At 59.0% G+C, this 461373-nt stretch carries 412 protein-coding genes, 4 tRNA genes, 1 other RNA gene, 8 pseudogenes and 1 riboswitch (2 of these 426 only partly in view); of the genes and pseudogenes, 198 read left to right on the plus strand and 227 right to left on the minus strand.

The window, feature by feature from the left end; all coding sequences use genetic code 11:
* Together EL257_RS20510 and EL257_RS20515 are read left to right on the plus strand one after the other, a co-directional pair.
* Window positions 1-173, plus strand: partial view of a methyl-accepting chemotaxis protein gene (locus EL257_RS20510; protein WP_126365676.1) — the 3' portion only. 1147 nt of this gene lie to the left of the window's left edge; only the last 173 of its 1320 coding nucleotides appear in the window; the start codon falls outside the window, past its left edge; the stop codon is at window positions 171-173.
* 198 nt (window positions 174-371) lie between these two features.
* Window positions 372-1100 carry a CTP synthase gene (locus EL257_RS20515; RefSeq protein ID WP_126365678.1) on the plus strand — a complete coding sequence of 243 codons (729 nt, stop codon included), beginning with the start codon at window positions 372-374 and terminating at the stop codon, window positions 1098-1100.
* Between the two features lie 64 nt (window positions 1101-1164).
* Here EL257_RS20515 and EL257_RS20520 read toward each other — a convergent pair whose 3' ends face one another.
* The gene (locus EL257_RS20520; protein WP_126365680.1) at window positions 1165-1491 is read right to left on the minus strand and encodes a DUF2025 family protein; all 327 of its coding nucleotides are present in this window, start codon (window positions 1489-1491) and stop codon (window positions 1165-1167) included.
* Between the two features lie 219 nt (window positions 1492-1710).
* Here EL257_RS20520 and EL257_RS20525 point away from each other — a divergent pair, with 219 nt between their 5' ends.
* Both EL257_RS20525 and EL257_RS20530 read left to right on the plus strand, forming a co-directional pair.
* Entirely contained in the window at window positions 1711-2838 is a 1128-nt protein-coding gene (locus tag EL257_RS20525) for a glycerophosphodiester phosphodiesterase (protein WP_126365682.1), read from the plus strand.
* Window positions 2839-2980: 142 nt separating this feature from the next.
* On the plus strand, window positions 2981-3286 hold the full coding sequence (locus EL257_RS20530) for a PepSY domain-containing protein (protein ID WP_030142484.1): 306 nt from the start codon (window positions 2981-2983) through the stop codon (window positions 3284-3286).
* A gap of 267 nt (window positions 3287-3553) precedes the next feature.
* Here EL257_RS20530 and EL257_RS20535 read toward each other — a convergent pair whose 3' ends face one another.
* Both EL257_RS20535 and EL257_RS20540 read right to left on the minus strand, forming a co-directional pair.
* Complete coding sequence (locus EL257_RS20535) at window positions 3554-3976, minus strand: hypothetical protein (RefSeq protein WP_126365684.1); 423 nt, start codon at window positions 3974-3976, stop codon at window positions 3554-3556.
* 110 nt (window positions 3977-4086) lie between these two features.
* Window positions 4087-5709 (minus strand): methyl-accepting chemotaxis protein, encoded by a 1623-nt coding sequence (locus EL257_RS20540; RefSeq protein ID WP_126365686.1) that lies wholly within the window; start codon window positions 5707-5709, stop codon window positions 4087-4089.
* Window positions 5710-5984: 275 nt separating this feature from the next.
* Here EL257_RS20540 and EL257_RS20545 point away from each other — a divergent pair, with 275 nt between their 5' ends.
* A complete protein-coding gene (locus tag EL257_RS20545; protein WP_126365688.1) occupies window positions 5985-7007 on the plus strand; it encodes a transporter in 1023 nt (340 codons plus the stop codon).
* Between the two features lie 184 nt (window positions 7008-7191).
* The gene (locus EL257_RS20550) at window positions 7192-8805 is read left to right on the plus strand and encodes an inorganic phosphate transporter (RefSeq protein ID WP_126365690.1); all 1614 of its coding nucleotides are present in this window, start codon (window positions 7192-7194) and stop codon (window positions 8803-8805) included.
* 117 nt (window positions 8806-8922) lie between these two features.
* Here EL257_RS20550 and EL257_RS20555 read toward each other — a convergent pair whose 3' ends face one another.
* On the minus strand, window positions 8923-9819 hold the full coding sequence (locus EL257_RS20555) for a LysR family transcriptional regulator (protein WP_126365692.1): 897 nt from the start codon (window positions 9817-9819) through the stop codon (window positions 8923-8925).
* A gap of 119 nt (window positions 9820-9938) precedes the next feature.
* Here EL257_RS20555 and EL257_RS20560 point away from each other — a divergent pair, with 119 nt between their 5' ends.
* Window positions 9939-10697 carry an SDR family NAD(P)-dependent oxidoreductase gene (locus EL257_RS20560; RefSeq protein ID WP_126365694.1) on the plus strand — a complete coding sequence of 253 codons (759 nt, stop codon included), beginning with the start codon at window positions 9939-9941 and terminating at the stop codon, window positions 10695-10697.
* A 107-nt stretch (window positions 10698-10804) separates the two neighbouring features.
* On the opposite strand, the gene EL257_RS20565 is transcribed toward EL257_RS20560, so the two are convergent.
* Complete coding sequence (locus EL257_RS20565) at window positions 10805-11242, minus strand: multidrug/biocide efflux PACE transporter (RefSeq protein ID WP_126365696.1); 438 nt, start codon at window positions 11240-11242, stop codon at window positions 10805-10807.
* A gap of 88 nt (window positions 11243-11330) precedes the next feature.
* Here EL257_RS20565 and EL257_RS20570 point away from each other — a divergent pair, with 88 nt between their 5' ends.
* Window positions 11331-12185 carry a LysR family transcriptional regulator gene (locus EL257_RS20570; RefSeq protein WP_126365698.1) on the plus strand — a complete coding sequence of 285 codons (855 nt, stop codon included), beginning with the start codon at window positions 11331-11333 and terminating at the stop codon, window positions 12183-12185.
* 202 nt (window positions 12186-12387) lie between these two features.
* Here EL257_RS20570 and EL257_RS20575 read toward each other — a convergent pair whose 3' ends face one another.
* Genes EL257_RS20575 through EL257_RS20585 form a run of 3 tightly spaced genes read right to left on the minus strand, consistent with a single transcriptional unit; the run spans window position 12388 to window position 14432 of the window.
* Complete coding sequence (locus tag EL257_RS20575; RefSeq protein ID WP_126365700.1) at window positions 12388-13629, minus strand: RNA polymerase sigma factor; 1242 nt, start codon at window positions 13627-13629, stop codon at window positions 12388-12390.
* Window positions 13622-13966: a YciI family protein gene (locus tag EL257_RS20580; RefSeq protein ID WP_126365702.1), complete on the minus strand. Its 345-nt coding sequence runs from the start codon at window positions 13964-13966 to the stop codon at window positions 13622-13624. The genes EL257_RS20575 and EL257_RS20580 overlap by 8 nt, the downstream gene beginning before the upstream one ends.
* A gap of 40 nt (window positions 13967-14006) precedes the next feature.
* Window positions 14007-14432, minus strand: a complete 426-nt coding sequence (locus EL257_RS20585) for a YybH family protein (protein ID WP_126365704.1) — start codon at window positions 14430-14432, stop codon at window positions 14007-14009.
* Window positions 14433-14573: 141 nt separating this feature from the next.
* Between EL257_RS20585 and EL257_RS20590 the strand changes: the two genes are divergently transcribed.
* Complete coding sequence (locus tag EL257_RS20590) at window positions 14574-15059, plus strand: GNAT family N-acetyltransferase (RefSeq protein ID WP_126365706.1); 486 nt, start codon at window positions 14574-14576, stop codon at window positions 15057-15059.
* A gap of 195 nt (window positions 15060-15254) precedes the next feature.
* Here the strand turns inward: EL257_RS20590 and EL257_RS20595 are convergent, their stop codons facing one another.
* From EL257_RS20595 to EL257_RS20605, 3 genes are all read right to left on the minus strand, one after another.
* Window positions 15255-15743 carry a GNAT family N-acetyltransferase gene (locus EL257_RS20595; protein ID WP_126365708.1) on the minus strand — a complete coding sequence of 163 codons (489 nt, stop codon included), beginning with the start codon at window positions 15741-15743 and terminating at the stop codon, window positions 15255-15257.
* Between the two features lie 85 nt (window positions 15744-15828).
* On the minus strand, window positions 15829-16314 hold the full coding sequence (locus tag EL257_RS20600) for a GyrI-like domain-containing protein (RefSeq protein WP_126365710.1): 486 nt from the start codon (window positions 16312-16314) through the stop codon (window positions 15829-15831).
* A 68-nt stretch (window positions 16315-16382) separates the two neighbouring features.
* Window positions 16383-17045: a LysE family translocator gene (locus tag EL257_RS20605; protein ID WP_126365712.1), complete on the minus strand. Its 663-nt coding sequence runs from the start codon at window positions 17043-17045 to the stop codon at window positions 16383-16385.
* Window positions 17046-17185: 140 nt separating this feature from the next.
* On the opposite strand from EL257_RS20605, the gene alaC reads away from it, so the two are divergent.
* Window positions 17186-18394, plus strand: a complete 1209-nt coding sequence (gene alaC / locus EL257_RS20610; protein WP_126365714.1) for an alanine transaminase — start codon at window positions 17186-17188, stop codon at window positions 18392-18394.
* Window positions 18395-18565: 171 nt separating this feature from the next.
* On the opposite strand, the gene EL257_RS20615 is transcribed toward alaC, so the two are convergent.
* Together EL257_RS20615 and EL257_RS20620 are read right to left on the minus strand one after the other, a co-directional pair.
* Window positions 18566-19921 (minus strand): GntP family permease, encoded by a 1356-nt coding sequence (locus tag EL257_RS20615; RefSeq protein WP_126365716.1) that lies wholly within the window; start codon window positions 19919-19921, stop codon window positions 18566-18568.
* Between the two features lie 82 nt (window positions 19922-20003).
* On the minus strand, window positions 20004-20537 hold the full coding sequence (locus EL257_RS20620) for a gluconokinase (protein WP_126365718.1): 534 nt from the start codon (window positions 20535-20537) through the stop codon (window positions 20004-20006).
* A gap of 215 nt (window positions 20538-20752) precedes the next feature.
* Between EL257_RS20620 and EL257_RS20625 the strand changes: the two genes are divergently transcribed.
* On the plus strand, window positions 20753-21784 hold the full coding sequence (locus tag EL257_RS20625) for a LacI family DNA-binding transcriptional regulator (protein ID WP_126365720.1): 1032 nt from the start codon (window positions 20753-20755) through the stop codon (window positions 21782-21784).
* 159 nt (window positions 21785-21943) lie between these two features.
* On the opposite strand, the gene EL257_RS20630 is transcribed toward EL257_RS20625, so the two are convergent.
* Complete coding sequence (locus EL257_RS20630; RefSeq protein WP_126365722.1) at window positions 21944-22822, minus strand: LysR family transcriptional regulator; 879 nt, start codon at window positions 22820-22822, stop codon at window positions 21944-21946.
* A gap of 122 nt (window positions 22823-22944) precedes the next feature.
* Here EL257_RS20630 and EL257_RS20635 point away from each other — a divergent pair, with 122 nt between their 5' ends.
* Both EL257_RS20635 and EL257_RS20640 read left to right on the plus strand, forming a co-directional pair.
* The gene (locus tag EL257_RS20635) at window positions 22945-23385 is read left to right on the plus strand and encodes a PACE efflux transporter (RefSeq protein ID WP_126365724.1); all 441 of its coding nucleotides are present in this window, start codon (window positions 22945-22947) and stop codon (window positions 23383-23385) included.
* A 125-nt stretch (window positions 23386-23510) separates the two neighbouring features.
* Complete coding sequence (locus tag EL257_RS20640; protein WP_126365726.1) at window positions 23511-24929, plus strand: MFS transporter; 1419 nt, start codon at window positions 23511-23513, stop codon at window positions 24927-24929.
* 47 nt (window positions 24930-24976) lie between these two features.
* Here EL257_RS20640 and EL257_RS28505 read toward each other — a convergent pair whose 3' ends face one another.
* Together EL257_RS28505 and EL257_RS28510 are read right to left on the minus strand one after the other, a co-directional pair.
* On the minus strand, window positions 24977-25516 hold the full coding sequence (locus EL257_RS28505; RefSeq protein ID WP_232013121.1) for a methyl-accepting chemotaxis protein: 540 nt from the start codon (window positions 25514-25516) through the stop codon (window positions 24977-24979).
* A 51-nt stretch (window positions 25517-25567) separates the two neighbouring features.
* A pseudogene (locus tag EL257_RS28510) lies at window positions 25568-26296 on the minus strand (PAS domain-containing protein); the annotation flags it as partial.
* Window positions 26297-27008: 712 nt separating this feature from the next.
* Here EL257_RS28510 and EL257_RS20650 point away from each other — a divergent pair.
* Window positions 27009-29939, plus strand: coding sequence for a hypothetical protein (locus EL257_RS20650; RefSeq protein WP_126365730.1), 2931 nt, complete (start codon window positions 27009-27011; stop codon window positions 29937-29939).
* 279 nt (window positions 29940-30218) lie between these two features.
* Window positions 30219-30638 carry a GNAT family N-acetyltransferase gene (locus EL257_RS20655; protein WP_126365732.1) on the plus strand — a complete coding sequence of 140 codons (420 nt, stop codon included), beginning with the start codon at window positions 30219-30221 and terminating at the stop codon, window positions 30636-30638.
* Window positions 30639-30767: 129 nt separating this feature from the next.
* Here EL257_RS20655 and def read toward each other — a convergent pair whose 3' ends face one another.
* The 3 genes from def to EL257_RS20670 all read right to left on the minus strand — a co-directional run bounded on the left by def (window position 30768) and on the right by EL257_RS20670 (window position 32617).
* Window positions 30768-31307 carry a peptide deformylase gene (gene def, locus EL257_RS20660; protein WP_126365734.1) on the minus strand — a complete coding sequence of 180 codons (540 nt, stop codon included), beginning with the start codon at window positions 31305-31307 and terminating at the stop codon, window positions 30768-30770.
* Window positions 31304-32260: a YihY/virulence factor BrkB family protein gene (locus EL257_RS20665; RefSeq protein WP_126365736.1), complete on the minus strand. Its 957-nt coding sequence runs from the start codon at window positions 32258-32260 to the stop codon at window positions 31304-31306. The genes def and EL257_RS20665 overlap by 4 nt, the downstream gene beginning before the upstream one ends.
* Window positions 32261-32425: 165 nt before the next feature.
* Window positions 32426-32617 (minus strand): CsbD family protein, encoded by a 192-nt coding sequence (locus EL257_RS20670; RefSeq protein ID WP_126365739.1) that lies wholly within the window; start codon window positions 32615-32617, stop codon window positions 32426-32428.
* Between the two features lie 199 nt (window positions 32618-32816).
* Between EL257_RS20670 and EL257_RS20675 the strand changes: the two genes are divergently transcribed.
* Entirely contained in the window at window positions 32817-33194 is a 378-nt protein-coding gene (locus EL257_RS20675; protein ID WP_007917843.1) for a hypothetical protein, read from the plus strand.
* A gap of 164 nt (window positions 33195-33358) precedes the next feature.
* On the opposite strand, the gene fadD1 is transcribed toward EL257_RS20675, so the two are convergent.
* Both fadD1 and fadD2 read right to left on the minus strand, forming a co-directional pair.
* Window positions 33359-35056 carry a long-chain-fatty-acid--CoA ligase FadD1 gene (gene fadD1, locus EL257_RS20680; protein WP_126365741.1) on the minus strand — a complete coding sequence of 566 codons (1698 nt, stop codon included), beginning with the start codon at window positions 35054-35056 and terminating at the stop codon, window positions 33359-33361.
* A gap of 347 nt (window positions 35057-35403) precedes the next feature.
* Complete coding sequence (gene fadD2 / locus EL257_RS20685) at window positions 35404-37092, minus strand: long-chain-fatty-acid--CoA ligase FadD2 (RefSeq protein ID WP_126365743.1); 1689 nt, start codon at window positions 37090-37092, stop codon at window positions 35404-35406.
* 200 nt (window positions 37093-37292) lie between these two features.
* Between fadD2 and EL257_RS20690 the strand changes: the two genes are divergently transcribed.
* Together EL257_RS20690 and EL257_RS20695 are read left to right on the plus strand one after the other, a co-directional pair.
* A complete protein-coding gene (locus EL257_RS20690) occupies window positions 37293-38237 on the plus strand; it encodes an alpha/beta hydrolase (RefSeq protein WP_126365745.1) in 945 nt (314 codons plus the stop codon).
* A 42-nt stretch (window positions 38238-38279) separates the two neighbouring features.
* The gene (locus tag EL257_RS20695; protein ID WP_003227420.1) at window positions 38280-38750 is read left to right on the plus strand and encodes a MaoC family dehydratase; all 471 of its coding nucleotides are present in this window, start codon (window positions 38280-38282) and stop codon (window positions 38748-38750) included.
* A gap of 140 nt (window positions 38751-38890) precedes the next feature.
* Here EL257_RS20695 and EL257_RS20700 read toward each other — a convergent pair whose 3' ends face one another.
* On the minus strand, window positions 38891-39358 hold the full coding sequence (locus EL257_RS20700; RefSeq protein ID WP_016773542.1) for a ferritin-like domain-containing protein: 468 nt from the start codon (window positions 39356-39358) through the stop codon (window positions 38891-38893).
* A 205-nt stretch (window positions 39359-39563) separates the two neighbouring features.
* On the opposite strand from EL257_RS20700, the gene EL257_RS20705 reads away from it, so the two are divergent.
* Together EL257_RS20705 and EL257_RS20710 are read left to right on the plus strand one after the other, a co-directional pair.
* A complete protein-coding gene (locus tag EL257_RS20705; protein WP_060539690.1) occupies window positions 39564-39800 on the plus strand; it encodes a DUF3820 family protein in 237 nt (78 codons plus the stop codon).
* A 29-nt stretch (window positions 39801-39829) separates the two neighbouring features.
* On the plus strand, window positions 39830-41011 hold the full coding sequence (locus EL257_RS20710) for an aminotransferase class V-fold PLP-dependent enzyme (protein ID WP_126365747.1): 1182 nt from the start codon (window positions 39830-39832) through the stop codon (window positions 41009-41011).
* Between the two features lie 5 nt (window positions 41012-41016).
* Here the strand turns inward: EL257_RS20710 and EL257_RS20715 are convergent, their stop codons facing one another.
* From EL257_RS20715 to zwf, 4 genes are all read right to left on the minus strand, one after another.
* The gene (locus EL257_RS20715) at window positions 41017-41742 is read right to left on the minus strand and encodes an intradiol ring-cleavage dioxygenase (protein ID WP_126365749.1); all 726 of its coding nucleotides are present in this window, start codon (window positions 41740-41742) and stop codon (window positions 41017-41019) included.
* 304 nt (window positions 41743-42046) lie between these two features.
* Window positions 42047-42712: a bifunctional 4-hydroxy-2-oxoglutarate aldolase/2-dehydro-3-deoxy-phosphogluconate aldolase gene (locus EL257_RS20720; RefSeq protein ID WP_126365751.1), complete on the minus strand. Its 666-nt coding sequence runs from the start codon at window positions 42710-42712 to the stop codon at window positions 42047-42049.
* A gap of 17 nt (window positions 42713-42729) precedes the next feature.
* Complete coding sequence (pgl, locus tag EL257_RS20725) at window positions 42730-43443, minus strand: 6-phosphogluconolactonase (RefSeq protein WP_126365753.1); 714 nt, start codon at window positions 43441-43443, stop codon at window positions 42730-42732.
* Window positions 43430-44896, minus strand: a complete 1467-nt coding sequence (gene zwf / locus EL257_RS20730; protein WP_126365755.1) for a glucose-6-phosphate dehydrogenase — start codon at window positions 44894-44896, stop codon at window positions 43430-43432. The genes pgl and zwf overlap by 14 nt, the downstream gene beginning before the upstream one ends.
* A gap of 226 nt (window positions 44897-45122) precedes the next feature.
* On the opposite strand from zwf, the gene EL257_RS20735 reads away from it, so the two are divergent.
* The gene (locus EL257_RS20735) at window positions 45123-45983 is read left to right on the plus strand and encodes a MurR/RpiR family transcriptional regulator (RefSeq protein WP_172604568.1); all 861 of its coding nucleotides are present in this window, start codon (window positions 45123-45125) and stop codon (window positions 45981-45983) included.
* Between the two features lie 264 nt (window positions 45984-46247).
* A complete protein-coding gene (locus EL257_RS20740) occupies window positions 46248-47393 on the plus strand; it encodes an integrase core domain-containing protein (RefSeq protein WP_126361162.1) in 1146 nt (381 codons plus the stop codon).
* An 81-nt stretch (window positions 47394-47474) separates the two neighbouring features.
* On the opposite strand, the gene EL257_RS20745 is transcribed toward EL257_RS20740, so the two are convergent.
* The 11 genes from EL257_RS20745 to edd form a co-directional block, all read right to left on the minus strand.
* A complete protein-coding gene (locus tag EL257_RS20745) occupies window positions 47475-48329 on the minus strand; it encodes a D-hexose-6-phosphate mutarotase (protein WP_126365757.1) in 855 nt (284 codons plus the stop codon).
* Window positions 48330-48443: 114 nt separating this feature from the next.
* Window positions 48444-49793 (minus strand): carbohydrate porin, encoded by a 1350-nt coding sequence (locus tag EL257_RS20750; RefSeq protein ID WP_126365759.1) that lies wholly within the window; start codon window positions 49791-49793, stop codon window positions 48444-48446.
* Window positions 49794-50015: 222 nt separating this feature from the next.
* Complete coding sequence (locus EL257_RS20755) at window positions 50016-51176, minus strand: ABC transporter ATP-binding protein (RefSeq protein ID WP_126365761.1); 1161 nt, start codon at window positions 51174-51176, stop codon at window positions 50016-50018.
* Between the two features lie 2 nt (window positions 51177-51178).
* Window positions 51179-52024 (minus strand): carbohydrate ABC transporter permease, encoded by an 846-nt coding sequence (locus EL257_RS20760; RefSeq protein ID WP_126365763.1) that lies wholly within the window; start codon window positions 52022-52024, stop codon window positions 51179-51181.
* Entirely contained in the window at window positions 52017-52925 is a 909-nt protein-coding gene (locus EL257_RS20765; protein ID WP_126365765.1) for a carbohydrate ABC transporter permease, read from the minus strand. Before EL257_RS20765 ends, EL257_RS20760 begins: the two co-directional genes overlap by 8 nt.
* Before the next feature lie 118 nt (window positions 52926-53043).
* Complete coding sequence (locus EL257_RS20770) at window positions 53044-54345, minus strand: ABC transporter substrate-binding protein (RefSeq protein ID WP_095181486.1); 1302 nt, start codon at window positions 54343-54345, stop codon at window positions 53044-53046.
* Window positions 54346-54463: 118 nt separating this feature from the next.
* Window positions 54464-55723 (minus strand): AGE family epimerase/isomerase, encoded by a 1260-nt coding sequence (locus tag EL257_RS20775; RefSeq protein WP_126365767.1) that lies wholly within the window; start codon window positions 55721-55723, stop codon window positions 54464-54466.
* Window positions 55724-55921: 198 nt separating this feature from the next.
* Window positions 55922-57391 carry an ATP-binding protein gene (locus EL257_RS20780; RefSeq protein ID WP_126365769.1) on the minus strand — a complete coding sequence of 490 codons (1470 nt, stop codon included), beginning with the start codon at window positions 57389-57391 and terminating at the stop codon, window positions 55922-55924.
* A complete protein-coding gene (locus EL257_RS20785) occupies window positions 57381-58112 on the minus strand; it encodes a response regulator (protein WP_126365771.1) in 732 nt (243 codons plus the stop codon). The genes EL257_RS20780 and EL257_RS20785 overlap by 11 nt, the downstream gene beginning before the upstream one ends.
* 166 nt (window positions 58113-58278) lie before the next feature.
* Entirely contained in the window at window positions 58279-59229 is a 951-nt protein-coding gene (locus tag EL257_RS20790) for a glucokinase (protein WP_126365773.1), read from the minus strand.
* Window positions 59226-61052, minus strand: coding sequence for a phosphogluconate dehydratase (gene edd / locus EL257_RS20795; RefSeq protein ID WP_126365775.1), 1827 nt, complete (start codon window positions 61050-61052; stop codon window positions 59226-59228). Before edd ends, EL257_RS20790 begins: the two co-directional genes overlap by 4 nt.
* A gap of 220 nt (window positions 61053-61272) precedes the next feature.
* Here edd and gap point away from each other — a divergent pair, with 220 nt between their 5' ends.
* The 9 genes and pseudogenes from gap (at window position 61273) to EL257_RS20835 (ending at window position 72119) form a co-directional block, all read left to right on the plus strand.
* A complete protein-coding gene (gene gap / locus EL257_RS20800) occupies window positions 61273-62274 on the plus strand; it encodes a type I glyceraldehyde-3-phosphate dehydrogenase (protein ID WP_126365777.1) in 1002 nt (333 codons plus the stop codon).
* A gap of 211 nt (window positions 62275-62485) precedes the next feature.
* Window positions 62486-63013 carry an RNA polymerase sigma factor gene (locus tag EL257_RS20805; RefSeq protein WP_126365779.1) on the plus strand — a complete coding sequence of 176 codons (528 nt, stop codon included), beginning with the start codon at window positions 62486-62488 and terminating at the stop codon, window positions 63011-63013.
* Window positions 63014-63145: 132 nt separating this feature from the next.
* A complete protein-coding gene (locus tag EL257_RS20810; RefSeq protein WP_126365781.1) occupies window positions 63146-64111 on the plus strand; it encodes a FecR family protein in 966 nt (321 codons plus the stop codon).
* A 122-nt stretch (window positions 64112-64233) separates the two neighbouring features.
* On the plus strand, window positions 64234-66792 hold the full coding sequence (locus tag EL257_RS20815; RefSeq protein WP_126365783.1) for a TonB-dependent receptor: 2559 nt from the start codon (window positions 64234-64236) through the stop codon (window positions 66790-66792).
* A gap of 112 nt (window positions 66793-66904) precedes the next feature.
* The gene (locus tag EL257_RS20820; protein WP_126365785.1) at window positions 66905-67501 is read left to right on the plus strand and encodes a biliverdin-producing heme oxygenase; all 597 of its coding nucleotides are present in this window, start codon (window positions 66905-66907) and stop codon (window positions 67499-67501) included.
* Between the two features lie 153 nt (window positions 67502-67654).
* Window positions 67655-68044, plus strand: a complete 390-nt coding sequence (locus EL257_RS20825; RefSeq protein WP_126365787.1) for a YbaN family protein — start codon at window positions 67655-67657, stop codon at window positions 68042-68044.
* Between the two features lie 663 nt (window positions 68045-68707).
* Window positions 68708-69667: pseudogene (locus tag EL257_RS28515) on the plus strand (chemotaxis protein); the annotation flags it as partial.
* A 381-nt stretch (window positions 69668-70048) separates the two neighbouring features.
* Window positions 70049-70573: pseudogene (locus EL257_RS28520) on the plus strand (methyl-accepting chemotaxis protein); the annotation flags it as partial.
* Window positions 70574-70769: 196 nt separating this feature from the next.
* Window positions 70770-72119, plus strand: coding sequence for a CoA transferase (locus tag EL257_RS20835; protein ID WP_126365791.1), 1350 nt, complete (start codon window positions 70770-70772; stop codon window positions 72117-72119).
* 192 nt (window positions 72120-72311) lie between these two features.
* Here the strand turns inward: EL257_RS20835 and arcD (EL257_RS20840) are convergent, their stop codons facing one another.
* Window positions 72312-73739 carry an arginine-ornithine antiporter gene (gene arcD, locus EL257_RS20840; protein WP_126365793.1) on the minus strand — a complete coding sequence of 476 codons (1428 nt, stop codon included), beginning with the start codon at window positions 73737-73739 and terminating at the stop codon, window positions 72312-72314.
* Window positions 73740-74179: 440 nt separating this feature from the next.
* On the opposite strand from arcD (EL257_RS20840), the gene arcD (EL257_RS20845) reads away from it, so the two are divergent.
* The 13 genes and pseudogenes from arcD (EL257_RS20845) (at window position 74180) to EL257_RS20900 (ending at window position 89075) form a co-directional block, all read left to right on the plus strand.
* The gene (gene arcD, locus EL257_RS20845; RefSeq protein WP_126365795.1) at window positions 74180-75607 is read left to right on the plus strand and encodes an arginine-ornithine antiporter; all 1428 of its coding nucleotides are present in this window, start codon (window positions 74180-74182) and stop codon (window positions 75605-75607) included.
* A 34-nt stretch (window positions 75608-75641) separates the two neighbouring features.
* Window positions 75642-76898: an arginine deiminase gene (arcA, locus tag EL257_RS20850; protein ID WP_126365797.1), complete on the plus strand. Its 1257-nt coding sequence runs from the start codon at window positions 75642-75644 to the stop codon at window positions 76896-76898.
* 172 nt (window positions 76899-77070) lie between these two features.
* Window positions 77071-78081 (plus strand): ornithine carbamoyltransferase, encoded by a 1011-nt coding sequence (locus tag EL257_RS20855; protein WP_126365799.1) that lies wholly within the window; start codon window positions 77071-77073, stop codon window positions 78079-78081.
* A gap of 38 nt (window positions 78082-78119) precedes the next feature.
* Window positions 78120-78209 (plus strand): annotated as a pseudogene (locus EL257_RS28135) (metal ABC transporter ATP-binding protein); the annotation flags it as partial.
* 63 nt (window positions 78210-78272) lie between these two features.
* Window positions 78273-79202: a carbamate kinase gene (arcC, locus tag EL257_RS20860; protein WP_126365801.1), complete on the plus strand. Its 930-nt coding sequence runs from the start codon at window positions 78273-78275 to the stop codon at window positions 79200-79202.
* Between the two features lie 62 nt (window positions 79203-79264).
* On the plus strand, window positions 79265-79627 hold the full coding sequence (locus tag EL257_RS20865) for a DUF5064 family protein (protein WP_126365803.1): 363 nt from the start codon (window positions 79265-79267) through the stop codon (window positions 79625-79627).
* A 245-nt stretch (window positions 79628-79872) separates the two neighbouring features.
* Complete coding sequence (locus tag EL257_RS20870) at window positions 79873-81381, plus strand: sigma-54-dependent transcriptional regulator (RefSeq protein WP_126365806.1); 1509 nt, start codon at window positions 79873-79875, stop codon at window positions 81379-81381.
* Between the two features lie 421 nt (window positions 81382-81802).
* Entirely contained in the window at window positions 81803-82186 is a 384-nt protein-coding gene (gene gcvH, locus EL257_RS20875) for a glycine cleavage system protein GcvH (RefSeq protein ID WP_126365808.1), read from the plus strand.
* An 11-nt stretch (window positions 82187-82197) separates the two neighbouring features.
* Window positions 82198-85050, plus strand: coding sequence for an aminomethyl-transferring glycine dehydrogenase (gene gcvP / locus EL257_RS20880; protein WP_126365810.1), 2853 nt, complete (start codon window positions 82198-82200; stop codon window positions 85048-85050).
* 179 nt (window positions 85051-85229) lie between these two features.
* Entirely contained in the window at window positions 85230-86606 is a 1377-nt protein-coding gene (locus tag EL257_RS20885; protein ID WP_126365812.1) for an L-serine ammonia-lyase, read from the plus strand.
* Between the two features lie 142 nt (window positions 86607-86748).
* Window positions 86749-87873, plus strand: a complete 1125-nt coding sequence (gene gcvT / locus EL257_RS20890) for a glycine cleavage system aminomethyltransferase GcvT (protein ID WP_126365814.1) — start codon at window positions 86749-86751, stop codon at window positions 87871-87873.
* A 404-nt stretch (window positions 87874-88277) separates the two neighbouring features.
* Window positions 88278-88490, plus strand: a complete 213-nt coding sequence (locus EL257_RS20895; RefSeq protein ID WP_003175786.1) for a cold-shock protein — start codon at window positions 88278-88280, stop codon at window positions 88488-88490.
* 96 nt (window positions 88491-88586) lie between these two features.
* Complete coding sequence (locus EL257_RS20900) at window positions 88587-89075, plus strand: RDD family protein (protein WP_126365816.1); 489 nt, start codon at window positions 88587-88589, stop codon at window positions 89073-89075.
* A gap of 84 nt (window positions 89076-89159) precedes the next feature.
* On the opposite strand, the gene nadA is transcribed toward EL257_RS20900, so the two are convergent.
* From nadA to EL257_RS20995, 19 genes are all read right to left on the minus strand, one after another.
* On the minus strand, window positions 89160-90218 hold the full coding sequence (nadA, locus tag EL257_RS20905) for a quinolinate synthase NadA (protein WP_016773509.1): 1059 nt from the start codon (window positions 90216-90218) through the stop codon (window positions 89160-89162).
* A gap of 271 nt (window positions 90219-90489) precedes the next feature.
* Window positions 90490-90565: transfer RNA gene (locus EL257_RS20910), tRNA-Lys, on the minus strand.
* Between the two features lie 62 nt (window positions 90566-90627).
* Window positions 90628-91320, minus strand: a complete 693-nt coding sequence (queC, locus tag EL257_RS20915) for a 7-cyano-7-deazaguanine synthase QueC (protein ID WP_126365818.1) — start codon at window positions 91318-91320, stop codon at window positions 90628-90630.
* A 1-nt stretch (window position 91321) separates the two neighbouring features.
* The gene (queE, locus tag EL257_RS20920; protein ID WP_126365821.1) at window positions 91322-91969 is read right to left on the minus strand and encodes a 7-carboxy-7-deazaguanine synthase QueE; all 648 of its coding nucleotides are present in this window, start codon (window positions 91967-91969) and stop codon (window positions 91322-91324) included.
* A 166-nt stretch (window positions 91970-92135) separates the two neighbouring features.
* Window positions 92136-92972, minus strand: a complete 837-nt coding sequence (gene ybgF / locus EL257_RS20925; protein WP_126365823.1) for a tol-pal system protein YbgF — start codon at window positions 92970-92972, stop codon at window positions 92136-92138.
* A gap of 6 nt (window positions 92973-92978) precedes the next feature.
* Window positions 92979-93476 (minus strand): peptidoglycan-associated lipoprotein Pal, encoded by a 498-nt coding sequence (gene pal / locus EL257_RS20930; protein ID WP_003178634.1) that lies wholly within the window; start codon window positions 93474-93476, stop codon window positions 92979-92981.
* 52 nt (window positions 93477-93528) lie between these two features.
* On the minus strand, window positions 93529-94809 hold the full coding sequence (gene tolB, locus EL257_RS20935) for a Tol-Pal system beta propeller repeat protein TolB (RefSeq protein WP_126368210.1): 1281 nt from the start codon (window positions 94807-94809) through the stop codon (window positions 93529-93531).
* A gap of 17 nt (window positions 94810-94826) precedes the next feature.
* On the minus strand, window positions 94827-95903 hold the full coding sequence (gene tolA, locus EL257_RS20940) for a cell envelope integrity protein TolA (protein WP_126365825.1): 1077 nt from the start codon (window positions 95901-95903) through the stop codon (window positions 94827-94829).
* Window positions 95903-96355, minus strand: coding sequence for a protein TolR (gene tolR / locus EL257_RS20945; protein ID WP_172604569.1), 453 nt, complete (start codon window positions 96353-96355; stop codon window positions 95903-95905). The genes tolA and tolR overlap by 1 nt, the downstream gene beginning before the upstream one ends.
* Before the next feature lie 23 nt (window positions 96356-96378).
* A complete protein-coding gene (gene tolQ / locus EL257_RS20950; RefSeq protein ID WP_007995636.1) occupies window positions 96379-97074 on the minus strand; it encodes a protein TolQ in 696 nt (231 codons plus the stop codon).
* Window positions 97064-97531, minus strand: coding sequence for a tol-pal system-associated acyl-CoA thioesterase (ybgC, locus tag EL257_RS20955; RefSeq protein WP_126365828.1), 468 nt, complete (start codon window positions 97529-97531; stop codon window positions 97064-97066). Before ybgC ends, tolQ begins: the two co-directional genes overlap by 11 nt.
* Window positions 97532-97658: 127 nt before the next feature.
* Window positions 97659-98720 carry a Holliday junction branch migration DNA helicase RuvB gene (ruvB, locus tag EL257_RS20960; RefSeq protein ID WP_126365830.1) on the minus strand — a complete coding sequence of 354 codons (1062 nt, stop codon included), beginning with the start codon at window positions 98718-98720 and terminating at the stop codon, window positions 97659-97661.
* Window positions 98721-99329 (minus strand): Holliday junction branch migration protein RuvA, encoded by a 609-nt coding sequence (gene ruvA / locus EL257_RS20965; protein WP_126365832.1) that lies wholly within the window; start codon window positions 99327-99329, stop codon window positions 98721-98723.
* A gap of 114 nt (window positions 99330-99443) precedes the next feature.
* Window positions 99444-99971, minus strand: a complete 528-nt coding sequence (gene ruvC, locus EL257_RS20970; RefSeq protein WP_126365834.1) for a crossover junction endodeoxyribonuclease RuvC — start codon at window positions 99969-99971, stop codon at window positions 99444-99446.
* Between the two features lie 157 nt (window positions 99972-100128).
* Window positions 100129-100875 (minus strand): YebC/PmpR family DNA-binding transcriptional regulator, encoded by a 747-nt coding sequence (locus EL257_RS20975; RefSeq protein WP_024014089.1) that lies wholly within the window; start codon window positions 100873-100875, stop codon window positions 100129-100131.
* Window positions 100876-100994: 119 nt separating this feature from the next.
* Window positions 100995-102770, minus strand: coding sequence for an aspartate--tRNA ligase (gene aspS, locus EL257_RS20980; RefSeq protein WP_126365836.1), 1776 nt, complete (start codon window positions 102768-102770; stop codon window positions 100995-100997).
* Window positions 102771-102869: 99 nt separating this feature from the next.
* Complete coding sequence (locus tag EL257_RS20985) at window positions 102870-103091, minus strand: FmdB family zinc ribbon protein (protein WP_007912741.1); 222 nt, start codon at window positions 103089-103091, stop codon at window positions 102870-102872.
* A gap of 131 nt (window positions 103092-103222) precedes the next feature.
* Window positions 103223-103561, minus strand: coding sequence for a ribbon-helix-helix domain-containing protein (locus EL257_RS20990; RefSeq protein WP_126365838.1), 339 nt, complete (start codon window positions 103559-103561; stop codon window positions 103223-103225).
* A 181-nt stretch (window positions 103562-103742) separates the two neighbouring features.
* Complete coding sequence (locus EL257_RS20995) at window positions 103743-104213, minus strand: Dps family protein (protein WP_126365840.1); 471 nt, start codon at window positions 104211-104213, stop codon at window positions 103743-103745.
* Window positions 104214-104527: 314 nt separating this feature from the next.
* Here EL257_RS20995 and EL257_RS28225 point away from each other — a divergent pair, with 314 nt between their 5' ends.
* Entirely contained in the window at window positions 104528-105130 is a 603-nt protein-coding gene (locus EL257_RS28225) for a cold-shock protein (protein ID WP_126365842.1), read from the plus strand.
* Between the two features lie 74 nt (window positions 105131-105204).
* Here the strand turns inward: EL257_RS28225 and EL257_RS21005 are convergent, their stop codons facing one another.
* Together EL257_RS21005 and EL257_RS21010 are read right to left on the minus strand one after the other, a co-directional pair.
* Window positions 105205-105411: a SlyX family protein gene (locus EL257_RS21005; RefSeq protein WP_126365844.1), complete on the minus strand. Its 207-nt coding sequence runs from the start codon at window positions 105409-105411 to the stop codon at window positions 105205-105207.
* A gap of 3 nt (window positions 105412-105414) precedes the next feature.
* Window positions 105415-105840: an HIT family protein gene (locus tag EL257_RS21010; protein ID WP_126368212.1), complete on the minus strand. Its 426-nt coding sequence runs from the start codon at window positions 105838-105840 to the stop codon at window positions 105415-105417.
* Between the two features lie 888 nt (window positions 105841-106728).
* Between EL257_RS21010 and EL257_RS21015 the strand changes: the two genes are divergently transcribed.
* Window positions 106729-108078, plus strand: coding sequence for an OprD family porin (locus EL257_RS21015; protein ID WP_126365846.1), 1350 nt, complete (start codon window positions 106729-106731; stop codon window positions 108076-108078).
* A gap of 119 nt (window positions 108079-108197) precedes the next feature.
* Here the strand turns inward: EL257_RS21015 and EL257_RS21020 are convergent, their stop codons facing one another.
* Together EL257_RS21020 and EL257_RS21025 are read right to left on the minus strand one after the other, a co-directional pair.
* Entirely contained in the window at window positions 108198-109040 is an 843-nt protein-coding gene (locus tag EL257_RS21020) for a mechanosensitive ion channel family protein (RefSeq protein WP_126365848.1), read from the minus strand.
* Window positions 109041-109193: 153 nt separating this feature from the next.
* On the minus strand, window positions 109194-109679 hold the full coding sequence (locus EL257_RS21025) for a YajQ family cyclic di-GMP-binding protein (RefSeq protein ID WP_008080210.1): 486 nt from the start codon (window positions 109677-109679) through the stop codon (window positions 109194-109196).
* A gap of 140 nt (window positions 109680-109819) precedes the next feature.
* Here EL257_RS21025 and EL257_RS21030 point away from each other — a divergent pair, with 140 nt between their 5' ends.
* The 3 genes from EL257_RS21030 to EL257_RS21040 are packed head-to-tail and all read left to right on the plus strand — an operon-like array spanning window position 109820 to window position 113407.
* Window positions 109820-110737: a putative 2-dehydropantoate 2-reductase gene (locus tag EL257_RS21030; protein WP_126365850.1), complete on the plus strand. Its 918-nt coding sequence runs from the start codon at window positions 109820-109822 to the stop codon at window positions 110735-110737.
* Window positions 110738-110782: 45 nt separating this feature from the next.
* Complete coding sequence (locus EL257_RS21035) at window positions 110783-112819, plus strand: sensor histidine kinase (protein ID WP_126365852.1); 2037 nt, start codon at window positions 110783-110785, stop codon at window positions 112817-112819.
* A gap of 3 nt (window positions 112820-112822) precedes the next feature.
* The gene (locus EL257_RS21040; protein ID WP_126365854.1) at window positions 112823-113407 is read left to right on the plus strand and encodes a cob(I)yrinic acid a,c-diamide adenosyltransferase; all 585 of its coding nucleotides are present in this window, start codon (window positions 112823-112825) and stop codon (window positions 113405-113407) included.
* A gap of 190 nt (window positions 113408-113597) precedes the next feature.
* Here EL257_RS21040 and EL257_RS21045 read toward each other — a convergent pair whose 3' ends face one another.
* From EL257_RS21045 to secA, 4 genes are all read right to left on the minus strand, one after another.
* Window positions 113598-114545: a Nudix family hydrolase gene (locus tag EL257_RS21045; RefSeq protein ID WP_126365856.1), complete on the minus strand. Its 948-nt coding sequence runs from the start codon at window positions 114543-114545 to the stop codon at window positions 113598-113600.
* Window positions 114542-115174 (minus strand): glutathione S-transferase family protein, encoded by a 633-nt coding sequence (locus EL257_RS21050; protein WP_126365858.1) that lies wholly within the window; start codon window positions 115172-115174, stop codon window positions 114542-114544. Before EL257_RS21050 ends, EL257_RS21045 begins: the two co-directional genes overlap by 4 nt.
* A 179-nt stretch (window positions 115175-115353) precedes the next feature.
* On the minus strand, window positions 115354-116571 hold the full coding sequence (argJ, locus tag EL257_RS21055; RefSeq protein ID WP_126365860.1) for a bifunctional glutamate N-acetyltransferase/amino-acid acetyltransferase ArgJ: 1218 nt from the start codon (window positions 116569-116571) through the stop codon (window positions 115354-115356).
* 120 nt (window positions 116572-116691) lie between these two features.
* Window positions 116692-119427: a preprotein translocase subunit SecA gene (gene secA, locus EL257_RS21060; protein ID WP_126365862.1), complete on the minus strand. Its 2736-nt coding sequence runs from the start codon at window positions 119425-119427 to the stop codon at window positions 116692-116694.
* 307 nt (window positions 119428-119734) lie between these two features.
* Between secA and EL257_RS21070 the strand changes: the two genes are divergently transcribed.
* Window positions 119735-120190, plus strand: a complete 456-nt coding sequence (locus EL257_RS21070) for a DUF721 domain-containing protein (protein WP_126365866.1) — start codon at window positions 119735-119737, stop codon at window positions 120188-120190.
* A gap of 89 nt (window positions 120191-120279) precedes the next feature.
* On the opposite strand, the gene EL257_RS21075 is transcribed toward EL257_RS21070, so the two are convergent.
* The gene (locus tag EL257_RS21075) at window positions 120280-121767 is read right to left on the minus strand and encodes a helicase HerA-like domain-containing protein (protein WP_126365868.1); all 1488 of its coding nucleotides are present in this window, start codon (window positions 121765-121767) and stop codon (window positions 120280-120282) included.
* A gap of 186 nt (window positions 121768-121953) precedes the next feature.
* On the opposite strand from EL257_RS21075, the gene EL257_RS21080 reads away from it, so the two are divergent.
* The 4 genes from EL257_RS21080 to EL257_RS21095 all read left to right on the plus strand — a co-directional run bounded on the left by EL257_RS21080 (window position 121954) and on the right by EL257_RS21095 (window position 126982).
* Window positions 121954-123843, plus strand: a complete 1890-nt coding sequence (locus EL257_RS21080; protein WP_126365870.1) for a methyl-accepting chemotaxis protein — start codon at window positions 121954-121956, stop codon at window positions 123841-123843.
* Window positions 123844-124135: 292 nt separating this feature from the next.
* Entirely contained in the window at window positions 124136-125227 is a 1092-nt protein-coding gene (locus EL257_RS21085) for a glycosyltransferase family 4 protein (protein WP_172604570.1), read from the plus strand.
* Window positions 125220-125990: a DUF2334 domain-containing protein gene (locus EL257_RS21090; RefSeq protein WP_126365874.1), complete on the plus strand. Its 771-nt coding sequence runs from the start codon at window positions 125220-125222 to the stop codon at window positions 125988-125990. The genes EL257_RS21085 and EL257_RS21090 overlap by 8 nt, the downstream gene beginning before the upstream one ends.
* A complete protein-coding gene (locus EL257_RS21095; RefSeq protein WP_126365876.1) occupies window positions 125987-126982 on the plus strand; it encodes a lysylphosphatidylglycerol synthase transmembrane domain-containing protein in 996 nt (331 codons plus the stop codon). Before EL257_RS21090 ends, EL257_RS21095 begins: the two co-directional genes overlap by 4 nt.
* Here EL257_RS21095 and EL257_RS21100 read toward each other — a convergent pair.
* Both EL257_RS21100 and purU read right to left on the minus strand, forming a co-directional pair.
* On the minus strand, window positions 126973-127158 hold the full coding sequence (locus tag EL257_RS21100; RefSeq protein WP_126365878.1) for a hypothetical protein: 186 nt from the start codon (window positions 127156-127158) through the stop codon (window positions 126973-126975). The genes EL257_RS21095 and EL257_RS21100 overlap by 10 nt on opposite strands.
* 87 nt (window positions 127159-127245) lie before the next feature.
* Window positions 127246-128094: a formyltetrahydrofolate deformylase gene (gene purU / locus EL257_RS21105; protein ID WP_126365880.1), complete on the minus strand. Its 849-nt coding sequence runs from the start codon at window positions 128092-128094 to the stop codon at window positions 127246-127248.
* Between the two features lie 338 nt (window positions 128095-128432).
* On the opposite strand from purU, the gene mvaT reads away from it, so the two are divergent.
* Window positions 128433-128810, plus strand: coding sequence for a histone-like nucleoid-structuring protein MvaT (gene mvaT, locus EL257_RS21110; protein WP_126365882.1), 378 nt, complete (start codon window positions 128433-128435; stop codon window positions 128808-128810).
* 96 nt (window positions 128811-128906) lie between these two features.
* On the opposite strand, the gene sbcB is transcribed toward mvaT, so the two are convergent.
* Window positions 128907-130337 carry an exodeoxyribonuclease I gene (gene sbcB, locus EL257_RS21115; RefSeq protein ID WP_126365884.1) on the minus strand — a complete coding sequence of 477 codons (1431 nt, stop codon included), beginning with the start codon at window positions 130335-130337 and terminating at the stop codon, window positions 128907-128909.
* 311 nt (window positions 130338-130648) lie between these two features.
* Here sbcB and EL257_RS21120 point away from each other — a divergent pair, with 311 nt between their 5' ends.
* Genes EL257_RS21120 through EL257_RS21145 form a run of 6 tightly spaced genes read left to right on the plus strand, consistent with a single transcriptional unit; the run spans window position 130649 to window position 137389 of the window.
* Complete coding sequence (locus tag EL257_RS21120; RefSeq protein ID WP_126365886.1) at window positions 130649-131374, plus strand: RDD family protein; 726 nt, start codon at window positions 130649-130651, stop codon at window positions 131372-131374.
* Window positions 131371-132348 carry a stage II sporulation protein M gene (locus tag EL257_RS21125; protein ID WP_126365888.1) on the plus strand — a complete coding sequence of 326 codons (978 nt, stop codon included), beginning with the start codon at window positions 131371-131373 and terminating at the stop codon, window positions 132346-132348. The genes EL257_RS21120 and EL257_RS21125 overlap by 4 nt, the downstream gene beginning before the upstream one ends.
* Window positions 132335-133891 carry a DUF4129 domain-containing protein gene (locus tag EL257_RS21130; protein ID WP_126365890.1) on the plus strand — a complete coding sequence of 519 codons (1557 nt, stop codon included), beginning with the start codon at window positions 132335-132337 and terminating at the stop codon, window positions 133889-133891. The genes EL257_RS21125 and EL257_RS21130 overlap by 14 nt, the downstream gene beginning before the upstream one ends.
* The gene (locus tag EL257_RS21135) at window positions 133888-135063 is read left to right on the plus strand and encodes a DUF4350 domain-containing protein (RefSeq protein WP_126365892.1); all 1176 of its coding nucleotides are present in this window, start codon (window positions 133888-133890) and stop codon (window positions 135061-135063) included. The genes EL257_RS21130 and EL257_RS21135 overlap by 4 nt, the downstream gene beginning before the upstream one ends.
* A complete protein-coding gene (locus EL257_RS21140; RefSeq protein ID WP_126365894.1) occupies window positions 135060-136061 on the plus strand; it encodes an AAA family ATPase in 1002 nt (333 codons plus the stop codon). Before EL257_RS21135 ends, EL257_RS21140 begins: the two co-directional genes overlap by 4 nt.
* Complete coding sequence (locus EL257_RS21145; RefSeq protein ID WP_126365896.1) at window positions 136058-137389, plus strand: DUF58 domain-containing protein; 1332 nt, start codon at window positions 136058-136060, stop codon at window positions 137387-137389. The genes EL257_RS21140 and EL257_RS21145 overlap by 4 nt, the downstream gene beginning before the upstream one ends.
* A 9-nt stretch (window positions 137390-137398) precedes the next feature.
* Here EL257_RS21145 and EL257_RS21150 read toward each other — a convergent pair whose 3' ends face one another.
* The 6 genes from EL257_RS21150 to EL257_RS21175 all read right to left on the minus strand — a co-directional run bounded on the left by EL257_RS21150 (window position 137399) and on the right by EL257_RS21175 (window position 153587).
* Window positions 137399-141718 (minus strand): Ig-like domain-containing protein, encoded by a 4320-nt coding sequence (locus EL257_RS21150; protein WP_126365898.1) that lies wholly within the window; start codon window positions 141716-141718, stop codon window positions 137399-137401.
* Window positions 141711-145772: a neuraminidase-like domain-containing protein gene (locus EL257_RS21155; protein ID WP_126365900.1), complete on the minus strand. Its 4062-nt coding sequence runs from the start codon at window positions 145770-145772 to the stop codon at window positions 141711-141713. The genes EL257_RS21150 and EL257_RS21155 overlap by 8 nt, the downstream gene beginning before the upstream one ends.
* 53 nt (window positions 145773-145825) lie before the next feature.
* Window positions 145826-149530: a Tc toxin subunit A gene (locus tag EL257_RS21160; protein ID WP_232013041.1), complete on the minus strand. Its 3705-nt coding sequence runs from the start codon at window positions 149528-149530 to the stop codon at window positions 145826-145828.
* A gap of 56 nt (window positions 149531-149586) precedes the next feature.
* Window positions 149587-152364, minus strand: coding sequence for a hypothetical protein (locus tag EL257_RS21165; protein ID WP_126365902.1), 2778 nt, complete (start codon window positions 152362-152364; stop codon window positions 149587-149589).
* A gap of 252 nt (window positions 152365-152616) precedes the next feature.
* Window positions 152617-152976, minus strand: coding sequence for a PilZ domain-containing protein (locus EL257_RS21170; protein WP_126365904.1), 360 nt, complete (start codon window positions 152974-152976; stop codon window positions 152617-152619).
* A 224-nt stretch (window positions 152977-153200) separates the two neighbouring features.
* Complete coding sequence (locus EL257_RS21175; RefSeq protein WP_126365906.1) at window positions 153201-153587, minus strand: tetratricopeptide repeat protein; 387 nt, start codon at window positions 153585-153587, stop codon at window positions 153201-153203.
* A 172-nt stretch (window positions 153588-153759) separates the two neighbouring features.
* Here EL257_RS21175 and pyk point away from each other — a divergent pair, with 172 nt between their 5' ends.
* Together pyk and EL257_RS21185 are read left to right on the plus strand one after the other, a co-directional pair.
* Complete coding sequence (pyk, locus tag EL257_RS21180) at window positions 153760-155211, plus strand: pyruvate kinase (RefSeq protein ID WP_101155690.1); 1452 nt, start codon at window positions 153760-153762, stop codon at window positions 155209-155211.
* A 182-nt stretch (window positions 155212-155393) separates the two neighbouring features.
* A complete protein-coding gene (locus EL257_RS21185; protein ID WP_126365908.1) occupies window positions 155394-156716 on the plus strand; it encodes a hypothetical protein in 1323 nt (440 codons plus the stop codon).
* Window positions 156717-156863: 147 nt separating this feature from the next.
* Here the strand turns inward: EL257_RS21185 and EL257_RS21190 are convergent, their stop codons facing one another.
* The 3 genes from EL257_RS21190 to EL257_RS21200 all read right to left on the minus strand — a co-directional run bounded on the left by EL257_RS21190 (window position 156864) and on the right by EL257_RS21200 (window position 159822).
* The gene (locus tag EL257_RS21190; RefSeq protein WP_126365910.1) at window positions 156864-157613 is read right to left on the minus strand and encodes an enoyl-CoA hydratase-related protein; all 750 of its coding nucleotides are present in this window, start codon (window positions 157611-157613) and stop codon (window positions 156864-156866) included.
* A gap of 174 nt (window positions 157614-157787) precedes the next feature.
* On the minus strand, window positions 157788-158723 hold the full coding sequence (locus EL257_RS21195) for an iron-sulfur-binding ferredoxin reductase (protein WP_126365912.1): 936 nt from the start codon (window positions 158721-158723) through the stop codon (window positions 157788-157790).
* Window positions 158716-159822, minus strand: coding sequence for a sensor domain-containing diguanylate cyclase (locus tag EL257_RS21200; protein ID WP_126365914.1), 1107 nt, complete (start codon window positions 159820-159822; stop codon window positions 158716-158718). The genes EL257_RS21195 and EL257_RS21200 overlap by 8 nt, the downstream gene beginning before the upstream one ends.
* A gap of 446 nt (window positions 159823-160268) precedes the next feature.
* On the opposite strand from EL257_RS21200, the gene EL257_RS21205 reads away from it, so the two are divergent.
* From EL257_RS21205 to EL257_RS21240, 8 genes are all read left to right on the plus strand, one after another.
* On the plus strand, window positions 160269-161792 hold the full coding sequence (locus tag EL257_RS21205; RefSeq protein WP_126365916.1) for a fumarate hydratase: 1524 nt from the start codon (window positions 160269-160271) through the stop codon (window positions 161790-161792).
* Window positions 161793-161999: 207 nt separating this feature from the next.
* The gene (locus EL257_RS21210; protein ID WP_126365918.1) at window positions 162000-166508 is read left to right on the plus strand and encodes a SpvB/TcaC N-terminal domain-containing protein; all 4509 of its coding nucleotides are present in this window, start codon (window positions 162000-162002) and stop codon (window positions 166506-166508) included.
* A 124-nt stretch (window positions 166509-166632) separates the two neighbouring features.
* A complete protein-coding gene (locus EL257_RS21215) occupies window positions 166633-169197 on the plus strand; it encodes an RHS repeat domain-containing protein (RefSeq protein ID WP_172604510.1) in 2565 nt (854 codons plus the stop codon).
* 78 nt (window positions 169198-169275) lie between these two features.
* A complete protein-coding gene (locus tag EL257_RS21220; protein WP_126365922.1) occupies window positions 169276-171036 on the plus strand; it encodes a sensor histidine kinase in 1761 nt (586 codons plus the stop codon).
* Window positions 171036-172364 carry a sigma-54-dependent transcriptional regulator gene (locus tag EL257_RS21225; RefSeq protein ID WP_126365924.1) on the plus strand — a complete coding sequence of 443 codons (1329 nt, stop codon included), beginning with the start codon at window positions 171036-171038 and terminating at the stop codon, window positions 172362-172364. Before EL257_RS21220 ends, EL257_RS21225 begins: the two co-directional genes overlap by 1 nt.
* A 105-nt stretch (window positions 172365-172469) precedes the next feature.
* On the plus strand, window positions 172470-175385 hold the full coding sequence (locus EL257_RS21230) for an RHS repeat-associated core domain-containing protein (RefSeq protein WP_126365926.1): 2916 nt from the start codon (window positions 172470-172472) through the stop codon (window positions 175383-175385).
* 205 nt (window positions 175386-175590) lie between these two features.
* On the plus strand, window positions 175591-176910 hold the full coding sequence (locus EL257_RS21235) for an MFS transporter (protein ID WP_126365928.1): 1320 nt from the start codon (window positions 175591-175593) through the stop codon (window positions 176908-176910).
* A 226-nt stretch (window positions 176911-177136) separates the two neighbouring features.
* Window positions 177137-177766 carry a flavin reductase family protein gene (locus tag EL257_RS21240; RefSeq protein WP_126365930.1) on the plus strand — a complete coding sequence of 210 codons (630 nt, stop codon included), beginning with the start codon at window positions 177137-177139 and terminating at the stop codon, window positions 177764-177766.
* A gap of 4 nt (window positions 177767-177770) precedes the next feature.
* Here EL257_RS21240 and EL257_RS21245 read toward each other — a convergent pair whose 3' ends face one another.
* The gene (locus EL257_RS21245) at window positions 177771-178013 is read right to left on the minus strand and encodes a hypothetical protein (RefSeq protein WP_126365932.1); all 243 of its coding nucleotides are present in this window, start codon (window positions 178011-178013) and stop codon (window positions 177771-177773) included.
* A gap of 44 nt (window positions 178014-178057) precedes the next feature.
* Window positions 178058-178411, minus strand: a complete 354-nt coding sequence (locus tag EL257_RS21250; protein WP_126365934.1) for a putative quinol monooxygenase — start codon at window positions 178409-178411, stop codon at window positions 178058-178060.
* Between the two features lie 396 nt (window positions 178412-178807).
* Between EL257_RS21250 and EL257_RS21255 the strand changes: the two genes are divergently transcribed.
* Window positions 178808-179737, plus strand: a complete 930-nt coding sequence (locus EL257_RS21255; RefSeq protein WP_126365936.1) for an AraC family transcriptional regulator — start codon at window positions 178808-178810, stop codon at window positions 179735-179737.
* 148 nt (window positions 179738-179885) lie between these two features.
* Here the strand turns inward: EL257_RS21255 and EL257_RS21260 are convergent, their stop codons facing one another.
* Both EL257_RS21260 and EL257_RS21265 read right to left on the minus strand, forming a co-directional pair.
* Window positions 179886-181334: an aldehyde dehydrogenase family protein gene (locus EL257_RS21260; RefSeq protein WP_172604571.1), complete on the minus strand. Its 1449-nt coding sequence runs from the start codon at window positions 181332-181334 to the stop codon at window positions 179886-179888.
* Window positions 181334-182971 (minus strand): 5-guanidino-2-oxopentanoate decarboxylase, encoded by a 1638-nt coding sequence (locus EL257_RS21265; protein WP_126365940.1) that lies wholly within the window; start codon window positions 182969-182971, stop codon window positions 181334-181336. Before EL257_RS21265 ends, EL257_RS21260 begins: the two co-directional genes overlap by 1 nt.
* 217 nt (window positions 182972-183188) lie before the next feature.
* Here EL257_RS21265 and EL257_RS21270 point away from each other — a divergent pair, with 217 nt between their 5' ends.
* A complete protein-coding gene (locus EL257_RS21270) occupies window positions 183189-184070 on the plus strand; it encodes a LysR substrate-binding domain-containing protein (RefSeq protein ID WP_126365942.1) in 882 nt (293 codons plus the stop codon).
* 117 nt (window positions 184071-184187) lie between these two features.
* Here EL257_RS21270 and EL257_RS21280 read toward each other — a convergent pair.
* A pseudogene (locus EL257_RS21280) lies at window positions 184188-184448 on the minus strand (NAD(P)-dependent oxidoreductase); the annotation flags it as partial.
* Window positions 184449-184525: 77 nt separating this feature from the next.
* On the opposite strand from EL257_RS21280, the gene EL257_RS27810 reads away from it, so the two are divergent.
* Entirely contained in the window at window positions 184526-184702 is a 177-nt protein-coding gene (locus EL257_RS27810; RefSeq protein WP_016773438.1) for a hypothetical protein, read from the plus strand.
* A gap of 109 nt (window positions 184703-184811) precedes the next feature.
* On the opposite strand, the gene EL257_RS21285 is transcribed toward EL257_RS27810, so the two are convergent.
* Complete coding sequence (locus tag EL257_RS21285; RefSeq protein WP_126365943.1) at window positions 184812-185702, minus strand: helix-turn-helix domain-containing protein; 891 nt, start codon at window positions 185700-185702, stop codon at window positions 184812-184814.
* Window positions 185703-185889: 187 nt separating this feature from the next.
* On the opposite strand from EL257_RS21285, the gene pobA reads away from it, so the two are divergent.
* A complete protein-coding gene (gene pobA / locus EL257_RS21290) occupies window positions 185890-187074 on the plus strand; it encodes a 4-hydroxybenzoate 3-monooxygenase (protein ID WP_172604572.1) in 1185 nt (394 codons plus the stop codon).
* Window positions 187075-187152: 78 nt separating this feature from the next.
* The gene (locus EL257_RS21295; protein ID WP_126365945.1) at window positions 187153-188670 is read left to right on the plus strand and encodes an MDR family MFS transporter; all 1518 of its coding nucleotides are present in this window, start codon (window positions 187153-187155) and stop codon (window positions 188668-188670) included.
* Window positions 188671-188843: 173 nt separating this feature from the next.
* On the opposite strand, the gene EL257_RS21300 is transcribed toward EL257_RS21295, so the two are convergent.
* From EL257_RS21300 to EL257_RS21315, 4 genes are all read right to left on the minus strand, one after another.
* Window positions 188844-189692: a cache domain-containing protein gene (locus EL257_RS21300; protein ID WP_126365947.1), complete on the minus strand. Its 849-nt coding sequence runs from the start codon at window positions 189690-189692 to the stop codon at window positions 188844-188846.
* Window positions 189693-189923: 231 nt separating this feature from the next.
* Entirely contained in the window at window positions 189924-190778 is an 855-nt protein-coding gene (locus EL257_RS21305) for an ATPase (RefSeq protein WP_126365949.1), read from the minus strand.
* 116 nt (window positions 190779-190894) lie between these two features.
* Window positions 190895-191887 (minus strand): NAD-dependent epimerase/dehydratase family protein, encoded by a 993-nt coding sequence (locus tag EL257_RS21310; protein ID WP_126365951.1) that lies wholly within the window; start codon window positions 191885-191887, stop codon window positions 190895-190897.
* A 97-nt stretch (window positions 191888-191984) separates the two neighbouring features.
* Window positions 191985-192884 (minus strand): LysR family transcriptional regulator ArgP, encoded by a 900-nt coding sequence (locus tag EL257_RS21315; protein WP_126365953.1) that lies wholly within the window; start codon window positions 192882-192884, stop codon window positions 191985-191987.
* Window positions 192885-192980: 96 nt separating this feature from the next.
* On the opposite strand from EL257_RS21315, the gene EL257_RS21320 reads away from it, so the two are divergent.
* The 10 genes from EL257_RS21320 to EL257_RS21365 all read left to right on the plus strand — a co-directional run bounded on the left by EL257_RS21320 (window position 192981) and on the right by EL257_RS21365 (window position 207249).
* Window positions 192981-193382: an ACT domain-containing protein gene (locus EL257_RS21320; RefSeq protein ID WP_126365955.1), complete on the plus strand. Its 402-nt coding sequence runs from the start codon at window positions 192981-192983 to the stop codon at window positions 193380-193382.
* A gap of 5 nt (window positions 193383-193387) precedes the next feature.
* The gene (locus tag EL257_RS21325; protein WP_126365957.1) at window positions 193388-193990 is read left to right on the plus strand and encodes a LysE/ArgO family amino acid transporter; all 603 of its coding nucleotides are present in this window, start codon (window positions 193388-193390) and stop codon (window positions 193988-193990) included.
* A 176-nt stretch (window positions 193991-194166) separates the two neighbouring features.
* Window positions 194167-194763, plus strand: coding sequence for a superoxide dismutase (locus EL257_RS21330; RefSeq protein ID WP_007918933.1), 597 nt, complete (start codon window positions 194167-194169; stop codon window positions 194761-194763).
* Window positions 194764-195169: 406 nt separating this feature from the next.
* A complete protein-coding gene (locus tag EL257_RS21335) occupies window positions 195170-197221 on the plus strand; it encodes a putative bifunctional diguanylate cyclase/phosphodiesterase (protein WP_126365959.1) in 2052 nt (683 codons plus the stop codon).
* Window positions 197222-197630: 409 nt separating this feature from the next.
* Window positions 197631-198983: an imelysin family protein gene (locus tag EL257_RS21340; protein WP_126365961.1), complete on the plus strand. Its 1353-nt coding sequence runs from the start codon at window positions 197631-197633 to the stop codon at window positions 198981-198983.
* A 259-nt stretch (window positions 198984-199242) separates the two neighbouring features.
* On the plus strand, window positions 199243-200670 hold the full coding sequence (locus EL257_RS21345; protein ID WP_126365963.1) for a di-heme oxidoredictase family protein: 1428 nt from the start codon (window positions 199243-199245) through the stop codon (window positions 200668-200670).
* Window positions 200671-200697: 27 nt separating this feature from the next.
* Complete coding sequence (locus EL257_RS21350; protein WP_126365965.1) at window positions 200698-201762, plus strand: imelysin family protein; 1065 nt, start codon at window positions 200698-200700, stop codon at window positions 201760-201762.
* Between the two features lie 14 nt (window positions 201763-201776).
* Entirely contained in the window at window positions 201777-202877 is a 1101-nt protein-coding gene (locus EL257_RS21355) for a DUF1513 domain-containing protein (protein ID WP_126365967.1), read from the plus strand.
* A 168-nt stretch (window positions 202878-203045) separates the two neighbouring features.
* Window positions 203046-204194, plus strand: coding sequence for an efflux RND transporter periplasmic adaptor subunit (locus tag EL257_RS21360; protein ID WP_126365969.1), 1149 nt, complete (start codon window positions 203046-203048; stop codon window positions 204192-204194).
* 13 nt (window positions 204195-204207) lie between these two features.
* Window positions 204208-207249: a multidrug efflux RND transporter permease subunit gene (locus tag EL257_RS21365; protein ID WP_126365972.1), complete on the plus strand. Its 3042-nt coding sequence runs from the start codon at window positions 204208-204210 to the stop codon at window positions 207247-207249.
* Window positions 207250-207420: 171 nt separating this feature from the next.
* On the opposite strand, the gene EL257_RS21370 is transcribed toward EL257_RS21365, so the two are convergent.
* The 5 genes from EL257_RS21370 to colR all read right to left on the minus strand — a co-directional run bounded on the left by EL257_RS21370 (window position 207421) and on the right by colR (window position 211143).
* On the minus strand, window positions 207421-207648 hold the full coding sequence (locus EL257_RS21370) for a hypothetical protein (RefSeq protein ID WP_126365974.1): 228 nt from the start codon (window positions 207646-207648) through the stop codon (window positions 207421-207423).
* A gap of 2 nt (window positions 207649-207650) precedes the next feature.
* A complete protein-coding gene (locus tag EL257_RS21375; protein ID WP_126365976.1) occupies window positions 207651-208364 on the minus strand; it encodes a lipopolysaccharide kinase InaA family protein in 714 nt (237 codons plus the stop codon).
* 4 nt (window positions 208365-208368) lie between these two features.
* Entirely contained in the window at window positions 208369-209037 is a 669-nt protein-coding gene (locus tag EL257_RS21380) for a class I SAM-dependent methyltransferase (protein ID WP_126365978.1), read from the minus strand.
* 160 nt (window positions 209038-209197) lie between these two features.
* A complete protein-coding gene (locus tag EL257_RS21385; protein WP_126365980.1) occupies window positions 209198-210472 on the minus strand; it encodes a sensor histidine kinase in 1275 nt (424 codons plus the stop codon).
* Window positions 210472-211143, minus strand: a complete 672-nt coding sequence (gene colR / locus EL257_RS21390; RefSeq protein ID WP_126365982.1) for a two-component system response regulator ColR — start codon at window positions 211141-211143, stop codon at window positions 210472-210474. The genes EL257_RS21385 and colR overlap by 1 nt, the downstream gene beginning before the upstream one ends.
* A 217-nt stretch (window positions 211144-211360) precedes the next feature.
* Here colR and EL257_RS21395 point away from each other — a divergent pair, with 217 nt between their 5' ends.
* Entirely contained in the window at window positions 211361-212104 is a 744-nt protein-coding gene (locus tag EL257_RS21395; RefSeq protein ID WP_126365984.1) for a phosphatase PAP2 family protein, read from the plus strand.
* Window positions 212105-212492: 388 nt separating this feature from the next.
* Here the strand turns inward: EL257_RS21395 and groL are convergent, their stop codons facing one another.
* The 4 genes from groL to EL257_RS21415 all read right to left on the minus strand — a co-directional run bounded on the left by groL (window position 212493) and on the right by EL257_RS21415 (window position 216029).
* Window positions 212493-214139 carry a chaperonin GroEL gene (gene groL, locus EL257_RS21400; RefSeq protein ID WP_126365986.1) on the minus strand — a complete coding sequence of 549 codons (1647 nt, stop codon included), beginning with the start codon at window positions 214137-214139 and terminating at the stop codon, window positions 212493-212495.
* A 50-nt stretch (window positions 214140-214189) separates the two neighbouring features.
* Complete coding sequence (locus EL257_RS21405) at window positions 214190-214483, minus strand: co-chaperone GroES (protein WP_007916610.1); 294 nt, start codon at window positions 214481-214483, stop codon at window positions 214190-214192.
* 272 nt (window positions 214484-214755) lie between these two features.
* The gene (locus tag EL257_RS21410; protein WP_126365988.1) at window positions 214756-215232 is read right to left on the minus strand and encodes an FxsA family protein; all 477 of its coding nucleotides are present in this window, start codon (window positions 215230-215232) and stop codon (window positions 214756-214758) included.
* Between the two features lie 71 nt (window positions 215233-215303).
* A complete protein-coding gene (locus EL257_RS21415) occupies window positions 215304-216029 on the minus strand; it encodes a HugZ family protein (protein ID WP_126365990.1) in 726 nt (241 codons plus the stop codon).
* Between the two features lie 163 nt (window positions 216030-216192).
* On the opposite strand from EL257_RS21415, the gene EL257_RS21420 reads away from it, so the two are divergent.
* Complete coding sequence (locus tag EL257_RS21420; protein ID WP_126368216.1) at window positions 216193-216951, plus strand: SDR family oxidoreductase; 759 nt, start codon at window positions 216193-216195, stop codon at window positions 216949-216951.
* Window positions 216952-217035: 84 nt separating this feature from the next.
* Here the strand turns inward: EL257_RS21420 and apbC are convergent, their stop codons facing one another.
* Window positions 217036-218130, minus strand: a complete 1095-nt coding sequence (gene apbC / locus EL257_RS21425) for an iron-sulfur cluster carrier protein ApbC (protein WP_126365992.1) — start codon at window positions 218128-218130, stop codon at window positions 217036-217038.
* A 223-nt stretch (window positions 218131-218353) separates the two neighbouring features.
* Between apbC and metG the strand changes: the two genes are divergently transcribed.
* The 8 genes from metG (at window position 218354) to EL257_RS21465 (ending at window position 225167) form a co-directional block, all read left to right on the plus strand.
* Window positions 218354-220405 carry a methionine--tRNA ligase gene (metG, locus tag EL257_RS21430; protein WP_126365993.1) on the plus strand — a complete coding sequence of 684 codons (2052 nt, stop codon included), beginning with the start codon at window positions 218354-218356 and terminating at the stop codon, window positions 220403-220405.
* 114 nt (window positions 220406-220519) lie between these two features.
* Entirely contained in the window at window positions 220520-221089 is a 570-nt protein-coding gene (locus EL257_RS21435; protein ID WP_126365995.1) for an Rnf-Nqr domain containing protein, read from the plus strand.
* Window positions 221086-222111, plus strand: coding sequence for an electron transport complex subunit RsxB (gene rsxB, locus EL257_RS21440; RefSeq protein WP_126365997.1), 1026 nt, complete (start codon window positions 221086-221088; stop codon window positions 222109-222111). Before EL257_RS21435 ends, rsxB begins: the two co-directional genes overlap by 4 nt.
* Before the next feature lies 1 nt (window position 222112).
* Entirely contained in the window at window positions 222113-223081 is a 969-nt protein-coding gene (locus EL257_RS21445) for an RnfABCDGE type electron transport complex subunit D (RefSeq protein ID WP_126368219.1), read from the plus strand.
* On the plus strand, window positions 223078-223683 hold the full coding sequence (locus tag EL257_RS21450) for an RnfABCDGE type electron transport complex subunit G (protein WP_126365999.1): 606 nt from the start codon (window positions 223078-223080) through the stop codon (window positions 223681-223683). Before EL257_RS21445 ends, EL257_RS21450 begins: the two co-directional genes overlap by 4 nt.
* A 50-nt stretch (window positions 223684-223733) precedes the next feature.
* Window positions 223734-224249 (plus strand): Rnf-Nqr domain containing protein, encoded by a 516-nt coding sequence (locus EL257_RS21455; protein WP_172604573.1) that lies wholly within the window; start codon window positions 223734-223736, stop codon window positions 224247-224249.
* The gene (nth, locus tag EL257_RS21460; protein WP_126366003.1) at window positions 224246-224884 is read left to right on the plus strand and encodes an endonuclease III; all 639 of its coding nucleotides are present in this window, start codon (window positions 224246-224248) and stop codon (window positions 224882-224884) included. The genes EL257_RS21455 and nth overlap by 4 nt, the downstream gene beginning before the upstream one ends.
* A 106-nt stretch (window positions 224885-224990) precedes the next feature.
* Window positions 224991-225167, plus strand: a complete 177-nt coding sequence (locus EL257_RS21465; RefSeq protein WP_126366005.1) for a PA3496 family putative envelope integrity protein — start codon at window positions 224991-224993, stop codon at window positions 225165-225167.
* An 89-nt stretch (window positions 225168-225256) separates the two neighbouring features.
* Here EL257_RS21465 and EL257_RS21470 read toward each other — a convergent pair whose 3' ends face one another.
* The gene (locus EL257_RS21470) at window positions 225257-225883 is read right to left on the minus strand and encodes a response regulator transcription factor (RefSeq protein ID WP_126366007.1); all 627 of its coding nucleotides are present in this window, start codon (window positions 225881-225883) and stop codon (window positions 225257-225259) included.
* A 298-nt stretch (window positions 225884-226181) separates the two neighbouring features.
* On the opposite strand from EL257_RS21470, the gene EL257_RS21475 reads away from it, so the two are divergent.
* A complete protein-coding gene (locus EL257_RS21475) occupies window positions 226182-226874 on the plus strand; it encodes a hypothetical protein (protein WP_126366009.1) in 693 nt (230 codons plus the stop codon).
* Between the two features lie 111 nt (window positions 226875-226985).
* Here the strand turns inward: EL257_RS21475 and EL257_RS21480 are convergent, their stop codons facing one another.
* Both EL257_RS21480 and EL257_RS21485 read right to left on the minus strand, forming a co-directional pair.
* Window positions 226986-228203 carry an argininosuccinate synthase gene (locus EL257_RS21480; RefSeq protein ID WP_007916658.1) on the minus strand — a complete coding sequence of 406 codons (1218 nt, stop codon included), beginning with the start codon at window positions 228201-228203 and terminating at the stop codon, window positions 226986-226988.
* A gap of 129 nt (window positions 228204-228332) precedes the next feature.
* Window positions 228333-229247, minus strand: coding sequence for a flagellar protein MotY (locus EL257_RS21485; protein ID WP_126366011.1), 915 nt, complete (start codon window positions 229245-229247; stop codon window positions 228333-228335).
* A gap of 160 nt (window positions 229248-229407) precedes the next feature.
* Between EL257_RS21485 and pyrC the strand changes: the two genes are divergently transcribed.
* Both pyrC and rnt read left to right on the plus strand, forming a co-directional pair.
* Entirely contained in the window at window positions 229408-230454 is a 1047-nt protein-coding gene (gene pyrC / locus EL257_RS21490) for a dihydroorotase (RefSeq protein WP_126366013.1), read from the plus strand.
* The gene (rnt, locus tag EL257_RS21495; protein WP_126366015.1) at window positions 230451-231128 is read left to right on the plus strand and encodes a ribonuclease T; all 678 of its coding nucleotides are present in this window, start codon (window positions 230451-230453) and stop codon (window positions 231126-231128) included. Before pyrC ends, rnt begins: the two co-directional genes overlap by 4 nt.
* A 475-nt stretch (window positions 231129-231603) precedes the next feature.
* On the opposite strand, the gene EL257_RS21500 is transcribed toward rnt, so the two are convergent.
* Together EL257_RS21500 and EL257_RS21505 are read right to left on the minus strand one after the other, a co-directional pair.
* On the minus strand, window positions 231604-232074 hold the full coding sequence (locus EL257_RS21500) for a Panacea domain-containing protein (RefSeq protein WP_126366017.1): 471 nt from the start codon (window positions 232072-232074) through the stop codon (window positions 231604-231606).
* 219 nt (window positions 232075-232293) lie between these two features.
* The gene (locus tag EL257_RS21505) at window positions 232294-232896 is read right to left on the minus strand and encodes a peroxiredoxin (protein ID WP_003227723.1); all 603 of its coding nucleotides are present in this window, start codon (window positions 232894-232896) and stop codon (window positions 232294-232296) included.
* Window positions 232897-233207: 311 nt separating this feature from the next.
* On the opposite strand from EL257_RS21505, the gene EL257_RS21510 reads away from it, so the two are divergent.
* A complete protein-coding gene (locus EL257_RS21510) occupies window positions 233208-233426 on the plus strand; it encodes a bacterioferritin-associated ferredoxin (RefSeq protein WP_003227725.1) in 219 nt (72 codons plus the stop codon).
* Between the two features lie 200 nt (window positions 233427-233626).
* The gene (gene bfr, locus EL257_RS21515; RefSeq protein WP_126366019.1) at window positions 233627-234100 is read left to right on the plus strand and encodes a bacterioferritin; all 474 of its coding nucleotides are present in this window, start codon (window positions 233627-233629) and stop codon (window positions 234098-234100) included.
* A gap of 184 nt (window positions 234101-234284) precedes the next feature.
* On the opposite strand, the gene grxD is transcribed toward bfr, so the two are convergent.
* From grxD to EL257_RS21530, 3 genes are all read right to left on the minus strand, one after another.
* A complete protein-coding gene (gene grxD, locus EL257_RS21520; RefSeq protein WP_016773402.1) occupies window positions 234285-234626 on the minus strand; it encodes a Grx4 family monothiol glutaredoxin in 342 nt (113 codons plus the stop codon).
* A 97-nt stretch (window positions 234627-234723) separates the two neighbouring features.
* A complete protein-coding gene (locus tag EL257_RS21525) occupies window positions 234724-236829 on the minus strand; it encodes a molybdopterin oxidoreductase family protein (RefSeq protein WP_126366021.1) in 2106 nt (701 codons plus the stop codon).
* Window positions 236830-236964: 135 nt separating this feature from the next.
* Window positions 236965-237255: a hypothetical protein gene (locus EL257_RS21530; RefSeq protein ID WP_126366023.1), complete on the minus strand. Its 291-nt coding sequence runs from the start codon at window positions 237253-237255 to the stop codon at window positions 236965-236967.
* A gap of 403 nt (window positions 237256-237658) precedes the next feature.
* Between EL257_RS21530 and argF the strand changes: the two genes are divergently transcribed.
* Both argF and EL257_RS21540 read left to right on the plus strand, forming a co-directional pair.
* A complete protein-coding gene (gene argF, locus EL257_RS21535; protein WP_126366025.1) occupies window positions 237659-238579 on the plus strand; it encodes an ornithine carbamoyltransferase in 921 nt (306 codons plus the stop codon).
* On the plus strand, window positions 238576-239685 hold the full coding sequence (locus tag EL257_RS21540) for an ABC transporter ATP-binding protein (RefSeq protein ID WP_126366027.1): 1110 nt from the start codon (window positions 238576-238578) through the stop codon (window positions 239683-239685). The genes argF and EL257_RS21540 overlap by 4 nt, the downstream gene beginning before the upstream one ends.
* A 102-nt stretch (window positions 239686-239787) precedes the next feature.
* On the opposite strand, the gene EL257_RS21545 is transcribed toward EL257_RS21540, so the two are convergent.
* Complete coding sequence (locus EL257_RS21545) at window positions 239788-240570, minus strand: PhzF family phenazine biosynthesis protein (protein ID WP_126366029.1); 783 nt, start codon at window positions 240568-240570, stop codon at window positions 239788-239790.
* A gap of 99 nt (window positions 240571-240669) precedes the next feature.
* Window positions 240670-241140, minus strand: coding sequence for a Cys-tRNA(Pro) deacylase (ybaK, locus tag EL257_RS21550; protein WP_126366031.1), 471 nt, complete (start codon window positions 241138-241140; stop codon window positions 240670-240672).
* A 362-nt stretch (window positions 241141-241502) separates the two neighbouring features.
* Here ybaK and EL257_RS21555 point away from each other — a divergent pair, with 362 nt between their 5' ends.
* From EL257_RS21555 to EL257_RS21605, 11 genes are all read left to right on the plus strand, one after another.
* Window positions 241503-242354 carry an MIP/aquaporin family protein gene (locus EL257_RS21555; RefSeq protein WP_126368221.1) on the plus strand — a complete coding sequence of 284 codons (852 nt, stop codon included), beginning with the start codon at window positions 241503-241505 and terminating at the stop codon, window positions 242352-242354.
* A gap of 77 nt (window positions 242355-242431) precedes the next feature.
* The gene (gene glpK / locus EL257_RS21560) at window positions 242432-243934 is read left to right on the plus strand and encodes a glycerol kinase GlpK (protein WP_126366033.1); all 1503 of its coding nucleotides are present in this window, start codon (window positions 242432-242434) and stop codon (window positions 243932-243934) included.
* 95 nt (window positions 243935-244029) lie between these two features.
* The gene (locus tag EL257_RS21565; protein WP_007953179.1) at window positions 244030-244785 is read left to right on the plus strand and encodes a DeoR/GlpR family transcriptional regulator; all 756 of its coding nucleotides are present in this window, start codon (window positions 244030-244032) and stop codon (window positions 244783-244785) included.
* A 246-nt stretch (window positions 244786-245031) separates the two neighbouring features.
* Window positions 245032-246570: a glycerol-3-phosphate dehydrogenase gene (gene glpD, locus EL257_RS21570; protein ID WP_126366035.1), complete on the plus strand. Its 1539-nt coding sequence runs from the start codon at window positions 245032-245034 to the stop codon at window positions 246568-246570.
* 537 nt (window positions 246571-247107) lie between these two features.
* On the plus strand, window positions 247108-248022 hold the full coding sequence (locus tag EL257_RS21575; RefSeq protein WP_126366037.1) for a glutamate/aspartate ABC transporter substrate-binding protein: 915 nt from the start codon (window positions 247108-247110) through the stop codon (window positions 248020-248022).
* A 200-nt stretch (window positions 248023-248222) separates the two neighbouring features.
* Window positions 248223-248969, plus strand: a complete 747-nt coding sequence (locus EL257_RS21580) for an amino acid ABC transporter permease (protein ID WP_126366039.1) — start codon at window positions 248223-248225, stop codon at window positions 248967-248969.
* Window positions 248969-249640, plus strand: a complete 672-nt coding sequence (locus EL257_RS21585; RefSeq protein WP_126366041.1) for an amino acid ABC transporter permease — start codon at window positions 248969-248971, stop codon at window positions 249638-249640. The genes EL257_RS21580 and EL257_RS21585 overlap by 1 nt, the downstream gene beginning before the upstream one ends.
* Window positions 249637-250371, plus strand: coding sequence for an amino acid ABC transporter ATP-binding protein (locus EL257_RS21590; protein WP_010170183.1), 735 nt, complete (start codon window positions 249637-249639; stop codon window positions 250369-250371). The genes EL257_RS21585 and EL257_RS21590 overlap by 4 nt, the downstream gene beginning before the upstream one ends.
* 146 nt (window positions 250372-250517) lie before the next feature.
* Window positions 250518-252419 (plus strand): sensor histidine kinase, encoded by a 1902-nt coding sequence (locus tag EL257_RS21595; RefSeq protein WP_126366043.1) that lies wholly within the window; start codon window positions 250518-250520, stop codon window positions 252417-252419.
* Window positions 252420-252463: 44 nt separating this feature from the next.
* The gene (locus EL257_RS21600; RefSeq protein WP_232013122.1) at window positions 252464-253744 is read left to right on the plus strand and encodes a sigma-54-dependent transcriptional regulator; all 1281 of its coding nucleotides are present in this window, start codon (window positions 252464-252466) and stop codon (window positions 253742-253744) included.
* A gap of 20 nt (window positions 253745-253764) precedes the next feature.
* Window positions 253765-254094 carry a GlpM family protein gene (locus EL257_RS21605; RefSeq protein ID WP_172604574.1) on the plus strand — a complete coding sequence of 110 codons (330 nt, stop codon included), beginning with the start codon at window positions 253765-253767 and terminating at the stop codon, window positions 254092-254094.
* Window positions 254095-254209: 115 nt separating this feature from the next.
* On the opposite strand, the gene EL257_RS21610 is transcribed toward EL257_RS21605, so the two are convergent.
* Both EL257_RS21610 and EL257_RS21615 read right to left on the minus strand, forming a co-directional pair.
* Complete coding sequence (locus EL257_RS21610; RefSeq protein ID WP_126366050.1) at window positions 254210-254878, minus strand: DsbA family oxidoreductase; 669 nt, start codon at window positions 254876-254878, stop codon at window positions 254210-254212.
* Between the two features lie 174 nt (window positions 254879-255052).
* Complete coding sequence (locus tag EL257_RS21615; RefSeq protein WP_126366052.1) at window positions 255053-256087, minus strand: alpha/beta fold hydrolase; 1035 nt, start codon at window positions 256085-256087, stop codon at window positions 255053-255055.
* Between the two features lie 204 nt (window positions 256088-256291).
* On the opposite strand from EL257_RS21615, the gene metR reads away from it, so the two are divergent.
* Window positions 256292-257209, plus strand: coding sequence for a transcriptional regulator MetR (gene metR / locus EL257_RS21620; protein WP_126366054.1), 918 nt, complete (start codon window positions 256292-256294; stop codon window positions 257207-257209).
* A gap of 81 nt (window positions 257210-257290) precedes the next feature.
* Here the strand turns inward: metR and EL257_RS21625 are convergent, their stop codons facing one another.
* Genes EL257_RS21625 through EL257_RS21635 form a run of 3 tightly spaced genes read right to left on the minus strand, consistent with a single transcriptional unit; the run spans window position 257291 to window position 258895 of the window.
* On the minus strand, window positions 257291-257797 hold the full coding sequence (locus EL257_RS21625; RefSeq protein WP_126366056.1) for a GNAT family N-acetyltransferase: 507 nt from the start codon (window positions 257795-257797) through the stop codon (window positions 257291-257293).
* A gap of 1 nt (window position 257798) precedes the next feature.
* Window positions 257799-258437: a LysE family translocator gene (locus EL257_RS21630; RefSeq protein ID WP_126366058.1), complete on the minus strand. Its 639-nt coding sequence runs from the start codon at window positions 258435-258437 to the stop codon at window positions 257799-257801.
* A gap of 23 nt (window positions 258438-258460) precedes the next feature.
* Window positions 258461-258895: an NUDIX hydrolase gene (locus tag EL257_RS21635; RefSeq protein ID WP_126366060.1), complete on the minus strand. Its 435-nt coding sequence runs from the start codon at window positions 258893-258895 to the stop codon at window positions 258461-258463.
* A 214-nt stretch (window positions 258896-259109) separates the two neighbouring features.
* Between EL257_RS21635 and EL257_RS21640 the strand changes: the two genes are divergently transcribed.
* A complete protein-coding gene (locus EL257_RS21640) occupies window positions 259110-259610 on the plus strand; it encodes a DUF4234 domain-containing protein (RefSeq protein ID WP_126366062.1) in 501 nt (166 codons plus the stop codon).
* 95 nt (window positions 259611-259705) lie between these two features.
* On the opposite strand, the gene EL257_RS21645 is transcribed toward EL257_RS21640, so the two are convergent.
* Together EL257_RS21645 and EL257_RS21650 are read right to left on the minus strand one after the other, a co-directional pair.
* Window positions 259706-261127: an amino acid permease gene (locus EL257_RS21645; protein ID WP_126366064.1), complete on the minus strand. Its 1422-nt coding sequence runs from the start codon at window positions 261125-261127 to the stop codon at window positions 259706-259708.
* A 305-nt stretch (window positions 261128-261432) separates the two neighbouring features.
* A complete protein-coding gene (locus tag EL257_RS21650) occupies window positions 261433-264969 on the minus strand; it encodes a hypothetical protein (RefSeq protein WP_126366066.1) in 3537 nt (1178 codons plus the stop codon).
* A gap of 539 nt (window positions 264970-265508) precedes the next feature.
* On the opposite strand from EL257_RS21650, the gene EL257_RS21655 reads away from it, so the two are divergent.
* The gene (locus tag EL257_RS21655; RefSeq protein ID WP_126366069.1) at window positions 265509-268619 is read left to right on the plus strand and encodes a transglycosylase domain-containing protein; all 3111 of its coding nucleotides are present in this window, start codon (window positions 265509-265511) and stop codon (window positions 268617-268619) included.
* 4 nt (window positions 268620-268623) lie between these two features.
* Here EL257_RS21655 and EL257_RS21660 read toward each other — a convergent pair whose 3' ends face one another.
* The 5 genes from EL257_RS21660 to EL257_RS21680 all read right to left on the minus strand — a co-directional run bounded on the left by EL257_RS21660 (window position 268624) and on the right by EL257_RS21680 (window position 274325).
* Window positions 268624-269118 carry a CS1 type fimbrial major subunit gene (locus tag EL257_RS21660; RefSeq protein ID WP_126366070.1) on the minus strand — a complete coding sequence of 165 codons (495 nt, stop codon included), beginning with the start codon at window positions 269116-269118 and terminating at the stop codon, window positions 268624-268626.
* 53 nt (window positions 269119-269171) lie between these two features.
* Window positions 269172-269915, minus strand: a complete 744-nt coding sequence (locus EL257_RS21665) for a molecular chaperone (RefSeq protein WP_126368223.1) — start codon at window positions 269913-269915, stop codon at window positions 269172-269174.
* Between the two features lie 56 nt (window positions 269916-269971).
* Entirely contained in the window at window positions 269972-271195 is a 1224-nt protein-coding gene (locus EL257_RS21670; RefSeq protein WP_126366072.1) for a hypothetical protein, read from the minus strand.
* A 3-nt stretch (window positions 271196-271198) separates the two neighbouring features.
* Window positions 271199-273721, minus strand: a complete 2523-nt coding sequence (locus tag EL257_RS21675) for a CS1-pili formation C-terminal domain-containing protein (RefSeq protein ID WP_126366074.1) — start codon at window positions 273719-273721, stop codon at window positions 271199-271201.
* A gap of 115 nt (window positions 273722-273836) precedes the next feature.
* On the minus strand, window positions 273837-274325 hold the full coding sequence (locus tag EL257_RS21680; protein ID WP_126366076.1) for a CS1 type fimbrial major subunit: 489 nt from the start codon (window positions 274323-274325) through the stop codon (window positions 273837-273839).
* 505 nt (window positions 274326-274830) lie between these two features.
* Between EL257_RS21680 and EL257_RS21685 the strand changes: the two genes are divergently transcribed.
* Window positions 274831-275406 carry a PadR family transcriptional regulator gene (locus tag EL257_RS21685; RefSeq protein ID WP_126368225.1) on the plus strand — a complete coding sequence of 192 codons (576 nt, stop codon included), beginning with the start codon at window positions 274831-274833 and terminating at the stop codon, window positions 275404-275406.
* A complete protein-coding gene (locus EL257_RS21690) occupies window positions 275403-276188 on the plus strand; it encodes a siderophore-interacting protein (RefSeq protein WP_126366078.1) in 786 nt (261 codons plus the stop codon). Before EL257_RS21685 ends, EL257_RS21690 begins: the two co-directional genes overlap by 4 nt.
* Window positions 276189-276287: 99 nt before the next feature.
* Here the strand turns inward: EL257_RS21690 and EL257_RS21695 are convergent, their stop codons facing one another.
* Window positions 276288-276926 (minus strand): Pr6Pr family membrane protein, encoded by a 639-nt coding sequence (locus EL257_RS21695; protein WP_126366080.1) that lies wholly within the window; start codon window positions 276924-276926, stop codon window positions 276288-276290.
* Window position 276927: 1 nt separating this feature from the next.
* Window positions 276928-277158 (minus strand): VF530 family DNA-binding protein, encoded by a 231-nt coding sequence (locus tag EL257_RS21700; protein WP_016987543.1) that lies wholly within the window; start codon window positions 277156-277158, stop codon window positions 276928-276930.
* A gap of 299 nt (window positions 277159-277457) precedes the next feature.
* Here EL257_RS21700 and EL257_RS21705 point away from each other — a divergent pair, with 299 nt between their 5' ends.
* From EL257_RS21705 to cmoB, 7 genes and pseudogenes are all read left to right on the plus strand, one after another.
* Window positions 277458-278819, plus strand: a complete 1362-nt coding sequence (locus tag EL257_RS21705) for a carbohydrate porin (RefSeq protein ID WP_126366082.1) — start codon at window positions 277458-277460, stop codon at window positions 278817-278819.
* A 224-nt stretch (window positions 278820-279043) separates the two neighbouring features.
* Window positions 279044-281452: a glucose/quinate/shikimate family membrane-bound PQQ-dependent dehydrogenase gene (locus EL257_RS21710; protein WP_126366084.1), complete on the plus strand. Its 2409-nt coding sequence runs from the start codon at window positions 279044-279046 to the stop codon at window positions 281450-281452.
* 546 nt (window positions 281453-281998) lie between these two features.
* Window positions 281999-282369, plus strand: a pseudogene (locus EL257_RS21715) (DUF6124 family protein).
* Between the two features lie 964 nt (window positions 282370-283333).
* Window positions 283334-285751 carry an endopeptidase La gene (gene lon, locus EL257_RS21720; protein WP_126366086.1) on the plus strand — a complete coding sequence of 806 codons (2418 nt, stop codon included), beginning with the start codon at window positions 283334-283336 and terminating at the stop codon, window positions 285749-285751.
* A 289-nt stretch (window positions 285752-286040) separates the two neighbouring features.
* The gene (locus EL257_RS21725; protein WP_126366088.1) at window positions 286041-286433 is read left to right on the plus strand and encodes a protease inhibitor I42 family protein; all 393 of its coding nucleotides are present in this window, start codon (window positions 286041-286043) and stop codon (window positions 286431-286433) included.
* A gap of 241 nt (window positions 286434-286674) precedes the next feature.
* Window positions 286675-287454 (plus strand): carboxy-S-adenosyl-L-methionine synthase CmoA, encoded by a 780-nt coding sequence (cmoA, locus tag EL257_RS21730; protein WP_172604511.1) that lies wholly within the window; start codon window positions 286675-286677, stop codon window positions 287452-287454.
* Window positions 287451-288407: a tRNA 5-methoxyuridine(34)/uridine 5-oxyacetic acid(34) synthase CmoB gene (cmoB, locus tag EL257_RS21735; protein WP_126366092.1), complete on the plus strand. Its 957-nt coding sequence runs from the start codon at window positions 287451-287453 to the stop codon at window positions 288405-288407. Before cmoA ends, cmoB begins: the two co-directional genes overlap by 4 nt.
* A 784-nt stretch (window positions 288408-289191) precedes the next feature.
* Here cmoB and tadA read toward each other — a convergent pair.
* The 6 genes from tadA to EL257_RS21770 all read right to left on the minus strand — a co-directional run bounded on the left by tadA (window position 289192) and on the right by EL257_RS21770 (window position 296160).
* Window positions 289192-289692 (minus strand): tRNA adenosine(34) deaminase TadA, encoded by a 501-nt coding sequence (tadA, locus tag EL257_RS21740; RefSeq protein WP_053123497.1) that lies wholly within the window; start codon window positions 289690-289692, stop codon window positions 289192-289194.
* A complete protein-coding gene (locus EL257_RS21745; RefSeq protein ID WP_126366094.1) occupies window positions 289692-291068 on the minus strand; it encodes a multicopper oxidase family protein in 1377 nt (458 codons plus the stop codon). The genes tadA and EL257_RS21745 overlap by 1 nt, the downstream gene beginning before the upstream one ends.
* 201 nt (window positions 291069-291269) lie before the next feature.
* Entirely contained in the window at window positions 291270-292847 is a 1578-nt protein-coding gene (gene guaA / locus EL257_RS21750) for a glutamine-hydrolyzing GMP synthase (protein ID WP_126366096.1), read from the minus strand.
* Window positions 292848-292972: 125 nt separating this feature from the next.
* Window positions 292973-294442, minus strand: a complete 1470-nt coding sequence (gene guaB, locus EL257_RS21755) for an IMP dehydrogenase (protein WP_126366098.1) — start codon at window positions 294440-294442, stop codon at window positions 292973-292975.
* 217 nt (window positions 294443-294659) lie between these two features.
* On the minus strand, window positions 294660-295208 hold the full coding sequence (locus EL257_RS21765) for a sugar ABC transporter ATPase (RefSeq protein ID WP_126366100.1): 549 nt from the start codon (window positions 295206-295208) through the stop codon (window positions 294660-294662).
* Window positions 295209-295392: 184 nt separating this feature from the next.
* Window positions 295393-296160, minus strand: coding sequence for a sulfite exporter TauE/SafE family protein (locus EL257_RS21770; protein ID WP_126366102.1), 768 nt, complete (start codon window positions 296158-296160; stop codon window positions 295393-295395).
* A gap of 172 nt (window positions 296161-296332) precedes the next feature.
* On the opposite strand from EL257_RS21770, the gene xseA reads away from it, so the two are divergent.
* From xseA to leuA, 3 genes are all read left to right on the plus strand, one after another.
* Entirely contained in the window at window positions 296333-297712 is a 1380-nt protein-coding gene (xseA, locus tag EL257_RS21775; RefSeq protein WP_126366104.1) for an exodeoxyribonuclease VII large subunit, read from the plus strand.
* A 3-nt stretch (window positions 297713-297715) separates the two neighbouring features.
* Complete coding sequence (locus EL257_RS21780) at window positions 297716-298537, plus strand: M23 family metallopeptidase (RefSeq protein ID WP_126366106.1); 822 nt, start codon at window positions 297716-297718, stop codon at window positions 298535-298537.
* A gap of 464 nt (window positions 298538-299001) precedes the next feature.
* The gene (leuA, locus tag EL257_RS21795) at window positions 299002-300681 is read left to right on the plus strand and encodes a 2-isopropylmalate synthase (protein ID WP_126366110.1); all 1680 of its coding nucleotides are present in this window, start codon (window positions 299002-299004) and stop codon (window positions 300679-300681) included.
* Between the two features lie 195 nt (window positions 300682-300876).
* Here the strand turns inward: leuA and EL257_RS21800 are convergent, their stop codons facing one another.
* The 21 genes from EL257_RS21800 to trmJ form a co-directional block, all read right to left on the minus strand.
* Window positions 300877-301668 (minus strand): amidohydrolase, encoded by a 792-nt coding sequence (locus EL257_RS21800; protein ID WP_126366112.1) that lies wholly within the window; start codon window positions 301666-301668, stop codon window positions 300877-300879.
* Window positions 301656-302804 carry a pyridoxal phosphate-dependent aminotransferase gene (locus EL257_RS21805; protein WP_126366114.1) on the minus strand — a complete coding sequence of 383 codons (1149 nt, stop codon included), beginning with the start codon at window positions 302802-302804 and terminating at the stop codon, window positions 301656-301658. The genes EL257_RS21800 and EL257_RS21805 overlap by 13 nt, the downstream gene beginning before the upstream one ends.
* A gap of 212 nt (window positions 302805-303016) precedes the next feature.
* Window positions 303017-304489 (minus strand): ribosome biogenesis GTPase Der, encoded by a 1473-nt coding sequence (gene der, locus EL257_RS21810; RefSeq protein ID WP_126366116.1) that lies wholly within the window; start codon window positions 304487-304489, stop codon window positions 303017-303019.
* 135 nt (window positions 304490-304624) lie between these two features.
* Window positions 304625-305776 carry an outer membrane protein assembly factor BamB gene (gene bamB / locus EL257_RS21815; RefSeq protein WP_126366118.1) on the minus strand — a complete coding sequence of 384 codons (1152 nt, stop codon included), beginning with the start codon at window positions 305774-305776 and terminating at the stop codon, window positions 304625-304627.
* Window positions 305769-306410: a tetratricopeptide repeat protein gene (locus tag EL257_RS21820; protein WP_126366120.1), complete on the minus strand. Its 642-nt coding sequence runs from the start codon at window positions 306408-306410 to the stop codon at window positions 305769-305771. The genes bamB and EL257_RS21820 overlap by 8 nt, the downstream gene beginning before the upstream one ends.
* A gap of 41 nt (window positions 306411-306451) precedes the next feature.
* A complete protein-coding gene (gene hisS, locus EL257_RS21825; protein WP_126366122.1) occupies window positions 306452-307741 on the minus strand; it encodes a histidine--tRNA ligase in 1290 nt (429 codons plus the stop codon).
* Between the two features lie 37 nt (window positions 307742-307778).
* Entirely contained in the window at window positions 307779-308888 is a 1110-nt protein-coding gene (gene ispG, locus EL257_RS21830) for a flavodoxin-dependent (E)-4-hydroxy-3-methylbut-2-enyl-diphosphate synthase (RefSeq protein WP_003227888.1), read from the minus strand.
* Between the two features lie 3 nt (window positions 308889-308891).
* On the minus strand, window positions 308892-309926 hold the full coding sequence (locus EL257_RS21835; protein ID WP_126366124.1) for a RodZ domain-containing protein: 1035 nt from the start codon (window positions 309924-309926) through the stop codon (window positions 308892-308894).
* Complete coding sequence (pilW, locus tag EL257_RS21840; protein WP_126366126.1) at window positions 309926-310684, minus strand: type IV pilus biogenesis/stability protein PilW; 759 nt, start codon at window positions 310682-310684, stop codon at window positions 309926-309928. Before pilW ends, EL257_RS21835 begins: the two co-directional genes overlap by 1 nt.
* Window positions 310685-310696: 12 nt before the next feature.
* Complete coding sequence (rlmN, locus tag EL257_RS21845) at window positions 310697-311845, minus strand: 23S rRNA (adenine(2503)-C(2))-methyltransferase RlmN (RefSeq protein ID WP_126366128.1); 1149 nt, start codon at window positions 311843-311845, stop codon at window positions 310697-310699.
* 28 nt (window positions 311846-311873) lie between these two features.
* On the minus strand, window positions 311874-312299 hold the full coding sequence (gene ndk / locus EL257_RS21850) for a nucleoside-diphosphate kinase (protein WP_126366130.1): 426 nt from the start codon (window positions 312297-312299) through the stop codon (window positions 311874-311876).
* 87 nt (window positions 312300-312386) lie between these two features.
* The gene (gene iscX, locus EL257_RS21855; RefSeq protein ID WP_047296339.1) at window positions 312387-312587 is read right to left on the minus strand and encodes a Fe-S cluster assembly protein IscX; all 201 of its coding nucleotides are present in this window, start codon (window positions 312585-312587) and stop codon (window positions 312387-312389) included.
* Window positions 312588-312601: 14 nt separating this feature from the next.
* Window positions 312602-312943 carry an ISC system 2Fe-2S type ferredoxin gene (fdx, locus tag EL257_RS21860; RefSeq protein ID WP_007916885.1) on the minus strand — a complete coding sequence of 114 codons (342 nt, stop codon included), beginning with the start codon at window positions 312941-312943 and terminating at the stop codon, window positions 312602-312604.
* On the minus strand, window positions 312943-314808 hold the full coding sequence (hscA, locus tag EL257_RS21865; protein ID WP_126366132.1) for a Fe-S protein assembly chaperone HscA: 1866 nt from the start codon (window positions 314806-314808) through the stop codon (window positions 312943-312945). Before hscA ends, fdx begins: the two co-directional genes overlap by 1 nt.
* A 51-nt stretch (window positions 314809-314859) precedes the next feature.
* Window positions 314860-315381 (minus strand): co-chaperone HscB, encoded by a 522-nt coding sequence (gene hscB, locus EL257_RS21870; protein ID WP_126366134.1) that lies wholly within the window; start codon window positions 315379-315381, stop codon window positions 314860-314862.
* 8 nt (window positions 315382-315389) lie between these two features.
* Window positions 315390-315713, minus strand: a complete 324-nt coding sequence (gene iscA / locus EL257_RS21875; RefSeq protein ID WP_003227904.1) for an iron-sulfur cluster assembly protein IscA — start codon at window positions 315711-315713, stop codon at window positions 315390-315392.
* Between the two features lie 34 nt (window positions 315714-315747).
* Window positions 315748-316134, minus strand: a complete 387-nt coding sequence (gene iscU, locus EL257_RS21880; protein ID WP_007916892.1) for a Fe-S cluster assembly scaffold IscU — start codon at window positions 316132-316134, stop codon at window positions 315748-315750.
* 101 nt (window positions 316135-316235) lie between these two features.
* Complete coding sequence (locus EL257_RS21885; protein ID WP_126366136.1) at window positions 316236-317450, minus strand: IscS subfamily cysteine desulfurase; 1215 nt, start codon at window positions 317448-317450, stop codon at window positions 316236-316238.
* Between the two features lie 47 nt (window positions 317451-317497).
* Window positions 317498-317989, minus strand: a complete 492-nt coding sequence (gene iscR, locus EL257_RS21890; protein WP_003227911.1) for a Fe-S cluster assembly transcriptional regulator IscR — start codon at window positions 317987-317989, stop codon at window positions 317498-317500.
* 244 nt (window positions 317990-318233) lie between these two features.
* Entirely contained in the window at window positions 318234-319010 is a 777-nt protein-coding gene (gene cysE, locus EL257_RS21895) for a serine O-acetyltransferase (RefSeq protein ID WP_007916901.1), read from the minus strand.
* 3 nt (window positions 319011-319013) lie between these two features.
* Window positions 319014-319784 (minus strand): tRNA (cytosine(32)/uridine(32)-2'-O)-methyltransferase TrmJ, encoded by a 771-nt coding sequence (gene trmJ, locus EL257_RS21900; RefSeq protein WP_126366138.1) that lies wholly within the window; start codon window positions 319782-319784, stop codon window positions 319014-319016.
* A 145-nt stretch (window positions 319785-319929) separates the two neighbouring features.
* On the opposite strand from trmJ, the gene suhB reads away from it, so the two are divergent.
* Entirely contained in the window at window positions 319930-320748 is an 819-nt protein-coding gene (suhB, locus tag EL257_RS21905; RefSeq protein WP_126366140.1) for an inositol-phosphate phosphatase, read from the plus strand.
* Window positions 320749-320968: 220 nt separating this feature from the next.
* On the opposite strand, the gene EL257_RS21910 is transcribed toward suhB, so the two are convergent.
* From EL257_RS21910 to queA, 6 genes are all read right to left on the minus strand, one after another.
* Complete coding sequence (locus EL257_RS21910; RefSeq protein ID WP_008084667.1) at window positions 320969-321517, minus strand: glycine zipper 2TM domain-containing protein; 549 nt, start codon at window positions 321515-321517, stop codon at window positions 320969-320971.
* Window positions 321518-321638: 121 nt separating this feature from the next.
* Window positions 321639-322553 carry a protein translocase subunit SecF gene (gene secF / locus EL257_RS21915; RefSeq protein ID WP_126366142.1) on the minus strand — a complete coding sequence of 305 codons (915 nt, stop codon included), beginning with the start codon at window positions 322551-322553 and terminating at the stop codon, window positions 321639-321641.
* A gap of 9 nt (window positions 322554-322562) precedes the next feature.
* Window positions 322563-324431 (minus strand): protein translocase subunit SecD, encoded by a 1869-nt coding sequence (gene secD / locus EL257_RS21920; RefSeq protein WP_126366144.1) that lies wholly within the window; start codon window positions 324429-324431, stop codon window positions 322563-322565.
* Between the two features lie 64 nt (window positions 324432-324495).
* Window positions 324496-324834, minus strand: a complete 339-nt coding sequence (gene yajC / locus EL257_RS21925) for a preprotein translocase subunit YajC (RefSeq protein ID WP_007916913.1) — start codon at window positions 324832-324834, stop codon at window positions 324496-324498.
* Between the two features lie 43 nt (window positions 324835-324877).
* The gene (gene tgt / locus EL257_RS21930) at window positions 324878-325993 is read right to left on the minus strand and encodes a tRNA guanosine(34) transglycosylase Tgt (protein ID WP_162130783.1); all 1116 of its coding nucleotides are present in this window, start codon (window positions 325991-325993) and stop codon (window positions 324878-324880) included.
* Window positions 325994-326007: 14 nt separating this feature from the next.
* Window positions 326008-327072 (minus strand): tRNA preQ1(34) S-adenosylmethionine ribosyltransferase-isomerase QueA, encoded by a 1065-nt coding sequence (gene queA / locus EL257_RS21935; protein WP_126366146.1) that lies wholly within the window; start codon window positions 327070-327072, stop codon window positions 326008-326010.
* A gap of 108 nt (window positions 327073-327180) precedes the next feature.
* Between queA and EL257_RS21940 the strand changes: the two genes are divergently transcribed.
* Window positions 327181-327265: transfer RNA gene (locus tag EL257_RS21940), tRNA-Leu, on the plus strand.
* Window positions 327266-327427: 162 nt separating this feature from the next.
* Here EL257_RS21940 and EL257_RS28145 read toward each other — a convergent pair.
* The 4 genes and pseudogenes from EL257_RS28145 to EL257_RS21960 form a co-directional block, all read right to left on the minus strand.
* Complete coding sequence (locus tag EL257_RS28145; protein WP_126366148.1) at window positions 327428-327784, minus strand: DUF7079 family protein; 357 nt, start codon at window positions 327782-327784, stop codon at window positions 327428-327430.
* Window positions 327769-328550 (minus strand): annotated as a pseudogene (locus tag EL257_RS21950) (hypothetical protein). The gene EL257_RS28145 and the pseudogene EL257_RS21950 overlap by 16 nt, the downstream one beginning before the upstream one ends.
* A gap of 10 nt (window positions 328551-328560) precedes the next feature.
* Window positions 328561-329106: a PAAR domain-containing protein gene (locus tag EL257_RS21955; protein WP_126366150.1), complete on the minus strand. Its 546-nt coding sequence runs from the start codon at window positions 329104-329106 to the stop codon at window positions 328561-328563.
* Window positions 329107-329276: 170 nt separating this feature from the next.
* Window positions 329277-329537, minus strand: coding sequence for a DUF6429 family protein (locus EL257_RS21960; protein WP_126366152.1), 261 nt, complete (start codon window positions 329535-329537; stop codon window positions 329277-329279).
* 207 nt (window positions 329538-329744) lie between these two features.
* On the opposite strand from EL257_RS21960, the gene EL257_RS21965 reads away from it, so the two are divergent.
* Entirely contained in the window at window positions 329745-330074 is a 330-nt protein-coding gene (locus EL257_RS21965; protein ID WP_126366154.1) for a hypothetical protein, read from the plus strand.
* 18 nt (window positions 330075-330092) lie between these two features.
* Here EL257_RS21965 and EL257_RS21970 read toward each other — a convergent pair whose 3' ends face one another.
* A complete protein-coding gene (locus EL257_RS21970) occupies window positions 330093-330461 on the minus strand; it encodes a PH domain-containing protein (protein ID WP_126366156.1) in 369 nt (122 codons plus the stop codon).
* Between the two features lie 203 nt (window positions 330462-330664).
* Here EL257_RS21970 and EL257_RS21975 point away from each other — a divergent pair, with 203 nt between their 5' ends.
* From EL257_RS21975 to EL257_RS21990, 4 genes are all read left to right on the plus strand, one after another.
* Window positions 330665-331408, plus strand: a complete 744-nt coding sequence (locus EL257_RS21975; RefSeq protein ID WP_126366162.1) for a hypothetical protein — start codon at window positions 330665-330667, stop codon at window positions 331406-331408.
* Between the two features lie 57 nt (window positions 331409-331465).
* On the plus strand, window positions 331466-333394 hold the full coding sequence (locus EL257_RS21980) for an alkaline phosphatase D family protein (RefSeq protein WP_126366164.1): 1929 nt from the start codon (window positions 331466-331468) through the stop codon (window positions 333392-333394).
* A gap of 232 nt (window positions 333395-333626) precedes the next feature.
* The gene (locus EL257_RS21985) at window positions 333627-333881 is read left to right on the plus strand and encodes a type II toxin-antitoxin system prevent-host-death family antitoxin (RefSeq protein ID WP_126366166.1); all 255 of its coding nucleotides are present in this window, start codon (window positions 333627-333629) and stop codon (window positions 333879-333881) included.
* On the plus strand, window positions 333878-334132 hold the full coding sequence (locus EL257_RS21990; protein ID WP_126366168.1) for a Txe/YoeB family addiction module toxin: 255 nt from the start codon (window positions 333878-333880) through the stop codon (window positions 334130-334132). Before EL257_RS21985 ends, EL257_RS21990 begins: the two co-directional genes overlap by 4 nt.
* Here the strand turns inward: EL257_RS21990 and EL257_RS21995 are convergent.
* Entirely contained in the window at window positions 334126-335313 is a 1188-nt protein-coding gene (locus EL257_RS21995) for an aspartate aminotransferase family protein (protein WP_126366170.1), read from the minus strand. The genes EL257_RS21990 and EL257_RS21995 overlap by 7 nt on opposite strands.
* Before the next feature lie 102 nt (window positions 335314-335415).
* On the opposite strand from EL257_RS21995, the gene EL257_RS22000 reads away from it, so the two are divergent.
* Both EL257_RS22000 and EL257_RS22005 read left to right on the plus strand, forming a co-directional pair.
* Window positions 335416-336342 (plus strand): LysR family transcriptional regulator, encoded by a 927-nt coding sequence (locus tag EL257_RS22000; protein ID WP_126366172.1) that lies wholly within the window; start codon window positions 335416-335418, stop codon window positions 336340-336342.
* Window positions 336343-336475: 133 nt separating this feature from the next.
* Complete coding sequence (locus EL257_RS22005; protein WP_126366174.1) at window positions 336476-337177, plus strand: hypothetical protein; 702 nt, start codon at window positions 336476-336478, stop codon at window positions 337175-337177.
* Between the two features lie 272 nt (window positions 337178-337449).
* On the opposite strand, the gene EL257_RS22010 is transcribed toward EL257_RS22005, so the two are convergent.
* The 8 genes from EL257_RS22010 to hmpA form a co-directional block, all read right to left on the minus strand.
* Entirely contained in the window at window positions 337450-337941 is a 492-nt protein-coding gene (locus tag EL257_RS22010) for a RidA family protein (protein WP_126366176.1), read from the minus strand.
* Window positions 337942-338179: 238 nt separating this feature from the next.
* Window positions 338180-339067: a heme o synthase gene (gene cyoE, locus EL257_RS22015; RefSeq protein ID WP_126366179.1), complete on the minus strand. Its 888-nt coding sequence runs from the start codon at window positions 339065-339067 to the stop codon at window positions 338180-338182.
* 10 nt (window positions 339068-339077) lie between these two features.
* The gene (gene cyoD, locus EL257_RS22020; protein WP_011335842.1) at window positions 339078-339413 is read right to left on the minus strand and encodes a cytochrome o ubiquinol oxidase subunit IV; all 336 of its coding nucleotides are present in this window, start codon (window positions 339411-339413) and stop codon (window positions 339078-339080) included.
* Window positions 339413-340036 carry a cytochrome o ubiquinol oxidase subunit III gene (gene cyoC / locus EL257_RS22025; RefSeq protein WP_007916943.1) on the minus strand — a complete coding sequence of 208 codons (624 nt, stop codon included), beginning with the start codon at window positions 340034-340036 and terminating at the stop codon, window positions 339413-339415. Before cyoC ends, cyoD begins: the two co-directional genes overlap by 1 nt.
* Before the next feature lie 3 nt (window positions 340037-340039).
* Window positions 340040-342070, minus strand: a complete 2031-nt coding sequence (gene cyoB / locus EL257_RS22030; RefSeq protein WP_126366180.1) for a cytochrome o ubiquinol oxidase subunit I — start codon at window positions 342068-342070, stop codon at window positions 340040-340042.
* A gap of 3 nt (window positions 342071-342073) precedes the next feature.
* On the minus strand, window positions 342074-343015 hold the full coding sequence (cyoA, locus tag EL257_RS22035; RefSeq protein WP_126366182.1) for a ubiquinol oxidase subunit II: 942 nt from the start codon (window positions 343013-343015) through the stop codon (window positions 342074-342076).
* 838 nt (window positions 343016-343853) lie between these two features.
* A complete protein-coding gene (locus EL257_RS22045; RefSeq protein WP_126366184.1) occupies window positions 343854-344363 on the minus strand; it encodes a disulfide bond formation protein B in 510 nt (169 codons plus the stop codon).
* A gap of 239 nt (window positions 344364-344602) precedes the next feature.
* Window positions 344603-345784 (minus strand): NO-inducible flavohemoprotein, encoded by a 1182-nt coding sequence (hmpA, locus tag EL257_RS22050; protein ID WP_126366186.1) that lies wholly within the window; start codon window positions 345782-345784, stop codon window positions 344603-344605.
* Between the two features lie 166 nt (window positions 345785-345950).
* On the opposite strand from hmpA, the gene norR reads away from it, so the two are divergent.
* The 5 genes from norR to EL257_RS22075 all read left to right on the plus strand — a co-directional run bounded on the left by norR (window position 345951) and on the right by EL257_RS22075 (window position 350645).
* Window positions 345951-347513 carry a nitric oxide reductase transcriptional regulator NorR gene (norR, locus tag EL257_RS22055; protein WP_126366188.1) on the plus strand — a complete coding sequence of 521 codons (1563 nt, stop codon included), beginning with the start codon at window positions 345951-345953 and terminating at the stop codon, window positions 347511-347513.
* Between the two features lie 427 nt (window positions 347514-347940).
* Window positions 347941-348843 (plus strand): chemotaxis protein CheV, encoded by a 903-nt coding sequence (locus EL257_RS22060; RefSeq protein ID WP_126366190.1) that lies wholly within the window; start codon window positions 347941-347943, stop codon window positions 348841-348843.
* A 27-nt stretch (window positions 348844-348870) separates the two neighbouring features.
* A complete protein-coding gene (locus EL257_RS22065) occupies window positions 348871-349332 on the plus strand; it encodes a GNAT family N-acetyltransferase (protein WP_126366193.1) in 462 nt (153 codons plus the stop codon).
* Window positions 349333-349485: 153 nt separating this feature from the next.
* The gene (locus EL257_RS22070; protein ID WP_126366195.1) at window positions 349486-349812 is read left to right on the plus strand and encodes a hypothetical protein; all 327 of its coding nucleotides are present in this window, start codon (window positions 349486-349488) and stop codon (window positions 349810-349812) included.
* Window positions 349813-349895: 83 nt separating this feature from the next.
* Window positions 349896-350645 carry a YkgJ family cysteine cluster protein gene (locus tag EL257_RS22075; protein WP_126366197.1) on the plus strand — a complete coding sequence of 250 codons (750 nt, stop codon included), beginning with the start codon at window positions 349896-349898 and terminating at the stop codon, window positions 350643-350645.
* 93 nt (window positions 350646-350738) lie between these two features.
* Here the strand turns inward: EL257_RS22075 and EL257_RS22080 are convergent, their stop codons facing one another.
* Together EL257_RS22080 and EL257_RS22085 are read right to left on the minus strand one after the other, a co-directional pair.
* On the minus strand, window positions 350739-351890 hold the full coding sequence (locus EL257_RS22080) for a transporter substrate-binding domain-containing protein (RefSeq protein WP_126368227.1): 1152 nt from the start codon (window positions 351888-351890) through the stop codon (window positions 350739-350741).
* A gap of 128 nt (window positions 351891-352018) precedes the next feature.
* Window positions 352019-352258, minus strand: coding sequence for a hypothetical protein (locus EL257_RS22085; RefSeq protein ID WP_008083852.1), 240 nt, complete (start codon window positions 352256-352258; stop codon window positions 352019-352021).
* A gap of 817 nt (window positions 352259-353075) precedes the next feature.
* Between EL257_RS22085 and EL257_RS22090 the strand changes: the two genes are divergently transcribed.
* The 6 genes from EL257_RS22090 to EL257_RS22115 all read left to right on the plus strand — a co-directional run bounded on the left by EL257_RS22090 (window position 353076) and on the right by EL257_RS22115 (window position 361637).
* A complete protein-coding gene (locus tag EL257_RS22090; RefSeq protein ID WP_126366199.1) occupies window positions 353076-354236 on the plus strand; it encodes an efflux RND transporter periplasmic adaptor subunit in 1161 nt (386 codons plus the stop codon).
* Window positions 354233-357334: a multidrug efflux RND transporter permease subunit gene (locus EL257_RS22095; RefSeq protein WP_126366201.1), complete on the plus strand. Its 3102-nt coding sequence runs from the start codon at window positions 354233-354235 to the stop codon at window positions 357332-357334. Before EL257_RS22090 ends, EL257_RS22095 begins: the two co-directional genes overlap by 4 nt.
* A gap of 8 nt (window positions 357335-357342) precedes the next feature.
* Window positions 357343-358020: a heavy metal response regulator transcription factor gene (locus EL257_RS22100; protein WP_126366204.1), complete on the plus strand. Its 678-nt coding sequence runs from the start codon at window positions 357343-357345 to the stop codon at window positions 358018-358020.
* Window positions 358010-359374: a heavy metal sensor histidine kinase gene (locus EL257_RS22105; protein ID WP_126366206.1), complete on the plus strand. Its 1365-nt coding sequence runs from the start codon at window positions 358010-358012 to the stop codon at window positions 359372-359374. Before EL257_RS22100 ends, EL257_RS22105 begins: the two co-directional genes overlap by 11 nt.
* A 191-nt stretch (window positions 359375-359565) precedes the next feature.
* Window positions 359566-359787: a hypothetical protein gene (locus EL257_RS22110; RefSeq protein ID WP_126366208.1), complete on the plus strand. Its 222-nt coding sequence runs from the start codon at window positions 359566-359568 to the stop codon at window positions 359785-359787.
* A 341-nt stretch (window positions 359788-360128) separates the two neighbouring features.
* Entirely contained in the window at window positions 360129-361637 is a 1509-nt protein-coding gene (locus tag EL257_RS22115) for a sensor domain-containing diguanylate cyclase (protein WP_126366210.1), read from the plus strand.
* Window positions 361638-361786: 149 nt separating this feature from the next.
* Here the strand turns inward: EL257_RS22115 and lpxC are convergent, their stop codons facing one another.
* The 18 genes from lpxC to rsmI form a co-directional block, all read right to left on the minus strand.
* Complete coding sequence (lpxC, locus tag EL257_RS22120; protein ID WP_007916984.1) at window positions 361787-362698, minus strand: UDP-3-O-acyl-N-acetylglucosamine deacetylase; 912 nt, start codon at window positions 362696-362698, stop codon at window positions 361787-361789.
* A 112-nt stretch (window positions 362699-362810) separates the two neighbouring features.
* The gene (gene ftsZ / locus EL257_RS22125; protein WP_101161966.1) at window positions 362811-364007 is read right to left on the minus strand and encodes a cell division protein FtsZ; all 1197 of its coding nucleotides are present in this window, start codon (window positions 364005-364007) and stop codon (window positions 362811-362813) included.
* Between the two features lie 104 nt (window positions 364008-364111).
* Window positions 364112-365371: a cell division protein FtsA gene (gene ftsA, locus EL257_RS22130; protein WP_008082764.1), complete on the minus strand. Its 1260-nt coding sequence runs from the start codon at window positions 365369-365371 to the stop codon at window positions 364112-364114.
* Between the two features lie 15 nt (window positions 365372-365386).
* A complete protein-coding gene (locus EL257_RS22135; protein ID WP_126366212.1) occupies window positions 365387-366253 on the minus strand; it encodes a cell division protein FtsQ/DivIB in 867 nt (288 codons plus the stop codon).
* 4 nt (window positions 366254-366257) lie between these two features.
* Complete coding sequence (locus EL257_RS22140) at window positions 366258-367217, minus strand: D-alanine--D-alanine ligase (protein ID WP_126366214.1); 960 nt, start codon at window positions 367215-367217, stop codon at window positions 366258-366260.
* Entirely contained in the window at window positions 367214-368674 is a 1461-nt protein-coding gene (gene murC, locus EL257_RS22145) for a UDP-N-acetylmuramate--L-alanine ligase (protein ID WP_126366216.1), read from the minus strand. Before murC ends, EL257_RS22140 begins: the two co-directional genes overlap by 4 nt.
* Complete coding sequence (murG, locus tag EL257_RS22150; RefSeq protein WP_126366218.1) at window positions 368667-369737, minus strand: undecaprenyldiphospho-muramoylpentapeptide beta-N-acetylglucosaminyltransferase; 1071 nt, start codon at window positions 369735-369737, stop codon at window positions 368667-368669. The genes murC and murG overlap by 8 nt, the downstream gene beginning before the upstream one ends.
* Window positions 369727-370944, minus strand: a complete 1218-nt coding sequence (ftsW, locus tag EL257_RS22155) for a putative lipid II flippase FtsW (protein ID WP_126366220.1) — start codon at window positions 370942-370944, stop codon at window positions 369727-369729. Before ftsW ends, murG begins: the two co-directional genes overlap by 11 nt.
* Complete coding sequence (gene murD / locus EL257_RS22160) at window positions 370941-372287, minus strand: UDP-N-acetylmuramoyl-L-alanine--D-glutamate ligase (protein WP_126366222.1); 1347 nt, start codon at window positions 372285-372287, stop codon at window positions 370941-370943. The genes ftsW and murD overlap by 4 nt, the downstream gene beginning before the upstream one ends.
* A gap of 5 nt (window positions 372288-372292) precedes the next feature.
* Entirely contained in the window at window positions 372293-373375 is a 1083-nt protein-coding gene (gene mraY, locus EL257_RS22165) for a phospho-N-acetylmuramoyl-pentapeptide-transferase (RefSeq protein ID WP_126366224.1), read from the minus strand.
* Window positions 373375-374742 (minus strand): UDP-N-acetylmuramoyl-tripeptide--D-alanyl-D-alanine ligase, encoded by a 1368-nt coding sequence (locus EL257_RS22170; RefSeq protein ID WP_126366226.1) that lies wholly within the window; start codon window positions 374740-374742, stop codon window positions 373375-373377. Before EL257_RS22170 ends, mraY begins: the two co-directional genes overlap by 1 nt.
* Window positions 374735-376198 carry a UDP-N-acetylmuramoyl-L-alanyl-D-glutamate--2,6-diaminopimelate ligase gene (locus EL257_RS22175; protein WP_126366228.1) on the minus strand — a complete coding sequence of 488 codons (1464 nt, stop codon included), beginning with the start codon at window positions 376196-376198 and terminating at the stop codon, window positions 374735-374737. Before EL257_RS22175 ends, EL257_RS22170 begins: the two co-directional genes overlap by 8 nt.
* On the minus strand, window positions 376198-377937 hold the full coding sequence (locus tag EL257_RS22180) for a peptidoglycan D,D-transpeptidase FtsI family protein (protein ID WP_172604576.1): 1740 nt from the start codon (window positions 377935-377937) through the stop codon (window positions 376198-376200). Before EL257_RS22180 ends, EL257_RS22175 begins: the two co-directional genes overlap by 1 nt.
* A complete protein-coding gene (ftsL, locus tag EL257_RS22185; protein ID WP_016773269.1) occupies window positions 377937-378230 on the minus strand; it encodes a cell division protein FtsL in 294 nt (97 codons plus the stop codon). Before ftsL ends, EL257_RS22180 begins: the two co-directional genes overlap by 1 nt.
* The gene (rsmH, locus tag EL257_RS22190; protein ID WP_419866587.1) at window positions 378227-379174 is read right to left on the minus strand and encodes a 16S rRNA (cytosine(1402)-N(4))-methyltransferase RsmH; all 948 of its coding nucleotides are present in this window, start codon (window positions 379172-379174) and stop codon (window positions 378227-378229) included. Before rsmH ends, ftsL begins: the two co-directional genes overlap by 4 nt.
* Window positions 379171-379626, minus strand: a complete 456-nt coding sequence (mraZ, locus tag EL257_RS22195; protein WP_126366233.1) for a division/cell wall cluster transcriptional repressor MraZ — start codon at window positions 379624-379626, stop codon at window positions 379171-379173. Before mraZ ends, rsmH begins: the two co-directional genes overlap by 4 nt.
* A 402-nt stretch (window positions 379627-380028) precedes the next feature.
* An RNA gene (gene rnpB / locus EL257_RS22200) (RNase P RNA component class A) lies at window positions 380029-380382 on the minus strand.
* A 73-nt stretch (window positions 380383-380455) separates the two neighbouring features.
* Window positions 380456-381361, minus strand: a complete 906-nt coding sequence (gene rsmI, locus EL257_RS22205; RefSeq protein ID WP_172604513.1) for a 16S rRNA (cytidine(1402)-2'-O)-methyltransferase — start codon at window positions 381359-381361, stop codon at window positions 380456-380458.
* A gap of 177 nt (window positions 381362-381538) precedes the next feature.
* On the opposite strand from rsmI, the gene EL257_RS22210 reads away from it, so the two are divergent.
* The 4 genes from EL257_RS22210 (at window position 381539) to EL257_RS22225 (ending at window position 384985) form a co-directional block, all read left to right on the plus strand.
* On the plus strand, window positions 381539-383350 hold the full coding sequence (locus tag EL257_RS22210; RefSeq protein ID WP_126366237.1) for a penicillin-binding protein activator: 1812 nt from the start codon (window positions 381539-381541) through the stop codon (window positions 383348-383350).
* A complete protein-coding gene (locus tag EL257_RS22215; RefSeq protein WP_126366239.1) occupies window positions 383350-383712 on the plus strand; it encodes a YraN family protein in 363 nt (120 codons plus the stop codon). Before EL257_RS22210 ends, EL257_RS22215 begins: the two co-directional genes overlap by 1 nt.
* 104 nt (window positions 383713-383816) lie before the next feature.
* On the plus strand, window positions 383817-384410 hold the full coding sequence (locus EL257_RS22220) for a phosphoheptose isomerase (protein WP_126366241.1): 594 nt from the start codon (window positions 383817-383819) through the stop codon (window positions 384408-384410).
* Complete coding sequence (locus tag EL257_RS22225; RefSeq protein ID WP_126366243.1) at window positions 384407-384985, plus strand: BON domain-containing protein; 579 nt, start codon at window positions 384407-384409, stop codon at window positions 384983-384985. Before EL257_RS22220 ends, EL257_RS22225 begins: the two co-directional genes overlap by 4 nt.
* Window positions 384986-385142: 157 nt before the next feature.
* On the opposite strand, the gene EL257_RS22230 is transcribed toward EL257_RS22225, so the two are convergent.
* The 7 genes from EL257_RS22230 to rplM form a co-directional block, all read right to left on the minus strand.
* Entirely contained in the window at window positions 385143-385556 is a 414-nt protein-coding gene (locus tag EL257_RS22230) for a ClpXP protease specificity-enhancing factor (protein WP_126366245.1), read from the minus strand.
* Window positions 385557-385572: 16 nt separating this feature from the next.
* The gene (locus EL257_RS22235) at window positions 385573-386190 is read right to left on the minus strand and encodes a glutathione S-transferase N-terminal domain-containing protein (protein ID WP_007961620.1); all 618 of its coding nucleotides are present in this window, start codon (window positions 386188-386190) and stop codon (window positions 385573-385575) included.
* A 146-nt stretch (window positions 386191-386336) separates the two neighbouring features.
* Window positions 386337-387119, minus strand: a complete 783-nt coding sequence (locus EL257_RS22240; RefSeq protein ID WP_126366247.1) for a cytochrome c1 — start codon at window positions 387117-387119, stop codon at window positions 386337-386339.
* Complete coding sequence (locus tag EL257_RS22245; protein WP_126366249.1) at window positions 387119-388330, minus strand: cytochrome b; 1212 nt, start codon at window positions 388328-388330, stop codon at window positions 387119-387121. Before EL257_RS22245 ends, EL257_RS22240 begins: the two co-directional genes overlap by 1 nt.
* Complete coding sequence (gene petA / locus EL257_RS22250) at window positions 388330-388923, minus strand: ubiquinol-cytochrome c reductase iron-sulfur subunit (protein WP_007917031.1); 594 nt, start codon at window positions 388921-388923, stop codon at window positions 388330-388332. The genes EL257_RS22245 and petA overlap by 1 nt, the downstream gene beginning before the upstream one ends.
* Window positions 388924-389194: 271 nt before the next feature.
* The gene (rpsI, locus tag EL257_RS22255; RefSeq protein WP_122604830.1) at window positions 389195-389587 is read right to left on the minus strand and encodes a 30S ribosomal protein S9; all 393 of its coding nucleotides are present in this window, start codon (window positions 389585-389587) and stop codon (window positions 389195-389197) included.
* A 14-nt stretch (window positions 389588-389601) separates the two neighbouring features.
* Window positions 389602-390030, minus strand: coding sequence for a 50S ribosomal protein L13 (gene rplM / locus EL257_RS22260; protein ID WP_007917032.1), 429 nt, complete (start codon window positions 390028-390030; stop codon window positions 389602-389604).
* A 245-nt stretch (window positions 390031-390275) separates the two neighbouring features.
* On the opposite strand from rplM, the gene EL257_RS22265 reads away from it, so the two are divergent.
* Window positions 390276-391316 carry an NADP(H)-dependent aldo-keto reductase gene (locus EL257_RS22265; protein WP_126366251.1) on the plus strand — a complete coding sequence of 347 codons (1041 nt, stop codon included), beginning with the start codon at window positions 390276-390278 and terminating at the stop codon, window positions 391314-391316.
* A 90-nt stretch (window positions 391317-391406) separates the two neighbouring features.
* Here the strand turns inward: EL257_RS22265 and EL257_RS22270 are convergent, their stop codons facing one another.
* A complete protein-coding gene (locus tag EL257_RS22270; protein ID WP_126366253.1) occupies window positions 391407-392543 on the minus strand; it encodes an acyl-CoA dehydrogenase family protein in 1137 nt (378 codons plus the stop codon).
* A 250-nt stretch (window positions 392544-392793) separates the two neighbouring features.
* Between EL257_RS22270 and EL257_RS22275 the strand changes: the two genes are divergently transcribed.
* The gene (locus EL257_RS22275; protein WP_172604577.1) at window positions 392794-393690 is read left to right on the plus strand and encodes a GlxA family transcriptional regulator; all 897 of its coding nucleotides are present in this window, start codon (window positions 392794-392796) and stop codon (window positions 393688-393690) included.
* A 138-nt stretch (window positions 393691-393828) separates the two neighbouring features.
* Here EL257_RS22275 and zapE read toward each other — a convergent pair whose 3' ends face one another.
* The 3 genes from zapE to EL257_RS22290 all read right to left on the minus strand — a co-directional run bounded on the left by zapE (window position 393829) and on the right by EL257_RS22290 (window position 397023).
* Window positions 393829-394923: a cell division protein ZapE gene (gene zapE / locus EL257_RS22280; RefSeq protein WP_126366257.1), complete on the minus strand. Its 1095-nt coding sequence runs from the start codon at window positions 394921-394923 to the stop codon at window positions 393829-393831.
* A 90-nt stretch (window positions 394924-395013) separates the two neighbouring features.
* Entirely contained in the window at window positions 395014-396369 is a 1356-nt protein-coding gene (locus EL257_RS22285; RefSeq protein ID WP_126366259.1) for a tryptophan--tRNA ligase, read from the minus strand.
* Between the two features lie 24 nt (window positions 396370-396393).
* On the minus strand, window positions 396394-397023 hold the full coding sequence (locus tag EL257_RS22290; protein WP_126368231.1) for an alpha/beta hydrolase: 630 nt from the start codon (window positions 397021-397023) through the stop codon (window positions 396394-396396).
* 144 nt (window positions 397024-397167) lie between these two features.
* Between EL257_RS22290 and EL257_RS22295 the strand changes: the two genes are divergently transcribed.
* A complete protein-coding gene (locus EL257_RS22295) occupies window positions 397168-397602 on the plus strand; it encodes a YhcB family protein (RefSeq protein ID WP_016773251.1) in 435 nt (144 codons plus the stop codon).
* A gap of 238 nt (window positions 397603-397840) precedes the next feature.
* Here the strand turns inward: EL257_RS22295 and EL257_RS22300 are convergent, their stop codons facing one another.
* From EL257_RS22300 to EL257_RS22330, 7 genes are all read right to left on the minus strand, one after another.
* Window positions 397841-398578, minus strand: a complete 738-nt coding sequence (locus EL257_RS22300; RefSeq protein ID WP_126366261.1) for an OmpA family protein — start codon at window positions 398576-398578, stop codon at window positions 397841-397843.
* Window positions 398579-398699: 121 nt separating this feature from the next.
* Window positions 398700-399344 (minus strand): MBL fold metallo-hydrolase, encoded by a 645-nt coding sequence (locus EL257_RS22305; protein WP_126366263.1) that lies wholly within the window; start codon window positions 399342-399344, stop codon window positions 398700-398702.
* 80 nt (window positions 399345-399424) lie between these two features.
* Window positions 399425-402160, minus strand: a complete 2736-nt coding sequence (locus tag EL257_RS22310; protein WP_126366265.1) for a LuxR C-terminal-related transcriptional regulator — start codon at window positions 402158-402160, stop codon at window positions 399425-399427.
* Window positions 402161-402433: 273 nt separating this feature from the next.
* A complete protein-coding gene (locus EL257_RS22315) occupies window positions 402434-403798 on the minus strand; it encodes a DUF1329 domain-containing protein (protein WP_126366267.1) in 1365 nt (454 codons plus the stop codon).
* Window positions 403799-403825: 27 nt separating this feature from the next.
* Window positions 403826-405715: a DUF1302 domain-containing protein gene (locus EL257_RS22320; RefSeq protein WP_126366269.1), complete on the minus strand. Its 1890-nt coding sequence runs from the start codon at window positions 405713-405715 to the stop codon at window positions 403826-403828.
* 335 nt (window positions 405716-406050) lie between these two features.
* Entirely contained in the window at window positions 406051-407733 is a 1683-nt protein-coding gene (locus EL257_RS22325) for a fatty acid--CoA ligase (protein ID WP_126366271.1), read from the minus strand.
* Between the two features lie 266 nt (window positions 407734-407999).
* Window positions 408000-408629 carry a LysE family transporter gene (locus EL257_RS22330; RefSeq protein WP_126366273.1) on the minus strand — a complete coding sequence of 210 codons (630 nt, stop codon included), beginning with the start codon at window positions 408627-408629 and terminating at the stop codon, window positions 408000-408002.
* 241 nt (window positions 408630-408870) lie between these two features.
* Between EL257_RS22330 and EL257_RS22335 the strand changes: the two genes are divergently transcribed.
* The 3 genes from EL257_RS22335 to EL257_RS22345 all read left to right on the plus strand — a co-directional run bounded on the left by EL257_RS22335 (window position 408871) and on the right by EL257_RS22345 (window position 411714).
* On the plus strand, window positions 408871-409836 hold the full coding sequence (locus tag EL257_RS22335) for a 2-hydroxyacid dehydrogenase (protein ID WP_126366275.1): 966 nt from the start codon (window positions 408871-408873) through the stop codon (window positions 409834-409836).
* Between the two features lie 32 nt (window positions 409837-409868).
* Window positions 409869-410867, plus strand: coding sequence for a class I SAM-dependent methyltransferase (locus tag EL257_RS22340; RefSeq protein ID WP_126366277.1), 999 nt, complete (start codon window positions 409869-409871; stop codon window positions 410865-410867).
* 50 nt (window positions 410868-410917) lie between these two features.
* Window positions 410918-411040: riboswitch (yybP-ykoY riboswitch) on the plus strand.
* Between the two features lie 89 nt (window positions 411041-411129).
* Window positions 411130-411714, plus strand: a complete 585-nt coding sequence (locus tag EL257_RS22345; RefSeq protein WP_126366279.1) for a TMEM165/GDT1 family protein — start codon at window positions 411130-411132, stop codon at window positions 411712-411714.
* 81 nt (window positions 411715-411795) lie between these two features.
* Here EL257_RS22345 and EL257_RS22350 read toward each other — a convergent pair whose 3' ends face one another.
* On the minus strand, window positions 411796-412611 hold the full coding sequence (locus EL257_RS22350; RefSeq protein ID WP_126366282.1) for a M48 family metallopeptidase: 816 nt from the start codon (window positions 412609-412611) through the stop codon (window positions 411796-411798).
* 1389 nt (window positions 412612-414000) lie between these two features.
* Between EL257_RS22350 and EL257_RS28525 the strand changes: the two are divergent.
* Both EL257_RS28525 and EL257_RS28530 read left to right on the plus strand, forming a co-directional pair.
* Window positions 414001-414060 (plus strand): annotated as a pseudogene (locus EL257_RS28525) (hypothetical protein); the annotation flags it as partial.
* A 198-nt stretch (window positions 414061-414258) separates the two neighbouring features.
* Window positions 414259-414963, plus strand: a complete 705-nt coding sequence (locus EL257_RS28530) for a methyl-accepting chemotaxis protein (RefSeq protein WP_419866633.1) — start codon at window positions 414259-414261, stop codon at window positions 414961-414963.
* Between the two features lie 206 nt (window positions 414964-415169).
* Here EL257_RS28530 and EL257_RS22360 read toward each other — a convergent pair whose 3' ends face one another.
* Genes EL257_RS22360 through EL257_RS22370 form a run of 3 tightly spaced genes read right to left on the minus strand, consistent with a single transcriptional unit; the run spans window position 415170 to window position 416282 of the window.
* A complete protein-coding gene (locus tag EL257_RS22360) occupies window positions 415170-415793 on the minus strand; it encodes an SOS response-associated peptidase (RefSeq protein WP_126366286.1) in 624 nt (207 codons plus the stop codon).
* Between the two features lie 36 nt (window positions 415794-415829).
* Window positions 415830-416090 (minus strand): putative signal transducing protein, encoded by a 261-nt coding sequence (locus EL257_RS22365; protein ID WP_126366288.1) that lies wholly within the window; start codon window positions 416088-416090, stop codon window positions 415830-415832.
* Between the two features lie 9 nt (window positions 416091-416099).
* Window positions 416100-416282 carry a CPXCG motif-containing cysteine-rich protein gene (locus tag EL257_RS22370; protein WP_122844619.1) on the minus strand — a complete coding sequence of 61 codons (183 nt, stop codon included), beginning with the start codon at window positions 416280-416282 and terminating at the stop codon, window positions 416100-416102.
* A gap of 141 nt (window positions 416283-416423) precedes the next feature.
* Here EL257_RS22370 and EL257_RS22375 point away from each other — a divergent pair, with 141 nt between their 5' ends.
* Window positions 416424-417587 (plus strand): 1-acyl-sn-glycerol-3-phosphate acyltransferase, encoded by a 1164-nt coding sequence (locus tag EL257_RS22375; protein WP_172604514.1) that lies wholly within the window; start codon window positions 416424-416426, stop codon window positions 417585-417587.
* Window positions 417588-417702: 115 nt separating this feature from the next.
* On the opposite strand, the gene EL257_RS22380 is transcribed toward EL257_RS22375, so the two are convergent.
* Window positions 417703-417981: a hypothetical protein gene (locus EL257_RS22380; RefSeq protein ID WP_126366292.1), complete on the minus strand. Its 279-nt coding sequence runs from the start codon at window positions 417979-417981 to the stop codon at window positions 417703-417705.
* A 193-nt stretch (window positions 417982-418174) separates the two neighbouring features.
* Here EL257_RS22380 and EL257_RS22385 point away from each other — a divergent pair, with 193 nt between their 5' ends.
* Entirely contained in the window at window positions 418175-418381 is a 207-nt protein-coding gene (locus EL257_RS22385; RefSeq protein WP_126368233.1) for a hypothetical protein, read from the plus strand.
* A 162-nt stretch (window positions 418382-418543) separates the two neighbouring features.
* On the opposite strand, the gene EL257_RS22390 is transcribed toward EL257_RS22385, so the two are convergent.
* On the minus strand, window positions 418544-419128 hold the full coding sequence (locus EL257_RS22390) for a YajG family lipoprotein (RefSeq protein ID WP_042609724.1): 585 nt from the start codon (window positions 419126-419128) through the stop codon (window positions 418544-418546).
* A 205-nt stretch (window positions 419129-419333) separates the two neighbouring features.
* On the opposite strand from EL257_RS22390, the gene EL257_RS22395 reads away from it, so the two are divergent.
* A complete protein-coding gene (locus EL257_RS22395) occupies window positions 419334-419567 on the plus strand; it encodes a hypothetical protein (protein WP_126366294.1) in 234 nt (77 codons plus the stop codon).
* Between the two features lie 702 nt (window positions 419568-420269).
* Complete coding sequence (gene mqo / locus EL257_RS22400) at window positions 420270-421778, plus strand: malate dehydrogenase (quinone) (protein ID WP_126366296.1); 1509 nt, start codon at window positions 420270-420272, stop codon at window positions 421776-421778.
* A gap of 138 nt (window positions 421779-421916) precedes the next feature.
* Here mqo and EL257_RS22405 read toward each other — a convergent pair whose 3' ends face one another.
* From EL257_RS22405 to EL257_RS22415, 3 genes are all read right to left on the minus strand, one after another.
* Window positions 421917-422204, minus strand: coding sequence for a PA4642 family protein (locus EL257_RS22405; protein ID WP_126366299.1), 288 nt, complete (start codon window positions 422202-422204; stop codon window positions 421917-421919).
* Window positions 422205-422267: 63 nt separating this feature from the next.
* Window positions 422268-422747 (minus strand): hypothetical protein, encoded by a 480-nt coding sequence (locus EL257_RS22410; RefSeq protein WP_126366301.1) that lies wholly within the window; start codon window positions 422745-422747, stop codon window positions 422268-422270.
* A 133-nt stretch (window positions 422748-422880) separates the two neighbouring features.
* The gene (locus EL257_RS22415; RefSeq protein WP_016773231.1) at window positions 422881-423438 is read right to left on the minus strand and encodes a hypoxanthine-guanine phosphoribosyltransferase; all 558 of its coding nucleotides are present in this window, start codon (window positions 423436-423438) and stop codon (window positions 422881-422883) included.
* 174 nt (window positions 423439-423612) lie between these two features.
* On the opposite strand from EL257_RS22415, the gene upp reads away from it, so the two are divergent.
* Together upp and EL257_RS22425 are read left to right on the plus strand one after the other, a co-directional pair.
* Window positions 423613-424251, plus strand: coding sequence for a uracil phosphoribosyltransferase (gene upp / locus EL257_RS22420; RefSeq protein ID WP_090286199.1), 639 nt, complete (start codon window positions 423613-423615; stop codon window positions 424249-424251).
* Window positions 424252-424253: 2 nt separating this feature from the next.
* Window positions 424254-425528: a uracil-xanthine permease family protein gene (locus tag EL257_RS22425; protein ID WP_126366303.1), complete on the plus strand. Its 1275-nt coding sequence runs from the start codon at window positions 424254-424256 to the stop codon at window positions 425526-425528.
* A 178-nt stretch (window positions 425529-425706) separates the two neighbouring features.
* Here the strand turns inward: EL257_RS22425 and hemH are convergent, their stop codons facing one another.
* Together hemH and EL257_RS22435 are read right to left on the minus strand one after the other, a co-directional pair.
* Window positions 425707-426732, minus strand: coding sequence for a ferrochelatase (hemH, locus tag EL257_RS22430; RefSeq protein ID WP_126366305.1), 1026 nt, complete (start codon window positions 426730-426732; stop codon window positions 425707-425709).
* A 13-nt stretch (window positions 426733-426745) separates the two neighbouring features.
* Window positions 426746-427648 carry a TIGR01777 family oxidoreductase gene (locus EL257_RS22435; RefSeq protein ID WP_126366307.1) on the minus strand — a complete coding sequence of 301 codons (903 nt, stop codon included), beginning with the start codon at window positions 427646-427648 and terminating at the stop codon, window positions 426746-426748.
* Between the two features lie 197 nt (window positions 427649-427845).
* On the opposite strand from EL257_RS22435, the gene EL257_RS22440 reads away from it, so the two are divergent.
* From EL257_RS22440 to EL257_RS22495, 12 genes are all read left to right on the plus strand, one after another.
* Window positions 427846-428832 (plus strand): NAD(P)/FAD-dependent oxidoreductase, encoded by a 987-nt coding sequence (locus EL257_RS22440; RefSeq protein ID WP_126366309.1) that lies wholly within the window; start codon window positions 427846-427848, stop codon window positions 428830-428832.
* Entirely contained in the window at window positions 428829-429047 is a 219-nt protein-coding gene (locus EL257_RS22445) for a TIGR02450 family Trp-rich protein (RefSeq protein ID WP_126366311.1), read from the plus strand. Before EL257_RS22440 ends, EL257_RS22445 begins: the two co-directional genes overlap by 4 nt.
* Before the next feature lie 179 nt (window positions 429048-429226).
* Window positions 429227-430189 (plus strand): YbgA family protein, encoded by a 963-nt coding sequence (locus EL257_RS22450; RefSeq protein WP_126366313.1) that lies wholly within the window; start codon window positions 429227-429229, stop codon window positions 430187-430189.
* Window positions 430189-431130, plus strand: a complete 942-nt coding sequence (locus EL257_RS22455; RefSeq protein ID WP_126366315.1) for a MerR family transcriptional regulator — start codon at window positions 430189-430191, stop codon at window positions 431128-431130. The genes EL257_RS22450 and EL257_RS22455 overlap by 1 nt, the downstream gene beginning before the upstream one ends.
* Window positions 431131-431146: 16 nt before the next feature.
* Window positions 431147-432592 (plus strand): deoxyribodipyrimidine photo-lyase, encoded by a 1446-nt coding sequence (gene phrB, locus EL257_RS22460; RefSeq protein ID WP_126366317.1) that lies wholly within the window; start codon window positions 431147-431149, stop codon window positions 432590-432592.
* Entirely contained in the window at window positions 432585-433007 is a 423-nt protein-coding gene (locus EL257_RS22465; RefSeq protein WP_126366319.1) for a nuclear transport factor 2 family protein, read from the plus strand. The genes phrB and EL257_RS22465 overlap by 8 nt, the downstream gene beginning before the upstream one ends.
* Window positions 433004-433786, plus strand: a complete 783-nt coding sequence (locus EL257_RS22470) for an SDR family NAD(P)-dependent oxidoreductase (protein ID WP_126366321.1) — start codon at window positions 433004-433006, stop codon at window positions 433784-433786. Before EL257_RS22465 ends, EL257_RS22470 begins: the two co-directional genes overlap by 4 nt.
* Window positions 433783-435030 carry an NAD(P)/FAD-dependent oxidoreductase gene (locus EL257_RS22475; RefSeq protein WP_126366323.1) on the plus strand — a complete coding sequence of 416 codons (1248 nt, stop codon included), beginning with the start codon at window positions 433783-433785 and terminating at the stop codon, window positions 435028-435030. Before EL257_RS22470 ends, EL257_RS22475 begins: the two co-directional genes overlap by 4 nt.
* Window positions 435027-435842, plus strand: coding sequence for a DUF1365 domain-containing protein (locus EL257_RS22480; protein ID WP_126366325.1), 816 nt, complete (start codon window positions 435027-435029; stop codon window positions 435840-435842). Before EL257_RS22475 ends, EL257_RS22480 begins: the two co-directional genes overlap by 4 nt.
* Window positions 435829-437094, plus strand: a complete 1266-nt coding sequence (locus EL257_RS22485; RefSeq protein WP_126366327.1) for an SAM-dependent methyltransferase — start codon at window positions 435829-435831, stop codon at window positions 437092-437094. Before EL257_RS22480 ends, EL257_RS22485 begins: the two co-directional genes overlap by 14 nt.
* Complete coding sequence (locus EL257_RS22490) at window positions 437087-437590, plus strand: DUF2878 domain-containing protein (RefSeq protein WP_126366329.1); 504 nt, start codon at window positions 437087-437089, stop codon at window positions 437588-437590. Before EL257_RS22485 ends, EL257_RS22490 begins: the two co-directional genes overlap by 8 nt.
* 52 nt (window positions 437591-437642) lie before the next feature.
* Complete coding sequence (locus EL257_RS22495; RefSeq protein WP_007912865.1) at window positions 437643-437948, plus strand: YkgJ family cysteine cluster protein; 306 nt, start codon at window positions 437643-437645, stop codon at window positions 437946-437948.
* Window positions 437949-438046: 98 nt separating this feature from the next.
* Here the strand turns inward: EL257_RS22495 and EL257_RS22500 are convergent, their stop codons facing one another.
* From EL257_RS22500 to hemA, 6 genes are all read right to left on the minus strand, one after another.
* The gene (locus tag EL257_RS22500; RefSeq protein WP_126366331.1) at window positions 438047-438565 is read right to left on the minus strand and encodes an acyloxyacyl hydrolase; all 519 of its coding nucleotides are present in this window, start codon (window positions 438563-438565) and stop codon (window positions 438047-438049) included.
* A gap of 109 nt (window positions 438566-438674) precedes the next feature.
* Window positions 438675-439466 (minus strand): glutamate racemase, encoded by a 792-nt coding sequence (gene murI, locus EL257_RS22505; RefSeq protein WP_126366333.1) that lies wholly within the window; start codon window positions 439464-439466, stop codon window positions 438675-438677.
* Window positions 439459-440214, minus strand: a complete 756-nt coding sequence (locus EL257_RS22510; protein WP_126366335.1) for a molybdopterin-synthase adenylyltransferase MoeB — start codon at window positions 440212-440214, stop codon at window positions 439459-439461. The genes murI and EL257_RS22510 overlap by 8 nt, the downstream gene beginning before the upstream one ends.
* On the minus strand, window positions 440208-441038 hold the full coding sequence (gene prmC / locus EL257_RS22515) for a peptide chain release factor N(5)-glutamine methyltransferase (RefSeq protein WP_126366337.1): 831 nt from the start codon (window positions 441036-441038) through the stop codon (window positions 440208-440210). Before prmC ends, EL257_RS22510 begins: the two co-directional genes overlap by 7 nt.
* Entirely contained in the window at window positions 441039-442121 is a 1083-nt protein-coding gene (gene prfA / locus EL257_RS22520; RefSeq protein WP_126366340.1) for a peptide chain release factor 1, read from the minus strand. It lies immediately after the preceding gene.
* Window positions 442118-443404 carry a glutamyl-tRNA reductase gene (hemA, locus tag EL257_RS22525; protein ID WP_126366341.1) on the minus strand — a complete coding sequence of 429 codons (1287 nt, stop codon included), beginning with the start codon at window positions 443402-443404 and terminating at the stop codon, window positions 442118-442120. Before hemA ends, prfA begins: the two co-directional genes overlap by 4 nt.
* A 342-nt stretch (window positions 443405-443746) precedes the next feature.
* On the opposite strand from hemA, the gene EL257_RS22530 reads away from it, so the two are divergent.
* The 8 genes from EL257_RS22530 (at window position 443747) to ychF (ending at window position 450668) form a co-directional block, all read left to right on the plus strand.
* Window positions 443747-445471, plus strand: coding sequence for a tetratricopeptide repeat protein (locus tag EL257_RS22530; protein WP_126366343.1), 1725 nt, complete (start codon window positions 443747-443749; stop codon window positions 445469-445471).
* Between the two features lie 3 nt (window positions 445472-445474).
* A complete protein-coding gene (lolB, locus tag EL257_RS22535) occupies window positions 445475-446092 on the plus strand; it encodes a lipoprotein insertase outer membrane protein LolB (protein WP_126366345.1) in 618 nt (205 codons plus the stop codon).
* Window positions 446093-446095: 3 nt separating this feature from the next.
* On the plus strand, window positions 446096-446947 hold the full coding sequence (ispE, locus tag EL257_RS22540) for a 4-(cytidine 5'-diphospho)-2-C-methyl-D-erythritol kinase (RefSeq protein ID WP_126366347.1): 852 nt from the start codon (window positions 446096-446098) through the stop codon (window positions 446945-446947).
* A gap of 36 nt (window positions 446948-446983) precedes the next feature.
* Window positions 446984-447058, plus strand: a tRNA-Gln gene (locus tag EL257_RS22545).
* Between the two features lie 45 nt (window positions 447059-447103).
* Window positions 447104-448045 (plus strand): ribose-phosphate pyrophosphokinase, encoded by a 942-nt coding sequence (locus EL257_RS22550; protein ID WP_003171603.1) that lies wholly within the window; start codon window positions 447104-447106, stop codon window positions 448043-448045.
* A 141-nt stretch (window positions 448046-448186) separates the two neighbouring features.
* A complete protein-coding gene (locus EL257_RS22555; protein ID WP_126366349.1) occupies window positions 448187-448789 on the plus strand; it encodes a 50S ribosomal protein L25/general stress protein Ctc in 603 nt (200 codons plus the stop codon).
* Between the two features lie 171 nt (window positions 448790-448960).
* Window positions 448961-449545, plus strand: coding sequence for an aminoacyl-tRNA hydrolase (pth, locus tag EL257_RS22560; protein WP_126366351.1), 585 nt, complete (start codon window positions 448961-448963; stop codon window positions 449543-449545).
* A 22-nt stretch (window positions 449546-449567) separates the two neighbouring features.
* Window positions 449568-450668 carry a redox-regulated ATPase YchF gene (ychF, locus tag EL257_RS22565; protein WP_126366353.1) on the plus strand — a complete coding sequence of 367 codons (1101 nt, stop codon included), beginning with the start codon at window positions 449568-449570 and terminating at the stop codon, window positions 450666-450668.
* 61 nt (window positions 450669-450729) lie between these two features.
* Here the strand turns inward: ychF and EL257_RS22570 are convergent, their stop codons facing one another.
* Window positions 450730-451950 (minus strand): MFS transporter, encoded by a 1221-nt coding sequence (locus EL257_RS22570; protein WP_126366355.1) that lies wholly within the window; start codon window positions 451948-451950, stop codon window positions 450730-450732.
* A gap of 423 nt (window positions 451951-452373) precedes the next feature.
* Here EL257_RS22570 and EL257_RS22575 point away from each other — a divergent pair, with 423 nt between their 5' ends.
* From EL257_RS22575 to EL257_RS22590, 4 genes are all read left to right on the plus strand, one after another.
* Window positions 452374-454431: a methyl-accepting chemotaxis protein gene (locus tag EL257_RS22575; RefSeq protein ID WP_126366357.1), complete on the plus strand. Its 2058-nt coding sequence runs from the start codon at window positions 452374-452376 to the stop codon at window positions 454429-454431.
* A 115-nt stretch (window positions 454432-454546) separates the two neighbouring features.
* A tRNA-Met gene (locus EL257_RS22580) sits at window positions 454547-454623 on the plus strand.
* Between the two features lie 482 nt (window positions 454624-455105).
* Complete coding sequence (locus EL257_RS22585; protein WP_126366359.1) at window positions 455106-456227, plus strand: hypothetical protein; 1122 nt, start codon at window positions 455106-455108, stop codon at window positions 456225-456227.
* Window positions 456227-456595 carry a hypothetical protein gene (locus tag EL257_RS22590; protein ID WP_126366361.1) on the plus strand — a complete coding sequence of 123 codons (369 nt, stop codon included), beginning with the start codon at window positions 456227-456229 and terminating at the stop codon, window positions 456593-456595. The genes EL257_RS22585 and EL257_RS22590 overlap by 1 nt, the downstream gene beginning before the upstream one ends.
* A gap of 466 nt (window positions 456596-457061) precedes the next feature.
* On the opposite strand, the gene EL257_RS22595 is transcribed toward EL257_RS22590, so the two are convergent.
* Together EL257_RS22595 and EL257_RS22600 are read right to left on the minus strand one after the other, a co-directional pair.
* Window positions 457062-457286 carry a SymE family type I addiction module toxin gene (locus EL257_RS22595; RefSeq protein ID WP_126366363.1) on the minus strand — a complete coding sequence of 75 codons (225 nt, stop codon included), beginning with the start codon at window positions 457284-457286 and terminating at the stop codon, window positions 457062-457064.
* Between the two features lie 79 nt (window positions 457287-457365).
* Complete coding sequence (locus EL257_RS22600; RefSeq protein ID WP_232013042.1) at window positions 457366-457758, minus strand: helix-turn-helix domain-containing protein; 393 nt, start codon at window positions 457756-457758, stop codon at window positions 457366-457368.
* A gap of 364 nt (window positions 457759-458122) precedes the next feature.
* On the opposite strand from EL257_RS22600, the gene EL257_RS22605 reads away from it, so the two are divergent.
* The 7 genes from EL257_RS22605 to ggt all read left to right on the plus strand — a co-directional run.
* The gene (locus EL257_RS22605; RefSeq protein WP_126366367.1) at window positions 458123-459370 is read left to right on the plus strand and encodes an S-type pyocin domain-containing protein; all 1248 of its coding nucleotides are present in this window, start codon (window positions 458123-458125) and stop codon (window positions 459368-459370) included.
* 6 nt (window positions 459371-459376) lie between these two features.
* Window positions 459377-459652 (plus strand): bacteriocin immunity protein, encoded by a 276-nt coding sequence (locus EL257_RS22610; protein WP_126366370.1) that lies wholly within the window; start codon window positions 459377-459379, stop codon window positions 459650-459652.
* 97 nt (window positions 459653-459749) lie between these two features.
* Window positions 459750-460016: a bacteriocin immunity protein gene (locus EL257_RS22615; protein ID WP_232013044.1), complete on the plus strand. Its 267-nt coding sequence runs from the start codon at window positions 459750-459752 to the stop codon at window positions 460014-460016.
* A complete protein-coding gene (locus EL257_RS22620) occupies window positions 460013-460282 on the plus strand; it encodes a bacteriocin immunity protein (protein WP_126366372.1) in 270 nt (89 codons plus the stop codon). Before EL257_RS22615 ends, EL257_RS22620 begins: the two co-directional genes overlap by 4 nt.
* 50 nt (window positions 460283-460332) lie before the next feature.
* A complete protein-coding gene (locus EL257_RS22625; RefSeq protein ID WP_269471990.1) occupies window positions 460333-460497 on the plus strand; it encodes a bacteriocin immunity protein in 165 nt (54 codons plus the stop codon).
* Window positions 460494-460577 (plus strand): bacteriocin immunity protein, encoded by an 84-nt coding sequence (locus tag EL257_RS28230; protein ID WP_269471996.1) that lies wholly within the window; start codon window positions 460494-460496, stop codon window positions 460575-460577. The genes EL257_RS22625 and EL257_RS28230 overlap by 4 nt, the downstream gene beginning before the upstream one ends.
* Window positions 460578-460792: 215 nt before the next feature.
* Window positions 460793-461373 carry the beginning of a gamma-glutamyltransferase gene (gene ggt, locus EL257_RS22630; RefSeq protein WP_126366375.1) on the plus strand. Its footprint extends 1252 nt past the window's final position, so 581 of the gene's 1833 nt are visible here — the first part of the coding sequence; its start codon is at window positions 460793-460795; the stop codon falls past the right edge of the window.

Consider the following 461373-nt stretch of genomic DNA (forward strand, 5'->3'; position numbering starts at 1 on the left):
TCCAGAGTGAAACCCGGCAAGCGATCAAAAGTATGGAAGGCACCCGCGAACGCGCGGCTGAAGGCGTGGAATTGGCAAACCAGGCCGGGACGGTGATTCTGCAGATTCGCGATGGTGCGAGTCAGGCGGTGGATGCGGTGAGCATGTTTGCCAATGAGCGAGCGCCGGGGTGATCAGGACTGACAGCAGCCCGTGGTTGGATCGCAATTGCGGCTGGCGATGAATTGAGGTGTGGCCTTCGCGAGCAGGCTCGCTCCCACAGTGGATTTGTGGGCGCTGCAGATTCAGTGTGATAGCAATCCCACTCGTGAAATGGCCGGGACAACTGACGCTGTCCACCGCATACGCAATCAAAAGGAGCAAGGAACGCCATGGACAATCGCAGCATTCGCATCGCGCTGATTGGCGATTACGATCCGCAAGTTACCGCGCATCAGGCTATTCCAGTGGCCATCGGCCTGGTCGCCGAAGACCTTGACCAGACGGTGCAGTTCGAATGGCTGGCCACCGATCAGATTCACGACGAAACGACGTTGCTTGGCTTCGACGGTTTCTGGTGCGTGCCGGCCAGCCCTTACAAGAGTGAAGAAGGCGCATTGCGCGCAATTCGTTTTGCCCGCGAGGGGCAGCATCCTTTCCTCGGGACCTGTGGCGGTTTTCAACATGCGGTGCTGGAATTTTCCCGCAACGTGTTGGGCTGGGGTGATGCCGAGCACGGAGAAACTTCGCCGGAATCCAAACGCGCGGTGCTCACCCCGGTGACCTGTTCGCTGGTTGAAGCCATCGACGTCATTCACCTCCAGTCCGGCTCGTTGATCGCCAAAGCGTACGAAAAATCTGAAATCGAAGAAGGCTATCGCTGCCGTTATGGCGTGAATCCGCAGTTCGAACAGCATTTGATGAGCGACCGGCTACAAGCGGTAGGCCACGATTCAGCGCGGGATCTGCGCGCTATCGAACTGAACAGCCACCCGTTCTTCGTCGCCACGCTGTTCCAGCCGGAACGCGCCGCGCTAAAGGGCATAACTCCGCCGCTGGTTCGGGCCTTCGTGAAAGCAGCCGCCTTCGCGAGCAGGCTCACTCCCACAGCAGGTTTGTGAACGCAGAAATTCAGTGTGGGAGCCAGCCCTGCTGGCGATGACGGCGCCCAGCTACTTCAAAACCTCAACCGCGTACCAGACTCCGCACCGCAACAATCTCCGGCACTTCAACTTTGCTCATGTAAACGCGCAACGGTTCGGTGATGTTGATGCGGTCGTCAATGTGTTGATCGAGCAGCAACTGAATCAACTCGCGCGTGAGCGTCATGGTGGTTTCCGACGCCGGCGCCCAGACGAATTCACTGGCCGGGATAATGCCGTCGTCGGCGACATCCATGCCGAACGAGTCTTCGCTGAAGCGCACGATGTATTGGCCGGTCTTGCGGTTGAGGCCGACGAAGCCTTTGAGCTCGTCAGCGGCCTGGCAGATGAGTTGGGAGGTGATGCGCATGGTAAACCTCACGAAAATTGATCGACGGTTTACACGCAAGGCAACGCAGCGGCGTGCCCTCTGCCGGGGCATCTGCCGAGCGCAAGCCTACTGCAAACAGCGCCACAAAAGCGTGGGAAAAATCGCTTTTAATATATTTATGTCGGTCTGGCGATAGCACGTAATCGATTCAGTTGTTAAAAGAGAGGTCTTTGAAAAACCTGCGAAAGGATCTCGAACATGCCCGCCTCTTTCACCAAAAGCGCTATCGTCCTGAGTCTCCTGCTCGGCATCGGTCAAGCGCACGCCGCCAGTCACAGCGACCCGGAAGCCGTGGCTGCGGCGCACGGCATTCCGCACCCGGCGGTGATCGCCCACCGTGGCGCGTCGTTCGATGCCCCGGAATCCACCGCCGCGGCCTACAAGCTGGCCCGCGACCTCGGCGCCGATTACCTCGAAATGGATTTGCAGCGCAGCAAGGACGGCGTGCTGTTCGCCCTGCATGACGACAACCTGCAACGCACCACCGACGTTGCCAGCAAGTTCCCGGAGCGCAAGGACAGCCCTGCCACCGCCTTCACCATGGCCGAACTGAAAACCCTCGATGCCGGCAGCTGGTTCAACACCAAATACCCGGATCGCGCGCGACCGTCCTACGTCGGTCTGAAAATCCTCACCCTTGATGAAGTCATCGACATCGCCCGGGCCAACCCGCAGCACAAGCCCGGCCTGTACATCGAGACCAAGGAGCCGCAGCTGTTTCCCGGCATCGAACATGACCTCAAGGAAAAATTGCAGGATCGTGGCTGGCTGAGTCCCGCCGGTTCGAAACTGGCCAAGAGTGCGCTGGGTGTCGGTCAGGGCAAAGGCAAAGTGATCCTGCAAACGTTCGATAAAAACAGCCTCGAACTGCTGGAAAAGGAAATGCCACAAGTGCCGAAGATTCTGCTGTTGTGGGTCGGCGAAGGCAGCATCGAGCCGAAATCCGGCGTGACGTTTGCCGCGTCCGGGGAGAAGGACAAAAACGTTTTCTATGGCAAGCAAGAGCCAAAGTCCGACGCTGAATTCAAGCAATGGGTCGATTACGCCAAGGCCCAGGGCGCGATCGGCACCGGGCCTTCGGCAAAGCTGACCCATGGTGGTGACCAGAGCTATTCCGATCTGGTGCAACCCTGGATGAACCAGTACACCCACGACCAAGGCATGCTGGTGCATGTTTATACCGTCGATGAGCCGGTGGATTACCAGAAAGTCATGGCAGCGGGTGTCGACGGCATCTTTACCAACCGCGCCAGTGAATTGCTGAAGTTCTATAAGCGTCCGGCGACTGGGAGTGTTGATGAGGTTTTGAAGAAGAACGGTTTCTAACTTGTTATCGAGTCGCCTGCTTCGCGAGCAGGCTTGCTCCCACAAGAGCCGTCAGATTTTAAGGGTGAGTTAAGTTGCGCTGGTTAATCTGAACCCACTTACACAGATCAACCACTTCTACGCATAACCAAGGAATGAACCGATGAAAACTTTGACTGCCCTGTTTACTGCCGCTGCCCTGACCCTCACCGCTGGCCTGGCTCAGGCTGATGTTCGCATCGATCAGATCCCGCAACTGGTCAAGGACGGCAAGATCAAGTCGCTGGAGTCGATGAATGCCGAGGCACTGAAACTGCACCCTGGCGCAACCATTACCGACACCGACCTGGATAACCACTTCAACGGTTATGAGTACGAAGTTGAACTGAAAACTGCTGATGGCAAAGAGTTCGACGTGGACTTTGATGCTACTACCGGCAAAGTGTTGAGCAACAAGCAAGACACCTGATAAATAGTTGTTAAATAAGCCGCACGATTGAAAAATCGTGCGGCTTATTCATGTCTGGTGTTTGGCTTTGTTGATGTGTTGTCAGTGAGATTTTTCTCCCCCTCACCCCAGCCCTCTCCCCCCAAGGGGCGAGGGCGAAAGGGAGCCGATCAGGCGGCTATCCAAGACCTGAGTACAACTCGAAATCTCAGGTCGGCGTACCTCGAATAGTCACAGCAGTCAGTCCCCTCTCCCTCTGGGAGAGGGCTAGGGTGAGGGGAAAAGGCATCATTCCGAGGTGCTGACCAACGAGCCGGAGGTGCTGCTGTCGGAATCCTGCAACGCCTGCAACAGCGAGGCCGAGGTGGCGGTGACCTGCGCCTGTGCCGCAGCCACTTCGGCGATCTTCACATCAGAATTCTCCTGCTTCGCCTGCGCCGCTTGCAACGCTTGCTGCTCCTCCTGCAATTGCTGCTGCAACTCGGCGATCTGCTTGCGCAGCTCCTTCACCGCATCCGATTCTTCACTGCTGGAATCGCTGTCACCCGCCGACGCCGCACCGCCGCCCGCAGCGACTTTGCTGGTGTCGGCCGCCACGCTGGTGCTGGCGATTACGTTGCTTGAGCTGTCGTCACCGACATCGGTGATCGCGGTTTTGCTGGTGGGCGTGGTGACGGTCTGATTGATCGAAACAGAAGTGATGCTGACCATGGAAAGGCTCCAATGCCGGTGATAGATAACCGGTCATCGACCACGCCCGCATCGATTTGAGATCGACTATGTACCGACTCGGTATCCGAACCGGTACACGGTCCCTGGCGTCAGGCGCTCAGGCGTGCAGTGACTTCGTTCAGTTGCCCGGACAGACCATGCAGATTCTGGCTGGCGCTTTCGGTGCGCTGCACGTTGTCGAGGTTGGTACTGGCGATCGACGTGATCTCGGTAAGATTGCGCGAGATGTCTTCGGCCACCGAGGTCTGCTCTTCGGCGGCGGTGGCGATCTGACGGTTCATGTCGCGGATCGCTTCCACCGCGTGGGTGATGCGCTCCAGCATCGCGCCAGCCTGAGTCACCTGCTCAACGCTTTCATCACTGCGCGTCTGGCCGCTGTCGATGGCTTGCGCCGCGTCCACCGCGCCGGTCTGCACGCTCTGAATGATCTGGTTGATCTCGATGATCGACTCGGCGGTGCGCTGTGCGAGGTTGCGCACTTCATCGGCGACCACGGCAAAACCACGCCCGGCTTCACCGGCGCGCGCCGCTTCGATCGCAGCGTTGAGCGCCAGCAGGTTGGTCTGTTCGGCGATGCCGCGAATCACTTCCAGCACTTTGCCGATCCGGCCACTGTCGGCTTCCAGACGACGGATGACGGTCGCGGTGTTGGCGATTTCACCGCGCATCTGAGTGATCGAGTGGATGGTGCTTTGCATGACCTTTTCACCCTGCTGGGCGGACTGGTCAGCATCGTCGGCAGCACGTGCGGCGTCTGCGGCGTGACGCGCCACTTCCTGCGCAGTGGCGGACATTTCGTTCATCGCCGTGGCCACTTGATCGGTGCGGTTGAACTGCTCGTTGGTGCCGCCGGCCATGGTCGTGGCAATCGCATTCAACTCGCCGCTGGCGCTGTCCAGATCCGACGCGCTGCGTTGCAAACGGGTGAAGGTGTCGGCGAGGAAATCACGCAGGGTGTTGGCCGCAGCGGCGAGATTGCCCAGTTCATCCTGACGGTCGCTGACCACACGTTCGGCCAGTTTGCCGCGACTCAATTGGGTGACGTAATCGATCAGTTTGCGGATCGGCTCGACCAGGTTGCGGTTGACTAGCCACAGGCTTAACAACCCGATCAGCAGACCCGACGCGAGCATCACCAACAGCCCCAGCCACACGGTGCGATCGGCCTCGGCACTGATCAGCGCCGACTGCGCGGTGCCTTGCTTCCGCAACTCGGCGACCAGTTCGCTCATCTGATCACTGGCGGCACGGTCAACGCCTTTGACCGCCGCGTCACCCGCCGTCGGATCACCACCGGCAGCCACGTAGGCATCGCGGCCCTTCTGATAGGCAGAACCGAGTTGGCGATGCTCATCGCGCAGGCGTTCGATGCGGTTTTTCAGGCTCGGCTCAAGGCCTTTCTGCCCGGCCAGTTCGCCGAGAATATTCTGCACATCGCGCTGACGATCTTCGAACTGGCCCCAGTACTTGGCCAGATCCGCCGGTTGCTTGCCGCGCAGCAGGACGTTTTTCCATTCCTGTACCTGCACCTTGAATTGCAGGTTGGCTTCATCGATCAGTTGCGAAGTGTGCAACGGGCCGGCGATCAACTGGCTGTAGCTTTGCACGCCATTGGAAAGGAAATGGAAGCACGCCAAGGCGATCAACAGCATCGCCAGCAGACTGCCACTCAGCAGGGCGAGAATTTGCGCTCTCAGGGATTTTTGCAGCATTGCGAGGTACTCGAAGCAGGGATGAGGCACGCCCGAGCGGACGTGAGAAATGGTCGGACTTCCCTGTCTACGCACCGTGGTCAAAAGCCAATAACGCGCAACCTAACCCACCTGAGATCGGCGCGCCAGAGCCCTTCTTGAGAATCTTCCGACAGCCGGCAACGTATTGATTTGATGTCTTTTTATTGTCATGAAACGGTCATGTGAGCTTGCGATGATGCCGCTTCAGTGAACCTGAAAATCCTGCACCGGCTACTTCCTTTCAGCGAGCCCTGATGAACAACAGCCTCGACACCAGCCATCGCGATCCGGACCTGTTTGGCTTGCTTTATGGCTTCCGCTTCTCGCCCGGCGAGCGTGGCCGCGAAGTCGATTCGGCCACTGCCCTGCGGTGTTTGCAGGATGACAACGACACCAGCGAATTCCTCTGGTTGCACCTGAATCTGGCTCACGCGGCGTGCGAGCGCTGGATGAAAAGCCATCTGCAATTACCCGATGAATTTTTCGAGGCGCTGCACGAAGGCTCGCGCTCTACACGCATCGAACACGTCGACTCGGCGTTGCTCGCGGTGGTCAACGATGTGGTGTTCAACCTCAGCAGCATGGTCTCCTCCGACGTGTCAACGCTGTGGGTTTGCGTGCGCAGCAAACTGATTGTCAGCGCGCGCCTGCAACCGCTGCATTCGGTGGACAAATTGCGCTCGTCGGTGAAGGCCGGCGAGTGCTTTCGTTCGCCCTCGGAATTGCTCGTGCATCTGCTGCGCGATCAGGGCGAAGTGCTGACGCAGATCGTGCGCAAGACCAGCCTGAGCGTCGATCAGGTAGAGGACCAATTGCTTTCCTCGCGCCTGGCGACCAATCGCGCCGAGCTCGGCGCCAACCGTCGCGTACTGGTGCGTCTGCAACGATTGTTGGCGCTGGAACCAGGTTCTCTGCTGCGCCTGCTCAATCGTCCGCCGCCGTGGTTGCAGAAAGAAGACGTTAAGGAATTGCGCAAATCCACTGAGGAATTTGCGCTGATCATCAACGACCTCACCGCCCTCGGCGAGCGGATCAAATTGCTGCAGGAAGAGATCGCCGCCAACCTCAACGAACAGAGCAACCGCACGCTGTTTACCCTTACGGTGGTGACGGTGCTGGCGCTGCCGATCAACATCATCGCCGGTTTTTTCGGCATGAATGTGGGTGGAGTGCCGCTGTCGCAGGATCCGCATGGGTTTTGGATACTGGTCGCGCTGGTTGTGACATTCACGGTGATTGCGGGGCGATGGGCGTTTCGCAAGCGTGGCGATTATTAAGATCAAAAGATCGCAGCCTGCGGCAGCTCCTACACTGGAACACCTCCTGAAATGTAGGAGCTGCCGCAGGCTGCGATCTTCTTAATTTGCACTGAATAAACCAACACTGACCTGACGCACTCTCTCTGTAACATTCTGCAACGATCATGGGCGACATTCCTTCCCTCGCTCAGGATTGCTCGCCATGGCTACCCCTTCACTGACAGCCAGCCCTACGCCCGCCGCCAGCGGCAGGCCGGCGCTGGACAAGAAACCCGGCCCGTTCACCTACGTGATCTTTTTCGCCGTGTTGGCGATGGGGATGCTGTTCACCGCTTACAGCCTGATGCACGACATGCACGAGCTCGGCACGGTGGTGACCACCTGGACGCCGTTTTTGCTGCTCGGCGTGGCGCTGTTGATCGCGCTGGGTTTCGAGTTCGTCAACGGTTTCCATGACACGGCCAACGCGGTGGCCACGGTGATCTACACCCACTCGTTGCCACCGAATGTGGCGGTGGTCTGGTCGGGGTTCTTCAACTTTCTCGGCGTGCTGCTTTCAAGCGGCGCGGTGGCGTTCGGCATTATCGCGCTGTTGCCGGTGGAGCTGATTCTGCAAGTCGGCTCATCCGCCGGATTTGCGATGATTTTCGCCCTGTTGATCGCGGCGATCCTGTGGAACCTCGGCACCTGGTGGCTAGGCTTGCCGGCGTCGTCTTCGCACACGTTGATCGGCTCGATCATCGGCGTCGGCGTGGCGAATGCCTTGATGCATGGCCGCGATGGCACCAGCGGCGTCGACTGGGCGCAAGCGACCAAGATTGGTTACGCACTGCTGCTGTCGCCGCTGGTGGGTTTCGGTTGTGCCGCGCTATTGCTGCTGGCGTTGCGCGCCTTTGTGAAAAACCGTGCGTTGTACAAGGCGCCGAAGGGCAATACGCCGCCGCCCTGGTGGATTCGGGGCTTGTTGATCGCAACCTGCACCGGCGTGTCGTTTGCCCATGGCTCCAATGATGGCCAAAAAGGCATGGGCCTGATCATGCTGATTCTGGTCGGCACATTACCCATGGCGTATGCGCTGAACCGCACCATGCCGGAAGAACAATCGCTGCAGTTTGCCGCCGTGGCGCAAGTCACCCAGCAAGCGCTGGTGAAGAGTGCACCAATGCCCGCGCCCGCCGACCCGCGCCCGGTGCTGTCCGATTACGTGCGCAGCAAAGAGGTCACGCCGCAATTGATCCCTGCCCTCGCCGCCCTCACCGGCCACATCGGCGAGGAAGTCAAAGGCTACGGCTCGCTGGCAAAAGTCCCGGCCGAAGCCATGGGCAACGTGCGTAACGACATGTACCTGGCCAGCGAAAGCATTCGCCTGATGGACAAGAACAAGGTCGGCAATTTCGACGCCGACACGCTCGGCAAATTGCAACTGTTCAAGCAACAGATCGACAACGCCACACGGTTCATTCCCCTGTGGGTGAAGATCGCCGTGGCCATTGCGCTGGGGCTCGGCACCATGGTCGGCTGGAAGCGCATTGTGGTGACGGTCGGCGAAAAAATCGGCAAGACCCATTTGACCTACGCGCAAGGCGCATCGGCGGAAACCGTGGCGATGCTGACCATTGGTGCTGCGGACATGTTCGGCTTGCCGGTGTCGACCACCCATGTGCTGTCGTCGGGTGTGGCGGGCACGATGGTAGCCAATGGCGGCGGCTTGCAGATGAGGACGATCCGCAACCTGCTGATGGCGTGGGTGTTAACCCTGCCGGCGGCCATCCTGCTGTCGGGCAGCCTCTACTGGCTGTTCACCCAAATCTTCTGACTGTCATGCAAATCCCCCCTGTAGGAGCTGCCGAAGGCTGCGATCTTGTGATTTTGAAAAACAAGATCAAAAGATCGCAGCCTTCGGCAGCTCCTACATGGGGGTTTGCGGTGTCGGTTAGAGGGTTGAGCGGATGACGTCGCCCAGCCAGTCCATGAACACCCGCACTCGCAGCGGCAAATGTCGCTGCCGCGCGTACAACAATGAAATTGCCATCGCCGGCGCGGTGTATTGCGGCAGCACCGTGACCAGTTCGCCGCTCTCCAGATGCGGCTGCAGGCCGGTACGCGGCACCTGCGTCAAACCGAAACCACCCAGGCATGCCGCCTCATACGCATCGGTGCTGTTGACCGTCACGCTGCCGGCCATCGGCAGGTGTTTTATCTGACCGCCCTCCTCGTACACAAACCCCTCGGAACGCGACCCCAGCACCCCGACGTAATGCACCAGCCGGTGCTGCGCCAGATCTTCCAGCGTCTGCGGCACGCCGTAGTGTTCGAGATAGCCGGGGCTGGCACAGTTGACCATCGGAAAGTCGCCGAGATGCCGCGCAACCACCGATTGATCAGGCTGAGCGCCGATGCGCACGACACAATCGAAGCCCTCGCTGAGCAGATCGACCCGGCGGTCAGTGCTGCTGATTTCCAGCTGCAGATTCGGGTGACGCGCCATGAACTGCGGCAGCCGCGGCATGATCAGGCGCCGCGCAAGAATGTTCGGCAGGTCGATGCGAATCCGTCCGCTGAGCGAGGCTTCGTCCTGCCGGAACAGACCCTCGATTTCGTCCATGTGCGAGAGCAGGTCCTTGCTGCGTTCGTATAACACCAGACCATCCTGGGTCGCCTGCACCTTGCGCGTGGTGCGTTGCAGCAGGCGCGTGCCGAGCAATTTTTCCAGCGCCTGCACCTGCTCGGACACAGTGGAGCGCGGCAACCCGAGGCTTTCGCCGGCGAGGGTGAAACTCGACAGTTCGCTGACCCGTACGAACGTGCGCAACAGCTCCAGCTTGTTCATGTGCCGACTCCGTGATTGTTCGGCCTAGCCGATCAGTGATTCCGGTTTCAGCCTGTTTATCAGCATCAGGCGGATAAATAAACTCAAGCCATCACCATCACCGCACCCGAGGAAATCACATGAATCGCAAAATTGCATTGATCACCGGCGCCAGTCGCGGCCTCGGTAAAAACGCCGCACTCCATCTGGCTGCGCAGGGCATCGATATCATCGGTACCTACAACAGTCGCGCCGACGAAGCGCAGGCATTGGTGAGTGAATTGAACGCGCTGGGCGTCAACGCGGCGATGCTGCAACTGGACGTGAGCCGCAGCGACAGCTTTGCTGCGTTTGCAGCGCAGGTAGAGCAAGTGCTGCTGCAGACGTTTGAACGTCAGCGCTTCGATTATTTGATCAATAACGCTGGAATCGGCGTACACGCGCTCTTCACCGAAACCACGCCGGAACAGTTTGATCTGCTGATGAATGTTCAGTTGAAAGGGCCGTTTTTTCTGACCCAGCAATTGCTTCCCCTGATCAACGACGGTGGGCGAATCATCAACATTTCCAGCGGCCTGACCCGCTTCAGCTTGCCGGGTTACGGCGCCTACGCAGCAATGAAAGGCGCGATGGAAGTATTGACCCGTTATCAGGCCAAAGAGCTGGGCGCGCGGCAGATCGGCGTGAATATTCTCGCGCCGGGCGCGATTGAAACCGACTTCGGTGGCGGAACCGTTCGCGACAACGCGGCGGTGAATGCGATGGTCGCCAGTAATACCGCGTTGGGGCGCGCCGGTCAGCCGGATGATATCGGCGGCGCACTGGCGCTGTTGCTGTCACCCGGTGCGCAGTGGATCAACGGCCAACGGGTTGAGGCTTCGGGCGGGATGTTTCTCTAACAACTGACACCGACCCTGTAGGAGGTGCCGCAGGGTGCGATCTTTTGATTGTGATTTCAAAGATCAAAAGATCGCAGCCTGCGGCAGCTCCTACACGGTGATTGTCGTCAGCTTTCACATGTGCCGCGGCTCATGACGCGCTCGCGCAGCACGTCATAGCCCCAGTGATAAACGTAGGTGTACGGCAGAAAAAACAGCAGCACACCGACGTCGAGCAGAAACGCCTGCCACAGGCTGACCGACAGCCACCAGGCAATCAACGGCACGCCCATCACGATCAGACCGCCCTCGAACAGCAAGGCGTGCACGACACGGGTCCAAGCGTTATGGGCAATATTCATGCGCAGTAGCGCGCGGTCGAAAAACCGGTTGAACACCACGTTCCAGACCAGCGCCAGCACCGCGATCATTACGGTTACGGCGCCCATGTCGAGCAGCGGTTTTTGCATGATCCATGCGAGCAACGGCGTGCAGATGAGGATGGCGAGAAACTCGAAACCGATGGCCTGGAACACCCGCTCGGTGATGGACTTCGGGACAGTCATGTCTGACTCCTTGTTTGACGATGGTTGCCATGATCAAGCCGAGCTCCGATACTTCAAAACCAATAACAATCGATCAAGGCGATAGTTCATGGCTTCGCAAGAAGTGCTCTTGGCGTTTGTACAAGCAGCCACGCAAGGTTCGTTTTCAGCGGCGGCGCGCAAGTTGGGGCGTAGCCAATCGACCATCAGCGCGGCGGTGGCCAGCCTTGAGATCGATCTGGATTTGCAGCTTTTCGACCGCAGCAGCCGCAAGCCGACGCTCACCCCCGCCGGCCATGTGATGCTGCAAAAAGCCGAGGCAATCCTGGCCGCGACCAGCCGTCTGGAAATGAGCGCGCGGCAACTGGCGCAAGGTGTCGAACCGAAGCTGACCGTAGCGATTTCCGATACCTATCAGTCCTATCGTTTCGAGGCGGCATTAGTGGGTTTCGAGCAGCGTTATCCGGAGCTGGAGCTGGAATGCCTGATCGCCGAATGCGATGACTTGATCGAACTGGTGCAGCGCGGCCGGGCGCATCTGGCTTTCGCGGAGATGCAAGATAACTACCCGCCGGACCTGGTGACCGCGACCGTCGCCGAGCGCACGGAAATTGCCCTGTTCGTCAGCCGCGAACACCCGTTGGCAACGCTTGCTCAGGTCGATCAGCAGATTCTTGAGCAACATCGCGAGTTGCGCCTGGCAACTATCGTCAATCCGTATGACAGTCGCGGCAAGGGCCGGGTGTGGTCGGCGCCGAGTTATCTGATGCTGCTGGAAATGGCTGAAAAAGGTTTTGGCTGGGCACCGTTGCCGAGATGGCTGGTGCAGCGTTATGCCAATGGTTTGCTGGTGGAAGTGAATGTGCGCGGCTGGCCGAAACCGGTGTTCGTCGATGCGCTGTGGTCGCGCCTGTATCCGCCGGGGCCGGCGGGGAGCTGGTTGCTGAGCAAGATGCTGGAATAACGTCGCACGCAATCGCGAGCCGGCGTGAAGCCAAAAGCCCCTCACCCCAGCCCTCTCCCGGAAGGAGAGGGAGCCGACCGTGGTTTCTTGCGGATTACATCGACCTGAAATATCGAGTCGATTATGGATTCACTGCTGAGCGTTCAGGTCGGCGTACTTCCATGGCATCCCCCAATCGGTCCCCTCTCCCTCCGAGAGAGGGCTAGGGTGAGGGCAATTCCAGCGCCGAAAGCCGCCCCTCGATAAACCGCCGCTCCGGCTCCTGCCGCGTCAATTCCAATGCACGAAGGTACGCCGACCGCGCCTCCTCCATCCGACCCAACTGCCGACAAAACTCCGCCCGCGCCGAATGCGCCAAGTGGTAATCCTGCAACTCGCCGCGCTGCAGAATCCCTTCAATCAGGTTCAGCCCGGCCAACGCCCCATCGCGCTTGGCCACCGCCACCGCCCGGTTCAACTCGATCACCGGCGACGGCACTGCGCGCAACAGCACGTCATACAAGCCCACGATCTGCTCCCAATCGGTTTCCGCCGCCGACGGCGCTTCGGCATGCACCGCAGTGATCGCAGCTTGCAGGCAATACGGGCCGAAGCGACGCGTGGTCAGTGCACGCTCGACCAGCGCGCAACCTTCGGCAATCAATCCGGCATCCCACAGCGCGCGTTCCTGGTCATCCAGCAGCACCAGTTCACCATTCGGCGAAGTGCGCGCCGGGCGCCGCGATTCATGCAGCAACATCAACGCCAGCAAGCCCATGACTTCCGGTTCCGGCAACAACTCCATCAACAGCCGCCCCAGTCGAATCGCCTCGCGGGTCAAATCCTCGCGGGTCAGCTCCGCCCCGACCGAAGCCGAATAACCTTCGTTGAACACCAGATAAATCACCCGCAAAACGCTGTCGAGGCGCTCGGGCAATTCGCTCAGGCTGGGCACCTGGTAAGGGATTTTCGCGTCACGAATTTTTGCTTTGGCGCGAACGATGCGCTGGGCAATCGCCGCCGGCGCGCAGAGAAAGGCGCGGGCGATTTCTTCGGTGGTGAGGTCGCAGACTTCGCGCAAAGTCAGTGGCACCTGCGCATCGGCCGCCAGCGCCGGGTGGCAGCAGGTGAAGATCAGACGCAGGCGATCGTCTTCCACGTCTTCGCCACTCCAGTCGGCCTGTTCCAGTTCGTCGAGTTGCGCCAGCAGCAACGGCTGCGACGCCTTGAACCGTGCACGCCGACGTAACACATCGATAGCTTTGAATCGCCCGGTGGACACCAGCCAGGTGCGCGGGTTGTCTGGCACGCCATCGCGTTGCCAGCGCTCGACCGCGACGAAGAACGCCTCGTGCAGCGCTTCTTCGGCGAGGTCGAAGTCGCCAAGCAGACGAATCAGCGTCGCCAGGATCCGCCGCGAGTCTTCGCGATAGACCTGCTCGACCCGCGCGCGGACTTCAGACATTCAATTGCCGCACCGGGCGCACCTCAACGCTGCCGACCCGCGCTGCCGGAATATGCCCGGCGACCTGAATCGCTTCGTTGAGATCCTTGGCGTCGATCAGGTAAAACCCGGCCAATTGCTCTTTTGTCTCGGCGAACGGGCCGTCGGTGATCGACAACTTGCCGTTGCGCATCCGTACGGTGGTTGCGGTTTGCACAGACTCCAGCGCTTCCGCCGCCACCATCCGCCCGCTGCCCTGAATCGACTCGGCGTAAGCCCAGCATTCGGCATCTTCCGGGCTGTCGGGAGATGAGTGCAGCACGTGCTCATCGCTGTAGACCAGACATAAATACTTCATGGCGTTCTCCTGAATCGAACGACTCAACTATGGCTGAAGATCAGGGAGTCACATCGAACAGCGTCGCGCCGCTCATCGGATCGAACGGCGCCGACCAGTGTTCGTGAGCAATTTTCCACGCCCCACCGACCTGGCGATAGCACGCGGTGACGCGCATCCAGCAGCTCTGGGTTTCACCCTTGTCGTTGGTGCCGCCGCAGTTGGCGACCCAATGGGCAAAGGCGATGGTCTCGGCGCTTTCGATGGCGATTTCATGGAATTCGAAAATGTGCGGGCCGGGGCACATCTCCATGCACTCGACCCAGTGCGCGCGGTAGGCCGCTTTGCCCTTGAATTGCAGGGCCTTGATCGCATCGAACGAGACGATGTCATCGGCATACAGCGCCATGACTTTCTCGACATCCTTGTTCATCACGGCGTCGCGGTAGGTGTTGATCAGGTTCTGGATATCACTTTGTGCGCTCATGGTGTTCTCCGTGGTTTTTGTTGGGAAGACACCTTTAGTCGTTTGCCCTTTTCGCAGATCGACAGGCCAAACAAAAATATTTCACAGCGCCAATATCGCTAGAATCCGAGGCTCACTCTTTGTAGGAAAAAGGAAATTCACGTGTCAGCCAGACTCGTGCCGTACGACAGCCTGAACGCTCTGCAGCGCCAGCAAGTCGAGGCAATTGAAATCCATGCCGAGCAGATCAAATTTTCCGGCGATATCCACGGTGCGTTGCACACCTTGCTGTCGAAACCCGGTCCCGGCGTGAAAGGTTTTGCCCTGCTCGCGGACGACGTGCCAGTGGCGTTTCTGCTGCTCAAGCGCCCGCCGGTGTTACCGGCGTGGGCCGACGAACACAGCGCCACATTGCATGCGCTGCAAGTCGATCGCCGCGCGCAGGGAAAGGGTTATGGCAAGGCGTGTCTACAAGCGCTGCCCGCCGTCGCCCGCGAGGCGTGGCCGGAGATCAAGGGGCTGGAATTGTCGGTGGACGCTGACAACGAAGCGGCCATCGCGCTGTATGTCAAACATGGCTATGTCGACAGCGGTGAAGCGTACAAGGGCCGGATTGGCTATGAGCGGCGGATGGGGCTGTTTTTCTGAGCGTCGAAAAATCCTGAACCTGCACAACCTCTACTGACACACGACAGTTCACGTGTAGGAGCTGCCGAAGGCTCGGGCCGCGTTCGGACGATCTTTTGATCTTGATGTTCTTAACAGCAAGATCAAAAGATCGTCCGAACGCGGCCCGAGCCTTCGGCAGCTCCTACAGGGGTATTCATTCAGAAAGTCAGAAAGTCAGAGGGTCAGGACCATCTCGTGCCACGCCATGCCGCCGTGGTCGGACTCGGACGGTTTGATGTAGGCAAAACCAAACCCGGCGTACAGCGCGATGTGGCGTTCCTTGCACATCAGGTGAATCGTGGCTTTATCCATGCCGCGCATACGTTCGATGAATTCGCCCAGCACGCGTTTGGCCAGGCCCTGCCCCTGGTAATCCGGATGAACCACCACGGACATGATCACCACATTCGGGCCTTTCGGGTCGTGGCCGATCAGTTCCTTGAAGGCTTCGTCGGACATCTGCACATCAAATGCCGCGCCGGAATTGATGAAGCCGGCGACCACACCGTCGACCTCGGCGACGACGAAACCGTCCGGCCAGGTGGCAATGCGCGTGGCGATCTTCTCGCGGGTGGCGGCTTCGTCACCTTCGTAGGCGACGGTTTCGATGGCGTAGCAGCGATCCAGATCGGCGGCGCTGACGTTGCGAATCACGGTGTTCATGGCGGCTCGGAAATCAATGGAGTAAGGCCCAAAGGATAAAGCAGAACAGCCGGGCGGACACGCTCTGCCTCGGCTCGCACCGCCATCAACCCTTGAGCGGTAGCCAGATTTCCAGAGTGCCGGTGTTGAGCTTCGGGTTGAAATCCTCACTGTAACGTTCGAATTCCGGCGCATCCGCCGCCTCGTGACCGGACTGCGGCAGCCAGGTGTTCCAGATGTACTGGAAAGTGGCAGGCAGTTGCGTCAACGGCCCCTCGTGCTCGAAGACCGCGTATTGCTGCGGCTGGATTTCAACCCAGCGGTATTGCTCGGGCAGGTCATCGAACTTTTCGATCTGCACGCCGGCGATGTATTCGAAACCGCCCTCGCCGTCCGCGTTGCAGCAAACGCCGTAGGTCACTTCATTGACCTGCGCGGGAATTCTACCCAAGTGCGGAATCAGCTTTTCCCACAACTGCGGGATGTCCTCGGTGGTGTCCTGGGTAAAACGCCCCCCGAAACCGGCAATCAACAGAAATTGCCCATGTTCGAAGCGAGGTCCAGCCACATCGACGCGTGTTTGCTCATCCATGACGCGACTCCTTGGAACGGAAAGTGGGTTCGGCTGGGAGTATAGGAAGCCCGAACCGTTTCGCACGCTTACAGGGAATGCAACTGCTCGACGGCGCCCGAGCCGACAAACTCGTTGTAACCGGAAACGATCACGTACACCGCGAAATAGCAGAAGATCGCTGCAGATGCCATGTAGGAATAGCGCAATAGTTTGTCGCCCAAGAGCTTGCCGCCGTGGCTCGCAGCGAAACACAAGCCCGCCGACCACAGCAGCCCGGCACAAAGAAAACCGCCGAGAAACAGCGCTGAGCTCAACGGGCCACCGCCACCGGAGCGGGCGATCAGCGTACCGCCTACCGCGGCAAACCAAAGAATCGCGCTGGGCGATGACATCGCCAGAAATATCCCCCGGAAGAATTCCTTGCGATGAGACTTCTGCCCTACGTCTGCTGTCTCGGCCAACAACGCTTCGTGATGAATCGCCGAATAGATCATCTTTGCAGCGAAGTAGATCAGCAACGCCGAACCGCCGATCCAAAGCACCCAGCGCACGCTTTCGTACTGCAACAAAACGGTCATGCCGGCCAGCGCCAACACCGCGTAAACCAAGTCGCCGACGCAAGTGCCGAGACCAAGAGCGAAGCCCTGAAAATAACCGCGCTGCATCGCCAATGTGATCATCGCGATGTTGGCTACGCCGATGTCCAGGCACAGCGAAAGGCTCAGCAAGAAGCCGCTGGTGAATTCCATCTACCGATTTCCTTGGCGCAAAATTTGTTTACAAACAGGCTGGACAGTATGCCATCACTGCCCTTATCTTCCGCCACAGGTCACCGCAGTGACCAGCGTCGCTCGGACGGTTCCGGGCGCTTACGTTATCCGAGGCAACAATGGCCGAACAAGGTTCGCCGCGCCGCTTTGCGCGCATAGATCGACTCCCCCCTTACGTTTTCAACATCACCGCCGAGCTGAAAATGGCCGCTCGCCGTCGTGGTGAAGACATCATCGACTTGAGCATGGGCAACCCCGACGGCGCCACGCCGCCGCACATTGTCGAAAAGCTCGTGCAAGTCGCTCAGCGTGAAGACACCCACGGTTACTCAACGTCCAAGGGCATTCCGCGCCTGCGCCGGGCGATTTCCAACTGGTACAAGCAACGTTACGAGGTCGATATCGACCCGGAAAACGAAGCCATTGTCACCATTGGTTCCAAGGAAGGCCTGGCGCATTTGATGTTGGCGACCTTGGATCAGGGCGACACCGTGCTGGTCCCGAACCCGAGCTACCCGATCCACATCTACGGCGCGGTGATTGCCGGCGCCCAGGTGCGTTCGGTGCCGCTGGTGCCGGGCGTGGACTTCTTCGATGAACTGGAACGGGCGATTCGCGGCTCGATTCCGAAGCCGAAAATGATGATCCTCGGCTTCCCGTCGAATCCGACCGCGCAATGCGTGGAGCTGGATTTCTTCGAACGGGTGATCGCCCTCGCCAAGCAGTACGACGTTTTGGTGGTGCACGATCTGGCCTACGCCGACATCGTCTATGACGGCTGGAAAGCTCCGTCGATCATGCAAGTGCCGGGCGCCAAGGACATTGCGGTGGAGTTTTTCACGCTGTCGAAAAGCTACAACATGGCTGGCTGGCGCATTGGCTTCATGGTCGGTAATCCGGAACTGGTCAACGCCCTGGCACGGATCAAGAGCTACCACGATTACGGCACCTTTACGCCGCTGCAAGTTGCCGCAATTGCTGCGCTGGAAGGCGATCAGCAGTGCGTGCGCGATATCGCCGAGCAGTATCGCCAGCGCCGCAACGTGTTGGTCAAAGGCCTGCATGAGCTGGGCTGGATGGTCGAGAATCCGAAGGCTTCGATGTATGTCTGGGCGAAGATTCCCGAGGCGTATGCGCATCTCGGTTCGCTGGAATTCGCCAAGAAGCTGCTGGCCGAGGCCAAGGTGTGCGTCTCGCCGGGCGTTGGTTTTGGCGAGTACGGCGATGATCACGTGCGCTTTGCGCTGATCGAAAACCAGGACCGGATCCGCCAGGCTGTGCGCGGGATTCGCGGGATGTTCCGGGCGGATGGCTTGGCCCCCAAATAAACCTCCATTGCAGGAGCTGCCGAAGGCTGCGATCTTTTGATGTTGATTGTTGAAATCAAGAGATCGCAGCCTCGTTTCACTCGACAGGCTCCTACAGGCGATTCTGCACCCAGATCATCACCCACAAAAAAACCGCATCGCTGCGGTTTTTTTGTGCCTGCAAGCAGCTGCTTAAACGAACAGCGACAGCAGCAGGATAAAGCCCAGCGCGACGATGGACAGAATGGTTTCCATCGCCGTCCAGGTCTTGAACGTCTCGGCCACGGTCATGTTGAAATACTGCTTGACCAGCCAGAAACCGGCGTCGTTAACGTGCGACAGGATCAGCGAACCGGCGCCGGTCGCGAGTACCAGCAGCTCACGGTTGACGCCTGGAATCATCCCTACCACCGGCACCACAATACCCGCGCCGGTGATGGTTGCCACCGTCGCCGAACCGGTCGCGATACGAATCACCGCGGCCACCAGCCACGCCAGCAGGATCGGTGAAATTTGCGCGCTGACCGCCATGTGGCCGATCACGTCGCCCACGCCGCTGGTCACCAGCATCTGCTTGAAGCCACCGCCGGCACCGATGATCAGAATGATCGCGGCGGTTGGCGCCAGGCTCGCATCCAGCCACTTGAGCATCTGGTTGGAGCCGATGCCCTGCTTGTAACCGAAGGTATAGAGCGACAGCAGCAACGCCAGCAGCAATGCCGAGATCGGGTGACCGATCATGTCCATCCAGGTGCGGAAGAAGTTGCCGTCCGGCAGCGCCACGTCCGCGAAGGTTTTCAGCAGCATCAGGAACACCGGCAGCAGCACGGTGACCAGCGTGATGCTGAAGCTCGGCAGCGGGGTCGACTCGTCGCTTTCGCGAGCCAGTTGATCGACCAGCTCCTGGTTCGGGTGACCGGGAATGTGCTTGGCGATGAATGTACCGAAGATCGGACCGGCGATGATCGCGGTCGGCAGCGCAACGATCAGACCGTAGAGAATGGTCTTGCCGATGTCAGCGCCAAACACGCCGATGGCCAGCAGCGGGCCCGGGTGCGGCGGCACCAGGCCGTGCACCGCGGACAGACCGGCAAGCAGCGGGATACCGATCTTGATGATCGACACGCCGGTGCGGCGCGCAACGATGAAAACAAGCGGAATCAGCAGCACAAAGCCGATTTCGAAGAACAGCGGAATGCCCACCAGAAACGCGGCGAACATCATTGCCCATTGGACTTTGTCCTTGCCGAACGCCCGGATCAGGGTTTGGGCGATCTGATCAGCCCCGCCCGATTCGGCCATCATCTTGCCCAGCATGGTGCCCAGCGCGAGGATGATGCCGACGAAACCGAGCACGCCACCGAAGCCGTCCTGGAACGCTTTGATGATGGTGCCGATCGGCATCCCGGAGGTCAGACCGAGAAACGCTGCGGCGATAGTCAGGGAGATAAACGGGTGCAGCTTGAATTTGGTGATCAGGACGATCAGTCCGATCACCGTTACCACTGCATCGAGCAGCAGAAACGTGTCGTGGGACATGCCAAACATTGGGGGTGTCTCCTGGATTGTTGTTGTTATTAAAGCGGGTTAAACAGAAGTCGGGAGGACAGCGCTATCTCTTTCAACATACTCATACCGCCTGTTTCAGGCCGTTGGCCTGCCACCAGACGTGAGCCTGCAACGCCAGTTCTTCAACACTGTGGATCGATGCATTCAGTGCCAGGGTCAGCGGTTCGCCCTTGGGCGACTCGAGAGTGGCGAACTGGCTTTCGATCAGCGTTGCCGGCATGAAATGGCCTGGACGGTGGGACACACGTTCGGCGGCCACTTCAGGGGTCAATTCGAGAAACACGAAACCCAGGCCCGGCAGGGCACTGCGCAGACGCTCACGATAAATGTGTTTAAGGGCCGAGCAGGTCAGCACCGGGCGCTTGCCCGACGCATCGACGCGACGCAATTCATCGCACAGGCTGTCGAGCCAGCCGGCACGGTCGTCGTCGTTCAGGGGGATCCCCGCGCTCATCTTTTCGATGTTCGCGGCCGGATGGAAAGTATCGCCTTCAATGGCAGTGGCGCCGCTCAATTGGCACAGGGCCTCGCTGACGCACGTCTTGCCGCAACCGGCAACGCCCATGATTACCAGGGCGGTGATGGGATGACTCATATAACACCTCAGCGCGCAGACAGCGCTACCTTTGCTAGCTATGACTCTAGTGCACAGGCAGAAGTTGCCGACGCCTTCTTGTCGTTTTTTTGGGTTGCAGCAGGTTCGTTCCCAACGCCAAAAAGCGAAGATCAGGCAGGACCTCGCTTACGCATTTGCAGCTGCATCAGGACAGCGCTACCTTAGTGCCTTGATTTTTGTTTGGCAAGCCGTCGATGAACACCCCTAAAAACGATAAAAATACCCGCACCACCGGCCGTCCCACCCTGAATGAAGTCGCCCGCCTGGCCGGTGTCAGTCCGATCACCGCCTCCCGCGCCTTGCGCGGCGTCAGCACTGTGGCCACCGAACTGGTGGAAAAAGTGCAGAAAGCCGCCCTGGAACTCAACTACGTCGTCAACCCGGCCGCGCGTGCGCTGGCCTCGGCGCAGAGCCATTCGGTTGTGGTGTTGGTGCCGTCGCTGTCCAACCTGCTGTTTATCGACACGCTGGAAGCCATCCATCGGGTACTCACGCCCAAGGGCTTCGAAGTGCTGATCGGCAACTTCCACTATTCACGCGATGAAGAAGAAAACCTGCTGCGTAACTACATGGCTTATCAGCCGCGCGGGTTTCTGCTGACCGGGTTTGATCGCACCGAGAGCTCGCGACGGATGATCGACGCCAGCAACATTCCTTGCGTGTACATGATGGAACTGGACAGCGCCGCCGGGGTGAACTGCGTTGGGTTTTCGCAGTTGAGTGCCGGGGAAACGGCGGCGGAGCATTTGCTTTCGCGGGGGCGCAAGCGTCTGGCGTATATCGGTGCGCAGCTCGATCAGCGCACATTGTTGCGCGGCGAAGGTTTCCGTAAAGCGTTGCAGAAGGCCGGGCGCTACGACCCGGATCTGGAAGTGCTGACACCACGCGCCTCGTCGGTGGGCTTGGGCGGCGAGTTGTTTTTGCAGCTGTTGGCGGCGCATCCGGACGTCGACGCGATCTTTTTTGGTAACGACGATCTGGCGCAAGGCGCGCTGCTGGAGGCGCTGCGCAACAACATCAGGATTCCCGAGCAAGTGGCGATCCTGGGTTTCAACGACTTGCCGATGTCCGAGCACATGGTGCCGCGCCTGAGCAGCATCAACACCCCGCGCGAGGCGATCGGCCGGCGCGCGGCGGAGCAGATGCTGACGTTGATGGCGGGAAACCGCGTTGCGCAGCCGGTCGAGGACATGGGTTTCGAGCTGAAAGTACGCGAAAGCACCTGACCCCTGAAATCCCTGTGGGAGCTGGCAAGCCAGCTCCCACAGGTTTTTGTGGTGGGCACAAATCCAAGGGTAAAACACGATCCCTGTAGGAGCTGGCGAAGGCTGCGATCTTTTGACCTTGCATTAAAAAGATCAAAAGATCGCAGCCTTCGGCAGCTCCTACAGGGGGTTACCTAATGACTCGACAAGGGCCAGTGCGCCTTTCTGCAGCGGCTGGCTCTTGAGCCACACCGCATGCACCGGCATGACCAGGCCGTTTTCAATGTTGCGAAAATCCAGGCGCTTGAGCCGTCCGCTGTGCAGGCGCGGCTGCACCAGCGACAGCGGAAAGTTGCCCCAGCCCAACCCCGCCTCGACCATATCCATCGCCGTCTCAAGGTTATCGGTGCGCCAATACGACTGCGCCACCAACGGTCGCGTTTCACTGATTGGCAGGTCACGACTGGCAACGATGATCTGCCGCACCTGCACAAGATCTTCGAGAAACACATCCTGCCTCTGCAACAACGGACTGTCCGCCGCCAGCGTGGCGATCATCCGTTCGTTGCCGACGAACTGAAAGCGTTCCAGCGCGTTCATGCTCAGCCCGGCAAACGCCAGACACACGCTGACCCGGCCGCTGTGCAACATCGCCAGCACATCATCCTGCGGCGCGGTGAGCACTTCGATTTCGAGCAGTGGATGCTTTTCGGCAATCGCCTTGATCGCCGCCAGCAACGGACGGCGATCAATGTCGGCAACCACACCGATCGACAACTTGCTTTCCAGCCCCAGCGACAATTCCACCGCATGCACTTGCAAGTGTTTGAGTTGCTCAGCGATCAGGCGCGCGTGCGGCACCAGTGACAGCGCCATCGCCGTGGGTTGTGGTTCGCGATGGCGGCGGTCGAACAGCAGGTAACCGAGTTCAGCCTCCAGATTGCCAATGCCCATGCTTACCGCCGACGGCACCTTGCCCAATGCGCGCGCAGCAGCGGAAAACGAACCCCGCTCGATCACGGCGAGGAATAATTCGATGCTGTCGCTGTTGAAATTCACGTTTACCCACCTGTCACCAAAACTGAAAGCTGCTGACTTTTTCTGTCAGCGCTATTGAAGCTATCTTTCGCCGCCTTCGCCAGCCCCGTTAGCCAACCAGCAGCATGAAAGAGGCAATTCCGATGCAAGGTGTTAAACGCAAATTGGTCTACGTATCGCTTTACGAGGTCATCGGCATGACCTTTTCCGCCCTAGGCCTGGCCTTGCTTTCCGGTACTTCCCCCGGCAGCACCGGCCCGTTGGCAGTGATCATTACCACCATCGCGGTGACCTGGAATTTCATCTACACCTCGCTGTTCGAACGCTGGGAAAGTCGTCAGGTATCACGCACCCGCACTGTCAAACGACGGGTTGCCCACGCCGTCGGATTTCAGCTGACGTTGATCGTATTCCTGATCCCGTTGATCGCATGGTGGATGAACATCAGCCTGGTGCAGGCGTTCCTGCTCGATCTGGCGTTGATCATTTTCATCCCGTGCTACACGTTTGCGTTCAACTGGCTGTTCGACCGGGTGTTCGGCCTACCCGCCTCAGCAATGCCCGATTCGCCCGTTGCGGCATAAATAGCTAATTCGTAAACAGATATTGCAAGAAATCGGCGGTTTAGCTGCCTGAACCGCCGATATTCACAATCCAGGAAGTCCGATAGCAGGCTAAGCTTTTCCATCAATAAAAAATGGATCAGCCCATGACTGCAAACGCCTTCGCCGATGCACAAAGCCACACCATTGACCCGATCCGCGCTGCCCAGGTTTCGGCGCGCATCGATCGCCTGCCTGCGGTCGCGACGATCTGGCGTCTGGTGGCGCTGTTGTCCATTGGTGGTTTCTTCGAGCTCTACGACCTGTTCCAAACCGCTTATATAAGCCCCGGCCTGATCCGCGACGGGATCTTTGCCACGGGCAATCAGGGCGTGTTCGGCTTCTCCGATCAGGCAGCGTTCGCATCTGCGACGTTCCTCGGATTATTCCTGGGAGCCAGCCTGCTCAGCCCATTGGCCGACCGATTCGGGCGCCGGGCCATCTTCACCTTCGCGCTGGTCTGGTACACCCTGGCGACGGTATTGATGGCGACCCAGAGTTCGCCGCTGGGCATCATCTGCATGCGCTTTCTGGTTGGTATTGGCCTGGGCATCGAGTTGGTGACCATCGACGCCTATCTTTCCGAACTGGTGCCTAAACACATGCGCAGTTCGGCGTTTGCCTTTGCGTTTTTTGTGCAGTTTCTCTCGGTGCCGGCAGTGGCGTTGATGTCCTGGTGGCTGGTGCCTCAGGCGCCGTTCGGCATCAGCGGCTGGCGTTGGGTGGTAGGCGCCAGTGCGGTGTTCGCGCTGTTCATCTGGTGGCTGCGCAAGCGCCTGCCGGAATCGCCGCGCTGGCTCGCGCAGCAAGGTCGTTTTGATGAGGCCCACAGGATTCTCGACAATCTGGAAGCGCGCTGCGAGAAAGACCATGGCAAGCCACTGGACACTCCAGAAGCCGTGCCGGTGGATGTTGAAGGCAAAGGTCGATTCGCCGACATCTGGCAGCCACCCTACCGCCGCCGCGCATTGATGTTGATCGTCTTCCACATCTTTCAGGCGATCGGATTCTTCGGCTTCGGCAACTGGTTGCCAGCGTTGCTGTCCGGTCAGGGTGTCAGCGTCACCCACAGTTTGATGTATGCCTTCATCATCACCCTCGCCTATCCGCTGGGGCCGCTGTTGTTCGTGAAATTCGCCAACCGCTTCGAGAACAAATGGCAGATCGTCGGTTCGGCCCTCGGCGCGATGACCTTCGGCACCTTGTTCGCCTTGCAGACCACAGCCTTCGGGCTGATTTTCTGCGGGGTGATGATCACGTTCTGCAACGCCTGGCTGAGCTTCAGTTATCACTCTTACCAGAGCGAATTGTTCCCGACCAACATCCGCGCACGCGCGGTCGGTTTCTGCTATTCGTTCAGTCGCTTGTCTACGGTGTTCAGCAGTTTGCTGATCGGCCTGTTTCTGGAAAACTTCGGCACGCCGGGGGTGGTGGCGTTCATCGCCAGCAGCATGTTCATCGTGATGCTGACCATCGGTTACTTCGGCCCGCGCACGCGCAATCTGGCACTGGAAAACATCGCCTGATCCTGTAGGAGCTGCGGCACGCTGCTCCTACAGGGGGCGGTGTGGCGTCAGTTCAATTGCAGAGTTTCGTTGAACTGACTGATCGCATCCACCACATGCCGCGATCCTTGCTGAATCTCCTGAATCACTGCCCCCGCCTCATTTGCCAGTTCCACTCCAAGCCCGGTCCGACTCAGGCTCGACTGCATGCTCGACACCGCACTCAGCGACAGATCATGGTTTTTGCGCACCACGTCGACGATCTCCAGTGTCGCCTGACTGGTGCGTGCCGCGAGGCTGCGCACCTCATCGGCGACCACGGCAAACCCGCGCCCATGCTCCCCGGCCCGCGCAGCTTCGATAGCCGCGTTGAGTGCCAACAGGTTGGTCTGATCGGCAATGCCACGAATGGTCTGGACGATGGTGCCGATGATGTCCGACTGTTTGCTGACCGCGTCAATACTCACCGCTGCCTCATTGAGGTCGCGGGATATGTCCTGAATGATCTGCACGGTTTGCTGCACGACCTGTGAGCCTTTTTGCGCGCAGGCGTCGTTTTGTACCGAAGTGCTGTGGGCCGATTCGGCAGCGTTCTGCAAGGTGGTCATTTGATGGGTGATGTCACTGGCGAACTTCACCACTTTGTACAAGCGGCCCTTGGCATCGAACAAAGGGTTATACGAGGCCTCGAGGTAAACCATCTGCCCGGACTTGTTTTTGCGTTCGAAACGGTGAGAGTGATATTCGCCGCGATTGAGCGAGGCCCAGAACGCCTTGTATTGCGTCGATTCGGATTCGGCGCGATGGCAGAACAGGCTGTGATGTTGGCCGACTATTTCATTGAGCGAGTACTGCATGGTTTGCAGGAAGTTGTCGTTGGCGGCAATCACATTGCCTTGCGGGGTGAACTCGATCACTGCCATCGAGCGACTGATGGCGGCGAGCATGCTCTCTTCTTCGTGTTCTTTATTCACGCGAGCGGTGATGTCCGCCGCCACTTTTATTATGCTTCTGACTTGTTTGTCCGGACCGTACACCGGCATGTAACTGGCTTGCAGCCAGATCTCTTTGCCGCTCTTGTTCAGGCGCAGAAAAGTGCCGCTGGTCGGTTCTCCACGCGCGAGATCGCGCCACAACCTGGCGTAGTCTTCACTGCGGTAGAAGGATTCTTCGCAAAACATCCGATGATGTTTGCCGCGCACTTCTTCGGCGCTGTAACCCATCGTCTTGCAGAAGTTTTCATTGGCATCCAGAACGATGCCTTCGGGCGAGAATTCTATCATCGCCATCGAACGACTGATCGCATCCAGCTTGGCATTGGCCTCGGTCAAGGCATAGCTGAAGCGCTCGATCTGCTGCAGGTCAGCCTTGTGATGTAGGTTGAACATGGTTGTATCACCTTCCGCGCGGTGTTTTGGTTTGATGAACGATCAGGTCTTTCAAGATCCACCAATGAATGTCACAGAACAGGCACACGCCTTCCTCCAAGCAGAGGAAGTTGTCAGGTGATAAATGATGATCAATCGGAGCTTCCATGTAGAGACGCTCTAATCAAGACATCCTTCTCTTGATAGCCCGCACGCGGGCCAGTCCTAACGCGCTGAAGAACTTCCATGTAGTTGATGCTCCTTGTCGGTTCAGTGTCGGTGCCTTCGATTGCGCACTCTGGCAGCATGAATCACGCACTAACCGTTCACGGTCGAGATAGTTAGTACAGGAAAGCATAGACATATCGAAGCCCAGCGCAAGGCCACTAGTCAGCCAGTATCTGGCACTTTTCGCACAAGAATCGGTTCAGCATGATCCGAAACGGCCCGTGTAGGAGCTGCCGAAGGCTGCGATCTTTTGATCTCATTTTTTCAAGATCAAAAGATCGCAGCTTTCGGCGCTGACTCTGGTGGTCACCACCGCCGGCATCCGGCTGTCCAAACCTGCAGTTGCATATGCGAAAACGCTTCGGCCATCCAGCGGCTCGGAAAACGTCGCCATTCGTCGGAACTGTAATTTCTGACAGTGGCCAAGACGCTGGACTCAAGCGCCTGATGGCTCATGCGCCAGCACCTGCGGGCGTAGCAGCCATGCCTCACAAGGAGCCAGGACATGACCCTCTACATAGCGGCGAAGAAGGCCGGAACTTCACTCAGTACGTTCAACACATTCAGCAGCCTGGACGCATCTGCGGCTGCGGCGCTTGATCCGCCGCGGTTTGCGGGCGCCATCGAGACGGTGGTCGACGCAGATTTTGCGCTGGGCATTGACCAGGTCAAGGAGGGAGCTCTTTGTGTCATTGATCCTTGGCTCAATATGGAAGTCAACGACTCTGTCGAGCTGTTCCTGACGAATCCGAACCGCGCCGATGCTTATACATTCATTGATGCTGCGAGCGAGAACAAGCCGGTTCATCTAACCATCCCTTTTTCGGACTTTTCCTCGAAAACGTACCAAAACGTTCACTATCGGATACGTCGGCATAGCGGCAACATACAAACATCCCCGCCGCAAACGGCGCTGGTGCTGCTGACTCGTCCCGGAGGGCTCGACAAGAATCTGAACCCGATCAGTCATTCGGAACTGCATCAGGTATTGGAGCCGGACGTGGCTGAACTCGGGATTGATGCCGAACGCGCCAAGGCCGGCACCTGGGTCACGATCAAGCCATACACCTATCTACGGGTGCGCGACAGAATCGAACTCAGATGGGGCACCGAATCCATCCGCCACGTGGTCACCCGGGAGCAGGCAGAATCGCCCGCCAGCAATCCGATCAAAATTTTCGTCAGCCGCACGGTCATCGAAACCGCCGGCAGTTCGACCCAGCTACCGGTCATGTTCCAGCCCATTGACGAGGCCAACAACCGGCCCGATCCAAACGGCCCCTGGTCGACGCCATCCTATGTGGATGTCGATCTGGACGACTCGAAACTGGTCGAGCCGTACGTTGAACAGGCCGATTACAGCACCGGTGAAATCGACCTCAAGGGTTTGAATGGTCAGGACGTCAAGGTCGAGGTGCAGACCAATCGCCAGCACTACACACCGACCAGCATCATTCATTTGACCTGGGCTGGCGAAACCGTGGAAGGCACACTGATCACACAGACTTTCGATATTCCAGTCAAAGCCCCCGGCCGGACCTACGAGGCGTTCGTCGCCTATGAAAACGTCAAAGCGATCCCATACGGCAAGGCCGTGGTCTCTTACGAGGTGCAGACCGAAAACAGCCGTCTGTACTCAAAAAAAACCATCGTGCGTATCGCTGGCAAGCTTAACGCGCTGGTCGCACCATCCATCGACAAATCCAATGGCAGTTATTTGCCGCTGAATCTGAACAGCGCCACGGTGACCATCCCCAGTTACCCAGGACGCACAGCCAATGATCTTGTGATTTTGTTTATCAAGGCTGTTCGCCCCGGTGGCGGAACCGAACTGTATGAGGATGCGCGCCTGGTGGGCGCCCTGCCTAGTGGCACGCCAATCACCCGGCTTGTCCAAGGTGCAGATCTCGATCGTTTCGCCGGACTGCAGGTCACCGTCACGTATGAAGTGCACACCAATGTTGTACAAATCTCGGACCCACTGCAGCAAACCGTGGGCGAACCGAGAAAGAACCTGCCACCTCCCATCCTTGAAGGCACCACCGACGATAACGTGTTCGACCCGGCGCCGGATCGCGAGGTGATCTATCAAATCCCGCTGATTCTCACCAACACCAAGGATCAGGGCAATTGGTACTTCCTGGGCGTCAGCCGTGAAGGCAGCACGCAAGGCACATTCGAACTGACGCCGGGTTCAGCGGCGCGGGCCATTCGCATCCCGTTGTCCCGCCACTTCGTGGACCTGAATCTGGACCGCACCGTGAAGCTGTTTTACAACCTGACGCGTAACGGTGTGGAAATGTACTCCGACTACCTGGAAGTGCGCATCGGCAGCCCTTTGCCCAACCTGTTGGAACCGAGTGTGGTCGAGGCACCCGATGGCAAACTCGATCCGAATCGTTATCGGGACGGGTTTACCGTACGGGTCACTACCGCTGCGTTCAGACCTGAGGATGCCATCGAACTGACCATTGTCGGCCGGCCAGGCGATGGTTCGACGACTCCGGAACGCAAGGTCGTCAACGGTCAGGAGTTCGTGGATTTCAGCATTCCGGCGGGTATTACCGGGGCCAATCTGAACCAGGTGGTGAAGGTCAGTTACAAGGTCATTCGACTGGGTCAGCAAACACCATCAAAAGCGCTGAATCTGAGCATTGACGATTTGCTGCAACAAAGCATGCCGATGCCGTTTATCGAAGGGTTTACCGGTACAGAGTTGCAGATCGGCTCACTCAAGGACGACAGCAAGGTGCGCTGCGAGCAATGGCCGTTCCAGCGCTTGAGGTTGCCGATCTGGTTGAGCTATGTGGAAACCCGTGCCGATGGGACTTCGCGTACCAGGGATCAGTTTGTGGGAGCTGCGCATTATCAGGGCGTAGGGCTGACGTACACGACTGAGGTGCAATGGTTGCGCGAATGCAAGGCGGATTCGAAAGTGGCGATTGTGTTGAAGGTGGGGTTGTTTGGGGGAGCTACGGTGGGGGATGCGGTGGAGTGTCAGGATAGGGTTTATTCGGTGAAAGCCGGGCTGGATGACCTGACAACCTTCACAGATTATGATTGGAACGGGTGGACGATGCCCTCTTATTATCAAGCACAGATATCGCGGTTGGCTGGAGAGTACTTTGTTGAATCACTCGTAGCCTTCAACGGCCTCCACGCGGTCTTTATGGATAAAGCATTTGAGGTTGATATCGGTGAGCAGTATGCGTTCAGTTTCGACTATCAGTGTCCACTTAGCGCACTTCTTTACATCGGGCAAAACGAAACCGGTGTATTCCAAGCATATATTCCAGGAAGTGGCACCTGGCAGACCAAAACTGTGAGTTTCTACGCAGGGAGAACGCCGACAGCATCGCCAATGACTCTGAATTTTTCCTTGGGTGGTAATGGCCACGTTGTGAGAATGGACAACCTTCGCTTAAGAAAAATTTAAAAAAAAGCTATCCGCTTCCGGTTGCATCTAAACAGCCATTACGATCACTCGTAATGGCTGTTTTTGTTCAATGCCCAAAAACATCCACCTTCTTCGCCTTCTTCTCCGCCCGCTTTTCAATCGCAGTCTTCGCCGGTTTCTTCTTCGCGGCTTTCTTTGAATCCATACCTTTGGACATGATGCGTACTCCACTCACAGGGATGTGAGGTCAGGTATACACCTATCCAGAGCCGCGCGTTCTTTTATAATCGCGGCTTTGCCCGCCGACAGTCCGAACCTATGCCCGACACCCAATACAGCCTGCTCGACGAGTCTTTATGGCCGTTGATGAACAAGTTCTACCGCAGCCACCAATCGCCGATGAAAGCCGTGCGCGAGGCGCAGTTGTGGGTGGCGCGACGCGGCGAAATCGTGGCGGCGCTGTGTCTGCGGCCGGTGGCGGGCGGGCATTGGTTGACGGGGTTGTTTGTCGATCCGGGCTGTCGTGAACAGGGAATTGCAGCGCAGTTGATTTCTAAAGCGGTGCAGCACGTGATTGAGCCGGTGTGGCTGTTCTGTCATCCGGATTTGCGCGGATTTTATGAGCGGCGCGGGTTCAGCTTCGACCCTGCCCTGCCTCAGGCGATGGCGGAGCGGTTGAGCCGGTATGCGCGGAGCAAGCCGATGATTGCGATGGGGCTGAGCCCTTCACAATCCTGATGCGCAATGCAAAACCAATGTGGGAGCCAGCCTGCTGGCGATGGCGGAGTGTCAGTCAGCACAGTTGTCACTGACAGACCGCTATCGCCAGCAGGGCTGGCTCCCTCAAGGGATATCGCCGGTCTTGAGTTAATTGTCGGCAGCTGGATCGAGGTCTGGGAACATGACTTCGGTGAAGCCGAACTTGCTGAAATCGGTGATGCGTGACGGGTACAGCCGGCCGATCAGGTGGTCGCATTCATGCTGCACCACCCGCGCGTGAAAACCCGAGGCCACGCGCATGATCGGCTCGCCTTTGGGGTCGAACCCTTCATAGCGAATCTGCTGATAACGATCCACCGCGCCGCGCAGACCCGGCACGGACAGGCACCCTTCGAACCCTTCTTCGGTGTACGGATTCAAGGGCGTGATCAGCGGGTTGATCAGGATGGTCTGCGGCACCGCTTCAGCGTCGGGATAACGTTCGCTGTGCTCGAAACCGAATATTACCAACTGCAGGTCGACACCGATCTGCGGCGCGGCCAGGCCGACGCCGCCGACGCTTTCCATGGTCTGGAACATGTCGTCGATCAATTGCCACAGCTCCGCACTGTTGAACATCTCCGGCGGCACGGGCGGGGCGATGCGCAGCAGGCGCTCGTCGCCCATCTTCAGAATTTCACGAATCATGGTCGGGCTTCGTCAGTGTCCGGCTTGAGCGAATGATCGCGGCCCAGGCCCGAGACGTGTTGTTTGGGTTGCTCACCGAGTTCACCGGGGGCTTTCTCGCCCGGGTCTTTGCCCTCGCTGGACATGTGCTCGATCACCGCATTCATTTCCGCGCCGAGCAGCAGCACCGCCGCAGAAATATAGAAATACAGCAGCAGCACGATGATCGCCCCGATGCTGCCATACATCGCGTTGTAGTTGGCGAAGGTTTTGACGTAAAAGGCAAAACCCAACGAGGCAAGGATCCACACCACCACCGCGAGCACTGAACCTGGAGTGATGAAACGGAAGTCCTGTTTGACGTCGGGCATCACGTAATAGATCAGCGCCACGGCGACCATCATCAGAATCACGATGACCGGCCAGCGCGCGATGGTCCAGATGGTGACGATGGCTTCTTCCAGCCCGACCTGCCCGGCAATCCAGCCCATCACCTGTGGCCCGAGGACCATCAGCGCGGCGGCGATCAGGAGCATGCCGGCGATGCCGACGGTGTAGACGATCGACAAGGGGAAACGCTTCCAGATCGGTCGGCCCTCGACGACGTCGTAGGCGGCGTTCATCGCGCTCATCATCAGGCGGACGCCCGCGGACGCGGTGTACAGTGCGATGACGATACCGATGGAAAGCAGACCACCCTTGGACTGCTGCAACTGGTCGATCACCGGATTGACCTGCTCCAGCGCTTGCGGCGGCAAAACCAGTTCGGATTGCAATCGCAGCCAGGAGAAGAAGTCGGGCAGATGCAGGAAACCAATCAGCGCGATCAGGAACAGGATGAACGGGAACAGCGAGAACAGCATCTGGTAGGCCAGTGCCGAGGCGTAGGTCGACATTTCGTCATCGACGAATTCAGTGACCGTTCGCACCATCACTCGGTGCAGGGGCAGACCTTTCATGTCCGGAAATATCATTCGCGTCTCCTTTCGCCGCAATACAGGTTTGAAGTCGTGGCGACTCAGGGGCCGGTTTTTACATCACGGTAGCCTGTTTGGCGAACCTTGAAGGGTGTCAGCAGGATTTCGACACAAAAACGGCCATCCTTGGATGGCCGCTCGTGAATTTCGTTCAAGGCTCGATCAAGCCTTGTCGACACCTTTTTTCACGGCGTCCTTGGCGTCACCGACCGCTTGCTGGGCCTCGCCTTTCTTCTCTTGGACTTTGCCTTCGGCATGGAGCTTGTCATTGTCAGTAGCTTTGCCGACGCCTTGCTTGACGTTACCGACGGCTTCGTTGGCCATGCCTTTTACTTTATCGCCTGTGCTACTCATGGTGTTTCTCCGTGGTGCATGAAGGGAGGAAAAGTCAGTACGTAACGATTGACCGGTGCGCTTTGCGCCAAGTTTCATTTATTTTCACGGTTTCATTTCGTCGCGGCGCGCAGGTTGGGCTTTATGTTTGCTTGCGTTGCCCCGAGAATGCGCAGCATAGGGGCGCCATGCGCCAGTGAACCGATCCCGCAGGAATGTTATGAAACTCGATAAAACGCAGGCCATCGCCCGTCGCAACAAGGAACTGGGCGGCGCCGTGCTCGGCACCAACAACTGCCACTTCGCCGAACTGAACCGCAACCGCAACATCTGGTGGTTCGACCTGCCGGTGTCGCGTCTGGCCATCGGTCAGTACGAGTGGATTCACTTGCTGATGCACACGCCGGCCACCGACGAGTTGCTGCACCTGAAAGTGCCGACGGTATTCCTGCGGGAGAAGCTCGAAGGCCTGGTGATTCGCAACGAGGGCAAGCGTAAAGCGGCGCTGAGCCTGGAATTGAGCGCGGACAAGGATTCGTATCTGCAAGACATGCGGCCGGCGGGCACCAATGTGAATTTCGCGCCGTTTCGTCAATGAATCAAAAGATCGTCCGATCGCGGCCCGAGCCTGCGGCAGCTTTTACAGGAAACGCATTTCAATGTAGGAGCTGCCGCAGGCTGCGATCTTTGATCGTTCTCATGCTTTGCGTAGGAACGATCAATTGACCAACAAAAAGCCCCGCATCTGCGGGGCTTTTTGGTTTACGCGGCGCTCTTGGCCTTGAGCTTCTTCAGCTCTTCGTCACGCAATTCGCGGCGCAGGATCTTGCCGACGTTGGTGGTCGGCAGCGCGTCGCGGAATTCCACCGAACGCGGCACCTTGTAGCCAGTGACGTTGGCGCGCATATGGTCCATGACCTGATCTTTAGTCAGGGTCACACCCGGTTTGGCAACGATGAAGATCTTGATCGCCTCACCCGACTTCTCGTCCGGCACGCCGATCGCCGCGCACTGCAACACGCCCGGCAGGGTCGCCAGCACGTCTTCCAGTTCGTTCGGATAGACGTTGAAACCGGAGACCAGAATCATGTCCTTCTTGCGGTCGACGATGCGCATGTAGCCGTCCGGCTGGATCAGCGCGATGTCACCGGTCTTCAGCCAGCCGTCGCTGTCGAGCATTTCATCGGTGGCTTCCTGACGCTGCCAGTAGCCCTTCATCACTTGCGGGCCCTTGACGCACAGCTCGCCGATTTCGCCCAACGGCTGCTCGACACCGGCATCGTCTATGACTTTGCACAGGGTCGACGGCACCGGAATGCCGATGGTACCGATCTGGATGTGCTGGATCGGGTTGACCGTGGCGACCGGGCTGGTTTCGGTCATGCCGTAGCCTTCGCAGATGGCGCAACCGGTCACGGCTTTCCAGCGCTCAGCGGCCGCCAGTTGCAGGGCCATGCCGCCAGAAAGAGTGACTTTCAGTGCGGAGAAATCCAGTTTGCGGAAACCTTCGTTGTTGCACAGGGCCACGAACAGCGTGTTCAGCCCGACGAAACCGCTGAATTTCCACTTCGACAGTTCCTTGACCATCGCCGGCAGGTCGCGCGGGTTGCTGATCAGGATGTTGTGGTTGCCGATCAGCATCATTGCCATGCAATGAAAGGTGAACGCATAGATGTGGTACAGCGGCAGCGGAGTGATCAGAATCTCGCAGCCTTCGTTGAGGTTCGAGCCCATCAACGCCTTGCACTGCAGCATGTTGGCGACGAGGTTGCGGTGAGTCAGCATCGCGCCTTTGGCTACGCCCGTGGTGCCGCCGGTGTATTGCAGCACCGCGACATCGCCGCTGTCCGGATTGGCTTCGGCCACAGGCTGGCCGTGGCCCTTGCTCAGCACGTCGTTGAACTTGATGGCTTTGGGCAAGTGATACGCCGGCACCATCTTCTTCACGTATTTAATGACGCTGTTGATCAACAGACGCTTGATCGGCGGCAACAGATCGGCGACTTCGGTGACGATGACGTGTTTGACGCCGGTTTTCGGCACCACGGCTTCGGCCAGATGCGCCATGTTCGCCAGGCAAACAAGGGCCTTGGCGCCGGAATCGTTGAACTGGTGTTCCATTTCCCGCGCGGTGTACAGCGGGTTGGTGTTGACCACGATCAGCCCGGCACGAATGGCACCGAAGACCGCGACCGGGTATTGCAGAACATTGGGCAGTTGCACGGCGATTCGATCACCGGGCTGCAAGTCGGTATGCTGTTGCAGGTAGGCAGCAAATGCACCGGACAGCTCGTACAGTTCACCATAAGTGATCGTCTTGCCCAGGTTGCTGAAAGCCGGTTTGTTGGCGAAGCGTTGGCAGGATTGCTTCAACACTGCCTGAATGTTCGGATACTCGTCTGGATTGATCTCGGCAGCAATTCCAGCCGGGTATTTATCCTTCCAAAAGTCTTCGATCATGGAAGCCCACTCCTCAGCAACGCGAATTCTTCACCGCATTTGATGCGATTATTATTGGTGTGTGTTTTGTATTGGTGAATCCGGCGTTTTACTGGCCGAGAAGTCACAAAGCGCGCCGAGAGTAGCAGCTTTGCCGAGGGTCGACTAGAGCCAAAAGCGGCCCATACAGTCACATTTGTGACTCAAGAATAACCGGCAGTCATTTTAGAGCAAAAATCCTAGAAAGCCCCGAAAAGCCCACAATCCAAGGGTTTGAAAGCAAAAGATCGCAGCCTTCGGCAGCTCCTACATGGGAATACGTTCCCTGTAGGAGCTGCCGCAGGCTGCGATCTTTTGGCTTTGGGCCCTTAGGCGATATCGCGCAACTCGCGCCGCAGAATTTTCCCTACAGGTGTCATCGGCAAAGACTCACGCAGCACGATGTGCTTCGGCACTTTGTATGCGGTGAAATTCTCTTTGCAGTAAGCCTTCAGCTCTTCGAGGCTGACACCGGTTTCCCGCGCCACGACAAACAACTTCACCGCCTCCCCCGAACGCTCGTCCGGCACGCCGATTACCGCGCAGTTGGCGACTTTCGGGTGCGCCATTACCACGTCCTCGATCTCGTTCGGGTACACGTTGAAACCGGAGACGATGATCATGTCTTTCTTGCGATCGACGATGCGCACGAACCCGTCCGGGTCGATCACTGCGATGTCGCCGGATTTGAACCAACCTTCGGCATCCAGCACCTCAGCGGTGGCGTCGGGCTTGTTCCAGTAACCCTTCATGATCTGCGGGCCTTTGATGCACAACTCGCCACGCTCACCCATCGGTTGCTCGACGCCGTCATCGTTGATCACTTTCACCAAAGTACCCGGCACCGGCAGGCCCACGGTACCGAGCCGCGACTGGTCGCCATACGGATTGGTGCAAGCCACCGGCGAGGTCTCGGTCAGGCCGTAACCTTCGGTGATCCGGCAACCGGTCATCTGCTCCCAGCGCTCGGCGGTAGCTTTGACCAGCGCGGTGCCGCCGGAGTTGGTCAGCTTCAGGCTGGAAAAATCCAGCGTTTTGAAATCGGGATGGTCCATCAAGGCGACGAACAAGGTGTTCAAACCCAGCAGCGCCGAGAAACGCCAGTTTTTCAGTTCCTTGATGAATCCGGCGATGTCGCGCGGGTTGGAGATCAGCACGTTGTGATTGCCCGACACCATCATGCACATGCAATTCGCGGTGAACGCATAGATGTGGTACAGCGGCAGCGGCGCGATCATCACTTCCTGGCCTTCGCGCAACAATGGCTGGCCGTCCGGGCCAAGCTGCGCCAGGCAGGCGCGGACCTGTTGCATGTTCGCCACCAGATTGCCGTGGGTCAGCATCGCACCCTTGGCCAGACCGGTGGTGCCGCCGGTGTATTGCAGCACCGCGATGTCGTCGAGGCCGACGCTCAGCGGTTTGATACCCAGCCCCCGGCCCATGCGCAGCGCGCTTTTGAACGAGACCGCTTGCGGCAGCGAATACTCGGGCACCAGTTTCTTCACTTTGCTAACGATGGTATTGACCAGCCAGCCCTTGGCAAAGGGCATCAGGTCGCCCATTTTTGCTTCGATCAAATATTGAATGTCGGTGTCGGCCAGCACTTCCTGGACTTTCTGCCCGAACAGATTCAAGTAGACCAGCGCGCGTGCCCCGGAATCCTTGAACTGATGGCGCATCTCCCGCGGCGTGTACAACGGATTGGTGTTGACCACGATCAGCCCGGCGCGCAAAGCGCCGAACACGGCAATCGGATAATGCAGAACGTTGGGCATCTGCACCGCAATCCGGTCCCCCGGCACCAGATCGGTATGTGCCTGCAGATAACCGGCGAACGCCGCGCTCTGGCGTTCGAGCTCGGCGTAAGTAAGGGTGATGCCCATGCTGCTGAACGCCGGACGATCCGCAAATTTTTTGCAGGAACGCTCGAACACCTCGATCACCGACTTGAACTCACCCATGTCGATGTCCAGCGGTACGCCGGCCGGGCGTTTGTCGTTCCAGAAATCAGGTTGCATTATTCTTGTCCTCTTTACCTGAGCCGATCCGGGCCGCTTCTCTGTCACTTCTGAAAAGAGCGGGGCTTCACGGACACTAGCAGTTATGGCCATTGAGGCAAATACGGGCAAAGCCGTCATTGATCGTGTGAATCTTCCTGCCGTGGCGTGGGCTGATCAGACGCGCTATACAATGTCGGACTCTGTGCAAAGGAATCGCCATGATCCACCACACCCTCTGGCTGGACGCGAGTGACCGCAGCCGCCTGTTCGTCAACCAATGGCTGCCGGCGGCGCCGTTGAAGGCGGTAGTTCTGCTGGCCCATGGCATGGCGGAACACAGTGGCCGGTATGGGCGCCTGGCCGACACGTTTTGCGACAAAGGATACGGGGTGTATGCCCCGGATTTGCGCGGACACGGCAGAACGGCCGATCAGGGCAGCCTCGGGCATTTCGCTGACGATGACGGCTGGCGCAAGGTGCTTGGCGACCTCGCGATTCTCAATCAGCACATCGGCCAGCAACATCCCGGCGTGCCGATCATCCTGCTCGGCCACAGCATGGGCAGCTACCTCGCTCAAGCCTATTTATTGCATCACAGCGCCAGTCTGGCCGGAGCGATTCTCAGTGGATCGAATTTCCAGCCGGTCGCCCTTTATCGCGCCGCGCGGCAGATCGCCCGCCTGGAAAAACTGCGCCAGGGTGGCAAAGGGCGCAGTGCATTGATCGAATGGTTGTCGTTTGGCTCTTTCAACAACAAGTTCAAGCCGGTGCGTACACCGTTTGACTGGTTAAGCCGCGATCCGCAGGAAGTCGACAAATACGCTGCCGATCCGCTGTGCGGGTTTCGCTGCACCAATCAGCTGTGGATCGACCTGCTCGGTGGCTTGCAGCAAATCAGCAAAGCGTCCAATCTCGCCCAGATCGACTCCAGCCTGCCGCTGCTGGTTATCGGCGGAGAATGTGATCCGGTGAGCGAGGGCAAGCGTCTGACTGATCTGGCCAATGCTTTACGCAAGGCCGGCAGCCACCAGCTGCAATTGAAAATCTACCCGCAGGCGCGGCACGAATTGTTCAACGAAACCAATCGCGCTGAAGTGGTCGCCGATGTGCTGGCCTGGATCGATCAGGTTGTGAGCCATCCGCGGCTTCAGCGCAGTGAATAATCTTTTGTGGATCGATTTGATCCGCCACAGGAATCGAGACTGATGACTCAGGTTACCAACATCCCTTACGAAGCCCTCGAAGTCGGCCAGACGGCCAGCTACAGCAAGACCGTCGAAGAGCGTGACATTCAGCTGTTTGCCGCTATGTCCGGCGACCACAACCCGGTGCACCTGGACGCCGAATTCGCCGCAGCGAGCATGTTCAAGGAGCGCATCGCTCACGGCATGTTCAGTGGTGCGCTGATCAGCGCTGCCGTTGCCTGCGAACTGCCTGGGCCGGGGACTATTTATATTGGCCAGCAGATGAGCTTTCAAAAACCGGTGAAAATCGGCGACACACTGACGGTGCGTCTGGAAATTCTCGAGAAGCTGCCGAAGTTCCGTGTGCGCATTGCCACTCGCGTGTTCAACCAGCGTGATGAATTGGTGGTGGACGGCGAGGCTGAGATCCTCGCGCCACGTAAACAGCAGACTGTGACGCTGCCAACTTTGCCGGCGATCAGTATTGGCTGATTGAAAAGATCGCAGCCTTCGGCAGCTCCTACCTTGGAATACGCGCCTGTAGGAGCTGCCGCAGGCTGCGATCTTTTGCTTTTAAAACAAACATAAAAAAACGCCAGACTAGCTGGCGCTTTTTATCAGGCGACTAAATCTTACGAGTTAGCGCGAGCCTGGTTACGCAGGGCTTTCACTTGATCGTGGTTGCGTTGTACGCCGTGGTACTGACGCTCAACCAGATCCTTGATGCCTACCAGGTTGTGCTTGTTGATTTTCTCGATGGCTTCACGATAAGCCTTCAGGGCGTGGTCTTCACCGCGCTCGGCTTCATTCAGCACAGCCTCTTCGTCTTTACCGGTGAACATCGATTTGACGTCGACCCAGCGACGGTGCAGATCACCGGCAACGCTGGTAGAGGTTTCCGGATCGCCACCCAGCGAACGGACTTGAGCTTGCAGCTCAGCGGCTGCAGTTGCGCAATCAGCAGAGCGCTGTACGAACAGGGTTTTCAGCTCTGGGTGCTTGATGTCTTCGGCGCAAGTCTTGAACCCTTCCTGACCGTCCTTGCAGGTTTCAATCAGGTCGTTGAGTACAGAAATGGCTTCTTTATTCATGTCGGTCATTTTTCAATTCCTTGCGATGGGTTGAAGATGCAAGGGATATTGCAGTGTGCGTGCCAGCTTTTTTGTCAGGGATAATCCCTTATAAATCAATACGTTAAATATGATTGAACTATCTGTATTGTGGTTTTTTGCATGATCTGTCATTTGGCCTCCATGCAGAATGCCTGTATTTTCCAATGTGTTTCGAATCCAGACGAAAAACCGCATGAACCCCGAGAAACTCGAACTGCTGATCACACGCCAAATGCCCTTCGGCAAATACAAGGGCCGGATCATTGCCGACCTGCCTGGGCCTTACCTGAACTGGTTCGCCCGTGAAGGCTTTCCCCATGGCGAACTCGGTGGCCTGCTCGCCTTGATGCAGGAAATCGATCATAACGGCCTCTCGGATTTGCTCGAACCGCTACGCGCCAAACATGGCAAACCCGCCCCGCGCCACTGACGCGCCCTCCTCTTCAGAGCTTGCCGATCATGCCTGACAACACCCGCCGCGCCCGTGACGAAGCCTTCTGGCAGACGTTTGCTGACCGTTACGATGTCCAGCCCGGCCCGGTCAATCTGGAGAACGGTTACTTCGGGCGCATGTCGCGCACGGTGATCGAGGAATATCAGCGCAACATCGAGCTGATCAACACCAGTAACTCGGTGTACGTACGCCAGCGCTTTGAACAGCACGACAACCTCGAAATCCGCGCGCAACTGGCCGAACTGATCGGCGTGCACGCGCAAAGCGTCGCTCTGACGCGTAATGCCACCGAAGGTCTGCAATCCCTGATCCGCAATTACAATCGCCTGCAGCCGGGCGATCAGGTGCTGATCTGCGATCTGGAGTACGACACGGTCAAGGGCGCCATGCGCTGGCTGAGCAAGCATCGTGGCGTCGAGGTCATCGAAATCGCGCACAGCCACCCGGCGAGTTTCGACAGCCTGCTGGACAGTTATCGCGAAGCGTTCATTCGCCATCCGAAACTGAAACTGATGGCCCTGACGCACGTCACCCACCGCACCGGCCTGGTCATGCCGGTGCAGGCCATCGCCGCACTGGCCAAAGAGCATGGCATCGACATCATCCTCGACGGCGCCCACGCCCTCGGCCAGATCGAGTTCGACCTCGAAGCGCTGGGCATCGCCTTCGCCGGCTACAACCTGCACAAGTGGATCGGCGCACCGCTGACGCTCGGCTTTATCTACATCGCCCCGCAGCGTTTGGCAGACATCGATCCGGACATGGGCGAAATGCATTACCCGGAGAACGACATCCGCGCCCGCACCTCCTACAGCACGCCGAATATTCCGGCGCTGATGACGTTGCCGCTGGTGTTTGAGGAACACCGATCACTGGGCGGCGCACCCGCGAAAGGTGCGCGCCTCAATTACCTGCGTGAGCTGTGGGTCCGCGCCGTCCGGCAGTTGCCTGGCATCGAAGTGATGACGCCAGATGACCCGCGTCTGTGCTGCGGCATCAGCGCTCTGCGCTTCACTCGCCACGACGATCAACATGCCATGGCCGAACGCCTGCTCAAGGAATTCAACCTGTTCACCGTGATGCGTACCGGTGCTGCCTGCGGACCCTGCATTCGGATCACGCCGGGACTCACCACCACCGCTGACGACATGCAACTGCTGATCGGCGCACTGAATGCGCTGCGCTGAGCGGCTTACACCGTGTACTTGTCAAAATCCTCAGGCTTGATCTGCGACGACACCGCAAAGGTGTCGATGCCGATAGTCAGGTGTCCGAAGTAGCCGTCCTCGTCACAGTCACGGCTGATGGGCCAGACGGTCAGGGTCGAGTTTTTCCCGGCCATCTCTGCATAGTAAGTGTCCTCATGGTTGTCCAGCGGCCGCGAACATCGCCCTCGATAAGCCTTGGCGTTGAGCACCGCGCGTGACACTACCTCGGGAAAATACAACTGGCCGACCCAGGCGACGTTGCGCTCTTCCAGGTATTCATTGCCGGCGACGATGCGCACAGCCACATGAATGTGCAGGGCGCGGCCAGCGTAGAAGCCCGGATAGATGGTGGTGAAGCGGACTCGGCCGCGGTGGTCGCAGAACTGGCTGCCACGCAGGTAGGTGTCGTCGTCGGTACGCGGGATGGAGCCAATGGCGTCGGCGTCGACTTCAATGTCCGGATTGATCCGGCTCCAGCCCGAATAGGCTCCGCGGGCGTTGCAATGCCAGATATCCACCAGCGCGCCGTTCACCGGCTCGCCCGTCATTGCATCGACAATGGTCAAACGCAGAATCAGCGGCAAGCCTTCGGCGCCTTCGCTGATGTTGCGGCGCAACAGTTTGGGATTGCGGAAATACGGCCCGGCGATTTGCTCGGGGGCCAGTTGGTACACCGTTTGCGGTGGCTGTGTTGCGGCATCTCGATCCATGACACACGTTCTCTCTTCCATAAGATGAACGCAGATTAGCGCCATGCCCCGGCGCGCGTGCGGTAACTATGTATCGCAGCGTAACTGTGGGAAGAAGATCAAAGGATCGCAGCCTCGTTGCACTCGACAGCTCCTACAGGGTCGTCGACACCATGCGATCGATGTAGGAGCTGTCGAGTGCAACGAGGCTGCGATCTTCTGACGTTGGCTTTTCTGCGGACAAAAAAAACGGTGCGCCGACCAAGCGCACCGAAAAGCCGTAGAACACACAACGAAGTGTCTGGTAACAATCAATCCAGCAGCATCAGTCCAGCAGCGCCAAGGCCTCGGCGGTGCATTCCTGAATGCGTGCCCAGTCGCCGTTCTTGATCCACTCCGGATCCAGCATCCAGCTACCGCCCACGCACATGACGTTTTTCAGCGCCATGTAGCTCTTGATATTGGCCGGGCTGACGCCGCCAGTCGGGCAGAATTTCACTTCGCCAAACGGGCCGCCAAGGGCCTTGATCGCCGCCACGCCGCCACTGACTTCGGCGGGGAACAGCTTGAAGCGGCGATAGCCCAGACCGTAGCCTTCCATGATGCCCGAGGCATTGCTGATGCCCGGCAACAGCGGAATCGGGCTGTCGACGCTGGCTTCAAGCAAGTCGCGAGTGATGCCCGGGGTGACGATGAATTGCGAACCCGCCGCTTCCGCCGCTGCGAGCATGTTGCGGTCGAGCACGGTGCCGGCACCGGTCATCAGTTCCGGACGCTGTTCGCGCAGGATCTGAATGGCCTTGAGGCCGAACTGCGAACGCAGGGTCACTTCCAGAGCGGTCAGACCACCGGCGGCGAGGGCATCGGCCAGCGGCAGCACATCCTGCTCGCGAGCGATGGTGATCACTGGCAGGATCCGCGCCTTGGCGCAGAGACTGTCGATCAGGGCAACTTTGTCCGCCATGGAAACGGTCGGGGATGGGGTTGTCATAGCGGCTGTTCCTTGGCTCATGGGCACCAGTAAATCTCTAACGTAGGTTGCAGAAACGCGCGCACCGGCATGGCCGCGACGTCATCGGATGCCAGTGCGGCATTCAGGGTGGTCAGTTTCGACTGACCGGAAATCGACAGAATCTTGTGTCGCGCCGATGCCAGCAGCGCGCGGCTCATGGTCAGGCGCTGACGCGGCACGCTTGGCGCCAGCATCGGCCAGCAACGGCGCGTGCCATCGGCTTGCAGCGCTTCGGCGAGGTTCGGGCTGTCGGGGAACAGCGAGGCGGTGTGCCCGTCATCGCCCATGCCCAGCACCAGGACATCGATTGGCGGCAGTTCGCCGAGCAAACGATCAGCCTGTTCAGCAGCCTGCTCGACATTCGCCGCTGCGCTGTAGAGGCTGAGGAACTGCGCCTTGGCTGCCGGGCCTTTGAGCAGATATTGCTTGAGCAGGCCGGCATTGCTGTCGGCGTGTTCGACTGGCACCCAGCGCTCATCGGCGAGGGTGATCACGACGCTGGCCCAGTCCAGTTCCTGTTTCGCCAGGTGCTGGAAAAACGCCACCGGGCTGCGTCCGCCGGACACCACCAGCACCGCGTTGCCGCGTGCCGCAATGGCTTCGCTCAATAGCCTGGCGACATTCAGCGCCAGGCCTTCGGCCAGCAGCGCGGGGCTGTTGAATTGGTGGGCATTTACGCCCGCAGGCAGTTGCACATCAGATATCGCCATACCACGACCTCCCGTCCCGCGTGATCAATGCAATGGAGCTCATCGGCCCCCACGACCCGGCCGCATACGGCTTGGGCGCGTCACCGGATTTTTTCCATCCGGCGATCAGCTGGTCACACCACTTCCACGCGGCTTCGATTTCATCTTTACGGACAAACAGGTTCTGATTGCCGTTCATCACTTCCAGCAACAACCGCTCGTAGGCATCGGGGATCCGCGCGCTACGCCAGGTGTCGGAGAAATTCAATTGCAGCGGGCCGCTGCGCAGTTGCATGCCTTTGTCCAGGCCCTGCTCTTTGGTCATCACGCGCAAGGAAATGCCTTCGTCCGGTTGCAGGCGAATGATCAGTTTGTTGCTGATCTGCAGGCGCTGCTCCGGGGCGAAGATGTAGTGCGACGGTTCCTTGAAATGGATGACGATCTGCGAGAGTTTCTGCGGCATGCGCTTGCCGGTACGCAAGTAAAACGGCACGCCAGCCCAACGCCAGTTACGAATATCGGCACGCAGAGCGACGAAGGTTTCGGTGTCGCTCTGAGTGTTGGAGTTCGGTTCTTCGAGATAACCCGGTACCGATTTGCCTTCGCTGTAGCCGGCGATGTATTGGCCGCGCACCACTTGTGTGGTCAGGCCTTCCGGGCTGATCGGCGCCAGCGCCTTGAGCACTTTTACCTTCTCGTCACGGATGCTGTCGGCGGACAAATCGGCCGGCGGATCCATGGCGATCAGGCACAGCAGCTGCAGCAGGTGGTTCTGGATCATGTCGCGCAGTTGGCCGGCCTTGTCGAAATAGCCCCAACGGCCTTCGATACCAACCTTTTCGGCGACGGTGATTTCCACGTGGGAAATGTAATTCTGGTTCCACTGGGTTTCGAACAGGCTGTTGGCGAAACGCAGGGCGATCAGGTTCTGAACGGTTTCCTTGCCCAGATAATGGTCGATGCGGTAAGTGCGGTTTTCCGGGAAGAACTGCGCCACGGCATCGTTCACTTTTCGCGACGACTCCAGATCGGAACCGATCGGCTTTTCCAGCACAACGCGGGTGTTCTCGGCCAGACCAACCTTCGCCAGGTTTTCGCAGATCGCGCCGTAAACCGCTGCCGGGGTGGCGAAATAGGCAATCATGCGCTGCGTGCTGCCGGCCAGTTCGGCCAGTGCCACGTAATCTTCAGATTTGAGGAAATCGACGTGCAGATAGGTCAGGCGCGCGAGAAAGCGCTCGGCCACGGTTTCGTTGAGTTCCTTGCCGACGTAACGGCGCAATTCAGCGGCGATGAACGCCATGTGCTGCTGCTCGCTGCCCGGCTCACGGGCCAACGCGATGATGCGCGTGTCCTCGTGCAGCAGGTCGGCACCGTCAAGGTGATATAGGGCTGGAAACAGCTTGCGCAGGGCCAGATCGCCTAGCGCGCCGAACAAGGCAAAGGTGCACGGTTCAACCGTAATGGAGGGCATGATGTTTGTTCTTTTATCAAGTTAAGCTACAAATACCTTTTTTCAAGGCATCACTCAAGGGAAAATGTAGTAATAACCACAACATTTTCGCAGAATACTCAATCCGAGTGGTGGTCGCCCGGACGCATCAGTAGGATAGGCCACCGTCACGGGCCATATCAAAGGCCCAATTTGCATAGCCCGACGCACCTTTGCGTCGGTGAATCAGGAATTTCATATGGACCGCGTGCGAAATTTACTGGAACAGATCCAGAGTCGCCTTGCAGAACTGAACAAGGCCGAACGTAAGGTCGCCGAGGTGATTCTGCTCAATCCGCAGCAGGCCACCCGCTTCAGCATCGCCGCCCTCGCCCAGGCGGCGTCGGTGAGTGAACCGACGGTCAACCGTTTCTGCCGTTCGTTCGGCGTCAGCGGCTACCCCGAACTCAAACTGCAACTGGCACAGAGCCTGGCCAGTGGCGCGGCGTATGTCAGCCGCGCGGTCGAGGCGGATGACAATCCCGAAGCCTATACGCAGAAGATCTTCGGCAGTGCCATCGCCTCGCTGGACAGTGCGTGTCAGGCCCTTGATCCGAACCTGATCAGCCGCGCCGTCGACCTGTTGATTCAGGCGCGGCAGATCCACTTTTTCGGCCTCGGCGCTTCCGCCCCGGTGGCGCTGGATGCGCAGCACAAGTTCTTCCGCTTCAACCTCGCGGTTACTGCGCATGCCGATGTCTTGATGCAGCGGATGATTGCTTCGGTGGCGCATACCGGGGAATTGTTCGTGATCATTTCCTACACCGGGCGTACCCGTGAGTTGGTGGAAGTGGCGCGGATTGCTCGGGAAAACGGCGCTTCGGTATTGGGTCTGACCGCGGAAAACTCTCCGCTGGCCAAGGCCAGTACGCTGAGCCTGAACATCCCACTGCCGGAAGATACCGACATCTATATGCCGATGACGTCGCGGATCATTCAATTGACGGTGCTGGATGTGTTGGCGACGGGGATGACCTTGCGTCGCGGGGTGGATTTCCAACCGCATCTGCGCAAGATCAAAGAGAGTTTGAATGCCAGCCGGTATCCGGTTGGAGATGAGTTCAACTAAAGATCAAAAGCCCCTCACCCCAGCCCTCTCCCGGAGGGAGAGGGGGCGGACCGAAGTGTCTTGCGCTGTACATCGGCCTGAAATATCCAGTCGATTATGGATTCAGCACTGCTGTTTCATTTTGGCGTAATTCTTAAGCATCCCCCGATCGGTCCCCTCTCCCTCCGGGAGAGGGCTAGGGTGGGTAAAAACCGGATACATCCTTTACGTTTGAGACCGGGGACATGGTTTACAGGTATCAATCGTGGTCAGGAGGTGCTGACCATGCCCTGGAAACAAGAGTCCCCAATGGATCAACGAGTAAAGTTAATCAGCGATTGGCTTAGCGGCAGCTACACCAAAAGCCAGTTAAGCCGGCGGTATGGTGTCAGCCGCCCTACCATCGACAAGTGGTTGGACCGATACGCAGCGTTGGGCGTTGATGGTTTGAAAGAGCAGTCGCGCAAGCCGCTGAACTGCCCTCATCAAACTTCCGACGAAATCATTGCCAAGTTGTTTGCCAAGAAAAACGAACATCCCGATCGAGGGCCCAAACAGATCATCGATCGCCTGCGCGTTTCCGATCCGCATATCCAGTGGCCGGCGGCGAGTACTGCCGGAGAGTGGTTGAAGAAAGCTGGTTTGGTCATGGCGCGACGACCTTATCCCCCACGTCCCCGTGCGCCAACGCATTTGCGTCCGGTCGACGCGCCCAATCAGACCTGGTGTGCTGATTACAAAGGGCAGTTCAAAATGCAGGACGGTAACTGGTGCTACCCGCTTACCATTACCGATCAGATGAGCCGCTTTTTATTCGTCTGTCGAGCTTTGCCCAGTACGCATGGCGCGCCGACGCGGGAAGGCTTCGAGTGGGCTTTTCGAGAATATGGGCTGCCGGATGTGATCCGCACTGACAATGGCGCTCCTTTTGCCTCGACAGGACTGGCGCGACTTTCGAAGTTATCAGTTTGGTTCATCAGGCTTGGAATCCATGTCGAAACGATTACGCCTGGCCGTCCCGACCAAAATGGTCGACATGAACGGATGCATCGAACGCTAAAGGCAGCGGTGCCACCTGCGGAAAACCTTGTGCGCCAGCAGCTGGCTTTTCAGGATTTCATCCAAGACTTCAACCACCACCGACCCCACACCGCGCTGGGCATGAAACCGCCAGCTTCGGTCTATAGCCCGTCGGAACGTGCTTATCCCGGTCACTTGCCTGCCCTTGAATACGGCTCTGATGTTGAAGTACGCAAGGTTCGGTCAAATGGTGAAATCAAATGGAAAGGACAGCTGATTTTTCTCGGAGAGGCTTTGATTGGAGAGGACATCGCGTTGAAGGAAGTGGCAGATGATGCTTGGGAGCTGTACCTTTGCAGCCACTGTTTAGGCAGGCTTGAACACGGCGCTAAACGCGTAGCAAGCCTGTAAAGGTGTAAACGATGTCCCCGGTCTAATTTGTAAAGGATGTACCGGTCTCTACAGTGAGGGCATACGATGTGACTGACACACTCAAGCCGCCGCCCACGCCTGCAAACTCAAATGCGCCTTCTCCCCCGGTGCCAGGTGCAAACTGTCCGTGCCGCCCGTCGCGGCTTCCACGCACACGAACTCAGAGATCTCATCCCAACTCACGCCCAGCAACGGTCGCGCTCCCGGATGCCAGACCACCGTATCGCCGCTGTCACCGGTATCGATGCACAACTCGCGTTGCCAGGCGTGGTCTTTGAGCTGCAATTCGCCGTCATGCTGGAACACCCGCTGACAACCGCCGTCCACTCGTAACTCACCTTCCTGCTGACAAACCTGGCGGCTCAATTGGTCATAACCCTGCGCACCCTCGAGGCCAGACAGCGCTATCTCACCAACATCGCCAATACGCCAGTAAGCGTGCAAAGCCTGGCTCAACTGGCACGGCATGTCGTCCTGATGCTCGGTACTCAGGCGTAATTCCATGCGTTCACCCAGATGCGCGTGCAGGTCAACCTGCCAGTCACACAGCTGCAACTGCCAGTGCAAGCGCACGCCGTCTTCGGCACTACTACTGTCGAGCAGTTTCCAGTCGAGCAATCGCGCCCAACCATGCGACGGCCACGCGTTTTCGCTCGGATGGCGGCCATACCACGGCCAGCACACCGGAACACCGCCACGGATCGCGCCGACATGGGGCCACTTCGCCGCACACCACAACCACGGCTTTTGCCCACGGGGTTGAAAGTGCAGCAACTGCGCGCCCTGACGACTGAACACCGCCTGACACAGCGGATGATCGATCACCAACACATCGCGCATCTGATAGCGCTCCCAGGCGAATGTCGGCCGTTCGCGCAGGGATTTGAAGAAGCGTTGCAGCGGATGCTCATGCATTGGCCACGGTCCTGAACTCGTCTTTCACAGGGCGGCGCCTGGCCCCAAAAAAAAGCGGACAGCCTGGGCTGTCCGCAAATATGCGCACATAGAGAGGAGCTTATCGCAGACGCGTTAGAACGTGGACTGAATTTTCAGGCCAGCGACCAAAGCGTTATCGACTTCATCCACACCGCCTGGATGAGTGATGTATTGCAGGTTTGGACGCACGGTCAGCCAGTCAGTGACGTGGAAGCCGTAGTTGATCTCGTAGTTGTATTCGGTTTCACGGATTGGCGAAAACGCCGCATTGTCGTAGTCGGAAACACCGTTGGAGGCGTTCAACAGTTCAGCGTTGCGCTTGACGTCCTTGTTGACGTGGATACGTGCCGCGCCAATGCCGACGTCATCCTTCGGACGTGCGTCGAACGGGCCTTTGTAGACAAACATCACCGACTGGTAGTTGTCGATGAAGTTGGTGTCCTTGTCATGGAACGTGGCGTTGGCTGCAATGTTCAGACCGCGGGTAGCGTCGCCGTTGTGGCTGGTGAGTTGCTGTTGCGCAACGAACCAGTAGCCGCTTTTGCTGCTGTGCGACTTGTAGTCATCACCGGTGGTTGCTGCGTCGAAACCGTTGACGTCTTCGCGAACGTCGTCGGCATCGGCCGTGCTCTTGTAATAACCGACGCGGTATTCGCCCGGCAGGCTGTTGACCTTCGGCGACCAGACCAATTCAACCGGCAGAACCGTACCTTTGGTGCCGCTGCCGCTGAGCTTGAAGCCGTTGCCGTGTTCCAGCTGCGACGGGTTCTGGTTGTACGCACCGATCTGTGCGTAGAGCTCGTCGTTGATGTTGTACTTCACACGGATCGCGGCCTGGCTGACGGGCCAGTTGTACCAGATGTTGGTCGCCCAGTTACCCACTTGCGAACCGCAGAACGCCAGGTTCTGGAAGTCGCACGGGAAAGTGTTGAAGTCTTCGCCTTCACCGAAGTAACCGGCCTTGACGTCGAGTTTGTTGTCGAAGAACTGGTGCTGAATCCACAACTGGGTCAGACGCACCATGTGGCCACGGCCGTAGACTTCCTGCGAGGAGCTCAGGGTGCCGGCACGCGGATCGCCAACGCGGTCGTTGGAGATGTTGTAGCCGTTACGGTTGGTCAGCTGGATCTTCGCCTGGGTGTTATCCCAGCCCCACAGCTTTTGCAGATCGAGTGCCACGCCCAGACCGAACTGGTCAGCGTAACGGGCAGTCTTGTCGTCGTTGTAACCACCGTTCAGGTTGCCACCGACTTCCCCTACGTAGTCAGCCTTGATGTCGATACCCTGCTCGATCAGCTTGGTACGCTCGCCACCCCAGTCGCCGGTCATCCATTTCGAATCGGAGCTGAACGCATCGGCAGCCATCGCATTGCCGGCCAGCACCAACGCCGCCGCAGCTGACACTTGGCAGATCAACCGGGCGTTGACGTGTTTCATTTTCATCCCTACATCCTCGTCTTTATTGTTATTAACTGTTTTTATCTAACGCGGTTTACTTAAATTGCGACAAATGACAGGCCATTCACCGCGTGCTCCTTGTTGTGGAACCGGCCCTTGTGGGAGCTGGCTTGCCAGCGATGCGAGCGACTCGGTCTGTCGCCAAACCGGTTTGATGCCATCGCTGGCAAGCCAGCTCCCACAGGACCGCATTCCAGCAGTTTTTCTTCAGCGGCCTTTGAACTGGGCCACATTCGCCGACCGGGTTTCAGTCTGCGCCTGGCCCGCAACGCCCAGACGCTCGCCGGTATTGGCATCGAACAACAACACTTTCGATGGATCGAACTGCAGCGTCAGGCTCTCGCCCACCTGCGGTGCGACGTCCGGCGCCAGTCGGCAGCAGACTTTGGTGTCATTCAGGTTGACGAACACCAGGGTGTCCGGACCGGTCGGCTCGGTGACCTGCACTTCGGCACGAATGCTTGGCAGGCCGTTGCCCTCGCCGTTCGACAGCACGATCTGCTCCGGGCGCAGGCCGAGGATCACTTCGCGATCTTCCAGACCGGCATCCTGCATGCTCATCGGCAATTCGCAACGCGCCTGGCCGCTGTCGAGCAGCGCCAGCAGACGGCCGTCCTTGCGTTGCAAACGCAGAGGAATGAAGTTCATCGGCGGCGAACCGATGAAGCTCGCCACAAACAGGTTGGCCGGGTCGTTGTAGATGTCTTTCGGCGTGCCGAACTGCTGAATGATGCCGTCCTTCATCACTGCCACTTTGTCGCCCAGAGTCATTGCTTCGATCTGGTCGTGAGTCACGTAAACCGTGGTGGTTTTCAGGCGCTGGTGCATCAGTTTCATTTCGGTGCGCATCTCGACGCGCAGCTTGGCATCGAGGTTGGACAGTGGTTCGTCGAACAGATAGATCTTCGGCCGACGCGCCAAGGCACGGCCCATCGCCACGCGCTGTTGCTGACCACCGGAGAGCTGGCCGGGCTTGCGATTGAGCAGGTGTTCGATTTGCAGCAGTTTGGCTACGCGCGCGACTTCTTCGTCGATCGCTGCTTGCGGCATCTTGCGGATCTTCAGACCGAATTCGATGTTCTCGCGCACGCTCATGGTCGGGTACAGCGCGTAGGACTGGAACACCATGGCGATGTCACGATCCTTCGGGCTCATGCCGCTGACGTCCTGATCACCGATCATGATCGCGCCGCCGGTGATGGTTTCGAGGCCGGCGATGCAGTTCATCAAGGTCGATTTGCCGCAGCCCGACGGGCCGACGAGGATCAGGAATTCACCGTCCTTGATCGACAGTTCGATGTTCTTCAGGGTGTCCGGCAGGCCGGCACCATAAGTCTTGTTTACATTGCGAAGTTCGAGCGTTGCCATGATTACCCCTTGACTGCGCCGGCCGTCAGCCCGCGCACGAAATACTTGCCTGCGACCACATAGACCAGCAGGGTCGGCAGGCCGGCGATCATCGCCGCTGCCATATCCACGTTGTATTCCTTGGCCCCGGTGCTGGTGTTGACCAGGTTGTTCAGCGCCACGGTGATCGGCTGCGAATCACCGCTGGAGAACACCACGCCGAAGAGGAAGTCGTTCCATATCTGGGTGAACTGCCAGATCAGGCAGACCATGATGATCGGCGTCGACATCGGCAGAATGATCCGGCGGAAAATCGTGAAGAAACCCGCGCCATCCAGACGTGCAGCTTTCACCAGCGCGTCCGGAATGCTCACGTAGTAGTTACGGAAGAACAGCGTGGTGAACGCCAGACCGTAAACCACGTGCACGAACACCAGACCGGTGGTCGTGCTCGCCAGGCCCATTTTGCCGAGGGTGAACGAGGCTGGCAGCAGCACGGTCTGGAACGGCAGGAAGCAGCCGAACAGCAGCAGACCGAAGAACAACTGCGAACCACGGAACCGCCACATCGACAGCACATAACCGTTCAACGCACCAATCGCTGTGGAGATGATCACGGCCGGTACGGTGATCTTGATCGAGTTCCAGAAGTAGCCATCAACCGTGGCCCAGGCCTTGACCCAACCAATGCCGCTGACCACGGTCGGCCAGCTCAACAGGTTGCCGGTGCTGATGTCTTCCGGGGTCTTGAAGCTGGTGAGCAACATGACCACCAACGGCACCAGATACAGGAACACCGCGAAAATCAGCACCGCGTAGATCGCGATGCGACTGAAGCTGATGGCGGGTTTGGCAGCGAGACTAGTCATGACGCTTGGTCCTCAGCTCGGAGTACAGGTAAGGCACGATGATCGCGAGGATCGCACCGAGCATCAGAATCGCACTGGCCGAGCCCATGCCCATCTGGCCGCGACTGAAGGTGAAGGAATACATGAACATCGCTGGCAGGTCGGAGGAATAACCCGGACCACCGGCGGTCATCGCGGCAACCAAGTCGAAGCTCTTGATCGCGATGTGCGCCAGGATCATCACCGCACTGAAGAACACCGGACGCAGGCTTGGCAGCACGACTTTCCAGTAGATCGTCGGCATGCTCGCGCCATCGATCTGCGCGGCACGGATGATCGATTGATCAACGCCGCGCAGGCCGGCGAGGAACATCGCCATGATGAAGCCTGACGCTTGCCACACAGCGGCGATTACCAGGCAGTAGACAACGCGATCGGGGTCGATCAGCCAGTCCAGACGGAAGCCTTCCCAGCCCCAGTCACGCAACAATTTGTCCAGGCCCATGCCCGGGTTGAGCAGCCATTTCCACGCGGTACCGGTCACGATCATCGAGAGCGCCATCGGGTACAGGTAAATGGTGCGGATGAAGCCTTCGCGACGGATGCGCTGGTCGAGGAACACCGCCAGCAACACACCGATCACCAAAGTAATGCCAATGAACATGCCGCCGAACACGGCGAGGTTCTTGCTCGCGACCCACCAGCGATCGTTGTCGAACAGCCGCGCGTATTGCGCCAGACCGGCCCACTTGTAGTTAGGCAGGAAGGTCGAAGTGGTGAACGACAGAATGAACGTCCACAGGATGTAGCCATAGAAGCCCACCAGCACGATGAACATGCTCGGCGCCAGCACCAGTTTGGGTAGCCAGCGTTGCAATGCATCGAACGGCGAGGCCTTGCTGAACACAGCAACAGAACTCATGAGCAAATCCATAAAAAAAGAGAAGAACAGCTACAAGCTGCAAGCTGCAAGACCAACATCGCGCAAGCTTTTAACTTGCAACTTGAAGCTCGTAGCTTGCAGCTCGCCGCCAAGGCGCTTATTTAGCTGACTGAACCGCTGCGCCAAGTTTCTTCGCCGCATCGGCCGGGTCGGCTTTCGGGTCGTTGATGTAGTTGGTCACGACATCAAAGAACGCGCCCTGCACTGCCAGCGTGGTCGCCATGTTGTGCGCCATGCTTGGTTGCAGGCCGCCGGACTTGGCGTCTGCCAGGAAGTCTTTGGCAGCGGTCTGCGCGCAGGAATCGAAGCCGAGCTTGTCCATGTTGTTCAACATGTCGTTGCGAACCGGGATCGAGCCTTTGTTGATGCTGAAGACTTTCTGGAAGTTCTCACCCAGCACGACTTTGGCGATGTCCTGCTGACCGGCCGCAGTACCTGCGTCCTTCTGCTTGAACACGGCCAGCGAGTCGATGTTGTAGGTGAACGCCTTGTCGGTGCCCGGGAAGGCTACGCACTCGTAATCCTTGCCGGCGACTTTCTTGGCGGCGGTCCATTCGGACTTGGCCCAGTCACCCATGATCTGCATGCCGGCCTTGCCGTTGATGACCTTGGCCGCTTCGAGGTTCCAGTCCTGGCCTTTGCCGTCAGCGTCCATGTAGGTCGCGACTTTCTTCAGCTCGGTGAGAGCCTTGACCATTTCCGGGCCGGTCAGCGCTTTGTTGTCGAGATCGACGAGGGCTTTCTTGTAGCCGTCCACGCCCATCACCGACAGCACCACAGCTTCGAAAACGGTGCTGTCCTGCCATGGCTGACCACCGTGAGCCAGCGGAATGAAGCCCGCGGCTTTCAGCTTGTCGCCAGCGGCGTAGAACTCTTCGAGGGTGGTTGGATTCTTGGTGATCCCGGCTTTCTTGAACACTTCCGGGTTAATCCACAGCCAGTTCACACGGTGAATGTTCACCGGCACGGCCACGTAGTCGCCTTCGTACTTCACGGTATCGGAGACTTTCTTGTCGAGCAGGCTGTCCCACTTTTCCGACTTGGCGACGTCTTTCAACACATCGGTGTCGAGCAGACCGGTCGATGCCCATTCCTGAATGTCCGGGCCTTTGATCTGCGCGACGCCAGGCGGGTTGCCGGCGACTGCGCGGCTTTTCAGCACGGTCATGGCAGTCGCACCGCCACCACCGGCGACAGCGCCGTCTTTCCAGGTGAAACCGTCTTTTTCGACTTGCGCCTTGAGCACATCGACAGCGGCTTTTTCGCCACCGGAGGTCCACCAGTGCACGACTTCGACCGAACCTTTGGAGTCGGCAGCGGAAACACTCAGTGGCAGGATTGCGAGCGGGAACAGGGAGGCGACAGAAATGACAGTAGCGAGGCGAGAAATCGCATTCATTCGAAATGTACCTTTCTTGTTGTTATGCATTGCAAGTCTGGTGCTTGCGCTGCACGGAGTTTAAACAGAGCGTTTCGCTTCGCAGGTAACGAAGGGACGCGTAAATGTCACTGCATGGTTACACAGGAATGGGCCGAGACAACTGCGCCAAAGCGGTGGCCATGCTCGGCGCCAGCGGCAGGCGCGGGATCAGCACAGCCTGCCAGGCGTGATACAAATCGGGCTTGCCCGGCCAGATATCGGCACTCGGCACGTTTTGCGGATTGAGTTCGTGATGCCAACTGCCGTTGCAGCGGTCGATGAAATTTGTTTCGCAGAATTCCCAGAACAGCCGGTACCAGGTTTCGTATTGCTCATCGCCCGTGCGTTTGAGCAAGGCACTGGCGGCGGCACTGGCTTCGGCGTGCGTCCAGTGCAGGCGATGGCGGACAACGGCTTGATTGTTCCAGTCGAGGGTGTAGACGATGCCCGGCGCGCCATCGACATTCCAGCCATGGCGACAGTTGGCGTCAAAGAGTTTTTGCGCATCGCTGGCCAGCCAGCCCGGCGTCAGCATGCCGGCCTGGACCCGCGCAGCTTCGAGGTGCAGCAACAGCCGCGCCCATTCGAAACCGTGGCCTGGCGTGGTGCCGTACGGACGAAAACCATCGGCAGGATTGTCGTGGTTGTATTCACGCAGCGGTTGCCAGTCCCGGTCGAAGTGTTCGATGACCATGTAGCCATTCGCCGCCGCGTGACCGTGGATCACTCGCTCGACGATGCGCTGGGCCCGCACCAGCCAGCGCGGATCTCCGGTGACATCAGCCAGCGCGAGGAACGCCTCGGTCGCGTGCATGTTGCTGTTGGCGCCACGATAGGCTTCTTCTTCACTCCAGTCGCGATTGAAGAATTCGCGCATGGCGCCCTCTTCTTCGCACCAGAAATAGCTGTCGATGATGTCGATCGCATCGTCCAGCAATGCCTGCGCACCCGGTCGTTGCGCGACCACGGCGGAACTCGCGGCGAGAGCGACAAAGGCGTGCAGATAAGCGTTCTTGCCCGTGTTGTCATCGCGGTGCCGGGCAACCGCGAACCAGCCACCGTGCACCTCATCGCGCAACGGCCCGCGCAGGGCGGCAATGCCATGATCGATCAGTTCGGCGAAGCCTGGCAGCCCTTGAATGTGCGCCATGGCGAAGCTGTGGGTCATGCGCGCGGTGTTCATGGTTTCGGCTTGCGCGTTCGCTGGCAGACGGCCGCGTTCGTCGAGGTTGCCGAAACCTTCGGGCAATTTTGCCGCTTTGGCGAATTCCAGCAGGCGCAGGCCTTCGTCGGCAAGCCATCGCTGGTGGGCAGGAGCGTTCAGCAAACTGCTGAAGCCGGGGTTGAAGGTGTCCATGGCATGACCCTTTTTTGTTGTTAGGACTGCGGGCAGTCTAAACAACGGGCCGAGGTGGGCTTGTAACGAAGGGGACGGGGTTTGTCACTGGTCCGTGACATTAGAAAAGCAAAGTCAAAAGATCGCAGCCTTCGGCAGCTCCTACATTTGGAATGCGTTTCCCTGTAGGAGCTGCCGAAGGCTGCGATCTTTTGATCTTCAGTCCGCTGAACGCGGCAATTGCAGAGTCACCCGCAACCCACCCTCACGCAGATTCTGCAACGTCACTTCCCCGCCATGGCTATGGGCAATGTTGCGCGCAATCCCCAATCCCAGCCCATATCCTTGCTGCTGCCCCGCCAACCGGAAGTGCGGCTCGAACACCTGCTCCAGGCGCTGCTCCGGCACACCCGGGCCTTCATCATCAACGTGCAAGACAAACGCGCTGTCATCGTCGTCAATGTGCAGATGCGCGTTCTGCCCGTACTTCAACGCGTTGTCGATCAGATTGCCGATGCAGCGCTTGAGTGCCAGCGGCTTGCCCGGATACGCCGACAGCGCCCGGCCCTGTTGCGTTACGCGGCCATTGCCATTGGGCGCCAGGTACGGTTCGACCAGACAATCAAGCACATGGTTGAGATCAACCGGCTCGATGTTCTCGTGGATGTCGGTGTCTTTCACGCACTGCAGCGCGCCTTTGACCAGCAGCTCCAGCTCATCCAGATCGCGACCGAATTTGGCTTGCAGTTTTTCGTCTTCAAGCAATTCGACGCGCAGACGCAAACGGGTGATCGGCGTGCGCAGGTCGTGGGAAATCGCGCTGAACAACTGGCTGCGTTCGGTCAGATAGCGGCTGATGCGTTCGCGCATGGTGTTGAATGCGCGGCCCACTTCGACCACTTCACTGCCGCCACCTTCAGCCACCGGCGGGACATCGGCCCCCAGCGACAAATCCCGCGCCGCTCGCGCCAGGCGCTTGAGCGGCCGGCTCTGCCAGTGCACCAGCAAACCGATGAACAGCAGCAGAAAACCGCTGGTGAGCACAATGAACCACACCTGCTGAGACGGCAGGCCCTGTTCTTCAAGACTGGTGTACGGCTCCGGCAGCAACGACGCGATGTACAGCCATTCGCCGGGGGCCATCTGGATTTGCGTGACCAACACGGGCGGATTCACTGGCTCCAGCGTCAGCGCGTAATGCGCCCAGGAACGTGGCAGCTCATCGAGCTTCAGCCCGGCGTTAAAGATCCGCAGATCTTCAGGGCTGACGAAACTCACCGAGATATCGGTGTCATGTCCCAACGATTGGCGCAGCACTTCATCGACCGCTTTCATCACAGCCGCTTTACGCGGGGTGACCGGCAGCACATCCATGCCCAGCGGTTTGTCGTTGAGCGTGACCACGAACCGAGTGCCGCCCATGCTGCGCAACTGGTCGAGCACCAGCGGCCGGTAAGCGACCGGCAGCGAGCGGAAATAACTGACGCTGGCCGTCATCGAATGGGCCAGGCTGCGGGCGCTGGTGACCAGCCCTTCGAGCTGCGTGGCACGTAATTGCGAAACCCAGATCACGCTCGACAGTGTTTGCGCAAACAGCACTGCCAACAGGGTCAGCAGCAACATCCGCCCGAGCAGCGAGCGTGGCACCGGTATGCTTGCAGCGAGTTTGCGCAGCGACTCAATGAGCATTGCCGGCAACCACATTGGCTGCCAATTGGTAGCCGCTACCGCGCACGGTGCGAATCAGCCGTGGCGGCTTTTCGGTGTCGCGCAGGCGTTGGCGCAAACGGCTGACGGCCATATCGACGATGCGATCGAGCGGCATCAGATCGCGGCCCCGGGTGGCATTGCCGATGGTGTCGCGGTCGAGGATTTCCTGCGGGTGATCGAGGAACAGTTTCAGCAGGGCGAAATCGGCGCCGGATAGAATCACTTCTTCGCCATCCGTGTGAAACAGCCGATGGCTGACCGTGTCCAGGCGCCATTCATCGAAGGCCAGCACTTCACTGCCGCTACGCTCTTGGCCGAACTGCGCACGACGCAGCAAGGCTTTGATCCGCGCCTGCAATTCGCGTGGGCTGAACGGTTTGCCGAGATAATCGTCGGCACCGAGTTCCAGGCCGATCACCCGGTCGGCTTCGTCGGAACTGGCGGTCAGCATGATGATCGGCACCTGCGCCTGACGCGGATGCTGACGCACCCAGCGGCACAGGCTGAAACCATCCTCGTCGGGCAGCATGACATCGAGGATCACCAGATCGCTCGGCGCTTCGTTGAGCGCCTGACGAAAACTGGCACCATCGGCGGTGGCCCGCACCTGAAACCCGGCGCGGGTCAGATAGGTTTCCAGCAACTCGCGTATTTCCTGGTCGTCATCGACCAACAATATCGACTTGTTGACTGAGCTCACTTCGAAGGCATCCTTGTTGTTGGAATTGGGGCGGATTATGCCTGATGAACCTTGGAATTTTGTTGTCTGTTCTGGCGTCATCGCTGGCAAGCCAGCTCCCACAAGAATTTGCGTCGTTCACAAAACCTGTGGGAGCTGGCTTGCCAGCGATGAGAGCGACTCGGTATCAAGCCTGTTCGAGGGCTACACCGGCGCCGACAAGCCCGGAATACGGGGCTGTCACCAGCCACACCGGGATGCCTTTGAAGTAGTCGCTCATGCAGCCCTTGTCAGCGAAGCAGCGGGCGAAACCGCTTTCGAGGAAGAAATCGGCGAAGCGTGGAATCACCCCGCCGACGATGAATACCCCGCCCCGCGCGCCGGTGGTCAGCACATTGTTACCGGCCACGCGGCCGAGCCAGCAGCAGAACTGTTCAAGCACTTCCAGAGCAATCGGGTCACCGGCCAGGCCGGCTGCGGTGATCGCTTCTGGCGTTTCGAGCGTCGGCTCATGGCCATCCACCGCGCAGATCGCCCGATACAGTCGCGGCAGACCGCCGCCGCTCAACGCGGTTTCGGCGCTGACGTGGCCGATCTCGTTGTAGATGTGCTGCCACAATTGCGTTTCACGCGGACTGCTCAGCGGCAAATCGACGTGACCACCCTCGCCCGGCAACGCGGCAAACCGCCCCTCGCCCAGATCAAGCAACGTGCCGACACCCAGGCCAGTGCCCGGGCCGATCACCACCGCCGGGCGCAACGGCTCGGGCGTGCCTTCGCAGACCACGCGGAATTCGCCCGGCTGCAAACGGGTCATGCCCAACGCCATTGCCGAGAAATCGTTGGTCAGCAACAGTCGCTCGACCTGCAAGGTTTTGCAGAATGCGCTGCGGCTCAGTCGCCAGTGGTTATTGGTGAACTTGAATTCATCGCCGCTGACGGGACCTGCCACCGACAGGCACACCGAGCCGATCGAACCCGGCGCCAGACCTAGCCCGCTCAGGTACAGGCTGATCGCCTCTTCCGGGCTGGCGAAGTCCGCTGTGGCCAGCACCTGAACCGATTGCAGTTGCTGGTTTTGCCACAACGCGAACCGCGCGTTGGTGCCTCCGATGTCACCGACCAAAGCCAGTTTCAATTAAGCGTCTCCAGGGCAGAAGTGAAGGCGCTGGCGCCCTGCTCCGCCGAGCTGAAGGCCATGCGCATAAAGCCAAACAGTTCGCGACCGCTGCCAATGTTGTTGCCCAACAGGCCCTTGGCAGGTTCGCGCGCTGCAAATTCGGCGGCGTCGACCTTGAGTTGCAAAGTGCCTTTGACGCCATCGACGCGGATGATATCGCCCTCTTGCACGCGAGCCAAAGCGCCGCCGACATAAGCTTCGGGACTGACGTGAATCGCCGCGGGGATTTTCCCCGAAGCGCCGGACATCCGGCCGTCAGTCACCAGCGCTACTTTGAAGCCGCGATCCTGCAGCACGCCGAGGAACGGCGTCATCTTGTGCAGCTCCGGCATGCCATTGGAACGCGGGCCCTGGAAGCGCATCACCGCGACGAAATCCTTCTCCAACAGGCCGGCCTTGAACGCATCGGCGAGATCCTGCTGATCCTGGAACACCATCGCCGGTGCTTCGACAATCTGGTTTTCCAGCGCGACCGCCGAAACTTTCATCACTCCGCGACCGAGGTTGCCCTCCATCACGCGCAGGCCGCCTTCTTGCGAGAACGCGCGCGAAACCGGGCGCAGGATGTTTTCGTCGAGGCTATCGGTCGGGCCTTCGCGCCAGACGAGTTCACCGTTATCAAGGAACGGCTCTTTGGTGTACTGGCTCAGGCCATGGCCGAGCACCGTGTTGACATCTTCGTGCAGCAGACCGGCGCCGAGCAGCTCGCGGATCAGGAACGACATGCCGCCAGCGGCCTGGAAATGGTTGATGTCGGCTTTGCCGTTCGGATAAACGTGGCTCAGGGTCGGCACGACTTCGGAGAGGTCGGCCATGTCTTGCCAGGTCAGTTGAATGCCCGCGGCCATGGCGATGGCCGGCATGTGCAGAGTGTGGTTGGTCGAGCCGCCGGTGGCGTGCAGCGCAACGATCGAGTTGACCAAGGCCTTCTCGTCGACGATTTCGCCGATCGGCATGAAGTTGCCATTCTGTTTGGTCAAGCGCGTTACCTGATGCGCGGCTTCGCGAGTCAGCGCCTCACGCAATGGCGTGTTCGGATTGACGAAGGACGCGCCCGGCAAATGCAGGCCCATGACTTCCATCAGCAATTGATTGGTGTTGGCAGTGCCGTAAAAAGTGCAAGTGCCCGGGCTGTGGTAGGACTTCATCTCCGATTCCAACAGCTCTTCGCGGGTCGCCTTGCCTTCGGCGTATTTCTGGCGGACGTCGGCTTTTTCCTTGTTGGAAATCCCCGAAACCATCGGCCCGCCCGGTACAAAGATCGTTGGCAGATGACCGAAGCGCAGCGAGCCCATCATCAGGCCCGGAACGATTTTGTCGCAGATGCCAAGCATCAGTGCGCCGTCGAACATGTTGTGCGAAAGCGCCACGGCGGTGGACATCGCAATCACTTCGCGGCTCGGCAGGCTCAGTTCCATGCCCGGCTCGCCCTGGGTTACGCCATCGCACATTGCCGGAGTGCCACCGGCGAATTGGCCGACCGAGCCGATTTCGCGCAGGGCATGCTTGATCTGCTCCGGAAACACTTCGTACGGCTGGTGCGCCGAAAGCATGTCGTTATACGAAGACACAATGGCGATGTTCGCCGAGTTCATCATCCGCAGACTGTGTTTGTCTTCAGTGCCGCAACCGGCCACGCCATGGGCGAAGTTGGCGCATTGCAGCTTGCCGCGCATCGGGCCATCGGTGGCGGCGCCGCGAATCAATGCAAGGTAAGCCTGACGCGTGGCGCGGCTGCGGGCGATAAGCCGTTCGGTGACCTCAAGAACGCGGGGATGCATGTGTAGAACTCCAGGCTAACGGATGTGGCGACCTGATTGTCTATGCTGATCAAACGCCGCTGTCGGTGGAATGACAGACGGTTTATTTGACCATTCGGACCAGTTGATTCAGGTCACTCGTTGTAGATAAAACAAAATATTGCCACTAAAAAGGCTTGTTTTCTATTTTTATGCGAATAATCTTGTAATTCCAACAACAAAACGACGGCGGCGCTGTTCCATGACTCTTCGAATCGCAATCAATGGTTTTGGCCGCATCGGCCGTAATGTCCTGCGCGCACTGTATACCCAAGGCTATCGACAGGATTTGCAGATCGTCGCCATCAATGATCTGGGCGACAGCTCGATCAACGCGCACTTGCTCAAATATGACACCGTTCACGGCACCTTCGACGCCGAAGTGGCGCACGATAACGAGAGCCTGACGGTCAATGGCGACCGCATCGCGGTCAGCGCCATCCGCAACCCGGCCGACCTGCCATGGGCCGCGGAAAAAATCGACGTAGTGTTCGAATGCACCGGTCTGTTCACCGACCGCGCAAAAGCGGCTGCGCATATTACTGCCGGCGCACGCAAAGTGATCATCTCGGCACCGGCCAAAGGCGCCGACGCCACTGTCGTTTATGGCGTGAACCACGACATTCTGCGCCAATCGCACCAGATCATCTCCAACGCCTCGTGCACCACCAACTGCCTCGCGCCGGTTGCGCAGGTGCTGCACCGTGAGCTGGGCATCGAAAGCGGTTTGATGACCACGATTCACGCCTACACCAACGATCAGAACCTCACCGACGTTTATCACACCGACCCGTACCGCGCCCGTTCGGCCACGCAAAACATGATCCCGAGCAAGACCGGCGCTGCCGAAGCAGTTGGCTTGGTGCTGCCCGAACTGGCGGGCAAACTGACCGGTATGGCGGTGCGCGTTCCGGTGATCAACGTGTCGCTGGTTGACCTGACCGTGCAACTGAAACGCGAAGCGTCGGCCGATGAGGTTAACGCGCTGATGAAGTCCGCCAGCCAGCATTCGAAGATTTTGGGTTACAACACGTTGCCGCTGGTTTCCAGCGACTTCAACCACAACCCGCTGTCGTCGATCTTCGACGCCAACCACACCAAATCCAGCGGCAAACTGCTGAAGGTGCTGGCCTGGTATGACAACGAATGGGGCTTCTCCAACCGCATGCTGGATAACTGCCTGGCGCTGTGTAACGCCGAATAACCCGGCGCCATACAATTTGACGCAAATCCCTGTAGGAGCTGCCGCAGGCTGCGATCTTTTGATCTTGTTTGTGGAAAGGTCAAAATCAAAAGATCGCAGCCTTCGGCAGCTCCTACAGGGGCCGGTTTTACCGACTCCTGACAAATCAACGCTTGACCATTCAGCTAGATGATAAGCATTATCATTCGCTCAAAATGGATCAGGTTCTCCCGTGAGTCAATCGCGCTTCAACCACGTCTTCCTCACTCAGCGCACCTCGCTGCTGCGTACGCTGGAACGGATGGTCAACAATCACAGCACCGCTGAAGACCTGTTGCAGGAGACCTACCTGCGCGTGACGCGGGCGTTGAGCGAGCGGGCCATCGATCACCTCGAACCTTTTGTCTTCCAGACCGCACGCAACCTGGCGCTGGACCATTTGCGCGCACGCAAGATTCGCGCGCGGACCATGGTCGACGACGTGCCGCAGGATGTCGTGCACAGCATCGCCGCCCCGGCCAGCAGCGCCGAAGATGCTGCCCATGCCGAACAGATGCTGGAGCGATTGAACGTGAGCCTCAGCCAACTCAGCCCGCGTCAGCAGCAGATTTTCATTCTCAGCCGCCTGCATGGACACAGTTATCAGGAGATCGCTGACGAACTGAACGTGTCGCTGAGCACTGTGCAGAAAGAATTGAAACTGATCATGTCGATTTGCATCGGCGTTGCAGAAAGGCATGACGGCAGCGGCAAGCTTTGAGCTGCAAGCTGCAAGTAAAAACAAAAAGCAGTAACGCATCCGGCTTGCAGCTTGCAGCTTGCAGCTTGCAGCTTGAAGCTAGAAACTGCTTCGCCAGAAGCCCTGCTTCGCCAGAAGCCTCGAGGAACCACCGTGACGGACACCCACCGCTCGCCTTCGCCCGATTCGGCGCGGGACGCTGCAGCTGCAATGGACCAGGCGCTGGACTGGCTCATCGTGCTTGGCAGCCCGGATGAGGAACAGACCCGGCAGTTCCATGCCTGGCTGGCGGCTGATCCGTTGAATGCCGAGGCGTTTACCAAAGCCCAAGCAATCTGGGACGGCCCGCAGGTGGCACTGTGCGCTGAAGCACTGGCGGCTAAACCCGCGAAAGTCACCTTCCTCAAGCGTCTGCGCCCGCACTGGAAACCGTTGGCCAGCGCGGCGGTGCTGATCCTCGGACTGTTCAGTTTCAGTAATCTGCCGATGCGCATTCAAGCCGATCACCTCACCGTGGTCGGCGAGCGCCAGCGTCTGCAACTGGAGGACGGCTCGAAGGTGTTGCTCAATACCAATTCGGCCTTTTCCAGCACCATCAACGATCAACAACGGGTCGCGCGGCTGTTTCAAGGCGAGGCGTTTTTCGAGATTGCCAGCGGCCGCGCTCAGCCGCTGGAAATCGATGCCGGCCCGGTCACCGCCAGCGTGCGCGACACCGCGTTCGCCGTGCGCTATCTCGACGGCGTCGCCCAGGTCAACGTGCAACGCGGCGATGTCGATCTGCGCGCCACGCACAACGATGCCCGTGTGCGCCTGACCGCTGGGGAAAGTATCCGCATCGGCCCCAACGGTTTTGACCGCCCAGCCAAACTCGACAGCAATACCGATCTGGCCTGGGTGGATGGCCGACTGGTGTTCGAGAATTGCCCGTTGAATCAGGTTCTGGCTGAATTGCGCCGCTATTATCCGGGCTGGATCATCAACAACAACGAGCGCCTGGCAGACGTCGCCGTGACCGGAAATTACCGTCTCGACCAGCCGCTCGACGTGGTCCGCTCCCTCGCTCACATCACCTCGGCGCGCCTGCAGGAATTCCCCGCGCTGGTGATCTTGAACTAAATGAGAATTATTTTTACTCGATAGCCCACGTCAGTACGTCTCGTTATAGCCAATGCAATTGATTCGCAACAAGCGAAGCCAATCAGCACCTATAAAGATTCGTGCGACACGGAGCGCTATCGATGTCCTCTCGCCTTACCCGCCAGACTGCCAACCCTTCCCGCGTGCTGTCACTGCTGACCGCGGCCATCCTCATGGCCGGCACCGCGCCACTGATGGCGGCCACCGAACAGCCAACGCGCAGCATCGGTGATTACTCGTTTGCCATCGGCCAGCAATCCCTGGTCTCGGCCCTCAATGCATTCACCGCCGTCACCGGCTGGCAGGTCGGCTTGCCCGCAGAGCTGGGGCAAAACGTTTCGTCGCCGGGCGTGCGCGGTTCACTGGCGCCGGAAAAAGCCCTGGATCGCCTGTTGGTGGGGACCAATCTGAGCTTCCGCAAGATCGGCAACAACAACGTCGTGCTGGAAAAGCGCAGCAGCAGCGGCGCGCTCAATCTGGATCAGGTGACCATCAGCGCCACCCGCCAAGAACAGTCGGTCAACAGCGTGCCGGCCACCGTGTCCGTGCAGACCCGCGAGGATCTCGACCGCAACAACGTCAACTCGATCAAGGATCTGGTGCGTTACGAGCCGGGGGTTTCGGTGAGCGGTGCCGGCCAGCGTGCCGGCCTGAAGGGTTACAACATCCGTGGCATCGACGGCGACCGCGTACTCACGCAAGTCGACGGCGTGCAGGTTCCCGACAGCTTCTTCAACGGCCCGTACGCGCAGACCAACCGTAATTACGTCGATCCGGAAATCGTCAAACGCGTGGAGATTCTGCGGGGCCCGGCCTCGGTGCTCTACGGCAGCAACGCGATCGGCGGCGCCGTCAGCTATTACACCCTCGATCCGGACGACATCATCAAGCCCGGCCAGGATGTCGGCGCTCGTTTGAAGACCGGCTACAGCTCGGCCGACGACAGCTGGCTGACCTCCGGCACCGTCGCGGGCCGTACCGGCGAGTTCGACGGCTTGCTGCATCTGAGCCAGCGCAATGGCCATGAAACCGAATCCTACGGCGAAACCGGTGGCACCGGCCTGGGCCGCACCGAAGCCAATCCGCAAGACGTGCGCACCACCAACGTGCTGGCCAAACTCGGCTGGAACTATGCCGACGACGCACGCTTCGGCCTGACGTACGAAAAATACAAAGACGATCGCGACACCAACCAACTGAGCGCCGTCGGTGGGCCGTTCAACGCGGGTCGCGGCTTCGGCTACTACAAATCCCGCACCGGCAATGACACTGTTACCCGCGAACGCTTCGGCCTAGAACACCGCTTCGCGCTCGACACCGCGTTGGCGGACAACATCAAGTGGTCGCTCAATTACCAGATTGCCAAGACCGACCAAAGCACCGAGGAAGTCTACGCGCCGTCGCGCACTGTACTGCGCAACCGACAAACCGATTACAAGGATCGCCAGTGGGTATTCGATGCGCAGGCTGACAAGTCGTTCGCCATCGCCGACACCGATCACACCGTGACTTACGGCACGACCATCAAGCAGGACAAGGTCACCGGTCTGCGCACTGGCAGCGGCACCTGCCTGACGGTCGCTGGCGCCTGCCGCGTGATCGGTGCAGCCAGCGCCACCGACACTCTGACCCCGGCCAGCGACTTCCCGGACCCGACCATCAACAGCTACAGCCTGTTCGCCCAGGACCAGATCAGTTGGGGCAACTGGACGTTCCTGCCGGGCGCCCGCTACGACTACACCGAACTCAAGCCGCACATCACCGACGAGTTCCTCGCGACGGCCGACCAGAGCGGCAATGGCGTGGTCAGCGAGGAGAAAAAAACCTGGCATCGTCTGTCGCCGAAATTCGGCACCACCTATAGCTTCAACGACAATTACACCTGGTACGGCCAATACGCCGAGGGCTTCCGCACCCCGAGCGCCAAAGCGTTGTACGGTCGTTTCGAAAACCTCGCCGGTGGCTATCAAGTCGCGCCGAATCCTGACCTCGAACCGGAGAAAAGCAAAAGCTATGAAACCGGTGTGCGCGGCCAATTCGATGCAGGCACGTTCGATGTCGCGGTGTTCTACAACAAATATCGCGATTTCATCGACGAGAACGCCATCACCCCCGGTTACTCGGAGACCACTTTCCAAAGCAACAATATTAAACACGCGACCATCAAAGGCGTGGAGCTCAAGGGTCGCCTGAACCTCGACACCTTCGGCGCCCCGAGCGGCCTCTACACCCAAGGTTCGATGGCGTATCTGTACGGTCGCAATGATGACAGCGGCGAGCCGTTGAACAGCGTCAACCCGCTGACTGGCGTGTTCGGTCTCGGTTACGACCAGGACAACTACGGTGCGCTGCTGAGCTGGACGCTGGTCAAGCGCAAGGATCGGGTCGACAGCGCTCAGTTCAAGACGCCGGACGGCACCAGCACTCAATTCAAGACTCCCGGTTATGGCGTGCTCGACCTGGCAGGCTTCTACAAAGTCACCGACGACGTCACCGTCAATGCCGGCCTGTACAACCTGACCGACAAGAAATACTGGCAGTGGGATGACGTGCGCGGTTACGACAGCGTCGGCGAAGCCTCGGTCACGCAGCCGGCCAACCTCGATCGCCTGACCCAACCGGGGCGCAACTTCGCGATCAATCTGGTCTGGGACATCTGATTCGGCCAACCTCACGGCGTGTGTTCGATCACCGCGCCGTGAGGTTTTTTTACGCTCCGGCGCTTACCCGTACGTCTTGTTATCAAGCGCCTCATTCATTCAGGACACACTCATGACAGCTTCGGAAAAAGCCCTGCGTTCGCAACGCTTGAACCAGATTACCCATGCGCCGCACAGCACACTGGATGCGCTGGTGAAAGCGCACGCGCCATTCGAAACCCGCGCCAGTTTCGCCCGCTTTGTGGTCGCGCAGTATCTGTTCCAGTCGGAATTGGTCGAGCTGTACAACGATGCCGAACTGAGCGCCATCGTCCCGGATCTGCCGGCACGTTGCCGCGCCGAAGCGGCCAAGGCTGATCTTGCCGATCTGCACACCGCAGTGCCGGCGCCCGTCGCAGGCGCGGTGAAAAACCCGAGCAAGGCACGCGCGCTGGGCTGGATCTTCGTCTCCGAAGGCTCGAAGCTCGGCGCGGCGTTCCTGATCAAACGGGCGGTGGCGCTGGACTTGAGCGAAACGTTCGGCGCCCGTCACTTGGGCGAACCCGAAGGTGGCCGCGCCGAAGGCTGGAAGAGCTTTGTGCGCACCCTCGACGCCTTGCCGTTCACCGCGGAAGAAGAAGCCGAAGTGGAACAAGGCGCGCTGGATGCCTTCAACCGCTTCACGGTGTTGCTGGAACAGGCGTACGCAACAGAAGCCGAACCAGCCTGATATCCGCGATCCCCCCGGTAGGAGCTGCCGCAGGCTGCGATCTTTTGATCCTGTTTTCAAAAAGTCAAAAGATCGCAGCCTGCGGCAGCTCCTACCGGGGGCCGGGTAAATCTGTAAGATCTCCGTTCCGCTTCAGAAGCCACCGCTGAGCCCATGCCCGCATTCGCCTCCTCAAAACTCGCCCGTCTGCTGTTTGGCCTGCTGGCCTATGTCAGCCTTGGCGTTGGCCTGATCGCCATCGTCGTGCCCGGCCTGCCGACCACCGAGTTCATCCTCCTCGCCGCCTGGGCTGCCACGCGCAGTTCGCCGCGCCTGAGTGCCTGGCTGGAAAATCATCGCCTGTTCGGGCCGATCCTGAGCAACTGGCGCAACGGCAAGATCATCGCGCGCAAGGCCAAGGTCAGCGCCACGCTGAGCATGCTGCTGTGTGCAACGTTGATGCTGGCGATGCTCGATCACGGCTGGCCGGTCTATCTGGCGACAGCGGGCATGAGCCTGGGCAACCTGTGGATCTGGTCGCGGCCGGAATCGATTCCTTTCTGACCGCGTTTACCCCTTGTGTAAAAGCTCCTGTGGTGAGGGGATTTATCCCCGACGTGGCTGCGAAGCAGCCACAAAGCGGCTTTGCGTGATCGGTCGGGCAGCAGCGTCATCAGAGCATGGGGCCTGCTTCGCAGGCCATCGGGGATAAATCCCCTCACCACAAAAGCTGACCTCTTTCCTGCAAACACCCATTTCAACCCGTTGAACATCCCTGAATTTATTAGCTTTTCCAGCACTTTCCCCTGCGCAAACGTTTAGCGCTGACCGTCCGTCGGCAGCCGCCTCATGCGCACTCGTTCCTCGCCGATGAGCATTGAATGGCGCTGAATGGATTTGGCAGACCGGGGCCTACGCCCAAGCCACCCGTTTATTCATTCGCGAGATCGCCCCATGTTCGACTCTCTTTCCATTCGCCTGAAAATCGTCCTGCTCTCCGGCCTGTGCTTGCTGGGTGTAGTCGCGCTGATTGTTGGCATGAACATCTACCAGACCAATCGGAACGACGAACTGGTCAGCACTTCCAGTAACCAATTGCTCACCGCCAGTGTGCAGAACCTGCTGCAAGCCAAAGCCGCCGAACAAGCGGTGCGGGTGCAGAAAACCTTTGGCGAAAGCCTGTTGGTAATCACCGCGCTCGCGGATCAGATCGAGGATCTGCGGGCGATGGCCGCCAAGCGTTCGCTGGAAGCCGGGGCCATACGTGAAGAGTTGAACCAGAACCTCAAAACCGCGTTCGAGCGTAACGATAAAGTGCTCGGCATCTGGCTCGCCTTCGAACCCAATGGCCTTGACGGCAAGGACAACGAGTTCGCCAACGATGCCGCGCGTCAGTCCAACGAAGCCGGGCGTTTCGCTTCGTACTGGAGTCGTGCCGCCGGCGCGTCGCTGAACACGATCATGGTCGAAGACGATCTGACCAAAACCACCCTCAGTGTCAGCGGCACGCCGTACAACAGTTGGTACACCTGCCCTCGCGACAACAAGCGCACCTGCCTGCTCGACCCGTACGCCGACACCGTCGGTGGCAAGGAAATGCTCATGACGACCATTTCCGTACCGCTGCTGGTCGACGGCAAAGCCATCGGCGTGGTCGGCGTGGACATCGCCCTCGATGCCTTGCAAGCCGCCGCCGTTGACTCGCAACGCAGCCTGTTCAACAACGCCGGGCACATGCTGATCGTCTCCGGCAGCGGCGTGCTTGCTGCCGACAGCGCGGACGCGACCCGCGTCGGCAAAAAAATCAGCGACACCCTCGGCGCCGATGGCAAAGATGTTTTGCAACTGGTCGCCAGCGGCACAGCAAAAATCCTCGAACAGGGCGAACTGATCCGCGCCGTGTACCCGGTTGATCCGATCGGCAACTCACGCGCCTGGGGCGTGGTCATTGATCTGCCCAAGCAAGTGCTGCTGGCCGACTCGGTCAAGCTGCAAGCAGTGCTCGATGATGCACAGGAAACCGGCGTCCTCACGGCATTGCTGGTAGCCGTTGCCGCCGGCCTCGTCGGCCTGCTGCTGATCTGGCTCACCGCCTCCGGCGTCACCCGCCCGATCAATAGCGTTGCCGACATGCTGAAGAACATCGCCAGCGGCGAAGGCGATCTGACCCAGCGCCTGAACTACAGCAAGAAAGACGAATTGGGCGAACTGGTGAACTGGTTCAACCGCTTCCTCGACAAGCTGCAACCGACTATCGCGCAGATCAAACAGAGCATCACCGAAGCCCGTGGCACGGCTGATAAGTCGTCGGAAATTGCCCGGCAGACCAGCGAAGGCATGCAGGTGCAGTTCCGTGAAATCGATCAGGTTGCGACCGCGTCCAACGAAATGAGCGCTACCGCCCACGACGTCGCCAACAGCGCCTCGAACGCGGCCAACGCCGCCAAGGGTGCCGATCAATCGGCGCGGGACGGCATGTTGATCATCGAGCGCAGCACCCGCGACATCAATCAGCTGGCCGATGAAGTCAGCAAAGCGGTGACCGAAGTCGAAGCGCTGGCAGTCAACAGCGAGCAGATCGGCTCGGTGCTGGAAGTGATCCGCAGCATCGCCGAACAGACCAACCTGCTGGCCCTCAACGCCGCTATCGAAGCCGCTCGCGCTGGCGAAAGCGGTCGCGGTTTTGCCGTGGTTGCCGACGAGGTGCGCAACCTCGCCAAGCGCACGCAGGACTCGGTGGAAGAAATTCGCGTGGTGATCGAGCGCATTCAGACCGGCACCCGTGGCGTCGTCGCGACCATGCATTCGAGCCAGACCCAGGCGCACAACAACGCCGGGCAGATTCGTCAGGCCGTCGATGCGCTGGGCAAGATCAGCGACGCGGTGACAGTGATCAGCGACATGAACCTGCAAATCGCCAGCGCCGCCGAACAGCAGAGCGCCGTGGCCGAAGAGGTCAACCGCAACGTCTCGGCGATTCGTACCGTCACCGAAACCTTGATTGAGCAAGCTACCGAGTCGGCTGCAGTCAGCAGCCAGCTCAATAGCCTGGCGAGTCAGCAGATGAAATTGATGGATCAGTTCCGCGTGTAGGCGCCAGAGCGGGAATAACAATAATCCCTGTGGGAGCTGGCTTGCCAGCGATGGCGGCAGGTCAGTGACCATTCTGTGGCTGACACACCGCTATCGCTGGCAAGCCAGCTCCCACAGGGGTGAGTGTTGATCCTGCGGTTTCATCTAAGCCGCGATTCTTTTGCACTATCATCCCCCTCTCCCCGGAGGGCCTTCGATGACTGATCTGCTCACGTCCATTCAAGCCGCGCTCGGCCTGCCGCGCACGCCGATTCCGGTCAGCGGTCACGGTGCTCTGCCCTCGGCGTTCGCCGTCACCGATCTGGCCTGCGCGAGCATTGCCGCTGCCGGGCAGGCCGTTTGCGAATTGCTCAAACAGCAAACCGGCTACTTGCCTGCCGTTGCAGTCGACCGGCGCCTGGCGTCGTTCTGGTTCTCGACTTCGCTTCGTCCGATCGGCTGGCAGGTGCCGCCACTGTGGGATCCGATCACCGGTGACTACGCGACACGGGACGGCTGGATCCGCCTGCACACCAACGCCCCGCATCACCGCGCTGCTGCTGAACATGTGCTCGGTGCCTGCGCCGATCGTGCCGCAATGGCAGCGCAAGTCGCGCAATGGACCAGCGCGGATCTGGAGCAAGCGGTGGTCGCGGCCAATGGCTGCGCCGCACAAATGCGCAGTTGGGCGCAATGGCAGCAGCATCCGCAGGGGCTGGCGGTGAATGCTGAACCGTTGGTGCAATTCATCGAACAGCAAAGCCCGCAGGTCTTGGCTTGGCAAGGGTCGCCCGCGCGACCGCTGGCCGCAATCAAAGTCCTCGATCTGACCCGCGTGCTCGCCGGCCCAACCGCCAGCCGTTTCCTCGCAGGCCTTGGCGCCAACGTGCTGCGCATCGATCCGCCGAGCTGGAACGAGCCCGGCGTGGTCCCGGAAATGACCTTGGGCAAACGCTGTGCGCGGCTGGATTTGCAGGTGCCAGCGGACCGCGCGATGTTCGAAAATCTATTGAAAGATGCCGACGTTCTCCTGCACGGTTACCGCGCCGATGCGCTCGAACATCTCGGCTTCGGCGCAGAGCGCCGGCGGCAACTGGCACCGGGGCTGATCGATGTCTGCCTCAATGCCTACGGCTGGAGCGGGCCGTGGCAGAACCGCCGCGGCTTCGACAGCCTGGTGCAGATGAGCAGCGGCATCGCCGAAGCCGGCCAGCACTGGAAGCACAGCGACAAACCGACGCCGCTGCCAGTGCAGGCGCTGGATCATGCGACCGGGTATCTGATGGCGGCGAGTGCGATCAGGCTGCTGACGGGGCGTCTGGCCACGGGGCGCGGGGGTTCGGCGCGGTTGTCGTTGGCGCGCACGGCGAAGCTGCTGATCGAGCATGGGTCGGGAACGCTTGACCCGCTGCAGGCCGAAGATGGGCAGGATCAGGATTCGGCGATCGAACACACAGCGTGGGGACCAGCGCGGAGGTTGCGCGTGCCGGTGCAGATCAGCGGGACGGCGGTTTCGTGGGATTTGCCGGCGACGGAGTTGGGCTCGCATCCTCCGTGCTGGCCATGAGAAGCCCCTCACCCTAGCCCTCTCCCAGAGGGAGAGGGGACTGATTGGGGATATTGGAGAGTTACGCCGACGTGAAAGATTTTTGTCGAATCCGAATCGACTCGATCGCTCAGGTCGATGTATAGCGCCAGATACCTCGGTCGGCCCCCTCGCCCTCTGGGAGATGGCTGGGGTGAGGGGCCGCTTTTCAGATCACAACGACAACACCCCGCTATACAACCCATACGCGGCCAGCCCCGCGCCGATCACCACGCAGGCAAAAATCCCCTTCTCCACCGTGGTGAAAACCGGCTGCCCCTGTTCATGCTTGGCCTTGGCAAACAGAATCACTCCGGGCGCATACAACAGCGCCGACAGCAGTAGATATTTCACGCCACCGGCATACAACAGCCACACCGCGTAAACCAATGCGATGCCGCCAATCAGCAAATCCTTGGTGCGTTCCGCCGAGGCGTGTTCGTAGGTTTCGCCGCGCCCGCTGAGCAGCACCGCGTAGGCCGCCGACCACAGGTACGGCACCAGAATCATCGACGAGGCCAGATAAATCAGACTGGTGTAAGTGCCCGCCGAGAACAGCGTGATCAGCAGGAAAATCTGAATCATCGCGTTGGTCAGCCATAGCGCGTTGACCGGCACGTGGTTCTTGTTTTCCTTCTTCAGGAACGCCGGCATGGTCTTGTCCTTGGCCGTGGCGAAGAGAATTTCTGCGCACAGCAATGCCCACGACAACAACGCCCCGAGCAGGGAAATCGCCAGCCCGACGCTGATCAGCAGCGCACCCCAGGGTCCGACGATGTGTTCGAGCACTGCCGCCAGTGAAGGGTTTTGCAGATTGGCCAGTTCCGGCTGACTCATGATCCCCAGCGACAACACATTGACCAGCACCAGCAGCGCCAGCACGCCGACAAACCCGATTACCGTGGCGCGGCCGACATCGCTGCGTTTTTCCGCGCGCGCCGAATACACGCTGGCGCCTTCGATGCCGATGAACACGAACACGGTGACCAGCATCATGTTGCGCACCTGATCCATCACCCCGCCGAAGTTCGGGTTGCTGCGGCCCCAGATATCGCGGGTAAAAATGTCAGCCTTGAACGCCACGGCCGCGATAACAATGAACATGATCAGCGGCACCACTTTGGCCACGGTGGTCAACTGGTTGATCAGCGCTGCTTCCTTGATTCCGCGCATCACCAGAAAATGCACGGCCCACAACAGCACCGAGGCGCAAGCAATGGCAATCGGCGTATTGCCCTGACCGAACACGGGGAAAAAGTAACCGAGAGTGCTGAACAGCAAGACGAAATAGCCGACGTTGCCCAGCCACGCGCTGATCCAGTAACCCCACGCCGAGGAAAAACCCATGTAGTCGCCGAACCCCGCCTTGGCGTAGGCATAGACCCCGGAGTCCAGCTCCGGCTTGCGATTGGCCAGGGTCTGAAAGACGAATGCCAGCGTCAGCATGCCGACTGCGGTGATGGCCCAACCGATCAGAATCGCTCCCGCATCGGCGCGTGCGGCCATGTTCTGCGGCAAGGAAAAAATTCCTCCGCCAATCATCGACCCCACCACCAGAGCGATCAACGCGCCAAGGCGCAGTTTTTGCGTCGGTTGCGGCATGCAAATCTCCTCGAAAAAAACGCTGATGTTTTATTTGTAACAACTGCTGACTAAAACCGTAAGGGTAAATGACGTTTATCAGGTAATGGCGAAGCTCCCGACTCTTATATATAGCTGATGACGATAAACCCGAGCTCATTAAGTCAGTTCTGTGCGCCGATCCTGATAATTCATTTCTGCGCTGAAAACAGATGACGGACATTTGCCAAACGCTGAAAAGCAACTAGCGTCATAGTTCGAAAGCATTAATAGCTATTCCCAATTGCGCCAGCCGAATCGCTCTGGCGCGGGCCTTTCCAGACGACAGCGTTATGCCCGCAACGGGTTGATAAGTCATTCATTAACAATGGAATGTGACCATGCACTGATCCAAGTCAGCTGTTCGAACAGACAACAGTACTAGGCTGTGAGCTCTCCTTTCCTGCAATGGAGTCATGCAAATGTCTGAAGCGCCCGGAAAACTAAGACTCGGTGCACTGGTTGCACTGGTAGTCGGTTCAATGATCGGTGGCGGAATATTTTCATTGCCACAAAACATGGCCGCCAGCGCCGACGTCGGTGCAGTGCTGATCGGCTGGGCCATTACCGCAGTCGGCATGCTCACCCTCGCTTTCGTCTTTCAGACCCTCGCCAACCGCAAGCCGGACCTGGACGGCGGTGTCTACGCTTACGCCAAGGCCGGATTCGGCGACTACATGGGTTTCTCCTCGGCCTGGGGCTACTGGATCAGCGCCTGGCTGGGCAACGTCGGTTACTTCGTTCTGCTGTTCAGCACCCTCGGTTACTTTTTCCCGATCTTCGGCGAAGGCAATACCCCGGCGGCGGTGATCGGCGCGTCCTTGCTGCTGTGGGGCGTGCATTTTTTGGTGTTGCGCGGGATCAAGGAAGCGGCGTTCATCAACCTGGTGACCACCGTCGCCAAGGTCGTGCCGCTGCTGCTGTTCGTGTTGATCGCCATCTTCGCGTTCAGACTGGACATCTTCACCGCCGATATCTGGGGCGTGAAAAACCCGGATCTGGGCAGCGTGATGAACCAGGTGCGCAACATGATGCTGGTCACCGTGTGGGTGTTCATCGGCATCGAAGGCGCGAGCATCTTCTCCGCGCGCGCCGAAAAACGCTCGGACGTCGGCAAGGCCACGGTGATTGGTTTCATCACCGTGCTGTTGTTTCTGGTGCTGGTGAACGTGCTGTCGCTGGGCATCATGACCCAACCGGAACTGGCAAAACTGCAGAACCCGTCGATGGCCGCCGTGCTTGAACACGTGGTCGGTCACTGGGGCGCGGTGCTGATCAGCGTCGGCCTGATCATCTCGTTGCTGGGCGCCCTGCTGTCGTGGGTGCTGCTGTGCGCGGAGATCATGTTTGCCGCCGCCAAAGACCACACCATGCCGGAGTTTCTGCGCAAGGAAAACGCCAACAACGTGCCGGTCAACGCGCTATGGCTGACCAATGCGATGGTGCAGGTTTTCCTGATCATCACGCTGTTCTCGGCCAGCACTTACCTGTCGCTGATCTACCTCGCCACTTCGATGATTCTGGTGCCGTACCTGTGGTCGGCGGCCTATGCCCTGCTGCTGGCGGTGCGCGGCGAGAGCTACGAAGGTTTTGCCGCCGAGCGGCGCAAGGATCTGATCATCGGCGGTATCGCCCTGATCTATGCGGTGTGGTTGTTGTACGCCGGCGGGGTCAAGTACCTGCTGCTGTCGGCGCTGCTTTATGCGCCCGGCGCGATCCTGTTCGCCAAGGCCAAGCTTGAGCTCAAACAACCGGTTTTCACCAACGTCGAGAAGCTGATTTTCGCCGCAGTGGTCGTGGGCGCCGTGGTGGCGGCCTACGGTCTCTACGATGGTTTCCTGACGCTGTAACCCCTGATTGATTGTCATCTGGAGGAACACTGAAATGACCACGGAAAAAGTGAAGTACGGCGTCCACTCCGAAGCCGGGAAACTGCGAAAAGTCATGGTTTGCTCCCCAGGTCTGGCCCATCAGCGGCTGACCCCGAACAACTGCGATGAACTGCTGTTCGACGACGTGCTGTGGGTGGCGCAGGCCAAGCGCGACCACTTCGACTTCGTCACCAAAATGCGCGAGCGCGGCATCGATGTGCTGGAAATGCACAACCTGCTCACCGACATCGTCGCCATCCCGGAAGCGCTGGACTGGATTCTGGAGCGCAAGGTCACCGCCGACTCGGTAGGCCTGGGCCTGATCAGCGAAGTGAAATCCTGGCTGAAAAGCCTCGAGCCACGGCACATTGCCGAATTCCTGATTGGCGGCGTCTCGGCTGATGATCTGCCGGACAGCTTCGGTGGCAAGACCATCCAGATGTTCCGCGACTTCCTCGGCCACTCCAGCTTCATCCTGCCGCCGCTGCCCAACACCCAGTTCACCCGTGACACCACGTGCTGGATCTACGGTGGCGTAACGCTGAACCCGATGTACTGGCCGGCGCGCCGTCAGGAAACCCTGCTGACCACCGCCATCTACAAATTCCACCCGCAATTCACCAACGCCGAATTCGAAATCTGGTACGGCGACCCGGACAAGGACCACGGCAACGCCACGCTCGAAGGCGGCGACGTAATGCCGATCGGTAACGGTGTGGTGCTGATCGGCATGGGCGAGCGCTCATCGCGTCAGGCCATCGGCCAACTGGCGTTGAACCTGTTCAAGAACAAGGCCGTAGAAAAAGTTATCGTCGCCGGGCTGCCGAAGTCCCGAGCGGCGATGCACCTGGACACCGTGTTCAGCTTCTGCGACCGCGACCTGGTGACGATCTTCCCGGAAGTGGTCAACCAGATCGTCGCGTTCACCCTGCGCCCTGATGAAAGCAAACAGGGCGGCGTCGACATCCGCCGCGAAGAAGGCAATTTCCTCGACACCGTTGCCGCGGCGCTCAACCTGCCCAAGCTGCGCGTGGTGGAAACCGGCGGCAACAGCTTCGCCGCCGAACGCGAGCAATGGGACGACGGCAACAACGTGGTGGCGGTGGAGCCGGGCGTGGTCATCGGCTACGACCGCAACACCTACACCAACACCCTGCTGCGCAAGGCTGGCGTTGAAGTCATCACCATCAGCGCCGGTGAACTCGGCCGTGGTCGTGGCGGCGGCCATTGCATGACCTGCCCGATTATCCGCGACCCGATCGATTACTAACTTTTTCTTAACACGACCCGGCGCTGTGAAAGCGTAGCGAGCGAAGGAAAGACAAGGCAAAAACAGGCGAGGAAGCGGAGTCTACTGACTGTAAATGAGCATTCCGAGCCTGTTTTTAACGCAGTATTTCCGAGCGCAGTAGCTTTCACAGTGTCGGGCAAGGAGAATCATCATGGCGTTTAATATTCACAACCGTAACCTGCTCAGCCTGGAACACCACACCCCACGTGAGCTGCGTTACCTGCTCGACCTGTCACGCGACCTCAAACGCGCGAAATACACCGGCACCGAGCAACAGCATCTGAAGGGCAACAACATCGCCCTGATCTTCGAAAAAACCTCGACCCGCACCCGTTGCGCATTCGAAGTAGCGGCCTACGATCAAGGCGCTAACGTCACTTACATCGACCCGAATTCCTCGCAGATCGGCCACAAGGAAAGCATGAAGGACACCGCCCGCGTGCTCGGGCGCATGTACGACGCGATCGAATACCGTGGCTTTAAACAGGAAATCGTTGAAGAGTTGGCCAAGTTCGCCGGTGTGCCGGTGTTCAACGGCCTGACCGATGAATATCACCCGACCCAGATGATTGCCGACGTGCTGACCATGCGTGAACACGCTGACAAGCCAATCCACGAAATCAGCTACGCCTACCTCGGCGATGCGCGCAATAACATGGGTAACTCGCTGCTGCTGATCGGCGCCAAACTGGGCATGGACGTGCGTATCTGCGCGCCGAAAGCGCTGTGGCCGCTGGACGATCTGGTGGCGCGCTGCAAAAAATACGGCGAAGAAAGTGGCGCGCGCATCACCCTCACCGAAGACCCGAAGGAAGCGGTCAAAGGCGTGGACTTCATTCACACCGACGTTTGGGTGTCGATGGGCGAACCGGTGGAAGCCTGGGCCGAGCGCATCCAGCAGCTGCTGCCGTATCAGGTGAATGCCGAGCTGATGAAGGCCTCCGGCAACCCGCGCACCAAGTTCATGCATTGCTTGCCGGCGTTTCATAACAGCGATACCAAGGTCGGCAAACAAATCGCCGAACAGTATCCGCACCTGAAAAACGGCATCGAAGTGACTGACGACGTGTTCGAGTCCCCGGCCTGCATCGCCTTCGAGCAGGCGGAAAACCGCATGCACACAATCAAGGCGATCCTGGTCTCGACCCTGGCTGATCTCTGACGCCACAGCGCTCCCGCTGAAGGAACCGGAAACCCAATGTGGGAGCGAGCCTGCTCGCGAAAGCGTCAGATCAGACAACATCACTGTTGAATGACACACCGCATTCGCGAGCAGGCTCGCTCCCACAGGGATTCCGGTTCCGACAGGGAGATCGAGTCGTTTGTCATACCTCTGCTTAGAAGGATTGCACCATGCGTATCGTCGTAGCCCTGGGCGGTAACGCCCTGCTCCGCCGTGGTGAGCCGATGACCGCTGACAATCAGCGCGCCAACATCCGCATCGCCACCGAGCAAATCGCCAAGATTCATCCCGGCAATCAACTGGTCATCGCCCACGGTAACGGCCCGCAAGTCGGCCTGCTATCTTTGCAAGCGGCGGCCTACACCTCCGTCACACCCTACCCGCTGGACGTGCTCGGCGCGGAAACCGAAGGCATGATCGGTTACATCATTGAACAGGAACTCGGCAATCTGCTCGACTTTGAAGTGCCGTTCGCCACGCTGCTGACTCAGGTCGAAGTCGACGCCAACGATCCAGCTTTCAAGAACCCGACCAAGCCGATCGGCCCGGTCTACGAAAAAGCCGAAGCGGAAAAACTCGCCGCTGACAAAGGCTGGGCAATCGCCCCTGACGGCGACAAGTTTCGTCGAGTGGTCGCCAGTCCGCGACCGAAACGCATTTTCGAAATTCGCCCGATCAAATGGTTGCTGGACAAGGGCAGCATCGTCATCTGCGCCGGTGGCGGCGGCATCCCGACCATGTATGACGAAAACCGTAATCTCAAAGGCATCGAGGCGGTGATCGACAAGGATCTGTGTTCGTCGTTGCTTGCCGAGCAACTGGAAGCGGACTTGCTGGTGATCGCCACCGACGTCAATGCCGCGTTTATCGACTACGGCAAGCCTTCGCAGAAAGCCATCGCCGAAGCCCACCCGGACGAACTTGAACGCCTCGGTTTCGCCGCTGGCTCCATGGGGCCTAAGGTCCAGGCAGCCTGCGAATTCGCGCGCCATACTGGCAAGGTTGCGGTGATCGGTTCGCTGGCGGATATCGAAGCCATCGTGCAAGGCACCGCCGGTACGCGGGTCAGCACGGCGAAACCGGGCATCAGCTACCGATAACAATAAACGCCGGGGCAGGCTGACCGCCTGCCCTGCTCCCATGCCTTGAAAGGAGTAGCTCAATGGCCCAGTTCGAACCCGGTCATCTGCACATCGAGCGGCACGCGTTGACCGACGATGACGTCAATTACAACGTTTGCCTCGACTATGAAGTGTTCACCGACCCGCAGAAAGGCAAAGGGATTCAGTTCACGCTGCATGGCAGCATGCAGGGCAAGGACGTGAAGGAAACGTTTTTTCTGCCCAAGGAAGAGGCCTACAACTTTGCCCGCGATGTCACAAGGATCGCCGAGAAATACGGCATTCCCAAGACCCACAGCCAGATTGGCTCGGTGCACAAGCATTACGATCTGATGTTTGAAGATATTCGGCAGAAGTTGAATATGCACTCTGGGGATCCGGTCAATCCCGAGCATTTCGAATAGAAATCAAGAGCCCCTCACCCTAGCCCTCTCCCGGAGGGAGAGGGGACTGATTGGGGGATGCTTCAGGATTACGTCGACCTGAACCTGCGTCACCGAATCCATAATCGACTCGATCGTTCAGGTCGAAGTATCACCCAAGACACCGCGGTCAGCTCCCTCTCCCTCCGGGAGAGGGCTGGGGTGAGGGTGCTTTTGATTTAAGGCATACTTGCCCCCCTCCGCTCTGCAGATCACTGAACCGCCCCATGCGTATCCACGTCAGCTTCATCGACCGCGTCGGCATCACCCAGGAAGTTCTGGCCATCCTCGGTGGGCGCAATCTCAATCTGGATGCGGTGGAAATGATCCCGCCGAACGTTTACATCGATGCGCCGACCCTCAGCCCGCAAGTGCTCGAAGAGCTCAAAGATGCGCTGTTTCGCGTGCTCGGCGTGCAAGCGGTAACTGTGGTGGACATCCTTCCCGGCCAGCGCCGGCACTTGCAGCTCGATGCCCTGCTCGCGGCGATGACCGACCCGGTGCTGGCCCTCGACAGTGCCGGCAAAGTGCTGCTGGCCAACCCGGCCTTGATTGCGTTGTACGGTCGCGAACCGGCCGGCGAAAGCGTCTCGGCGCTGTTCAACGATCCTGGCCTGCTCGACACCCTGCTCGAAAACGGTTTCCGCCTGCCGCTGCGCGAAATCACCGTCAATGGCCAGACTCTGCTGCTCGACGCCACGCCGATCACCGATGCCGGCGCCCTGCTGACGCTCTATCAGCCGAACCGCATCGGCGAACAACTCTCGGCACTGCACCACGATCATGCCGAAGGCTTCGATGCACTGCTCGGCGAATCGCCGCCGATCCGTACGCTCAAGGCCCGTGCGCAACGGGTCGCGGCGCTTGATGCGCCGCTATTGATTCAAGGCGAAACCGGCACCGGTAAAGAACTGGTGGCCCGCGCCTGCCATGCAATCAGTGCGCGACACAGCGCGCCGTTTCTCGCTCTGAACTGCGCAGCCCTGCCGGAAAACCTCGCCGAGAGCGAACTCTTCGGCTACGCCCCCGGCGCTTTCACTGGCGCGGCGCGTGGCGGTAAACCGGGGCTGATGGAGCTGGCCAACCAGGGCACGGTGTTTCTCGATGAAATCGGCGAGATGTCGTTGTACTTGCAGGCCAAACTCCTGCGGTTCCTGAATGACGGCAGCTTCCGACGCGTCGGCGGCGATCGTGAAGTGAAGGTCAACGTGCGCATCCTCAGCGCGACTCACCGCGACCTGGAAAAAATGGTCAGCGAAGGCCTGTTCCGCGAAGACCTGTTCTATCGCCTCAACGTACTCAACGTCGAAGTCCCGCCATTGCGCGAACGCGGCCAGGACATTCTATTGCTGGCGCGCTACTTCATGCAGCAGGCCTGCGCGCAGATTCAGCGCCCGGTCTGTCGCCTCGCGCCGGGCACCTATCCGGCCCTGCTCGGCAACCGCTGGCCGGGCAACGTGCGGCAACTGCAGAACGTGATTTTCCGCGCGGCGGCGATTTGCGAGAGCAGCCTGGTCGATATTGGCGATCTCGACATCGCCGGCACCTCCGTCGCGCGCCAGACTGACACCGATGTCGACAGCCTCGAACAAGCCGTCGAGTCGTTCGAACGGACGCTGCTGGAAAAGCTCTACGTCAGCTACCCCTCGACCCGGCAACTGGCGAGCCGCTTGCAGACCTCGCACACAGCCATCGCCCATCGATTGCGCAAGTACGGCATCCCCAACAAACCCTGAATCCCCACAAATCCCCTGTAGGAGCTGCCGAAGGCTGCGATCTTTTGATTTTGTTTTTCAAAGATCAAGATCAAAAGATCGCAGCCTTGCGGCAGCTCCTACAAGTCAGAATTTGATCGCATCTGAAAACGACCTCCATCTGTACTGAAAGCGCTACAGCGGAACGATATCGCTACAGTATCCTTCGATCAGCGCTGTGCAAGGCTTTGATCCCGTTCAGCTTTTATCCATGCGCCGCGCTGTAGCGAATTCGCTACAGCAGCCAGCTTTTCAATAACCTCGAAAACCTTCAAGCCATTGATTTAAATAGATAAATTCATCTTGGCCGCGTTCTTGCTAACAACCTCCTCATTAATAAGGGCTTACTGCCCAACGCTTTCCACCGCGTCCACCAGACGAGTCTGGCCCCTGAGGAGTTTCCATGAGCGAGTTGCGTTTTACTGAAGATCACGAATGGCTGCGCGCCGAAGCCGATGGCAGTGTCACCGTCGGCATCACCGCTTTCGCGCAGAACGCCTTGGGCGACGTGGTGTTCGTGCAACTGCCTGAGCTGCATGCTTACGAAAAAGGCGCGGAAGCTGCCACCGTGGAATCGGTGAAAGCCGCCAGCGGCGTATATATGCCGCTTGACGGTGAAGTGCTGGAAGTTAACCCGGCGCTGCAAGACGCCCCGGAACTGGTCAACGATGATCCGCTGGGCGAAGGCTGGTTCTTCCGCTTCCAGCCAAGCGATGCCGCCGCTGTCGGCAAACTGCTCGATCAGGACGCCTACGACCGTCTGATCAAAGCCCAAGCCGAAGCCTGAGGAATTACGCCATGACCGCCATCAATCTCGGCACTGCCAACGAATTCATCGCCCGTCACATCGGCCCGCGCGCCGGTGACGAGCAAGCCATGCTCAACAGCCTCGGCTTCGATTCGCTCGAAGCCCTCAGCGCCAGCGTTATCCCGGAAAGTATCAAGGGCACCAGCGTGCTCGGCATGGACGACGGGTTGAGCGAAGCCGATGCCCTGGCGACGATCAAATCCATCGCCGGCAAAAATCAGCTGTTCAAAACCTACATCGGCCAGGGCTACTACAACTGCCATACGCCGTCGCCGATCCTGCGCAACTTGCTGGAAAACCCGGCCTGGTACACCGCGTACACGCCGTACCAACCGGAAATTTCCCAGGGCCGTCTCGAAGCGCTGCTGAACTTCCAGACCATGATCAGCGACCTCACCGGCCTGCCGATTGCCAACGCTTCCTTGCTCGATGAAGCAACCGCCGCTGCCGAAGCCATGACCTTCTGCAAACGCCTGAGCAAGAACAAGGGCAGCCACCAGTTCTTCGCCTCGAGCCACAGCCACCCGCAAACCCTCGACGTACTGCGCACCCGTGCCGAGCCGCTGGGCATTGAAGTGATCGTGGGCGATGAGCGCGAACTGACCGACGTGACGCCGTTCTTCGGCGCACTGCTGCAATACCCGGCGAGCAACGGTGATGTGTTCGACTACCGCGAGCTGACCGAGCGCTTCCACGCTGCCAACGCGTTGGTGGCCGTGGCCGCTGATCTGCTGGCCCTGACCGTGCTGACCGCCCCGGGCGAGTTCGGCGCTGACGTCGCCATCGGTTCTGCACAACGCTTCGGCGTGCCGCTGGGTTTCGGTGGCCCGCACGCTGCTTACTTCTCCACTAAAGATGCATTCAAGCGCGACATGCCCGGCCGTCTGGTCGGCGTCTCGGTTGACCGTTTCGGCAAGCCGGCACTGCGTCTGGCGATGCAGACCCGCGAGCAACACATCCGCCGCGAGAAGGCCACATCCAACATCTGCACCGCGCAGGTGCTGCTGGCGAACATCGCCAGCATGTACGCCGTCTACCACGGCCCGAAAGGCCTGACGCAGATCGCCAACCGCATCCATCACCTGACTGCAATCCTGGCCAAGGGCCTGACCGCGTTGGGTGCCAAGGTCGAACAAGCCAGCTTCTTCGACACCCTGACCGTGGCCACCGGCGCGCACACTGCCGCGCTGCACGACAAGGCGCACGCCGCGCAGATCAACCTGCGCGTGATCGACGCTGAACGCCTGGGCCTGTCGGTCGATGAAACCACCACCCAGGCCGACATCGAAACCTTGTGGAGCCTGTTCGCCGACGGCAAGAACCTGCCGGATTTCGCCGGTTTAGCCGCCGCAGTACAAAGCACTATCCCAGCAGCACTGGTACGTCAGTCGCCGATCCTCAGCCACCCGGTGTTCAACCGCTATCACTCGGAAACCGAGCTGATGCGCTACCTGCGCAAACTGGCGGACAAGGATCTGGCGCTGGACCGCACGATGATCCCGCTGGGCTCGTGCACCATGAAACTCAACGCTGCCAGCGAAATGATCCCGGTGACCTGGGCTGAATTCGGCGCCCTGCACCCGTTCGCCCCGGCCGCGCAAAGCGCCGGTTACCAGCAACTGACCGATGAGCTGGAAGCGATGCTGTGCGCCGCTACCGGTTATGACTCGATCTCGCTGCAACCGAACGCCGGTTCACAAGGTGAATACGCAGGCCTGTTGGCGATCCGCGCCTACCACCAGAGCCGTGGCGATGAGCGCCGCGACATCTGCCTGATCCCGTCGTCCGCCCACGGCACCAACCCGGCGACCGCACAAATGGCCGGCATGCGCGTGGTTGTCACCGCCTGCGATGCCCGTGGCAACGTCGACATCGAAGACCTGCGCGCCAAAGCCCTCGAGCACCGCGAACACCTCGCCGCGCTGATGATCACCTACCCGTCGACCCACGGCGTGTTCGAAGAAGGCATCCGCGAAATCTGCGCGATCATTCACGACAACGGCGGCCAGGTGTACATCGACGGCGCCAACATGAACGCGATGGTCGGCCTCTGTGCACCGGGCAAGTTCGGTGGCGACGTTTCGCACCTGAACCTGCACAAAACCTTCTGCATCCCGCACGGCGGCGGCGGCCCGGGCGTCGGCCCGATTGGGGTCAAATCGCACCTGACGCCGTTCTTGCCGGGCCACGGCCAGATGGAACGCAAGGAAGGCGCGGTCTGCGCGGCGCCGTTCGGCAGCGCGAGCATTCTGCCGATCACCTGGATGTACATCCGCATGATGGGCGGCGCCGGTTTGAAGCGCGCTTCGCAACTGGCGATTCTCAACGCCAACTACATTTCCCGTCGCCTTGAAGAGCACTATCCAGTGCTGTACACCGGCAGCAACGGCCTGGTGGCGCACGAATGCATCCTTGACCTGCGCCCGTTGAAAGACAGCAGCGGCATCAGCGTCGATGACGTCGCCAAGCGCCTGATCGACTTCGGCTTCCACGCCCCGACCATGTCGTTCCCGGTCGCCGGCACCTTGATGATCGAGCCGACCGAAAGCGAATCCAAGGAAGAGCTGGACCGCTTCTGCGACGCGATGATCCGCATCCGCGAAGAAATCCGCGCGGTGGAAAACGGCACGTTGGACAAGGAAGACAACCCGCTGAAAAACGCTCCGCACACCGCAGCGGAACTGGTTGGCGAGTGGACCCACCCATACAGCCGCGAGCAAGCCGTGTACCCGGTGGCTTCATTGATCGAAGGCAAATACTGGCCGCCGGTCGGGCGCGTCGACAACGTGTTCGGTGATCGCAACCTGGTCTGCGCCTGCCCATCGATCGAAAGCTACGCTTAAAAAAAGCAGCTGCAAGCTTTGAGCTACAAGCTGCAAGTCAGGGCAGATCGGGTTCTGACTTGCGGCTGTTGTTTTGCAGCAGCAATTGCAGTGTGAACACAAGCTGCAAGGAATACCCGATCCGCCTTTCACTTGCAGCTTGCAGCTAAAAGCTCCCAACTGCTCCGCAGGAGCCCCCCATGTCGTTAAGCGTGTTCGACCTGTTCAAGATTGGCATCGGTCCTTCCAGTTCCCACACCGTCGGCCCGATGCGCGCGGCTGCGCGTTTCGTCGAAGGGTTGCGACGTGAAAATCTGCTCCCGGCCACCGCCAGTGTGCGTGTCGAACTTTACGGTTCCCTCGGCGCCACGGGTAAAGGTCACGGCAGCGACAAAGCCGTGCTGCTCGGCCTCGAAGGCGAACACCCGGACAGCGTTGACACCGAAACTGTCGCCGCGCGCCTGCAGGAGATTCGCGGCAATGGCCGGTTGAACCTGCTCGGCGAACACAGCATCGCGTTCAACGAAAAAGAACACTTGGCGATGATCCGCAAACCGTTGGCCTATCACCCCAACGGCATGATTTTTCGCGCTTTCGACGCGGCGGGCATTCAGATCCGCAGCCGCGAGTATTACTCCGTCGGCGGCGGTTTCGTCGTCGATGAAGACGCCGCCGGCGCCGACCGCATCGTCGAGGACGCGACACCACTGACCTTCCCTTTCAAGAGCGCCAAGGACTTGCTCGGTCATTGCGCCACTTACGGCCTGTCGATCAGCCAGGTGATGCTGACCAACGAAAGCGCCTGGCGCCCCGAAGCGGAAACCCGTGCGGGCCTGATGAAAATCTGGCAAGTAATGCAGGACTGCGTCGCCGCTGGCTGCCGTAACGAGGGCATTCTGCCCGGTGGCTTGAAGGTCAAACGCCGCGCGGCGGCGCTGCATCGGCAATTGTGCAAGAACCCGGAATCGGCGTTGCGCGATCCGCTATCGGTACTCGACTGGGTCAACCTTTATGCACTGGCGGTCAACGAGGAAAACGCCAACGGCGGGCGCGTGGTGACGGCACCGACCAACGGAGCGGCGGGGATCATTCCGGCCGTGCTGCATTACTACATGCGATTTATCCCCGGCGCGAATGACGACGGCGTCGTGCGGTTTCTGCTGACCGCTGCTGCCATCGGCATTCTATACAAGGAAAACGCCTCGATCTCCGGCGCTGAAGTCGGTTGTCAGGGTGAAGTCGGCGTGGCCTGTTCGATGGCAGCCGGCGCCTTGTGCGAAGTGCTTGGCGGCAGCGTTCAGCAAGTCGAGAACGCAGCGGAAATCGGCATGGAACACAACCTCGGCCTGACCTGCGACCCTATCGGCGGTCTGGTGCAAGTGCCGTGCATCGAGCGCAACGCGATGGGCTCGGTGAAAGCCATCAACGCCGTGCGCATGGCGATGCGTGGCGACGGTCAGCACTTCGTCTCGCTCGACAAAGTCATCCGCACCATGCGCCAGACCGGCGCCGACATGAAAAGCAAATACAAAGAAACCGCCCGCGGCGGCCTGGCGGTCAACATTATCGAATGCTGATTACGAACGCAGCCAAACGTACCTAGCCCCCTCTCCCTCCGGGAAAGCAACGTAACTAACTCCCTCTTCCTCCGGGAGAGGGCTGGGGTGAGGGGCTCTTGATCTTGCCCTTACCCCAAACCCAATTTTCAAGGAGCCACGCATGTCCACCGAAACTCTGTCGAAAACCCCGTTGCACGCGCTGCACCTCGAACTCGGCGCGCGCATGGTGCCGTTCGCCGGCTACGACATGCCGGTGCAGTATCCGCTCGGCGTGATGAAAGAACACCAACACACCCGCGAGCAGGCCGGGCTGTTCGACGTCTCGCACATGGGCCAGATCCGTCTGACCGGCGCCAATGCAGCAAAAGCCCTCGAAACCCTGGTGCCGGTGGACATTATCGACCTGCCGGTGGGCATGCAGCGTTACGCGATGTTCACCAACGAAAGCGGTTGCATTCTCGATGACCTGATGGTCGCCAACCTTGGCAATGACGAACTGTTCCTGGTGGTCAACGCCGCGTGCAAGGATCAGGATCTGGCGCATTTGCAACAACATATCGGCGACCAGTGCACCATAACGGCGCTGTTCGAGGAGCGCGCATTGCTCGCATTGCAAGGTCCGGCGGCGGTCACTGTACTCGCGCGCCTGGCACCCGACGTGGCGAAAATGACGTTCATGCAATTCAATCGCGTGTCGTTGTCGGGCGTGGACTGCTTTGTCAGCCGCTCGGGCTACACCGGGGAAGACGGTTTCGAAATCTCGGTGCCGGCCGCCGACGCGGAAAAAATCGCTCGTGCCCTCCTTGCCGAACCAGAAGTCCAGGCCATCGGCCTCGGTGCCCGCGACTCGCTGCGTCTGGAAGCCGGCCTGTGCCTGTACGGCCACGACATGAACACCGAGACCACGCCGATCGAAGCCAGCCTGCTCTGGGCGATCTCCAAGCCACGCCGCGCCGATGGCACGCGGGCCGGCGGTTTCCCGGGCGCGGAGCAGATCTTCGCGCAGCAGCAGAACGGCGTCGCGCGCAAACGCGTCGGCCTGCTGCCGCAAGAACGCACGCCGGTGCGCGAAGGCGCGGAGATCGTCAACGAGGCTGGCGAAATCATCGGCAGCGTATGCAGTGGCGGCTTTGGTCCAACCTTGGGCGGTCCGTTGGCGATGGCTTATCTGGACAGCGCCTACGTAGCCATCGACACCGCGGTTTGGGCAATCGTCCGTGGGAAAAAGGTGCAAATGCTTGTAAGCAAAATGCCATTTGTTCCACAACGCTACTATCGCGGTTGATTGACTGTTTCTATAAGTAACGCGATTGCGTTATGCGTGCACTAATGTGTAACGCAATCGCCACAAAAAAGTGCATTTCTTAACACTCGTTTCGAATATGAACATCGCTTATAACCTTTGAAAAAATTAGCACCGGACAATCGTCTAAGGCTGCACTAGCGAACTGACTAATTGCCATCAAGGGCAATAAATCCGGGGCCTTCACGGGGCTTGTTTTTTCTCCCGTAGTTGGCGTAGAGTTTGTCTACTGTGTTTGCATGGGTCAGCTTTGAATCGTGACCTGGGCAGTAGCCTACAAGTTAGCTACATCCCGTTCGACGTCTTCTTACTCTCCTGCAACCAGCCCCAGTACTCTTTCACGAGAAAGAGGCTGTCATCAATTATTGCGTCAAAGGAAATAAGAAATGTCCCAACGTCAGAGCGGTACCGTCAAGTGGTTTAACGACGAGAAAGGTTTTGGTTTTATCACTCCAGAAAGCGGTCCGGATCTGTTCGTGCATTTCCGCGCTATTCAGGGCAACGGCTTCAAAAGCCTGAAAGAAGGCCAGAAAGTGACTTTCGTCGCTGTGCAAGGCCAGAAAGGCATGCAGGCTGACGAAGTACAAGCAGAAGCCTGATCCGTTTTACGAAAAAGCCCCTGATATTGATATCAGGGGCTTTTTTGTGCGCGCGAATCCGTAAAATGGCGCTTCATTTAGCGCCCAGAGGCGGCCATGTCGAAAAACCTGCTTACGCCCCAAGGTGATTTTCCCGCCGTCGGCCTCGGTCGTCGCCTGGCAGCGATGTTCTACGACTTCCTGCTGTGCACTGCCCTGCTGATCGTTACCGGGTTCGTCTACAAGCTGATCCAGGCAGCGATCATTGGCGAAGAACGTCTGCGGGTCATGACCGATGCCGGGCAGCTCGATGGCGACCCGCTGTACTCGACAGTCCTGCTGCTGGTGCTGTTTGGCTTCTTCGCCAAATTCTGGACCCACGGCGGGCAGACGCTGGGCATGCAGGTGTGGGGCATACGTGTGCAGAACGCCGATGGCACGGCGATCAGCCTGTGGCAATCGCTGCTACGTTTTATGGTCTCGATTGCGTCGTGGCTGTGCGTAGGGCTGGGCTTTCTCTGGTCACTGTATGACAAGCAGAAGCGCACGTGGCATGACATCTATTCGGATACGCGTGTCGTACGGATTCCGAAGAAGCAAAAGTAAACGCCCATAAAAAAAGACCGCAGCCTTCGGCAGCTCCTACAGGGATCAGTGTAGGAGCTGCCGAAGGCTGCGATCTTTTGCTTTTTAAGCGTTACCGGCCAGCTTCATCCGCGCTGCCTGAGTGAAGTCGAGCATGCGTTTCAAAGGCCGGATCGCCTGCGGAATCAACGCCGGATCGACAAAGATCTCGTTCGTGCCTTCCTTCAAGCTCTTGAGCGTGCGCTCAAGGGTGTTCATCGCCATCCAAGGGCAATGCGCGCAACTGCGGCACGCGGCGCCGTTACCGGCGGTTGGGGCCTCGATGAAAACCTTGTCCGGGCACAACTGCTGCATTTTATAGAAAATGCCACGGTCGGTCGCAACGATCAGCGTCTTGTTCGGCAGTGATTGCGCTGCGGCGATCAGTTGACTGGTGGAACCGACGGCATCCGCCAGTTCGATCACCGAAGTCGGCGACTCCGGATGCACCAGAATCGCTGCATCCGGATACAGCGCTTTCATGTCTTCGAGCTGCTTGGACTTGAATTCCTCGTGGACAATACAGGCACCGTCCCACAGCAGCATGTCAGCGCCGGTCTTGCGCTGAATGTACGTCCCCAGATGCTTGTCAGGGCCCCAGATGATGGTCTCGCCGTTATCCATCAGGCTTTCAACGATCTCCAGCGCACAGCTGGATGTCACCACCCAGTCGGCGCGTGCCTTAACGGCGGCCGAGGTGTTGGCGTAAACCACCACAGTGCGTTCCGGGTGCTGATCGCAGAACGCCGAGAACTCGTCGACCGGGCAACCCAGGTCCAGCGAACACGTCGCCTCGAGGGTCGGCATCAACACGCGTTTTTCCGGATTGAGAATCTTCGCCGTCTCGCCCATGAACTTCACGCCGGCGACCACCACGGTCTTGGCCGGATGGGCGTTGCCGAAGCGCGCCATTTCGAGGGAGTCGGAGACACAACCGCCGGTTTCTTCAGCGAGGGCCTGAATTACCGGGTCGCAATAAAAGTGGGCCACCAGCACCGCGTCCTGAGCCTTGAGCTCGGCGGCGATGGCAGAACGGTAATAAGCCTCTTCCTCAGCCGTCAGCGGTTTTGGCTGTTTGGCGTCGAGGTGGGCTTGAACCAGAAGGCGTTCGGAAATCTGCGTCATGTTCGCAAGACCTGCAGGCGCGTTCGCGCGAAAGTCGAGTATACACCCGGCTCCGGACCGCTTGAGGGTACCGCCGGGAGAGTGAGTATTATCAGGCACGGACAGCGTTGAAGCTGCGCAAGGCTACAGAATATCCCGTTGATACAAAAGATGATTCTGACCTGCGTCAGCGCTGCTGCGACTGAAACGACGCAGTCCCGAATCGCGGGCAAAAAAAAACCCGGAAATCCTCACTTTCGTGGGCCTTCCGGATTTTCTAAACCGCCAAATATGGTGGGTCGTGTGGGATTCGAACCTACGACCAATTGGTTAAAAGCCAACTGCTCTACCAACTGAGCTAACGACCCGCTGTGTGGTGGCGCGTATAATACTGATTTCTAAGGACTATTCAACACCTTTTTGAAAAAAATCAAAAATAAGGTGTTGGATCGTCCACACCAGCGGCCGCAAAGCCTTCTGCGCGCAGACGGCAGCTGTCGCATTTACCGCACGCACGGCCATCATCGTCGGCCTGATAGCAGGAAACAGTCAGACCATAATCGACACCGAGCTTCACGCCCGCCTGCACGATCTGCGCCTTGCTCAGATTCTGCAGCGGCGCCTGAATACGGAAGCCATTGCCTTCGACACCGGCCTTGGTTGCCAGATTGGCCATGCGTTCGAATGACTCGATGAACTCGGGACGGCAGTCTGGGTAGCCGGAATAATCCACCGCGTTCACGCCAATAAAGATATCGCGCGCCCCAAGGACTTCTGCCCAACCCAGCGCCAGGGACAGGAACACGGTATTGCGCGCCGGCACGTAAGTGACGGGAATGCCTTCGCCCAAAGTTTCCGGAATGTCGATGCTGGTGTCGGTCAGCGCCGAACCGCCCATGCCGTTCAGGTTCAGCCCAATGACCTTGTGCTCAACCACACCCAGATCGCGAGCAACGCGGGCGGCGGCATGCAGTTCGGCATGGGAACGCTGGCCGTAATCGAAACTCATGGTGTAGCAGGCGTAGCCTTCGGCGCGGGCCATGGCTACAACCGTGGCCGAGTCGAGGCCGCCGGACAGCAGGATGACTGCACGTTTTTCGGTAGTGTTCAGTTGTTCGGTCATATCAGCGCCCCGGCTCGTCATTCCATAGATATTTATGCAGCTGCAATTGCAGTCGCACTGGCAGGTTATCCGCCACCACCCAGTCCGCCAGATCCCGAGCATCGAGGTCATGGTGACTTGGGGAGAAAAGCACCTCGCCAGCGCGCCGGTCGAGACCGTACTGGATCAGCTTCGACACCGCCCAGTCATAGTCTTCACGCGAGCAGATGACAAACTTCACCTGATCGTTGCGGGTCAGCAGCTCAATGTTCTCGTAACGGTTGCGGTGCGCTTCTTTCGAGCCCGGCGTTTTCAGGTCGACAACCCGACTCACACGCGGATCGACAGCGGAAACGTCGAGGGCGCCGCTGGTTTCCAGCGAAACCTCATAACCGGCGTCACATAACCGTTCAAGCAAAGGAATGGCGTTTGGCTGTGCCAGCGGCTCGCCGCCCGTCACACAAACATAGCGCGGACGAAATCCGGCTACTTGCTCAAGGATGTCGTCAAGGGTGCGGACGGTGCCGCCACTGAACGCATAAGCGCTGTCGCAGTATTGGCAACGCAATGGGCAACCGGTCAGGCGCACGAAAACCGTGGGCAGCCCGGCGGTCCGCGTTTCCCCCTGCAACGAGTAGAAAACTTCGGTGATTCTCAATGTGTCTTGCATAGTCGCCACGGGCGTAACAGCTAAACAGGCTGTCCGCCTCCGTCAGGCACTTCAGGCAATCCCGCCAACGCGTGAACCGCAAGAAGCGTGTTTCAGAAAAAGGGCGTGAATTCTAACGAAAAAACCCGCGACAAGCGCGGGTTTCTTCCAAACGGGTCAAGCCAGGTTACATGCGTTGCAGATCGCGTTGAGCCAACTGCGCGGCGGATGTACCCGGATATTGGGCCACCACCTGCTGCAGAATGCCTTTTACCTTGTCGGTATGACCGAGACGGCGCTCTACATCAGCCAGCTTGTACAGTGAATCCGGCACCTTGTTGTGCTTGGGATACAGCTGCGAAACCTTGGCAAAAGCCTGACCTGCACCTTGCAGATCGCCCTTGGCCAGGTTCACCTCACCCAACCAGTACTGGGCATTGCCCGCGTATTGGCTGTTCGGATATTTACGCAGGAAAGCGGCAAAAGCCTGACTGGCCTTGTCGAAATCCTTGGCTTTGATCAGGTCGAAAGCAGCATCGTAATACAGCTTCTCTTTCGCCGGATCAGCCGGTTCGCTACCCGCGGCAGGCGCTTGGGCGGCAGCCGCCCCGGCTCCTGCGGAAGCACCGGCAGCAGCACTTGCATCGCCACCGGCAGAAGAGTTCTCGGGAGGCGCGGCTGGTGCAACGCCGGATCCTATGCGCCGATCAAGATCCTGGTATCGCTCCAGGGCTTCCTGCTTCATGCGCGCAACCTGATTCTGCAGTTCTTCGATCACGCCTTGCTGGCGCGAAATCTGATCCTGCATCTGTTGCAATTGGTTGAACAGCATGCCTTGTGCCGAGGCAGGGGCCGAAGCCGCTCCCCCGGCATAGGCGCCGTTCGTACCGTAACCTGCAGGCGGATAACTGCTCCCGCTATTGTTATAACCGGAGTTGTCATCGACCACAGGAACCGCAGCCCACGCCGCAAGCGGCGCAAGGCTGAGAGCCAGAACAGTTACAGCACGACGGCACGTTCGCATATCGAATTACTTACGCAGTTCGACGCGACGGTTTTGAGCCCAGGACTGCTCGTCGTTGCCGGTAGCAACTGGACGCTCTTCGCCGTAGGAAACCAGTTCCAGCTGAGCTGGGGAAACACCTTGCAGTACCAGGTAGCGCTGAACGGCTTTCGCACGACGCTCGCCCAGTGCCATGTTGTACTCACGAGTACCACGTTCGTCGGTGTTGCCTTCCAGAACAACGCGAGCGCCGTTTGCTTTCAGGTCTTTGGCGTGAACGTCCAGAGCGCGCATGGCTTCTGGCTTCAGGTCCGAGCTGTCGTATTCGAAGTAGAAGGTGGTGATTGCGCGCAGAGCAGCTTCTTCGCTCAGGGAACCGTCAACGGCACCAGTGTTTGCGCCGTAACCAGCGTTTGGATCAACAGCGCCTTCACCGGCGTTGTCGCCGCCTTTGGACGAGCAACCTACAGCTACAGCCATGGCCAGAGCCAGCGCAGCAAATTTACCAAACTTCAGCATTTCCATCGTGAAACTCCTAATGAACCCCAGTGTGTTAAGTAAAACGTGTAGCGCCCGCTCACTTCAGGTAAGGGGACCAGGACGGTTCTCTGACTTCGCCTTGAGCGGTAGGAAGCGGGAGCCTAACGCGTCCATTAATGGACACGAGCATCAAGACTCCCCGGCCCTGTTGGCGGGTGGCGTAGATTACCATGGTGCCGTTGGGCGCAACAGTAGGTGACTCGTCCAGAGTGCTATCAGTGAGGATCTTTACACTACCTCGCTGCAGATCCTGAGCTGCCACCTTGAAATTGGTGAAGCCATCCTGACGATGGATCATCACCAAAGTCTTTTCATCTGCCGACAGTTTCGGGTTGGCGTTGTAGTTGCCCACAAACGTCACACGCTCGGCACCACCGCCGCTGGCGCTGGTTTTATAGATCTGCGGCTTGCCGCCACGGTCCGAGGTGAAATAGATGGTCGAACCATCCTTGCCCCAGAACGGCTCGGTGTTGATGCCCGGGCCAGCGGTCACACGGGTGATCTGGCGCGAACCGAGGTTCATCACGTAGATGTCCGGGTTACCGTCCTTCGACAGCACGAATGCCAAGCGATTGCCGTCCGGCGACCAGGCTGGCGCGCCGTTGAGGCCTTCGAAGTTGGTGATCTGCTCACGGCGACCGGTGTCGATGTTCTGCATGAAGATGCGTGGACGCTTCTGCTCGAACGACACGTAGGCAATACGCTTGCCGTCCGGTGCAAAACGCGGCGACAGAATTGGCTCGCGCGATTGCAACAGAGTCACAGCACGGGCGCCGTCATAGTCGGAACGTTGCAGGGTGTAACGCGTGTTCTTCTCGGAGAAGCGCTCGGCCGTGACATATAGCAGACGCGTCGAAAAGGCACCGTCGATGCCGGTCAGCTTCTGGAACGACTGATCGGAAATGAAGTGCGCCATGTCGCGCAGTTGGTCGGTCGAACCGGAAACACTGCCATCGGCCACTTTTTGTTCGGTGGCAACGTTGAACAATGCCCATTGCACCTGCAGGCGACCACCGGCTGGGGCAATGCTGCCGACCATCACGTATTGAGCACCCAACGCCTTCCAGTCACGGAAGATGATTTCGCTCGGCTGGCTTGGCTGGCTGATCATGTTCTGCTTCGGGATCGGCGCGTAATAACCGGAGTTGCGCAAGTCGTTACCGATGATCTCTGCCATGTCGTCCGGCAGCACCGCACCACCTTGCATACCGAACGGTACGACGGCGATCGGCGTTGCCCGGTCGGTGCCGCTGCTGATCAGGATGTTCTTTTCGTCTGCTACCGCTATCCCTGCCAGGCAGCAGATAACGACCAGCATTGATCGAAGAATATTTCTCACAAGCCTAAATCCTCAGGATTGAATGTCATCTTGAATGAACGATAAGGAGCGAAATCACTTGGGCTCAAGCCCTGCATCTCCGTCAATCGGCCTATATTCTTTACGGCGGCAACCGCTGAAGCGTCAAATGGAGCATCGCCGCTGGACTTGGTGACTGTGGCACCGGTTACGGTACCGTCCGGCAACATGCTGATCCGAAGCTCTACCTTCATGCCTTTACGCGCTGAAGGCGGAAGATTCCAGCCTTCCGAAACTCGCAGCCTGATCAGGTCATCGAAATCACCCGCCACACTGTCGCCGAGCTCATCTGCCTTGGTCGCTGCACGATCCGTCTTGTCCGAGAGCAACTCAGCCAGCGCCTGGGCTTTTTTGTCCTCGGCTGATTTACGAGCTGCGTCCTGGGCCTTTTTCTTGGCGGCGTCGGCGGCGGCTTTCTTCTTGGCTTCTTCGGCGACTTTCTTTTTCGCCTCTTCAGCCTCAGATTTCTTCTTGGCGTCTTCGGCCGCTTTTTTCTTCGCGTCCTCTACGATCTTCTTCTTGGCTTCTTCCGCAGCGGCTTTCTTGGCCTCTTCTTCAGCAGCCTTTTTAGCTTCGTCTTCGGCTTTCTTCTTGGCTATATCAGCCAATTGTTTCTCTTCAGCCTTTTTGGCCTCGGCTTTCTTCGCATCGTCGGCTTTTTTGGCTTCATCAGCCTTTTTCGCCTCGTCCGCTTTCTTCGCCTCGTCGGCCTTCTTGGCTTCCTCGGCCTTTTGAGCCGCTTCTTCTTTCTTTTGTTCCGCAGCTTTTACCGCTTCCTGCTCGACCTTTTTCTGTTCCAACTGCTCGACTTCAGTCTGGCGCGCGGCGGTTTTCTTCGCCTCACCCGCAATCTTCTGATTGGTCTGGGTGGTTGCCGGACTTTTCGATTTCAGTTGGTACAGGGTCGCCTGGACGATCGGCTTGGCCGGCGGCAACTCCGGTGTGAAGGCGAAACTGACGAACAGCATGCCGAACACCAGCACGTGCAGGACGATCGCCCAGACACTAGGCCAGAAGAAGCTTTCCGAGGCGGACGGCTCTCTCTGTTGCTGCATCAGGGGGCCTCGGTGATCAGACCAACGTTACCGACCCCGGCTTTCTGCAGCCCGCCCATGGCACCCATGACCGAACCGTAATCGACGGTCTTGTCGCCACGGATGAACACCTGGGTACGCTTGCCGTTTTCGGTGCCGGTGCGAATGATCTTGGTCACCGCATCCGTCATTTGCGGCAGGGTCATCGCCCTGTCCTGTTGCTTCTCGGTGTCGACTTCGCTGCCAAGATTCCAGTAGTAGGTCTTGTCAGCCTTGATCGAAATGGTCAGGACCTGGGTGTTGTTGTCTTGCGGCAAGGCTTCGCTGGAAACCTTGGGCAGATCAACCTTCACGCCCTGATTGAGCATCGGCGCGGTCACCATGAAGATGACCAGCAGTACCAACATCACGTCGATGTAGGGCACTACGTTCATCTCGGCGACCGGCTTGCGCTTTTTGCGAGCTCGAGCGATTAAAGCCATTGGGAATTACCTGCTTATTCTTCGCTGGTGTGCACTTTGCGGTGCAGGATCGCCTGGAATTCATCGGCGAAGGTGTAGTAACGGCCCAGCAGGGTTTCGCTGCGAGCGGCGAAACGGTTGTAAGCGATGACCGCAGGGATCGCCGCGAACAGGCCGATCGCGGTGGCGATCAGGGCTTCGGCGATGCCCGGTGCAACAGTCGCCAGGGTCGCCTGTTGGGCGGTGGCCAGACCACGGAAGGAGTTCATGATCCCCCATACAGTACCGAACAGACCGATGTACGGGCTGACCGAACCGACGGTGGCGAGGAACGGCAGGCTCTGCTCCAGTTTCTCTTCTTCACGGGAGATGGCAACGCGCATCGCGCGGGCCACGCCTTCCATGACTGCTTCAGGATCAACACCCGGCTGCTGGCGCAGACGCGAAAACTCTTTGAAACCGGCGCGGAAGATCTGCTCCACACCAGAATCCGGATCCGGATTGCTGCCCGCCTGGCGGTACAGTTTCGACAGGTCGATACCCGACCAGAAGCGCTCTTCAAAGCTCTCCAGGGCGCGTCGACCGGCACGCAGCAGATTGCTGCGCTGAAAGATCATGATCCATGAGGTCACCGATGCGGCCACCAGAGTCAACATTACCAACTGCACCACGATGCTGGCATTGCTGACCAGGCTCCACATGGAGGAATGGTCGACGACGTTAGCTTCCACGCTTTATCTCCTGCTTTGAGTGTGTACCCGGGCCGCCCGCGTCGGCGAAGGCCGCACGCAGGTCTTCGGGAAGGGCCCGGGGTTTCAAACTGTCAGTGCGCACACAGGCCACCAAAAACTGCCCTTCACAGAGCAGCACATTATCCGTTGCCCGCCTGACCTGCTGTTTAAAGCGCAGGCTGGCACGGTTCAATTCGATTACTTCAGCGCTTACCAGCAGTTCGTCGTCCAGTCGCGCCGGCGCGTGGTAGCGCGCTTCGCTGGAATGCACGACGAACAACAGGTCCTCTCCGGCCAGCTGCGATTGGGCAAAGCCCAGCTCGCGAAGCCGCTCGGTTCGAGCCCGTTCCATAAACTTGAGGTAATTAACGTAATACACGATGCCGCCCGCATCGGTGTCCTCGTAATAAACGCGACAACGATGTGCGAACGGCTCAAGCCCGTTTTGCGCGCGCATACTCTAGTGCTTACTCCTCAGGTTGCCAATCCGGCCAGGCAACTGTTTTTCGTGGTTTCAAAGCTTTAACGCAAAAGTACCGTCGTCTGACAGTACAAACCCTCAATAAATCACCAACAAATGTGTATCAATCGTCGACTGCATCGAGAAACGGGTCTGCCACGGGCATCTCGCCCATGCGTGACGGCACATTCAAACCGAAATGCAGATACGCATGCCGCGTGACCACCCTGCCCCGTGGCGTGCGCATGATGTAGCCCTGCTGGATCAGATACGGCTCCAACACGTCTTCAATGGTGTGGCGCTCTTCGCTGATCGCCGCCGCCAGACTGTCGATACCGACCGGGCCGCCATCAAACTTCTCGATCATGGTCAGCAGCAGACGCCGGTCCTGATGATCGAAACCATGTTCATCGACATCCAGCAGGTTCAGCGCCAGATCCGCCACGGCTTTGGTGATGTGGCCCTTGGCGCGCACTTCGGCGAAGTCGCGAACCCGGCGCAGCAGACGGTTGGCGATCCGCGGCGTACCCCGGGCACGACGGGCAATTTCGAACGAACCTTCCGGGTCCAGTGGCAAACCGAGAATGGCCGCCGAACGACTGACAATCGTCGCCAGATCTGCCGTGCTGTAGAACTCGAGGCGCTGGACGATCCCGAAGCGGTCCCGCAGCGGGTTGGTCAGCATGCCCGCGCGGGTGGTTGCGCCGACCAGCGTGAACGGTGGGAGATCGAGCTTGATCGAGCGCGCTGCCGGCCCTTCGCCGATCATGATGTCGAGCTGAAAATCTTCCATCGCCGGGTACAGCACTTCTTCCACGATCGGCGACAGACGATGGATTTCGTCGATGAACAAAACGTCGTGGGGCTCAAGGTTGGTCAGCAGCGCTGCAAGGTCGCCCGGACGCTCCAGCACGGGGCCGGAGGTGCTCTTGATCGACACACCCATTTCCTGGGCAATGATGTTGGCCAGGGTGGTCTTGCCCAGGCCCGGCGGGCCGAAGATCAATGTGTGATCGAGGGATTCACTGCGGCCACGGGCAGCCTGGATGAACAACTCCATCTGCTCGCGCACAGTCGGCTGGCCAATGTAGTCGGCCAGGCTGACCGGGCGAATCGCGCGGTCCTGGACTTCTTCGCGTTCGCGCGGACTGTGCGCGGCGGCGATCAGACGATCAGCTTCAATCACTTAAATCATTCCCTTCAGGGCGCGGCGGATCATGTCTTCACTGCTGAGGTTTTTCTCTTTGATCGCGGAAATCGCCTTGCTGGCTTCCTGCGGCTTGTAGCCCAGCGAGATCAACGCACTGACCGCATCGGTTTCGGCGGTGTTGACCGGCGCCGGCCCGTCCGGCTGATTCGGCACCAGCGCAAACATCGCCGGGGAGGTTTCCCAAGCCTTGAAACGATCTTTCAATTCCACCAGCAAACGCTCGGCGGTCTTCTTGCCAACCCCCGGCACCTTGGTCAATGCCGAGGTGTCCTGGGACTGCACGCAGCGCACCAGCTCGTCTACTTCCAGGCTCGACATCAGTGCCAGCGCCAGTTTCGGTCCGACGCCATTGAGACGAATCAATTCACGAAAAAAGTCTCGCTCACGCTTGCCGGCAAAGCCATAGAGCAACTGCGCATCTTCACGTACGACCAAATGGGTATGCAGGGTCAGCGGTTCACCGACCGACGGCAGACGATAAAGGGTGGTCATGGGCACTTCCACCTCATACCCAAGGCCGTTTACATCCAGAATCAGGTGCGGCGGCTGTTTCTCAGCCAGAGTGCCGCGCAAGCGTCCAATCACGTTTCAGATCCTTGAGCGTTGGCCAGCCGTGGGCTGGCGACGATTGAAGATGAGTTCCGCGCCGACAATTCAGGCGGCGAAACAGCACTTTCAGGAAAATTGCTGCTGATGCTATCAGAGACGCAGGCGCCCGCCACGACTGCGTGCGGTTGCCAAACCGTGCGGCAGCAGGCTGGACCGCGTATGGGCGTGACAGATCGCAATTGCCAGGGCGTCAGATGCATCGATTTGCGGTTTGGCGGTCAGCTTGAGCATGTGCATGACCATCATCTGCACCTGTTCTTTATTGGCCGCGCCCGTACCCACCACGGCCTGTTTGACCTGAGTAGCGGTGTATTCGGCGATCTCCAGGCATTCTTCGGCGCCAGCGACGATGGCGGCACCCCGCGCCTGACCCAGCTTCAGCGCCGAATCGGCGTTCTTGGCCATGAACACCTTTTCGATGCCCATGGTGATCGGGCCGTAGGTCTGGATGATCTCGCGAACGCCGCGATAGACGATCTGCAGACGCTCATGCAACTCGCCGGCGCCTGTGCGGATGCAGCCCGAGGCCACATAAATGCAGCCGCCCCGCCCGGTATCGCGAACGATCCCGTAACCGGTGATGCGCGAACCGGGGTCGATGCCAAGAATTAGAGTCATAACGCCTGCGGAAATTGATGCAAAAGCTGAGGGTACATGGAGGAGCTGCCGAAGGCTGCGATCTTTGTGTTTTTAAAGGATCAAAAGATCGCAGCCTTCGGCAGCTCCTACAGGGGAAGTGTAGAGCCAGCAAAAAACTGCGACCTTTCTATTTACATCAGCCGAGCTGAGCGGCCACGTCTTCCGGAATGTCCGCGTTGGAATAGACGTTCTGCACGTCATCCAGATCCTCAAGCATGTCGATCAGCTTGAGCACTTTCTCCGCGCCTTCCAGATCCAGTTCGGCACTCGTCGTCGGCTGCATGACGATTTCTGCATCGTCACCTTTGAAGCCGGCTGCTTCCAACGCGTTGCGCACCGCATAAAAACCGGTGAACGAGGTGAACACATCGATCGAGCCATCCTCGTGCGTAACCACGTCATCGGCATCGGCTTCCAGCGCCGCTTCGGTCAGTGCGTCTTCATCGACGCCCGGCGCGAAGCTGATCTGGCCCTTGCGCTCGAACAGATACGCCACCGAACCGTCGGTGCCGAGGTTGCCACCGCACTTGCTGAACGCATGGCGCACGGCGGCGGCGGTACGGTTACGGTTGTCGGTCATGCACTCGACCATCACCGCTACGCCGCCCGGGCCGTAACCTTCGTAAGTCAGCTCCTCAACGTTGTCGGCTTCAGTCGCACCGGCGCCGCGCGCGACGGCACGGTCGATGATGTCGCGGCTCATGTTGGCGCTCAGCGCCTTGTCCAGCGCCAGACGCAAACGCGGATTTGAACCCGGATCACCGCCACCCTGACGGGCCGCTACGGTCAGTTCGCGGATCCACTTGGTGAAGATCTTGCCTCTCTTGGCATCCTGACGTTCTTTGCGGTGCTTGATGTTCGCCCACTTGGAATGACCTGCCATAACTTGCTCCGAATGCTCTTTAAAACCTTGCCCGCCTTGCCAATGCAGCGGCCGGCAATTGAAAAATTCGACCTGAGAAAGAAAAAAGGCGCATCCGAAGATGCGCCTTCAGGCCCGTCTTACTCAGCCTTTGGCGTTTCGCGCAAACGAATGTGCAATTCGCGCAGTGCCTTGGCATCCACCACACCCGGCGCTTGCGTCATCACGTCGGCAGCGCTCTGGGTTTTCGGGAAGGCGATCACTTCACGGATCGACTGGGCGCCGGTCATCAGCATGACCAGGCGGTCCAGACCGAACGCCAGACCACCGTGCGGCGGTGCACCGTACTTCAGCGCGTCGAGCAGGAAGCCGAACTTCTCTTCCTGTTCCGCTTCGTCAATGCCCAGCAGACGGAACACCGACTGTTGCATCTCTTTACGGTGGATACGGATCGAACCGCCACCCAGTTCGGTGCCGTTCAGAACCATGTCGTAGGCGCGGGACAGAGCGCCAGCCGGATTGGCTTCCAGCTCTTGCGGCGTGCACTTCGGCGCGGTGAACGGGTGATGCAGCGCGGAGAAGCTGCCGTCGTCGTTTTCTTCGAACATCGGGAAGTCGACGACCCACATTGGCGCCCACTCGCAAGTCAGCAGCTTCAGGTCGTGACCGAGCTTGATACGCAGCGCGCCCAAGGCTTCGCTGACGATCTTGGCCTTGTCGGCGCCGAAGAACACGATGTCGCCGTCAACTGCGCCCACGCGATCAAGGATGGCGTTGAGGTTTTCCAGCGGGATGTTTTTCACGATCGGCGATTGCAGACCGTCAACACCGGCAGCCCGCTCGTTGACCTTGATGTACGCCAGACCCTTGGCACCGTAGATGCCGACGAACTTGGTGTAATCGTCGATCTGCTTGCGCGGCATGCTCGCCCCGCCAGGAACGCGCAGTGCAGTGATACGGCATTTCGGATCGTTGGCCGGGCCGCTGAATACTTTGAAATCGACTTCTTTCAGTTGATCGGCAACGTCGACCAGTTCCAGCGGGTTGCGCAGGTCTGGCTTGTCGGAACCGTAACGGCGCATGGCCTCTTCGAAGGTCATGTGCGGGAAGTCGCCGAACTCCAGACCCAGCACTTCCTTGAACAGGTTGCGGATCATTTGTTCGGTCAGGCCCATGATCTCTTTTTCATCGAGGAAGCTGGTCTCGATGTCGATCTGGGTGAATTCCGGCTGACGGTCGGCGCGCAGGTCTTCGTCGCGGAAGCATTTGGCGATCTGGTAGTAACGGTCGAAACCGGCAACCATCAGCAGTTGCTTGAACAGCTGCGGCGATTGCGGCAGGGCGAAGAACGACCCGGCGTGCGTACGGCTCGGTACCAGATAGTCACGCGCACCTTCAGGGGTGGCACGGGTGAGGATCGGCGTTTCAACGTCGAGGAAGCCGTTTTCGTCGAGGAAGCGACGGATGCTGGTGGTCATGCGCGAACGCAGACGCAGCTTCTCGGCCATTTCCGGACGACGCAGGTCGAGGAAGCGATAACGCAGGCGGGTTTCTTCGCCCACGTCAGAGAACTCGTTGAGCGGGAACGGCGGGGTTTCCGACTCGTTCAGCACTTCCAGTTCGTAGCCGAGCACTTCGATCATGCCCGAGGCCATGTTGGCGTTGGTCGCGCCGGCCGGACGCAGACGCACCTTGCCGGTGATCTTCACGACGTATTCGCTGCGCACGCGATCGGCGGCGGCGAAGCTTTCGGCGCGATCCGGATCGAAGACCACTTGGGCCAGACCGTCACGATCACGGATATCGAGGAAAATCACCCCGCCGTGGTCGCGGCGACGGTGAACCCATCCGCAAAGGGTAATTTCCTGGCCTTCCAGGCTTTCGTTCAGTTGGCCGCAATAGTGGCTGCGCATCATGATAATGGTTCGCTTCTCGTCATTCGATATTCGGTGGAGGTCCCGGCGCATCGAGGCGGTCCGGAAACTCACGCGTGTCGTTCAACCTGGGTTTGAACCCTAGTCAGATTTGTCGCCACCGGCCAGATTCTTCTTGGCGCCGGTCTTGAAATCAGTCTCGTACCAGCCACCGCCGCTGAGGCGAAAGCCGGGCATGGACAGTTGTTTCTTGAGCTCTGGCGCCTGGCAGGCAGGGCAGTCGACCAGCGGTGCCTCGCTGATCTTTTGAATGGCTTCCAACTGATGACCACAGGAAGCACATTGATAATCGTACATCGGCATGGGGGTGTCTCGGCGATCAGATTGCCACCGCGCGCAAGGCTTTGCGGCGAAAGAGCGGGATTATATCTATTAAATGCAGCCTGTGCAGCCGTAAGACTGCACAGGCTGGAACCTCGTCGGCAACCGCCGTTTCAGAGCGAAATCATCGATGGCGCTTGCTCGACCCCGCGCATGACACACACCACCCGCACCAACGCGCTGAAGTTCTTCACCCCGCCGTGCCGCAGATGCACCTCACGGTCGACGTGGGACAGCAGCGAACTGATCGAACATTGGTTGTCTGCAGCCATGCTGCCGAGGATGTTCCAGTAAACCTGCTCCAGGCGCAGGCAGGTCGCATAGCCGTTCAAACGCACCGACCGCGACAGCGGCCGGATTAATGTCATGTCGAACTCGCTGACGAACGGGTCGACTTTTATCACTTGTCGCGATCCGACGATCCTGTCGTCGCGCCTGTCTCCATCTACCATATCGTTGACACTCCTTTGCCATCTCTGCTGGTTTTCAAAGCCACTTCCTGTGTCTTCATAAAAACGCAGACGCAAAGTTATATCCAGATGACTTGGTGACCACCGTCGTAGGAGAAGCCGACGCTAAAAGTAGGATAGAAGTCAGCGCGCGGGCCACCAGCAAGGCAGCCCGCGCGCCCGGTTACGCTTCGAGGAGTGCGCGCAGCATCCACGCGGTTTTCTCGTGAACCTGCATGCGCTGGGTCAGCAGATCCGCCGTTGGCTCGTCACTGACCTTGTCCAGCAACGGGAAAATACCGCGCGCTGTTCGGGTAACGGCTTCCTGGCCTTCGACCAGTTGCTTGATCATGTCCTCGGCGCTCGGCACGCCGACTTCTTCCTTAATAGAGGAAAGCTTCGCGTAAGTGGCGTAGGCGCCAGGCGCCGGAAAGCCGAGTGCGCGAATCCGCTCGGCGATGGAGTCCACGGCCAGGGCGAGCTCGTTGTATTGCTCTTCGAACATCAAGTGCAGCGTGCGGAACATCGGGCCGGTGACGTTCCAGTGGAAGTTATGGGTTTTCAGATACAGCACGTAGGTGTCCGACAGCAGCCGCGACAGCCCTTCAACGATGGACTTGCGATCTTCTTCACTTATACCGATATCGATTGCCATGTTTACCCCCTAACGGCGATTGAATTTCATCCAGCAGGTGTCAGCCCCCACTTTAGCAAGGCTGTCGACACCTCGCAGCCTGGAACGCGCAAACAACCTGCGACAAATCGACCGAAGCCGTGCCGCTGGCCGGGCTGATTTGAGTAGCTGCAGGCTTTGCTGTTAAATAGGCAGTGTGTCGCCATCCCCCGTTTTCCGGGGCGTTGCGCATAGGCTGATCCGTGTGCGTGCCTACCGCCTCTTTATTTTGTTACGAAGCGAACCGTACCCCTTCAGCTCTTCCTTGTGAGCCGTCATAACGTGAGCCAATCAAAATGTTGAAAATCGTCCACCTGCTAATGGGCGCAGCGGCCTTGCTGCTGTCGTTCATACCTAGCTTGAAATCTGAAGCTGTTCCCTACCTGCAACAACCCGATGCACTTTATCTGGCCTTTTTCGGCCTGTTGAACCTGGTGATTGCTCCAGTGATTCCTTACTGGAACAAAGGCCCGCGCCAGCATCTGCAAAATCTGGTCAGTGCGCTGCTGGTACTGACCGTCGTCCTGCAAACCTTGACCCTGATCGCGCCGATGCCGGTGATCGCCGGCCAGCCAGCCGTGTTGTTCAGCCTGGTGATTGCGCTGGTTGCCGTGGTCCTGCACCTGGCCGTGAGCTTCTACAAGTCTTCCCCGGCTGCCGCGCCCGCTCACTACGACATGAGCAACCGCGATACTGGCACGGTGAAGTGGTTCAACACCTCCAAAGGCTTCGGCTTTATTTCCCGGGATTCCGGTGATGATATTTTCGTGCACTTTCGTGCAATCCGTGGCGAAGGCCACCGCGTTCTGGTCGAAGGCCAGCGCGTCGAGTTCTCGGTGATGAACCGGGACAAAGGCCTGCAAGCCGAGGACGTCATCGCCGCCCTGCCGCGTCGCTGAGCCAAAGCAAAAAACCGCGAACAGCTCGGCTGTTCGCGGTTTTTTTATGCCTGCGGGTTTATGCGACGGGCAGATCAATAATGCGGTGGTGGCGCATCTTCTTCAAAGGAACCGAATTGCCCGCTCATTTCTTCCTGACGCTTGAGCAGCGCCGCCATCTGCAACTGCAGACGATCTACCACTCGCTGCTGCTCCACCAGCACGTCGTTCAACGCCTGAATGGTGTCATCCTGAAACGCCAGACGGCTCTCCAGATCGTTAACGCGTTGTTCCACGCTCATGACTCAGCCCTCCAGAAACGTAAAGTCTTCGGTCAGCACCAACCGCAAGCGCTCACGGATGGCCGCCACCTGCTCGGCGCTGTAGGGTTTGGCGGGATGCTTGCCCCAGACCGGTGCCGGCCAGGCGGCATCGCCGCGCTTGCGCACAATCACATGCATGTGCAATTGACTGACAACGTTGCCCAGGGTAGCCACGTTCAGCTTGTCGGCGTCGAAAGAATCCTTGAGCAACTCGGCGAGCAGGGTGGTTTCCTGCCAGAGCTGCTGCTGGTCCGCGACATCCAACTGAAACAACTCGCTGATATCCTCGCGACGAGGCACCAGGATGAACCACGGGTAATTGCTGTCGTTGGACAGCAGCAGCCGGCACAGCGCAAAGTCGCCGATGACCAGCGCATCCTGTTGAAGTCGTGAATCCAAAGCAAACACTGTGAGCACTCCCCGCTGATCGTATATCTCGGCTTGGCGGCCGCTTTCGAGAGGCGGCGCGTCAAGCGACAGAACGGCAGCATACCTGCGAATGCGGCGAGCTTCACGCCAACCGCGCCGGGAAATTGATGGGCGCTCCGACATGAGACATTTATCCGAGCGACGCACCAACACGCGCCTTGACTTCAGATCTCACGCGAAGAATCCCATGGAAATCCTTGATCAACCCATTTGCAACCGTCAGGCGCCGGAGTCACTCAAGGCGAGACGTGAATTTTTTGCACCAAAACTGCACAACGCGTCTACGCTCACTGGGTCGGGCATCCGCTAAATACTCACTGCGGGGTGAACCGGTAACGTTTTGGGTTGTCATGCGCGCATTCGGTGCGTTGCAACACCAACGCTGAGGCCTCGTCAAGGCGGTAACAAAACAGGCCCGAAGCCCCGTTTTCACAAGGTTTTCACATATGCGGGCGCTGTGCAGAAAAATAACCGCACCGATTTTGCGGTTTGTGCACGCTTGTTGCATTCGTAACCGTATGGACTATAAGCGCACCGCTGGAAGTGGTCGCCCAGGTCTCATAAAAACAGTGGCAGGGTTGCCCGATGGAGATTCAAGTGTTTTGCCAGGGACTCTTTTTTACCGATGCAAAAAGGCCCGAAAACAGCGATAAAGTTGTCAGTCCGGTTGCATCGGTACTGTGAATTTGCGACATCCAGCGCTCCTTTTGCGACAACGCCGTAAAGAAGCTGAAAGGTTAGATTCGCAAGTATCGCCAACATTGTCGGCGTGATATAAGTTTGCGCCGACACAAAAAGAAAGAGCCGCCCAGATAATAAAACAGGTGGGACGGCAGTACTCTTCTAAAACCAAAGGAGCAAATCACGATGCGCGTGATGAAGTGGAGCATGATCGCACTGGCAGTTGCAGCAGCAGCCAGTTCTCAGTTGGCTACGGCCGCCCCGTTTGTAAGTGACCAGGCAGAAGCCAAAGGCTTTGTTGAAGACGCCAAGCTCGACCTGCTGGTACGTAACTATTACTTCAACCGCGACAACAAGAATGGCGGCGCCGACGTAAAAGACTGGACTCAAGGTCTTCTCGGCAACTTCAGTTCCGGTTACACCCAAGGCACCGTGGGCGTTGGTGTTGATGCGTACGGTTACCTGGCCATCAAACTGGATGGCGGCGACGGTACTTCCGGTTCGGGCAACATGAGCCGTAGCGACACCGTCAACCCGAACAACGGCGCTCGCGACGTTAACGACAGCCAGGGCAAAGCCGGCGCGTCGGTCAAATTCCGCGTATCCAAAACCGAGCTGAAATTCGGCGACATGCAGCCAAGCACTTCTCCAGTGTTCGCTGTCGGCGGTTCCCGTATCATTCCGCAAACTGCCACTGGCTTCCAGTTGCAGAGCAGCGAAGTCAAAGACCTTGACCTCGAAGCCGGTCACTTCTACTCGGGCAGCAGCCAGGACAAGAACGCTCGCGATGGTGGCCTGTATGCCAACTACGCTGGTCAGGAAACCAACACCATCGACTACTTCGGTGGTAAATACGGCATCACTGAAAACCTGAGCGCATCGCTCTACGGCGCAAAACTGGAAGACATCTGGAATCAGTACTACGCCAACGTGAACCTCACCACGCCTTTCAGCGGTGACACCTCGCTGAACACTGACTTCAACATCTACCGCACCACCGATACCGGTGACAGCCTGGTCGGTGACATCAGCAACACCACGTTCTCCCTGGCGACCGCGCTGTCGTTCCTGAAAGCGCACACCATCACCGTGGGCTTCCAGAAGGTCAACGGCGACACCCCGTTCGACTATATCGGTGTGGGTAAAAACAACCGTGGCGGCGACTCGATTTTCCTCGCCAACTCCATTCAGTACTCTGACTTCAACGGTCCAGGCGAGAAATCCGCTCAGATCCGTTACGACTTGAAGATGGCTGAATACGGCGTTCCGGGCCTTAGCTTCATGACTCGCTACGTCAAAGGTTGGGACATCGACGGCACCAACACCCCAGCAGGCAGCGCTTACGCTGGTCTGTACGGTGAAGATGGCAAACACCACGAAACCAACTTCGAAGCCAAATACGTTGTTCAGAACGGTCCAGCCAAGGATCTTTCGTTCCGTATTCGTCAAGCCTGGCACACTGCCAACGCTGACCAGGGCGAAGGTGACGTGAAAGAGTTCCGCCTGATCGTCGACTACCCACTGTCGATCTTGTAATCGCATACAGTTAGTTTGCGGTAACAAGCAAAAGGCCCATCTCGCGATGGGCCTTTTTTATTGCCTGCTGTGTGTATTAATTGTCCGACCTGCAAGTCAGCTAATTAATTAGCAGCCTATCATTGTGCCGCCGATTCCTGCACTACACGTATAACGCGCTGCGGAAACGGAATATCAATTCCGGCAGCTTTCAAGCGATCCCGCGCCTGTTCATTGAACATGAACATCACATCCCAATAATCGGCAGTTTTAACCCACACTCGCAGGGAAACCGTGATCGAACTGTCGCCCAGCGTCGAAATCACCGCTTGCGGTTCCGGGTCCTGCATGACGCGCGCATCCTTGGCCAGATCTAGCAACACCTGACGGGCTCTCTGCAGATCCGCTTCGTAATCCACGCCTACGTCGAACACCACTTTGCGGGTTGGCTGACGGTTGGTGTTGGTGATGATGCCGTTCGACAGGTTGCCGTTGGGCATGATGATGGTCTTGTTATCGCCAGTGCGCAGCACGGTATGGAAAATCTGGATGCTGTCGACGGTCCCCGCCACGCCCTGCGCTTCGATCCAGTCGCCGATACGGAACGGACGGAACAGCAGAATCAGCACGCCGCCAGCGAAATTCGCCAGGCTGCCTTGCAAGGCCAGACCGATTGCCAGACCGGCAGCACCGATAGCCGCGACGAACGAGGTGGTTTCGACGCCGATCATCGACGCGACACTGACGATCAGCAGCACTTTGAGAATGATGTTGGCCAGGCTGCTGATAAAACCTTGCAGCGCCAGGTCGGCGTTGCGCAGCGCCAGCAGGCCGCCGAGCTTGTGCGTGACCTTGTTGATCAGCCACCAGCCGATGGCCAGGGTAATCACTGCCAGCAGCACGCGACTGCCGTATTCCATGATCATCGGGATCCACGCTTGCGACGCTTTGACCAGGTGGTCCACCTCAGCATTCAAATCCATGTTTTCTCTCCTGATTTCCGGCTTCCCGGGGTGTATTCAAAACAACTGTGGGAGCGAGTCTGCTCGCGAAAGCGGTGTGTCAGTCAACTCTTCGCTGAATGAAGCACCGCTTTCGCGAACAGGCTCGCTCCCACATAGCCTTCAGACCAAGCTTTAATCGCGGAAGTTGTTGAACTGCAGCGGCATGCCGAATTCCTTCGCACGCAGCGCCGCGATGGCTTCTTGCAGATCGTCACGCTTCTTGCCGGTGACACGCACCTGCTCGCCTTGAATGGCGGCCTGGACCTTGAGTTTGGCGTCCTTGATGTGGCCAACGATCTTCTTCGCCAGCTCTTTGTCGATGCCTTCCTTGAGGATAGCGTCCTGTTTCATCAGTTTGCCGGACGCGTAAGCGTCTTTGACCTCGAGGCACTGCACGTCGATCTTGCGCTTGACCAGCGCCAGCTTGAGGATCTCGATCATCGCTTCGAGCTGGAATCCGGCTTCAGCAGTCAGACTGACGGTCAGGTCTTTTTCCTTGAATTCGAAGCTGCCTTTGCCTTTCAGGTCATAACGACGATCGAGTTCCTTCACGGCGTTCTCGACCGCGTTGGTGAGTTCGTGTTTGTCCAGTTCGGATACCACGTCGAACGACGGCATGTAATCTCTCCAATAAAAAGGCGCGCTCGATGAGGATGGAGCGCGCTTGGCTTGCGGTTAAAATCGGGCTCATTATAACGGGTCTTTTCCTACCGATACGGCGAGCCGCACATGCCTGTACGCAATAGAGTCAAAAACTGATGGCCACGACATGGCACATTCTCGGCGCCGGCAGCCTCGGCACACTCTGGGCCACCCGGCTGGCCCGAGCCGGAGTACCGGTGCGCCTGATCCTGCGCGACACCTCGCGATTGCGCAGCTATGCGGCGGCAGGTGGATTAACCCTGGTAGAAAACGGACAAGCTCACACCTATGCAGTTCCCGGCGAAACGCCGGACAACCCAGAACCGATTCGTCGTCTGCTGGTCGCGTGCAAGGCTTACGACGCCGAAACCGCTGTCGCCCGCCTCGCCTCCCGACTTGCGCCTGATGCAGAACTGATCCTTTTGCAAAACGGTCTCGGCAGCCAGGACGCCGTCGCTGCACGCGTACCGCAAGCTCGTTGTATCAGCGCTTCCAGCACCGAGGGCGCATTCCGCGACGGCGATTGGCGCGTCGTGTTTGCCGGCCATGGTTTCAACTGGCTGGGCGATGCGGCGAATCCGCTGGCGCCGATCTGGCTTGAGGATCTGCAAGCGGCAAAAATCCCCCATGAATGGACCACCGACATCCTCACGCGGCTGTGGCGCAAACTGGCACTCAATTGCGCGATCAATCCGCTGACCGTGCTTCACGATTGCCGCAATGGCGGACTCCAGGAACATCACTGCGAAGTCGCCACCCTGTGCAGCGAACTTGCTGAATTGTTGCAGCGTTGCGGGCAGCCCGCCGCCGCCGACAATCTGCAACAGGAAGTCGAACGGGTGATCCAGGCCACCGCTGCCAATTATTCATCGATGCATCAGGACGTCGCCAACCAGCGCCGCAGCGAGATTAGCTATCTATTGGGCTACGCCTGCAAAGTTGCTGCGCGCCATCAACTGAACCTGCCGCACCTCAAGCAATTGCAGCAACGGCTCGTCGCACATCTGCACAGCCGCGGATTGCCCAGCGACTGAGCAGCGGCTACGCTGGCGACTTGTTCCTCTGCTGCGATAAACCCGATGCCATTGCGCCAGCGCCTTGAAAACCTGCCGGTCGGCCAGAAACTGCTGGCCGCCCTGTTGGTGCTGTTGACCACGGTTTTGCTGGTCGCCAACCTGACCTTCATCAGCGCCGCCTACTACATTTCCCAGGAAAGCATGGCCCCACAGGCGTTGCAGACCATTGGCCGGTTGATCGCCAATCCGAGCCTGGTCAGCGATGCGCTAAGTTCGCCGCAAAGCGCCGAGCGCCTGCTCAAGGAACTCGACAGCTACTCGCCGCTACGAGCCGCTGCGCTCTACGACGGCAAAGGTGAGCGTCTGGCGCAAGTGCAGCGGGGCGACAAGCTCAAATTGCCGGAACGCTATAGACACATCGAGGCTTGGCAGCTCACCGAATTTCGCAGCAACCAATTGATCACCCTGCCCCGCCCCGGCACCGCGCCCGGCCACTTATTGCTGGTGGCCAGCAGTGAGCTGCCGATGGCGTTCTACACCGGCACCCTGACCGCGAGCCTCGGCATTCTGATCTTCAGCGTCCTGTTGTGGCTGGTGATCGCCCGGCAGATCAAACGCCTGATCACCCGGCCGATCCATGAGCTGGAAGAACTCTCGCGTCAGGTCACCCGAGAAGAGAATTACGCCCTGCGCGCTTCACGCGGCAATCATGACGAAATCGGCAGCCTCGCCGAGGCGTTCAACACCATGCTTTCGCGCATCGAGGCCCGCGAGCAGCAGCTCAAACGCGCCCGCGACGACTCGCAGGCCGCCTATGATCAGGCCCAAGGACTGGCTGAGGAAACCCGCCATACCAACCGCAAGCTCGAACTCGAAGTTCAAGTGCGAAGCAAGATCGAGAAGAAACTCACCGGTTTCCAGAATTACCTCAACAGCATCATCGACTCGATGCCCTCGGCGCTGATCGCCCTCGATGAGCAGCTCTACGTTACCCAGTGGAACCAAGAAGCCAGCGCACTTTCCGGCACACGTCTGGACGAAGCACTGAACCAGCCGATCTTCCTCGCTTTCGAACCGCTCAAACCGTTTCTGCCGCAGCTCAAGCAGACTGTCGAGCAACACACGGTGACGAAAGTCGAGCGCGTGACGTGGTTCAAGGATGAGGAGCCGAAACACTATGCGCTGACGTTTTATCCGCTGATGGGCGGCGCCGGGCGCGGTGTGGTGATCCGCATCGACGACATCACCCAGCGCTTGTCGCTGGAAGAAATGATGGTGCAATCGGAAAAAATGCTTTCGGTCGGCGGCCTCGCTGCCGGCATGGCGCACGAGATCAATAATCCGCTGGGCGCGATCCTGCACAACGTGCAGAACATTCGGCGCAGGCTGTCGGCGGATCTGCCGAAGAACCTCGAAACCGCCGAGCAACTGGGCATCGAACTGGAAACGGTGAATCGCTACCTGCATGGTCGCGAAGTCCCGCAACTGCTCGACGGCATTCAGCAGGCCGGCGCCCGGGCAGCAAAGATCGTCACTCACATGCTCAGCTTCAGCCGCCGCAGTACCCGGCAAATGGCGCCGTGCGACTTGCCAGCGCTGATCGACCAAGCCGTGGAAATCGCCGGCAACGATTTCGATCTGGCGATCGGCTTCGACTTCAAAGGACAGGCGATCATCCGCCAGTTCGATCCGGCCCTCGGCCCGGTGCCGGGCACCGCCAACGAACTGGAACAAGTGCTGCTCAATCTGCTGAAAAACGCTGCACAGGCGATTCACCAGCGCGAAGACGACAGCGAGCCGGGGCGGATCATCCTGCGCACCCGGCTGAATCCGCCGTGGGCGGAGATCCAGGTCGAAGACAACGGCATCGGCATGAGCGAGAACGTGCGCAAACGCACGTTCGAGCCGTTCTTCACCACCAAGGAAATCGGCCAGGGCACCGGGCTCGGTTTGTCGGTATCGTATTTCATCATTACCAACAACCACAAAGGCCAGATGGAAGTGCAATCGGCGCCCGGTCAGGGCACCTGCTTCACTCTGCGCCTGCCGCTGGTGGCACCGACGACCATTGCGGCTGAAACCAGTCAACTACCGAGGTAACCCATGGGCTTTCGCTTGTCGAAAATCTACACCCGCACCGGCGACAAAGGCGAAACCGGCCTCGGCGACGGTCGCCGCGTGCCGAAGGATCATCCGCGCATCGAGGCGATCGGCGAAGTCGACACGCTGAACAGCCAGGTCGGCGTGCTGCTCGCCGGGCTGCTGGCCGAGCGCGACAAGTATCCGGGACTGAATGAACTGATCGACGTCCTGGCGCCCTGTCAGCATCGTTTGTTTGATTTGGGCGGCGAGTTGGCCATGCCCGAATATCAGGCGTTGAACACGGCGGAGATCGAACGGCTGGAAGCGGCCATCGATGTGTGGAATGAAGAGCTCGGACCGCTGGAGAATTTCATTCTGCCCGGCGGTTCGATGCTGATCGCTCAGGCACACGTATGTCGCAGTCTGGCGAGAAGCGCCGAGCGGCGTTGTCAGCATTTGAACGCCGTGGAACCGTTGGCCGGGGTTGGCCTGGCGTATATCAATCGGTTGTCGGATCTGTTGTTCGTGGCGGCGCGGTTGATTGCGCGGCGGCAGGGGGTTGCGGAGATTCTTTGGCAGCCAGCCCGAAGACCCACAGAGATGTAGCGCCTGATCGGCCGCCATCGCTGGCAAACCAGCTCCCACAGGTTTCGAGTTGTGCACAACATTTGTGAACGACACAAAGCCTTGTGGGAGCTGGCTTGCCAGCTCCCACAGGTTTCGAGTAGTACATAACATTTGTGGACGACACAAAGCCTTGTGGGAGCTGGCTTGCCAGCGAAGAGGCCTGCAGCCTTTACAGAGATTCAGGCCAGAACGCGCGAATCCCCGCCACGCCTTGTGCACCAACGCCCCAGGCTTTATCCCGCTCCGCAGGCCCGACCCCACCCAACAAAAACACCGGCTTACTGAATCCCTCGATCAACGCCTGAGCCTGTTCCCAGCCCAACGGCTGCGCATCCGGGTGAGTCTGCGTCGGCTGAACCGGCGACAGCGTGACGAAATCCACGCCCATCTGCTCGGCCAACGCCAGCTCTTCGGCGTTGTGGCACGACGCCGCGAGCCAGCGCTCGGCCGGCAGTGGACGCCCCGCCGCCGCGTATTTGCGCAGTTGTGCCGAAGTGATGTGCCAACCGGCCGAAGGGAAATCGCCGAGCCATTCAAACGGCCCCTTGATCATCAATTGCGCCTTGCCGGCGCAAAGACCGGCGGCGTCCACCGCCAGGTCGCGGTATTTGGGGTCGTAACCATTCGGTGCGCGCAGCTGGATCAATTTGATCCCGCCGGCAATCGCTTTCTGAATACCGCGGAGCAGGGCCGGGGTTTCCAGATCTTCCGGGGTAATCAGGTATTGCGCAGGTAACCGCGCTGCCGCGACGATCGGCTGATTGGCGGCAGGGAACTCGTAGTCGATCAGCTCTTTGCCGGTGACCCAGGCAAGCGGCTGACCTTCAGCGCCATGGGGTTCGCCGCTGAATGCCGAGACTTCCCAGACATCCAGCAGAACCTGTTTGTCCGGGTAATCGTGGCGAACCTTGATCAGCGGACGGGCAGCGTCGACGACGATGCCCAGCTCTTCGTGCAGCTCGCGGGCCAGCGCCGATTCAACCGATTCGTCCGCCTCGACCTTGCCACCGGGGAATTCCCACAAGCCGCCCTGATGCTGGGTATCGGCGCGGCGGGCGATGAGGATTTTGCCACTGTCGTCACGGATGACGGCAGCAGCGACGTGTACGCGTTTCACGGATTCAACTCCTCCAGTCCAGCCTTTTGCCAGGCCTTGAAGGCTGGCCATTGGTAGACGGTTTCAACATAGGCTTCGTCGACTGCTGGCAGCTTCACCTGATAAGTGCGCAGGCGCACGGCGATTGGCGCAAAAAAGGCATCGGCGAGACTGACGCGACCGAACAGAAACGGCCCCTCTTCCGTCGCCGCCGCGCGGCATTCAGCCCAGAGCGCGAGCATACGTTCGATATCAGTTTTCACTTCTGGCGGCACCGGGTTCAGCGGCGCGTCATGGTTGAGGTTGAACGGCATGTGGTTGCGCATGGCGAAGAACCCGCTGTGCATTTGCGCGCAGGCGGATCGGGCCTGGGCCCGAGCGAAGATATCGCTTGGCCAGAGCTGTTCGGAGGGAAACTGTTCGGCAAGGTATTCGGCGATCGCCAGCGAATCGGCGATGGTCCCGCGGGCGGTTTTCAGCAACGGCACCTTGGCGGTTGGCGAGTGCTTGAGCAGTTGCTCGCGGGTGTCGGGCTTCCCGAGTTTGATCAGCTCTTCACTGTAGGGAGCACCGGTCAACTCCAGTGCCAGAGCGGCGCGCAGGGACCAGGAGGAAAGCAGTTTGTCGCCGATGATCAGGTGCGGGGACATGGGTGAATACCTTCTTGTCAGGGAAACAATCCAGAATGTCTGGCGTCTGTTCGTCCGCCATCGCGGGCAAGCCCGCTCCCACAGTGATTGAGGTCGCTCACAAATTTTGTGTACACCCACAGAACCCTGTGGGAGCGGGCTTGCCCGCGATGGGGCCGGCAGCCGCTCCACCTTTTAGATCAGGTGCGGTACTCAGCGTTGATCTTTACGTATTCATGCGACAGGTCGGTGGTCCAGATGGTTTCGCTGCAATCGCCGCGACCCAGTTCGATGCGAATAGTGATTTCTTCCTGCTGCATCACTGCCGAGCCCTGGGCTTCAGTGTAGGTCGCCGCACGCGCGCCACGGCTGGCGATGCATACGTCGCCGAGGAATACGTCGATCTTGCTCACGTCCAGATCAGGCACACCGGCACGGCCGACGGCGGCCAGAATACGACCCCAGTTCGGGTCGGAAGCAAACAACGCAGTCTTGATCAGCGGCGAGTGCGCCACAGTGTAGCCAACGTCCAGGCATTCCTGGTGATTGCCGCCGCCATTCACCTCAACGGTGACAAATTTGGTCGCGCCTTCGCCGTCACGCACGATGGCCTGGGCCACGTCCATACACACTTCGAACACCGCTTGTTTCAGCTTGGCGAACAGTTCGCCTTCAGCACGGGTGATCTCCGGCAGCGCAGCCTTGCCGGTAGCAATCAGCATGCAGCAGTCGTTGGTCGAGGTGTCGCCATCGATGGTGATGCGATTGAACGACTTGTTCGCACCGTCGAGCATCAGATTGTGCAGCACTTCGCGGGAGACTTTGGCATCGGTGGCGATGTAACCGAGCATGGTCGCCATGTTCGGGCGGATCATGCCGGCGCCTTTGCTGATACCGGTTACGGTGATGGTCACGCCGTCGTGCTCGAACTGGCGGCTGGCGCCCTTCGGCAGGGTGTCGGTGGTCATGATGCCGGTGGCGGCCGCTTCCCAGTTGTTTTCCGACAGATCGTCCAGCGCCGCTTGCAACGCGCTTTCGATCTTCTCGACCGGCAATGGCTCGCCGATCACGCCGGTGGAATACGGCAGAATCTGGCTGGCATCGACGCCGGTCAGTTCGGCCAGTTTTGCAGTGGTGCGCTCGGCAGCAGCCAGGCCCGGTTCACCGGTACCCGCGTTGGCGTTGCCGGTGTTGGTCAGCAGGTAACGCACCGGGTTTTGCACGCGTTTCTTTGCCAGGATCACCGGCGCGGCGCAAAAGGCGTTCAACGTGAACACGCCCGCCACGGTCGAACCTTCGGCGCAGCGCATCACAACGACATCCTTGCGCCCAGGGCGCTTGATGCCGGCTGAGGCGATACCGAGTTCAAAACCGGCAACCGGGTGCAACGTTGGCAAAGGACCAAGACCAACAGCCATGAATGCGCTCCTTACTCAATGATGTCAGCACCGCCACTCGCAGCGACGGTGTCAAATGGCAAAACGCCGCGACGGCAGAAGCCGGTCGCGGCGCGGGTATTTCAGCAATTGAAGCGGGTTTTACTGGATCTGCCCGTGGCAATGCTTGTATTTCTTGCCCGAACCGCAGAAGCACAGTTCGTTGCGGCCCAGCTTCTGCTCGTTGCGTACCGGGGCGGTGGCAAGGGCGACATCGACCTCTTCGCCCAATACTTCCGGCTGATCGAGGCCCGGCGCTTCAGCGTGTTCGAACTGCATGCGCGCGGCCAGTGCTTCGGCTTCCTGACGCAGGCGCTGCTCTTCGGCTTCCGGATCTTCGCGGCGCACTTGAACGTGGGACAGCACACGGATCGAGTCGCGCTTGATCGAATCGAGCAGCTCGGAGAACAGCGTGAACGACTCGCGCTTGTATTCCTGCTTCGGGTTCTTCTGTGCGTAACCGCGCAGATGAATGCCGTGACGCAGGTGGTCCATGGTCGACAGGTGGTCTTTCCACAGATCGTCCAGCACGCGCAGCACGATTTGCTTCTCGAAGGAGCGCAGTGCCTCGGCACCTGCCTGATCTTCTTTCTCGTTGTACGCGGCGATCAGCTCGGCCATCAGCTTCTCGCGCAGGGTTTCTTCGTACAGATGATCGTCTTCGTCAAGCCACTGCTGGATCGGCAGATTCACACCGAAGTCGCTGGCAATCGTCGCTTCCAGACCGGCCACGTCCCACTGTTCTGGCAGCGATTGCGGTGGAATGTGGGCGCTGACGGTAGCGTTGAGCACGTCCTGACGGAAATCGGCGATGGTTTCACCGATGTTGTCAGCGGCCAACAACGTGTTACGCATGTGATAAATCACTTTACGCTGTTCGTTGTTGACGTCGTCGAACTCGAGCAGTTGCTTGCGGATGTCGAAGTTGCGGCCCTCAACCTTGCGCTGCGCCTTCTCGATCGCGTTGGTCACCATGCGGTGCTCGATCGCTTCGCCCGGCTGCATGCCCAGGGCTTTCATGAAGTTCTTCACCCGGTCAGAGGCGAAGATGCGCATCAGGCTGTCTTCCAGCGACAGGTAGAAGCGGCTCGAACCGGCATCGCCCTGACGGCCGGCACGGCCACGCAACTGGTTGTCGATACGACGCGATTCGTGACGCTCGGACGCAATCACCTGCAAGCCGCCCGATTCGAGCACTTGCTGGTGACGCTTCTGCCAGTCGGCCTTGATCTGGGCAATCTGCTCAGGGGTCGGGTTTTCCAGCGAAGCGACTTCCACTTCCCAGTTGCCGCCCAACAGGATGTCGGTACCACGACCGGCCATGTTGGTGGCGATGGTCAGTGCGCCCGGACGACCGGCCTGCGCAATGATTTCAGCTTCTTTTTCGTGGAACTTGGCGTTCAGAACCTTGTGTTCGATGCCTTCCTTCACGAGCAACGCGGACATGTGCTCGGACGTCTCGATGGTGGCCGTACCGACCAGCACCGGGCGACCGGCCGCCATGCTTTCCTTGATGTCTGCCACGATCGCCGCGTATTTCTCTTCGGCGGTGAGGAACACCAGGTCGTTGTAGTCTTTACGCGCCAACGGCTTGTTCGGCGGAATGACCATGACTTCCAGACCGTAGATCTGGTGGAATTCGAACGCTTCGGTGTCGGCGGTGCCGGTCATGCCGGACAGCTTGGTGTACAGACGGAAATAGTTCTGGAAGGTGGTAGAAGCCAGGGTCTGGCTCTCGGCCTGAATATTCAGGCCTTCCTTGGCTTCGATGGCCTGGTGCAGGCCTTCGGACAGACGACGGCCCGGCATGGTGCGGCCGGTGTGTTCGTCGACCAGTACGACCTGACCGTCCTGCACGATGTATTCGATGTTGCGGTTGAACAGTTTATGCGCGCGCAGACCGGCATAGACATGAGTCAGCAGGCCAAGGTTATGCGCCGAGTACAGGCTCTCGCCTTCGGCCAGCAGGCCAACGCGGGTGAGCATGTCTTCGATGAACTGGTGACCGGCTTCGTTGAGTTCGACCTGACGGGTCTTCTCGTCAACGGTGTAGTGGCCAGCCTTGGTGACCTCGCCTTCGACTTCTTCAACGTGCAGTTCCAGCTGCGGGATCAGTTTGTTGATCTCCGTGTACAGCTTGGAGCTGTCCTCGGCCTGACCGGAAATGATCAGCGGGGTACGCGCTTCGTCGATGAGGATGGAGTCGACTTCGTCGATCACGGCAAAATTGAGTTCGCGCTGGAATTTTTCTTCCATGCTGAACGCCATGTTGTCGCGCAGGTAGTCGAAACCGAATTCGTTGTTGGTGCCGTAAGTGATGTCGGCGGCGTAGGCGGCGCGCTTTTCTTCCGGCGGCTGGAACGGCGTCACGACGCCGACGGTCAGGCCGAGGAATTCATACAGCGGGCGCATCCAGTTGGCGTCACGACGCGCCAGGTAATCGTTCACCGTCACAACGTGCACGCCCTTGCCGGACAGTGCGTTGAGGTAAACGCCCAGGGTCGCCACGAGGGTCTTGCCCTCACCGGTGCGCATTTCGGCGATTTTGCCTTCGTGCAGGGTCATGCCGCCGACGAGCTGTACGTCGAAGTGGCGCATGCCCATGACACGCTTGCCAGCTTCGCGGGCGACCGCGAAGGCTTCCGGCAACAGCTTGTCGAGGGTTTCCCCTTTGGCGATACGGGCCTTGAACTCAGCGGTCTTGGCACGCAATTGATCGTCCGAAAGGGCCACCATTTGCTCTTCGAAGGCATTGACGAGCTGCACCGTCTTGAGCATGCGTTTGACTTCACGCTCGTTCTTGCTTCCAAAAAGTTTCTTTAACAAAGGCGCAAACATATCGGCAGGATCTTCCACACTAAAGGGATGGAGGGCGGCCCCGTGAGCGTCGCCCGTGCAGCCCTCATGGCCGCATGCGAACGAGCATTCTACCCGGAAACGAAAGTGAGGAAAGTGGCGATGTTCCACGATGCTGGCACTGCGCTTTGTCGGGGCTCACTTAAAATAGGGGCGTTTTGCTCAACTTCAAGTCATACAAGGAAGAAGTTAGTCGTTGATTTAATGGGTAAAGCGGGGACAAAAGCAATGGGCGAGTGAATTCGCCTATCTGCTACCATGGCATTTCAGTTACTTCAGGTGTTTGATCATGGCATTCCGCCCTCTTACGGCCAAAGCACCCGCCGTTCTTTTGCGCGAAGCCAAGCCGCTCAAAGCCATCCTCGGCCACGCCCAGCGCCTGGAGCATTTGCAGCGGCTGCTCGAGAGCCAGTTGCAACCGGCCGCCCGCGAACATTGCCGAGTGGCCAAGTGGCGCGAAGGCGAGTTGTCGCTGGTGGTCACTGACGGGCACTGGGCCACACGTTTGCGCTATCAGCAAAAACGTCTGCAACGTCAGCTGCAGTTGTTCGACGAGTTCGCCAATATCACACGAATCAAATTCAGCGTACGCCCGCCCATCGTCCAGCATCGCGCTGTCGGGCACACGATGGATTTGTCGAGCGATGCGGCGCAGACCATTCAGTCCACGGCCGACGGGATAACTGATCCGGGGCTGCGTGCGGCGCTGGAGCGGTTGGCGGCGCATGCCAAGGGCAAGACCTGAGGCAAGATCAAAAGATCGCAGCCTGCGGCAGCTCCTGCAGTTGGAATGTGATCCTTTGCAGGAGCTGTCGCAGGCTGCGATCTTTACTGTCAGCGGCGTTTGCTGCCACCTAATAAAGAGCCCATCAAGCCGCGCACCAGTTGTTTGCCAAGGTTATTCGCCGCTTGGCGCATCGCCGATTTCAACGCCTGCCCGGCTGCCGTTCCCAAAAACTCCCCTGCCCTGTCGGCCAGGCTCGGCTCTTCAGGCGCAGGTTTCCCGGCGGGAACGTCAGCTTCTGGCGCCAGGCCTTTGCGGCCCATGAGAATCTCGTACGCCGATTCCCGGTCGATCGGTTTGTCATAACGGCCCTTGAACGGCGACCCGGCAATCAGCACCGTGCGCTCGGTTGCGCTGAGCGGGCCGATCCGCGATTGCGGCGGTGCCACCAGCACGCGCTGGACCATTTCCGGCGTGCCCTTCTCGGTCAACGTACCGACCAGCGCTTCGCCAATCCCCAGCTCGGTCAGCACCGACAGGCTGTCGAACGCCGGATTCGGGCGAAAACCCTCCGCCACCGCGCGCAGGGATTTCTGTTCTTTGGCGGTGAACGCACGCAAGCCGTGCTGGATGCGCAAACCCAGTTGCGCCAGCACGTCATCCGGCAGGTCCGCCGGGGACTGGGTGACGAAATACACGCCGACACCTTTGGAGCGAATCAGCCGCACCACCTGCTCCAGGCGCTCCTGCAAGGCCTTGGGCGTATCGCCAAAGAGCAAATGCGCCTCGTCAAAAAACAGTGCGAGGAGCGGTTTGTCGGCATCGCCGCGCTCCGGCAGTTGCTCGAACAATTCCGCCAGCAGCCACAGCAGGAACGTCGCGTAGACCTTCGGCGCTTCATGAACCAGACGGCTGGCGTCCAGCAGATGGATGCGCCCTCGCCCGTCGGCGGTCGGTTGCAGAATGTCTTCGAGTTGCAGCGCCGGTTCGCCGAACAAGGCTTCGGCGCCCTGCTGTTCCAGAGTGGCCAGACGCCGCAACAGCGCCTGGCTGGAACCGGTAGTCATCAGCGCGGCGTCTTCGCCCAACAACTGAGGATTGTCTTTGAGGTGATTGAGCAGCGCTTTCAGATCCTTGAGATCGAGCAGCAACAACCCTTCGCGATCCGCCACTTTGAACGCCGCATACAGTGCCGACTGCTGACTGTCGGTCAACTCAAGCAGGCTGCCGATCAGCAACGGGCCCATTTCGCTCAACGTCGTGCGCAGCGGATGGCCGGATTCGCCGTGGATGTCCCACAGCGTCACCGGATAAGCCTGAGGCGTGTGCTCGAGCCAGGGCATGCCGGCGATGCGCTCGGCCACTTTGCCTTGCGGGTTGCCAGCGGCACCCAGGCCGCACAGGTCGCCCTTGATATCGGCGGCGAACACCGCCACACCCGCGTCGCTGAAGGCCTCGGCCAGACGCTGCAACGTGACGGTCTTGCCGGTGCCGGTCGCGCCGGCGATCAGTCCGTGCCGGTTGGCCAGGCGCATGGCCTGAGCGATCGGTTGCGCGGCCGGATCAGCGCCGATGACGAGGTGCAAGGAGTCAGGCATTTTCTCACCCAATGGTTAATCTTTGATGACACATGGCCGATACATAAATTGGACAGACCCTTCTGAGAATCGGGTCGGACATTTCCCTAAGGAGAGCCGGAAATATCAGTTTTTCAACCTTGCCCATAGTGCGCGTCTTCATCTAAGCACGCCCAGGACATTAAGACCTTAGCGGAACCCCAAGCCATGAACAAAAACCTGCGCTTCAGCCACAAGATTTTGCTTGCCGCCGCTCTCATCGTCATTGCCGCTTTTGCCTCCTTCACGTTGTATAACGACTGGCTGCAACGCAATGCGATCCGCGATGACCTGAACAACTACCTCAACGAAATGGGCGAGGTCACCGCCGGCAATATCCAGACCTGGCTCAGCGGGCGCATCTTGCTCATCGAGAACGCCGCGCAGAACATCGCCATCAACCCGGAACCTGCCACGGTCGCCAGCCTGCTGGAACAGAAGAGCCTGACCTCGACATTCATGGCCACCTATCTGGGCGATGCCACCGGGCACTTCACCATCCGCCCGGACGTGAAAATGCCGGACGGTTTCGATCCGCGCGTGCGCCCTTGGTATAAAGGTGCCGAAAGCAGCAGCACGTCGACCTTGACCGAACCGTACATCGACGCGGCCACCGGCCAGTTGATCATTTCGATTGCCACTGCCTCGAAAAAGGCTGGGCAGAACGTCGGCGTGGTCGGTGGCGACCTGAGCCTGCAATCACTGGTCGACACCCTTGCCGCGCGGAATTTCGATGGCATGGGCTATGTGTTCCTGGTCAGCGCCGACGGCAAGATTCTCGTCCACCCGGACAAGGCCCTGGTGATGAAATCACTCAAGGAAGCCTATCCACAAGACACCCCGCGCATCAGCAGCGACTTCAGTGAAGTGACCGTCGATGGCAAAACCCGCATCGTCACCTTCGCGCCGATCAAGGGTCTGCCGTCGGTGAACTGGTACATCGGTCTGTCGATCGATAAAGACCAGGCCTACTCGATGCTCAGCGAATTCCGTACCTCAGCGGTGATCGCGACTGTCATTGCGGTGGCGATCATCATCGCGCTGCTTGGCATGCTCATCCGCATTCTGATCCAGCCACTGCATGTCATGACCCGCGCCATGGAAGACATCGCCGACGGTGAAGGTGACCTGACCAAACGCCTGACCATCGTCAACAACGATGAATTCGGCATTCTCGGCACCGCGTTCAACCGCTTTGTCGAGCGCATTCACGGTTCGATCCGCGAAGTCTCGTCGGCGACCGGGCAGGTCAACGAAGTCGCCCTGCGCGTGGTCGCAGCATCGAACTCGTCGATGTTCAACTCCGACCAGCAAGCCTCGCGCACCAGCAGTGTCGCCGCCGCCATCAACCAGCTCGGCGCCGCTGCCCAGGAAATCGCCCGCAATGCCGCGCAGGCGTCGAATCAGGCCAGCGACGCCCGAGGTCTGGCCGAAGACGGTCAGCAAGTGGTGGAGCGCAGCATCAAGGCGATGAATCAGTTGTCGAGCATGCTCAGCGCGTCGAGCACCAATATCGAATCACTGAACAGCAAAACCGTGAACATTGGCCAGATCCTCGAAGTGATCACCAGCATTTCCCAGCAAACCAACCTGCTGGCGCTCAATGCGGCGATCGAAGCGGCACGCGCCGGTGAGGCCGGACGCGGGTTTGCGGTGGTGGCGGATGAAGTGCGCAATCTGGCGCACCGCACTCAGGAATCGGCGCAACAGGTGCAGACGATGATCGAAGAGCTGCAGGTCGGCGCGCGTGAATCGGTAAGTACCATGAGCGACAGCCAGCGCCACAGTCAGGACAGCGTGGAGATTGCCAATCTGGCCGGTGAACGCCTCAACAGCGTGACTCTGCGGATTGGTGAAATCGACGGGATGAACCAGTCGGTGGCGACCGCGACTGAAGAGCAGACAGCGGTGGTTGAGTCGATCAACGTCGATATTACCGAGATCAATACGCTGAACCAGGAAGGCGTGGAAAACCTGCAGGCGACGTTGCGCGCGTGCTCGGATCTGGAACAGCAGGCTTCCCGTCTCAAGCAACTGGTGGGCAGCTTCAGGATTTAAGAAAAAGCCTACCCCCTCACCCCAGCCCTCTCCCCCACGGGGAGCGAGGGGGAAAGGGAGCCGATCTTCAAGCTTTTCAATGCTGCGTTCGACTCGTTATCGCAGGACATCGCAACAAGTCCAATCACCTCGCTCAGTCCCCTCTCCCTCCGGGAGAGGGCTAGGGTGAGGGGCTTCTCAGCTCTTCAGCTCACCGCGCAATCCCGACCGAACATCCATTTTGGATAACGGTCAACCAAAGGGAGAACGACACAGCGGAGGGTTGCTCACCGTGCACATCGCCGACATCACCATGTTCTACGCCCCGGCCAGCGGAGGCGTGCGCACTTATCTGGACGCCAAACACCGTCGCCTCGGCGACCGCAACGCCATTCGCCACAGCCTGCTGATCCCCGGCGCGCGTCTGGGTGAACATGACGGCATTTACACAGTACCAGCGCCGGCCCTGCCGTTTGGCAAAGGCTATCGGTTCCCGCTGCGACTGGCGCCCTGGCGAAACGTGCTGCAGGATCTGCAGCCAGATCTGATCGAAGTCGGCGATCCCTACCTCACTGCCTGGGCGGCGCTGGATGCCCGGCGACAACTGGATGTGCCGGTGATCGGCTTCTATCACTCCGATCTGCCACTTCTCGTCGGCAACCGTATGGGCCATTGGGTCACGCCGAATATCGAGGCTTACGTCACGCGCCTGTACGGCAACTTCGACCGCGTCCTCGCTCCGAGTCAGGTCATGGCCGACAAGCTCACCGGGCTCGGCGTACGCAATGTTCATGTGCAACCGCTGGGGGTGGATCTGCACACATTTCATCCTGATGCTCGCGATCCTGGCCTGCGTGGCGAACTGGGGATTGCCGACGACACGCGTCTGCTGATTTTCGCCGGGCGCGGTTCCAAGGAAAAGAACCTGCCGGTGCTGCTCAAGTGCATGCAGCGCCTCGGCCCGCGCTATCACTTGCTGCTGGTCGGTTCATCAATGCCGGCCGTGGTGCCGGACAACGTCAGCGTGATCAATGAATTCTGCCCGGCATCGAACGTTGCGCGACTGATGGCCAGCGCCGATGCGCTGCTGCATGCCGGTGATCAGGAAACCTTTGGTCTGGTGATCCTTGAAGCCATGGCCTGCGGCATTCCAGTGGTCGCCGTGGCAGCGGGGGCATTCGAGGAAATCGTCGACGATTCCTGCGGTCTGCTGTGTGCGCCGAACAATCCGCAGGCGATGGCGAATGCGGTGCGTGAACTGTTCAGCCGCGGTTGCGCGCGCCTCGGTCAACAGGCACGCCAGCATGTCGAACGGCATTACGCCTGGGACACTGTGGTCGACAGCCTGCTCGGCCACTACCACGCTGTGCTCGGCCATACCCTGCCGCGGGTGGCCAATGGTTGAGCCTATGAAAACAGTGTGCCTGGTGTTACATGATGTGGCGCCCTCGACCTGGGTGGATTATCAACCTTTCGTCGAGGCCGTCGATGCCTTGGGCAAGGTGCCGATGACGTGGCTGGTAGTCCCGGATTTTCATCGACACGATGCCCTTGAAGCCAACCCGGCGTTTCGGCAATTGCTTGACGCGCGCGTGGGCCGTGGCGATGAACTGGCGCTGCACGGCTATTACCATGACGATTGCGAATCTGCGCCAACGACGCCGCGCGATTGGTTCATGCGCCGCATCTACACGCACGAAGGCGAGTTTTATCGCTTGTCCCGCGACGCCGCCCTCGCCCGCCTGCACGCAGGGCTCGAACTGTTTGAGCGCTACGACTGGCCGGTTCACGGCTTCGTCGCCCCGGCGTGGTTGATGAGCGACGGTACGCGACAGGCGTTGCGCGAGTTGCCGTTGAGCTATACCAGTGACCCGCAGCATCTTTATCGCTTGCCCGATTTCAGCGCCATTGATGCCCCCGGTCTCGTGTGGAGTGCGCGCAGCGCTTGGCGTCGAGGTTTATCGAAAATCGTCAGCGACCAGCGTGAACAGCGCTGGCGCGAGGCGCCGGTGATCCGCCTGGGCCTGCATCCGGTCGATATGCGTCACCGTTTCTCTCGCGATTATTGGCTCGATACCCTTGCGCGCCTGCTGGCGGAAGGACGGACGCCGATGACCAAGATCGACTGGCTCGCCCGACAGCGCGGTCAACTGGAACGCGCAGCATGAAACGCAGCCTGTTGCTGCTGATTGGCCTGCTCGCGGCGGTGCTGATTCCAGTGGTGTTGGGCGGCGGTGAAACCTGGGCGCGGCTACGCGGTTTTCCGTTGAACTGGCTGCTGATCATGTTCGGCATGATCCTGCTCTGCTGGGGCATCAACACCCTGCGCTTGCGCTTGCTGCTGGGCGATCAGCGCGAAAAGGTCCCGCCGCTGAGAAGCCTCGGTGTGGTGATGGCCGCCGAGTTCGCCTATTGCGCCACGCCCGGCGGCAGCGGCGGGCCACTGACCATCATGGCGCTGCTGGCGCGTTGTGGCATACGTCCGGCGCGCGGCAGCGCGGTGTTTGCCATGGATCAGCTGAGCGATTTGCTGTTCTTCCTCTGCGCGCTCAGCGGGATTCTGATTTACGCGCTGTTTCAGCATCTGAGCGATCGCCTCGAGTGGTTGTTGACGGTCAGCGCCGTTTCGCTGTTCGGCGGTTTGATCAGTTGCGTGCTGCTGGCGCGCTATCACCGCGCCTTGATCCGCCTGAGCGGACGACTGTTGGCCGGGATGAACGTCACTGCCAGGACCCGTCGGCGCTGGGCGCGCAAGTTGCTGCATTTTCTCGCGGCGTTTACCGACACATTGAAGTTGCCTTGGCAAACACTGATCAAGGTGTTTGCGTTGACGTGCGTGCACTGGTTGCTGCGTTACAGCGTGCTGTATCTGGCGTTGCGCGGACTCGGCGCGGACTTGCAATGGGCCTGGAGTTTTCTCGTGCAGATGGTTTCGCTCGGCGCCGGGCAATTCAGCTTGCTGCCTGGCGGCGCGGGGGCAGCGGAATTGACTTCGGCTGCGCTGCTCGCGCCGATGGTGGGCAAATCCACGGCCGCGGCGGCGATTCTGATCTGGCGCGTCGTGACTTATTATTTCTATTTGCTGGTCGGTGGGCCGGTGTTTGTATTGATGCTGGGCAAGCCGCTGCTGAAGAAGTTGATGAACGTGCGTCAGGCTTGAAAAACATCACCCGTTTCATCGTCGGACTCTTGTTTCAGCTGTTCCCACAACTCGGCGGCACCAGGGAATTCGGTGCCGTCCTCAGGGCTCAAGTCGTCCGGATCGTAGCGACTCAGGCAACCTTCCCCGAGGGTGGCGGGTGCTTTGGAAGTGGCTTTGTCCAGTGGATCGCTCATGCGCTTTTCCTCAGGTCTTGAATAACAAAAAGGGCCTGGACGATTGAACGCCCAAGCCCTTGGTTTTTCAAGCGCGCATGCGCTGGATCAGAACACCACGGTCTTGTTGCCGTGCACCAGCACGCGATCTTCGAGGTGATAGCGCAGGCCACGAGCCAGCACCATCTTCTCGACGTCACGGCCGAAACGCACCATGTCTTCGATGCTGTCGCTGTGGCTGACACGTACCACGTCCTGCTCGATGATCGGACCGGCGTCCAGCTCTTCGGTAACGTAGTGGCAGGTCGCACCGATCAGTTTCACCCCGCGCAAGGAGGCCTGATGGTAAGGCTTGGCGCCGACGAATGACGGCAGGAAGCTGTGGTGGATGTTGATGACTTTGTGCGCGTATTCACGGCACAGTTCCGGCGGCAGAATCTGCATGTAGCGCGCCAGGACCACCACTTCGGCATCGTGGTGTTTGACCAGACGCGACACTTCGGCGAATGCCGGTTGCTTGTCCTGCGGGTTGACCGGGACGTGGTAGTAAGGAATACCGTGCCACTCGACCATGCTGCGCAGGTCATCGTGGTTGGAGATCACGCAGGAAATCTCGCAGTCCAGCTCATCGCTGTGCCAGCGGTGCAACAGGTCCGCGAGGCAGTGCGATTCGCGGCTGGCCATCAGCACCACGCGCTTTTTCTGCTCGGTGTCGGTGATGCGCCAGTCCATCGAGAACTCTTCGGCGATCGGCGCGAACTTCTCGCGCAGCACTTCAATGCCGAACGGCAACGAATCGGCCCGAATTTCGTGACGCATGAAGAACCAGCCGACCTGATTATCCGAATGGTGGCTCGCTTCGGTGATCCAGCCATTGTGGGCTGCCAGAAAGTTACTGACTTTGGCAACGATGCCAACGCGGTCCGGGCAAGAAATCACCAGCCGATAGGTGCGCATGAGGGGGAAACTCCAGAACTTCGCAAAGGCCGCCATTCTAACGACTGCGCAGGAAAACTGCAGTATTGATGACCCAGACATGGGCTCGGGCCGACCGTACGGATTTTTGACGGACGCAATCGTCAAGCTTATGGCGGTCTAGTGGCGCTTTATGATCCAGCAACTGTGAATATCGCTGATGACTGGTTCACACTATTTAACTGAATATTCAATACACCCCTGTTTCTCGTAACTAATTCAAATAAAAAGCCCGGTTTAATGTTTACTTGATGAAACAGCCTGACTATTATTGCGGCACTGTCCCCTGCCATTCAGCATTTCTACATAAGGTAGTAATCATGTCCTTGATCAACGAATATCGCGCCACCGAAGAAGCTATCAAAGAGCTGCAGGCACGTTTGAAAAATCTCTCGCAAGACGACAAACTGCAAGCCGAGCTGGAATTCGAAGGCAAACTGCGTACCCTGATGGGCGAATACTCCAAGTCCCTGCGTGACATCATTGCCCTGCTGGATCCGGACGCGAAATCCAAACCAGTACGTGGCGGCGCAGTCAAAACTACTGGCACCAAGCGTGCTCGCAAAGTTAAACAATACAAAAACCCGCACAACGGCGAAGTCATCGAAACCAAAGGTGGCAACCACAAAACGCTGAAAGAGTGGAAAGCCAAGTGGGGCGGCGACGTGGTTGAAGGCTGGGCTACCCTGCTGGGCTAAGCCCGAGCGCATCGCAGACGCTTTTGCGATAAAACAAACGCCAGCGAATGCTGGCGTTTTTTTATGCGCAAAAATCAACCGTGACAATGTTCGATTTCAAAGACTCAAACGTTTGCGTAATGCCTGGACATAATTCTGCCATGCATTGAGCACCTCTCTCTGCATCGGCGTTGCACTTGCCATCCATTGCTCCGCTGCCTCTGCAAAAGATTTCAAGGTATTTGGAGCGCCCCATTGCGGATCGGTCAATCGCTGCTGGCAGAATATCCGCCAGCGTTCTTGCTCGACAGAATTCAACGTATCGGGAAAGTTGCGCGCTCGATATCGAAAGAGTAATTCCGGCAAACGTTCGTCATCGAACGGCCACTGCTCTTGCGCTAATTGCGCGGGGTCAGCCGTTCTCACTTGCTCACATAGACGCCGATCACGGTCGCCGATAAATCCGTCGTACAACTGTTGTTCCGGATCAAGGCTCGGGGCGAAGTCTTCGCTGGCATAAATGCTCGCAAGTTTATCCTGCCAAAGTTGCTGTGCGTCAGTTAGTCGCAGCGCGCGCTGCTGATACAGCGCCATATCCAGTCCCAATCGCTGTTGATCCTGCGCGCGCAGAACCGCCAATGGCGCCACCACCGGACACCGGTTGATATGAATCAGCTTGAGCGGTACCGGCAATTCACCTTCGCGCAAATCATCGCGGCGGGTGTACAGGCGCTGGCGCAAGGTCTGGGCATCGAGGTCGAGCAAACTCTGGGGATCCAGATGCAAATCGCAGACGATCAGGGCGTTGCGGTTTTTCGGGTGCCAGGCCAGTGGCAGCACGACGCCGACATAGCTGCGCGCCGCCGAAAAACGCCCGGAGATGTGCACCAATGGCTGCAACAGACGGATCTGATCCATTACCTTTTGTTTGCTACGTAGCTGGAACAACCAATCGTAGAGTTTTGGCTGTTTCTCACGAATCAATCTGGCCAGGGCAATGGTCGCGCGCACGTCCGACAAGGCTTCGTGAGCGTGTCCGTGATCGATATGGTTGGCCGCGGTCAGGCGTTCGAGCTTGAGGGTCACGCGCCCCTCATCATCGGTGGGCCACACCAGACCCTCCGGGCGCAACGCATAGGCCGCGCGCACCACATCGATCAAGTCCCAACGACTGTTGCCACCCTGCCACTCGCGTGCGTACGGGTCGAAGAAATTGCGGTACAGGCTGTAACGGGTCATCTCATCGTCGAAACGCAAGGTGTTGTAACCGGCGCCGCAGGTGCCCGGCGCGGCCAGTTGCGCGTGCACGCGAGTCATGAAATCGGCTTCGCTCAAGCCTTTTTCGGCGAGCTGTTGCGGTGTGATACCGGTGATCGCGCACGCCGCCGGGTGCGGCAGAATGTCTTCACTGGGCTGGCAGTAGAGATTGACCGGCTCGTCGATTTCGTTAAGCGCGTGATCGGTGCGGATGCCGGCGACCTGCAGCGGGCGGTCGCTACGGGGGATGATGCCGGTGGTCTCGTAGTCGTACCAGAAGATGGAAGTCACGGGCGGTTCCTGAACTGAAGATCGGCGAAGTCTAGGCGCTCAGCCACTGTCGCGGCCAGCCTCGTCGCCCTCCAACAGTATTTTCTCCAAATTCCTACAGCTCAAAACGCATTCTCCCCCTGTCGAAGCGAGCAAGTTCGCGAAATGCGTGCTAACCGCCCCTGCGCATTCGCGAGCAAGCTCGCTTCCACAATTGGTAGGCAACTGAATGCCCTTACACGCTGTGCAATACATAGTTATGTCGTTTTCCCCCGAGAGGCTGCTAGCATCGGACTCACTTGCATCCCGAACAGGCGAACATCAGGTAGCCCATGCTCGAGCCGACAGCAACGCCAAGGAAAGCACCGCTGGCCCCGCCGCTGGACACGCGGCATCAGATCGAAACACCGGAAGGCATCGACCTGCCGCTACGGCCGGCCGGTTTGATGGTGCGGGCGCTGGCCTTCGGCGTCGATCTGGCAGTACGCGGGCTGATCCTGGGCGTGTTGTTCATCGCGCTCGCGTTCCTCGGCAAACTTGGCATGGGGCTTGGTTCGCTGCTGCTGTTCGCGGTGAGCTGGTGGTACATGGTGCTGTTCGAAGTTCTTCGTCAGGGCCGCTCGCCGGGAAAACAATGGATGGGCCTGCGTGTGGTACACGATGACGGCACAGCGGTCGGCTGGTCCGCCTCGCTGCTGCGCAATCTGTTGCGGTTCGTCGACCTGTTGCCGTTCGGCTATTTCTTTGGTGCGATCAGTTGTCTGCAACATCCGACATTCAAACGCCTCGGTGATATCGCCGCTGGCACGCTGGTGGTGTACAGCGAGCAGCCTCTCAAGCGTCCGCAATTACCCGCCGCCGAACCTCGTCGCGCCCCGGTCGCGTTGACCCTGAGCGAACAACGCGCCGTCCTCGCCTTTGCCGAGCGCCAGGGTGAGTTGTCAGCGGCGCGGGTCACTGAGCTCGCGGCGCTGCTGGCCCAGCCGCTGCATATTTCTGCGCCCAGGGCCGTCGCAGAACTCAACGGCATTGCCCGCGGCTTGCTGGGGCCGACATGAAACAGAGTGTTTTCGAAAGTCGCCACAAGAGCGAGTGGGAGCGTTTCGCGCTGGCCCTGGAACGCCTCGAGCGTGGCAAAGACACCTCACAAATCGCCGGTTTCCCCAAATCCTATCGCCGGGTTTGCCAGCATCTCGCGTTGGCACAGGAACGTGGCTACAGCAGTTTCCTCGTCGATTCGCTGCAACAGCATGTGCTGCGCGGCCATCAGCAGCTTTATCGTCACCGCAGTCGACTTGCCGCCAATCTGCTCGGCTTTATCCTGGCCGACTTCCCCCGACTGATGCGCGCCGAGTGGCGCTTTGTTCTGGCCGCTGGCGTTTTGTTCTTCGGTAGCCTGATGGGCGTCGGCATCCTGGTGTATGTCTTCCCCGAACTTATCTACAACCTGATTCCCGCTGACCAGGTGCGCGAGATGCAAGGCATGTACGACCCCGTCGCCGGCCATCTCGGGCGCCCCATCGATCGCGCGGCCAGTGAAGACTGGGTGATGTTCGGTTACTACGTGATGCATAACATTGGTATCGCATTCCAGACCTTTGCCAGCGGATTGTTTCTCGGCGTCGGCAGCGCGTTCTTTCTGTTCTACAACGGCATGGTCATCGGCGCGGTAGCGGGGCATCTGAGCGAAATCGGCTTCGGCCAGACCTTCTGGTCGTTCGTCATCGGCCACGGCGCTTTCGAGCTGAGCGCGATCGCCATCGCCGGCGCGGCAGGCTTGAAACTGGGTTGGGCATTGATCGCACCGGGCCGTCTGCGCCGCGCTGAGTCATTACGCGTGGCCGCACGCAAAAGCGTATCGCTGGTGTACGGGGCGATGTTGTTCCTGTTGATCGCTGCGTTCATCGAAGCTTATTGGTCAGCGAAAAGCAGCGTCACGCCGATCACCAAGTACGCGGTCGGCACCGCGCTTTGGCTGGCCGTCGCCGCTTATTTGTCACTGGCCGGAAGGGCCCGCCATGCGCCTGAGTGACGCCACGGTGGTGATTCGCCCGCGCTCGACCTGGGAAGCCATGGATCTCGGCGTGCTGCTGAGCCAGCGACATCGACGTCTGCTGATGACCAGTTGGGCGATTGTCACCCTGCCGTTGTTCGCCCTGCTCAGCCTGCTGCTGTGGGATTCACCGTCGCTGGCAATGTTCATTTTCTGGTGGTTGAAACCGGCTTACGAACGTCTGCCGCTGTACATTCTGTCCAAGGCGCTGTTCGGGGAAACGCCCACGCTCAAGCAGGCGCTGCGGCATTTCCCGAGACTGCTCAAGCCGCAGCTGCTCGCCAGCCTGACCTGGCGACGCCTGAGTCTGAGCCGCAGTTTTCTCCTGCCGGTGATGCAGCTCGAAGGGCTCGACGGCAGTGTCCGGCAGCAACGCGTGCAGGTGCTGCTGCAACGCAACGGCGGCGCGGCGCAATGGCTGACCATCCTTGGCGCACACCTGGAAGCGGCACTGTGGATCGGTTTGATGGTGCTGTTCTACATGCTCCTGCCCCAATCTATCGAGACAGACTGGGACTGGCAGTCGCTGGTCTTCGGGCCGCAACATCAGTGGCGGTGGCTGGAGCATTTGACCAACGCCTTTTATGCGTTGGTACTGGTGATATGGGGCCCGATCCATGTCGCCTGCGGGTTCAGCCTGTACCTGAATCGTCGCACGCAACTGGAAGCGTGGGACATCGAACTGGTGTTCCGCCGCCTGCGCCAGCGTTTGAACAATGGAGTACTCGGATTGTTGCTGGCGGTTTGTTTGTTGCTGCCTGCTCTGCAACCGGTCTGGGCCGCTGAGCCGGTTTCCGCCGCCGAAGACCCGAACACCCCGCGCCTGTTGAATCAGCCGCTGACGAGTCAGGCCGCGCGCGACAGCATCAACCATCTGCTGGAACAGGCACCGTTCAAAAACAAGGAGTCGGTGACTCGTTACCGCTTCGGCGACGATCCGGCGACGCCGACCAGGGACAAGCAGCCCGGCGCAGCCCCGCAGTGGCTGAAAACCCTGCTGGGCTGGCTCGATGGTCAGCACCACAATGCTTTGGCCAAGGTCATCGAGGTGCTGTTGTGGGGCGCGTTGATTGCCGCGCTCGGCTGGCTGCTCTGGCGCTATCGCGAGCTGTTCCAGACATTCGTCGGTCGCCGGCCACAACGATCAGCGTCCATCAAACGCCCGCTACCGCAACAGGCATTCGGCCTGGATCTGACCCGCGAATCCCTGCCGGACGATATCGCCAGCCACGCTGAACAGCTCTGGGCTACACAGCCACGTGCCGCGCTGGGTCTGCTTTATCGAGGTTTGCTCAGCCGTCTGTTGCACGATTTCGACCTGCACCTGAAAGCGGCGGACACCGAACAACAAGTACTGGCGCGCATTGAACAAATGCACCGTCCGCCACTGCTCGCCTACAGCCGAAGCCTGACTGCGCACTGGCAAACCATGGCCTACGGTCATCGACTTCCCCCAGCTCATTTGCAACAGGAACTGTGCAACGGCTGGCGCGCGTTGTTCGACCAGGCAGCAGCGCGTTGAACCGCCGCGCGGCGTGGCTGGTCGGCCTGCTGGTCATGGCTCTGCTGGGGGCATTGAGCATTTATCTGTACCTCAAGGCCAGGCCTTATCAGGAGGTCATCGACCACGGCCCGTCGCCTGCCGCGCGGGCCAATCCTTATCTGGCCGCCGAAATGTTTTTGAGTGATCGTGGCCTCGTCGTCACCCACGCCGAAACGCTGGCGGGGCTGGCGGACATCGACCCACGCGGGCATACGCTGTTGCTGTTCGGCGAGCGCGCGCGAATGACTCCGCGTCAGGTCGATCAGGTATTGAACTGGACCCGCGCCGGGGGCCGACTGGTGTTCGTCGCCGAAGCGCTGTGGGATGAGCGAACCCGGCAAAGCAATGACCTGTTGCTTGATCGCGTCCAGTTGCATCAATCCCTGAGCGAGGATCTGAAGACCTCGCCAGCGGAACAGGAACAGGAACAGGAACAGGATCAATACCCCAAGCTCACCAAGCTGTATCTGGAAGATGAAGACGCACCGGCCTATGCCGGATTCGACACCGACTTTCATCTCGAAGACCCGAAAAATCTCGCGCAAGCCTGGGCCAACAGCGGCAAAGCCACGCACATGATGCAACTGGCCTATGGTCTCGGCACGGTCACCGTGGTCACCGATGCCGAGCTGTGGAAAACCGCAGATATTGCTCACTACGACAACGCCTGGCTGTTGTGGTATCTGAGCGCAGACACTGACGTGACGCTGATTTTCAACACCGAACACGACGGGTTGTGGACGCTACTCTGGCGTTATTTTCCGCAGGCTCTCGTTGCCCTGCTCGCACTGATCGCGCTGTGGCTGTGGCACGTCGCCACGCGTCACGGGCCGGTGCAGGCTCCGGCGCCGAGCGGTCGCCGTCAACTGCTGGAACACTTGCGTGCCAGCGCTGATTTCCTGCTCCGTCACAACGGTCAGCACTCGCTGTTGCAGGCTCTGCAACAGGATGTGTTGCGCCGCGCCCGCCGCCGTCATCCCGGTTTCGACCAATTGAACGTTGCCGAACAATGGCTGGTGCTGTCGCGCCTGACCCGGCAACCCACACGCGCCATCAGCCAGGCCCTGAGCCCGCGAGTGAATCAGCGCCTTTCCAGCGCTGAGTTCACCCGGCAGGTCGCCCACCTGCAAACCTTGAGGAATGCGTTATGAGTGAACAGATCGAGCCCGGCAGCGCCAGCCATGCCACCCAGCAACGCCAGCGCGCCAGCCAGTTGGCGCAAGCGGTGCGCAGCGAACTGCACAAGGCGTTGATCGGCCAGGACGCGGTGATCGATGACGTCCTGACCGCGCTGATTGCTGGCGGTCATGTGCTGCTCGAAGGCGTGCCCGGATTGGGCAAGACCTTGCTGGTGCGTGCGCTGGCCCGCTGCTTTGGCGGCGAGTTTGCGCGGATTCAGTTCACACCCGACCTGATGCCCAGCGATGTCACTGGCCACGCCGTATACGACCTGCAAACCGAGCAGTTCAACCTGCGCAAAGGCCCTTTGTTCACCAACCTGCTGCTGGCCGACGAGATCAACCGCGCTCCGGCAAAAACCCAGGCTGCATTGCTCGAAGCGATGCAGGAACGTCAGGTTACGCTGGAAGGTCGAGCACTGCCGATTGCGCAACCGTTCATGGTGCTGGCCACGCAAAACCCGATCGAACAGGAAGGCACTTATCCACTGCCCGAAGCCGAACTCGACCGCTTCATGCTCAAGGTGCGCATGGATTATCCCGACGCCGATCAGGAGCTGAACATGGTGCGCCAGGTATGTCGCTCAACCCGTGCCGACATGCTCGATGTGCAACCGTTGCGCACGCTGTTGCAAGCCAAGGACGTCCAGGCCCTGCAGCGTATCGCCAGCGATTTGCCGATGGACGATCAGGTCCTTGATTACGCCGTACGATTGGCGCGCAGCACGCGTACCTGGCCGGGTCTGACCCTCGGCGCCGGCCCACGGGCCTCGATTGCCCTGGTGCGTTGCGCTCGGGCGCGGGCCTTGTTGCGCGGCGGTGAGTTCGTGCTGCCGGATGATGTCAAAGGCTGCGCACTGGCGGTACTGCGCCACCGCGTGCGGATCGCCCCGGAGCTGGACATCGAAGGCCTGCAAGTCGATCAAGTGCTCCAGCAGTTGCTCGATCAAGTGCCGGCGCCACGTCTGTGAAACCTTCGCGCCTGTTATTGATCTGGCTGGCAGCGCTGTTTGCGCTCAGCCTGTTGCTCGGCAGCTTGCAGGCGCTGCAAGTCGAGATCCCTGCCAGTCTGCTATCGATCAGTTGGGGATTGCTTCTGGCCTTGCTGGCTCTGGCGATCATCGATGGTTTTCGTCTCAGGCGCTTGCCCTCCCCGGCCATAAAACGGCAGCTCCCCGGGAGCCTGGCGCTTGGGCGTTGGGGCGAAGTGCGGCTGGATATCCAGCACGTTTTTTCCGAGCCTTTGCAGGTGCAGGTTTTCGACCATGCGCCGGACGGCCTGAATGTTGAAAATCTGCCAAGCACTGTCGAGCTGCAACCCGGCCAGATCAGCCAGATCGGCTATCGATTGCGCCCGCTACGACGCGGCCACTTCAGTTTTGAACACTGCGAAATCAATTTGCCGAGCCCGCTGGGTTTGTGGTCGGGCAAACGCCTGCTGGCGGTCAACGACAGCACCCGCGTCTACCCGGACTTCGCACGTTTGTATGGCGGGCAACTGCTCGCGGTGGACAACTGGCTCAGTCAGCTCGGCGTACGCCAGCGACAACGGCGTGGCCAAGGGCTGGAGTTTCACCAGCTGCGCGAATTCCGCGAAGGTGACAGCCTGCGCCAGATCGACTGGAAAGCCACGGCACGCCAACGCGCGCCGATTGCCCGGGAATATCAGGACGAGCGCGATCAGCAGATTCTGTTCATGCTCGACTGCGGTCGACGCATGCGCAGCCACGATGGTGAGTTGTCGCATTTCGATCACGCGCTCAATGCCTGTTTGCTGTTGAGCTACGTGGCCCTGCGTCAGGGCGATGCGGTGGGCATCAGCACCTTCGCCTGCGATCAGCCGCGCTACCTCGCACCGGTCAAAGGCACCGGGCAGTTGAACGTGCTGCTGAACACCGTCTACGACCTCGACAGCAGCAAACACAGCGCCGATTACCAAGGTGCAGTCACGCAATTGCTGGCGCGCCAGAAGCGCCGGGCGTTGGTGTTGCTGGTGACCAACCTGCGCGATGAAGACGATGAAGAACTGTTGAGTGCACTCAAGCGCTTGAGCCAGCAGCATCGCGTGCTGGTGGTCAGCATTCGCGAGGATCTGCTTGATGCCCAGCGACAGGCAACCGTGCAAACCTTGTCCGAGGGGCTGATGTATTGCGGCACGGTCACGTATGTGAATGACCGCGCCGAATTCCATGAGCGTTTAAGCGCCCATGGCGTACCGGTGGCGGATGCGCGCCCCGAGGAGCTGGGCGCGGAACTGGTAACGCGGTACCTGAGCTGGAAAAGAGCCGGCGCCGGGTAATGGCGGGGTTCAGTCAATGGTTAGCCGAATATCTGCAAATGAATGTCCACCGATCGGGTTATCGACAACAACCGAGATGACTACCTGATCTCGCGCGCCTACCATATAGTCGAATTCGAATGTTCCTGCTGCATCGGACTTGAGATGGAAACCCGAAGTCGAACCATAACGCACTTCAAGTTGCCTCTCGGGTAAAGGCAAGCCAGTGGGATTAGAGATAAGCCTCCCAAAAAATTTGACTTTCGAATACGGTGCGGCTGGATTCGGATAAGCGCGGAAACTTTCAATCCTGGCGTATTCGGGGTGCGCCGTAACGGGTAATACCGTTAACGTCAGATCTCTGGAGCTTTCATCAAGATTTACGACGGTCGCACTCACAACTTCTTCACCTGCAACCGATGACAAGAGCAGGAGACTTGCCTTTCCATCACCCCCTGTCGAGGTAATCTCCTGCCGCCCCGCGCCCCACATCCAGTGCACGTTTGCACCGGCGATCGGCACGCCCGTGTCGCGGCTTTTTACGGTGGCCAAAATTCGCACCTGCTGTCCCACGTACGTAGGCTCGCGTTCAGCCTGGATATCGGCAAGATCCCAGTAATCATCGCGCAGACTGATCACCAGACTTTCAGAGTGCCAACCGGCCAACCCCCCTCTGACCGTAGCGGTCAGCACATCTGCCTGTTCCGCCACGAAGGTGAATATCAAATCGGCGATGCCCAGAGCATTGGTCCAGGAAGAACCCAATTCGTGCTGATCATAGTCCCAGAACACCTCGACGCCGGCTAACGGCTCGCCTGTCAAAGCGGATACGACCCTGGCATGGGCATGGGCTCTGCTCTGTTCTGCCGTGCGTCTGGAGTCGAGCGACTCATACAAAACATCGACCTTGCGCGGCTCATTGACAGTGAACTCCAACCCCACCGACTTCGAAAATCCCTCATCTCCTACAGTAGCCGTCAACACCGAGTCACCCGGCGTACGGGGAATGAAGCGAAGCCTGGCCACGCCATAAAAATCCGTCACGCTGGTCTGCGTGCCGATATCCGCGTGGCTCCAGGTCACCTCGATACCGACCATGGGCCTGCCGGAAATCGAAGATACCAATGTCACCTGCTCGACCAGTTCCTGATTCCAGTCCAGCACTTTCCTCGCCCGCGTTTCGTTGGCGAACTTCAACACCACACTGGCCGACCCCACCGACATGGCATTGGCTGGCGACAGGCTGACCAACCGTTCGGCCGCCAGTCGCAGGCTGAAACTGCCATCGCTTTGGTCGCCCACGGCGAAAGGAAAAGCCAGTCCCTCAGGCGAAAAAACCACCGGCGTACCAAGCGCTTTCTCGGGCTGAAAAACCAGACCCAATTCAGCAGGCCCCATACCCGTCATGCCGAGGGTCAGCTGCCGGCCGATCAAGGGACTGCCATCCGGTACGCACAACTCGACACGATGCTGGCCCCCGCGCCGCGGGAATGCGGTTTTCTCTCCCCACGAATACCGCTTGTCGCCGTCAAAACTGACCTTCACGTCTTTCCAGGGATCGCTCGCCAAGGCCAGGATCGACGTCGACAGATGCTGTTCGTAACCATCGTAAGGACTGACGACGCTGGCTCTCACGGTTTGCAGGCCAGCGGTTTGCGGTTCAACGGCAAATCGGCTCCAGCCATCGCCGTCGGTATCGCTGGACTGCGCAGCGTTCCACTGAACTGGCACGTTAGCCACCGGCACATCGGTGTAGTGCGAGATGACACGGGCCCACAACCACGCTGGCGCCTGACCGACAACAGGATCCACTGGCGACTCCGGCAGCTCGATCTTGAATCTGTTGTGGTCCAGTTTCATCAAGCTGATCAAAGCCGGCTTTTTCAGGGCTTCTATTTCGATATTCAAATCGAACGTTTCGGCAGCGACACTGTTAGAAAAATCAAAACTCCAATGCGCCCCGCCATCGGTCAACGTCTGGGGGACTGCTAATGCAGGCTCCACTGTTGCCTCCGGAGGCAACTGTCCCGTCGCAAGGCTTAACAATACTTCCAGCCCAACCAACGGACTGAGTTCATTGGGTCTGACGCTGTAACGATGAAGTGCGCCCAAACATGGGTGGAGTACATCACCGGCGATTGCGACTGTCTGATCAAGCACAACGCTCATTTCGTCAGACAGGTCATTGGCGATCAGCCGCCCGAACAATTCGCGGTCAGCCAGGGGAGGGCTCGACAATTTCAACTCGAACAGGCTGCTCACGCTTTCGCTCGCATCCGAATTCAGCACCCAGGTAAGGCCTCCGACCTTGGGTAACGGCCTGGCGGTTCCAAGGCCGGTTACGTTCAGGCCAATGCCTGGTTCGTCGCCCCGCCAGTCCAGTGAAATGTCTCTGCCGATGAATTCGCTTTCGGGCACCGCCTCGACTTTGAGCGTATGAGACTCGCCGCGCCAACACAGCAAACCCAGCACAGCGCGGTCGACCACGACGTCATCCAGCAGAATCAACACTTGATCGGCCCAAGGGCTGCCGGCGAGCGGAGTTACATCAAATACGTGTTCCACCGGCGGCGCTTCCGAGTGGGCGCGAACCTCGGCAACAACCTTCTTGAGACCCGCGGATTTCGGCGTATAAAGCACACTGGCCCAACCACCGGCACCGGTCACAATGCTGTGAGTTTCCCCCTCCGGAAGCAGCCATTGGACCTGCGCATTGATCACCGGATCACCATCGCCCCCTGTGACGTCATGCAACGCCTGCACCCGCAGCAGCACGCTTTCCTGTTCATCGACGATCGGAAATTTGTTCGCCTCGCGCACTTCGCCGATCTTCACCACATTGCACGCCAGCGACATGGTTTTGCACGCTGAGCGCAACTTCAATTTCGAGCAGGACAACTGCAAATGGAAAACACCGTCAAGGCGATCTTCGCTGGTCAATGTCCATAGCGGATCGGCTGCGCCGACAAGAATCGGCTCACCCAGCGAGGGACTGACAGTTACCCCCAATTGTTCGGGTAAATCGCCGCTCCAGCCGAGCGACATCGATGTCCCCTGCAATACAGTAGGCACTTTGACCTGCAGCGAATAGCTCGTACCGCGATTGGGATAACCGGTTTTCTCCTGCCACGGTGCGCCCTCCGCGTCCGTGACTTCATCCCATGGATCCGTAGCCAGCACCTTCACGGCGAACGCTCGAGTCACGGTGCCGCTCTGGTAATACAGACTCTCCACCGAGGCCAGAATCGTCAAGTCGCCTGGGCTATCGGGTAAATAGTCAAAATAGGCCCAGCCGTCGTCACCCGTGTTCACGGCAGCTCTCACTCGTCCTTGTTCGTCCGTCCAGTTCACCGTACGGCCGCTGAGCGTCTGCGCGGTGTAGTGCGAGGTCACCTGAACACCCAGGCGCACCGATTGCCCATACACCGGATAGTAGGCAGCCTCCACTGCATCGCTGATTGCCACCCGATGATGTCCCAGCGAGCCGCGCAGCGAATAGGGCTGCGCGGTGTATTGGTTGACCAACTCCAAGGTGAACAGATAGGGCTCGACGTCGCCGATCAAAGGGCAACTCAGTTGCCACTCAGCCGTCAGCGGCTGCTCCGTCCCCCATTCGGGGCTCGCAAGAATTGCGCCTTGGGGATTGCCCTTGATTGTCAACGCTGCATTCGTGCCCAGCCAGTCGCTGTCTCCCTGCGGCGAAAACTGTAGGCGGTGGCCTTCACTGATCGAACCGGAATCTGCCCCCAGGCATACGTATAAGAGCGCGCCTGGCAGCAGCAATTGGCCATCGAGCTCAAGGCCCTGCAATTGCAAGGACGGGAGGTGCAAGTGCAGTTTGATACAGGTGATATAGATGTCAGAGCTTTCATCATCCACCTCATTCGGCGGACTGCAGACTTCCACGCACAAGTTTTGCCCGGCTGCAAGTTCAAGCTTCAGCTCTACCTCCAGATCGTCAAAGTCGACCGCGAGCGGCTGCCCCGCTGCGCGCAGAAGCCGTCGCGTCTCGATTACCGAGGCGAGCTCACCCGGTAGCTCGATTTCCTGTTGCTGCCCCGTCTCCTCGACACTGAGGAGGACTTTCGCCGGAAGGACATGGTTGGTTGCATACAAAAAACTCAACTTGTACCGCACATCGGCGGTGATAGGCTTGGGCACCACAAGCACCTGGTGGACCGATGACCCGTTACCGGCTCTCAGAAAGTTAATCGATGCGCCCAGATAGGTGTCATGCATCACAGCCGTCCACCTTGGATTAACCGGTCCTTTCTTCCAAGGCTTTATCCCCTTGCTGAAGTCGCCGTTGAGCAGAAGATTCTGGTCAGCCTGGATAGTCGGTTCACGCATGATTGCCAGCCCCTTTTACGTTGCGGCGTTTGCCTTCTTCAATCTCGTTTACCTTGTCCTGAACGGCCCGAACGAACGTCGGGTCGCCGACCTTGGCCGTGTAGCGAATGCGCACGATGATGTCGGTCAAAGACTCCAGCATGGCTTTCTGCGGTTCTTTCGTCGGCCATGGGAAATTCAGAGTCCAGCGCGAAACGGTCCCCGTGCATTCAAAAGGGTTGAGCAAGCCTTCATCGGGTTTCATGGTTGTCATGCCGTTGTCGGCAAAGCCACTCGACAGAGCGATTTGTTGACCGCTGCGCAGGTTGATCTGAACATCCGCCGGGCCGACCGCGCCTTCTGGCGCGTACAAATAGTCGACGGACTGCCGGGTAGCCTTGGTCGCGGTCATGCTGCTGATCTGCAGCAAGGTCGCCCGCACATCTTCGTAAGGTCCGGTGAGAACGGGCAGATCGACCTCCACCGAACTGATTTGCCGGCAGTAATGCCCTGGATGGTCACGGTCGAACAACATCTGGGTGAGTTTGAAATCAAGCGTCCCGCGTTCCAGCAATTGGCTCAAGGCGTGCGCCCAATCGATGCTGGCGGTCTGAGGGTCAAGTTCATCTTCGAACAAGCGGCGCAGCGACACGGTTTTGACAAGTTCCAGCCGCCGTTCAAAGCGTTGCAGGTACTCGCGCTCCATGCGCAGCAGGTACTCGCGCAGATGTTCTCCAGCGGTCAGGCCATGGCGGTTATCGAGCCAGATCTGCGGTAACGGCACCGGCGTCTCGTAATCGCCGGTTTCTGCGCTGAGCGAGGCCTGGGCGCTGATGCACAAACTGATGACGGCATCGTAGGCCTGATAATGCAAAGTCTTGACCTGGCCCAAGGACCAGCTAAACAGCTCAACGTTGCACGCACGTTTTCTGAGAAAGTCGTATATCGTCAGCGCTTGAGCGTTCGATCGCGCAGTTTGCTCCAGGCTGGTACGGGCTGATGCCAGAGCGTGGCCCTGCGCGGTGATCTGCTCCTCCAGCGCGCGGATTTCCGCCAAGGCCTGATTGCGCTGCAGATCCCATTCGTTGCGACGCCGGCGATAGGCCTCGGTGGTGGCCTGCTTGTCGGCGTCCATTTGCCGGACCTGCGCCGCAATCCCCAGTCCGAAGCTGACGGCATCGAGCACTTTATCCAAGCGATGACCACCATTGGCCAAGCCGAAAATGGTCGGCAGAGAAGCGACTACGGCGGCTGCCGGTTTGATTGTCGACGAGGCGAGCGCAAGTTTTTTCGACGCTTGAATCCCTTCCATTACTTCATATTCAACCGCCGAGACATGTTCGTCATAGAGGCGCGCATACGCTTCGGCCCGCTCCTGCGCCATCGCTCGACTCTGCTGCAGCGCCGCCACGCTGGCCTGCAACTGGGCAATGCCCTGCTCCTGGACGGTCTGGGCATAACTTCCCAGTTCGACCAGATGATTTTGCTGCAATTCTTCCTGTTCAGCGCGATCGCGTTGCTCGAGCAGACGCTGCACTTGATTGCCGTAGTCCTGCAAGCTCAGCACGGCGCGTAATGCGGCTTCGTAGCAAACGCGCCAACGAAAGGCCGGGACATTCAGTCGCCCGCCCATGGGTCGGGGTGAGCCGGCATTGCCAGCGGCCAGGTCGCGCAATAACTGCTTCGGATCTGTGGGCGGGCTGTACAAGGGAATCAACAGCGGCCGGCCAGTGATGTCCAGATTGTTGCGCAGGCTGAGCAGACGCTGTGCTGGCAACTCGAACAGGTCGAGCAACTGCTGATTGACCGGAAACTTGAATGGCTCGACCGCCAGCAGCCCCAATGCCGGCGCGCGGTCGGCGGCCGCCGGAAAGTCCGCGAGGCTGAATTGCAGCTGCTGTTCGAATTGTTCAAGACTTGGTCGTGAGCCACCCTGCGTCAGTAACTGTGCGACGGTTTTCGTTTCCCATCGATTCACCGTTCGCGCCGACGGCGCCTTGCCCATCAGGAACTCGGCCTGAATGTAATACAGTTTTGCCGCGACGAAACTGTCGCGGGTCAGTTGCCGGTAGTGCCAATCGCCCCAGGTCGTGAGATTTTTGACATATTCGGTAAACACCATGATCCGCAAATGCCGTGGCGCCGAGTAGCCGATGGCGTCCGGATCAGTGGGGTTCTGGGTTTCACAGCCCGGATTGCCGCTACCCACCAAGGGCCGGCAGCGCCAGTATTGCGGCCTGCGGTTCAGCATCAGCGCCTGATCAGCGGGCGCCTGCGGATCGAACAGATAGTGCAGCCAGTCTTGCGCTTCCTGAAAACGCTCTTCGTCACGCAGCCGGGTGGCGATGAGGTGTGGCAAATGGAAAAACATTTCCCAGAAGAAGAGTCCGTTAGCACCATCGAACGCCCCGTTAGGCTCAATGAATGCTTGATCTACGCCGGGCCCCGGCTCAGCAATGCACTGCGTTTCCCAGTCCAGCACCGCGGCCACGGAAACACTGGCGCGCTGCACCAGCTCAGGGCCGAACAGTGAGTTCAGGCGCACATGTTTGAGGGCAAGTTGCGCTTGATTGAGTTGCAGAAACTGCGCGGCGTCAGTGGTGTTTTCAAGGAGTGCCGGCGAAGACCAGTCCGCCAGGTTTACGATGGTCAATGTGTATTCGACTTTCCCATCCGCAGTCGAGCCCCAGCTAATGACAGGGTCTTCCCAAAAGCCGCTCGCGCGTTCGAATCTCAGCCACTCGGTAACCCCACCGTCAGCCAGCTCAATAACTTTGGTGATCGGGCCTGGATCGTTCGCGCTAAAATTCTTCAGCTCCAGTACGAGTGATAAATCGCCTGTTAACCTCGACGGCAGCATAACGCCTTGTACCAGCAATACATCTTTTCCACCCACGCGATTGGCCATCGCGCGTAACTTCAAGAAGGGCGTCAATTTTCCTGCCGTAGGGGCCTGGGCTATTGTCAGCTGGTTTGGCAGCGGGTGTTGAACGATCTCTCTGGTAGTAAAACGATCCTTCACCATCTCATCCAGCCAACCACCATCATCCGTGACCGGTCGAAGAAGCACGTCCCTGGACAGATTGACCTTCAGTGCGCCAGCACCTTCTGCGCCATTGGTCAACTGGACACCCAGTATCCCCTTGGGATTGAGCTGATCAGCCCAAAGTGTCGCAATCAATCGGGCGCCTTTGGAGAGATCGGTGTCATAGGCTTCCTCAAACAGCCGCTGCGGGGCCAGCCACTGACCGTTCTGGGTTACGGATGACAGATTGACTGTGAGCTTATGGGGGACGAACTGTGCCTCCCCCTTGCTGCCCATGCTGTCGCGCCATTCGGCCCAGACCAGACTCAACCGCCCATTCCAGAACAACGGACGCATGTCGATGATTCTCGATTCGACGGGAACATCCGCCGCTTGCCACTCGCTCCACGCCGCCGGATTGATTCCCGTGCAAGTTGCGGAAAGCTCCACGGAGGCTTTACGCCAGAAGTATTGAAACGGCTGCTGGCGTTGGCGCCCCACGAAATAATAATCAGCCTTGGTCGGTGAATTGCCGTCCATGAAGGCACTGATCACGTCCAGATTGCAGGTCTGCTCGAAGGTCTGCAGGTAATCCTGCAGTGCCAACTGCACGGAGTCGGTAGTGAGACGGGTCTGGTTCAGGTTGTTTTCGAGGTTCTTGAACAGGCTGCTTTTGCGCTGGCGCACGAACGGATTGATGAAATTTTCCGGGTAGACCGCAATCATTTGCAGCGCGGCCCAATCCGGGTAGTTGCTGTACAACGCCCAATCGGCCAGGTCCTGCTTGTCGAATTCGATGTCGCTGAATCCCGGCTCCATTTTGCGGTACACCGCATGAATGTATTGCTGGGCGCAACCGATCGCTTCTGCAACCCACGAACTTTGCACCTGATACGAGTCCAACGGGTCCAGGCGCAGCAGTTCTGCCAGATCGCTCGGCGTTTTGACGAAAGGGTACTTTGCGCCGGGTTTTCCGAATGTGCCAATGCAGTACTCAACCAGCGCCGAGCGACGTTTTTCCAGCAATTCACCGAGCGTGTTCAATGCCATGATGCTTCCTCCTGAAGTCGTGTCGAGCAACTGACCTGGCGCCTGAAAGACGTTCAGGCCGGCGGCCCATCGTCCTGAAAAGTGATGGCGTCGAAGTTTGTTCCGCTCTCGCTGTCCTCGGAGGAAACGGAGACGATGAACTCTCCAGCAACTGCACTGGAGATGAACGCTCGCGCCAGCCCTTCCTGATTGGTGAATGTCTGCCGGGGGCGGATGATCGGACTGAACGTATCGTTCATCGTCGCGCCTTTGCATTCCCACCTCACGAGACTGTTATTGGCAAGATTTGAAAAGCCGTCCCTCAACGTGGCGTACAGTTCGACTTCCTGACCAAGACCTACCGGCCCGATGGGTACCGGAGACATCTGCTGCGGCAAAAACCTGAGGGTTTTTCCATCAAAGGTAATGTTGATGGTCGGGGCATATTCCGGGTCAAACAGGTTGAGCCAGAATATCGGCTTCTCCGTGCCCATGATTTTGCCTGGCGTGTAGGTGGCCTCGAGCACGCCATTGGGAAGGGTTTCGCCGCTCTCGATCGTGCCCAACGAGGTTTGCCAGTACACGGGAATGCCGCTCAAGGGCTGACCTGATCCGTCCTTGATTGTCACCGTATAGACCGCTTGTTCACCGGGCTTGCCTGCCACCAGATATTGTTTGTCCGATTCCAGGGTGCAAGTAACGTTGACCAGCCTGTTCAGTTCGCCGTCGAGCTGGGGCACCTGTTGCGCAGTCGCGTTCATGCTCAACAAGGCATGCTCGGCAGCCGTCGCATAATCGGCGGGACTGATTTTCTCCGGTAGCTTGCCGATGAGAAACAACGTCAGTGCATCCATGTTGGCGCGTACCGAGAGCGACCGAACGCGCATCAGCAGATCCAGCTGGATCAGATCCTTGAGGATCAGATCCGGTGCGTCCATCCGATTGATGCACTCACGCACTTCCTGAACGCTCCAGCCGAAAAATTCGGCCAGCCTGATAGACGCGGCCTTCTCCGCCAATGCCAAAGCATTAAGCGAAAGTTCGGGCAGTTGATTGACCAGCCGCAGGTAGTCCAGCAGCGCTTGTTGCGGTTTTTCGCTCTGCCCGAAGGCCCGAGCGAGGATGCTCAGGTAATACAGGGTTCTCAGCGAAAACATGTGTTTATTGTCCTGGCCAATCCAGGCTCTGTGGCCGTAATCCAGATACTCTCCCAGCAGTACGGCACTCAATTGGAGCTTCACCACCACCGCACTGCGACGGCGCAGATCGGCCAGCAACGTGAGCAATGGATTCTGGTCCGGATTTCGCCGCGCCACGCCATCGGACGGCTGACCATTGATATCCATCACTTGGCTTAACAAGGAATGAACATCCGAGTCGGCCCATTGCAGTATGGCCAGCGCCTGCTCAGCTTCGACCCCGGCATACACTGCCAGAGACTCCTTGACTACCGATGCCTGCGACTCTCGCGCCTTCAACAGCACGCCGAGCATTTTCTCGACGATGATGACGCGCAGCGCTGCATCGATTTCCCCGAGACCTTCGTCAATCGCGCTACCAACGCGCCGGGTTGCGATAGACAGATAATCGTCTTCGGTACCATCAAACGGAAGAATCAAACCTTGAGCATCGACCAGAGGAGCGTTGTTGCTGCTGTCCACCACGCTCAATAAATCCAGCCAGCTGGCGGAGGGCAGCGCCGGGACGCCCGCCATCAACAAGCGACTGTTGCTGAATAACGCGGCCTCAATGAGATTGCCGATTTTCTCGAATAGTTGCTGGTCCTGCTCGAAGGGCACATTGGGCGCCTGCGGTGTGGCGACCTGCTGCAAGACCCAAAGCACCGGCATATCACAATCGCGACACCACTCAACACAGCTATCCAGCGCATTGATAACGCTCAACACGTCCGGGATACCGGTGCCGGACCCATTGATGTGCGGCTCACCGGCCAAGGCGTTGAGCCAGTCGTCGCCCCCGCCCAGCGCCGTCAGCATCAATACGCCCTCCACCGGGGTCATGCCCAACAGCCGCGGCAATTTCACCAAACGGTAAAAGCTCGAAATCACCGATTGACTGCGCTTCAGCTCCTGGTCCGCGCCCCGGGCCGCGGCAACTGCCCGCGCGAGATATTGATAAGTCTGCAAATCGATACCCAGACCACTGCACAATTGATTGACCGTAAGGTCGGTCATTCCCGCTTGCGGCAGGATGGGAAACGGTTCGTCGTCAAGTCTCAGAGGTTCGCGGTAATTGCCCTGATTATTGAAGATTCGGTCAAAGTGCGACCCCGTGTCTCCGCGTCCGTAAACCGAGACCGTGTCGATGAACGCCGCGAAGTCTTCGGCCGTACATTGATAGTGCTCGCGTAGCGTCTGATACAAGCCCAGCGCATGGATCACGTTGTCACTGATGTGCCAGGTTTTAGCTGTTCCGCGACGTGCCTCTGCGTTGATCGCGGCAACCAGCAACGCGTCCGTCTGTTCGCTGGGCAGCTCCAGCCAGTTGTCCAGGCGGATCTTGCGGTTGAGGCGGTCAAAGCGGTCGAGACCCTGTTCATCATTGGGACTAATACTCAACATGTGGAAATTTCTGGCGAAATTGATCGATACCGCCGGTTTCTCCTGGTTGTTCAGGTAAACCGAACCGGATCGCTCACTTTCAGGCAAGGCGGGCGCATTGACGGGCTCAAAGAGCACATTGGGGGAGCGCACGGGCGCGTGATCGCGAACCGACAGCAATGCTTCAATCTGTCCGCTGTCGAGCTTTGTCCGCTCGCCAAAAATTATTACCCGATTCAGATCCTGATAGTCCACATCACCGGTGCCATAGTTGCTGCGGAAAAAATCGACTTTGTCAGCGATGTCCACGGGGGGCTCGCTCAGCAGGCCTCGCTGATACGGCCCCAGCCGCGACGCATGGGACAGGGCGCGGGCGAGATCGGCATCCCATGCCCGCTCCTTCAGGAAATAGGGAAAATGCACATCGACCCGCTGGGCCACATGCCCCACCGACATACCGTGATGGCGACTCACCCAGTCAATTGAAACCCAATGCTGGTAATACGGCAGCCCGTTCGGGTAGCGCGCTGCCAACAACGCGTCGTCCAGGTTTGACGTCGCATCGTTGGCAGTGATGAATGTCTCCAGCACCGGAACGATGATGTCCACCGCCGACACCGACTGATGCACCGTGCTGTAGTCGACCGTCAGGGCTTTGAGGTCTTTGCGGCGATCATGCAGGAGGTATTTCTGGTCGTTCTCAACCACGTCATCGAGGCGTTCGATCCAGCGCAACAGTTCCATCATGTACGCCACCGGTGAAGCGGTGGACTCCAGCGCCTGCGGTGGGCTGAGTTTTTCGAAATCGGTGGGAAACAGGTTTTCGTAGCTCGGCCCAGGCACGATAGAAAGCAGACCACTGGCTGATGGCGCAACATCTCCACCGGCTTGGGTCAGGGTGTGTTCGATGAATCGCCGGCGGACAAAAGTGGCCATGCTATTGGCGCGCCGCAGCAGTTGCCTGGCGTGCTGCGGACTGAGTTGGTACTCTCTGACGAGTCCCGAAACACCTTTTTCAATCAACGGAAAAATCGATCCTTGCGCCTCGAAATACGCCGCGAGTTCAGCGTATTTTTTCATGCTTGCTGGATCGAATACCTGGTTAAGCATTTGCACGGCGGGGCGATCGCTTGAGTCAACCATCGTCGGGATCCTTGGGTGGTTACCGTGTCGACGGGCGCAAACATTCGGCGACTGCACGGTGGGCTTGAGTGCCATTGGGCGCGCGATCGCGGAACGCGTCTACTGTCAGATCTGACAGTAGACGCGACCGTTTATCGGGGACTTATGTCGTCGCCCAGCGATGGTGGCCGCACTTCGAAGCGCTCGCTCTCGGCCCAATCGGAACCACTTAAAGGATTTGTGTCCGCCGTAATGCTTTGGCGGAACCGGCACCAATTGCCCCCCGGCGGTGGCGACTGCGACGCTTCACCTCGCCACTGACCGTCGATCACCGGCAGATCCGCCGCCCAGACGACCTCAGGGTTGAACCAGCTGACGACCTGCCCGACACCGTCCTTGCCTTGCCCGGCAAAAACCACCGGTTGACCGACCCAACGCCCTGCGGCCGGTTCGTCAATGGTGGGCAACCATGTGTTGATCTGCAGTGGGTGCGGGTCAGAGGTGGCTGAATCGTATTCATCACGCCAAGCCACGACGATCAAGGCGCCCGGCCCTCCCGGAGGCTCAATGTGCGCCGATAAGGACCACGTCCCCTCCTCCAGCACTTCGCTGGCGCCCAGTGTGGCGCCGCTGGCCAGCGACACCGTCACGGTATCCCCCGGATAACCGAAACCGGATATCACCACTGCCGAACCGATGGCAGCGCCGCGGACTGGGGACTCGATAAATGGCATCGACGGTACGACTCGGCAGGCGCGCTGCGAAAACCTGGAAACCTCGCCGTCAAGTGTTTGCTGCGCGCGCAAGCCATGTTGGCCGACCTGATCGAGCGATACCTGTCCGCTCCATTTACCTTCATGATTGACCTGCACATTGAGCAGCAACGGCTGGTCCCGACCCTCAAGCCACACGGTGACCTGTGCAGACGGCCAACCTGTACCGGAAAGCGTCGAACGCCTCGGCAAGTCACCACCCTCGACGGGTACGGACACCACCGGCGGCAGCAGCACCACCTTACACGCGCGCGGTTCGCTGGGCAGCGAGTCGATACCATCGAGGGTCTGTATGGCGTCCAGGATGTAGTCGTTGTGTATCAGGTTCTCAAGCTCGAGTGACCAGTCGCCATCACTGAGCAAAAGCTTGTCGTTCAATTTGCCGCCCCTCTGCGCATCGCGCACCGTCATGGTCGCGCCGCTCATGCCGTTTGTGCCGCTGATGAGGGTGTTGCGGCCAACCTCCGCGCCTTCGGCTGGCACGGTGATTACCGGTTTGAGCATCGCTTTACGCACCGTGAAGTTGCCCTTGGCTGCCGCCGAGGATTGCGGGGCAACCGTCTGAAAGACGCTGAAAGTGTGCGTCACGCCCGATTCAAAAGGCTCGGGGCGACGAAAAGTCCAACGGTCGTTGGTAACGATGGGGTGGTGTTTTTTGCCGTCGTTGTTGTATTCCAGCGTCACCACCGCGCCGGGCCAGCAGGTGCCAGTGATCTGAGGCGACTGGCCGTCTTCGATGGGATTATCAAGAACCGGCGCATACGGAGGGATTGTCACGTCAAGCCGTGCCCAGCCTGACTCAACGCTGTCGAAGACCTGTTTTGCGGCAACCCTTCGCCGATAAGTCGGTCCCCATTCTGCAAACGCCTCGCTGGACCATCTTTCGCTGCTGACCAGCACGTCCGGAGCGATGCGGGTTTGTTTGTCCTCATCATAGAGGCGCACCGTCGCCCCAATCAGTCCCGAACCGATGAATACAGGGCGATATCGCGCTGAGTTCCCCAGCCCCGTTGGCGCGTTAAAGGTAAAGTTGAAGAAAAACCTGTATGGGAGCGAATCGATCCAGCCACCGGCGTTATCGGGCACACTCTGCACTGCAGTCATCCAGAATGCGCCAAAAGGGACCGCACCGGTAGTTTCAAATGTATTGTCTGTGTTCACAATTGCGTCGGGGGGCGGCGGGAATGCCTCATTGTCAACACTGAAACGGATTCTGGTTGCAAGCGCAGGATTGAAGTGATCGAGGTCCGAAAATCTGACGGAGCTGGCACTAATGCGCGTCGCCTTAACATATACAAGAGCGACCGGCCGAATCTTGAAGCCGCGGGCCACGCTGCGGCCCGAGCGCTCGCCATTGTCGAGTATCTGTTCAGCCACCAGGGAAACCGGCCCGGGCGGCAACTGCGCGACATCGACCTCCCACAAGTCTCCCGTGGTGCTGGCGCCGCCAAGAGGCGTGTCGTCTCCCAGATCCTTGAGAATCACCAGCGTGGCATTAGCGACGCTGCCTCTCCCCTTCAGAGTGAAGGAGCGGTCCAGCACACTGCCAGCGATTGGGTCAGTGATCACTGGGGGAGCAAAGACAGGCTCGACCAAATACTCGACTGGATCGGATTGTGCCTCCATGCCATCCATCGATGCTATCGCAACCACCTTGAGTTTACCCGGTAGCAGAGGAGTGCTCGGTGTGATCTGCCAGCGTTCAGCGTTCGTAACGGCTGCGCCGAGGGCAGGCTTTTGCGGCGAACCGTCGACGCCTACCGCGAAGAGCGATATTCCAGAACCACTTAAGCCCCAGCCCGTAAATGTATGGGTCGTTCCGATAGTCCCGCCTCGGCCAATAGACGGTTTGAGGAAACGCAAAGTGATGGCGTTCGATGGGCCACTTTCCTGATCAACCAGCTTAATCGTCGCATAGATTTTTATTACATTCTTACCGGTCGGGAGGGTTACCGTTACTGGCATCAAATAGCTTGCTTTGGCGACGAAATCATTCGTCCCGAATTCGTAAATATATTTGAAACTGGCGACCCCCGCCCACCCATCAACGAAGACAGTAGCGCTGTAGCCAGTCACCAGCATATTGTCCTGTTCGGTTGGAATACTCGGTGTATCAGGAACGAGCGCAGCTTCTGCTGAGGCGTCATCTTCATTCATTTGCAGACCTTCCATATGTAGAAAGACAAGGATTGACGGATGACCTTCTTATTACTCTTGAGGCAATGGCGGGCGCACCTGTAAAACCTGACAGTCCCGACGAGTGGCCGGACGCCAGATTCTGGTCATTTGCAACGTTTGCAGATCAATGCTTACACCAGCAGGCTCGCTCCCACAGGGAGTCGTGCTGTTCCATTCGGGGATCAGCCCTGACCATTGATCGAGTTGCTTGCGAACTTGCGGGAAATTGATTCAAGCCGAAGCCGGCAACGCCTGAAAGCAGAAATAGCGCCTCAGCGCCTCCACCAATTGCGCAAACTCCGGCGGTGGGCGATGCAGCATGAATCCGGCATCGTAATGTTGCGGCGTGGCGTCTTCGCGGCACCACAGGCAGCATGCCGTGACGTCAACGACTTGCTGGCAGCCGTCGCCCATGGGGATTTTCAAACGGAGATTGAAATCGACACCGACCATCATCGGCAACTGGCTGATGAGCATCAGGCCTTCTGCTGAGACGTTGCCCAGAAAACCAATCTGCTTGTCGGTGATGCTGTTGAATACTCTGAGGAAGTACGGCAGCTGATGCCGTTCGATCCGGCGGTCGGTAAACATGCGCAGTTCGCCATGCAGGGCTCCGTCACAGAGCCATACTGTGCTTCGGAACGGACTGGGCAAGTCCGCTCTCCCCGCTCCCGGTGTGCCGGTCGTTACCGCGCCGTCACGCAACCACTTGCCAGTCGCAGGTGTCGCCCCGGCTCAGAGACAGCGCTCTGAACCGGATTATTCGACTATAGCCCAGCCTGTACACACGGCCAGATTTTGTAGCGAAACTATCATCAGAAGCGCGTTGGGCGGATCACTGGGGCGGCACTGCGAGTCGGGTAATGACCCAGGCTCTGCAGGGTTTCCAGACGTGCACGGGCGCGGAAGGCGTATTCGCTGTTCGGGTACGAGGCGATGATGAACTGATAAGTCTGCGCCGCGTCGACGAACAATTTTTGCCGTTCCAGGCACTGGCCCCGCATCATCGACACTTCCGGCCACACATACGGGCGGGCGCGGCTGGCGCGTTCGACCTTGGACAGCTCAAGCATGACCTGCTCGCAATTGCCCCGATCGTAGGCGCTGTAGGCGTTATTCAGATGATGGTTCATCGACCAACGGGTGCAGCCCGTGACGGCGAGGACGCTGAGGGCAAGGGCGGCAATGGATACGAATCGCATGAGGGTTCTCCTGTCTTGAGCAATGTATCGACCCAGGGTCCGAAATCTTCAGGCGCGTTTGCCCCAAAGTTGCCGTGTTCAATAAAGAAAGTATTAAGTAGTGCAAACGAACAATGACTACACCCCAAGAGCATAGTAGCCTCTGCCTGCGCTTGAACTCAGGAGTCTTTGCATGTCCGTCCGTCGTACCAAAATCGTCGCTACCCTTGGCCCGGCCAGTAACTCGCCGGAAGTTCTCGAACAGCTGATTCTGGCTGGTCTGGACGTTGCCCGTCTGAACTTCTCCCACGGCACCCCCGACGAGCACAAGGCTCGCGCGAAGCTGGTGCGTGACCTCGCCGCCAAGCACGGCCGCTTCGTCGCCCTGCTCGGTGACCTGCAAGGCCCGAAAATCCGTATCGCCAAATTCGCCAACAAGAAGATCGAGCTGAAGATCGGTGACAAGTTCACCTTCTCCACCAGCCATCCGTTGACCGAAGGCAATCAGCAAGTGGTCGGCATCGACTACCCGGATCTCGTCAAGGACTGCGGCGTGGGCGACGAGCTGCTGCTCGACGACGGCCGTGTGGTAATGCGCGTTGATACCCAAACTGACGATGCATTGCACTGCACCGTGACCATCGGCGGCCCGCTGTCCGACCACAAAGGCATCAACCGTCGCGGTGGCGGCCTGACCGCGCCGGCCCTGACTGAAAAAGACAAGGCCGACATCAAGCTCGCCGCTGAAATGGAAGTGGATTATCTCGCGGTGTCCTTCCCGCGTGACGCCGCTGACATGGAATACGCCCGTCAACTGCGCGACGAGGCCGGCGGCACCGCCTGGCTGGTGGCGAAGATCGAACGCGCCGAAGCCGTGGCCGACGACGAAACCCTCGACGGTCTGATCAAGGCGTCCGACGCTGTGATGGTTGCCCGTGGTGACCTCGGCGTGGAAATCGGCGACGCGGAGCTGGTCGGCATTCAGAAGAAGATCATTCTGCACGCACGCCGCCACAACAAGGCTGTGATCGTTGCGACCCAGATGATGGAGTCGATGATCCAGAACCCGATGCCGACCCGCGCCGAAGTGTCCGACGTCGCCAACGCCGTGCTCGACTACACCGACGCCGTGATGTTGTCGGCCGAATCCGCTGCCGGTCTGTACCCGCTGGAAGCCGTGCAGGCAATGGCGCGCATCTGCGTCGGCGCCGAGAAGCACCCTACCGGCAAGACCTCCAGCCACCGTATCGGCAAAGAGTTCAGCCGTTGCGACGAGAGCATTGCGCTGGCGACCATGTACACCGCCAACCATTTCCCGGGCGTCAAAGCGATCATTGCGTTGACCGAAAGCGGCTTCACCCCGCTGATCATGTCGCGTATCCGCTCCTCGGTGCCGATCTACGCGTTCACCCCACACCGCGAAGCCCAGGCCCGTGCAGCGATGTTCCGTGGCGTCTACACCATTCCGTTCGACCCGGCCTCGCTGGAACCGCACGAAGTCAGCCAGAAAGCCATCGACGAGCTGACCAAACGCGGCGTTGTGGAAAAAGGCGACTGGGTCATCCTGACCAAAGGCGACAGCTACCACACCACTGGCGGCACCAACGGCATGAAGATCCTGCATGTCGGTGATCCGCAGGTCTGAGTAACGCGCTGAGAAACAAAAGCCCCGGCATTTGAGTGCCGGGGCTTTTTTTTGGCAACTGTTTTGATCCATCTGACGCAACTGTCAACTGTCAACATTGACAGTGTTCATTTCCCTGTGATGCGCCCAATGATGGAGGACATCGGCCAACGATCCGTTGGGCATTCATAGAGAACATAAAAATGACAACGTCGGATAAGACTCATATTCGCAACATGTCCGGAAAAATCGATCTTGAATTTGCTGTCAATGGCGTGGCGAAAATTGCCATTCCCAACAGCGAAGCTTCGGATATCTCATCAGTGATCAATGGCCCTGATGGCTCCGTGTTCGCGTGCGGAACCGTATCGATTCAACAGATGGCAAATTTCTTTGTTGTTGCCTTGGGCGTAAATGGCGACGTCATCCGGGAGTTCGGTGACAACGGCTATGTGATTGGCAAATTCGAAGATGACGCCAGTTACGGTGCAAGTCTTATGCTGGCAGGCGATAAATTGGTGTTAGCGGGTAGCGCTTACATCGGTACAGACCCTTTCCCTGCTCTAGCTCGGTTGGACTTGCAGGGAGCTTTTGATCCGACATTTGGATTGAATGGTACCGGCAGAATTGTTCTCCATATTCCTGGGCCTCCCGAAGCAAAGGGTTGTACGAATCGCCCAGTGGGATTGTCAACAAACTCAATGAAAGATCTCAACCACGCATGCATCTTGAACAAGCTGGACGACGAAAAAATCCTGCTGACGCATTACTTTTTCCGGTTTGGTGCTCCCAGCTACGGTGTGATCATTCGCACGCACGCAAACGGGCTCATTGACACAGGTTTTGCCACCAAAGGCGTCCTGCCCGTGATCGCTCCCGGTTTCGAAACCGGACAGACGCAAATTCAAAGCGTCGCTGTCGATTCATCCGGCAGATACCTGGCCTGCGGCGGCGTGTTCTGCCTGGATAGTAAACCTGTAAAGACTTTCTTTGCTCGTTACAGTAGCGAGGGCCAAAGCGACAGTACGTTTGGTCCGCAGGGATTCAGGATTATCCATGAGCAAGACGCATTGCCCGGAGGTTGCCGCGCCGTATCCATGGCTCCCATGCCAGATGGATACTTTTCGAGTGTCGGTTACTCGGTGCACGATCCGTATACTGCTCAATTATTGAGGCTCACTGCGGAGGGCGAGTTTGATCCAACATTCAATGATGGCAAGCCCTTGAATACACGACTGGCAGACAACGGTACTATCTTCCGAGCCCTGGTAATCGCTGCCGACGGAAAGTCTGTCGTCGCTGGTACCATCGACAAAAGGAAGAACACCTTCACGTTCGACATCGTCGTTGCCCGCTTTCATGAGTCCGGACAACTGGATACCAACTTCAATGATGGACTTGGTTGGGCCCGCACACGCTTGAGCAGCGCCGCCGATGCCGCTGTGTCTGTGTTATTGCTTAATGACAAAATTTACGTTGGTGGAATTTCCGATTCAAAGGGAATTATCGTGCGTTATCACGCTTGAAGCCGTATCACCGCCCCCCACAAAAAAGCAAAGCCCCGGCATGTAATTGCCGGGGCTTTTTGCATCAGAGAGATCGAAAGATCGCAGCCTTCGGCAGCTCCTACATGATCGCATTCCCCTGTAGAAGCTGCCGCAGGCTGCGATCTTTTAGTGTCGGTTTATGAATCCGTTCAACGCCGCCACCGCTTCCGGCGACTTCAGACGCTGGGTGAACAACACGCCCTCCTCCTCGATCACCTGGCGAATCAACTCGCGATCCGGCGCTTTCATCAATTGTTTGCTGATGCGCACCGCTTCGGCCGGCAGCTCGTCGAAGCGCAGGGCCATTTTCCGCGCCTTGCTCACCGCCGCCGCACCGCTGCTCAACGCTTCGGTGGCAATGCCCCACTGCGCAGCCTGTTCACCACTGAAACCCTCACCAAGCAACAACAACTCAGCCGCTTTGGCCTGCCCCTGCATCCGCGGCAGGATCAGACTGGAGCCGAACTCCGGGCACAAGCCAAGATTGACGAACGGCATGCGCAAGCGCGCATCGCGGGCCACGTAGACCAGATCGCAATGCAGCAACAGTGTCGTGCCAATGCCCACCGCCGCGCCCGCAACAGCGGCGACCACCGGTTTGCGGCACTCGAGCAGGTTGAGCATGAAGTGAAACACCGGGCTGTCGAGATCGCTCGGCGGTTGTTCGACGAAGTCGGCGATGTCGTTGCCGGCGGTGAAACATTCGGCGCTGCCGGTGATCAGCACGGCGTTGATTTCAGGATCGCTGTCGGCCTGTTTCAATGCCTCGGCGAGGCGGCTGTACATGGCGCGGGTCAGCGCGTTTTTCTTGTCCGGGCGGTTGAAACGCAGGGTCAGCAAACCGCGTTCGCGTTCCAGCACAATGGCTTCGGTCATGGCGTGTCTCAACAGTAGTCGGCTCAAGGAAATCGACTGGTTGACGGGGTCATGTGGCGAGGGGATTTATCCCCGATGGGCTGCGCAGCGGCCCTGATATTTTGTGAGCGCTGCGCGCGCAATCGGGGATAAATTCCCTCGCCACAACGTCATCAATCCGCAAAAATTCAGCGCTTAACCGCGCGACAGAAACACATCGGCCAGCAGCTGATTGCGCGGCAATCCGGCGAGGAACAGACGCTTGGCGAAAACATCGACACTGGCCGTCGAGCCGCAGACTAAGGCCAGGGTCTGGCGGGAAACAAGGCGCAGTTGCGCCAAAGCGGCGGCTGACTCGGCCGCCGTCCACAGCTCGACGCTGAGGTTTTCCCGTTGTGCAGCCAGTGCCGCAAGGGGTTTGGCCAGGTAGTGATCGCGAGCGTCATCGGCCAGGTGAATGACGCGAATGGCGCCTTGGTGATCGTGGCGCAAGGCCTCACGCAACACGCCGAACAACGGTCCCAAACCCGTACCGGCGGCCAGCAGCCACAGAGGTCGACCGTGCCAGTCCGGGTCGTAATGCAAGGCGCCGCCGCGCAGTTCACCGAGGCGAATCGCGTCGCCGATCTGCAGCTTTCGCGCCGCATCAACGAATTCGCCCGGCTGGCGACAGTCAAGGTGAAACTCGAGAAAGCGGTCTTCTTCCGGCAGGCTCGCCAGCGAATACGGGCGAGCGATGTGGCCGATCCACAACACCAAATGTTGCCCGGCGCTGTAGCGCAGTGGCCGCTGCGGGGCCAGGCGCAGACGCAGGACGCTGTCGCTGAGCCAGTCCAGCGCCTCAACAGTTGCCGGGCGACCGTCGGCGAGCGGGTCGAAGGTGTGCACCTGCAAATTTTCCGCCACCTGACATTGGCACGCCAGTCGCCAGCCTTGCTCGCGCTGTTCAGCGCTCAAGGCGTCCGGACGATTGTCCGTTGGCACACCTTGTACGCATTGCACCAGACACGCATGGCAACTGCCGGCACGACAGCTGTAGGGCACGGCGACGCCGTTCTGGTTCAAGGCATCGAGCAGATTGCTGCCCGCCGCTACTGTCCAGTGTCGATCACCGACACGCAGTTCAGGCATCGACGTTCTCCCACGCGGCCGCGCAGCGGTTGCGCCCATCGCGCTTGGCCCGATACAGCGCCTGATCGGCGCGCTGCAACGCTTCGTCCAGATCATCGCCGACGGCCAATAGCGTCATGCCCGCCGACAGGCTCAGGTTGCGTACTTGCAGGCCCATCAATTCCACTTCGGTGAAGGCGATGCGCAAACGCTCGCAACACGCCGTCAGCCGTTCAGCATCGCAGTCAGGCAGCAACACCACGAATTCTTCGCCACCGTAGCGCGCCAGCACGTCGCCGTCGCGCAGGCACGCTTGCGCCACAGCGGCAAACGCCTGCAGCACCTGATCGCCGGCCGCATGGCCGTGCAGGTCGTTGATGCGTTTGAAGTGATCCAGATCGATCAGCGCCAGCCCGTGCACCACGTCACTGTCCAGCGCATTCAGCTCGCGCGAGGCGATGCGCAGGAAGTGGCGGCGATTGAACAACCCGGTCAACTCGTCGGTGGCGACCAGGTCTTCGAGCTGGCGCATCATTCCGCGCAAGGTGTCTTGATGCGCCTGCAAGGCAAAGCGGCGTTGACGCTGACGTTGCCGGGAAACCTGAACAAAACGCGCGTAGAGCACCAGCCACGCCAGCACCATCGCCAGAATGCACACCTGCAATGCCGCGAGCGCAGGCTCGGCCAGTCGGAAGTGGTAGGCGTCCCAAAGGGTAATTGCAGAAAAACTGAAGAACACCAGCAGCGCGCAGCGGATGAACACCCGCCGGGTGAGATGGAACAGGCCGAACAGCAGAATCAGCACATAAAACACCAGGAACGCGCCGCGCGCCTCGTCGACATGGGCAATCAGCCAGGTCTGCCAGCCCAGCCCCATCAACACTTGCACTTCAGTCAGGCTGGGGTCGGCGAAGCGCTGATTGCGTCCGCTCCAAAACAGCCCGAACAGGGTCGCCTGGCTGATCACCACCAGGGCGCTGCCGATGGCCACGCCACTCAGGGGTTGCTGGTAATGCCCGGTGAAAAACGCCAGCCACAGCAGCAGCAAAGCCAATCCGTAGGTGGCCGCAGCGAGGGCAAAGCGTTTGAGCAAAAGGCGTTGAATGGCGTTATGGGTCAATCGTTGACTCACCGTGCGATAGGAGGCTGACCGAGTGTCCTACTCTACAGACCGGATGCCACTTTAGAGGCCCGGTCGCTAAATGACCACCGATTTTCGGGCTCGAAAATTGACGTCAAAAACTCATGTATTACCCGTAGGAGCTGCCGCAGGCTGCGATCTTTTGATCTTGACCTTGAAAACAGATCGAAAGATCGCAGCCTGCGGCAGCTCCTACTGGGACTGGGGCAACTCATGCGACCAACGAATGACTGCCGGCGCGTGTACGCCCCTTTGATGCGCGGTATACTGCCGCGCCTTTTTAGCGTCGCGCCACAGAGGGACAGCTACGAGCCGCAAGCTTCAAGCGGCAAGCTCAAGCTCAAGCTGTCCGCGTACTGCTTTAACTTGCCGCTCGAAGCTAGAAGCTTGTAGCTGCCCCACCGTTTTTTAGAGGAGCGCGACTCATGACCGTGATCAAGCAAGACGACCTGATTCAGAGCGTTGCCGACGCCCTGCAGTTCATTTCCTATTACCACCCGGTGGATTTTATCCAGGCGATGCACGAAGCCTACCTGCGCGAAGAATCGCCAGCGGCCCGTGATTCGATGGCGCAGATCCTGATCAACTCGCGCATGTGCGCCACCGGCCACCGCCCGATCTGCCAGGACACCGGTATCGTCACCGTGTTCGTGCGCGTCGGCATGGACGTGCGCTGGGATGGCGCCACCATGGGCCTGGACGACATGATCAACGAAGGCGTGCGTCGCGCCTACAACCTGCCGGAAAACGTCCTGCGTGCCTCGATCCTCGCCGACCCGGCGGGCGCTCGTAAAAACACCAAGGACAACACCCCTGCCGTGATTCACTACTCCATCGTCCCGGGCAACACCGTGGAAGTGGACGTGGCGGCCAAGGGCGGCGGTTCCGAGAACAAGTCGAAAATGGCCATGCTCAACCCGTCCGACTCGATCGTTGACTGGGTGCTCAAAACCGTTCCGACCATGGGCGCCGGCTGGTGCCCGCCGGGCATGCTCGGCATTGGTATCGGCGGCACCGCCGAAAAAGCCGCGGTGATGGCCAAGGAAGTGTTGATGGAATCCATCGACATTCACGAACTCAAGGCCCGCGGCCCACAGAACCGCATCGAAGAAATGCGTCTGGAGCTGTTCGAGAAGGTCAACCAGTTGGGCATCGGCGCCCAGGGCCTCGGTGGCCTGACCACCGTGCTCGACGTGAAGATCATGGACTATCCGACCCACGCTGCCTCGCTGCCGGTGTGCATGATCCCCAACTGCGCCGCCACCCGTCACGCGCACTTCGTGCTCGACGGTTCCGGCCCGGCCTCGCTGGAAGCGCCACCGCTGGACGCCTATCCGGAAATCGTCTGGGAAGCCGGCCCGTCGGCCCGTCGTGTCAACCTCGACACCCTGACCCCGGAAGACGTGCAGAGCTGGAAGCCGGGCGAAACCGTCCTGCTCAACGGCAAGATGCTCACCGGTCGCGACGCCGCGCACAAGCGCATGGTCGAAATGCTCAACAAGGGCGAAACCCTGCCGGTAGACCTCAAGGGTCGCTTCATCTACTACGTCGGCCCGGTTGATCCAGTTGGTGACGAAGTGGTTGGCCCGGCTGGCCCGACCACCGCGACGCGGATGGACAAGTTCACCCGGCAGATCCTTGAGCAGACCGGCCTGTTGGGCATGATCGGCAAGTCCGAGCGCGGCCCGACCGCGATCGAAGCGATCAAGGACAACAAAGCCGTGTACCTGATGGCGGTGGGCGGTGCTGCTTACCTGGTTGCCCAAGCGATCAAGAAGTCCAAAGTGCTGGCATTTGCCGAGCTGGGCATGGAAGCGATCTACGAGTTCGAGGTCAAGGACATGCCGGTCACCGTTGCGGTGGACAGCAAAGGCGAATCGGTGCACATCACCGGTCCGGCTATCTGGCAACAGAAGATCATCGAAAGCCTGGCGGTTGAAGTGCAGTAAGCGCTTTACGCCTTTGAAACGGCCGGGCCATCGCAAGGTGCCCGGCCTTTTCTTTATCCGTACAGTGATAAATGGTTATGAATAAACAAAAACAAATACTTTATTGATCTAAAAAACGCGTCTTCACCTGTCAGATCTGACAGGTTACGTTCTGCCCGCGACTTGATAGCGTTACTCCATCTTCGCCTGTGCGCAACGGATGGACCCATGGCCGATCAAGAATTGAATATCCCCACCCCTTCCATTGCCAAAAGCTCTTCGTTCACCATGACCGGCCAAGGCTTCAATAACGTCGGGCCCACGGGTGGAGCATCGTTTCAATTGCCACTTCCCGTTTCCGGTGGTCGCGGTGCCGATCCGCAGTTGGCAATGACTTATAACAGTCAGTCGGGCAATGGTCCGCTCGGTCTGGGCTGGAGCATGGGCCATGGCCAAATCAGCCGTCGAACCAACAAGGGCACGCCGCGCTATGACGACGATGACGAAATCGTAGGTCACGATCAGCAGATCTGTACCAGAGAGCGCAATGTCGATGGCTCGTTGAAGAGCCGAATCGAAACGACGTTTAACGGCAAGGAAATCGGCCGTCACACCGTGGTGCGCTACACGCCCGAGGTCGAAAGCGATTTCAGCCTCAGAGAACGCTGGGAGGGGATGGACCCGACAGACTCGACAAAAAAACTGCCGACCTTCTGGTTGATTTCTGGCCCCAATGGTTCGTTGCACCTGTACGGCAAAACCGCTGATTCACGGGTCGCTGACCCGCAAGACCCGCTTCGCGTGGCGACATGGTTGCTCTGTGAAACCATGACCGCCCATGGCGAACACATTTATTACGAATACAAACCCGATGAAGCGGATGCGGACGACTTTCGCGATTACCGGTCGCAGCGCTATTTGCGCCGGGTGCTTTACGGCAATTTCAAAGCCAGTCAGGACCTGTATTCCTGGAGCATGGAAGATCCCGGCGAGCTGGACTGGCACTTTCATCTGCTGTTCGACTACGGCGAACGCAGCACATCGCTGAGCGTGAAACCGGAATATGACGTCCCGAACACGCAGCCTTGCCCGGTTCGCCCCGATGCGAGCTCGGCGTTCGGCCACGGCTTTGAAATCGCTACGCGCAGACGCTGCGCACAAGTGCTGATGTTTCACTACTTCCCCACCGAACTGGGCCCCGACCCGGTGCTGGTTCGCCGCTTGCTGCTCAAGTACAACGAGCACATTGCCGATTGGAGCTACAGTCAGCTCACTTCAGCTTATTACCAGGCTTGGGGCCCCGGTGGCGATGACGATGTGGAACTGTCCCCGCCCGTACAGTTCGAGTACGCGCCGCTGGAACTCAATCAAACGCCGACGCGCTTGTTTGCCGAGGAAAACATGCCGGGGATCGGAGATGGTCGGCATTATCAGTGCGTTGATCTGTATGGCGAGGGCGTGTCGGGTTTTCTCTGCCGCTATGACCAGGCCTGGTTTTATCGCGAGCCGGTTCGTGGAAAATCCGGACCCGATCACATCGCCTACGGACCTTGGACGGTGCTGGACAAAATCCCGGTCATCAACAGTAAAAAACCGGTGATGCAAATACTCACGTCCCTATCGGGCAGCGGACGCTTCGACTGGCTCACGGCGCAACCCGGGTTCGCGGGGATACGCTCAATGAACCCGGATCGAAGCTGGTCCGAATTCAAGACGTTCAGCAAAACCCCCACAGAACTTTTCGGGGCATTTGCCCAGTTCGGCGACCTGGCCAACGAAGGCTTGATGTCGGTCGCCTTGATCGGGCCACGGTCCGTGCGATTTTATCGCAGCAACGTTGAAGAGGGTTTCCAGCAAGCGGAAGAAGTCCTGCGTGACCCCGACGATGATCGCCTTCCGCTATTCAGCAATGCCCGCAGCGAGGTGGTGATGTTCGGCAATCTGCTGGCCAGCGATACCACCGAGCTGTGTCGCATCCGTCACGACGAAATCAAATGCTGGCCGAATCTGGGCTTTGGCAAGTTCGGCAAGGGTCGTGTGCTTAGCGGGCCGGTCTTCGAATACAGCACCTTTGACGCCGCGCGGATACGTATTGCCGACCTCGACGGTTCAGGTGCGCCAGCGCTGATTTACCTGAATGACCGAACCTTCGATATCTACCTCAATCAGGGCGGCAACAGGCTGGCAACCGATCCGATACGCATACGTTGGCCTGAGGACGTGCAGTACGAGCGAACCTGCGAGGTGACATTCGCCGACCTGCAAGGCTTGGGCTGCGCCAGCCTGATTCTGACCGTGCCGCACATGAAGCCGCGCCATTGGCGTTACGATTTTGTTGCGGCCAAACCGTATCTGATGAGGTCGAGCAACAACAACATGGGCTGCAGCGCCAGCATCGTCTACCGCAGTTCCGCGCAGGAATGGCTGGACGAAAAACAGCAATGGCTTGCCGCCAATCCCGAGGGCGTGCCGGTATGCCACATGCCACTCAATGTTCAAGTGGTAAAGCAACAGTTCCAACTGGACGAAATCACCGGCAATCGCCTGAGCCAGAGTTTCAACTACCGCGAAGGTTACTATGACCCCTGGGCCCGCGAATACCGGGGATTCGGCTACTTGGAACAAACCGACAGCGAGCGCCAGACAGCGACTGAGGACACCGGCTTCACCGCGCCGATTCGTGCCTGCAGCTGGTATATCATCGGCCAGTTCATGAACCGCCCGCGCACCGGTTACTTCGCCGGCGATGACGAAGCCGTGCCGCTGGGCGCCACCGTGATCACCCGATACGACGCGCTGCAGGAGCGCGATATCCCTCTCACGCCGGCGCCGGACAGTGTTCTTCCGTATGAAATCGCCCGGGGCATGTCCGGCACGCTCATGCGGACCGAAATCTACAACGCCGAAGATCCTCCGTTGACGGCAAAACCCTACACGATAGAAGAATATCGCTATCTGGTGCGCGAGGTGCGGCCCAAGGGCGCTCACTATCCCGATGCGATCATCCTGCCGCTGTCGCTGGAAAAAATCAGCTACCAGTACGAGCAATTTATTGATGATCCCTTGTGTCGCCATGAACTGGGATTGCGCTGGAACACCTATGGCGCGCTGACTCATTCACTGGTCGTCAGTTATGCCCGCCGCCGAACCGTGACGGATGCGCCGCCCTTTGAGGACGTCGATGAACAACGCTGGTGGTGCGACGCTCATGATGAGGCGCAGCAGTCGTATTACATCAACGAAAGTCGCTCGCGATTCATTGATCTGGACACCGATACGCAGCGACGGCTGGGGCTGGCCTGGCAGATGCGTGGCAATGCCCTGCGCTTGCCCAAAGGCAACCTTCCGAACGGGCTCAACCCCGGGGAGGTGTCGTTCGAGCAATTGACCCTGCATCAGGATTCGACTCAATGGAATGCGCTGCGCACGCTGACACAACAGTCAGAACAGCGCTATCTGAAAACTTCGGATCAGTCCGTGCTGGACAGTGGCGAGGCCGAGTATGAGGCGTTGTCCGGTCCTCTGGAGCTGGCACAAATGGACGAGACGGCACTCGCCGCCTATGACGTTGTGCCGCCGCCCTTCGACATACGTGTAGCCTTGAAAGAACTCGGTTATAAGTCGATGAAGTTCTTTTTCGAAACATCGCCACCCAGCGAAGCTGACAACCTGTGGTCAACCACCTACAACTTCGCCAAATACGCCGACGTCGGCGGTTTCTTCAAAGTGCGGGAATACAACGAAACGCCTTGCCACGGCGTGACAAAAATCCAGTACGACGATTTTCAGCTCAAGGTCCGGAGTGTCGAATTGCCAGACGGCTGCACGACCTCGGTCACGCACGACTACCACACGTCATTGCCTTCCAGCATTCTCGATGCCAACGAAAATACCGAAGAGGTCATTTATGACGCTGCGGGCCAGCCGCTTGCGCTGAGCTTTTACGGCACCGAGAACGGGGTCGCCGCCGGTTTCCGTGCGCTGAGTGATTTCGAACGGCCCGAAAACCTGCTGCCGGGGCCGGCCATCAGCAATCCGCAAGCCGCCATCCAATGCGCCGCCACGACCCTGCGCAAGGATTATTTCAGCTGGATGGGCCTGCTGCCAGCCGACATCAGCCCCGAACTGCTCGCCATTTGGGTGGCAAGCGGCGATGTGTTGCCCAGCGGCCACATTTGTGCCAGCGCGCGCCAGCGGCTTGAGCGACGAGGAGCATTGAATGCCGCAGATCAGGCTTTGAGCGAAGTGATTGCCAACGTGGAAAGGGTACCGGTGCACAGCGTCATCCTCACCGCTGATCGCTACCCGGACGACCCCGTGCCGGCGCAGATTCAGATCAGCAAAGCCTGCTTTGACGGCTTTGGCCGCGAGTTGCAAACCCAGCAACTGGTGGATCCTGGCATGGCGTATGCGGTGGATGTCGACGGCACGCTGATCGTCGACGGCGACGAGTTGCGTGAAGTCTTCGCCGACTCGCGCTGGCGCATCAGCGCTCGGGTCGAATACAACAACAAGGGCTTGCCGGTGCGCAAGTTCCGCCCGTTCTTCGCCGACACCTATCGCTACGTCAACGACGCCTCCCTGCGAGAACATGGCTATTTCGATCAATTGTTCTATGACGTGCTCGGCCGCGAGGTGCAACTGACCAATGCCATGGGGCATTTTTCCCGTGAGACTTATCACCCCTGGTATCAGATCAGCGAGGATTTCAACGACACTGCAGAAGAACAGCCCTGAGCATGAGCAACTCCATCACCGTACGCCAACCCTTACCGTCACTGACAGTCGTGGGCTGACCGTACGGCGGGTCGACTACTGGCGCGATAATGCCGATAACATAACCGTGACCCGGGTCACGCGCATGGAGCATGATCTGGCCGGCCGCAGCGTTGCCCAACGGGACCCACGTCTGCCCAGCCCCTGTCTCGTGACAACCTACTCATTGCTGGATCAGCCATTGAGAACAGACAGCGTCGATGCCGGCATGCGTTTGAGTCTGCCAGGGCTGGCCGGCCAGACAGTGCAGCGCTGGGATGAGCGCGATGCGGTGTGGCTCATGACTTACGACCGGCTAATGCGCGTGCTGAGCGTAACCAATACAGCCATCCCCCAGGACGATGAATTATTCGAATACGCCGATGCCTCGGCGGATGCCGGAAACAATCTGCGGGGACGACATCAGCGCCTGACTGATCCTTCAGGCTGCGCAGAAGTGCACAGCTACAGCCTCGCCGGCCACCCCCAGCGAGAGACCCGAACCTTTCACGATAATAAATCGTTCACCAGCCAACGCACCTATGGTCCGCTGGGTGCGGTCGTAGCGCTTGCGGATGCCGGCCAGCATCAACAGACGATGTTTTACGATCAAGCCGGGCAACTCAAAGCCACACGTCTGACTTTAAGAGACCGGATCGAGGATTGGTGGGTGCTGCTCAACGCGCAATACAACGCCGCCGGACAGCTTGTCTTGCAAGAGATTGGCAACGGCGTCAGCGTTCATTGGCACTACGACCCGGCCAATTCCCGCCTCGTCAGGCAATGGGCGCACAAAGGCAACGAACCGCCCATTCAGGACTTTGAATACACATACGATCCTGTGGGGATGATCACCAGAATCTTCGATGCCGCCGTCAAACCGGTTTTTTTTGCTAATCAGCGCTGCGACGGCACGCGTACCTTCACCTACGATTCCATCTATCAATTGAGCAGCGCCACCGGGTGCAGTGCCGCCGCACAGTCAAAAACCGCGGCCCGTCCGCAATCCTGTGATCCCAGAGACCTGCGCAACTACCGTCAAACCTACGAATATGACGACGGCGGCAATCTGACCAGGATCATTCATGTGCGTGAGGGAGCAAGCCATACCCGCCATATATTCATCGACCCTCACAGCAATCGAGGCGTACTGCACGAATCCGACGATCCGCCTCCGGATTTCAGCCGGCTGTTTGATCCGCACGGCAACCTGCTGGAACGATTGCCGGGCCAGCCGTTGCGGTGGAACAGCCGCGATCAGTTGCAATCAGTGGAAATGATCTCCCGCTCCGACGGTCAGGAAGATGCAGAACACTGCTGGTACAGCCAGGGCGTGAGAGTCTGCAAACGCCACGATCACTACGGCAGGAATGCCCGCCACTTTCACCAGGTACGTTACCTGCCCGGGCTCGAAATCTCGTGCAAGGACAATGGCGAAGAGCTGCATGCCATCACCGTCATGACCGGAGCGGGCACTGTGCGCTGCCTGTACTGGCAGAGCGATCCGGCAAACGTTGGCAGTACGCAATTGCGGTATGGCCTGAACGATCACCTGAATTCATGTCTGATCGAACTTGATCAGCGTGCGCAGATGATCAGCTGCGAGCAATTCTTTCCGTTCGGCGCCACAGCCGCCTTCACGTTGCGCTCTGATATCGAAGTCGACTACAAAATCATCCGGTACAGCGGCAAGGAACTGGATCGCAGCGGGCTCTATTATTATGGCGAACGCTATTACGCTCCGTGGCTGGGTCGCTGGACGCAACCGGACCGACACGGAATCGCCGATGGGTTGAATCTGTATTGCATGACCGGTAACAACCCGATCAACTTTATCGACCAGCAAGGCGCGACCAAAGTACCTGCACAAACCAGCATTGCGATGCCTACTCCCGGCTCCTCACGCCGACCGTCCTCATCAACCGCCGGAGCGCCAGATCCGGTGACCGATCCCCAGGCCAACCCCCCCGGGCACCTTCCCCCCCAACCTGAGCAAACGTGGCGCGAGCGGGTCAAGTCGGCCGCGCTGACAGCCGTCAACTCCAGAGTCGGAATAGCCCTGCTGCCTGTCGGCACATCATCGCCTGCCAACGCAGCCGTCGTCAGCGCCATTTTGACTGCATCGGCACAACTGGCACTGCACGCCTCGCTGTTCAATCCCATCTGGTCTCCGCCCGGCACATGGGACCCGAACAGCGGTGGCGCATTGCCGCCCGTCGATGTCACGCAGAATGCCAACCGAGTATTCAACCTCGCCACCGTCGGCGTCACCTTGGCTGCGACCGTGGGCGGGATGATTCTGGGGCCAGTGGTGGGCGGACTCGTTGATGAGTTGAGGGGCACCAAGCTCAAGGCAGACAAAGACAAGCGGGCTGGGGCAGCGCTGGACACCACAGAACAGCTGATCGCCAAGCTGCAATTAAAGGAAAACCCGACGAGGAAGGCATTGGACGCTTTGCATGACCAGATATTGGAGGCGGAAGAGTTGGCCGGGATCACTTGGCGAAGCATGGGCATGCTCGAGAAAATATCCCGAATGCGCCCCATGGATGACTCAGGTTCGTCGCGCAGAAGTTCGACTTCCTTTATTGGAGCCCAGACCAGCGCGTTTCGGCGAGACGATCCCTCTCGTACGCGCACACTTAGAAGCTGCACAGGTAGAAAGAGCTAACGCGCTACGGTGCTTATCGTTTCGGGCCGGGGCCATGCTATGGTCTCGCCCCGACTTTCCTCACTGTTTGCGCCCAGCATGCTGCCGACTTCCCGTACCCTGCGTCTGTCGTTATATACCTTGCTTATTGTTGCCGGCACGGTGCTCGCCGCAACCCTGGCCATCCGTCACGCCGAACGTCAGGCGCTGGAAGAGGACGCGGTGCGTGCCAATCAGCAACTGGCGTTGTACGCCAACTCCCTGCACACCCTGATCGATCGTTATCGCGCGCTCCCCGCAGTGCTCGCGCTGGATCCGCAATTGCGTTCAGCGCTGGCCGGTCCGGTCGATGCCGAACAGCAAGCGGCGCTTAACCTGAAGCTGGAAAAGATCAACGGCGCCGCGCAGTCTTCAACCCTTGAACTGCTTGATCACACTGGCCTGGCGGTGGCCGCGAGTAACTGGCGCTTGCCGAGCAGTTATGTCGGCCACAACTATGGTTTCCGCCCGTATTTCAGCCAGACGCGCACGCAGGGCACCGGGCGCTTTTACGCGGTGGGCGTGACCAGCGGCATTCCCGGTTACTTCCTGTCCAGCGCGGTACTCGACGACAACCGGCAGTTCCTCGGGGCGATGGTGGTCAAGCTGGAATTCCCCGAGCTTGAGCGCGAATGGAGCCAGGGCAGCGACACCCTGCTGGTCAGTGACGCGCGCGGGATTGTGTTTATCGCCAACCAGCCCGGCTGGCGTTATCGCGCGTTGCGGCCGCTGAGCGCCAGCGACATGGCCGAGATCAAAGCCACCCGCCAGTACGACAAACAATCGCTGGTGCCGTTGACGCATCTGCCGTTGCGCCGCTTCGACGACAATAGTGATCTGCGCCGGGTCGAAGGCCCGCAAGGCACGGCGGACTATTTGTGGGAATCGCTGCCGCTGACTGCCGAAGGCTGGACCCTGCACTTGCTGCGTCGGCCGCAGGTAGCGTTCGAGGATTTGCGCAACGCGGGGCTCGCGGCCGCTGGCGTGTGGCTGGCATTGGTATTTTTGCTGCTGTTCCTCAACCAGCGCTGGCGGCTGGCAAAGATGCGCCAGCGCAGTCGCGAGGAGCTTGAACAACTGGTCGAAGAACGCACCCGCGACTTGCGCACGGCGCAGGAGGGTCTGGTGCAATCGGCCAAACTTGCCGCGCTTGGCCAGATGTCGGCGGCGCTGGCCCATGAAATCAATCAACCGCTCACCGCTCAGCGCATGCAACTGGCAACCTTGCGCCTGCTGCTCGACCATGGCCGCGTCGACGATGCGTACAAAGCGCTGAAGCCGGTGGACGACATGCTCACGCGCATGGCGGCCCTCACCGGCCATCTCAAGACCTTCGCCCGCAAGAGCCCCAGTGGTCTGCGCGAGCGCCTGGATCTGGCCGCGGTGGTCGATCAATCGTTACAGTTGCTCGACGCACGGCTGCGCGACGAACAGGTCAGTCTGGTGCTGCATCTGACCCGTCCGGCGTGGGTGCGCGGCGATGCGATCCGCCTCGAACAGGTATTGATCAATCTGCTGCGCAACGCCCTTGATGCGATGCAGGGCAAAGCCTGCAAACGCCTGGAAATTCGCCTGGAGGCCGACGAACAACTGTGGCGGCTGAGCGTGATCGACAACGGCGGCGGGATTGCCCAAGCGCATCTCGACCAGGTGTTCGACCCGTTCTTCACCACCAAACCCGTGGGTGACGGGCTGGGACTGGGCCTGGCGGTGTCGTTCGCAATCGTGCATGAATCCGGCGGTCGCCTGAGCGCCGAGAATGGCGACAGTGGCGCAGTGTTCAGCCTGACGCTGCCGATTGATCTGGAGGCGCACATTTGATGCTCAACGCGGTGATGGTGGTCGATGACGAAAGCAGCATTCGCAGCGCGGTCGAACAATGGCTGAGCCTGTCGGGCTTCGAGGTGCAGTTGTTCAGCCGCGCCGAAGATTGCCTCGCCGCCCTGCCCGCGCATTTTGCCGGGGTGATTCTCAGCGACGTGCGCATGCCCGGCATCGGAGGCCTGGCGTTGCTCGCTGAAGTGCAGAAACGCGATGCCGACCTGCCGGTGATTTTGCTCACCGGCCACGGCGATGTGCCAATGGCGGTCGAGGCGATGCGCGACGGTGCGTACGACTTCCTCGAAAAACCCTTCAGCCCGGAGACCCTGCTCGGCAGCTTGCGCCGCGCGCTCGACAAGCGGCGGCTGGTTTTGGAAAACCGCGCCTTGCACGCACAGGCCGATAACCGCGCCCGACTCGATGCGACATTGCTCGGCGTTTCGCGCAGTTTGCAAACCTTGCGCCGGCAGGTACTGGATCTGGCGACGTTGCCGGTCAACGTGTTGATCCGTGGCGAAACCGGCAGCGGCAAGGAACTCGTCGCCCGCTGCCTGCACGATTTCGGCCCGCGCGCGAACAAGCCGTTTGTGGCGTTGAACTGCGCGGCCATCCCTGAACAATTGTTTGAAGCCGAGCTGTTCGGCCATGAAAGCGGCGCGTTTACTGGCGCCTCGGGCAAACGCATCGGCAAGCTCGAATACGCCGATGGCGGCACGCTGTTCCTCGATGAAATCGAAAGCATGCCACTGGCTCAACAGGTCAAATTGCTGCGGGTATTGCAGGAACAGAAGCTCGAACGATTGGGCTCGAATCAGAGTATTCGCGTGGATCTGCGGATCGTTGCGGCGACCAAACCCGATCTGCTCGACGAGGCGCGCGCCGGCCGCTTTCGCGAAGACCTCGCGTATCGGCTGAATGTCGCTGAACTGCGCTTGCCGCCGCTGCGTGATCGCCGCGAAGATATTCCGCTGCTCTTCGAAACCTTCGCCCAGAGTGCCGCGCAACGTCTGGGGCGCACATTTCCGCCGTTGAGCGGCGCGCAGTTGAGCCATTTGCTCAGCCATGACTGGCCAGGCAACGTGCGTGAACTGGCGAACGTTGCCGAGCGGCAAGTGCTGGGGCTGGACGAACCGGCACCGGGGATTGATCCGGGTCAGTCATTGGCCGCGCAACAGGAAGCGTTCGAAGCACAATGCCTGCGCGCGGCGTTGACGCGACACAAGGGCGATGTCAAAGCGGTGCTTGAAGAACTGCAACTGCCGCGCCGCACATTCAACGAGAAGATGCAGCGGCATGGGTTGAGTCGGGAGATGTTTGTCAGCCCGTGAGTACCGGTGAAGCCCGCCTCCCCCCTGTCAACTCTGTCAGGTTACGGATGTCGTTGGAGTGGATAGAGTGACACACGCGACTCTGATCTTGCAGGGGAAGACGCGATGGCCGAGCGACCGTTCAAGCGCAACACAGTGTCTGCGGTCGCTGAGTTGTCGAACAGTGTTCACGACAGAGGTAGCTCCTTACGAATATCCTCTGGCCACAGAGCGTCGAACATACGCGCTCATCGGCGCACGCCCACCCTGGCGGCGAAGGATAGCCGCGGCGGTACTGTGCGTGTGGTTGATTATTTGCGCACGTTGCCACACGAACCGGCAATCGCGCTGATCAAGCGCCAGCATTTTGATGTGCCTGGACGCTTGGTAGCACAAAGCGATCCTCGTTTGGAAAACCCTGCGATTTCCACTGTCTACGCCTTGAGCGGCTTGCCACTTGAAGTATCCAGCGCTGACGCCGGCTGGCGACTGACACTGCCGGGATTGGCGGGCCTCCCTCTGCAATGCTGGGATGGTCGCGGCAGTCACTGGCGAATCGACTACGACGATCAACTGCGCATGGTAGCCATCGAGGAAAGTGCCATTGGGGATGTCGACAGCTTTTTTTATGCCGATGCATCTGCCGAGGCTGATGTAAATTCGCGCGGGCAGTTGATTGAACAAACCGATGCCTCGGGCAGCTTGAAATTCGCCAGTTTCAGTTTGTCGGGGGCTGCATTATGCGAAACCCGAACGTTTCATGACGGCGAGGCATTCTCCAGCTATTGGGTGCTCGGGCCTGATGGCGCAGTGTTAGAACAAACCGATGCCGGTGGCCATCGCCGCCGCTCACGCTACGATATCGCCCAGCAACTCCAATCCGTTCAATTACAGGTCAGAGGGCAACCCGGCTGGCAAGAGCTGATGCTGGATACGCAGTACGATGCCAGCGGAAAGATGATCGAGCAAAAGAATGGCAATAACGTCACAAGCACCTGGCGCTATCACGAGGCCGATGGCCGCCTGTATCAACACACGGCGCAGGTCGGTCAGCAGCCGCCCCTACAGGATGTTTCGTATGAGTATGATCCGGTAGGCAATCTCACCTGTGCGTTCGACCGAACGTTTGTCCCGACCTTTTTCCGCAACCAGCGAGTCGATGGTCGGCGCGAATTCATCTACGACTCACTGTACCGATTGCACTCCGCTACCGGGTACGACGATTGCCCTCCCTCCGACATCCCCGGCCTGCCCTCGCCCACTCACCCTGACGATCGGCGCAACTACGTCCAGACTTACACATACGATCACGGGGGCAACCTGACGGAACTGCGCCATCAGCGCGACGGCAAGCAATACACTCGCCATATGCGCATCGAACCGATCAGTAATCGGGGCATACGCTGGACCGAAGGTGATCCCGAGCCAGACTTCAGCAAACTGTTTGACCTGAATGGAAATCTGCTAGCCGTGCAACCCGGTCAGCCGATGCTGTGGACCGCACTTGGGGAATTGGCCAAAGTGACGCTGGTGCATCGCGATGAAAGCTCCGACGACGATGAAGTGTACCGGTACTCCCAAGGCTCGCGAGTCTATAAACGTCTGAACAGATACGCTGGCGCGATCAACCACTTCCGGGACGTTCGCTATCTGCCAGGGCTGGAGATCCGCCGTCAGCATAACGGCGAAGAACTGCATGTCATCACCCTGGGCAACGTTCGCTGCCTGAAATGGGTGGCGAGCCCACCCTCGGGCGTCGATGAGTTTCAACTGCGTTATAGCCTGCATGACCCGCTGGGCTCGTGCGTCATGGAAGTGGATCACCAGGCAGCGGTAATCACTCATGAAGGCTATTACCCCTTCGGTGGGACCGCGTGGATGGCGGCCCGCTCGGCAATCGAAGCGCCGTACAAATTCATCCGATACTCCGGCAAGGAGATGGATGTCAGTGGCCTGTATTACTACGGTGCACGTTACTACGCGCCTTGGTTGCAACGCTGGATCAGTCCCGACCTTGCCGGCGCGGTAGACGGGCTGAATCTTTACGGCTTCGTTGGAAACAATCCCCTTTCCTATGTCGACCATGATGGCCAAACACGCTTCGGGGTGGAGACCAAAGCGGAACGCGATGCCCGCAAAGCCAGTAGCGCAAGCGAGCTACGCAAGCAGTCGGCGAACGCCAACCTGTCCAGAGCGATAGAACGACATTTCCAGTTTCTGAAAATTCTCGATCAGCGTGTCAGCGCAGTCTCCTCGCAGGTCAAGAATCTGCATTCCGGCAGTGCGCTGGCGGGCAGCATCGCCAAACGCAGCGGAGCGTTCGTTGCTAAACAAACGGTCAGCTATGGCGTCGGCATAGGCGTTGGTGCGCTGACCGGAGTGCTGGGTACCGGCCTCGGCCCCGTCGGTACCGCGTTTGGCGTCTCTCTCGGTTTTGGCGCAAAAGCGGCAACCAGTCTGGCCATCGATTATGTTCTGGAAAAGCGGGGTATATCGACTTCCATCGCCCTCAAATCACGCAAATTGAACCCTGAGAAGGTCATGCAGAAACGGGAATACAGAAGCGCGGATCTGTTCGGGTACGCTGCCCTGAAATGGAAAAAAACGTTTGATGGTGTCAAGGATCCGACTGAACTGAACACGATCAAAGGGCTCAATGTGGCAATCCCGTTAGCCGGCTCCGCGGCAATGAAATTACACGACACCCCGCTGGCCGGGGAGATCGGCGCAATGATAGGCGTTGTGAGCGGAGCCATGGAAATCATTTACGAAGCTGAAAGGGCAAGAAATGGAATGACTCCCGCAATGGAGCAGAAACTCGCGAGCCTGCGCGGATATGTCCCTCAGTTGATCGATCTTCTGGATCGGGGCTTGGAGGAAGTCAACGCCAGTTTCGATGCTGCCAATCGGGACTCTACCCATCACAACAAAATGCTTGTGAAGCTTTTCGGCAAAGGTGACGGTGTTTCTCGCGAAAGCATGGCGCAAGCGACAAACGCTACGATTGGCAGATTGAGAAACCTCCATTCGATGCTCCACTGACGACGCAGCCTTGGAACGTGCCGCCGAAAAATCATTTTCGGCGGCAATCCGCTTACTGACACAATCGAATAGGCGGATTTCCGCTCACGCGTTTCCGTCACCCCCTCTAAACCGGCCCTCTCCCCGTTGGCACAGCTCCTGCTATAGCCCTCGCAGGCTGCGTTCCAACGCGCTCCACAAAAACAATTAAATGAAGGATCCTTCAATGGATAACTCCAACGCCCTGCCTGTCGGGTCGGCTGCCGCGCCGGTTAAAGAAAGAACCACCGCCAATCGCATCAAATCGATCTTCAGTGGTTCGGTCGGCAACATGGTCGAGTGGTACGACTGGTACGTCTATGCCGCCTTCTCGCTGTACTTCGCCAAAGCCTTCTTTCCCAAAGGCGACACCACTGCCCAACTGCTCAACACCGCTGCGATCTTTGCCGTAGGCTTCCTGATGCGCCCGATTGGCGGCTGGCTGATGGGCTTGTACGCGGACAAGGTCGGGCGCAAGAAAGCGCTGATGGCTTCGGTTTACCTGATGTGTTTCGGCTCGCTGATCATCGCGCTCAGCCCCGGTTATGAAACCATCGGCATCGGCGCTCCGATCCTGCTGATTTTTGCGCGTCTGCTGCAGGGCCTATCGGTCGGTGGCGAGTACGGCACGTCGGCGACTTACCTGTCGGAGATGGCAACCCGCGATCGCCGTGGCTTCTTCTCCAGTTTCCAGTACGTGACCCTGATCTCCGGCCAGCTCATCGCGCTCGGTGTGCTGATCGTGCTGCAAAACTTCCTCACCACCGAAGAGCTGTACGCGTGGGGCTGGCGCATTCCTTTCGCCATTGGCGCGCTGTGCGCAGTGGTGGCGCTGTATCTGCGTCGCGGCATGGAAGAAACCGAGTCGTTCACCAAGAAAGAAAAAGCCAAGGAAAGCGCGATGCGCACCTTGCTGCGCCACCCCAAAGAGCTGTTGACCGTGGTTGGCCTGACCATGGGCGGCACGCTGGCGTTCTACACCTACACCACTTACATGCAGAAATACCTGGTGAACACCGTCGGCATGAGCATTTCCGACTCGACCACCATTTCGGCCGCCACGCTGTTCCTGTTCATGTGCCTGCAACCGATCATCGGTGGCCTTTCCGACAAGATCGGCCGTCGTCCGATCCTGATCGCCTTCGGCGTGTTGGGCACGATCTTCACCGTGCCGATCCTGATGACCCTGCACACGATCCAGACCTGGTGGGGCGCGTTCTTCCTGATCATGGCGGCGCTGATCATTGTCAGCGGCTACACCTCGATCAACGCAGTGGTAAAAGCCGAGCTGTTCCCGACCGAGATCCGCGCCCTGGGCGTCGGCCTGCCGTATGCACTGACCGTATCGATCTTCGGCGGCACCGCTGAATACATCGCGCTGTGGTTCAAAAGCATTGGCATGGAGACCGGCTACTACTGGTACGTCACGGCATGCATCGCCGTGTCGTTGCTGGTGTACGTGACCATGAAAGACACGCAGAAGCACTCGCGCATCGTCACTGACTGATCGCAGCCCCTGTAGGAGCTGCCGCAGGCTGCGATCTTTTGATCTTGAACGACAAAAATCAAAGATCGCAGCCTCTTGTAGGAGCTGCCGCAGGCTGCGATCTCTTGATCTTGATCTTGATCTTGAACGACAAAATCAAAAGATCGCAGCCTGCGGCAGCTCCTGCAGGGGGCTTGTGTCTGGCACTATGGCTGCACTCGAACGCAGCCTGAGGAATACACCCGTCATGCCTGATGACATCCATTTCTACGAACCGGCCAACGGCCACGGCCTGCCCCACGATCCGTTCAACGCTATCGTGGGTCCGCGGCCCATCGGCTGGATTTCTTCGCACGATGCCCAGGGCCAACTGAACCTGGCGCCGTACAGTTTTTTCAACGCCTTCAACTACATTCCGCCGATCATTGGTTTCTCCAGCGTCGGGCGCAAAGACAGCTTGAACAATATCGAACAGACCGGTGAATTCGTCTGGAACCTGGCTACCCGGCCGCTGGCCGAGCAGATGAACCAGAGCTGCGCGATGGTCGCGCCAGAGGTCAACGAGTTCGAGTTGGCGGGCCTGACGACCGTGGCATCGAAGGTGATTTCCGTGCCGCGGGTGGCCGCGAGCCCGGTGTCCTTCGAGTGCAAGGTCACGCAGATCATTCAACTGCAACGCGCCGATGGCGCCACCGTGCCGAGCTGGCTGATTCTCGGCGAAGTGGTCGCCGTGCATATCGCGAAACGGCTGTTGAAGGACGGCATCTACGACACCGCCGCAGCAGAACCGATTCTGCGCGGCGGCGGGCCGGCGGATTATTTCCAGGTCGGGCCCGAAGCCCTGTTCAAGATGTGGCGTCCGGGCGCAGGCCAGTAACGCGTTACCAGATCAACTCGGCGTCGTCAGTGACGCCGTGGAGTTTATCCAGCTCGTTGATGGCCGCTTCGTCGGCAGCGATGGCGCCGGGGAAGATCTGCTCATCCAGCAGTTTATGAAAGCGTGGGGCGCCGCCATCGACCAGGGCCTTGACCGCGATAGCCGCGTAATAGCCCTTGTTGCCGCCCAACTCGACGGGGACGACTGCGGAAACTGCTTCGAAGCGTTCAAATTCTTTACGTGCCATGTCGCGGATCCTGGCTCAGACAAATTAAGCCGGACATTAAACCCTCAACCGGCGAGTTTGTGTACCGGCGCTGGACACTGACCGAGCGCTTGCGCCGCCGACACGTCTCTAAAGGTGTGAAAGTCGAGGCTGTTGACCACCAGGTCTTGCACCAGCTCGGCAAAGACTTCCATCGACGCACTGTTGAAATACGCGGTCATCATCTGCTGGCTGCTCCAGTATCCGCTGACCAGCCACAGCTCGGCATCGCACTGCGATTGCTGCAACGAAAAGCTCAGGCAACCGGGCGCCGCGCGCGACACTTCGATCAACGCGCTCAGGCGTACACCGAGTTCCGCCGAACGCCCGGCTTGTGCACGAACGAAGGCCATATGACTGACAGGCATGTGCTTGGACATGATTAACCCTCCGATGGAATCGTGTGACAGCCGGGAACGGGCTGCGACTGAAGCAAAGATTAAGGGCCTGGGCCCCTGCGCCGTTAGTCGATTCCTGCCTTCGCTTTGCACAATCCTGCGAGACTGCGCAGACGACCTGTAACAACCTGTAATCCGCGCAACGTGTCTGTCATACGCGTTTTGTGTAGGAGCTGCCGAAGGCTGCGATCTTTTGATTTTTGCCTTGAAGATCAACAGATCGCAGCCTTCGGCAGCTCCTACAAGGTTGTCTCGACGCAGGCACGCAAGCAGCTCCAGGCAGGATCAGGCAAGCATTTGGCAGGATGTGTCTACCGCTGGCGCTTGCACAAACATATGCTTTGCATCATTCCACCTCTCCTGCCGAGGATGCCGTGCATGACGTCATTCGATCGTTTTCAAGCCGAACCCAGCGCCGACATGGAAAAACAGCGTGCGGAGCTGGCCGCGATCATTCGCCGCAACACCACCGACGATGGCAGCTACCAGACTGCCATCGGTTCGCTGTACATGTCGCGCCACACCCGGTCCCATGACTTCGCCCCGGTGCTCGCGCAACCGGCGCTGTGCATCATGGCGCAGGGCCGCAAAGAGGTGCGGCTGGCCGACGAGTTCTTCAATTACGATCCGCTGAATTATCTGGTGGTGTCGGTTTCGATGCCGCTGAGCGGGCGCGTGGTCAATGTCTCCCCGGAGGAACCGATCCTCGCCGTGCGACTGGACATCGACCCGGCAGAAATCACCGCGCTGATCGCCGACGCCGGCCCCATGGGCGTGCCGACTCGGCCCACCGGCCGTGGTCTTTACGTCGAAAAGATCGACAGCTCCATGCTTGATGCGGTGCTGCGTCTGGCGCGTCTGCTGGATGCACCGAAAGACATCGCCATGCTCGCGCCGCTGATCCGCCGGGAAATTCTCTATCGCCTGCTGCGCAGTCCGCAGGGCCATCGTTTGTACGAGATTGCGATTACCAACAGCCAGAGTCATCGCATCAGTCAGGCAATCAAATGGCTCAATGGCAATTTCGAGCAGCCGTTGCGCATCGATGATCTGGCCAAAGAGGTGAACCTCAGCGTGTCGACCCTGCATCACCGCTTCAAGGCGATGACGGCGATGAGTCCGTTGCAATATCAGAAGCAGTTGCGCCTGCAAGAGGCGCGGCGCTTGATGCTGGCCGAAGGGCTGGAAGCTTCGGCGGCGGGGTATCGGGTGGGCTATGAAAGTCCCTCGCAATTCAGCCGCGAGTACAGCCGCTTGTTCGGCGCGCCACCATCGCGGGATCTGGCGCGGTTGCGGCTTTCAGTCTGATGCGGCTTTTGTAGCGCAGCCGATGACGCAATCGCCAGCAGGGCTGGCTCCCACAATGGTTCTTCGCAGTGCACAAATCCCCTGTTCACTGAAAATCCATTGTGGGAGCTAGCCCTGCTAGCGATTGCGTCAGACGGGCAACTCAATTTCAGACTGCCCGTACTACATGCTTTATCTCCTGAAACGCCGCCAAACCCCAAGGCCCCAGTTCGCGACCGATGCTGCTCTGTTTGTACCCACCCCACGCCGTTTGCGGAAAGATCACTTGAGGTGCATTGATCCACACCAGCCCCGCCTGCAACTCATTCGCCACACGATCCGCCGTGGCGGCATCGCGGGTGACCACACTCGCCACCAGGCCAAATTGCGTGTCATTGGCCAAGGCAATTGCCTCGGCTTGCGTGCTGAAACGGCGCACGCACAGCACCGGGCCAAAGATTTCTTCGCGCCACAGCGCACTGTCCAGCGGCACGTCAGTGAACACGGTTGGCTGCAAGAAATAACCGCGCGGCAGATCCGCCGGACGATTGCCGCCACACAGCAATCTGGCCCCTGCACTCAACCCACGATCGATGTGCCCGAGCACTCGCTGATACTGCGCCTGATTGACCAGCGCGCCCATTTCCACCTCGGGGTCGAACGGATCCGCCACACGAATCGCCTGGGCGCGCTTGCGCAAACGCTCGAGAAACTCATCCGCCAGCTCATCGGCCACCAACACGCGACTGGTGGCCGAACACATCTGCCCCGCGTTGAAAAAACCACCGCCACAGGCCAGCTCGACCGCCAGGTCGATGTCGGCATCTGCCAACACCAACAGTGAGGATTTGCCGCCCAGTTCCAGACTCACGCCCTTCACGGTTTCCGCCGCGCGCTGCATCACCTGCACGCCGACCGCGTTGCTGCCAGTGAAAGAGATTTTCGCAATACGCGGATCCGCCGACAGCGGCGCACCGACCGCCAGACCGGTGCCACAGACCAGATTGAACACACCGTTCGGCAAACCGCATTCGGCAATGATCGCCGCCAGTTCCAGCTCCGGCAGCGGCGTCACTTCCGAAGGCTTGAGCACCACGCAGCAGCCTGCCGCCAGTGCCGGCGCGAGTTTCCACGCAGTGGTCACCATCGGGAAATTCCACGGCACGATCAGCCCGACCACACCGCACGGTTCGCGGCGCAGACGTGCGCTGAAATCCTCGCTGGGCAGCGGCACATTCGTATCCCCTGCGGCGTCGAGGCCTTCGGCAAGTTCGGCGTAATACTCGAACGTGGCGATCACGTCATCGACATCGATGGCCGCTTCGAACTGCGGTTTGCCGTTGTTGCTCGATTGCAGTGTGATCAACTGCTCGCGACCGTTGCGCACGCCATTGGCGATGTTGCGCAGAATCGCGCCGCGCTCGGCGCCGCTGGTTCTCGACCAGTCTGGGAACGCCTGCGTGGCCGCGGTCACGGCTTGATCGACAGCTTGCTCGTCACCGCCATTGACCGTGGTCAGCAGCGCCTCGGTCGCCGGATTTATGACGCGCAGATGCGCCGGGCCGGCGGACCATTGGCCGTTGAGGTAGATGCCATCGAGGGTGGTCGGGAAATTCATCATTGGGCCACCGCCTGCATCCATTGGCGCTGATCGATTTCAATCACGCTGGGGCCTTGGCGATCGTTGGCTGCACGCAACGCGCCACGCAGTTGTGCCACGGAGCTGACCGCTTCGGCCGCACACCCGAGAGCCTTGGCTACGCCGATGAAGTCCGGGGTGTAGATATCCACGCCGACCGGCTCGATGGCGCGGTTGACCATGTATTTCTTGATCTCTTCGTAGCCTTGGTTATTCCACAGCAGAACGATCACCGGCGTACGCGCTTCGACGGCGCTGGCCAGTTCCGGCAAGGTGAATTGCAAGCCACCGTCGCCGATCAGGCACACCACCGGCGGCCTTTCGCCGGACTCGACGCGGCCACCGAGCCATGCACCAATGGCCGCCGGCAATGCATAGCCGAGCGTGCCGTAGCCCGTAGACGAGTTGAACCAGCGCCGCGGGCGCTCCGGGTTGAACGTCAGGTTGCCGGTATACACCGGTTGCGTGGAATCGCCGACCAACACCGCATCCGGCAACTCATCGAGGACGGTTTCGAGGAAACGCGTCTGCGCCAGAGTTGCTGCGTCCCACGTCGTCGCCAGATCCTCACGCAGACGCGCAGCACGCACCTGCCCCCAGTCTTGGCGACGCTGCGCCAGCGGTTGCTGCGACATGGCAGCGAGCAATGCGCATGCGGCGTGGCGCGAATCGGCCACCAGTGCGACGTGTGGCGGGTAATTGCGCACGGTCTGATCGGCGTCGATATCAATGCGCAGCAGCTTGCCGGGAATTTTGAAGCCGCCGGCGAAGGTCACATCGTAATCGGTTTCGGCCAGTTCGGTGCCGATCGCCAACACCACATCGGCCTCAGCGACCAGCGCGCGGGTCGCGACCAGGCTTTGCGTCGAGCCGATCAGCAGCGGGTGAGTCGACGGTAACAGGCCTTTGGCATTGATCGTCAGCGCCACCGGGGCATCGAGCCGTTCGGCCAGTTCGACAAGCTCGGCAGCGGCTTCGATGGCGCCGCCACCCGCGAGGATCAGCGGGCGTTGGGCGGTGGCCAACAATTCGGCCATGCGGCTGACGGCGGCCGGGGCAGCACCGGCGCGGTCGATGCAGACCGGCACGCTGGCGAGCAGGTCGTCGGCCTCTTCCACCAGTACGTCCAGCGGAATTTCGATATGCACCGGACGTGGTCGCCCGGCCTGGAACAGCGCGAAAGCACGCGCCAGCACCGCTGGCAACTCGGCCGCCGACATCAGCGTATGCGAGAACGCTGCGACGCCGCCGACCAGTGCGCTCTGGTTCGGCAACTCATGCAGCTTGCCGCGTCCGCCGCCCAACTGGCTGCGCGATTGCACGCTGGAAATCACCAGCATTGGAATCGAGTCAGCGTAGGCCTGGCCCATCGCCGTGGTGATGTTGGTCATGCCCGGGCCGGTGATGATGAAACACACGCCCGGCTTGCCGCTGGTGCGCGCGTAGCCGTCGGCCATGAAGCCGGCGCCCTGTTCGTGTCGCGGTGTGACGTGGTTGATGCTCGAACGGGCCAGCCCGCGATACAGCTCAACGGTGTGCACCCCGGGAATGCCGAACACTTGTTCAACCCCATAATTTTCCAACAGCTTGACCAGTACTTCGCCGCACGTCGCCATTCGATTGCCCTTTCATTCACTGAACACTCCCTGTGGGAGCGAGCCTGCTCGCGAATAGGCGGTCCAGCCAATATCCATATCGAACCTTAAACCGTCATCGCGAGCAGGCTCGCTCCCACAGGGTCCGTGGAGTGCCCATTGGAACGGCGCACAGCTAGCAGCAACAATCGATTAAAAGTCATACTAGCCATGCCCTCACGTCATACCTCGGATCATCATGAAACGCCTGCCTCCTCTACCCGCCCTGCACACATTTCTGATTACCGCGCAGTGCTGCAACTTCACCCGCGCCGCCGAGCAGTTGCACATTACTCAGGGCGCGGTGAGCCGGCAGATCGGCGGGCTGGAGGAACATCTCGGTTATCCGCTGTTCATCCGCCTGGCCCGAGGCCTGGCGCTGACTGCCGAGGGGCGTGAATGGTTGCCGCGCGTGGAGCAGGTATTCGCCGCGATCGGCGAAGCCACCGAACAGATCGGCCAGACACGTCAGACCTTGCAACTCAAGGCCCCGAGCTGCGTGATGCGCTGGCTGTTGCCGCGCCTGTTGCAATGGCAAAAGGAGCGCCCCGACGTACCGGTCAAACTGACGGCGTCGCTGCAGCACGGGGTGGATTTTCACCGCGAACAGTTCGATGCCGCGGTGATTTACGGCCAACCACCGGACCACTCACCGGGCGCGCTGCATTTGTTCGATGAACAACTGACACCCGTCTGCTCGCCGCAACTGCTCAAGGGTTCGCCAGCGCTGAATTCGCCTGCGGATTTGCAGCAGCATCTGCTACTGCACCCGACTCACGATATTGAGGACTGGTCGGTGTGGCTCGATGAGGCTGGTCTGCAGCTTGGCAACCTCGGCAGCGGTCAGCATTTCGAGACGCTGGATCAGGCAATGTCGATGGCGTCCCACGGCACGGGTGTGGCGATTGGGGACTGGTCGCTGATTGGCGACGATCTGAACGCTGGACGGCTGGTGATGCCGTTTGCGTTGAAGGTGAAGACGGGGTTGGCGTATTACGTGGTGATGCCTGCGGGTGTCGAACCATCGCCCGCGTTGGAAGAATTGATGCTGTGGCTGGTAGAACAAGCCCAAACCCGCTGATTACCGCGCGCCGCTGATATTCCTGTAGGAGCTGCCGCAGGCTGCGATCTTTTGATGTTGTTTTTAAAGATCAAGATCAAAAGATCGCAGCCTGCGGCAGCTCCTACACGGGATGGGTCAGTATTCGATCGTAAATCGCTGGCGCGAATGTTTTGGTGTTTCCAGCAAATGATCCTGACCGAGACGAAACGTGCCGCTGCGCTCACCCTCGACAAATTCCGCCGACGGCGACACAAAGGTCCAGTCCAGTTGCTGTTCCTGAAGCAACGCTTGAAGGAACGCCGCCCCCGCGCTGGCCTCGGTTTTGTATTCTTCGGGGAAACCCGCGCTGTCGATCACACGCGAATCGTCCGGCAACAACAGCGAACCGGCATTCCCCCCGCAGGCTGCGATCTTTTGATCTTGTTCTATGCTGAAAGTAATACCGCAAGGTAGACGTTCAGAGGTCGAACACCATGAACATCAAAACAAAAAGATACGCCGCGATTTTCATCACCTGCGCTGCCACCCTGGCGCTGTACGGCACCGCAGCCTGGCGGGTCGAGCAACTGCGACAGCTGCCCCGCGAATACGCGAGCTGCAACTATGAGCGGTGCATTCCGCACAACGCCACGCTCAACGCGTTGCGCTGATGCACTGGCCGGCATGAGCTCTGTGGGAGCTGGCTTGCCAGCGATTGCGGTCCGACCTTCAACATCAAAGGTGACAGCAAGCCAGCTCCCACAGGGTTTGGCGGTGTGCTCACGTCTGTTGCTCGGCCTTCAGTCGGTCGCGGAACGCCTTTGGCGAAATGCCCACCCGGCGCCGAAACAGGCGCGTGAAATTGGTCGGATCGGAAAACCCCAATAACTCCGACATCTCGTAAATGGTCATGCTGGTGTACGTCAGCAAGCGCTTGGCTTCGAGCAACTGACGCTCGTGCATGATCTGCAGCGCCGGCTGCCCCGCCAGTTCCCGGCACGTGCCGTTGAGGTGCGAAACCGAAATGCCGAGCCGATGCGCCAGATCCTCGACCTTCACATGCTGACGATAAGTCTCTTCCACCAACTGGATAAAACCGTTGAGATACTCGCGCTGGCGCTGCGGACGCTGGCTCGCCTTGTGGCGCACGATGGCCTGGCGACTGACCCAAACCATGATCACGCTGACGAGCGCATGCATGAGCATTTCACGCGCCGGTTGATGGCCGTTGTATTCAGCCTGCAACGCCGTGAAGAGGCTGTTGAGATAATCGCCGTCGTTCCCTGCCGGATAGTGCTCGGCATGGGCCAGCGCGTGGACTGAATCACCCAATTGTGCCTGCAAGTGGGTGATGAGCGGAGTAGCGAGGGTGACGATAAAACCTTCCACGTCCTCGGAAAACCGAAAGCCATGCACCGACAAAGGTGGCAGGACCTGAATGGCCGGGGTGTCAAGTTGCGTGCGTTGCCCTTCGATTTCAAGCTCTGCCTGACCTTTGAAAACGAAGAGTAATTGGCATAGATCAGCGTGACGATGGGGTTTGATTTCCCATTCATGTTCGCGGCTGCGAGAAGAAATGGTTTCACAGTGCAGCAAGTCAGGGGTCGGCCAGTCCAGGCTTTCACCGTAGAGCTTGAACACGGGAATCGAAGGCAGCTCAGGCTTGTTCATCACTTCAATCCAGGCCTCAGGGTTGTGGGGCGATAATCGCACCGATTGGCAGAATGTACAGGTATCGGCTCAGTTTTCACCTTCAATTGACAGACCCGCAAGGGAAAAATGCAAGCACTCGATCCATAAAAATCATTCGCCGGCGCCTGCCGCGTGAAGCTTGCGAGTCATAAAAACAATGAAAACGCTGAAAACCCAAGTCGCCATCATTGGCGCCGGTCCGTCCGGTTTACTCCTCGGCCAGTTGTTGCACAACGCTGGCATCGACACCCTCATCCTCGAACGCCAGACACCTGACTATGTGCTCGGCCGCATCCGTGCAGGCGTGCTGGAACAAGGCATGGTAGAGCTGCTGCGCAAGGCCGGCGTGAGTCAGCGGATGGACGCCGAAGGCCTGGTTCACGGCGGTTTCGAGCTGGCGCTGGACGGGCGACAGGTGCACATCGACCTGCACGCATTGACCGGCGGCAAGACCGTGATGGTCTACGGGCAAACCGAAGTCACCCGCGACCTGATGGCCGCTCGTCGGGAGGCCGGCGCACCGACGGTTTATCAAGCCGGCAATGTCGTTCCTCACGGCATGAAAAGCGACGAGGCGTTTGTCACCTTCGAAAAGGACGGGGAAACCTGGCGTGTCGATTGCGATTACATCGCCGGCTGCGACGGCTTCCATGGGGTCGCCCGACAGTCGATTCCTGCCGATTGCCTGAAGGTGTTCGAGCGGGTTTATCCGTTCGGCTGGCTGGGCATTCTCGCCGACACGCCACCGGTTCACGATGAATTGGTCTATGCCCGCCATGAGCGTGGCTTCGCCCTGTGCAGCATGCGTTCGGCCACGCGCACCCGCTATTACTTGCAAGTGCCGGCGGATGAAAATGTCGATGACTGGAGCGATCAGCGTTTCTGGGATGAGCTGAAAAACCGCCTGCCCTCGGCCCTTGCAGAAAAGCTGGTGACCGGCCCGTCGATCGAGAAAAGCATCGCGCCGCTGCGCAGCTTTGTCGTCGAGCCGATGCAGTACGGGCGGATGTTCCTGGTCGGCGACGCCGCGCACATCGTCCCGCCCACGGGTGCCAAAGGCCTGAATCTGGCGGCGAGTGACGTCAGTACGTTGTTCGATATTCTGCTGAAGGTTTATCGCGAAGGCCGGACCGACCTGTTGGAAAAGTATTCGCAAGTCTGTTTGCGCCGGGTGTGGAAAGCCGAGCGGTTTTCCTGGTGGATGACATCGATGCTGCATCGTTTCGACGATCATGATGAATTCAGCCAGCGCATCAGTGCTTCAGAACTGGACTACTTTGTCAGCTCGGAAGCCGGACGCAAAACCATTGCAGAAAATTACGTCGGGCTTCCGTACGAGGCTATCGAATAGCCTGCTATCGACTTACACTGCGAGCATCCCCGCTCGCCTGACGATCTGCGGGACTCTCACTGCCCGCAGGTTTTGCCCGTGACTAATCTCAATCAGCCTGAAACGCCCAAACCGGCCATTCGCAGCGTGCTGGTCGCGCTGATGATGGCGATATTTCTCGGCGCACTGGATCAAACCATTGTTGCCGTGTCGATGCCGGCCATCTCCGCGCAATTCAAGGACGTCAGTCTGCTGGCCTGGGTGATTTCCGGGTACATGGTGGCAATGACCGTGGCGGTGCCGATCTACGGCAAGCTTGGCGACCTGTACGGGCGACGCAAACTGATGCTGTTCGGCATGGGTCTGTTTACCCTCGCCTCGCTGTTCTGCGGCATGGCGCAAAGCATGGAACAACTGGTGCTGGCGCGCATTCTTCAGGGTATCGGCGCTGGCGGCATGATTTCCGTGAGTCAGGCGATCATCGGCGACATCGTGCCGCCGCGTGAACGCGGGCGTTATCAGGGTTATTTCAGCAGCATGTACGCAGTGGCCAGCGTCGCCGGCCCGGTGCTCGGCGGCTATATGACCGAATATCTGTCGTGGCGCTGGGTATTTCTGATCAACCTGCCGCTAGGCCTCGGCGCGTACTGGGTGGCGCACCGCAACTTGCGCGGGCTGCCGATTCCGCAACGCAAGCCGATCATCGATTACTTCGGCACCGTGTTGATGATCATCGGTTTGACGGCGTTGCTGCTCGGCATCACTGAAGTGGGACAGGGCCATTCATGGCGCAGCGGCGAAGTCCTCGGTTTGTTCGCAGGTGCCGTGATCGCGCTGGCGCTGTTTGTCTGGCATGAACGCCGCGCGCAAGAGCCGCTGCTGCCGATGCACCTGTTCACCAACCGCAATGCATTGCTGTGCTGGTGCACGATTTTCTTCACCAGTTTCCAGGCGATTTCCCTGATCGTGCTGATGCCGCTGCGCTTTCAAAGCGTCACTGGCGCTGGCGCGGACAGCGCGGCGCTGCACTTGCTGCCACTGGCGATGGGCTTGCCGATCGGCGCTTATTTCGCCGGCCGCCGCACCTCGATCACGGGGCGCTACAAACCGCAGATTCTCAGCGGCGCGATCCTGATGCCGATCTCGATCCTCGGCATGGCGTTCAGCCCGCCGCAAGCGACGCTGCTCAGCGGTTTGTTCATGTTGCTCAGCGGCATCGCCGGCGGCATGCAATTCCCGACCTCGCTGGTCGGCACGCAGAACTCGGTGGAGCAACGCGACATCGGTGTCGCTACCAGCACCACCAATCTGTTCCGCTCGCTCGGCGGCGCGGTGGGCGTGGCATTGATGTCGGCGCTGCTGCTGGCGTTGTTGCACGACTCCAGTTTCGCCCATCTGGCGAGCAGTTCGTTGATCAGCGAAGGGCATTCGGGCAACGTGCTGCTCGACGGCCTGAACGCGGCACCGGGCGACGCGCAGAACGCCTTGCGTGCAGAATTGCTGGTGACGTTCCGGCACTTGCTCTGGGTCAGCGCGGCGGTGTCGTTACTCGGGCTGGCGGCGGCGATAGCAATGCCGAACAACCTGCTGCGCGGGCGGGAACACAGCGCGAAGTAATCTTGAAAGCTCACGGCCACGCACCCTGTAGGAGCTGCGGCACGCTGCGATCTTTTGATCTTTGATTGATCGCTCCCACGCGGCGCGTGGGAACAATCAAAAGACCGCAGCCTCGTTGCACTCGACAGCTCCTACAGGAGGACGAGGTGTTCGGTGACGGGCGGCGTTGCACTTCAGGGGCTGTAATAACCCACCGCCACGAGGAAATGCCCGACCTTCTTCACGTAGGCATGCTTGTCTTCGAGCTTGCCGGTCACGGGGTTTTTCCAGCGATATTCGTATTCGCCTTCAGCCTGCTTATCGATCAGCGCCAGAATCGGCTCGCCCACCGGTTTGCCTTCCGGGTCCTTGACCTTGCCGAAGTCGGTGTTGATCAAGCGCAGGTTGGTGCCATGGGCAACGTAGCGCTGGTTGTTCAGATCGACGACGAACACATACAAATCGTCCTGCAAGTAACCGCCCTTGAGCGAGTTGATCGCGGTCAGCGTGCCTTTCTCGTCCTTGGTCAGATCCGTCGCGGCTTTGTCGAGCAGCGCCTTGGCCTGTTCAGCCGAGGCCCGGGGCAGGTAATAACCCACCGCGAGAATCCGCTGGCCGACCCGCTGATAAAACACATGCTTGCGCTCGACCTTGCCGTCGGCCCAGTTCTGCCAGCGGTATTCGGCTTGCTGGACGCCGTTGCCTTCCGGCACTTTCAGCGCATCCTTGAAAGCTTTCTGCAGATCCGGCCCGAGCACCTCGCTGACATCGCGGCCGATCAACGCCGATGATGGCCCGCCACTGGCGAGCATCACGCCATGGGTGTCGAGAACGAATACGTAGCGATCCTTGTCGACAAACTCACCCTGACGGCTGAACGCGGCGAACGCCTTGTCGCCATTGTCGTGGTAGTAGGCCAACGCTTTTTCCAGCAAGGCAATGGCGGCCTGGCTGTCATCCTTGGCGGCCGTGGCGGCGCTGGCCTGGCCGAAACCGGCCAATAGCAGCAGGCCGAGCCCGACCACTTTATGCAAAAACCCCATAGCGCATCCCCCGTTCTTGTTGGTGTTTCAAGAGCGTAGACGGCTTGGGGTCAGTCGGAGGCTGAAGATGAATCGAGAAGTTGCCGCATAAGTTGTGGCGAGGGGATTTATCCCCGATGGGCTGCAAAGCAGCCCTGGGATCCGACACCCGGTGTTGCTTAAGATGCAGGGGAGCGCTTCGCACTCCATCGGGGATAAATCCCCTCGCCACAAGACTTGCCAATCAGAATTTCAAGGGCGGGCATTGATCTGCTGCTGCAGATTCTGAATCTGGGCCTGCAGGGTGTTGAGGTTGCGCGTCATCTGCGCGCGGAATGCATCGAACTCGGCGGTGTTGCCGCCACCCTGCGGCGTCGCGGGGCGGTTGTCCTGCTGGCTTTTGAGCACGACGATGTCCTGTTCCAGACGATCGATTGCCGCACTCGGATTGCCCTGTTTCTTCAATGCGGCAATATCCGCGCCGAGGCTTTTGACCTGGGCATCGAACGACTTCAACTGAGCGTCGACCTTGCTGGTATCGGCGGGTGTGCTTTTCACCGTCGCCAACTCGGCGGTCAGGGCTTTGACTTGCGCCTGCAACTGCGTATTGGCGTTCTGCTGTTCAGTGGTCTGCGCGGTCATTTGCGCCAGCCGCTTGTCCAGATCGCTGGCCTGCCCGGCCACGCCTTGCTGCTGCTTGCTTTGATCGAGGAGCTTGCCTTCCAACTGCTTGAGCTGCAGTTTCAATGCTTCGCTATCACTGGAGACATTGCTTTGGCTGGCGACGACCTTGCCGGAAATGTCCTGCAGACGCCCCGCCGCTTCTTCACTGATCCGCGCGAAGCTTTCCTGCGTCGCGACCAATTGCTGTTCCATCAGCGAAATCTGCTGGAAGCTCCACCACGCCAGACCGATGAAGGCGAAGAACAGCGCTCCCACCAGTGCCCACAACGGCCCGGTGCTGGCTGATTTGACCTTGACTACCGGGGCTGTGCGCGAATGCACCGAAGTGCGCTTGGTGGTCGGAATGTCATCGTCGTCGAAGGTGTCGGCGCGCAGGCTCGGGACATCGTCGAAATCGTCGTGGGCATCGTTACGGATGGGCATTGAGGCGACCTTTGTGAAACTCGGTGATAGCTGAATGCTGCGAAGTATAACCGCCGCAGCCGCAGGCATTGACCCTCAACCCGCGGTGCGGTTCAGTGCCGCCCGGCCGAATCGTTTCAACGAATGTCCTGAGCTTTCCACCAGTGGCAGAACTCGTCGAGTGCCGTCCACAGGCTGACTTTCGGATCGTAGTCGAGATAATGCCGGGCGCGCGCGATGTCGAGGGTGAAATTTTTCTTCATCACTTGCATGCCCAGGCGTGACAGCGTCGGCTCGGGTCGGCCCGGCCAGAGTTTGCAGACACCTTCATTCAGCGCCGCGACGCTGTAGGCGAGTCCGTAGGATCGGTATTTCGTCACCTGCGGCACTTCCATTTTGCGCATCACGTAATTGACCACATCCCACAACGGCACCGGCGCGCCGTTGCTGATGTTGTAGGCCTTGCCCAACGCCGAACCGGCAGCGAGCAGACTGCTGAGCATGGCTTCGTTGAGGTTCTGCACGCTGGTGAAATCGACTTTGTTGAGGCCGTTGCCAATGATCGCCAGACGCCCCTTGCGCTGCATGTTCAGCAGCCGCGGGAAGATGCTCATGTCGCCGGCGCCGGTGACGAAACGCGGGCGCAGGGCGATGGTTTCCAGACCGAACTCCTGGGCGCCGAAGACCTTTTGCTCGGCCAGATACTTGGTTGCAGCGTAGTGATGTTTGAAACGTTTTGGCACTTGCTCTTCGGTCAGATTGAGGTGATCGCGGCCATCAAAATAGATCGAGGGCGAAGACAGGTGCACCAGACGCCGCACCCGCTGTTTCAGGCAGGCTTCGACGACGTTTTCGGTGACCTCGACGTTACCCTGGTGAAAGTCCTGATAACGCCCCCACAAACCGACGGCGCCAGCGCAATTCACCACCGCTTCGACATCGGAACACAATTCACGCACCAGGTCCGGGTCGGTCAGATCGCCCGGAATGAACTCGGCGCCGCGACGCACCAGATGCTCGACGCTCTCGGCCCGGCGGCCGTTGACCCGCACGTCCAGGCCCTGCTCAAGGGCGAAACGCGCAAAGCGTCCGCCGATGAAGCCACTTGCGCCGGTAACGAGAATCTTCATGCACAACTCCAACAAAAAAGCAGCCTCAAGCGTCAAGCTTCCAGCTGCAAGTTTAAAACGGTACGCAGCGCTTCACTTGCCGCTTGCAGCTTGACGCTTATGGCTGTTTCCAGGGCACCAGCCATTGCGCAGAGGCGCGCACCAATTGCTCGGTCAACAGGCCCAGCAACTGCCCGCCATTGCGCCAATGATGCCAGTACAACGGCACATCGATCGGTTTATCTGGCAGCAACTCGCGCAACGTGCCGCGTTGCAATTGCTCGCGTCCTTGCAGTTCCGGCACCAACCCCCAGCCAAGTCCGGCCTCGGTCAGGCGAATAAAACCTTCTGAAGACGGGCATAAATGGTGCTCGAAAGCGCCATCGACACCGAGCGAGGCGAGATAGCGATGCTGCAGAAAATCATCCGGGCCAAACACCAGCGCCGGCGTGCGCGGCAATCGTTCGGCACGCACGCCGTCGGGAAAATGCCGTTCGATGAACGCCGGACTGGCCAGCGCGCGATAGCGCATGGCGCCGAGCAAGACGCTGCGCGCGCCGGCCACCGGCCGTTCACTGGCACACAGGCACGCGGCGACTTCGCCGGCGCGCATGCGTTTGAGCCCCACTGTTTGATCTTCCACAACCAGATCCAGCAATAAATGCTGCTCAGCGCAAAAATCCCCCACCGCCCCGGCCCACCAAGTGGCAAGGCTGTCGGCATTGAGCGCAATGCGCAGACGTTCCGCCAGCCCCTCTTCATCGAGTGCCGGCACCAGCGTCTGCAGGTCGCGTTCCAGCAAGCGCACCTGCTGCACGTGGTTGAGCAAGCGCCGGCCAATTTCCGTAGGCGCTGGCGGCGTGCCGCGCACCAGCACCGGTTGGCCGACCCGCGCCTCAAGCAACTTGATGCGCTGCGAGATGGCTGACTGCGACAGACCGAGTATCTGCGCGGCCCTCTCGAATCCTGCCTGCTCGACGACTGCGGCCAGAGCAGAAAGCAACTTGTAGTCGAACATCAGTTTTCCTAATGAGCGATCAGCATTATTGGTTTTTCTTATACAGCCTTCGCCGGGAGAATAGCCAGCAAGCACTCTCTTTTCAGGAATAACTTCATGGCCGGTGAAACCTCTCTCTCGACTTTATTGCGCAGCATGAGTCCACAACTCAACGCCGGCGATTACGTGTTCTGCACCCTGGGCGACAGTCGGATACCCGATGGCCTGGAAGTGATCGGCAGCTTCCGTGAACAGGAAGGCCTGACGCTGATTCTTGAACGTTCACAGGCCGAACAGGCCGGGTTCAGTTTCGATTACGTCGCCGCGTGGATCACTTTGAATGTGCATTCGGCATTGCAGGCGGTCGGCCTCACCGCCGCGTTCGCCACCGCGCTGGGTCAGGCCGGCATCAGTTGCAACGTGATCGCCGGCTACTACCACGACCATCTGTTTGTCGGCCGGGCCGACGCCGAACGCGCCATGCACGTGCTGCGCGACCTTGCAGCCAACGCGGAGTAACACCTATGTGGCAAAGCTATGTGAACGGTCTGTTGGTGGCGCTGGGGTTGATCATGGCGATCGGCACGCAGAACGCGTTTGTTCTCGCGCAGAGCCTGCGCCGTGAGCACCATTTGCCGGTGGCGGCACTCTGCGTGGTCTGCGACGCGCTGCTGGTGGCCGCCGGGGTCTTCGGGCTGGCGACCGTGCTGGCGCAGAACCCGACGCTGCTGGCGATTGCCCGCTGGGGCGGCGTGACGTTCCTGATCTGGTACGGCAGCCAGGCGCTGCGCCGGGCCTGTTCGAAACAGAGTCTTGATCAAGGCCAGAATCAGACCGTCCGCTCGCTACGCGCAGTGATGCTCAGCGCGCTCGCGGTGACACTGCTCAATCCACACGTTTATCTGGATACCGTGCTGCTGATCGGCTCGCTCGGCGCGCAACAATTGGTGCCCGCCGCTTATGTGGTTGGCGCGGCGAGCGCTTCGCTGCTGTGGTTTTTCACTCTGGCACTGGGCGCCGCGTGGCTGGCACCGTGGCTGGCTCGGCCGAGTACCTGGCGGATTCTCGATCTGGTGGTCGCGCTGATGATGTTCACGGTGGCGGCACAGTTGATTATCGCCAGCTGATTTATTCCAAACCGCTCTGGAACCTCTTTCCCACACAGTTGTTGCGTGGTTATGCCGCAACCCCGGTGCTATGATCCGAACCCTGCGCCGCAAAGAGTAAAAACTCGCCGGCGCATTTCTGGCCGCCCGTGATCGGCCTTGCGCTCACCGCAACAGACCTGATTAGGAGAATCATCATGGCTTTCGAATTGCCGCCGCTGCCTTACGCACACGATGCCCTGCAGCCGCACATTTCCAAGGAAACCCTGGAATACCACCACGACAAGCACCACAACACCTATGTCGTGAACCTGAACAACCTGGTGCCAGGCACCGAGTTCGAAGGCAAGACCCTGGAAGAAATCGTCAAGACTTCCTCGGGCGGTATCTTCAACAACGCCGCTCAGGTCTGGAACCACACTTTCTACTGGAACTGCCTGGCGCCAAACGCCGGTGGTCAACCAACCGGCGCGCTGGCTGAAGCCATCAATGCAGCGTTCGGTTCGTTCGACAAGTTCAAGGAAGAGTTCAGCAAAACTTCGATCGGCACCTTCGGTTCCGGCTGGGGCTGGCTGGTGAAAAAGGCTGACGGTTCCCTGGCTCTGGCCAGCACCATCGGCGCCGGCAACCCGCTGACCAGCGGCGACACCCCGCTGCTGACCTGCGACGTCTGGGAACACGCTTACTACATCGACTACCGCAACGTTCGTCCAAAGTATGTCGAAGCGTTCTGGAACCTGGTCAACTGGAAGTTCGTTGCCGAGCAGTTCGAAGGCAAAACCTTCACCGCTTAAGCTGCGCGCCAGTCAAAAAACCCGGCTATTGCCGGGTTTTTTATGCCTGTGATTTATTACACCCTACTGAAACCCAGGAACATTAAACGCTTCTGGTCTTTGTGAGAGCTACCACAGGCGTCCTACACAAGGACAGCCTTGTTCCCACAGCAAATGCAGCCTCAAGTGGCTTGCCGCCGTGGCGCAGCGGGCTAACATCAAACCAGAAGAAAATTGTTCCGAATCGCTCAAGTTGAGGGCTGCATTTACCGACATAGTACAAACCGCGGCGAAGAATCCACCGCAGCCTTTGGGCCAAGGTCCTGGACGAATGAGCCGGGGTCCGATTGTCCCTTTGACTGACAACCCGGGATTGCCAATACTCATGGCAACTTGACGCTACCCGCACGGAACAAGGAATACCTCTTTGAAGCTGGAACTCAAGAACAGCTTGTCGGTGAAGTTGCTCCGGGTCGTGCTCCTGTCGGCATTGATCGTCGGCGTAGTCTTGAGCTGCGCGCAGATTGTCTTCGACGCTTACAAAACCCGTCAGGCAGTGGCGGGTGACGCCGAGCGCATTCTCGATATGTTCCGTGACCCCTCGACGCAGGCCGTGTACAGCCTCGACCGCGAGATGGGCATGCAGGTGATCGAAGGCCTGTTTCAGGATGACGCCGTGCGGCAGGCCTCCATCGGCCACCCCAACGAAGCCATGCTCGCGCAGAAATCGCGCGATCTGCAGCATTCCAACAGCCGCTGGCTGACTGACGTGATTCTCGGCAAGGAGCGCACCTTCACCACGCAACTGGTGGGACGTGGCCCTTACAGCGAGTATTACGGCGATCTGAGTATCACCCTCGACACCGCCACCTACGGCGAAGGGTTTATCATCAGTTCGGTGATCATCTTCATTTCCGGCGTGTTGCGCGCGCTGGCCATGGCGCTTGTGCTGTATCTGGTTTATCACTGGCTGCTGACCAAACCGTTGTCGCGGATCATCGAGCATCTCACCGAGATCAACCCGGATCGGCCCAGCGAACACAAGATTCCTCAGCTCAAGGGCCACGAAAAAAACGAACTGGGCATCTGGATCAACACCGCCAACCAATTGCTCGAATCCATCGAGCGCAATACCCACTTACGCCACGAAGCGGAAAACAGCCTGCTGCGCATGGCCCAGTACGATTTCCTCACCGGCCTGCCAAACCGTCAGCAATTGCAGCAGCAACTGGACAAGATCCTCGTCGACGCCGGCAAGCTGCAACGCCGGGTCGCCGTGCTGGTCGTGGGACTGGATGATTTCAAAGGCATCAACGAGCAATTCAGCTACCAGACCGGTGACCAGTTGTTACTGGCGCTGGCGGATCGCCTGCGCGCCCACAGCGGTCGCCTGGGCGCCCTCGCCCGTTTGGGTGGCGATCAGTTCGCACTGGTTCAGGCCGACATCGAACAGCCTTACGAGGCGGCGGAACTGGCGCAAAGCATTCTTGACGATCTGGAGGCGCCATTCGCGCTCGGCGATCAGGAGATCCGTCTGCGCGCGACCATCGGCATCACTTTGTTCCCGGAGGATGGCGACAGCACCGAGAAGCTGTTGCAGAAGGCCGAGCAGACCATGACGCTGGCCAAGACCCGTTCGCGCAACCGTTACCAGTTTTACATTGCCAGCGTCGACAGCGAGATGCGCCGCCGGCGCGAGCTGGAAAAAGACCTGCGCGATGCGCTGATCCGCGACCAGTTCTATCTGGTCTATCAGCCGCAGATCAGTTATCGCGATCAGCGCGTTGTCGGGGTCGAAGCGCTGATTCGCTGGCAGCATCCGGAACACGGTCTGGTGCCGCCAGACCTGTTCATCCCGCTGGCGGAACAGAACGGCACGATCATCGCCATCGGCGAATGGGTGCTGGATCAGGCCTGCAAGCAATTACGCGACTGGCACGATCAGGGCTTCGCCGATCTGCGCATGGCGGTGAACCTGTCAACCGTGCAGTTGCATCACGCCGAGCTGCCGCGGGTGGTCAACAATCTGTTGCAGATGTATCGCCTGCCACCGCGCAGCCTCGAACTGGAGGTCACCGAAACCGGCCTCATGGAAGACATCAGCACCGCTGCCCAACATTTGCTGAGCCTGCGGCGCTCCGGCGCACTGATTGCCATCGACGACTTCGGCACCGGTTATTCATCGCTGAGCTATCTGAAAAGCCTGCCGCTGGACAAGATCAAGATCGACAAGAGTTTCGTGCAGGATCTGCTGGATGACGACGACGACGCGACCATCGTTCGCGCAATCATTCAGTTGGGCAAGAGCCTGGGCATGCAGGTGATTGCCGAGGGCGTGGAGACCGCCGAACAGGAAAGCTACATCATTTCCGAAGGCTGCCACGAAGGTCAGGGCTATTACTACAGCAAGCCGCTGCCGGCGCGCGAGCTGGGCAACTACCTCAAGCAGGCGCAGCGCAGCAACGCGGCCATTCTATAAGATCAAAAGATCGCAGCCTTCGGCAGCTCCTACATTTGAAATGCATTCCCCTGTAGGAGCTGACGAGTGAAACGAGGGCGCGATCTTTTGCTCTTCATGCGCAAATAAGAAATATTTCCAGCCACGCCTTTACACTCGTTCCCCCCTGTAGGAGCTGACGAGTGAAACGAGCCTGCGATCTTTTGCTCTTCATGCGCAAATAAGAAATATTTCCAGCCACGCCTTTACACTCGTTCCCCCCCTGTAGGAGCTGACGAGTGAAACGAGGCTGCGATCTTTTGCTCTTCATGCGCAAATAAGAAATATTTCCAGCCACGCCTTTACACATAATGCGAAAGATTTGCATTATGTCGCAGTTTTGCGCACCCCCAGCGCGAGTCCACTCAACTATCGAAGCAGGATGTTCGCCATGATTCGTATGCCTCTGGCTACCGCCAGTCTGCTGGCCATCGCTATTTCCCTCGCCGGTTGCGGCGAAGGCAAAGACAAAGAAAAAGCCTCCGAAATGACGCCCGCCTCCAGCAGCGCTGCTCCAGCCCCTGCCGCTACGCCTGCGCCTGCTGCCGGTAAAGTCGACGAAGCCGCCGCCAAGGCCGTGGTCGCGCATTACGCCGACATGGTCTTCGCCGTTTACAGCGATGCCGAATCCACCGCGAAAACCCTGCAAACCGCCGTTGACGCTTTCCTCGCCAAGCCGGATGCCGACACCCTGAAAGCCGCCAAGGCTGCCTGGGTCGCCGCGCGCGTTCCGTATCTGCAGAGCGAAGTGTTCCGCTTCGGCAACACGATCATTGATGACTGGGAAGGTCAGGTTAACGCCTGGCCACTGGACGAAGGCCTGATCGACTACGTCGACAAATCCTACGAGCATGCACTGGGTAACCCGGGCGCCACCGCCAACATCATCGCCAACACCGAAGTACAGGTCGGCGAAGACAAGGTCGACGTGAAAGAGATCACCCCGGAAAAACTCGCCAGCCTCAATGAGCTGGGCGGTTCCGAGGCCAACGTTGCTACCGGCTACCACGCCATCGAATTCCTGCTCTGGGGTCAAGACCTCAATGGCACCGGTCCTGGCGCCGGCAACCGTCCTGCATCGGATTACCTGGAAGGCGCCGGCGCTACCGGTGGCCACAATGATCGTCGTCGCGCCTATCTGAAGTCCGTGACCCAACTGCTGGTCAGCGATCTGGAAGAAATGGTCGGCAACTGGAAGCCGAACGTGGCTGACAACTATCGCGCCACTCTGGAAGCCGAGCCCGGCGAAACCGGTCTGCGCAAAATGCTCTTCGGCATGGGCAGCCTGTCCCTGGGTGAACTGGCCGGCGAGCGCATGAAGGTTTCTCTGGAAGCCAACTCGCCAGAAGACGAGCAGGACTGCTTCAGCGACAACACTCACTACTCGCACTTCTACGATGCCAAAGGCGTGCGTAACGTCTACCTCGGCGAATATACCCGCGTGGACGGCACCAAGTTGAACGGCGCCAGCCTGTCGTCGCTGGTGGCGAAGGCCGATCCGGCCGCCGACACCGCGTTGAAAGCCGATCTGGCTGCCACCGAAGCGAAGATCCAGGTCATGGTCGATCACGCCAACAAGGGTGAGCACTACGACCAGTTGATCGCCGCCGGCAACACCGCGGGCAATCAAGTGGTACGCGACGCCATCGCCGCACTGGTCAAACAGACCGGTTCGATCGAAGCCGCCGCCGGCAAACTGGGCATCAGCGATCTGAACCCGGACAACGCCGATCACGAGTTCTGATCAACGCGTGCGCTTCAAAAAAAAGGCGACCTTCGGGTCGCCTTTTTCATGCCTGACGCACACCCCTCCTGTAGGAGCTGCCGCAGGCTGCGATCTTTTGATTTTTCCTTTCAAGAAGCAAGATCAAAAGATCGCAGCCTTCGGCAGCTCCTACGCGGTTCGGCTTTGCGCTGATCAAGCAAACGATAATTCCTCTTATTCAAACCCCTTCGCCCTGTTAGACTTTGCGCCTTTGTTTTCGCCCGTTTCAGGATGTCTGATGCCCTCGCTGCCTCTTCGCTTGTCCGCACTGTTGCTGGCCCTGGGCCTGAGTGCCTGCGATGACGCCCCGCGTTTCACTGAGGCTGAACCCGGTGAAGCGCGTTCGGGTGGTGCGGCGACTGTGCGCAAGAGCGATCAGAATGCGTTTTCCCTGCCCTCGGCCAACCTGCCGCCGTCGCGGCGAGTGGATTTCAGCGTTGGCAACAGCTTCTTCCGCAGCCCGTGGGTGATCGCGCCGTCGACCACCACAGCACGCGACGGCCTCGGCCCGCTGTTCAACACCAATGCCTGCCAGAACTGCCACATCAAGGACGGTCGCGGTCATCCACCCGAGCCGGATGCGACCAATGCGGTGTCGATGCTGGTGCGCCTGTCGATCCCTGATGCGCCGCCTTACGCCAAAATCATCGAGCAACTTGGCGTGGTGCCGGAGCCGGTCTACGGCGGCCAGTTCCAGGACATGGCCGTTCCCGGCGTCGCCCCGGAGGGCAAAGTGCGCGTCGACTACACGCCGGTGCCGGTGCGCTTCAGGGACGGCAGCGAAATCGAGCTGCGCAAACCGACGCTGCAGATCACTCAACTCGGTTACGGCCCGATGCATCCCGACACACGTTTTTCTGCGCGGGTCGCGCCGGCGATGATTGGTCTGGGCCTGCTCGAAGCCATTCCCGAAGAAGCCATCCTCGCCAACGCTGCTGCTCAGGCGAAAGAAAACAACGGCATCAATGGCCGGCCGAATCGGGTCTGGGATGATCAATTACAGAAAACCGTCATCGGCCGGTTCGGCTGGAAAGCCGGACAGCCGAATCTCAATCAACAGAACGTTCACGCGTTCTCGGGTGATATGGGCCTGACCACCAGCCTGCGGCCGTTCGACGACTGCAGCGAGGCGCAAACCGCCTGCAAGCAGGCGCCGAACGGCAATGGCCCGGACGGCGAACCGGAAGTCAGCGATAACATTCTGCGGCTGGTGCTGTTCTACAGCCGCAATCTGGCAGTCCCGGCGCGCCGTGGCGTTAATGACCCACAGGTGCTGACCGGCAAGAATCTGTTTTTCCAGGCCGGTTGCCAGTCGTGCCACACGCCGAAATACACCACTGCCGCCAATGCTGCCGAACCGGAATTGGCCAATCAGGTAATCCGCCCGTACAGCGATCTGCTGTTGCATGACATGGGCGAAGGTCTGGCCGACAACCGCAGCGAATTCCGGGCCTCTGGCCGCGACTGGCGCACGCCGCCGTTGTGGGGCATCGGCCTGACGCAAGCCGTCAGCGGTCACACACAGTTTTTGCATGACGGTCGCGCACGCAATCTGCTCGAAGCGGTGCTCTGGCACGGCGGCGAAGCGAGCGCTGCGCAACAACAGGTTTTGTCTTTCAATGCCGAGCAGCGTGCTGCGCTGCTGGCGTTTCTGAACTCACTTTAAATACTGAAAAAGCATCGGGAGCCCGACATGTTCCGTCCCAAGTTATTGTTCACCAGCCTTGCTGCGCTCGCCCTCGGCGCCTGCTCGCCGCAGGATCCGCAAGCGGTCACCTCGGCAGCTATCGCCAAATCGGTGATCCTGCCGACTTACACCCGTTGGGTTGAAGCCGACAAGCAACTGGCGGTCAGCGCCCTCGCCTATTGCCAGGGCAAGGAAACCCTGGAGACCGCCCGCGCCGACTTCCTGCACGCGCAAAAAGCCTGGGCCGAGCTGCAACCGTTGCTGATTGGGCCGCTGGCAGAGGGCAACCGTTCGTGGCAGGTGCAGTTCTGGCCGGACAAGAAAAACCTGGTCGGTCGCCAGGTCGAGCAACTGGTCGTCGCCCAACCACAGATCGACGCCGCCGCTTTGGCCAAATCGAGCGTAGTGGTTCAGGGTCTGTCGGCTTACGAATACATCCTGTTCGATGCCAAGCCTGATGTCGCCAACGACGAGCAGAAAGCCAAATACTGCCCGCTGCTGATCGCCATCGGCGAACGTCAGAAACAACTGGCCGAAGAAATCCTGCAGAGCTGGAACAACACCGACGGCATGCTTGCGCAGATGACCAAGTTCCCTAACCAGCGCTACGCTGACTCCCACGAAGCGATCGCCGATCTGCTGCGTGTGCAGGTCACCGCACTCGACACTCTGAAGAAAAAACTCGGCACTCCGATGGGCCGTCAGAGCAAAGGCGTACCGCAGCCATTCCAGGCTGATGCGTGGCGCAGCCAGTCGTCGCTGACCGCTTTGGAAGCCAGCCTTAGCGCCGCCAAAACCGTATGGGAAGGCGTCGACAACAAAGGCCTGCGCGGCTTGTTGCCGGCCGAGCAAAAACCATTGGCGGACAAAATCGACGCCGCCTATGCCGCTTCGCTGAAACTGTTCGACAGCACCCAGCGTTCGCTCGGCGAGATGCTCGAAGATGACGCCGGTCGCCAGCAACTCAACGACATCTATGACAGCCTCAACGTCGTCCATCGCCTGCATGAAGGCGAACTGGCCAAGGCGCTGGGCATCCAACTGGGCTTCAACGCCAACGACGGTGACTGATGAGGGCGAGTGCCATGCTGCGACGTCAGGTTCTGACTTTAGGTAGTGCACTGCTGGGAGCAGTGACGCTGGGCGGCTGGACGCTGTTCAAACGCAAGGATCAGAGCCCGCTGCTGCTGTCGGCGCGCGACGACACCGACGGCAAGCATTACGCCGTCGGTTATCGGCTGGACGGCACGCGGCTGTTCGCCACCGAAGTCGGCCAGCGCTGCCACGACATCATCAACCATCCGACGCAGCCGATCGCGCTGTTCGTCGCGCGGCGTCCGGGCACGGAGAGCTACTTGATCGATTTGCGCGACGGTACTTTGCTGCAGACCGTGACCTCACAGCCGAACCGGCATTTCTACGGCCACGCCGTGGTGCACAAGGACGGCGAGTATCTGTATGCCACCGAGAACGACACGACTGATCCCGGTCGTGGATTGCTGGGTGTGTATCGGTTCGAAGGCGAGCGGCTGGTGCACAGTGGCGAGATTTCCACCCACGGTCTCGGTCCGCATCAGGTGTCGTGGATGCCCGATGGCGAGACGCTGGTGGTGGCCAATGGCGGGATTCGCACCGAGGCGGAAAGCCGCGTCGACATGAACCTCAACGCCATGGAGCCGAGCCTGGTGCTGATGCAACGCGACGGCACTCTGTTGAGCAAGGAAACGCTCACCCAGCAAATGAACAGTGTGCGTCACCTGGGCATCGCCAGCGACGGCACTATCGTTGCCGGCCAGCAATTCATGGGGCCGTCCCACGAGCGTTCGGAGCTGCTGGCGATCAAGCGTCCGGGACAGCCGTTCGTGGCGTTTCCGGTGCCTGAGCATCAGTTGCAGTCGATGGGGCATTACACCGCCAGCGTGGCGGTGCATAGCGATCTGCGCCTGGTCGCCCTGACGGCGCCGCGTGGCAACCGTTTCTTTATCTGGGATCTGGACAGCGGCGAAGTGCGCCTCGATGCGCCACTGCCTGATTGCGCCGGGGTCGGTGCGGTGCAGGACGGGTTCGTCGTGACCTCGGGCCAGGGCCGTTGCCGCTATTACGATTGCCGTCAGGATGAACTGCTGGCCAAACCGCTCGAACTGCCGGCAGGGCTCTGGGACAACCATCTGCATCTGATGGCCTGAATACACAGCAAAAGATCGCAGCCTTCGGCAGCTCCTACACTGGACCGTAATCCCCTGTAAGAGCTGCCGCAGGCTGCGATCTTTTGCAGTGTATGCAGTTGGATTCCCTGCCTCACTCGGAGTAATGTTCGGGCCTGTCTAACCTGATTTATCCAAGGAACTGGAAATATGCTGCGTCGCCGCATGCTGATCATGTTGGGTGTGGTCTTGCTGATCGTCCTGGTGCTGGGCGGATACAAAGCCTTTTCGATCTACACGATGATCCAGGGCTTTTCCAAACCGAAACCGCCGATCAGCGTCGCCGTGGCTACCGCCGGCGAACAGCCGTGGCAGATGCGCCTGCCCACCGTCGGCACGCTCAAGGCCCTGCAAGGCGTTGACCTGAGCCTGGAAGTGGCGGGCACGGTGACCGAACTCAAATTTGAATCCGGACAGAAGGTCAAAGCCGGGCAACCGCTGCTGCAACTCGACAGCGCCGTCGAAACCGCCCTCCTCGAAACCGCCAAGGCTGATCTTGGCCTGGCGCAACTGGACTTCGGCCGTGGCGCGCAACTGGTCGACAGCCGCGCCATCTCCAAGGGCGAGTACGACCGCCTCTCCGCCGTGCTGCAAAAGAACAAGGCGACGGTCAATCAGCTCAACGCATCGCTGGCGAAAAAGCGCATCCTCGCGCCGTTCAGCGGCACCATCGGCATCCGCCAGGTCGACGTCGGCGACTACCTCGCCAGCGGTACCAAAATCGCCACGTTGCAAGACTTGAGCAGCCTCTACGCCGACTTCTACGTGCCCGAGCAATCGGTGCCGAAACTCGCCGTCGGCCAGCCGGTGCAGTTCACCGTAGCCGCTTATCCGGGGCAGAACTTTGTCGGCAAGATCAGCGCGATCAACCCGATTGTCGAAAGCACCACGCGGAACATTCTGGTGCGTGCCACGTTGGCCAACCCCGACGGCAAACTGTTGCCGGGCATGTTCGCCAGCCTTGAGGTGCTGCTGCCCGATCCGCAAAAGCACATCGTGGTACCGGAAAGTGCGATCACCTACACGCTCTATGGCAACTCGATCTACGTGGTCGGACAGAAAAAAGCCGAGGACGGCAACGTCGAAAAAGACGACAAGGGCCAACCAGTCCTGATCGCCGAACGCCGTTTCATCGAGACCGGTGAACGCCGCGATGGCCTGGTAATGATCAACAAAGGCGTGCAGAGCGGCGAGCAAGTGGTGACGGCCGGCCAGATCAAACTGGACAACGGTGCCCACATCGCCATCAGCGACGACAAGACCCTCGGCGAGCAGAACAGTCCGCCTCGCGCCGACTGATCAAGGAATCCCCATGGCTTTTACCGATCCGTTCATCCGCCGCCCGGTGCTCGCCACCGTGGTCAGCCTGCTGATTGTGCTGCTGGGCTTCCAGGCCTGGAGCAAGCTGCCGCTGCGCCAGTATCCGCAAATGGAAAACGCCCTGATCACGGTGACCACGGCGTACCCCGGAGCGAACGCCGAAACCATTCAGGGCTACATCACCCAGCCGATGCAACAGAGCCTGGCGAGCGCCGAAGGCATCGATTACATGACTTCGGTCAGCCGACAGAACTTCTCGGTGATTTCGATTTACGCGCGCATCGGCGCCAACACCGACCGCTTGTTCACCGAATTGCTGGCCAAGGCCAACGAGGTTAAAAACAAACTGCCGCAGGACGCCGAAGATCCGGTACTGAGCAAGGAATCTGCCGACGCCTCGGCGCTGATGTACATCAGCTTCTTCAGCAAGGATCTGAGCAACCCGCAGATCACCGACTACCTGTCGCGGGTGATCCAGCCGAAACTGGCGACGCTGCCGGGCATGGCCGAAGCGGAGATTCTCGGTAATCAGGTGTTCGCCATGCGCCTGTGGCTCGACCCGGTGAAACTCGCCGGTTTTGGCCTCAGCGCCGCCGATGTCACCGCTGCGGTGCGCCAATACAACTTCCTGTCTGCCGCCGGCGAAGTGAAAGGCGAGTACACCGTTACCAGCATCAATGCCAACACCGAACTGAAATCCGCCGAAGCCTTCGCGGCGATTCCGCTCAAGGTTGATGGCGACAGCCGCGTGCTGCTGCGCGATGTCGCGCGGGTGGAAATGGGCGCGGAAAACTACGACTCGATCAGCTCGTTCGGTGGCACGCCGTCGGTGTACATCGGCATCAAGGCCACCCCCGGCGCCAATCCGCTGGATGTGATCAAGGAAGTGCGCAAGCTGATGCCCGAGCTGGAAGCGCAACTGCCGCCGAACCTGAAAAGCGAAATCGCATATGACGCGACACTGTTCATTCAGGCCTCGATCGATGAGGTGGTTAAAACCCTGTTCGAAGCGGTGTTGATCGTTATCGTCGTGGTGTTCCTGTTTCTCGGCGCACTGCGTTCGGTGGTGATCCCGGTGGTGACCATTCCGCTGTCGATGATCGGCGTGATGTTCTTCATGCAGATGATGGGTTACTCGATGAACCTGTTGACGCTGCTGGCGATGGTATTGGCCATCGGTCTGGTGGTGGACGACGCGATTGTGGTGGTGGAAAACATCCATCGGCACATTGAGGAAGGCAAGTCGCCGCTCGATGCCGCGCTGGAAGGCGCTCGGGAGATCGCCATGCCAGTGGTGTCGATGACCATCACTCTGGCAGCGGTGTATGCGCCGATCGGTTTCCTCACGGGGCTGACGGGGGCGTTGTTCAAGGAATTTGCCTTGACCCTGGCCGGGGCAGTGGTGATTTCCGGCGTTGTCGCCCTGACGCTGTCACCGATGATGTGCGCATTCTTGCTGCGTCACGAAGAGAATCCCAGCGGGCTGGCGCATCGACTCGATCGCATCTTCGACCGGCTCAAGCGCCGCTATCAAAGCATGCTGCATGGCACACTGAATACGCGGCCGGTGGTGCTGGTGTTTGCGGTAATCGTGTTGTGCCTGATCCCGGTGTTTCTCAAATTCACCAAGTCGGAACTGGCACCGGATGAGGATCAGGGCATCATTTTCATGATGGCCAGCGCGCCGCAGCCGACCAACCTGGATTACCTGAGCACCTACACCGACGAATTCATCACCATCTTCAAAGAGTTTCCCGAGTACTACTCTTCGTTCCAGATCAACGGCTACAACGGTGTGCAGGCGGGCATCGGCGGTTTCCTGCTCAAGCCGTGGAATGAGCGCAGCCGCACGCAGATGGAAATTCTTCCCGAGGTGCAAGGCAGGCTGGAAAACATTCCCGGCCTGCAAATCTTCGGCTTCAACCTGCCCTCCCTGCCCGGCACTGGCGAAGGCTTGCCCTTCGAATTCGTGATCAACACCGCCAATGATTACGAGCTGCTGCTGCAAGTCGCCGATCGGATCAAGAAACGCGCCATGGAGTCGGGCAAGTTTGCTTTCGTCGATCTCGATCTGGCGTTCGACAAACCGGAAGTGGTGGTCGATATCGACCGCGACAAAGCCGCGCAAATGGGCGTGTCGATGCTCGACCTCGGCGGCACACTGGCGACGTTGCTCGGCGAGGCGGAGATCAATCGCTTCACCATCGACGGACGCAGCTACAAGGTGATCGCCCAGGTCGAACGGGCCTACCGCGACAACCCGGACTGGCTGAACAACTATTACGTAAAAAATACCCAGGGCGAATTGTTGCCGCTGTCGACGCTGATCAAGGTCAGTGACCGTGCACGACCGCGTCAGCTCAATCAGTTCCAGCAACTCAACGCGGCGAAGATTTCCGGCTTCCCGCTGGTGAGCATGGGCGAAGCGATCGACACGGTCTTGCAGATTGCCCGCGAAGAAGCTCCGGCCGGATTTGCCTTCGATTACGGCGGCGCCTCGCGGCAATTCGTGCAGGAAGGCAGTGCCTTGTGGGTGACGTTTGCATTGGCGCTGGCAATCATCTTTCTCGTGTTGGCCGCGCAGTTCGAGAGCTTCCGCGATCCGCTGGTGATTCTGGTGACGGTGCCGCTGTCGATCTGCGGCGCGCTGATTCCGTTGTTCCTTGGCTGGTCGAGCATGAATATCTATACCCAGGTCGGACTGGTGACGCTGATCGGGCTGATCAGCAAGCACGGCATCCTGATCGTCGAATTCGCCAACCAGTTGCGCAGGGACAAGGGGCTAAGCGCCCGCGAGGCGGTCGAGGAAGCGGCGGCAATTCGCTTGCGTCCGGTCTTGATGACGACGGCAGCGATGGTGTTTGGCATGGTGCCGTTGATTCTGGCGACCGGCGCGGGAGCGGTCAGCCGTTTCGACATCGGCATGGTGATTGCGACGGGAATGTCGATTGGCACGCTGTTTACCTTGTTCGTTCTACCGTGCGTTTATACCTTTCTGGCGAAACCTGACCCCAAGCCTGACCCTCATCTGTAGGAGCTGCCGCAGGCTCGGGCCGCGATCGGACGATCTTTTGCTCTTGTATGTGTGTCTCAGCCCAGGACCAAGATCAAAAGATCGCAGCCTGCGGCAGCTCCTACAGGAGGATTTGTAATCCATAAAAAAGGCCTCGCATCTGCGGGGCCTTTTACGTTGGCTGCAATCGGTTCAACTCTGCGGCCTCATTCCTTGCGAGAGCCCGAACATGAACAACAGCAAATCATGATCGGGTTGGGTCGCCACGGCGGCTTTCGCTATCCGTGGCACTGCGCAGTACTCGCCGTTTACCGACGCGCCGATTACCTGCATGCGGGGCTGCTCCCAGGCCGCCACCGCCAATGACGCAACTGCCAAGGCTCCAACCAGAAACAAACCTCGTGCAATTTCGAGTTTCATCGCTATAAACCTTTGATAGCGCTGCCAAACGCCGTCTCATAAAAATAGACGAGTTTTTTCCAGTCGGTGTCGCTGAACGACGAATGGCGGCGCATTTGCTTCAGGTCATGGGAGGCTGCCTGATAAGCGGTCAGGCGCTGACGGCATTTTTCCAGGTCAATCAACGCGACTTCGACATTGGCCGAATCGACGTCGCCAGTAACCCGCACAAATACGTGTTTGATGTAGATGCAGCTGTGCTGCCAGCGACCTTTGTGCATGCGTGCAAGGTTTTCGGCGAGCTCTTTCAACACGCGCTCATAGACGGCTTCGCCGTAATGCGCACGGCCACCTGCCGCTTGCCATTTTTCCAGTTCGTCGAAGCCATCCAGCGATTTGGTCACCAGCAACGCACGCCACTTGTACTGCGGATCAGGCTGAACGCCGCAGAAGACAATTTCCGGCACGCGCACACCAAGCTTGCTGACACCCGTCAGGGCATCCAGCTCACGCAATACAGTCGGACGACCAAACGGGTGCAGCCAACTGCGATAGATGTGGCCGGTCTGGCGTTTCGCATACAGCAGTTGGCCTTCACGTCCCACGACTCGTTGCACACCACTTTCGCCACCACGGCGGACGTTGGGCTCTTCGACCCACTCACCCTGCTGGTTCCAGTAGTAGTCGAAGCGATCCTGGGGAGCGACTTCCGTTCCTGCTGCATATTGCACTGCCATTCCATTACCTCTTGCGTAATACGTAAACCCGCCACATGGCATAGAGCGGAATAAAGTCGAGTTGTTCCTGGATGCGGAATCCTACCGCTTCGAACTCCTTTTCCACCGTGCCAGCCGGTAACACGAAGCGGTTCTGATAACCTTCCTGCCCACGTTTGGCTTCTGAGCGCTTGCGCTTCCACGCCTTGAAGTTGCCGTCCACCCACAGCGAAATGATCACGCTGTCGCGGGTCACACGCTCGAACTCGCGCAGAATCGCCTGTCGATGCTCGGCCTCGCCGACATGGTGGAGCAAACGCATACAGAAAATACTGTCGACAGCGTTATCCGGCAAAGCAATGTCAAATGCCGAGGTGTGCAACGGTTGCACCCGTTTGACCACATCGGCCGGTTGCGCTTGCATTGCTATCTTGATCATCGATTCGGAATTGTCCGCGCCAATGATCACCCGATTCGGCTTTTCCGCCAGCAACGGCCAGAAACGTCCCGCGCCGCAGGGCAAATCCAGGACCAGTCCCGGTTCGCCCGCCAGCGTCAATGCCTTGCGCGCCAGTTGCTCGTCGCGCCAGTGAGACAACCGGCGGCCAAGATTGGCCTGATGCTTATGCAAATATTTTTCGGCGTGCTTATCGTCGTACTTCTCGGAAAAATCGAGTTTGATCGGGCCGGCCATCACCAGAACTCCTGAATTGCTGATGTCCCCACCTTAGGCAAGGGCGTGTCAGCGTCAGGTCATCCAATTGTGAAAATTTTGTTATGGACACCTGCAAACTATTTCAAGGTTATACAGGATTTAGACAGGCGAGCGGGAGTAGGCTCGCGCGCAACGGGCGTCAAAGTGCGCGTAGATCCACTTCGAAGTGGCAGCCATTGGGTTCCATCGTGCTCAAACTGACTGTCCAACCTTGGTTTTCGCAGATCCGCTGAACCAGCGACAAACCCAGTCCCAAGCCTTCGCCCCGCTTCTCACTGCCGCGCACGAACGGCTCGAACATCGCCTCGCGCTTCTCTTCCGGAATACCCACCCCTGAGTCCTCAACGGCGAAGCCGTTGGCATGGAGCGTCAGGCGAATGAAGCCGTGTTCGGTGTAATGCAGGGCGTTGCGTAACAGGTTGCCCATGACCGCATTCAACAGGGTTGCGTTATATCGCGTATCCGTCGGCGTGCCGGGTTCGAAAATCAGCTGCAGGCCTTTGCTTTCTATCGGCTCGCGCCACAGGCAGACCAGGCTTTCTGCCACTTGCACAAGATTTTGTTGCAGCGCCATGCCCGCATCTTCATGTTGAGCGCGCGCCAGCATCAGGAATGTCTGCACCAGCTCGCGCATCTCTTCGCTGGCACGCGCGATGCGCTGGACCTGAGAGCGCCCGCGTTGATCGATGCCGGGATTTTCAAGCAACAATTCGCAAGAACTTGCCAGCACCATCAGTGGCGTACGCAATTCGTGGCTGACGTCACTGGTGAACAAGCGTTCCCGCGTGAGCGCCTGGCGCAAACGGCCCAGCGTGGCATCGAACGCCACCGCCAGTTCTCCGACCTCGTCCGCGGCGTAATCCGGAGCCAAGGGCGGGGCCAGCCCGAGCAATTGGTCGCGATGGCGCACCTGGCGGGCCAGACGCACAACCGGCGCCATCACTTTGCGCGCGAGCACCCAGCCGAGAAACACTGCCAGCGCCAGACTGAGCACGAAGCCCACCAGCACCACGGCAAACAGCACACGCTCGCGTTCTTCGAAATCGCTCTGGTCTTGCAGCAACACGTAGCGGCGACCGTCGACGATCTCGACCATCGCGTGATAGGACAATTGCTCGCGAAACACCTCGTGAAATCCCGAGTCGAGGTGACGCAGATCCTTGGGCAGCTCAAAATCACCAGGCCCACCGCTGAAATAGAACAATTGATCCGGCTCGGGGCGGTGGCTCCAGTCGGAAACATTGTCCATCAACAGCAAGCGCTGCAAATCGCCGCCCAGACCTGCCGAAATCAGTTTTTCCTCGACCAGATGCACCGTCGCCACGATCCCCATGGCGAAGGCACCGGCCACCAGTGCGCTCATGAGCGCAAAGGCAATGATGATCCGCTGGGAAAGGCTCTGCCGAAACTCCATTACGCGTCGGCCAACCGATAACCCACACCATGCACGGTGTGCAGCAGTGGCTTGGCGAACGGCTTGTCGATCACCTGGCGCAATTGGTGAACATGGCTGCGCAGGCTGTCGCTGTCTGGGCAATCATCGCCCCACAGCGCTTCCTCGAGAATTTCCCGACGCAAGACGTGCGGGCTTTTCTGCATCAACACCGCGAGCAATTTGAGCCCGACCGGATTGAGTTTCAGCAGTTTGCCTTCACGGGTCACCTCCAGCGTGTCGAGGTCATAGCTCAGGTCCGCGACTTGCAACGCCCGACGTCCGCCCCCTTGTGCCCGGCGCATCACGGCCTCGACGCGCGCCGCCAGCTCGGACAATGCGAAGGGTTTGATCAGGTAATCGTCGGCACCGGACTTGAAACCTTGCAGGCGGTCATCCAGTTGGTCGCGAGCGGTGAGCATGATGACCGGCGTGTCGCGGCGGGCGTCTTCGCGCAGGCGCTTGCACAGTGTGTAGCCGTCGATCCCCGGCAGCATGATGTCGAGGACGATCAGGTCATAGTGTTCGGTGGCAGCCAGGTGCAGGCCCGACAGACCGTCCTGCGCGCAGTCTACCGTGTAGCCTTTAAGGCCCAGGTAATCGGCCAGATTGGCCAGAATGTCGCGGTTGTCTTCGACCAACAGAATTCGCATGGCACCTCCTCCGTACGGGGTAACGGCCGTTTTGGCCCGCGCAGCTTACGGCCAAGTGTGGCTCACGGCTAGGCGTGTGTTGGGTTGTTTTCCGATAAAAACGTTCATTGCCGCCAGCAACGTTTTTTTCACTTTCGGTTAACGAATCGGCGACGTGCGCGCGCGCAGAGTGCCCGCGAATTACTCCTGCGAACAACCTGACCGACAAGGAATTACCATGGCGTCGACCCCTGCCCGTCCCGCCCCCCGACCGCTGAATGTCTGGTGGTGCCTGGGCGTACCTGTTGCTGCGGCGATCATTCTGGTGCTGCTGGAACTGACCGATCTGGACATGGATCTCGCCAGACTGGTTTACGACCCGGTCGCCGGAGATTTCATCGGCCGCCACAGTTACTTCCTCGAAGACATCCTGCATGACCGGGCGAAGGAAGTGGTGATCGGCTTCTCCGTGTTCGCCATCCTCGGTTTCATCGGTGCGTTTTTCATCGACAGGCTCAAACCGTTCAGGCGCGAACTGGGCTGCCTGGTGTTGTCGCTGGGACTGGCGACCTCTTTTGTGACGCCGGTGAAAGCAGTCACCGCCGTGCAATGCCCTTGGAGCCTGGAGCAGTTTGGTGGCCATGAGACGTACAGCAAACTGATGGAACATCGCCCGCCGACCGATAAACCCGGGCGCTGCTGGCCTGGGGGACATGCGGCGACCGGGTTCACCTTGTTTGCATTGTTCTTCGTGTTACGTGACCGCCGCCCGCGTCTGGCACGGCAGGCATTCATGTTTGCCTTCGCGCTGGGCTCGGTGTTTTCGATCAGTCGCATGATGCAGGGCGCGCACTTTTTTTCGCACAACGTGTGGACAGCGATTTTCTGTTGGCTGATTTGTCTGGGATCGTACTACTGGGTGTTGTATCGCCCGGCGGTGAAGGCCGGGGCCGTTGTTAGGGCGCAGGCCGTTCGCGCGTGAATGAAGATCAAAAGATCGCAGCCTGCGGCAGCTCCTACAGGGACGATGTATTCCAATCTATCGCCCGGCGGTGAAGGCCGGGGCCGTGGTTGGGGCGCAGGCCGTTGGTGCGTGAATGAAGATCAAAAGATCGGAGCCTGCGGCAGCTCCTACAGGGACAATGTATTTCAATCTATCGACCGGCGGGGAGGGCCGGGGCCGTGGTTGGGACGCAGGCCGTTCGTGCGTGAATGAAGATCAAATAATCGCAGCCTGCGGCAGCTCCTGCGCAAATCGGATGTAGGAGCTGCCGCAGGCTGCGATCTTTTGCCTTTGATTTTCGTCGGGGCAATAAAAAACCCCGCCGGCTTTCGCCAGCGGGGTTTTTCGTTACAGGGGTAAGGCTGGCTTACATCATGCCGCCCATGCCACCCATGCCGCCCATGTCTGGCATACCGCCGCCAGCCGAGCCTTCTTTCTTCGGCGCGTCAGCAACAGCGGCTTCGGTGGTCAGGATCAGACCGCCGATCGACGATGCAGCTTGCAGTGCCGAACGGGTTACCTTGGTTGGATCCAGGATGCCCATTTCGATCATGTCGCCGTATTCGCCAGACGCCGCGTTGTAACCGAAGTTACCTTTGCCGTTCTTGACTTCGTTGACTACAACGCTTGGCTCGTCACCGCTGTTGGCAGCGATCTGGCGCAGCGGTGCTTCGATGGCACGACGCAGTACAGCGATACCAACGTCCTGATCGGCGTTGTCGCCTTTCAGCTCGAGGATGGCTTCCAGAGCACGGATCAGCGCAACGCCACCGCCAGGTACCACGCCTTCTTCAACGGCTGCACGGGTTGCGTGCAGGGCGTCTTCAACGCGGGCCTTCTTCTCTTTCATTTCAACTTCGGAACCGGCACCAACCTTGATTACTGCAACGCCGCCGGACAGCTTGGCCAGACGCTCTTGCAGTTTTTCACGGTCGTAGTCCGACGAAGTCTCGGCAACCTGAGCACGGATCTGAGCGATACGCGACTCGATGTCGCCAGCCACGCCAGCACCGTCAACGATGATGGTGTTTTCCTTGGAGATGGTCACGCGCTTGGCGCTACCCAGGTTTTCCAGGGTGGCAGCTTCCAGGCTCAGGCCGATCTCTTCGGAGATAACGGTACCGCCGGTCAGAACGGCGATGTCCTGCAGCATGGCCTTGCGGCGGTCGCCGAAGCCAGGCGCCTTGACGGCTGCGACTTTAACGATGCCACGCATGTTGTTCACAACCAGAGTCGCCAGGGCTTCGCCTTCGACGTCTTCGGAAACGATCAGCAGTGGACGGCCGGCTTTGGCAACGGCTTCCAGCACTGGCAGCATTTCGCGGATGTTGGAGATCTTTTTGTCGACCAGCAGCACCAGTGGGTTGTCCAGTTCGGCAACCATGGTTTCCGGCTTGTTGACGAAGTACGGGGACAGGTAGCCACGGTCGAACTGCATGCCTTCTACAACCGACAGTTCGTTTTCCAGGCCAGTGCCTTCTTCAACGGTGATCACGCCTTCCTTGCCGACTTTTTCCATGGCTTCGGCAATGATGTCGCCGATGGAATTGTCGGAGTTGGCCGAGATGGTGCCGACCTGAGCGATGGCTTTGAAATCAGCGCATGGCTTGGACAGGTTTTTCAGCTCTTTGACAATGGCGATGGTCGCCTTGTCGATGCCGCGCTTGAGGTCCATCGGGTTCATGCCGGCAGCGACGGCTTTCAGGCCTTCGTTGACGATCGACTGAGCCAGAACGGTAGCGGTGGTAGTACCGTCACCAGCGTCATCGTTGGCACGGGAGGCAACGTCTTTGACCAGCTGCGCGCCCATGTTTTCGAAACGGTCTTCGAGTTCGATTTCCTTGGCTACGGAAACGCCGTCCTTGGTGATGGTCGGAGCGCCGAAGCTCTTCTCGAGGATCACGTTACGGCCTTTCGGGCCCAGGGTCGCTTTTACCGCGTCAGCCAGAACGTTGACACCAACGAGCATTTTCTTGCGGGCGGAATCGCCGAATTTAACTTCTTTAGCAGCCATGATCGATATTCCTTAAATACTTTGTAGTAGCGGGAAAATGAACGGGGGTATCAGCCTTCGATAACAGCGAGGATTTCGTTCTCGCTCATTACCAACAGGTCTTCGCCGTCGACTTTCACAGTGTTGCTGCCGGAGTAAGGACCGAACACAACCTTGTCGCCTTCCTTCACGGACAGTGCACGCACTTCACCGTTTTCCAGAGCTTTGCCCGGGCCTACAGCGAGAATCACACCGTGGTTGGCTTTTTCGGCAGCCGAACCTGGCAGGACGATACCGCCAGCGGTTTTCTTTTCTTCTTCGCTGCGACGGATAACGACGCGGTCATGCAGAGGACGAAGCTTCATTGTCGATCTCTCCTAATTGTGGTTTTCATCGGCCGGTGTAGTCCCGGCGGGTTTAACAAATCCGGCCTGCGCCGGTTGCGGTTCGTCGAGCAAACCGCGGAAGACTGACTGGCTCAAATGCCAGAAACCTTTCGGTGACCGATACATAGGGGCGTACAAGCTGATTACAAGGGCTGACGGAAAAAATTTTTCATTGCCACCCGGTAAAACAGCACCATGAACGGTGCCCATAAACAAACATGGCACCCGAAGGTGCCATGTCATTGCAAAGGTTACTTGCTGTCGCGGTGTTCGAACTCGCCTTCGATTACATCGCCCTCGCGCCCCAACGGTTGACGCGGTGCCGGACCGCCACGCGGTTGCAGATCGTCGGCAAATGCACGTTGGCGCATCGCCTGTTCTTCGGCGCGCTTGCGCATTTTGTTCGCCAGCAAACGACGAGTGAGCGGCAACAACATCACCAGACCGACGACATCGCTGATGAAGCCCGGGATGATCAGCAGACCGCCGGCCAGGGCCAGCATCAGCCCTTCGAGCATGGTTTGCGCGGGCAGTTCGCCGCGGTTCAGGCTTTCACGGGCACGCAGCGCCGTGGCGAGGCCGGCGATGCGCAGCACGAACACACCGAACATCGAGCCGACGATGATCAGCAGCAGGGCCGGGAAAAACCCGATCGCCCCTGCCACTTTGACGAATACGAACAGCTCCAGCACTGGAAACAGCAGAAAGAGCAAAAGAAAAGGGCGCATCAAAGTTTCCTCAACGCAAGAAATGCCTTGCAGTAAGCCTTAGATGACGTCGCCCTTGCGTGAATTCAACCTTAAGAATCTGCTTTTTTTGGCCAGACCTCGGCGTGAGCCAATGAAACCAAGGCTTCGCGCACTTGTGTCGGCGTATTGCAAGGGCTGGCGAACCCTAGCCAGTACAACGCCTGACCGATGCGCAAGTGCATGCCCTCGCTGTCGATACCGGCCAGTTGCGCCGGCAGGGTGTTCGGCAGCCCGGTCAGTTCGACGTAATGGGCGATGGCTTTGGCGTGGTCGCTGTTCATATGCTCGACCATGCTGATTTCAGCCTTGCCGGCAAACGGATTGGCCAAAGTCATATCGTCGATCCAGTGAATCGCGCCGAAACCGCCGATATAGCGATGGCGCACCGGATTGAGCACCCAGAAATCGAAATCGTGAGCCTTGTGATAGTTCTGCGACTCGGGGAAATAGCGGTAGTAGCGCTCGGCGGCTGCCTCGATGGCGGCGGGTTCTGCGAGCTTTTGCGCTTCGGCCAGATAAGTAAGACGCCCCACCGCTTGTACGTCATCGGCCTCGCGCTCACCGACCAGCATCGAGCACTTCGGGTCTTTTTGCAGATTGTGGGTGTGCTGGGCGATGCGGCTGATCAGGATCAGCGGCCGGCCCTGCTCGTCCAGGCAATACGGGACCACGGAGCCGAACGGAAAACCAGGCATCGATTTGGAGTGGGTCGAGAGCACTCCACGGTATTCCTTGAGAAGCAATTCTCGGGCATTCTTCGCCACTTCAACGCTCAATTTATGACTCCTTGAATAGAATCCGTCGAAAAAACGGACAGGCGCGCGAAGACAAGTTTCGGCCACGCCATCGGGCAATTCTCCATTGCAACCCGGCCACCGCCGGGGCGGAACGGGAGCCGCCAAGAATAAAAACCATCAGACCAGCAATCGGGGCATGCGCATGCAACTCAACGACAAAGTAATCATTATCACCGGCGGTTGCCAGGGTTTGGGCCGTTCCATGGCCGAGTATTTCGCCGCCAAGGGCGCGAAGCTGGCCTTGGTGGATCTGAACCAAGAAAAGCTCGACGACGCGGTGGCCGCGTGCAAAGCCAAGGGTGTCGAAGCGCGCAGCTACCTGTGCAACGTCGCCAATGAAGAACAGGTCGAGCACATGGTTGCTCAGGTCGCCGCCGATTTCGGCGCGATCCACGGCCTGATCAACAACGCCGGAATCCTGCGCGACGGCCTGTTGTTGAAGGTCAAGGATGGCGAGATGACCAAGATGAGTCTGGCCCAGTGGCAGGCCGTGATCGACGTCAACCTGACCGGCGTGTTCCTCTGCACCCGTGAGGTGGCGGCGAAAATGGTCGAGCTGAAGAACAGCGGCGCGATCATCAACATCTCGTCGATTTCGCGGGCGGGCAACGTCGGCCAGACCAACTATTCGGCAGCCAAGGCTGGCGTTGCTGCAGCGACGGTGACCTGGGCGAAAGAACTGGCGCGCTATGGCATTCGGGTGGCGGGCATTGCGCCGGGCTTCATCGAGACTGAAATGACCTTGGGCATGAAGCCGGAAGCGCTGGAGAAAATGACTTCGGGGATTCCGCTCAAGCGCATGGGCAAGCCGGAAGAAATCGCCCACTCAGCAGCGTATATCTTCGAGAACGACTATTACACCGGCCGGATTCTGGAGATGGATGGCGGCTTGCGCATCTGAAGGAAAATTAAAAGATCGCAGCCTGCGGCAGCCCCTACATGGGATTTGTGTAGAAGTTGCCGCAGGCTGCGATGTTTTTTTCGATCAATCGTCGCTGATGGTGATGTTCGGCATCGCCGGGGTTGCCGCTTCCTGCAAGACAATCCGCGCGCCGACGTGGCGCGCCAGTTCCTGATAAACCATGGCAATCTGACTATCCGGCTCGGCGATGACCGTCGGCTTGCCGCCATCGGCCTGCTCGCGGATCAGCATCGACAGCGGTAGCGAAGCCAGCAGTTCGACGCCGTACTGCGTCGCCAGCTTCTCACCGCCACCCTCACCGAACAGATGTTCGGCATGCCCGCAGTTCGAGCAGATGTGCACGGCCATGTTTTCCACCACGCCCAGCACCGGAATGTTGACCTTGCGGAACATTTCCACGCCTTTGCGCGCGTCGAGCAGGGCCAGATCCTGCGGCGTGGTGACGATCACCGCGCCCGCCACCGGGACTTTCTGCGCCAGGGTCAACTGAATATCGCCGGTGCCCGGGGGCATATCGATAACCAGATAATCCAGATCGCCCCACGCCGTTTGCGTGACCAGTTGCAACAACGCACCGGAAACCATCGGCCCGCGCCAGACCATCGGTGTGTTGTCGTCGGTCAGGAACGCCATCGACATGACTTCCACGCCGTGCGCCTTGAGCGGCACGAACCACTTCTGATCCTTGACCTCGGGGCGGGTGCGCTCCGGGATGCCGAACATGATGCCTTGGCTTGGGCCATAGATATCGGCGTCGAGAATGCCGACCTTGGCACCTTCACGGGCCAGCGCCAGGGCGAGGTTGGCAGCGGTGGTCGACTTGCCCACACCTCCCTTGCCCGAAGCCACGGCAACTACGTTCTTGACGTTTGCCAGCCCCGGAATCTGCGCTTGGGCCTTGTGCGCGGCGATGACGCTGTTGACTTCAACCTTCGCAATAACCACGCCGTCGAGGTTTTCAATGGCCAGTTGCAGCAGTTGTGCCCAGCCGCTCTTGAACAGGCCGGCGGCGTAGCCGATTTCCAGCTGCACATTGACGCAGTCACCGACAATCTCGATGTTTTTCACGCAACCGGCGCTGACCGGATCCTGATTCAGGTAAGGGTCGGTGTATTGGCTGAGGACGGCTTCCACCGCTGCGCGAGTGACGGCGCTCATGGGCAACTCCGATAACAAGACTGGAAAAGATGGGAGCTATCGTACCTGAAAAGATCGCAGCCTTCGGCAGCTCCTACAGGGGATTATGAGTAGGCGCTGCCGAAGGCTCCGATCTTTTGATCTTTGCTGTTTCTCATCCAATGAAACAGGTGCACAGGGTGAAAAATATGCGCCAGCGCTTTATAGTGGCCGACCTCCGTTTCATCAAGTAGCGAAGCCCCACATGTCCGAACCACGCAAGATCCTCGTCACCAGCGCCCTGCCCTACGCCAACGGTTCGATTCACCTTGGCCATATGCTGGAATATATCCAGACCGATATGTGGGTGCGCTTCCAGAAGCATCGCGGCAATCAGTGCATTTATGTCTGCGCCGACGACGCCCACGGTTCGGCGATCATGCTGCGCGCGGAAAAGGAAGGCATCACCCCGGAACAACTGATCGCCAACGTCCAGGCTGAACACAGCGCCGACTTTGCCGACTTCCTCGTCGACTTCGATAATTTCCACTCCACTCACGCCGAAGAAAACCGTGAGCTGTCGAGCCAGATCTATCTGAAGCTGCGGGACGCCGGGCACATCGCCCAGCGCTCGATCACCCAGTATTTCGACCCGGAAAAGAAAATGTTCCTGGCCGACCGCTTCATCAAGGGCACCTGCCCGAAATGCGGCACCGAAGACCAGTACGGCGACAACTGCGAAAAATGCGGTGCGACCTACGCGCCCACCGACCTGAAGGATCCGAAGTCGGCGATCTCTGGCGCCACGCCGGTGCTCAAGGATTCCCAGCACTTCTTCTTCAAACTGCCGGACTTCCAGGACATGCTGCAGACTTGGACCCGCAGCGGCACTCTGCATGAAGCGGTCGCCAACAAGCTCTCCGAATGGCTGGATGCCGGCCTGCAGCAGTGGGACATTTCCCGCGATGCGCCGTATTTCGGCTTCGAGATTCCGGGCGAGCCGGGCAAGTATTTCTACGTGTGGCTGGATGCGCCGATCGGCTACATGGCCAGCTTCAAGAACCTCTGCGACCGCACGCCGGAGCTGGATTTCGACGCATTCTGGGGCAAGGACTCCACCGCCGAGCTGTATCACTTCATCGGCAAGGACATCGTCAACTTCCACGCCCTGTTCTGGCCAGCGATGCTCGAAGGCGCGGGTTACCGCAAGCCGACCGGGATCAATGTGCACGGCTACCTGACCGTCAACGGCCAGAAGATGTCGAAATCCCGTGGCACCTTTATCAAGGCCCGCACTTATCTGGATCACCTGTCGCCGGAATACCTGCGCTACTACTACGCGGCCAAGCTGGGCCGTGGCGTCGATGACCTCGATCTGAACCTCGAAGACTTCGTGCAGAAGGTCAACTCCGACCTGGTCGGCAAAGTGGTCAACATCGCCAGCCGTTGCGCTGGATTCATCCAAAAGGGCAACGCTGGCCTGCTGGTTGATAACAACGCTGCGCCGGAACTGACCGAGGCCTTCCTCGCCGCCGCGCCAAGCATTGCCGACGCCTATGAAGCGCGCGATTTCGCCCGTGCCATGCGTGAAACCATGGCCCTGGCCGACCGCGCCAACGCGTGGATCGCCGACAAAGCGCCGTGGTCGTTGAACAAGCAGGAAGGCAAACAGGATGAAGTCCAGGCGATTTGCGCCACCGGTATCAACCTGTTCCGCCAACTGGTGATCTTCCTCAAGCCAGTGCTGCCGCTGCTGGCCGCCGATGCCGAGGCGTTTCTCAACGTCGCGCCGCTGACCTGGAACGACCACACCACGTTGCTGGCTAACCATCAGCTTAATGAATTCAAACCGTTGATGACCCGTATCGACCCGGTAAAAGTGCAAGCCATGACCGACGCCTCGAAAGAAGACCTCACCGCCAGCCAGACCGACACCGGCGCTGCTGCTCCTGCGGGCAACGGTGAATTGGCCAAGGATCCGCTGTCGCCGGAGATCGACTTCGACGCCTTTGCCGCCATCGATCTGCGCGTCGCGTTGATCGTCAAGGCCGAACACGTGGAAGGCGCCGACAAGCTGCTGCGCCTGACCCTCGATATCGGTGATGAGCAACGTAACGTGTTCTCCGGAATCAAGAGCGCTTACCCGGATCCGTCCAAGCTCGACGGTCGTCTGACCATGATGATCGCCAACCTGAAACCTCGGAAAATGAAGTTCGGCATTTCCGAAGGCATGGTGATGGCGGCCGGCCCTGGCGGCGAAGAAATCTACCTGCTGAGCCCGGACAGCGGCGCCAAGCCGGGTCAGCGCATCAAATAACAGATTGCAGTGAAACGATCCCACCGGCGTGCCCCGCATGCCGGTGGGATTTTTCATATCTGGCCGGATAATGCCTAACCTTAAGAAACACCCGCCCGTTTCGCTGGCAGAACCATGACCGAATTTGTGCTTACGCTCATCAGTGCTGCGCTGATCAACAACTTCGTGTTGCACTGGCCGCTGGGTGTGGATTCGCTGTTAGCCGGCACTCGCCGCCAAGTGCATGCGCTGGGGCTGGCGACGTTAAGCCTGATGCTGATCGTCGGCGTGATCGGCCATGCGATCTGGCAATGGTTGCTGCTGCCGCTGCACTTGGAGGCCTTGCGCCTGTTCGTGTTTCTGCCGTTGAGTGTGTTGCTGATCGCGCCGCTGTTGCAGTTATTGGCGCGCTGGTTGCCGAGGCTTTCGTTCGACGGACTCTGGCCGCTGTTGCTCGGCAATGCCGGTGTGCTCGGGCTGGCCCTGATCAACGCGCAAAACGATCAAGGCCTGCTGCATGCCGCAGCGCTGAGCCTGGGCGCCGGGCTCGGCTTCTGGCTGGTGTTGAGTCTGTTCTGTGATTTGCGTGAGCGCACGGCCGACAACGATATTCCCCTGCCCTTTCGCGGCCTGCCGATCGACTTGATCAGCGCCGGTCTGATGGCAGCGATTTTTCTCGGATTCAGTGGACTGGTTAAAACATGAGTCTGATTCAACGCATCGATGCCCTTTTGCCGCAGACCCAATGCGGCAAATGCGGGCATCCGGGGTGCAAACCGTACGCAACAGGCATCGCAGCAGGCGAGCCGATCAACAAGTGTCCGCCGGGTGGTGACGAAACCATCGCCGCGCTGGCAGAGTTGTTGCGAGTGCCGGTATTGGAACTGGACGTCAGTCGCGGTTCGGCGCCGCCGCAGGTCGCGTTCATCCGCGAAGCCGAGTGCATTGGTTGCACCAAATGCATTCAGGCCTGCCCGGTCGACGCCATCGTTGGTGCGGCAAAACTGATGCATACGGTAATCATCGATGAATGTACCGGTTGCGACCTCTGCGTCGCCCCCTGTCCGGTCGACTGCATCGAAATGCACCCGCTGCCGCAGGGCACGCTGCCGGTAGTCGGCGGTCTGGCCGTCAGCCTGGACGAGCACCGCGCCCGCGCCGCCAAACGTGATCACGCTCGCCAACGTTTCGAGCGCCGTAACGACCGTTTGCGACGCGAAGAACAACACAAGCAGGCTGAACGAGAAGCGCGGGCTCAACGTGCCGCGCAACCGGCGGTCAACGCCACCGATCCGGTGCAGGCTGCGCTGGAACGGGTTCGCGCGCAGAAAGCCGCGACGGCGGATGCGGCACTGAAAAAAGCCAAGATCGATGTGGCAATGAGCCGTGCACAATTGCACAAATCGTTGAAAGCCTTCGGCCATCCGCCGACGTTTGAGCAACAGTCACAATTGATCGTTTTGCAGAAGCAATTCGAGGCGGCGGAACAGGCTTTGGCGGAACTGGAAAGCCATGCTGCGCCTGCTCCGCAAATCATCGCGCCAGCGCAGGATGTCGATCTGAAACGGGCAAAAATCCAGTTGGCGATGCGCCGTGCCGAACTGAAAAAAGCGCAGACCGCCGAAAGCGCACCTGAGCAGATCGCAACGTTGCAACAGGCGCTGCACGAGGCGGAGCAAGCGTTGCAGGCCGCTGAGCATCAGGTGCAAGACCGTGTCGCTCCCTGAGATGCCGGGCGATCGCTTGCAACAGGCGATGCAGCGCGTCTTGCTCGCCACGTTGCCGGGGCTGCTGGTGCTGTTCTGGTTATACGGTTGGGGGTTGTTGATCAATCTGCTTCTGGCCAATGCCACCGCGTTGCTCGTCGAAGCGATAGTCGCGCAGTTGCGCCGGCAACCGCTATCGCCAACCCTGCGAGATGCCAGCGCGGTTGTCAGCGCCACCTTGCTCGCCGCCGCGCTGCCGCCCTACTGCCCGTGGTGGCTGACGGTCACCGCCATCGCTTCGGGTCTGTTGTTCGGCAAGCACCTGTATGGCGGCGCCGGGACAAATCCGTTCAACCCGGCGATGCTCGGATTTGCTCTGGTCATCCTGATGTTCCCGCAAGCGATGACTCAGTGGCCAGCGTATGGCCTCGATCTGTCGGCCACGTTTGCGCAGTTCTTCGTCCCGGACAAGGCACCGGATGCCTGGGCGCAGGCCACCGCGCTGGATAGCTTGCGCATCAACAAAAGCCTGACCGTGGACGAGTTATTCGCCAGCCATTCTGCATTCGGTCACTTCGGCGGTCGCGGCATCGAGTGGGTGAATCTGGCATTTCTCGCCGGCGGGCTGTTGTTGCTGCAGCAACGGGTGATCGCCTGGCACGCGCCAGTCGGCATGCTTGCCAGCCTGTTTGTGGTCAGTCTGCTGTGCTGGAATGGCTCGGGTTCCGATTCCCATGGATCGCCGCTGTTCCATCTACTGAGCGGCGCGACCATGCTCGGCGCGTTTTTCATCATTACCGAACCGGTGTCCGGCGCGCGAACGGCGCTGGCTCGATTGCTGTTCGGCGCGGGCGTCGGCTTGCTGACTTACCTGATTCGCACGTGGGGAGGCTATCCCGACGGCGTTGCCTTTGCGGTGCTGCTGATGAATCTTTGCGTACCAGCGCTGGAACGGTTCGCCGCTCGGCGGCAGCCAGCGGTCAACCCATGAACCGCACGATCAGCGCGCTGGTTCTGTTGTTATTGGCTGGCGTCGGCGTCAGTGCAACGTATTGGCTGCAACGCGCCAGTGCGCCGCAGATCGCCGCCGAGCAACGCATGGCCGAGAGCCGCAAAATGCTCGACGTGCTTGCGGTCGACAGTTACGACAATCAACCGCTGGAACAGCCGCTGACATTGGCGGAAGCGGTTTTGCGCAACAGCACGCTGATAGGCGGCTACCGGGCAACCAGGAAAACTCAAACCGTCGCCGTGCTGCTGCGCAGCGTAACCGAGGGTTATGCCGGCAACATCGAGTTGCTGATTGCTATTGATGCCCACGGCACATTGCTCGGCGTCAAAACCCTCCGACAGAACGAAACACCGGCACTTGGCGGACCGATCGGCGATTGGCCGAATCGCTGGCTTGCGGTGTTCAGCGGCAAATCGCGCGACGACCCACCGGACGCCGAATGGGCGCTGAAAAAAGATCAGGGACAATTCGATCAGATGGCCGGCGCGACTGTTACCTCGCGTGCAGCCGTCAACGCTATCCGCGATGCGTTGCGCTATTTTGACCAGCATCGAACGGTCCTGCTGGGGGGCGGATCGTGAACCTGTCCAACTCACTGCTGCTGGTCTTGCTGTCAGGGTCGACGGACTCGATGGCGGGCGCGCTGGGAACGCTGTTGGTGCTGGCCATCGTCATTGGCACGTACAGCCTGGGCATGCGCCCCCTGCGCTCACGCCTGGCGAGTCCAAGTGCTTTGCTGGCCAGTGTCCTGTTGGCCGCCACGCTAACCAGTTGTGCCGATATCCTCGCCCAGCGCTGGTTATTCGCCTGGCATCAGTCATATGGCCTGTATGGCGGGCTGATCGCTTTGCAGTGCGTGATACTGGAACAGCATGGTTTCTTCCGCCAGGCGCTAGCCGAGCGCGTCAGGCTCTGCGCGTTGTTTGCCGGGTTAATGCTGACGCTTGCCGTCCTGCGTGAGCTGACGGGCAAGGGCCATCTGGGTGCCGGACTGACCGAGCACGGCACCGCTCTGGTTTCGTTCGGCGAAGGCGTGCCGCTGGCTGCGCTGATTCCCGGCGCCTTCATTATTTTGGGGTTGTTGCTCGCCGCCCGTCAGGCGTGGACTCGCTCGAACTCTGTTATCAAGGAAACGCATCGCCCATGAATGCCGCAAAACGTCTGGAGATTTTCCGCCGACTGCATGAGGACAATCCCGAGCCAAAGACTGAACTGGCTTATTCCTCACCTTTTGAATTATTGATTGCGGTCATTCTGTCGGCGCAGTCGACTGATGTTGGCGTCAACAAGGCCACCGCGAAACTGTTCCCGGTCGCCAATACGCCAGCCGCGATCCATGCGCTGGGGGTCGAGGGGTTGTCTGAATACATCAAGACCATTGGCCTCTATAACAGCAAAGCCAAAAATGTCATCGAGACTTGTCGCTTGCTGGTCGAACGTCACGGCAGTGAAGTGCCGCAGACGCGCGAAGAACTGGAAGCCTTGCCCGGCGTTGGTCGCAAGACCGCGAACGTCGTGCTCAATACCGCTTTTCGCCAATTGACCATGGCGGTCGACACGCACATTTTCCGCGTCAGCAACCGGACTGGGATCGCGCCAGGCAAAAACGTCGTGGAAGTGGAAAAGAAGCTGATGAAGTTCGTGCCCAAGGAATTTCTCCTCGACTCCCACCATTGGCTGATATTGCACGGTCGCTATGTGTGCCTGGCCCGCAAGCCTCGTTGTGGCAGCTGCCGGATCGAAGATTTGTGCGAGTACAAACACAAAACATCGGACGATTGACTGGCTATTACGTTCTGCTATTCGTCGATTGAAAAAATCTTTTTTACCCGCTGCAGGAATGTCGATATAAGGAGCGCCAAAGGCATTATCAGCCGGGAGTCAGCTTATGAGCGACAAAGAGCAATTGGACGTAGATGACGAATTTATTGCTACTGAGACCGATGACGCCGAACCGCGGGTCGAAGCCGCCAAGACCAATTTGAGCAAGCGCCGCACCATTGACAACCTGCTTGAAGAGCGCCGACTGCAGAAGCAATTGGCTGATTACGATTTTGATCTTTGACTTTTGAAGCCTCCAGCAACGGAGGCTTTTTACTTTTCAGCAGTCGCTGTAGTTGATCGGCCCATGAACCCCATCAATCAGCGAAGCACTCACACCAACCCATTGCGCTGGGCCAACTCAATCAGATCAACCAGCGAGCGAGCATTAAGTTTTAGCAGCAATCGGGTCTTGTATGTGCTGACCGTCTTGTTGCTCAAAAACATGCCATCGGCGATCTCCTTGTTGGTCTTGCCCCGTGCCAACTGTTGCAACACCATCATTTCACGACCGGACAGGCGGTCGACCATATCGGCCTCGCTGGCATTTCCCAAAGTGGTCCGCACTGTGTGCAGCGCTTGATTGGGGAAATAACTATAGCCAGAGAGAACTGCTTTTATCGCACTGAGCAACTCGGTGAGATCTTGTTGTTTGCAAACATATCCCGCCGCCCCCGACTGCATGCAACGCATGGAAAAATGGCCGGGCGCTTGAGAGGTCAATACCAGCACTTTCATCGGCATGGCCACTGCACTCAACCGCGCGATAACTTCCAGACCGTCGAGTTTGGGTATTCCAATATCCAAAATGACGATATCGGGCATTTGTTCGCGAGCCAGTTGTAACGCGTCCACGCCATTGTCTGTCTCTGCAATGACTTCGTAGCCATGGCGCTCCATCAGCAAGCGTACCGCAAGCCGAATGACAGGGTGATCATCCACGATCAGGACTTTATTCATGGGCAGGTCCAATTTCGCTGTTCGATTTTTAGAGCCCGCACAATAGCGTAGTCAACTCATCCATGGCACAGACGAGTTCCCTTACAGTTGCAGCGAAAGACCCTTCCTACAATCATTGAGGACTAATCCTACAAAAATAGCCTTTAATAAAAAATCATTGCGATGTTACCCGCCCGGGGCAGCATCTCAGTTGCAATCAATCATAAAAACCTGAAACAAGATACGTCTATTCAACTCGTATCTTTTAATATAAATATCAAATACCGACCATTCTCAAACTCACGGCAAGGAAGCCCGCATGTACAACCTAAATAAAAAAGTAAGCAACCCCATGACAGTCATTGCGATGTTCGCACTTGTCTCGGAAACATCCGCCGCCGTATCGCTGCCCTTTCTCGCCAACCAGGAGCGGGAAATCTATGTCTGGTTTTTAATCAGCTTTCCCTTTTACCTGCTGTTTCTATTTTTCCTGACCCTCAACTTCAACTATCGATCGCTCTACGCGCCCTCTGACTTCACCGAGGACGAAAACTTCCTGAGGGCCATGGATGACGAAGTACCCATAGACGATAACCAAATAATCGACTCAGAGAATGCGTGTGCGCCGAACAGTGCAAGTATCGGCGATCGCGCTGAGACCAGAGTTGATTCACGTTACTTGGGGAAAGTTCCAGACCCCCCACATTACACTATTCCGCAAGCGTCGACCTGGTTCGAGCATTACATACAACTACCGAAGACGACGAACACGCTACGGGTCATTGATGTACGTCACATGGACACTTCATCGCAATTCAATAAATTGCGGTTAAACCTTCGGCGCCCCGCGAGGAAGCCCTATAAATTACTGGTATTTGTAACCAACAACAGCAGTGACGACTTATTGCGGAAAACCGCCCTTAGCCATATTAAACACTCAAAAAAAAGGTTGGGCCGGATGCTTTATATCGCTTATAACGTGAGTCAGGAGACTACAACGATTTTGAGATGAAGGTGACAGGCAGGCTTCGTGATGAAGAGCAGAGAAACAGAGGGAAACGTTCTTTAACAATGGCGACCTTGCCATTAAGACAAGGCCGCCATATTTGCGCGTCTGCAAGACTCAGAACAACTTGCGGCCCTTGTTGGCAGCAATACGCATGCGCAGCGCGTTGAGCTTGATGAAGCCCGCCGCGTCAGCCTGGTTGTAAGCACCGCCGTCTTCTTCGAAGGTCGCGATGTTGGAATCGAACAGCGAATCGTCGGACTTGCGCCCAGTGACGATCACGTTGCCCTTGTACAGCTTCAGGCGCACAACGCCGTTCACGTTGACCTGCGAAGCGTCGATCATCTGCTGCAGCATCAGACGCTCAGGGCTCCACCAGTAACCGGTGTAGATCAGGCTGGCATATTTCGGCATCAGCTCGTCTTTGAGGTGAGCGACTTCGCGATCGAGGGTGATCGACTCGATGGCGCGGTGAGCGCGCAGCATGATGGTGCCGCCCGGTGTTTCATAGCAACCACGGGACTTCATGCCGACGTAACGGTTTTCGACGATGTCGAGACGACCGATGCCGTGAGCGCCGCCGATCTTGTTCAGCGTCGCCAGCACGGTGGCCGGAGTCATTTCAACACCGTCCAGCGCAACGATGTCGCCGTTACGGTAGGTCAGTTCCAGATATTGCGCTTTGTCAGGAGCGTTCTCCGGGGAGACGGTCCATTTCCACATGTCTTCTTCGTGCTCGGTCCAGGTATCTTCCAGCACGCCGCCCTCATAAGAGATGTGCAGCAGGTTGGCGTCCATCGAGTACGGGGATTTCTTCTTGCCGTGGCGCTCGATCGGGATCGCGTGCTTCTCGGCGTAATCCATCAGCTTCTCGCGGGACAGCAGGTCCCACTCGCGCCAAGGGGCGATGACTTTCACGCCTGGCTTGAGCGCATAAGCGCCGAGTTCGAAACGTACCTGGTCGTTGCCCTTGCCGGTGGCGCCATGGGAAATGGCGTCGGCGCCGGTTTCGTTGGCGATTTCGATCAGTCGTTTGGCGATCAGCGGACGTGCGATGGAAGTACCCAGCAGGTACTCGCCTTCGTAAACGGTGTTGGCGCGGAACATCGGGAATACGAAATCACGCACGAATTCTTCGCGCAGATCGTCGATGTAGATTTCTTTGACGCCCATGGCCTGAGCCTTGGCGCGGGCCGGCTCGACCTCTTCGCCTTGACCGAGATCAGCGGTGAAGGTCACCACTTCACAGTTATATGTATCCTGCAGCCACTTGAGGATCACCGAAGTGTCCAGGCCGCCGGAATACGCCAGAACGACCTTGTTTACGTCCGCCATGCCATCACTCCACGGGGTTCTACGGAAAGCCGAGGAGTCTACCGCCCAAACGCAATAATTTACAGAGGCGCGACAGCTTAAGACGACAAAGCGACAGAATGTGTCGAGAGCGCGACGATGACCGACAAGTCAGGAAGTCGCCGCAGCAGTGGCCGGGGTACTCGCTTGTGAGGCTGGGGTTGGGGCCGTGGTCGGTGCAACGCGCGCCAGCTTGACGTTGACCCGGCGGTTTTTCGCGCGATTGGCCTTATTGGTATTTGGCACGATCGGATATTGCTCACCATGGAAACGCACGGTGATCTGCGATTCCTGAATGCCGTTGGCCTTGAAGAAATCGACCACCGCCAGTGCTCGGCGACGCGACAGTTCGCGGTTGGTCAGGCGGTTGCCGCTGTTATCCGAGTAGCCGTCGAGCTCGATGTGATTAACCGTCGGATCGGCCTTGATGTAATCGAGCATCACCTGCAATTTCGCCTTGCCGGCCGCGTCAAGATCAACGCCCTCACCGGGAAAGCCGATCTGCGACTGCTTGAGCTGGTCGAAATTCTGCGGCAGCAATTTCGCCACGCAGGTCTGGTAATCATTGAACGCTTTGCTGAACTTGACCGGCAACAGCCGCACTTCCGAAACCCGCCCATCACCTGACGCGCGGCGTACCACCGGGCTGCGGCCATCCAGCAGACCGCTGATCAAGCCACCGGCCTGCGACTGCGAGCTGCTGAACAAGACATTGCCACTGCTGAGCCTGACGCTGCCCAGATTGATGTCACCACGCCCCGGCTGCCACGGTGCTGCGGCTGCGAGCAATGTTGCAGAGCCGCCGCCGAGCATGGCGTTATAGGCATTGAGGCGGAAGATTGCCTGCTCGCCCGCCTTGCGCACGAACTCGCCCGAGCCAAAATCGGTGATCGGCTGGGTCAGTCGGCATTCGAACTTGTCGCCGGCGACCGTCCACTCAATGTTCTCCAGACGGGTCTGGTACGTGAGCGCCATCGCGGGGAGGCTGGCAAACACACTGAGCAAGGCTAAATAACGCTGGCGCACGGGAGGCTCCATTGGCTCGTGAAACACAAACACCGATTCACACAATGTTTACGGCATACCTTCGGGATATCGGACGCTTGCCGCAAAACTTGATAGCGAGTGCCTGCAAGAGTCTTTTCCGGTAGCATTCGCCTCAGTTTGACCCGCCTGGAATTCCCTCATGTCCGACCGCCTGACCCTGCTGCGTCCCGACGACTGGCACATTCATCTTCGCGATGGTGCCGTGTTGACCAATACCGTTGCCGATGTTGCGCGCACTTTTGGTCGCGCCATCATCATGCCCAACCTGGTCCCGCCGGTGCGCACCGCCGCCGAGGCCGATGGCTATCGCCAGCGCATCCTGGCTGCCCGCCCGGCCGGCAGTCGCTTCGAACCTTTGATGGTGCTGTACCTCACCGACCGCACCCAGCCTGAAGAAATTCGTGAAGCCAAGGCCAGCGGTTTCGTTTATGCCGCCAAGCTCTACCCGGCCGGTGCGACCACCAACTCCGACTCCGGAGTTACCAGCATCGACAAGATTTTCCCGGCGCTGGAAGCCATGGCCGAAGTCGGCATGCCGCTGCTGATCCACGGTGAAGTCACTCGCGGCGACGTGGATGTTTTCGATCGCGAAAAGATTTTCATCGATGAGCACATGCGTCGCGTGGTCGAGCGCTTCCCGACGCTGAAAGTGGTGTTCGAACACATCACCACGGGCGACGCCGTGCAGTTCGTCAACGAGGCCTCGGCCAACGTTGGCGCGACCATCACCGCGCATCACCTGCTGTACAACCGTAATCACATGCTGGTCGGCGGGATTCGGCCGCACTTCTACTGCCTGCCGATCCTCAAGCGCAATACCCACCAGGAAGCACTGCTCGACGCCGCCACCAGTGGCAGCGCGAAGTTTTTCCTCGGGACCGACTCGGCGCCGCATGCCCAGCACGCCAAGGAAGCCGCGTGCGGTTGCGCCGGTTGCTACACCGCATACGCTGCCATCGAGATGTACGCCGAAGCCTTTGAACAGCGTAACGCGCTGGACAAACTCGAAGCATTCGCCAGCCTCAACGGCCCGCGTTTCTACGGCCTGCCGGCGAACACCGATCGCATTACCCTGGTTCGTGAAGAATGGACTGCCCCGACCAGCCTGCCGTTTGGCGAGCTGACCGTTATCCCGCTGCGCGCCGGTGAAAAACTGCGCTGGCGCCTGCTGGAGGAACACGCGTGAGTGAAGAGCATTTCGACGACGAACTGGACGGTCAAAATGGTGGTGGCGGTTCTCGTCACCCGATGGCAGCACGCTTTCGCGGCTACCTGCCGGTTGTCGTCGACGTAGAAACCGGTGGCTTCAACTCGGCCACCGATGCATTGCTGGAGATCGCTGCGACCACCATCGCCATGGATGAAAAGGGTTTTGTTTATCCCGATCACACCTACTTCTTCCGCGTTGAGCCCTTCGAAGGCGCCAACGTCGAAGCGGCGGCGCTGGAGTTCACCGGGATCAAACTGGATCACCCGCTGCGCATGGCCGTCAGCGAAGAAACTGCACTGACCGACATTTTCCGTGGCATCCGCAAAGCGTTGAAAGCCAACGGCTGCAAGCGCGCGATCCTGGTCGGACACAACAGCAGCTTCGATCTGGGCTTCCTCAATGCAGCGGTCGCGCGGCTGGACATGAAGCGCAACCCGTTCCACCCGTTTTCCAGTTTCGATACCGCGACGCTGGCAGGGCTGGCCTATGGTCAGACCGTGCTGGCGAAAGCCTGCCAGGCCGCCGGCATTGATTTCGACGGCCGTGAGGCGCATTCGGCGCGTTACGACACCGAGAAAACCGCTGAGCTGTTCTGTGGCATCGTCAATCGCTGGAAACAGATGGGCGGCTGGGAAGATTTCGACGACTGATCGTCGGCGAACAAATCTCGCGCATAAAAAAACCGGCCATATGGGCCGGTTTTTTTTGTTTAGTGCTTATAGAGCTTGAATTCTCGATCGATCCACACGACGTGAAACACCCGATGGTTTTTGTAACCCACCATCGCTACGCGTTCGAAAGCCCGAAACACCAGCAATCGGACATCACTCGTTAAAAAATCCGGTATCCCGACTTTAAGACTCTTCCTCTCAATCGTTTCACATCCATACCGATGCCGATGCTCCCTGCGTAGTTCTTTCCACGGCATCTTTCCCAGGATCCTGAGACGCTCAAGCATTTTCGACCGTTCGACGGCCTCACAATCTTGAATGCACCAGCCATTCTGCAAATATTCAAATGAAAAAACCGGAGGTCGCGCCTCGGATGAATCTATTTCGATGGTAGACGTCCGTGCCGTTACTGTAGCCGCCGCATCGCGTTCCCTGCGTTTGAACCTGGCCATTTTCAGTTCACCAAATGCTCGCGGAAATACTCCTGCATTTCGCAGGCGGGAATTTCTCGGCTGAACTCCCCTTCCTTGAAGTTTCTACGCCAAGGGGCTTCTTCATGCGTCAACTGACGAAGTTTCCACGCCGAGAATTGACCATAAACGTCGAACACCTCGTTGAGCAGAGTTTGTTGTTCAGCGCTGAAAACATCGGGGTTGAAATCACTCGGAGGAGGAATGGCACTCGATCCAAATTGGCTGAATCTTCGATATAGATCCGGAACCACTGGACCGTGCATCCAGGCTTCAAGCTTTTCAGGGAATAGAGCCTCGCCATGGACGGCCAGACTGAACCCTTGAGCGTAATAAACCATTTTTTGAATTTTGAGATTGGATATCTCGCCATCATGCCCTTCCAGGCAGAGGAAGTAATCCGCAACGTCCAAGCTACTCGGCATTTGAATCCCCTTCTGCATCATGCAATCCATTGCATTGTCCCTACTGAAGTGAGGCGCAGGTCAGGCCCAGGCAATTGCCATCGTGGACCGTCATCGCTCGACCACCACCCTATCCAACCACTGTTCAGTCATCCAGTATTAATTCCCGAGCATTTGAAACAAATGATGCCGAGAGACTATTTACTCGTCATTCTCCGCATAAAAAAACCGGCCACATGGGCCGGTTTTTTTGTACCTCGACGTTGCGCCTTACAGGGCAGCAGCGTTCTCGGTCAGGTAAGCCGCAACGCCTTCTGGCGAAGCGTTCATGCCTTTGTCGCCTTTTTTCCAGTTGGCAGGGCAGACTTCGCCGTGCTCTTCGTGGAATTGCAGAGCGTCGACCAGACGGATCAGCTCTTCCATGTTACGGCCCAGCGGCAGATCGTTGATGATCTGCGAGCGGACAACGCCCTTGTCGTCGATCAGGAACGCGCCACGGAAAGCTACGCCGCCTTCGGATTCAACGTCGTATGCCTTGGCGATGTCGTGCTTCATGTCGGCAGCCATGGTGTATTTCACCTGACCGATACCGCCATTGTTCACTGGGGTGTTGCGCCAGGCGTTGTGGGTGAAGTGCGAGTCGATCGACACTGCGATCACTTCAACGTTGCGTGCCTTGAAGTCAGCCATGCGGTTGTCCAGAGCGATCAGCTCGGACGGGCAGACGAAGGTGAAGTCCAGTGGGTAGAAGAACACCAGGCCGTATTTGCCTTTGATGGCCGAGGACAGGGTGAAGCTGTCAACGATCTCGCCATTGCCGAGTACGGCCGGGACGGTGAAGTCTGGGGCTTGTTTGCCTACGAGTACGCTCATTGATATCTCCTGGTGTAAAAACTTGAAGTTCAGGGTCCGGGCCAGCCTGTCACCCTCAGGCGACAGCCCTGTGACACGAACCCTCTTCGCAAGGGACGACCATCATACACTGGGTGTTTGGCCTGTCCGTAACGGATTTTCCGCGTCCGACGATCGACCCCGCGTATATGGGGTGGTGAGACGCATCTGAATTACCGTTCGTCAGGCGCAAGCAAATAGGCTGGGAAGTGTTCCGAAAGCACTTTGACAATCATTCTCGTTAACATTAAGATCCATCGCAATTGAGTCACAACCAGCGACGGTTCTCACTTATGTATGTTTGTCTCTGCACTGGCGTCACCGACGGACAAATCCGCGAAGCGATCTATGAAGGTTGCTGCAGCTATAAAGAAGTTCGCCAGGCCACCGGCGTCGCCAGCCAGTGTGGAAAATGCGCCTGCCTTGCCAAGGAAGTGGTGCGTGAAACCCTGACCAAACTGCAAACGGCGCAAGCCGCGATCCCCTACCCGGTAGAATTTACTGCCGCGTAATCGCCCCATTCCAAAGAACCGGACTTGATGTCCGGTTTTTTTATGTCTGAAAATCAATTGCTTAGCGTCCAGACGCGGAACACAAACATTCTTATTCCGATTAATTTTCATTTATTATTCAATAACTTAGGTTTGACACTTATAAATACGAAGTTCAAACTCCGCCTTATATACAGTTAATACAGGGCAGGACTCCGATCATGAAAGGCGACATTACAGTCATCCAGCATCTCAACAAGATCCTTGCCAATGAGCTGGTCGCGATCAATCAGTACTTCCTGCATGCGCGCATGTATGAAGATTGGGGCCTGAACAAGCTCGGCAAGCACGAATACAAAGAATCCATCGATGAGATGAAACACGCGGACAAGCTGATCAAGCGCATCCTGTTCCTCGAAGGCCTGCCGAACGTGCAGGACTTGGGCAAGCTGCACATCGGCGAGCACACCCGGGAGATGCTGGAGTGCGACCTGCGTATCGAGCGAACTGGCCACGCTGACCTGAAAGCCGCCATCGCTCATTGCGAAACCGTTGGCGACTTCGGTAGCCGTGAACTCCTCGAAGACATTCTCGAGTCGGAAGAAGAACACATCGACTGGCTGGAAACCCAATTGGGCCTGATCGACAAGATCGGTCTGGAAAACTATCTGCAGTCGCAGATGGGCGAAGAGTAGGAGCTGCCGCAGGCTGCGATCTTTGCAGATTGCAGCCGCAACTCGCAGTAACTTTTCGAACGCACTAAAAAGCCCCGCCCTCTTTAGAGGTGCGGGGCTTTTTATTGGCTGCAGATCAAAAGATCGCAGCCTCGTTTCACTCGACAGCTCCTACAGGAGAAACCAGCGCCGAGTGAAGCCTGGATCAGGCTTCGGACTTGTTCGCCGCAGCCGCTTCAACGGCCGCTTTGATGGTGCTTTGCAGCGAACCGTCTGCAGCCATCTCGGTCATGATGTCGCTACCGCCGACCAGTTCACCGCCAACCCACAGTTGCGGGAAAGTCGGCCAGTTGGCGTACTTTGGCAGGTTGGCGCGGATTTCCGGGTTCTGCAGGATGTCCACGTACGCAAACTTCTCGCCACATGCCATCACAGCCTGCGCAGCTTTGGCGGAGAAGCCACACTGCGGGGCATTCGGCGAGCCTTTCATGTAAAGCAGAATGGTGTTGTTGGCAATCTGCTCTTTAATCGTTTCGATGATATCCATGGAGCACCTCGGCTGAACTTTCCGACTCATGGGTCGGCACGGTGGCGCATTGTAACGGAATCCCGAGCGCCATGCTCGGTCTCCCCGACAGACTTGCTCAAGCCGCCGCTACACTCACCGGTACGCCGTTGAGCGCCGCGTTGCCCGACAGTTCGTCGAGCTGACATTCATCGGTCAGGTCGTTGGCGCTCGAACCCGGCTGAGCGCTGGCAATCGCCATATGCACGCCTGGCCTTGCGTGGCCCCAACCATGCGGAAGGCTGACCACGCCCTTCATCATCTCAAGGCTGCCGAGCACTTCCACCTCGATCTGACCGACCCGTGAGCTGACCCGCACGCGTTGACCATCGCTGAGCCCACGGCTGGCGAGATCGTCCGGGTGCATCAGTAGCTGATGACGCGGCTTGCCCTTCACCAGACGATGATAATTGTGCATCCAGGAGTTGTTGCTGCGCACGTGGCGGCGTCCGATCATCAACAGTTCGTCGGCAGCCGGGGCCTGCAGGGCCGCGAAGCGGGCGAGGTCGGCAAGAATCTCCGGCGGCGCAGCTTGCACGTGACCATTCGAGGTTTTCAGACGCGTCGCCAGGTTCGGCTTCAGCGCGCCGAGATCGATGCCGTGCGGGTGATCAAACAGCGTCGCCAGCGACAGCTTTTGCTCGCTGGCGTCACCGTACAAGCCCATGCGCAGGCCCATGTCGATCATCCTCGAAGGCGGCATCGTCGGTTTCAATTCCTTGCCGGTTTTCTCGGCGAAGGCCTTCGCAAGGCCGACAAAAATCTCCCAGTCGTGCAGCGCCCCCTCGGGTTTGGCCAGGATCGCCCGGTTGAACCGAGTCACGTTGCGTACCGCAAACAGGTTGAACGTGGTGTCGTAGTGATCGTTTTCCAGCGCCGAGGTCGACGGCAGGATCAGGTCGGCATAACGTGTGGTTTCGTTGATGTACAGATCGATACTGAGCATGAACTCCAGACCGTCCAGCGCCTGCTCCAACTGCCGTCCGTTCGGCGTCGACAACACCGGGTTGCCCGCCACTGTGATCAATGCGCGGATCTGGCCCTCGCCTTCGGTGAGCATTTCCTCTGCCAGCGCCGAAACAGGCAATTCACCGCCGTACTCGGGGCGACCGGAAACCCGACTTTGCCATTTGTTGAAGTGTCCGCCCGAGGTCGACGCCACCAGATCTACCGCGGGTTCGGTGCACAACGCGCCGCCAACGCGATCGAGGTTGCCGGTGACCAGATTGATCAATTGCACGAGCCAGTGGCACAACGTTCCGAAAGCCTGGGTCGAGACGCCCATTCGCCCGTAGCAAACCGCACTCGGTGCGGCAGCGAAGTCGCGAGCCAACTGGCGAATCTGGTCGGATGGCACGGCGCACAGCGGGCTCATTGCCTCAGCGGTGAACGACGCGACGGCGTTACGCACTTCATCCAGCCCTTCGACCGGCAAGTGGCTCTCGCGCGTCAGACCTTCGCTGAACAACGTGCTGAGCATGCCGAACAACAGCGCCGCATCGCCGCCGGGTCGAACGAACACATGCTGATCAGCGATCACGGCGGTTTCACTGCGACGTGGATCGACCACCACAAGTTTGCCACCGCGCGCCTGAATGGCTTTCAGGCGCTTCTCGACATCCGGCACGGTCATGATGCTGCCGTTGGACGCCAGCGGGTTGCCGCCGAGGATGAGCATGAAATCGGTATGGTCGATGTCTGGAATCGGCAACAGCAGGCCGTGGCCGTACATCAGATAGCTGCTGAGGTGATGAGGAAGTTGATCGACCGACGTGGCCGAGTAGCGATTGCGGGTCTTCAGCAACCCGAGGAAATAATTGCTGTGGGTCATCAACCCGTAGTTGTGCACACTCGGGTTGCCTTGATAGACCGCAACGGCGTTCTGGCCGTGACGCTCTTGGATCGCTGCGAGTTTTTCCGCCACCAGCGCGAACGCTTCTTCCCACTCGATCGGCAGCCATTCGCTGCCCACCCGGCGCATCGGCTGGCGCAGGCGATCCGGGTCATTCTGGATGTCTTGCAGCGCCACAGCCTTGGGGCAGATATGGCCCCGGCTGAAGGCGTCGAGTGCATCGCCCTTGATCGATGTGATTGCGACCTGGCCTTCCGTTTCGGTGGTTTCGATGGTCAGGCCGCAGATGGCTTCACACAGGTGGCAGGCACGGTGATGGAGAGTCTTGGTCATGGCCAGTCTCTGTCTTGTTCTGGGGCGGGCAATCACACCCGCGGGAACAAAACTATGGCCCGAGCGAGGGTCGGGCGCCAGCGACGTTCGTCTTGTGAATCGACGCCCATCAGGTGCGCCGATAAACCGCCGCAGTCAATTGGCGGGCAACTGAGGCGGTGCTGCCAGCTGGATTTCCTGAATGGTTTCGATCTGCTCGTGGGCAACGTGCACGCCGGTGAGTTCGCCAATCAATCGCCAATGCTCGTCCAGCCCGGCGCTGATGGTGGCCATGCGATCAATCATGTGCCGCCCGGCCGCCTTCACCACTTCGTCATCGCTGCGCAGCAGTTCGAACGACATTGATGTCATCGACGCGGTGAGATGGGTCAGTGAGCGAGCCGTATGGCCCAGCAGTTCCATTAACAATTTTTCTTTCGATTCCATGCGGAGGCTTCCTGCGTCGCTCGAAACTTATTTATAACCCAGCACTTTGCTTTAGCAAATGTTTCAGCCGGAACATCCGACCAAGCGAATGCGCGACGCCGAGGTCGGAAACCGACCAGAGCCACCTCATCGGCGGCGCGGCGCATTGCCAAGCGCGGCGGGGCCAGTGTACAAAGAGCCTCGCTGCTGTCCTGAATCCGCCTCGAAAATGCGCGGCGGCCATGCCCGCTGAGCTCTGCGTTGTTCGCAAAACCGTAGCCTATTGGCGTAACGCGACATTTAATGTCAATATCGCGCCTTCCCCTATTTCGTCGCCCCGTGCGGCTTACGCCGCAGGTCTCGCCCGTTGTTCCGTTAAACAAGGCTTTGAGCATCTGCGGTTTGTAGCAAAAGGTAGTCAATGATGAGCGCAAGGCACTTTCTCTCCCTGATGGATTGCACGCCCGAAGAGCTGGTCAGCGTGATCCGTCGAGGCGTTGAGCTCAAGGACCTGCGTAACCGCGGCGTACTGTTCGAGCCTCTGAAAAACCGCGTGCTGGGCATGATTTTCGAGAAATCCTCGACCCGCACCCGTATCTCTTTCGAGGCGGGCATGATCCAGCTCGGCGGCCAGGCGATTTTCCTGTCGCCCCGCGACACTCAACTGGGCCGTGGCGAGCCGATCGGCGATTGCGCCATCGTCATGTCGAGCATGCTCGATGCGGTGATGATCCGCACCTTCGCCCACAGCACCCTGACCGAATTCGCCGCCAACTCGCGCGTGCCGGTGATCAATGGCCTGTCCGATGATCTGCACCCGTGCCAATTGCTGGCCGACATGCAGACCTTCCTCGAACACCGTGGCTCGATTCAGGGCAAGACCGTGGCCTGGATCGGCGACGGCAACAACATGTGCAACAGCTATATAGAAGCGGCGATCCAGTTCGACTTTCAGCTGCGCATCGCCTGCCCGCAAGGCTACGAGCCGAACCCTGAGTTTGTTGCCAGGGCCGGCGAGCGTGTGACCATTGTCCGCGACCCACAGGACGCCGTGCGCGGCGCACACCTGGTAAGCACCGACGTCTGGACTTCCATGGGCCAGGAAGAGGAAACTGCCAAGCGCCTCAAGCTGTTCGCGCCGTTCCAGGTCAACCGTGCCCTGCTCGACCTCGCTGCCGAGGACGTGTTGTTCATGCATTGCCTGCCGGCGCACCGTGGCGAAGAAATCAGCCTCGACCTGCTCGATGACCCGCGCTCCGTCGCCTGGGATCAGGCAGAAAACCGTCTCCACGCACAGAAGGCCCTGCTCGAGTTCCTCGTCGAACCGGCATATCACCACGCATGAGCCATGAATTACTGCTGAACCTGCGCAACCTCGCTTGCGGCTATCAAGATCAACGCGTGGTGCAGAACCTCAATCTGCACCTCAACGCCGGCGACATCGGCTGCCTGCTCGGCTCGTCCGGTTGCGGCAAGACCACCACTTTGCGCGCGATCGCCGGGTTCGAACCGGTACACGAAGGCGAAATCACCCTGGGTGGCGAGACACTGTCCAGCGCCGGTTTCACCTTGGCGCCGGAGAAACGCCGGATTGGCATGGTGTTTCAGGACTATGCGCTGTTTCCGCACCTGAGCGTCGCCGACAATATCGCCTTCGGCATCCGTAAACATCCGGACAAAGCGCGGGTCACGCAAGAGCTGCTGGAACTGGTCAACCTGAACAACCTCGGCAAGCGCTTCCCTCACGAGTTATCTGGAGGCCAGCAACAGCGCGTCGCCCTCGCCCGCGCCTTGGCGCCGGAGCCGCAATTGCTGCTGCTCGACGAACCGTTCTCCAATCTCGATGGCGAGTTGCGTCGCAAGCTCAGCCATGAGGTGCGCGACATTCTCAAAGCTCGCGGCACCAGCGCGATTCTGGTGACCCACGATCAGGAAGAAGCCTTCGCCGTCAGCGATCACGTTGGCGTGTTCAAGGAAGGTCGGCTGGAACAGTGGGACACGCCTTACAACCTGTATCACGAACCGGCGACGCCTTATGTCGCCAGTTTCATTGGTCAGGGCTATTTCATTCGCGGCCAGCTCGCCAGCCCGGAGTCGGTGCAGACCGAACTGGGTGAGTTGCGCGGCAATCGGGCTTATACCTGGCCGATTGGCGGTGCAGTAGACGTCCTGCTGCGCCCCGATGACATTGTTTATGCACCGGACAGCGCGTTGAAGGCGCAGATTGTCGGCAAGACATTCCTCGGCGCTTCGACGCTGTATCGCCTGCAACTGCCGACCGGGGCACAGCTGGAGTCGATCTTCCCGAGCCATGCCGATCATCAGGTCGGTGCGCAGGTGGGCATTCGTGTCGCGGCTGAACACTTGGTACTGTTCCAGGCATCCGGCAGCACGGCTGCGCAGATTCCAAGCGTAGAAAACGGCGTGCGCCGCTACAACACAGCCCTCTGATCGAACAAACTCCCCCTGTAGGAGCTGCCGAAGGCTGCGATCTTTTGATCTTGAAAGTCAAAAGATCGCGGCCTTCGGCAGCTCCTGCAGGGAAGATTGCGGTCAGCTCAGGTGCAGGCTTCCACTCGCCACCAGCGTCGCATTGCCGCCGATCTTCACGCGCTCGCCTTCCAACCGACAAAACAACTCGCCACCCCGCGCCGAACGCTGGCACGCGGTCAGGTTCGACTTGCCCAGACGCTTGGCCCAATACGGAATCAGACTGCAATGCGTCGAACCGGTCACCGGGTCTTCATTGATACCGATCGCCGGCGCGAAATAGCGCGAGACAAAATCGTGCTGATTGCCGCGGGCCGTGACGATAGCGCCCAGCCACGGCAGTTTCGCCAGTGCGGCCATGTCCGGCTTGCAGCCGAGCACGGCTTGTTCCGAGTCCAGCACCACAAACAGCTCGTTGGAGCCGAGCACATCAACCGCCTCAACGCCGAGCGCCCGCTCGACATCCAGCGTCACGCCGATTTCCGACGGCACGATGGTCGGGAAATCCAGCCACAAGCGGTCGCCCTCACGGCTGACACTCAACGGGCCGGATTTGCAGGTGAAATCGATGCGCTCAGCGCTTTCCTTATAGATTTCGAACAATACAAACGCGCTGGCCAAAGTCGCATGCCCGCACAGCGGCACTTCGGTGGTTGGCGTGAACCAGCGGATATGCCAGGCCGAGCCCTCACGCACCAGAAAAGCGGTTTCCGCCAGATTGTGCTCGGCGGCGATCTTCTGCATCAGCTCGTCTGCGAGCCACGCATCCAGGCGATAGACCATCGCCGGGTTGCCGCTGAATGGCCGATCACTGAACGCGTCGACCTGATGAAACTCAAGCTGCATGATTTTCTCCCTGAATTGGTCAACCGAGCATGCAACGGCGAGCCGGATCAGTGCCAGTGACAGAAACGGAATTTTTTCTTCATACAGCCGGTGCCGGGATCAAGCGCGCCCGATGTCGGCGAACTTCGCTTGAGTGTGCTCAGCCAGCACCGTCGGTGCCAACTCCACTTCCAGCCCTCGTCGGCCGGCACTCACATAGATAGTCGCGAAACCTTGAGCGGAATTATCGATAAAGGTGCGCAGGCGTTTCTTCTGCCCGAGCGGACTGATGCCACCCAACAGATAACCGGTAGAACGCTGCGCCGCTGCCGGATCAGCCATCTCGACCTTTTTCACCCCCGCCGCCTGCGCCAGCCCTTTCAGGTCGAGGCTTCCGACGACCGGCACCACAGCCACCAACAACTCGCCCTTCTCGCTCGCAGCCAACAGCGTCTTGAACACCTGCGCCGGCTCCAGCGCAAGTTTTTCGGCAGCTTCCAGGCCGTACGACGCGGCCTTCGGATCATGTTCATAACTGTGCACGCGATGTTCGGCACGAACTTTTTTCAACAAGTCCAACGCAGGGGTCATGACAGCTCCAGGCTCGGCGGTGACAAAAAATTCCTTCGACGGATTCTAGGTGATCGAACCGCAAAAGGCTCTAACCCAAGCCGCGAATACCGTGGCTTGCATCCTTCTGCGCGGTCTATAACGACAGATCAGGCGAACGATCATTCATGCGACGAATAGTTACATTGTGACTGACAGTTCACTTTCGACCTTTGACAGGTTTGTTTCTTGTCTATATTTTTTCGAATCTGAATAATGTAAGAATCATGGTCACCGCAGTACCCAGCAGTAATCCGGGAACCGAATGGGGATTCCAACCCGGTGAAGATCGCGCCTTGCTCCGTTGGCAACGCGCCACACAAGAAAAAAAACCGAGGTTTTCAATGACAGCTGCTTTACCGCAACCTTCGCTTTCCGGCCAATGCATGGCCGAGTTTCTGGGCACCGCCCTGCTTATTTTTTTCGGCACTGGCTGTGTCGCCGCGCTCAAGGTCGCGGGCGCGAGCTTCGGCTTGTGGGAAATCAGCATTATCTGGGGCGTCGGCGTCAGCATGGCGATCTATCTCACCGCGGGCGTTTCCGGCGCGCATCTGAACCCGGCCGTGAGCATTGCCTTGGCGATCTTCGCTGACTTCGAAAAACGCAAACTGCCCTTCTATATCTTGTCGCAAGTCGCCGGCGCCTTCTGCGGCGCGCTGCTGGTTTACACGCTGTACAGCAATCTATTCTTCGATTTCGAACAAACCCACCAAATGGTCCGCGGTTCGGCTGCGAGCCTTGAACTGGCGTCGGTGTTCTCGACCTACCCCAACCCGGTGCTGTCGACAGCGCAGGCATTCCTCGTCGAGATGATCATCACTGCGATCCTGATGGGCGTGATCATGGCCCTGACTGACGACAACAATGGCCTGCCAAGAGGTCCGATGGCGCCACTGCTGATCGGTCTGCTGATCGCCGTGATCGGCAGCGCGATGGGTCCGCTGACCGGTTTCGCGATGAACCCGGCGCGTGACTTCGGTCCAAAACTGATGACTTTCTTTACCGGTTGGGGTGAAATTTCCTTCACGGGTGGTCGTGATATTCCGTATTTCCTGATTCCGATTTTTGCACCGATTGTCGGTGCCTGCCTCGGCGCTGCCGGGTATCGCGGGCTCATCGCCCGTCACCTGACCGGCGTCACACCTGCTACAAAGGATGCAGAACCGGCCATTGACGGCAAACCAAGAACTTCTTGAAACAGTCGGCGCCGGCTCCTGCCCATTCGAGCCTGCGCCACGGCCCACTCTCCCTTATTTCGTCCAAGGCAATCGACATGACCGACATTCAGAACAAGAACTACATCATTGCCCTCGATCAGGGTACGACCAGCTCCCGCGCGATCATTTTCGACCGCGACGCGAACGTGGTCTGCACCGCGCAGCGCGAATTCGTTCAGCATTACCCGCAGGCCGGTTGGGTCGAACACGATCCGATGGAAATTTTTGCCACCCAGAGCGCGGTGATGGTTGAAGCGCTGGCGCAGGCTGGCCTGCATCACGATCAGGTTGCCGCCATCGGCATCACCAACCAGCGTGAAACCACCGTGGTCTGGGACAAGACCACCGGCCGCCCGGTGTACAACGCAATCGTCTGGCAGTGCCGCCGCAGCACCGAAATCTGCCAGCAACTCAAGCGTGATGGCCACGAAGACTACATCCGTGACACCACCGGTCTGGTCACCGACCCGTACTTCTCCGGCACCAAACTGAAGTGGATCCTCGACAACGTCGAAGGCAGCCGCGAGCGTGCGCGCAATGGCGAACTGCTGTTCGGCACTGTCGATAGCTGGCTGATCTGGAAATTCACTGGCGGCAAAGTGCACGTCACCGATTACACCAACGCCTCGCGCACCATGCTCTTCAACATCCATTCGCTGGAGTGGGATTCGAAGATGCTGGAGATTCTCGACATCCCGCGCGAGATGCTCCCGGAAGTTAAAGCCTCCTCGGAAATCTACGGTCGCACCAAAAGCGGCATCGCCATCGGCGGTATCGCCGGCGACCAGCAAGCGGCGCTGTTCGGGCAAATGTGCGTCGAACCAGGTCAGGCAAAAAACACCTATGGCACTGGCTGCTTCCTGTTGATGAACACCGGCGACAAAGCGGTGAAATCCCAGCACGGCATGCTCACCACCATCGCTTGCGGCCCACGAGGCGAAGTGGCTTACGCGCTGGAAGGCGCAGTGTTCAATGGTGGCTCGACCGTGCAATGGCTGCGTGACGAACTGAAAATCGTCAACGACGCTCACGACACCGAATATTTCGCCAATAAAGTGAAGGACAGTAACGGCGTCTATCTGGTGCCGGCTTTCACCGGTCTCGGCGCACCTTACTGGGACCCGTATGCCCGTGGCGCATTGTTCGGCCTGACGCGCGGCGTGCGCGTCGATCACATCATCCGCGCCGCGCTGGAATCGATCGCCTATCAGACCCGCGATGTCCTCGACGCCATGCAACAAGACTCCGGCGAGCGCCTCAAAGCCCTGCGCGTGGACGGCGGCGCGGTGGCGAACAATTTCCTCATGCAATTCCAGGCCGACATTCTCGGCACTCAGGTCGAGCGGCCGCAAATGCGCGAAACCACAGCGCTCGGTGCGGCTTACCTGGCCGGTCTGGCGTGCGGTTTCTGGGGCAGCCTGGAAGAACTGCGTGGCAAAGCGGTCATCGAGCGCGAGTTCGAACCGAGCCTGGACGAAGCGGCAAAAGAGAAGCTGTATAAAGGCTGGAAAAAAGCCGTCAGCCGCACCCGTGACTGGGCGCGTGAAGACGCTGAATAAGCCAGGCTTGAGCTTCAGATAGGTATCTAACTGGTCGGGAGCAGATTCCTGCGGCATCATGGGCAAATTTTGCACGGCAGCCCAAAGGAAGCCCCATGAATCTGCCTCCCCGTCAGCAGCAAATCCTCGAGCTGGTTCGCGAACGCGGCTATGTGAGCATCGAGGAAATGGCCACGCTGTTCGTTGTTACCCCGCAAACCATTCGCCGCGACATCAATCAACTCGCCGAAGCCAATTTGCTGCGCCGTTACCATGGCGGCGCCGCCTACGATTCCAGCGTCGAAAACACCGCCTATGCGATGCGCGCCGATCAGATGCGCGACGAGAAGCAACGCATCGGTGAAGCCATCGCCGCGCAGATTCCCGATCACGCCTCGCTGTTCATCAACATCGGCACCACCACCGAATCGATTGCCCGCGCCCTGCTCAATCACAGTCACCTGAAAATCATCACCAACAACCTACACGTCGCCTCGATGCTCAGCGCCAAGGATGATTTCGATGTGCTGCTGACGGGCGGGAATGTGCGCCGTGACGGCGGCGTGGTCGGCCAGGCGAGCGTGGATTTCATCAATCAGTTCAAGGTTGATTTCGCCCTGGTCGGGATCAGCGGCATCGACGAGGACGGCAGCCTGCTTGACTTCGATTATCAGGAAGTTCGGGTATCGCAGGCGATTATTGCTAATGCGCGACAGGTGATTCTGGCTGCGGATTCGAGCAAGTTCGGACGCAACGCGATGATCCGGTTGGGGCCGATCAGCCTGATTGATTGCCTTGTCACCGATCAGCAACCGGTACCGGCGCTGGCGCAATTGTTGAGTCAGCACAAGATTCGTCTGGAAGTCGTTTAAACCTTCGCAACATCAAGAGATCGCAGCCTTCGGCAGCTCCTACATGGGTTCACCTGACGTGTAGGAGCTGTCGAAGGCTGCGATCTTTTGCATTTAATGTTCGAAAATTTTCCTTTCCCCGCCCTTCGATGAGTTTTTTCAATCGAACGTGACTGGCTGCGCGTGTCTTTATGGGCTACCATTTTCGCAAATGAACATTTATGTTCGATTTCCAAGACATAAAATCAAAAAGCCCGAGGCCCGCCGATGTCCACCTCTACCTTGCGTACGCCCCCCCTCTCCGAGATCTATGACATTGCCGTGATCGGCGGCGGGATCAATGGCGTGGGGATCGCAGCGGATGCTGCCGGTCGCGGCCTCTCGGTGTTCCTTTGCGAAAAGGATGACCTCGCCAGCCACACCTCGTCAGCCAGCAGCAAGCTGATCCACGGTGGCCTGCGCTATCTCGAACATTACGAATTCCGTCTGGTGCGTGAAGCGCTGGCCGAGCGCGAAGTGCTGCTGGCCAAGGCGCCGCACATCGTCAAGCCAATGCGTTTCGTGTTGCCACACCGCCCGCACCTGCGCCCGGCGTGGATGATTCGCGCCGGCCTGTTCCTGTATGACAACCTCGGCAAGCGCGAAAAACTCCCGGGTTCGAAAAGCCTCAAGTTCGGCGCCGACAGTGCGCTGAAGAGCGAAATCAAAAACGGCTTTGAATACTCCGACTGCTGGGTCGATGACGCCCGCCTCGTGGTGCTCAACGCCATGGCCGCCCGTGAAAAAGGTGCGCATGTGCACACCCAGACCCGGTGCGTCAGCGCGCGTCGTGCCAAAGGCTTGTGGCACCTGAACCTCGAACGCGCCGACGGCAGCTTGTTTTCGATCACCGCCAAAGCGCTGGTGAACGCCGCCGGCCCGTGGGTCGCCAAGTTCATCCGTGACGACCTGAAACTGGAATCGCCGTACGGCATTCGTCTGATTCAGGGCAGCCACATCATCGTGCCGAAACTGTACGAAGGTGATCACGCGCACATTCTGCAAAACGAAGATCAGCGAATCGTCTTCACCATTCCGTATCTGAACCACTTCACCTTGATCGGCACCACCGACCGCGAATACACGGGCGATCCGGCGAAAGTGGCGATCACTGAAGGCGAAACCGATTACCTGCTGAAAGTGGTCAACGCCCACTTCAAGAAGCAGATCCGCCGCGATGACATCCAGCACAGCTACTCCGGCGTGCGCCCGCTGTGCAATGACGAATCCGATAACCCATCGGCGGTCACCCGCGATTACACCCTGGCGTTGTCGGCGGGCAATGACCAAGCGCCACTGCTTTCAGTATTTGGCGGCAAGCTGACGACCTACCGCAAACTCGCCGAGTCGGCGATGGCGCAGTTGATGCCGTTCTTCACTCAAATGCGTCCGAGCTGGACAGCCACGGCCACACTGCCCGGCGGCGAGGACATGACCACGCCGCAGGCCTTGAGCGCACAGATTCGCGACAAGTTCGATTTCGTGCCGAGCGAGATCGCTCGTCGCTGGGCCACCACTTTCGGCAGCCGCACCTGGCGCATGCTCGAAGGCGTTGAGACCCTTGCCGACATGGGCGAACACATCGGCGGCGGTCTCTATACGCGTGAGGTGGACTACTTGTGCAGCGAAGAGTGGGCGACTACCGCGTATGACATTCTGTGGCGTCGCAGCAAGCTGGGGTTGTTTACCACTTCGGCCGAGCAGGAGAAGCTTGCGGCGTATCTGGGTAAGGTTGAGCAGAACCGCAGCAAAATTGAAGCGGCGTGATCTGAGCAATGCCCGTACTAAAAAGCCCCTGAATCGCGAGATCAGGGGCTTTTTCTTTAGTGTGGTGTGCAAAATTTGATTGGGTCAGTGAGATCTTTTCCCCCTCACCCCGGCCCTCTCCCCCAAGGGGTAGAGGGGGGAAGGGAGTCGATCTACATGAGGTTCGAATCCTGAGTTCGACTCGGTATCCAATACGGCGTAGTTCGCCCATACAACCCGTCAGTCCCCTCTCCCTCCGGGCGGTCCGACGTTTCGGGAGGGTTAGGGTGAGGGGTGTTGCTCGTTCGGTTTTCCGAACAAGACTCCCCGGTCAATTCGGCAAACCGGATCAGCCGCAGACTACAAAATCATCATAAAACTTTAATATCGTTATAAATCATCAACTTATTCCAACCACACTGCTCTGGCACGACTCATGCTCTACACTCTCTCGACGAATGCCCGATGTGCCAACACTTCAGGAGCCGTCAGGCATTCGAAGCACAAAAGGGCCGACAAACTGGCTCCATAAAAAAAACAATGTCGAGGAAAATTTTGATGCGCATCGTTCCCCATATCCTGGGCGCAGCCATTGCTGCCGCTCTGATCAGCACACCAGTTTTCGCCGCCGAACTCACCGGCACATTGAAGAAGATCAAAGAGTCCAATACCATCACTTTGGGCCACCGCGACGCCTCCATTCCGTTTTCCTACATCGCCGACGCGACCGGCAAACCGGTTGGCTATTCCCACGACATTCAACTGGCCATCGTCGAAGCAATCAAAAAAGACCTCGATCTGCCAAACCTGCAAGTCAAATACAACCTGGTGACTTCGCAGACCCGTATTCCACTGGTGCAGAACGGCACCGTGGACGTCGAGTGCGGCTCCACCACCAACAACGTCGAGCGTCAGCAGCAAGTTGACTTCTCCGTTGGCATCTTCGAAATCGGTACCCGTCTTCTGTCCAAGAAAGACTCCAAGTACAAGGATTTCGACGACCTCAAAGGCAAGAACGTCGTGACCACCGCTGGCACCACGTCCGAGCGCATCCTCAAGGCGATGAATGCCGACAAGCAGATGGGCATGAACGTCATCTCCGCCAAAGACCACGGCGAGTCCTTCCAGATGCTGGAATCGGGCCGTGCCGTTGCGTTCATGATGGACGACGCCCTGCTGGCTGGCGAAGCGGCGAAAGCCAAGAAAGCCGCCGATTGGGAAGTGACCGGTACACCGCAGTCGTATGAAATCTACGGCTGCATGGTGCGCAAGGGCGACGCGCCGTTCAAGAAGGCTGTCGATGACGCCATCGTCGCAACCTACAAGTCGGGCGAGATCAACAAGATCTACGACAAGTGGTTCATGGCGCCTATCCCGCCAAAAGGCCTGAATCTGAACTTCCCGATGAGCGACGAGCTCAAGGCTTTGATCGCCACTCCGACCGACAAAGCGGCTGACGACAAGAAATCCTGATTTCTGACTAACCTTATCCCCTGAGGAGGCGCCTGCCTTTTCAGGGGATGGTCACTCCCTGCTGGCACTTTTTGGAAACACTCGAACCGGTGGCTGTCGAGCCGATCGCGTGTGCCCGGCCTTTGAAAAAAAGACCGGGGCGGGAACGGAGTTTCCCCAGGCGGGCACTTGTACATCGATCGAATCGAGGGGAGACCCTAATGAATTACAACTGGGACTGGGGCGTGTTCTTCAAGTCCACCGGCGTGGGCAGCGAGACGTATCTCGACTGGTTCATTTCCGGTCTGGGCTGGACCATCGCCATCGCCATCGTGGCCTGGATCATTGCCCTGCTGCTGGGCTCGATACTGGGCGTCATGCGCACCGTGCCGAACCGCATCGTGTCGGGCATCGCGACCTGCTATGTCGAACTGTTTCGCAACGTGCCGCTGCTGGTTCAGCTGTTCATCTGGTACTTCCTGGTGCCCGACCTGCTGCCGGCAGATCTGCAGGAGTGGTACAAGCAGGACCTCAACCCGACGACTTCGGCCTACCTGAGCGTTGTGGTTTGCCTCGGTCTGTTCACCGCCGCACGTGTCTGCGAACAAGTGCGCACCGGCATCCAGGCGTTGCCGCGCGGCCAGGAATCGGCCGCCCGCGCCATGGGCTTCAAACTGCCGCAGATCTACTGGAACGTGCTCCTGCCCCAGGCTTACCGGATCATCATTCCGCCGCTCACCTCGGAATTTCTGAACGTGTTCAAGAATTCCTCCGTGGCGTCCTTGATCGGTTTGATGGAGTTGCTCGCGCAGACCAAACAGACGGCAGAATTTTCGGCCAACCTGTTCGAAGCGTTCACCCTGGCAACCCTGATCTACTTCACCCTCAACATGAGCCTGATGCTGCTGATGCGCATGGTCGAGAAGAAAGTTGCCGTGCCCGGCCTGATCTCCGTGGGGGGTAAATAATGGAATTCGATTTCAGTGGCATCGTCCCGGCCATTCCCGGTTTGTGGAACGGCATGGTGATGACCCTCAAGCTGATGGCCATGGGCGTGATCGGCGGGATCATTCTCGGCACGATCCTCGCGCTGTGCCGGCTGTCGCACAACAAGTTGCTGTCGAGCATCGCCGGTGCCTACGTCAACTATTTCCGCTCGATCCCGCTGCTGTTGGTAATCACCTGGTTCTATCTGGCGGTGCCGTTCGTGCTGCGCTGGATTACCGGCGAAGACACACCGATCGGCGCGTTCACCTCGTGCATCGTGGCGTTCATGATGTTCGAAGCGGCGTACTTCTGCGAAATCGTCCGGGCAGGCGTGCAGTCGATCCCGAAAGGCCAGATGGGCGCCGCACAGGCACTGGGCATGAACTACGGCCAGATGATGCGCCTGATCATCCTGCCGCAGGCGTTCCGCAAAATGACCCCGCTGCTACTGCAGCAGAGCATCATTCTGTTCCAGGACACTTCGCTGGTTTACACCGTTGGCCTGGTCGACTTCCTCAACGCCTCACGCGCCAGCGGCGACATCATTGGCCGCTCCAATGAGTTCCTGATTTTCGCCGGTCTTGTGTACTTCATCATCAGCTTCGCCGCCTCGCGGCTGGTCAAGCAACTGCAAAAAAGGTTCGCCGTATGATCTCTATCAAAAATATCAACAAGTGGTATGGGGACTTCCAGGTGCTGACTGATTGCAGCACCGAGGTCAAGAAAGGCGAAGTGATCGTGGTCTGCGGCCCGTCGGGTTCCGGCAAGTCGACGCTGATCAAGTGCGTCAACGCCCTGGAGCCGTTCCAGAAAGGTGACGTCGTGGTTGACGGGACTTCAATTGCCGACCCGAAAACCAACCTGCCGAAATTGCGCTCGCGCGTCGGCATGGTGTTCCAGCATTTCGAACTGTTCCCGCACCTGACCATCACCGAAAACCTGACCATCGCGCAGATCAAGGTGTTGGGCCGCAGCAAGGAAGAGGCGACCAAAAAAGGTCTGCAACTGCTCGAACGCGTCGGTTTGTCTGCCCACGCGCACAAGCATCCGGGGCAACTGTCCGGCGGTCAGCAGCAGCGTGTGGCGATTGCCCGCGCATTGGCGATGGATCCGATCGTGATGCTGTTCGATGAACCGACCTCGGCGCTCGACCCGGAAATGGTCAACGAAGTGCTCGACGTAATGGTGCAGCTGGCCCACGAAGGCATGACCATGATGTGCGTAACTCACGAAATGGGCTTCGCCCGTAAAGTGGCGGATCGCGTGATCTTCATGGACGCTGGCAAGATCATCGAAGACTGCCCGAAAGAAGAGTTCTTCGGCGACATCAGCGCCCGCTCCGAACGCGCGCAGCACTTCCTCGAGAAAATCCTGCAGCACTAAAAACAACACCTGCATTCCCCTGTAGGAGCTGCCGCAGGCTGCGATCTTTTGATTTTATTCTTCAAGATCAAAAGATCGCAGCCTGCGGCAGCTCCTACAGGGAAATTGGCAGGGTTTGTTGTTGTGGTTGACCCAAGGCATCTGTGATGAAATGCGACTCCACTCTATATCGCGCAGCGCCGCCATCACTTGCCGTGAAGCCCCGTCTGATCCGTCATTTGTTCCTGCCGCCGCTGATCATTGCGCTGATGATCGGTTTGGGTTTTATCGGCTTCTGGACCAGTGAACATTTCGGCATTCGCAGCCTCGGCGAGAACGGCCAGCGTCAGCTGGAACTTCACGCCCGCGCCGTCGAAAGCGAGATCAGCAAATACACCTACCTGCCCAGCCTGCTGGAACTCGAAACGAGCGTGCCGCAGCTGCTGGCCGATCCGACGCCGGAACACCGGCAAACGGTCAACGATTATCTTGAAGGCCTGAACCGGCGCAGCCGCAGTCGGGCCATCTACGTCATGGACACTACCGGCCGCGTCATGGCCACCAGCAACTGGCGCGATGTCGACAGTTACCTCGGTGAAGACCTGTCCTTTCGCGCCTATTTCCAGAAAGCCGTGCGTGGCGAGCCGGGCCGCTTCTACGGCATCGGCAGCACCAATGGCGAGCCCGGCTATTACCTCGCCCACGGCCTCGAAGAACACGGCAAGATCATCGGCGTGGCGGTGGTCAAAGTGCGTCTGGAAGCCATGGAAGAACGCTGGCAGCGGGCGCGCCTGGAAGCTTTCGTCAGCGACGAGAACGGCATCATCATTCTGTCCAGCGATCCAGCCCGGCGCCTGAAAGCGGTCATCCCGTTGAGCGAAGAGACCAAGGAAAAACTCGCTCGCAGCCTGCAGTATTACTGGTTCCCGCTCAACGAACTGCAACCTCTGGCCCGCGAAACCCTGTCGGAAGGCGTGGAGAAACTCACCTTTCCGGCCAACAGCGAAGTCCAGTCCGACGAAGACGACATCAGCTATCTGGCGCAGACCCGGCCACTCAGCGATACGCCGTGGAATTTCACTCTATTGACGCCGCTGCAGGATCTGCGCCGCGAAGCCATCAACCAAGGCATTCTGGTCGCCGTTGCGTTTGCGCTGGTGGCGTTTCTGCTGATTGCCTGGAACGAGCGGCGCAAGGTCATCGCCACCCGCCTCGCCGCTCGCGAAGCGCTGCAGGAAGCTAACAGCCAGCTCGAGCGTCGGATTACCGAACGCACCGCCGACCTGCGCGCCAGCAATGAACGCTTGAAAAGTCAGATCCGCGAACGTCGGCAAGCCGAGGAAACCTTGCGCCGCGCACAGGATGAGCTGGTGCAGGCCGGCAAACTTGCCGCGATCGGGCAGATGTCGACCAGCATCGCCCACGAATTGAACCAGCCGCTGGCAGCGATGCGCACCCTGTCCGGCAACACCGTGCGCTTTCTCGAACGCGGTCAGCTTGATATCGCCAGCACCAACCTGAAGACCATCAACGACTTGATCGACCGCATGGGCCGGATCACCGCCAGCCTGCGCTCTTTCGCCCGACGCGGCGACAACAAGGGCCAGGCCAGCCTCGGCAAAGCCGTCGATGCCGCGCTGCAAGTGCTCGGTGCGCGGGTGGAAACCTCGGCGCTGGCCGTGCACCGCCAGTTCATCGATGTCCAGGTGCAGATCGATCAGACGCGGCTGGAACAGATTCTGGTCAACCTGATCGGCAATGCGCTCGACGCCATGCAGGCGCAGCCAACGCCCGAACTGTGGCTGGAGGGCGACGAATTCAACAACAAATATCGCCTGCGCGTGCGCGACAATGGCCACGGCATCGACGCCGAAGCGCGCAAGCATTTGTTCGAACCGTTCTTCACCACCAAGCCCGGCGAGCAAGGCCTGGGCCTCGGACTGACGCTGTCCGCCAGCCTCGCCGCCGCCACCGGCGGGCATCTGGGTGTCGAACACCCGGCTAGCGGCGGCACCACTTTCGTCCTCAGTTTACCGTTGCTAAGCCCTACACCTGCCGAGCCAATATGAACCACGAACTCAGTGTGCTGATCGTCGAAGACGACCCCCATGTGCTGCTCGGTTGTCAGCAGGCGCTGACGCTGGAAGACATTCCCTGCGTTGGCGTCGGCAGTGCCGAAGAGGCATTGGAGCGGGTCGGCGATAACTTTGCCGGCATCGTCATCAGCGATATTCGCCTGCCGGGCATCGATGGCCTGGAGCTGTTGACCCGGCTCAAGCAGCGTGACCGCAGTCTGCCGGTGGTGCTGATCACCGGCCACGGCGACATTTCCATGGCCGTCGGCGCAATGCAGAAAGGCGCCTATGACTTCATGGAAAAACCGTTCTCGCCGGAACGTCTGGTAGACGTGGCGCGGCGTGCGCTGGAGCAACGCAGCCTTGCTCGCGAAGTGTCATCGCTGCGCCGGCAACTGGCCGAACGCGATTCCCTTGAAGGGCGCATCATCGGTCGTTCACCGGCGATGCAGAACCTGCGCGAACTGATCGCCAATGTTGCCGACACCTCGGCCAACGTGTTGATCGAGGGTGAAACCGGCACCGGCAAGGAATTGGTCGCCCGCTGCCTGCACGATTTCAGTCGGCGTCACAGCAAACAATTCGTCGCGCTGAATTGCGGCGGCCTGCCGGAAAACCTTTTCGAAAGCGAAATATTCGGCCACGAGGCCAACGCCTTCACCGGTGCCGGCAAACGCCGCATCGGCAAGATCGAACACGCTGATGGCGGCACGCTGTTTCTCGACGAAGTGGAGAGCATGCCGTTGCCGTTGCAGATCAAACTGCTGCGGGTGCTTCAGGAACGCACCCTCGAACGGCTCGGCTCGAACCAAAGCGTTGCCGTGGATTGCCGGGTGATCGCGGCGACCAAATCCGATCTCGACGAGTCGAGCAAGGCTGGGGAATTCCGTAGCGACCTGTATTACCGCCTCAACGTCGTGACTCTGGAATTGCCGCCGCTGCGCGAGCGCCGCGAAGACATTTTGCAACTGTTCGAACACTTCACTCAGCAGTCGGCGCTGCGTTTCGATCGCGCCCTGCCGGAGCTGGACAATCAGACCTTGTCCAATCTGATGAGCCACGACTGGCCGGGCAACGTGCGTGAACTGCGCAACGTCGCCGAACGCTTCGCCCTCGGTTTGCCGGCGTTCAAGAAATCCGGCGCCAGCAGTGGCGGGCAAGGCCTGGCATTCGCCGAAGCGGTGGAAGCGTTCGAGCGCAACCTGCTCAATGACGCCCTGCAACGCAGTGGTGGCAACCTGACCCAAGCCAGTCTGGAACTGGGCATGGCCAAGACCACGCTGTTCGACAAAGTCAAAAAATATGGCCTTAGCCATTAAGCGAGAACCCTGTGGATCTACTGTTCAAAGCGCTGCTGGGCGCGGCGGTGGTGCTGCTCATCGCGGCGTTGTCGAAGACCAGAAATTACTACATCGCAGGATTAGTGCCGCTGTTTCCGACGTTTGCGCTGATCGCCCATTACATCGTGGGCAAGGGCCGTTCGATTGAGGACTTGAAAACCACAATCGTCTTCGGCATGTGGTCGGTCATTCCGTACTTCGTGTACCTGGCGACGTTGTACGTGATGGTGGATCGCCTGCGGCTGGAGGCGTCGCTGGCGGTCGCGGCGGTGGCGTGGTTGATCGCCGCCACTGTTTTGGTCACCGTGTGGGTTCGGCTACATAGCTGATCCGTGTAGGAGCTGCCGCAGGCTGCGATCTTTTGATCTTGTTTTTTCAAAATCAAGATCAAAAGATCGTCCAATCGCGGCCCGAGCCTGCGGCAGCTCCTACAAGGACGTATTCTCAGCCGTTGACGGTGCCGCCTTTGGTCTCGGCCATGATCTGCCGGATCGCGCCCACAAACGTGTCGACCGGTTGCCCGCCCGTCACTGCGTACTGGCCGTTGAACACCACCGTCGGCACCGAACTCACCCCGCGCTGCAACCACAGCTGCTCTTCCTCGCGCACCTCATCGGCAAATTCGTCCGAGGCCAGAATCGCTTCTGCGCGCTGGCGATCCAGCCCGACGCTTTCAGCAATCTGCGCCAGTTGGCGATGATCGGATGGATTAGCGCCGTCGCTGAAATAAGCCTTCAGCAACGCCTGCTTCAGCGACAACTGCAAGTCTTCCAGCCCAGCCCAATACAACAACCGGTGCGCATCGAAGGTGTTGTAAATGCGGCTGTTGCCATCGGTGCGAAAAGCAAAACCGAGTTCGGCACCACGGGCGCGAATCGCCTCGCGATTCTTTTGCGACTGCTCAGGCGTCGAGCCGTATTTCTCCTGGATGTGTTCGGCGATGTTCTGGCCGTCCGCGCCCATTTTCGGATTCAGCTCGAACGGCTGGAAACGGATTTCGGCCTGCACCTCGTCGCGCAGAATCTGCAGCGCTTCCAGCAAGCCGTACAAACCGACGACGCACCAGGGGCAGGAAACGTCGCTGACAAAGTCGATCTTCAAGGCAGAACTCATCACACACCTCGCGGGGGGAATCGTGCGGAAAATATGCACGATACACCACCCGAATCACCTGCCCTTGTAGGAGCTGCCGCAGGCTGCGATCTTTTGATCCTGATCTTGAAAAACAAAGGCAAAAGATCGCAGCCTTCGGCAGCTCCTGCAGGGGACGACGTTACGTACAACGGATCAGAGCAGATTCTTACCTACAATCGGCTCAATCTGCGCCCAGTGCGGAGAGTCTTCACGATGCGCCTGCAGATACGGCAACACGGCCCCGAGCAACGGTTCCTTGAACGCCTCCTGAAAACGATGGGCCAGCCCCGGAATCAGGCGTAATTGACTGCCACGGATATGCGCCGCCAGATGTACGCCGTGCATCACCGGCAGCAACGGATCAGCCGTGCCATGCACCACCAACGTCGGCACGCGCAGGCGGTTGAGCAGCGGCACGCGGCTGGGCTCGGCGAGGATTGCCATGATCTGCCGCTTCACGCCTTCGGGGTTGAACGCGCGGTCGTATGACGCCGCCGCTTGCTGCAACAACGCCTGCCGATCATCGGTCACCGTCGGGCTACCCAACGCCGCCAGCAAATCGGCCTGCTGCTCCAGCGCTATCGCGCGATTCGGTGCGCCGCGACGCGCCAGTAATTGCACCAGCGCTGCGCTGGGAGCGGGCAATCCTTCCGCGCCGGAGCTGGTCATGATCAACGTCAGACTCTCGACCCGCTGCGGCGCCATCGCTGCCATGTGCTGGGCGATCATGCCGCCCATGCTCACGCCCAACACATGAAATTGCTCGACGTGCAGCGAGTCCATCAGGCCCAGCGCGTCATCGGCCATATCCGTCAGGCTGTACGGCGCCGACACCGGCAGTCCGAGTTTGTAGCGCAGCACTTCGAAGGTCAGATTGGCCTCGACTGGCGTCTGCCGCCAGGTCGACAAGCCGACGTCGCGGTTGTCGTAACGGATCACCCGAAAACCCTGCTGGCACAGCGCGACCACCACTTCATCGGGCCAGTGAATCAATTGCCCGCCCAGGCCCATCACCAACAGCAATGCCGGGTCGGAAGCACGACCAATGCTCTGATAAGCGAGGCTGACTTGCGGCAGATCGACATGTTCGGTGGGCACGTTGACGTCGCAACGCGCTGCCGCCATCGACTGTGTGAAGAACAAAAGCGCGGCCAACAGCGCCGCTATGGATAAAAACATCTTGTGCATGAAAAATACCGAAACGCAGAACCCCAGTAGAGCGCGAGTCTGATGAAGTTTGTGCAAGCGCGCTGCCACAGTTGCGTGACAGTTTGATGAAGACTGCCGAGCGGTCGTCGCGCCCAGGCTCGCACACTCTGTCGACAGCTCGAGCAACATGAGACAAACTCACCGCCATCGCTGAAACAGCAAATTCTGCTCATGGAGCCATCGGTGCTTGAAATCCGCCACCTGAAAACCCTGCACGCCTTGCGCGAAGCCGACAGCCTGGTCGACGCCGCTGACCGCCTCCATCTGACGCAATCGGCGCTGTCTCACCAGTTCAAGGAACTGGAAGAGCGCATGGGCATGCAATTGTTTGTACGCAAGACCAAACCGGTGCGTTTCACCAGCGCCGGTTTACGCCTGCTGCAACTGGCCGACGCGACCCTGCCATTGCTGCGCGCCGCCGAGCGCGACATCAGCCGCTTGGCCGGTGGCACGGCCGGTCGCTTGCACATGGCGATCGAGTGCCACAGTTGTTTTCAATGGCTGATGCCGACCATCGACCAGTTCCGCGATGCGTGGCCGGAGGTCGAACTGGATCTGGCATCGGGGTTTGCCTTCGCCCCACTGCCGGCCCTGGCGCGCGGCGATCTCGATCTGGTGGTGACCTCCGATCCACTGGAAATTGCCGGTATCACTTATGTGCCGCTGTTTACCTATGAAGCGATGCTCGCGGTGGCCAATCAGCATGCATTGGCGAGCAAGCCGTACATCGTGGCGGAAGACCTGCTGACGGAAACGCTGATCACTTATCCGGTGGAGCGTGATCGGCTGGATATCTTTACGCGGTTCCTCGAACCGGCCGATATCGAACCGGCGCAGGTACGCACGTCCGAGCTGACGGTGATGATGATGCAACTGGTCGCCAGCGGCCGCGGCGTATGCGGCATGCCGCATTGGGCGCTGCACGAATACAGCTCGCGCGGGTACGTGAAAGCCAAACGCTTGGGCGAGAAAGGTCTGTTTGCGACGCTCTATGCAGCGATTCGCACCGACATGCTCGATGCGCCGTACATGCGCGATTTCCTGTTGACGGCGAAGGACACTTCGTTTTCGACCTTGGACGGTGTGAGCGCGGTCCGTTAAAAGCCAAATCAAAAGATCGCAGCCTTCGGCTCCTACCGGGTTCTGTGCAGGAGCTGCCGAAGGCTGCGATCTTTTTGATCTCTATGGCTGAGGGATTTCACGCCACATATGGATCTTGTCGAAGTAATCTTCGCCGACCCGCACCGCCAAAGGCTCAAGGCCGAACTGGATAAAACCGCAGCGCTCATAGAGCTTGAACGCCGCGTCATTGCCCGCAGTAACCGTCAGCTGTATCAGCTTCAACGCCGGATGGTTCTGCGCTTCGGCCAGTGCCGCTTGCACCAGTTCGAACGCCAAACCGTGCTGGCGAAAATCCGCCGACACATACATGCCGAACAGCGTGGCCTTGTGTCGTGCCTTTTCACGCGGTTCCAACGCCAGTCCGACAATTCCGGCCAACTGCCCCGCCTCAAACGCCCCCAGCAGCACATCCAGCTTGCTGGTCAGCCGCCCTTCCCACCAACTCAACGGCATCACTGCCCGTTCGCGCACGCTGGAGGTGAACGCCTGCGGATGACGATCATAGGCTTCGAGCATGAGTGCGCGGTAAGCCAGGGCATGACTGGCGTCCAGCCGTTCGATCCACATTTCAGGCAGTCCGCCGCTGTTCGAGCATCAAGCGTACGGCGAGACCGCCGAGCACCATGCCCATAAAATAACGCTGCACCGCCAGCCACGTTGGGTTGCGCACAAACCACGAAGCGATTCCCGCCGCGAACAGCGCGATCAACAGGTTGACGCTGAAGCTGACGCTGATCTGCGTCAGGCCAAGAATGATGCTCTGGACGAACACTGAACCGTGCTCAGGCGTGATGAATTGCGGAAACACCGAAAGATAAAAAACGGCGATTTTCGGGTTCAGGGCACTGGTGAGAAAGCCCATGGTGATCAGTTTGCGTGACGAATCGGGCGGCAGTTGTTGCGCCTCGAACGGCGAGCGCGCGCCGGGTTTCACCGCTTGCCAGGCCAGCCACAGCAGGTACAGCGCGCCGGCCCACTTCAACACTTCATAGGCCATCGGCACCGCGAGAAAAACTGCCGTCAAACCGGCAGCGGCTGCAAACATGTGCACAAAGAATCCGCCGACCACACCGAGCAGCGAGGTCACTCCGGCCTTGCGTCCCTGGCAAATCGAACGCGAGATCAGGTAGACCATGTTCGGCCCCGGCGTCAGCACCATCAGCAACGCAGCAGCAGCAAAAATCAGCAAGTCCGGGAGCGGGATCATGGCAAAGTCCTTTGCGTGGATGATCAGGCGATTGCGTTCAGCGAGGCTCGATAAAACGGCAGGATCACATCGCGTGTCAATGGCGCCAGGATGACATCGCCGTCAGTAGCCGGATCAATCCAGATCACTTCTTCGATTTCCGCCGCCGGGAATACTTCGGTATTGATCGTCAGCTGATAGATATCTGCCTGTACGACAAATCCCGGCTCGTTGGCGGCTGGGGCAGAAAACTGGCCAAGGAAGATCGCCTGCGCTGGATCGATCCGCAGATCCAGCTCCTCTTCCAGCTCACGAACCAGCGCGTGCACCGGCAGCTCATGCGCGTCGATCTTGCCGCCCGGTTGCATGAATGCGCTGGTGCCGCGTTTGCGTACCAAAAGGGTCTGGCCATGGTCGTTGAGCAGCAGCGCAGCGGCGATGCGGATGATGCGGGGCGAAGCGGCGGATGTCGGTGTCATGAGTCGGAAAATGCCTTGTGCGAAAAGGTCGCAGGATCCCATGCCCGATCCGCTCGCGTCATCAGAAGATCCCTGCAAGGAGCATCCCGGTTCAGCCAGACTTTGACGACAAGTCCGCCCAAAAGCTCGGAAATTTCCCACTCGCGAGTTTGGTAGCGTTACTCACCGCTGCCCGGCAGCCAGTCGCTACGTCGCCCAAGAGGAAAAACGCTGTATGTCTGACATTTCGACGCTCAAGGAAAAGAACAATCTCAAGACGTTTCATCTCATTCTGCTCACCTTGATCACGATGGGACTCTACCCGCTTGTATGGCTGTACAAAACTGCAACTGTGGTTGAGGAGGTCACCCGGATCAAGACATTGAGCCACGCCGGTCTGGTCGCTTATCTGGTGTTCTGTGGTCTCGGCGGAATCTTTTTCGCCATACCTCACCTGTGGTTCATAGCCACCGGGTATGCGGTGACGGTCGTTGCCCAGCTCATCGCGATTGCCTGGTGCTTTCGAGTTCGCAGAGCCTTGCGCGCCTACACGCTGACCCAGCACAACTTTGAACTGCGAATGAACCGCTTGTATTCGGTCCTGTTCGGCTTCTGTCACATCAATTACTGCATCAACGATATGGCCAGGGCCAAGCACAAACATGATCAGAAACGACAAACGCCTGAGGGACAGGTAACGGCATGGATAAAAAAAGTCTTGAGCCGAGTGAAGTAGCTGCAGCGTAACGCTTACGATCGTCTGCCGGCGAACCAGCGACAAAAAAGCCCCGATCTCGCGACCGGGGCTTTGTTGTTTTCAGCGGTTGAAACTTACGACACTGAACGCGCCGTGCCTTGCGACACTGGCGTCGGTTGCAGCTTGAACACGTAGAACAATACCGTCAGCAGCACCAGAAACGCCGGGCCGACATACAGCGCCACGCGGGTGTCCGGGAAGTACGCCATCAGGCCGACCACCAGCACCAGAAACGCCAGTGCGAAGTAGGAGCTGACCGGGTACAGCCACATTTTGTACTGGAGGCCGGCGCGTTCGCTGGCGCTCAGGCCTTTGCGGAATTTCAGCTGGGCCAGCAGGATCATCGCCCAGGTCCAGATCGCGCCGAAGGTTGCAATAGAGGTCACCCAGACGAAGACTTTTTCCGGCACCAGATAGTTGAGCAGCACGCCGATCAGCAGCGCGGCGATCGACAACAGCAACGCGCGACGCGGTACACCATTGTTCGAGGTTTTGGCGAAACCCGCCGGCGCCTGGCCGTTCTGCGCCAGGCTGTAAAGCATGCGCCCGGTGCTGAAGATGCCGCCATTGCATGACGACAGCGCTGCGGTGATCACCACGAAGTTGATGATGCCCGCCGCGGTCTTGATGCCCAGACGTTCGAATGTCATCACGAACGGACTGCCCTGAGTGCCGATTTCGTTCCACGGATAGATCGACAGGATCACGAACAATGCGCCGACATAGAACAGCAGAATCCGCCAGAATACCGAGCCGATGGCATCCGGAATGGTTTTTTGCGGGTTCTTCGCTTCACCGGCGGTCAGGCCGATCATCTCGACACCGAGGTAGGCGAACATGACCATCTGCAGTGACATCAGCACGCCGGTCACGCCGTTGGGCATGAAGCCGCCGTGAGCCCAGAGATTGGAAATACCCAGCGCTACGCCGTCGTTGCCGAAACCGAAAGCGATGATGCCGACGCCGCCGATGACCATCGCAATGATGGTGACGATCTTGATCAGGGCGAACCAGAATTCGAACTCACCGAAGGCCTTCACCGCAATCAGGTTGATCGAACCCATGCTGATCAGCGCTGCGAGGGCCCAGATCCAGCGCGGGACATCAGGGAACCAGATGCCCATGTACACCGCCACTGCGGTGATTTCCGCGACGCAGGTCACCAGCCACAGGAACCAATAGTTCCAGCCAGTGAGAAAACCTGCCAGCGGGCCGAGATAATCTTGCGCGTAGCGGCTGAATGAGCCGGCGACCGGGTTATGCACAGCCATCTCGCCAAGCGCACGCATGATCACGAGGATCGCCAGGCCACCGAGAATGTAGGAAATCATGATCGCCGGGCCGGCCATTTCGATGGCCTTGGCCGAACCGAGAAACAGACCGACGCCGATACAGGCACCGAGCGCCATCAGGCGAATGTGCCGTTCGCCGAGTTCACGTTTGAGCGGACCGCCCTGAGCGGTGTCGCCGTGAGGCAGGTGATTGCCGACTGGCATGGGATACAACCTCGTCTTGTTATTGGATATGACCACCGAGTGTCGAAGCGTCGGCCGATAAGCCTTGGCTACCATGAAACCGCGCCGCCTCGTGGGCGAACGCGTCTTGCCGGACAAGGCCTGCAAGATCAGCGGGGCGTGCAGTGTAAGAAACCTTGAGCAGGTTTTTTCACTCAATAAGTCGCAAGAATCAGCGGGAGTTGTCGCGAAGCAGCCGGTCGACCTCAATCATCAAGTGGCCGCTGCAGGAAAACAGGCCGCCGAAAACGGCGGCGAGTATTGCACAAGGATGGTGCAGCGTCACATTACCCGGCCGTTCTTCCGGTATGTGTGGGCACCGGCCTGGTCACCACTTTGACAACCCTGGAATCGGAGTAAACCATCGCCAGCGTGTCTGCCTGCGTCAGCCAACCGGATTTCACAGATGAGAATTTCATGATCGACGCGGCGCCTTGGCTGGACTGAAAGTGAAGCGTCCAGGTTCGCAACGAGCGGTCGTATTTCATGAATGCAACGCCGGTCAGAATCGAGTCCGCGTTGCCGTTCTTGTCAACTCTAAGGCCGTATTCGTGAAACTCCATGGATGTACTGAGGCCCAGGCCGTGTTCTTCCCGCGCAAGGTCATTGTACTGAGCGAGTTCCTTTGCACCTTCGACATGCCTGACCCGCAGGCGGGTGGTGTCCATCTGATCCACCACCAGTGAGCAACCAGAGAATCCCGGTGTGAACAAATGATCCGGTTGATCCCATGCGGGATGCATCGGAACATCGACATAACCACCTTGAGGCGCCCAGTATCCGGCGACGGCATTCGCCTGTTTGGGAAGCCCGTCGACTTTCGGATCATGGATCTTGAGCGCATTGAATTCGCCGCTGTTAATAGCCGCAGGCTGAACGCGCTCCATGACAAACATGAACTCCGCGCCGCCGTCCTTCTTCGCCAATTGCGTTGCAATCTCAGGGCTATAGCCGGCTCTACGCGGATCCAGCAGTTCCGTCGACACGGTCAGCCGGCTCAGTGCCGGTGTCGACAGCGCCTCATGAATGTTGGTGCGCTCAAACGAATAACGCACCTGCGACATCCGACCCCAATCAAACGGCAGGTGCGCAGTCTGTTTGGCGGAGACGGTTTCGATGACAGGCTTCCATAAGCCATTGGGCAGCCGCTCGCGAGAAAACGCCGAGTGACGATTCAAGGGATTGGTTGAAGTGTGCACGGATTGACTCGCCAGGCTGGCGCTTTCCTCAACAATGGTGCCCGCCGGTACGTCCACCGCGCCGGACGGCAGGTCACCACCGCGGGCAGATATCGGTTCCCATTGGTCCGCTGCGACCCGCCGGATTCGGCTACCCTGTACCCGATTGGTCGTCGGATCGACAATGACGACGTCCGTCATATCGCCGCTGAGCGTGAAGTCGTTCCTGATCCAGTAGATGGCCTCGTTGCCTGTCGCGTCGATGTTACGAATGTAAAAGCGCTGCCCGTCGGCACTGCGAAAAATACCTTGGGCATTAGCGCTGAGACCCGCGATATCGGAGAGTTTGACGGCCAGGCGCGCCAGGTCCTTGTTGGCAAACCCGCCTAATGCCAGACGGCCGATCGTCGGTCGAAGATCAATCGGCGCGCCATACAACCGATCGGTTTTGGCGTTGTAGTGATACCAATTGCCATCCTTTAACACACCGACACCTTCCATACTTTGTTCACCGACCTTGAAGGTCCCCACCATGACCGGCGCCCGCTGTTTGTTCATGGCCAGCAGCAGATCAGTCCCTCGCCCGGCGCCTCGCAGTTTTTTCAATTGCCGCAAACCTTTGACGCCGACGAACACGACCCCCTTGCCAAGAAGGTGTCCCGCTGCCAGAAATGCGCTCAGCGGGTTGAGTTCACTGATCACAAATGTCCCAACGATCCTGGCCGCACGCAGGGTCTTGGAAAGTACCGAAGCTGTTCGGGTCGCCAGTTGCGCCAGTTTTGCGACGATGCTCGCACCGGCGGTGACGAATCCCAGTACATCCATGAAAAGATCCATCGCACCGTCGATGTAATCACCTTTGATAAAACTGCTAATGGCTGACTTGAACGGAATCAGGTTCAGAACGAAGTCCACGGCGGCCTGAATTCTTGCCTTCTGTTGTTCGCTGGTTGTCTGACCCCGCGCTGCCTGCAAGATGCTTTCATTGTCCAGATCCAGATGATTGACAAAGGTCTGGGCGATGAGCCGGGTTCGCTCGCTCGAATAGCTTTTCGGCGTTGGCAATGGCGAGTGACTCACGGTCCCGATCAACGGAACCTCGGACTCGAAACGTTCAATGGCGTGCACAAGGCTCGGTTTGTGCGGGTCGGGTTTCTCGGTTGCTTTGCCGGGGTGATCGTAGCGCTGGGCGATGATGCCGTTCTTCGAATTGATGGAGTACAGGGTGACTTCGCCGTTTCGTTCGACGCGCAGCGTCAATACCGGATCCGTTGCGGTCAGCTCCCGTCCCCAGAGCCCGGTGCCGAGCTTGTAGATCTTGCTCTGAAAAAAATCAATCTTTCCATATTCCAGGTTTTCCCTGTCGCGCAGTGGCAATTGCGATATCAGATACTTCAAGGTGAATAAGGTACCTTGCTTGAGAGAACTAATAGCGGTATCAAATCGCGCATTGAAATCATCCGCCACACCGAGATCGAGCGGAGCATTGATAGCGGGAAGAAGATATCGAACATGTTCTTTTTCCGTTCTCCAGGTGTAATGGCGCGGACTATCCACCATCGCAATGTCCAGCAGCGAATGCAGATCATCTTTTCCACCGTTCATAACAACGTGCACGCCGTTGTAGAACAGCCTTTCTTCGAAAGGGACGTTACCAGAAAACCTTTGCTTGAGTTTGGCCAAGGCGATTTCCTTGCGCGTTGGAATTTTCGCATTCAAAAATTCCGATGCTTCAAGTCGCTCTTTCAACTGGCGTTGAAATTCATCTCTGACGGCATTTAGCTCCGTCTCGGTTCTACGTTCATCTTCTTTTTCTTTGAGCAATCCATTGACCAGCCCCCAATCGATCAATGCGAATGTTTGGGCCAGACCGAGAACGTCCGGGTCGAACAACTCGGTGTTTTCAGCACTGAGCATCACTTGGGCGAAGGTCATGTTCAGCACCTTGCCCGGCGTCACGGTTTCGATAGCGGCCGCCGCCACCGTCAGGTTGACCCACGCGGCGCCGCCGTATCTGACGTTATCGGGAAGGTCTTTGATCAGGTAGACACTCGCACGCCTAGCCAGCAGGGTGTAAGCACTCAGCCCGGCCATCGCAACGCTGCACATGCCAGTAGTGTGCAGGTGCCTTTCGAAATGTCCGAGCACGGTTGACGCAGTTGCCCCCCAGTGCCGGGATTCAGTGAAATCGTAATCGGCAATGATATTGCGATCAGGGTATTGAATCGACGAAGGGTCCAGCACCAGTTGCACAGCAGCCAGTGCATGTTCGTCCACGCTGACTTGCGTCGCAACGGATCCCATCGCAGTCTGAACAGCCTGACCAAGTGCCTGGCCCCGCGGGCTGCGAATCAGGCTTTCGAGCGCGTTGGCCGGATCGAGCAACGGGTCAGTGGCAAGTGCCAAGTCGCCCTTCAGATGATCAAGCACACCCAAGCCTGGCGCTGCATAGCGATCAAGAAAATATCTTGCGGCGTTGTAGGCAGTGATCTGCTGTTGGGTATTCCAAGGCACCGCCCAGGACAAAGCGCCGCCAAAGTCACCGAAAGTGTGCGGCAGTGCGCCATTGATTTCAGCCAATAAAGCATTTAGCTCAGTATCAGACACAGCAACAACTGCCGACGAAGAATCATTGGTACCAGACATGCAATCTTCCTAGATGAGTAAAATAAAAAAACGAGATAAAAGAAAACAACAACACTCATGGAAAAAGAAGACTGCAGGCATTACCAGTTAATTACATCAACCACTAAAAGATCCGCATCGCCACAAATTTAACTAGCGGCAAAATATGAACATACTTGCCATTAACTATGGGCAACATATAAACACAACCATTACTCATCACTAAAACAGCGCCTGCCGCCGCAATCACTCGACAACAACAAACCCTAAGTCAGGATTACCTTTATAAGTTTATAGAAAGTTACTTCTAAAGAAGCGCATACACCTGACAACAAATTGCCAATAGGCTGCTACACTTTTTTCGGCTGTTTTTGCATTCCACTCACGCGCCGGTCGCATCGCGACCCGCCGACGTCGTACGCGAAGGCTTCGACGCCCCCCCATGGACCGAACCCGCGCAAAGAAAATGCGCACACCATTCACAATTCCTCCTCCAGCACCGAACCAGCGTCTAAGCTTCAGACAAGTCCGATCAATCTGCGTGAATGGATCAGTCGACTATGGGTGCTTTGTGGCAAACCGATTCGAGTAAAGCCGTGGTTCCGACTGAACGTGTGGATGAAGCGCCTATCCCTGAAAAACCTCGCCGCAACCGGCATGGGTGGAAGGCTTTCTGGTTGTTGGTGGTGATTATTGCGATTGTCGTCGGGCTGGCGGCGAGCAAGGAAATACGCACGTCGCGTTTTCAGTCCCGCGAATTGAGCCAATACGCTGCCTCACTGACTTACAAACTGGAGCCTGGCCCCAGCGAAGCCATCCGCTATCCGGGCAACGGCCCTTTCGATTTGCGTCTGGGTTACAGCTCACTCGATGAATTCCTGCCGCGTCTGCTCAAGCGCGATTACGTGATTACCGAGCAGACGCGCTTTTCACCCGCCCTGCTCGGTTACACCGAAAAAGGCCTGTTCGTGCCGTATTCGGAAAAGCTCCAGGCCGGGCTGTCGATCACCGATTGTCGTGCGACGCCGCTATACAAATACAACTATCCGCAACAGCTGTACGCCGACTTTGCCGCCATTCCACCGGTCGTGGTCAGTAGTCTGCTGTTCATCGAAAACCGCTTTCTGCTCGATCCGAAGCAACCGCTGGCGAATCCGGCGGTGGACTGGCCGCGCTTCGGCATGGCGGCGTGGTCGCAGGTGGCGAAGTTGCTGCGTCTGCCGGGGCAATCGGCGGGCGGCAGCACCCTGGCCACGCAATTGGAAAAATATCGCCACTCGCCGGATGGCCTGACCGCGTCCGGTGCCGAGAAAATCCGTCAGATGATCTCCGCCAGCGTGCGTGCCTATCAGGCCGGACCGGAAACCCTCGGCGCGCGGCAGAATATCATTCGTGATTACCTCAACAGTGTGCCGTTATCGGCGGTGCCCGGGCATGGCGAAGTGCACGGCATGGCTGAAGGCTTGCGCGTCTGGTACGGCAGTGATTTCAACAAGGCCAACGCGCAATTGAACAACCCGTCCACCGATCCGAAGATCATGGCGGACAAAGGCCTGGCCCTGCGTGAAATGCTGTCGCTGATGATCGCCCAGCGCCGCCCTTCGCATTACCTGACCAAGGGTCGTGAAGAACTTGCCGACCTCACCGACAGCCATTTGCGTTTGCTCAAGCAGAACGGCGTCATCGACAGCGCATTGGCCGATGCCGCGCTGGCGAGCAAAGTCAGTTACCGCGACTGGCAAACTCAACCCACCATTCAGCCGATTGAAACCAACAAAGGCATCAGCGTGGCGCGCAGCCGTTTGGCGAGCACGCTCAACCGCCCGCTCTATGATCTCGACCGCCTCGATCTGTCGGCCACCAGCACCCTGCAGGGCGATCTGCAGAGCCAGGCCACCGACTACCTGAAAAAACTCGCCGATCCAGCCTTCGCCGCCGAAATCGGCCTGATCGGCGAACGCCTGCTGACGCCGACCAGTACCACCCAGGTGCGCTACAGCTTCACCCTGTTCGAGACGACACCCGATGGCTCGCGAGTACGGGTGCAAACCGACAGCACCGACCAGCCGTTCGATATCAACGAAGGCAGCAAACTGGAGCTGGGCTCGACGGCGAAAATGCGCGTGCTGACCACCTACCTGCAAATCATCGCCGAGTTGCACGACAAGTACGGCGCCATGGGCGTGCCGGAGCTGAAGAAAGTCGCAGTCCCCGAACAAGACCGTTTGAGTCAGTGGGTCATCGATTACCTGATCCAGAACAAGGATCACGACCTGTCGAAAATGCTCGCTGCGGCACTGGATCGCAAATACTCGGCCAGCCCCGGCGAGGCGTTTTTTACCGGCGGCGGTTTGCACACGTTCAACAACTTTCGCAAAGAAGACAACGGTCGCCTGCCCACCCTGCGTGATGCCCTGCGCGAATCGATCAACCTGCCGTTCATTCGCTTGATGCGCGATGTGGTGCGCTATGTCACCTACTCGGGGCCCAACAGCAGCGCCGAGTTGCTCAAGGATGATCGCGACCCGCGCCGTCAGGAATACCTGGCCAACTTCGCCGACCGTGAGGGCACCTCATTCCTGCTCAAGTTCTGGAAAAAATACCGCAACAAGGACACCCAGGCGCGCCTTGAAACGTTTCTCGACAGCATCCGTCCGACGCCGATTCGCATGGCGGCCGTGCACCGCTACCTGCTGCCTGACGCCAGCCAGGAGGACTTCAACACCTTCGTCCGTTCGCACCTCAAAGGCGCCAAGCTCACCGAAAAGCTCACCGATGACCGGTTGATCCGACTCTACGATTCGTACGGCCCCGGCAGCTACGATTTGCCGGATCAGGGCTTCATTGCCAAGGTCCACCCGCTTGACCTGTGGATGATGGGCTACCTGCTGAATCACCCGGACGCGACCTTCAAGGACATCGTCAAGGCCAGCCATTTCGAGCGTCAGGAAGTCTACAGCTGGCTGTTCAAGAGCAAACACAAGGGCGCCCGTGACAGCCGGATCCGCACCATGCTGGAAATCGAAGCATTCCTGGAGATTCACCAACGCTGGCAGAAAGTCGGCTACCCGTTCGATCATCTGGTCCCGTCGCTGGCCACTGCCATTGGCAGTTCCGGCGACCGTCCCGCCGCACTGGCCGAGCTGATCGGCACGATTCTCAATGACGGTGTGCGCATGCCGACGTTGCGCATCGACAGCTTGCACTTCGCCGCCGGCACGCCATACGAAACGAAACTGGTGAATGACCCGCACGTGGGCAAGCGGGTGATGCCCTCGGAAGTGGCCACGGCGATGCGTGAGGCGCTGTCGCAGGTGGTGGATGCGGGTACGGCGAAACGGGTGTCCGGCAGTTTCAAACTGGCCGATGGCACGCCGCTGGCGATGGGCGGCAAGACCGGCACCGGTGACAACCGCATCGAAGCCATCGGTTCCGGCGGGCGGATCCTGAGTTCCAAATCAATCAACCGCACCGCCACGTTTGTGTTCTTTATTGGCGATAATCACTTCGGCACGCTCACCGCGTTCGTGCCGGGGCGCTCGGCGGAAAACTTCAAGTTCACCTCGGCGTTGCCGGTGCAGGTGCTCAAAGGCATGGCGCCGATTCTCACGCCTTATCTGCAACCGGGAGGCGAGCTGGCATGTCGGCCCGAGCAAGTGGCGCAGCAGTGAAAACTCACGGCGCCGCTGCGGTGAACATGAGCAGCACATTGCCGTAATAGTCTCCTGGCACATAACCGGTCGGCGGTGTTCGCACTTCAATATCCAACGGCACGCGGGCGCCGGCCATGGCAATCTCGGCGGGCACGACTTCCAGGGCCGGCGAATTGGTATTCAGTTCATGCCCGTTGAACAGCACCCGCAGATAAATGGCGTGGGTCTGCGAAGGATTGATCAACACCGGCAGTTGTTCCAGGCGAGCCAGGATGGCCCCGGAATCATTCAGCACGTCGAAATTTCTGCGCAGGGTGCCCAGGCTCGCGGTGTGTGTGTCCCACGGCAACACCTGCTCGCGATGAATCCAGTCCGGCTCGGCCGGGGTCACGTAGAACTGCTCGGTCGGGATACTCGCCGACACTTCGAATTCGCGTATTTCACGCGCCGCGTAAGCCGACGAAGACGCCCACAGCACGGCGCCAGCACCGATGGCTATCATCCGTTGCCTGCTCATGCAGCCACCTGCCATCTGCAAAAACTCATGAAACCATTCACTGATCTGACTCCTCATCGGCTGACGACGCGCTGGTCTTTCTGGCTCGCCCCCTCGATTAGCCTGAAGCGGTATTCGCGTCCCGGTTGCTTGTCGAACCCAAAAGCCTTGCCCGCGAGCACATGGTGTTTGGTGGTCGGTGCGCAGTCGGTTTCGTTTTTTATATCGCAGTTGCGAAATTCGTCGATCACCACCACGGTATTGCCGTTATTGCGCAATTGATAACGGGACGGGCCGTCGTCGATCACGGTGTCGTAACGGCTGTCCTTCGGTCGGACAAAAAACACCGTGCCGAAACCGGCCATGACGTTGACGCCTGCGGTCAGGTTCTTTTTATATTCCTCGCGTTCTTCGCTGGAGACGGCGAATTCGTCTTCCTTTTCCGGCACCACCGGAACGAAACGCACCCGGAAGTAACGCTCCTTGTCGCGCTCGCCCATGTACAAAAGGCGCGTGCCCTGCATGCCGCCGGCCGGCACGATCAAGCGCGCCGGGCTGGCCATCAGACCATCGCGGGCGCGGCCACCGGCCTGCGCCACGATAGGCACTTCGCTGGACTTTCCGTCGGCGTCATAGATGATTTCCAGAACGTTGATCTTGACGAACGCGGTGCTGTCGCCGCTGTTGTAGACCCGCTTCAGATAGGTACTTTTGTCGCCTTCAAGGTAGTCGTAGACCACCCCGATGTTGATATTGGGCCCCGCCAGGACATCAGAGGAATACCAGGCCACCAGCAGAACGGTGAAAAGCAGACGCATCATCGACAACCTCACAAATGTTGGGAAAGCCCCGCCACACTTCATCATCAGCACACTCATATCTGCGAGTCCCAGATCACCGAAATCAGCCCGCGGAAGGGCCTTCCCTCATTTTTTCGTATCAGATAAGCGGTGTCCGCTTCCGACATTTCAAAATGCAGTACGCCGGGTTTTCGATCGACGTATTGCCCCGGTTGGAACATGCCTGAGTTGGACTCGCTCAACGGGTATTTCTTGACGGGATTTCCCGCGTCATCAGTCAGGCCGTCCGGCAAACTCACACTGACAACCACTGAACCACCGACGCCTGTCACGTCATCGCGAATGCCACACCCTCGAATCACTTGGAGTTCGCACTCAACGCGCATCTTGAATTTCGATGAGGCGGAAATCAGGAAGGTCTGGTCGCGAAACAGACGCGTCGGCCGTCGGCCGGATTGCATCCACTGCTGCCAGCCACCCGCCGGTTCCAATCTGATTTTTTCGCCACCAGGAGGAATGTCGACCTTGAGCGTGTGCTGGACGTCGAGCACGAAATTCAGGGTCAGGCTGTCGTCATCCGGGATCATCAACGGCCCTAGATAAAAACTGCCACTACCTGCTGAAGGGCCTATCCCATACATCATCGACCCCGTATACGAACCACTCGACATACGCAGAGGATTGGGAGTGCGCAACTCATAAGCGAAGTCGATATTGTTGGAGGAAAGACGCGGGATCGCATAAGCAGGCTGCTTTACGCATTCCTGCTCCAAGGGGGTTTTCCAGAAAAACCGATAGGTCGAAGGTGTGTAATAGCCGACACCGCTATAGACACAGGGCGGCGTGGCATAGACCCAACTGCTGGTCCGCCACAATTTTTGATGGGCTTTGAGAACGTTCGGCTCTTGCGTCAGATCAGTGACTGGCGCGCTCATTTGCAGGTCCGATCCCATGCCAACGATACGTATCTCGACCTCTTCCGACTCTTGAGTCTCATTGTTGATGACTGTGAGTCGCCGCCAGCTGGCTGGCGCTATCACTGACACAATGTCTCCGGGAATCAAGGGACGGCTTGAAGTAAAGCGGACCGGAACCTCAATACTGAAAATGTTCTGCTGAGTACAGACCGCAGGATCAAGGGTGCAATAGCCACTATTGGGCGTCTTGTTGGTGAATACATTTTTGTTGGGCTGGGCAGAGTCGGGCGTAAACGATGCCCGGATTTCCACACTGGCGGCCTCAACGGCCGACGTACAGAAAATGGCCGAAAGACCGAGGCCACACATGATTTTTTTCATCGTTTAACCCGCGTTCTGATCGGTAAAGGTTGCGTCGGCAAGGGTGTCCGGCGTGCAGCGCAGATCACCGATCATCAACACGTCGTTTTCGAGGCGATGCTGGCCGGCGTCCAGACGAAACTGGCACAACAGCTGATCGGCACGACGCACTTGCAGGGTGGGTGAACCGGCGTTCATTTCCATCGAGAAGAAGCCATCGACTTCGCTCACGCCGCGACTGGCGTGGTTGATGATGTGGTGCCCTTTGAGCGGCTGCCCCTGCGCATTCACCAGACGGCCAAGCACCGTCACCGTGCGCATCACGCTGATCTTGCGATACTCCACGCCGCCCTTGTTGATGTGGTACGAGGTGCGTTGCGGCGCGATGTTGGCCGCTGGCACGTGGCTGCCGTCGAAGTCGAAACTGACCGAGCTGTTTTTGTAAGCGGTGATCGGCACAAAGTTGCGCCCCGGCTTGAGCACAGCGCTGCCGCCGCTCATGTCATCGGCACGCAAGGCAATGCCGTCGATATCGGACTCGACATCAATGATCATCCCCGCCCCCTCGCCCTGATGCTGACTGGTCATGACGATTTGCTGCGCGCCGACGGCCACGGTGCTGTCGAGGTTCAGGCCACCGGTGTAGTTGCCGTTGTAGGACGAACGCTGGAGGAATCCGTCGCCGGCCACCGCATCGGTCTTGAAGTTCGCCAGGCTGTTGAGGCCGATGCCGTAGGTGTCGGTCAGCGCGGTCACCGAGACACTTTGCAGAACGTGATCCTGCCAGTCCTTGCGGTATCCGATGGAGGCGTTGTTGTCGCGTCCTCCATCGCGCGCGGTGCGCGAGCCAATGCTTGCCGAGAGCTGGTGGCCCGGCGTGCCCAGCGCCAGATTGACGCTCAGATCAACCCCGCGACTGCGCGCATCGCCACTGCTGTAAGTGCCCGGGCGATCGAACAGCGACAGGCGCCAACTGGCATCGTTACCGAACAGTTCAGTGCGTTGCGTCCAGCCCAGATCGAGGCTGGCGCCTTCGCTGTTGCCCTCACTGTGCGCCACCCGTGCGTTGAGCGAACTGGTGCGACTGATGCGCTGGTTGAGCGCCAGCGAAGAACTGCTGGTCTGACCGATAAACACATTGCGTTGGCGCAGACGGGTGCCATCGGGCAGGTAATCGTAGGTGTTAGTAGTGTCGAGCCAACTGCGGTTGTGGCTGATCACCAGGCTGCCGGAACCGTAGTTGTACAGGCCTTGCAGATCGACGCCGGTGCCGTAGTCCTCGGTCTGGTAGAAGTTGGCGAACACGCTGGTGTTGTTCGCCAGCGTCCAGTCGACGGAACTGCCGTACTGCAGTTTTTCCCGTACCTGACGCGCCGACAGGCCAAGGATCACCCGCGGGTGCAGCAGATAATTGAGCGAGGCGCCGGCAGTTGCATCGCCGCTGGCCTGCTGTTCCCAGTTGCTCAACAGCTTGCTTTCCTGGCCGGCGAACACGTTGTAGCGCCAGCGATCTTCAACGTTGCGCCAGTTGCTCGGCTTGTAGATCAGCTCCTGGGTGGTCGAAGTGGTCTGGCCGTCTTCGATCAGGCGCACTTCCACTTCGTAGATCCCCCCAGGCAATGGTCGCGTATCGAGGGTTTGCAGGCCGGCCGGCACCGATTGGGTATTGATCAGCAAGCCATCACGCCAGATCTCCACGGAGGCCTGGCGATTGGCGGTGACATACACCGGGTAAACGCTGGGTTTCGGATTGTTCACCGCCAGACTGTCAGAGCTGCCATACATCAGGCCTACGGCCGTGTCGGGGCTGGTGCCGAACGCTCGCGGCTGGCGGGTCAGGCCCTCCGAGTTGGGCGTGAAGTAGCCGAGCCGGAAAAAGCTGCCCTGCATTTCGCGCTGGGTGAACAGTTCGTGGACGGCGTGATAGAGCTTGTCATCCGGCGCACCGAGGCGTGCCAGCTGCATGTTGAACGTCTGGCTCCAGTTGCCGAGGCTGCTGCTCGCCTGTAGACCGAAACGTCCGCCGAGGTCTTGTTCCTGGCCACCATTGAGATTGAGCTGATTGCGCACGATCAGCCCGCTGCTGCCGCCGTCGGGCTGCTCGTAATACAGCTTGGCTTCGCCGTCGCGCTCGGCGTTTTCAGTCACGATCGACAGCAGCGAGCTTTCCAGGTTGTAGTGCACCGCCAGCATCTGCGGCGGGCATTGACCGGCGCAACCACCCAGCGGCACGCCGGGTTTGAGATAGTTGGCCCAGGTTTCGCGCTCAGCGCCAGTGAAACGGCTTTCGCTGGTGTCAGTGAATTCCAGCAGGGTGACGCGATCATCGCGCGAAAGCACGACCATCGCCTCACCGAGAAATTGTTGATCGAGTTCTACTCGAACGGCCAGCGGTACATCAAAAAAATGCTCTTCGAATTCCGCAGGCAAACCTTTTGCCTGGGCCAGCAAACTTCGCGGAGTCGTACCGGGAGCAGCCGTAGCTGCCACTGCCGTGGCGCTAAATAAAAGCGCAAACACAGCCGCGATGGGCGTCATCGGGAACATGAACTAATACTCTTGTTTGCCACAAGTAAAAATCCGACCGGACAAGTGGGGATGTCTTGACCGGCCGGCAGGCGCCGATTGATTCAATCGTCGGCGCAAAGTGCGAAGTTCAGACTCATTGAACGATTGGTGGCACCGCGTCGAACATCATCGTCACCGCACCGGTGTAATCGCCCGGCTGGAAGTTGTTACCCAGCGCGGCAATCTTCAGAGGCGCACGGAAGTTCGCATCAGACTCGGCTTCACCGACCACCAGTTGCGGCGTGGTGCTCAGCACGGTGTTGTTGAACTTGACCTGCAGATCGATGGCAGCAGCGCCGGAGATCAGTCGTGGCGAGCTGACCAGGCTGGCGTGAACCGAGCCGTTATTGTTGCGTACGTCGAAGAAGCCGTTGATTTCGCCCATTTTCCCGGTGCTTGGCTGGTAGCTCATGTCCTGGTCCTTGTTAACCAGATCCGGGTCTACTGGCACCACGTAAAAACCATTGGTCGGCACGTGTGCGATCAGGCTGATGGAGTGACGCGCTTCACCGGCGCCGAAAGCCATCGAGGAACCTAGCGCCAGCATGGCCAAAGGTGCTGCAAATGCAATTTTCTTGAACATCATTCATTACCTGTCTAATCAAAGGGGGTTCATTGAAAGTTCAAACAGCGCCTGCCTGAATAAAGCCATGCTGCTTGAACTTTCAATGCCCGCACATGATCGGCGGTTAGCCTCGGATTGTAAGCAAGTAACTTCCCACAGACGTGTAGTTCAAGCGCCATAGGTATGGAAAGAAAAAAGAACAGAAAACCAAAATTGAAAACGATAGCTGTAAGTTACGCCCTACATACAGTTTTCGGCAAAAAAGCATACAGCAACTACAACTAATGAAACTGGGCAAAAGCAATATAAGCCGATAATTAATAGAGTGATAGCTTTAACTTTCAGGACACTATCACCAACTTCAACCCCGGTGAAAAAAACGCTGCTGATGCCGCGCACGTATTCAGGCATTTCGCACGCCACCGCTGGTCGGCTGAAGGAGCCGTCTGACAAAAACGCGCTTGCCAGACGCTTAAGATATATCTTAAGTTGTATCTAAATACGACGAGAGAGAAATATGAAAATGAGAGACCCTCATTCCCCCCACCGCGAACACGGCGACGGCCGCGACGGTTTCGAGAAACGCCCCGGTCGCGAACGCGGCGGCCGTGGCCCGCGTGTCTTCGCTCCCGGCGATTTGAAACTGCTGTTGCTGGCGTTGATCGCCGAACAGCCCTGCCACGGTTATGACCTGATCCGCCAGATCGAAGGCATGTTCGACGGCGCGTACAGTCCCAGCCCCGGCGTGATTTACCCGACTCTGACCTTTCTGGAAGAGAGCGACCTGATTAGCGGCGACGCCGGCGGCGGAAAGAAACGCTACAGCGTCACCGACGCCGGACGCTCGTCTTTAGCTGAACAAGCCGTGGCGCTGGACGGCGTGCGCATGCGCATCGACGTCAGCAAACGCTCGCTACGCGGCCATGACCGTCCCGCGGAGATCCATGAAGCGGTGCACAATTTGCGTCACGCCCTGCAAATGCACCATGGGCGCTGGAGCGCCGAAGAAATCCTGCGCGTGCGTGATCTGCTCAACGACACTGCCAAAGCCATCGTTGACGGGCCTGCCGTGCCTTCTGCACAGGAGAAACCGGAATGACTGAAGTCGATACCCAAACCATTCACCGCGTGATGCACGAAATCAAACGCCGCAAGCTGCAAGTCCTGCGTGTGGTCAACCTGACACCGCGCATGCGACGCATCACTCTCGGCGGGCCGGAACTGGCCGGGTTCGTCAGTCTGGGCAGCGACGACCACGTCAAACTGCTGTTCCCGCAGAACGCCGAACAAGCTGCGGCGCTGGACACAATGGTGCTCGGTGCAGGCAAGGATGACGGGCCGAAACCGGAGATGCGCGACTACACGCCGCGCCGCTACGACCTGGAGAAAATGGAGCTGGACATCGACTTCGTGCTGCACGGCGACGGCCCTGCCTCGACTTGGGCAGAACAGGCCGCACCGGGGCAATTTCTGCACATCGGCGGGCCGCGTGGATCGATGATCGTGCCGGACATCTTCGAAAGTTATCTACTGATCGGCGACGAAACCGCCCTGCCCGCCATCGCCCGGCGGCTGGAAGGCCTGGCGGCGAATCGCAAGGCTCTGGTGGTGATCGAAGTCGAGAACGGCGGCGAACAGCAAGTGCTGGAAAGCGACGCGCAAGTCAATGTCATTTGGGTGTTGCGCGAAGGTGGCCGTGACAACCTGCTGACCACGATCAAACAATTGCAGGTGCCCAAGGGCAATCTGTATGCGTGGGTGGCCACCGAAACCAAGGTCTCGCGGCAGATTCGTCGCGTGCTGATCGATGAACACGGGCTCGATGAGCAATTCATCAAGGCCGCAGGCTACTGGCGCGCCGAGGGTTCCGAAGAGGAATGAGATCCCTTGTAGGAGCTGCCGGAGGCTGCGATCTTTTGATCTTTTTTTTGCGAAATCAACGTCAAAAGATCGCAGCCTGCGGCAGCTCCTACATAAACCTTAACTTCGTGCTGACTGCCAGCGGTCGAGGCCAATGATCAGCGACCCGATCAGCACAAACCCCGCCAATATCCCCCCGGCATTGATCAGGACCTGTGGATAACCCAGCGCTGCAACATCAATGAACGGATACGCATACGCACCGAGCAAATGTCCGCGCAGCAAGGCGTAAATGAAATACACCAACGGATAGATCAGCCACACCGGCAGATGCCACCAGCGCAACGAACCTTTGGCTACGCAACACCACCAATAGCCGAGGTACAACAGCGGCATCACGTCGTGCAGCAGTTCATCGGCGACGAATTGCCAGCCTTCGGGATGCCACAAATGCCTCAGCAGAATGCTGTAGGCGAGGCCGACCACGGCGATGCTCACGGCAATTCCACTACTGACCCACGGCTGCAAAAACCAGCGGCGTGCAGCGGATTGGCGATCAGTCACGGCACAGGTCAGCACCGTCGCCACCAGCGTATTGGTCAGAATGGTGAAGTAGCTGAAGAAGCTCACCACCCCACCCAGCAGGCTGGCGCCGACGCTCATTCGTGCAAAGAAGATCAAGTAAAGCTGAATACTCAATCCCGCCCAGCCCAATATGGCGGCGCAGGTGATCAGGCGTCGCCGCCTCGCGCTGTGCATGTCAAAGCGGTCGCTTGGTGCGCATCAGCTTCACGTACAGACGCTCGACCTTCTCCCGCGCCCACGGCGTTTTGCGCAGAAAAGTCAGGCTCGACTTGATGCTCGGATCGCTCTTGAAGCAGCGGATATCGATACGCTCGGCCAGCCCCGACCATTCGTAGTGGGTCACCAGGGCGTTGAGAATCTGTTCAAGGGTCACGCCATGCAGCGGATCCGGGGTTTGTTCGTTCATGCCAGGCCTTTGGGCGAAGTGAAATGCAGAAGCCGCGCACCTTAGCCGAGGGGCCGGGCGGGTGGAAGACCTACCTTCAAATGTAGGCCAACCTGAAAACATCGCAGGCTGCGCTGCGCTCCACAATGCGCCGGTTTGCCGCACTGTTACCAAATCCGAAACGATGCATGTTCACAAAAGGCCTTTGTCTTTTTGTAACAGATCATTATCCTGCCGCCCTTCCGCTGAATCGCTTCACTGCCTGCGACATATTGAAGCGCTCGAAATGCACTCAGAAAACACCAAAAAAAGACTTAACCATGCCTGATTTTTCCTTCTCCCGAGATAGCGCTATCTCGATTTTGCGCACACTTGGCGGCTGCACGGCCCTCGGTCTCGCCGCCTGCGCCCAAGCGGCGCCCGCGTTCGACAGTGAATCCCCGTACATGCTTGGGGACTGGAACGGCACGCGCACAGAACTCTCGGAAAAAGGCTACGACTTCAAACTCGATTACACCGGCGAAATGGGGAGTAATCTGCATGGCGGCTACGACCACGACCGCACTGCACGCTACAGTGATCAATTCGGTCTGGGTACGCATCTGGATCTGCAGAAGATCCTCGGCTGGGACGACGCCGAGTTTCAGCTGACCATCACCAAACGCAGCGGCAACAATATCAGCAACGATCGCATCAACGATCCACGCGTGGGCGGCTTTACCTCCGCTCAGGAGGCCTGGGGCCGTGGCCAGACCACGCGCCTGACGCAGATGTGGTATCAGCAGAAATTCTTCGATCAGAAACTCGACATCAAGGTCGGCCGTTTTGGCGAAGGCGAAGACTTCAATACGTTCCCGTGCGACTTCCAGAACCTCGCGTTCTGCGGTTCGCAGGTCGGCAACTGGGTCGGCGGCATCTGGTACAACTGGCCGGTCAGCCAATGGGCGATGCGCGTCAAATATCACCTGACCCCGGAGCTCTATGCTCAAGTCGGCGTCTATGAGCAGAACCCGTCGAACCTGGATCGTGGCAACGGCTTCAAGCTCAGCGGCAGCGGCACTCAAGGCGCGATCCTGCCGGTCGAACTGGTGTGGACGCCGAAGCTCAATGGTCTGCCAGGCGAATACCGCGCCGGTTATTACTACAGCAACGCCAAGGCCACCGACGTTTACAAAGACCACAACGGCCAGCCTGCCGCCCTCAGCGGCGAAGCCTACCGCAGCGCATCGAGCAAGCACGGCGTGTGGCTGGGCGCGCAACAGCAGATCACCAGCGTCGCCAGCGATAACAGCCGCGGCTTGAGTGTGTTCGCCAACACGACGATGCACGACAAGAAAACCAACGCCATCGACAACTACGTTCAGGCCGGCCTCACCTATAAAGGTCCGTTCGATGCCCGTGCCAAGGACGACATTGGTTTCGCCCTCGCCCGCGTGCACGTCAACCCCGCCTTTCGCAAAAACGCTGAAGCGAGCAACCGCGCCGCCGCAGTCTACGACTACGACAACCCAGGGTTCCTGCCGCCGCAGGACACTGAATACAGCGCCGAACTGTATTACGGCGTGCACCTGACGAACTGGCTGACCGTGCGCCCGAACCTGCAATACATCCGCCACCCCGGTGGCGTGAACGACGTCGACGACGCCCTGATTGGCGGGATCAAGATCCAGTCTTCGTTCTAAAAATTAGCGAAAACCCGTGTGGGAGCTGGCTTGCCAGCGATAGCAATTTATCTGGCGGCTTCATTGTTGAACCTGAAATCGCCATCGCTGGCGAGCCAGCTCCCACAGGGGCCCATGCATTTCATTAGCTGGACAAGTTTTTTATCTGAACCATGCCCGCGCCAAATCGTCATCTACAGTGACTACAGCGTGGGACTACATAAAACGTCACGGAGAATCACACTATGAGCACCGAAAGTGCTTCGAGTCGGGGCCGGCTGTTGCCAAGCCTGCTCGGCATCCTGCTTCTACTCATGGGCCTGGCCATGCTGGCCGGGGGTATCAAGCTGAGCATGCTCGGCGGCTCGCTGTATTACCTGCTGGCAGGTATCGGCATTGCGATCACCGGCATTCTGCTGTTGATGCGCCGTCGCGCGGCATTGGGCCTGTACGCCATCGTGCTGTTTGCCAGCACCGTGTGGGCGCTGTGGGAAGTCGGTCTGGACTGGTGGCAACTTGTGCCGCGTCTGGCGATGCTGTTCGCCCTCGGCCTGGTCATGTTGCTGCCATGGTTCCGCCGTCCGCTGCTGCTCAACGGCCCTGCCCCGATGGGCACCGGCGCCTTGAGCGTGGCCGTAGTGCTGGCAGGCCTGACTGCGTTGGCCAGCCAATTCACCAACCCGGGTGAAATCAAAGGTCAACTGGATCGCGACAGCGTCGAAGGCATGACCAACACCGCCCCGGCCATGCCCGACGGTGACTGGAACTCCTACGGCCGCAGCGCCCACGGTGACCGTTATTCGCCACTGGCGCAGATCACACCGGCCAACGTAAGCAAACTGGTACCGGCGTGGACTTACCGCACCGGCGACATCCCTGGGCCGAACGATCCGGGCGAAACGACCGCTGAAAATACCCCGCTGAAAGTCAACGGCATGCTCTACGTGTGTACTCCGCACAGCCAAGTGATTGCCCTTGATCCGGATTCGGGCAAGGAAATCTGGCGTTTCGATCCGAAGCTGAGCACGCAAAACGCGGCCAACTTCAAAGGTTGGGCGCACATGACCTGCCGTGGCGTGAGTTACCACGATGACGCGGTCTACGCGTCCGAGCAGAGCCCGACCGGTTCGGCCAGCCCGGCCCCGGCCAGCGCCTGCCCACGCCGCATCTTCCTGCCAACTGCCGACACCCGTCTGATCGCCTTGAACGCCGACACCGGTAAAATGTGCGAAGACTTCGGCGACAAAGGCCAGATCGACCTGTCTGCCAACATCGGCGGCTTCAACGCTGGTGGCTACTACTCCACTTCGCCTCCTGCGGTCACTAAAGATCTGGTGGTGATTGGCGGTCACGTCACCGACAACGTCTCCACCGACGAGCCAAGCGGCGTGATCCGTGCGTTCGACGTGCACACCGGCAAACTGGTGTGGAATTGGGACAGCGGCAACCCGGACGACACCGCGCCGATTGCCGAAGGCAAGACCTACACGCGCAACTCGCCCAACATGTGGTCGATGTTCGCCGTCGACGAAAAACTCGGCATGCTGTATCTGCCGATGGGCAACCAGACCCCGGACCAGTTTGGTGGTGCACGTACCCCTGAATCGGAACTGCACGCAGCCGGCCTGACCGCGCTGGACATCGCCACCGGCAAAGTGCGCTGGAACTTCCAGTTCACCCACCATGACCTGTGGGACATGGACGTCGGCGGCCAGCCAACCGTGATGGACATCAAGACCGCTGATGGCGTGAAGCCTGCAGTGCTGGCTTCGACCAAACAGGGCAGCATCTACGTTCTGGATCGCAACACCGGCAAGGCTATTGTGCCGATCAACGAGATTCCGGTGCCGCAAGGTGCAGTGGAAGGCGATCACACTTCGCCGACCCAACCGAAATCCGACCTCAACTTCATGCCGCCGCCGCTCAAAGAACGCGACATGTGGGGCGTAACGCCGTTCGACCAGATGCTCTGCCGGATCGATTTCAAGTCCCTGCGTTATGACGGCCCGTTCACCCCGCCGTCGCTGCAAGGCTCGATCGTCTATCCAGGCAACTTTGGCGTGTTTGACTGGGGCGGCATCTCCGTCGATCCGGTGCGCCAGATCGCCTTCGTCAACCCAAGCTACATGGCGTTCCGTTCGAAACTGGTGCCAGCCGCAGAAGTGGCCGGCGGCCCGGGTCGCAAGAGCGAAACCGAAGGCGTGCAGCCCAACAAAGGCGCGCCATACGGCGTAATCCTCGAAGCACTGCTGTCGCCAATGGGCCTGCCTTGCCAGGCGCCAGCGTGGGGTTATGTAGCGGCGGTCGACCTGACCACCAGCAAAACCATCTGGATGCACAAGAACGGCACCGTGCGCGACAGCTCGCCAGTTCCAATCCCGCTGAGCATGGGCGTACCGAGCCTGGGCGGCACCTTCACCACCGCTGGTGGCGTGGCCTTCCTGAGCGGCACCCTCGACCAGTACCTGCGCGCCTACGATGTGAAAAATGGCAAGCAACTGTGGGAAGGCCGCCTGCCAGCAGGCGCCCAGACCACCCCGATGACCTACACCGGCAAGGACGGCAAACAATACGTCCTCGTCGTTGCAGGCGGCCACGGCTCGCTGGGCACCAAGCAGGGTGACTATGTGATTGCGTACAAACTGTCGGAATAAGTTTTACCGGTAGTTGCAGAAAGGCGATGCCCCGCAAGGAGCATCGCCTTTTTTGTGCACGCCGAATTCGAATCCACCGCATATCCCCTGTGGGAGCTAGCCCTGCTAGCGATTGCGGGCCTCACGTTCAACATCGTTGTTGACTGACAGGGCCCCATCGCTAGCAGGGCTAGCTCCCACAGGTTGAGATGCGTGGGCTGTGGGAAATGTGCCTGTCCTACAAATGCTGGTGATTACGCGGAGTTTTCCGACAGGTCGCGTCGGTTGTGCATCGGAAATGGGGTGGATAGGCTCTGAGGGTCGCTGCAAATTCAGCGACCGGGCGTCGCGGCCCGAGCTGTTCATTCGATTTGATGCATAATCGCCGACCCAAACGGGAGCGCTCAGGCGCTTGCTGTTTGGTTTGATGGTGGCTGTGCGCGGGATACCTTCGGGTATGCCGAGATTGCCGAATGGCTCGGTCCGCGAACCTGCGTACAGCTGCCACCCTTTGTCGCGTCGCGGCGATTGAGAGTGACAGCCCCACTTATCATTCGGAGCTTCACCATGATCAAACCAACACCCAACCCCCCAAAGCGGACGGGACCACATCTTACGAATTCCCCGGTTCAAAGAGATTTTACGACGCCGCCGACCGTGCCCTCGACCACTATCTCAAACCCAACGCCTTGACCCTGCGCTTCCACAAACCCAGCACCATGTTCCAGGTGGGCCCCGATCAGGACAACGAAAGCCTGCTGGTCCACGCCTGCGAATCCCTGGCACAAGCCAGCCTCATGACCAGCGACATCGCCGCCCACATTGATCTCCCGCAACGACGGACGATTCTGGCGATCCAGCAAATCATCATGCTCGCCGAACTGGCCGTGAATCGCGTGCTGGATAACGTAGACATCACCCCTCCCACAAACAACTGACCCATGCAGCAGCCGAGCTTGCTCGCGAAGGCGTCAGCACGTCCAATATCCATGGTGCCTGACCCACCGCTTTCGCGAGCAGGCTCACTCCCACAGTAGGATTGAGTACGGCGGAAGGTGATTGGGCGCTGTCAGGCCGCCATCGCTGGCAAGCCAGCTTCCACAAAATCAAGATCAAAAGATCGCAGCCTTCGGCAGCTCCTACAGTGAATGTGCGCAAACGGCAGGGCTTGGTCGCTGTCAGGCCGCCATCGCTGGCAAGCCAGCTTCCACAAAATCAAGATCAAAAGATCGCAGCCTTCGGCAGCTCCTACAGTGAATGTGCGCAAACGGCAGGGCTTGGTCGGCTGGCAGGCCGCCATCGCTGGCAAGCCAGCTCCCACAAAATCAAGATCAAAAGATCGCAGCCTTCGGCAGCTCCTACAAAAGCAAAAGCGAACCCAAAAATCGCAGCCTCCCCGCGGCGCAGCCGCACCACTCCAGGATGAGCGCAAGCTCGGCTGCTGCTCTTGACCTTGATCTTGATCTTGATCCACGAGCGACATCGGAAGGCTTCGTTCCGGGATTGATCCGGGGGTGGGAGCGCAGCGACCGTTTGGCGCAGCCAAACACAGCGAGAGGAGGTGCAGCGAAGCAAACCGTAGGCGCTGCCCCCCGGATCGATCCCGGAGCGAAGGAACCCCGAGCCACAGCGAGCGGGCCGAACGCAGGAGCAAAGCCTTTTCGGTTACCTTTTCGGCGTTTGGAAAAGGTGACTCGCCGTAAGGGCGAAACCCTAAGCCGCCATCACCAAAGAAACGGATATTCACCCAAATCCCCAAGAACATGGTCGGCCCAAAGGCCGCCAAGCCCAAAGCGTGACGCCTGTCAAAACCCTGAACACCCAAGCAGAAACACCCCCACCCATTGAAACCACCCACCCCCTGCCCCATCTAAGACCCATACTCCATTGCGCAGGTGCCCCATGAGCGACCAGCAAGAATTCCCAGACAACCCCGACGACTACACCGAAGCCGAACACATCGAACACACCGCCTCCGGCAAAGGCCTGGCCCTGCCCGGCCAGAACCTGCCGGACAAGGTCTACATCATCCCGATCCACAACCGCCCGTTCTTCCCGGCGCAAGTGCTGCCGGTCATCGTCAATGAAGAACCGTGGGCCGAAACCCTCGAACTGGTCAGCAAGTCCGAACACCACTCCCTGGCCCTGTTCTTCATGGACACGCCGCAGGAAGACCCGCGCCACTTCAACACCGATGCCCTCCCCGAATACGGCACGCTGGTCAAGGTTCACCACGCCAGCCGCGAAAACGGTAAACTGCAGTTCGTCGCCCAGGGCCTGAGCCGCGTACGCATCAAGACCTGGCTCAAGCATCACCGCCCGCCGTACCTGGTCGAAGTCGAATACCCGCACCAGCCCACCGAGCCGACCGACGAGGTCAAGGCCTACGGCATGGCGCTGATCAACGCGATCAAGGAGTTGCTGCCGCTCAACCCGCTATACAGCGAAGAGTTGAAGAACTATCTCAACCGCTTCAGCCCCAACGACCCATCGCCACTGACCGATTTCGCCGCCGCGCTGACCTCCGCCACCGGCCCTGAACTGCAAGAAGTGCTCGACTGCGTGCCGATGCTCAAGCGCATGGAAAAAGTCCTGCCGATGCTGCGCAAGGAAGTCGAAGTCGCGCGTCTGCAGAAAGAGATCTCGGCGGAAGTTAACCGCAAGATCGGCGAGCATCAGCGCGAGTTCTTCTTGAAAGAACAACTCAAGGTGATTCAGCAGGAACTCGGCCTGACCAAGGACGACCGCAGCGCCGACCTCGAACAGTTCCAGCAGCGCCTGGAAGGCAAAACCCTGCCAGCGCAGGTGCAGAAACGCCTTGAAGAAGAAACCCACAAACTGTCGATTCTCGAAACCGGCTCGCCGGAATACGCGGTAACGCGCAACTATCTCGACTGGGCGACCTCGGTGCCGTGGGGCGTGTATGGCGAGGACAAACTCGACCTCAAGCACGCGCGCAAGATTCTCGACAAGCACCACGCGGGGCTGGACGACATCAAGGATCGCATTCTCGAATTCCTTGCCGTCGGTGCGTATAAAGGTGAGATCAGCGGCTCCATCGTGCTGTTGGTCGGCCCGCCGGGCGTGGGTAAGACCAGCGTCGGCAAATCCATCGCCGAATCCCTCGGCCGGCCGTTCTACCGCTTCAGCCTTGGCGGTATGCGCGATGAAGCCGAGATCAAGGGCCATCGCCGCACCTACATCGGCGCGCAGCCGGGCAAACTGGTGCAGGCGTTGAAGGACGTCGAAGTGATGAACCCGGTGATCATGCTCGACGAGATCGACAAGATGGGCCAGAGCTACCAGGGCGACCCGGCCTCGGCGCTGCTGGAAACCCTCGATCCGGAACAGAACGTCGAATTCCTCGACCATTACCTCGACCTGCGCATGGACTTGTCGAAAGTCCTGTTCGTCTGCACCGCCAACACCCTGGACTCGATCCCCGGCCCATTGCTCGACCGCATGGAAGTGATTCGCCTGTCGGGCTATATCACCGAAGAAAAAGTCGCCATCGCCAAGCGTCACTTGTGGCCGAAGCTGCTGGAAAAGGCCGGCGTGTCCAAGGGCAGCCTGAGCATCAGCGACAGCGCGCTCAAAGCCCTGATCGACGGTTACGCCCGTGAAGCCGGCGTGCGTCAGCTGGAAAAACAGATGGGCAAACTGGTGCGCAAAGCGGTGATGAAACTGATCGACGACCCAAAAGCGGTGATCAAGCTCGGCCCGAAAGACCTCGAGGCCTCGCTGGGCCATCCGGTGTTTCGTAACGAACAAGTGCTGTCCGGCACCGGTGTGATTACCGGTCTGGCCTGGACCAGCATGGGCGGCGCGACGTTGCCGATCGAAGCCACGCGTATTCATACCCTCAATCGCGGCTTCAAACTGACCGGGCAACTCGGCGATGTAATGAAAGAGTCGGCGGAAATCGCCTACAGCTACGTCAGCTCGCACCTCAAGCAGTTCGGCGGTGATGCGAAGTTTTTCGACGAGGCCTTCGTTCACCTGCACGTGCCGGAAGGCGCAACACCGAAGGACGGCCCAAGCGCCGGCGTGACCATGGCCAGCGCCCTGCTTTCGCTGGCACGTAATCAACCGCCGAAAAAAGGTGTGGCGATGACCGGCGAACTGACGCTGACCGGGCATGTGCTGCCGATTGGCGGCGTGCGCGAGAAGGTGATCGCGGCGCGGCGGCAGAAGATCTTCGAGCTGATTTTGCCCGAGCCGAACCGGGGTAACTTCGAGGAATTGCCGGATTATCTGAAGGAAGGGATTACCGTGCACTTTGCGAAGAAGTTTGCGGATGTGGCGAAGGTTCTGTTCTGACCGGCAGCCCGTTGCCCCTCACCCCAGCCCTCTCCCCCAGGAGAGGGAGCCGACCGAGCGGTCTTGCGCTATTCATCGACTGAAACACCGGATCGAATATGGATTCGCTGACGCACGCTCAGGTCGGCGTACCTCTCCAATATCCCCCGGTCAGTCCCCTCTCCCTCTGGGAGAGGGCTAGGGTGAGGGCTTGGCGCCAGTCCAGACATTGCAGCACTTCGGCAGTCACACATCGCCCCATCTTCAGTTATGCTCGCCGTTCGTCGTAACCGCCGGAGCTGCTGACCTTATGTCCCCCACTCGCCTGTTTGTCCCCCTCGCTTTTTCCTTGCTGGCCGCCTGCGCCACGCAACCGAAACACAACGTGACCGTGGAAAAACAAAGCGAATGCCCCGTGCGTTTAAGCAATGGGCAAAACCTGATCATCACGCTGCCGAGCAACCCGACCACCGGCTATCGCTGGGCTATTCAGGACTCTGCTGGCGGGGTTCTGCGGGCGCTCAGTCCCGAGGTTTACAGCAATCCTGAAGACGCCGGCGTGGTCGGCTCGGCAGGCATTTCCACCTGGCGTTTCCAAGCGTTCGCCCCCGGCACCGGGCGTCTGCGCCTGACTTCGCAACAACCGTGGGCGCCGGAAGTGCTGCCAGTGGAAACCTTCGACTGCGCCATTTCGGTGAACTGACTCCCTCAGCGCTCTTCCAGACCCAGCGCTGCCCTTTTGTGGCGAGGGAGCTTGCTCCCGCTCGGTTGCGCAGCAGCCGCAGAACCGGCGTATGGGGAACTCTCGCAATATCGCGTGCACCGAGTATTGGGTCGCTTCGCAACCCAGCGGGAGCAAGCTCCCTCGCCACACATGCGCATTTCACATTTCGCACGGGTGCTTTATCAGACAACCCAAGCATCCGCGCGCCACTTTGGCTAAAATGCCGGCCTTTTCCACCGACACCGCCGGAACCGCCGTGAGCAAAGAACCCGATCGCCTATTCGCCCAGCCTTTGGCCCAGGTGCCTGACTTCGCCTTCAACGAAGACGTGGTGCGGGTGTTTCCGGACATGATCAAGCGCTCGGTGCCGGGTTACCCGACCATCGTCGAAAACCTCGGCGTGCTCGCGGCGCAATTCGCTCAGCCGAACAGCGTGCTTTACGACCTGGGTTCATCGCTGGGCGCCGTGACTCAAGCTCTGCGTCGCCATGTGCGCACTGACGGTTGCCGGGTAATCGCGGTGGATAACTCGGCAGCGATGGTCGAACGCTGCCGCGAATACCTCAATGGTCAGGATTCGATGTTCCAGGAATTGCTGCCCGTCGAGGTCATCGAAGGCGACATCCTCGCCCTCGATTTTCAGCCAGCCTCGGTGGTCGCGCTGAACTTCACCCTGCAATTCATCGCTCCCGATGAGCGCACCGCGCTGCTGTCGCGCGTTCGCCACTCGCTGCTGCCGGGCGGCGCGCTGATTCTTTCGGAGAAGCTGCGCTTCAACGATGCCGAAGAACACGCGCTGCTCACCGATCTGCACGTGGCGTTCAAACGCGCCAACGGCTACAGCGAACTGGAAATCGCCCAAAAGCGCAGCGCCATCGAAAACGTCATGAAGCCCGACAGCCTCGAAGAACACCGCGAGCGCCTGCTGGCCGCCGGGTTCTCGAAAGTCGTGCCGTGGTTCCAGTGTCTTAACTTTGCCTCGTTGATTGCCTTGCCATGATTGATTTGTCCCCCCTCGCCCGCCGCCTGGCAGGCACACCGCTGGCCGAATGGGCCAGCACCTTGCAGCATCAACTCGACAAGAAAATGGAGAAGGGCCACGGCGATCTGGAGCGCTGGCAGAGTGCGCTGGATGCCTTGCCGAAGATCCAGCCGAGCGAAATCGACTTGCTCAACGGCCTCAAACTCGACACCGATTGCGACGACGAGACCCGCGCACAGATGCGCACCGCGCTGATGGGCCTGTCGCCCTGGCGCAAAGGACCGTTCGATCTGTTTGGCGTGCATGTCGACACTGAATGGCGTTCGGACTGGAAATGGTCCCGCGTCGCTCCGCATCTGGATCTCAAAGGCAAACGCATCCTCGATGTCGGTTGCGGCAATGGGTATTACATGTGGCGCATGCTCGGGGCTGGCGCGGACAGCGTGATTGGCGTCGATCCGAACTGGCTGTTTTTCTGCCAGTTCCAGGCAGTGCAACGCTATCTGTCAGAGCCGAATGCCTGGCACCTGCCGTTCCCGTTCGAAGACTTGCCAGCGAATCTGGAAGGTTTCGACACGGTGTTTTCCATGGGCGTGTTCTATCACCGTCGCTCGCCAATCGAGCATTTGCTGGCGCTGAAGGACTGCCTGGTCAAGGGCGGCGAACTGGTGCTGGAAACGCTGGTGGTCGAAGGCGACAAGCATCAGGTGCTGGTGCCGGAAGATCGCTATGCGCAGATGCGTAACGTGTGGTTTTTGCCGTCGGTGCCGGCACTGGAGCTGTGGCTGCGCCGCGCCGGGTTTACCGAGATTCGTTGTGTGGATGTCAGCACCACGACAGTTGAAGAGCAACGCGGGACGGAGTGGATGAAGTACCAGTCGTTGAGCGACTTCCTTGATCCTAAAGATCACAGCAAAACCATCGAAGGCCTGCCAGCGCCAATGCGCGCAGTGATTGTCGCCAGAAAGTAACCCAACCTCTCAGGCAACGCGGTGAGGCCACCCCTCACCCCAGCCCTCTCCCCAGGGAGAGGGAGCCGATCTTTGAGCTTTTCAAAACTTGAGTTCGACTCGGAATCTCAAATCGACGGAGTTAGCCCATCCAACTCGGTCAGTCCCCTCTCCCTATGGGGCAGCGAACTGATCGTTGGGCTTTTCAAAACTTGAGTTCGACTCGGAATCTCAGGTCGACCGAATTAGCCCATCCAGCTCGGTCAGTCCCCTCTCCCTATGGGGCAGGGAACTGATCGTTGAGCTTTTCAAAACTTGAGTTCGACTCGGAATCTCAGGTCGACGGAATTAGCCCATCCAACTCGGTCAGTCCCCTCTCCCTATGGGGCAGCGAACTGATCGTTGGGCTTTTCAAAACTTGAGTTCGACTCGGAATCTCAGGTCGACGGAGTTAGCCCATCCAGCTCGGTCAGTCCCCTCTCCCTATGGGGCAGGGAACTGATCGTTGAGCTTTTCAAAACTTGAGTTCGACTCGGAATCTCAAATCGACGGAATTAGCCCATCCAACTCGGTCAGTCCCCTCTCCCTATGGGGCAGGGAACTGATCGTTGGGCTTTTCAAAACTTGAGTTCGACTCGGAATCTCAGGTCGACGGAATTAGCCCATCCAACTCAGTCAGTCCCCTCTCCCTATGGGGGAGGGAACTGATCGTTGAGCTTTTCAAAACTTGAGTTCGACTCGGAATCTCAGGTCGACGGAATTAGCCCATCCAACTCGGTCAGTCCCCTCTCCCTCCGGGAGAGGGTTAGGGTGAGGGGCTTTTCGCTCTTCGGGCACGGAAAAACTCGGTCAACACCGCGCCACATTCCTCCGCCAGCACTCCGCCTTCATACAACACCCGATGATTCAAAAAGCCCTGGGTAAAAAACTGCCCCTGACTCTGCACAATCCCCGCTTTCGGCTCCAAAGCGCCATACACCACCCGCGCCACCCGCGAATGCACAATCAGCCCGGCACACATGCTGCACGGCTCCAGCGTTACATACAGTGTGCTGCCCGGCAGGCGATAGTTATCCACAGCCTGAGCCGCAGCGCGGATCGCGACCATTTCCGCATGCGCGCTCGGGTCACTGGCACTGATCGGGCAGTTGAAACCGCGGCCAATGATTTCACCGTCCTGCACCAGCACCGCGCCCACCGGCACTTCGCCCAGCGCTGCGCCTTGCGCGGCGAGGGCCAGGGCTTCGCGCATGAAGTCGCGGTCGCGGCTGCGGTCGATGATCGCCGCAGGTCGAATCTGGCGCATCACTTCACCTCGATGGCGGCCATCAGGCCGGTTTCCATGTGGTCGATCACGTGGCAGTGGAACATCCACACACCCGGGTTATCAGCCACCAGCGCCACTTGCGCACGCTCGTTCTTGCCCAGCAGATAGGTGTCGGTGAAATACGGAACGACTTTGTGCCGGTTCGACGCGATCACCTTGAAACTCATGCCGTGCAGGTGGATCGGGTGCTGATACTGGGTCATGTTCTTCAATTCGAAAATATAACTCTGGCCCAGTTTCAGGCTAGCGATCGGCCGATCTGCACACGTCTTGTCGGTGATGTCCCAAGCCTTGCCATTGATTTGCCATAGGCTCGGCGGTTTGCCGTTTTCGGTGTTCACCGAGACCGAGCCGACCCATTCGAAATTGAAGTTGAGTTTCTCGGCATTGGCCAGATCGGGCTCGGCCACCGGGTTGGCCGGCAGCGCTTTCGGCCAGTCCGTCGGCGCGTCCGCATTGGCCACCGAACGCAAAGTGCCGAGGCGCACCGGGCCGTTGCGCAACGACAGTTCTTCGCCAGCCGCCGGTGCCTTGATCGCCAGACAAATGCGCATGCCCGGGCCCAGCCAGTATTCCTTGCCCAATGGCCGCGGCTCGACCGGATTGCCATCGAGCGCGTAGATCTTCGCTTCGACGCCAGGAATATTGATGCGATACGTCAGGGTGTTATCGAGATTGAGCAAACGCACCCGCGTGACCTGCCCGGCCGGCAAATCGATCACCGGCAGCGGCACGCCATTGATCGTCGACAGACGCCCCGCCGTCCCGCCGCGCGCCGCCTCGCGGGGAATGCTGAACTCGACGAACTGGCCCTCGTCGTCAATGTGCCAATTCTTCAGGCTCAAGGTTTTTTCATATTTGAAACCGGTGGGCTCGCGCTCTTCGATGATCAGCGGTCCGACCAGACCGCGCCCAAGTTCCTCGCTACTGCTGACATGCGGGTGATACCAATAGCTGCCGGCATCGGGGACGCGAAATTTGTAGTCGAAATATTCACCCGGCAGCACCGGCAGTTGCGAGACATACGGCACGCCGTCCATCTCCAGCGGCAGACGAATGCCATGCCAGTGAATGGTCGTCGCCACCGGCAGATGATTGATGAAGCGTACCCGCAACCATTCACCCTGACGCACACGCAACTCGGTACCCGGCGCCGACGGCCCAAACGCCCACGCCTCAGTCTTGTGCCCCGGCACCAGCTCGACGTCCAGCGGCGCGGCGATCAACTCGTAATCGTGACCCGCCTCAGCATCCGCCATCTTGCCCAGCCAGTAACGCGACGCACCACCCGCCCCCACGCCAACGACAACAAGACCGGCCAGGCCACCGAGGATTTGGCGACGGGTAAAGGACATGAACTCAACTACCTCACTTGGAAAACGGCAGGCCACAGGGGCCGCAAAAGGCGAATACGATACACCCGCAACTGCGAAAGAAACAGCAAAGCGGCCGTGACTACGGGCCGCAGGGCCGATTTCGTAACAGCAAAAAGCCGCGTGAACTCGCATTCACGCGGCTTTCTATCCGGCAATCAAACCCTCAGGGTTTGTGCAGAATCATTCCCACTCAATCGTCGCCGGCGGCTTGCTCGATACGTCATACGTAACGCGCGAGATGCCTTCGATTTCATTGATGATGCGACCGGAAACGGTTTCCAGCAGTTCGTAAGGCAGGTGTGCCCAACGCGCGGTCATGAAGTCGATGGTTTCTACGGCACGCAGGGCCACGACCCAGGCGTAACGACGGCCATCGCCAACCACGCCGACCGATTTGACTGGCTGGAACACCACGAATGCCTGGCTGACCTTGTGGTACCAGTCGGCCTTGCGCAGTTCTTCGATGAAGATGTGGTCGGCACGACGCAGCAGGTCGGCGTATTCCTTCTTCACTTCGCCGAGGATGCGCACGCCCAGGCCAGGGCCCGGGAATGGGTGGCGATAGACCATGTCGTACGGCAGGCCCAGTTCCAGACCCAGACGACGGACTTCGTCCTTGAACAGTTCGCGCAGTGGCTCGACCAGTTTCAGGTTCATTTCTTCTGGCAGGCCGCCCACGTTGTGGTGCGACTTGATCACGTGCGCTTTGCCGCTTTTCGCGCCAGCCGATTCGATCACGTCCGGGTAGATGGTGCCCTGAGCGAGGTATTTGATGTTTTCCAGTTTGTTCGACTGGGCATCGAACACGTCGATGAAGGTGCGACCGATGATCTTGCGCTTCTTCTCCGGGTCGGCTTCGCCGGCCAGGTTGTTGAGGAACTGCTCTTCGGCGTTGGCGCGGATCACCTTGACGCCCATGTTCTCGGCGAACATGGCCATCACTTGCTCGCCTTCGTGCAGACGCAGCAGACCGTTGTCGACGAACACGCAGGTCAGTTGATCACCGATGGCTTTGTGCAGCAGCGCAGCAACGACCGAGGAGTCGACACCGCCGGACAGGCCCAACAGGACGTTGTCGGTGCCGACCTGAGCGCGGATGTTGGCGATCGCGTCTTCAGCGATCTTCGACGGCGTCCACAGGGCTTCACAGCCGCAGATGTCGAGAACGAAGCGCGACAGGATGCGGCCGCCCTGCTTGGTGTGGGTCACTTCCGGGTGGAACTGCACGCCATAGTAAGCGCGGTCGTCATTGAACATACCGGCGATCGGGCAGCTCGGGGTGCTGGCGAGGATGTGGAAGTCCTCCGGCATCCTGGTGACTTTGTCACCGTGACTCATCCACACGTCGAGGCCGAACAGGCCATCGGCGTCGATGTGATCTTCGATGCCGTCGAGCAGGCGGCTCTTGCCGACCACGTCAACGCGGGCGTAGCCGAACTCACGAAGTTCGGAACCTTCAACCTTGCCGCCCAACTGCTCGGCCATGGTCTGCATGCCGTAGCAGATACCGAAAACCGGAACGCCCAGATCAAACACCGCTTGCGGGCAGCGCGGGCTGTCGGCTTCGTGCACGGACTCGGGGCCGCCGGCGAGGATGACGCCTTTAGGGGCGAATTCGCGAATCGCATCTTCGTCCATGTCGAACGGATGCAGTTCGCAGTACACGCCGATCTCGCGCACGCGGCGGGCGATCAGTTGGGTGTATTGCGAACCGAAGTCGAGGATCAGGATGCGGTGAGCGTGAATGTCGAGGGACATGGGCAAAAACTCGAAAAGCAGTTGCAAGCTTCAAGCTGCAAGCTGCAAGTAATCGGAAGCCGCGCGGCACTGCTCTGACGCAGCACCGCTTGCAGCTTGTAACTTGTGGCTTAGAGCTGTCGGCGTCAGCCGACCCGATAGTTCGGCGCTTCCTTGGTGATCTGCACGTCGTGAACGTGGGACTCGGCCATGCCGGCGCCGGTGATCCGCACGAACTCAGGCTTGGTGCGCATTTCTTCGATGTCGGCGCTGCCGGTGTAACCCATCGAGGAACGCAGGCCGCCCATCAACTGGTGAATGATCGCGCTCAGGGTGCCTTTGTACGGCACGCGGCCTTCGATGCCTTCCGGAACCAGTTTCTCGGCGCCTGCCGAAGAGTCCTGGAAGTAACGGTCGGACGAGCCCTGGGCCTGGGACATGGCGCCCAGCGAACCCATGCCGCGATAAGCCTTGTACGAACGGCCCTGGAACAGTTCGATCTCGCCCGGCGCTTCTTCGGTACCGGCGAACATCGAGCCCATCATCACGCAGGAAGCACCGGCCACGATGGCCTTGGACAGGTCACCGGAGAAACGGATACCGCCGTCGGCGATCAACGGCACGCCGGTGCCTTCAAGGGCAGCGGCGACGTTGGCGATGGCACTGATCTGTGGCACGCCGACACCAGCGACGATACGGGTGGTGCAGATCGAGCCTGGGCCGATACCGACCTTGACTGCGTCGGCGCCCGCTGCGGCCAGAGCCTTGGCGGCTGCGCCGGTGGCGATGTTGCCGCCGATCACCTGCACTTCAGGGAAATTCTCTTTGACCCAGCGTACGCGGTCGATCACACCCTTGGAGTGACCGTGCGCGGTGTCGACCACCACCACGTCAACGCCGGCGTTGACCAGTGCGGTGACGCGATCGCCGGTGTCTTTACCGGTGCCGACCGCAGCGCCAACGCGCAGACGACCTTGATCGTCCTTGCTGGCCAGCGGGTAGGCTTTGGCTTTTTCGATGTCGTTGACGGTCATCATGCCTTTGAGGGCGAATTTGTCATCGACGATCAGCACGCGCTCGATGCGGTGCTTGTGCAGCAGTTCGCGCACGTCGTTCTTGTCGGCGCCTTCCTTGACCGTGACCAGACGCTCTTTCGGCGTCATCACTTCGCGGACAGTGGCTTCAAGACGGTTTTCGAAACGTACGTCGCGGGAGGTGACGATGCCGACCAGGTCGCCATCGTGCAGTACCGGAACGCCGGAAATGTTGTGCAGACGGGTCAGTTCGAACAGATCACGCACCGTGGCATCGGCCTCGATGGTGATTGGATCCTTGACCACACCGGCTTCGAACTTCTTGACCTTGCGCACTTCGGCAGCTTGCTGCTCGATGGTCATGTTCTTGTGGATAATGCCGATGCCACCTTCCTGAGCCATGGCAATTGCCAGACGGGCTTCAGTAACGGTGTCCATTGCAGCAGAAACCAGAGGAATATTCAGTTCGATGCCACGGGTAAGACGGGTCTTGAGACTGACTTCGTTAGGAAGTACCTCGGAATAACCGGGCACTAGGAGAATGTCGTCGAATGTCAGAGCTTCTTGGCTGATACGCAGCATCGCGGGGGCTCCCGAGCGGGAAAATGGAAGCGCGCCATTATAGTCAGACACCCCCTGCTGTTCAATGTAAAACTCTGTCTATTATCGAGGTTACAGATATACGGGGATTCGGGCTTTTTCGTAGGAGCTGCCGAAGGCTGCGATCTTTTGCCTTTGATTTTCGGAAACAAGATCAAAAGATCGCAGCCTGCGGCAGCTCCTACAGGGAATACGTCGTTTAGAGTTCGACTTTTACCCAACTGACGGGCAGGTCGAGCCAGTCGGCGAATTCGTCGAGGAAGCTTTGTTTGAAGCCGGCTTCGAGCCAGTTGTTGAAGATGAACCCCAGATTGGAAAACGCGCATTCCTGCAGAAACAGGAAGCCGTTGATGTCGTCTTCATGCCCACATTCCGGGCAGGTGAAATTGTCGGTGCGGCCCGGAAACCAGTCTTCAAGGCTTTCGAACAGCGCCTCACCCACTTCGCGGCGGCACTCGGCGCAACCGGCTTCTTCGAGAAAGCCCTTGGCCGGTGTATAGATGCAGCGCTTGGTGACAATCTCCAGGCCATTGATCGGCTCGCCGAACGGCAGCGCTTCGGGATGCAGGACCACAGCTCGCGCGCCCTCGGCGATGGCGTGGGCCATGCGATTGCCGGTGCGGCCGCAGGTGGTCAGCTGTTCCTCGATGATGTTCTTGCGCACCAGCCAGCGCACGATCGCCCGCGCCCGGGGCTCGTGCGCCGGCAGGGTGGAGATTTTCGGGACGATGATGCTTTGCGTGTTCATGGTGAAGCCTGCGACGTCAAATGAAAGTTCTGCGGTGCTCACTCCGCCGTCTTCGCGGGCAAGCCCGCTCCCACAGGCATCTCGGTCGATCACAAATGTTGTGTACACCTGAGAAACCTGTGGGAGCGGGCTTGCCCGCGATGGCGTCAGTGCGGCCGGCAGCTTAATCCCTGACGAAATCCGGTCAAGTGCTGAAATAACGCGCGATCAGGGCAATCCCGCTGGCCAGCACCAGCCACGTCACCAGGCGCACAAAGGCCTCACGCGACAATCTCATGGTCAAGCGCCGGCCAATCCACAAACCCAGCGCCATGGCCGGCAACAGACACAGCGCCAACATCAGCAAGGGTAGCTCGGCATACACACCGGCGATCACAAACAGGCTCAGGCGCACCACGGTGCTGCAACTGATCAACGCACTTTGCGTGGCCCGCGCCGCTTCCTTGGGCAGGCGGCTGTTCAGATAGATCGCATAAAGAAAGCCGCCACTGCCAAACAGCGCGCCAAACAACCCGCCCACGGTGCCCATCGGCACTGCCCACGCCGCCGACAACTGCGCCGGTCGCGCCTTGACCCACAGGCTGTAAACCGCATAAGCGCTGATAAACAGCCCCATCAACAGCAGCAACAGATCGGATTTGAGATTCAGCAGGAAGATCACCCCCAGCGTGCAGCCGATCGCCATGCACGGCAGCAGCCTGAGCAATTCCGGCTTGGCCACGTCCCGCCGTGACGGCAGCAGATTGCCAAACGCCGCGACAAAATCCAGCAGCACCAGCAGCGGCACGATCTTCGACAGCGGCATGAACAGAATCAAAATCGGCCCCGCGACCAGCGCCGTGCCGAAGCCGGCGATACCAAAGACGATGTACGCCAGCGCAATGCCCAAGCCAATCGCCACCCAACCGCCAGCCCCCCACGACCACGCCCCCAGCAACTCCATCATGCTCATCACTGAATTTCCTTATCAGGTTACGAATACACCCTGTAGGAGCTGCCGAAGGCTGCGATCTTTTGATCTTGATCTTGAAAAACACAAGATCAAAAGATCGCAGCCTCGTTGCACTCGACAGCTCCTACAGGGTTCGTGCAATGAGCGGAAGAATGCCTTTAAACTGCGCCCCATGATTAAAGATCCTTTTGCAAGACTCGGCCTGGACCGTGAAGTCCTGACTGTCAGCCAGCTCAACGGCCGCGCGCGGGTGTTGCTCGAAGACGTGTTCAGCAACATCTGGGTCGAAGGCGAAATCTCCAACCTCGCCCGCCCGGCGTCCGGCCATGTGTACTTCACGCTCAAGGACAGCGGCGCGCAGGTGCGTTGCGCGCTGTTCCGACAGAACGCGGCGCGGGTGCGTCAGGCGTTGAAGGATGGTTTGGCGGTCAAGGTACGCGGCAAGGTATCGCTGTTCGAAGGCCGGGGCGACTATCAACTTATCCTCGATACCGTCGAGCCGGCCGGTGACGGCGCGCTGCGTCTGGCCTTCGATGCACTGAAGGAAAAGCTCAGCGCCGAAGGCCTGTTCAGCGCCGAACGTAAAGTGCCGCTGCCTGCGCATCCGCAGCGCATCGGCATCATCAGTTCACCGACCGGCGCGGTGATCCGCGACATCATCAGCGTGTTCCGCCGCCGCGCGCCGCAGGTGCAGCTGACCTTGATTCCCACTGCCGTGCAGGGCCGCGAAGCCACCGCGCAAATCGTCCGCGCCCTGAAAATGGCCGATGCCCGCGGCTTCGATGCGCTGATTCTGGCGCGTGGCGGAGGCTCGCTGGAGGACCTCTGGTGTTTCAACGAAGAAGCCGTGGCACGCGCGGTCGATGCCTGCGTGACGCCAATCGTCAGCGCCGTCGGGCATGAAACCGATGTGTCGATCAGTGACTTTGTCGCCGACGTCCGCGCGCCAACGCCATCGGCCGCTGCCGAACTGCTCGCGCCGGATTCCAGCCATCTGATTCGCCAGGTCGAAAGCCTGCACCGCCGCCTGGTGATGCGCATGCGTGATCGCTTGATGCGTGATCGTCTGCGTCTGGAAGGTATGGGGCGACGACTGCGACACCCCGGCGAACGACTGCGCCAGCAGGCCCAGCGTCTCGACGATCTGGACATGCGCATGCGGCGCGCCTTTGAGCGCAGCCTCAATACCCGCCGCGAACGCCTGATCCGGCTGGAAACCCGTCTCGCCGGACAACATCCGGGACGGCAACTGGCGATGCTCCGCCAGCGCCTCGACAGCCTTGCCGATCGGTTGCCCCGCGCCATGCGCGATGCCCTGAAACAGCGCCGGCAACAATTGCACAGCCAGATGCAGACGTTGCATGTGGTCAGCCCGCTGGCGACGCTCGGTCGTGGTTACAGCATCCTGCTCGACGAACGTGGTCACGCCATCCGCAATGCTGCGCAGACCCATACCGGCCAGCGCCTGAAAGCCAAGCTCGGCGAAGGCGAACTGCAAGTGCGTGTCGAGGACAATCACCTGACGCCCGTCACCCTCTCTCTACTGGACTGATCCATGCCGCGTTTTCTCGCTCCACTGCTGTTGCTCTGCCTGTCCTTCAACGCTTACGCCGACAGTTACATCACCCGGCTGCTGAACAAACCAGTGCCCGGCGGCGTAGCGGTGGTTGATCTCGGCGCTGCCGCGCAGGCACCGAAGGCGACCTATCAGGGCAGACCGGTACTGGTGGTGAAAGAACAGAACAACTGGCTGGCAATCGTCGGTGTGCCTTTGACGGTCAAGCCTGGCGCGCAGCAGATCAGCAGTGGCGGGCGCAATCTGCCGTTCACTGTGGGCAGCAAGAAGTACCCGGAACAGCGCATTACTTTGAAGAACAAGCAGCAGGTCAATCCGGATCAGTCGAACCTCAAGCGCATCGAAGGTGAATTGGCCGAACAGATCAAGGCCTACCGCAGCTTCAGCCCGAACACGCCAAGCAATCTGCTGCTGGACAAACCGGTCAACGGGCCGCTGTCGAGCAAGTTCGGCGTGCGCCGCTTCTTTAATGGTGAAGAGCGCAATCCTCACGCCGGTCTCGATTTCGCGGTGCCGGCGGGTACGCCGATCAAGACTCCGGCGGCGGGCAAGGTGATTCTGATCGGCAACTACTTCTTCAATGGCAACACGGTGTTCGTTGACCATGGCCAGGGCTTCATCAGCATGTTCTGTCACATGTCGAAAATCGACGTGAAGAACGGCCAGCAACTGGCCCGTGGCGCGGTGGTGGGCAAGGTCGGCGCGACCGGCCGCGCGACCGGGCCGCATATGCACTGGAACGTCAGCCTGAATGATGCGCGGGTGGATCCGGCGATATTCATTGGTGCTTTCCAACCCTAAGTCCTTGGCTGAGCCTGATGGCCTCATCGCTAGCAGGCTAGCTCCCGCAGGGGTTTTGTGTTGTGAACACGATCCCCTGTGGGAGCCAGCCTGCTGGCGATGACTAACTCACAAACACCTTCAATCCCCACAAACGTCACCACTCTCGATTGCGCCCCATCCAGACCTTGCGCAAACATCAAGAAGCTCCTCGCTTTCCAGCACAATAAAATCTCGCAAAATCCCGCGTTCCGGGTATTCCTCTCAATTTTTTCCGACTGCTTGCCATCCTCTCCCCTCGCGGTTAGGGTTGAAGCCATGAAAACCTCTCACACCCTCATTCAGCTTCGCCAGCACCGCAGCCTGTGCCTCGTCAGCGCACGACTGCCAGGCTGAATCGCTACGCCTCGCCCCTCGCTTTTCCCAAAACATTCGTAACACCGGCAGGCCGCCTTTTTTCGGCCCACACAACAAGGAATTTCCCGATGAGCATGCTGAAAGATCCGTCTTCGAAATACCGCGCGTTTCCGGTCATCAACCTGCCGGATCGCACCTGGCCGTCGAAAACCATCGACGCTGCGCCGATCTGGTGCAGCTCCGATCTGCGTGACGGTAACCAGTCGCTGATCGAACCGATGGACGCGGCAAAGAAGCTGCGCTTCTGGAAAACTCTCGTGCAAGTGGGCGTTAAGGAAATCGAGGCATCGTTCCCCGCTGCTTCGCAAACCGACTTCGACTTCGTGCGCACACTGATCGAAGAAGGCCACATCCCGGATGACACCACCATTCAGGTGCTGACCCAGGGCCGTGAAGACCTGATCGAGCGCACTTTCGAATCCCTGCGCGGGGCGAAGAAAGCCATCGTGCACTTGTACAACGCCACCTCGCCGTCTTTCCGTCGCATCGTCTTCAATCAGGACAAGGACGGCATCAAAGCCATCGCGGTCAACGCGGCCAAGCTGTTCGTCAAATACGCAGCGATGCAGCCGGAAACCGAGTGGACCTTTGAATATTCGCCGGAAACCTTCAGCGCCACTGAACTGGAGTTTGCCAAGGAAGTCTGTGACGCGGTGATCGAGGTGTGGAACCCGACGCCTGAGCACAAAATGATCCTTAACCTGCCGGCCACCGTTGAATGCGCAACGCCGAACGTCTACGCCGACCAGATCGAGTGGTTCGGCCGCAACATCAATCGTCGTGACAGCGTGATCATCAGCCTGCACACCCACAACGACCGCGGCACCGGCGTCGCCGCCACCGAGCTGGGCCTGATGGCCGGCGCCGACCGTGTCGAAGGCTGCCTGTTCGGCAACGGCGAGCGCACCGGTAACGTCGATCTCGTCACCGTCGCGCTGAACATGTACACCCAGGGCGTCAACCCTGAGCTGGACTTCTCCGACATCGACGGCGTGCGCAAAGTCGTCGAAGAGTGCAACCAGATCCAGGTACACCCGCGTCACCCGTATGTTGGCGATCTGGTGCACACCGCGTTCTCCGGCTCGCACCAGGACGCGATCCGCAAGGGCTTCGCCCAGCAGAAACCGGATACCCTGTGGGAAGTGCCGTACCTGCCGATCGACCCGGCCGACATCGGCCGCAGCTACGAGGCGGTGATTCGCGTCAACAGCCAGTCGGGCAAGGGCGGCATCGCTTACTTGCTGGAGCAGGAATACGGCATCAGCCTGCCGCGTCGCATGCAGATCGAGTTCAGCCAGGTCGTGCAGCGTGAAACCGATCGTCTCGGCCTGGAGATGACCGCCAAGCAGATTCACTCGCTGTTGATCAGCGAATACCTGCAAGCCAACACCCCGTACGCGCTGGTCAGCCATCGTCTGCAGGAAGAAAACGGCAACAGCGCCGTCGAAGTCGAAGTGGCGAGCAAGGGTCAGGGCGAAACCAATCTTCACTGGCGCGGCAAGGGCAACGGCGCGCTGGAAGCACTGGTCGCCGGTCTGCCGATTCCGGTGGAAATCATGGACTACAACGAACACGCGATCGGCGCCGGCACCAATGCCAAGGCTGCGGCCTACATCGAGCTGCGAGTGAACGGTGAACGTGCGGTGCACGGCGTGGGCATCGATGAAAACATCACCACGGCGAGCTTCAAGGCTCTGTTCAGCGCGCTGAACCGCTCGCTGAGCCAGCCTGAGGCGAAAGCGGCGTAACTAACCGACCGCTGAAATGCAAAAGGCCCCGGAGTGCGAACTTCGGGGCCTTTTTTTGCCTGCAGGTTTTGTGTTGCCTGTGCCGGCCTTATCGCTAGCAGGGCTAGCTCCCACAAGGATTTGGTGAGGTGAACACTATCCACTGTGGGAGCCAGCCCTGCTGGCGATAGGGCCTTGGCAGTCAGCGCATAACGATCAGGTAAACTCGAAGGTGTCGGCATCCAGGTTCGCCGGAAAGCGCTCCCGATACGCCGCCAATGGCGCTGCTTCGAGCACCACCTTGAACACGCCATCCGCCTCCCCCGCCGCCAGCAACGTTTCGCCCTGGAAATCCAGTACCTGACTGTCGCCGGTATAGGCGAAGCCCTTGCCATCGCTACCCACGCGATTTACCGCTGCCACATAACAGAGATTTTCAATCGCTCGCGCCGGCAGCAGGCGATTCCAGTGCAGGCGCCGCGCGCCCGGCCAATTGGCGGTGTACAGCAGCAGATCGGTGTCCTGCGCGTCACGGCTCCACACCGGAAAGCGCAAGTCGTAGCAGATCAGCGGCCGAATCCGCCAGCCCTTGAGTTCGAACTGCACCTGGCGCTCGCCGGGCGTGTAGTGATTGTGCTCACCGGCCATACGGAACAGATGACGCTTGTCGTAATGCAACACTTCGCCGTCCGGCCGCGCCCACAACAAGCGATTGCGGTGACTACCGTCCGCAGCCTGAATGATCACGCTACCGGTGATCACTGCATTCAGTTTCGCCGCCTGCGCGCGCAGCCATTTGCTGGTCGGACCATTTTCAGCTTCGGCGAGGGTGGCCGATTCCATGGAGAAACCGGTGGTGAACATCTCCGGCAGGATAATCAGGTCGGCGCCACGCGCCTGTTCCAGCAACACCTCGAAGTGTTCGAGATTGGCCTGGCGGTCATGCCAGGCGAGGCTGGTCTGGATCAGCGCCAAGGTCAGGTCTGGCAACGCATTCAGATCACGCATAGTTTCGCCGCCGCTTCACGCAGCGTCTCCTCGCGTTTGGCAAAGCACAGGCGTATCAGGCGCTGGCCTTGCGGTGGACTCTGGTAGAAAACCGACACCGGAATACTCGCCACGCCATGTTCGCGGGTCATCCACATGGCCATGTCGACATCGTTCAGGTCAGGCCGGATCTGTGAATAATCAACCAACTGGAAATAGGTGCCGGTGACACGGGTGAAGCTGAAGCGCGAAGGCGCCAGCAGATCACAAAACAAATCGCGCTTGGCCTGATAGAAACCCGGCAACTCTTCGACGTGTTCCGGGTGTTCGGCCATGTAATCGGCCAGCGCGTATTGCAGCGGGGTCACGCCGCAGAAGCTGACGTATTGATGCACCTTGCGCAATTCGGCGGTCAAGGCTGGCGGCGCGACAACGTAGCCGGTTTTCCAACCGGTAACGTGATAAGTCTTGCCGAACGAGCTGACCACAAATGCGCGTCGGTAGAGTTCTTCATGGGCCAGCACGCTGACATGCGGTACGCCGTCGAATACCAAGTGTTCGTAGACTTCGTCGCTGATCAGATAGATGTCGCGATCGCGGATCAGTGCGGCCAGTTGATCCAGCTCCGCACGACTGATAAGCGCGCCACTCGGGTTGTGCGGGGTATTGAGCACGATCATTTTCGTGCGCGGGGTCAGGGCAGCGGCCAACTGGTCGAAATCGATGGAGAAATCGTCTGACTTCAGCTGCACGTGTACGCAACGACCACCTGCAAGTTCTGTCGCTGGCGCGTAACTGTCGTAGCACGGATCGAACACAATCACTTCGTCGCCGCTGTGGATGACTGCCTGAATCGCGCAGAAGATCGCTTGGGTGGCGCCGGGGGTCACCGTTACTTCATGATCGGCATCGACTTCAACGCCATAACTGCGGGCAATCTTCGCCGCGATCTGCTCACGCAATGCCGGCAAACCGGTCATCGGCGAGTATTGGTTATGGCCACTGGCGATGTGCCGACCGACCGCATCGCGCAACGATTGCGGGCCGTCAAAATCGGGAAAACCCTGGGACAGGTTGATCGCTCCGGTCTGCGCCGCGAGCTGAGACATCTGCGTGAAAATAGTGATGCCGACATTCGGCAGCTTGCTGGTGATCATCGGGTTTCCCTGCTCAACACCCGGCTCTGACGACGGCGCGGGAGAGCCCGAGGATAGCCCATCCGGCGCCCATAAAAAAAGGGCGCTCTGGTGAGCACCCTTCTTATCGCCGAACCCTGTAGGAGCTGCCGAAGGCTGCGATCTTTTGATCTTGTCGTAAAAGCAAAATCAAAAGATCGCAGCCTTCGGCAGCTCCTACACGAAGTCATCAATCACTTTTTATCGCGGCGCTTCTTGCTGGCTTTCTTGTTGTGCGACATCAAGCGACGCTTCTTGTTGACCTGGCGGTCGGTCAGCGTGTTCTTGTTGCCTTCGTACGGGTTCTCGCCGCCCTTGAACTCGATGCGGATCGGCGTACCAACCAGCTTGAGCACACGACGGTAAGTGTTTTCCAGATAGCGCACGTACGACTTCGGCACTTTCTCGATCTGGTTACCGTGGATCACGATGATCGGCGGGTTCGCACCACCGAGGTGAGCGTAACGCAGCTTGATCCGGCGGTTGTTGACCATCGGAGGCGCATGCTCGCCGACCGCATCTTCCAGGATCTGGGTGAGGCGGTTGGTCGGCCAGCGGGTCACTGCCGATTTGAACGAGTTCTGCACCGAGGCGTAGAGATTGCCCACGCCCGTACCGTGCAACGCCGAAATGAAGTGGATGTCGGCGTAGTCAACGAAGAACAGGCGACGCTGCAGCTCGACCTTGACGAAGTCGCGCTCACTCGGCGTCATGCCGTCCCACTTGTTGATCGCGATCACCAGTGCACGACCGGATTCGATGGCGAAGCCCAGCAGGTTCAGATCGTGGTCGACCACGCCTTCGCGGGCGTCCATCACGAAAATCACCACGTTGGCGTCTTTGATCGCTTGCAGGGTTTTGACCACGGAGAATTTTTCGACTTCTTCGTGGATCTTGCCGCGCTTGCGCACACCGGCGGTGTCGATCAGCGTGTACTTCTCTTCATTGCGCTCGAACGGAATGTAGATACTGTCGCGGGTGGTGCCCGGCTGGTCATACACGATCACCCGGTCTTCACCGAGCATGCGGTTGACCAGGGTCGACTTGCCGACGTTCGGACGGCCGATGATGGCGATCTTGATCCCGTCTTTTTCGCTCGGGCCCGGAATGCGCTTGGCTTCCTCGCCTTCGGCGACGATCTCTTCCTCTTCACCTTCCGCCAGCTCATCATCATCACGCGGGAAGTCGCCGAGGGCGGCTTCCAGCAATTGCGTGATGCCACGGCCGTGGGCGCCAGCGATCGGGATCGCATGGCCCATGCCCAGCGGGGCGAATTCGGCGCGGGCCATTTCCGGGTCGATGTTGTCGACCTTGTTGGCAACCACGTGGGAACGCTTGTTACGTTTGCGCAAATGCTCGGCGATCATCTGGTCGGCGGCGGTAAAACCGGCCTTGGCATCTACCAGGAACAGCACCACATCGGCTTCTTCAATGGCCAGCAGCGACTGCTCGGCCATTTTTTCGTCCATACCATGCTCGTCACCGGAGATACCGCCGGTGTCGATCAGAATGTAGGAACGCCCTTGCCACTTGGCCTCACCGTACTGGCGATCACGGGTCAGACCGGACAAGTCGCCAACGATGGCGTCGCGAGTCCTGGTCAGGCGGTTGAACAAGGTGGACTTGCCGACGTTCGGTCGGCCCACCAGGGCGATTACGGGAACCATGCGGCTCTCCACTTCGTTATTTCAGAAAATACAAAAGCCGCTGCGAGGCAGCGGCTGGTGCTCGGGGCAACACCCGGGGGCGCTGCAAACCCTGCTGATGCAGGGCCGCTTGGGGATGAACCCCAAGCATAGGTGTTACTTGATGGTCAGGGCTTCCAGTTTGCCGCTGTTGCCATAAACATAAATCGTGTCGCCCACCACCAGCGGACGGGCACGCAGGCCGTCGCTGTCGATGCGCTCACGGCCGACGAAACGACCGTCAACCTGACTCAGCAGATGCAGATAACCTTCCAGGTCACCTACCGCAACATAGCTGGAGAACACTTCCGGAGCCGACAATTGACGGCGAGCCAGAGAATCGTTGGTCCACAAGGCCGTGGTAGAACGCTCGTCGACGCCTTCAACCGTGCCCGAGGACAGGCTCACGTAGACGCTGCCGAAACCCTGAGCGATACCGGCGTAGCTCGATGCATCGCGCTGCCAGAGTTGACGACCGCTTTCCAGATCCAGTGCCGCAACGCGACCCTGATAGCTGGCGACATACAGCGTGCCGCCGGACAGCAGCAGACCGCCGTCGATGTCGACCACGCGCTCCAGTTCCGAGCGACCCTGTGGAATGGCGATGCGCTGTTCCCACACCGGCACGCCATTGGAAATGTCCAGCGCAACCACTTTACCGGTCGACAGGCCAGCCACCGCCAGACGGTTGGTGACCAGCGGAGCACTGGTGCCACGCAGAGTCAGTACCGCCGGGGTGCTGTCATACACCCAGCGCTGGTTACCGGTGGCAGCGTCCAGACCGATCAGACGATCGTCCTGGGTCTGCACCACGACCACGTCACCATTGTTGGCCGGCGGCGCGAGCACTTCACTGTTCACACGGGCACGCCACTTCTCTTCACCATTGCTGGTGTCCAGAGCGACAACTTCGCCACGCAGAGTACCGATCAGTACCAGACCGTAACCCACGCCAACGGCGCCGGAGACGGGCAGTTCGAGATCCTGATCCCACTTCACGTCGCCATTGCTGCGATCCAGCGCCATGACCACGCCGGTCACATCAGCGGCGTAGATGGTGTCACCGTCAATCGCCGGCACCAGCATGTTGTAGGTTTCGCCCTGACCGTCTCCGATCGAACGACTCCACTGCTTGTGCAGAACCACTTCTTCCTTGAAGTCGGTCAGTTCGGCCGGTGGCAATTCTTTTTTGCTGTTGCTGCTGCAACCCGCGGCCAGAAGGGCCAGAGCCAGCAATGCTGCATGCTTCCAACGGATCACGTCACGCATCCCCTTTGGCCAGGTCGTCGAGCTTGATTTGAAGGCCACCGACCGCCGCTTCATCCGACAGTGCCGCCTTGGCTTTTTGATACGCCTTGTTCGCGTCATCGGTACGACCCAAGCGCACCAGCAGGTCGCCCTTGAGTTCTTCGCGAGTGGCCAGGAACGCTTTGTCGGCATCGCCGTCGAGCAGTTTCAGGGCGTCTTCGGCCTTGTCCTGCGCACCCAGCACCTGAGCCAGACGCTGACGGGCGATTTCGCCCAGCGCCGGGTTGGCCGGTTTGTCGACGATGGCTTTCAGTTCGGTGGCCGCGTCGTCCAGCTTGCCGCTGTCGACCGCTACTTTCGCAACGAACAGGCTGCCGTACTGCGCGTAGGCAGAACCGCCGAATTCGCTGTTGAGCTTGCCGGCCAGATCCGCAACGCGGGCAGCATCAGGCTTGCCGTCAGGCGTGAGCGTGGTTTCCAGCAGTTGCTGATAAAGCACCGAGGCGCCTTGCGACTGGTTGCTCTGGTATTTGTGATATGCCTGCCAGCCGAACACGATGACCAGCGCCAACAGGCCGCCGGTGACCAGAGGTTTGCCGTTGCGTGTCCACCAGTCCTTCAAATCCGCCAACTGTTCGTCTTCGGTACTCGACACCCCAATACTCCTTAATCGCTAAATCGGCTGTTAAGACAGCTTCAACCCTGCACGACGCAGGTGGCCAGGTGAGCGGCGAGCGCATCCCAGGCAATGCTTTGTTGTTCGCCCTGGCCACGCAGGGGTTTGAAACCTACCGCTTGCTGGGCCATTTCGTCGTCACCGAGGATCAGTGCATACAGCGCACCGCTCTTGTCGGCCTTCTTGAACTGGCTTTTGAAGCTGCCGGCGCCGGCATTCACTTGCAGGCGCAGGTTTGGAAGTTGATCGCGAACCCGTTCGGCCAAGGCCAGACCGGCCAGTTCGGCTTCTTCACCGAAGGCGCAGAGATAGACGTCAACCTGACGGGAAATTTCTTCCGGGATCTGCTCAAGGGTTTCGAGCATCAACACCAGACGCTCGATGCCCATCGCAAAACCGACGCCAGTGGTCGGCTTGCCGCCCATCTGCTCGACCAGACCATCGTAACGGCCGCCCGCACACACGGTGCCCTGGGCGCCGAGCTTGTCGGTGACCCATTCGAAAACGGTTTTGCTGTAGTAATCGAGGCCGCGCACCAGTTTCGGGTTGAGCACGTAAGGAATGCCAACCGCGTCCAGCCGCGCCTTCAGGCCTTCGAAGTGAGCGCGGGACTCGTCATCGAGGTAGTCGGCCATCTTCGGCGCATCGACCAGCACGGCCTGAGTGTCGGCATTTTTGGTGTCGAGCACGCGCAGCGGATTGGTTTTAAGACGACGCTGGCTGTCTTCGTCGAGCTTGTCGTGGTGCGCCGAGAGATACTCGACCAGCGCTTCACGATAGCGACCACGGGACTCGCTGGTGCCGAGACTGTTGAGTTCCAGCTTGACCGCATCACGAATACCCAGCTCGCCCCACAGGCGCCAGGTCATGATGATCAGCTCGGCGTCGATGTCCGGACCGTCGAGGTTGAACACTTCCAGACCGATCTGGTGGAACTGGCGATAACGACCTTTCTGCGGACGTTCATGGCGGAACATCGGGCCGATGTACCAAAGCTTCTGCACCTGGCCACCGCCGGTGATGCCATGCTCGAGCACAGCACGCACGCACGCGGCAGTGCCTTCCGGACGCAGGGTCAGGGAGTCGCCGTTGCGGTCTTCAAAGGTGTACATCTCTTTTTCGACGATGTCGGTGACTTCACCGATCGAGCGCTTGAACAGCTCGGTGAACTCGACGATCGGCATGCGGATCTGCTTGTAACCGTAGTTATCAAGCAGACGCGCAACGGTGCCCTCGAAATAACGCCACAGCGGGGTCTGTTCGGGCAGGATGTCGTTCATGCCACGAATGGCTTGCAGAGACTTGCTCACTTTAAATCCTTAAATTCGTCCGGCGCTTCAGTCAGGCTCAGCCGCGCGCAATTACGGCAGCGTCAGCTTCGACCTTTTCGGCCGCTTTCTGGCGGATCAGCTTTTCCAGCTCATCCACCAGATTGTCATTCGTCAGTTTCTGCGACGGTTTGCCGTCGATGTAAATCAGGTTTGGCGTGCCGCCGGTCAAGCCGATATGGGCTTCCTTGGCTTCGCCGGGGCCGTTGACCACGCAACCGATCACCGCGACATCCAGCGGCACCAGCAGGTCTTCAAGGCGCCCTTCCAGCTCGTTCATGGTTTTGACCACATCGAAGTTCTGCCGCGAGCAGCTCGGGCAGGCGATGAAGTTGATGCCACGGGAACGCAGATGCAAAGACTTGAGGATGTCGTAACCGACTTTCACTTCCTCGACCGGGTCGGCCGCGAGCGAGATGCGGATGGTATCGCCAATCCCTTCGGCGAGCAGCATACCTAGGCCCACGGCGGATTTCACTGTGCCCGAACGCAATCCACCGGCTTCGGTGATGCCCAGGTGCAGCGGCTGGACGATTTCCTTGGCCAGCAAGCGATAGGCTTCGACGGCCATGAACACGTCGGAGGCCTTCACGCTGACCTTGAAGTCCTGGAAATTCAGGCGTTCGAGGTGTTCAACGTGACGCAATGCGGACTCGACCAGCGCGGCCGGGGTTGGCTCGCCGTACTTCTTTTGCAGGTCTTTTTCCAGCGAACCGGCGTTGACGCCGATGCGGATCGGAATGCCGCGATCGCGCGCAGCATCGACCACGGCACGCACGCGATCTTCACGACCGATGTTGCCCGGATTGATGCGCAGGCAATCGACGCCCAACTCGGCAACGCGCAGGGCGATCTTGTAATCGAAGTGGATATCGGCCACCAACGGCACTTTGACCAATTGCTTGATCTTGCCGAACGCCTCGGCGGCGTCCATGTCCGGCACCGAGACGCGAACGATGTCGACGCCCGCGGCTTCCAGACGATTGATCTGCGCCACGGTCGCGGCGACATCATTGGTGTCGCTGTTGGTCATGCTCTGCACCGCGATGGGCGCATCGCCGCCCACCGGTACGTTGCCGACCCAGATCTTGCGCGAAACGCGACGTTTGATTGGAGATTCGCCGTGCATGACTTATTGACCCAACTTCAGGCGAGCAGTCTCGCCACTGGTGAACGGAGCGATATCGACCGGCTGGCCGTTGTAGCTAACCTGTGCGGCGCGGGCAACGCCCAGACGCACGTTGAGCGGCGGCTTGCCGGAAACTGACACGCTGTCGCCTTTATGCTTCAGACCGCTGAAAATCACTTTGCCACGGCCATCGGTCACTTGCGCCCAGCAATCGGCGCTGAACTGCAGTTGTACCTGACCATCGCCAGCAACGGGTGCGGCCGCTTCTGCGGTGGCTACCGGTGCCGCGGGAACAGCCGGAGCCGTGACAGTCGGCGCTGGTGTGGCCGGCACGTTTGGCGCCGGGGCAGTCGGAGCAGCAACAACCGGTGCCGGGGTATGAACCGGAGCCGTCGGCGTTGCAGCCGGTGCAGCCGGAGCGGTTGCAGGAGCAGTGGCCTCGGCACCTGTCGATTCAGCGCTGTTTTCCGATTGAGGCAATGCCAGGGCGGTCGAACTGTCGGCCTGGTTTTCCTCGACAGCCTGATCTTCCGGCTCGTCGATCGGATGAATCTGCGTCGTACCGTCAGCGCCTTCGACTTCAACATGCTCCGGCGCCAGACCCACCAGGTCCTTGGTTCGCAGCGAGGTCTGATCCTGCCACCAGACGAAACCGCCGCCAATGACCGCGATCAGCAATAGCAGGCTGACAATGCGCAAAATGGTGTGGGACACCCGCACGGGCTCTTCGATGCGACCCAATGCGTGAACATTGCTGCCCTGGGAATCGGTGCCGGTGGACTGGTCGAATTGCTGAACCAGAACGGTCTGGTCCATGCTGAGCAATTTGGCATAGGCGCGAATGTAACCGCGAGCGAAGGTGTGCCCCGGCAGCTTGTCGAACGCGCCGGCTTCAAGATTGCTCAGGGAGGTCACGGTGAGGTTGAGCTTGAGGGCCACTTCGGCCAGCGACCAGCCATTGCTTTCGCGGGCCTGGCGCAGGGTCTCACCGGGATTTACGCGATTCGCTGCTACAACTTCGGGATGCGCCGCTTTCATCATTGCTCCGACAGGTATTGCTGATATTCCGGCGTACCGGGATAGAGTCGTTTTAATTGCAGGCCATAACTGGCGGCCTTGTCGCGATCTTCAAACACTTTTGCCAGCCGAACACCGAGCAATAGACTACGTGCATTTTGTTCGGTCAGCAGGCTGAAACGGTCGTAATAGTCACGCGCGGGCACATAATGCCTGTCTTCGAAAGACAACTCAGCCATTTCCAGCAACGCGCGCGGTTGTTGCCGGTTCAAACGCAGCGCCTTTTCAAGCTGCTGTTGCGCCAGTTCACGCTCGCCGAGCTTTGAAGCGGTCATGCCGAGGTTCTCGAACACACGCGAACGCTCAGGATACAGGGTATCGGCGGCGGCCTGTTCAAAACGCTCGTAGGCTTCTTTATAACGATGTTCTTCGTAGAGAAAACTGCCGTAGTTATTGAGGATACGGGCATCGGCGGGACGCGAGGACAAGGCCTTGCGAAAATGCTCGTCAGCCAGTGCAGGCTCCATCTCGGCCTGGAACACCAGGCCGAGGGCGGCGTTGGCATCAGGGTCCGAATTATCGAGGTCCAGCGCCTTCTTCAACGGCACCTTGGCCCGCTCGGTCATGCCTTGCTGCAAGTATCCCAGCCCCAACTGCACGTATGCAGCCCGCGCTTCATCGCGGCCCTTGCTGGTCTTCATCGGATTGTAGTCACCCGACAGGACACAACCAGCACACAGGCTGGCCAACAGCAACAGCAGCGCAAAGCGCAGGGACATAGAGATCCTCTCTTAGTTAGTGTTCGCGGCGTTCTGTGCCAGATCGCTGTCGGCGTTCAACTCACGCACCGCGATATAACGTTCGCTGCGACGGGTGCGATCCAGCACCTGCCCTACCAATTGACCACATGCAGCGTCGATGTCTTCACCACGGGTGGTGCGGACAGTGACGTTGAAACCGGCCTGATGCAACTGATCCTGGAAACGCCGGATTGCGTTGTTGCTTGGCCGCTCGTACCCGGAATGCGGGAACGGGTTGAACGGAATCAGGTTGATCTTGCACGGGATGTTCTTCAGCAGCTCAATCATCTCGACGGCGTGTTCGACCTTGTCGTTGATGTCCTTGAGCAAGGTGTACTCGATGGTCAGCACACGCTTCTCGCCAAGGGCGGACATGTAGCGCTGGCACGACTCGAGCAGCATCTTAAGCGGATATTTCTTGTTGATCGGCACCAATTGGTTACGCAATGCGTCATTCGGTGCGTGCAGGGACAACGCCAGGGAGACGTCGATGTGCTTGGCCAGCTCATCGATCATCGGCACCACACCCGAGGTGGACAGGGTCACGCGGCGCTTGGAAATCCCGTAGCCTAGGTCATCCATCATCAGATGCATGGCGGCGACGACGTTGTCGAAGTTCAGGAGCGGCTCACCCATGCCCATCATCACCACGTTGGTGATGGCACGGTCGACGGTTGCCGGGACGCTGCCGAAAGATTTGTTGGCAATCCACACCTGACCGATGACTTCGGCGGCGGTGAGGTTGCTATTGAAGCCTTGCTTGCCGGTGGAGCAGAAACTGCAATCCAGGGCACAGCCTGCCTGGGACGAAACGCACAGAGTGCCGCGTTTGCCCTGGGGAATGTACACGGTCTCGACGCAGCTGCCGGACGCCACGCGCACCACCCATTTACGGGTGCCGTCGCTGGAGATGTCTTCGCTGACCACTTCCGGACCACGTACTTCAGCAATGGCCTTGAGCTTGTCGCGCAAGGCTTTGCTGACGTTCGTCATGGCGTCGAAATCATCGACGCCAAAGTGGTGAATCCATTTCATTACCTGACCGGCACGGAAACGCTTCTCCCCGATTGAGTCGAAGAATTTTTCCATTTCCTGTTGAGTCAGACCCAGCAGGTTGGTTTTTACAGTCGATGTAGTCATGGATTCACCTTCACTCTTAAGCCAATGCTTAGCGAGTGGTTACTTCAGTAGCTGCGAAGAAGTACGAGATTTCACGAGCAGCTGCGGCTTCGGAGTCCGAACCGTGAACAGCGTTGGCGTCGATGGAATCAGCGAAGTCAGCACGGATGGTGCCGGCAGCAGCTTCTTTAGGGTTGGTAGCGCCCATCAGTTCACGGTTCAGAGCGATAGCGTTTTCGCCTTCCAGAACCTGTACAACAACTGGACCGGAGATCATGAAGGAAACCAGGTCGTTGAAGAAACCACGAGCGCTGTGCTCAGCGTAGAAGCCTTCAGCTTCGGCTTTGGACAGTTGCTTCAGTTTCGAAGCTACAACGCGCAGGCCGGCTTTTTCGAAACGAGTGGTGATCTCGCCGATGACGTTTTTTGCAACAGCGTCAGGCTTGATGATGGAGAAAGTACGTTGAACAGCCATGGTGTAACTCCAGAAACGGTAATTTGCGAAAAATTAAACCCGCGAATTATACGCGGGTTCTTGGGTATTGCCTAACCTGCGAGACGATCAGTCCAATTCTGCGGCCCAAAGCTCCTGGACCGCTTCCAGCACTTTCTCGCCGACGCGGCCAGAAGTGCTGTCGAAGTCAGGCAGCTCGAGGATCATCTGCTGCAGACGGACGAAACCTACCGAGTAAGGATCGAGCCCCTCGTGGGCCTCGGCCAGTTCTTCGGCAATGCGTTGAACATCATTCCAACCGTAGCTCATGACAGTCTTACCAGTCAGTGCGGCGCTTCGGCCGCATGGTTAAGCGAATATTTCGGAATTTCGACGGTGATGTCTTCTTCACCGACGATGGCTTGGCACGCCAGACGCGATTGCGCTTCCAGACCCCAGGCACGATCGAGGAAGTCTTCTTCCAGCTCGTCCGCCTCTTCCATCGAATCGAAACCCTCGCGGATGATGCAGTGGCACGTGGTGCAAGCGCAGACGCCGCCGCAGGCGCTTTCCATTTCGATGTGGTGTTCGTGGGCCAGTTCGAGAATCGATGTGCCGGGCGCAGCCTCGACCACCATGCCTTCAGGGCAGAACTTCTCGTGGGGCAGAAAAATGACCTGCGGCATCAGATATCCTCGATTTCATTCAGGTTGCGCCCCGACAGAGCGGCTTTCACCGTCAGATCCATGCGGCGGGCAGCAAAAGCATCGGTGACTTGCGACAGACGCTTGGTCTGCTGCTCGATGGCGTAACCATCGGTACCTTTCATCAATTCAGCCAGCTCCTGCATTTGCAGTTCGATGACCATGCGCTCTTCGGCATCGAGCAAACGCTCGCCATCGACATCCAGAGCGCCCTGCACCGCTTCGAGCAAGCGCTGGGCATCGACTTGTTGCTCGCGCAGAACACGGGCGACCTTGTCGTCATTGGCGTGCTGGAACGAATCCTTGAGCATCTTGGCAATTTCGCCGTCGGTCAGACCGTAGGACGGCTTGACCTGAATGCTCGCTTCAACGCCTGAACCCAATTCACGGGCAGAAACGCTGAGCAGACCGTCGGCATCGACCTGGAAGGTCACGCGAATTTTCGCGGCGCCAGCCACCATTGCCGGAATGCCGCGCAACTCGAAGCGTGCCAGCGAACGGCAGTCACTGATCAGCTCGCGCTCACCCTGCAAAACGTGAATCGCCATGGCCGACTGGCCATCTTTATAGGTGGTGAAATCCTGAGCGCGGGCAACGGGGATGGTGGTGTTGCGCGGAATCACCTTTTCCATCAGGCCACCCATGGTTTCCAGCCCCAGGGACAGCGGAATCACGTCGAGCAGCAGCAGTTCACCGCCATCTCGCTTGTTGCCAGCCAGAGTGTCGGCCTGAATCGCGGCCCCGATGGCCACCACTTGATCCGGGTCGATTTCTGTCAATGGCTGACGACCGAACGCTTCGGCAACGGCTTCGCGAACGCGCGGCACACGGGTCGATCCGCCGACCATGACCACGGCATGCACGTCATTTAGTTCAATGCCGGAATCGCGAACGGCGCGACGGCAGGCTTTCAGACTGCGCGCGACCATTGGCTCGATCAGCGCATCGAAGGCTTCGCGAGTCAGCGGCGCTTTCCAGTCGCCATAGACCACTTCAACGCTGGCCGCATCGGTCAGGGCTTCTTTGGCCGCACAAGCGGTTTGCAGCAGATTGCGTTGCGCGCCCGGATCGAGATCAGCGGACAGACCCGCGCTCTCGATGATCCAGCCGGCAATTGCGTGATCGAAGTCATCGCCACCCAGCGCGCTGTCGCCGCCAGTGGCCAGAACCTCGAAAACACCGCCGGTCAGACGCAGAATGGAAATATCGAAGGTGCCGCCGCCAAGGTCATAAATCGCCACCAGACCTTCAGCGTGCTGATCGAGACCGTAGGCCACGGCGGCCGCAGTCGGCTCGTTGAGCAGACGCAGCACGTTCAGACCGGCCAGCTTGGCTGCATCTTTGGTGGCTTGACGCTGAGCATCATCGAAATACGCCGGAACGGTGATCACCGCGCCAACCAGTTCGCCGCCCAAGGTCGCTTCAGCGCGCTGACGCAAAACCTTGAGGATGTCGGCGGACACTTCGACCGGGCTTTTCGGACCTTGCACGGTGTCGATGAACGGCATATGCGATTCGCCACCGACGAAGCGGTAGGGCAGTTGCTCGCCCAATTGCTTGACGTCGGACAGACCACGACCCATCAAGCGCTTCACCGACAGCACTGTGTTCAAAGGATCGGAAGCGGCAGCCAGCTTGGCCGACTCGCCGACTTCGACGCGATCGGCGTGGTAACGCACGGCAGACGGCAGAATGACCTGCCCGTTTGCGTCGGCCAACGGTTCGGAAAGACCACTGCGCAACGCAGCGACCAGCGAATTGGTAGTGCCCAAGTCAATCCCAACAGCCAGACGACGCTGGTGTGGTTGTGGACTTTGGCCGGGTTCGGCGATCTGCAGTAGGGCCATCGTGATCAGGACTTATCTGTATATCAGGCGTGCGACCGGAGCGGCACTGGGTTAATCGTCGAGGCGCTCTTCTAACTGGCGCACTTCGTAGGTGAGCTTGTCGAGGAACTGCATGCGCCGCATCAGGCGTTCGGCCTGTTCGCGTTGCGCTGCGTCATCCCAACAGGCTGCGAAGCTTTCATTGAGTTCTTCCTGAGCGACTTTCAAGCGACGCTTGAATACCGCGACACCGTCGAGGTCGGCACTGTCCTGCAGATCTTCAAGCTCTTCGCGCCATTGCATCTGCTGCAGAAGGAACTCGGGATCATGGACGGTGACTTCCATCGGCACTTCGTGCCCGCTGATGGTCAGCAGGTAGCGTGCGCGCTGGGCCGGACTCTTGAGCGTCTGATAGGCGTCGTTGAGCCGCGCAGACTGCTCGAGCGCCGACCGCTGCTCACGCTCGGAAGCATCGGCGAAACGGTCAGGATGAACGCCGCGCGCCAACTCACGATAGCGCGTGGCCAACTGCTCGAGATCCAGACGGAAACTCGGTTGCAGCTCGAATAAAGCGAAATGACAAGGAGTACCCACGACAAGCCTCAGATGTTGAAGCTTTCGCCGCAGCCACATTCACCGCGTACGTTGGGGTTGTTGAACTTGAAGCCTTCGTTCAACCCTTCCTTGACGAAATCGAGCTCGGTGCCGTCCAGGTAGGCCAGGCTTTTCGGGTCGATGATCACTTTTTCGCCGTGACTCTCGAACACCTGATCTTCCGCCACTACCTCGTCGACAAACTCCAGCACGTAGGCAAGGCCGGAACAGCCTGTGGTGCGAACACCCAGACGAATCCCTTCACCTTTGCCGCGCCCGTCGAGGGAGCGCCGCACGTGTCGAGCAGCCGCTTCTGTCATGCTGATAGCCATCGTTGACTCCTTACTCGTCGCCCAATCCAGAAAGTCAGATCAAGCCTTTCTTCTGCTTGTAATCGCGAACAGCTGCTTTGATTGCGTCTTCAGCCAGTACCGAGCAGTGAATTTTCACTGGTGGCAGGGCCAATTCTTCAGCCAGCTGGGTGTTCTTGATGGTTTCGGCTTCGTCCAGAGTCTTGCCCTTCATCCACTCAGTGGCGAGGGAGCTGGAAGCAATGGCCGAACCGCAACCGTAGGTCTTGAACTTGGCATCTTCGATGATGCCGGCGTCGTTGACCTTGATCTGCAGACGCATAACGTCGCCGCACGCCGGAGCGCCGACCATGCCGGTGCCGACATCAGGATCTTCCGCGTTCATCTTGCCGACGTTGCGCGGGTTTTCGTAGTGGTCGATGACCTTTTCGCTGTAAGCCATGATTCTCAATCCTCACTCATCAGGGCCGCTCTTGAGACCCTGCAACTGCGCTGCGTAAACCGCCGCGTTGTTACAGGATCTGTATCCGGCGGCTTCTATAGTTAGTGTGCCGCCCACTCGATTTTCGAGATATCGACGCCGTCTTTGTACATGTCCCACAGCGGCGAGAGAGCGCGCAGCTTGGTGACGGCCTCGCAGACTTTCTGCGCGGCGTAATCGATTTCTTCTTCGGTGGTGAAACGGCCGAAGGTGAAGCGAATCGAGCTGTGTGCCAGTTCGTCGTTGCGGCCCAGGGCGCGCAATACGTACGAAGGCTCCAGAGACGCCGAAGTGCAGGCCGAACCGGACGATACCGCCAGATCCTTGAGCGCCATGATCAGCGACTCGCCTTCAACGTAGTTGAAGCTCAGGTTCAGGTTGTGCGGAACGCGGGCGGTCAGGCTGCCGTTGACGTACAGCTCTTCCAAGTGCTCGACCTGATTGTAGAAACGGTCGCTCAAGGCTTTGATGCGGACGTTTTCAGCGGCCATGTCTTCTTTGGCCACACGGAACGCTTCGCCCATGCCGACGATCTGGTGGGTCGCCAGGGTGCCGGAACGCATGCCACGCTCGTGACCGCCGCCGTGCATGGTCGCTTCGATGCGCACACGCGGCTTGCGGCTGACGTACAGCGCGCCGATACCTTTAGGGCCATAAGTCTTGTGGGCGGAGAACGACATCATGTCGACTTTCAGCTTCTGCAGATCGATATCGACCTTGCCAGTCGACTGAGCGGCATCGACGTGGAACAGCACGCCTTTGGCGCGCAGCATCTCGCCGATGGCGGCGATGTCGTTGATGGTGCCGATTTCGTTGTTCACGTGCATCGCGGAAACCAGAATGGTGTCTTCGCGCAGCGCCGCTTCGATCATGGCCGGGGTGATCAGACCGTCGGTCTGCGGCTCGAGGTAGGTCACTTCGAAGCCTTCACGCTCCAGTTGGCGCATGGTGTCGAGGACAGCCTTGTGCTCAATCTTGGTGGTGATCAGGTGCTTGCCCTTGGAGGCATAGAAATGTGCCGCACCCTTGATTGCCAGGTTGTCGGATTCGGTGGCACCGGAAGTCCAGACGATTTCGCGCGGGTCGGCATTGACCAGATCGGCCACCTGACGACGGGCGTTTTCGACGGATTCTTCCGCTTTCCAGCCAAACACGTGGGAACGCGACGCCGGGTTACCGAAGTTTCCGTCGACCAGCAGGCATTCACTCATTTTTTGCGCAACACGCGGATCGACCGGGGTGGTTGCAGAGTAATCAAGGTAAATCGGCAATTTCATGGACTATCTCCTAAATCAGGGCTGGCGTACCGCTAGCTCTTCGGCTGTCATTCGACGGCGGACGCTTCAATCTTGTCCAGGCGTGGCGCCTTGCTGTTGCAACGGCGCTGGTCCTGACGCTGGGCTACTTCTTGCACCTCACGGCGAGTCACAAGGTCAGCCAAGCTGATACCACTTAGAAATTCGTGAATCTGCAGGCTCAAGTCGCACCACAGATGGTGGGTCAGGCAGGTGTCGCCGGAATGGCAATCGCCCTGGCCCTGGCACTTGGTGGCATCGACCGATTCGTTCACCGCATCGATCACCTGGGCGACCTGAATGCCCTGCATGTCGCGGGACAATTGGTAGCCGCCACCCGGACCGCGAACGCTGGAGACCAGGTTGCTGCGGCGCAACTTGGCAAACAGCTGCTCGAGGTAGGACAGGGAGATGCCTTGGCGCTCGGAGATATCGGCCAGAGACACCGGCCCGTGCTGCGCGTGCAACGCCAGGTCAAGCATGGCGGTCACGGCGTATCGGCCTTTTGTAGTCAGTCGCATGGACAGTTACCACGGAGTTCGGAATGGGCGGGAGTATGCAATTCCCGAGCATTTAAGTCAACTATAAGACCTAGTGCTTTAGTCGGGTTTACCCGCAAAAGAGCGCGCGAATAATAGCAGGGTCTGCGGCCTAATGGCACATCAGCTGCCGGGACGCCTTTGTAGGAGCTGCCGCAGGCTGCGATCTTTTGATCTTGAAGGCAAAATCAAAAGATCGCAGCCTGCGGCAGCTCCTACGCAGGGCTTAGCTGGCTTTGGATTCGTCTTTGCCTTTGACGCAGGCGAAGTCTTCTTCACGCAGCTCAGGCAGATCTTTCGCACAATAATTGCTGCCCAGATCCTTCAGCGCCCCGCACATGCCTTCCAGACGCCCGTCCACCGCCTGTAGATGGTCAAGCAACTGACCGATGGCGCGTGCCACCGGATCGGGCATGTCTTCGCTGACGCCGTAAGCATCAAAGCCGATTTTTTCGGCCATGGCTTTGCGCTTGGCATCCTGTTCTTCGTCGGACTTGACGATGATCCGCCCCGGGATGCCCACCACCGTGGCACCCGGTGGCACTTCTTTGGTGACCACGGCGTTGGAACCGACTTTGGCACCAGCGCCGACCGTAAACGGGCCGAGCACCTTGGCACCCGCGCCGACAACAACACCATCACCCAGCGTCGGGTGGCGCTTGCCCTTGTTCCAGCTGGTGCCACCGAGGGTCACACCCTGATAGATCGTGACGTCATCGCCTATCTCGGCGGTTTCACCGATGACAATGCCCATACCGTGGTCGATGAAGAAACGCCGACCCACCTTGGCCCCTGGATGAATCTCGATCCCGGTCAGCCAGCGACCGAAATTCGATACCAGCCGTGCCAGCCACTTCAGCTCGTTGCGCCAGAGCATGCCGGCCAGGCGATGAATCCAGATCGCATGCATGCCGGGATAGCAGGTCAGGACTTCAAAAGCGTTACGCGCCGCCGGGTCTCGATGGAATACGCTCTGGATATCTTCACGCAAACGCTCAAACATCATTTAGTCCTTCCGTTTCAGAAGCTCACCACGGGCCGCTTTTTGGGTTTCCGTGAGAATGCCACGCAAAATATTCATTTCCGCCCGGCTCACCGAACTGCGCCCGTACAACCGGCGCAGGCGCGCCATCAAGTGTCGGGGCTTTTCCGGATCGAGAAATTCGATGGCGACCAGTGTCTGCTCCAGATGCTCGTAGAAGCGCTCCAGTTCATCCATGGTCGCAAGCTCGGCGCTTTTCACCGATGCCACTTCTTCTTTCTCGATTTTGCTCGGCTGACCCTGTGCGGCCAGCCAAGCCATGCGCACTTCATAACTCAACACCTGCACCGCCGCCCCGAGATTCAGCGAACTGAAGGTCGGATCCGAGGGGATATGCACGTGAAAGTGACATCGCTGCAGCTCTTCATTGGTCAGGCCGGAATCTTCACGACCGAAGACCAAGGCGATTTCAGCGCCCTGCCCGGCCTCCTCCACCACTTTGCTGCCGCACTCACGCGGATCCAGCAGCGGCCAGGGAATCCGCCGATCACGGGCGCTGGTCCCCAGCACCAGATTGCAGCCGACCAACGCGTCTTCGAGGGTGGCGACGACTTGCGCGTTTTCAAGGATGTCACCGGCACCGGACGCACGGGCATCGGCTTCGTGATGCGGGAAGAGCCGCGGTTCGACCAGCACCAAGCGCGACAGACCCATGTTTTTCATGGCGCGCGCAGCCCCGCCGATATTGCCGGGGTGGCTGGTATTGACCAGGACGACACGAATGTTCTGCAACAAGGGAGGCGCTCTCGGACACGGGAAAGGGGGGCAAATCTTACAGAACAGCCTACCGTTAAGCTATGAAAGCGAACAGCGTCCTTCACCTGAAGAAAAGTTCTGATAGAATGCGCGGCTTTCTTTAACAACCTTAGGTGACACATCCATGCAGCCCATGCTGAATATCGCGCTGCGCGCCGCCCGCAGCGCCAGTGAACTGATCTTCCGCTCCATCGAGCGCCTGGATACCATCAAGGTCGACGAAAAAGACGCCAAGGATTACGTATCCGAGGTTGATCGCGCCGCTGAACAGAAAATCATCGACGCGCTGCGCAAGGCTTACCCGAACCACTCGATCCAGGGTGAAGAGACCGGCCTGCACGCCGGTACCGGCATCGAAGGCGAAGAGTACCTGTGGATCATCGATCCGCTGGACGGCACCACCAACTTCCTCCGTGGCATTCCTCACTTTGCTGTCAGCATCGCGTGCAAATATCGCGGTCGCCTGGAACACGCTGTTGTTCTGGATCCGGTTCGTCAGGAAGAATTCACCGCCAGCCGTGGTCGCGGCGCCCAACTCAACGGTCGTCGTCTGCGTGTCAGCGGTCGCACCAGCCTGGAAGGCGCCCTGCTGGGTACCGGCTTCCCGTTCCGTGACGACCAGATGGACAACCTCGACAACTATTTGGGCATGTTCCGCGCCCTGGTTGGTCAGACTGCCGGCATCCGCCGCGCCGGTTCGGCGAGCCTGGATCTGGCTTACGTTGCTGCCGGCCGTTTCGATGCATTCTGGGAGTCGGGCCTGTCCGAGTGGGACATGGCTGCAGGCGCCCTGCTGATTCAGGAAGCCGGCGGCCTGGTGAGCGACTTCACCGGCGGCCACGAATTTCTTGAGAAAGGCCACATCGTTGCCGGTAACACCAAATGCTTCAAGGCAGTGCTGACGGCGATCCAGCCGCACCTGCCGGCTTCGCTGAAGCGTTAATCCTACGGCGAAACGCAAAAAGCATCCTTCGGGGTGCTTTTTTTATGTCCGCATTTCACTGCCCCTGTAGGAGCTGCCGAAGGCTGCGATCTTTTGATCTTGTTCTTAAACGTTAAGATCAAGAGATCGCAGCCTTCGGCAGCTCCTACATTGGGATCGAGTTTTCTGGGGGCACAAAAAAAGCACCCCGCAGGGTGCTTCTTTTCAAAACCGTGGAGCCTTACTGACCCGGCTCATTCTGCGACAGGATCAGCTTGCCTTCCTTGTCGACCGGAATCTGGTTGCCCGGGTCACGATCCATGCGCACTTTGCCTTCCTTGCCATCGAGCGAGTAACGCACGTCATAACCGACGACCTTGTCACTGATGTCATTGACCGTGTTGCAGCGGGTTTGCGTGGTGGTGTAGGTGTCGCGATTCTGCATACCTTCCTGCACCTTGTTACCGGCATAACCGCCACCGACCGCGCCGGCGACCGTGGCAATCTTCTTGCCGGTGCCGCCGCCAACCTGATTACCCAACAAGCCACCGGCTACCGCGCCGATTGCAGTGCCAAGAATCTGATGCTGATCCTTGACCGGCGCCTGACGGGTCACCGCTACATCCTTGCACACTTCACGTGGAGTCTTGATCTGTGTCTTGACCGGCTCAACGGCTAATACTTGCGCATACTCAGGGCCGCTTTTAACCAGGCTGTAGGTGGCAACAGCACCCCCGGCTGTAACACCGACAGCACCCAATACCGCACCAACCAGCAACGACTTGTTCACATGAACCTCCTGACCATCACATGCGGGACGCGCCCGCGCTTCTCCCAGCCTTGGAGCATAAAAAAAGGCGCGAGTTCAACTCGCGCCTTTTCTGGGCTGACAGCCGGGAAATCGCTGGCCGTTACGGACGGTCGTCGATTTCCTTCTCGGTGTTGGCCGGAGGAATCAGATCCTCGGTGGTCAGGTTCAGCCAGATCAGCACCACGTTGGCGATGTAGATCGACGAGTAAGTACCCGCCAGCACGCCGATGAACAGCGCGATGGAGAAGCCGAACAGGTTGTCGCCACCAAAGAACAGCAGCGCCGCGATCGCCAGCAAAGTCGAAATCGACGTCGCCATGGTGCGCAGCAGAGTCTGCGTGGTCGAGATGTTGATGTTCTCGATCAGCGAAGCCTTGCGCAGTACACGGAAGTTCTCACGCACCCGGTCGAACACCACGATCGTGTCGTTCAGCGAATAACCGATGATCGCCAGTACCGCCGCCAACACTGTCAGGTCGAAGGTGATCTGGAAAAACGACAGGATACCGATGGTCACAATCACGTCGTGGATCAGCGAAACAATGGCGCCGACCGCGAATTTCCACTGAAAGCGGAAGGCCAGGTAGATCAGGATGCCACCCAGCGCCAGCAGCATGCCGAGGCCGCCCTGGTCGCGCAGTTCTTCACCGACCTGCGGCCCGACGAACTCGACGCGCTTGACCGTTGCCGGGTTGTCGCCGCCGACTTTCTGCAGCGCTTCCGCGACCTGATGGCCGAGCTGCGGATCTTCACCCGGCATACGCACCAGAAGGTCGGTAGTCGCGCCGAAGTTCTGCACGATAGCTTCGTGGTAACCCGAGGTCGCCAACTGCTCGCGGACCTTGGTGACATCGGCCGGACGCTCGTAGGTCAGCTCGATGAGCGTACCGCCGGTGAAGTCCAGGCCCCAGTTCATGCCTTTGGTGACGACGCTGAACATCGCCAGCAGCGTCAGGAAAACCGTGACGCCGAACGCGAAGTTGCGAACGCCCATGAAGTTGATTGTACGTAACATGGCAGCCCCTTAAATCCACAACTTCTTGAAGTCACGTCCGCCAAAGATCAGGTTGACCATTGCGCGGGTCACCATGATGGCCGTGAACATCGAGGTAAAGATCCCGAGGGACATGGTCACTGCGAAACCCTTCACCGGGCCGGTGCCCATGGCGAAGAGAATGCCGCCGACCAGCAAGGTGGTCAGGTTGGCATCGAGAATCGCGGTGAATGCCCGGCCGAAGCCTTCGTTGATTGCACGCTGCACGGTCATGCCTGCGGCGATCTCTTCACGAATCCGCGAGAAGATCAGCACGTTGGCGTCGACCGCCATACCCATCGTCAAGACGATACCAGCGATACCCGGCAGGGTCAGCGTCGCCCCCAGCAGCGACATCAGCGCCAGCAGCAGCACCATGTTCACCGCCAGCGCGACGGTGGCGATGACGCCGAAGAAGCGGTAGATAGCGATGATGAACAGCGACACGAACAGCATGCCCCAGAGCGACGCATCGATACCTTTGGTGATGTTGTCAGCACCCAGGCTCGGACCGATTGTGCGCTCTTCGGCGAAGTACATCGGCGCCGCCAGACCACCGGCACGCAGCAGCAGCGCCAGTTCGGACGATTCGCCCTGACCGTTCAGGCCGGTGATACGGAACTGCGCACCCAGCGGCGACTGAATGGTCGCCAGGCTGATGATCTTCTTCTCTTCCTTGAACGTCTGCACCGGCACGTCTTTCTCGACGCCATTGACCACTTGCTTGGTGTAAGTGGTGACCGGACGCTGCTCGATGAAAATCACCGCCATGCTGCGGCCAACGTTCGAACGGGTTGCGCGGCTCATCAGCTCGCCACCGTGGCCATCCAGACGGATGTTCACTTCAGGCGTGCCGTGTTCGCCGAAACCGGCCTTGGCGTCGGTAACCTGGTCACCGGTGATGATCAGGCCACGCTCGATCTGTGCGGCCGGACGATTGCCTTCACGGAATTCGAATGTCTCGGAAGTGGCTTTCGAAGCGCCCGGCTCTGCAGCCAGACGGAACTCCAGGTTCGCCGTCTTGCCCAGAATACGCTTGGCTTCGGCAGTGTCCTGCACGCCTGGCAGCTCAACCACGATGCGGTTGGCGCCCTGACGCTGAACGATCGGTTCGGCAACACCCAGTTCGTTGACGCGGTTACGTACCGTGGTCAAGTTCTGCTTGATGGAGTATTCACGGATTTCCGCCAGCTTGGCCGGGGTCATCGCCAGACGCAGCACCGGTTGACCGTTCAGGTCGGCCGGAACAATGTCGAAATCGTTGAAGTTCTTGCGGATCAGCGCACGAGCCTGTTCGCGGGAATCTTCATCGCTGAAGCCCAGCTGAATGGCACCGCCCAGTTGCGGCAGGCTGCGATAGCGCAGCTTCTCTTTGCGCAGCAGGCTCTTGACGTCGCCTTCGTAGACTTTCAGACGTGCATCAAGGGCTTTGTCCATGTCCACTTCGAGCAGGAAGTGCACACCACCGGACAAGTCCAGACCCAGCTTCATCGGGTGCGCGCCGAGGTTACGCAGCCATTGCGGGGTTGTCTGTGCCAGGTTCAATGCGACGACGTAGTCATCACCCAACGCCTTGCGCACAACGTCTTTGGCCGGCAGTTGATCTTCAGCCTTGGTCAGACGGATCAGGCCGCCCTTGCCGTTGGCCGCCAGCGTCGCAGCCTTGACGTTGATCCCGGATTCCTTGAGCGCCGTGCTCACACGATCCAGATCAGCCTGATTGACCTGCAGCGCAGTGCTTGCGCCGCTGACTTGAATAGCCGGGTCATCAGGATAGAGATTGGGAGCGGAATAAATCAGACCGACCGCCAGCACCGCCAGGATCAGAATGTATTTCCACAGAGGATATTTGTTCAGCATCACGCCGCCCGTTATGACGCGGGGCGCCTTGCGCGCCCCGTCGATTGAGTAGAAGTTGTTGCTCTTAGATCGCTTTCAGCGTGCCTTTTGGCAGCGTGGCGGCGATGGCGCCTTTCTGGAACTTCATTTCGACGGTGTCGGACACTTCCAGAACCACGAAGTCATCGGCCACTTTGGTGATCTTGCCGGCGATGCCGCCAGTGGTCACAACTTCGTCGCCTTTCTGCAGGCTGCTCAGCAGGTTCTTCTGCTCTTTGGCGCGCTTGGCCTGTGGACGCCAGATCATCAGATAGAAGATGACCAGGAAGCCGACCAGGAAAATCCACTCGAAGCCGCCGCCCATAGGGCCTGCAGCAGCCGGTGCAGCTGCGTCAGCCATGGCGTTAGAGATAAAAAAGCTCATTTAGCACTCCAGTTGCAAATGTTGAATCTTGGGGTCAGAAAACTCAGTCCAAAGGCGGGACGGGAAGTCCGCGTTTGGCGTAGAAGGCATCGACAAAGGCGGCCAATGTACCCTGTTGAATAGCCTCGCGCAAACCAGCCATCAGCACCTGATAATGGCGCAAGTTATGGATGGTATTGAGCATGCTGCCGAGCATTTCGCCGCACTTGTCCAGGTGATGCAGATAAGCACGCGAGAAGTTCTGGCAGGTATAGCAATCGCAGGTCGGATCCAGCGGCGATTCATCATGGCGATGGAACGCGTTACGGATCTTCAGCACGCCTGTATCAATGAACAGATGCCCATTGCGGGCATTACGGGTTGGCATCACGCAATCGAACATGTCCACACCGCGGCGCACACCCTCAACCAGATCTTCCGGTTTGCCAACGCCCATAAGGTAACGAGGTTTGTCAGCCGGCATCATGCCCGGCAGATAATCCAGTACTTTGATCATTTCGTGCTTCGGTTCGCCGACCGACAGACCGCCGATGGCCAGGCCATCGAAGCCGATCTTGTCGAGGCCTTCGAGCGAGCGCATGCGCAGATCCTGGTGCATGCCGCCCTGAACGATACCGAACAGTGCTGCGGTATTTTCACCGTGGGCATTTTTCGAACGCTGCGCCCAGCGCAACGACAGCTCCATGGAAATACGCGCCACGTCCTCATCGGCCGGGTACGGCGTGCATTCGTCGAAGATCATCACGATGTCGGAGCCGAGATCGCGCTGCACCTGCATCGACTCTTCCGGGCCCATGAACACTTTGGCGCCGTCGACCGGAGAGGCGAAGGTCACGCCCTCCTCCTTGATCTTGCGCATGGCGCCAAGGCTGAACACCTGGAAGCCGCCGGAGTCGGTCAGGATCGGGCCTTTCCACTGCATGAAATCGTGCAGGTCGCCGTGTTCCTTGATCACTTGCGTGCCGGGACGCAGCCACAGGTGGAAGGTGTTGCCCAGAATGATTTCCGCGCCGGTGGCGACGATGTCGCGCGGCAGCATGCCCTTGACCGTGCCGTAAGTGCCGACCGGCATGAACGCCGGGGTCTCGACGGTGCCACGGGGAAAGGTCAGGCGACCACGGCGAGCCTTGCCATCGGTGGCCAGCAGCTCAAAGGACATTCGACATTCGCGACTCATTCTGTTTCCTCTGGGCCTGTTTGTTCAGGGGCAGTTGGAGCGGGATTGCGGGTGATAAACATCGCATCACCGTAGCTGAAAAAGCGGTAACCGTTGTCGACGGCGGCCTTGTAGGCGGCCATGGTTTCGGGATAACCGGCAAACGCGGAAACCAGCATCAACAGTGTGGATTCCGGCAAATGGAAATTGGTCACCAGCGCATCGACCACGTGAAACGGTCGGCCCGGATAGATAAAGATGTCGGTGTCGCCACTGAACGGCTTGAGCACGCCATCGCGCGCCGCGCTCTCCAGCGAACGCACGCTGGTGGTGCCGACCGCAATCACTCGCCCGCCACGCGCACGGCACGCAGCGACCGCGTCGACCACATCCTGGCCGACCTCCAGCCACTCGCTGTGCATGTGGTGATCTTCAATCTTGTCGACGCGCACCGGCTGGAACGTCCCCGCGCCCACGTGCAACGTGACAAACGCAGTCTCGACGCCCTTGGCGGCAATCGCCTGCATCAGCGGCTCATCGAAATGCAGCCCCGCCGTCGGCGCCGCCACCGCGCCCAGACGCTGGGCGTACACGGTCTGATAACGCTCGCGATCCGAGCCCTCATCCGGCCGGTCTATATAAGGAGGCAGCGGCATGTGCCCGACGCGATCCAGCAGCGGCAACACTTCTTCAGCGAAGCCCAGCTCAAACAACGCATCGTGACGCGCGAGCATCTCGGCTTCGCCACCGCCGTCGATAAGAATCTTCGAACCCGGCTTGGGCGACTTGCTCGAACGCACATGGGCCAGTACGCGGTGCGTATCGAGCACCCGCTCGATGAGGATTTCCAGCTTGCCGCCCGAGGCTTTCTGCCCGAACAGCCGCGCCGGAATCACCCGGGTATTGTTGAACACCATCAAATCGCCCGGACGCAAATGCTCGAGCAAATCAGTGAATTGACGGTGTGCAAGGGCGCCGCTCGGCCCATCAAGGGTCAGCAGGCGACTACCGCGACGCTCGGCCAAAGGGTGGCGAGCGATCAGCGAATCAGGGAGCTCAAAAGTAAAGTCAGCAACGCGCATGATGGGGTTCGTCTAGCAGGGCCGGAAAGTCTAGCGGAAATATCGAAAATTGACCATGAAACGTGATTGACCAACGGTAATGACCTCTCTATACTTCGCCGCCATTGAGCCCTGATGGCGGAATTGGTAGACGCGGCGGATTCAAAATCCGTTTTCGAAAGGAGTGGGAGTTCGAGTCTCCCTCGGGGCACCAAAATTAAGAAAGGTCTTGCTTAGCAAGGCCTTTTTTTTCGTCTGGAGGAAGGTGGTTAGTGCAACACTGATTATTAACCCCCCGTACTAGCTGGGGAGGAGTTGATGCAGGAGTCACTGCATCGCATACACCTAGGATGCTGTTTCCCCCCACTCGCCATCCTCATAGCCTAGAGGCTATTTCCTTCCACATGTAGTCATAGTTGTATTCCAACCAACGTACCAACAATCTGTCGTACAGCCTACGAAACCAATTGCGCCGTCGCGCCGCGAGCCTTTCCTCTATTTCAACCCTGAGCCAATTCGGGTCGAATCCAGTCCACACAGTGGGCAGGACTGCCGCAATGTTCGTGAAGCACACTGGCGCTACTTCTGAATAAAAAATCTCGTGGAGGACCGTGGGATCTACACCTTTGAGTTGACGAGCGACGTAGTCGTAATCAGTGGGAAAATGGTTGAAAGGCTCAGAAAGTGCGGCTCTGACGTTTGTCAGTTGTGGTTCAGTCAGAAGATGTCCCAATGGGAAAACTCCTCCAGTTCTTCATCCAGCGAGTCCGCGACCAGTCCTCCAGCAACTCCGCCGGCAACAGATCCGACCAAGACCACCGCGATTGCGCATATAGGAGCGCCGGGCCCACACAATGCGATGACTCCTGCGCCAGCGAGGAGGCCGCCTGCGGCGCCGCCACCCACGATGATCCCTTGCCGAGCCGCCTCTTTAGGTTTGTTATCAGCTTCCAGGATTTGATACGTCGCCAAGGCGGCGGTCACGAGAACGCCAAGCTTGCCCATGATCACCATTTTTTTGGTGTCCTTGGTGAATTTGGCATCATCCCGACCGGCAGCTTCCAGAATGGTGTAATGAACCTTTTGCTGCTCTGCCGCTGAAAGGGTCTCGTAACTTTTTTGAAGAGATCATTTGAGTAACGATCCAGCAACCACTTCAGCGTCCTGCCATCCTGCTTCTTTCTTTGAACAACCGCCAAGCCCTGCGCAGACGTCAATTTGCGATGTTCCATTAAGATTTTGTTTCGCATCTCATGACTGAACGCCACCCCTTCTTGGGCTGTAATCCTTCCCGCCTTAACATCCTCTATCGTTTGTAGAGACATGCGTTTGATATTTCTGAGATAGCTTGCCCTGATTTTTTCATCAGAGATCGCATCCAGTGAAAATCTCAGCGCAGTGCCCTCCATCAGCTCTAACGCCCTATCGAGTGGCGAGTCTTGCAGAGCGTGCTCGCGCTGGACAACGTAGCTGCCTGTCACAATGTACGGCTCGGTCATAGGATGGTCCTTATCCCAATATTTTGCTCAAAAGGCTTTCAGTGATAGACGAGCTTTCTGCGGGCTGTTCTTCCTCGAATTTGAGCATCAAGCAGGTCTTGCCGGATGGATTTGCGAATTTAACCAAGTTGTCCTTGTTGAAGACGCCCGGTAGTGATGAACCATCATCAAAGTGGGCGACACAAGACAGTCCCTCATAGCTTTCCTCAGCAGGAATTCTGAAGCCAATCCATCTGGCTTGTCCGATTAAAGGTTCCGGTGGAACAAAGTCGCAGGGGGTGTGCGTATCGCCAATGATGATTGTGCTCGACCCACCTATTACGATGCTGCCGTGCGTACCGCCCGTGTTGATCGTGGCAGCATTTTTGCCATTTATGAAAACTGTTGAGGAAAGCCCCGAAGAGAGCGCACTGCCGCAGGTACATGAATCACCTTGGCGAGCTGCGGGCAAACCATCGAAATACACGTCAGGTGAACCAGTCGCGATGGGGTTCGTTCCGTGCCCAGGAACAGGACAACTGGAGGGATCGCTCTTACGAGCGGCTGGGTTAGCCATGGATGACCCCTGTCAAAAAAATCCTTTTCGAAAGGTAAACCTATCACGAAATTCAGCCTGAACGGCCGCACCCAATCATTCAAAATAATGCTTGATCATCGAACCCGCCGATTTGATGCTCCGATTAACGAGGTTGGTATTTCGCTGGCGTTTTGCACCTCGGCAGAAAATCAGATTTCAGACTCGGATGCGTTTCCAGCCTGCCCTCTAACGCCAAACATCTGCTCAGCAATCTCCCGCCCTCGCTCCAACCCTTCCTTCGTCAGCCATATCGACTTGTTGCTGTTCACCGGATTACTGATCAAACGCTGCTCGTGCAAACGCTTCATGATTTCGAAGTCATATCCCTTCCACGCATTGCCGTCGTCGGAGCTATAGGCTGCCAGGAGAGCAAGGACCGCGTCGTCGATCACTTTCATGTCGTATTCCATGATGGTCACTCCGCTGATGTTTAGTCTTTGTAATCAAAGCGTCGTATTAAAGTGGATGTCAATGCTGCGCGAGCTTGTGGGTTTAGATGCCCGATTGCTCGTTGCCCCGAATGCGATCCCCGCCCGTATAATCCCGCACGCACGCCGGAGCTCCACTGGCATATCGCGCATTGGTTCAAGCCCTCCACTTCACTGACAGACATCCCCATGCAAACCACACTGGAAACCATCGCCCTCTTCTCCCTGAAACTCGCCTACGAAGAAGAGGGCCTTAGCCCGATTCTGCGCGATGACATGGTCATGGGCGATTACCAGAAAGACGTGTTCGAGCTGTTGGTGAAGCGCGGCGATGTCGAGTCCATTCAGTTCAAGATGAACGAATGCCTGAGCCTGGCGCTGGATGCGCTGGGTGGGGTCGAGAAGCCGTTGGGGCGGGAGTTGCATAATCTGTCGGCAGATTTGCGGCAGGCGCAATCGATGGAGCAACTGGGTCAGCCGCTCAGCGCGATCAAGGGTTATCTGCGCGACATTCTGTGAATGCCGCGCGATGGTCTCTTACAGCAGATGTTTGGAGATGTACCTGGAAATCTCCACCATCGACGTCTTTCCAGTGAATTCGAACTTCACTTTCCCCAAGGACGAAAAGTAAATCTCCAGCTCCGAATCGAGATCGAACGTGCCCGAGGTTTCCACGGAATAGGCGACGATGTTTTTGTATGGCAGTGAAGTGAAGTCCTTCTTGCTGCCGGTGATGCCCTGGACGTTGACCGCGATGATGCGTTTGTTGGTGAACACCACGCCATCGCGCATCGCTTTGTAGGAATCGATCACCTCCTCGCCTTCAAGGAGCAGCGCGGTGACACGTTCGGCGTACTCGTTGTTCTGCTTGAGTTTGAAGAAGCCTTTGTTGTTGAAGTCGATCATCTGTCCATCCTCTGGTTGAAGAAAAATCCTGCGGGTTACTTCCGTACTTTCAGCATTGAAATGTCAACCGGAAATCCATCCGGCCTTGTGCGCTTTTTTGCTATCTTGCCGTCCATCGTAAGCGTTGGCAGATTTTGCAGGGTTAAGGAAAGGATCGAATGGACTTTTTGCGGTTACTGGTTTTCTTCGCGGCTTGGGGTTTGATGTGGCGCTGGGTGGTCAAGAGTCGCGGCAGCTGGAATCTGTTTTTCGGCAACCTCGTCGGCGTCGCAGGCGGCTTCATCGTGGCGATGGTGTTGCTTGCCATCACGTTTTCGCTGTTCCCCGACAAGACACCCGCCAGGCCCATCGAGGCTGACGCGCAAACATCCCAACAAATCAGCCCTGTCACCGACACGCAAATTTCCGCACCGGAAGAACCGGCCGCCGTTGCCGCCAAACCGATTTTGCCGCCCGCTCCGGTTGCGACTCCGGCGCCAGTCACTGCGGCTGAGGTCGTTGCTGCCGCGCCGGCTGACGCCGCGCGAAAAACCGAGCCTCCGGAATCGGCGCTGCTTCCAGACTACCGGGCGCGCTCCCAAAAAACGTTATCGGAAAATCTGATCGTAAAAGATTTCAACGATACCGATCGCGCGGTCATCGATGCGAAACGCCAAGCCGCGGGTACCGGGGCGGATGCGGACAGATCCTACATGGCAGTGGTCATGTGCATACCGCCGCTGCAAGAAGCGCTGCGCTTCCCCTCGACCGAGCGCGTGATTGGCCCGCCGTTCAAGGCTACGCGTCAGCACGACCAGATCTATAACGTCACCGCAGTCATTTCGGCGGACAACATGCTGGCCGCGACGGTCGCCTACCGCTACAGCTGCTCGGTGCAAGCCGTGCCTGGCGCTGGCGATACCGAATGGAAGCTGGTCGATCTGGCCCTGACGCCAACATCGCGCTGAACGACGGTCGCGGGCTGCGCTATGATCGCCAGCCCGCACCAAGAGTCCTGAAACCGGATGCCCGCTTCTGCGATATCACCTGATGCCCCGGCTACCCTGCCATCCGTACTGGCCGGCCCCGTGCTGCGACGAGTCGAACCTGCCCGGTTGGTCATGTGGCTGGTCGCTAGCCGGACGCTTTCGCTGACATTGCGCCTGCAAGGCGCGGACATACCGCTGGACGACCGCAGCTGTACGATTATTCCGGTGGGCAGGCATGCATTCGTCCATCTGATCGATGTCGCGCTGCCCACCCCGCTGCCCTGCGACACGCTGATCAATTACGACTTGTTGCTTGATCAAGGCGAGAACGGGATTCTCGACTGGGCGCCGCATCTGCTTTACGGCGAGGCCCCTTGCCCGAACTTCGTCATACGCTCGCGTATCGACCAACTGCTCCATGGCTCCTGCCGCAAGCCGCATCACCCGGCAACCGATGGTTTGCTCTGCGTCGATCAATTGCTGGCCACTGAAACCGATCCGCAACAGCGCCCGGCGCTGCTGATGATGAGCGGTGATCAGGTCTACGCCGATGATGTTGCCGGGCCGATGCTGCGCACGATTCATGCCTTGATCGAACGCTTGGGCCTGTTCGATGAACACCTCGAAGGGGCCGTCGTCAGCGACAGCGCCAAGCTTTATGAACACCCGGCCAGTTATTACCATCGTGCGGATCTGTTACCGGCGCTTGAGGGCAACGAGACTTTGCGCGAGCGATTTTTCGGCGGCGCACGTAAGCCGATTTTCACCAGCAGCAGCGCTGACAATCACTTGGTGACGTTCGCCGAGGTCATGGCGATGTACATGCTGGTGTGGTCGCCGACGCCGTGGACGCTGGTCAATCCGAGCGCACCGACGCTGACGGCGGAACGCCACAAGCGCTATGCCCTCGAGCAGACACGGATTGATGCGTTCAAGGCCGGCTTGGGAAATGTCGCGCGAGCATTGGCGCATCTGCCGAGCCTGATGATTTTCGATGATCACGACATCACCGATGACTGGAATCTGTCCGCGCAGTGGGAGGAAACCGCCTACGGCCATCCGTTCTCCAAACGCATTATCGGCAACGCGCTGATTGCTTATATGTTGTGCCAGGGCTGGGGCAACAATCCCGATGTGTTCAGAGACGTATTGGCGAAAACCCTGGGGCTGAGCGCCAGCGGCGACGATCAATACCTCGACAGTCCGGTGCAGGACGATCTGATCGATGATCTGTTGCGCTTTCAGCATTGGCATTTTGTCCTGCCGACCAGCCCGGCGCTGGTGGTCATCGACACCCGCACACGACGCTGGCGCAGCGAAATGACCCTCAAGCAACCCTCGGGATTACTCGACTGGGAAGCGCTGAGCGAACTGCAACAGGAATTGCTTGATCACCCTTCGGCAATCATCGTCTCGCCAGCGCCGATCTTCGGTGTGAAGCTGATCGAAACCGTGCAAAAGGTTTTCAGCTGGTGCGGTTATCCATTGCTGGTCGATGCGGAAAACTGGATGGCCCATCGCGGCGCGGCGCAAGTCATCCTGAATATTTTCCGCCACTCGCGTACACCCGGAAACTACGTGGTGTTGTCTGGCGATGTGCATTATTCCTTCGTCTACGAAATCCTGATCCGACATCGCAAGGCGGGCCCGCGAATCTGGCAGATCACCAGCAGCGGCATCAAGAACGAATTCCCTCCGACCCTGCTGGAATGGTTCGACCGCCTCAACCGCTGGCTCTACTCACCGCGCTCACCGTTGAACTGGTTCACCAAACGCCGGTTGATGCGCATCGTGCCTTACACCCCGGAACACGCCGAGGCCGGCGAACGGCTATGGAATTCCGCGGGGATTGGTCAGGTGTTTTTCAATGAACAGGGGCAGCCGAGCGAGATCATTCAGCACAACTCGAACGGCGCGAAGAAGACGAGAATGCTGGCGCCTGAGTTGGGAGATGTGCCGGATTAAAGCCGTAGCCGTTTCCTACACCGAGCACGTCACGGGGACGACGAGAAAAGTGCTTCGCGTGACACGGTACACAGGAGGGGGATTACAACCTTCTCAGAAACGTCTCGACAGTGATTGAGCGATACTGATTGCGGTCGCAGTCAGCCCTTCTGCGAAACAACCGCTGGTAGGTATCGCCTTGTCATCCTGTACTCATTTCTGTACGTTCTCTGCATCCAGCGAGGACTACAACATGCAAACCATCAACTACACCACCGCCCGTGCGCATCTCGCCGAAACGATGGACCGCGTCAATGACGATCGTGCGCCATTACTGATCACCCGTCAGAAAGGCGATCCCGTGGTGATGATGTCTTTGGCCGAATACAACGCTCTCGAAGAAACAGCCTACTTGCTGCGCTCGCCAGCCAACGCCGAACGCCTGATGAAATCCATCGGTGAACTGCGTGCCGGCAAAGCCCAAGTCAGGCAATTGATTGAAGAATGAAAATCGAGTTCACGCCCACTGGCTGGGAAGACTATTTGTGGTTTCAGCAACACGACAAACCTGGACTCAAGCGTATCAATCTGCTGATCAAATCGATCAAGCGCGAACCGTTTGAAGGCGTTGGTAAACCAGAAGCGCTCAAGCACAATATGAGCGGCCTCTGGTCACGCCGGATTACTGCTGAGCATCGTTTGGTGTATAGCGTTGAGGACGGCGAAATATGCGTCGTCAGTTGCCGATATCACTATTGAACTGGCGTTGATTCGCTGATCAGCACGCGCCAAACCCCTTTGACAATCATCCCCACCTCCCGCTCATCAATGGTCAGCGGCGGTAACAACCGAATGGTCTTTCCACGGGTCACATTGATCAGCAATCCATGATCCCGGGCGGCAATCAGCGTCAGATCCCGCACAGGTTGTTTCAGCTCGACGCCGATCATCAAGCCCTGCCCGCGAATCGCCAGCACGTTTGGATTGTCGGCCAACCCCACACGCAAGCGCTCCAACAGGCGTGCGCCTTGCACCCGCGCATTCTCCAGCAAACCCTGTTCTTCGATGATGTCCAGCACTGTGCAACCGACCCGGCAGGCCAGCGGGTTGCCGCCAAACGTGCTGCCATGGCTGCCCGGTGTGAACAGGTCTGCCGCCCGCCCCCGTGCCAGGCAAGCGCCGATCGGTACGCCATTGCCCAAGCCTTTGGCGAGGGTCATGACGTCGGGAACGATGCCCTCATGTTGAAAGGCGAACCACTGTCCGGTGCGGCCAATGCCAGTCTGGATTTCATCGAGCATCAGCAGCCACGCGTGACGATTGCACAATTCGCGCAGGGCTTTCAGGTAACCGGCTGGCGCGACCTGCACGCCGCTTTCTCCCTGAATCGGCTCGACCAGAATCGCCACGATGCGCGTGCCGTGTTTGCGCTGCACTTGCTCCAGCGCCGCGAGATCGCCGAACGGCACTTTTACGAAATCTCCCGGCAGTTCGTTGAAACCCAGCCGCACCGTCGGGCCATCGCTGGCGGATAGCGTACCGAGCGTGCGGCCATGAAACGCGTTCGCCATGACCACCACCAGCGGTTGCTCGATCCCTTTGCGCCAGCCGTACAAACGCGCCAGTTTGAGCGCCGTTTCGTTCGCTTCAGCGCCAGAGTTGTTGAAGAACGCGCGCTGCATTCCCGACAACTCGGTCAGCCGCTTGGCCAGTTGTTGCTGCCAGTCGATGCTGTACAGATTGGAAGTGTGCAGCAGCAGGCCCGCCTGCTCGCTGATCGCCGAAACGATGCGCGGATGCGAGTGGCCGACGTTGGTCACCGCCACTCCGGCGACCGCATCCAGGTATTCGCGCCCCGCCTGATCCCACAGGCGTGTGCCCAAGCCTTTGATGAAGCTCAAGGCCAGTGGTTGGTAGGTATTCATCAGGGCGGGGGTCATGACTAGAAACTCCATTGCAGGTCGGTGTTTTTGCAGTATGGTTAGCCACCTGAACTGGATAAACTCAGTAAAACTTAAATCATTTAAAAGCCGAGCTTGATAATGGATTTGTTCCAGTCAATGAGCGTCTACGTCAAAGTGGTCGAATCCGGCAGCATGACGGCGGCCGCCGCGCAGTGCGAAATGTCGACGACGATGGTCGGTAATCACCTGCGGGCATTGGAGCAACGACTCGGCGTGCAACTGTTGCAGCGCACCACTCGCCGTCAGCGTTTGACCGAGTTCGGCAGCGTTTACTATCAGCGTTGCCTGGAAGTCCTTGGCTTAGTGGCCGATTCCGAACGTCTGGCCGAGCAGGCGCTCGACGAGCCGCGTGGCGTGTTGCGTATTGCCGCGCCATTGACCTTCGGTGTCGAACGACTGACCCCGGCACTCAGCGAATATTCCTTGCTGTATCCGCAAGTGAAACTCGACGTGGTGCTGACCAACGGGCGCCCGGATCTGCTGGAAAACGGTCTCGACGTTGCGTTCCGCCTGGGCAGTTTCGATCAGTCCAACCTGATCGCCCGGCCCTTGATCGACTACGCCCTGACGGTCTGCGCCGCCCCGGAATACATCGCGCGCCGCGGCATGCCGAACACGCCGCAGCAATTGCAGCAACACGATTGCCTGTCCTTCGCCTACCCGGCCGGCGATGACTGGCAATCGGTGGAAAAACGCTGGCGGCTCAGCGGCCCTGACGGGGAGATTCTCGTCGATGTCAGCGGGCCGCTGTTGATCAACAGCTCGGCAGGTCTGCATCAGGCGGCACGCAACGGCATGGGCATCATGATGCTGCCCGACGCGCTGGTGGAGCAGGATCTGCGCGACGGCAAACTGGTCAAGGTGATGACGGATTACCAACCACCGAGCCGGCCGATGCATTTGCTGTATGCGCAAGATCGCTATCGATTGCCGAAGCTGCGACGGTTTGTCGAGTTTGCAATGCGCATGTGGGGCAAACCTGCGGATGCCATGAGCGGGAAATAGTGCGCACTGGAAAAATCCCGACCACCAGACCGTTGCTCCGTGACAACGCCGCCCCGCTACCCTAAATTAGTCGGCCTGAAAAAGACCTCGTGCTTTCTCGCCTCAACTCAAGTTAAAAAGTAGTGAAATTTCAATGTCCGATTTCAACACCGCTGAATCCGTAGTCACCCAGTCGTCCAAAGCGGAATACGAAAACTCCATCAATCTTTCACAGCATCTGCCACAAGCCAAAATCATCAGCGAGATGGTCCTGGACGCGTTCCAGTCGACCCGCGAAAGCGACCAGATCCGCGAGTTGCGTGCGGCGATTCGCCAGGCGCATGACAGCTTTGATGACGACAAGGCGTACGAGCTGATGGGCGAACTCAAGCGCCTGAAGGATGCCGAGGCAGCGGACATCGCCGCGTTGGAAGACCTGAGCAGCAAGTTCTCGATCGGGCGCATTCTGTCCAGCTTCAAGGACGATCCGGCGTTTCAGGAAATCGTCTATGGTCTGGCGCTGAAAGTGCTGAACCAGACGCATCAGGCGATCAGCAATCCGAGCGGCGGCAAGAGCAAGGCGACAAAAAAGAAAGAAGTGGAAATCTTCACCATCAGCAAGGACGGCGCCAGCGTAACGCTGCCACTGCGCACCCCGCGTTCGCGTCTGAGTGTTGATCGTGAGGCACTGGAGTTTCTCGGTTTCACTTTCGTCGGTGAAGGCGATGAAGCCGAGCTGGAAAGCGAGACCTTTGTCGATAACTCCGGCACGGAACAGGCTGTGAACCGCAAGAACATCATCACTGCGTTGCAGCAGCAGACGGCGTTTGATGGGTATAGCATCGCGGCGCAGTAAGCCGCAGAGTGCTTGTGAAGAAGCCCCGTGCTGAGTGATCAGGCGGGGCTTTTTTTCGGCTGGAGATTTGGCGGTGTTACTTGGATTGTAGCCCCTCACCCCAGCCCTCTCCCCCAGGAGAGGGAGCCGATCTGCGTGCCGTTCAAGATTGATGTTCGACGCGTTATTCCGTTTCGACGCATCACGCCCAACCAACTCGATCAGTCCCCTCTCCCTACGGGCGGTCCGACGTTTCGGGAGGGTTAGGGTGAGGGCAACAGCCGCCGCCGATCTCAAGCCGAAGAATGCAACGCCGCAATCATGTCCACTTCAATCGCCGCATTCTTTGGCAACTGATACACGCCAATGGTCGTGCGCGTATGCCGTCCGGCATCGCCCAGCACATGGCTGAACACATCAGACGCGCCATTGGCCACTTCGCTCAAATCAACGAAATCAGCCGTCGACTTCACGTACACCGTGACTCGCAGCAAGGCGCGAATCTTGTCCAGCGACCCCACCGCATCGACGATCAGCGCCAGGCAACGCATGGCGCTGATGCTGGCGGCGGCTTGCGCGTCCTTGAGGCTCAACTCCAGTCCTACACGACCGGGATACTGGATCTTGCCATTGACCCTCGGCACCATGCCGCTGATGTACAACTCATCGTGATGACGGACCAGCGGCGCATAATTGCCACCGACGGTGTTCTCGCCGTAGATGTCGTAGTTCAGTTCTTCGGCCAAAGCGATAAAGCGCTCATCGCAGGACATCCGTTCGGTCATTGCGCCCAGCCTTTTGATCTATGCACGGGTGGAGACAGTCGAGCACCGGTGGATGGCGTGGGTCGCCCGCTGTCAGGTTTGGATCCAAATCTAGGTCTTTTACCCAGTGGCCGCAACCGCAAACTGGGGGAGTGAGACTGCTCATACCTGCCTCCCTACCTTCAGCCAGCATATTTCACCCAACAAAAAAACCCCGCTCATCTCACGATGGCGGGGTTTTTCTTAGAGCCTGCGAACCTTACGGCGCGTACGTCAGCAACAACTCTGTCGGCACCTTGAAGTCCAGGGACATCATGACGCTCAACGCAGTGATGGTGAAGATCGAGAACACGAAAAGCTTGCGTGCCCAGACTGTGTCATCAACTGCCTTGTAGCCAGTCCACGCCATGTACAACCAGTACATGCCCATGGCGGCGGCGACGGCGAGGTAGCTCATGCCGGCGTAGCCGCTGAAGGTCAGCATCAAGGTCGCTACGAGGAACGCCAGGATGTAGAGCAGGATGTGCTTCTTCGCCACTTCAATCCCGCGCTTCACTGGCAGCACCGGAATCGATGCGGCCAGGTAATCGTTGAAGCGGAAGATTGCGATAGCGTAGGAATGCGGCATCTGCCACAGGCTGAACATCACCAGCAGGGTCAGCGCGGCCATGTCGAAGCTGTTGGTCACGGCAACGTAACCGATCACTGGTGGCATGGCGCCCGACAGACTGCCCACCAGCGTGCCGTGAACCGACTTGCGCTTGAGGTACAGGCTGTAAAAGCCGACGTAGATGATGAAGCCGATTACCGCGAACAGGGCGGCCAACGGGTTGGCCACCTTGTACAACAAGGCAACGCCGAGAACACCCAGAATGGTCGCGTAAACCAGTGCCAGTTTCAGGGAGATCAAGCCCTGAACCAGCACGCGGTTCTTTGTGCGTTCCATCTTCAGGTCGATGTCGCGGTCGATGCAGTTGTTGAACACGCAACCGGAGGCCACGACCAGGGATGTACCGATCATGGCGGCCAGAAACACCGCCAGATCGACATGCCCTTTCGAGGCCAGGAAGAACCCGCCTGCCACAGAAAGCACGTTACCGAAAATGATCCCCGGTTTGGTGATTTGGATAAAGTGCTTGAGCGACATCGGGTCTACCTCACTTCGCCATCATGTACGTGTGGATGCTGAACATGATCCACAGCGACAGGCCAACCAGCAGCACGATCACGATCGCCGTAAAGACGAATGCGATCACGTTGTTACGCTGAGCAATGGAACGGTCCAGGTGCAGGAAGTAATACAGGTGAACGATCACCTGGATCACCGCGAACAGCAGAACGATAGCCAGCGTCGTCGACTTCGGCAGGGTCGGGTACATCACCAGGCCGAACGGGATGACGGTCAGGATTACCGACAGGATGAAGCCGATGGCGTACGACTTTACGCTGCCGTGGCCAGCATCATGGCTGTCATGGGAGTGTGCATTAGCCATTACAGGGTCCCCATCAGGTAAACAACGGTGAATACGCAGATCCACACCACGTCCAGGAAGTGCCAGAACAGGCTCAGGCAGCTCAGACGGGTCTTGTTGGTCGCCGTCAGGCCGTGCTTGTTGACCTGGTACATCATGATGCCCATCCAGATCAGACCGGCCGAAACGTGCAGACCGTGAGTACCGACCAGAGTGAAGAACGCCGACAGGAAGCCCGAACGGCTAGGACCGAAGCCCTCGGAGATCAGCAGGTGGAACTCGTTGATCTCCATGGCGATGAAGCCGGCACCCAGCAGGAAGGTCATGAACAACCAGCCCAGAACCGCCTGCTTCTTGCCTTTGTACAACGCCAGCATGGCGAAGCCGTAGGTGATCGAACTGAACAACAGCAGAGCGGTTTCGCCCAGCACGTATGGCAGTTCGAAGATGTCGTGGCCCGACGGGCCACCGGCAACGTTGTTTACCAGTACTGCGTACACCGCGAAGATCGACGCAAACAGAATGCAGTCGGTCATCAGGTAGAGCCAGAAACCGTATACGGTCATCTCGCCCGAGTCGTGGTGATGGTCATCGTGCCCATGGTCACCATGGGCGTGTCCAACATTGGTCACTAAGTTCGACATGGTTTAAGCCTGTTCCAACGAGGTTTCAACACGGGTGGCATTGGCCGGGATTTTCCCTGCCGCGACCAGACGCTTGTGCTGCTCGGCTTCGATACGCTCGATCGTTTCAACCGGAACCATATAGCCCTGGTCGTCACGTGCAGCGTGGATCACGAAGTAAACGACGGTGCCCACCAGGCTCGCGATCGCCAGCCACCAGATGTGCCAGATCATCGCGAAACCGAAGACGGTCAACAGCGCGCCCATCACTACGCCAGTGGCGGTGTTGTTCGGCATGTGGATCGGCTCGTACTTGGCCGGACGCTGGTACGCAGTACCGTTTTCCTTGGCTTCGGTGAACGGGTCGATGCAGTCAGCCTTAGGCAGCACAGCGAAGTTGTAGAACGGAGGTGGCGACGAGGTCGACCATTCCAGGGTGTGTGCATTCCACGGGTCACCGTGATCGCAAACGTTCTCTGGCTTGTTGCGGTCACGCACACTGACGTACAGCTGAATCAGTTGGCAGGCGATACCGGCAGCAATCATCACCGCACCGAACATGGCAACGTACAGGTACGGTACCCACTCAGGGTTGGTGGTGGCGTTCAGACGACGGGTCATGCCCATGAAGCCCAGTGCATAGAGCGGCATGAACGCGACGAAGAAGCCCGAGATCCAGAACCAGAACGCTGCTTTACCCCAGCCTTCGTGCAGCTTGAAGCCGAACGCTTTCGGGAAGTAGAACGCGAAACCAGCGATGTAACCGAATACCGCGCCGCCGATGATCACGTTGTGGAAGTGCGCGATCACGAACAGGCTGTTGTGCAGCACGAAGTCAGCACCCGGGATGGCCAGCAGTACGCCGGTCATGCCGCCGATGGCGAAGGTCACCATGAAGCCCAGGGTCCACAGAACCTGGCTGGTGAAGCGCAGACGACCCTGGTAAATGGTGAACAGCCAGTTGAACAGCTTCACACCCGTCGGGATGGAAATCAGCATCGTCGCCAGACCGAAGAAGGCGTTGACGCTTGCACCCGAACCCATGGTGAAGAAGTGGTGCAGCCAAACCATGAAGCCCAGTACCGAGATCGCGCCCGAGGCGTAGATCATCGAGTGGTGGCCGAACAGTTTCTTGCCGGTGAACGCCGAGATCACTTCCGAGAAGATGCCGAATGCCGGCAGGATCAGGATGTAAACCTCAGGGTGGCCCCAGGCCCAGAACAGGTTGACGTACATCATTGGATTGCCACCAAGTTCATTGGTGAAAATGTGGAAATCCATGTAACGGTCAAGGGTCAGCAGTGCCAGGGTCGCGGTCAGGATCGGGAACGAAGCCACGATCAGAACGTTTGCCCAAGTGCAGGTCCAGGTGAAGATCGGCATGTCCATCAGTTTCATGCCAGGGGTACGCATTTTCAGTACGGTCGCGAGGAAGTTGACCCCGGTTAACGTCGTACCCAATCCGGATAGCTGTAGCGCCCAGATGTAGTAGTCCATACCTACGCCAGGACTGTATTGCAGACCCGACAGCGGTGGATACGCAACCCAACCGGTCTTGGCGAATTCGCCGACGCCCAGCGACAGGTTGATCAGCACGACGCCGGAAACCAGCAGCCAGAAGCTCAGGGAGTTCAGGAACGGGAACGCAACGTCACGCGCGCCGATCTGCAGCGGCACTGCAAGGTTCATCAGGCCGGTGAAGAATGGCATCGCCATGAAGATGATCATGATCACACCGTGAGCGGTGAAGATCTGGTCATAGTGTTCAGGTGGCAGGTAGCCAGGCGAACCTTCGGTGGCCATGGCCAACTGGGTACGCATCATGATCGCGTCGGCAAAACCGCGCAGCAGCATGACCATGGCGACGATGATGTACATCACGCCGATTTTCTTGTGGTCGACCGAAGTCAGCCACTCGGTCCACAGGTACGTCCACTTCTTGAAGTAAGTGATCGCAGCGAACAGCGCCAGACCACCGAGGGCGATCATGGCGATGGTCACCATCACGATCGGCTCGTGGAATGGGACTGCTTCCCAACTTAATTTACCAAACATCGTTTACTCCTCTGCCCCGGCAGCTGAATGCGAACCCGCGTCAATATCCGTGGCCGCCACTTCTTTCTCTTTCTTCTCGTGCTTCAGCGGCTTGCCCGGCTTCATACCTTCGTACTTGTCGACGATGATCTGGAACTGGTTCGGCGTGACCGACGAGTAGAGCTCGACTGGGTTGTTCTGGCTCGGTTTGGCAAGGGCCGCGTATTCAGCTTGATCAAGCTGTTTAGGTGACTTCTTGACTTCACTTACCCAGGCGTCGAAATCTTCCTGAGTGGTGGAGATAGCCTTGAATTTCATACCGGTGAAACCCGCGCCGCTGTAGTTGGCGGAGATACCGTCCATTTCAGCGTTACGGTCGGCGATCAGGTGCAGCTTGGTCTGCATGCCCGCCATCGCGTAGATCTGACCGCCCAGGCCCGGGATGAAGAACGAGTTCATCACGGCATCGGAGGTGATCTTGAAGTTGATTGGCGTGTGCGCCGGGAACACGATCTTGTTGACCGTGGCAATGCCTTGTTCCGGGTAGATGAACAGCCACTTCCAGTCCAGCGCGACCACTTCGATGGTCACTGGCTTGACGTCGGATTGAATCGGACGATACGGGTCCAGTTCATGCGTCGAGATGTAAGTGATGTAACCCAGGGCAATAATGATCAGCACCGGGATGGTCCAGACGGCCACTTCGATTTTGGTCGAGTGCGACCATTTCGGGGTGTACACGGCGTTCTGGTTCGACGCGCGGTATTTCCAGGCGAACAGGAAAGTCATGACGATAACCGGCACAACGACCAACAGCATCAGCAGGGTCGCGGTGATGATCAGGTTTCGCTGTTCCAGGCCAACCTGGCCCGTTGGATTGAGCAAGGTCATGTTGCAGCCTCCCAGCAACAACGTGCCGAGCAGCGGCACTAGGCCTAGTAATCTGGGGTACCTGTTTTTACTCATCTCACGACCTCTAAAGCAGCTTGCGCAATGCAGTTGGGTTTTGATCGCCAACACTTCACCCTGCCAAGGGTTGGCATTTTCTTTGGATTGAATAAGGGCCGCCCGTCGCGCGTCAGACGCTCGACAAAACCTGGGACAGCGTTAAGTTCTTATTCGAATTCGTGGTCAAAGGCCTTGTTACAGACCAATTCCATTTGGTGCGGAAAGTGGAAGGCACCGACACCTGGGTGTCTTGCGGACCTCACGGCCTGCTCGACACCCGACTTCCTGCGCAGCCGCTTATCAACGTTCCTTAATAAAGGCTGAACAGTGCCGGGAATTCAGTGCGGGCGATTGTAGATAGGTAGCGCCCTATACACCACGTCTTATCCCGAAATAATTTTTCTCCGTTCGAGCAACAATCAATCGCCATTTTTGCAAAAGTTCCGCATGTTATCGAAATCAATTCGCAACAAAAACACCAAAAACCGTGGGTGTACTCGCGTCAGTTCAGACAGCTCCGAAGGTTTTTTCCAGCCCCCGGATCCGCGCAAGGCCCGATATTCCAAGGGCTCTGGCCATTTGCCAAAGCGTGTTAAAAGTGCCTGATTCGGCACGTTGGCCCAATAAACGAAAACGCCTTAAACAGACCAATCTTTTTGTGTAACAAGGGACCGATCAGGTCTCCTGCGACGTCCTGCGACACCCCGTGTGTGACAACATGTCGCACATCTGTCGCACCCGTCATTGCCGTTCGTCACGGCCTTTTCACAAAGTCTCTGAGCGGCAAAACGCCCCGGTTTTCTCGCGGAAAAATCGGGGCGTTTCGTTGTATCGGCAGGTGCGCTGCAAAGTTGACTCAGCGCAGGGCCTTGCGATTACGCGAGGTCAGCAATGGCACCAGAATCACCACCAGCACAAACGCCACCAGCGCCCATTGAGCCAGCGACAGGCCGAGGATCGGCGGGTACGGCGTCGAGCAGAAACCGTCGACCTGGAAGCCCAGCGGGAAGATCTTCGCCAGCGGCAGATCGTCGACAATCGGCTGCAGCACATCAACGCCGCAACTCACTGCCGGATAGAACTGCGTGTAGACGTGATGCCCCGCCACTGCGGCGCCGGCCAGCGCGCTGATCACCACCAGCGTTTCGAACACGCTAATGCTGCGGCGGGTGCGCATGGCGGCGCCAATGAACGCGAACACTGCGATCAGCAACAACGCATAGCGCTGCAGAATGCACAGCGGACACGGCGCTTCGCCCAGCACGATCTGCATATACAGCGCGCCACCGATCAGCGCCAGACAGATGATCCCCAGCAGCACCAGAAAGCGCCGCTCACGGCCCAACCGCATCGTTTCCTCGCTCATTGCCTTTCCTTTGTAAGTCCGTGGTCCAGCCGGCGGGCGGCTGAAAGTTGTCGCAAGTCTACACCGGGGCAATAAACGATAGAGTGGTTAAGGAACCATTAAGTAGCCGGGACGTTTCCCACAACTGAACCGAGTCGCCCCCATCGCTAGCAGGGCTAGCTTCCACACTGGATCTGCGGAGTTCAAACCGCCGCTGTGGGAGCTAGCCCTGCTAGCGATGCAGACAACTCGGTTCGGGATCATTCCAAAGCCGAAGCCGGCCCGAAAAACTCGTAACGGCTCTGCTTCTCTGGCACACCCAGCGCTTTCAGGTGGCGCTTGATCGCACTCATGAATCCTTTTGGCCCGAGGAAGTACGCATCCACATCACGTTGCGCTGGCAGCCATTCGCCGAGCAATTCTTCGCTGAGCATGCCGACCTTGTCCGCCGCCGGGCTAACGCCATCGTCTTCGGCGTAGCAATAGAAGCGCTTGAGCTGCGGATGACGCGCCGCCAACCCGTCGACCCAATCGCGGAACGCGTGGACGCCGCCGTTGCGCGCGCAGTGGATAAAGTGCACCGGACGCTCAGTTGCCAGCGCGGCTTCCAGCATCGCCAAAGTCGGCGTGATGCCAACGCCGCCACTGATCAACACCAAGGGTTTGTCGCTGGTCGCCAGGGTGAATTCGCCGGATGGCGGAAACAGTTGAATGCTCGAGCCGACATGCAACTCATCATGCAGATGGTTGGATGCGCGACCATTCGGCTCACGCTTGACGCTGATGCGGTATTGACCGTTATTGGCCAGCGCCGACAGTGAATAGTTGCGCCGGATCTCTTCGCCATCGAGCATCAGCTTCATGCCGATGTACTGACCCGGTTCGGCCGCGAGAATCGGGCCTTTGTCCGCTGGCTCAAAGTAGAACGAGGTAATTTCCGCACTTTCTTGCACTTTCGCCGCGACGATGAACTCTCGCGCGCCACGCCAGCCGCCGACGGCTTGCTCTTTCTCATCGTAGATCGCGGTTTCCGCACCGATCAGGATGTCGGCCAATTGACCGTACGCCGCGCCCCAAGCGCTCATGACTTCTGGCGTGGCGATCTCTTCGCCAAGCACTTCGGAGATGGCGCGCATCAGGCATGCGCCGACGATCGGGTAATGCTCCGGCAAAATCTGCAGCGCGACGTGCTTGTTGATGATCTTTGCCACCAGATCGCCCAACTGATCGAGCTGATCGATATGCCGCGCGTACATTAATACGCCGTTGGCCAGTGCACGCGGTTGATCGCCGCTGGCCTGGTGCGCCTGATTGAACAGCGGGCGCACTTGCGGGTATTCAGCGAGCATCATGCGGTAGAAATGCGTGATCAGCGCTTCGCCGCCGCTCTCGAGCAATGGGACGGTGGATTTGACGATGGCACGATCCTGGATGCTAAGCATAAGAATGACTCCTGAGCTTTATGGAAAAGTTGCCTTAGCCATATCAGGTTCCGTGCCAACATTTTTTTCCATATAAATCAGTAGCTTGAAAATAACGTAGTCATATCGACTCAAAGCAACTTATAGTCATCGCGACTACATTTTGTCTCTTTGACTACAGATACCCATGACCGCCAAATCCTTGCTTACCGCGCTGTTGCCGTTAGTTGCCGATCTTTCTCGTGAATTGCCCGAGGGCGAGCGTTACCGGCGGCTGCTTGAAGCGATGCGCGCGTTGCTGCCGTGTGACGCGGCTGCGCTGCTACGGCTCGATGGTGAATCGCTGGTGCCGTTGGCGGTGGACGGTTTGAGTACCGATACCCTCGGGCGGCGTTTCAAAGTCAGCGACCATCCGCGTTTCGAGATTCTGCTGGCGGGCAAAGGACCGACGCGGTTTGCCGCCGACAGCGAGCTGCCTGACCCTTATGACGGATTGGTCGACGGGCTCGATGATCATCTTGAAGTCCACGACTGCCTCGGCTGTCCTTTATTTGTCGATGAACAACTCTGGGGCCTGATCACCCTCGACGCCCTCGACCCTGAACGCTTCGAGCCTATCGAACTGGATGCCCTGCAAGCTTTCGCCAGCCTCGCCGCCGCAACCGTCAATGCTGCTGAACGCATCGAGCGTCTGGCCTTGCGTGCCGAAGACGAGCATCAACGCGCCGAGGTCTACCGTCAGGCCAGCGGCCAGCAGCACCGCGAAATGATTGGCCAGAGCAAAACCCATAAACGTCTGGTGGAAGAAATCAATCTGGTCGGCGGCAGCGACTTGACCGTGCTGATCACCGGCGAAACCGGCGTCGGCAAAGAATTGGTGGCCCAGGCCATTCACGCGGCCTCGCCGCGCGCCGACAAACCCATCATCAGCCTCAACTGCGCCGCCCTCCCCGACACGCTGGTGGAAAGCGAACTGTTCGGCCACGTTCGCGGTGCCTTCACCGGCGCCACCAGCGACCGCCGCGGCAAGTTCGAGCTGGCCAATGGCGGCACATTGTTTCTCGACGAGGTGGGCGAATTGTCGTTGACCGTGCAGGCCAAGTTGCTACGCGTACTGCAAAGCGGCCAACTGCAGCGCTTGGGTTCGGACAAGGAGCATCAGGTCGATGTGCGTTTGATTGCTGCAACCAATCGCGATCTGGCCGAGGAAGTCCGTAGCGGTCGCTATCGCGCCGACTTCTATCACCGTCTCAGCGTCTACCCGCTGCGGGTGCCAGCGCTGCGTGATCGCGGACGTGACGTGTTGTTGCTCAGCGGTTTCTTCCTCGAGCAAAACCGCTCGCGCATGGGCCTCAACAGCCTGCGCTTGAACGGCGACGCCCAGGAAGCACTGCTGGCCTACACGTGGCCGGGGAATGTGCGTGAGCTGGAGCATTTGATCGGGCGCAGCGCGCTGAAAGCGTTGGGCAATTGCAAGGTCAGGCCGAAGATTCTGAGTTTGAGCGCGGCGGATCTGGATTTGCCGCGTGAGGTTGTGGATAACATGGTCGCGCCTGCCGATGCGGATTTGGTTAGTGTGATGCCGACGATCAGCGGAGATCTGCGCAGTGCCACTGATGAGTTTCAGCGCCGCTTGATCAGTGCAGCGCTGGAGCGTCATCAGGATAACTGGGCCAGTGCGGCGCGTGAGCTGGGGGTGGATCGGGCGAACCTTGGGCGGATGGCCAAACGACTAGGCATGAAGAGCTAAAAGCACACCCTCACCCTAGCCCTCTCCCAGAGGGAGAGGGAACTGATTGGGGGATATTGAAGAATTGCGCCAACGTGAAGATCCTTTTTGAATCCACAATCGACTCGGTCATTCAGGCCGATGTACAACGCCAGACACCTCGGTCGGCTCCCTCTCCCAGAGGGAGAGGGAACTGATTGGAGGATATTGAAGAACTGCGCCAACGTGAAGATCCTTTTTGAATCCACAATCGACTCGGTCATTCAGGCCAATGCACAACGCCAGACACCTCGGTCGGCTCCCTCTCCCTCCGGGAGAGGGCTGGGGTGAGGGTTTTTTGATCTGCGACGACAGACTAAAGCCCGCCCCATTCACGCCGATAACCCGGCATCAATGGTTTCTGGCGATCTCCACTGGCGCCCATCACCGTTTTCCACAGAAGGTTAATATGTCCTCCACCAAAGCCCGCGCAGATTCACTTTCGCTTCTTCTGTTTACCTTGCGCAGCGGCAAGCTGATGGCGATCAACCTGCTGAAAGTCAGTGAAATCATTCCCTGCCCGCCGCTGACCAAACTCCCAGAGTCGCACCCGCACGTTAAAGGCATCGCCACGCTTCGCGGCGCCTCGCTGTCGGTCATCGACCTCAGCCGTGCGATCGGCGAGCGGCCATTGGAAGACCCGAATGGCGGCTGCCTGATCGTCACCGATGTCAGCCGTTCCAAGCAGGGCCTGCACGTCCAGGCGGTGAGCAAGATCGTCCATTGCCTGACCACCGACATCAAACCGCCCCCCTTCGGTTCCGGTGGCTCGCGCGCTTACATCACCGGCGTGACCTCGGTCGACGGTACGCTGGTGCAAGTGCTGGATATCGAAAAAGTTATCCACAGCATCGCGCCGGCGCAGATTGAAATGGCCCCGACCGATCTGACCATGGAAGACGCCGAAGTCCTCGGCAATGCGCGGATCCTCGTGGTCGACGACAGCCAGGTGGCGCTGCAGCAATCGGTGCACACGCTGCGCAACCTCGGCCTGCAATGCCACACCGCACGCAGCGCCAAAGAAGCCATCGATTGCCTGCTCGACCTGCAAGGCACCGCGCAGCAGATCAACCTGATCGTCTCCGACATCGAAATGTCCGAGATGGATGGCTACGCTTTCACCCGTACCCTGCGCGAGACGCCGGATTTCGCTCACCTCTACGTGTTGCTGCACACCTCGCTCGATAGCGCGATGAACAGCGAAAAAGCGCGACTGGCCGGCGCCAACGCAGTGCTGACCAAATTCTCTTCGCCGGAGCTGACCCAGCGTTTGATCGAAGCGGCCAAGCACGTCGCTGCCAACGGGCACTGAGTCTTGGGCGAGACGTACTGTTTTTTGATGCGGCGCGATCTCGCTGAGAAAGTGCCGGATAGTCACTTGCCTGATGGCATTGAACTCAGCACTTATTGCGTCGAACTGGCGCCAGCGGTGCATCGGTTGATGCAGCTGGGACAGCTTGACAGTGGCGGTCGCGTGCCGTCATTCAAAGACTGGCAGCTGCGGTTCGAAAGCGATCCCGAATACGACCCGACGCTGTGTTTCATCGCCCACGATGCCGAGGGCGTGGTGGGCGTGGCGCAGTGCTGGACGAGTTCATATATCAAGAATCTGGTGGTGCACCCACGGAGGCGCGGTCGCGGCTTGGGCAGGGCGTTGCTGCTGCAGGTCTTCAAGGTTTTCCAGCAACGGCGCGAAGGGTTTGTCGACCTGAAAGTGCTGGAGGACAACCAGCGCGCGCAGCGCTTGTATGAAAGTGCCGGGATGTACGTAGTGCGTCGGGAATTGGTGCCGGATCTGTAAGATCAAAAGATCGCAGCCTTCGGCAGCTCCTACAGGTGATCGTATTTCCATGTAGGAGCTGCCGAAGGCTGCGATCTTTCAACAATGGTCCAGGCAACCAAAATCTAACGACAGACTCCAACCTTGGCCACTCCCACCCAAGGATGCCTGACCATGAAAGCCCTGACGATCAGTTTGCTCTGCCTCACCGTCCTCGCCTCCCAGGCCCATGCCTCCAGCCCCGACGCCTGGGCCGCTTATGACAAAAGCGTACTCGCCAGCTGCACCAAAGCCAGCGGCCTGAAAAACCCCAAACCGGTCGGCACACCGGCGCAATTCGATGATCGCGTTGGTTACACCGCCGTGTTGCTGCAAGGTCAATATCCGCAAAAACACATGAAAGGCCAGCAGGGCAGCGAGCTGTGTCTGTACAACAAACAATCGAAAACCGCCTTCGTCACCGAATGGGACTCGATCCGCCCGACCGCCAAATCCCAGTGAGTGGCGCATAACTTGCTTTGATCCAGGCTTGTGCGGTGGTTTTCCGCCACCGTTTCACACCCCGGTTGAAGAAAGATCGCTCAATGAATACGACGTTTTCCTGCGTGGGCTGCGGCAAATGCTGCACCGACCATCACGTGCCGCTGACCTTGGCCGAGGCCAGCATGTGGGCGGCGGATGGCGGACAGGTGATCGTGCTGGTCGAAGCTTTTCTCAGCAATGGTCTGGGCCTGCCGACGCAGCAGCGGGAACATGCCGAACGGCGTTCGGCAGTGATACGCAGCGGCGACACCGATGCCCACGTGGCGATCACCTTCGCGGCTTATAACGTCGGCCCTTGCCGGAATCTTGACGAAGACAAGCTGTGCCGAATCTATGAACGCCGCCCGCTGGTGTGCAGGATTTATCCGGCAGAAATCAATCCGCATATCCCGCTCAATCCAGCGGCCAAGGACTGCCCGCCGGAATCATGGGAACAGGGGCCGCTGCTGATTGCCGGTGGTGAGCTGGTTGATCAGGAACTGATTGAATTGATCCAGCGTTCGCGGCAGGCAGATCGGTATGAAATCGGCATCAAGGACACCATTTGCGCAATGCTCGGGATTAGAACCACGGCGCTCAAGGGTGATGGGTTCACGGCGTATCTGCCGAACATGAATGCGTTTGCTACGGCGATTGATCAGGTGACCGCTCAACCGTTAGCGACTGCACCGAGTGAGTGGCTGTTTCATGTATCCGGGGATGATGTTGCCGAACAAGTGTCGGCAGCCGGGGCTCTGGTGGTAACCGAGCCGGCGCAGACGTATGCGTTTATCCCGCTGCGCGCGGCTTGATCGAAAACTCTCGGAGCGACTGAAGGCCCTTTCGCGAACAGGCTCGCTCCCACAGGGAATCGTATTTCAACTGTGGGCGCGGCACTGACAGCATTAATCCCGAGCGGCAGCCACCGCCAGGCACTCAAGCTCTACCTTGGCTCCCGGCACCACCAATTGCTTGCCAGCGAACGTCGTGCGGGCGGGTAAGCGGTCGGTCGGGAAATAGCGGCGATACTCCGCATTCATGCCGGCGAAATCCTTGACGTCGGTGAGGATCACGGTGCACTTGGCGACATGAGAGAGAGACGAACCACTACGGTCCAGCGCGCTGCGCAGATTCTCCATCACCTGCACCATTTGCGGACGGATCCCGCCTTTGACCAGCTCGCCGTTGGCCTCAAGCCCCAGGACACCCGACAAATAAATCGTATCGCCGACTCTTACCGAATCGGAAAACGGCAAATCTTCCGCACTGGCTTGGTAGTGCAGAGGATCATTGATGGCGCGCGGCAGATAGCGCTCGGTGATCGTCTGATACTCGCCACGCTGCCTCAAACGTCCAAGGGCCGCATTGAGCTCATCGCGCAGCTTGCTGTCGGTTTTGCGCAGCGCCATGGCCACGCCCGTGCCCAGCATCGGGTCCTTGAGCGCCGGACCAGCAAAACCGAACGCCCCACCCTGAGGCTGGCTCAACAAGGCGTAAGTGATTTCGATGGAGTCCTGCAGGGTCGCATCGATTTCACCGCTTTGCAGGGCGGCAATCAGTTGATCGTTGAACTGGAAGCTGCGAATCATCACACCCGATTTCGCCCACCGCGCCTTGGCGAACGCCTCGCGACTGGTGCCGGCCAATACGCCGATGCGTTTGCCTTTGAGGGACTGTGCATCGGGCTGCAGGTTTGTCCCTTTGCGCGCCACCAACTGACTGCTCAACGGGTAGAGATTGTCGGTGAAATCGATGCGTTCGCGGCGTGCCGGGGTGGCCGTCATCGGCATGATCACATCGAAACGCCTGGCCTCAAGCGCCTCGACGTTGGTCGCGTAATCCTGATCGACCCACACGCAACGTTTTTGCAGCTCAGCGCACAGCGCATTGCCCAGCTCGATGTTGAGACCGACCAGTTCGCCTTTATCGTTGCGACTTTCAAAGGGCGGTACGAGAGGTTCGACGCCAAACCGCAGCGTCGGCTCAACCACTGACGACACACAACCGGTGGTCAGGGCCAGCAACGACAAGGCAGACAGGATTTTTGCCAGAGACATGGAAGCGACCTTCATCAAAGCGTTCATGGGGCATGAATCTTTGACGAAAGGTCACCTGGTTTCCCAGAGGACGAATCAGCTGTCTCTGTGGGAATAATCTGCTTCTTGGTGAATCACTTCAAAACAGATCAGCGCTTGCCCATCGAACGGCGCGTGCCCGGCGGCGCCATGCCCGGGGTCTTCGTGTGGCCGTTCTTGGCGCCGTTCTTGTACCACGGCTGGTTCGAGCCTTTGGCCGAAGCAAGCTCGCCCGGTTTGAAGGGAAACTTGAACGCCGGGATTTCGGCTTTGGTGTCGCTGGTATCGGCCAGTTCAGCCGAGACATCGCTCACAGCGTCGTCAACCGGCGGCAGGGTCGGGGAAGTCATAAAAGCTCCGGAAAGCAAAAAGTCGGGCCCGATCAGTGAGCCGCGAAGGCGCGCAGTATACCTGTGCGCCATGGCTCGGCACCTGAAGATTTGCAGCGCACGCCGAACGGCTTGCAGAGCAGTAAATCCTTTTCTGGGAACGACCGACCCCTTTTTGGGACTGTTTAACAACACTGACCGGTAGAGATGTGCTGCCCAATCAACGCCTTCGCGAGCAGGCTCACTCCTATAGTTGGATCGTATGCAATCTGCAAGACCTTGGTCGGCTGTCAGGCCGCCATCGCTGGCAAGCCAGCTCCCACAAAATCAAGATCAAAAGATCGTCCGATCGCGGCCCGAGCCTTCGGCAGCTCCTACACAAAGCCCGCGGCGCAGCCGCCCCACTCAAAACAATGAGCGCAAGCTCGAGTACCGCTCTTGATCTTGATCTTGATCCACGGGCGACTTCGGAAGGCTGAGTGGAGGGATTGATCCGGGGGTGGGAGCGCAGCGACCGTTTGGCGCAGCCGAACACAGCGAGAGGAGGTGCAGCGAAGCAAACCGGAGGCGCTGCCCCCCGGATCGATCCCGCAGCGAAGGAACCCCGAGCCCCGGCGAGCGGGCCGAACGTAGGAGCAAGCCTTTTTGGTTACTTTTGAGGCGTTTGTCAAAAGTGACCCGCCGTAAGGGCGGAACCGTAATCAGCCACACCCGCAGCAACGGATATACACACAGAGAAAACTGACAGCGCTGACAGCCAGCCGTCACCCTCCCGACCCCGAAACAAGTTTATAACTAGCCAACCTGCCCAAACTCCAAACTCCGGCGCCCACCCCGCATGCGAATCCAAAAGAACAAAGCCCTGCTCGCCACCCTATTGATCGTCCTCGCAGGCGCAGGTCTGTGGTACGCCGTGAAACCCGCCCCAACCAAACTCGCCACTCCCACCGCCATCCCCGTGCGAGTGATCGCGGTCAGCGAAAAAGACGTCCCCCGCTACACCAGCGGCATCGGCTCTGTACTGTCATTACACAGCGTCGTAGTGCGCCCACAAATAGACGGCATCCTCACCAAAATCCTCGTCAAAGAAGGCCAACTGGTCAAAGCCGGAGACCTGCTGGCCACCATCGACGACCGCTCCATCCGCGCCAGCCTCGACCAGGCCCGCGCCCAATTGGGTGAAAGCCAGGCTCAACTGCAAGTCGCTTTGGTCAATCTCAAGCGCTATAAATTGCTCAGCGTCGACGACGGCGTTTCGAAACAGACCTACGACCAGCAACAAGCCCTGGTCAATCAACTGAAAGCCACCGCCCAAGGCAACCAAGCCTCGATTGATGCAGCACAGGTGCAACTGTCCTACACGCAGATTCGCTCGCCGGTCACCGGCCGCGTCGGCATTCGTACAGTCGATGAAGGCAACTTCCTGCGCATGACCGACACCGCCGGCCTGTTCACCGTCACCCAGATCGACCCGATTGCCGTTGAATTCTCCCTCCCGCAGCATATGCTGCCGACCCTGCAAAGCTTGGTCAGCGACCCACAACGCGCGCCCGTCAAGGCTTACATCGGCGCCGACAGCGATGGCGAAAACGCCAACCTGCTCGGCGAAGGTCATCTGACCCTGATCGATAATCAGATCAACGCCAACACCGGCACCATCCGCGCCAAGGCCGAATTCGACAACGCCAGCCAGAAGCTCTGGCCCGGCCTGCTGGTCACGGTAAAAATTCAGACGGCCCTCGACAAAGATGCGCTGGTCGTCCCGCCTACCGTCGTACAGCGCGGCCTTGACCAACACTTCGTCTATCGGGTGAATGGCGACAAGGTTGAAGCGGTGCAAGTGCAGATGATTTTTCAGGGCAGCGGCCAGGACATCATCAAAGGCGTGAAGGCCGGTGATGTGCTGGTGACTGACGGCCAGTCGCGGCTCAAGCCCGGTTCAACCGTGCAAGTCATGACGGAGCCGGCGCAGGTGGTGCAAGCGGAGCCGAAACCATGAAGGCGCACAAAGGCGTCTCGACGTGGTGCATCGATCACCCGGTGGCGACGATCTTGCTGACGATTGCATTGGTATTGGTCGGGGCAATTGCCTTCCCGCGCTTGCCGATCGCCCCACTGCCGGAGGCGGAATTTCCTACGATTCAGGTCTCGGCGCAGTTACCCGGCGCCAGCCCCGACACCATGGCATCGTCCGTGGCAACGCCGCTGGAGGTGCAATTCAGCGCCATCCCCGGCATGACCCAAATGACCTCCAGCAGTGCGCTGGGCTCCACCCTGCTGACCCTGCAATTCACCCTAGATAAAAGCATCGACACCGCTGCCCAGGAAGTGCAGGCAGCGATCAACACCGCTGCCGGCAAGCTGCCCAAGGACATGCCGACGCTGCCGACCTGGAAGAAGGTCAACCCGGCCGACAGCCCGGTGCTGATCCTCAGTGTCAGCTCGACGCAAATGCCCGGCACCGAACTCAGCGATCTGGTGGAAACCCTGCTGTCGCGGCAAATCAGTCAGATCGACGGCGTAGGACAAATCAACATCACCGGTCAGCAACGTCCGGCAATCCGTGTGCAGGCCTCGGCCGACAAACTTGCGGCGATTGGCCTGACCCTCGCTGATATTCGTCTCGCCATTCAACAGACCAGCCTCAACCTGGCCAAAGGTGCGCTGTACGGCGAATCGAGCATCTCGACGTTGTCGACCAATGACCAGCTGTTCCTTCCGGAGGATTACAGCCAGCTCATCGTTTCCTACAAGGATGGCGCCCCGGTTCACCTGCGCGACGTCGCCAAAGTCGTCAACGGTGCGGAAGATGCCTACGTGCAGGCGTGGGGCGGTGACCGACCGGGGGTCAACCTGGTGATATCGCGTCAGCCCGGCGCGAATATCGTTGAAACCGTCGACCGTATTCAAGCCGCCCTGCCCGGCCTTGAAGCCATGCTGCCGGCCTCGGTGCAGGTGAAAACCCTGATCGACCGCACCCAGACCATTCGCGCCTCGTTGCATGAAGTCGAAATCACGCTGCTGATCGCGATTCTGCTGGTGGTCGCGGTAATGGCGCTGTTCCTGCGTCAGTTGTCGGCGACGCTGATTGTTTCGGCGGTGCTCGGTGTTTCGCTGATTGCCAGTTTTGCGCTGATGTACATCCTCGGCTTCAGCCTGAACAACCTGACGCTGGTGGCGATCGTGGTGGCCGTCGGCTTCGTCGTCGACGATGCGATCGTGGTGGTGGAGAACATCCACCGTCATCTCGAGGCCGGCGATGACCAGCGCGAAGCGGCGATCAAAGGTGCCGGCGAGATCGGTTTCACCGTGGTGTCGATCAGTTTTTCGCTGGTGGCCGCATTCATTCCGCTGCTGTTCATGGGCGGTGTGGTCGGGCGGTTGTTCAAGGAGTTCGCCCTGACCGCGACCTCGACCATCATGATTTCCGTGGTGGTGTCGCTGACGCTGGCGCCGACCCTCGCCGCCCTGTTCATGCGCAAACCGGAACATCACGCCCACGCCAAACCGGGTTTCAGCGAACGTTTGCTGGGCTGGTACGAAAAAGGTCTGCGCCGCGCCCTTGATCATCAGAAGCTGATGATTGGCGTGTTCGGTTTGTCATTGGCGCTGGCGGTTGCCGGATACATTTTCATCCCAAAAGGTTTCTTTCCGGTGCAGGACACCGGATTTGTCCTCGGCACCACCGAAGCCGCTGCGGATATTTCCTACGGCGACATGGTGAAAAAGCACCTGGCGATGGCCGAAATCGTTGCCGCCGATCCAGCGGTGCAGGCGTTTTCCCATTCAGTCGGAGTGTCCGGCAGCAACCAGACCATCGCCAACGGACGTTTTTGGATCGCACTGAAAAAACGCGGTGATCGGGATGTTTCAGCCAGCCAGTTCATTGACCGCATACGTCCACAACTGATGAAGGTTCCGGGCATCGTGCTGTACTTGCGCGCCGGTCAGGACATCAACCTCAGTTCCGGGCCGAGTCGCGCGCAATATCAATACGTGCTCAAGAGCAACGACGGTGCGACCCTGGCGACCTGGACGCAACGCCTGACCGAAAAACTGCGCGGCAATCCGGCGTTTCGCGACATTTCCAATGACCTGCAACTGGGTGGCAGCATCACCCACATCAGCATCGACCGCAGCGCAGCGGCCCGTTTCGGCCTGACCGCCAGCGATGTCGACGAAGCGCTTTACGACGCTTTTGGCCAGCGGCAGATCAATGAATTCCAGACCCAGGTGAATCAGTACAACGTGATCCTCGAGCTGGACACCAAGCAGCGCGGCAAAGCCGAGAGCCTTAACTATTTCTACCTGCGCTCGCCGCTGAGTGGCGAGATGGTGCCGCTGTCGGCGCTGGCCCGATTCGATGCGCCGACCATCGGCCCACTGTCGATTGCCCACGACGGCATGTTCCCCGCGGCCAACCTGTCATTCAATCTGGCGCCCGGCGTGGCATTGGGCGACGCGGTCATCCTGCTCAATCAGGCCAAGGCCGAGATCGGCATGCCTAGCGCAATCAGCGGCAATTTCCAGGGCGCGGCGCAAGCGTTTCAGAGTTCGCTGGCCAGTCAGCCATGGCTGATTCTTGCGGCGCTGGTGGCCGTTTACATCATTCTCGGCGTGCTTTATGAAAGCTTCGTGCATCCGCTGACGATCATTTCGACGCTGCCAGCGGCGGGGCTCGGTGCGGTGATCATGCTGTGGATCTGCGGACAGGACTTTTCGATCATGGCGCTGATCGGGCTGGTGCTGCTGATCGGCATCGTCAAAAAGAACGGCATTCTGATGATCGACTTCGCCTTGGAAGCGCAGCGCCAGCGAGGCCTGTCGCCGCAGGAGGCGATTTTCCAAGCGTGCATCACGCGGTTCCGGCCGATCATCATGACCACCCTCGCCGCCCTCCTCGGCGCGCTGCCGCTGATGCTCGGCTACGGCACCGGCGCCGAGTTGCGCCAGCCGCTGGGGATCGCAGTTGTCGGCGGTTTGCTGGTCAGCCAGATGCTGACGCTGTTCACCACGCCGGTCATATACTTATGGCTTGAGCGGTTGTTTCACAGGCCCAAACCGATGCCCGAAGCGGCTTTGGCGACCACAGACTGAGGCGGGTCATGCGCGTTCTGATTATCGAAGATGAGGAAAAAACCGCGGACTATCTGCACCGCGGTCTGACCGAACAGGGTTACACCGTGGACTGCGCTCGCGATGGCGTCGAGGGCCTGCACCTGGCACTGGAATGCGATTATGCGGTGATCGTTCTCGATGTCATGTTGCCGGGCCTCGATGGCTTTGGCGTGCTGCGCGCCTTGCGTGCGCGCAAACAGACTCCGGTGATCATGCTCACCGCCCGCGAACGCGTTGAAGATCGCATCAAGGGCCTGCGCGACGGCGCCGACGATTACCTCGGCAAACCGTTTTCTTTCCTCGAACTGGTCGCCCGCCTGCAAGCGCTGACTCGCCGCAGCGGCGGCCATGAGCCGGTGCAACTGAGCATCGCCGACTTGTGGATCGATCTGATCAGCCGTAAAGCCACCCGCGCCGGCGCGCGCCTGGACCTGACCGCAAAAGAGTTTTCCCTGCTCAGTGTCCTCGCCCGCCGCCAAGGTGAAATCCTTTCGAAAACCGCAATTGCCGAAATGGTCTGGGATATCAATTTCGACAGTGACGCCAATGTCGTCGAAGTCGCGATCAAACGGCTGCGCGCCAAACTCGACGGGCCATTCGACGAAAAACTGCTGCACACCATCCGCGGCATGGGTTATGTGCTGGAGAGCCGTGGTGTCCAGTAATTCGATTGCCTTGCGCTTGAGCGGCATGTTCACGCTGGTGGCGCTGCTGGTGTTCATGTTGATCGGCGGTGCGCTGTATCAGCAGGTCGACAAGGGCTTGGGGCTGTTGCCGGAAGCCGAACTCGATGCCCGTTACAGCGTGCTCGAATCCACTGTCGGCCGTTACGGCACGCCTGAACACTGGGTGAAGATCAACAACAAGCTCAAGCTGCTCGGCGAAGAAGACAAGCGCATCAGTTTCTGGATCAGCAGCGGCGATCCGCGCTATGAATACGGTGTTCTCACGCCGCAGATTCGCGCTGCGGCCAACGGCCCGCTGGGCATGCACGATCTGCAATTGCCCGATCAACCCTATCCGCTGAAAGTGCTGGTCAGTCAGTTTCCGGCCAAGGATCAGCGCCCGCCGCTGCGCTTCATGATCGGCATCGACACCGAGGCCTTGCATCAGACTCAGCATCACTTGTTGATCGCGCTGATCAGTCTGGCGATTGTTGGCGTGTTATTGGCCTCGGCGCTGGGTTATTGGGTGGCGCGCATTGGTCTCAAGCCATTGATCAAACTGTCTCAGGAAGCCCAGCGCCTGGCACCGCCATTGCGCGCCGGACGCTTGCGCCTGTCGCCGTTGCCACCGGAACTGGAGCAGTTCGTCGAGTCCTTCAATGCGACGCTGGAACGGGTCGAACTGGCGTACTCGCGGCTGGAGTCGTTCAACGCCGATGTGGCCCATGAACTGCGTTCGCCGCTGACTAACCTGATCGGCCAGACCCAAGTGGCGCTGACCCGTGGGCGCTCTGCCGAACACTATTTCGAAGTGCTGCAATCGAACCTCGAAGAGTTGGAGCGGCTGCGTTCGATCATCAATGACATGCTGTTTCTGGCCAGTGCCGATCAAGGCAACAAGGCGACCAAACTGACGTCGACTTCATTGGCGGACGAAGTGGCGACGACGCTTGAGTATCTGGATTTCATTCTCGAAGACGCGCAGGTTCAGGTGCAGGTCAGCGGCGATGCGCAGGTGCACATCGAGGTCGCACATTTGCGCCGGGCGTTGATCAATTTGCTCAGCAATGCGGTGCAGCACACCGAACCGGGCCAGGTGATCGAGGTGCGAATCGAGGCCGACGAAAATCAGGTGAGCATCGGTGTGGCCAATCCCGGAGCACCGATTGCCGGCGAGCATTTGCCACGCTTGTTCGAACGTTTCTATCGAGTGGACGCGTCGCGCAGCAACAGTGGCAATAATCATGGTTTGGGGCTGGCGATCGTCAAGGCGATTGCGCTGATGCACGGCGGGGATGTGTTTGTGCGCAGTGATCGGGGGATAAATACTTTCGGGATTTATTTGCCGGTCTGAAGCAGATCAAAAGATCGCAGCCTTCGGCAGCTCCTACAGGTGTTCACCTTTCCCCTGTAGGAACTGCCGAAGGCTGTGATCTTTGCTCTTGCTGTAACAGTCATTTATGAAAATCACGCTGTTTCCAGGGTCCGGGCAACCTTATCTTTGCCCGCACCAAACAGCACTCGCCAAGCGAGAAGGTTTTCAAGATGTCCAACAGTATGGGTATTGCCAGCGCGTTCGTTTTGTCCTCGTTGTTTCTGTCGCCGATGGCGATGGCTGAAGAATCGCAGTCGTTCGTCGCACACAACGTCGCTCGCGCTCAGGCATTCGATCAGCATCAGGGGGAAGTGATGGTCAAGGTGCAAGACGCCTCGCAAGCCCCGCAGGCTGGCATGTCCCGCGCACCAGCGTCCGAAACCGACAGCTAAGTCGCGCATCACGCCAACGTTTCCCTCGACGCGGTTGTTTGGCTTTTCTCGTTCAACCGTCGTCATTCCAGGCCGCTACCGTCAGCGGCCTTTTTTCGTTTTGGGCTGAAAGCCTTCCTTCTACGCCGACGAAGTGAGTTGCGGCTGGCACCGACTTTGAACCGACACAAACTTCGTGGCGAGGGGATTTATCCCCGATGGGCTGCGCAGCAGACCCTTTTTTGGGGCCGCTGCGCAGCCCTATCGGGGATAAATCCCCTCGCCACAGTTGAGCCATTGTTGGTTTTATCTCATTGTGTTTCCTACTACGCTTACAAGATGCCCTCATTCGACACCCCATCATGATCGCCAGTCGCACCCCATCCAGCGCAGGCCAAAGCGGTCGCCCCGAGCGCCTGCTGATCGTCGGCAGTCTGCTGACCGTCATCGCGATGGTGTGCATTGTCACCTTCCTGCTGATCCGCGAGCACGCGAGTGCTCAGGAAGCCGCGACCCGCCGTGCCACCACGCTTGCGCAATTGATCGACGCCGATGTGCTGCGTACTGTCGAACTGTACGACCTGACGCTGCAAGGCCTGATCGCCGCCGCCCAGCGTGACGATCTGCAAAATGTTTCTCCGCAGATTCGCCATCTGGCGCTGTTCGATCGCTCCGCCACCGCGCGCTTCAAGGGTGACATTCTGCTGCTCGACAAACAGGGCAACGTGATCGCCGACTCCTCGCGCATCGAACCGAAACCGGGCAATTTCGCCGACCGTGATTATTTCCTCGCGCACGCATTCAACCGCGATCTAGGCATGTTCATCAGCCGCCCGTTCAAGACCCGGTGCGATTGCGACGAGGCCGATCAGTGGCGAATCAGTTTCAGCCGGCGCATTGCTTCGCATACCGGCGACTTCCTCGGCGTGGCGGTGGCGTCGCTGAAACTCGACTACTTCGACCAACTGTTCAAAAGCCTCGATATTGGCTCGGACAGCACGTTGAACATCATCAACAGCGATGGCGTACTGCTCGCGCAAAAGCCGTATCTGCAAAGCGATTCGGTGGGGAAGAGTTTCGGCAATCGGCCCAACGTCGTGCGGATTCTCAAGGACAGCGACGGCAGCGGCAGTTTCACCAGCACGTCGAGCATGGACGAGCAACGGCGGCTTTACACCTACTCGCGGGTCGGCAATCTGCCGTTGACGGTGATGGTGGCGCTGTCCAGCGAAGAAGTATTCGGCACCTGGCGGCGCACCGCGATATTGATCAGCAGCGCCACCGGCGTGTTGTGTATTGGCCTGTTGTGGCTGACCTGGCTGCTTGCACGCGAATTGCGCTTGCGCCAGCGCGCCGAACGCGAATTGGCGCAACTGGCCGCCACTGACGATCTGACCGGGGTGGCCAACCGGCGCATGCTCGACCAGACGCTGCGCCACGAGTGGTTCCGCGCCCAGCGCTCGGGCCAACCGCTGTCGGTGATGATGATCGATGCCGATCACTTCAAAGCGTTCAATGATCGGCACGGGCATCAGGCCGGGGACCACGCACTGCGTGAACTGGCGAAGGTGATCACCGCGAAAGTACGGCGCCCGGCGGATCTCGTCGCGCGTTATGGCGGTGAGGAGTTTTCGGTGATTCTCGCCGAGACCGACAGTGCAGGGGCGCAGCAGATTGCCGAGCAGATTCGTCAGGCTGTGGAAAACCTGCCATGGGCCGAGGGCGCTGAGCGGGCGATGACCGTGAGTATCGGCATCGCGACATGGACATCGGCGAGTGAAAAAACGTTGGAGCAGTTGTTGTTTGCGGCGGACAAGGCGTTGTATCAGGCCAAGGAAGGTGGGCGCAATCGCGTTGTAGTGTCAGTTTAAAGTCAAAAGATCGCAGCCTTCGGCAGCTCCTACATTTGGAATGCGGTACCCCTGTAGGAGCTGCCGAAGGCTGCGATCTTTTGCTTTTGAAAGGGCATAAAAAAAGGCCATCCGAGGATGGCCTTCAAAAAACTAGAGAGGTTTTTTACTTACACCGCCGCAACCGGGCGCATGTAAGAGATCGGTGCGGTGCTGGCGTCTTCGAACGTCACCACTTCCCAAGCGTCTGTCTGCTCAATCAACTTGCGCAGCAGCTGGTTGTTCAGTGCATGACCGGACTTGAAGCCTTTGAACTCACCAATCAGGCTGTTGCCCAGCAGGTACAGGTCGCCAATCGCATCGAGGATCTTGTGCTTGACGAATTCGTCTTCATAACGAAGACCGTCTTCGTTCAACACGCCATCAGCGTCGACCACGATCGCGTTTTCAACGCTGCCGCCGAGTGCGAGGTTGTGCTTGCGCAGGTACTCGATGTCACTCATGAAGCCAAAGGTACGGGCGCGGCTGACTTCTTTTACGAACGAAGTGCTGGAAAAATCCACGCTTGCACTCTGGGTGCGGTCCCGGAATACCGGGTGATCGAAATCGATCTCGAAGCTCACCTTGAAGCCTTCGAAAGGGACGAAAGTGGCGCGCTTGTCGCCGTCTTCCACTGTCACTTCACGCAGGATGCGGATGAATTTCTTGGCGGCGTCCTGTTCTTCCAGGCCTGCCGATTGAATCAGGAATACGAAGGGTCCAGCGCTGCCATCCATGATCGGGACTTCGGACGCGGAGAGCTCGACGTAGGCGTTATCGATGCCCAGGCCAGCCATGGCCGAGAGCAAGTGCTCTACCGTGTCCACTTTGACGTCGCCATTGATCAGCGTCGTCGACATAGTGGTTTCACCGACGTTTTCCGCGCGGGCAGGAATCTGCACCACAGGGTCGAGGTCAGCGCGACAAAACACAATGCCAGTGTCGACAGGCGCAGGCTTGAGGGTCAGGTAGACCTTCTCACCGGAGTGCAGGCCTACACCTGTGGCACGGATAATATTTTTCAGTGTGCGTTGTTTAATCATGGCTTGGGCCGCTTCAGCGCAAATTGCGAACTGGTATCAACAAAGGCTGGCGATGATAGCAGACCATGCCTTTGCTGAACACCAATCACCTTCATAGCCCTGATACATTCCATCAATCGGCCTGACGACGCAGGAACGCCGGGATGTCCAGGTAGTCCAGGTCATCTTGCGGATTCATCTTCGCGGCAGCCGCAGCACCGGCCTGAGCCTGGTTGCGCATGACGGTCGGACGGTCCAGATCGCGGTAGTTCACCGCAGGCTGTTCCTGACGAGCCGGCGCCGGTTGTTGCACCTGAGCCGAAGCCATGGAGGTGTGAACGGTGTTGTCGATGACCTTCACAGGCTTCTCGATTTTCGCGCCCAGACCGGTGGCAACCACTGTCACGTGCAATTCGTCGCGCATGTCCGGATCGATAACGGTACCGACCTTGACCATCGCGTGCTCGGAAGCGAAGGCTTCGATGATCGAACCCACATCGGAGTACTCACCCAGAGACAGGTCAGGACCGGCAGTGATGTTGACCAGGATGCCGCGTGCGCCTTGCAGGTTCACGTCTTCCAGCAGCGGGTTGCGAATGGCTGCTTCAGTGGCTTCACGTGCACGGTTCGGACCGCTGGCGCAGCCAGTGCCCATCATCGCCATGCCCATTTCGCTCATCACGGTACGCACGTCGGCGAAGTCGACGTTGATCATGCCCGGACGTTTGATGATGTCGGAGATACCGCGAACGGCACCGGCCAGTACATCGTCTGCCTTGGCGAAAGCCGACAGCAGGCTGGCGTCTTTACCGAGGATGGTCAGCAGCTTCTCGTTGGGAATGGTGATCAACGAGTCGACGCTTTCGGAAAGCATGCGGATGCCTTCGTCGGCGATCTGCATACGCTTGCGGCCTTCGAACGGGAACGGACGGGTCACGACCGCAACGGTCAGAATGCCCATTTCCTTGGCCACTTCGGCAATGATCGGTGCAGCACCGGTACCGGTACCGCCGCCCATGCCAGTGGTGATGAACACCATGTTGGTACCCTGCAGCACTTCGGCAATGCGCTCACGGTCTTCCAGAGCAGCCTGACGGCCGACTTCCGGGTTCGCGCCGGCGCCCAGACCTTTGGTCACGCCTGTGCCCAGTTGCAGAATGGTGCGCGCGCCGATGTTTTTCAGCGCTTGAGCATCAGTGTTGGCGCAGATGAATTCAACGCCTTCGATATTGCTCTTGACCATGTGGTTGACAGCGTTGCCGCCGCCACCGCCGACACCGATAACCTTGATTACCGGGCTTGCGGGGATGTTGTCTACGAGTTCGAACATTTTCCCTCTCCTTTCATTCTCTAGTTTTTTCGCCTACTGCATTTTTGTCGCGGTGCATCTACTGCTACTGCTTGCCGCTCGAAGCTTGAAGCCTCGAACTGCTTTTAAAAGTTGCCTTGAACCCACTTCTTCAAGCGGTCCAGCAACGGCGCCTGCGGCTCTTCGTTGCTGTAGCTGTCGCGGCTGCCGATGCCCGAGAACGAGATCCCGTCGGACTGCTTTTGCAGGCCATACATCAACAAGCCAACGCCAGTGGAATAAATCGGGTTGCGCACCACGTCATCCAGGCCCTTGACGCCGTGGGGCACGCCCAGACGCACCGGCATGTGGAAGATTTCTTCGGCGAGCTCGGTCGCGCCTTCCATTTTCGAGGTACCGCCGGTGAGAACGATGCCGGCCGGGATCAGGTCTTCGTAGCCGCTGCGACGCAGCTCGGCCTGAATCAGCGTGAACAGTTCGTCATAACGCGGCTCGACCACTTCGGCCAGGGCCTGACGCGACAGTTCGCGCGGTGGACGGTCGCCCACGCTTGGCACCTTGATGGTTTCACCGGCACCGGCCAGTTTGGCCAGGGCGCAGGCATAGCGGATCTTGATCTCTTCGGCGTACTGGGTCGGAGTGCGCAACGCCATGGCGATATCGTTGGTCACCTGATCACCGGCAATCGGGATCACCGCGGTGTGGCGGATCGCGCCTTCGGTGAAGATCGCGATGTCGGTGGTGCCGCCGCCGATGTCGACCAGGCACACGCCCAGTTCTTTCTCGTCATCGGTCAGGACCGAGTAGGCCGAGGCCAGTTGCTCGAGAATGATGTCGTCGATTTCCAGACCGCAGCGACGCACGCATTTTTCAATGTTCTGCGCGGCGTTGACGGCGCAGGTCACCACGTGAACCTTGGCTTCCAGACGCACGCCGGACATGCCCAGTGGCTCGCGCACGCCTTCCTGGTTATCGATCACGTAATCCTGCGGCAGAGTGTGCAGCACGCGCTGGTCAGCCGGAATCGCCACGGCCTGGGCTGCGTCGAGCACGCGCTCAAGGTCGGCCGAGCTGACTTCACGATCACGGATCGCGACGATGCCGTGGGAGTTCAGGCTGCGGATGTGATTGCCCGCCACGCCGACGAACGCCGAGTGAATGCGGCAGCCCGCCATCAGTTGGGCCTCTTCGATCGCGCGCTGGATCGATTGCACGGTGGACTCGATGTTGACCACCACGCCCTTCTTCAGGCCACGGGACGGATGGGTACCGATCCCGACGATTTCCAGCGAGCCGTCGTCGGAGACCTCGCCGACCAGCGCCACCACCTTGGAGGTGCCGATATCGAGACCGACGATCATTTTGCCGCTTTGCACGTTTGCCATGGGTCCTGCCTCTTCTTAATTCTTTGCGACAGCGGGTTGGGCTGTCGTCGGCGCTACTGGTTCCCGCCAGCCAACAGCGAGGCCGTTGGCATAGCGCAGATCGATGCGCGCAATGTTCGTAATCTGGTCTTTAAGCGTCTTGTCATAGATGGCGATAAAGCGGCGCATCTTTTCCACCAGGTTGCCGCGTCCCAGCAGCAACTCGATGCCGGGGCCGGAACTGCCGGCACCGGTGGTCAGGAACCAACTCCCGCGTTCACGCAATTCCAGGCGCGCAATCGAGAAGCCCAACGGCCGCAGCATCTGGCTCAGCACCTGATACTGCTGCATGACTTGCTGCTGAGCCCGTTGTGGGCCGAACAGCTGTGGCAGGTGTTCGTAATTCGCCAGTTCCTTGGGCGTAAATGCCTGGCCCTGGTTGTTCAGCAACGACTCGTCGCCCCAACGCGCCACCGGCAATTGCTCTTCGAGGCGGATCACCACTTGATCCGGCCACACCCGCCGTACTTCGGCGTGGGCGATCCATGGCATTTGCTCCAGCTCGGTGCGCATGCCGGCGAGGTCGATGGTGAAGAAGCTCGACGCCACGAACGGCGCGATCCGCTGCTGCACCGCCTGCTGGCTGATGTAGCTGAGGTCGCCCTGCACCGCGATTTTGCTGATCGGGCGGTCGGCGTACGGCAGCAAACGCTGCGCACCTTCGTAAGTACCAAAGCCCAGCGCCACCAGCAGCACCGGCCAGAACAGACTTTTCAGAAAGCTGAAATTGGCTTTCGGCAGGCGCGCGGACATCGGCTCTTTCGCCACCATTCGGCTGGCACCCCGCGGCACCGGCTTGCGGCCGGGTGCGGGTGGCTGATGTCTGAGATGAGCGCCTTGCATCGTCTTAACCTCGAGCGTCTTCAACGCTGGCGGCGAGAATCGCCAGAACCAGCTGCTGGAAATCCAGACCGGCAGCCCGCGCCGCCATCGGCACCAGACTGTGATCGGTCATGCCCGGTGCGGTGTTCACTTCGAGGAACCAGAACTGTCCTTCGGCGTCCTGCATCACGTCCGCCCTGCCCCAACCGGCAATCCCCAGCGCCTCACAGGCCTTGGCCGTGAGATCCATGAGTTGTTTTTCCTTGGCGGCATCGAGGCCGCAGGGAATCCGATACTGGGTATCGTTAGCGATGTACTTGGCGTCGTAGTCGTAGAACGTGTGCGGTGTACCCAGGGCGATAGGAGGCAACACCTGGTCACGCAGGGTGGCGATGGTGAACTCCGGACCTTGAATCCATTGCTCGACCAACACTTGCGAATCGTAGGTACTGGCCGCTTTCCATGCGTCGATCAACTCGGACGCAGAACTCACTTTGGCCATCCCGATACTTGAACCTTCATGCGCCGGTTTGACGATCAAAGGGAAGCCCAGTTCCGTCGCTGCCGAAATACAATCGGCTTCGCTGCACAGCACGGCGTGACGCGGCGTCGGAATCCCGAGGCTGTGCCAGACCTGCTTGGTGCGCAGTTTGTCCATGGCCAGCGCCGAGGCAAGAATGCCGCTGCCGGTGTAGGGGATGCCTGCGCATTCGAGCAGGCCCTGCATGCTGCCGTCTTCACCGCCACGACCGTGAAGGATGATGAACGCACGGTCGATTTTTTCACTCAGCAGACGCTGCAGAAAATCTTCGCCCACATCGATACCGAACGCGTCCACGCCAGCGCTTTGCAGGGCTTCGAGTACCGCGTTGCCGGATTTCAGCGAAACCTCACGCTCGGCACTCAGGCCGCCGAACAGCACGGCGACGCGCCCGAAGTCTTTCGGCGCGATCGTGGAGGACAGGTTGGCGTAGGCAGCAGTCATTTCAACTTCCCCTCGACCGACGCCGCCACGGCGCCGGCGAACAATTCACTTTTCAACAGCTTTGGCGCGAGACCGCCGATATCACCGGCGCCCTGGCACAACAGAATGTCGCCGGCACGCAGCAGCGGCTTGACCAGCGGCGCGAGATCGACGCCACGCTCGATGTAGATCGGATCGAGCTGACCGCGCTGGCGGATGCTGTTGCACAGCTTGCGGCTGTCGGCGCCAGGGATCGGCTCTTCGCCGGCCGGATAGACTTCCATCAACAAGAGCACGTTGGCATCGGCCAGCACATTGACGAAGTCGTCGTACAGATCGCGGGTGCGGCTGTAACGGTGCGGCTGATAAACCATCACCAGACGGCGCTCCGGCCAACCACCGCGCACGGCTTTGATCACGGCAGCGACTTCGGTCGGGTGGTGACCGTAGTCATCGACCAGCATCACGTGGCCGTCATCCACCGGCAGTTCGCCGTAGACCTGGAAGCGTCGACCCACGCCCTGGAATCCCGACAGGCCCTGAACGATGGCTTCATCGCTGACGCCCTCGTCGGTGGCGATGCAGATGGTCGCCAGCGAATTGAGCACGTTGTGGTTGCCGGGCATGTTCACCGACACCTCCAGCGGTTCGCGATCCGGGCGCAGTACGGTGAAGAAGGTTTGCATGCCTTGCTGGCGCACGTTGATTGCGCGCACGTCAGCGTCTTCGCTGAAGCCGTAGGTCACGGTCGGACGTTTCACCAGCGGCAGGATTTCACGCACCACCGGATCGTCCAGGCACATCACCGCCAGACCGTAGAACGGCAGGTTGTGCAGGAACTCGACGAAAGTTTTCTTCAGTTTGTTGAAGTCACCGTCGTAGGTCGCCATGTGATCGGCGTCGATATTCGTGACCACAGCCACCAGCGGTTGCAGATGCAGGAAGCTTGCATCGCTCTCATCCGCTTCGGCGATCAGGTAACGACTGGTGCCGAGCTGGGCATTGGTGCCCGCAGCATTAAGGCGGCCACCGATAACGAAGGTCGGGTCGAGGCCACCGGCAGCGAAAACCGAAGCGATCAGGCTGGTGGTGGTGGTTTTGCCGTGCGTACCGGCGACGGCGATGCCGTGGCGATAGCGCATCAGCTCGGCGAGCATTTCCGCACGTGGCACCACTGGAATACGACGCTCAAGCGCGGTCGCGACTTCCGGGTTGGAGGTATTCACCGCGCTCGACACCACCAGCACGTCGGCGGCAGCGGCGTTCTCGGCACGGTGGCCGATGAAGATATGAGCGCCGAACGATTCAAGACGCTCGGTGACCGGCGAGGCTTTCAGATCGGAACCGGACACTTCATAGCCCAGGTTCAACAACACCTCGGCGATACCGCACATACCCACGCCGCCGATACCGACGAAGTGGATGCGACGGATGCGGCGCATTTCCGGTTGCGGCATGGCTTTCTGATTCTCAACCATGGGCCACCTCCAGACAGGTATCGACCACGCTACGGGTGGCATCGGGTTTCGCCAGTCGGCGGGCCGCTTGGGCCATTGCTTCGAGTCGTTGCGGTTGCATCAAGACCTCTGTCAGGCGCGCGGCAAGGTCCGCAGCACCAGTCGTTCTTTGTGGCATCAGGAAGGCAGCGCCTTCACGGGCCAAATAATCGGCATTGCGGGTCTGGTGATCGTCGATCGCGTGGGGCAAAGGCACCAGCATCGAGGGCAGACCGGCGGCAGCCAGCTCACTGATGGTCAACGCGCCTGCGCGGCACACCACCAGGTCGGCCCAGCCATAGGCCTGGGCCATGTCTTTGATGAACGGCTGCACCTGCGCATCCACGCCAGCGGCGCGATAGCGCTCGGCAGTCACTTCATCGTGGTTTCTGCCGGCCTGATGAAACACTTCCGGGCGCAAATCGGCAGCGACTTGGGCCAGGGCTTCAGGCAGTAATTTGTTCAACGGTTCTGCGCCCAGGCTTCCGCCGAGGATCAGCAAACGCGCTTTGCGCCCGGCCAGCGCCGGTCGCAATGTGTCGAGAAATAGCTCGCTGCGCACCGGATTTCCGGTGGTGCGGCGGGCGTCCGACAGAGTAAAGGTGTCGGGGAAGGCTTCACACACTCGGGCGGCGAACGGCACCAGCAACCGATTGGCGGTGCCGGCGACAGCGTTCTGCTCGTGAACGATCACCGGCACGCCGGCCAGTTTCGCAGCGAGGCCGCCGGGACCGGTCACATAACCACCGAAGCCGACCACACACACCGGTTTCAGCTGACGGATGATCGCCCGCGCCTGCCAGACCGATTTCAGCAGCATGAACGGCGCCTTGAGCAGCGACAGCTTGCCCTTGCCACGCAGACCGCTGGCGTTGATCCGGTGCAATTCAAGACCCGCCGCCGGCACCAGATCGTTTTCGATCCCGCGTGGCGTGCCGAGCCAGTGCACGGTGTAGCCGCGCGCCTGAAACTCGCGGGCACAGGCCAGCGCCGGGAACACGTGGCCGCCGGTACCGCCGGCCATGATCAATACGTTAGCGCCCATGATTCGGCTCCTCGGCGAAGTCGCTCTCATGGAATTCCATCTCTTCGCTGCCCAGGTGGGTTCGACTCTCCCACTCGATGCGCAGCAACAAGCCCAGGCAGGCGCAGCAAATCACCAACGAACTGCCGCCGTAACTGAGGAACGGCAAAGTCAGACCCTTGGTCGGCAGCAGGCCGACGTTCACGCCGATGTTGATCAGGAACTGACCAATCCACAGGAAGGACAAACCGTAAGCCACGTAAGCGGCGAAGAACTGTTTGGCCTTCTCCGCCCACAGGCCGATGTACATGCCGCGAATACATACGAAGACGAACAGCGCGACGGTGCACAGCGAGCCGACCGCACCCAGTTCTTCGGCGAGTACCGAGAACACGAAGTCGGTGTGCGCCTCCGGCAGGTAGAACTGCTTCTGCACGCTATTGCCGAGGCCGACGCCGAGCCATTCGCCGCGACCGAACGCGATCAACGCTTGCGACAGTTGATAACCGGCGCCGAACTGGTCGGCCCACGGGTCGGCGAAGTTGGTCAGACGCGCCATTCGATACGGCTGCATCTGGATCAACAGCACCACCGCGCCGACCGCCAGCACCACCATCAGCGAGAAACGGAACAGCCCGACCCCGCCAAGAAACAGCATCGCCGCCGCCGCGCCCATCATCACGACAGTTGCGCCGAAGTCTGGCTCCATCAGCAGCAGACCGGCCATTGGCAGCAGCACGATGAACGGCTTGAAGAAACCCATCCAGCTCTCGCGCACTTCTTTCTGGCGACGCACCAGATAACCGGCGAGGTAGATCACCACGAACACCTTGGCGATTTCCGAAGGCTGCACGTTGAAGAAGCTGAAGCCGATCCAGCGCATCGAACCGTTCACTTCGCGACCAATGCCCGGGATGATCACCATCACCAGCAGGCCAAACGCACCGATCAGCATCATCCAGCCGAGGCGCTGCCAAGTGGCGATCGGGATCATCATGGTGACAATGCACGCGCCCAGACCCAGCACCACATAGATAAGGTGGCGAATCATGTAATACAGCGGACTGCCCGACTGCGCTGCCGCCACTTCCGTGGACGCCGAGGCAATCATGATCAAGCCGAGGCCGAGCAGCGCCAGGCAACCGGCGAGCATCGGGAAATCGAGGTCGATGCCACGCCCGGTGATCAGCGGCGACGGGTACGGCTTGATGATGTTTCTCAGGTTCATGCCAGTTCCTCCACTGCGCGGACGAACTGGTGACCACGGTCTTCATAATTCTTGAACATGTCAAAACTGGCGCAGGCCGGCGACAGCAGCACCACGTCACCCGCTTGCGCGACGGCGCGGCATTGCGCGACGGCGTCGACCAGCGAGGTGGCGCGAATCAATGGCACGGCGTCGCCGATGGCCTCACCGATCTTGTCGGAGTCGCGGCCCATCAGCACCACGGCGCGACAGTTGGCCGCCACCGGATCGCGTAGATCATTGAATTCGGCGCCCTTGCCATCGCCGCCAGCGATCAGAATGACCTTGCCGTCGATGTCCGCGCCCAAGCCTTCGATAGCCGCAAGAGCGGCGCCGACGTTGGTCGCTTTGGAATCGTTGTAATAAGCCACGCCGTCGAGATCACGCACCCACTGGCAGCGATGTTCGAGGCCGGCGAACGTACGCAACGCCGAAAGCATGGCGTCGAACGGCAGGCCGACGGCGTGACCCAGAGCCAATGCTGCGAGGGCGTTGGACTGATTGTGTGCGCCGCGAATCTTCAGCTCACGCACCGGCATCAGGTTCTGGAATTCAAAGGCCAGATACTTCTCGCCGTCTTCTTCGCGGATACCGAACGCCTTGAAATCCGGCTTGGTCAGGCCGAACGTCCAGCAAGGCTGGCCTTCGCCGATCAATGGACGGCTCAGGGCATCCTGACGGTTGACCACAAACTGCTTCGCGCCGCGGAAGATCCGGTGCTTGGCCAAGTGATAAGCCGGCAGACCGCTGTAGCGATCCATGTGGTCTTCGCTGATGTTCAACACGGTGGCGACTTCGGCGTTGAGCTGGTCGGTGGTTTCCAGTTGGAAACTCGACAGTTCCATCACATACAGCTCGACGTCATCGCTGAGCAGATCCAGCGCCGGGGTGCCGAGGTTGCCGCCAACAGCGACGCGCTTGCCGGCCGCAGCGGCCATCTCGCCAACCAGCGTGGTGACGGTGCTTTTCGCGTTGGAACCGGTGATCGCGACGATCGGCGCCCGCGCATTACGCGCGAACAGCTCGATGTCGCCGGACAGTTTCACGCCACGGGCCGCGGCGGCTTGCAGGGCCGGAGTCGCCAGCGCCAGGCCGGGGCTCACGTAGAGCTCGTCGGCACGGCAGAGGAATTCGACGTCCAGCTCGCCACAACGCACTTCCACGTGCGGATAGTCACGCTTGAGCGTGGCCAGTTCCGGTGGATTTTCCCGCGTATCGGCCACGGCAAACGACGTGCCCCGGTTCGCCAGGAAGCGAACCAGGGACATGCCGCTCTTGCCGAGGCCGACAACGATGCGGAAGTGGTCAGAAGCGATCAGAGACACTCGTTCTACCTCAGCTTCAGGGTGGCAAGGCCGACCAGGACGAGAATCACGGTGATGATCCAGAAACGGACGATCACGCGTGGCTCGGGCCAGCCCTTGAGTTCAAAGTGGTGGTGTATCGGTGCCATGCGGAACACACGGCGACCGGTCAGCTTAAAGGACGCAACCTGAATGACGACTGACAGGGTTTCCATCACGAACACGCCGCCCATGATGAACAGGACGATTTCCTGACGGACGATTACCGCGATGGTTCCGAGCGCCGCGCCGAGTGCCAGGGCACCGACGTCGCCCATGAACACTTGCGCTGGATAGGTGTTGAACCAGAGGAAACCGAGACCCGCACCGATCAGCGCGCCGCAGAACACGATGAGCTCGCCAGCGCCTGGCACGTAAGGAATCAACAGGTATTCGGCAAACTTCACGTTACCCGACAGGTAGCAGAAAATCCCCAGACCGCCGCCGACCATCACGGTAGGCATGATCGCCAGACCGTCGAGGCCGTCAGTCAGGTTGACCGCGTTGCTCGAACCGACAATCACGAAGTAGGTCAGCACGATGAACCCGGCGCCCAGCGGAATGCTGTAATCCTTGAGCATCGGCAGGATCAGCGTGGTTTCCACGGGAGTGGAAGCAGTCATATAAAGGAAGATCGCCGCGCCGAGGCCGAACACCGACTGCCAGAAATATTTCCAGCGGCTTGGCAGGCCACGGGAGTTTTTCTCGATGACTTTGCGGTAATCGTCGACCCAGCCAATGGCGCCGAACAGCAGGGTCACCAGCAGCACCACCCAGACATAGCGGTTGCTCAGGTCAGCCCAAAGCAGAGTACTGACGCCGATGGACGACAGAATCAGCGCGCCGCCCATGGTCGGCGTACCGGATTTGGACAGGTGCGATTGCGGGCCGTCATTGCGCACCGATTGACCGATCTGACGGTTCTGCAGGGTGCGGATCATCCACGGGCCATAGCACAGCGACAAAACCAGCGCGGTCAGTACACCGAGAATCCCGCGCAGGGTCAGGTACTGAAAGACCGCGAAGCCTTTGTGGAACTGTTGCAGATACTCCGCTAGCAGCAGCAGCATTAATGTTTCTCCAGACTGGACCCGCACAGAGCCGCAACGATGTTTTCCATCGCTGCACTGCGCGAACCCTTGATCAAAATGGTGGTGTTTGTGTCCTGCTCGGCGGCGAGGGCCTGGATCAGTTCGGCATGTGTGCCGAAGTGCTGCGCCTGCTCACCGAAAGCGTTGACGGCGTGGACCATGTTCGGCCCGACGGCGTACAGCGCGGAAACTTTGCCCCGGGCGTATTCGCCCACGTCGCGGTGCCCCTGCTCCGCCCAGTCGCCCAACTCGCCGATATCCCCGAGCACCAGAACGGTGCGGCCGGAAAAGCCGGCGAGTATATCAACGGCCGCGCACATCGAGGTGGGGTTTGCGTTGTAGGTGTCATCGATCACGCGCATGCCGTTTTGCGCCAGTTGCGCGACAGTGCGGCCCTTGACCGGTTGCACGGCGCCAAGCCCGGTGGCGATGCCGAACAGCGACACGCCCAAAGCGTGAGCAGCAGCGGCGGCGGCCATGGCATTGGCGACGTTGTGGGTGCCGAGCAAATTGAGTTGCACGCGCTCACTGCCTTCAGGCGTGTGCAGGTTGAATGCCGGGCAGCCCCGGGCATCAGTGGCCAGATCGCTGGCGTAGAAGTCTGCCTGAGTGTTGCTCAGGGCGAAGGTCAGCACTTGACGCCCGGCGGCGCGGGTTTTCCAGATAGCGAAAGCTTTGTCATCGAGGTTGAGCACGGCGATGCCATCGGCCGCCAAGCCTTCGATGATTTCGCCTTTGGCTTCGACGATTTTTTCCGGGCCACCGAACTCACCGACGTGAGCGGTACCGGCATTGTTCAGGATCGCTACGTGTGGCTTGGTCAGCCCGACGGTGTAAGCGATTTCACCGAGACGCGAAGCGCCCAGTTCAATCACGGCCGAGGTGTGTTCCGGCGCCAGTTCGATCAGGGTCAGCGGCACGCCGAGATCATTGTTCAGGTTGCCACGGGTCGCCAGTACCGGGCCGCGCGTGCGCAGGACGCTCGCGAGCATTTCCTTGACCGTGGTCTTGCCGCTGGAACCGGTCACCGCTGCCACGGGCTGAGTGAACGCGGCACGGTTCAAGGCACCCAGTTGGCCGAGGGCCTGACGAGTGTCCTTGACCAGCAATTGCGGCAACGTGCTGTCGGCGACTTCATGCTCGACCAGCGCTGCTACGGCGCCTTTGCCGGCGACGTCATTCAGATAATCATGACCGTCGAAGCGCGGGCCGGTCAGGGCGATGAACAGTTGACCGGGCTGGATCGCGCGGCTGTCGATGCTGACGCCATTGAAACTGGCGTCGTCGCCGATCAGTCGGGCGTCGAGGGCATTGAGCAGTTCGCTGAGCGTGAGAACCTTAAGCATGGGCCACCTCCCAAGCGGTCAGGGCATGATCGGCCTCGACCAGATCGGAAAACGCATGGCGCACGCCGTTGATTTCCTGATAGTCCTCGTGACCTTTGCCGGCGAGGACAATCACGTCGTCAGCGGTCGCACCGGCAATCAATTGCGCGATGGCCTGGCCGCGACCGGCGACGAAGGTGACTTTATCCACAGCGGAAAAACCGGCGCGGATGTCGTCGAAAATCACCGTAGGATCTTCGGTGCGCGGGTTGTCGTCGGTGACTAGCACCTGATCGGCCAGACGCTCGACCACTTCGGCCATCAACGGACGCTTGCCGCGATCACGGTCGCCGCCGCAGCCGAACAGGCACAGCAGTCGGCCTTTGACGTGCGGACGCAATGCAGTGAGAACTTTTTCCAGCGCATCCGGGGTGTGGGCGTAATCGACCACCACCAGCGGTTGCGTGCCGCCACCGAGACGCTGCATGCGCCCGGCCGGGCCTTCAAGCTTCGGCAGCACCTTGAGAATTTCGTCGAGGGCGTAATCCAGCCCGAGCAAGGCGCCGACTGCCGCCAGTACGTTGCTCAGGTTGAAGCGCCCGAGCAATGTGCTGCGCAGATGATGCTCGCCCTGCGGCGTGACCAGCGTGGCGCGCACGCCATGGTCGTCGAACTGGGCTTCGCGGCAAAACAGATATGCGCTGCTGTCGAGCAGGCTGTAGGTGATCAGCCGCGACTCGCGTTTTTCCGCCGCCAGTTGCCGGCCGAACTCGTCGTCGAGGTTAACCACACGGCACTTCAGATCATTCCAGGCGAACAGCTTGGCCTTGGCCTCGGCGTACGCCTGCATGGTGCCGTGGTAATCGAGGTGATCGCGGGACAGGTTAGTCATCACCGCCACGTCGAACGCCAGCGCAGTGACGCGGCCCTGATCCAGACCGTGAGACGAGACTTCCATGGCCACGGCTTTAGCGCCGGCCTTTTTCAGGTCGCCCAGCGTCGCTTGCACCGCGATCGGATTCGGCGTGGTGTGCAGGCCGCTTTCCAGTGCGCCATAGAACCCGGAACCCAGGGTGCCCACGATGCCGCAATGCTGGCCGAGCAGGTCCAGCGCCTGTGCGACCAATTGGGTCACGCTGGTCTTGCCGTTGGTGCCGGTGACGCCGATCAGGTTCAGGTGATGACTCGGTTCACCGTAAAAACGCCCGGCGATGTGCGACAGCTGCGCCGCCAGACCCTTGACCGGAATCAGCGGCACGTCAGTGATCGGCAGCACGGTTGCGCCTTCGACTTCATACGCCACGGCAGCGGCACCGCGTTGCAAGGCATCGGCAATGTGCGCACGGCCATCGAACTTTCCGCCGGGCACTGCAAGAAACAAGTCACCGGCGCGCACGTTGCGGCTGTCCAGCGCCAATTCACGGATCAACAGATCGTGGCCGGCGTGGGGGAATATCTTGTTCAGACTTAATGACATCAGCCGCGCCCTCCATTGGCTTTCAGCGGAATGACCGGGGTGGCATTGGCCTGCTGCGTGGTCGGCAGGTTGTCCGGAGTTACGTTCATCAGGCGCAGGGTGCCGGACATCACACGGCTGAACACTGGCGCCGAAACGAGACCACCGAAGTAACCGGCCTTGGTCGGTTCATCGATCACCACAACGATCGCGTAACGCGGATCGCTCATCGGGCCGAAACCGGCGAACAGCGAACGGTAGGAGTTTTCTGCGTAGCCCTTGGTGCCGACCGAGGTCTTGCGCGCCGTACCCGACTTGCCGCCGACGTGGTACGCCGGCACTTGCGCACGGAACACGCCACGTGGAGCTTCGATCACTTGCTGCAACATGCCCTGCATGGTTTTCGCCACGGCTTCGGGCAACACTTGAGTGGTCTGCGGCATCTTGTCGGTTTTGATCAGAGTCAGCGGCGCGAGGCGACCATTGTTGGCCAACGCCGAAAATGCGTGCACCAGTTGGATCGCGGTCACGGAAATACCGTAGCCGTAAGACAAGGTTGCAGTTTCAGCCTTGCGCCACTCGCGATAGTTGGGCAGATTGCCCACCCGTTCGCCCGGGAAGCCGAGGCCAGTGTCCTGGCCAAGCCCGACTTTCTGAGCCAGACGGAAAATGGTTTCGCCGCCGATATCGAAGGCGACTTTACTCATGCCGACGTTACTGGAATTGATCAGAATGCCGGTCAGGTCGAGTACCGGGCCTTCGGTCTTGGAAACGTCTTTAATGGTGTATTTGCCGATCTGCAGGGAGCCCGGATACACCTCGACGGTGTCGCTCGGTTTCCAGCGGCCGGTTTCGATTGCCGCGCTCATCGAAATGGCTTTCATGGTCGAGCCCGGTTCGAACACGTCGATCATCGCGCGGTTGCGCATCATTGCCGGCTGCAGGTTGCGACGGTTGTTCGGGTTGTAGGTCGGCTGGTTGACCATGGCGAGAATCTCGCCGGTCTTCACATCCATGATCACCAGACTGCCGGCCTTGGCGCCGTTTTCGATGATCGCGTTGCGCAGTTCGCGATTGGCCAGATATTGCAGACGCAGGTCGATCGACAACGCCAAGGGCTTGCCGGCCTTGGCGTTTTTGGTGACCTGGACATCCTTGATCAGGCGTCCGCGCCGATCCTTGATGACCTGGCGTTTGCCCGGCACACCGGCGAGCCATTCGTCATAAGCGAGTTCGACACCTTCGCGACCGTGATCATCGATGTCGGTAAAGCCGACCATATGCGCGGTGACTTCACCGGCCGGGTAGAAGCGGCGGAATTCTTCGATGCCATAGACGCCCGGTACTTTCAGGTCGAGCACAGCCTGACCCTGCTCAGGCGTCAGCCCGCGCACCAGATAAATGAATTCTTTGTTGGCCTGGGCTTCGAGACGTTCGGCCAGGGCTTTCGGGTCCTGACCCAGCGCGGCGGCGAGTGCCGGCCACTTCTCTTTGGCGGTCTGCATTTCCTTGGCGTTGGCCCACAGCGTGGTCACCGGCGTACTGACGGCCAGAGGCTCGCCGTTACGGTCGGTGATCAGGCCACGGTGTGCCGGAATCGGGATGTGGCGCAGGCTGCGTGCGTCGCCCTGCCCCTTGAGGAAGTCACGGTCAACCACTTGCAGGTCGATGATGCGCCAGCAGATCGCCGCGACCATCAGGCCGAGCAATGCCACCATCAGGCGGAAGCGCCACGGGAACAGCGCGCCTTCGAGTTTCATCATGGCGCCACCATCTTCACGTCAGCCGCGCCGGGAATGTGCATTTTCAGCTGTTCGGTGGCCAGCACTTCGATGCGACTGTGCGCAGTCCAGGTGCTCTGCTCGAGAATCAGGCGACCCCACTCGGCCTGCGCCTTGTCGCGCACGCTGAGTTCGTTATAAAGGGTGTTGAGCAACTGCCGGTTCCAGTGCGCGCTGTATGACACGGCGATGGCCGAGAAAAGCACGCCGATAAACAGCAGCAGCATCAGAAAGCTGCCGCCGGGCAGTGGCTTGGCGAAAAGTTTGCTCACCGCAACTTCTCCGCGACACGCATGACGGCGCTGCGGGAACGTGGGTTGGCTTTGAGTTCGGCATCGGAGGCCGTCTGCGCTTTGCCGTGGACTTTGATTTTCGGCTCGAACGCAACGTGGCGAACCGGCAGGTTGCGCGGCAGGTTATCGGCTTCGCCTTTCACCAGCTTGCGCATGAACAATTTGACGATGCGATCTTCGAGCGAATGAAAGCTGATCACAACCAGGCGACCGCCAATTTCCAGCGCGTCCAGTGCCGCTTCGAGGCCGGCTTCGAGATCGCCCAGTTCGTTGTTGACGTGAATACGCAAACCCTGGAATGCACGGGTGGCCGGGTTCTTGCCTTTTTCCCACGCCGGGTTGGCGACTTTGAGCACTTCGGCCAGATCGGCGGTGCGCTCGAATGGCTTGATGTCACGACGCTCGGCGACGGCGCGGGCCATGCGGCCGGAGAAACGCTCTTCGCCGTATTCCTTGAACACCCGGGCAATTTCTTCAACCGGTGCGGTGTTGACGAATTCGGCAGCGCTGATCCCACGCGATGGGTCCATGCGCATGTCCAGCGGACCGTCATTGAGGAAACTGAAGCCGCGCTCGGCGTCATCAAGCTGCGGTGAAGACACGCCCAGGTCGAGCAGAATGCCGCTGACCTTGCCGCTCAGACCTTGCTCGGCAACCACCGAACCCAGCTCGGCAAAGCTGCGCTGCACAACGACAAAGCGGCCGTCTTCGGCCGCTAGCGTTTGCCCGGTGGCAATCGCTTGTGGATCCTTATCGAACCCGATGAGCCGACCGTCCGTGCCCAGCTGGCCGAGGATCAGCCGGCTGTGTCCGCCGCGCCCGAACGTGCCGTCCAGATAGCAGCCATCAGGACGTACGGCGAGAGCCTCGACGGCTTCGTCAAGCAGTACGGTGATGTGGTTAAAGCCGCTATCAATAGTCACAGGATCAAATCACGCAGTTCATCAGGCATCGCGCCCGGTTGTTGAATAGCAGCAAGGTCAGCGGCAGACACCACGTTCCATGCATCCTCGTCCCACAATTGGAACTTGTTCAGTTGGCCCACCAGCATTGCGCGCTTGTCCAGCTTGGCGTATTCGCGCAAACGCGGCGGAACCAGAAAACGACCACTGCCATCGAGTTCGAGGTCGACGGCATTACCAATCAATAAACGTTGCAGACGACGGTTCTCTTCGCGAAGCGATGGAAGCGCGCGCAACTTGGTTTCAATAATTTCCCACTCGTCGAGCGGATAGACACACAAACACGGATCAACGGCATCAATGGTCACGATCAATTGGCCGGAACTGCGGGAATCGAGCTCGTCACGGTACCGGCTCGGCATAGCGAGACGACCCTTTGCGTCGAGACTGATAGCGTTAGCTCCGCGAAACACGTCAGCGTTTCTCCAATTTTTATCGTTTTGAGCTCAAAAAACCCACTTCATGCCACTTTCCGCCACTTGCGCACACTATAGGAATGCGCCCACCACACCGTCAAGGCGCGGATTAAAGGAAAACCCTTACAGAACGGAGATTTAGGAGCGTAAAAGGAGGTGTAAAGAGAATCTGACGTGAAGTTTTGACCCTTAACTTGATACAGCACTGATAGCTGCGCTCGAAAGTTAAAGTGATTTGTTAAGAGTAAGATTTTTTCGGTATTACAAATGCGCTTCTGCTGTTGATTGAAGCACGGTGGGAATTGGCTATTACCACGTTTGCCGCTGCCGGACTTTCAGCCCAGGCCTGCTGATAATACACAGCCCTGTTGCCGATGATTCAAGCAGGGAAAGAAAAAGGTGGAGAGTCGATCTGTAAGCCGGGTTCTGTCTTGAACAGTCATTCGTCTACGATGGCCATCACTGGACATCTTTAGCAACCTACCCGGTCCCAGCGCGGGCCACGCCTTGGGACCCTATTTGGTCTTGCTCCAAGTGGGGTTTACCTAGCCACGAACTGTTGCCAGACGTGCGGTGCGCTCTTACCGCACCTTTTCACCCTTACCGGCGCTTGCGCGCTTAGGCGGTTATTTTCTGTGGCACTTTCCGTAGGCTCACGCCTCCCAGGCATTACCTGGCACTTCGCCCTATGGAGCCCGGACTTTCCTCCCCCCCCTAATTTTCATAGAGGGCAGCGACTGTCCGATCGACTCTCCGCCGCGAAGGTTAACGGCAGAGCGACCGAAGAACAAGCGCTAAAAGCCTCGAGAGCGCCATGGGCGACGGCTTACACGCCTTTCTGTTTGTCCAGCGCGACTTGATACAGGACATTTTTACGCTCGCCGGTGATTTGTGCGGCCAACGCGGCGGCACGCTTGAGCGGCATTTCTTCAAGCAGCAGATCAAGGATACGCATGGCTTCGCTGCTGACCGCATCCTCCGATTCCGGCGCGGTCCAGCCAGCGACCAGCACGACGCATTCGCCGCGCTGCTGATTGCTGTCAGTTTCGACGAATGCGCGCAGCTCGCTGAGCGGCAGGCCTTTGAGGGTTTCGAAGGTTTTGGTGATTTCCCGTGCCAGCAGAGCCTGACGCTCACCACCGAACACAGCCTCCATATCCTGCAGACATTCAAGGATGCGATGTGGGGCTTCATAGAAGATCAAGGTGCGCGGCTCTTCCTTGACAGCGTCCAGCCGCGCCTTGCGACCGACCGACTTGGCCGGCAGAAAGCCTTCAAAGATAAAGCGATCGGATGGCAAGCCTGCCGCCGACAACGCCGCGATCAATGCGCATGCACCTGGCACCGGCACGACATTGATTCCCGCAGCACGGGCCTGTCGCACCAGGTGATAGCCCGGATCGGAAATCAGCGGCGTGCCGGCGTCGGAAATCAGCGCAACGTTATCCCCCGCCAGCAAACGGGTAATAAAGCGGCTACCTTCATCACGCTCATTGTGTTCATGACAGGCGGCCAGCGGCGTGGAAATCCCGAAGTGCTGCATCAGGCGCGCCGAGTGGCGGGTGTCTTCCGCGGCAATCAACGCCACTTCACGGAGGATTTTCAGGGCCCGGGCACTGATGTCGTCCAGGTTGCCGATGGGCGTCGCCACCACATAAAGCGAGCCGGCAGCGGAATTCAGGGAACCTGGAGCAGTCAAAGCGCACACCTCGTGATCGGTAAAAGCGGCCATTGTAGCGCGTCACGAGATTTGCGTTGCGTTCGGGTAGAGCCCGGTTTTGCGCGCGATTGAGCGCCGCTGCAACATTTACATCAGCTAAATTGTCCGTTTACTGCCACTAACATCGCGCCCCGGCCAGTGCTTGGGTACAATTCCACGCTAATTTGATCGAGTATCAGGAACACTTACATGATCGCTTGCCTGCGGCTGTTCACTGCCCTCTGCCTCGCTGCCCTGTTGGCCGCGTGCGCCAGCTCCCCTTCCTCCAGCCTTGGCGAACTTCCACGGACTCCGGATGCCAGCATCGAGCAACTGCTCGAACAGGCTACCCAGGCGAAGACTCCGGAACAAGCCGCCCTGCTGCGCCTAAGCGCAGCGGATCTGGCTTATCGTCAAGGCAATGCCGGACAGTCCGCGCAGATCCTGCAACAAGTGCCGGTGGAGCAGCTCAAGCCAGGCCAGCAGATTTTCGCCAACACGCTGTCGGCCGAACTGGCCATGACGCGCAACCAGCCGAAAGCCGCGCTGACCGCCCTGAGCCACCCAAGCTTCCAGAAGCTCGGCGAGATGCCGGAGGAGCAACAAGTGCGCACCGGCACCGTGCATGCCCGCGCCCTTGAAGCCGATGGCCAGACCCTTGCCGCCGCCCGCGAGCGTGTATTCATTGCGCCAATGTTGGAAGGTGAAGCGGCGAGCAAGAACCACGAAGCGATCTGGACCCTGATTGGCTCGCTGCCAACCGATCAACTGCAACCCAATACCACCGACGATCTCGGCGGCTGGATGGGTCTGGCACTGGCGGTAAAAAGCGCCGGCACTCTGGAACAGCAGCAGGCAGCGATCGATAGCTGGCGTGCACAGAATCCAAAACACCCGGCCGCGATCAACCTGCCGCAGCCGCTGACCAAACTCAAGGAGCTGGCCAGCCAGCCACTGAGCAAGATCGCTCTGCTGCTGCCGCAGGACGGTCAACTCGCTTCGGTGGGCAAAGCCCTGCGTGAGGGCTTCATGGCTGCGCACTATCAGGCGCAGCAGGCCGGCCAGAAGCCGCCAGCCATTGAGTTCTACGACAGCTCGAAGCTGACGTCGATGGACGAGTTTTACCGCAAGGCGCAGGCTGATGGCGTGCAACTGGTCGTCGGCCCGCTGGAAAAACCTCTGGTCAAACAGCTGAGCACCCGCCCACAACTGCCGATCACCACTCTGGCACTGAATTACAGCGAAGGCGATCAAGGCCCGGCGCAGCTGTTCCAGTTCGGTCTGGCCGCTGAAGACGAAGCCCGCGAAGTCTCGCGCCGCGCTCGTGCCGATGGCCTGCACCGCGCGGCGATCATGGTGCCGAAAGGTGAATGGGGCGATCGCGTTCTGCGTGCGTTCAGCCAGGATTGGCAAGCCAATGGCGGCAGCATTGTTGCCACCGAACGTGTTGATCAGCCGGTGCAACTGGCCCAGCAGATCGCCGACATGTTCCAGCTGCGCCAGAGCGAAGCACGCGCCAAGAGCCTGCAGAACGCCGCCGGCACCAACGTTGCCGCGCAGCCTTCGCGCCGTCAGGACATCGAATTCATTTTCCTCGCCGCGACGCCGCAACAGGCCCAGCAGATCAAACCGACGCTGAATTTCCAGTACGCCGGTGACGTGCCCGTCTATGCAACTTCGCACGTTTACAGCGCCAGCGGCGACGTCAACCAGTACAACGACATGAACGGCGTTCGCTTTTGCGAAACCCCATGGCTGCTCGACACCAGCGACCCGCTGCGTCAGCAAGTGGTTGCGCAGTGGCCACAAGCGGCCGGCAGCCTCGGCCGTCTGTACGCGATGGGCGTGGATGCCTATCGCCTGGCGCCACGTCTGGGCCAACTCAAAGCACTGCCGGACAGCCGCATTGACGGTGAGTCGGGCAGCCTCGGCATGACCCAGACCCAACGCGTTGTGCGTCAATTGCCTTGGGCGCAGTTCGTCAGCGGTCAGGTTCAGCGCCTGCCGGACACACCACGCTGATGCCCGACAGGTCACGCTCGCAGAGCGGCAAGGATGCCGAGCGCCAAGCGCTCGAGCATCTGCAAAATCAAGGCCTGCGCCTGTTGGCGCAGAACTGGTTATGCAAACGCGGCGAGCTTGATCTGGTCATGCTTGATGGCGATACAGTAGTATTCGTCGAAGTTCGTTACCGAAAAAACACTCAATGGGGTGGCGCGCTCGCTAGCATCGATGGGCGCAAGCAGCAGAAACTGATTTTCGCTGCGCAGTATTTTCTTCAGCGCGAGTCGCGTTGGGCCAACTCCCCCTGCCGCTTCGATGTGGTGGCCATCGACAGCCACCCGGACCAGCTGAACTGGTTGCAGAATGCTTTCGACAGTTGATTGCCTGCATCCCGAACCGGACACATTAACCGACAACTTTTGCTCTTTGCTTTGCGGGCTGCACTTTCATGTGCCGGATAGCCGCGCTACTTAAGGTCACACAGATGGACATGCAATCCCGAATTCGCCAGCTTTTCCAGGCCAGTATCGACACCAAGCAACAGGCGATGGACGTACTTGCACCGCACATCGAGCAAGCCAGCCAGATCATGGTCAACGCCCTGCTCAACGAAGGCAAAATGCTCGCGTGCGGCAATGGCGGTTCGGCCGGCGACGCCCAGCATTTTTCCTCGGAGCTGCTCAATCGCTTCGAGCGCGAGCGCCCGAGCCTCCCCGCCCTTGCGCTGACCACCGATTCGTCGACGATCACTTCGATTGCCAATGACTACAGCTATAACGAAATCTTCTCCAAGCAAATCCGCGCACTCGGCCAGCCTGGCGATGTCTTGCTGGCGATTTCGACCAGCGGTAACTCGGCAAACATTATTCAAGCGATCCAGGCCGCACATGATCGCGAAATGATTGTCGTAGCTTTGACCGGACGCGACGGCGGCGGCATGGCATCACTGCTGTTGCCGGAGGACGTCGAGATTCGCGTACCAGCCAACGTCACTGCACGTATTCAAGAAGTCCACTTGCTGGCGATCCATTGCCTCTGCGATCTGATCGACAGCCAACTGTTCGGGAGTGAAGAATGACCCCTAATCGCCTTGGCCTTCTGGCCTTGACCCTGTGCCTGGGCATCAGCGGCTGCACCTCTGTGGTGAACGCCAGCCGTGAAGCACCGATCGAAGATGACCGCGGCACCCGCACCTTCGGCAGCAAGATTGACGATTCGCTGATCGAAACCAAAGTGGGCGTGAACATCGCCAAGGCCGATCCGGCTCTGGACAACGACTCGCACATCGTCGTCACCAGCTTCAACGGCGTCGTTCTGCTGGCGGGCCAAACACCGCGCGAAGACCTCAAGGCTAAAGCCGAGCAGGCCGCGGCCAACGTGCAACGCGTAAAGAAAGTGCATAACGAGCTGCAGGTGCTGTCGCCCTCCTCTCTGCTGGCGCGCCAGAACGACGCCTGGCTGACCACCAAGATCAAAACGCAGATGCTCACCGATGCCAGCATTCCGGGCTCGCGGATCAAGGTCATTACCGAGAACGGTATTGTTTACCTGCTGGGCTTGCTGACGAAACAGGAAGCGACCCAGGCAACCAATCTGGTTCAGGGTGTTTCTGGCGTTCAGAAAATCGTCAAACTCTTCGAGTACATCGACTGACCTGATTGCACAGGAGCTGTGTAGGAGCTGACGAGTGCAACGAGGCTGCGATCTTTTTATACGCAAGATCAAAAGATCGCAGCCTCGTTGCACTCGACAGCTCCTACGGTTGAAAACAGCAGGCACAAAAAAGGCGATCCATCTGGATCGCCTTTTTTTATTTCACCACTTTCAGGCTTGGCCGGCCACTTGGGCGCGGCGGCTCACTGTCCGGTGGCGGCTGGTCGTCATCGCGCTCGATATCGTCTTCGTCATCCGATGGCAACTCGAGATCGAACACCATCCCTTGACCGTTCTCCCGGGCATAAATACCCAGAATCGCACTGATCGGCACATACAGGCTATGCGGGACACCACCGAAGCGACCCTCGAAGGTCACGACGTCGTTGTCCATGTGCAGATGACGCACCGCACTCGGTGAGATGTTCAGCACGATCTGGCCATCGCTGGCGAAACCCTGCGGCACCTGCACAGCCGGGTATTCGGAATTGACCAGCATGTGCGGGGTGCAATCGTTATCGACAATCCACTCGTAGAGCGCGCGGACCAGATAAGGTCGACTGGAGTTCATAGCGGCTCCTTAAGCCTTAGCGCATATCGCGTTCGACACCAGACAGACTCGCCTGGAAAGCCTCACGCGCAAACTGGCGCTCCATATAATCAAGCAGCGGCTTGGCTGGCCGCGGCAGTTCAATACCCAGAATCGGCAAACGCCAGAGTATTGGTAATAGGCAGCAATCCACCAGACTTTGTTCCTCGCTCAGGAAGAACGGCTTGTCGGCAAACAGCGGCGACACACCTGTCAGGCTCTCACGCAATTCCTTGCGCGCCACGACCCGTGCGGCCTCCTTGCTCTTCGGATCCAGAATCAGATCCACCAGACCACACCAGTCACGCTGAATACGATGTATCAGCAGACGGCTGTTGGCACGCGCCACGGGATAAACCGGCATCAACGGCGGGTGCGGGTAACGCTCATCCAGATATTCCATCACCACGGTCGACTCCCATAACGCCAAGTCGCGATCGACCAGCGTGGGCAGACTGCCGTAAGGGTTCACCTCAATCAGTTTAGGCGGCTGGCGACCAGCTTCCACATAAATGATCTCGGCGCTGACACCCTTCTCTGCAAGCACGATGCGCACTCGGTGGGAATAGTGGTCGGCGGGGTCGGAGTAACAGGCCAACCGATTGGTCACGCCCATGGCGATCCTCCTCGCTTGTTGAATTTGTCGGAACCGGAAAAACGCGCGCGCCCAGAGGGCGCTTCCCGCAACGTCTGGCGAACCAGTCGTTGCGTTGTCGGAAGCACCCTTGGGCGCGCGCGATTAACAGCAATGCTTGAAGCGTATCAGTGCACGTCTTTCCAGTATTCACGCTTGAGCAGATAGGCGAACACAAAGAAGAACGCCAGGTACAGCAAGACATAAGTACCGATGCGCTGATGTTGCAGCTTAACCGGGTTAGCCGAGTAAGCCAGGAAGGTTACCAGATTCTTGACCGTCTCATCGAACTGCTCTGCATTCTGGGTACCCGTCTTCGGCACAATGGTCAGCTGATCGCACGCTTCATGAGTCAGCGGCGTGCCGGTCAGCGGATCGTATTGCTTCTTGCCGTCCTCGACGATCTGTACCTGTTTGCAGCCAACGACCTGACGACCTTGCAGGCCAACCAGTACGTTTGGCATGCCGACGTTCGGGAAGACCTTGTTGTTCACGCCCCAGGGACGCGCCGGATCTTCGTAGAACGAATGCAGATAACCGTAAAGCCAGTCCGTGCCACGAACACGCGCTACCAGCGTCAGGTCCGGTGGTGCCGCGCCGAACCAGGTCTTGGCATCGGAAGGCTGCATGCCGATGTTCATGTGGTCGCCGATCTTGGCACCCGTGAACACCAGTTTCTCCAGCATCATTTCATGAGGGATACCGAGGTCATCGGCAACCCGCTCGTAACGCTGGAACTTGGCACTATGGCAACCCATGCAATAGTTGGCAAAGGTACGCGCGCCATCCTGCAGAGCAGCCTTGTCAGCGAGGTCAATGTCGACCTTTTCCAACTCCGGACCACCGTGTTCAGCAGCAAAAGACAGCACAGGCAAGGCAGCAAAAATCAGCGCAAAAAATAACTTTTTCATCAGCCAGTCACCCTTTCCGGAACCGGTTTGGTCTTCTCGAGCCTGGTGTAGAACGGCATCAGAATGAAGTAAGCGAAGTACAGGAAGGTGCAGACCTGCGACAGCAACGTGCGACCCGGCGTCGGCGCGAGAACGCCCAGAATGCCGAGAATCACGAACGAAATGCAGAACACCACCAGCCAGATTCTGCTCAGCCAGCCTTTATAGCGCATCGATTTGACGGGGCTGCGATCCAGCCACGGCAGTACGAACAGCACCGCAATCGCCGCGCCCATGGCAATTACGCCGAGCAGCTTGTCCGGCACCGCGCGCAAGATTGCATAGAACGGTGTGAAGTACCACACCGGGGCAATATGCTCGGGAGTCTTGAACGGGTTGGCTTGCTCAAAGTTAGGTTTTTCGAGGAAGTAACCACCCATTTCCGGGAAGAAGAACACGATAAAGCAGAAGATGAACAGGAACACCACAACCCCGACAATGTCCTTCACCGTGTAGTACGGGTGGAAGGCGATACCGTCCAGCGGGATACCATTTTCGTCTTTGTGCTTCTTGATGTTGACGCCGTCAGGGTTGTTCGAACCCACTTCGTGCAGCGCCAGAATGTGCAGCACCACCAGGCCGAGAATCACGATCGGCAGAGCCACAACGTGCAGCGCAAAGAAGCGGTTCAGGGTGATTCCCGAGATCAGGTAGTCACCACGAATCCACTGAGTCAGGTCGTCGCCGATCAGCGGAATCGCGCCGAACAGCGAGATGATCACCTGGGCACCCCAGTAGGACATCTGACCCCATGGCAGCAGGTAACCCATGAACGCTTCAGCCATCAGCGCCAGGTAAATCAGCATGCCGAAAACCCAGACCAGTTCGCGAGGTTTCTGGTACGAACCGTAAAGCAGACCCCGGAACATGTGCAGATAGACCACGATGAAAAACGCCGAAGCGCCGGTCGAGTGGAGCAGACGCAGGATCGAACCGTACTCGACATCGCGCATGATGTATTCGACGGAAGCGAACGCCTCTTCTGCGGACGGCGTGTAGCTCATCGTCAGCCAGACACCGGTGACGATCTGGTTGACCAGCACCAGCAACGCCAGCGAACCGAAAAAGTAGAAGAAGTTGAAGTTTTTTGGAGCGTAATATTTGCTGAGATGGTCTTCCCACATCTTGGTCGCAGGAAAGCGCGCATCAACCCAATCCATGAACTTGCTCATCACGCTTTCTCCGTATCGACGCCGATGACGATCAGGTCATCGGTCTCATAGGAATGCGGGGGAACTGGCAGGTTCAAAGGCGCGGGTTGCGACTTGTAGACGCGACCAGCCAGATCGTAGTGGGAACCGTGGCAAGGGCAGAAATAGCCGCCGACCCAGTCCTTGCCCAGATCCGCAGGTGCCACTTCAGGGCGGAAAGTCGGTGAGCAACCGAGGTGCGTGCAGATCCCGATCAGCAGCAGAATTTCTGGCTTGATCGAGCGTACTTCGGGGTCGACATAGGTGGGTTGCGTGGAGTTTTTGGAGGTTGGATCGGAGAGCTGGCCTTCGATCTTCTTGAGATTCCCCAGGATTTCCTCGGTACGGCGGACAATGAACACCGGCTGGCCACGCCACTCAGCAATCATCTGCTGTCCTGGCTCGATCTTGCTGACATTCACTTTCACCGGTGCACCAGCGGCCTTCGCCTTGGCACTGGGAAACCATGACCCCACGAACGGGACCGCAGCCCCCACCGCTCCTGCAGCACCCACCACGGATGTGGCTGCTACCAAGAAGCGACGCCGGCCTGCATTCACGCCGTCATTGCTCATTCAGTCCTCTCCCATCAGCTTTTGTGGCCTGTTAAATCAGGCGTCTACTAAATAAATCAAATGTTGCTTATAAAAATTTTGCCCGAATGGTAATGAAAACCCCCAATTCTGACAAGGTAATTACCCGGAGCGGAGCCCCTCAAGCCTTGGAGTATAGGGGGTCTACGGAAGTGGCAAGTTGTCGCAGCGCAATTCTTTGATAAATCGTAGACATAAAAAAACGCCCGCTTCCGTGAGGAGGCGGGCGTTCTTTTTGAACGTGGAAGCGGAATTAACGCTTCGAGTACTGCGGACGCTTACGCGCTTTACGCAGACCAACTTTCTTACGTTCAACTTCACGGGCGTCGCGAGTAACGAAACCAGCTTTGCGCAGAGCGCTACGCAGGGTTTCGTCGTAGTCCATCAGAGCGCGAGTGATGCCGTGGCGGATTGCGCCAGCTTGACCACTTACACCACCGCCGATCACGGTGACGTAGATGTCGAACTTCTCGACAGTCTCAGTCAGCTCCAGCGGCTGGCGAACTACCATGCGGGCAGTTTCGCGGCCGAAGAAGTTTTCCAGCGAACGGTTGTTGATGGAGATGTTACCAGTACCCGGACGCAGGAAAACGCGTGCGGTTGCGGTCTTGCGACGGCCAGTGCCGTAATTTTGAGTCGCCGACATAATGTACTATTCCGTTAAAACTTCAGTTCTTGGGGCTGCTGAGCAGTATGTGGGTGAGCAGCGCCCGCATAGACTTTCAGCTTACGGTACATGTCGCGACCCAGTGGGTTTTTAGGCAGCATGCCTTTAACCGCGGTCTCGATCACGCGCTCAGGGGCTTTGGCGATCAGCTTTTCAAAGTTGATCGACTTGATGCCGCCCGGGAAACCGGAGTGGGAGTAGTACATTTTGTCAGTGGTTTTAGCACCGGTTACACGAATCTGCTCAGCGTTGATTACGACGATGTAGTCGCCGGTGTCAACGTGAGGAGTGTACTCAGGCTTGTGCTTGCCACGCAGACGGCTCGCGATTTCGGTGGCCAGACGACCCAGGGTCTGACCAGCAGCGTCGACGACAAACCAGTCGCGCTTTACTGTTTCCGGTTTAGCAGTAAAAGTTTTCATTCTTTATAGCCTCAGGGGCCGCCCTGTAAATTAGACGGCGGATCTTACTGAATAGTGCGTACTTTGACAAGTCAAAGGCAGCCGGATACAGACGCTTTCGGGGGCTCGGGTCGGCGCGTCCGTTCAACGGCAAGATTCTTCGGCGGCGGCGCATCACTTCCACTGCAGAAAGAGGTCGGCAATTATGCAGATTGCGAAAAATATTTCAACCTGCTTTTATGATTGTTTTGCCCAAGGAGCACCCGATGGACTATCGCCAGCTAGGCCGTACCGACCTGAACGTGAGTGCAATCTGCCTCGGCACCATGACCTGGGGCGAGCAAAACACTGAAGCTGAAGCCTTCGCCCAGATCGAACGGGCCAAGGAAGCGGGGATCAATTTCATCGACACCGCTGAAATGTATCCAGTGCCGCCGAAAGCCGAAACTTATGCCACCACCGAGCGCTACATTGGCAATTATTTCAAAAGTCGCGGTGATCGCGCCGACTGGATCCTCGCCAGCAAAATTGCCGGCCCCGGCAACGGCATCGATTACATCCGCGACAATAACCTGCGCCATAACCGCCAGCACATCACCGAAGCGGTTGATGCGAGCCTGAAACGCCTGCAGACCGATTACATCGACCTGTACCAGTTGCACTGGCCTGAGCGCAGCACCAATTTTTTCGGACAGCTGGGCTACAAACACAAGATCGAAGCCAACCTCACCCCACTCGAAGACACCCTTGAGGCGCTCGACGAACAGGTGAAGGCAGGCAAGATTCGCCACATCGGTCTGTCCAACGAAACGCCTTGGGGCACCATGCGCTTCCTGGCGCTGGCCGAAGCGCGAGGCTGGCCACGTGCGGTGTCGATCCAGAACCCGTACAACTTGCTCAATCGCAGCTTTGAAGTCGGTCTGGCGGAAATCGCTATTCGCGAACAGTGTGGGCTGCTCGCTTATTCGCCGCTGGCGTTCGGCTTCCTGTCGGGCAAGTACGAAGGCGGCGCCCGTCCGCCAAAAGGTCGCCTGAGCCTCTACAGCCGCTTCAGCCGCTATTTCAATGCGCAATCGGAAGCGGCCTGCAGCCGTTATGTGGCACTGGCCCGCGAACACGGTCTGGATCCGGCGCAGATGGCGTTGGCCTTCGTGACCCAGCAACCGTTCGTGACCAGCAACATCATTGGCGCGACGACGCTGGAACAGCTGGACAGCAACATTGCCAGTTTTGATCTGAAACTGTCGGATGAGGTGTTGGCAGGAATCGAGGCGATTCACAAGGATCATCCGAACCCTGCACCGTAAGTCAAAAGATCGCAGCCTTCGGCAGCTCCTACACAGTTCACACCGGGTTCTGTGCAGGAGCTGCCGCAGGCGGCGATCTTTTTCAGCCTCTCACAGCGACCGCGCAATGATCTCCTTCATGATTTCATTGGTGCCGGCATAAATCCGCTGTACTCGCGCATCGGCCCATGCCCGGGCCACCGGATACTCCCACATGAACCCGTAGCCGCCATGCAACTGCACGCATTCGTCGAGCACTTTGCATTGCAGGTCGGTGCCCCAGTATTTGGCCATTGCCGCCGTCGGCACATCCAGTTTGCCTTGCAGATGCAGTTCCAGACACTTGTCGACAAACACCCGGCCAATCTGAATCTCCGTGGCCATCTCGGCCAATTTGAATCGGGTGTTCTGGAAGTCGGCAATCGCCTTGCCGAAGGCTTTGCGATCGCGGGTGTAATCGAGCGTCCACTGCAACGCCGCTTCAGCCGAGGCGAGCCCGCCTATGGCCACCGTCAGGCGCTCCTGGGGCAATTCCTGCATCAGGTACGCAAACCCGGCTCCGGCCTGACCCAACAAATTTTCCTTCGGCACTCGTACGTCCTGGAAGAACAATTCGGACGTGTCCTGAGCCTTCATTCCGACCTTCTCCAGGCGCTTGCCTTTCTCGAAGCCCGGCGTGTTCGCTTCGACCAGAAACAGGCTGGTGCCCTTCGCGCCGGCCTTGGGATCGGTCTTGGCGACGACGATCACCAGATCGGCCAAGAAACCATTGGTAATGAATGTTTTCGAGCCGTTGATCACATATTCATCACCGTCCAGCACGGCGGTGGTTTTCACCCCTTGCAGATCGGATCCCGCGCCCGGCTCGGTCATGGCGATGGCCGTGACCATTTCGCCCGACACCAGTTTCGGCAGGTACTTGTGCTTCAACGCCTCGCTGCCGTAATGCAGGATGTATGGCGCGACGATGTCCGAGTGCAGCGAAAAGCCGATTCCGGTCAGGCCCAGGCGCCCCACCTCTTCGATCACCACCGCGCTGTAGAGAAAGTCCGCGCCCAACCCGCCATATTCCTCCGGCAGGTGCGAGCAGAGCATCCCCGCCTCCCCCGCCTTGTTCCAGAGCTTGCGGTCGATATGGCCTTGTTTCTCCCAATGTGCGTGATACGGCACGGCCTCTTTTTCGAGGAATGTTCGCACGCTGTCGCGGAACAATTCGTGCTCGGAGCTGAACAAGGTTCTGGGAATCATGCGGCACCTGTCTTTCTTGTTGGAGGGATATGGCTTTCAGAGACTAAGCCCGACTTCCGCAACGGGACACTGGACACATCCGACAAAAAATAAGACGATCCAGCCGTCTGGTGACCACTTTCCCTTATAAAAACAAAACAAAAGTTGAATTATGTCCAAGCAAGTCTCCACGCCCTTGCGGCGCGTCAGCATCCTGGCAATCGACCGGGTTTTCGCTTACACCCTCATGCAGGCCAAGGATTTTTTCCACGTGGCCAGCCTGCGCTACGGCAAACAACTGGGCCATGGCCTGACACCGGCGTTTGAAACACGCATCGTCAGCCCCGATGGCAAACCGGTGAAAAGCTTCAGCGATGTGGTCATGCCGGTCGACGGCGGCCTGGAAAATACCGATGTCATCATCCTCCCGGCGTTCTGGGATGATTTCGAAGCTCTATGCAGCCGTTACCCGCAAATCCTGCCATGGCTGCGTGAACAGCACGCCCGCGGTGCCGTCCTCTGCGGCGAAGCCACCGGCGTCTTCTGGCTGGCCGAAGCCGGATTGCTCGACGGTAAGGAAGCGACCACCTATTGGCGTTTTTTCAACGCCTTCACCGAACGCTTCCCGAAGGTGTATCTCAATCAGGACAAGCACCTGACCGATGCCGACAACCTTTATTGCGCCGGTGGCACCACGTCGGCCTGCGACCTTTACATCTATCTGATCGAGCGCTTCTGCGGGTCCAATGTCGCCCAAGCCGTGGCGCGCGACATTCTCTATGAGGTGCAGCGCAGCTATTCGCCGGGCCGCATCGGTTTCGGCGGACAGAAGCTGCATCAGGACGTGATCATCCTGCAAATCCAGCACTGGCTCGAAGAGCACTTCGCCGACAAATTCCGTTTCGAGGACGTCGCACGCGAACACGGCATGAGCATCCGCAACTTCATGCGGCGCTTCCAGACCGCAACCGGTGACAAACCGCTGCACTACCTGCAGCGCCTGCGCATCGAAACCGCGAAAGGCTTGCTTTCGGGCACGCGCAAAAGCATCAAGACCATCAGCTATGAAGTCGGGTATGACGATGCCAGCTTCTTTGCGAGGCTGTTTCGCCAGCACACCGAGCTGTCGCCGAACCAGTATCGGCAGCAGTTTCAGCAGGCTGCATAAAAGCAAAAGATCGCAGCCTGCGGCAGCTCCTACAGAATGGCGTACACCTGTAGGAGCTGGCCAAGCCTGCGATCTCTTGATCTTCAGCGCATAAAAAAAGGCCTGCAATCGCAGGCCCTTTTTATTTGCCGAATCCGCTTAAGGCTTGTGCGCCCGCGACAGGAATTCGTGGGACTGCATCTCCAGCAAACGGCTCAGTGTGCGTTGAAACTCGAAGTTCAGACGTCCGCCGGTGTACAGATCTTTCAGCTCCACTTCGGCAGAAATGATCAGCTTCACGTTGCGGTCGTAGAACTCGTCGACCATGTTGATGAAGCGACGGGCGATATCGTCGGTGGTGACGCTCATCTGCTCGACGCCGCTGAGCAGCACGGCGTGGAAGATCTTGCCCAGTTCGATGTAGTCGTTCTGGCTGCGCGGGCCGTCGCACAGTTCGCGGAAGTCGAACCAGGCCACGTCATCGCAGGTGCGCAGTGCACGGATCTCGCGATTCTCGATGATCAGCACGTCATTCTCGACCGCTGCGGTGCACTCTGGCGTCAGCGCGCGGAAACTCTTGCGCAGGCTTTCATTAGCGGCTTCGTCGAGCGGATAGTGGAACAGCTCGGCTTGTTCGAGGTGACGAAGGCGATAATCGACGCCGCTGTCGACGTTGACGATCTCAGTGTTCTGCTTGATCAGCGCGATTGCCGGCAGGAAACGCGCACGTTGCAGACCGTCCTTGTACAACCCGTCCGGGACGATGTTCGAGGTCGCCACCAACGTCACGCCGTTCTTGAACAACTCTTCCATCAGCGTGCCGAGGATCATTGCGTCGGTGATATCAGAGACGAAAAACTCATCGAAGCAGATCACCCGCGATTCCGCCGCGAAGCGCTTGGCGATGATCGTCAGCGGGTTTTTCTCGCCGCCGAGGGTTTTCATTTCTTCGTGCACGCGCTTCATGAAGCGGTGGAAGTGGGTGCGGGTCTTTTCCTTGAACGGCAGCGCTTCGAAGAAGGTGTCGACCAGATAGGTTTTGCCGCGACCGACGCCGCCCCAGAAATACAGGCCCTTGACCGGCGTCTGATCTTTTTTGCCGAACAGCTTGCTCAGCAGACCCGGCTTGTTCTGATCGGCGGCGATCAGGTCCTCGTACAGACGCTGCAAATGACGCACGGCCGTTTCCTGCGCGGCGTCATGGAAGAAATCCGGGCGTTTCAGATCAGCTTGATATCGTTCTAGGGGCGTCATAATTCGTTAGCAAGGCAACAAAAACGGGCCGTCACTGTAGCGACGGCCTGTGGGAATGGCAATCGGCCCTTGGTCGGGTCGTGCCGCCGATTAGTCCTGAGCCGGGGTCAGCGCGATGCGCAAGGCCTCGATGGCCGCATCCCGCGCGCCGCTGTCGGCGAACGCCGGGCTGTCGCCGACACACTCGCCTTCCAGCCAGACACTGAAGCTCAGGTCTTCGCTGCGAACATCCAATGGCTGACCGGATTGCAGCTGCTTGGTCACCTGCCCGGCGGTTTTGCCATCGGCAAAGTTGCGCGACAACAGCAGTTGCTCGCCATCGGCCGCCAGCAGACGGAAACGGAAACTGCCGTCGTCTTCACGGAAACTGACGAAACGCGCGGCTTTCGCGGCTTTCTTCTTGGTGGTCGCGGCAACCTGAACCTGATTGACGAAAGAGCGCAGGCCGACGGCTTCGCGCAGTTCGTTGAGGAACGGCGTGGCGACCGCACGGGCCTTTTTCGCGCCGATCTGCAGAATGTCTTCCAGGTCCGCCGGGCGCTCGATCAACTGGTGATACTTCTCGCGGGACTCGCCCAGCTGGTTGTCGAGCAACTGGAACAGACGGTTCTTCGCCTCGCCCCAACCCAGACCGCCAAGCAGTTCGCTGCGGAATTCGTCAGCCTGTGCCGGCGTAGCGAACGCCGTGTATAGGGTGAACAGGTGCGAATTGTCCGGATCCTTGGCTTCGCCCGGCGCCTTGGAGTCGGTGACGATCCGCGAGATCGCGTCCTTCATCTCTTTGGCGCTGGAGAACAGCGGGATGGTGTTGTCGTAGCTCTTCGACATCTTGCGACCGTCGAGGCCGGGCAACGTCGCCACGCTTTCCTCGATCAGCGCCTCAGGCATGGTGAAGAACTCTTTGCCCTGACCGAACAGATGATTGAAGCGCTGGCCGATGTCACGGGCCATTTCGACGTGCTGAATCTGGTCACGACCGACCGGCACCTTGTGCGCATTGAACATCAGGATGTCCGCAGCCATCAGCACCGGGTAGCTGTAGAGGCCCATGGTAACGCCCGCGTCCGGGTCTTCACCGGTTTCGACGTTCTTGTCCACCGACGCCTTGTAGGCGTGAGCGCGATTGAGCAGGCCCTTGGCGGCAACGCAGGTCAGCAGCCAGGTCAGCTCAGGGATTTCCGGGATGTCGGACTGCCGGTAGAACGTCACCCGATCGACATCCAGACCACCGGCCAGCCAGGTCGCGGCGATTTCCAGACGCGAGCGCTGGATGCGCAGCGGGTCATCGCATTTGATCAGGGCGTGATAGTCGGCCAGGAAGTAGAACGAGTCGGCATTGCTGTCGCGGCTGGCGAGAATGGCCGGACGGATGGCGCCGGCATAGTTGCCCAGATGCGGGGTGCCGGTGGTGGTGATGCCGGTAAGAATGCGGGTACGGTTGGTCATGGGTAATCGCTTGTCAGACTGCAATCAATTCGAGAGACGCGGCAGGATCAGATCCTTGAGATCGGTCAGCTTGCCATGAAAAAAGTGTCCGCATTCTGCCACTTTCAGCAGCTCATGGGGGCGCGGCAGTTGTTGCGACCAGTCGTAAACCAGTTGCGGATCGATGACTTCGTCGGTTTCCGGCTGGATCACCGTCAGCTCGCCATGTTGCGGCAGTTGATCCTGCTCACCCAGACGCATGACCGCTGGCGCAACCATGAACAGATGCTTGAGCTGCAAGCCCTGCGCTTCAAGGCGGCCGCCGAGACTTGCTGCAACAAATCCGCCGAAGGAAAAACCGAACAGGGTCAGCGGCAGCTCCGGGTGTTTTTCCCGCAGCCATGCCGCCGCGGCCTGCGCGTCGTCGACTTCACCGGTGCCCATATCGTGCGTGCCCTGGCTGGCGCCAACGCCGCGATAGTTGAAGCGCAAGGTGATCAGACCGGCGTCGCGCGCGGTGCGCTGCAGGGTCGAGACGACCTTGTTGAGCATGGTGCCGCCTTGGACCGGGTTCGGATGGCAGATCAGCGCGATGCCGACTGGCTGCTCGTTATCCAGGTACAGGCTCTCTAATTGACCCACCGGGCCGTCAATCACAACTGGGGTTTCACGCATCAGCAAGGGAGGAACTCCGTGACCTCGAATAGGGTCGACTCGTCTAGCAAATTGTCTGTGCCAATCTATTGCGAGTGAATCGCGGTATACAGCGCAGGTTCGAGCCGTTAACGTAAAGCAAAGCCGTTTATAGAGGAAGGACTCGTGGAACACTCGCTCTTAGTTTGGTTGTTACCGACTCTTGCCCTGGTTGTGGGTGTCGCCATTGGATTCCTGATCGCGCGCGTTGCGCCGAACGCCGCGCCGAGCCGTACGCAGCGTCAACTGGATGATATCCAGGAGCGCTTCGACAGTTATCAAAACGAGGTGGTCACCCACTTCAACAGCACGGCGATGCTGGTCAAGAAGCTCACTCAGAGCTACCAGGAAGTGCAGGATCATCTCGCCGAGGGTGCCAATCGTCTGGCCCTGGACGAACAGACCCGCCAGCGCCTGATCGCTGCCCTGCACGCTGATGCGGCACAGGCACCGCGTGAACGCCTGACGCCACCGCGCGATCAGGAGCCGCCGCGCGACTACGCACCGAAATCGCCGAACTCCCCGGGAATGCTCGACGAGCACTACGGTTTGAAGAAGTAAGCAGTTTTCGCTGAAAACAAAAAGCCCCCGGACAATTCGGTTGTCCGGGGGCTTTTTTGTATCTGATGATTTGGCAGCGACCACAAAACCTGTAGGAGCTGTCGAGTGCAACGAGGCTGCGATCTTTCGATGCTGATTTTTCAAGATCAAAAGATCGCAGCGTGCCGCAGCTCCTACCGGGCGCATACAAAAAAATGCCCGATCACCGGATCGGGCATTTCTTCATTCAGCGCTTCAGTTACGGATACTGCTGAACCGTACCCGGCTGCTGTTGCTGCTGGCCACCATACTGCTGACCCGGAATCGCCTTGAGGTTGACCTCGACCCGGCGATTCTGCGCGCGGCCATTCACATCGCCGTTGCTCGCGATCGGGTTATCCGGACCGGCGCCACGGGCCGACAGGTTGGCACCACTGACGCCTTGCGAGGTCAGGTAGGTCGCCACGCTCTGCGCACGACGCTGGGACAGATCCATATTGTGCTGGCGGCTGCCGGTGCTGTCGGTGTAGCCGACGATTTCGATCTGGTTCTGGTTGAACTCTTTCAGCGAGTTGGCCAGGTTGTTCAGCGGCTGGTAGAAGCTCGACGCGATGTTCGCCGAATCGGTAGCGAAGGTGATGTTGCCAGGCATGATCAGTTTGATCTGATCGCCTTCACGCTGCACTTCGACACCGGTGTTGGCCATGCTGGCGCGCAGTTTCTTTTCCTGCTGGTCGGCGTAGTAACCGTAACCTGCAGCGGAGGCGCCGACCACGGCCGCGCCGATCAACGCGCCCTTGCCACGATTGTCGTGGCCGATGGCGGCGCCGGCGAGTGCACCGGCCAGCGCACCGAGGCCGCCGTATTTGGCGGTTTTGCTCATGCCTTGCGAGCCACCGTCAGCCTGACCCTGATTGTCATACGGGTTAGGCGACGCGCAGCCGGACAGCACGGCCACGGCAGTAGCGACAATAATCAAACGACGCGTGGTGAACATGGAGAGCTCCTGGTTTTTTTGCATTCTGTGGTACAGCGGCCACTAATCAACTAATGGACCTGCGCGGGGGTTGGATCATGACAATGCCCAAAAATTCCGCCCGACGCCCATGACAAAAAATTCAGGCACGCACAAACGGGTTCTCGCGCATCTCATCGCCAAGGCGTGTATCCGGTCCGTGCCCGGTCACGACCGTTGCATCTTCGTCCAGGGTGTACAGCCGCTGCTTGATCGAACGCACGATGGTCGCCTGATCGCCGCCCCACAAATCCGTGCGCCCTACTCCGCGACGAAACAGCGTGTCGCCAGCTATCAACAGCTTAGCCTCGGAAAACCAAAAGCTCATGGAACCGGGTGTATGACCGGGCGTATGCAGGGCCACACCGCAACCGCACGCCAGTTCTTCGTCATCGCTCAGCCAGCGATCCGGCGACGGCACTGGCGTGTACGGCACACCGAACATCTGGCATTGCATCTCCAGGTTGTCCCAAAGGAACTGGTCTTCCTTGTGCAAATGCAGAGTCGCCCCGGTCTTCTCTTTCATTTGCCCGGAAGCCAGAAAGTGATCGAGGTGCGCGTGGGTGTGGATGATGCTGACGACTTTCAGGCCATGCGCATCGAGCCGCGCCATGATCAGATCGGGGTTGCCGCCCGGGTCGACGACGATGGCTTTTTTGCTGATCGGATCGCCAATGATGGTGCAGTTGCATTGAAGCGGGCCTACCGGGAAGGTTTCGCGAATCAGCGCTGGGGTGGCGGCGGGCATGGGAACTCCTGAACGGTATTTGATCCTCGCAGGATACGGTCACCCTCTTCAGTATTCCATGTCATCGGTTGAATCGTCCGCTATCTCAACACGCCGAGTTCCTTCGCCCGCGCCACGGCTTGGGTTCGCCGCTCCACGCCCAACTTGCTGTTGATGTGACTGGCGTGGGTTTTCACCGTGTGCAGCGAGATAAACAATTGCTCGCTGATTTCCTGATTCGAGCAGCCTTGAGCGATCAGGCGCAGGACTGCCAGTTCCCGGCTGCTGAGCTGTTCGGTGGTTGACGTCTCGACAACCGCGCGGGGGGCGGGCTGTGGAAAGTGTGCCAGTAGTTGCTGACAGACAGCCGTCGAAGAAGTCGCCTGCAATTGCCCGCGCGTCCAGTCCGCATGGGCTTTGATCAGCGCGTCGAAAGGCTGCAAGACACCGCCGGCCGCCGCTTCGAGTGCCTGCATGAGGGCTTTGCGCGCTTCGACATCTCGTCCACCGCTCAACAGCAGCGCCACTTTCTGCGTCAGCGCCATCACACTCAGCAACTGCCGCCCGGTTTGCTGGCCGTTTTCGTGCAACACGTTCAAGCGCCCTTCGGCGAGCATCGGTTGCCCCTGGTTCAGGTCGAGCAATGCTTGTTGCAGTTCGATGTGCAGAGGCAGCTGTGGGTGAAACTCCGGCGGCGCAGCAGCACGCTCACCGGTGTAGGTCTGGCCCAATCGCGCCAGCCAGGCTTCGGCCAGATCCGTGCGTCCCTGTGCCAGCCACAGCTCGCATTTGACCAGCGTGATCATCGCCAGATAGTAAATCGGCGGCACGTCCCAGATGTGCATCAGTCGTTCGGCTTCTGCCAGTTCCGCGAAAGCTCTGGCGAACTCGCCTTGCGCACCGTCCAGACGGGCAATCACACAATGCCCGATCAGCACGCTGATATCGCGACAGGCGCGCGCCTCGGCAATCCCGCTCAACAAGCGCCCCCGCGCGGCCTGGGGTTGCAGGCGCATGGCCAACAGGAAACCCTCGTACAGCGTCAGCCGAGCGCGTACCGCATACAAGCGTTGTGACGACAACCCGCGCAAGCGCTCCAGCCCCTGATGCACCTCGGCGAGCGCACGCAGGATTTCCCCGCGCGACTGTAATACCCGCGCCCGATCGTAATGCGCCAATGCTTCGAACAAGGGATTGCCGACCCGCTGCGCCAGCTCCAGAGATTCTCGGTTCAAGCCCCGTGCGCGCCACAGATCACCGTCGGCAATCGCCAGATTGGACAAGGTCGACAAACACATCAGCCGCTGACCGTAGCGCTTGGCCGGCAGGCTCTCCAGCGCTTCGCTGCAGTATTGCAGGGTCAACTCGCGATGCCCGCGACCACGGGCGATGATTCCGCTGAGTGCCAGCCATTGCGCCAGCATCGACTTTTGCGCGGTAGCTGACGGTGCCGGCAGAAAGCGACTGAGATGACTGGACAACTCTTCAGCCGCATCGAGCTGACAGGCCAGACCCAGCGCCCAACTGTAGAGAACGATCAAACGCGGCGTGCTTATCAGCAGGCTGTCGGGCAAATCCATTTTCCAGCGCAGCAACATGCCGATGTTCTGCTCGGCCAGCAGTTGCTCTTCGGACAGGTTCTGCACCAGGTTTGCCGCCACATCGAGATGCCCGGCACGCAACGCTTGCTCCACTGCTTCATCGAGCAGCCCTTGCGCATTGAACCAGCGACAGGCGCGCAGATGCAGAGTCGCGGGCGGCACCAGCGCCTGTGTGATCGGCCGGCTGCGTAGCAAATCCGAAAACAAATGGTGATAGCGGTACCAGTGACCATGCTCATCCAGCGGCACCAGAAAAACCTGATGCGCCAATAGGAAACGCAGGATTTCAGCGCTGTCATGAGCCTCGCGCACCGCGTCGCACAGCTCGCTGCAAAAGCGCTCCTGTGGCGCCGTGTCGTAAAGAAACGCCTGCACTTCGGCCGGCAGGCAATCGATCACCTCTTCAAGCAGGTAGTCGCGGATCAGCCCTTCGCCACCGTTCAATGCTTGCGGCAATCCCGCATCGCTGCCTGCTTCGGCCACCGCCAGCAGCCAGAAACGCAGACCGGCGACCCAGCCCTCGCTGCGCTGAATCAGGTTTTCCAGCGCTTCGCCGCGCAGCGAAGTGCTATGGCGATCGAGCAAGGTCAGCGCCTCATCGTGGGTCAGGCGTAAATCCTGTTCATGCAATTCCAACAACTGGCGCGACAGCCGCAAGCGTGCCAGATGCCAATCCGGGCGCTGGCGACTGGTGACCATCACCAGCAAGCCATCAGGCAAATGATTGAGGAAAAATTGCAGGCAACGATCAAGCACCGGGCCTTGGGCGAGATGATAATCGTCGAGCACCAGCAGCAACGGTGCCGCCGGATCAAGGTGCGCCGCCAGCTCATCAAGCAGCCCGTCCAGCCACTCTTCGAAGGCAAACGGCTGATGACGCTGGCGCATTTTCAGCAGGCCGAGCGCACGACTGCCCAACGGCGCGAAATAATCCTGCAAGCCCTCGAGCAATCGCTCGAGAAATCGCCCGGGATCGCTGTCACGCGGGCTCAAGCCCAGCCAGAGACTGCGCCAGTGCGCCGGCAGGCTCTGACAGAACTCCACCGCCAGCGAACTCTTGCCAAACCCGGCGGGCGCGCTGACCAGCAACAGCCGCCCACCGAGCCCGGCCTGCAGACGCTCGCAAAGTCTTGGTCGCAGCACGTATCCGTCGGGCAATGGCGGGCGGAAAAAACGCCCTTCCAGTGCCGTGACGGCAACACTTGCAGGACCCGGAATCGGGGACAGATCAGTCATGGCCGGCTCTTGTTCGAAGGCGATTGGCGGCGTTGCAGATGTCCGCAGCCTAGCCTTAAACGAAGAGGTAATGAAGGTCACTGCTACAAATGGCTACAAAAAGGCTACATAAACGTATGCACAACACCACGCAGGAGCTGCCGCAGGCTGCGATCTTTTGATGTTTTTTTCAAGATCAAAAGATCGCAGCCTGCGGCAGCTCCTACAAAAGCAAAAACGCCCCGAACCAGTCGGGGCGTTTTCACGAGGATGCGGCCTCGGGTTTACAGCGGATTAGCGAACGCCGTCCTGACGCAGAGCGGCCGGAGTGAAGTCGCTGGTGGTGGCAGTGAAGCCGAAGTCATACGCACTCTTCTCTTCGTTTTTCATGCCCAGTGCCAGATAGCGGCCCGATTGCAGGTCGTAGAGGGTTTCCAGGGCGTACCACGGCACTTGCTTGTCGTAGTAGTTCTCGGCATGCGCCTCAGCCACACGCCACAGCTGACCACGACCGTCGTAATGGTCGATCACCGCTGCTTGCCAGGTGTCTTCATCGATATAGAAATCACGTTTGGCGTAAATGTGGCGTTGACCTTCCTTCAGGGTTGCCACGACATGCCAGACCCGGCGCAGCTCGTAACGCGCCAGATCCTGATTGATGTGGCCGGCCTTGATAATGTCGGCGTACTTCAATTTCGGATCGTCGAGCTTGTAGCTGTCGGAGGCGATGTACATCTCTTTTTTGCCTTCGAGTTTCCAGTCGTAGCGATCCGGCGCACCGTTGAACATGTCGAGGTTGTCGGAAGTCCGCAGGCCGTCCGCCGCAGTGCCCGGGCCGTCATAAGACACTTGCGGTGCCCGGCGCACACGGCGCTGACCGGCGTTGTAGACCCACGCCGAACGCGGTTCCTTGACCTGATCGAGGGTTTCGTGCACCAGCAGCACACCACCGGCCAGACGCGCTGGCGCGGTCACTTTCTGCTTGAAGTAGAACAGGATATTGCCCGGGTTCGCCGGATCGTAATCCTTCATCTTGTCGCGGAACACGAACTGATCCTGGAAGTACACCAGGCTGAACGAGCCGTTCGGCTGTGGCGTCGCCTGGGTTACCAGACGGGTCACGCTGCCGCCGCGATAGCGGGTGATGTGGTTCCAGATGACCTCTACGCCGGTCTTTGGAATCGGGAATGGCACGGCGGTATCGAAGTTTTCCAGACCGTTGCCGCCAGACACCAGGTTGGTGGTGGTGGCGTTTTTCTTGATGGCGGCGAACACGTCATCCGGCACGGTCGCGCCGCGATGGGACGGATAGACCGGCATCTTGAAGGTTTCAGGGTAGCGCTTGAACATTGCGTACTGGCCAGGAGCGAGCTTGTCCTTGTACTTGTCCACGTCTTTCGCGGTGATGGTGAACAGCGGTTGCTCACTGGCGTAAGGGTTCGCGAGGAAACCCTTGCTGTCGACCGCACCGGCATTCTTCGGCAGCGGCTTCCAGGCCGGGATCGAACCGTCGGCATTACCGGCCATTTCCGCGCCCATCGGGGTCAGGCTCTTGCCCAGCTTGTCCGCTTCAGCGGCAGGCACCGCCGCCATGACGCTTGTCGCCAGCAGCGACAGGCCCAGAACACCGGCGTGGAACAGACTCTTTGTTATTTTCATATGTGTGTTCGTCCTGAAATGCAGTGCTTAGAAGTTCACGCCGAAGCTGAGCGCAACGAAATCGCGGTCATCCACAGTGGTGTACTTGCCGTCGAAGAAGTTGGTGTAAGCCAGGCTCGCGGTGTAGGTGTTCTGGTATTCGGCATCGACACCGAGGCTGACCGCCTTGCGACCTTCCTCGAAGTTGCCGCCAGGGCCTGGCGAGTAACCGCTGACGTCGTGGGACCAGGCCACGTTCGGCTTGAGGTTGACCCCGGCGAAGACGTCGTTGTATTCCCAGATGGCCCGGCCACGGTAGCCCCAGGACATCGAGGTGGTGAAACCGTCGTTGTCGCAATTGCGGCTGCGGTTGTTTTGTGGCGAACCGGGACCTGCGCCGTTGATGGTGCTGTTGTTGAGAATGTTGGCGCAGGTGTTGGTGGTGCCGGTGGCTGGCAACTCGCCCGGGCCGTAAACCGGATCGCGGCCGTAACGCATGTCGGAACGGCTTTCCAGCCCGCCAACGTAAGTTGCGCCGACTTCACCGACGAGGGTCAGACGGCTGGCGCCCATGACCTGATCGAAGAAGTGCGTGAACGTTGTCTGGATCTGGGTGATTTCCTTGCGCTCGTAGCCATGCAGATCCTGGCCGGGAACACCAGTGAGCAGCGAAGCGTTGGTCAAGGCGCCGCCCAGCGGACGTACCCCGGCGAACAGAATGTCGGTGGAGTTCAGTTGCACCGGCGCGTTCGGACGGTAGCTGATCTCACCGCTCCACGCCGTACCGGTAGCCAGGGTGGTGGAGAAGCTCAGGCCATAGAGGCGAATGTCTTCAGGGTATTCGATGAAGTAGTTCGAGTTACCCGCGACCAGCAGCGGTGCGAGTGCAGCAAATGGCCCCGGCAGCGCGGCGGCAGTGTTGTAGACCGACTGCGGCGCACCCGTGGCGCTGAAGATTGGCGCACGGCTGTGGTAGTTCATGAAGTAGGCGCCGAACTCGGTGTCGAGTGGCTCGAACATGTATTTGAGAGACGCGCCCCACTGACCGCTGTCACGCGCATCGCGGTCGGCGCCACGGCGCACCAGCACGCCTTCTTCGTCGACGTTGACACCGTTGGCCGCCAATGGCCCCAGCGCGATGGCAGGGATTTGCGAACGCTTGTTCAGCACGCGCAAGTTGCTGTCGCAGCCATCGGCAACGATGTCCGGTTGCGAGAAAAACGTGCCGCAGTTATCGACGACGGTCTGGTCCCATTCCAGCTGATAGAACGCTTCGGCCGAGAGATTCTCGGTCAGGCTCTGGGACACATAGAACATGTTGACCGGAATCAGGCCTTCCTTGATCTCGGCGCCCGGACGACGGAATGCAGAGACGTCGATCGGGTTGATCGAGTTGATGCCGCCGCCGATGAAGGTACTTTCACCCCAGCTTACGACCTGCTTGCCCAGACGCACCGAGCCCGGCTGATCGGCAACCGAATAATTGTGATAGACGAAGGCGTCGAGGATCTGCCCGCCGGACGACTTGGCGCCTTCCTTGCGGTTGCTGTCGCTGATGTCCTTGAACTCACGGCTCTCGTCCTTGAGTTCGAAGTCGTACCAGTATTTGCCACGGACGAACACGCCGGTGTCGCCGTATTTCAATTCAAGGTCATGGATGCCCTTGAAGATTTTCGAGAAGGTTTCGCCGCTTTTGAAGTTGGCGTGACCGTCATCGGACGTCTGCGACAGGCCGCGGCCGCCGTTGTTGACGCCAATGAGGTTCTTGTTCGGGCTCTGAGTAGACCAACTGGCACCGAGCGACAGGGACGAGTCGAACTGACCCTCGATTTCACCGACGTTGAAACTGACGCCGAATGCGGGCCCGGCGAGCGAAGAAGCAAGACTGACCGCCAGAGGCAGTTTCGCCCGGCGCCAGAACTGGTTTACTGAGGTCATCGACGCTACTCCATGTGCATTATTGTTATGGCAGTGAGTACTTTTAAAAACGCTGTGGAAGATCGGGCGCCAAGGCTGCCGCAAATCACTCCAACGTTGCTCGCCCCGTCTAGCGCGTGTGCTCCGTTCTTAAAAATCCTTGAGCGGACTATAGCCAGCAGGTGGTACTGCTTGATCCCTCTAAAGTGTGATTTGCAGCCGCCAACCACTCTGGAACAGTCCTTTCGCCAGTCCGACGCATGTCGGCACGGCAAGGATGGCTGATTTTTCCGATTTCACAAGCCAAGCGCTTGCTTGGTGGGTCTGGCGCGCCGTTTTCGGCGCGCCAGCAGAGGTCAAAGCGTAGACAGGAAGGTGCTGTTGTTGGCCTGCCATTCGGTGATGTCGAGGCGGATGCGCTTTTTGTCGAGCTTGCCGACACTGGTCTTGGGAATTTCGGTAACAAGGGCGATTTGACTGGGGATCGCCCACTTGCTCAGGTGCCCCAGTTCGACAAACGGCTTGAGATGTTCCTTGAGTTCACGCGCCCCGATCTCATGCCCTTCACGGATCACCAGCAAGGCAAACGGACGTTCACCCCACTGTGGATCGGCGATGCCCACCACTGCTACTTCGCGTACCGCCACGTGACGACTGATGAGGTCTTCGAGGTCCAGCGAGGAAATCCATTCGCCGCCGGTCTTGATCACGTCCTTGATGCGGTCGCGGATGTCGATCACGCCCATGCTGTCGAGGGTGGCGACGTCGCCAGTGTGCAGCCAGCCGCCGGCCCACAGTTCGGCGCCCTTCTGCGGTTCGTTGAAATAGCCCTCGGTGAGCCACGGCGCACGCAGCACCAGCTCGCCTTGAGTCTCGCCATCGGCCGGGAGGAAATTGCCGTCAGTGTCGACGATCGCCGCTTCCACCAATGGCCCCGGCACTCCGGCCTTGATCCGGTAGGTGGTGCGCTCGTCTTCGCTGCCGGCCATCAGTTCATCGTTAAGATGGGCGCAGGACACCAGCGGCCCGGTTTCCGACATGCCATACGCGGCCGTGAGCTGAATGCCCCGGGCCTTGGCGGTTTCGTACAACGTGCGATTGAGCGCGCTGCCGCCAATGACGATTTTCCAGCCGCCGAAATCGGTGTCTTGCGCGCCCTTGGCATTGAGCAACATTTGCAGGATGGTCGGCACGCAATGGGAGAACGTGACCTTCTCCTTGCGCCACAACTCCACGAGGAATTCCGGATCGTAGCGCCCCGGATAAACCTGCTTGAGGCCAAGCATGGTCGCCACGTACGGCAAGCCCCAGGCGTGAACGTGGAACATCGGCGTGATCGGCATGTACACGTCGTTGGTGCCGAGCAGGCGCACGCTGTCGATGCAACCCATGATCGTCGACACGCCCATGGTGTGCAGCACCAGTTGCCGATGGGTGAAATACACGCCTTTCGGGTTGCCAGTGGTCCCGGTGGTGTAAAACGTGGTCGCGACAGAGTTTTCGTCAAAGTCCTGGAAATCGTATTGCGGGCTCGCCGCCGTGAGCAATTGCTCGTATTCACCGACCAGATTCGGCAGCTCGGCGGTCTTCTCCGGCAGATCGGTGAGCAGCAAGGTTTTCTCGACCGTGGTCAGGTGCGGCGCAATGGCTTGATACAGGCCGACGAACTCGCTGTTGACCAGCACAAAGCGGTCCTCGGCGTGGTTCATGGTGTAGAGGATCTGCTCCGGAGACAGGCGCACGTTGATCGTGTGGATCACCGCGCCGATCATTGGAATCGCGAACATGCATTCCAGATAACGATGGCTGTCCCAGTCCATTACCGCCACGGTATCACCGGCTTTCACACCGGCGGCCGTGAGCACATTGGCCAGCCGTGCGACACGTTCGATCAGGGTCGGGTAACTGTAGCGAATCTGGTCACGGTAGATGATCTCGCGGGTTTTCTCGTAACGGGCGCCGGACAGCAGCAGCCGTTTGATCAGCAATGGATACTGGTAAGCCCCATCGGCCGGGGGAATGACGCGAGTCTGCAACATAAGAATCCCTTTTCTGACTGCACGGTGTTGGCGGAGAGATTCGTACTCTAGTGCGCCTGCATGACAGTCAAATCAGCCAAAGGAATGATTTGCACAGCCGTACAAATGCTAGCTTTGCGCCAGCATCCTTGGTATCAGGAAAGTGAATATGGGACCTGTAGGAGCTGCCGAAGGCTGCGATCTTTTGATTTTGTCTTTGGAGAAACAGATCAAGAGATCGCAGCCTCGTTTCACTCGTCAGCTCCTACAGGGGGGCCGTGTCGAGATCAGTGCATTTCGGTGAACGCGATTTTCACGCCAAGAGCAATCAGCACGGCGCCCATGGTGCGGTCGAACCAGTGGCCCATACGGGCAAAACCGGCGCGCACGCGCTGTTGGCTGAACAGCATCGCCACCAGGCAGAACCAGAGCGCGGTGGCCACGGCCAGGTAAACGCCGTAACCGGCCTGCACCGCCAGAGGCGTGTGCGGATTGATCACCACGGTGAACAGCGACAGGAAGAACAGCGTGGCTTTCGGGTTCAGGCCGTTGGTCACGAAGCCGGAGGTGAACGCGCCGCGCGCGGTGCGGATGCCGGCCTCTTTGTGCAGATCATCGCTCACCGCTTTGGCCGGTTGCGCGCGCAAGGCCTTGAAGCCGATGTACAGCAGATAAGCAGCGGCGGCCCATTTCAAGGCATTGAACAGCACAATCGACTGCGACACGATCAGCCCGATGCCCAGCAGCGAATAACCGACGTGCAGGAAAATCGCCGTGCCGACGCCCAGCGCCGTCCACGTACCGGCGCGACGACCGTGGGTCACGCTCTCGCGCACCACCACGGCAAAATCCGGACCCGGGCTGGCGACGGCCAGCAAGTGGATCAGCGCAACGGTCAAAAACTCGGTCCAGTACATGGGGGCTCCTCGAAATTGGGTTGTTCAAACTCGGCTCACCCCCGAATGCTTTCCCCTGTGGGAGCGAGCCTGTTCGCGAATGCGGTAGCTCAGCCAACAAAGATGTTGAATCGGATATGGCATTCGCGAGCAGGCTCGCTCCCACTAGTGTTCCGGGCATCTCGATGCTGAGTAACGATTTGTTTCATCTGATAGGCTCGGCAGATTACGCCCTCCGCTCTCCGCACAAAAGGTACAGTTGATGACGAACATGCGCCGCGCCGTTTTTCTGGATCACCCCTCGCTGGACCTCGGCGACCTCGACCTCAGTTCGTTGCGCGAAGCTTTCAGCGATCTGCAGCTGTTCGCCCAGACTTTGCCCGAACAAGTCAGCGAGCGGCTGCAAGGCGCCTGCGTGGCGATCACTAACAAAGTTGTGATCGACGCGGCGGCCATGGCGGCCAACCCGCAACTGAAACTGATCCTGATCAGCGCCACCGGCACCAACAATGTCGATCTGAGCGCCGCCCGCGCCCACGGCATCACCGTGTGCAATTGCCAGGCGTACGGCACACCGTCGGTGGCGCAACACACGATCATGCTGTTGCTCAACCTCGCCACGCGTCTGGCCGATTATCAGAAAGCCGTCGGCGCAGGCCGCTGGCAGCAGGCCAAACAATTCTGCCTGCTCGACTACCCTATCGTTGAGCTGCAAGGCAAAACTCTGGGGTTGCTCGGCCATGGCGAACTCGGCAGTGCCGTGGCGCGGCTGGCCGAAGCTTTCGGCATGCGCGTGTTGCTCGGCCAGATTCCCGGCCGCCCGGCTCGGCCGGATCGCTTGCCGCTGGATGAATTGTTGCCGCAGATCGACGCGCTCACCCTGCACTGCCCGCTCAATGAACACACCCGCCATTTCATCGGCGCCCGCGAACTGGCGTCGATGAAACCCGGCGCATTCGTGGTCAATACTGCTCGGGGCGGCTTGATTGATGAGCAGGCGCTGGCCGACGCATTGCGCAGCGGCCACCTCGGTGGCGCAGCGACCGATGTGTTGAGTGTCGAGCCACCGACTCAAGGCAATCCGCTGCTGGCCGGCGACATCCCGCGCTTGATCGTCACCCCGCATAACGCTTGGGGCAGCCGCGAAGCACGCCAGCGCATCGTCGGTCAATTGACTGAAAACGCCCAGGCGTTCTTCAGCGGTAAGGCGCTGCGGGTCGTCAGTTGATAAACTGCGGCACTTTTTTTTGAGGAGCAGTCATGGATCCGCGCAGTGAAGTACTGCTTCGTCAGGCCGATTTGTTTCAGGGTTCACTGTTGTTGGCCGGTTTGCCTGCCGATGATTTGCTCGGGCGCCTGCCCAACGCGTTCGGCTGGTGCTGGCACGCTGGCGATCAAGCGGCGCTGGACGCACGCTTCGAAGGCCGCAGCCATTTCGGTGTAACCGTGCCGGAGCGCGACTTCGACAGCGCCGTGGTGTTTCTGCCCAAGTCCAAGGATCTGACCGATTACATTCTCAATGCCGTCGCGTCGCGTCTGGCCGGGCGCGACGTGTTTCTGGTCGGTGAAAAACGCAGCGGCATCGAGGGTGCGTCCAAGCAGCTCAATCCGTTCGGCAAGCCGCGCAAGCTCGACAGCGCGCGTCACTGCCAGCTCTGGCAGGTGACCGTAGCCAACGCGCCTGAAGTGAAGTCGCTGGAAAGCCTGGCGCAAACTTATGAACTGCCACTCGCTGAAGGCCCATTGAAGGTAATCAGCCTGCCCGGCGTGTTCAGCCACGGTCGACTGGATCGCGGCAGTGCGCTATTGCTGGAGCATCTGGACAAATTGCCAAGCGGCCATTTGCTCGACTTCGGCTGCGGCGCCGGTGTGCTGGGGGCTGCGGTGAAACGCCGCTATCCGCACAATCAGGTGACGTTGCTGGATGTCGACGCGTTCGCGGCCGCCAGCAGCCGTCTGACCCTCGCCGCCAATGGCCTGGACGCCGAGGTGCTGACCGGCGACGGTATCGACGCCGCGCCTATGGGCTTGAGCGCGATTCTGAGCAATCCGCCGTTCCACGTCGGCGTTCACACCGATTATTTCGCCACCGAGAACTTGCTGCGAAAAGCGGCGAAACACCTGAAAAACGGCGGCGAACTGCGCTTGGTCGCCAATAGCTTTCTGAAATATCAACCGCTGATCGAAGAGCATCTGGGCATCTGCGCAATCAAGGCCGAGGGCAGTGGCTTCCGGATTTATCGGGCCAAGCGCGGTTGAAGTGCTTTGAAAAAAGACACTTGCTCAATCGGATTTGCCTAGGCAGAATCCGCTCCGTCCTAGGGGAGTAGTCTCCCACGAGCGCCAAGCTCGTCCGGCATACGTCAACATACTTGATCCTCAGATCATGGCGTATGCGACCCAAGCGTCCGCAGCAGACGGATCGCAGGGTTTGACAAGACCTATGACACGCACACCTTACCCGGGGCGGGAAGGCTGTACGTGTCATAGCCGTGTCGACCCGCCCCTTAGGAAATCCCTGATGCTGGACTCGTTACTCGTTCCCACCGCTGTCGTTGCCTTGGCCGAAATCGGCGACAAGACGCAACTGCTCGCGCTGATTCTCGCCGCTCGCTTTCGCAAACCCTGGCCGATCATTGCCGGGATTGTCGCCGCGACGCTGGCCAACCACGCAGCAGCCGGTGCGGTAGGTGCCTGGTTCGGCAGTTTCTTCTCAAGCGCGACGCTGCACTGGATCCTTGCCGCGAGCTTCGCCGCCACCGCATTGTGGACGCTGGTGCCGGACAAGATGGACGACGATGAAGCCAGCACGGCGCGCAAGTTCGGGCCGTTCCTGACCACGCTGATTGCGTTCTTCCTGGCTGAAATCGGTGACAAGACGCAGATCGCCACGGTGATGCTGGCCGCGCAATATCCGGAATTGTGGCTGGTGATCATCGGCACCACCGTGGGCATGTTGATTGCCAACGTGCCGGTGGTTCTGGCGGGCAACTTTGCCGCGGACAAATTGCCGCTGACCATGATCCGTCGCCTGGCGGCTTCAGCGTTCATGATTCTGGCGCTCGTCGCGGTATACAAAGCGATGCAGAGCAGCGGCTGGGTTTGAAGCAGCGGCAAGCTGCAAGCTGCAAGCCCAGCAAATCTGCTTTGACTTGAAGCTTCCCGCTTGAAGCTCGCAGCTGCTACTTCACGACTTGGGTGCTTTTTCGTACAGCGGCATGACTTTGGGAATCGCTGCCTTCAACGCCGCTGTGCGACTGTTCGAAGACGGGTGAGTGCTGAGGAATTCCGGCGGCGCACCTTCGCTGGCCTTGCTCATTTTCTCCCACAGGGTGATCGCCGCGTTAGGGTTGTACCCGGCGCGGGCCGCGAGTTCCAAACCGATCAGGTCGGCCTCGTTTTCATTGGTGCGGCTGTTAGGCAAGGTCATCAAAAGATTCACGCCGTTGTTACCCACCTCTACCAGCGCAGGCGGGGCCCCCGCCGCGATAGCCATTTGTTGCGCCATTTGCACACCATACGACTTCGATAACGCCTCACGTCCGTGCTCGCGCAGCGCATGGGCAATTTCATGGCCCATGACCGCGGCCGCCTCGTCGTCGGTCAGCTGCAGCTTATCGAGCAGACCGGTGTAGACAATGATCTTGCCGCCGGGACCACAGTTGGCGTTGAGTTCGTCGCTCTTGATCAGATTGACTTCCCACTGCCACTGCGCGGCATCCGGCCGGAACGTCGGCGCCTGGGCAATCAGCCGGTCAGCGATGGTTTGAATACGCTTGGCATCGGCACTCGTCTTGTCGAGCACATTCTTGCTGCTCGCATCGCCCACGGTCTGTTGATAATCCTGAGCGTAAGCCTGATTGACCTGTTCGCTCGATACCAGGCTGAACATCCGCTGCTGGCGAACCACGCCCACCTCACCGGCGCTGGTGGTGTTCACGGTCTCGCAGCCATTAAGCAACAGCGTTGAGCCCAGCACGCCCGCAACCAGCAATTTGTTCATCGATAACTCCCGAGATCCATGTTCTGCAAGAGAACACTGTAGTAGGAAAAATTCATACTGAACTGACTGCCTTGCCGCACAAAGGTTCTGCACCGTTCTGAATGCGACACAGGCACATCCAAAACGGTCAATTCGTCGCCTGCTGCTCATGCCCGCAGCCCCGCCTGCCGATAGATCCCTTGCAGAAATCCTCTCGCGTGCGGAGCTTCCATGAAATTCAAGTCGATCCAGTTTTCCGTCGCCGCCCTGGCCGGTGCCATCGTCCTCAGTGTGGTAGCCGCGCTGGTGGTGTATGCGCTGTTTGCCGGCGCCCGCACGCAAGAGATGGTCCAGCAGCGCACTCAGGCGCAGTTCGAGCAAGTCATCGAACAACGGCTGACCTCGCTGGCGCAAACCCAGGTCAGTCAGATCCAGCGCGAACTGGAAGCGCCGCTGCTGATCGCCGGCGGTCTGGTGCGGGTCAACGCCCTGCTCGGTACGCCGGGGGCCGATGGTCAGCCGCGCCTGAGCGTCAGCCGCGAGCAACTGATCGGCCTGATCAAAGAAAACGTCGAAAAGAACCCGAAGATTCTCGGCACCTACGTCGCCTGGGAAAAAAACGCTCTGGACCATAATGACGCGGCCTACGTCGGCAGCCCTGTGGTCGGCATCGATCCAGCCAACGGGCGTTTTTTGCCGTGGTGGTTCCGCAATACCGATGGCAGTCTGGGCGTCGACAAACTGGCCGATGTCGAGGATCAGAAGACCCTGTCCACCGGCGTGCGCGCCAGCGAGTATTACCTCTGCTCCAAGGAAAGCAAAAAGCCCTGCGTGATTGATCCGGCGCCGTACAAGGTCGGTGACAAGATCGTCATGCTGGCGTCCTTCATCGAACCGATCATGGTCAATGGCGCCTTCCAGGGCATCGTCGGCGCCGACCTCTCGGTGAACTTCATTCAGGACATGCTTCTGGCCGCCAACCAGAAACTCTACGCGGGTGCCGGGCAAATGGCCCTGATCGGCGGCAACAGCCGAATCGTTGCCTACACTCAGGACCCGAGCAAATTCGGCGAGAAAGTCAGCGACATCCTCGACGCCGAACAGATTGCCAAACTGGCCAATCTCAAGCGCGGCGAAGTGACTTATTCCGTCAACAAGGGCAAGGGCCGCATCGAGCTGTACTTGCCATTCGGCATCGGCCAGACCGACGCACGCTGGACGTTGATGCTGCAATTGCCGCTCAACGCGGTAATGGCCGACTTGCAACAACTGCAAAGCGACCTTGAGGCCCAGCGCAAATCCGACACGTTCGGCATGGCCATGGTCGGCCTGATCATCGCCGGCATCGGCCTGCTGGTGATCTGGCTGGTCGGCCACGGCATCGCCCGACCGCTGAAGCAAATGGTGGCGATGCTCGACGACATCGCCAAGGGCGAAGGCGATCTCACCCGACGCCTGACCAGTGATCGCAGCGACGAATTGGGCTCGATTGCCAAAGGCTTCAATACCTTCCTGAGCAAGCTGCAAGCGATGATCACGCAGGTAGTGACGTCGGTGCAGAGCGTCAGTGATTCTTCGGAGCACACCGCCGACATCGCCATCCGTACCAACATCGGTATCCAGAAACAGATGGCGGAGATCGATCAGGTCGCCACGGCGGTACAGGAAATGACCGCCACCGCCCAAGACGTCGCGCGCAATGCGACCCAGGCCGCGCAGGCCGCCAGCCATGCCGACCAAGCGGCCAGCCAGGGCATGCAGATCGTGCGCGATACCTCGAACTCGATTGGCGTTCTTGCGCTGGAGATCGGCAAAGCGGTGGACGTGGTCCAGACGCTGGCCAAGGACAGCGAAAACATCAACGCGATTCTCACCGCGATTCGCGGAATTGCCGAGCAGACCAACTTACTGGCGTTGAACGCCGCGATCGAAGCGGCCCGTGCTGGCGAGCAGGGTCGCGGGTTTGCCGTGGTGGCGGACGAGGTGCGCAATCTGGCGCAAAAAACCCAGAAAGCCACCGAAGAAATCCAAAGCATGATCCAGCAATTGCAACAGGGCACACGCGATGTGGTGCGCGTTATGGAAGACAGTCAGAACCGCACCGATGAAAGCGTGCAGCACGCAGCGAAAGCGGCTGAGGCGCTGGAGACGATTACCCAGGCTGTGTCGGTGATCAACGACATGAACACGCAGATTGCCAGCGCGGCGGAAGAACAGAGCGCAGTGGCGGACGACATCAACCGCAACGTGATCAACATTGGCCAAGTAGCAAATGAAGTGGCGGGCGGCGCCGATGAGTCGAGCACGGCGAGTGCCGGGTTGACCAAACTGGCCGAGCAGCAGCGGCGGTTGATCAATCAGTTCAAGGTCTGAAAAGCGAAAAGCCCCTCACCCTAGCCCTCTCCCGGAGGGAGAGGGGACTGATTTGGGGATATTTGAGAATGACACCGACTTGAAAGACCTTCACTGAATCCATAATCGAATCGATGCATCAGGTCGCTGAATCGCTCAAGACAACTCGGTCGGCTCCCTCTCCCTCCGGGAGAGGGCTGGGGTGAGGGGCTTTTGATCTGAATGCTTTACCCCGGAGTCAGACACTCGGGGCCATTGAGTTTCGGATCATTGATCAGATTCGCCAGCACCCGCTCACGCAGCGCCGCCGGTTCACTGGCCAGCAACCCCTGCAACACATGCAACGGCGTCTCGGGATCCAGCCACGCCGCCTGTCCCGCCTCATCGAGAATCAACGGCCGGCGCTGACTCGACGCCGGTTGAGTGATCACCGCCGTGCTCAACCAGACCTGTTCCTGCACCGGGTACGCTTCCCAGATCGCTGCGAAAAACAGCGACGAGCCCTCCCCCGGCGTCAGCCAGTACGGGCGCTTGCGCTGGGTGCCGCGCCATTCGTAAAAGCCGTTGGCCGGCAGCAGGCAGCGACGCAACCGCAAGGCTTCACGAAACATCGGCTGTTCGGCCACCGTTTCGGCACGGGCATGTGCCGGGGTGCGCGACAGATCCGTCAGCCATGGCGGCGTCAGGCCCCAGCGCGCGCGCGCCAACATGCGCTGGCCGTCTTCGCCGGCTCGCAGCATCAGCACCGAATCATTGGGGGAAATGTTCCACTGCGCCTGCTGATCGGCGGGAAAACCTGGCAGGGCCGCGAAATCGCGGTTCCAGCGAAACAGGGCATAACGTCCACACATGGGGCAACACGACTCTGAAGTAAAACGAAGCTCAGCCTAACAGACCAGCGTCCCGGGAAAGCTTTCCGGTTCATCGTCCGGCAACGGCAGTGCGGCATTGTACGCAGTGATCAGCTCACGGGCGTATTCAGCCTGATCGTTATCCACCGACAACCCCAGCAAACCGAAAATCGGCAGCTCACCCGCGCCACCGACGAGATCGCGGCCGATCAGATGCGCCTCGATGCCTTCGCTGGCGAGCATGCCCTTGAGCATTTCGCCTTCCATCAGATTTGCCGGCTCGTAGATTCGCTGCATACGCGGCCCTCACTCGTTTTCGCTGAAGACTTCCAGAAACCAGTCCTCTCCGTGGACCTGCAAGACAAACGTGATGGGCCGGCAACACACCTGACAATCTTCGATATAGGTCTGATCGCCACCGGACAGGTCCACTGACGTCTCGACCGTTTCCCCACAATAAGGACATTCGTATTCAGCAGGTTCCAGCATCGCGGTCTCCCTAGTGACTTGTGCGTATAATCGCCGGTCTATTTGCAGGGCTATTTTTGTCTGGCTACTTTTTCAGACCATACCCCGCGGTTTTTCGAACAAACCTTTACTTACCCTAGCCGTTTCCAACAAGAGAGCATGATGGGCGAATTCGATGCCATCCGACCTTACGACGACAGCGAAGTACCTGTGGTACTGGCAAGACTGCTCGGCGACAAGGCGTTTCTAGATATCCTCACCCACTTCCGCTTCCCGCGTTTTGCCGGTGCCTTCGGCTGGATGCTCAAACCTCTTATAGCCCATCGGCTGCGTCGTGAGTTCGCCGACGTGACATCGGTGGCGACTTTGCAGGACAAGGTCGAGTCCTACGTCGATCACACCATCGAACGCGCCACCAACGGCGTGACCTACACCGGGGTCGAGCAATTCAAGTCCGGCAGCGCCTATCTGTTCATCGCCAATCACCGCGACATCGTGATGGACCCGGCCTTCGTCAACTACGCCGTGTACCACGCCGGCCTGCCGACGCCGCGTATTGCGATTGGCGACAACCTGCTGCAAAAGCCGTTTGTCAGCGACCTGATGCGCTTGAACAAGAGCTTTATCGTCCACCGTTCGATCACCGGTCGTCGCGAGAAAATGGCCGCGTATCAATTGTTGTCGGCGTACATCAACCACTCGATCCGCAACGATTGCGCCTCGATCTGGATCGCTCAGGCTGAAGGCCGGGCCAAGGATGGCGATGACCGCACCGAGTCGGCGATCCTCAAGATGTTCCACATGAGTCGCAAGGATGAGCCGTTTGGCGAGGTGATTCGTTCGCTGAACGTGACGCCGGTGTCGATCAGCTACGAATATGACCCGTGCGACCAGGCCAAGGCCCGCGAGTTGTACATCCGCGCCACCACTGGCACCTACGCCAAGGCGCCGGGCGAGGACGACGTGAGCATTGCCAAGGGCATCACCGGCTACAAAGGCCGGGTGCACGTGAACTTTGCCGCGCCGATTACCGAGGTGTTTGAAGACACCAAGCAATTGGCGATCGAAATGGACAAGCAGATTCTCGGTGGCTACCGGCTGTTCCCGGTGCACTACCTGGCATATGCGCAATGGGCCGATGCCGATCCGCAGCTGAATGTGCCAAAGGCTGCCGAGGTGTTTGCGGCGGATGAATTGGCCAAGGCGCAGGATGAATGGCAGAGCCGACTGGATGCCTGCCCCGCTGAGCATCGGCGGTACCTGGTGCTGCAATATGCAACGCCGGTGCGTAATCAGTATCGGGTCAAGGCCGGGTTGCCGTTGTAAATTTTCAGAGCAAGATCAAAAGATCGTCCGATCGCGGCCCGAGCCTGCGGCAGCTCCTACAGTGGAATGTAGGAGCTGCCGAAGGCTCGGGCCGCGATCGGACGATCTTTTGCTTTTAGTAGCGGGTGCTGATCCAGGAAACGATCAAAGCAAGCCCCAGGCAAGCAAAACCAAATCGATAGAAAAACCGGTTCATGCGCAACGTCGCCCAATCGAGCATCGGCTCGGCATTCGGCTGCGCCTGGCGCTGCGCGGCAATACTGGCCTGCGCGCGTTGCTCACGGCGGCGGGTCGCATGCAGCAGCCAACTGCCCGGAAACGCCAACAGCAGCGCCAGCAGGTTGATCAGCTTGGCGGGATGGGCGGTAAACAGCGTCATCAAGTGCAGCGACATCACAGACCTCGAACTAAACCGGTATGGCGGGCGCCAGACCGACGACCGCGGCGCGAATTCTACCGAAACCTCGCCAGCCTGCCCCGGCCTTTGCGATAAATAACCTGACAATCGACCGATGGCTGCTCTGTGTCACGGCATCGTCATGAGCATCCAGCATGATGCGCGCCTCGAAACACACATGGAACGCGACATGCTGCACGCTGAAAACCAGGATCGGCTCTACCTGATCTGCCCTTACGACGAACAGCAAAGCCTGATCGGCAGCCTCGCCTTCAATGTTCAGGATCGACACTGGCTGGTGTATTGCGCGCTGGGCGGGCACCAGCATGCGGATTTGCCCGAGACCGATCTGCTGACGGGTGTGAGCATGCTGGATTTCTACTCGCAAGCCGCCTGACACACCGCAACCCCCTGTAGGAGCTGCCGAAGGCTGCGATCTTTTGATCTTAAAACCAACATCAAAAGATCGCAGCCTTCGGCAGCTCCTACAGGAAATCGACCTGCATGAAAAGCCCGGAACCATCACTGGCCCCGGGCTTTTTTTCATCGACCGAAAAGTTTATTCGGCGAGCACCTGACCCACGGTCGGATCCTTGAACAGACGCGTCAGCGCATCGCTCAATACATCGCTTACCAGTTTGGTGTTGGTTTCCTGGTTCGGCGCCATGCCGAAGCGCTGATCCAGCGAAGCGCCGTACCGGCCGCTGTAACGGCGGTTGGCATTTTGCACGTCGGAGCGGAAAGTCGCGCCGATGGTCGCTTCAGTGACGTACATGCCTTCTTTCGGCGACTGGTATTTCAGCTCGGCCAGGGTCACCGTCAACTGCGGCGCGTTAGGCGCGCTGGTGGTCGGGGTGAAGCCGAGCAAACGCACGGCAGCTTCCGCCTGGGCCTGCAACTTGGGCAGGATCTGCTCACGCTGCACGGTGATGGCGCTGGTTTCCGGGTACAGGCCGCCACGGGTGCCGAGGGTTGGCGACGGACGACCGTCAACCACGCGGACAACAACAGGCTGGCCACGGCCGACCGCTGGCAGCTGGGTGGTCAGCTTCGGCTCCGGATTCAGTTGTTGCGGGCTGTGGGCGCAGCCGGCCAGGGTCAAACCGGCCACAGTGATCAAACCGAACAACAGGCGTTGCAACATGCTCTTCTCTCCAGAATCAGGCACAAACAGGCCGGCAGTATAGCGGTGGGCCACTGCGGGTCACCAGCGCCACACAGTGAATACTCAAATGTCTGACACAGCCGCACATGCGCGGTTCCTGTCACGCCGCCGTCATCTGCCATACATGTTGGCGTCACGGTGCGCAGGCACTCTGCAAATCAGTCCTCCAGCAAGGTATACGGCCATGCGTTATCTGATTTCGTTGTTCGCGCCACGCCCGTTGCACCGCAGCTTTGCCCTGCTCGACCGCAACGGTCACTGCCAGACGTTCAAGCAGTGCAGCCTGCAACCAATGGGTGATGGTTGGGTAGAAATCGAAGAGATTCGCCTCAATTGGTTGCACCAGCCTTTGCCTGCCAACGCCCGCGTCAATGCGCCGCAGCCTCGTGCACGGGCGCAGGCAATGTTGAGCATCTGACCGGATGCCTAAGAAAAGTCATTAAACACGAGCAACTGCGCGCATTTCTTCGCTACAATCTCCCCCCGATTATAAGGACGTCTCCTGATCGGGCCCCGCAACAACGTTTATGCACACGCATCGACATCAAAATCGCCCACAGAGAGCCGCCCACACAGATCGAGTGAAGTTGGCGCGCTTGCCTGTTCTTCCGGCAAAAACCCGCTTTTCGCGAATCTGCAGAGCTGTCATCCGCTCGGCCACCGCGTTGTTTTGCCCTTGCGGGCAGGTGCCAGGCCAAGGCAGCCCTTTTTGAGGTTCACGTCTTCAAAAGAGCGTGAAAAAAACGGGTTTTCACAACTTCACAAGAGTGTGGCGAGCAAATGAATAGTTTTGCGTCTGAACATGCACCATTAGCGTCTGAAACAGCCCAACGACACAGGACCGGATATACCTCGAATATCGGAGCCTGAAGCCTGTCCGCTACGGATTTGGTTGCACGAAAACGGATGACTCGACCATAAGTCGAATTGCCAGGCGCGCGCCGAAATGAGTTCATGGAGCTCTTGAAGCCAGGCCGCACGCATCCGTCGAAGTTGCGAAAAATTGCGAAGATTCGGACATGGCCAACCTGACCACGGATTACCCGGGCCACTGACCTGCCCTGGAACGCCTGGCAGCCATGCCGACAATTTGGTGCTGCAGATTTGGGAGACGCGTTAAATGGCGCATAACGAAGCAGTCGACGTAGTACTCGTTGGGGCCGGCATCATGAGTGCCACCCTCGCCGTACTGCTCAAAGAGCTCGACCCCGCGATCAAGCTGGAAGTCGTCGAGCTGATGGATTCCGGTGCTGCGGAGAGTTCCAATCCGTGGAACAACGCCGGTACCGGTCACGCTGGTCTGTGCGAGCTGAACTACACGCCACAGGCCGCCGATGGCAGCGTCGACATCAAGAAAGCCGTGCACATCAACACCCAGTTCGAGGTGTCGAAGCAGTTCTGGTCGTACCTGACCAAAAAAGGCACGTTCGGCTCGTGCAAATCCTTCATCAGCCCGGTGCCGCACCTGAGTTTCGTTCAGGGCGACAGCGGTGTGTCGTTCCTCAAGGAACGCTTTAACGTGTTGAGCAAGCACCATGCGTTTGCCGACATGGAGTACACCGAAGACAAAGGCAAGATGGCCGAGTGGATGCCGCTGATGATGCCGGGCCGCTCGCCGGACGAAGTCCTTGCTGCCACTCGCGTGATGAACGGCACCGACGTCAACTTCGGTGCCCTGACCAATCAGCTGCTCAAGCACCTGACCAGCGCGCCGGATACCCAGGTCAAATACTGCAAGCGCGTCACTGGCCTGAAACGTAACGGCGCCGGTTGGACCGTCAGCATCAAGGACGTCAACAACGGCAATACCCGCGAAGTCGACGCCAAATTCGTTTTCCTCGGCGCGGGTGGTGCGGCGCTGCCGTTGCTGCAGGCCTCGGGCATCGAAGAAAGCAAAGGCTTCGGCGGCTTCCCGATCAGCGGCCAGTGGCTGCGTTGCGACAATCCGGAAGTGGTCAAACAGCACCAGGCGAAGGTTTATAGCCAGGCCGCTGTGGGTTCGCCACCGATGTCGGTGCCGCACCTTGACACTCGCGTAGTCGACGGCAAGAAATCCCTGCTGTTCGGACCATACGCCGGTTTCACCACCAAGTTCCTCAAGCACGGCTCCTTCATGGATCTGCCGCTGTCGGTTCGCGCCGGCAACATCGGGCCGATGCTGGCGGTGGCGAAAAACAACATGGACCTGACCAAATACCTGGTCAGCGAAGTGATGCAGTCGATGGAACAACGTCTGGATTCCCTGCGTCGTTTTTACCCGCAGGCGAAAGCCGAAGACTGGCGGCTGGAAGTGGCCGGCCAACGGGTGCAGATCATCAAGAAGGACCCGAAGAAGGGTGGCATTCTGCAGTTCGGTACCGAACTGGTTGCAGCGAAAGACGGTTCCCTGGCCGCTCTGCTCGGCGCCTCGCCAGGCGCGTCGGTGACCGTTTCGATCATGCTGGAACTGATCGAGAAGTGCTTCGCGGACAAAGCCAAGGGCGAATGGGCCGGCAAACTGGCAGAAATCTTCCCGGCCCGTGAAAAGGTTCTGGAAACCGATGCTGCGCTGTATCGCAAGATCAACACGCAGAACAACATCGCGCTGGAACTGGTTGAAGAAAACAGCGAGACCCCAAGCTTCGCTTGATCTCGCGGCATAAAAAAAACGCCCCGATCGGGGCGTTTTTTATGGCCTTGAAAAGCAAAAGATCGCAGCCTTCGGCAGCTCCTACATGGTCACCATAAATCCCATGTAGGAGCTGCCGCAGGCTGCGATCTTTTGATCTTAAGAGCGGGACTTTTCGATCAGCTCGATGTAGTCCGGGGCGTTACGCTGATCCTTGATCAGGTCAACGAAAGTCTTGCCCTGCTCGTCCTTGCCATCAACGTCATAACCGGCCGCAACGAAGAAACCCAGAAACCGCTCGAAATCATCGATGCGCAGGCCACGATAGGCCTTGATCAGTTTGTGCAGCGACGGCGAAGTGGCATCGACCGGCTCAAAATCGAGGAACAGCTTGATCTGCTCATCGCCGATCTCGTCACCAATCACTTGTTTCTTATCTTTACGCATTGCCGACTCCAGCTCGCAGACATGACACGGGGCGGGCAGTTTACCCCTGCCCGACCGCCCGGCTCAACGCGGACGAATCGCCCCGGTGTGCAAATCGGCCCAGATGTGGCCGTTGGCGAAGCTGAGAAACTGCACATACACGGTGTCGTTACGCAGCAAATCCATCACCACGCGGTATTGAGCCAGCGGGTAAAACAGCGTCAGGGTTTTGCTTTTGTCATCGTAAAGCGGCTTCTTCAGGCTTTTGCTTTCGCCATCGAAACTCACCAGCACCTGGTTGATGGTCGCGCCTTTATTCAGCGATTTGCCCTTGAGACGGATCAGCAACGACGAGGTAACCGGAATCGGCTGCTGATTGGATTGGCGCTGCGCACCGACCACCACCGAATACTCGCTGACCTGCATCAACTGCTGCTGTTCGGGTTCGGCGTCGCGCAGGGTCAGATCGTCGGGCGGCAGGAATTGACTGTGCATCGGCGCCGCAGACAGCGGTAGGCTGAGAGTCAGCAACAGGGCGGCGAGACTGCAGATCAAGAGGCGCATGACAGGCTCCGAAGGGCGGGGCCGAGCACTCTAGCATGGGATTAAAAGCAAAAGATCGCAGCGTTCCGCAGCTCCTACAGTTGTTCATTAATCCCTGTAGGAGCTGCTGAACGCTGCGATCTTTTGTTCTTGTTTACATGCCCTTGACGGCGTAAATCCCGTTGGCGTTGCGCCAGTAGCCTTTGTAGTCCATGCCGTAACCGAAGATATAGCGGTCAATGCATGGCAGCCCGACGAAATCGGCTTTCAGGTCAGGACGCGCCTTGCGGTCGTGATCCTTGTCGATCAGCACCGCGGTGTGCACTTTGCGTGCGCCGGCGTGTTTGCAGAAATCGATGATCGCGCCGAGGGTGTGACCTTCGTCGAGAATGTCGTCAATGATCAGCACGTCGCGGTCGATGAACGAGACTTCCGGCTTGGCTTTCCAGAACAGGTCGCCGCCGCTGGTTTCGTTGCGATACCGGGTCGCGTGCAGGTAGGACGCTTCCAGCGGGAACTGCAGATGCGTCAACAGCTTGCCGGAAAATATCAGGCCGCCATTCATCACGCAGAACACCACAGGGTTGCTGTCAGCCAGTTGCTCGTTGATTTGTGCACCGACGCGGGCAATAGCAGCCTCGACTTCAGATTCGGTGTACAGGCAGTCAGCCTCTCGCATGATTTGACGGATATGCTCGAGATCAGCGGACATGGCGCTCTCCAGGGGGATATGTGGGGGGGTGTAGCCGCGAAAAGCGGGCAAAGGTACGCATCTCGCTCGGCCGAATCAAGCCTTTATGGACTAACGTTCAGAATGTCCTATAGGACATCACCCTCGGATAGATTAATCTAGGCCGGTTTTTTTGCCCGCCGCCGGAGTTTTTCCATGCCCATCCTCGAGATCCGCCATCCGCTGATCCGTCATAAACTCGGCCTGATGCGCCGCGCCGATATCAGCACCAAGAATTTCCGTGAGCTCGCTCAGGAAGTCGGCGCCCTGTTGACCTATGAAGCCACCAAAGATTTGCCGCTCGAATCCTACGACATTGCCGGCTGGTGCGGCACTGTGTCGGTGGAAAAGATCGCCGGCAAGAAAATCACTGTCGTGCCGATCCTGCGCGCCGGTATCGGCATGCTCGAAGGCGTGCTCAGCCTGATTCCGGGTGCCAAGGTGTCCGCTGTGGGCGTTGCCCGCAACGAAGAAACCCTGCAAGCGCACACTTATCTGGAGAAGCTGGTGCCGGAAATCGACGAGCGCCTGGCGATGATCATCGACCCGATGCTCGCTACCGGCAGCTCCATGGTTGCGACCATCGACCTGCTGAAAAAGGCTGGTTGCCGTGACATCCGCGCGATGGTTCTGGTCGCCGCGCCGGAAGGCATCGCTGCGGTGGAAAAAGCGCACCCGGACGTGACCATCTACACCGCGTCGATCGATGAGCGCTTGAACGAGCACGGTTACATCATCCCTGGGCTTGGCGACGCCGGTGACAAGATCTTCGGCACCAAGCAGAAGGACGCGTGACCATGCAGCAAGAGTTCAACGATCCGCTCTGGCGCACGGTGCTGTCCGGCGCGCAGATGCTGTTCGTGGCTTTCGGCGCGCTGGTGCTGATGCCGCTGATCACCGGCCTTGATCCGAACGTGGCACTGTTTACCGCGGGGCTTGGGACGATCCTGTTCCAGATCGTCACCGGGCGTCAGGTGCCGGTGTTCCTCGCCTCGAGCTTTGCCTTCATAACGCCGATCATTCTCGCCAAAGGCCAATTCGGCCTGGCAGCGACGATGGGCGGGGTGATGGCGGCCGGTTTCGTCTACACCTTCCTTGGCCTTGCCGTGAAGATCAAAGGCACCGGGTTCATCGACCGTTTGCTGCCGCCGGTGGTGATTGGTCCGGTGATCATCTCCATCGGCCTGGCCATGGCGCCGATTGCCGCGAACATGGCGATGGGCAAGGCTGGCGACGGTTCCGAGCTGATCCCCTACCAGACTGCGATGCTGATCTCGATGCCGGCGCTGCTGACCACGCTGATCGTGGCGGTGTTCGGCAAAGGCATCTTCCGTCTGGTGCCGATCATGTCCGGCGTGCTGGTCGGTTTCGCCATGTCGTTCTATTTCGGCGTGGTCGACACCGCGAAAATCGCCGCCGCACCATGGTTTGCCCTGCCGCATTTCACCGCGCCGGAGTTCAACTGGCAGGCGATCCTGTTCATCGTTCCGGTGGCACTGGCCCCGGCCATCGAGCACATTGGCGGCGTCATCGCGGTCGGTAGCGTGACTGGCCGTGACTATCTGAAGAAGCCAGGCCTGCACCGCACCCTGCTCGGTGACGGCATCGCGACGACCGCTGCCGGCCTGTTCGGTGGTCCGCCCAATACCACCTATGCCGAAGTGACCGGCGCGGTGATGCTGACCAAAAACTACAACCCGAAGATCATGACCTGGGCGGCGATTTTCGCCATCACCCTGGCGTTCATCGGCAAGTTCGGCGCGCTGCTGCAGAGCATTCCGGTGCCAGTGATGGGCGGGATCCTGTGTCTGTTGTTCGGTTCGATTGCGGCGGTGGGCATGAATACTCTGATCCGCCACAAGATCGATCTGGGCGAAGCGCGCAATCTTGTGATCGTCTCGGTGACGTTGGTGTTTGGTATTGGCGGTGTGCTCGTCGGCACCGGCACCGGTCCGGACGACTTCGGTCTGAAAGGCATCGCGCTGTGCGCAGTGGTGGCGATTGCGCTGAACCTGATCCTGCCGGGCAATGACGGCTGGGAGCAGAAGAAGGCGGATGAACCGCTGATCTGACCCTTGACTCGATACCTGTGGCGAGGGAGCTTGCTCCCGCTCGGCTGCGCAGCAGTCGCAAACCCGGCAAATGCGATTTTCCTGTGGGACCGCATTAGCAGTTTTTGGGGCAGCTACGCAGCCCAGCGGGAGCAAGCTCCCTTGCCACATATTTTTGTGCTCATTCGTTTTGGCTGTTTCAGAGGGACAGCGGCGCTCGTTCGCAAAGAGTTGCCAACGCCTTCGCCCATTGCGGGTCGTCGTTCAGGCACGGCACCAGCACCAGCTCCTCGCCCCCCGCTTCGCGGAACTGTTCCTTGCCGCGATCGCCGATCTCTTCCAGTGTCTCGATGCAGTCAGCGACGAACGCCGGGCACATCACCAGAATCTTTTTCACGCCGCTTTTCGCCAGTTCATCCAGCCGCGCTTCGGTGTACGGCTCGATCCACTTCGCCCGCCCCAATCGCGACTGAAACGAAACCGACCACTTGCCGTCTGCCAGGCCCATGCTCTTGGCAAACTCGGCGGCGGTACGCAAGCACTGCGCGCGATAACAGGTCGCCAACACGGCCGGCGAAGCGTTCTGGCAGCAATCGGCGTCCTTGAGGCAATGCTTGCCGGTCGGATCAAGTTTGGTCAGATGACGCTCCGGCAAACCGTGAAAGCTCAGCAGCAAATGATCGTAGTCCTGCTGCAAGTGCGGTCGGGCGCTGGCTACCAGCGCCTCGATGTATTCCGGTTGATCGTAGAACGGTTGCAGGATCGACAACTGCACATCGAGTTTTTTCTCGCGCAGGACGCGCCGGGCTTCTTCGATCACCGTGGTCGTGGTGCTGTCGGCGAACTGCGGGTACAGCGGCGCCAGGGTGATTTTCTTGTGCCCGGCCTTCACCAGCCGCAGCAGACAGGTTTCGATCGACGGCTCGCCATAACGCATCGCCAGATCGACCGGGCCGTGTTTCCACGCTTGGGTCATCTGCTGTTGCAGACGACGGCTGAGCACCACCAGAGGCGAGCCCTCCTCCCACCAGATCGACGCGTAGGCATGGGCCGATTGTTCGGGGCGTTTGATCAGGATCAGCGACACCAGCAGACGCCGCAGCGGCCATGGCAGGTCGATCACGTACGGGTCCATCAGGAATTGATTGAGGTAGCTGCGCACATCGGCCACCGAAGTGGAGGCCGGAGAGCCCAGGTTGACCAGAAGCAAGGCGTGATCGGTCATGCAACGTCCTATTTCAGAGGCGGCCGGAGAGATTGTCCAAAGCCGCGCGTAAATCCGTGAACTGGAAAGTGAAACCCGCTTCCAGCAAGCGTGCCGGCAAAGCCTTCTGGCCGCCGAGCAGCAACAAAGACATCTCGCCGAGGCCGACCTTCAGCGCCAGGGTCGGCATCGGCATGAACGCCGGGCGGTGGAGAACGCTGCCCAGCGTCTTGGCAAATTCGCGATTGCGCACAGGGTTCGGCGCGCACGCATTATAAGGACCACTGGCCTGATCACGGTGCAGAAGAAAATCAATCAGGGCGATTTGGTCCTCGATATGAATCCACGGCATCCACTGCCGGCCATTGCCCAACGGCCCGCCCAGCCCAAGCTTGAACGGCAGCAACAGCCGCGACAAAAAGCCGCCATCGGCTGACAACACCAGACCGGTTCGCACCAGCACTACGCGAACGCCCAGCGCCTCGGCCCGTTGCGCGGTCTCTTCCCAAGCAATGCACAATTGGCTGGCGAAATCGTCAATCCCCGGCGGCGACTCTTCAGTCAATTCGCGCTCGCCGCCATCGCCATACCAGCCAGTAGCCGAACCGGAAATCAGCAGCGGCGGTTTCTGCGCACGGCTTTCGAGCCAGGCCAGCAGCGTTTCGGTGAGCGTGATGCGACTGCTCCACAACAACGCTTTACGCCGGTGCGTCCACGGCCGGTCGGCAATCGGCGCGCCCGCCAGGTTGATGATCGCATCCAGCGGTTCTTCCGCCAGATCTTCCAGGCGCGCAATCCCGCGCACGGACGCACCGCAGATCTTCGCGACTTTTTCCGGTTGGCGGCTCCATACCGTCAGGCGATGACCCTGCCCTGACCAGTGACGGCAGAGCTGACGTCCGATCAAACCAGTACCGCCGGTCAGCAATATGTGCATCACATCTTCCTCGCGTGGCGTTTTACCCGGATCACTAGTCTATTTTTATAAGCAGGGATCTTTTCCATCGGGCAGGCTCTATGGTTTAACAATAGGCCAAGCTGTCAGAACGAGAACGCTAGAAGTTATACCAAAAAACAAAATTGTACAGGTTTCATCCACGGCGTAGTCTGTACAGAAAGGTAAACGAGGCCCCTATGACTGTACCTATCGCAATCATCGGCACCGGCATCGCCGGGCTCTCCGCCGCCCAGGCTCTGACAGAGACCGGGCATACCGTGCAACTGTTCGATAAAAGCCGCGGCAGCGGGGGACGCATGTCGAGCAAGCGCAGTGACGCTGGCTCGCTGGACATGGGCGCGCAATATTTCACCGCACGCGACCGGCGTTTCGTCACCGAGGTGCAGCGCTGGCAAAGCCAGGGTTGGGCCGCCGAATGGGCGCCGCAGCTGTATACCTTTCAGGGTGGGCAACTGAATATGTCCCCGGACGAGCAGACCCGCTGGGTCGGCACGCCACGCATGAGTGCGATCACTCGCGGGCTGCTCGATGGCCTGGACGTGCAATTCGCCTGCCGCATTACCGAGGTGTTTCGCGGTGAAGAGCACTGGCACCTGCAGGATGCCGACGGCTTCACTCACGGGCCGTTCAGCCACGTGGTGATTGCCACGCCAGCACCGCAAGCCACGGCATTGCTGGCCGCTGCTCCGAAACTCGCCGGTGCCGCCGCCGGAGTAAAAATGGACCCGACCTGGGCCGTCGCCCTCGCCTTCGAAACGCCACTGGATACGCCAATCGAAGGCTGCTTCGTCCAGGACAGCCCGCTTGATTGGCTCGCGCGCAACCGCAGCAAACCGGGGCGCGAAACCACCCTCGATACGTGGGTGTTGCACGCGACCAGTGCCTGGAGTCGGCAACATATCGATCTGCCCAAGGAAGCGGTGATCGAACAGCTGCACGGTGCGTTTGCCGAACTGCTGCACAGCGCCATGCCAGCGCCCACCTTCAGCCTCGCCCATCGCTGGCTCTACGCGCGCCCTGCCACCGGCCATGAATGGGGCACTTTGGCGGATGCCGACCTGGGCTTGTATGCCTGCGGCGACTGGTGCCTGTCGGGTCGCGTCGAAGGCGCCTGGCTCAGCGGTCAGGAGGCTGCACGTCGCTTGCACGAACACCTGCAATGAATCGCATCAACCCGCGCAAATTGCTGCTGTCGAAATGGACAGCAGCGCAGCCGCTGAACCGCGAAAAGCACTTTTTGGTCACCGAACTGTTCCGCGACGAGGAAGGCACGGTGCTGCAAGTCGAATTGCAGGCGGTGCTGACCAAACGTGCCGAGCGCATCGATTGGCAAGCGCTACAGAACAGTACTCACTGGAAAATCGGTTGGCTCATGTAGGAGCTGCCGAAGGCTGCGATCTTTTGATGTTGTTGTTTTAAAGCAAATCAAAAGATCGCAGCCTTCGGCAGCTCCTACAGAAAGTTATACAAATGATTTGACTTGTATAGCCCTGAATCTATGCTAAGCCAATGTTGTACAGAGATCGCACTCTGTACAGGTTTAGATTCGAGGTTTTTATGTCTGTGCTTCCTGCTGCCAAACCAAAAATCGCCATCAGCGCCTGCTTGCTGGGCGCCGAGGTGCGCTTCAATGGCGGGCACAAGGAATCGCGCCTGTGCAGCCAGACCCTCGCCGAATATTTCGACTTTGTGCCGGTGTGTCCCGAAGTTGCCATCGGCATGGGCATCCCCCGTGAGCCGATTCGTCTGGTTGGCGATCCGCAGCAACCGGAGGCCGTCGGCAGCGTCAATCCGGCCACCAACGTCACTCGCCCGCTGGCCGAGTACGGCGAAAAAATGGCCGGCGAGCTGCAAGACCTCAGCGGTTACATTTTCATGCAACAGTCGCCGTCCTGCGGGCTGGAACGGGTCAAGGTCTATCACGCCAACGGCGCACCGGTGAACGGCGGCGGACGCGGCATCTACGCGCAGGCCTTTTGTGCGCAACATCCGGATCTGCCCGTTGAGGAAGCCGGCCGCCTGAACGATCCGGTACTGCGCGAAAACTTCATTACCCGCGTCCTCGCCTACAGCGCCTGGCAGCAAGTGCTCGCGCAAGGCTTGAGCCGGCGCGCGTTGACCGAGTTCCACTCGCGCTACAAATACCTGCTGATGGCGCACAACCCGCCGCAATACAAGGCGCTGGGCAAGCTGCTCGGCAATATGGCTGACAGCGATCCCGTCGAACTCGGCCCGCGCTATTTCAGCCAACTGATGGCTGCCCTGAGAAAATGCGCGACGCGCGGCACTCACTGCAACGTGCTGCTGCATCTCAGCGGATATTTGAAACAATCCCTGAGCGCCGAAGACAAACAGGAAATGATCCACGTCATCAGCCAATACCGGCAAGGCATCGTGCCGCTGGTGGTGCCGTTGACGCTGCTCAAGCATCACTTTCGCCAACATCCCGATCCGTACATTGCGCAACAGGTTTACCTGCAGCCGCATCCGGAAAACCTCAGTCTGCGAAATGCCATCTGATGAACGACAAAACCGACAGTAGCGCTCAGGAAGACCTCGGCGCCGACTTTAAAAAAGCCCTCGACGAAGGCTGGCTGCCGATCCGCGAAGTGGCGCGGCAGACCGGTGTCAACGCGATCACCCTGCGCGCATGGGAGCGTCGTTACGGGTTGATCGTGCCGCAACGCACACCCAAGGGACATCGGCTGTATTCAGCCGAGCACGTGCAACGGATTCTGACCATCCTCACTTGGCTCAACCGTGGCGTCGCGGTCAGCCAGGTCAAGCCGTTGCTCGACACCCCGCAAGCCTTCAGCGAAACGGTGGAAAACGATTGGCAGCGTTTGCGCCAGACCCTGCTCCCCGCCGTTACCGAACTCAACGAACGCAACCTCGACGACAGCGTCAACCAAGCCATGGCGCTGTACCCGCCGCGCACCTTGTGCGAGCAATTGCTCATGCCGCTGCTGGCCGATCTCGAACAGCGCTGGCAGGGCCAGTTTGGCGCGCAGATGGAGCGGGTGTTCTTTTTTTCCTGGTTACGCAGCAAATTCGGCGCGCGCATCTACCATAACAATCGTCAGTTGCACGCCGCGCCGTTATTGCTGATCAACCATTCAGACCTGCCATTGGAACCTCATCTGTGGCTTTGCGCGTGGCTGGTCAGCAGCGCCGATTGTCCGGTGCAGGTGTTTGACTGGCCGCTTCCGGCCGGTGAACTGGCACTGACCGTCGAACATCTGCAGGCACGTGGCGTACTGCTGTATTCCAGCAAAGCCATGAACCTGGCGCAGTTGCCCAAGCTGTTGAACGCGGTCAACTGTACAAAAATGATTGTCGGGCCAACCGTGTGCATCCACCACGCCGAGCTGTCCGCCAGAACTTCCGAAATTGCCGATTTGTACCTAGCTGAAGACGCGCTTTCAGCGCACCAGGCACTCATTCAGCGCGGGCTGATTTAATGATGGGTTCAATGTCATGCAACTGATCTGGCTGCGCAGCGACTTGCGCCAACACGACAACACCGCCCTCGCGGCCGCCGCAGCACGCGGGCCGACCGTGGCCGTGTATCTGTTGAGCCCGCAGCAGTGGCTGGAACACGACGACGCGCCGTGCAAAGTCGACTTCTGGCTGCGCAACCTTGAGCAATTGAGCCAAAGTCTGGGCGAGCTGAACATCCCGTTGTTGATCCGTACTGCAACGCATTGGGATCACGCCCCGGCAGAGCTGCGCAAGCTGTGCCGACAACTGAAGATCGAAGCGCTTCACGTCAACGAAGAATACGGCGTTCACGAAAGCCGTCGTGATGCGGCGGTGGCAGAAACCCTGCAAGCCGATGGGATTGAATTTCACAGCTATCTCGATCAATTGTTTTTCAAACCCGGCACCGTGCTGACCAAAACCAACACTTACTTCAAAGTGTTCAGCCAGTTTCGCAAGGTCTGCTACGAACGCCTGCACCGCTCGATGCCTGCGCTCGTGAAGGCGCCCGCCCGACAGGCGAAAACCGATGTAACCAGCGACCCGATTCCCACCGCAGTAAAAGGCTTCGCCACACCGAGCCAATCGCTGCGGGCACTGTGGCCGGCCGGTGAAACAGAAGCCCGCCGCCGACTAGACACCTTCACCGACGCGCAAATCGAATACTACGAAAGTGAACGCGACTTCCCCGCCAAACCCGGCACCAGTCAGCTGTCCGCCTACCTCGCCGCCGGCGTGATCTCGCCGCGCCAATGCCTGCACGCGGCGTTGCAGAGCAATCAGGGTGAATTCGAAAGCGGCAAGGCCGGCGCGGTTACCTGGATCAACGAATTGCTCTGGCGCGAGTTCTACAAACATATTCTGGTCGGCTATCCGCGCGTTTCGCGCCATCGCGCCTTTCGTCCCGAAACCGAGGCGCTGGCCTGGCGGGATGCGCCGCAGGATCTCGCCGCATGGCAAGAGGCGCGCACCGGTTTGCCGATCATCGATGCGGCCATGCGCCAGTTGCTGGAAACGGGCTGGATGCACAATCGCCTGCGCATGGTAGTGGCGATGTTCCTGACCAAGAATCTGCTGATCGACTGGCGCGAAGGCGAACGCTTTTTCATGCGGCATCTGATCGACGGCGACCTGGCGGCGAACAACGGTGGCTGGCAATGGAGTTCTTCCACCGGCACCGACTCGGCGCCGTATTTCCGCATCTTCAACCCGCTGAGCCAGTCGGAAAAATTCGACAGCGAAGGCCTGTTCATCCGGCACTGGCTGCCGGAGCTGGCGGGCCTGAACAAAAAGCAAATCCACAACCCGGCCAACCTTGGCGGACTGTTTGGCGTCGCCGATTATCCGTCGCCCATCGTCAACCTCAGCACCTCGCGCGAGCGCGCATTGGCCGCGTTCAAAAACCTGCCGTCGCGCCTGTCTTCGGGGGTTGAAGATGAGTGAATTCCTGCGCCGCTTCGCCCGCCAGTTTTCCGAGTTGAACAAAGACAACCTGCATCGCTTGGGCGAGCTGTACAGCAATGACATTCATTTCACCGATCCGCTGCACGATGTGCAGGGGCTCAAGCAACTGCAGGATTACTTCGCTGAGCTGTACGCCAACGTCAGCGAATTGCGATTCGATTTTCATGGCTTCGATCAGACAGGCGATAGCGAAGGCTATCTGCGATGGGTCATGAGCTACCGCCATCCGCGTCTGGCCGGTGGCGAAGTGATTCGCGTCAACGGCTGTTCGCACCTGCTCTGGCGCGACAAGGTTTATCGCCACCGGGACTATTTCGATGCCGGGGCGCTGCTGTATGAGCATTTACCCGTATTGGGCCGGGTGATCGCCTGGCTAAAAAGGAGAATGGGATGAGTCGTACACCTCCACGGCGCTATTGGTTGACCGGCGCCAGCAGTGGCATCGGCGCGGCGCTGGCTGAAGAGATTCTCAAAACCGGCGCGCATCTGGCGGTCAGCTCGCGCTCGGTCGCGCCGCTCAAGGTCTTGTCGCAACGTTATCCCGGGCAGGTTCTGGTGGTGCCGGGGGATTTGACCGACAGCCAGACCGTCCGCGAAATCGGTGAACAGATTACCGAGGACTGGGGCTCGCTGGACTCGGTGATTCTCAACGCCGGCACCTGTGAATATGTCGATGCCAAGCAGTTCGACGCCTCGATCATCGAACACGTGGTGCGGACCAATCTGCTCGCCAGCAGCTATTGCATCGAAGCCGCCCTGCCACTGTTGCGCAAAGGCACCGCACCGCACCTGGTCGGTGTCGCCAGCTCGGTCACGTATTTGCCACTGCCGCGGGCCGAAGCTTACGGCGCATCAAAGGCGGGGTTGCGGTATCTGTTCGAATCGCTGCGCATCGATCTGGCCGACGAAGGCATTGAAGTCACCGTGGTCAGCCCGGGTTTTGTCGACACGCCGCTGACTGCCAAGAACGATTTCCCGATGCCGCTCAGTTGGCCGGTGGACAAAGCGGCGCGGCATATTTTCGCCAAGCTCAAGGATCGCCCCTTGGAGATCGCGTTTCCGGCACTGTTCATGGCGGCCCTGTGGCCGTTGTCGAAGCTGCCGTCCAGGCTGCAACTGGCCATCGGCAAGCGCATGGTGCGCAAGCCACCACCGCTGCGGGATCCAGCATGAAAATCGCCATTGTCGGCAGCGGGATCGCTGGATTGACCTGCGCCTACCTGCTCAATCGTCGCCATGACGTACACGTGTTCGAGGCCAGCGACTGGGTCGGTGGCCACACGCACACTGTGCCAGTGACGGTCGACGGTCGCACTTACGCGGTGGACACCGGGTTCATCGTCTTCAACGACTGGACCTACCCGAACTTCATTCGCCTGCTCGGTCAGCTCGGCGTGCCGTTCAAAGCGACCGAAATGAGCTTTTCGGTGACGGACCCGGACACCGGCGTGGAATACAACGGCAACAACCTCAACAGCCTGTTCGCCCAGCGCAGCAATCTGTTTTCGCCGGGGTTCTGGGGCATGCTGCGGGACATTTTGCGCTTCAACAAAGAAGCCCAGCGCGACCTCGCCGAGCTGCGCATTCCCAGCGACATGACCCTTGATGATTATCTGAAGGCAGGCAATTACGGCGAGCGCTTCATCCTGCACTACATCGTGCCGATGGGCGCGGCGATCTGGTCGATGCCGATGGCCGAAATGCTCAACTTTCCGTTGCAGTTTTTCGTGCGGTTTTTCAAGAACCACGGGCTGCTGTCGGTGAGCGACCGCCCGCAATGGCAAGTCATCGAAGGCGGCTCAAGCGCCTACATTGCGCCGCTGACGGCATCGTTCAAGGACAAGATCCGCGTTAATTGCCCGGTGACGCAGGTCGAGCGTGATGAGCACGGCGTGGTTATCCACAGCCCGTCCGGCAGCGAACGTTTCGATAAAGTGATATTCGCCTGTCACAGCGATCAAGCTCTGCAATTGCTTGCCCGCCCGAGCGAGGCCGAGCGCGCGATTCTCGGCGCCCTGCCCTACGCCGACAACGAAGTCGTGCTGCACACCGACACGCGGCTGCTGCCCTCGCGCAAACTGGCGTGGGCAAGCTGGAACTATCGCCTCAACGGTGCCGGGCATACCCACGCCGCCGTGACCTACGACATGAACATTCTGCAAGGCATCGAGAGCGACACAACGTTCTGCGTGAGCCTCAATCAAAGCGCCGGCATCAGCCCGACCAAAGTCCTCGCGAAATACACTTACGCGCACCCGCAATACAGCCTCACGGCGGTGGCAGCGCAGAATCGCTGGGCAGAACTCGACGGCGCGCATCACACCCATTATTGCGGCGCCTATTGGGCCAACGGTTTCCATGAAGACGGCGTGGTCAGCGCTCTGCGCGTGGCCTCGGTGTTCGGGGAAACGTTATGAACAGCGCCCTGTATAGCGGCTGGATTGGCCATCGGCGTTTTTCGCCGCGCCAACATGCGTTCCGCTACAAGATCGGTTTGCTCTACCTCGATCTGAGCGAGCAGGACGCCGTGCTGGCCCTGTCGCCGCTGGCCGGGCGCGGGCGCTGTGCACCCTTTTCGTTTCGCGAGACCGATTATCTCAAGGCCTTTACCGGTCGCGGCATGCGCCTGATCGATGCGGTGCGTCAGCAGGTCGGCACCGCCATCGGCCATGAACCGCAAGGCTCGATCTGCCTGCTGACCCAGGCACGGAGTTGGGGCCTGTCATTCAACCCGGTGAGTTTCTTTTATTGCCACGAAGCGGACGGGCAACTGGCGGCGATTGTTTGCGAAGTTACCAACACGCCGTGGGGCGAGCGTTATCACTACGTGTTGCCGGCGCGGGCGCCCAGCGATCTGCAGGATTTTCATCAGCATTTCGCGGTGGCCAAGGCTTTTCACGTTTCGCCCTTTCTGCCGCGCGACCTCGAATACCGCATGAGCTTCAGCCCCGCCGCGCAGAACATCGGCGTGCACATGGCGGACTGGCAGGGCGAGCACAAGCTGTTCGACGCGACCCTCAATCTGCAACGCGAAACCCTTGATCGGCGCAGCCTGCACCGCTACTTGCGGCGCTTCCCGTGGATGACCGCGAAAACCGCGCTGGCGATTTATTGGCAGGCGCTGCGGCTGCTTCTCAAACGCGCACCGATCTTTTCTCATCAGGCTGCCGATGGCAGCTTTCGTACCGCCACTGTGCCTCCCAAGGAGCGCCGTCATGAAATCCTCTAGCCTGTCGGTCAGTCGGCTCAGCACCAACGGTTTGACCGGTTCGCTGTTGCGTCGCGGCGTTCTGCGCCAGTTGGCCCAACTCAAACACGGGCATCTGTTGGTGGTCGAGGATGGCGAACAAATGGTGTTCGGCACGCCGGGCAGTGCAGTGTTGGGGGAAATCCATGTGCTCGACGCCGCCCTTTGGGGCATGGTTGCCGGCAACGGCTCGATCGGCGCCGGCGAAGCGTTCATCCACGGCTACTGGAGTTCGCCGGACCTGACCGCGGTGGTGCGCGTGTTCGTCAGCAATCTTGAGGTGCTCGATGCGATGGAGGGCGGGCTGGCGCGCCTCGGTCGGCCATTGGTGCAAGGGCTGCACTGGCTCAACCGCAACACACGCAAAGGCTCGCAAAAAAATATCGCGGCGCACTATGACCTCGGCAACGATCTGTTCGAACAGTTTCTCGACCCGAGCATGATGTATTCGGCGGCGCAGTTTCTAACGCCCGAAGACAGCCTCGAACAGGCGCAATTGAACAAACTGGAGCGGATCTGCCAGAAACTGGCGCTCAAGCCCGACGATCATTTACTGGAAATCGGCACTGGCTGGGGCAGCATGGCGCTTTACGCGGCGCAGAACTATGGGTGCCGCGTGACCACTACGACGCTGTCCAAAGAACAGTACGCCTTCACCGCAAAGCGCATTGAGCAGCTCGGTTTGCAGGAGCAAGTGACGCTGTTGCTGAAGGACTACCGCGACCTCACCGGCGAATACGACAAACTGGTTTCGATCGAGATGATCGAGGCGGTCGGCCATCGCTTTCTGCCGACCTATTTCACCCAGTGCGCGAAGCTGCTCAAAAGCAACGGCCTGATGCTGATCCAGGCGATCACCATCCGCGAGCAGCGCTACGAGCAGGCCAAGCGCAGCGTTGACTTCATTCAGCGTTACATTTTCCCCGGCGGCGCCCTGCCAAGCGTGCAGAAGATGCTTGAAGTGGTCAGCCGCGACACCGACATGAACCTGCTGCACATGGAAGATTTCGGCCTGCACTACGCGCGCACGCTGCGTTTGTGGCACGAGAACTTCCGCCGCGCCCACGGGCGTTTGACCGAGCTGGGCTACGACGATTACTTCCTGCGGTTGTGGGAGTTTTACCTGTGCTACTGCGAGGGCGGTTTCCTGGAGCGCACCATCGGCACCGCGCAATTGCTGCTGGCCAAACCGGCCGCGATCACCGCGCCATTGCTCGGGCGTTTTGATGCATAAGCGTCTGGGCCGTAACGCGCTTAATGCTGTGCTGTTTCAGATCGGCTGGTTCACCTGCGTTCTCGGCGGTGACAGTTTGTGGTTGCTGCTGGCCTTGGCGATCCTGGTGATTCATTTGTGCTGGATCAGCAGTTGGGCGGCTGAAGGACGTTTGCTCTTGAGCGTGGTGATCGTCGGCACCGCGGTGGACAGCGTGTTGCGCGGGGTCGGCGTGTTCTTGTTTGCGGATCAGTCACCCCTGATTCCGCTGTGGTTGATGTTGCTATGGGCGTTGCTCGCGACGACTTTGTGTCACTGCCTGCAATGGAGCGCGCGGCCATGGTGGCTGGCCAGCGTGCTGGGCGCGGTGGGCGGCGCGTTGTCGTATTACGGCGGCGGACGTCTGGCCGGGGTGGAATTTCCTTATGGAGAATTACCCACGTTGATCGGCATCGGCCTGCTCTGGGCGCTGTTGTTTCCTCTGCTGCACCTGATGGCGCGACGGCTTGCTGCCTGAGCGTCCGTCGACGCTTTCACACGCACTCGAGCGACTGCCTTACACTGCCGCCATGAAAACCATTCCCCATCAGCAAATTACCGAGCCTGCGGTCACCTGCTCGACCTGCGCTGCATGCTGCTGTCAGCTCGAAGTCATGCTGATCACCGACACTGGCGTGCCGGATCGCTTTATCGATACCGATGAATGGGGCGGCGAAGTGATGTTGCGCCTGGACGACGGCTGGTGCGCCGCGTTGGATCGCGACAGCATGATGTGCACGATCTACGAAAAACGTCCGTTGATCTGCCGTGAGTTTGAAATGGGTGCGCCGGAGTGCATCGAAGAGCGCAAAGGGATCACCACGGCCTACCGCTGATCTCGAAAACAAAAGATCGCAGCCTTCGGCAGCTCCTGCATGGGGATGTGTTTCACACCTGTAGGAGCTGCCGGAGGCTGCGATCTTTGGATCTGCGCTTACAGCGGCATCGTGTAATGCAGCGCGTAGCTTTCTACACCATCGTTATCGCTGGACAGGCCGGCGTTGGAGTAGTGCGTTGCACGGATCCCGACTTCATGCCCGCCATTGAAACGCAGACCGAAACCCAGACGGTCTTCGAACTGGAACGAACCGCCGATGTTGTTGGATTCGTATTCGGTATTGGAGAACGCGGCGACACCGATACCCGCTTCGATATACGGTTTGACCGATTCGCCGGCAAATTCGTAAACGAACACTGGCGAGAACGACAAGCTGTTGTTGCTGGAAGTCTTGTCACCTTCCCAATAGGTATAGGCGCCGCTCCAGTAACCGGTCAGGCGACCGACGTCGCTCTGCAGCCAGCTCTTGTCCCAATCGAAATTCATGCCCAGACGATACGTCATGGTGGAATCGCTGGTAGCGCCGACGGCGAATTCAACACCAGCGGCTTGTGCGGTAATACTTTGCCCCATCAGTGCGGCCGCAATCGCGGCCAAGCAGAATAGTCGCTTCACTTGAAACTTCCTTTTCCGGAACGATCGTTTGGTTTTTAGTTGCTGCTGTCGCTATAGAAATCTGCGCCTGATCAGAAGTTCAGCGCGTTTTCAGTTTTTTCACGTTTTTTTACAAATCGAAGTTTTGCACATTCGATGCAGTTTGGCCCAGCAGCGGTAGGATTTTTCTGAAGGATTGCGGATCAGCACTGGTCCAGAACTTCACAGGCTGGCTCAAGCCGTGCGCGAGCAGATCGCGCTCACCGAGCAACCGTTGCAGTTGTCGGGCCACCGCAGAGCCAGTGTCGATCAGGCTGACATCGTCGTCGATCATTGTCTTTAGCAACGGTTTCAGGAAAGGATAATGCGTACACCCAAGGATGATCGTATCGCAGCCATGAGCCAGTAACGGCGTGACATAACTCTGCAATAACTGGCGCAATTCCTGGCTGTGCAGGTCGCCGTTTTCAATCAGCTCGACCAGCCCCGGGCACGGCTGGGTGATGACTTTGATGTCAGCCGCAAAGCGATCAAGCAACGCGGCGAACTTGGCGCTTTGCAAGGTGCCCGTCGTCGCGAGCACGCCGACCACGCCGCTACGTGTGGCCGCTGCGGCCGGTTTGACCGCAGGTTCCATGCCGACAATCGGCCAATCGGGAAAGTCGCGGCGCAGATCGGCCACACCGGCGACGGTCGCGGTATTGCAGGCCAACACCAAGGCTTTGGCGCCCTGCTCACGGAAGAAACCCGCCATCACACTGCAGCGTTGGCGGATAAATTCCGGGGTTTTCTCGCCATACGGGATGTTCCCGCAGTCGGCAACATACAGCAGCGATTCGTGGGGCAACAATTGCTGGATTTCCGCCAGTACCGACAAGCCGCCGACCCCGGAATCGAACACGCCGATCGGCGCCTCACGCATGGCGTGCGCCACAGACGCTGCATCCCGGATCACGCTTGACGCGCAACTCGCGGAAACGCGAGCCAAGGGCATCGATCAACAGCAAACGGCCCACCAGTGGCTCGCCAAAACCCACCAGAACTTTCAAAGCCTCAAGCGCTTGCAGGCTGCCGACCAGACCGACCAGCGGCCCGACCACGCCGGCTTCGCTGCACGTCAGTTCGGCTTCGCTGCCATGTCCGTACAAACAGTGATAGCACGGGCTCTCGGCGCGGCGCGGATCGAACACCGACAGTTGCCCTTCAAGACGAATCGCGGCGCCGCTGACCAGAGGCCTGCGTGCAGCCACACACGCTGCGTTGACCGCCTCGCGGGTAGAAAAGTTATCGGAACAGTCGAGCACCAGATCCACCGCCGCCACCGCTGCGGCGAGGGAATCCTCGTCCAGCGCCTGCCGGTGGGCAATCAGTTGTATCTCTGGATTGATTGCGCCCAAACGCTTGAGCGCCGAGTCGACCTTGCTCAGGCCGACGCTGTCGGTGTCGTGAATGATCTGTCGTTGCAGGTTGGTCAGATCGACCGTGTCGAAGTCCGCCAGATGCAACTCGCCGACACCTGCCGCCGCCAGATACAGGGCAACCGGCGCGCCGAGCCCACCCAGGCCGACAATCAGCACGCGACTGGCCTTGAGCTTCAATTGCCCGTCGATGTCGATGTGTTGCAGCAGAATCTGTCGGCTGTAGCGCAGCAATTCCTGATCATTCAGCACGGCAGGCGCCCCAGACTGATGCGTTGATGACCGCCCAGATCGGTGCGGCTGTGAACCTCTTGAAAACCGCGCGTCGACAGCAGGTCGCGCACGGACTCTGCCTGATCATAGCCATGTTCGAGCATCAACCAGCCACCGGCCTGCAGATAATCCGGCGCCTGCGCGACGATCAAACGCAGATCATCAAGCCCGTCCTCACCGGCCACCAGCGCGCTGGAAGGCTCGAAACGCACATCGCCTTCGACCAGATGCGGATCGGCGGCGGCAATGTACGGCGGGTTGCTGATAATCAGATGAAAACGCTGGCCGGCCAACGCGCTGAACCAATGACTGCTCAGCACCGTGGCGTTGTTCAAATGCAGGCGCTGGCGATTGCGTTCGGCCAGCGCCACGGCTTCGAGCACGCGATCCACAGCGGTGACTTTCCATGCTGGGCGTTCGCTGGCCAGGGCCAAGGCAATTGCGCCGCTGCCGGTGCCGAGATCAAGAACGCTGACAGGGGTCGCGGGGAGCAATTCCAGCGCCGCTTCCACCAGCAATTCCGTGTCCGGACGCGGAATCAATGTGTGCGGCGCGACTTCCAGGTCAAGTTTCCAGAACCCCTGCTGACCGAGAATATAAGCCACCGGTTCGCCGCTGCGACGCCGCTGCAGATATTCGGCGAATGTCAGCGCCGCTTCACTCGGCACGATGCGCTCGGGCCAGGTGTGCAGAAAGCTGCGCGATTTGCCCAGCGCGGCGGCCAGCAGCAACTCGGCGTCCAGGCGCGCGGTGGGCGAGTCCGGCAGCTCAGCGGCGCGCAACAGACTGGCGATGATGGTCATTTATTCACCTATCGCAGCGAGTTGGTCCGCCTGGTATTCGGCCAGTAATGGCTCGATCACCGCTTCAACGCCACCGGCGAGAATTTCATCCAGCGAATAAAGGGTCAGGTTGACGCGATGGTCAGTGACCCGGCCTTGGGCATAGTTGTAGGTGCGGATACGTTCGGAGCGGTCACCGGAACCCACCAGCAATTTACGCTCGCTGGCGATCGCATTCGCCGCAGCTGCAGTTTGCTGATCGTTGAGCTTGGCCGACAACCACGCCATCGCCCGCGCACGGTTCTTGTGCTGGGAACGTTCTTCCTGACACTCGACGACGGTGCCGGTCGGTATGTGCGTGATGCGGATCGCCGAGTCGGTGGTGTTGACGTGCTGACCACCAGCGCCAGAGGAGCGGAACGTGTCGACACGCAAGTCCGCCGGGTTGATCTCGATGGCTTCACGCTCGTCCGGCTCGGGCAATACCGCCACGGTGCAGGCCGAGGTGTGGATACGGCCTTGGGATTCGGTGGCGGGTACACGCTGTACGCGGTGCGCGCCGGATTCGAATTTCAGCTTGCCGTAAACGTTGTCGCCTTCGATGCGCGCGATGACTTCTTTATAGCCACCGTGCTCGCCTTCGTTTGCCGAGAGGGTCTCTACACGCCAGCCACGACGCTCGGCATAGCGCGAGTACATGCGAAACAGATCGCCGGAGAAGATCGCCGCCTCGTCGCCACCAGTGCCGGCGCGGATTTCGAGGAAGACGTTGCGCCCGTCGTTGGGGTCCTTGGGCAGCAACATGCGCTGCAGGTCGGATTCCAGGGTGATCAGCAGCTCTTTGGCTTCGCGGACTTCTTCCACGGCCATTTCGCGCATGTCCGGGTCGCTGTCCTTGAGCAGCGCTTGCGCACCTTCGAGATCGCTTTGTACACCGAGCAGCTTTTTATAGGCGGCCACGACAGGCTCAAGTTCGGCATATTCCTTGGAATACGCACGGAACTTGGCCTGATCGGAAATGACTTCACCGTCGCCGAGCAGCGAGGTCAGTTCCTCGAAACGGTCCTGGAGAATGTCCAGCTTGTTGAGCAGTGACGCTTTCATTGCGGTTTTTTATCCGAAAAACTATCCGGTGAGCCCTCAAGGGCAAAGAGTTCCTGGGCCATGGCCAGCGCATCGAGGCGGCCTTCGGCAGACAGCTTTTTCAATTGCACGCTAGGCGCATGCAACAGTTTATTGGTCAGGCCACGGGCCAGTTGCCCGAGGACATCTTCGGCGTTGCCGCCGTTGGCCAGCAGGCGCAGGGCTTTCTGCAGTTCTTCGTCGCGCAGGCGTTCGCTTTGTTGACGATAGGCCTTGAGCACGTCGACCGCCGCCAGTTCGCGCAGGCGCACCATGAAATCGTCGGCGCCGACCGAAACCATCTCTTCCGCCGCTTGCGCAGCGCCCTGACGGCTCTTGAGGTTTTCCGCGACCACTTCGTGGAGATCGTCGACGCTATACAGATAAACGTCGTCAAGTTCGCCGACTTCCGGCTCGATATCCCTGGGTACCGCGATGTCGACCATGAAAATCGGCTTGTGCTTGCGCAGCTTCAACGCACTTTCCACCGCGCCCTTGCCGAGAATCGGCAACTGGCTGGCGGTCGAGCTGATGACGATGTCGCTGCGCACCAGCTCCGCCGGAATGTCCGACAGCAATACCGCATGAGCGCCGAACTGCTCGGCCAACTGGCTGGCGCGCTCGAGCGTACGGTTGGCGACGACGATGCGCTTGACCCCCAGTTCATGCAAATGACGGGCGACCAGCGTGATGGTCTCGCCGGCGCCGATCAGCAAGGCCTGGCTGCGTTGCAAATCACTGAAAATCTGTTTCGCCAGACTGACGGCGGCAAATGCCACCGACACCGGGTTTTCGCCAATGGCCGTGTCGGTGCGCACCTGTTTGGCGGCATTGAACGTCGCCTGAAACAGCCGTCCAAGCAGCGGGCCGATGGTGCCGGCCTCGCGCGCCACGGCATAGGCCGATTTCATCTGGCCGAGGATCTGCGGTTCGCCCAGTACCAGCGAGTCGAGCCCGGAGGCGACGCGCATCATGTGACGAACGGCCGCATCATCTTCATGCACGTAGGCACTGGCGCGCAGTTCATCGAGGCTCAGACGGTGATAATCCGCCAGCCAGCGCAGCACGATATCGGCCGACAGCTGATCCTGCTCTATATAAAGCTCACTGCGATTGCAGGTGGAAAGGATCGCCGCTTCGCGGCTGTCGGTCAGTCGGCAGAGCTGCTGCAACGCCTCCACCAGTTGCTCAGGGGTAAAGGCCACGCGCTCGCGGACGTCTACTGAAGCAGTCTTGTGGTTGATACCGAGTGCAAGGAAGGCCATTCAAGGTCGCTGATGGTGACGTGAAGCCGGCAATTGTCCTACTTCGAAAGATTCAGAACAACTAGTGGATATCTATTGCCGTAATTGTATGCAGCTTTTGCTGCGATCCATTCTCGTTCATGTACACACAATCCCTTTTAGGAGCTGCCGAAGGCTACGATCTTTAGATTTCGGTTTTTCGAATCACTAGGAAGATCAAAAGATCGCAGCCTTCGGCAGCTCCTGCATGGGTAGGCGGGCACAATGGGTAACGGGCATATGCGTAAATTGCCTGAGCGGTTATGTTTGGCCGAAGGCTTGTGTCATGATGATCCGACCGCAGGTTAGTCGTCCTCTTCCTATATGAATAGATCTTCCGCGTTGCTCCTCGCTTTCGTCTTCCTCAGCGGCTGTCAGGCCATGGCCCCCGTGTCGCCGGACGGTACGCCGTCAGTCGAAGACACTACGCCTGCGCCTGAAAAGCCCAAGGTTTACAGCTCGTTCAGCGAAGAGACCGTCTTCAGTCTGTTGAGCGCCGAGCTCGCCGGCCAGCGCAATCGTTTCGACATTGCCCTGGACAACTACGTGACCCAGGCCATCAACACCCAGGATCCGGGCGTCTCCGAGCGCGCGTTCCGTATCGCCGAATACCTGGGTGCGGACCAGCCTGCGCTGGACACCGCGCTGATCTGGGCGAGAAACGCCCCGGACGATCTCGAAGCGCAACGCGCCGCCGCCGTGCAATTGGCACGTGCCGGGCGTTACGACGACTCGATGGTCTACATGGAGAAAGTCCTGCAGGGCAAGGGCGATACCCATTTCGATTTCCTTGCGTTGTCAGCGGCAGATACCGATCAGGAGACGCGCAACGGTCTGATGAAAAGTTTCGACCGTTTGTTGCAACGTCATCCGAACAACAGCCAGCTGATTTTCGGCAAAGCCCTGCTTCTGCAGCAGGACGGCGACAATAACGCGGCCCTGACCCTGCTCGAAGACCATCCGCCGGAAGACGGCGAGATCGCTCCGATCCTGTTGCGCGCCCGCCTGCTGCAACTGTTGAACCGTGGCGACGAAGCACTGCCGCTGCTCCAGAAAAGCATCAGGAAATATCCTGACGACAAACGCCTGCGCCTGACTTACGCACGCATGCTGGTCGAGCAGGATCGGATGGATGACGCCAAAACCGAATTCTCGAGTCTGGTTCAGCAATATCCGGAAGACGACGAATTGCGTTATTCGCTGGCGCTGGTGTGCCTCGAAGCCAAAGCCTGGGATGAGGCCAAGGGTTATCTCGAAGACCTGATCGCGCGCGAAAGCCACGTTGATTCTGCTCACCTGAACCTCGGGCGCATCGCCGAAGAGCGCAACGACCCACAAGGCGCGCTGACCGAGTACGCGCAGGTCGGTCCGGGCAACGACTATCTGCCGGCGCAACTGCGTCAGGCCGACATTCTGATGAACAACGGCAAAACCGCGGAAGCACAACGCAAGCTCGCGGCCGAGCGTGACGAGCAGCCTGATTACGCCATTCAGTTGTACCTGATCGAGTCGGAAACCCTGTCGGCCAACAAACAGGACGACAAAGCCTGGAAGGTTTTGCAGCAAGCCTTGCAACAATATCCGGACGATCTGAATCTTTTGTATACCCGCGCCATGCTCGCGGAAAAACGCAATGATCTGGGGCAGATGGAAAAAGACCTGCGCTTGATCATCAAGCGTGATCCGGACAACGCCATGGCGCTCAACGCGTTGGGCTACACCTTGTCCGATCGCACCACCCGCTACGCTGAAGCCAAAACGCTGATCGAGCAGGCACACCAGATCAACCCGGAAGACCCGGCGGTTCTCGACAGCCTCGGCTGGGTGAACTATCGCCTGGGCAATCTGGATGAGGCGGAAAAATATCTGCGCCAGGCGCTGGAGCGTTTCCCTGATCACGAAGTGGCCGCGCACTTGGGCGAGGTTCTCTGGGCCAAGGGCAATCAACGCGAAGCCAAACAAGTGTGGGGCAAGTTCCTCAAGGACCAGCCCGACAGCACCATTCTGCGCAGCACCATCAAGCGCTTGACCGGATCCGAGACTCTTTAACCCATGTTTTTGCGCCACGTTATCGTTTTCAGCTTCATCGCCCTGCTCGCCGGTTGCGCGGGCTTCGGCTCACGCGAATCGGTCGAGGGCCACGGCAGTCCCGCTCAATGGGCCGCGAACAAGCAACAATTGAGCGGTCTGGACGGCTGGCAGATCGACGGCAAGATCGGTATCCGCGCGCCCAAGGATTCCGGCAGCGGCACACTTTTCTGGCTGCAGCGTCAGGATTACTACGACATTCGCCTGTCCGGCCCGCTGGGTCGTGGCGCGGCTCGTCTGACCGGGCGTCCGGGCAAAGTGTCGCTGGAAGTCGCCAACCAGGGTCGCTATGAATCGCAATCCCCCGAAGCCCTGCTCGAGGAACAACTGGGCTGGAAGCTGCCGGTGTCGAATCTGGCCTGGTGGGTCCGTGGCCTGCCCGCTCCGGAAAGCAAAAGCCGCCTGAACCTGGACGCTGACAGCCGCCTGTCCAGCCTCGAACAGGATGGCTGGAAAGTCGAATACACCGCTTACACCGAACAGAATGGTTATTGGCTGCCCGAGCGCATCAAGCTGCACGGCACCGACCTTGACGTGACGCTGGTGATCAAGACCTGGCAACCGCGCAAGCTGGGGCAATAAACCATGGCCGCTGCACGCTTGACCCTGCCCTCGCCGGCCAAACTCAACCTGATGCTGCACATTCTCGGGCGCCGTGAAGACGGATATCACGAGTTGCAGACACTGTTTCAGTTTGTCGATTACGGCGATGAAATCACTTTTGCCATCCGTGATGACGGCGTGATTCAGCTGCACACCGAGTTCGAAGGCGTGCCTCATGACAGCAACCTGATCGTGCGCGCGGCGAAGATGCTGCAGCAGCAGTCCGGCAGCGCGCTGGGCATCGACATCTGGATCGATAAAGTGCTGCCCATGGGCGGCGGCATTGGCGGCGGCAGTTCGAATGCGGCGACAACGCTGCTCGGCCTCAACCACCTTTGGCAATTGGGTTGGGATGAAGATCGGCTGGCCGCACTGGGCCTTGCGCTAGGCGCCGATGTGCCGGTTTTCGTCCGTGGCCACGCGGCGTTTGCCGAAGGTGTCGGCGAGAAACTGACCCCGGTCGATCCCGAAGAACCGTGGTATCTGGTCCTCGTGCCGCAAGTCTCTGTAAGTACGGCAGAAATTTTTTCCGATCCTTTGTTGACACGTAACACGCCGCCCATTAAAGTGCGCCCCGTTCCCGAGGGAAACAGTCGAAATGACTGCTTGCCGGTGGTTGCAAGGCGTTATCCGGAAGTACGTAACGCATTGGATTTGTTAGGTAAATTTACCGAAGCAAAGCTCACCGGAACTGGAAGTTGTGTGTTTGGGGGCTTCCCAAGCAAAGCTGAAGCTGATAAAGTCTCGGCCCTTCTGACAGAGACCCTTACAGGGTTTGTAGCCAAAGGCAGCAACGTTTCGATGTTGCACCGAAAACTGCAAAGTCTGCTCTAAAGGAACCAAGTGCTCGGCACTTGATGCAACAGATACAGGGGCGTCGCCAAGCGGTAAGGCAGCAGGTTTTGATCCTGCCATGCGTTGGTTCGAATCCAGCCGCCCCTGCCATTTTCTCTACTCATCCAGGTTACCCTCAGCCTCTAGGTACTGCGCGTGTCCAAGATGATGGTCTTTACGGGGAATGCTAACCCCGATCTGGCTCGGCGTGTTGTACGTCAGCTGCATATCCCTCTCGGTGACATCTCTGTCGGCAAATTTTCCGACGGCGAAATTACTGCCGAGATCAATGAAAACGTTCGCGGTAAAGACGTCTTCATTATTCAGCCGACTTGCGCTCCGACCAACGATAACCTGATGGAACTGGTAGTGATGGCTGATGCCTTCCGCCGCTCCTCGGCTACTCGTATCACTGCTGTTATTCCTTATTTTGGTTATGCCCGTCAGGATCGCCGTCCGCGTTCCGCACGTGTGGCTATCAGCGCAAAAGTTGTTGCTGACATGCTCACCGTAGTCGGCATCGACCGTGTTCTCACGGTTGATCTGCATGCTGACCAGATTCAGGGCTTCTTCGATATTCCGGTAGATAACATCTACGGCTCCCCGGTTCTGGTGGATGACATTGAAGATCAGCGCTTCGAAAACCTGATGATCGTGTCCCCGGACATTGGTGGCGTCGTGCGTGCACGTGCTGTTGCCAAATCCCTGGGCGTTGATCTCGGAATCATCGACAAACGCCGTGAGAAAGCCAATCACTCTGAAGTGATGCATATCATTGGTGATGTCGAAGGGCGTACCTGCATTCTGGTCGATGACATGGTCGATACCGCCGGCACCCTGTGCCACGCGGCCAAGGCCCTGAAAGAGCATGGCGCAGCCAAGGTCTTTGCCTACTGCACACACCCTGTGCTGTCGGGTCGGGCCATCGAGAATATCGAAAATTCCGTGCTGGACGAGCTGGTGGTGACTAACACCATCCCGCTGTCCGCTGCAGCACAAGCCTGTGCGCGTATCCGTCAACTGGATATCGCACCGGTAGTTGCCGAAGCGGTTCGCCGCATCAGCAATGAAGAATCGATCAGTGCGATGTTCCGTTAAGGGCCCTGCCCTTCTCGAAATGTTTCGTTGACGAAAAGCGCCCCGCCCCGGCATTCCTGCCGGGGCGGGGCTTTTTTGCCCATACCGTGTTCGGCGCTGGTCGCAAACGCCTCTCGGTCATGGCTATTTTGGAGATACAAAATGAACGATTTTACCCTGAATGCTGAAGTGCGTTCCGACCTGGGGAAAGGTGCGAGCCGCCGCCTGCGTCGTCTCGCCGCTCTGGTTCCAGCTGTAGTTTACGGTGGCGAAAAAGCCCCTGAATCCATCAGCATGCTGGCCAAAGAAGTTGCCAAACTGCTCGAAAACGAAGCGGCTTACAGCCACATCATCGAGCTGAACGTTGGCGGCACCAAGCAGAACGTCATCATCAAAGCTCTGCAGCGTCACCCGTCCAAAGGCCACGTGCTGCATGCTGACTTCGTACGCGTTGTCGCTGGCCAGAAACTGACCGCTATCGTGCCTGTGCACTTTGTTGGCGAAGAAGCTCCAGTGAAGAAAGGCGGCGAAGTTTCGCACGTTACTTCGGAAATCGAAGTGACCTGCCTGCCTAAGGACCTGCCTGAGTTCATCGAAGTCGACCTGTCGAAAGCAGAAATCGGCACCATCATTCACCTGTCGGACCTCAAAGCTCCTAAAGGTGTTGAGTTCGTTGCTCTGGCACACGGCGATGACAAGGTTGTTGCCAACGTCCACGCTCCACGTGTTGCTGCAGAAGCTACCGAAGAAGGCGCAGCAGAGTAATTCACTCTGTCATGCCTGAGTGAGCAAGTGACATCGCGGACTGGAACGTAGCGAGAAAGCGGGCGAGAACGCGGAGTTTACATCCATGGTAAATGAGCATTTTTCGTCCACTTTCGCCGCTTTCCCTGATCGCGGCGATGTTATCCACCACTCCAAGGAAGGGCCCCTATCGTGACTGCCATCAAACTGATCGTTGGCCTGGGAAATCCAGGCGCCGAATACGACCAGACCCGGCATAACGCAGGGGCCCTTTTTGTTGAGCGCATCGCTGCCGCACAAGGTGTCAATCTTGTCGCCGATCGCAAATATTTCGGCCTGACCGGGCGCTACTCGCATCAGGGTCAGGATGTTCGTCTGCTGATTCCCACCACGTACATGAACCGCAGCGGCCAAGCCGTGGCGGCACTCGCCGGTTTCTTCCGCATCCAGCCTGAAGAGATCCTCGTGGCGCACGACGAACTCGATCTGCCTCCTGGCGTCGCCAAGCTCAAGCAGGGCGGCGGCCATGGCGGTCACAACGGGTTGCGCGACATCATTGCGCAACTGGGTAATCAGAATACGTTCTACCGCCTGCGGCTTGGCATCGGCCACCCGGGCGTCGCCAGCATGGTTTCAAATTTCGTCCTGGGTCGTGCGCCACGCGCCGAACAGGAAAAACTCGATGCCAGCATCGACTTTGCCCTCGGCGTGCTGCCGGATATCCTCGCCGGTGAATGGAACCGCGCGATGAAAAACCTGCACAGCCAGAAGGCCTGACTTTTACCCGAGGGGAAACACCATGGGATTCAATTGCGGCATCGTCGGCCTGCCTAACGTCGGCAAGTCCACCCTGTTCAACGCCCTGACCAAATCCGGTATCGCGGCCGAGAACTTCCCCTTCTGCACCATCGAGCCGAACAGCGGCATCGTGCCGATGCCGGATCCGCGCCTGGAAGCCTTGGCGGCCATCGTCAATCCAAAACGCATCCTGCCGACCACCATGGAATTCGTCGACATCGCCGGCCTCGTCGCTGGCGCCTCGAAAGGTGAAGGCCTGGGCAACAAGTTCCTCGCCAACATCCGCGAAACCGACGCCATCGCTCACGTCGTGCGCTGCTTCGAAGACGAGAACGTTATCCACGTTTCCAACAGCGTCGACCCGAAGCGCGACATCGAGATCATCGATCTGGAATTGATCTTCGCCGACCTTGACAGCTGCGAGAAGCAACTGCAGAAAGTCGCGCGTAATGCCAAGGGCGGTGACAAGGACGCCGTGGTTCAGAAGGCGCTGCTCGAGCAATTGATCGCGCACTTCACCGAAGCCAAGCCCGCACGCAGCCTGATGAAGAACATGAGCGCTGACGAAAAGGCCGTGATCAAAGGCTTCCACCTGCTGACCACCAAGCCGGTCATGTACATTGCCAACGTGGCTGAAGACGGTTTCGAGAACAACCCGCACCTGGATGTGGTACGCGCCATCGCCGAAGAAGAAGGCGCCATGGTTGTGCCGGTCTGCAACAAGATCGAAGCGGAAATCGCCGAGCTTGATGACGGCGAAGAGAAAGACATGTTCCTCGAGGCCCTGGGCCTGGAAGAGCCTGGCCTGAACCGCGTGATCCGCGCTGGCTACGAGATGCTGCACCTGCAGACCTACTTCACCGCCGGTGTCGAAGAAGTCCGCGCCTGGACCGTCAAAGTCGGTGCCACCGCACCACAGGCCGCTGGCGTGATCCACACCGACTTCGAAAAAGGCTTCATCCGTGCCGAAGTCATCGCCTACAACGACTTCATTCAGTACAAGGGCGAGGCCGGTGCCAAAGAGGCCGGCAAATGGCGTCTGGAAGGCAAGGATTACATCGTCAAGGACGGCGACGTGATGCACTTCCGCTTCAACGTCTAAGCAACAGCCGCACAAGAAAAAGCCGCGTTTGATACGCGGCTTTTTTGTGCCTGACAGATCGTTAAAAGGCCTTTTTGGTGCGCGGCAAAAAGATCGCCAACACACCAAACAACGGCAGGAACGAGCACAGGAAATACACGTACTCAATCCCGTGCACATCCGCCAGATGCCCCAGCAGTGCCGCGCCAATCCCGCCGAAACCAAACATCAAACCGAAGAAGATTCCGGCAATCATCCCGACATTGCCGGGCACCAGCTCCTGCGCGTACACCACAATCGCCGAGAACGCCGAGGCCAGGATGAATCCGATCACCATGCTGAGCACACTGGTCCAGAACAGGTCGACATGGGGCATGAGCAGGGTAAACGGCGCCACGCCGAGGATCGAGAACCAGATCACCGCTTTGCGGCCGATCTTGTCGCCAATCGGCCCGCCGAAAAACGTCCCCGCCGCCACTGCGCCAAGAAACAGGAACAGATGCAACTGCGAACTGGCAACCGACAGGTCGAACTTCTCAATCAAATAGAAAGTGAAATAACTCGTCAGGCTGGCCATGTAGAAATATTTGGAGAACACCAGCAACCCAAGCACCACCAGCGCACTGATCACCCTGCCCTTCGATAACCCGTGCGTTGCCGCCTGGCCGGCCTTGAGCTTGAACAGGTTCAAGTGATGGGCGTACCAGCGACTGATGCGGTACAGCACGAACAGCGCGAACACAGCGAACAATCCGAACCACGCCACATTGGCCTGACCGAACGGAATGATGATCGCCGCTGCCAACAGCGGACCGAATGCAGAACCGGCATTACCGCCGACCTGAAAGGTCGATTGCGCCAGACCAAAACGCCCACCCGAGGCCAGCCGCGCGATCCGCGAGGCCTCCGGATGGAACGTCGAAGAGCCGATACCGATCAGCGCGGCTGCCAACAGAATCAAGGGGAAGCTGCCGACCATCGACATCATCACGATGCCGATCAGCGTACAAATCGAGCCGGCCGGCAGCAGCCACGGTTTAGGGTGACGATCAGTGTGATAACCGACCCACGGCTGCAACAGCGATGCGGTCAGTTGAAAGGTCAAGGTGATCAGACCGACCTGGGTGAAACTCAAACCGTAGCTGGCCTTGAGCATCGGGTAGATCGACGGCAGTACCGACTGGATCAGGTCGTTGATCAAATGCGCCAGCGCCACTGCGCCGATGATACGCATCACCAAAGGACTGCTTTGAGAAGCAGTAGGCGCCGAGGCAGCGGCGCTCTGAACGTTGCTGATAGCCATGGAAGTTTCCGGACAGCAGATGGGTGCCCGCGGGCAGGTGCGTCAATGTGCCATTTTTCAGTGCGCCAGCGCCATCCCCTTAGCCAGCTAACTAACCAACAACTCAACCCTGTGTAGGAGCTGCCGAAGGCTGCGATCTTTTGATCTCTCAAAATCAAAAGATCGCAGCCTTCGGCAGCTCCTACACAGGGCGATCGTGGGCCGCGAAAATGATAGCGCAACGCCATGGTCTAAATCTTGCCTTGCTTCTGGCCTTGAACACGATCGCCTTACAAAGGCGCTCGACAATGGGAAGTTTCGCTACAGAGCCAGCCCACAGAGCGGGCACGAGTGAACTTTCGAGGCCTTTTAGAGGGCACAGTCGCGGTTGAAAAATTCGCGATGCACGCCAATGGTGCGTGGTGTCCAGAGGAGTCATGAGGCATGCAGGCTTTTCTTTCGCCGGGGATCAAATTGCTGGGGCGGTTTGGCTTCGCAGGTAAATTCCAATTGTTGTTTCTGCTGTTCATTCTGCCGTTGGCCGGCAGCCTGTTGATGATCGGCCAGGACTATCGCGACAAACTCAACCTGATCTCCGGCGAGCGCGCCGGCGTGCGTCAGCTGCTGGCACTTGATGCGCTGGACGACTTGCTCGCGGCTCAACGGGACCGCGCCGCGCGCTGGCGCGCCACCGAAACCAATCGCCAACCGACACCCGCAACTCTTGCCGCCATGGCCGCGTTCGATGCCGTGCAACCGGCGGTGCAGCAAGCCACCACGGAACTGGGCAACGCGCTGCAAAATGAAGGCGCCGAGGGCGAAACGCTCACGCGTTATCAGGCACTGCAAAGCGCACTGAACGGACTGGATTCGAAAAGCCTCAGCAGCGTTGGATGGTGGCCGGACGGTTACGAGCGGTTCACTCACGCACTGAGCGCGCTGCAAGCCTTGCGCGAGCAGATCGTCATGGACAATCGCCTGACGCTCGCGCCATGGCTGGAAACCTATTTGCTGACGCAGATTTCCACGCAGCATGCGCCGGACCTGATCGAGCGAGTCGGTCGTCTGGCGGCGGTGGGGCAGGCCTCGGTCGTCTCCGGCCAATTCACCTTGCAGAGCCGCTTGCAGTTGCGCGACCTGCGCAGCCGCATTGGCGACGCCCGCGAGCAATTGGTGAAAACCGCCGGCCTGCTGGAGGCGCGTCTGCCAGTCGCGCTGCAATCCTGGGCCAGCCAATACCACGACAGCCTCAAACACCTCGACGGCGGCCTGAAAATCCTCGACGACGGAGTGTTCGGCGGCAGCATCACGCTCAAGCCGGAAGAGTTCGAACGCAGCCTCGATGCCCTGCTGACGGATCTTGCGACCCTGCGCCAGCAATCATTGGTGTCCCTGGATCAACGGCTCGACGCCTATCAAGGCTCGGCGATCCGCCAGTTCATCCTGGTTGCCGTAATATTCGGCTGCCTGTTGCTCGCGGCACTGTATCTGTTCGTCTGCCTGCAAGCATCGATCCGCCGCAGCGCCAGCGGCATCACCCTACTTGCCGAAGCCTTGCGCGACGGCAACCTGAGCCTTCAAGTGCCCGTGGTCGGCCGCGATGAGCTGGCGGCGATCAGCACCGCGCTCAACGTTGCCGTGGTGCAATTGCGCACCAGCATGCTCGGCGTCGATCATGAGACCTCGCAACTGAGCAATGCCGTACGCAGCCTCAACCAGCATTCCCGCGGCGCCCTCGGTGAAGTCGAGGCGCAGCAGTTGCAGATCAGCCAGATCGCCACTGCCGCCACGCAATTGGCGGCCACCTCGCAAGGCGTGGCGCAGAGTTGCGAACAAGCCTCCGGCAGCGCTCAGCACACTCGCCGCATCGCCGCCGACAGTAGCCGCGACAGCCAGCGCACCACGGCGAGTATTCAGCAGCTCAATCAGCGCCTGAACGACACCGCCGCAGCGCTCGGTAGGGTCAGCGAGCAAGGCCAGCAGATTCAATTGGTGGTCGATACCATTCGCGGCGTCGCCGAACAGACCAACCTGCTCGCGCTCAACGCGGCGATTGAGGCAGCCCGCGCCGGCGAACAAGGTCGCGGCTTCGCCGTGGTCGCTGACGAGGTGCGCAGCCTTTCGCAACGCACGCAATCGTCCACCGCGCAAATCGCCGGCACCGTCGACAGCCTGCGCGCCACGGTTAACGAAGCCGTGAGCCTGATGGAGGCCGCCTGCGGCCAGGCGCAATCGGACGCTGAAGCGGTCACCGGTCTGGGTGAACGCCTGGGGGAAATCGCCAGCGCCGTGCAGAGCGTCACCGACACCCTCGCGCAGATCGCCACAGCCGTCGAAGAACAGGCCAGCACCGCCGACGAAGTCAGCAGCAATATTCAGCAGGTCGATCAAGCGGCGGTGCGTCTGCTCGAAGGCGCACGCGCCGTGAACCTCGCGGCGGACACCTTGAGCCAGGGCAGCGAGGCACTGAGCGCCAATACCGGCAGATTCCAGCTACGCTAACGCCCTCCCCGGCCCCGATTTTCGGGGCCGGAGGATAAGCGGTTGAAAATAAGAAGAAATATTTTTGAATTACGCTTGACGCTTTTCCATTTCAGGGGAATAATGCGCGCCACTTGGCTACATAGCTCAGTTGGTTAGAGCATAGCATTCATAATGCTGGGGTCCGGGGTTCAAGTCCCTGTGTAGCCACCAAGTACTGAAAACGGCTTACCGAAAGGTAGGCCGTTTTTTTATGCCTTGAGAAAAATCTTTCCCGAGCTTACTCCTACAGCTCAGATCGGCCGCTTCACGTCAGCAGACCGAATTGACGCATTTCTCAAGAAGAAAATTATAGGAAAAATATCCGATCAGCGTACGAAACGGATATTTAGTAAATTACACCACCTGCGACGCTGTGCTTTGATTCCCCATATGACCGACAATCCACCATGGTTCGATTCAACGCCGTCAAAGGAAGAACCGGATGCCTTTGCACGAAACATTCTTAACGATGGCAGCTTTCTAGGGAGCTGCGACTGTGATGCTTGGTTAAGGCTATGCTGGGATGGAACAAGGCGGAGCGTGCGCCTTTCGTCATCAAACGGCGCCTACTTGCGACATTTCTCCCCACCAGAAATGGGCAGGGAATTGCAGAAATTCATGCGACAACAGAAATCAAGGGATAGGGATCGCTCATGAAAAAACCATTGATTGAACCGCGGTTTGTCGGCGCTCGATTTGATGGGCACACTATCCCGCTTGAGCTTCTTAAGGACATATCTGTTCTGGAGGAATTCGTAATAGCGGTTGCCAAGTGGATATTCGTGCAAAACAACGTTCGCATTAGGGCGCCAAAAGGATTTACAGACCCGCTGTCCATTGGTCTCTCTGAAGTCAAGGACGGTAGCGCGATACCTGGCATTACTATTGATTACATTGACGACTCAGCCGGCCTATTTCCCGCAGCAAATGAGGATTACTTTTTCCGCGCTGTTCAAGCCATCGGGGGAGCGATCAATGCCGCCGAGCATAACGAACCTATCACTGATCACCTTCCTGCAAATCTGCTTGGCTATTTTGACAGATTTGGAAGGGGGCTTAGGGAGGGAGAGGTTCTGGAGTTTTTCCCGGGAAAAGATCGCCCTGCACGGCTCACAAAGCTAACTCGCCGACGTCTGTTACTCGCATCGCAGAACGAGGTACTCACGGACGAAATAACAGTTCGCGGCCTCGTGTCTGAGCTTGATCAAAGTAAGATGAGTTTCGAACTGCAGCTGCCAGGCGGCAGAAAAATTGCCGCCAAGGTTGACGCTATTCACTTGGATATCATCCTTGAGGCGATGAGCGGCTACCGAACCGGGCTCAAGGTTTCAGTCTCGGGCGTTGGTCGATTTGACCGCTATGAACGGCTACACTCATTTGATGTTATTGAGGACGCCGCCATTATCGATACCAACGATCCACTGGCTAGAATCGACGAGCTGAGACTTCTTAAAGTCGGTTGGCTGGATGGTCGCGGGCTCGTTCCAGCGTCGTCCGACTTTGACTGGCTTGAGAGCTTTTTCGTCGACACCTTTCCACCTACGCTGCCTAGCCCTTATATCTACCCTACAGAAGAGGGTGGGGTCCAGCTTGAATGGCGAACCGGAAATCAGGACGTCAGCTTAGAAATTGATCTCGCCAGCCTATCTGGCGACCTTCATTGCCTCAACACCGAGACAATGCAAGAGATATCCAAAGTGCTTTCCTTGGACGATCCTACTCACAAACAGGCGCTCGTCGATTTAATTTCCAAAGCCGCAAAGGGAGAGATTTGATGAAGGAGAGTACGCATCTGCTGCGACAAATTAATCCAAGCTTCATTCAGGATGGAAAGATCACATCGCAAGCTTTTAGTCCCACGCCGAAAGATGATAAGAAACTTTCTTGCTACGATGGTGACCAAATCGACCCACCGAATGCTCACGATCATTTCGTTCAGTCACTGGGCCTTAGGTCTGTCGGGGTGGTAGCTGTCACGGTTGCCGAGTGTGGAGCGCTGGAGCTTCCAGCTTTCCCCGATCCTGAGCCGTTCAAAGAGCACGCCATTATTGACTTTGATGGGAACGAGAAAAACGATATCAAACGAAAATCAAAAATCCTTCGGACCATTGCAGAAGAAAGAGATTGGCTCTATAAGCCGTAAGACAAGCCCGGCCCAGCGCCGGGTTTTCTGCATATGCTCCTCGCGTCTAACTTTCAATACTTACTTCGTCTGATCTCACATACGAAAATCTGGATTCAAGATAATGCCACGTCACTATTCGGGTGTAATCCTGGTGTAACGGGCCTATACCGCTAGTAATTTCCAGATAAATCAAAAAACGTTTTGAAATAGCCATCTTTAAAAAGAAAGCTTTTCCCCCATGGCCTAGCGCTGCTCGACATAATTCCTTAGGATTTGGCCTGTTTAATACTTCGGGAGATATGGAGCACCTGCACCGGGTTGTCTTTGAAGAGCTGATCCTCGCACGACCAAACTATGGACTCAGATAACCATAAAAAGGTAACCGGCGAAATGCTCAGCTTAAACGCCACTATCCTTAAGGGATAGCAGCGTTTCTCTTAATGCGCCAGTGTTGCCTATTTACCTAAGCCCCCTATCTACTGCTCTACTCCGCCGTAATCACCAGACACCCCTTCATCACGCGCACTTTGACGTTCTCGTTTACCTCGAATCCCGCTTGCCGCAACCACAACCCGCGCAGCCTGATCCAAGGCACAGGCTTGCCGGGGTTGTAGGGTGTGTCCTTTGTGTGGGCCGGGTAAAAATCAGCGGCGATTTTCAACCGGCGTTCAGTGATGGGGGTTGATGACGTATGATTGGTTTTAGCCATGATTAGCTCCTGTTTAGCTGCTTGTGGTTAGCGGGGCCAGGGTGTTGGCGCACCTTGGCTCCGCGTTCTTAGGGTTACTTCAAATTTCTCTTTCTTCGTTGCTTGTTTTGGTCGCTGCCTGAGCGATCAGTGCGTCGAGCATCTGCGCAATAACCTTCTGTTGAACCTTCGAAAGCTCATTGATGGACTGCAGCCGTCGATACCACGTCGAGGTCAAGCTGCGTCTGGGCGTCTCCGTGTACGAGGGAACCCCGAGCAGGTCTTCAACGGGAACGCGAAGCGCAAATGCCATCTTCACCAGTGTCGTGACCGGCATGCTGCGCGTGCCCTCCTCGTAACCCTGAAAGGTCTGCCGGGAAAGACCTAAAGCCCTTGCAAACCGCGTCTGTGTTATCTCGTGCACCGTGCGTAAATGTGCAATGCGACTGCCCAACGCGACCAGAAAATCACGATCCTCATTGGAAATGCTCATGACGGCGGCCGACTGAAAATAAAATCGAATGGCAACGGACTCATCCTCTTCATCTGATATCCATCCTGGAAAAACTACAGAAACCATCCTCAGGCAACGCCGCGTAGGCTGTCGACCTGAATAATCTGTAAGAGAAATCCGGCGTAGTCAGCGATTCAAAGGAAAAGACTACAGGCGCGACCGACAATGGTTTTGCCTGAATCAGGCGCAAAACCGCTGGACTGAGATAGCCCTGTAGGAAGCAGGCTTTGCTCATGTAAGAACTGGATTTATCATCACTTCAAGCACCCGCCCCTCTCTCCCCGAATTGCCCTTCGACCGACAAGCTCCCCTGGCTCGATTCAGCGCCATACAGGGAGTTGGCATGCCTCAATACAAATACCTTCTCGACGATGACTGGTTATTAAATCCGTATAGCGGTGGCAGGGCCTGGTTTACTTTGCTTCCACCGAAAGCGCCGGTGCCGGTGTACATCGAGAAGGATGAGTGGCCTGCGCCCAAGCCACGCGAAGACAGGATCTTTGCCAAATCCTGCACGCCGGACAACTGGTGTCGCACCGACGCTGGCACTGCCAAGGAGCCAGCCAGCAACTTCGGCAAGATCATGGTCGCCGGCGCCATGCTCATGCCCTCCGCCAGCACCGCTATCGCGACGGCAATAGGCGCCGACCTGGCTTTGGGGCGTCTGGCCGGCGGCGGGATTTTGCAACAGCGCCTGAACTGGGCCATCCGTGGCGCCGGCGGGCCGGCCAGCGTGTTTGTGCTGGGAATGCTGCCGAGCAAAATAGCCGACGGCACGCTTCACACCGACGAAGAACTACGCCGCATGAGCCGTGCCACCACGCGCGTGCGCTTCCAGTTTCGTCGTGATGCCGAAGGTGTTCTGCGGGTCTACGGCATCCACTCCGGCGCCTCTGGCGACGACGCCGTACGCACGGTGAACGTCAAGTGGAACGCCGACAAGACCGCCATGGAGGCCAAGCTCAACGGCATCACCATTCTCTGGACGCCGCAACGCGGGCCGCTGGGGTCGATGCCTCCGCTGGTTTATCCCGACCACGGTGAGGCACTCGACCCGATCCTCGTCCAACCGATCCCGGAGAACACCGATAGCCAGATTGAGGGACTGCCGGGCGAGGATGTGACGGCCGAGGATTGTATTCTGGTGTTCCCGGCGGACACCGGGCTGAAGTCGTTGTATGTGGTTTATTCAAGGCCGGCGAGGCAAACGCCGGGGATCGTTACGGGGGTGGGGGAGGATGTGGCGGGGATATGGCTTGCGGGGGCTGATTCGGGCGTGGGGGTTCCGATTCCAACAGACGTTGCCAACTCTCTACGAGGACGAGAATTCAAAAACTTCGACTCATTCAGAGCAACCTTTTGGAAAACGGTTGCAGAGTCAGCATCGGGGGATGAGTTGATTGAACAGAATGTTGGTCGAATGCGTAAGGGTAAGGCGCCACGTGTGCGTAAAGCCGATAGAGTCGGCGGTAGAAAGTCTTATGAAATTCACCATCTCGAAAAAATATCCAAGGGCGGTGGCGTATATGACCTAGATAACCTTCGAGTAAATACTCCTCGGAACCATATAGATATACACCGGCGTGAATAGGCAAATATGAAAGATACCTTATTAAAAGCCAGCATTTCTGAGTACACAGAGGCCGAATTCGTCGCTCTGTTACAACAGCTCGCGAAAGAGGATGAAGAGGCTGAAAACGATGATCGTGCTGATTTACTGTTGGCACACTTCGAGACAATCAGCGAGCATCCAGCAGGATCGGACTTGATCTACTACCCGGAGCCTGGTGCTGATAACTCGCCTGTCGGGGTAATGCAAAGTGTCAGGGACTGGCGAGCAGCACAGGGATTGCCGGGGTTCAAAGACTATTGATAAGTCGTGTCGTTGAGGGTTCGAGCCATCGAGTTAACTTTGGCTGTGACGATTTATTGCGTCTCAACACATCCAAGATTCGTGCGTGAGATAGGCAATGGCAACGGAATTCCTTATTAAAGACGATTTGTCAGATTACACCGAGCAAGAATTCATCAAACTCCTTGAGCGCATTATCGGAAATGAGGGGAGCGAAGAAGAAGAAAGCAAGCTCGTTCTTCACTTCAATTTGATTTGTGGACACCCAACAGGATCCGATTTGATTTTTTACCCTGGAGATGGCGCCGATGACTCGGCACAGGGGATCATTGACTCATTGAAGAAATGGCGTAGTGACCATGGGCTGTCGGGCTTCAAACAATGATAAGAAAGCGCACCAAGCAAAGCATAGCTGACTACACAGAATCAGAATTCATCTGTTTCGTGAAAAATATAAGAGCAGTCAACAGAAGTGGGTCTGACAAGGAGCTTGGCAGATTGCTGGCGGAATTCAGGGCTTTGACCGGCCACCCCGCTGGAACAGACCTGATCTTCTACCCCGAGCCCGGAGCAGATACAACATCTGCCGGAATAGCTCATACAGTCATGACATGGCGCGAAGCGAATCGACTACCCGGATTCAAGACATGAATCCTGCGGCCCGTTTCATTTGAACTGTCGAACTTCAACATGAGAACGTCATGACTAACATATCCGACTACACCGAAGCAGAATTCTTGATATTTGTGCAATCTGTCCTTGCAGCCAACACAAGCCCAGACGAGATTCTCGATCCGCTGTTGTTTGAATACGTCTTTGTGAACACCCAGCGGGCACCGACCTCATCTATTGGCCCGAGGATATGAAACAACAAACAGCCGAGAGCATTACCGAAATCGTGAAAAAGTGGCGTGCTACCCATGGTCTGCCAGGCGTCAAGCAATAAATTTCTGATTCACTAAACCTGCACTACTCTCAAGAAGATCGCACCGCCCGAGCTACCGCTTTCGCGAGCAGGCTCGCTCCCACAAGGGTATCGTTTTCGGCCAATCGATTGGCGCGACCGCTGAGCGGGAGGGCTGTAATCCCCACGCGGTTTGCACCCCACCGGCCCGCTCGATAAAGTCCCCGAAGACTTTTATCCCAGGACGGAGATCCCGCGTGCTTCCAACTCAGCTCTTGAAGCGCTTTCGCCTGCCAGCCCTGGCGCTGACCATCAGCGCCCTGCCCCTCGCCGCGTGCAACGCCCCGACCTCCTCAACTTTGCCGCTGGCACCGGAAGCCGCTTCCGGTTACCGCGCTCATCTGCAAACCCGTCACGCCAGTAAACACATGGCCGCCGCTGCCAATCCGCTGGCAACCGAAGCCGGGCGGGAGATGTTGCGTCAGGGCGGTTCGGCGATTGATGCGGCGATTGCGATGCAGGCAGTGTTGACGCTGGTTGAGCCGCAGTCGTCCGGGATCGGTGGCGGCGCGATGATTGTGTTGTGGGACGGCAAGCAGGTGCGCACCTATGACGGCCGTGAAACGGCGCCGGCCGGGGCCACCGAGAAGCTGTTCCTGAACGCTGATGGTAAACCGATGGCCTTCACGCAAGCGCAGATTGGCGGGCGCTCGGTCGGTACGCCTGGGGTGTTGCGCGCGCTGGAGCTGGCGCATCGGCAACACGGTCGCTTGCCGTGGGCGAAGCTGTTTGAGCCGGCGATCAAACTGGCCGAGCAAGGCTTTGCGATTTCCCCGCG

Source organism: Pseudomonas fluorescens (assembly GCF_900636825.1).
Taxonomy (GTDB): domain Bacteria; phylum Pseudomonadota; class Gammaproteobacteria; order Pseudomonadales; family Pseudomonadaceae; genus Aquipseudomonas; species Aquipseudomonas fluorescens_BG.

Bases quoted from the DNA above. Each gene is read 5' to 3' on its own strand.
- purU (WP_126365880.1), bottom strand. From the start codon at position 128,094: ATGCGCACCTATCGGCTGGTGATTTCTTGCCCGGACCGCGTTGGCATC.
- EL257_RS21245 (WP_126365932.1), bottom strand. From the start codon at position 178,013: ATGGCACGTAAAGAATTTGAACGCTTCGAAGCAGTTTCCGCAGTCGTC.
- EL257_RS21710 (WP_126366084.1), top strand. From the start codon at position 279,044: ATGAGCACCGAAAGTGCTTCGAGTCGGGGCCGGCTGTTGCCAAGCCTG.
- EL257_RS21765 (WP_126366100.1), bottom strand. From the start codon at position 295,208: ATGAACACGCAAAGCATCATCGTCCCGAAAATCTCCACCCTGCCGGCG.
- EL257_RS21505 (WP_003227723.1), bottom strand. From the start codon at position 232,896: ATGAGCGTACTCGTAGGCAAACAAGCCCCAGACTTCACCGTCCCGGCC.
- EL257_RS20750 (WP_126365759.1), bottom strand. From the start codon at position 49,793: ATGAAAATGAAACACGTCAACGCCCGGTTGATCTGCCAAGTGTCAGCT.
- EL257_RS22215 (WP_126366239.1), top strand. From the start codon at position 383,350: ATGCCCGACAGGTCACGCTCGCAGAGCGGCAAGGATGCCGAGCGCCAA.
- ybgF (WP_126365823.1), bottom strand. From the start codon at position 92,972: ATGCGAACGTGCCGTCGTGCTGTAACTGTTCTGGCTCTCAGCCTTGCG.
- EL257_RS22090 (WP_126366199.1), top strand. From the start codon at position 353,076: ATGCGAATCCAAAAGAACAAAGCCCTGCTCGCCACCCTATTGATCGTC.
- mraY (WP_126366224.1), bottom strand. From the start codon at position 373,375: ATGCTGCTGCTGCTAGCGGAGTATCTGCAACAGTTCCACAAAGGCTTC.
- EL257_RS20675 (WP_007917843.1), top strand. From the start codon at position 32,817: ATGAAACTCGATAAAACGCAGGCCATCGCCCGTCGCAACAAGGAACTG.
- groL (WP_126365986.1), bottom strand. From the start codon at position 214,139: ATGGCTGCTAAAGAAGTTAAATTCGGCGATTCCGCCCGCAAGAAAATG.
- EL257_RS20720 (WP_126365751.1), bottom strand. From the start codon at position 42,712: ATGACAACCCCATCCCCGACCGTTTCCATGGCGGACAAAGTTGCCCTG.
- EL257_RS22590 (WP_126366361.1), top strand. From the start codon at position 456,227: ATGAAGGAGAGTACGCATCTGCTGCGACAAATTAATCCAAGCTTCATT.
- EL257_RS21630 (WP_126366058.1), bottom strand. From the start codon at position 258,437: ATGATCCCGCTCCCGGACTTGCTGATTTTTGCTGCTGCTGCGTTGCTG.
- EL257_RS21745 (WP_126366094.1), bottom strand. From the start codon at position 291,068: ATGTCCTTTACCCGTCGCCAAATCCTCGGTGGCCTGGCCGGTCTTGTT.
- EL257_RS20595 (WP_126365708.1), bottom strand. From the start codon at position 15,743: ATGAACACCGTGATTCGCAACGTCAGCGCCGCCGATCTGGATCGCTGC.
- EL257_RS22480 (WP_126366325.1), top strand. From the start codon at position 435,027: ATGAACAGCGCCCTGTATAGCGGCTGGATTGGCCATCGGCGTTTTTCG.
- ftsW (WP_126366220.1), bottom strand. From the start codon at position 370,944: ATGAACCTGAGAAACATCATCAAGCCGTACCCGTCGCCGCTGATCACC.
- EL257_RS21265 (WP_126365940.1), bottom strand. From the start codon at position 182,971: ATGGCGACGTGCGGCGAAGTACTGGTCAAGCTGTTGGAAAATTATGGG.
- EL257_RS21985 (WP_126366166.1), top strand. From the start codon at position 333,627: ATGCAAACCATCAACTACACCACCGCCCGTGCGCATCTCGCCGAAACG.
- EL257_RS21980 (WP_126366164.1), top strand. From the start codon at position 331,466: ATGCCCGCTTCTGCGATATCACCTGATGCCCCGGCTACCCTGCCATCC.
- EL257_RS21035 (WP_126365852.1), top strand. From the start codon at position 110,783: ATGCCATTGCGCCAGCGCCTTGAAAACCTGCCGGTCGGCCAGAAACTG.
- EL257_RS20580 (WP_126365702.1), bottom strand. From the start codon at position 13,966: ATGAAGTATTTATGTCTGGTCTACAGCGATGAGCACGTGCTGCACTCA.
- EL257_RS22375 (WP_172604514.1), top strand. From the start codon at position 416,424: ATGGGCGAATTCGATGCCATCCGACCTTACGACGACAGCGAAGTACCT.
- EL257_RS21240 (WP_126365930.1), top strand. From the start codon at position 177,137: ATGCCTGATGACATCCATTTCTACGAACCGGCCAACGGCCACGGCCTG.
- EL257_RS22395 (WP_126366294.1), top strand. From the start codon at position 419,334: ATGCGTTATCTGATTTCGTTGTTCGCGCCACGCCCGTTGCACCGCAGC.
- EL257_RS21235 (WP_126365928.1), top strand. From the start codon at position 175,591: ATGGATAACTCCAACGCCCTGCCTGTCGGGTCGGCTGCCGCGCCGGTT.
- rlmN (WP_126366128.1), bottom strand. From the start codon at position 311,845: ATGACTACATCGACTGTAAAAACCAACCTGCTGGGTCTGACTCAACAG.
- metG (WP_126365993.1), top strand. From the start codon at position 218,354: ATGTCCGAACCACGCAAGATCCTCGTCACCAGCGCCCTGCCCTACGCC.
- EL257_RS20520 (WP_126365680.1), bottom strand. From the start codon at position 1,491: ATGCGCATCACCTCCCAACTCATCTGCCAGGCCGCTGACGAGCTCAAA.
- gcvP (WP_126365810.1), top strand. From the start codon at position 82,198: ATGACCGCCATCAATCTCGGCACTGCCAACGAATTCATCGCCCGTCAC.
- ybaK (WP_126366031.1), bottom strand. From the start codon at position 241,140: ATGACCCCTGCGTTGGACTTGTTGAAAAAAGTTCGTGCCGAACATCGC.
- EL257_RS21410 (WP_126365988.1), bottom strand. From the start codon at position 215,232: ATGCGCCCTTTTCTTTTGCTCTTTCTGCTGTTTCCAGTGCTGGAGCTG.
- EL257_RS20895 (WP_003175786.1), top strand. From the start codon at position 88,278: ATGTCCCAACGTCAGAGCGGTACCGTCAAGTGGTTTAACGACGAGAAA.
- EL257_RS20705 (WP_060539690.1), top strand. From the start codon at position 39,564: ATGAACCCCGAGAAACTCGAACTGCTGATCACACGCCAAATGCCCTTC.
- rsxB (WP_126365997.1), top strand. From the start codon at position 221,086: ATGAGTCTGATTCAACGCATCGATGCCCTTTTGCCGCAGACCCAATGC.
- arcD (WP_126365795.1), top strand. From the start codon at position 74,180: ATGTCTGAAGCGCCCGGAAAACTAAGACTCGGTGCACTGGTTGCACTG.
- EL257_RS21120 (WP_126365886.1), top strand. From the start codon at position 130,649: ATGCTCGAGCCGACAGCAACGCCAAGGAAAGCACCGCTGGCCCCGCCG.
- EL257_RS21885 (WP_126366136.1), bottom strand. From the start codon at position 317,450: ATGAAATTGCCGATTTACCTTGATTACTCTGCAACCACCCCGGTCGAT.
- murG (WP_126366218.1), bottom strand. From the start codon at position 369,737: ATGGGCGCTAACGTATTGATCATGGCCGGCGGTACCGGCGGCCACGTG.
- apbC (WP_126365992.1), bottom strand. From the start codon at position 218,130: ATGAGCGCCGTCACTCGCGCAGCGGTGGAAGCCGTCCTCAGCCAATAC.
- EL257_RS21185 (WP_126365908.1), top strand. From the start codon at position 155,394: ATGACAACGTCGGATAAGACTCATATTCGCAACATGTCCGGAAAAATC.
- EL257_RS21205 (WP_126365916.1), top strand. From the start codon at position 160,269: ATGACCGTGATCAAGCAAGACGACCTGATTCAGAGCGTTGCCGACGCC.
- EL257_RS22380 (WP_126366292.1), bottom strand. From the start codon at position 417,981: ATGTCGCTGCACTTGATGACGCTGTTTACCGCCCATCCCGCCAAGCTG.
- hemH (WP_126366305.1), bottom strand. From the start codon at position 426,732: ATGACCGATCACGCCTTGCTTCTGGTCAACCTGGGCTCTCCGGCCTCC.
- prfA (WP_126366340.1), bottom strand. From the start codon at position 442,121: ATGAAAGCGTCACTGCTCAACAAGCTGGACATTCTCCAGGACCGTTTC.
- EL257_RS20780 (WP_126365769.1), bottom strand. From the start codon at position 57,391: ATGCTCATTGAGTCGCTGCGCAAACTCGCTGCAAGCATACCGGTGCCA.
- secA (WP_126365862.1), bottom strand. From the start codon at position 119,427: ATGTTTGCGCCTTTGTTAAAGAAACTTTTTGGAAGCAAGAACGAGCGT.
- mqo (WP_126366296.1), top strand. From the start codon at position 420,270: ATGGCGCATAACGAAGCAGTCGACGTAGTACTCGTTGGGGCCGGCATC.
- suhB (WP_126366140.1), top strand. From the start codon at position 319,930: ATGCAGCCCATGCTGAATATCGCGCTGCGCGCCGCCCGCAGCGCCAGT.
- argJ (WP_126365860.1), bottom strand. From the start codon at position 116,571: ATGGCTGTTGGTCTTGGTCCTTTGCCAACGTTGCACCCGGTTGCCGGT.
- hemA (WP_126366341.1), bottom strand. From the start codon at position 443,404: ATGGCCTTCCTTGCACTCGGTATCAACCACAAGACTGCTTCAGTAGAC.
- EL257_RS21530 (WP_126366023.1), bottom strand. From the start codon at position 237,255: ATGGAATCGAAAGAAAAATTGTTAATGGAACTGCTGGGCCATACGGCT.
- EL257_RS21190 (WP_126365910.1), bottom strand. From the start codon at position 157,613: ATGACCGAAGCCATTGTGCTGGAACGCGAACGCGGTTTGCTGACCCTG.
- EL257_RS22475 (WP_126366323.1), top strand. From the start codon at position 433,783: ATGAAAATCGCCATTGTCGGCAGCGGGATCGCTGGATTGACCTGCGCC.
- EL257_RS21780 (WP_126366106.1), top strand. From the start codon at position 297,716: ATGCCGCGTTTTCTCGCTCCACTGCTGTTGCTCTGCCTGTCCTTCAAC.
- EL257_RS22310 (WP_126366265.1), bottom strand. From the start codon at position 402,160: ATGACTGATCTGTCCCCGATTCCGGGTCCTGCAAGTGTTGCCGTCACG.
- EL257_RS20760 (WP_126365763.1), bottom strand. From the start codon at position 52,024: ATGACTAGTCTCGCTGCCAAACCCGCCATCAGCTTCAGTCGCATCGCG.
- cmoB (WP_126366092.1), top strand. From the start codon at position 287,451: ATGATTGATTTGTCCCCCCTCGCCCGCCGCCTGGCAGGCACACCGCTG.
- EL257_RS21610 (WP_126366050.1), bottom strand. From the start codon at position 254,878: ATGAGTTCTGCCTTGAAGATCGACTTTGTCAGCGACGTTTCCTGCCCC.
- EL257_RS22490 (WP_126366329.1), top strand. From the start codon at position 437,087: ATGCATAAGCGTCTGGGCCGTAACGCGCTTAATGCTGTGCTGTTTCAG.
- EL257_RS21705 (WP_126366082.1), top strand. From the start codon at position 277,458: ATGCCTGATTTTTCCTTCTCCCGAGATAGCGCTATCTCGATTTTGCGC.
- EL257_RS20765 (WP_126365765.1), bottom strand. From the start codon at position 52,925: ATGAGTTCTGTTGCTGTGTTCAGCAAGGCCTCGCCGTTCGATGCATTG.
- EL257_RS20670 (WP_126365739.1), bottom strand. From the start codon at position 32,617: ATGAGTAGCACAGGCGATAAAGTAAAAGGCATGGCCAACGAAGCCGTC.
- EL257_RS21965 (WP_126366154.1), top strand. From the start codon at position 329,745: ATGCAAACCACACTGGAAACCATCGCCCTCTTCTCCCTGAAACTCGCC.
- EL257_RS21510 (WP_003227725.1), top strand. From the start codon at position 233,208: ATGTATGTTTGTCTCTGCACTGGCGTCACCGACGGACAAATCCGCGAA.
- EL257_RS22100 (WP_126366204.1), top strand. From the start codon at position 357,343: ATGCGCGTTCTGATTATCGAAGATGAGGAAAAAACCGCGGACTATCTG.
- EL257_RS21800 (WP_126366112.1), bottom strand. From the start codon at position 301,668: ATGCGTGATCTGAATGCGTTGCCAGACCTGACCTTGGCGCTGATCCAG.
- EL257_RS20740 (WP_126361162.1), top strand. From the start codon at position 46,248: ATGCCCTGGAAACAAGAGTCCCCAATGGATCAACGAGTAAAGTTAATC.
- EL257_RS20530 (WP_030142484.1), top strand. From the start codon at position 2,981: ATGAAAACTTTGACTGCCCTGTTTACTGCCGCTGCCCTGACCCTCACC.
- EL257_RS21285 (WP_126365943.1), bottom strand. From the start codon at position 185,702: ATGAACAAGCCTGAGCTGCCTTCGATTCCCGTGTTCAAGCTCTACGGT.
- EL257_RS21160 (WP_232013041.1), bottom strand. From the start codon at position 149,530: ATGGCACTCAAGCCCACCGTGCAGTCGCCGAATGTTTGCGCCCGTCGA.
- EL257_RS20555 (WP_126365692.1), bottom strand. From the start codon at position 9,819: ATGAACAAGCTGGAGCTGTTGCGCACGTTCGTACGGGTCAGCGAACTG.
- EL257_RS21080 (WP_126365870.1), top strand. From the start codon at position 121,954: ATGAACAAAAACCTGCGCTTCAGCCACAAGATTTTGCTTGCCGCCGCT.
- EL257_RS21210 (WP_126365918.1), top strand. From the start codon at position 162,000: ATGGCCGATCAAGAATTGAATATCCCCACCCCTTCCATTGCCAAAAGC.
- EL257_RS21645 (WP_126366064.1), bottom strand. From the start codon at position 261,127: ATGCCAGTCGGCAATCACCTGCCTCACGGCGACACCGCTCAGGGCGGT.
- EL257_RS28230 (WP_269471996.1), top strand. From the start codon at position 460,494: ATGAAACAACAAACAGCCGAGAGCATTACCGAAATCGTGAAAAAGTGG.
- EL257_RS21595 (WP_126366043.1), top strand. From the start codon at position 250,518: ATGAAATGCGACTCCACTCTATATCGCGCAGCGCCGCCATCACTTGCC.
- ispG (WP_003227888.1), bottom strand. From the start codon at position 308,888: ATGCACGGCGAATCTCCAATCAAACGTCGCGTTTCGCGCAAGATCTGG.
- EL257_RS21310 (WP_126365951.1), bottom strand. From the start codon at position 191,887: ATGAAGATTCTCGTTACCGGCGCAAGTGGCTTCATCGGCGGACGCTTT.
- EL257_RS20710 (WP_126365747.1), top strand. From the start codon at position 39,830: ATGCCTGACAACACCCGCCGCGCCCGTGACGAAGCCTTCTGGCAGACG.
- rplM (WP_007917032.1), bottom strand. From the start codon at position 390,030: ATGAAAACTTTTACTGCTAAACCGGAAACAGTAAAGCGCGACTGGTTT.
- hscA (WP_126366132.1), bottom strand. From the start codon at position 314,808: ATGGCCCTACTGCAGATCGCCGAACCCGGCCAAAGTCCACAACCACAC.
- petA (WP_007917031.1), bottom strand. From the start codon at position 388,923: ATGAGCAATGACGGCGTGAATGCAGGCCGGCGTCGCTTCTTGGTAGCA.
- EL257_RS21770 (WP_126366102.1), bottom strand. From the start codon at position 296,160: ATGAGCATGATGGAGTTGCTGGGGGCGTGGTCGTGGGGGGCTGGCGGT.
- EL257_RS21330 (WP_007918933.1), top strand. From the start codon at position 194,167: ATGGCTTTCGAATTGCCGCCGCTGCCTTACGCACACGATGCCCTGCAG.
- EL257_RS22625 (WP_269471990.1), top strand. From the start codon at position 460,333: ATGACTAACATATCCGACTACACCGAAGCAGAATTCTTGATATTTGTG.
- EL257_RS21975 (WP_126366162.1), top strand. From the start codon at position 330,665: ATGTGGCGCTGGGTGGTCAAGAGTCGCGGCAGCTGGAATCTGTTTTTC.
- tolB (WP_126368210.1), bottom strand. From the start codon at position 94,809: ATGCTGGTCGTTATCTGCTGCCTGGCAGGGATAGCGGTAGCAGACGAA.
- gcvH (WP_126365808.1), top strand. From the start codon at position 81,803: ATGAGCGAGTTGCGTTTTACTGAAGATCACGAATGGCTGCGCGCCGAA.
- EL257_RS22080 (WP_126368227.1), bottom strand. From the start codon at position 351,890: ATGTCTCTGGCAAAAATCCTGTCTGCCTTGTCGTTGCTGGCCCTGACC.
- EL257_RS20975 (WP_024014089.1), bottom strand. From the start codon at position 100,875: ATGGCAGGTCATTCCAAGTGGGCGAACATCAAGCACCGCAAAGAACGT.
- EL257_RS21040 (WP_126365854.1), top strand. From the start codon at position 112,823: ATGGGCTTTCGCTTGTCGAAAATCTACACCCGCACCGGCGACAAAGGC.
- EL257_RS28530 (WP_419866633.1), top strand. From the start codon at position 414,259: ATGACCGCCACCGCCCAAGACGTCGCGCGCAATGCGACCCAGGCCGCG.
- EL257_RS22340 (WP_126366277.1), top strand. From the start codon at position 409,869: ATGGATCCGCGCAGTGAAGTACTGCTTCGTCAGGCCGATTTGTTTCAG.
- EL257_RS22610 (WP_126366370.1), top strand. From the start codon at position 459,377: ATGAAAGATACCTTATTAAAAGCCAGCATTTCTGAGTACACAGAGGCC.
- EL257_RS21195 (WP_126365912.1), bottom strand. From the start codon at position 158,723: ATGCCTGAACTGCGTGTCGGTGATCGACACTGGACAGTAGCGGCGGGC.
- alaC (WP_126365714.1), top strand. From the start codon at position 17,186: ATGGCCGAACAAGGTTCGCCGCGCCGCTTTGCGCGCATAGATCGACTC.
- EL257_RS22440 (WP_126366309.1), top strand. From the start codon at position 427,846: ATGACTGTACCTATCGCAATCATCGGCACCGGCATCGCCGGGCTCTCC.
- EL257_RS22350 (WP_126366282.1), bottom strand. From the start codon at position 412,611: ATGAACAAATTGCTGGTTGCGGGCGTGCTGGGCTCAACGCTGTTGCTT.
- EL257_RS21085 (WP_172604570.1), top strand. From the start codon at position 124,136: ATGTTCTACGCCCCGGCCAGCGGAGGCGTGCGCACTTATCTGGACGCC.
- iscA (WP_003227904.1), bottom strand. From the start codon at position 315,713: ATGGCTATCAGCATGACAGAAGCGGCTGCTCGACACGTGCGGCGCTCC.
- EL257_RS21355 (WP_126365967.1), top strand. From the start codon at position 201,777: ATGCTGCGACGTCAGGTTCTGACTTTAGGTAGTGCACTGCTGGGAGCA.
- murC (WP_126366216.1), bottom strand. From the start codon at position 368,674: ATGGTTGAGAATCAGAAAGCCATGCCGCAACCGGAAATGCGCCGCATC.
- murI (WP_126366333.1), bottom strand. From the start codon at position 439,466: ATGCGTGAGGCGCCGATCGGCGTGTTCGATTCCGGGGTCGGCGGCTTG.
- EL257_RS21670 (WP_126366072.1), bottom strand. From the start codon at position 271,195: ATGAAAAAAATCATGTGTGGCCTCGGTCTTTCGGCCATTTTCTGTACG.
- EL257_RS21970 (WP_126366156.1), bottom strand. From the start codon at position 330,461: ATGATCGACTTCAACAACAAAGGCTTCTTCAAACTCAAGCAGAACAAC.
- EL257_RS21660 (WP_126366070.1), bottom strand. From the start codon at position 269,118: ATGAGCAGGCAACGGATGATAGCCATCGGTGCTGGCGCCGTGCTGTGG.
- pilW (WP_126366126.1), bottom strand. From the start codon at position 310,684: ATGTCCCTGCGCTTTGCGCTGCTGTTGCTGTTGGCCAGCCTGTGTGCT.
- EL257_RS22000 (WP_126366172.1), top strand. From the start codon at position 335,416: ATGGATTTGTTCCAGTCAATGAGCGTCTACGTCAAAGTGGTCGAATCC.
- EL257_RS21580 (WP_126366039.1), top strand. From the start codon at position 248,223: ATGAATTACAACTGGGACTGGGGCGTGTTCTTCAAGTCCACCGGCGTG.
- EL257_RS20635 (WP_126365724.1), top strand. From the start codon at position 22,945: ATGCAAGGTGTTAAACGCAAATTGGTCTACGTATCGCTTTACGAGGTC.
- EL257_RS21635 (WP_126366060.1), bottom strand. From the start codon at position 258,895: ATGACACCGACATCCGCCGCTTCGCCCCGCATCATCCGCATCGCCGCT.
- EL257_RS22385 (WP_126368233.1), top strand. From the start codon at position 418,175: ATGCTGCACGCTGAAAACCAGGATCGGCTCTACCTGATCTGCCCTTAC.
- EL257_RS21075 (WP_126365868.1), bottom strand. From the start codon at position 121,767: ATGCCTGACTCCTTGCACCTCGTCATCGGCGCTGATCCGGCCGCGCAA.
- EL257_RS21385 (WP_126365980.1), bottom strand. From the start codon at position 210,472: ATGGAGTTTCGGCAGAGCCTTTCCCAGCGGATCATCATTGCCTTTGCG.
- EL257_RS20820 (WP_126365785.1), top strand. From the start codon at position 66,905: ATGACAGCTTCGGAAAAAGCCCTGCGTTCGCAACGCTTGAACCAGATT.
- EL257_RS20640 (WP_126365726.1), top strand. From the start codon at position 23,511: ATGACTGCAAACGCCTTCGCCGATGCACAAAGCCACACCATTGACCCG.
- EL257_RS27810 (WP_016773438.1), top strand. From the start codon at position 184,526: ATGAACATCAAAACAAAAAGATACGCCGCGATTTTCATCACCTGCGCT.
- EL257_RS21395 (WP_126365984.1), top strand. From the start codon at position 211,361: ATGGCGTCGACCCCTGCCCGTCCCGCCCCCCGACCGCTGAATGTCTGG.
- EL257_RS20985 (WP_007912741.1), bottom strand. From the start codon at position 103,091: ATGCCGATGTACGATTATCAATGTGCTTCCTGTGGTCATCAGTTGGAA.
- EL257_RS22345 (WP_126366279.1), top strand. From the start codon at position 411,130: ATGCTGGACTCGTTACTCGTTCCCACCGCTGTCGTTGCCTTGGCCGAA.
- gcvT (WP_126365814.1), top strand. From the start codon at position 86,749: ATGTCCACCGAAACTCTGTCGAAAACCCCGTTGCACGCGCTGCACCTC.
- ybgC (WP_126365828.1), bottom strand. From the start codon at position 97,531: ATGCGCGCGCAAAACGGGCTTGAGCCGTTCGCACATCGTTGTCGCGTT.
- EL257_RS20745 (WP_126365757.1), bottom strand. From the start codon at position 48,329: ATGCATGAGCATCCGCTGCAACGCTTCTTCAAATCCCTGCGCGAACGG.
- EL257_RS22140 (WP_126366214.1), bottom strand. From the start codon at position 367,217: ATGACTGCTGCCTACGCCAACCTGTCCTCCACGATCGCGCCGAAAGAC.
- EL257_RS21585 (WP_126366041.1), top strand. From the start codon at position 248,969: ATGGAATTCGATTTCAGTGGCATCGTCCCGGCCATTCCCGGTTTGTGG.
- EL257_RS21270 (WP_126365942.1), top strand. From the start codon at position 183,189: ATGAAACGCCTGCCTCCTCTACCCGCCCTGCACACATTTCTGATTACC.
- ychF (WP_126366353.1), top strand. From the start codon at position 449,568: ATGGGATTCAATTGCGGCATCGTCGGCCTGCCTAACGTCGGCAAGTCC.
- aspS (WP_126365836.1), bottom strand. From the start codon at position 102,770: ATGATGCGCAGCCACTATTGCGGCCAACTGAACGAAAGCCTGGAAGGC.
- EL257_RS21420 (WP_126368216.1), top strand. From the start codon at position 216,193: ATGCAACTCAACGACAAAGTAATCATTATCACCGGCGGTTGCCAGGGT.
- EL257_RS20690 (WP_126365745.1), top strand. From the start codon at position 37,293: ATGATCCACCACACCCTCTGGCTGGACGCGAGTGACCGCAGCCGCCTG.
- EL257_RS22495 (WP_007912865.1), top strand. From the start codon at position 437,643: ATGAAAACCATTCCCCATCAGCAAATTACCGAGCCTGCGGTCACCTGC.
- iscU (WP_007916892.1), bottom strand. From the start codon at position 316,134: ATGGCTTACAGCGAAAAGGTCATCGACCACTACGAAAACCCGCGCAAC.
- EL257_RS21960 (WP_126366152.1), bottom strand. From the start codon at position 329,537: ATGGAATACGACATGAAAGTGATCGACGACGCGGTCCTTGCTCTCCTG.
- EL257_RS20995 (WP_126365840.1), bottom strand. From the start codon at position 104,213: ATGGCAATCGATATCGGTATAAGTGAAGAAGATCGCAAGTCCATCGTT.
- EL257_RS22570 (WP_126366355.1), bottom strand. From the start codon at position 451,950: ATGGCTATCAGCAACGTTCAGAGCGCCGCTGCCTCGGCGCCTACTGCT.
- EL257_RS28225 (WP_126365842.1), top strand. From the start codon at position 104,528: ATGTTGAAAATCGTCCACCTGCTAATGGGCGCAGCGGCCTTGCTGCTG.
- EL257_RS21690 (WP_126366078.1), top strand. From the start codon at position 275,403: ATGACTGAAGTCGATACCCAAACCATTCACCGCGTGATGCACGAAATC.
- EL257_RS20825 (WP_126365787.1), top strand. From the start codon at position 67,655: ATGCCCGCATTCGCCTCCTCAAAACTCGCCCGTCTGCTGTTTGGCCTG.
- EL257_RS22315 (WP_126366267.1), bottom strand. From the start codon at position 403,798: ATGAAAATAACAAAGAGTCTGTTCCACGCCGGTGTTCTGGGCCTGTCG.
- EL257_RS21445 (WP_126368219.1), top strand. From the start codon at position 222,113: ATGCCGGGCGATCGCTTGCAACAGGCGATGCAGCGCGTCTTGCTCGCC.
- rpsI (WP_122604830.1), bottom strand. From the start codon at position 389,587: ATGTCGGCGACTCAAAATTACGGCACTGGCCGTCGCAAGACCGCAACC.
- EL257_RS21300 (WP_126365947.1), bottom strand. From the start codon at position 189,692: ATGGGGTTTTTGCATAAAGTGGTCGGGCTCGGCCTGCTGCTATTGGCC.
- EL257_RS22045 (WP_126366184.1), bottom strand. From the start codon at position 344,363: ATGAGCGAGGAAACGATGCGGTTGGGCCGTGAGCGGCGCTTTCTGGTG.
- EL257_RS21675 (WP_126366074.1), bottom strand. From the start codon at position 273,721: ATGTTCCCGATGACGCCCATCGCGGCTGTGTTTGCGCTTTTATTTAGC.
- argF (WP_126366025.1), top strand. From the start codon at position 237,659: ATGAGCGCAAGGCACTTTCTCTCCCTGATGGATTGCACGCCCGAAGAG.
- EL257_RS21375 (WP_126365976.1), bottom strand. From the start codon at position 208,364: ATGGCAGTGCAATATGCAGCAGGAACGGAAGTCGCTCCCCAGGATCGC.
- EL257_RS22620 (WP_126366372.1), top strand. From the start codon at position 460,013: ATGATAAGAAAGCGCACCAAGCAAAGCATAGCTGACTACACAGAATCA.
- EL257_RS21525 (WP_126366021.1), bottom strand. From the start codon at position 236,829: ATGACCAAGACTCTCCATCACCGTGCCTGCCACCTGTGTGAAGCCATC.
- EL257_RS22265 (WP_126366251.1), top strand. From the start codon at position 390,276: ATGGACTATCGCCAGCTAGGCCGTACCGACCTGAACGTGAGTGCAATC.
- EL257_RS22325 (WP_126366271.1), bottom strand. From the start codon at position 407,733: ATGTTGCAGACTCGCGTCATTCCCCCGGCCGATGGGGCTTACCAGTAT.
- EL257_RS22600 (WP_232013042.1), bottom strand. From the start codon at position 457,758: ATGAGCATTTCCAATGAGGATCGTGATTTTCTGGTCGCGTTGGGCAGT.
- grxD (WP_016773402.1), bottom strand. From the start codon at position 234,626: ATGGATATCATCGAAACGATTAAAGAGCAGATTGCCAACAACACCATT.
- ndk (WP_126366130.1), bottom strand. From the start codon at position 312,299: ATGGCTGTTCAACGTACTTTCTCCATCATCAAGCCTGACGCTGTTGCA.
- fdx (WP_007916885.1), bottom strand. From the start codon at position 312,943: ATGCCGCAGGTCATTTTTCTGCCCCACGAGAAGTTCTGCCCTGAAGGC.
- EL257_RS21350 (WP_126365965.1), top strand. From the start codon at position 200,698: ATGTTCCGTCCCAAGTTATTGTTCACCAGCCTTGCTGCGCTCGCCCTC.
- EL257_RS21155 (WP_126365900.1), bottom strand. From the start codon at position 145,772: ATGGCATTGAACACGCTCGGTGAATTGCTGGAAAAACGTCGCTCGGCG.
- EL257_RS21545 (WP_126366029.1), bottom strand. From the start codon at position 240,570: ATGCAGCTTGAGTTTCATCAGGTCGACGCGTTCAGTGATCGGCCATTC.
- arcD (WP_126365793.1), bottom strand. From the start codon at position 73,739: ATGCCGCAACCGACGCAAAAACTGCGCCTTGGCGCGTTGATCGCTCTG.
- EL257_RS21025 (WP_008080210.1), bottom strand. From the start codon at position 109,679: ATGCCGTCGTTCGACGTGGTATCCGAACTGGACAAACACGAACTCACC.
- EL257_RS21575 (WP_126366037.1), top strand. From the start codon at position 247,108: ATGCGCATCGTTCCCCATATCCTGGGCGCAGCCATTGCTGCCGCTCTG.
- EL257_RS20565 (WP_126365696.1), bottom strand. From the start codon at position 11,242: ATGACTGTCCCGAAGTCCATCACCGAGCGGGTGTTCCAGGCCATCGGT.
- arcA (WP_126365797.1), top strand. From the start codon at position 75,642: ATGACCACGGAAAAAGTGAAGTACGGCGTCCACTCCGAAGCCGGGAAA.
- EL257_RS21640 (WP_126366062.1), top strand. From the start codon at position 259,110: ATGTCTGACATTTCGACGCTCAAGGAAAAGAACAATCTCAAGACGTTT.
- EL257_RS22240 (WP_126366247.1), bottom strand. From the start codon at position 387,119: ATGAAAAAGTTATTTTTTGCGCTGATTTTTGCTGCCTTGCCTGTGCTG.
- tgt (WP_162130783.1), bottom strand. From the start codon at position 325,993: ATGTCCTTTGAGCTGCTGGCCACCGATGGCAAGGCTCGCCGTGGTCGC.
- edd (WP_126365775.1), bottom strand. From the start codon at position 61,052: ATGCATCCCCGCGTTCTTGAGGTCACCGAACGGCTTATCGCCCGCAGC.
- EL257_RS21100 (WP_126365878.1), bottom strand. From the start codon at position 127,158: ATGAGCGATCCACTGGACAAAGCCACTTCCAAAGCACCCGCCACCCTC.
- pgl (WP_126365753.1), bottom strand. From the start codon at position 43,443: ATGGCGATATCTGATGTGCAACTGCCTGCGGGCGTAAATGCCCACCAA.
- colR (WP_126365982.1), bottom strand. From the start codon at position 211,143: ATGCGAATTCTGTTGGTCGAAGACAACCGCGACATTCTGGCCAATCTG.
- EL257_RS20615 (WP_126365716.1), bottom strand. From the start codon at position 19,921: ATGTTTGGCATGTCCCACGACACGTTTCTGCTGCTCGATGCAGTGGTA.
- EL257_RS22595 (WP_126366363.1), bottom strand. From the start codon at position 457,286: ATGGCTAAAACCAATCATACGTCATCAACCCCCATCACTGAACGCCGG.
- EL257_RS20885 (WP_126365812.1), top strand. From the start codon at position 85,230: ATGTCGTTAAGCGTGTTCGACCTGTTCAAGATTGGCATCGGTCCTTCC.
- def (WP_126365734.1), bottom strand. From the start codon at position 31,307: ATGATTCGTGAAATTCTGAAGATGGGCGACGAGCGCCTGCTGCGCATC.
- EL257_RS20620 (WP_126365718.1), bottom strand. From the start codon at position 20,537: ATGAGTCATCCCATCACCGCCCTGGTAATCATGGGCGTTGCCGGTTGC.
- fadD1 (WP_126365741.1), bottom strand. From the start codon at position 35,056: ATGATCGAAGACTTTTGGAAGGATAAATACCCGGCTGGAATTGCTGCC.
- lon (WP_126366086.1), top strand. From the start codon at position 283,334: ATGAGCGACCAGCAAGAATTCCCAGACAACCCCGACGACTACACCGAA.
- EL257_RS22180 (WP_172604576.1), bottom strand. From the start codon at position 377,937: ATGAAACTCGAAGGCGCGCTGTTCCCGTGGCGCTTCCGCCTGATGGTG.
- EL257_RS21990 (WP_126366168.1), top strand. From the start codon at position 333,878: ATGAAAATCGAGTTCACGCCCACTGGCTGGGAAGACTATTTGTGGTTT.
- EL257_RS21030 (WP_126365850.1), top strand. From the start codon at position 109,820: ATGGCCACGACATGGCACATTCTCGGCGCCGGCAGCCTCGGCACACTC.
- EL257_RS22285 (WP_126366259.1), bottom strand. From the start codon at position 396,369: ATGACCAACCGTACCCGCATTCTTACCGGCATCACCACCACCGGCACC.
- EL257_RS22095 (WP_126366201.1), top strand. From the start codon at position 354,233: ATGAAGGCGCACAAAGGCGTCTCGACGTGGTGCATCGATCACCCGGTG.
- secD (WP_126366144.1), bottom strand. From the start codon at position 324,431: ATGCTGAACAAATATCCTCTGTGGAAATACATTCTGATCCTGGCGGTG.
- EL257_RS21360 (WP_126365969.1), top strand. From the start codon at position 203,046: ATGCTGCGTCGCCGCATGCTGATCATGTTGGGTGTGGTCTTGCTGATC.
- EL257_RS22530 (WP_126366343.1), top strand. From the start codon at position 443,747: ATGAATAGATCTTCCGCGTTGCTCCTCGCTTTCGTCTTCCTCAGCGGC.
- guaB (WP_126366098.1), bottom strand. From the start codon at position 294,442: ATGCTGCGTATCAGCCAAGAAGCTCTGACATTCGACGACATTCTCCTA.
- cyoA (WP_126366182.1), bottom strand. From the start codon at position 343,015: ATGAGTAAAAACAGGTACCCCAGATTACTAGGCCTAGTGCCGCTGCTC.
- EL257_RS21260 (WP_172604571.1), bottom strand. From the start codon at position 181,334: ATGAATTTCCCGACCACCCTCGATGGCATCTACCTCAACGGCCAATGG.
- EL257_RS21700 (WP_016987543.1), bottom strand. From the start codon at position 277,158: ATGAACGAACAAACCCCGGATCCGCTGCATGGCGTGACCCTTGAACAG.
- nadA (WP_016773509.1), bottom strand. From the start codon at position 90,218: ATGACGCAGATTTCCGAACGCCTTCTGGTTCAAGCCCACCTCGACGCC.
- secF (WP_126366142.1), bottom strand. From the start codon at position 322,553: ATGTTACGTACAATCAACTTCATGGGCGTTCGCAACTTCGCGTTCGGC.
- EL257_RS22435 (WP_126366307.1), bottom strand. From the start codon at position 427,648: ATGCACATATTGCTGACCGGCGGTACTGGTTTGATCGGACGTCAGCTC.
- EL257_RS22245 (WP_126366249.1), bottom strand. From the start codon at position 388,330: ATGAGCAAGTTCATGGATTGGGTTGATGCGCGCTTTCCTGCGACCAAG.
- EL257_RS21175 (WP_126365906.1), bottom strand. From the start codon at position 153,587: ATGCGATTCGTATCCATTGCCGCCCTTGCCCTCAGCGTCCTCGCCGTC.
- cyoE (WP_126366179.1), bottom strand. From the start codon at position 339,067: ATGTCGCTCAAGCACTTTATCCAAATCACCAAACCGGGGATCATTTTC.
- EL257_RS22455 (WP_126366315.1), top strand. From the start codon at position 430,189: ATGAACGACAAAACCGACAGTAGCGCTCAGGAAGACCTCGGCGCCGAC.
- EL257_RS21380 (WP_126365978.1), bottom strand. From the start codon at position 209,037: ATGGCCGGCCCGATCAAACTCGATTTTTCCGAGAAGTACGACGATAAG.
- EL257_RS28505 (WP_232013121.1), bottom strand. From the start codon at position 25,516: ATGACCACCTTGCAGAACGCTGCCGAATCGGCCCACAGCACTTCGGTA.
- EL257_RS22010 (WP_126366176.1), bottom strand. From the start codon at position 337,941: ATGACCGAACGGATGTCCTGCGATGAGCGCTTTATCGCTTTGGCCGAA.
- EL257_RS20755 (WP_126365761.1), bottom strand. From the start codon at position 51,176: ATGGCAACGCTCGAACTTCGCAATGTAAACAAGACTTATGGTGCCGGC.
- EL257_RS22370 (WP_122844619.1), bottom strand. From the start codon at position 416,282: ATGCTGGAACCTGCTGAATACGAATGTCCTTATTGTGGGGAAACGGTC.
- EL257_RS21480 (WP_007916658.1), bottom strand. From the start codon at position 228,203: ATGGCGGACGTAAACAAGGTCGTTCTGGCGTATTCCGGCGGCCTGGAC.
- EL257_RS22135 (WP_126366212.1), bottom strand. From the start codon at position 366,253: ATGCAAGGCGCTCATCTCAGACATCAGCCACCCGCACCCGGCCGCAAG.
- EL257_RS22465 (WP_126366319.1), top strand. From the start codon at position 432,585: ATGAGTGAATTCCTGCGCCGCTTCGCCCGCCAGTTTTCCGAGTTGAAC.
- EL257_RS22305 (WP_126366263.1), bottom strand. From the start codon at position 399,344: ATGCCCGCCGCCACCCCAGCGCTGATTCGCGAAACCTTCCCGGTAGGC.
- ftsA (WP_008082764.1), bottom strand. From the start codon at position 365,371: ATGGCAAACGTGCAAAGCGGCAAAATGATCGTCGGTCTCGATATCGGC.
- guaA (WP_126366096.1), bottom strand. From the start codon at position 292,847: ATGTCCCTCGACATTCACGCTCACCGCATCCTGATCCTCGACTTCGGT.
- EL257_RS20990 (WP_126365838.1), bottom strand. From the start codon at position 103,561: ATGGTAGATGGAGACAGGCGCGACGACAGGATCGTCGGATCGCGACAA.
- pal (WP_003178634.1), bottom strand. From the start codon at position 93,476: ATGGAAATGCTGAAGTTTGGTAAATTTGCTGCGCTGGCTCTGGCCATG.
- EL257_RS21955 (WP_126366150.1), bottom strand. From the start codon at position 329,106: ATGGCTAACCCAGCCGCTCGTAAGAGCGATCCCTCCAGTTGTCCTGTT.
- prmC (WP_126366337.1), bottom strand. From the start codon at position 441,038: ATGACCATCATCGCCAGTCTGTTGCGCGCCGCTGAGCTGCCGGACTCG.
- EL257_RS20870 (WP_126365806.1), top strand. From the start codon at position 79,873: ATGCGTATCCACGTCAGCTTCATCGACCGCGTCGGCATCACCCAGGAA.
- der (WP_126366116.1), bottom strand. From the start codon at position 304,489: ATGGTTCCCGTAATCGCCCTGGTGGGCCGACCGAACGTCGGCAAGTCC.
- phrB (WP_126366317.1), top strand. From the start codon at position 431,147: ATGCAACTGATCTGGCTGCGCAGCGACTTGCGCCAACACGACAACACC.
- cyoD (WP_011335842.1), bottom strand. From the start codon at position 339,413: ATGGCTAATGCACACTCCCATGACAGCCATGATGCTGGCCACGGCAGC.
- EL257_RS21130 (WP_126365890.1), top strand. From the start codon at position 132,335: ATGCGCCTGAGTGACGCCACGGTGGTGATTCGCCCGCGCTCGACCTGG.
- norR (WP_126366188.1), top strand. From the start codon at position 345,951: ATGACCGCCAAATCCTTGCTTACCGCGCTGTTGCCGTTAGTTGCCGAT.
- EL257_RS21250 (WP_126365934.1), bottom strand. From the start codon at position 178,411: ATGTCCAAGCACATGCCTGTCAGTCATATGGCCTTCGTTCGTGCACAA.
- EL257_RS22390 (WP_042609724.1), bottom strand. From the start codon at position 419,128: ATGTTGCAACGCCTGTTGTTCGGTTTGATCACTGTGGCCGGTTTGACC.
- EL257_RS20550 (WP_126365690.1), top strand. From the start codon at position 7,192: ATGGCTACCCCTTCACTGACAGCCAGCCCTACGCCCGCCGCCAGCGGC.
- bamB (WP_126366118.1), bottom strand. From the start codon at position 305,776: ATGCGTGACGTGATCCGTTGGAAGCATGCAGCATTGCTGGCTCTGGCC.
- EL257_RS22070 (WP_126366195.1), top strand. From the start codon at position 349,486: ATGAAAGCCCTGACGATCAGTTTGCTCTGCCTCACCGTCCTCGCCTCC.
- EL257_RS22410 (WP_126366301.1), bottom strand. From the start codon at position 422,747: ATGCGCCTCTTGATCTGCAGTCTCGCCGCCCTGTTGCTGACTCTCAGC.
- EL257_RS21140 (WP_126365894.1), top strand. From the start codon at position 135,060: ATGAGTGAACAGATCGAGCCCGGCAGCGCCAGCCATGCCACCCAGCAA.
- EL257_RS21215 (WP_172604510.1), top strand. From the start codon at position 166,633: ATGGAGCATGATCTGGCCGGCCGCAGCGTTGCCCAACGGGACCCACGT.
- EL257_RS22175 (WP_126366228.1), bottom strand. From the start codon at position 376,198: ATGTCATTAAGTCTGAACAAGATATTCCCCCACGCCGGCCACGATCTG.
- EL257_RS22230 (WP_126366245.1), bottom strand. From the start codon at position 385,556: ATGAACTCCAGTCGACCTTATCTGGTCCGCGCGCTCTACGAGTGGATT.
- EL257_RS21125 (WP_126365888.1), top strand. From the start codon at position 131,371: ATGAAACAGAGTGTTTTCGAAAGTCGCCACAAGAGCGAGTGGGAGCGT.
- pyrC (WP_126366013.1), top strand. From the start codon at position 229,408: ATGTCCGACCGCCTGACCCTGCTGCGTCCCGACGACTGGCACATTCAT.
- EL257_RS21665 (WP_126368223.1), bottom strand. From the start codon at position 269,915: ATGCGTCTGCTTTTCACCGTTCTGCTGGTGGCCTGGTATTCCTCTGAT.
- EL257_RS21365 (WP_126365972.1), top strand. From the start codon at position 204,208: ATGGCTTTTACCGATCCGTTCATCCGCCGCCCGGTGCTCGCCACCGTG.
- cyoB (WP_126366180.1), bottom strand. From the start codon at position 342,070: ATGTTTGGTAAATTAAGTTGGGAAGCAGTCCCATTCCACGAGCCGATC.
- EL257_RS22615 (WP_232013044.1), top strand. From the start codon at position 459,750: ATGGCAACGGAATTCCTTATTAAAGACGATTTGTCAGATTACACCGAG.
- EL257_RS21625 (WP_126366056.1), bottom strand. From the start codon at position 257,797: ATGTGGATCGAACGGCTGGACGCCAGTCATGCCCTGGCTTACCGCGCA.
- pyk (WP_101155690.1), top strand. From the start codon at position 153,760: ATGTCCGTCCGTCGTACCAAAATCGTCGCTACCCTTGGCCCGGCCAGT.
- EL257_RS20700 (WP_016773542.1), bottom strand. From the start codon at position 39,358: ATGACCGACATGAATAAAGAAGCCATTTCTGTACTCAACGACCTGATT.
- EL257_RS21050 (WP_126365858.1), bottom strand. From the start codon at position 115,174: ATGTCCCCGCACCTGATCATCGGCGACAAACTGCTTTCCTCCTGGTCC.
- EL257_RS21465 (WP_126366005.1), top strand. From the start codon at position 224,991: ATGAGCGACAAAGAGCAATTGGACGTAGATGACGAATTTATTGCTACT.
- EL257_RS20605 (WP_126365712.1), bottom strand. From the start codon at position 17,045: ATGGAATTCACCAGCGGCTTCTTGCTGAGCCTTTCGCTGTGCCTGGAC.
- leuA (WP_126366110.1), top strand. From the start codon at position 299,002: ATGAGCATGCTGAAAGATCCGTCTTCGAAATACCGCGCGTTTCCGGTC.
- EL257_RS22365 (WP_126366288.1), bottom strand. From the start codon at position 416,090: ATGCAGCGAATCTACGAGCCGGCAAATCTGATGGAAGGCGAAATGCTC.
- queA (WP_126366146.1), bottom strand. From the start codon at position 327,072: ATGCGCGTTGCTGACTTTACTTTTGAGCTCCCTGATTCGCTGATCGCT.
- glpD (WP_126366035.1), top strand. From the start codon at position 245,032: ATGTCCACCTCTACCTTGCGTACGCCCCCCCTCTCCGAGATCTATGAC.
- EL257_RS21070 (WP_126365866.1), top strand. From the start codon at position 119,735: ATGGCATTCCGCCCTCTTACGGCCAAAGCACCCGCCGTTCTTTTGCGC.
- EL257_RS20770 (WP_095181486.1), bottom strand. From the start codon at position 54,345: ATGAATGCGATTTCTCGCCTCGCTACTGTCATTTCTGTCGCCTCCCTG.
- EL257_RS21435 (WP_126365995.1), top strand. From the start codon at position 220,520: ATGACCGAATTTGTGCTTACGCTCATCAGTGCTGCGCTGATCAACAAC.
- xseA (WP_126366104.1), top strand. From the start codon at position 296,333: ATGATTAAAGATCCTTTTGCAAGACTCGGCCTGGACCGTGAAGTCCTG.
- queE (WP_126365821.1), bottom strand. From the start codon at position 91,969: ATGCAAGACACATTGAGAATCACCGAAGTTTTCTACTCGTTGCAGGGG.
- EL257_RS20715 (WP_126365749.1), bottom strand. From the start codon at position 41,742: ATGGATCGAGATGCCGCAACACAGCCACCGCAAACGGTGTACCAACTG.
- EL257_RS21325 (WP_126365957.1), top strand. From the start codon at position 193,388: ATGTGGCAAAGCTATGTGAACGGTCTGTTGGTGGCGCTGGGGTTGATC.
- EL257_RS21255 (WP_126365936.1), top strand. From the start codon at position 178,808: ATGACGTCATTCGATCGTTTTCAAGCCGAACCCAGCGCCGACATGGAA.
- EL257_RS22470 (WP_126366321.1), top strand. From the start codon at position 433,004: ATGAGTCGTACACCTCCACGGCGCTATTGGTTGACCGGCGCCAGCAGT.
- EL257_RS21405 (WP_007916610.1), bottom strand. From the start codon at position 214,483: ATGAAGCTTCGTCCTCTGCATGACCGCGTCGTTATCCGTCGCAGCGAA.
- EL257_RS21450 (WP_126365999.1), top strand. From the start codon at position 223,078: ATGAACCGCACGATCAGCGCGCTGGTTCTGTTGTTATTGGCTGGCGTC.
- EL257_RS21475 (WP_126366009.1), top strand. From the start codon at position 226,182: ATGTACAACCTAAATAAAAAAGTAAGCAACCCCATGACAGTCATTGCG.
- EL257_RS22415 (WP_016773231.1), bottom strand. From the start codon at position 423,438: ATGTCCGCTGATCTCGAGCATATCCGTCAAATCATGCGAGAGGCTGAC.
- EL257_RS21225 (WP_126365924.1), top strand. From the start codon at position 171,036: ATGCTCAACGCGGTGATGGTGGTCGATGACGAAAGCAGCATTCGCAGC.
- EL257_RS22485 (WP_126366327.1), top strand. From the start codon at position 435,829: ATGAAATCCTCTAGCCTGTCGGTCAGTCGGCTCAGCACCAACGGTTTG.
- rsmI (WP_172604513.1), bottom strand. From the start codon at position 381,361: ATGGCCGCTTTTACCGATCACGAGGTGTGCGCTTTGACTGCTCCAGGT.
- queC (WP_126365818.1), bottom strand. From the start codon at position 91,320: ATGACCGAACAACTGAACACTACCGAAAAACGTGCAGTCATCCTGCTG.
- EL257_RS21685 (WP_126368225.1), top strand. From the start codon at position 274,831: ATGAGAGACCCTCATTCCCCCCACCGCGAACACGGCGACGGCCGCGAC.
- glpK (WP_126366033.1), top strand. From the start codon at position 242,432: ATGACCGACATTCAGAACAAGAACTACATCATTGCCCTCGATCAGGGT.
- EL257_RS20575 (WP_126365700.1), bottom strand. From the start codon at position 13,629: ATGTCTGAAGTCCGCGCGCGGGTCGAGCAGGTCTATCGCGAAGACTCG.
- EL257_RS22320 (WP_126366269.1), bottom strand. From the start codon at position 405,715: ATGACCTCAGTAAACCAGTTCTGGCGCCGGGCGAAACTGCCTCTGGCG.
- EL257_RS21835 (WP_126366124.1), bottom strand. From the start codon at position 309,926: ATGAAAGCGGCGCATCCCGAAGTTGTAGCAGCGAATCGCGTAAATCCC.
- EL257_RS20775 (WP_126365767.1), bottom strand. From the start codon at position 55,723: ATGGACACCTTCAACCCCGGCTTCAGCAGTTTGCTGAACGCTCCTGCC.
- EL257_RS21090 (WP_126365874.1), top strand. From the start codon at position 125,220: ATGGTTGAGCCTATGAAAACAGTGTGCCTGGTGTTACATGATGTGGCG.
- fadD2 (WP_126365743.1), bottom strand. From the start codon at position 37,092: ATGCAACCTGATTTCTGGAACGACAAACGCCCGGCCGGCGTACCGCTG.
- zwf (WP_126365755.1), bottom strand. From the start codon at position 44,896: ATGCCCTCCATTACGGTTGAACCGTGCACCTTTGCCTTGTTCGGCGCG.
- EL257_RS21995 (WP_126366170.1), bottom strand. From the start codon at position 335,313: ATGACCCCCGCCCTGATGAATACCTACCAACCACTGGCCTTGAGCTTC.
- EL257_RS21095 (WP_126365876.1), top strand. From the start codon at position 125,987: ATGAAACGCAGCCTGTTGCTGCTGATTGGCCTGCTCGCGGCGGTGCTG.
- EL257_RS22450 (WP_126366313.1), top strand. From the start codon at position 429,227: ATGTCTGTGCTTCCTGCTGCCAAACCAAAAATCGCCATCAGCGCCTGC.
- EL257_RS22065 (WP_126366193.1), top strand. From the start codon at position 348,871: ATGCGGCGCGATCTCGCTGAGAAAGTGCCGGATAGTCACTTGCCTGAT.
- hmpA (WP_126366186.1), bottom strand. From the start codon at position 345,784: ATGCTTAGCATCCAGGATCGTGCCATCGTCAAATCCACCGTCCCATTG.
- EL257_RS20855 (WP_126365799.1), top strand. From the start codon at position 77,071: ATGGCGTTTAATATTCACAACCGTAACCTGCTCAGCCTGGAACACCAC.
- EL257_RS20695 (WP_003227420.1), top strand. From the start codon at position 38,280: ATGACTCAGGTTACCAACATCCCTTACGAAGCCCTCGAAGTCGGCCAG.
- bfr (WP_126366019.1), top strand. From the start codon at position 233,627: ATGAAAGGCGACATTACAGTCATCCAGCATCTCAACAAGATCCTTGCC.
- EL257_RS20650 (WP_126365730.1), top strand. From the start codon at position 27,009: ATGACCCTCTACATAGCGGCGAAGAAGGCCGGAACTTCACTCAGTACG.
- iscX (WP_047296339.1), bottom strand. From the start codon at position 312,587: ATGAGCTACGGTTGGAATGATGTTCAACGCATTGCCGAAGAACTGGCC.
- EL257_RS21170 (WP_126365904.1), bottom strand. From the start codon at position 152,976: ATGTTTACCGACCGCCGGATCGAACGGCATCAGCTGCCGTACTTCCTC.
- EL257_RS21220 (WP_126365922.1), top strand. From the start codon at position 169,276: ATGCTGCCGACTTCCCGTACCCTGCGTCTGTCGTTATATACCTTGCTT.
- EL257_RS21500 (WP_126366017.1), bottom strand. From the start codon at position 232,074: ATGGATTGCATGATGCAGAAGGGGATTCAAATGCCGAGTAGCTTGGAC.
- EL257_RS22605 (WP_126366367.1), top strand. From the start codon at position 458,123: ATGCCTCAATACAAATACCTTCTCGACGATGACTGGTTATTAAATCCG.
- EL257_RS20560 (WP_126365694.1), top strand. From the start codon at position 9,939: ATGAATCGCAAAATTGCATTGATCACCGGCGCCAGTCGCGGCCTCGGT.
- EL257_RS21150 (WP_126365898.1), bottom strand. From the start codon at position 141,718: ATGCGTGAACCGACTATCCAGGCTGACCAGAATCTTCTGCTCAACGGC.
- EL257_RS22085 (WP_008083852.1), bottom strand. From the start codon at position 352,258: ATGACTTCCCCGACCCTGCCGCCGGTTGACGACGCTGTGAGCGATGTC.
- ruvC (WP_126365834.1), bottom strand. From the start codon at position 99,971: ATGACTCTAATTCTTGGCATCGACCCCGGTTCGCGCATCACCGGTTAC.
- EL257_RS22360 (WP_126366286.1), bottom strand. From the start codon at position 415,793: ATGTGTGGACGTTATGCCCTGTTTCGCTGGAACCGCGATTTCGCGGCC.
- lpxC (WP_007916984.1), bottom strand. From the start codon at position 362,698: ATGATTAAACAACGCACACTGAAAAATATTATCCGTGCCACAGGTGTA.
- EL257_RS22585 (WP_126366359.1), top strand. From the start codon at position 455,106: ATGAAAAAACCATTGATTGAACCGCGGTTTGTCGGCGCTCGATTTGAT.
- EL257_RS22005 (WP_126366174.1), top strand. From the start codon at position 336,476: ATGTCCGATTTCAACACCGCTGAATCCGTAGTCACCCAGTCGTCCAAA.
- EL257_RS21340 (WP_126365961.1), top strand. From the start codon at position 197,631: ATGATTCGTATGCCTCTGGCTACCGCCAGTCTGCTGGCCATCGCTATT.
- iscR (WP_003227911.1), bottom strand. From the start codon at position 317,989: ATGCGACTGACTACAAAAGGCCGATACGCCGTGACCGCCATGCTTGAC.
- EL257_RS20625 (WP_126365720.1), top strand. From the start codon at position 20,753: ATGAACACCCCTAAAAACGATAAAAATACCCGCACCACCGGCCGTCCC.
- EL257_RS21680 (WP_126366076.1), bottom strand. From the start codon at position 274,325: ATGTTCAAGAAAATTGCATTTGCAGCACCTTTGGCCATGCTGGCGCTA.
- upp (WP_090286199.1), top strand. From the start codon at position 423,613: ATGCCCATCCTCGAGATCCGCCATCCGCTGATCCGTCATAAACTCGGC.
- lolB (WP_126366345.1), top strand. From the start codon at position 445,475: ATGTTTTTGCGCCACGTTATCGTTTTCAGCTTCATCGCCCTGCTCGCC.
- cysE (WP_007916901.1), bottom strand. From the start codon at position 319,010: ATGTTTGAGCGTTTGCGTGAAGATATCCAGAGCGTATTCCATCGAGAC.
- EL257_RS21470 (WP_126366007.1), bottom strand. From the start codon at position 225,883: ATGAATAAAGTCCTGATCGTGGATGATCACCCTGTCATTCGGCTTGCG.
- EL257_RS22225 (WP_126366243.1), top strand. From the start codon at position 384,407: ATGACCCCTAATCGCCTTGGCCTTCTGGCCTTGACCCTGTGCCTGGGC.
- EL257_RS21590 (WP_010170183.1), top strand. From the start codon at position 249,637: ATGATCTCTATCAAAAATATCAACAAGTGGTATGGGGACTTCCAGGTG.
- EL257_RS21805 (WP_126366114.1), bottom strand. From the start codon at position 302,804: ATGATCACCAGCAAGCTGCCGAATGTCGGCATCACTATTTTCACGCAG.
- mvaT (WP_126365882.1), top strand. From the start codon at position 128,433: ATGTCCTTGATCAACGAATATCGCGCCACCGAAGAAGCTATCAAAGAG.
- EL257_RS22575 (WP_126366357.1), top strand. From the start codon at position 452,374: ATGCAGGCTTTTCTTTCGCCGGGGATCAAATTGCTGGGGCGGTTTGGC.
- EL257_RS22555 (WP_126366349.1), top strand. From the start codon at position 448,187: ATGAACGATTTTACCCTGAATGCTGAAGTGCGTTCCGACCTGGGGAAA.
- EL257_RS21370 (WP_126365974.1), bottom strand. From the start codon at position 207,648: ATGAAACTCGAAATTGCACGAGGTTTGTTTCTGGTTGGAGCCTTGGCA.
- yajC (WP_007916913.1), bottom strand. From the start codon at position 324,834: ATGAGCTTTTTTATCTCTAACGCCATGGCTGACGCAGCTGCACCGGCT.
- EL257_RS22210 (WP_126366237.1), top strand. From the start codon at position 381,539: ATGATCGCTTGCCTGCGGCTGTTCACTGCCCTCTGCCTCGCTGCCCTG.
- tadA (WP_053123497.1), bottom strand. From the start codon at position 289,692: ATGCGCCAGATTCGACCTGCGGCGATCATCGACCGCAGCCGCGACCGC.
- gap (WP_126365777.1), top strand. From the start codon at position 61,273: ATGACTCTTCGAATCGCAATCAATGGTTTTGGCCGCATCGGCCGTAAT.
- EL257_RS20545 (WP_126365688.1), top strand. From the start codon at position 5,985: ATGAACAACAGCCTCGACACCAGCCATCGCGATCCGGACCTGTTTGGC.
- cmoA (WP_172604511.1), top strand. From the start codon at position 286,675: ATGCCGGCCTTTTCCACCGACACCGCCGGAACCGCCGTGAGCAAAGAA.
- EL257_RS21315 (WP_126365953.1), bottom strand. From the start codon at position 192,884: ATGTTCGACTACAAGTTGCTTTCTGCTCTGGCCGCAGTCGTCGAGCAG.
- EL257_RS21345 (WP_126365963.1), top strand. From the start codon at position 199,243: ATGCCCTCGCTGCCTCTTCGCTTGTCCGCACTGTTGCTGGCCCTGGGC.
- EL257_RS22220 (WP_126366241.1), top strand. From the start codon at position 383,817: ATGGACATGCAATCCCGAATTCGCCAGCTTTTCCAGGCCAGTATCGAC.
- EL257_RS21725 (WP_126366088.1), top strand. From the start codon at position 286,041: ATGTCCCCCACTCGCCTGTTTGTCCCCCTCGCTTTTTCCTTGCTGGCC.
- EL257_RS22330 (WP_126366273.1), bottom strand. From the start codon at position 408,629: ATGTACTGGACCGAGTTTTTGACCGTTGCGCTGATCCACTTGCTGGCC.
- EL257_RS20585 (WP_126365704.1), bottom strand. From the start codon at position 14,432: ATGAGCGCACAAAGTGATATCCAGAACCTGATCAACACCTACCGCGAC.
- EL257_RS21020 (WP_126365848.1), bottom strand. From the start codon at position 109,040: ATGGATTTGAATGCTGAGGTGGACCACCTGGTCAAAGCGTCGCAAGCG.
- ispE (WP_126366347.1), top strand. From the start codon at position 446,096: ATGGCCGCTGCACGCTTGACCCTGCCCTCGCCGGCCAAACTCAACCTG.
- EL257_RS21305 (WP_126365949.1), bottom strand. From the start codon at position 190,778: ATGCCCATCCGTAACGATGCCCACGACGATTTCGACGATGTCCCGAGC.
- EL257_RS22290 (WP_126368231.1), bottom strand. From the start codon at position 397,023: ATGCGTGAAACCCCAGTTGTGATTGACGGCCCGGTGGGTCAATTAGAG.
- EL257_RS21695 (WP_126366080.1), bottom strand. From the start codon at position 276,926: ATGCACAGCGCGAGGCGGCGACGCCTGATCACCTGCGCCGCCATATTG.
- EL257_RS21005 (WP_126365844.1), bottom strand. From the start codon at position 105,411: ATGAGCGTGGAACAACGCGTTAACGATCTGGAGAGCCGTCTGGCGTTT.
- EL257_RS22335 (WP_126366275.1), top strand. From the start codon at position 408,871: ATGACGAACATGCGCCGCGCCGTTTTTCTGGATCACCCCTCGCTGGAC.
- EL257_RS21165 (WP_126365902.1), bottom strand. From the start codon at position 152,364: ATGAATGAAGATGACGCCTCAGCAGAAGCTGCGCTCGTTCCTGATACA.
- EL257_RS21555 (WP_126368221.1), top strand. From the start codon at position 241,503: ATGACAGCTGCTTTACCGCAACCTTCGCTTTCCGGCCAATGCATGGCC.
- EL257_RS22110 (WP_126366208.1), top strand. From the start codon at position 359,566: ATGTCCAACAGTATGGGTATTGCCAGCGCGTTCGTTTTGTCCTCGTTG.
- EL257_RS20655 (WP_126365732.1), top strand. From the start codon at position 30,219: ATGCCCGACACCCAATACAGCCTGCTCGACGAGTCTTTATGGCCGTTG.
- EL257_RS22405 (WP_126366299.1), bottom strand. From the start codon at position 422,204: ATGCGTAAAGATAAGAAACAAGTGATTGGTGACGAGATCGGCGATGAG.
- EL257_RS21615 (WP_126366052.1), bottom strand. From the start codon at position 256,087: ATGCACAAGATGTTTTTATCCATAGCGGCGCTGTTGGCCGCGCTTTTG.
- EL257_RS20665 (WP_126365736.1), bottom strand. From the start codon at position 32,260: ATGATATTTCCGGACATGAAAGGTCTGCCCCTGCACCGAGTGATGGTG.
- EL257_RS22115 (WP_126366210.1), top strand. From the start codon at position 360,129: ATGATCGCCAGTCGCACCCCATCCAGCGCAGGCCAAAGCGGTCGCCCC.
- EL257_RS22075 (WP_126366197.1), top strand. From the start codon at position 349,896: ATGAATACGACGTTTTCCTGCGTGGGCTGCGGCAAATGCTGCACCGAC.
- tolA (WP_126365825.1), bottom strand. From the start codon at position 95,903: ATGCAGCAACAGAGAGAGCCGTCCGCCTCGGAAAGCTTCTTCTGGCCT.
- EL257_RS22235 (WP_007961620.1), bottom strand. From the start codon at position 386,190: ATGGGCGTGACCAATCGGTTGGCCTGTTACTCCGACCCCGCCGACCAC.
- EL257_RS20570 (WP_126365698.1), top strand. From the start codon at position 11,331: ATGGCTTCGCAAGAAGTGCTCTTGGCGTTTGTACAAGCAGCCACGCAA.
- EL257_RS21655 (WP_126366069.1), top strand. From the start codon at position 265,509: ATGGGTGCTTTGTGGCAAACCGATTCGAGTAAAGCCGTGGTTCCGACT.
- EL257_RS22300 (WP_126366261.1), bottom strand. From the start codon at position 398,578: ATGTTCACCACGCGTCGTTTGATTATTGTCGCTACTGCCGTGGCCGTG.
- EL257_RS22445 (WP_126366311.1), top strand. From the start codon at position 428,829: ATGAATCGCATCAACCCGCGCAAATTGCTGCTGTCGAAATGGACAGCA.
- EL257_RS22425 (WP_126366303.1), top strand. From the start codon at position 424,254: ATGCAGCAAGAGTTCAACGATCCGCTCTGGCGCACGGTGCTGTCCGGC.
- EL257_RS21540 (WP_126366027.1), top strand. From the start codon at position 238,576: ATGAGCCATGAATTACTGCTGAACCTGCGCAACCTCGCTTGCGGCTAT.
- EL257_RS20815 (WP_126365783.1), top strand. From the start codon at position 64,234: ATGTCCTCTCGCCTTACCCGCCAGACTGCCAACCCTTCCCGCGTGCTG.
- EL257_RS22270 (WP_126366253.1), bottom strand. From the start codon at position 392,543: ATGATTCCCAGAACCTTGTTCAGCTCCGAGCACGAATTGTTCCGCGAC.
- nth (WP_126366003.1), top strand. From the start codon at position 224,246: ATGAATGCCGCAAAACGTCTGGAGATTTTCCGCCGACTGCATGAGGAC.
- EL257_RS21015 (WP_126365846.1), top strand. From the start codon at position 106,729: ATGCGCGTGATGAAGTGGAGCATGATCGCACTGGCAGTTGCAGCAGCA.
- EL257_RS20600 (WP_126365710.1), bottom strand. From the start codon at position 16,314: ATGGATGAGCAAACACGCGTCGATGTGGCTGGACCTCGCTTCGAACAT.
- EL257_RS20900 (WP_126365816.1), top strand. From the start codon at position 88,587: ATGTCGAAAAACCTGCTTACGCCCCAAGGTGATTTTCCCGCCGTCGGC.
- EL257_RS21230 (WP_126365926.1), top strand. From the start codon at position 172,470: ATGGCCGAGCGACCGTTCAAGCGCAACACAGTGTCTGCGGTCGCTGAG.
- arcC (WP_126365801.1), top strand. From the start codon at position 78,273: ATGCGTATCGTCGTAGCCCTGGGCGGTAACGCCCTGCTCCGCCGTGGT.
- EL257_RS21455 (WP_172604573.1), top strand. From the start codon at position 223,734: ATGGCGGGCGCGCTGGGAACGCTGTTGGTGCTGGCCATCGTCATTGGC.
- ftsZ (WP_101161966.1), bottom strand. From the start codon at position 364,007: ATGTTCGAACTCGTAGACAACATCCCCGCAAGCCCGGTAATCAAGGTT.
- EL257_RS21650 (WP_126366066.1), bottom strand. From the start codon at position 264,969: ATGTCTGGTACCAATGATTCTTCGTCGGCAGTTGTTGCTGTGTCTGAT.
- cyoC (WP_007916943.1), bottom strand. From the start codon at position 340,036: ATGTCGAACTTAGTGACCAATGTTGGACACGCCCATGGTGACCATGGG.
- EL257_RS20515 (WP_126365678.1), top strand. From the start codon at position 372: ATGGACAATCGCAGCATTCGCATCGCGCTGATTGGCGATTACGATCCG.
- EL257_RS20865 (WP_126365803.1), top strand. From the start codon at position 79,265: ATGGCCCAGTTCGAACCCGGTCATCTGCACATCGAGCGGCACGCGTTG.
- EL257_RS20540 (WP_126365686.1), bottom strand. From the start codon at position 5,709: ATGCTGCAAAAATCCCTGAGAGCGCAAATTCTCGCCCTGCTGAGTGGC.
- EL257_RS22060 (WP_126366190.1), top strand. From the start codon at position 347,941: ATGTCCTCCACCAAAGCCCGCGCAGATTCACTTTCGCTTCTTCTGTTT.
- EL257_RS20525 (WP_126365682.1), top strand. From the start codon at position 1,711: ATGCCCGCCTCTTTCACCAAAAGCGCTATCGTCCTGAGTCTCCTGCTC.
- EL257_RS20535 (WP_126365684.1), bottom strand. From the start codon at position 3,976: ATGGTCAGCATCACTTCTGTTTCGATCAATCAGACCGTCACCACGCCC.
- EL257_RS21320 (WP_126365955.1), top strand. From the start codon at position 192,981: ATGGCCGGTGAAACCTCTCTCTCGACTTTATTGCGCAGCATGAGTCCA.
- EL257_RS20835 (WP_126365791.1), top strand. From the start codon at position 70,770: ATGACTGATCTGCTCACGTCCATTCAAGCCGCGCTCGGCCTGCCGCGC.
- zapE (WP_126366257.1), bottom strand. From the start codon at position 394,923: ATGACGCCCCTAGAACGATATCAAGCTGATCTGAAACGCCCGGATTTC.
- EL257_RS22170 (WP_126366226.1), bottom strand. From the start codon at position 374,742: ATGCTTAAGGTTCTCACGCTCAGCGAACTGCTCAATGCCCTCGACGCC.
- EL257_RS21565 (WP_007953179.1), top strand. From the start codon at position 244,030: ATGAATCTGCCTCCCCGTCAGCAGCAAATCCTCGAGCTGGTTCGCGAA.